The 461,373-nt window shown below is 71.5% G+C and carries 317 protein-coding genes, 1 tRNA gene and 7 pseudogenes (2 of these 325 running past the window's edge); 187 read left to right on the top strand and 138 right to left on the bottom strand.

The genetic code is table 11. The annotated features are described in order from the left end of the window. Positions 1–3,193, top strand: partial view of a hypothetical protein gene (locus WME82_RS16540; protein ID WP_438043612.1) — the 3' portion only. The gene continues 923 nt to the left of window position 1, outside the view; the window shows 3,193 of its 4,116 coding nt (coding positions 924–4,116); the start codon falls outside the window, past its left edge; its stop codon occupies positions 3,191–3,193. 218 nt (positions 3,194–3,411) lie between these two features. Here WME82_RS16540 and WME82_RS16545 read toward each other — a convergent pair whose 3' ends face one another. After that, on the bottom strand, positions 3,412–5,439 hold the full coding sequence (locus WME82_RS16545; protein WP_438043613.1) for a DsbA family protein: 2,028 nt from the start codon (positions 5,437–5,439) through the stop codon (positions 3,412–3,414). A gap of 410 nt (positions 5,440–5,849) precedes the next feature. Further along, positions 5,850–6,344, bottom strand: a complete 495-nt coding sequence (locus WME82_RS16550) for a hypothetical protein (RefSeq protein ID WP_437872317.1) — start codon at positions 6,342–6,344, stop codon at positions 5,850–5,852. 291 nt (positions 6,345–6,635) lie between these two features. Here WME82_RS16550 and WME82_RS16555 point away from each other — a divergent pair, with 291 nt between their 5' ends. After that, entirely contained in the window at positions 6,636–9,464 is a 2,829-nt protein-coding gene (locus tag WME82_RS16555) for a serine/threonine-protein kinase (RefSeq protein WP_438043614.1), read from the top strand. Positions 9,465–9,598: 134 nt separating this feature from the next. Beyond that, on the top strand, positions 9,599–11,035 hold the full coding sequence (locus tag WME82_RS16560; protein WP_438043615.1) for an MATE family efflux transporter: 1,437 nt from the start codon (positions 9,599–9,601) through the stop codon (positions 11,033–11,035). Between the two features lie 18 nt (positions 11,036–11,053). Here the strand turns inward: WME82_RS16560 and WME82_RS16565 are convergent, their stop codons facing one another. The 5 genes from WME82_RS16565 to WME82_RS16585 all read right to left on the bottom strand — a co-directional run bounded on the left by WME82_RS16565 (position 11,054) and on the right by WME82_RS16585 (position 18,977). Further along, a complete protein-coding gene (locus WME82_RS16565; RefSeq protein WP_438043616.1) occupies positions 11,054–13,123 on the bottom strand; it encodes a bifunctional aldolase/short-chain dehydrogenase in 2,070 nt (689 codons plus the stop codon). Positions 13,124–13,169: 46 nt separating this feature from the next. Further along, positions 13,170–14,486, bottom strand: a complete 1,317-nt coding sequence (ahcY, locus tag WME82_RS16570; protein ID WP_438043617.1) for an adenosylhomocysteinase — start codon at positions 14,484–14,486, stop codon at positions 13,170–13,172. Further along, the gene (locus tag WME82_RS16575; protein WP_438043618.1) at positions 14,476–15,588 is read right to left on the bottom strand and encodes an ArsR/SmtB family transcription factor; all 1,113 of its coding nucleotides are present in this window, start codon (positions 15,586–15,588) and stop codon (positions 14,476–14,478) included. The genes ahcY and WME82_RS16575 overlap by 11 nt, the downstream gene beginning before the upstream one ends. A 267-nt stretch (positions 15,589–15,855) precedes the next feature. Continuing rightward, positions 15,856–17,151 (bottom strand): M16 family metallopeptidase, encoded by a 1,296-nt coding sequence (locus tag WME82_RS16580; RefSeq protein WP_438043619.1) that lies wholly within the window; start codon positions 17,149–17,151, stop codon positions 15,856–15,858. Beyond that, positions 17,148–18,977, bottom strand: a complete 1,830-nt coding sequence (locus WME82_RS16585; protein WP_438043620.1) for a peptidylprolyl isomerase — start codon at positions 18,975–18,977, stop codon at positions 17,148–17,150. Before WME82_RS16585 ends, WME82_RS16580 begins: the two co-directional genes overlap by 4 nt. Before the next feature lie 129 nt (positions 18,978–19,106). Between WME82_RS16585 and WME82_RS16590 the strand changes: the two genes are divergently transcribed. From WME82_RS16590 to WME82_RS16605, 4 genes are all read left to right on the top strand, one after another. Further along, positions 19,107–19,616 (top strand): hypothetical protein, encoded by a 510-nt coding sequence (locus WME82_RS16590; protein WP_272098187.1) that lies wholly within the window; start codon positions 19,107–19,109, stop codon positions 19,614–19,616. 122 nt (positions 19,617–19,738) lie between these two features. Further along, positions 19,739–20,122, top strand: coding sequence for a PilZ domain-containing protein (locus tag WME82_RS16595; protein WP_437746442.1), 384 nt, complete (start codon positions 19,739–19,741; stop codon positions 20,120–20,122). A 127-nt stretch (positions 20,123–20,249) separates the two neighbouring features. Then, positions 20,250–20,675, top strand: a complete 426-nt coding sequence (locus tag WME82_RS16600; protein ID WP_438043621.1) for a hypothetical protein — start codon at positions 20,250–20,252, stop codon at positions 20,673–20,675. Positions 20,676–20,685: 10 nt separating this feature from the next. After that, on the top strand, positions 20,686–22,779 hold the full coding sequence (locus WME82_RS16605) for an ATP-dependent DNA helicase (RefSeq protein WP_438043622.1): 2,094 nt from the start codon (positions 20,686–20,688) through the stop codon (positions 22,777–22,779). 82 nt (positions 22,780–22,861) lie between these two features. Here WME82_RS16605 and WME82_RS16610 read toward each other — a convergent pair whose 3' ends face one another. After that, a complete protein-coding gene (locus WME82_RS16610; protein WP_438043623.1) occupies positions 22,862–24,514 on the bottom strand; it encodes a hypothetical protein in 1,653 nt (550 codons plus the stop codon). 179 nt (positions 24,515–24,693) lie between these two features. Here WME82_RS16610 and WME82_RS16615 point away from each other — a divergent pair, with 179 nt between their 5' ends. From WME82_RS16615 to WME82_RS16635, 5 genes are all read left to right on the top strand, one after another. Beyond that, positions 24,694–25,281 carry a gluconate 2-dehydrogenase subunit 3 family protein gene (locus WME82_RS16615; RefSeq protein ID WP_438043624.1) on the top strand — a complete coding sequence of 196 codons (588 nt, stop codon included), beginning with the start codon at positions 24,694–24,696 and terminating at the stop codon, positions 25,279–25,281. Then, positions 25,278–26,924 (top strand): GMC family oxidoreductase N-terminal domain-containing protein, encoded by a 1,647-nt coding sequence (locus WME82_RS16620; RefSeq protein WP_438043625.1) that lies wholly within the window; start codon positions 25,278–25,280, stop codon positions 26,922–26,924. Before WME82_RS16615 ends, WME82_RS16620 begins: the two co-directional genes overlap by 4 nt. A 299-nt stretch (positions 26,925–27,223) precedes the next feature. Beyond that, a complete protein-coding gene (locus tag WME82_RS16625) occupies positions 27,224–28,957 on the top strand; it encodes a sigma-54-dependent transcriptional regulator (RefSeq protein ID WP_437746448.1) in 1,734 nt (577 codons plus the stop codon). Positions 28,958–29,359: 402 nt separating this feature from the next. Next, the gene (locus WME82_RS16630) at positions 29,360–30,703 is read left to right on the top strand and encodes a zinc-ribbon domain-containing protein (RefSeq protein WP_438043626.1); all 1,344 of its coding nucleotides are present in this window, start codon (positions 29,360–29,362) and stop codon (positions 30,701–30,703) included. Positions 30,704–30,912: 209 nt separating this feature from the next. Further along, entirely contained in the window at positions 30,913–34,014 is a 3,102-nt protein-coding gene (locus tag WME82_RS16635; protein ID WP_438043627.1) for a hypothetical protein, read from the top strand. A 4-nt stretch (positions 34,015–34,018) separates the two neighbouring features. On the opposite strand, the gene WME82_RS16640 is transcribed toward WME82_RS16635, so the two are convergent. Further along, positions 34,019–35,593, bottom strand: a complete 1,575-nt coding sequence (locus WME82_RS16640) for a hypothetical protein (protein ID WP_438043628.1) — start codon at positions 35,591–35,593, stop codon at positions 34,019–34,021. A gap of 131 nt (positions 35,594–35,724) precedes the next feature. After that, positions 35,725–36,408, bottom strand: coding sequence for a hypothetical protein (locus WME82_RS16645; protein ID WP_437872332.1), 684 nt, complete (start codon positions 36,406–36,408; stop codon positions 35,725–35,727). 679 nt (positions 36,409–37,087) lie between these two features. Here WME82_RS16645 and grxD point away from each other — a divergent pair. Further along, positions 37,088–37,402 carry a Grx4 family monothiol glutaredoxin gene (gene grxD, locus WME82_RS16650; protein WP_438043629.1) on the top strand — a complete coding sequence of 105 codons (315 nt, stop codon included), beginning with the start codon at positions 37,088–37,090 and terminating at the stop codon, positions 37,400–37,402. On the opposite strand, the gene WME82_RS16655 is transcribed toward grxD, so the two are convergent. Both WME82_RS16655 and WME82_RS16660 read right to left on the bottom strand, forming a co-directional pair. Then, positions 37,399–38,160 (bottom strand): uracil-DNA glycosylase, encoded by a 762-nt coding sequence (locus tag WME82_RS16655; protein ID WP_438043630.1) that lies wholly within the window; start codon positions 38,158–38,160, stop codon positions 37,399–37,401. The genes grxD and WME82_RS16655 overlap by 4 nt on opposite strands. After that, positions 38,157–39,452 carry an esterase/lipase family protein gene (locus tag WME82_RS16660; protein WP_438043631.1) on the bottom strand — a complete coding sequence of 432 codons (1,296 nt, stop codon included), beginning with the start codon at positions 39,450–39,452 and terminating at the stop codon, positions 38,157–38,159. Before WME82_RS16660 ends, WME82_RS16655 begins: the two co-directional genes overlap by 4 nt. Positions 39,453–39,488: 36 nt before the next feature. Between WME82_RS16660 and WME82_RS16665 the strand changes: the two genes are divergently transcribed. Then, entirely contained in the window at positions 39,489–40,751 is a 1,263-nt protein-coding gene (locus WME82_RS16665; RefSeq protein WP_438043632.1) for a hypothetical protein, read from the top strand. 4 nt (positions 40,752–40,755) lie between these two features. Here WME82_RS16665 and WME82_RS16670 read toward each other — a convergent pair whose 3' ends face one another. From WME82_RS16670 to WME82_RS16690, 5 genes are all read right to left on the bottom strand, one after another. Continuing rightward, positions 40,756–41,358, bottom strand: a complete 603-nt coding sequence (locus WME82_RS16670; RefSeq protein WP_437872336.1) for an adenine phosphoribosyltransferase — start codon at positions 41,356–41,358, stop codon at positions 40,756–40,758. 41 nt (positions 41,359–41,399) lie between these two features. Beyond that, on the bottom strand, positions 41,400–42,176 hold the full coding sequence (gene surE / locus WME82_RS16675) for a 5'/3'-nucleotidase SurE (RefSeq protein WP_438043633.1): 777 nt from the start codon (positions 42,174–42,176) through the stop codon (positions 41,400–41,402). Positions 42,177–42,200: 24 nt separating this feature from the next. Beyond that, on the bottom strand, positions 42,201–43,814 hold the full coding sequence (locus WME82_RS16680; RefSeq protein ID WP_438043634.1) for an aldehyde dehydrogenase family protein: 1,614 nt from the start codon (positions 43,812–43,814) through the stop codon (positions 42,201–42,203). Positions 43,815–43,900: 86 nt separating this feature from the next. Continuing rightward, positions 43,901–46,129 (bottom strand): hypothetical protein, encoded by a 2,229-nt coding sequence (locus WME82_RS16685; protein WP_438043635.1) that lies wholly within the window; start codon positions 46,127–46,129, stop codon positions 43,901–43,903. 98 nt (positions 46,130–46,227) lie between these two features. After that, positions 46,228–48,048: a c-type cytochrome gene (locus tag WME82_RS16690; protein WP_438043636.1), complete on the bottom strand. Its 1,821-nt coding sequence runs from the start codon at positions 48,046–48,048 to the stop codon at positions 46,228–46,230. Positions 48,049–48,487: 439 nt separating this feature from the next. Here WME82_RS16690 and WME82_RS16695 point away from each other — a divergent pair, with 439 nt between their 5' ends. The 3 genes from WME82_RS16695 to WME82_RS16705 all read left to right on the top strand — a co-directional run bounded on the left by WME82_RS16695 (position 48,488) and on the right by WME82_RS16705 (position 55,973). Continuing rightward, positions 48,488–50,158, top strand: coding sequence for a TolC family protein (locus tag WME82_RS16695; RefSeq protein WP_438043637.1), 1,671 nt, complete (start codon positions 48,488–48,490; stop codon positions 50,156–50,158). A 173-nt stretch (positions 50,159–50,331) separates the two neighbouring features. After that, positions 50,332–52,548 carry a sodium-translocating pyrophosphatase gene (locus WME82_RS16700; RefSeq protein ID WP_437746462.1) on the top strand — a complete coding sequence of 739 codons (2,217 nt, stop codon included), beginning with the start codon at positions 50,332–50,334 and terminating at the stop codon, positions 52,546–52,548. A gap of 95 nt (positions 52,549–52,643) precedes the next feature. Further along, the gene (locus WME82_RS16705; RefSeq protein ID WP_438043638.1) at positions 52,644–55,973 is read left to right on the top strand and encodes an SNF2-related protein; all 3,330 of its coding nucleotides are present in this window, start codon (positions 52,644–52,646) and stop codon (positions 55,971–55,973) included. A 162-nt stretch (positions 55,974–56,135) separates the two neighbouring features. On the opposite strand, the gene WME82_RS16710 is transcribed toward WME82_RS16705, so the two are convergent. From WME82_RS16710 to WME82_RS16720, 3 genes are read right to left on the bottom strand one after another with little or no spacing between them, the layout of a single operon-like run. Further along, complete coding sequence (locus tag WME82_RS16710) at positions 56,136–56,744, bottom strand: ExbD/TolR family protein (RefSeq protein ID WP_437746464.1); 609 nt, start codon at positions 56,742–56,744, stop codon at positions 56,136–56,138. After that, complete coding sequence (locus WME82_RS16715; RefSeq protein WP_012235623.1) at positions 56,741–57,304, bottom strand: ExbD/TolR family protein; 564 nt, start codon at positions 57,302–57,304, stop codon at positions 56,741–56,743. The genes WME82_RS16710 and WME82_RS16715 overlap by 4 nt, the downstream gene beginning before the upstream one ends. Positions 57,305–57,307: 3 nt before the next feature. Continuing rightward, complete coding sequence (locus tag WME82_RS16720; RefSeq protein ID WP_272098212.1) at positions 57,308–57,970, bottom strand: MotA/TolQ/ExbB proton channel family protein; 663 nt, start codon at positions 57,968–57,970, stop codon at positions 57,308–57,310. Between the two features lie 1,009 nt (positions 57,971–58,979). Between WME82_RS16720 and WME82_RS16725 the strand changes: the two genes are divergently transcribed. From WME82_RS16725 to WME82_RS16740, 4 genes are all read left to right on the top strand, one after another. Continuing rightward, positions 58,980–59,600, top strand: coding sequence for a MotA/TolQ/ExbB proton channel family protein (locus WME82_RS16725; protein WP_231864858.1), 621 nt, complete (start codon positions 58,980–58,982; stop codon positions 59,598–59,600). Positions 59,601–59,826: 226 nt separating this feature from the next. Next, positions 59,827–60,396, top strand: a complete 570-nt coding sequence (locus tag WME82_RS16730; RefSeq protein ID WP_437300011.1) for an ExbD/TolR family protein — start codon at positions 59,827–59,829, stop codon at positions 60,394–60,396. Positions 60,397–60,411: 15 nt separating this feature from the next. Then, positions 60,412–60,993: an ExbD/TolR family protein gene (locus WME82_RS16735; RefSeq protein ID WP_020735583.1), complete on the top strand. Its 582-nt coding sequence runs from the start codon at positions 60,412–60,414 to the stop codon at positions 60,991–60,993. A 190-nt stretch (positions 60,994–61,183) separates the two neighbouring features. Next, entirely contained in the window at positions 61,184–62,188 is a 1,005-nt protein-coding gene (locus tag WME82_RS16740; RefSeq protein ID WP_437746465.1) for a hypothetical protein, read from the top strand. Positions 62,189–62,309: 121 nt separating this feature from the next. Here WME82_RS16740 and WME82_RS16745 read toward each other — a convergent pair whose 3' ends face one another. The 3 genes from WME82_RS16745 to WME82_RS16755 are packed head-to-tail and all read right to left on the bottom strand — an operon-like array spanning position 62,310 to position 65,661. After that, a complete protein-coding gene (locus WME82_RS16745) occupies positions 62,310–63,611 on the bottom strand; it encodes a DUF4147 domain-containing protein (protein ID WP_438043639.1) in 1,302 nt (433 codons plus the stop codon). Further along, entirely contained in the window at positions 63,608–64,330 is a 723-nt protein-coding gene (locus tag WME82_RS16750) for a hypothetical protein (protein WP_438043640.1), read from the bottom strand. Before WME82_RS16750 ends, WME82_RS16745 begins: the two co-directional genes overlap by 4 nt. Beyond that, the gene (locus WME82_RS16755) at positions 64,330–65,661 is read right to left on the bottom strand and encodes an HD domain-containing protein (RefSeq protein ID WP_437746468.1); all 1,332 of its coding nucleotides are present in this window, start codon (positions 65,659–65,661) and stop codon (positions 64,330–64,332) included. Before WME82_RS16755 ends, WME82_RS16750 begins: the two co-directional genes overlap by 1 nt. A 1,035-nt stretch (positions 65,662–66,696) precedes the next feature. On the opposite strand from WME82_RS16755, the gene WME82_RS16760 reads away from it, so the two are divergent. Both WME82_RS16760 and WME82_RS16765 read left to right on the top strand, forming a co-directional pair. After that, a complete protein-coding gene (locus WME82_RS16760) occupies positions 66,697–68,814 on the top strand; it encodes a hypothetical protein (RefSeq protein WP_438043641.1) in 2,118 nt (705 codons plus the stop codon). Between the two features lie 281 nt (positions 68,815–69,095). Further along, a complete protein-coding gene (locus tag WME82_RS16765; RefSeq protein WP_438043642.1) occupies positions 69,096–70,820 on the top strand; it encodes a protein kinase domain-containing protein in 1,725 nt (574 codons plus the stop codon). A 39-nt stretch (positions 70,821–70,859) separates the two neighbouring features. On the opposite strand, the gene mutH is transcribed toward WME82_RS16765, so the two are convergent. Further along, complete coding sequence (gene mutH, locus WME82_RS16770) at positions 70,860–71,543, bottom strand: DNA mismatch repair endonuclease MutH (RefSeq protein ID WP_437746471.1); 684 nt, start codon at positions 71,541–71,543, stop codon at positions 70,860–70,862. 218 nt (positions 71,544–71,761) lie between these two features. Further along, a complete protein-coding gene (locus tag WME82_RS16775; protein ID WP_438044899.1) occupies positions 71,762–75,307 on the bottom strand; it encodes a protein kinase domain-containing protein in 3,546 nt (1,181 codons plus the stop codon). Between the two features lie 500 nt (positions 75,308–75,807). On the opposite strand from WME82_RS16775, the gene WME82_RS16780 reads away from it, so the two are divergent. Then, positions 75,808–76,995, top strand: a complete 1,188-nt coding sequence (locus tag WME82_RS16780; protein ID WP_438043643.1) for an aminotransferase class V-fold PLP-dependent enzyme — start codon at positions 75,808–75,810, stop codon at positions 76,993–76,995. Between the two features lie 28 nt (positions 76,996–77,023). On the opposite strand, the gene WME82_RS16785 is transcribed toward WME82_RS16780, so the two are convergent. Then, entirely contained in the window at positions 77,024–77,881 is an 858-nt protein-coding gene (locus WME82_RS16785; RefSeq protein ID WP_437916342.1) for a metallophosphoesterase, read from the bottom strand. A gap of 177 nt (positions 77,882–78,058) precedes the next feature. Between WME82_RS16785 and WME82_RS16790 the strand changes: the two genes are divergently transcribed. The 9 genes from WME82_RS16790 (at position 78,059) to WME82_RS16830 (ending at position 89,525) form a co-directional block, all read left to right on the top strand. Next, complete coding sequence (locus WME82_RS16790; RefSeq protein WP_438043644.1) at positions 78,059–79,807, top strand: phosphoenolpyruvate carboxykinase (GTP); 1,749 nt, start codon at positions 78,059–78,061, stop codon at positions 79,805–79,807. A 285-nt stretch (positions 79,808–80,092) separates the two neighbouring features. Further along, positions 80,093–80,650 carry a GbsR/MarR family transcriptional regulator gene (locus tag WME82_RS16795; RefSeq protein WP_012235639.1) on the top strand — a complete coding sequence of 186 codons (558 nt, stop codon included), beginning with the start codon at positions 80,093–80,095 and terminating at the stop codon, positions 80,648–80,650. A gap of 90 nt (positions 80,651–80,740) precedes the next feature. Beyond that, entirely contained in the window at positions 80,741–81,817 is a 1,077-nt protein-coding gene (locus WME82_RS16800) for a polyprenyl synthetase family protein (RefSeq protein WP_437746476.1), read from the top strand. An 80-nt stretch (positions 81,818–81,897) separates the two neighbouring features. Beyond that, entirely contained in the window at positions 81,898–83,163 is a 1,266-nt protein-coding gene (locus WME82_RS16805) for a hydroxymethylglutaryl-CoA reductase, degradative (RefSeq protein WP_438043645.1), read from the top strand. Further along, positions 83,160–83,924: a bifunctional demethylmenaquinone methyltransferase/2-methoxy-6-polyprenyl-1,4-benzoquinol methylase UbiE gene (gene ubiE, locus WME82_RS16810; protein ID WP_438043646.1), complete on the top strand. Its 765-nt coding sequence runs from the start codon at positions 83,160–83,162 to the stop codon at positions 83,922–83,924. Before WME82_RS16805 ends, ubiE begins: the two co-directional genes overlap by 4 nt. Next, positions 83,924–85,768, top strand: a complete 1,845-nt coding sequence (gene menD, locus WME82_RS16815; protein ID WP_438043647.1) for a 2-succinyl-5-enolpyruvyl-6-hydroxy-3-cyclohexene-1-carboxylic-acid synthase — start codon at positions 83,924–83,926, stop codon at positions 85,766–85,768. The genes ubiE and menD overlap by 1 nt, the downstream gene beginning before the upstream one ends. A gap of 186 nt (positions 85,769–85,954) precedes the next feature. Then, positions 85,955–86,899: a 1,4-dihydroxy-2-naphthoate polyprenyltransferase gene (locus tag WME82_RS16820; RefSeq protein ID WP_438043648.1), complete on the top strand. Its 945-nt coding sequence runs from the start codon at positions 85,955–85,957 to the stop codon at positions 86,897–86,899. A gap of 5 nt (positions 86,900–86,904) precedes the next feature. Next, the gene (locus tag WME82_RS16825) at positions 86,905–87,978 is read left to right on the top strand and encodes a mandelate racemase/muconate lactonizing enzyme family protein (protein WP_438043649.1); all 1,074 of its coding nucleotides are present in this window, start codon (positions 86,905–86,907) and stop codon (positions 87,976–87,978) included. Continuing rightward, positions 87,966–89,525, top strand: coding sequence for an AMP-binding protein (locus tag WME82_RS16830; protein WP_438043650.1), 1,560 nt, complete (start codon positions 87,966–87,968; stop codon positions 89,523–89,525). Before WME82_RS16825 ends, WME82_RS16830 begins: the two co-directional genes overlap by 13 nt. 38 nt (positions 89,526–89,563) lie before the next feature. On the opposite strand, the gene WME82_RS16835 is transcribed toward WME82_RS16830, so the two are convergent. Further along, complete coding sequence (locus tag WME82_RS16835) at positions 89,564–90,007, bottom strand: acyl-CoA thioesterase (RefSeq protein WP_438043651.1); 444 nt, start codon at positions 90,005–90,007, stop codon at positions 89,564–89,566. Positions 90,008–90,322: 315 nt separating this feature from the next. On the opposite strand from WME82_RS16835, the gene WME82_RS16840 reads away from it, so the two are divergent. Together WME82_RS16840 and WME82_RS16845 are read left to right on the top strand one after the other, a co-directional pair. Beyond that, entirely contained in the window at positions 90,323–91,246 is a 924-nt protein-coding gene (locus WME82_RS16840; RefSeq protein WP_438043652.1) for a hypothetical protein, read from the top strand. A 222-nt stretch (positions 91,247–91,468) separates the two neighbouring features. Further along, positions 91,469–92,287, top strand: coding sequence for a lysophospholipid acyltransferase family protein (locus tag WME82_RS16845; RefSeq protein WP_437746484.1), 819 nt, complete (start codon positions 91,469–91,471; stop codon positions 92,285–92,287). A 25-nt stretch (positions 92,288–92,312) separates the two neighbouring features. Here the strand turns inward: WME82_RS16845 and WME82_RS16850 are convergent, their stop codons facing one another. Further along, positions 92,313–93,479, bottom strand: a complete 1,167-nt coding sequence (locus WME82_RS16850) for a lipin/Ned1/Smp2 family protein (RefSeq protein ID WP_437872358.1) — start codon at positions 93,477–93,479, stop codon at positions 92,313–92,315. A gap of 150 nt (positions 93,480–93,629) precedes the next feature. Here WME82_RS16850 and WME82_RS16855 point away from each other — a divergent pair, with 150 nt between their 5' ends. From WME82_RS16855 to WME82_RS16865, 3 genes are all read left to right on the top strand, one after another. Further along, a complete protein-coding gene (locus WME82_RS16855; protein ID WP_437872359.1) occupies positions 93,630–94,286 on the top strand; it encodes a hypothetical protein in 657 nt (218 codons plus the stop codon). A gap of 44 nt (positions 94,287–94,330) precedes the next feature. Continuing rightward, complete coding sequence (locus tag WME82_RS16860; protein WP_437746487.1) at positions 94,331–96,535, top strand: protein kinase domain-containing protein; 2,205 nt, start codon at positions 94,331–94,333, stop codon at positions 96,533–96,535. An 86-nt stretch (positions 96,536–96,621) separates the two neighbouring features. Beyond that, positions 96,622–98,112, top strand: coding sequence for a tetratricopeptide repeat protein (locus WME82_RS16865; RefSeq protein ID WP_437872361.1), 1,491 nt, complete (start codon positions 96,622–96,624; stop codon positions 98,110–98,112). 24 nt (positions 98,113–98,136) lie between these two features. On the opposite strand, the gene WME82_RS16870 is transcribed toward WME82_RS16865, so the two are convergent. From WME82_RS16870 to WME82_RS16880, 3 genes are all read right to left on the bottom strand, one after another. Further along, entirely contained in the window at positions 98,137–98,550 is a 414-nt protein-coding gene (locus WME82_RS16870) for a hypothetical protein (protein WP_437872362.1), read from the bottom strand. A gap of 464 nt (positions 98,551–99,014) precedes the next feature. Then, a complete protein-coding gene (locus WME82_RS16875) occupies positions 99,015–100,352 on the bottom strand; it encodes an NAD(P)/FAD-dependent oxidoreductase (protein ID WP_438043653.1) in 1,338 nt (445 codons plus the stop codon). 241 nt (positions 100,353–100,593) lie between these two features. After that, on the bottom strand, positions 100,594–101,100 hold the full coding sequence (locus WME82_RS16880) for a DUF2505 domain-containing protein (protein ID WP_437746490.1): 507 nt from the start codon (positions 101,098–101,100) through the stop codon (positions 100,594–100,596). Positions 101,101–101,443: 343 nt separating this feature from the next. Here WME82_RS16880 and WME82_RS16885 point away from each other — a divergent pair, with 343 nt between their 5' ends. Beyond that, positions 101,444–101,875 (top strand): response regulator, encoded by a 432-nt coding sequence (locus tag WME82_RS16885; RefSeq protein WP_437746491.1) that lies wholly within the window; start codon positions 101,444–101,446, stop codon positions 101,873–101,875. Between the two features lie 58 nt (positions 101,876–101,933). On the opposite strand, the gene WME82_RS16890 is transcribed toward WME82_RS16885, so the two are convergent. From WME82_RS16890 to WME82_RS16900, 3 genes are all read right to left on the bottom strand, one after another. Further along, on the bottom strand, positions 101,934–104,159 hold the full coding sequence (locus WME82_RS16890; protein WP_438043654.1) for a protein kinase domain-containing protein: 2,226 nt from the start codon (positions 104,157–104,159) through the stop codon (positions 101,934–101,936). A gap of 90 nt (positions 104,160–104,249) precedes the next feature. Beyond that, complete coding sequence (locus tag WME82_RS16895; RefSeq protein WP_437872365.1) at positions 104,250–105,677, bottom strand: pyridoxal phosphate-dependent aminotransferase; 1,428 nt, start codon at positions 105,675–105,677, stop codon at positions 104,250–104,252. A gap of 57 nt (positions 105,678–105,734) precedes the next feature. Continuing rightward, positions 105,735–107,555, bottom strand: a complete 1,821-nt coding sequence (locus WME82_RS16900; RefSeq protein WP_438043655.1) for a hypothetical protein — start codon at positions 107,553–107,555, stop codon at positions 105,735–105,737. Positions 107,556–107,935: 380 nt separating this feature from the next. Here WME82_RS16900 and WME82_RS16905 point away from each other — a divergent pair, with 380 nt between their 5' ends. The 5 genes from WME82_RS16905 to aroA all read left to right on the top strand — a co-directional run bounded on the left by WME82_RS16905 (position 107,936) and on the right by aroA (position 114,004). Then, positions 107,936–108,436, top strand: a complete 501-nt coding sequence (locus tag WME82_RS16905; RefSeq protein WP_162143993.1) for a hypothetical protein — start codon at positions 107,936–107,938, stop codon at positions 108,434–108,436. A 947-nt stretch (positions 108,437–109,383) separates the two neighbouring features. Further along, positions 109,384–109,968, top strand: coding sequence for a hypothetical protein (locus tag WME82_RS16910; RefSeq protein ID WP_438043656.1), 585 nt, complete (start codon positions 109,384–109,386; stop codon positions 109,966–109,968). A gap of 53 nt (positions 109,969–110,021) precedes the next feature. After that, positions 110,022–110,936 (top strand): isoaspartyl peptidase/L-asparaginase, encoded by a 915-nt coding sequence (locus tag WME82_RS16915; protein ID WP_438043657.1) that lies wholly within the window; start codon positions 110,022–110,024, stop codon positions 110,934–110,936. A gap of 246 nt (positions 110,937–111,182) precedes the next feature. Next, on the top strand, positions 111,183–112,598 hold the full coding sequence (locus WME82_RS16920; RefSeq protein ID WP_438043658.1) for a glycosyl hydrolase family 8: 1,416 nt from the start codon (positions 111,183–111,185) through the stop codon (positions 112,596–112,598). Between the two features lie 107 nt (positions 112,599–112,705). Then, the gene (aroA, locus tag WME82_RS16925; protein ID WP_438043659.1) at positions 112,706–114,004 is read left to right on the top strand and encodes a 3-phosphoshikimate 1-carboxyvinyltransferase; all 1,299 of its coding nucleotides are present in this window, start codon (positions 112,706–112,708) and stop codon (positions 114,002–114,004) included. Positions 114,005–114,031: 27 nt separating this feature from the next. Here the strand turns inward: aroA and WME82_RS16930 are convergent, their stop codons facing one another. Both WME82_RS16930 and WME82_RS16935 read right to left on the bottom strand, forming a co-directional pair. Next, on the bottom strand, positions 114,032–114,403 hold the full coding sequence (locus WME82_RS16930) for a RidA family protein (RefSeq protein ID WP_438043660.1): 372 nt from the start codon (positions 114,401–114,403) through the stop codon (positions 114,032–114,034). Between the two features lie 97 nt (positions 114,404–114,500). Further along, complete coding sequence (locus WME82_RS16935) at positions 114,501–115,148, bottom strand: alpha/beta hydrolase (protein ID WP_438043661.1); 648 nt, start codon at positions 115,146–115,148, stop codon at positions 114,501–114,503. A gap of 380 nt (positions 115,149–115,528) precedes the next feature. On the opposite strand from WME82_RS16935, the gene WME82_RS16940 reads away from it, so the two are divergent. From WME82_RS16940 to WME82_RS16960, 5 genes are all read left to right on the top strand, one after another. Then, entirely contained in the window at positions 115,529–116,359 is an 831-nt protein-coding gene (locus WME82_RS16940; RefSeq protein ID WP_438043662.1) for an NADPH-dependent oxidoreductase, read from the top strand. 231 nt (positions 116,360–116,590) lie between these two features. Then, entirely contained in the window at positions 116,591–118,252 is a 1,662-nt protein-coding gene (locus WME82_RS16945; RefSeq protein WP_438043663.1) for an FAD-dependent oxidoreductase, read from the top strand. Next, positions 118,249–118,584: a 4Fe-4S binding protein gene (locus WME82_RS16950; RefSeq protein WP_437872374.1), complete on the top strand. Its 336-nt coding sequence runs from the start codon at positions 118,249–118,251 to the stop codon at positions 118,582–118,584. Before WME82_RS16945 ends, WME82_RS16950 begins: the two co-directional genes overlap by 4 nt. A 566-nt stretch (positions 118,585–119,150) precedes the next feature. Further along, positions 119,151–121,106 carry a rhamnogalacturonan lyase gene (locus tag WME82_RS16955; RefSeq protein WP_438043664.1) on the top strand — a complete coding sequence of 652 codons (1,956 nt, stop codon included), beginning with the start codon at positions 119,151–119,153 and terminating at the stop codon, positions 121,104–121,106. A gap of 394 nt (positions 121,107–121,500) precedes the next feature. Beyond that, positions 121,501–122,970: a hypothetical protein gene (locus WME82_RS16960; protein ID WP_438043665.1), complete on the top strand. Its 1,470-nt coding sequence runs from the start codon at positions 121,501–121,503 to the stop codon at positions 122,968–122,970. Positions 122,971–123,496: 526 nt separating this feature from the next. Here the strand turns inward: WME82_RS16960 and WME82_RS16965 are convergent. Beyond that, positions 123,497–124,696, bottom strand: a complete 1,200-nt coding sequence (locus WME82_RS16965; RefSeq protein WP_438043666.1) for a hypothetical protein — start codon at positions 124,694–124,696, stop codon at positions 123,497–123,499. Positions 124,697–125,313: 617 nt separating this feature from the next. On the opposite strand from WME82_RS16965, the gene WME82_RS16970 reads away from it, so the two are divergent. The 3 genes from WME82_RS16970 to WME82_RS16980 all read left to right on the top strand — a co-directional run bounded on the left by WME82_RS16970 (position 125,314) and on the right by WME82_RS16980 (position 127,429). Beyond that, positions 125,314–125,721 (top strand): hypothetical protein, encoded by a 408-nt coding sequence (locus WME82_RS16970; RefSeq protein ID WP_438043667.1) that lies wholly within the window; start codon positions 125,314–125,316, stop codon positions 125,719–125,721. Positions 125,722–125,804: 83 nt separating this feature from the next. After that, positions 125,805–126,764 (top strand): TauD/TfdA dioxygenase family protein, encoded by a 960-nt coding sequence (locus tag WME82_RS16975; protein ID WP_438043668.1) that lies wholly within the window; start codon positions 125,805–125,807, stop codon positions 126,762–126,764. A gap of 89 nt (positions 126,765–126,853) precedes the next feature. Then, on the top strand, positions 126,854–127,429 hold the full coding sequence (locus WME82_RS16980) for a c-type cytochrome (RefSeq protein ID WP_437746508.1): 576 nt from the start codon (positions 126,854–126,856) through the stop codon (positions 127,427–127,429). A gap of 57 nt (positions 127,430–127,486) precedes the next feature. Here WME82_RS16980 and WME82_RS16985 read toward each other — a convergent pair whose 3' ends face one another. Continuing rightward, positions 127,487–129,706: a hypothetical protein gene (locus tag WME82_RS16985; protein ID WP_438043669.1), complete on the bottom strand. Its 2,220-nt coding sequence runs from the start codon at positions 129,704–129,706 to the stop codon at positions 127,487–127,489. Continuing rightward, positions 129,703–131,508, bottom strand: coding sequence for a hypothetical protein (locus tag WME82_RS16990; RefSeq protein WP_438043670.1), 1,806 nt, complete (start codon positions 131,506–131,508; stop codon positions 129,703–129,705). The genes WME82_RS16985 and WME82_RS16990 overlap by 4 nt, the downstream gene beginning before the upstream one ends. A gap of 163 nt (positions 131,509–131,671) precedes the next feature. Between WME82_RS16990 and WME82_RS16995 the strand changes: the two genes are divergently transcribed. From WME82_RS16995 to WME82_RS17005, 3 genes are all read left to right on the top strand, one after another. Beyond that, complete coding sequence (locus WME82_RS16995) at positions 131,672–132,844, top strand: ferritin-like domain-containing protein (RefSeq protein WP_438043671.1); 1,173 nt, start codon at positions 131,672–131,674, stop codon at positions 132,842–132,844. 326 nt (positions 132,845–133,170) lie between these two features. Next, a complete protein-coding gene (locus WME82_RS17000; protein WP_438043672.1) occupies positions 133,171–135,066 on the top strand; it encodes a c-type cytochrome in 1,896 nt (631 codons plus the stop codon). Between the two features lie 93 nt (positions 135,067–135,159). Then, positions 135,160–135,570, top strand: a complete 411-nt coding sequence (locus WME82_RS17005) for a VOC family protein (RefSeq protein WP_438043673.1) — start codon at positions 135,160–135,162, stop codon at positions 135,568–135,570. Positions 135,571–135,609: 39 nt separating this feature from the next. Here WME82_RS17005 and WME82_RS17010 read toward each other — a convergent pair whose 3' ends face one another. Beyond that, positions 135,610–136,263: a TetR/AcrR family transcriptional regulator gene (locus tag WME82_RS17010; protein WP_438043674.1), complete on the bottom strand. Its 654-nt coding sequence runs from the start codon at positions 136,261–136,263 to the stop codon at positions 135,610–135,612. 83 nt (positions 136,264–136,346) lie between these two features. Here WME82_RS17010 and WME82_RS17015 point away from each other — a divergent pair, with 83 nt between their 5' ends. From WME82_RS17015 to WME82_RS17065, 11 genes are all read left to right on the top strand, one after another. Continuing rightward, positions 136,347–137,894, top strand: coding sequence for an FAD-dependent oxidoreductase (locus WME82_RS17015; RefSeq protein WP_438043675.1), 1,548 nt, complete (start codon positions 136,347–136,349; stop codon positions 137,892–137,894). 395 nt (positions 137,895–138,289) lie between these two features. Then, complete coding sequence (locus WME82_RS17020; protein ID WP_438043676.1) at positions 138,290–139,066, top strand: hypothetical protein; 777 nt, start codon at positions 138,290–138,292, stop codon at positions 139,064–139,066. 255 nt (positions 139,067–139,321) lie between these two features. After that, on the top strand, positions 139,322–141,232 hold the full coding sequence (locus tag WME82_RS17025; RefSeq protein WP_438043677.1) for a glycoside hydrolase family 2 protein: 1,911 nt from the start codon (positions 139,322–139,324) through the stop codon (positions 141,230–141,232). A gap of 340 nt (positions 141,233–141,572) precedes the next feature. Then, positions 141,573–142,721 carry a glycosyltransferase family 1 protein gene (locus WME82_RS17030; protein ID WP_438043678.1) on the top strand — a complete coding sequence of 383 codons (1,149 nt, stop codon included), beginning with the start codon at positions 141,573–141,575 and terminating at the stop codon, positions 142,719–142,721. After that, complete coding sequence (gene glf / locus WME82_RS17035) at positions 142,714–143,838, top strand: UDP-galactopyranose mutase (protein ID WP_437872394.1); 1,125 nt, start codon at positions 142,714–142,716, stop codon at positions 143,836–143,838. Before WME82_RS17030 ends, glf begins: the two co-directional genes overlap by 8 nt. Positions 143,839–143,840: 2 nt before the next feature. Beyond that, positions 143,841–146,024: a family 1 glycosylhydrolase gene (locus WME82_RS17040; RefSeq protein ID WP_438043679.1), complete on the top strand. Its 2,184-nt coding sequence runs from the start codon at positions 143,841–143,843 to the stop codon at positions 146,022–146,024. Positions 146,025–146,032: 8 nt separating this feature from the next. Continuing rightward, a complete protein-coding gene (locus tag WME82_RS17045; RefSeq protein WP_437746522.1) occupies positions 146,033–146,197 on the top strand; it encodes a hypothetical protein in 165 nt (54 codons plus the stop codon). A gap of 49 nt (positions 146,198–146,246) precedes the next feature. After that, complete coding sequence (locus WME82_RS17050; protein WP_438043680.1) at positions 146,247–147,323, top strand: ABC transporter ATP-binding protein; 1,077 nt, start codon at positions 146,247–146,249, stop codon at positions 147,321–147,323. 1 nt (position 147,324) lies between these two features. Then, entirely contained in the window at positions 147,325–148,647 is a 1,323-nt protein-coding gene (locus WME82_RS17055; protein WP_438043681.1) for an ABC transporter substrate-binding protein, read from the top strand. Next, positions 148,644–149,534: a carbohydrate ABC transporter permease gene (locus WME82_RS17060; RefSeq protein ID WP_438043682.1), complete on the top strand. Its 891-nt coding sequence runs from the start codon at positions 148,644–148,646 to the stop codon at positions 149,532–149,534. Before WME82_RS17055 ends, WME82_RS17060 begins: the two co-directional genes overlap by 4 nt. Next, complete coding sequence (locus WME82_RS17065) at positions 149,527–150,372, top strand: carbohydrate ABC transporter permease (protein ID WP_437746526.1); 846 nt, start codon at positions 149,527–149,529, stop codon at positions 150,370–150,372. The genes WME82_RS17060 and WME82_RS17065 overlap by 8 nt, the downstream gene beginning before the upstream one ends. 749 nt (positions 150,373–151,121) lie before the next feature. Here the strand turns inward: WME82_RS17065 and WME82_RS17070 are convergent. From WME82_RS17070 to WME82_RS17080, 3 genes and pseudogenes are all read right to left on the bottom strand, one after another. Then, a pseudogene (locus WME82_RS17070) lies at positions 151,122–151,380 on the bottom strand (methyltransferase); the annotation flags it as partial. A 1-nt stretch (position 151,381) separates the two neighbouring features. Further along, a complete protein-coding gene (locus WME82_RS17075; RefSeq protein WP_438043683.1) occupies positions 151,382–153,385 on the bottom strand; it encodes an alpha-amylase family glycosyl hydrolase in 2,004 nt (667 codons plus the stop codon). A gap of 269 nt (positions 153,386–153,654) precedes the next feature. Further along, complete coding sequence (locus WME82_RS17080; RefSeq protein WP_438043684.1) at positions 153,655–154,992, bottom strand: cytochrome P450; 1,338 nt, start codon at positions 154,990–154,992, stop codon at positions 153,655–153,657. A gap of 407 nt (positions 154,993–155,399) precedes the next feature. Here WME82_RS17080 and WME82_RS17085 point away from each other — a divergent pair, with 407 nt between their 5' ends. Continuing rightward, positions 155,400–156,269 (top strand): DUF899 domain-containing protein, encoded by an 870-nt coding sequence (locus tag WME82_RS17085; RefSeq protein ID WP_438043685.1) that lies wholly within the window; start codon positions 155,400–155,402, stop codon positions 156,267–156,269. Positions 156,270–156,348: 79 nt separating this feature from the next. Here the strand turns inward: WME82_RS17085 and WME82_RS17090 are convergent, their stop codons facing one another. The 3 genes from WME82_RS17090 to WME82_RS17100 form a co-directional block, all read right to left on the bottom strand. After that, positions 156,349–156,732 carry a hypothetical protein gene (locus WME82_RS17090; protein ID WP_438043686.1) on the bottom strand — a complete coding sequence of 128 codons (384 nt, stop codon included), beginning with the start codon at positions 156,730–156,732 and terminating at the stop codon, positions 156,349–156,351. A gap of 96 nt (positions 156,733–156,828) precedes the next feature. Continuing rightward, a complete protein-coding gene (locus WME82_RS17095; RefSeq protein ID WP_438043687.1) occupies positions 156,829–158,526 on the bottom strand; it encodes an amidohydrolase in 1,698 nt (565 codons plus the stop codon). A gap of 55 nt (positions 158,527–158,581) precedes the next feature. Continuing rightward, on the bottom strand, positions 158,582–159,946 hold the full coding sequence (locus WME82_RS17100) for a hypothetical protein (protein WP_438043688.1): 1,365 nt from the start codon (positions 159,944–159,946) through the stop codon (positions 158,582–158,584). Positions 159,947–160,628: 682 nt separating this feature from the next. Here WME82_RS17100 and WME82_RS17105 point away from each other — a divergent pair. Continuing rightward, positions 160,629–161,081, top strand: a complete 453-nt coding sequence (locus WME82_RS17105; RefSeq protein WP_438043689.1) for a hypothetical protein — start codon at positions 160,629–160,631, stop codon at positions 161,079–161,081. 160 nt (positions 161,082–161,241) lie between these two features. Here the strand turns inward: WME82_RS17105 and WME82_RS17110 are convergent, their stop codons facing one another. Then, the gene (locus WME82_RS17110) at positions 161,242–163,911 is read right to left on the bottom strand and encodes a hypothetical protein (RefSeq protein WP_438043690.1); all 2,670 of its coding nucleotides are present in this window, start codon (positions 163,909–163,911) and stop codon (positions 161,242–161,244) included. After that, positions 163,908–164,282: a hypothetical protein gene (locus tag WME82_RS17115; protein WP_438043691.1), complete on the bottom strand. Its 375-nt coding sequence runs from the start codon at positions 164,280–164,282 to the stop codon at positions 163,908–163,910. Before WME82_RS17115 ends, WME82_RS17110 begins: the two co-directional genes overlap by 4 nt. A 512-nt stretch (positions 164,283–164,794) precedes the next feature. Between WME82_RS17115 and WME82_RS17120 the strand changes: the two genes are divergently transcribed. Then, the gene (locus WME82_RS17120) at positions 164,795–165,244 is read left to right on the top strand and encodes a hypothetical protein (RefSeq protein ID WP_438043692.1); all 450 of its coding nucleotides are present in this window, start codon (positions 164,795–164,797) and stop codon (positions 165,242–165,244) included. Positions 165,245–165,442: 198 nt separating this feature from the next. On the opposite strand, the gene WME82_RS17125 is transcribed toward WME82_RS17120, so the two are convergent. Both WME82_RS17125 and WME82_RS17130 read right to left on the bottom strand, forming a co-directional pair. After that, entirely contained in the window at positions 165,443–166,672 is a 1,230-nt protein-coding gene (locus WME82_RS17125) for a hypothetical protein (RefSeq protein WP_438043693.1), read from the bottom strand. Positions 166,673–166,976: 304 nt separating this feature from the next. Continuing rightward, the gene (locus WME82_RS17130) at positions 166,977–170,129 is read right to left on the bottom strand and encodes a hypothetical protein (protein ID WP_438043694.1); all 3,153 of its coding nucleotides are present in this window, start codon (positions 170,127–170,129) and stop codon (positions 166,977–166,979) included. A 215-nt stretch (positions 170,130–170,344) separates the two neighbouring features. Between WME82_RS17130 and WME82_RS17135 the strand changes: the two genes are divergently transcribed. Beyond that, entirely contained in the window at positions 170,345–172,000 is a 1,656-nt protein-coding gene (locus WME82_RS17135) for a DUF2330 domain-containing protein (RefSeq protein ID WP_438044900.1), read from the top strand. 11 nt (positions 172,001–172,011) lie between these two features. Next, positions 172,012–172,500 (top strand): hypothetical protein, encoded by a 489-nt coding sequence (locus tag WME82_RS17140; RefSeq protein WP_438043695.1) that lies wholly within the window; start codon positions 172,012–172,014, stop codon positions 172,498–172,500. Between the two features lie 39 nt (positions 172,501–172,539). Here the strand turns inward: WME82_RS17140 and WME82_RS17145 are convergent, their stop codons facing one another. The 3 genes from WME82_RS17145 to WME82_RS17155 form a co-directional block, all read right to left on the bottom strand. Further along, complete coding sequence (locus WME82_RS17145) at positions 172,540–173,319, bottom strand: hypothetical protein (protein WP_438043696.1); 780 nt, start codon at positions 173,317–173,319, stop codon at positions 172,540–172,542. Positions 173,320–173,399: 80 nt separating this feature from the next. Then, positions 173,400–173,795 (bottom strand): cupin domain-containing protein, encoded by a 396-nt coding sequence (locus tag WME82_RS17150; RefSeq protein ID WP_437746551.1) that lies wholly within the window; start codon positions 173,793–173,795, stop codon positions 173,400–173,402. A 269-nt stretch (positions 173,796–174,064) separates the two neighbouring features. After that, positions 174,065–174,529 carry a hypothetical protein gene (locus WME82_RS17155; RefSeq protein ID WP_438043697.1) on the bottom strand — a complete coding sequence of 155 codons (465 nt, stop codon included), beginning with the start codon at positions 174,527–174,529 and terminating at the stop codon, positions 174,065–174,067. A 460-nt stretch (positions 174,530–174,989) separates the two neighbouring features. On the opposite strand from WME82_RS17155, the gene WME82_RS17160 reads away from it, so the two are divergent. From WME82_RS17160 to WME82_RS17170, 3 genes and pseudogenes are all read left to right on the top strand, one after another. Beyond that, complete coding sequence (locus WME82_RS17160) at positions 174,990–176,444, top strand: hypothetical protein (protein ID WP_438043698.1); 1,455 nt, start codon at positions 174,990–174,992, stop codon at positions 176,442–176,444. A gap of 990 nt (positions 176,445–177,434) precedes the next feature. Further along, entirely contained in the window at positions 177,435–178,922 is a 1,488-nt protein-coding gene (istA, locus tag WME82_RS17165; protein WP_438038547.1) for an IS21 family transposase, read from the top strand. Next, positions 178,919–179,377: pseudogene (locus WME82_RS17170) on the top strand (ATP-binding protein); the annotation flags it as partial. The gene istA (WME82_RS17165) and the pseudogene WME82_RS17170, both read left to right, overlap by 4 nt. Positions 179,378–179,546: 169 nt before the next feature. Here the strand turns inward: WME82_RS17170 and istB are convergent. Beyond that, positions 179,547–180,290 (bottom strand): IS21-like element helper ATPase IstB, encoded by a 744-nt coding sequence (istB, locus tag WME82_RS17175; protein WP_437851705.1) that lies wholly within the window; start codon positions 180,288–180,290, stop codon positions 179,547–179,549. Between the two features lie 11 nt (positions 180,291–180,301). Further along, the gene (istA, locus tag WME82_RS17180; RefSeq protein WP_437851704.1) at positions 180,302–181,837 is read right to left on the bottom strand and encodes an IS21 family transposase; all 1,536 of its coding nucleotides are present in this window, start codon (positions 181,835–181,837) and stop codon (positions 180,302–180,304) included. Positions 181,838–181,882: 45 nt separating this feature from the next. On the opposite strand from istA (WME82_RS17180), the gene WME82_RS17185 reads away from it, so the two are divergent. Continuing rightward, positions 181,883–182,029, top strand: coding sequence for a hypothetical protein (locus WME82_RS17185; protein ID WP_437740584.1), 147 nt, complete (start codon positions 181,883–181,885; stop codon positions 182,027–182,029). A 55-nt stretch (positions 182,030–182,084) separates the two neighbouring features. Continuing rightward, positions 182,085–182,333, top strand: a pseudogene (locus WME82_RS17190) (ATP-binding protein); the annotation flags it as partial. 44 nt (positions 182,334–182,377) lie between these two features. On the opposite strand, the gene WME82_RS17195 reads toward WME82_RS17190, so the two are convergent. The 5 genes from WME82_RS17195 to WME82_RS17215 all read right to left on the bottom strand — a co-directional run bounded on the left by WME82_RS17195 (position 182,378) and on the right by WME82_RS17215 (position 187,642). Further along, a complete protein-coding gene (locus tag WME82_RS17195) occupies positions 182,378–183,085 on the bottom strand; it encodes a nucleotidyl transferase AbiEii/AbiGii toxin family protein (RefSeq protein ID WP_438043699.1) in 708 nt (235 codons plus the stop codon). Beyond that, positions 183,082–184,224, bottom strand: a complete 1,143-nt coding sequence (locus tag WME82_RS17200) for a non-canonical purine NTP pyrophosphatase (protein ID WP_438043700.1) — start codon at positions 184,222–184,224, stop codon at positions 183,082–183,084. Before WME82_RS17200 ends, WME82_RS17195 begins: the two co-directional genes overlap by 4 nt. Further along, positions 184,221–184,919 (bottom strand): RNA ligase family protein, encoded by a 699-nt coding sequence (locus WME82_RS17205; RefSeq protein WP_438043701.1) that lies wholly within the window; start codon positions 184,917–184,919, stop codon positions 184,221–184,223. Before WME82_RS17205 ends, WME82_RS17200 begins: the two co-directional genes overlap by 4 nt. Then, on the bottom strand, positions 184,906–185,469 hold the full coding sequence (locus tag WME82_RS17210) for a DUF99 family protein (RefSeq protein WP_438043702.1): 564 nt from the start codon (positions 185,467–185,469) through the stop codon (positions 184,906–184,908). The genes WME82_RS17205 and WME82_RS17210 overlap by 14 nt, the downstream gene beginning before the upstream one ends. 262 nt (positions 185,470–185,731) lie before the next feature. Further along, positions 185,732–187,642 (bottom strand): ATP-binding protein, encoded by a 1,911-nt coding sequence (locus tag WME82_RS17215; protein WP_438043703.1) that lies wholly within the window; start codon positions 187,640–187,642, stop codon positions 185,732–185,734. On the opposite strand from WME82_RS17215, the gene WME82_RS17220 reads away from it, so the two are divergent. Further along, positions 187,641–187,913 carry a hypothetical protein gene (locus WME82_RS17220; RefSeq protein WP_438043704.1) on the top strand — a complete coding sequence of 91 codons (273 nt, stop codon included), beginning with the start codon at positions 187,641–187,643 and terminating at the stop codon, positions 187,911–187,913. The two genes, WME82_RS17215 and WME82_RS17220, sit on opposite strands and share 2 nt — an antisense overlap. 141 nt (positions 187,914–188,054) lie before the next feature. Here the strand turns inward: WME82_RS17220 and WME82_RS17225 are convergent, their stop codons facing one another. Beyond that, entirely contained in the window at positions 188,055–188,894 is an 840-nt protein-coding gene (locus tag WME82_RS17225) for a Kelch repeat-containing protein (protein WP_438043705.1), read from the bottom strand. Between the two features lie 371 nt (positions 188,895–189,265). On the opposite strand from WME82_RS17225, the gene WME82_RS17230 reads away from it, so the two are divergent. Both WME82_RS17230 and WME82_RS17235 read left to right on the top strand, forming a co-directional pair. After that, positions 189,266–189,856, top strand: a complete 591-nt coding sequence (locus WME82_RS17230) for a hypothetical protein (RefSeq protein WP_438043706.1) — start codon at positions 189,266–189,268, stop codon at positions 189,854–189,856. Between the two features lie 678 nt (positions 189,857–190,534). Then, positions 190,535–191,092, top strand: a complete 558-nt coding sequence (locus WME82_RS17235) for a dihydrofolate reductase family protein (RefSeq protein ID WP_438043707.1) — start codon at positions 190,535–190,537, stop codon at positions 191,090–191,092. 273 nt (positions 191,093–191,365) lie between these two features. On the opposite strand, the pseudogene tnpA reads toward WME82_RS17235, so the two are convergent. Together tnpA and WME82_RS17245 are read right to left on the bottom strand one after the other, a co-directional pair. Further along, positions 191,366–191,533 (bottom strand): annotated as a pseudogene (gene tnpA, locus WME82_RS17240) (IS66 family insertion sequence element accessory protein TnpA); the annotation flags it as partial. A gap of 321 nt (positions 191,534–191,854) precedes the next feature. After that, entirely contained in the window at positions 191,855–192,577 is a 723-nt protein-coding gene (locus WME82_RS17245; protein WP_438043708.1) for a DNA alkylation repair protein, read from the bottom strand. A 168-nt stretch (positions 192,578–192,745) separates the two neighbouring features. On the opposite strand from WME82_RS17245, the gene WME82_RS17250 reads away from it, so the two are divergent. From WME82_RS17250 to WME82_RS17275, 6 genes are all read left to right on the top strand, one after another. Then, entirely contained in the window at positions 192,746–193,348 is a 603-nt protein-coding gene (locus WME82_RS17250) for a hypothetical protein (protein ID WP_438043709.1), read from the top strand. A gap of 62 nt (positions 193,349–193,410) precedes the next feature. Further along, on the top strand, positions 193,411–194,706 hold the full coding sequence (locus WME82_RS17255) for a hypothetical protein (RefSeq protein WP_438043710.1): 1,296 nt from the start codon (positions 193,411–193,413) through the stop codon (positions 194,704–194,706). 289 nt (positions 194,707–194,995) lie between these two features. After that, positions 194,996–195,403 carry a hypothetical protein gene (locus WME82_RS17260; RefSeq protein WP_438043711.1) on the top strand — a complete coding sequence of 136 codons (408 nt, stop codon included), beginning with the start codon at positions 194,996–194,998 and terminating at the stop codon, positions 195,401–195,403. 78 nt (positions 195,404–195,481) lie between these two features. Further along, on the top strand, positions 195,482–197,392 hold the full coding sequence (locus WME82_RS17265; protein WP_438043712.1) for an aldo/keto reductase: 1,911 nt from the start codon (positions 195,482–195,484) through the stop codon (positions 197,390–197,392). Positions 197,393–198,015: 623 nt separating this feature from the next. Continuing rightward, positions 198,016–198,165 carry a hypothetical protein gene (locus WME82_RS17270; RefSeq protein WP_438043713.1) on the top strand — a complete coding sequence of 50 codons (150 nt, stop codon included), beginning with the start codon at positions 198,016–198,018 and terminating at the stop codon, positions 198,163–198,165. A 584-nt stretch (positions 198,166–198,749) separates the two neighbouring features. Then, entirely contained in the window at positions 198,750–200,762 is a 2,013-nt protein-coding gene (locus WME82_RS17275; RefSeq protein WP_438043714.1) for an RCC1 domain-containing protein, read from the top strand. A gap of 478 nt (positions 200,763–201,240) precedes the next feature. On the opposite strand, the gene WME82_RS17280 is transcribed toward WME82_RS17275, so the two are convergent. Continuing rightward, complete coding sequence (locus WME82_RS17280) at positions 201,241–202,260, bottom strand: AraC family transcriptional regulator (RefSeq protein WP_438043715.1); 1,020 nt, start codon at positions 202,258–202,260, stop codon at positions 201,241–201,243. Between the two features lie 123 nt (positions 202,261–202,383). On the opposite strand from WME82_RS17280, the gene WME82_RS17285 reads away from it, so the two are divergent. Beyond that, entirely contained in the window at positions 202,384–202,920 is a 537-nt protein-coding gene (locus tag WME82_RS17285; protein WP_437872452.1) for a VOC family protein, read from the top strand. A gap of 97 nt (positions 202,921–203,017) precedes the next feature. On the opposite strand, the gene WME82_RS17290 is transcribed toward WME82_RS17285, so the two are convergent. After that, positions 203,018–204,235 (bottom strand): hypothetical protein, encoded by a 1,218-nt coding sequence (locus WME82_RS17290; RefSeq protein WP_438043716.1) that lies wholly within the window; start codon positions 204,233–204,235, stop codon positions 203,018–203,020. A gap of 141 nt (positions 204,236–204,376) precedes the next feature. Further along, entirely contained in the window at positions 204,377–204,982 is a 606-nt protein-coding gene (locus WME82_RS17295; protein WP_437746565.1) for a polysaccharide biosynthesis/export family protein, read from the bottom strand. Between the two features lie 260 nt (positions 204,983–205,242). Between WME82_RS17295 and WME82_RS17300 the strand changes: the two genes are divergently transcribed. From WME82_RS17300 to WME82_RS17315, 4 genes are all read left to right on the top strand, one after another. Then, positions 205,243–206,772 (top strand): O-antigen ligase family protein, encoded by a 1,530-nt coding sequence (locus WME82_RS17300; protein WP_438043717.1) that lies wholly within the window; start codon positions 205,243–205,245, stop codon positions 206,770–206,772. Positions 206,773–206,869: 97 nt separating this feature from the next. Next, positions 206,870–207,841, top strand: coding sequence for a Uma2 family endonuclease (locus WME82_RS17305; protein WP_438043718.1), 972 nt, complete (start codon positions 206,870–206,872; stop codon positions 207,839–207,841). A gap of 256 nt (positions 207,842–208,097) precedes the next feature. Next, entirely contained in the window at positions 208,098–209,231 is a 1,134-nt protein-coding gene (locus tag WME82_RS17310) for a UTP--glucose-1-phosphate uridylyltransferase (RefSeq protein WP_438043719.1), read from the top strand. Positions 209,232–209,370: 139 nt separating this feature from the next. Further along, positions 209,371–209,901, top strand: a complete 531-nt coding sequence (locus WME82_RS17315) for a GNAT family N-acetyltransferase (protein ID WP_437746569.1) — start codon at positions 209,371–209,373, stop codon at positions 209,899–209,901. A gap of 17 nt (positions 209,902–209,918) precedes the next feature. Here WME82_RS17315 and WME82_RS17320 read toward each other — a convergent pair whose 3' ends face one another. Next, positions 209,919–210,461 (bottom strand): PadR family transcriptional regulator, encoded by a 543-nt coding sequence (locus WME82_RS17320; protein ID WP_231864867.1) that lies wholly within the window; start codon positions 210,459–210,461, stop codon positions 209,919–209,921. Between the two features lie 503 nt (positions 210,462–210,964). Between WME82_RS17320 and WME82_RS17325 the strand changes: the two genes are divergently transcribed. The 3 genes from WME82_RS17325 (at position 210,965) to WME82_RS17335 (ending at position 215,546) form a co-directional block, all read left to right on the top strand. Continuing rightward, positions 210,965–211,747, top strand: coding sequence for a class I SAM-dependent methyltransferase (locus WME82_RS17325; protein ID WP_437746570.1), 783 nt, complete (start codon positions 210,965–210,967; stop codon positions 211,745–211,747). Positions 211,748–211,914: 167 nt separating this feature from the next. Continuing rightward, on the top strand, positions 211,915–212,526 hold the full coding sequence (gene rpsD, locus WME82_RS17330; RefSeq protein WP_437552965.1) for a 30S ribosomal protein S4: 612 nt from the start codon (positions 211,915–211,917) through the stop codon (positions 212,524–212,526). Positions 212,527–212,831: 305 nt separating this feature from the next. Beyond that, the gene (locus tag WME82_RS17335; protein WP_438043720.1) at positions 212,832–215,546 is read left to right on the top strand and encodes a hypothetical protein; all 2,715 of its coding nucleotides are present in this window, start codon (positions 212,832–212,834) and stop codon (positions 215,544–215,546) included. Positions 215,547–215,678: 132 nt separating this feature from the next. Here WME82_RS17335 and WME82_RS17340 read toward each other — a convergent pair whose 3' ends face one another. Both WME82_RS17340 and WME82_RS17345 read right to left on the bottom strand, forming a co-directional pair. Then, the gene (locus WME82_RS17340; protein ID WP_438044901.1) at positions 215,679–216,107 is read right to left on the bottom strand and encodes a VOC family protein; all 429 of its coding nucleotides are present in this window, start codon (positions 216,105–216,107) and stop codon (positions 215,679–215,681) included. Between the two features lie 104 nt (positions 216,108–216,211). Continuing rightward, a complete protein-coding gene (locus tag WME82_RS17345; protein WP_438043721.1) occupies positions 216,212–217,597 on the bottom strand; it encodes an aldehyde dehydrogenase family protein in 1,386 nt (461 codons plus the stop codon). 57 nt (positions 217,598–217,654) lie between these two features. On the opposite strand from WME82_RS17345, the gene WME82_RS17350 reads away from it, so the two are divergent. Both WME82_RS17350 and WME82_RS17355 read left to right on the top strand, forming a co-directional pair. Beyond that, on the top strand, positions 217,655–218,446 hold the full coding sequence (locus WME82_RS17350) for a Stp1/IreP family PP2C-type Ser/Thr phosphatase (RefSeq protein WP_438043722.1): 792 nt from the start codon (positions 217,655–217,657) through the stop codon (positions 218,444–218,446). A 107-nt stretch (positions 218,447–218,553) separates the two neighbouring features. Next, positions 218,554–218,811 (top strand): hypothetical protein, encoded by a 258-nt coding sequence (locus WME82_RS17355; protein WP_437746576.1) that lies wholly within the window; start codon positions 218,554–218,556, stop codon positions 218,809–218,811. Between the two features lie 49 nt (positions 218,812–218,860). Here WME82_RS17355 and WME82_RS17360 read toward each other — a convergent pair whose 3' ends face one another. Continuing rightward, on the bottom strand, positions 218,861–219,937 hold the full coding sequence (locus WME82_RS17360; RefSeq protein ID WP_437746577.1) for a glycosyltransferase family protein: 1,077 nt from the start codon (positions 219,935–219,937) through the stop codon (positions 218,861–218,863). A gap of 69 nt (positions 219,938–220,006) precedes the next feature. Here WME82_RS17360 and WME82_RS17365 point away from each other — a divergent pair, with 69 nt between their 5' ends. Continuing rightward, on the top strand, positions 220,007–221,056 hold the full coding sequence (locus WME82_RS17365) for a hypothetical protein (protein ID WP_438043723.1): 1,050 nt from the start codon (positions 220,007–220,009) through the stop codon (positions 221,054–221,056). 283 nt (positions 221,057–221,339) lie between these two features. Here WME82_RS17365 and WME82_RS17370 read toward each other — a convergent pair whose 3' ends face one another. Genes WME82_RS17370 through WME82_RS17380 form a run of 3 tightly spaced genes read right to left on the bottom strand, consistent with a single transcriptional unit; the run spans position 221,340 to position 225,006 of the window. Beyond that, entirely contained in the window at positions 221,340–222,455 is a 1,116-nt protein-coding gene (locus WME82_RS17370; RefSeq protein WP_438043724.1) for an ABC transporter permease, read from the bottom strand. After that, positions 222,452–223,954, bottom strand: coding sequence for a sugar ABC transporter ATP-binding protein (locus tag WME82_RS17375; RefSeq protein ID WP_438044902.1), 1,503 nt, complete (start codon positions 223,952–223,954; stop codon positions 222,452–222,454). The genes WME82_RS17370 and WME82_RS17375 overlap by 4 nt, the downstream gene beginning before the upstream one ends. 32 nt (positions 223,955–223,986) lie before the next feature. Beyond that, on the bottom strand, positions 223,987–225,006 hold the full coding sequence (locus tag WME82_RS17380) for a sugar-binding protein (protein WP_438043725.1): 1,020 nt from the start codon (positions 225,004–225,006) through the stop codon (positions 223,987–223,989). A 563-nt stretch (positions 225,007–225,569) separates the two neighbouring features. On the opposite strand from WME82_RS17380, the gene WME82_RS17385 reads away from it, so the two are divergent. From WME82_RS17385 to WME82_RS17445, 13 genes are all read left to right on the top strand, one after another. Then, positions 225,570–226,871 carry a DUF1566 domain-containing protein gene (locus WME82_RS17385; RefSeq protein WP_438043726.1) on the top strand — a complete coding sequence of 434 codons (1,302 nt, stop codon included), beginning with the start codon at positions 225,570–225,572 and terminating at the stop codon, positions 226,869–226,871. A gap of 114 nt (positions 226,872–226,985) precedes the next feature. Then, on the top strand, positions 226,986–228,449 hold the full coding sequence (locus WME82_RS17390; protein WP_438043727.1) for a YkgJ family cysteine cluster protein: 1,464 nt from the start codon (positions 226,986–226,988) through the stop codon (positions 228,447–228,449). 64 nt (positions 228,450–228,513) lie between these two features. After that, positions 228,514–229,545: a DUF2169 family type VI secretion system accessory protein gene (locus tag WME82_RS17395; RefSeq protein WP_438043728.1), complete on the top strand. Its 1,032-nt coding sequence runs from the start codon at positions 228,514–228,516 to the stop codon at positions 229,543–229,545. Continuing rightward, complete coding sequence (locus WME82_RS17400) at positions 229,542–230,603, top strand: beta-ketoacyl synthase N-terminal-like domain-containing protein (protein ID WP_438043729.1); 1,062 nt, start codon at positions 229,542–229,544, stop codon at positions 230,601–230,603. Before WME82_RS17395 ends, WME82_RS17400 begins: the two co-directional genes overlap by 4 nt. A 1,109-nt stretch (positions 230,604–231,712) precedes the next feature. After that, the gene (locus WME82_RS17405; protein WP_438043730.1) at positions 231,713–236,509 is read left to right on the top strand and encodes an alpha-2-macroglobulin family protein; all 4,797 of its coding nucleotides are present in this window, start codon (positions 231,713–231,715) and stop codon (positions 236,507–236,509) included. Positions 236,510–236,590: 81 nt separating this feature from the next. Next, positions 236,591–236,776: a hypothetical protein gene (locus tag WME82_RS17410; RefSeq protein WP_438043731.1), complete on the top strand. Its 186-nt coding sequence runs from the start codon at positions 236,591–236,593 to the stop codon at positions 236,774–236,776. Positions 236,777–236,926: 150 nt separating this feature from the next. Continuing rightward, the gene (locus WME82_RS17415) at positions 236,927–238,141 is read left to right on the top strand and encodes a cytochrome P450 (protein ID WP_438043732.1); all 1,215 of its coding nucleotides are present in this window, start codon (positions 236,927–236,929) and stop codon (positions 238,139–238,141) included. Between the two features lie 327 nt (positions 238,142–238,468). Then, entirely contained in the window at positions 238,469–240,694 is a 2,226-nt protein-coding gene (locus tag WME82_RS17420; RefSeq protein ID WP_438043733.1) for a type VI secretion system Vgr family protein, read from the top strand. A 28-nt stretch (positions 240,695–240,722) separates the two neighbouring features. Next, positions 240,723–242,996, top strand: coding sequence for a type VI secretion system Vgr family protein (locus WME82_RS17425; protein WP_438043734.1), 2,274 nt, complete (start codon positions 240,723–240,725; stop codon positions 242,994–242,996). A 13-nt stretch (positions 242,997–243,009) separates the two neighbouring features. Beyond that, complete coding sequence (locus tag WME82_RS17430) at positions 243,010–245,781, top strand: type VI secretion system Vgr family protein (RefSeq protein ID WP_438043735.1); 2,772 nt, start codon at positions 243,010–243,012, stop codon at positions 245,779–245,781. After that, the gene (locus tag WME82_RS17435; protein WP_438043736.1) at positions 245,781–246,353 is read left to right on the top strand and encodes a hypothetical protein; all 573 of its coding nucleotides are present in this window, start codon (positions 245,781–245,783) and stop codon (positions 246,351–246,353) included. Before WME82_RS17430 ends, WME82_RS17435 begins: the two co-directional genes overlap by 1 nt. Positions 246,354–246,465: 112 nt before the next feature. Next, the gene (locus WME82_RS17440; protein WP_438043737.1) at positions 246,466–250,692 is read left to right on the top strand and encodes an RHS repeat-associated core domain-containing protein; all 4,227 of its coding nucleotides are present in this window, start codon (positions 246,466–246,468) and stop codon (positions 250,690–250,692) included. Continuing rightward, a complete protein-coding gene (locus WME82_RS17445) occupies positions 250,689–253,691 on the top strand; it encodes a hypothetical protein (protein WP_438043738.1) in 3,003 nt (1,000 codons plus the stop codon). Before WME82_RS17440 ends, WME82_RS17445 begins: the two co-directional genes overlap by 4 nt. A gap of 492 nt (positions 253,692–254,183) precedes the next feature. On the opposite strand, the gene WME82_RS17450 is transcribed toward WME82_RS17445, so the two are convergent. Both WME82_RS17450 and WME82_RS17455 read right to left on the bottom strand, forming a co-directional pair. Further along, positions 254,184–254,453: a hypothetical protein gene (locus WME82_RS17450; protein ID WP_438043739.1), complete on the bottom strand. Its 270-nt coding sequence runs from the start codon at positions 254,451–254,453 to the stop codon at positions 254,184–254,186. A 39-nt stretch (positions 254,454–254,492) separates the two neighbouring features. Further along, the gene (locus WME82_RS17455; RefSeq protein ID WP_438043740.1) at positions 254,493–255,863 is read right to left on the bottom strand and encodes a hypothetical protein; all 1,371 of its coding nucleotides are present in this window, start codon (positions 255,861–255,863) and stop codon (positions 254,493–254,495) included. A gap of 141 nt (positions 255,864–256,004) precedes the next feature. Between WME82_RS17455 and WME82_RS17460 the strand changes: the two genes are divergently transcribed. Continuing rightward, positions 256,005–256,919, top strand: a complete 915-nt coding sequence (locus WME82_RS17460) for a hypothetical protein (RefSeq protein WP_438043741.1) — start codon at positions 256,005–256,007, stop codon at positions 256,917–256,919. Between the two features lie 52 nt (positions 256,920–256,971). On the opposite strand, the gene WME82_RS17465 is transcribed toward WME82_RS17460, so the two are convergent. The 3 genes from WME82_RS17465 to WME82_RS17475 form a co-directional block, all read right to left on the bottom strand. Further along, on the bottom strand, positions 256,972–258,696 hold the full coding sequence (locus WME82_RS17465; RefSeq protein WP_438043742.1) for a glycoside hydrolase family 43 protein: 1,725 nt from the start codon (positions 258,694–258,696) through the stop codon (positions 256,972–256,974). A 460-nt stretch (positions 258,697–259,156) separates the two neighbouring features. Beyond that, on the bottom strand, positions 259,157–260,734 hold the full coding sequence (locus WME82_RS17470) for a hypothetical protein (RefSeq protein WP_438043743.1): 1,578 nt from the start codon (positions 260,732–260,734) through the stop codon (positions 259,157–259,159). A gap of 66 nt (positions 260,735–260,800) precedes the next feature. After that, the gene (locus WME82_RS17475; protein WP_438043744.1) at positions 260,801–261,253 is read right to left on the bottom strand and encodes a hypothetical protein; all 453 of its coding nucleotides are present in this window, start codon (positions 261,251–261,253) and stop codon (positions 260,801–260,803) included. Between the two features lie 64 nt (positions 261,254–261,317). Here WME82_RS17475 and WME82_RS17480 point away from each other — a divergent pair, with 64 nt between their 5' ends. Further along, a complete protein-coding gene (locus WME82_RS17480; protein ID WP_438043745.1) occupies positions 261,318–263,420 on the top strand; it encodes a HEAT repeat domain-containing protein in 2,103 nt (700 codons plus the stop codon). Positions 263,421–263,504: 84 nt separating this feature from the next. Then, a complete protein-coding gene (locus tag WME82_RS17485; RefSeq protein WP_438043746.1) occupies positions 263,505–264,593 on the top strand; it encodes a hypothetical protein in 1,089 nt (362 codons plus the stop codon). A gap of 30 nt (positions 264,594–264,623) precedes the next feature. Here the strand turns inward: WME82_RS17485 and WME82_RS17490 are convergent, their stop codons facing one another. The 5 genes from WME82_RS17490 to WME82_RS17510 form a co-directional block, all read right to left on the bottom strand. After that, positions 264,624–265,805, bottom strand: coding sequence for a hypothetical protein (locus WME82_RS17490; RefSeq protein ID WP_438043747.1), 1,182 nt, complete (start codon positions 265,803–265,805; stop codon positions 264,624–264,626). A 121-nt stretch (positions 265,806–265,926) separates the two neighbouring features. Then, positions 265,927–266,664, bottom strand: a complete 738-nt coding sequence (locus WME82_RS17495; protein WP_438043748.1) for an OmpH family outer membrane protein — start codon at positions 266,662–266,664, stop codon at positions 265,927–265,929. A 33-nt stretch (positions 266,665–266,697) separates the two neighbouring features. Then, positions 266,698–270,759, bottom strand: coding sequence for a serine/threonine-protein kinase (locus tag WME82_RS17500; RefSeq protein ID WP_438043749.1), 4,062 nt, complete (start codon positions 270,757–270,759; stop codon positions 266,698–266,700). Between the two features lie 304 nt (positions 270,760–271,063). Continuing rightward, positions 271,064–272,071: a hypothetical protein gene (locus WME82_RS17505; RefSeq protein ID WP_438043750.1), complete on the bottom strand. Its 1,008-nt coding sequence runs from the start codon at positions 272,069–272,071 to the stop codon at positions 271,064–271,066. Between the two features lie 410 nt (positions 272,072–272,481). Beyond that, positions 272,482–273,816, bottom strand: coding sequence for a PP2C family protein-serine/threonine phosphatase (locus WME82_RS17510; protein WP_438043751.1), 1,335 nt, complete (start codon positions 273,814–273,816; stop codon positions 272,482–272,484). Positions 273,817–274,283: 467 nt separating this feature from the next. Here WME82_RS17510 and WME82_RS17515 point away from each other — a divergent pair, with 467 nt between their 5' ends. The 3 genes from WME82_RS17515 to mutS all read left to right on the top strand — a co-directional run bounded on the left by WME82_RS17515 (position 274,284) and on the right by mutS (position 281,798). Next, entirely contained in the window at positions 274,284–276,008 is a 1,725-nt protein-coding gene (locus WME82_RS17515) for a hypothetical protein (RefSeq protein ID WP_438043752.1), read from the top strand. Continuing rightward, the gene (locus WME82_RS17520; protein ID WP_438043753.1) at positions 276,005–278,908 is read left to right on the top strand and encodes a hypothetical protein; all 2,904 of its coding nucleotides are present in this window, start codon (positions 276,005–276,007) and stop codon (positions 278,906–278,908) included. Before WME82_RS17515 ends, WME82_RS17520 begins: the two co-directional genes overlap by 4 nt. A gap of 118 nt (positions 278,909–279,026) precedes the next feature. Beyond that, entirely contained in the window at positions 279,027–281,798 is a 2,772-nt protein-coding gene (gene mutS / locus WME82_RS17525; RefSeq protein ID WP_438043754.1) for a DNA mismatch repair protein MutS, read from the top strand. A 10-nt stretch (positions 281,799–281,808) separates the two neighbouring features. Here mutS and WME82_RS17530 read toward each other — a convergent pair whose 3' ends face one another. Beyond that, on the bottom strand, positions 281,809–283,863 hold the full coding sequence (locus tag WME82_RS17530) for an IgGFc-binding protein (protein ID WP_438043755.1): 2,055 nt from the start codon (positions 283,861–283,863) through the stop codon (positions 281,809–281,811). After that, positions 283,863–285,965, bottom strand: coding sequence for an IPT/TIG domain-containing protein (locus tag WME82_RS17535; protein WP_438043756.1), 2,103 nt, complete (start codon positions 285,963–285,965; stop codon positions 283,863–283,865). The genes WME82_RS17530 and WME82_RS17535 overlap by 1 nt, the downstream gene beginning before the upstream one ends. 526 nt (positions 285,966–286,491) lie before the next feature. On the opposite strand from WME82_RS17535, the gene rpsB reads away from it, so the two are divergent. From rpsB to WME82_RS17555, 4 genes are all read left to right on the top strand, one after another. Next, positions 286,492–287,328, top strand: a complete 837-nt coding sequence (gene rpsB / locus WME82_RS17540) for a 30S ribosomal protein S2 (RefSeq protein WP_437719550.1) — start codon at positions 286,492–286,494, stop codon at positions 287,326–287,328. Positions 287,329–287,599: 271 nt separating this feature from the next. After that, positions 287,600–288,550: a translation elongation factor Ts gene (gene tsf / locus WME82_RS17545; RefSeq protein ID WP_437746619.1), complete on the top strand. Its 951-nt coding sequence runs from the start codon at positions 287,600–287,602 to the stop codon at positions 288,548–288,550. Positions 288,551–288,559: 9 nt separating this feature from the next. After that, positions 288,560–289,504: a polysaccharide deacetylase family protein gene (locus WME82_RS17550; RefSeq protein ID WP_438043757.1), complete on the top strand. Its 945-nt coding sequence runs from the start codon at positions 288,560–288,562 to the stop codon at positions 289,502–289,504. 326 nt (positions 289,505–289,830) lie between these two features. Beyond that, entirely contained in the window at positions 289,831–290,835 is a 1,005-nt protein-coding gene (locus WME82_RS17555) for a hypothetical protein (RefSeq protein ID WP_438043758.1), read from the top strand. A 69-nt stretch (positions 290,836–290,904) separates the two neighbouring features. Here WME82_RS17555 and crcB read toward each other — a convergent pair whose 3' ends face one another. Then, positions 290,905–291,288: a fluoride efflux transporter CrcB gene (gene crcB / locus WME82_RS17560; RefSeq protein WP_438043759.1), complete on the bottom strand. Its 384-nt coding sequence runs from the start codon at positions 291,286–291,288 to the stop codon at positions 290,905–290,907. Between the two features lie 114 nt (positions 291,289–291,402). Next, entirely contained in the window at positions 291,403–292,248 is an 846-nt protein-coding gene (locus tag WME82_RS17565; RefSeq protein ID WP_437747993.1) for an ABC transporter ATP-binding protein, read from the bottom strand. A 180-nt stretch (positions 292,249–292,428) separates the two neighbouring features. Between WME82_RS17565 and WME82_RS17570 the strand changes: the two genes are divergently transcribed. From WME82_RS17570 to WME82_RS17585, 4 genes are read left to right on the top strand one after another with little or no spacing between them, the layout of a single operon-like run. Next, entirely contained in the window at positions 292,429–292,716 is a 288-nt protein-coding gene (locus WME82_RS17570) for a hypothetical protein (protein WP_044965043.1), read from the top strand. A 15-nt stretch (positions 292,717–292,731) separates the two neighbouring features. Beyond that, positions 292,732–293,565: a CheR family methyltransferase gene (locus WME82_RS17575; protein ID WP_437553041.1), complete on the top strand. Its 834-nt coding sequence runs from the start codon at positions 292,732–292,734 to the stop codon at positions 293,563–293,565. A 19-nt stretch (positions 293,566–293,584) separates the two neighbouring features. After that, entirely contained in the window at positions 293,585–296,446 is a 2,862-nt protein-coding gene (gene glnD, locus WME82_RS17580; protein WP_438043760.1) for a [protein-PII] uridylyltransferase, read from the top strand. Further along, positions 296,443–297,498 (top strand): tetratricopeptide repeat protein, encoded by a 1,056-nt coding sequence (locus WME82_RS17585; protein WP_438043761.1) that lies wholly within the window; start codon positions 296,443–296,445, stop codon positions 297,496–297,498. The genes glnD and WME82_RS17585 overlap by 4 nt, the downstream gene beginning before the upstream one ends. 99 nt (positions 297,499–297,597) lie before the next feature. On the opposite strand, the gene WME82_RS17590 is transcribed toward WME82_RS17585, so the two are convergent. Together WME82_RS17590 and WME82_RS17595 are read right to left on the bottom strand one after the other, a co-directional pair. Further along, the gene (locus WME82_RS17590; protein WP_437872509.1) at positions 297,598–298,503 is read right to left on the bottom strand and encodes a ParB/RepB/Spo0J family partition protein; all 906 of its coding nucleotides are present in this window, start codon (positions 298,501–298,503) and stop codon (positions 297,598–297,600) included. Further along, positions 298,500–299,435, bottom strand: coding sequence for a ParA family protein (locus WME82_RS17595; protein ID WP_437718099.1), 936 nt, complete (start codon positions 299,433–299,435; stop codon positions 298,500–298,502). The genes WME82_RS17590 and WME82_RS17595 overlap by 4 nt, the downstream gene beginning before the upstream one ends. A gap of 720 nt (positions 299,436–300,155) precedes the next feature. On the opposite strand from WME82_RS17595, the gene WME82_RS17600 reads away from it, so the two are divergent. From WME82_RS17600 to WME82_RS17640, 9 genes are all read left to right on the top strand, one after another. Beyond that, entirely contained in the window at positions 300,156–300,320 is a 165-nt protein-coding gene (locus tag WME82_RS17600; RefSeq protein WP_012235776.1) for a hypothetical protein, read from the top strand. 265 nt (positions 300,321–300,585) lie between these two features. Then, positions 300,586–301,854, top strand: coding sequence for a trigger factor (gene tig, locus WME82_RS17605; RefSeq protein ID WP_437718100.1), 1,269 nt, complete (start codon positions 300,586–300,588; stop codon positions 301,852–301,854). Between the two features lie 297 nt (positions 301,855–302,151). After that, complete coding sequence (locus tag WME82_RS17610) at positions 302,152–302,796, top strand: ATP-dependent Clp protease proteolytic subunit (RefSeq protein WP_012235778.1); 645 nt, start codon at positions 302,152–302,154, stop codon at positions 302,794–302,796. Positions 302,797–303,278: 482 nt separating this feature from the next. Continuing rightward, a complete protein-coding gene (gene clpX / locus WME82_RS17615) occupies positions 303,279–304,535 on the top strand; it encodes an ATP-dependent Clp protease ATP-binding subunit ClpX (RefSeq protein WP_012235779.1) in 1,257 nt (418 codons plus the stop codon). A 208-nt stretch (positions 304,536–304,743) separates the two neighbouring features. Then, positions 304,744–307,236, top strand: coding sequence for an endopeptidase La (gene lon / locus WME82_RS17620; protein WP_438043762.1), 2,493 nt, complete (start codon positions 304,744–304,746; stop codon positions 307,234–307,236). Positions 307,237–307,411: 175 nt separating this feature from the next. Then, on the top strand, positions 307,412–308,980 hold the full coding sequence (purH, locus tag WME82_RS17625; RefSeq protein WP_437872510.1) for a bifunctional phosphoribosylaminoimidazolecarboxamide formyltransferase/IMP cyclohydrolase: 1,569 nt from the start codon (positions 307,412–307,414) through the stop codon (positions 308,978–308,980). 188 nt (positions 308,981–309,168) lie between these two features. After that, positions 309,169–310,602: a ParA family protein gene (locus tag WME82_RS17630; protein ID WP_438043763.1), complete on the top strand. Its 1,434-nt coding sequence runs from the start codon at positions 309,169–309,171 to the stop codon at positions 310,600–310,602. 182 nt (positions 310,603–310,784) lie between these two features. Continuing rightward, on the top strand, positions 310,785–311,129 hold the full coding sequence (locus WME82_RS17635) for a hypothetical protein (protein WP_438043764.1): 345 nt from the start codon (positions 310,785–310,787) through the stop codon (positions 311,127–311,129). Between the two features lie 275 nt (positions 311,130–311,404). Continuing rightward, complete coding sequence (locus WME82_RS17640; RefSeq protein WP_437553059.1) at positions 311,405–312,109, top strand: Bax inhibitor-1/YccA family protein; 705 nt, start codon at positions 311,405–311,407, stop codon at positions 312,107–312,109. A gap of 189 nt (positions 312,110–312,298) precedes the next feature. On the opposite strand, the gene WME82_RS17645 is transcribed toward WME82_RS17640, so the two are convergent. After that, entirely contained in the window at positions 312,299–312,805 is a 507-nt protein-coding gene (locus tag WME82_RS17645) for a DUF4112 domain-containing protein (RefSeq protein ID WP_438043765.1), read from the bottom strand. 204 nt (positions 312,806–313,009) lie between these two features. Between WME82_RS17645 and WME82_RS17650 the strand changes: the two genes are divergently transcribed. Then, a complete protein-coding gene (locus WME82_RS17650; RefSeq protein WP_438043766.1) occupies positions 313,010–314,608 on the top strand; it encodes a hypothetical protein in 1,599 nt (532 codons plus the stop codon). Positions 314,609–314,719: 111 nt separating this feature from the next. Here the strand turns inward: WME82_RS17650 and WME82_RS17655 are convergent, their stop codons facing one another. From WME82_RS17655 to WME82_RS17670, 4 genes are all read right to left on the bottom strand, one after another. Further along, positions 314,720–316,648 (bottom strand): hypothetical protein, encoded by a 1,929-nt coding sequence (locus WME82_RS17655; RefSeq protein ID WP_438043767.1) that lies wholly within the window; start codon positions 316,646–316,648, stop codon positions 314,720–314,722. A gap of 143 nt (positions 316,649–316,791) precedes the next feature. After that, a complete protein-coding gene (locus WME82_RS17660; protein WP_438043768.1) occupies positions 316,792–318,741 on the bottom strand; it encodes a molybdopterin-dependent oxidoreductase in 1,950 nt (649 codons plus the stop codon). Between the two features lie 111 nt (positions 318,742–318,852). Then, entirely contained in the window at positions 318,853–319,791 is a 939-nt protein-coding gene (locus WME82_RS17665) for a hypothetical protein (RefSeq protein WP_438043769.1), read from the bottom strand. A 203-nt stretch (positions 319,792–319,994) separates the two neighbouring features. After that, the gene (locus WME82_RS17670; RefSeq protein WP_438043770.1) at positions 319,995–321,047 is read right to left on the bottom strand and encodes an RluA family pseudouridine synthase; all 1,053 of its coding nucleotides are present in this window, start codon (positions 321,045–321,047) and stop codon (positions 319,995–319,997) included. A gap of 599 nt (positions 321,048–321,646) precedes the next feature. Between WME82_RS17670 and glgA the strand changes: the two genes are divergently transcribed. The 6 genes from glgA (at position 321,647) to hflX (ending at position 329,976) form a co-directional block, all read left to right on the top strand. Next, a complete protein-coding gene (glgA, locus tag WME82_RS17675) occupies positions 321,647–323,101 on the top strand; it encodes a glycogen synthase GlgA (protein WP_437746640.1) in 1,455 nt (484 codons plus the stop codon). A gap of 161 nt (positions 323,102–323,262) precedes the next feature. Continuing rightward, positions 323,263–324,258: a hypothetical protein gene (locus WME82_RS17680; protein WP_438043771.1), complete on the top strand. Its 996-nt coding sequence runs from the start codon at positions 323,263–323,265 to the stop codon at positions 324,256–324,258. After that, positions 324,251–324,712 (top strand): FixH family protein, encoded by a 462-nt coding sequence (locus tag WME82_RS17685; protein ID WP_438043772.1) that lies wholly within the window; start codon positions 324,251–324,253, stop codon positions 324,710–324,712. Before WME82_RS17680 ends, WME82_RS17685 begins: the two co-directional genes overlap by 8 nt. Before the next feature lie 35 nt (positions 324,713–324,747). After that, the gene (locus WME82_RS17690) at positions 324,748–326,160 is read left to right on the top strand and encodes a WD40/YVTN/BNR-like repeat-containing protein (protein ID WP_438043773.1); all 1,413 of its coding nucleotides are present in this window, start codon (positions 324,748–324,750) and stop codon (positions 326,158–326,160) included. Between the two features lie 232 nt (positions 326,161–326,392). Further along, complete coding sequence (locus tag WME82_RS17695) at positions 326,393–328,315, top strand: GAF domain-containing protein (RefSeq protein ID WP_438043774.1); 1,923 nt, start codon at positions 326,393–326,395, stop codon at positions 328,313–328,315. Between the two features lie 242 nt (positions 328,316–328,557). Then, on the top strand, positions 328,558–329,976 hold the full coding sequence (gene hflX / locus WME82_RS17700) for a GTPase HflX (protein WP_438043775.1): 1,419 nt from the start codon (positions 328,558–328,560) through the stop codon (positions 329,974–329,976). Between the two features lie 51 nt (positions 329,977–330,027). Here the strand turns inward: hflX and WME82_RS17705 are convergent, their stop codons facing one another. After that, positions 330,028–330,198 carry a hypothetical protein gene (locus WME82_RS17705; RefSeq protein ID WP_437718119.1) on the bottom strand — a complete coding sequence of 57 codons (171 nt, stop codon included), beginning with the start codon at positions 330,196–330,198 and terminating at the stop codon, positions 330,028–330,030. Positions 330,199–330,280: 82 nt separating this feature from the next. Between WME82_RS17705 and WME82_RS17710 the strand changes: the two genes are divergently transcribed. Together WME82_RS17710 and WME82_RS17715 are read left to right on the top strand one after the other, a co-directional pair. Beyond that, a complete protein-coding gene (locus WME82_RS17710; RefSeq protein ID WP_437872529.1) occupies positions 330,281–330,715 on the top strand; it encodes a DUF309 domain-containing protein in 435 nt (144 codons plus the stop codon). A gap of 208 nt (positions 330,716–330,923) precedes the next feature. After that, positions 330,924–331,316, top strand: coding sequence for a response regulator (locus WME82_RS17715; RefSeq protein WP_231864879.1), 393 nt, complete (start codon positions 330,924–330,926; stop codon positions 331,314–331,316). 197 nt (positions 331,317–331,513) lie between these two features. Here the strand turns inward: WME82_RS17715 and WME82_RS17720 are convergent, their stop codons facing one another. After that, positions 331,514–332,266 (bottom strand): hypothetical protein, encoded by a 753-nt coding sequence (locus tag WME82_RS17720; RefSeq protein ID WP_438043776.1) that lies wholly within the window; start codon positions 332,264–332,266, stop codon positions 331,514–331,516. Positions 332,267–332,740: 474 nt separating this feature from the next. Here WME82_RS17720 and WME82_RS17725 point away from each other — a divergent pair, with 474 nt between their 5' ends. Then, on the top strand, positions 332,741–333,187 hold the full coding sequence (locus WME82_RS17725; protein ID WP_437746648.1) for an acyltransferase: 447 nt from the start codon (positions 332,741–332,743) through the stop codon (positions 333,185–333,187). A 217-nt stretch (positions 333,188–333,404) separates the two neighbouring features. On the opposite strand, the gene WME82_RS17730 is transcribed toward WME82_RS17725, so the two are convergent. Both WME82_RS17730 and WME82_RS17735 read right to left on the bottom strand, forming a co-directional pair. Continuing rightward, positions 333,405–335,003, bottom strand: coding sequence for a L,D-transpeptidase (locus WME82_RS17730; protein ID WP_438043777.1), 1,599 nt, complete (start codon positions 335,001–335,003; stop codon positions 333,405–333,407). A gap of 591 nt (positions 335,004–335,594) precedes the next feature. Further along, a complete protein-coding gene (locus WME82_RS17735; RefSeq protein WP_438043778.1) occupies positions 335,595–336,350 on the bottom strand; it encodes a S1 RNA-binding domain-containing protein in 756 nt (251 codons plus the stop codon). Positions 336,351–336,594: 244 nt separating this feature from the next. On the opposite strand from WME82_RS17735, the gene WME82_RS17740 reads away from it, so the two are divergent. The 5 genes from WME82_RS17740 (at position 336,595) to WME82_RS17760 (ending at position 346,628) form a co-directional block, all read left to right on the top strand. After that, positions 336,595–336,667, top strand: a tRNA-Lys gene (locus tag WME82_RS17740). Positions 336,668–337,459: 792 nt separating this feature from the next. Continuing rightward, positions 337,460–341,419, top strand: coding sequence for an RHS repeat-associated core domain-containing protein (locus tag WME82_RS17745; protein WP_438043779.1), 3,960 nt, complete (start codon positions 337,460–337,462; stop codon positions 341,417–341,419). Then, on the top strand, positions 341,416–344,190 hold the full coding sequence (locus WME82_RS17750; RefSeq protein WP_438043780.1) for a hypothetical protein: 2,775 nt from the start codon (positions 341,416–341,418) through the stop codon (positions 344,188–344,190). The genes WME82_RS17745 and WME82_RS17750 overlap by 4 nt, the downstream gene beginning before the upstream one ends. Positions 344,191–344,553: 363 nt before the next feature. After that, entirely contained in the window at positions 344,554–345,669 is a 1,116-nt protein-coding gene (locus tag WME82_RS17755) for a hypothetical protein (protein WP_438043781.1), read from the top strand. Between the two features lie 17 nt (positions 345,670–345,686). Further along, positions 345,687–346,628 (top strand): hypothetical protein, encoded by a 942-nt coding sequence (locus tag WME82_RS17760; protein ID WP_438043782.1) that lies wholly within the window; start codon positions 345,687–345,689, stop codon positions 346,626–346,628. A gap of 174 nt (positions 346,629–346,802) precedes the next feature. Here WME82_RS17760 and WME82_RS17765 read toward each other — a convergent pair whose 3' ends face one another. From WME82_RS17765 to WME82_RS17795, 7 genes are all read right to left on the bottom strand, one after another. Next, positions 346,803–347,849 (bottom strand): cytochrome-c peroxidase, encoded by a 1,047-nt coding sequence (locus tag WME82_RS17765; protein ID WP_438043783.1) that lies wholly within the window; start codon positions 347,847–347,849, stop codon positions 346,803–346,805. Further along, a complete protein-coding gene (locus WME82_RS17770; RefSeq protein ID WP_438043784.1) occupies positions 347,846–348,832 on the bottom strand; it encodes an MbnP family protein in 987 nt (328 codons plus the stop codon). Before WME82_RS17770 ends, WME82_RS17765 begins: the two co-directional genes overlap by 4 nt. 652 nt (positions 348,833–349,484) lie before the next feature. After that, positions 349,485–350,219 carry a type 1 glutamine amidotransferase domain-containing protein gene (locus WME82_RS17775; RefSeq protein WP_438043785.1) on the bottom strand — a complete coding sequence of 245 codons (735 nt, stop codon included), beginning with the start codon at positions 350,217–350,219 and terminating at the stop codon, positions 349,485–349,487. 154 nt (positions 350,220–350,373) lie between these two features. Beyond that, entirely contained in the window at positions 350,374–351,366 is a 993-nt protein-coding gene (locus WME82_RS17780; RefSeq protein ID WP_438043786.1) for an alpha/beta fold hydrolase, read from the bottom strand. A 31-nt stretch (positions 351,367–351,397) separates the two neighbouring features. Then, entirely contained in the window at positions 351,398–352,006 is a 609-nt protein-coding gene (locus WME82_RS17785; protein ID WP_438043787.1) for a TetR family transcriptional regulator C-terminal domain-containing protein, read from the bottom strand. A gap of 113 nt (positions 352,007–352,119) precedes the next feature. After that, positions 352,120–353,073: a hypothetical protein gene (locus WME82_RS17790; RefSeq protein WP_438043788.1), complete on the bottom strand. Its 954-nt coding sequence runs from the start codon at positions 353,071–353,073 to the stop codon at positions 352,120–352,122. Positions 353,074–353,275: 202 nt separating this feature from the next. Further along, positions 353,276–354,049: an MBL fold metallo-hydrolase gene (locus WME82_RS17795; RefSeq protein WP_438043789.1), complete on the bottom strand. Its 774-nt coding sequence runs from the start codon at positions 354,047–354,049 to the stop codon at positions 353,276–353,278. Between the two features lie 422 nt (positions 354,050–354,471). Here WME82_RS17795 and WME82_RS17800 point away from each other — a divergent pair, with 422 nt between their 5' ends. The 3 genes from WME82_RS17800 (at position 354,472) to WME82_RS17810 (ending at position 362,051) form a co-directional block, all read left to right on the top strand. Then, complete coding sequence (locus tag WME82_RS17800) at positions 354,472–355,929, top strand: hypothetical protein (RefSeq protein WP_438043790.1); 1,458 nt, start codon at positions 354,472–354,474, stop codon at positions 355,927–355,929. Between the two features lie 10 nt (positions 355,930–355,939). After that, positions 355,940–360,712, top strand: coding sequence for a sigma 54-interacting transcriptional regulator (locus WME82_RS17805; RefSeq protein ID WP_438043791.1), 4,773 nt, complete (start codon positions 355,940–355,942; stop codon positions 360,710–360,712). A 61-nt stretch (positions 360,713–360,773) separates the two neighbouring features. Further along, positions 360,774–362,051: a hypothetical protein gene (locus tag WME82_RS17810; RefSeq protein WP_438043792.1), complete on the top strand. Its 1,278-nt coding sequence runs from the start codon at positions 360,774–360,776 to the stop codon at positions 362,049–362,051. Between the two features lie 142 nt (positions 362,052–362,193). Here the strand turns inward: WME82_RS17810 and WME82_RS17815 are convergent, their stop codons facing one another. Beyond that, the gene (locus tag WME82_RS17815; RefSeq protein WP_438043793.1) at positions 362,194–363,735 is read right to left on the bottom strand and encodes a glycosyl hydrolase family 8; all 1,542 of its coding nucleotides are present in this window, start codon (positions 363,733–363,735) and stop codon (positions 362,194–362,196) included. Positions 363,736–364,065: 330 nt separating this feature from the next. After that, positions 364,066–364,977 (bottom strand): LysR family transcriptional regulator, encoded by a 912-nt coding sequence (locus WME82_RS17820; RefSeq protein ID WP_438043794.1) that lies wholly within the window; start codon positions 364,975–364,977, stop codon positions 364,066–364,068. A gap of 131 nt (positions 364,978–365,108) precedes the next feature. Here WME82_RS17820 and WME82_RS17825 point away from each other — a divergent pair, with 131 nt between their 5' ends. Next, positions 365,109–365,801 (top strand): O-methyltransferase, encoded by a 693-nt coding sequence (locus tag WME82_RS17825; protein WP_438043795.1) that lies wholly within the window; start codon positions 365,109–365,111, stop codon positions 365,799–365,801. A gap of 56 nt (positions 365,802–365,857) precedes the next feature. On the opposite strand, the gene WME82_RS17830 is transcribed toward WME82_RS17825, so the two are convergent. Next, entirely contained in the window at positions 365,858–367,123 is a 1,266-nt protein-coding gene (locus WME82_RS17830; protein WP_438043796.1) for a Kelch repeat-containing protein, read from the bottom strand. 161 nt (positions 367,124–367,284) lie between these two features. Between WME82_RS17830 and WME82_RS17835 the strand changes: the two genes are divergently transcribed. After that, a complete protein-coding gene (locus tag WME82_RS17835) occupies positions 367,285–367,425 on the top strand; it encodes a hypothetical protein (protein ID WP_438043797.1) in 141 nt (46 codons plus the stop codon). Positions 367,426–367,596: 171 nt separating this feature from the next. On the opposite strand, the gene WME82_RS17840 is transcribed toward WME82_RS17835, so the two are convergent. From WME82_RS17840 to WME82_RS17850, 3 genes and pseudogenes are all read right to left on the bottom strand, one after another. Beyond that, a complete protein-coding gene (locus tag WME82_RS17840; protein WP_438043798.1) occupies positions 367,597–369,036 on the bottom strand; it encodes a PLP-dependent aminotransferase family protein in 1,440 nt (479 codons plus the stop codon). A gap of 3 nt (positions 369,037–369,039) precedes the next feature. Beyond that, on the bottom strand, positions 369,040–369,627 hold the full coding sequence (locus tag WME82_RS17845) for a LysE family translocator (RefSeq protein WP_438043799.1): 588 nt from the start codon (positions 369,625–369,627) through the stop codon (positions 369,040–369,042). Between the two features lie 362 nt (positions 369,628–369,989). Continuing rightward, positions 369,990–370,682: pseudogene (locus tag WME82_RS17850) on the bottom strand (transposase); the annotation flags it as partial. 93 nt (positions 370,683–370,775) lie between these two features. Here WME82_RS17850 and WME82_RS17855 point away from each other — a divergent pair. Continuing rightward, positions 370,776–372,365 (top strand): IS1182 family transposase, encoded by a 1,590-nt coding sequence (locus tag WME82_RS17855; RefSeq protein ID WP_438039071.1) that lies wholly within the window; start codon positions 370,776–370,778, stop codon positions 372,363–372,365. Positions 372,366–372,402: 37 nt separating this feature from the next. Here WME82_RS17855 and WME82_RS17860 read toward each other — a convergent pair. After that, positions 372,403–372,945: pseudogene (locus WME82_RS17860) on the bottom strand (transposase); the annotation flags it as partial. 813 nt (positions 372,946–373,758) lie between these two features. Between WME82_RS17860 and WME82_RS17865 the strand changes: the two are divergent. Both WME82_RS17865 and WME82_RS17870 read left to right on the top strand, forming a co-directional pair. Beyond that, positions 373,759–374,571, top strand: a complete 813-nt coding sequence (locus WME82_RS17865) for a hypothetical protein (RefSeq protein WP_438043800.1) — start codon at positions 373,759–373,761, stop codon at positions 374,569–374,571. 157 nt (positions 374,572–374,728) lie between these two features. After that, complete coding sequence (locus WME82_RS17870) at positions 374,729–375,268, top strand: hypothetical protein (RefSeq protein WP_438043801.1); 540 nt, start codon at positions 374,729–374,731, stop codon at positions 375,266–375,268. A 48-nt stretch (positions 375,269–375,316) separates the two neighbouring features. Here WME82_RS17870 and WME82_RS17875 read toward each other — a convergent pair whose 3' ends face one another. After that, complete coding sequence (locus tag WME82_RS17875) at positions 375,317–376,165, bottom strand: oxidoreductase (protein WP_438043802.1); 849 nt, start codon at positions 376,163–376,165, stop codon at positions 375,317–375,319. A gap of 123 nt (positions 376,166–376,288) precedes the next feature. On the opposite strand from WME82_RS17875, the gene WME82_RS17880 reads away from it, so the two are divergent. Beyond that, positions 376,289–377,248, top strand: a complete 960-nt coding sequence (locus tag WME82_RS17880) for a LysR substrate-binding domain-containing protein (RefSeq protein WP_438043803.1) — start codon at positions 376,289–376,291, stop codon at positions 377,246–377,248. On the opposite strand, the gene WME82_RS17885 is transcribed toward WME82_RS17880, so the two are convergent. After that, positions 377,196–379,103, bottom strand: a complete 1,908-nt coding sequence (locus WME82_RS17885) for a M6 family metalloprotease domain-containing protein (RefSeq protein WP_438043804.1) — start codon at positions 379,101–379,103, stop codon at positions 377,196–377,198. The two genes, WME82_RS17880 and WME82_RS17885, sit on opposite strands and share 53 nt — an antisense overlap. Positions 379,104–379,411: 308 nt before the next feature. Between WME82_RS17885 and WME82_RS17890 the strand changes: the two genes are divergently transcribed. Beyond that, complete coding sequence (locus tag WME82_RS17890; protein WP_438043805.1) at positions 379,412–380,854, top strand: sigma 54-interacting transcriptional regulator; 1,443 nt, start codon at positions 379,412–379,414, stop codon at positions 380,852–380,854. Positions 380,855–380,862: 8 nt separating this feature from the next. After that, entirely contained in the window at positions 380,863–384,282 is a 3,420-nt protein-coding gene (locus tag WME82_RS17895; protein WP_438043806.1) for a protein kinase domain-containing protein, read from the top strand. 22 nt (positions 384,283–384,304) lie between these two features. Here WME82_RS17895 and WME82_RS17900 read toward each other — a convergent pair whose 3' ends face one another. Continuing rightward, positions 384,305–385,198 carry a hypothetical protein gene (locus WME82_RS17900; RefSeq protein WP_438043807.1) on the bottom strand — a complete coding sequence of 298 codons (894 nt, stop codon included), beginning with the start codon at positions 385,196–385,198 and terminating at the stop codon, positions 384,305–384,307. Between the two features lie 481 nt (positions 385,199–385,679). Here WME82_RS17900 and WME82_RS17905 point away from each other — a divergent pair, with 481 nt between their 5' ends. The 11 genes from WME82_RS17905 (at position 385,680) to WME82_RS17955 (ending at position 406,265) form a co-directional block, all read left to right on the top strand. Next, a complete protein-coding gene (locus WME82_RS17905) occupies positions 385,680–386,402 on the top strand; it encodes a hypothetical protein (RefSeq protein WP_438043808.1) in 723 nt (240 codons plus the stop codon). Positions 386,403–386,785: 383 nt separating this feature from the next. Beyond that, positions 386,786–387,643, top strand: coding sequence for a hypothetical protein (locus tag WME82_RS17910; RefSeq protein WP_438043809.1), 858 nt, complete (start codon positions 386,786–386,788; stop codon positions 387,641–387,643). Between the two features lie 509 nt (positions 387,644–388,152). After that, on the top strand, positions 388,153–391,824 hold the full coding sequence (drmD, locus tag WME82_RS17915) for a DISARM system SNF2-like helicase DrmD (RefSeq protein WP_438043810.1): 3,672 nt from the start codon (positions 388,153–388,155) through the stop codon (positions 391,822–391,824). 259 nt (positions 391,825–392,083) lie between these two features. Further along, positions 392,084–393,460, top strand: coding sequence for an AAA family ATPase (locus WME82_RS17920; RefSeq protein WP_438043811.1), 1,377 nt, complete (start codon positions 392,084–392,086; stop codon positions 393,458–393,460). After that, complete coding sequence (locus WME82_RS17925; protein WP_438043812.1) at positions 393,457–394,050, top strand: hypothetical protein; 594 nt, start codon at positions 393,457–393,459, stop codon at positions 394,048–394,050. Before WME82_RS17920 ends, WME82_RS17925 begins: the two co-directional genes overlap by 4 nt. Continuing rightward, positions 394,047–394,856, top strand: coding sequence for a hypothetical protein (locus WME82_RS17930; protein WP_438043813.1), 810 nt, complete (start codon positions 394,047–394,049; stop codon positions 394,854–394,856). Before WME82_RS17925 ends, WME82_RS17930 begins: the two co-directional genes overlap by 4 nt. 163 nt (positions 394,857–395,019) lie before the next feature. Continuing rightward, positions 395,020–399,093: a DNA methyltransferase gene (locus tag WME82_RS17935; protein WP_438043814.1), complete on the top strand. Its 4,074-nt coding sequence runs from the start codon at positions 395,020–395,022 to the stop codon at positions 399,091–399,093. Positions 399,094–399,170: 77 nt separating this feature from the next. Continuing rightward, a complete protein-coding gene (locus WME82_RS17940) occupies positions 399,171–400,199 on the top strand; it encodes a PDDEXK nuclease domain-containing protein (protein ID WP_438044903.1) in 1,029 nt (342 codons plus the stop codon). Then, positions 400,196–403,582, top strand: a complete 3,387-nt coding sequence (drmA, locus tag WME82_RS17945; protein WP_438043815.1) for a DISARM system helicase DrmA — start codon at positions 400,196–400,198, stop codon at positions 403,580–403,582. Before WME82_RS17940 ends, drmA begins: the two co-directional genes overlap by 4 nt. Next, a complete protein-coding gene (gene drmB, locus WME82_RS17950) occupies positions 403,582–405,447 on the top strand; it encodes a DrmB family protein (protein ID WP_438043816.1) in 1,866 nt (621 codons plus the stop codon). Before drmA ends, drmB begins: the two co-directional genes overlap by 1 nt. Before the next feature lie 83 nt (positions 405,448–405,530). Beyond that, complete coding sequence (locus WME82_RS17955) at positions 405,531–406,265, top strand: phospholipase D-like domain-containing protein (RefSeq protein ID WP_438043817.1); 735 nt, start codon at positions 405,531–405,533, stop codon at positions 406,263–406,265. Between the two features lie 104 nt (positions 406,266–406,369). Here WME82_RS17955 and WME82_RS17960 read toward each other — a convergent pair whose 3' ends face one another. From WME82_RS17960 to WME82_RS17980, 5 genes are all read right to left on the bottom strand, one after another. Continuing rightward, on the bottom strand, positions 406,370–407,134 hold the full coding sequence (locus WME82_RS17960) for a hypothetical protein (protein WP_438043818.1): 765 nt from the start codon (positions 407,132–407,134) through the stop codon (positions 406,370–406,372). Beyond that, entirely contained in the window at positions 407,131–408,330 is a 1,200-nt protein-coding gene (locus tag WME82_RS17965) for an AAA family ATPase (protein WP_438043819.1), read from the bottom strand. Before WME82_RS17965 ends, WME82_RS17960 begins: the two co-directional genes overlap by 4 nt. After that, positions 408,327–408,593, bottom strand: coding sequence for a hypothetical protein (locus WME82_RS17970; RefSeq protein WP_438043820.1), 267 nt, complete (start codon positions 408,591–408,593; stop codon positions 408,327–408,329). Before WME82_RS17970 ends, WME82_RS17965 begins: the two co-directional genes overlap by 4 nt. 155 nt (positions 408,594–408,748) lie before the next feature. After that, positions 408,749–410,185, bottom strand: a complete 1,437-nt coding sequence (locus WME82_RS17975) for a VWA domain-containing protein (RefSeq protein WP_438043821.1) — start codon at positions 410,183–410,185, stop codon at positions 408,749–408,751. After that, on the bottom strand, positions 410,175–411,860 hold the full coding sequence (locus WME82_RS17980) for an AAA family ATPase (protein WP_438043822.1): 1,686 nt from the start codon (positions 411,858–411,860) through the stop codon (positions 410,175–410,177). The genes WME82_RS17975 and WME82_RS17980 overlap by 11 nt, the downstream gene beginning before the upstream one ends. A 180-nt stretch (positions 411,861–412,040) precedes the next feature. On the opposite strand from WME82_RS17980, the gene WME82_RS17985 reads away from it, so the two are divergent. Next, positions 412,041–414,431 carry an McrB family protein gene (locus WME82_RS17985; protein ID WP_438043823.1) on the top strand — a complete coding sequence of 797 codons (2,391 nt, stop codon included), beginning with the start codon at positions 412,041–412,043 and terminating at the stop codon, positions 414,429–414,431. After that, the gene (locus WME82_RS17990) at positions 414,428–416,014 is read left to right on the top strand and encodes a DUF2357 domain-containing protein (protein ID WP_438043824.1); all 1,587 of its coding nucleotides are present in this window, start codon (positions 414,428–414,430) and stop codon (positions 416,012–416,014) included. Before WME82_RS17985 ends, WME82_RS17990 begins: the two co-directional genes overlap by 4 nt. A gap of 179 nt (positions 416,015–416,193) precedes the next feature. Here the strand turns inward: WME82_RS17990 and WME82_RS17995 are convergent, their stop codons facing one another. Continuing rightward, positions 416,194–417,216, bottom strand: coding sequence for a zinc-dependent alcohol dehydrogenase family protein (locus WME82_RS17995; protein WP_438043825.1), 1,023 nt, complete (start codon positions 417,214–417,216; stop codon positions 416,194–416,196). A gap of 104 nt (positions 417,217–417,320) precedes the next feature. On the opposite strand from WME82_RS17995, the gene WME82_RS18000 reads away from it, so the two are divergent. After that, positions 417,321–418,256: a LysR family transcriptional regulator gene (locus tag WME82_RS18000; protein ID WP_438043826.1), complete on the top strand. Its 936-nt coding sequence runs from the start codon at positions 417,321–417,323 to the stop codon at positions 418,254–418,256. 28 nt (positions 418,257–418,284) lie between these two features. Here the strand turns inward: WME82_RS18000 and WME82_RS18005 are convergent, their stop codons facing one another. The 3 genes from WME82_RS18005 to WME82_RS18015 all read right to left on the bottom strand — a co-directional run bounded on the left by WME82_RS18005 (position 418,285) and on the right by WME82_RS18015 (position 421,535). Further along, complete coding sequence (locus tag WME82_RS18005; protein ID WP_437746693.1) at positions 418,285–419,622, bottom strand: hypothetical protein; 1,338 nt, start codon at positions 419,620–419,622, stop codon at positions 418,285–418,287. Between the two features lie 355 nt (positions 419,623–419,977). After that, entirely contained in the window at positions 419,978–420,406 is a 429-nt protein-coding gene (locus WME82_RS18010) for a hypothetical protein (protein ID WP_438043827.1), read from the bottom strand. A 268-nt stretch (positions 420,407–420,674) separates the two neighbouring features. After that, positions 420,675–421,535: an SDR family NAD(P)-dependent oxidoreductase gene (locus tag WME82_RS18015; RefSeq protein WP_438043828.1), complete on the bottom strand. Its 861-nt coding sequence runs from the start codon at positions 421,533–421,535 to the stop codon at positions 420,675–420,677. A gap of 182 nt (positions 421,536–421,717) precedes the next feature. Between WME82_RS18015 and WME82_RS18020 the strand changes: the two genes are divergently transcribed. Further along, a complete protein-coding gene (locus WME82_RS18020; protein ID WP_437300257.1) occupies positions 421,718–421,927 on the top strand; it encodes an MbtH family protein in 210 nt (69 codons plus the stop codon). 135 nt (positions 421,928–422,062) lie between these two features. Here the strand turns inward: WME82_RS18020 and WME82_RS18025 are convergent, their stop codons facing one another. From WME82_RS18025 to WME82_RS18055, 7 genes are all read right to left on the bottom strand, one after another. Next, positions 422,063–422,779 carry a hypothetical protein gene (locus tag WME82_RS18025; protein ID WP_438043829.1) on the bottom strand — a complete coding sequence of 239 codons (717 nt, stop codon included), beginning with the start codon at positions 422,777–422,779 and terminating at the stop codon, positions 422,063–422,065. A 7-nt stretch (positions 422,780–422,786) separates the two neighbouring features. After that, positions 422,787–423,875: a hypothetical protein gene (locus tag WME82_RS18030; protein ID WP_438043830.1), complete on the bottom strand. Its 1,089-nt coding sequence runs from the start codon at positions 423,873–423,875 to the stop codon at positions 422,787–422,789. Positions 423,876–423,877: 2 nt separating this feature from the next. Continuing rightward, entirely contained in the window at positions 423,878–425,239 is a 1,362-nt protein-coding gene (locus tag WME82_RS18035; protein ID WP_438043831.1) for a hypothetical protein, read from the bottom strand. Next, positions 425,239–427,980, bottom strand: coding sequence for a TonB-dependent receptor domain-containing protein (locus WME82_RS18040; protein ID WP_438043832.1), 2,742 nt, complete (start codon positions 427,978–427,980; stop codon positions 425,239–425,241). Before WME82_RS18040 ends, WME82_RS18035 begins: the two co-directional genes overlap by 1 nt. Positions 427,981–428,119: 139 nt before the next feature. Further along, positions 428,120–428,803: a potassium channel family protein gene (locus WME82_RS18045; protein WP_438043833.1), complete on the bottom strand. Its 684-nt coding sequence runs from the start codon at positions 428,801–428,803 to the stop codon at positions 428,120–428,122. 192 nt (positions 428,804–428,995) lie between these two features. Continuing rightward, positions 428,996–430,936 carry a TrkH family potassium uptake protein gene (locus tag WME82_RS18050; protein WP_438043834.1) on the bottom strand — a complete coding sequence of 647 codons (1,941 nt, stop codon included), beginning with the start codon at positions 430,934–430,936 and terminating at the stop codon, positions 428,996–428,998. 62 nt (positions 430,937–430,998) lie between these two features. After that, positions 430,999–432,546, bottom strand: a complete 1,548-nt coding sequence (locus tag WME82_RS18055; protein WP_438043835.1) for a CotH kinase family protein — start codon at positions 432,544–432,546, stop codon at positions 430,999–431,001. 251 nt (positions 432,547–432,797) lie between these two features. Here WME82_RS18055 and WME82_RS18060 point away from each other — a divergent pair, with 251 nt between their 5' ends. Further along, positions 432,798–434,081 carry a hypothetical protein gene (locus WME82_RS18060; protein ID WP_438043836.1) on the top strand — a complete coding sequence of 428 codons (1,284 nt, stop codon included), beginning with the start codon at positions 432,798–432,800 and terminating at the stop codon, positions 434,079–434,081. Between the two features lie 18 nt (positions 434,082–434,099). On the opposite strand, the gene WME82_RS18065 is transcribed toward WME82_RS18060, so the two are convergent. The 3 genes from WME82_RS18065 to WME82_RS18075 form a co-directional block, all read right to left on the bottom strand. Next, entirely contained in the window at positions 434,100–434,558 is a 459-nt protein-coding gene (locus WME82_RS18065; protein WP_438043837.1) for a hypothetical protein, read from the bottom strand. Between the two features lie 227 nt (positions 434,559–434,785). Next, complete coding sequence (locus WME82_RS18070; RefSeq protein WP_438043838.1) at positions 434,786–436,159, bottom strand: sigma-54-dependent transcriptional regulator; 1,374 nt, start codon at positions 436,157–436,159, stop codon at positions 434,786–434,788. Then, positions 436,156–437,664 carry a sensor histidine kinase gene (locus tag WME82_RS18075; protein WP_438043839.1) on the bottom strand — a complete coding sequence of 503 codons (1,509 nt, stop codon included), beginning with the start codon at positions 437,662–437,664 and terminating at the stop codon, positions 436,156–436,158. The genes WME82_RS18070 and WME82_RS18075 overlap by 4 nt, the downstream gene beginning before the upstream one ends. A gap of 338 nt (positions 437,665–438,002) precedes the next feature. Between WME82_RS18075 and gspC the strand changes: the two genes are divergently transcribed. The 5 genes and pseudogenes from gspC to WME82_RS18100 all read left to right on the top strand — a co-directional run bounded on the left by gspC (position 438,003) and on the right by WME82_RS18100 (position 444,517). Continuing rightward, the gene (gene gspC, locus WME82_RS18080) at positions 438,003–438,944 is read left to right on the top strand and encodes a type II secretion system protein GspC (protein ID WP_438043840.1); all 942 of its coding nucleotides are present in this window, start codon (positions 438,003–438,005) and stop codon (positions 438,942–438,944) included. A 208-nt stretch (positions 438,945–439,152) separates the two neighbouring features. After that, on the top strand, positions 439,153–439,566 hold the full coding sequence (locus tag WME82_RS18085) for a hypothetical protein (RefSeq protein ID WP_438043841.1): 414 nt from the start codon (positions 439,153–439,155) through the stop codon (positions 439,564–439,566). 156 nt (positions 439,567–439,722) lie between these two features. Beyond that, a pseudogene (locus WME82_RS18090) lies at positions 439,723–440,157 on the top strand (phytoene desaturase family protein); the annotation flags it as partial. A gap of 258 nt (positions 440,158–440,415) precedes the next feature. Beyond that, entirely contained in the window at positions 440,416–442,620 is a 2,205-nt protein-coding gene (locus tag WME82_RS18095) for a bifunctional alpha,alpha-trehalose-phosphate synthase (UDP-forming)/trehalose-phosphatase (RefSeq protein ID WP_438043842.1), read from the top strand. Positions 442,621–442,768: 148 nt separating this feature from the next. Beyond that, the gene (locus tag WME82_RS18100; RefSeq protein ID WP_438043843.1) at positions 442,769–444,517 is read left to right on the top strand and encodes a DUF389 domain-containing protein; all 1,749 of its coding nucleotides are present in this window, start codon (positions 442,769–442,771) and stop codon (positions 444,515–444,517) included. Between the two features lie 273 nt (positions 444,518–444,790). On the opposite strand, the gene WME82_RS18105 is transcribed toward WME82_RS18100, so the two are convergent. Further along, entirely contained in the window at positions 444,791–445,651 is an 861-nt protein-coding gene (locus tag WME82_RS18105; RefSeq protein ID WP_438043844.1) for an alpha/beta fold hydrolase, read from the bottom strand. A 631-nt stretch (positions 445,652–446,282) separates the two neighbouring features. Between WME82_RS18105 and WME82_RS18110 the strand changes: the two genes are divergently transcribed. Then, positions 446,283–446,963, top strand: coding sequence for a DJ-1/PfpI family protein (locus tag WME82_RS18110; RefSeq protein ID WP_438043845.1), 681 nt, complete (start codon positions 446,283–446,285; stop codon positions 446,961–446,963). A 124-nt stretch (positions 446,964–447,087) separates the two neighbouring features. On the opposite strand, the gene nhaA is transcribed toward WME82_RS18110, so the two are convergent. Beyond that, positions 447,088–448,494, bottom strand: coding sequence for a Na+/H+ antiporter NhaA (gene nhaA, locus WME82_RS18115; RefSeq protein WP_438043846.1), 1,407 nt, complete (start codon positions 448,492–448,494; stop codon positions 447,088–447,090). Positions 448,495–448,770: 276 nt separating this feature from the next. On the opposite strand from nhaA, the gene WME82_RS18120 reads away from it, so the two are divergent. After that, positions 448,771–449,790, top strand: coding sequence for a phosphotransferase family protein (locus WME82_RS18120; RefSeq protein WP_438043847.1), 1,020 nt, complete (start codon positions 448,771–448,773; stop codon positions 449,788–449,790). Here the strand turns inward: WME82_RS18120 and WME82_RS18125 are convergent. Beyond that, the gene (locus tag WME82_RS18125) at positions 449,759–450,406 is read right to left on the bottom strand and encodes a histidine phosphatase family protein (RefSeq protein WP_438043848.1); all 648 of its coding nucleotides are present in this window, start codon (positions 450,404–450,406) and stop codon (positions 449,759–449,761) included. The two genes, WME82_RS18120 and WME82_RS18125, sit on opposite strands and share 32 nt — an antisense overlap. 677 nt (positions 450,407–451,083) lie before the next feature. Here WME82_RS18125 and WME82_RS18130 point away from each other — a divergent pair. The 5 genes from WME82_RS18130 (at position 451,084) to WME82_RS18150 (ending at position 458,103) form a co-directional block, all read left to right on the top strand. Then, positions 451,084–451,311 (top strand): hypothetical protein, encoded by a 228-nt coding sequence (locus WME82_RS18130; protein WP_438043849.1) that lies wholly within the window; start codon positions 451,084–451,086, stop codon positions 451,309–451,311. Between the two features lie 127 nt (positions 451,312–451,438). Further along, positions 451,439–452,083 (top strand): hypothetical protein, encoded by a 645-nt coding sequence (locus WME82_RS18135; RefSeq protein WP_438043850.1) that lies wholly within the window; start codon positions 451,439–451,441, stop codon positions 452,081–452,083. A gap of 250 nt (positions 452,084–452,333) precedes the next feature. Continuing rightward, positions 452,334–454,073, top strand: coding sequence for a serine/threonine-protein kinase (locus tag WME82_RS18140; RefSeq protein ID WP_438043851.1), 1,740 nt, complete (start codon positions 452,334–452,336; stop codon positions 454,071–454,073). 2 nt (positions 454,074–454,075) lie between these two features. Beyond that, positions 454,076–456,823 carry an FG-GAP repeat domain-containing protein gene (locus tag WME82_RS18145; RefSeq protein WP_438043852.1) on the top strand — a complete coding sequence of 916 codons (2,748 nt, stop codon included), beginning with the start codon at positions 454,076–454,078 and terminating at the stop codon, positions 456,821–456,823. Positions 456,824–456,831: 8 nt separating this feature from the next. After that, a complete protein-coding gene (locus WME82_RS18150; RefSeq protein ID WP_438043853.1) occupies positions 456,832–458,103 on the top strand; it encodes a PEGA domain-containing protein in 1,272 nt (423 codons plus the stop codon). 159 nt (positions 458,104–458,262) lie between these two features. Here WME82_RS18150 and WME82_RS18155 read toward each other — a convergent pair whose 3' ends face one another. Continuing rightward, complete coding sequence (locus WME82_RS18155; protein ID WP_438043854.1) at positions 458,263–459,789, bottom strand: hypothetical protein; 1,527 nt, start codon at positions 459,787–459,789, stop codon at positions 458,263–458,265. Between the two features lie 586 nt (positions 459,790–460,375). On the opposite strand from WME82_RS18155, the gene WME82_RS18160 reads away from it, so the two are divergent. Then, on the top strand, positions 460,376–461,373 hold the 5' portion of the coding sequence (locus WME82_RS18160) for a DUF2403 domain-containing lipoprotein (RefSeq protein WP_438043855.1). It continues 331 nt past the right edge of the window; only the first 998 of its 1,329 coding nucleotides appear in the window; it begins with the start codon at positions 460,376–460,378; its stop codon lies off the right edge, out of view.

Raw genomic sequence — 461,373 nt, forward strand, 5'->3', positions numbered from 1 at the left:
GGACGTCGCGCTCAACGAGGCGGTGCCCACGCCGAGGAAGCCGCCGCTCCACGAGATGGATGACGAGCCGACGGTCGTCGCTGCGTATCCGCTCGATCTCTCCTTGCTCCGCTATCCCGAGGCGCACATGCCTCGGATCGAGGCGGTCGCTTCACAGCGCGCCGCGCCAGCTCCTGGTGAGGCGGCCGCGCATACCCGCCAGGCGGCCGCGTTGCAGGAAGAGCCGGCGATCGAGCCGGCAGTGCCGACGCCGCGCTCCGAGCAGCTCGCGCCGCACCTTTCGCTGCTGGCGCCATCGGAGGCCGTGCGCACGTCGCAGCGCGTGGAAGCCCCGGGGCCGCCGGTCGAAATCCCGGAGCCGGCGCCGACAGCAGCGGCCTCGCCGGCGTCGGCGCTGTCCGGCGTGCGTTCGCCAGCGCCAGGCACTCAGCTCCTGACGGGCTGGCTGAAGCGGGCCTCTGCTGCACACCGGCCTCAGCAAGAGCCGCTGCCGCGAGCCGCTGCGGCGCTCCAGCAGCAGCCCGACGGATCCGCATCCACGGCGTCGACAACGGCGGCATCGGTACCCGCAGGTTCGACACCTGAGGCGCCGGTACCCGTGCCGTCAGCGCCTGCGGCGCCGGCACCCGCGGCGTCGGCACCTGCGGCAACTCCGGCGGAGCGACGCGAGCTCTCCTCGAGCGCACCGGCGGCGAAGGTCGCCATGCGCGAGGCGGGACGGTCTGCATCCGCTTCGCAGAGGCGGAAGGGCCCCTTCACGCTGGCCATGGCCGAGCAGGCGCTCGCCGCCGTCGGATCGAGCGAAGAGGTGCTCGGCGTCCTCTTCGACTTCGCTCAACAGTACTTCGAGTACACGGTCCTGTTCACGGTGCACGGCGAGCGCGCTGAAGGCCGCAACGCTTCAGGTCCAGGCGCCGAGCGCGAGCGCGTCACGAAGATCGCCGTGCCCTTCGAACGTCCGAGCGCCCTCGCCAGGGCGCGCGCGCTCCGCGCGCCGGTCGTCACCGCCGTCGCCGGCAGCGCGCCTGACGCCGAGCTCCAGCGCGAGCTCGGCAGGAAGGTCCATGCGGCCGCCGTGGCGGTCGTCCCGATCGTCGTGCGCGGCCGCGTCGTCGCGCTCGTCTACGGCGACGACGGCGCCACCTCGGTCGAGCTCTCGAGCATCGGAGACCTCATCGCGCTCGCCGGCATCGCGGCGACGGTGCTGGAGCGGCTCATCCTGCGGAAGAAGCAGAACCGCAGCGGCGGAGCCCAGCAAAGCGACGGCCCGGCGCCCCACGAGGCCGTCACGCCTCAGCAGAAGGCGCCCGCGCCGCAGCATCCCGCGCCCGCGCCGCAGCATCCCGCGCCCGCGCCGCAGCATCCCGCGCCCGTGCCTCCGGAGGACGCCGCCGCGCGTTCGGAGGACGCCGCTGCGCCGATGGACGAGCAGGCCACGGAGGGACCGCTCTCCCTGCGCACCCGCGCCGCGCTCATGGAGCTGAGCAGCATGGTCCGCGCGGACGCGCACGGCGCGCACGTCGCTGCCGCGGGCGCGCAGCTGCCTGCGGCGGATGCAGACCGCGACGCGGGAGAGCCCCCGCCCGCCGGCTCCTCCGACGTCGCGCCGCAAGCCGTGCGGCCGCAGGGCGGCTGGACCACGGAGGACGGCGCTTCTGGGATCGACGCCGTCGCGCGGGCCTTCGGCCTTCGCGGCACCGGCGTGGAGACCGAGCCCGTGCGGCCGGACGAAGGTGTCGCGCATGCGATGGCCTTCAGCTCGACGATCCCGCCGGCCCCGACGCAGCACGCGCAGCGTATGGGCTCCGAGCCGCAGTTCCGTTCGGGCCTCGAGGTGGACGTGGACGTCGTGTCCGGCACGGCCGTCACGGCGCCGATGATGCCGGCGGTCACGCCGCCGATGATGCCGGCGGTCACAGCGCCGATGATGCCGACGGTCACGCCGCTGCCTGCGCCGCGCGCCGCGGCGTCGTCGGCGCCGGCGATCATCGACGAGATCCCCGACCTCGAGATCCCAGCGGCGCCGGTCCCTTCGGCGTCGGAGGACCTCGATCTCGGCGAGCCGGAAGAGGCGCGGACGAAGCGGTACTCACGGCCTCCGTGGATGCTCGACAGCTCGATCACGCCGGGCGCAGAAGAGCACCGGGAGCTCGGGCCGGCGCCGGCCGCGGGGCGGCCCTCATGGCGCCGCCGTACGCCTGTTGCCGTCGAGAGCGCCACGGCGTACGCGAGGCCCCCGTCCGAGCGGCGCGCCGCGGTCTCGCCGTCGCCGGCCGGCGACTTGCGCGCGGAGTACAGCTCGCTCCTTCAACATGTCCTCGCGGGCGGCGAGGCCGGCGCGAGGGCGTTCGCCGAGCTCGTGCGCAACGGCGACACGGCGATCTCAATCGTCGCCGCGCGGTTTCCTGGTCCGCTCCGGGTCGATCGTCAGCGCTTCCGTGAGCAGCTCGCCGGCCCGGAGGGCGCCGCGATCGTCGCCACCGTGCCCCCCGCCTCCCAGTGCGGGCCGCTGCTCGAGCTCATCGTCGCGATCCGGCGCCCGGCGCTGCCCTTCATGACCGTGCGGAGCGCCTCGCCCGATCCCGAGGTGCGCCTGTGGGCCACGCACGTGCTCGGCGAGCTGACGTACCCGGAGGCCGCCAACGCGCTGCTCCCACGGCTCTTCGACGACAGCATCGCCGTGCGGCGGATCGCGATCCAGTCGGCCGCCTCGCTCATCGCGGCGCCGCCTGCGGGCGGCCCCATCCTGCAGGGGCTCGATCACATTGCGCGCGACCGCGAGGAGGCGTCCGCGCGGCGGCTCGCGGCCATCGAGACGATGTCCGAGATCCGCTCCGGAGCCAGCGTGCCGGCGCTCATCAGCGCGCTCACCGATCCTCACGAGGCGATCGTCGAGGCGGCGGCGCGGGCGCTGGTCGTCATCACGCGGGACGATCACGGCCGAGAGGCGCGCAGGTGGCTGTCGTGGTGGTCGAGGAACGGCGAGCGCCATCGCATCGAGTGGATCATCGACGCGCTCACGCACGAGAAGCCTGCCATCCGCCGCGCGGCGATCGACGAGCTGAAGGGCGTCACCAAGGAGTACTTCGGCTACTACGAGGACCTGCCGCGGCAGGAGCGGGAGGCCGCCCAGGAGCGCTACCGCGCGTGGTGGATCTCCGAGGGGCGCTCACGGTTTCGCTCCGCCGGCTGAGGCCGCGACCACGGAGCGGGTGGCGGCGGGCGGGCGGCTCGCGGCGCCGCCTCCCGTGGGAGCGGCGCGCCGACGCCTCACGGGCGACGCGCGCAGAAGGAGATTGAGCCCGCGTCGCGCGGGGAGGCGGGCGGCTCAGCCGCTCAGCGGGAGCCGCCCGTCGGGTGGGATCAGGGAGGGTCAGGGGAAGGGGAGAGAGCGAACCGCGCAGCGGCGGTTCACTTCGGCGCGGCGGGGGCGGCGGCCGGCTGCGTGGCGGGCGCCGGCTTCTTGACGGGCAGCCCGGCGGGCGCGGTCTCGCCGGCCTCCTTCATGGCCTTGTCGATGAGCTTCTTGAACTTCGAGAACGGCTGCGCGCCGCTGATGAAGTAGCCGTTCACGACGAACGCCGGCGTCCCGCTGATGCCCGCCTTGTCCGCCACGGAGTTCTCGGAGTCCACGAACGCCTTGTGGGTGTTCGCGTCGAGCGCCTTCTTGAACTTCGTCATGTCGAGGCCCTGCTCCTCGGCGTACTTCTCGAGCGAGGCGCGCGAGAAGGCGTCCGGCTGCCCCTGATTCTTGAAGAGCACCTCGTGGTACGCCCAGAACCCGGTGTTGCCCTTCTGCGTGTAGGCCTCCTGCGCGGCCTCGGACGCGAGCGGCGCGTTCTTGTGCATCGGCAGCGGCCGGTGGCGCCACACGATCTTCAGCTTGTCGCCGTAGGTCTTCGAGATCTGGGAGACCGTGTCCTCGACGCGCTTGCAGAACGGGCACTCGAAGTCCGAGAAGACCTGCATCACGACCTTGGCCTTCTCGCCGCCCTTCCACGGGCTGTTCGGCGCCGGCGCGGAGACCTCCTTGCGCTCGGGCGGCGGCGGCTCCTTGCCGTCCTTGATGATCTCGGCGTAGAGGTCCTTGGCGGCGACGCCCTTGGCGAGCAGCGCCTCCGACTTCTTGATCTCCTCGTCGATGATCGCCTTGAACTTGTCGATCGGCTGCGCGCCGACGAGCCGGCGGCCATTGATGAAGAAGTGCGGGGTCCCGGACGCCTGCAGGTCGTCCGCGAGCTCCTGATCGGCGGCGATGGACGCGCCGAACTTCTTGGTGGCGATCGCGGCCTTCACCTTCTCGACGTCGAGCCCGAGCTCCTTGGCGTAGCCGAGCAGGTCGTCGTCGCTGAGCTTCTGCTGGTTCTTCCAGAGCAGGTAGTACGCGTCCCAGAAGCCCTTCTCGCCCTTCTGCGCGCGGGCCTCCATGGCGAGCTCAGCCGCGGGTTCGGCGCGCTGGTGGAACGGGAGCGGGTTGTTCTTCCAGACGAACCGGACCTTGTCCCCGTAGGTCGTGAGGATCTCGTCGAGGGTCGGGACGACCTTGGAGCAGAACGGGCACTGGAAGTCGGACCACTCGACGATGGTGACCAGCGCGGTGGCCGGACCCTTCGCGGGGGCGTCGCCGACGGGCACCTTCCAGACGGTCTTGTCGTCCTCCTGCGGGCGCTCGCGGTCCTTCTGCGGCGGCGCCTTCGCCTTGTTCTCCGCGGCGAGCTTCGCGTACACCTTGTCGGGCTTGGTCCCGGCGGCGACCGCCGCCTGCGCGGCCTTGAGCTGCTCGTCGATGACGGACGTGAACTTGTCGATCGGCTGAGCGCCGCTCAGGAACACGCCGTTGATGATCGAGGCGGGCGTGCCGGTGACGCCCGAGGTCTTGCCGACCGCCATGTCGGCGTCGATCTTGGCCATGTACTCCTGCCGATCGAACGCCGCCTTGAACTTCGCCCTGTCGACGCCGGCGTCGCCGGCCCACTTCTCGAAGTTCTCGGGCGTGAGGCTCTTCTGGTTCTGGAAGGCGAGCTCGTGGAACTTCCAGAACGCCTTCGAGCCGCCGAGGCGGAACACGGTCTCGGCCGCGAGCGACGCCGGGCGCGCGTTCTTGTGGAAGGGGAGCGGGTTGTTCTTCCAGATGATGCGCAGCTTCTCGGGACCGTACTTGTCCTTGAGCTGGTTGATCGTCGTCTCGACCTTGCTGCAGAACGGACACTCGAAGTCGCTGAAGACGACCATCGTCACCGGCGCCGCCCGCGTGCCCCACATGGGGTCCTTCGACGACACCGGGACCGCCGCGTCCTCGTCGGTCCACGGCTGACCATCCTCGACGGCCGCCGAGATCTCATGCCCGCGCGAGCCGGCGCTCCGATCGATGCTCCACATCAGCCCCATCCCTGCGATGAAGCAGAGAAGAAAGCCGACGATGGCTGTTCCCTTGTTCATGATATTTCCTCTCTCAACATGGTGGGGCTCCGCCAGGCGGGCCCCTCCTTCAACGCGGGCGCGGCACCGGGTGCAGCGCCCGCGACAAGATCGCCAATCGTGAGCTCCCGGGGCGGCGAACCACCCCGGGCCAAGGGAGCCGCCGCCGCGTGCGCGCGGCGCAGCCCCCGCGGAGCGCCAGGGCCGCTCTCGACCCCTCACGCCGGCGCCAGCGACCGGCCTCGGGCGCGGCTGGCACGTCGCCTCGAGAGGGCGAGCCTGCGCGACGTGGGACCGGACCAGCGCCTAGGAGGCTCGGGTCAGACCGGCAAGCGCTCCGGACCTCGCGGCAGCGCCGCCCTCGCGCCGAGCGCTGCGGTCCACGAGAGAGCACGCGGCGCGATCGGGTGCGGGCTGCCGGCGAGCTCGCCTCATCGAGGTGGGTGGTAAACGCCCTGCGCGATGCCGGGACGCGGTCCTCCGGAGACCGCCGCGAACGAGAAGAGCGAGAGCGGCGCGCACGGGGCAGGGAGGACGAGGTCAGGAAGGAGCAACGCCTGCTGCGGGGCGCTGGAGAGCTCGCTCACAGGGCCGGGGTGCCGCGAGTTCGGCCCGACCATCGGGCCGCCATCGCTCCTGGCGCAGCCTGGCGCCGCGTCGATCCGCGCGTCGGTGATCGGGAGGGTGCGGGGCGGAGCGACCGAGGAAGCTCCGCGGGGGTCGCAGATCGGCGCGTCCCTCGTCTCGCCCGTCGCGCCGTCGACGCTGGTCAAGACGGTGCACGAAGGCTCGTCCGGCGGGGCGACGATCGTCATCCGGTCGTCCTCGCACACCGGGACGATCGCAGCGCGCGCTGTCAGCGGCAGGACCAGCGCCAACGCGAACGTCAGCACGGTCATCAGGCGCTGGACAGCGTGTCGCGACATCCCTCGCCAAGGATTAGCCGAGGCGTGCAGGGAGAGCAATGGCCCGGATCCCCGCGGGAACGCGGCACTTTGGGGTCTTCCTGGACGGATCCCGACGCTTCTCCAGGGTACCGCCCGGAGGACACCACTTGTCGACAGGGTGTGGATAACCCTGTGGACAAGTTGGAGATCCCCTGTGTCGAAACGGTGGTTCGAGCGGCCCGCGCCAGCAGGAGCACGGCCGGTTTCCGCGTCGCGCAGCGGTTCGCGCGAATTTGGCCCACCTTGTCCTACATCCGGTAGGTTCGCTTCATGGCGAACTCCTCCGCGACCGTGCCTCGCCCGGTTCCTCCGCCCTCGCACGAGCCCACCAAGAGCGGCTTCGCTGCGGACGATGTTCCCCGGCCGCTCGGCCGTTACGTGCTCCTGCGACGCATCGCTCGGGGAGGCATGGGGGAGGTGTTCCTCGCCTCCACGACCGGGCTGGAAGGGGCGGAGCGCCCCGTCGTCGTGAAGATCATCCGCCGCGAGCACGCGTCCGATCCGAGCTACATCGCCCGCTTCCTGGACGAAGCGCGGGTGCAGGCGCAGCTCCAGCACTCCGGTGTCGCGCAGGTCATCGAGGCGGACGTCGACCCCGCGACGGGGGAGCCTTACGCGGTGGTCGAGCACGTCGAGGGCCGGAGCCTCGGCGAGCTCCGGGCCCGCGCGGTGCAGCTCGGGCACCGCTTCGACTGGGCGGAGGCGGTCGCGATCGCGACAATGATCGCCGAGGCGCTCGCCCACGTGCACGAGCGCAGGGACCCGTCGGGCGCCGCGCTCGCCATCGTCCACCGCGATCTGTCGCCGCAGAACGTGATGCTCGGCTTCGCGGGCGACGTGAAGATCATCGATTTCGGCACCGCCCGCGGGCAGAACCGGCGCTGCCACACGGTCGCGGGCGTCGTCTTCGCGAAGCCGGGCTACGTCGCGCCGGAGGTCGCCAACGGCGACCCGGGCGACGCGCGGGTCGATCTCTATGCGCTCGGGATCATGCTCTGGGAGCTGTGCGCGGGGCGCCGGTTCCTCCAGGGCGACGCGCAGACGCACATGGCCGCGGTCGCGCGCAACCAGAACGACCCGCCGCCGATCGCGCTGTCGCTCGGGGCCCCGTCGGCGCTCGACGCCGCCATCGGGCGGCTCACGGCGTTCGACCGCGAGGCCCGGTACCCGTCGAGCCGCGCCGCCGCGCGCGACCTCGCCGCGCTCCTCGGGGCGGCGGTCGCCCTGCCCGGCGGCGAGCGCGGCGTGCGCGCGCGGGCCGCGCACCTGATGCAGCGCCTGTTCCCTGGCGAGCCGGGGCGCTCGCGCGGCGAGTTCGCGGCCCTCGTCGCCGCCGCCAAGGCCCATCGCGCCACGGCCGTGACGCCGGTGAGCCCGCGCGCGGAGGCGATGGCCTCCGCCGAGCGCGTGGACGACGGCACGCTGCCCGGGACGCGCTACCGGCTGCTGCGCGAGATCGGGACGGGCGCGAGCAGCACCGTCCACGAGGCGGAGCACGTCGATCTGGGGCGCCGCGTGGCGCTCAAGGTCGTCTCGGCGGAGCACTCGGCGACCGACGTGATCGCGAGCCGCTTTCGCCGCGAGGCCCGCGTCCTCTCGCGCCTCTCCCACGAGCACCTCGTGAAGGTCCACGATTTCGGCATGGCCGCGGACGGCCGGCTGTTCTGCGCCATGGACCTCCTCGAGGGCGAGACGCTCGACGCCTTGCTCGTCCGCGGCGGCGCGATCGACTGGAAGGACGCGCTCGCGATGGCCGCCAAGGTGCTGAGCGCGCTCGAGCTCGCGCACGCCGAGGGGCTCGTTCACCGGGACATCAAGCCCGAGAACCTCTTCATGACGCGCCCGCGCGGCGCCGAGGGGGCGCTCTCCCTCGCGGACGCCGGCCTGAAGCTGCTCGATTTCGGGCTCGCGAAGCGCCTCTCTGAGGATCGCGGCGAGGCCGACGGCGTCTCGGACGAGACGGGCGCCGGCGAAGGGCCGGCCCGGGCCGCGGTCGCGATCGTCGGGACGCCCGAGTACATGGCCCCCGAGCAGGCCGCGTCGGGGCGCATCGACGGGCGCGCCGACCTCTACGCGCTCGGCTGCGTCCTCTACGAGATGCTCACGGGGCGCCTGCCGTTCGTCGAGCAGAGCCTCGTCGCGCTGATCGACGCGAAGATCAAGGGCAGCCCCGAGCGCCTCCGCGAGCGCGCGCCGACCCGGCAGATCCCGACCTTCGTCGACGATCTGGTGATGCGCGCGCTGGCCCGTCACCCGAGCGTCCGCTTCCAGAGCGCCGCCGAGATGCGAACGGCCATCCTGGAGGCGCTGGGGCGACCTGCTCGCGCGCGCACCCGCCGCCGCGCGCTGGGGTTCGCCGCGGTCGCCGCCGCGATGACGCTCGCGGGCGTGCTGGTCGTCGGCAAGGGGCGCGAGCTGGTGGCCCGTGTCCCCGCGGTCGCTGCGCTCGTCGGCGCTGCGGGCGAGGCGGCCGCGACGTCGGGTGATGCGGCGCAGCCCGCCGCGCCGGCGATCGCCGCGGAGGCGCCGGCGGCAGCCGCGGAGGCGCCGGCGGCAGCCGCGGAGGCGCCGGCGGGCGCCGCGCTCGCGGCAGCTTCCTACGCGCCGGCGTCCGTCGCGGCAGCTCTCGCAGCGGCCAGCGCGCCAGGGCCTGGCGCGGCAGGGCAGGGGAGCGACACGCCTTCGGCCCTCGCGGCTGTGCCCGCCGCCGGCTCCGATGCCGCCGCGCCCCGAGAGGGAGCCGCGCAGCCTGCGGCGGTCGTGTCGCCTGCGCAGGCCGCCATCGCGAAGAGCGACGCGGCGAAGCCGCCTGCGAGGGACGAGTCCGCCCGGCGCGCCTCGGCGATGACCGCGCGCGCGCCGGCGCCGAAGGCCGCCAAACCTGCGGCGCGCGGCGCGGCGGATCGCGCCTCCCGCGAGGTCGCGAAGCGCGAGCCGAAGGCGCGCGAGCGATCGTCCTCGTCCGTGGCGCGCGAGTCGGCCGCGCCGACACCCGCGCGTGGCGAGGCTGACACTGCGGCGAAAGAGGCGCACGAGGATCGCAGCGAAGCGAAGCGGCGCCGTCACAAGCGGCGGTCCCGGGTCGCGAAAGCGGAGTAGCCGCGCGCCGCGCGGCGCATTTCGCTCGCGCATGGGCTGCGGCGTTGTATACCGCGCAGCCTGCGATGGCTCAGATCGCCTTGTCCGCGCCGGGTTCGAACGCCGTTACTTCGGGCCCACCCCATCGCGCCATCTTGCGGCTCGCGCTGCCGACCGTGGCGGCGATGCTCACCCAGAGCATCGTCAACGAGGTCGACATCGTCTTCTTCGCGCACCTGCCGTGCCCCGAGTCCTCGAACGCGCACGCGGCGCTCTTGCCGTCGCTGATCGTCCTGTGGCTGTTCGGCGGCTCGCTCAGCGCGATCTCGGTCGGCACGCAGGCGTTCACGGCGCGCCGCTTCGCCGAGAATCGCCCCGGGGACGCTGGCGCGGTCCTCGCCAACGCCCTGTTCTTCGCGATCGTCGCCGGCGTCGTGTTCTCCGCGATCGGGTACCTGACGATGCCGTACATCCTGTCCGTCATCATCAAGGTGCCGGACGCGCGGCAGGCGGCGCTCGATTACCTCGGCTGGCGCCTGCTCGGCGTGACGTCGATGGCGGCGACGTTCGCGCTGAAGGCGTTCTTCGACGGGATCGGCAAGACGCACATCCACCTGGTCTCGGCCCTCGCGATGAACGGGCTGAACATCGTGCTCTGCATCCTGCTCATCTTCGGCAACGCCTCGCTCGGCATCCCGAAGTACGGCATCGCCGGCGCGGGCATGGCCGGCTTCATCTCGACCTACGTCGGCCTCGCGATCATGCTCGCGTACGCGCTCCTGCCGGAGTACCGGCGCCGCTACCGCCCGTTCGCCACGAGCAAGCTGTCGGCCCCGCTCGTCTGGTCCATCCTCAGGCTGTCGATCCCGAGCGCCGTCGCGACCGTCGCGATCATGACGGGCTTCGCCCTCTTCTACGCGATCGCCAGCAAGCTCGACCAGGTCGCGCCGGCGGGCGTGGTCTCGCCGCTCTGTCCCGGCGGCCGCGCGGAGCCGGTGTACGGCGCCGCGACCACGGTGATCGTCGGGATCCTGAAGCTCACGTTCACGGCCTGCCTCGCCTTCGGCACGTCGACGGCGACGCTGGTCGCGCAGTCGCTCGGCGAGAAGGACGGCGACAAGGCCGCGCGCTTCGGCTGGACCAGCGTCCGGCTGGGGCTCGCGATCTTCGGCGTCGTCGGCCTGCTCGAGGCGATCTTCGCGCCGCAGATCCTCGCGTTCGCCAGCAGCAGCGAGCTCGTCCAGGCCGCGGCGCTCCGGCCGCTCCAGATCATGGGCATCTGCACGCCGCTCGTCGCGGTCGGCATGATCCTCACGCAGGCGCTCTTCGGCGCGGGTAACACGATGTTCGTGATGGTCGTGGAGCTCATCCTGCACTTCACCTGCCTCGTGCCGCTGGCGTGGCTGCTCGGCATCACGCTCGGCTTCGGCCTGATGGGCATCTGGGGCGCCGGCGTCGTCTACGTGGTCCTCCTCGCCGCGACCATGGTGTGGAAGTTCCGCTCGGGGGACTGGAAGAAGATCCATCTCGACGCCCAGAGGCCCCTCGACGGAGCCGCGCTCGGCGAGGGCGGCGGCGGGGCGAGCGCGTAGGGCTCTGAGCCGACCGGCTCAGCGGGGGAAAGCGGCGGCGTTCCCGCCGTCGACGGTCACGACGCAGCCCGTCGTGGCCTCGGCGGTCGCGAGGTAGAGGAACGCCTGCGCCACGTCCGCCGCGGTGGTCTCGCGCCGGAGCAGGTTGTCGCGGAAGTAGTCGTCGACCGAGACGTTGCGGGCGCGGGCGCGCGCCTCCAGCAGGCCGGCGCCGAAGAGCGCGGTGCGGATCCGGTCGGCGTTCACGGCGTTGGACCGGATGCCCTGAGGTCCGAGGTCCACCGCGTACTGGCGCATCAGCGAGACGAGCGCCGCCTTGGCGACGCCGTAGGGACCGAAATCGGGCCCCTGGTTGAACGCGCTCTTCGACGCGTTGAACAGGATCGCGCCGCCTGAGCCCTGCGCGAGCAGCACCCGCGCCGCCGCGCGGGCGACGTTCTGGTGGCCGAGCAGGTTCAGCTCGAGCGACGCGCACAGGGCCTCGTGCCCCTCGGACGTGTGGAGGGATCCAGAGAACGCGCGGCCGGCGTTCGACACGACGACGTCGACGCCGCCGAAGTGCGCCGCGCTCTGCGCGAACGCGCGGTGCACGCTCGCCTCGCTGCGCACGTCGCAGGCGACCTTCATGCAGCGGCCGCGGTAGCGGCCCCCGAGCTCGGCGGCGGCCTTCTCGAGCGACTCCTCGTCGCGATCGGCCAGCACCACGTGCGCCCCCGCGGCGAGGAACGCCGCCGCCGTCGCGTGGCCGATCCCCGAGGCGGCGCCCGTGATCAGCGCGATCCGCCGATCGAGCGGGCCCCGCTGCCCTGCGCCGAGCTTCAGCTTCGCCTGCTCGAGGCTCCAGTACTCCATGTCGAAGAGATCGAGCTCCGGGACCGGCTGGTACCCGCCGAGCGCCTCGGCGGCCTCGATCACGGAGACGGTATGGGTGTAGACGTCCGCGACGATCTCCGCCTCGGCGCGGGAGCCGCCCACGCACAGCGCGCCCGCCCCGGGGAACAGCAGCACCCGCGGGAACGGATCGAGCTCGTCGCGGACGACGCCCCGCGCCGCGCAGGAGCGGCGGAAGTACTCGTGGTACTCGTCCACGTACCTCGCGATGGCCTGCTCGACGGTCGCGCGGAAGCGCGCCGTGTCGGTGATGTCGTGGCCGTGGATGATGAGCGGCCGCGCCTTGGTGCGGATGACGTGATCCGGCGTGGCGCAGCCGATCTGCGAGACCCTGGCCAGATCGTCGCGCGCGCAGAACGCGAGCAGCTCCAGGCCGGTGCGGAGCGTGCAGACCCAGGGGCGCCCCGACACGCGGGCGAGCGCTCCGCGGACGACCGGCCCGATGGCGGCCCGGAGGTCCGGATCCGCCACGACCGTGGGGTGCGAGACGATCACGCTGCGCTCGGCGATGTAGTGCTCGGCGCGCGTCACGGCGTCGATCATGCGCGTGTAGCTCTCCTCGGCGGTGTCTCCCCACGTGAAGACGCCGTGCTTGTCGAGGATCATCAGCGACGGGAGCGCCCCTTGCGCGAGGCGCTCCCGGACGAGCTCTGCGACGCGGCGGGCGAGCGCGAAGCCCGGCATGACGTACGGCACGAAGAGCGCGCCGTCCCCGTAGATCGCCTGGACGACCTCGGCCGAGCCGGGCTGATCGATGACCGCGAGCACGGCGTCCGCGTGCGTGTGATCGACGAACTTCGCGGGGATGATCGCGTGCAGCAGCGCCTCGACCGACGGCGTCGGGCTCGCCGGATCCAGCATCTGGCCGCGCAGCAGCGCGACCATCTGCTCGTCGGTCATCGCCTCCAGCGCGCAAGCGCGCTGGAGCGGCGCGAGGCGGCACGCCGGGAAGCCGCGCGGCTCGATGGTCGCGAGGTCCCACCCGCTGCCCTTGATGAAGAGCACGTCGACGCGATCGCCGAGCAGGTCGACGGCCGTGCTCTTGACGCTCGTGTTCCCGCCGCCGTGGAGGACGAGCGACGGATCGGCGCCGAGCAGGCGGGAGGTGTAGACGCGGAGGGCGAGATCCTCGCCCCAGGTCGAGGCGTAGGTGTCGAGGGTGCGCTGGGCTTCGTCCTTGCTGTGGCGAGGATCCATCGATCGGCCGCCTACCCCAGCGGCGGAGGCGCCGAAAGCCCGCCGCTCAGTAGCGGTAGTTCTCGGCCTTGAAGGGGCCCTCGGCGGGGACGCCCAGGTACTTCGCCTGCTCCGTCGTGAGCTGGGTCAGCTCGACCCCGAGCTTCGGCAGGTGCAGCGCCGCGACCTTCTCGTCGAGCTTCTTCGGCAGCAGGTGGACGCCGATCGTGTGCTTCTCGGTCCACAGGGCGATCTGCGCGAGGACCTGGTTGGAGAACGAGGTCGACATCACGAACGACGGGTGGCCGGTGGCGCACCCGAGGTTCACGAGCCGGCCGCGCGCGAGGACGATCAGCCGCTTGCCGTCCGGGAAGATGAAGTGATCGACCTGCGGCTTGATGTTCTCCTCCTTGATCTCCGGGTTCTTCTCGAGCCACGCGATCTGGATCTCCGAGTCGAAGTGCCCGATGTTGCAGAGGATCGCCTCGTCCTTCATCGCGATCATGTGCTCCGCCCGGACGACGTCGGCGCAGCCGGTCGCCGTGACGAAGATGTCGCCGACCGGGGCGACGGTCTCGAGGCGCTTCACCTCGTAGCCCTCCATCGCCGCCTGCAGCGCGCAGATCGGGTCGATCTCGGTGATGATCACGCGCGCTCCCAGGCCGCGCAGCGACTGCGCGCACCCCTTGCCGACGTCGCCGTAGCCGCACACGACGGCGACCTTGCCGGCGAACATCACGTCGGTGGCCCGCTTGATCCCGTCGCCCAGCGACTCGCGGCAACCGTAGAGGTTGTCGAACTTGCTCTTGGTCACCGAGTCGTTGACGTTGATCGCGGGCACCTTCAGCTTGCCCGCGCGGTGCATCTCGTAGAGCCGGTGCACGCCGGTCGTCGTCTCCTCGGAGAGCCCGCGGATCGGGTCGGCGCCGGTGAAGAGCTCCGGGTGCTTCTCGTGGGCGACGATCGTGAGATCTCCGCCGTCGTCGAGGATCATGTTGGGCCCCTTGCCGCCCTTGAAGGCGTAGAGCTGCTGCTCGATGCACCAGTCGTACTCCTCGAGGGTCTCGCCCTTCCACGCGAAGACCGGGACGCCGGCCGCCGCGATGGCCGCCGCCGCGTGGTCCTGCGTCGAGTAGATGTTGCAGCTCGTCCAGGTGACCTCCGCGCCGAGCGCCACCAGCGTCTCGATCAGCACCGCGGTCTGGATCGTCATGTGGAGGCAGCCGGCGACGCGCGCGCCCTTGAGCGGCTGCGTCGGGCCGTACTCCGCCCTGAGCGCCATCAGCCCGGGCATCTCCTTCTCGGCGATGCGGATCTCCTTGCGACCCCAGTCCGCGAGCGTGATGTCGGCGACCTTGTAGGAGAGCTTCTTCTCAGCAGTCATGGTGTCCCTTTGCCTTTTCGGTGAATGCGCTTGAGCGCGCGCCGCGCCAGCCGACGAGCAGCTGCCAAACCAGGTGTCGATCCGGGCCTTCGCCCTGCCATGCGGACGGCAGCCGCCGGAGCTCGACGCCGGAGAGCCCGGCCTCCTCGGCGAGGCCTCGGAGGTCGCCCGGCGAGAAGCCGAGCCAGATGTCCGCCTCCTGCTCCCGGAGGGCCTGATCGTGGTGCGCCTCGTAATCGAGCACGCACACCGCGCCCCCGCGGGCGTGAGCGCCGTCGCCGCGGCCGGGCGCGGCCGGGCGCGCGAGCTCGACGAGCGCGCGCATCGCCTTCGCCGGCTGAGGCGCGTGGTGCAGCACGCGCGCCGCGAAGACAACGTCAGCGCCCCCGGAGAGGGCCTCGCCGACCTCCGGAGGATCGCCGCCGAGCGCGCGCGCCACGGCCCGGATCACCTCGGGCCCGTCGATCTCGCCGCACACCAGCTCGACGTTCTCGAGGCTGCGCCGCCGCAGGCGCTCCCCGGCGAGCTGCAGCTGTGCGCTCGCGCGATCGAGCGCGACGACACGATCGAAGACGGGCGACAACACCTCGAGCAGCGCCCCGTCGCCGGTGCCCGCGTCGACCGCCAGCCGCCGATGGGGCAGGAGCGGCGCGAGCGCCGCGAGGTAGGCGGCGAGCTCGGCCGGCGGTCCCGAGCGCAACGGCCGCCCGCCGCGCGCGAAGAACTCGCGCGTCTCGGCATCGCGCGCGGCCAGCACCTCCTCGATGCGCGCGAGCGTCCCGTCCGCCGCGCAGGCGCGCTGGCCCGCGCGCACCGCGTCGTCGATCACGGGATCGGTCGTGGCCCGCGGATCCAGGCGGAGCAGCGTCCACGTCCCCTGGCGCCTGGCGAGCAGGATCCCCGCCTCGCGGAGCGCGGCCGCGTGGCGCGAGATCTTCGGCTGGCCCTCGCGGAGCAGCTCGGCCAGCTCTCCGACGGCGAGCTCCTCCGCCGCGGCCAGGCCGAGGAGCCGCACCCGCACCGGATCGGCCAGCAGCCGGTACAGCTCGCACCGCGCGACCGCCTCCTCCGGTTGAGCCGGCGTCTCTGCGACCGAGACCATGGATCATATATATGTGTTGATGCGCATTAATGCAAATAGTTTGAGCAAGGCCCTGAACGCGCTCGATTTGCCTCGAAAGCCCGGCTGACATGTGTGCCCGGGCACTCCCGGCTCGCGCGACGGGGGCAGGCTCCCGTGCAGCGAGCAGCCGTGTCCAGCGATGCGCACGGGGAGCGGCCTTCAACGGCCGCCTCCTTCCGGGGCTCCTTCCGCTTCCTCTGCGATCGTCGCTGTCGTTGTGCGCCGCGGCGCCTGGCTCGCGCTGCGTCAACCGAACGAGCGGACGGCCTTCTCCAGCTTCGTCTCTTCCGAGGAGCGGAGCAGGCCCACGGCCACCACGGTGAGGCGCTCTGGCCGGAACAGCATGCGCGCGGCGTCGCGCACATCGGCGACGCTGACGCGCGCGAGCTCCTCGTGCCGCGCCTCCGGGGTGCGTGTGATGTCGGCGAGCGCGGCGAGCCCATGGAAGCCGGCGGTCGCGTCGGCGTCGTCGAGCATCGCCTCCACCGACCAGAGGTGGCGGTCCCGCGCCTTGGCGAGCTCGTCCTCGCGCGGGCCGACCTCGGCGAGCTCGCGGAGCAGCGCGAAGATCTCCCTGACCACCACGGTCGCGCGGTCGTGCTGGACGCCCGCGGCGATGTCGACGACCCCGTCGTCCTCGTAGGCCTCGAACATCCCCGACACGTCGTAGCAGAGGCCCAGCCGATCGCAGATCCGCTCGTACAGCCGCGTCGACATGCCGTCGTCGAGGACGCGGAGCAGCATTTCCACGGCGGGCTCGCGCGGATCGCGCTCGCTCACGCCCCGGAACGCGATCCGCAGATCGGTCTGGCTCGACTGGTTCTCGATGAAGCGGAACCTCGGCTTCTTCTGCCCGTTGGGCGGCGGCGCGGCGGGCACCTGCTCGCCGCGCGGCATGGCGCCGAAGTGCCGCTCGGCGACCCGCGCGCACGCCTCGGGATCGAGCCGCCCCGCAAGGCAGAGCACCGCGTTCGCCGTCGTGTAGTGCCGGGCGTGGTGGGCGCGCAGCATCGGCTCGTCGAAGCGATCGAGCGCCTCGATGTCGCCCGTGATCGTGAACCCGAGCGGGTGTCGCTCGTACATGAGCGCGCGCGCGTTGTTGTCCGCGTCGATGTCGCGCCCCTCGTCGTCGAGGTCCTCGAGGATCTCCTCGCGCACGATGCCGCGCTCGACCTCGATCGCGGTGAAGCGAGGCGACGTGGCCACCTCGCCGAGCAGGGCGAGCACCGGCTCCAGGTTCGTCGGCGGCACGGAGATGCTCATCACGCCGTGGTCGACGTGGGTCGCCGCGTAGAGCGTCCCTCCGAGGCGCTCGAAGGCGAGCGCCTGCGCGTGCGCGGTCGGCAGCGTCGGCGTCCCCCGGAACACCATGTGCTCCAGGAAGTGGGAGATCCCGTTGTTCTGCTGGCTCTCGAACCGCGAGCCGACGCGCAGGTAGAGCGAGGCGACCGCCCGGTGGACGTGCGGTTGCGGGACGAGGACGACCTTGAGGCCGTTCGAGAGGACGACGTCGCGCGCGTCACGCAGCGGGAGCGACGTCATTCCCCCTCGTCTTCGAGCGGCAGCGGCGGCTCGCCGGAGCCATCCTCGGCTGGCTTGGACTCCTTCAGGAGGTTCTGGTCGTACTTCACCTCGCTGCCGATCGTCGACTTCAGCCGGCGCACGTACCCGATGAGCGCGTCGTTCTGCTTCGCGGCGCGCATGGCCGACGTGTAGAACTCGCGATCCTTGTCCCACTGCTCCTGGCTCGCAGAGGTCTTCTCCTTGAGCTGGATCACCGCGTAACCGTTCGCCAGCGCCACGACGTCCTTGGGCAGGTCGCCCGGCTTGTCGAGCTGGAAGGCGATGCGCGCGGCCTCGGTGCTGTCCTTCGCGTCCGCGATGGGTGAGCCGGAGACGTTGAACGGCAGGCTCGTCTCGACGGTGGGCCGGTTCGGGTGCGTCGCGATCGTGTAGGGAGCTCGCGCCTCCCCGGCCTCGGCCTGGCCACCCTCCTTCGCGCCCGCGTCCTTGTTGCCGTCCTGCTTCGCTGCGGCGGCCCCGCCGCCCGCCTTTGCGCCCGGCGCGGCGGCACCCTCCTTCGCGCTTGCCTTCTCCTTCGAATTCGCCGGCGTGAGCTGGGCCATGTACGCGGCGAGCGCGTCCTCCAGCGACTTGCCGCCCGCTGCGGCGGCGAGCACCTGCTTCGCGGCCTCGGCCGCGAGCCGCTCCGACTCGTGGGCGATGTAGAAGTCGCGCGCCGTCTCCTGCCGGCCGATCGTCTCGGCCTCAGCGTCCTTCGCGATCTGTTCGAGCTTGATCACGTGGAAGCCGTCCTCGGTCTCGATGAGGTCCGACACATCGCCCGCCTTCATCTCGAAGAGCTTGTCCTCGACAGGCTTGCTCAGGCGCCCCTTGGCCACGCATCCGAGCTCGCCGCCGCGCGCCGCGCTCGGATCGTCGCTCGCGCTGCGGGCCACGTCGGCGAAGCTCTCGCCCTTCTTGAGGCGCTGGACCGCGCCCTCGATCCGCGCCTTCGCGGCCGCCTTGCCCGCCTCCGGCCCCTGCTCGGCCTCCTCGGGCTTCACCTCGACCACGAGGACTCGGGCGACGCGGCACTCGGGCTGATACTGCGCCTTCCGCCCCTCCCAGGCCTTGTCGAGCTCTTCTTTGTTGTTGTCGGCCCAGGCCTGGATCGCCTTCTCCGACGTGTCCACGATGAGATCGCTGTAGAAGCGCCGGTCGAAGCGCACATACGCGAGCGTCCTGGTGGATTTCTCGCGCGAGAACTGCTCGAACGCCTCATTCTCGCCGACCCGGACCCGCGCCCGGATGAGCTCGCGCATCCGGGCGGCGATGAGCTCCTTCCGCTGGTAATCGCGGAAGTCCGTGGGGCTCATCTTCGTGATGTTCCGGATTTGCTTCTCGTACTGCTTGCTGTCGAATTTCTTCGTTTGCCGGTTGCGGACGTCCAGGTAGCGAGTGAGGTCTTCCCGGAGGCTGAGGGCGTAACCGACCTGGCGGATCTTGTCTGCCGGGAGCGAGACATGCACCCTGCCAGCCACGAGCTCGTTCGTGAGCTCGTCGTCCGAGACGCTGATCCCGAGGCGCTTCGCGTCCTCGTTGAGGAGCCACCGCTCGTAGAGCCCCTCCGCCGTGAGCCGCCGGTAACCCATCGCCCGGAGGCGGTTTTCGTCGACGCTCCGCATCGCGAGCAGGTTCTTCGACGCGTTGAAGTCGATCGAGGAGATGCAGCTGCCTCGGACCTCGACCGCACAGGTGCTCCCGGCCGACTGCACGGGCCCCGTGCTCGGGCGGAACTGGACGATGAAGACGACGGCGATCGCGATGATGATGGCGGCGCCGAAGATTTGGCTCAGTCTGTTCACGAAGGGCTCGCTCCCGGGGCGTGCGCCGCTCGCTCTTCGAGCGGCCTCCCGCCTTGGCCTGGCGCGGCATAGCACGGCGTCGACGGCGTGTCTTTACGGCGGTCGGGAGCGGGGCTAGGGGCACATCCCATGGCAAGCTCGAAGTCACAGCTCCCTGATTGCGGCCTCTACCTGACGACAAAGCCGCTCCCCGGACACGAGGACAAGGTGCCTGCTGGCACCCTCGTCTCCTTCCACAACCACTCGGACAACGGTCTGCCGACGGTCACGACGCCCGACCACAACGTCCACAACCGCTGGCACTTCCACGGCCCTGCCGTCGCGTTCCGGGGCACGACGTGGGCAGACTCCCTGCAGCGCCTCCCCGCCGAAGGGTTCTACACGCTTCGCAAGGAGCTCGCGTTCGACGGCGGCAACTGGCCGAAGGGCACGCTCGTGCAGCTCGGTTACACGCAGGCGGGCATGCCTATCCTGTTCATCGCCCGTGTGCGTTCGCGGCTTCAGGAGAACGACCTCTTCTTCTCCGACAAGGGCGTAGGCATCAAGCGCGAGCAGCTGTCCCTGCTCGAGCCCGTCTCTGTCTTCGAGGAGCCGAGCGACGGCTCCGGCCACCAGCCCGACCACGCCGACGCGCACTGAGCGGCCGCCGTAGGGGGCGCAGCCTCGTGCACCGCGCAGGACGCAGCTCCCGTCCATGCTGAATATCGACCGGAGCCCACAATTCTGTCCCCGGGCACGGCGTGTGCTTGTAATTTTCTTTCGTGATTCGACGCAGAACCCTCACACCCCCGTCACTCCAGATTCCACCCGAGCTTCTGGCCAACCGTCGCAGGAGCCCACGCCGCGAGCTGAGCGAACGGGTACGCTTGGAGACCGGCGAGCGCGCCGTCGCCGGCTGGACGCTGAACGTGAGCGTCGGCGGGCTCAGGGTGGTGATAGAAAATTCACTCGATCCCGGTACCGAGCTAACGGTCTGGCTCGACGGCAGAAGCCCACGTCCAGGTAGGATAATGTGGGTCCAGGACGAGCCCGATGGATCGATCGTCGGGGTGTGTTTCCTCGATGGTCTGGAGAATCGTGAGGGCATCAACGGTCTGGGGGGCCTGGAAGGCGGCCCCTCGAGATCGCCGCGATCGAGCTCCTGAGCCCACAGGAGCGCGCCGGCGCGCCAGAGCGCCACACGTGGTCGGCGCTGTCGGCTTGACGAGGCACCCGCAATTTTGCGATGGATGTTCCTGCTGACAGCTGGGGGTAGCCGGAAACCAGCGGAAGATGCCGACACCCGCGGAGATAAAGAAGGCCCTGCTCCAGGCCGGATTCGAGGTCTACCGCACCCGGGGCGACGCCGTGCAGGTCGCGGAGCGGGTGCGGGAGAACCTCCTCATGGACTCGGGGATCGTCGTGGGCGCCGAGCCGCTGCGGGTCGGGTTCGTCGTGCGCGCCCAGCGCAACGACTTCCCGGGTGCGGCGGACGAGCAGCTCTTCGAGCGGGCGCGCGGGATGGCCGAGCCTGCCGTGGCGCGTGGCTACGCCGAGGCCGAGGCCGCCCTCCGCCTCGTCCGCGACCCCGGCGACGCCGAGCGGACGCTCGATACGTGGTGCGAGGTCCACTTCGAGAAGCGCGTGGCGTCGCTCGAGCTCGCCGTCAGCGAGGTGGGGTTCGCCCTCTCGCTGGAGAAGACTGCCCTGCCGCGCTGAGCGGTACGCGATGCCCTTTGACCGCGCCGCGAGCCTGCTCGGGCCCTCGGGCCCGTTCGCGCGTGGCCTGGACGGGTACGAGGATCGACAGGGGCAGGTGGCGATGGCGAGCGCCGTCGAGCGGGCGCTCGCGGAGGACCGCATCCTCCTCTGCGAGGCGGGCACCGGGACCGGCAAGACGCTCGCGTACCTGGTGCCCGCGATACTGAGCGGTCGCAAGGTCGTCGTCTCGACCGCGACGAAGGCGCTCGAGGACCAGATCTACACGAAGGACCTGCCGCTCGTGGCCGAGCACCTCCGGCTAGATCCGCGCGCGGCGCTGGTGAAGGGGCTCGGCAACTACCTGTGCCTGCGGCGCTTCAGCGAGCTCCGGACCAGCCCTGGCGCGGGCGCCGGGATCGCGGGGCGCTCGCTGCCGCTGATCGAGGCGTGGGCGCAGGAGACCGAGATGGGTGACGTCGCGGAACTCGCCCACCTCGCCGAGGGGGATCCGCTCTGGCGAGAGGTCGCGTCGTCCAGCGAGACGCGCCTCGGCGCCTCGTGCGAGTACTTCGAGAGGTGCTTCGTCACGCGGATGAAGCGCGACAGCGAGGCGGCGCGCCTCCTCGTCGTCAACCACCACCTCTTCTTCGCGGATCTCGCGCTGAAGATCGCCGGAGCGCGCCGCGGCTTCGCCGGCGCCGGCGCGCTCCCGCCGTACGACGCGGTCATCTTCGACGAGGCGCACCAGCTCGAGGACATCGCGACGGGCTTCTTCGGCGTGCGCGTCTCTCGCGCGCGGGTCGACTCGATGCTGCGGGACGCGGACCGGGCCTTCATCGCGTCGGGCCTCGCCGATCGCATCCTCGGGCGGGGCGAGGGGACGGCGATCACGGCCGTGGTGCGCGAGTCCGCGGACGCGCTCTTCGATCGGCTCGCCTCGCTGGGCGGCGCCGCCGGCAGCGGGGATCGCGGCGAAGCCCGGAGCCCGCTCGCCAGGGACGCCTGGTCCGGCGAGCTGCTCGACGCGTACCACCGCCTCGACGACCACCTCGAGGCGCTCGCGGCCTACGCGAGCGCGAACGCGATCAGCGAGGCGGTGCAGCTCGTCGGCAACCGCGCCGCGCAGCTGCGGGACGACGCGGCGCGGATCGTCGACCCCGCGACGAACCAGGTCACGTGGGTCGAGGTGCGCGGCCGCGCCGTCTCGTTCGGCGCGTCGCCGGTCGATCTCGGGGACATGCTGCGCGAGCACGTCTTCGAGCGGATCGGCGCCGTGGTGCTGACGAGCGCCACGCTGACGACGGGCGGCTCCGCCGGGGCGGGGTTCCGCTTCCTCCGCTCGCGGATGGGCCTCGACGAGGACGTGTCGGTCCCTGTCGACGAGCTCGAGGTCCCTTCGCCCTTCGACTACCCGACCGCCGCGCTGCTCTACACGCCGCGCGACCTCCCCGAGGCGACCGACGCGGCGTTCGTCGAGCGGGCCGCCGATCGCGCGGCCGAGCTCATCGGCATCACGGGCGGCGGCGCGTTCCTCCTCTGCACGTCGATCCGCGCCATGAACGCGCTCGCCGCGGCCCTCCGCGTCCGGCTCGGGCGCGCCGCGGCGGCCGCCCGGGCGAACGGCAGCGCTCCGGGGCGGCAGGCTCCGCTGCTCGTGCAGGGGGACGCGCCGAAGGGCGCGCTGCTCCGCCGCTTCCGCGCAGAGCGGCACGCGGTGCTCGTCGCGACGATGAGCTTCTGGGAAGGGGTGGACGTCCCCGGCGAGGCCCTGCGCCTCGTGATCATCGAGAAGCTCCCGTTCGCGGTGCCGACCGATCCCGTCGTCGCGGCCCGGTGCACGGCGATCGAGCAGGGCGGCGGCAACCCGTTCATCGCCTACAGCGTGCCGCAGGCCGCGATCACCTTGAAGCAGGGCTTCGGCCGGCTGATCCGCGCGCGGACCGATCGCGGCATCGTCGCGATCCTGGACCGCAGGATCCGCACGCGCGGCTACGGCCGCGTGCTGCTCGACAGCTTGCCTGACGCACGCCGGACCGACCGTATCGAGGACGTGCGCGCCTTCTGGGCGGCCCGCGCGGCCGACGCGGAAGCGGAGCGAGGAGGAGCGCCGGCGCGGACGTGAGGCGCGGCGCGAAGGGGCCGCGAGGCGAAGCGCGAGATGAGGCGCGCGCTCCGGCGACGCGCGCGCTTCGTCGGAGCGATCGTCAGGGATACGACGTCTTCCCGTAGATGCACCACGCGCCGCCCTTCCGGAGCGCGATGGCCTGGCGGAGCCTGTAGTCCGCCTTGAACCTGGGGTCGTCGTACGAGGCGCGGGAGGAGGGCACCGTCGGGCTCTTGCAGTCGATCGCGGAGGAGATGAGCAAGAAGTAACGCGGGTTCTTCGCGAAGATCACGTCGGTGTAGCCGGCCCCGACCTTGTGCGTGTACGCGCCCGGCAGGCGGGAGACCTCGGGGCTGAGCAGCCCGAGCATGTCCACGACCGGGAAGCCCGTGCGGTAACCGACGTAGCCGATGTCGGCGAGCGCGATGGGGCCAGGCTCCGCGTTCTGGACGAGCCACTCCGCGGAGCGCCCTGCGGCGTCGTCCCAGAAGCCCTTGTCGTTGACGAGGAGGTTCCGCTGGGCCCGCACGAGCTCGCCGGCGCGGGTCGCGATCGTGATCGCGCCGAACGCCGCGATCGCGAGCGACGCCACGCGCTCGCGGCGCGCGGCGATCGCGCGGACCGCGTCGTCGGCGAGCAGGAACGCGAACGGCTCCGCGGGCGCGAGGAACCGGAAGTAAGGCATCCAGTCGCCGCCCACCGCGACGACGTACACGCCGAACAGCAGCGCGATCGACGCGATCGCGAGGCCGCTCCGGCGCCCGTGGACGATGGATGAGGCGACCGAGAGGACCCCGAGCCACAGGAAGGCGCCGGCGTGCTGCGCGTACTTGCGGACGTAGTCGCCCCCGCCCTGGATCTGCTGCGCGAAGTCGCCCGTCTTCGCGGCGAGCGTGTTCGGGAGCCACGCGCCGTAGTAGCTGTGCCGCCACACGAGGTGCGCGGCGACCGGGAGCGCGAACGCGACCAGGCGCAGCACGCTCCGGCGCGAGAGCGCCTGCTCCGAGTGCCAGACGACGAGCAGCCCGAGGAACAGCGGCGCCTCCGGGCGGGTGAGCGCGGCGAGCGCGAACACCGCGCCGGACAAGGGAAACCAGGGGAACCATGAGAAGACGAGCGCGGGCCGAGCGCCGCTGTCGTCGCTGGCGGCGTCCTCTTCGCGGAAGAAGAGCTCGGTCCCCGCGAGCGTGAGCAGGAGGAACAGCGGCGTCTCCAGCCCGAACACCGCGTAGCCGGAGAAGAGGACGCTCATCGCGAGCAGCCAGGTCGCGAGGCAGGGCACGTTCGAGAACGGACGCAGCCGCCGGGAGAGGAGGTAGGTCGGGACGAGCGCACCTGCGGCGCAGGCGGCGCCGAGCACCTTCGACGCCGCCGCCGGCGCCGCGCCGAGCTTCACCGCCGCGGCGAGGAGCACCGTCCAGAGGAAGTTCGTGTAGCCCTCGACGCGTTCGCCCACGTTGTAAACGAGCCCGTTTCCGTTCGCGAGGTTCTCCGCGTACCGGAACGAGATGTACGCGTCGTCGATCGTGAAGCTCGCGACGCGGAGCGCAGCCGCGATCGTGATCACCATCGGCGCGAGCAGCCCGAGCGTGAGCTCCAGCGAGGCGGGGAGGGGAGCGCCAGCGAGCCAGGTTTGAAGATCGCGCGCCGGCGAGGTGTGGCGCTCGGCTCCCGACAGCTCCTCGCCTTCGATGGACTCGTCGTGTCCCACCTCCTCGCTCCTCCCCACTGCGGTCACGGGCTCGTCGCTCATCGGGCGCCGACCATACCGCGGTTGTCACAGCCACAACGTCGAGCTGCGTAAATCGGGACAGGATGGTGTGCGAACACCCGGACGCAGTGCGAACGAAATTGCGCACTCTGGCTGTAGGGCTACGCTGTCGAGGCAGCCACGGCGACGGCTTCCCGTGCTGACAAGGAAGGAGTCGAGTGATGAGCGAGCTCGTTGCGCACCTGCCCGTGATCGGTCCCGTCGTTGTCCTGGCGGCGCTCGCCGTCGCCGCCGTCTTCCTCGTGCGCAGGGCGTCGGCCCCCGGTGCGCCCTCTTCCGCGCTGTCCGTGAAGGAGCGGGCCATCGTGGCGGCCTGCGCTGACGCCCTGTTCCCGGCCGGGGGCCCGATCCCGGTCTCCGGCACGGAGGCCGGGTTGGTCGAGTACGTGGACCGCTACGTCGCGCGCACACCGCGGCCTCTCCGGCCCTACATGCGGCTGCTGTTCCACTTCGTCGAGCTCTCGCCCTGGGTCTTCGGGCCGCGCCGCGCACGCTTCACGCGCCTCCCGCACGCCGATCGCATCGCGGTGCTCGCGTCGATGGCGCAGAGCTGCATCTACCTCCGGCGGGTGACGTTCCTCTCGCTGCGGACGATGCTCTCGATGGGGTATCTCGCGAACGAGAAGGTCGCCGGCGCGATCGGCGTCGCCTGCTGCGCCACGCCCTTCGAGCGCCGCGCCGCCGGGAGAGCGGCGGGTGAGCCCGCCGCCGCGGCGCCCCCGTCGCTCGCGCCGGGGGTGACGGCGTGAAGCTCCCCGTCTTCCCGGAGCCGCCTCGCGCCGTGGGCCGCGAGCGCGGCGAGCGGCGCTCGCTCTCCGAGGCGACGCTCCGATCGAGGGGCGCGGTGGAGCCGCTCGCGCCCGACGAGCCGCGCTCGCAGGTGAAGGTGTTCGCCGACTACGAGGGCGAGGTGCGGGCGTCGTGCGAGGTGCTCGTCGTCGGCTCGGGGCCGGGCGGCGCGGTCGTCGCCAAGGAGCTCGCCGAGGCGGGGCGCGACGTGATCCTCGTCGAGGAGGGGCCGCCGTTCGGGGTGGAGGATTTCCGCCAGGAGCCGGGCGAGTCGCTCTCGCGCACGCTGCGCGAGGGGGGGATGCGCGCCGCCCGCGGGCGCATGCTCATCCCGACCATGCAGGCGATCGCGCTCGGGGGCGGCTCGGTCGTCAACTCGGCCATCTGCGCGCGCTCGCCCGCCTGGGTGTTCGACAAGTGGGCAGAGCGGACCGGCACGTCCTCGCTCACCCTGGACGCGCTGCTGCCCCACTACGATCGCGTCGAGCGCCTGCTCGGCGTCTCACCCACGCCGATGGAGGTGCAGGGCGAGCGCAACCTGCGCTTCAAGCGCGGCTGCGACGCGCTGGGGCTGTCGAGCGAGCCGACCCACCGCAACGTGCGCGGCTGCCGCGGCTCGGGCGAGTGCTTCACGGGGTGTCGCAACCGCGCAAAGATGTCGACCGACGTCTCGTACGTCCCCGCCGCGATCCGGGCGGGCGCGCGCGTCTTCACCAGCGTGCGCGCCGAGCACCTGCTGCTCTCCGGCAGGCGCGCCGCCGGGATGCGCGGGCGCACGATCGAGCCGTTCACCTGGCGCGAGGGGGCGCCCGTCGAGATACGGGCGGAGCTCGTCGTGCTCGCGGCCGGCTGCATGGCGACCCCGCTCATCCTGCTCCGCAGCGGCGCCGCCGGATCGAGCGGCCATGTGGGCAACGAGCTGCAGCTCCACCCTGGGCTCGCCATCATGGCGGTGTTCCCGGAGCCCATCGATCCATGGGAGGGCGCGACCCAGGGCTATCACTCGCTCCACTTCATCGAGCAAGGGATCAAGCTGGAGGTCCTCTGGTCGCCGCCGGCCGTGCTCGCCGCGCGATTTCCCGGCCTCGGGCACGACTACCAGCGTCATCTCCGGACATACAACCGGATGGCGCCGTTCGACGTCATCATTGCAGCCGAGCGGTCGCGCGGGACGGTGCGTCCGAAGCGCGGCAGCTGGGACCCTGATGTGCGATTCGACTACGCGCCGCGCGACGTCGAGAAGATCCAGCGCGGTCTCGGCATCTTGTCCGACATCTGCTGGGCGGCGGGGGCCTCGTCGATACTGCCCGGGCTGCACGGCGTGCCCGACGAGCTGACGTCGCCGAAAGAAGCCGAGATCCTGAAGAGCAAACGGCTCGACGGGCGCGACACGATCACCGCGGCGAATCACGCCTTCGGCACGGCGCGGATGTCGAGGCGCCCGCGGGACGGGGTGGTCGATGAGGAGGGGCGCTGCCACGATCTGGACAATGTGTACGTCGCTGATACGAGCATCTTTCCTGGAAGTCCTGCAGTGAATCCGATGCTTACGTGCATGGCGCTGGCCGATCGCATCGCATGCTGCATCATCGAGCGCTGGTGAGGCGCGCGGCGGCGTGTCACCACAGGAGTCAGTGAGCCAGGGGCGCCACATCCGTCGGGCAGGCACGGCATGTCGCGGACGGTATGTGAGGGGGGCTTTGCACTCGAGAAGGAGGCAACTCCCGAGTTGATACGAGGCCCCCGCGAGGTACAAGTTTAACGGCACGTTTCAACTCGCACGGGGCCGAGCCGTCCGTCCGCCGAGCTGGGAGGGAAGCTTTGGGACCGAACGCAGTTTCAGCTGCAATTCCGCGCGGACAAGCGCGCTCGCCGCATCGGAGCCACAGCCATCACGGCCGTGTGCTCCTCGTCGAGGACGAGCCCGATCAGGCGGCCATCCTCGAGGCGGTGCTGCGCCATGAAGGGCTCGACGTCGTCGTTGCGTCGAGCGGCGAGCAAGCGCTCGAGATCCACCAGCGGACGCCGGCTGACGTACTCGTCACGGATCTCAACCTGCCGGGCATGACGGGGGTCGATCTGATGCGCCGGCTCTCGCCCGGCGAGCTCGAGGGGCCCGAGCCGAAGGCGCCGCCGCCCCACGTGGTCATGGTCACCGGCGCGGCGTCGATCACGAGCGCCGTCGACGCGCTCAAGCTGGGAGCGGCCGACTACCTCCAGAAGCCGCTCGATCCGGCGCGCCTCGTGCTGCTCGTGCGCGAGCTCCTCTCGTCGCCGCCGACCGAGTTCGACGACGACGATCCCCTCCATGGGCAGCTCGTGTTCGAGGGGATGATCGGCGGCTCGCTGCGGATGCGGGAGGTCTTCACCCGCATCGAGCGCGTCGCCGCGACGATGGCCCCCGTGCTCATCGTCGGCGAGAGCGGCACGGGCAAGGAGCTCGTCGCGCGCGCCATCCACAACCGGAGCCGCCGCCGCGCGGGCCCGTTCGTGCCGGTCCACACGGGCGCGATCCCGCGCGAGCTCATCGGCAGCGAGCTCTTCGGCCACGAGAAGGGCTCGTTCACCGGCGCGTTCGCGGCCGCGGAGGGCAAGTTCGAGGCGGCGGCGGGCGGCACCGTCTTCCTCGACGAGGTGGGCACGATGGACGCGGCCGTGCAGGTCAGCCTCCTCCGCGTGCTCGAGACGTACCGGTTCACGCGCGTCGGCGGCCGCAAGGAGATCGAGGCCGACGTCCGCGTCGTCGCCGCCACGAACAAGGACCTGCTCGACCTCGTCGACGACTGCGTCTTCCGCGAGGACCTCTACTACCGGCTCAACGTGTTCACGGTGACGCTGCCCCCGCTGCGCGAGCGCAGGGAGGACGTCCTGCCCATCGCCGAGCGCTTCCTGCTGAAGTTCGCCAAGCGCTACGGCACCCCGGCCCGCCGCCTCTCGGACGCCGCCGTCGAGCGGCTGGCCGAGCACGACTGGCCGGGCAACGTCCGCGAGCTGCGCAATGTCATCGAGCAGACGGCGCTCTTCGCCTCGAACGAGCTGGTCTCGGCCAACGACGTCCAGCTCGGCCAGGGCCGGATCGAGCGGCGCTCGGGCCGGCGTTCCTATGACAGCATCCCGTCGGCGAGGGTGGCGGCGCCGGTCGTCCCCGCCGAGCCGGCCGAGCCGCTCTCGGTGCCGATCGTTCATGCCGCCGACCTGGTGGTTCCCTCCGAGCCCGTGCCGTCGCACGTCGGCGCGCAGCCTGTGCCGTCCTCCATCGGCCCAGCCTCGATGCCGCGGAGGCCGGGGGAGGCGGGCACGCACGAGGCCGAGCCGTCGCGGGACGCCGGCGAAGCGGCCGAGCACCCGCTCGTGCTGCGCCTTCCGGTCGGAACGCGCCTGGCGGACGCGGAGCGCAAGCTCATCCTTCTGACCCTCGAGGCGGTGCGCGGCAACAAACAGCGCGCCGCCCGCGTGCTCGGGATCAGCCGCCGCGGCCTGTACTCGAAGCTGCAGGCGTACGGGGAGCACGTGGGGAGCCACGAGGCCCAGGGGCACAGCGAGAGCGCCGAGCCGCAAGACCCGGTCGACGATGTGCCGGTCGTCACCGACGAGCCCGCCCTGGAAGAGCTCGGTTCCGCGCGCGGCGACGCCTGACGGAGCCTCCTTGCCGCTCTGCGCCGCGAGGCCTCACCGCGCCGCGCCGCGAGCTCACACCGCCACACCGCAGGTTCGCAGTACGGCAGCAATCACGGGTCGCGCGGGCGCGTCGAGTGTGAGGCGCCTCCCCGCGCGGATGGGCGCCTGAGCCGCGCCGCCAGGCGGCTGGTCGCACTCCGGAGCCCGACCTGCGCGCTGCTGCGCCGCACCCCGACAACGGTCCCGTCGGAGGTCCGTCCCTTTGTGCTTTACGAAGGGACGACGACCTCGGCTATCGTAAAGCGGAGCTGCGAGATCAGACGCGCGACTGGCACGTCAGAGAGCGGGCCACCGGCGCGGCATCAAGGTAAACTCTACGCGACGCCTCGCCGGCACTACACCCCAGCGGGCCAGCCCCCAATGAAGATCACCTGCCAGTCCTGTCAGTCGAAATACACCGTCTCGGACGAGAAGGTCCAAGGCAGAACCGTCAAGATCAAGTGCCGCAAATGCGGCGCGACGATCCTCGTGAACAGCTCGGGCGTGACGACCAACGGCGGGCTCGCCGATCCGGTCTCCGGCACGAGCGTTCCGAATGACGGGACGACGTACCTGGTCAACGTGGCGGACGGCGATCAGCGCTCGATGGCGCTGGCCGAGATCGTCACGAGCTACCAGTCGGGGGTGATCAACGCCGAGACGTACGTCTGGGCGGACGGCATGGCCGACTGGCAGCCGCTCGGCCAGATCGACACGATCGTCGCGGCCCTGCATGCAGGCAGCGCTCCTGCCTCCGTGGCCGCGCAGGAGGCAGCGCCGGTGCAGTCGACGTCGGTGCCCAGCGGGGGAGCGGCCCTCGGGCAGACCTCCCCGGGCGTCGAGTCGGTCGCGGCGGCCGCTCCTCGAGCAGCGGCGGTGCGTCGCGATCCGGCGCGTCCGACGCAGGATCTCTTCGGCGCGAGCCCGGGCGTCGAGGCGCACCGGCCCAGCTCCGACGACGTGGCCACGAGCGCTCCGCTCTTCAAGAGCGGCGCCGCGCCTGGCCAGCGCGACGAGAACTCGATGCTGTTCTCGCTGAGCGCCCTCACGGCGAAGGCCGCCGCTCCGGCCCCGGCGCGGGCGGCCGTCAGCGCCTCGGACGACTCCGGCCTCATCGACCTGAAGGCCCTCGCGTCGGGAGCTGGCGTCCGAGCGCCGTCGCCCGTCGCGAGCATCGTCGCCAACGATGGCGGCCTGTTCCAGCTCAGCGCGCCGATCGTGACCACGGCGCGAGCGCCGTCGGTCGCGCCGCCGAACGTCGGCGAGGCCCCTTCCAAGAACCGCGCCCCGTTGATCATCGCCGCGGGCATCGCGATCGCGGGCATCGCGATCGCAGGTGTCTTCTTCCTGATGAAGGGCGGGGGCAGCACGCCGGTTCCCACCGCGGTCGAGACCGCGCCGCCCACGGCCGCCGCGCCGGCGACGACGGCGCCCCTCGACACGGCACCGGCGCCCGCGCCCACCGCGCCGGCGACGGCGTCGGCGACCGCGACGGCAGAGCCGGTCGCGAGCGCCGCGCCAAGCGCCACGCCGACGGCAGCAGGGGCGCGCCCGAACGCGAGGCCGTCGCCGCGACCGAACACCGGCGGCAGCACCGCAGGCAAGCAGTCGCCTGCTGCGGCCGCCCCGGCGCCGGCCGCTCCGGCCCCCGCGAAGCGCGGCGGCTGCGGGTGCGCGGTCGGCGATCTGATGTGCGCGATGCAGTGCTCCGCAAAGGGCAAGTGAACGCGCGTCGGCCGTCGTCCGATCGGTGAGCGGACATCCTCGCCGCCGGAGCCGCGCGTGCAGCGGCTGCTCCGGCGCTGGGCGTGCGATGCGCGGCCGGCGTGAGCCAGCCGCTGCAGACACGCACGACGCGAGCCGCGGCTGAACCTTGGCGTGGGCGCCCGCAAGGACGGTGCGGCGCCTGGACCGCCGCGCTAGCATCGTCCGTCATGAGTGAGCCCGACGGGCGGCTGCGCGCGCCGGTTCCTCGGCGGATGCCGGGCGCGGCGCGGCGCTCCACGATGGCGCTGCTCCTCTGCGCGAGCGCGGCAGGGTGCGGTGGACAGGCGGCGATGGCGCCCTCCGGAGGACCGGCGTCGCGCGATCGCAGCGCTTCCGGGCAAGCGTCGCGCCCGGCTCCGGGCGGGCGATCCTCGCAGGGGGCGCTCGTGACCATGGTCACTCCATCGCGGCTGCTCCCGGATCTCGTCGGAGAGCGCGGCGTGGTGGCCAGCGAGGCGGGGGCCAAGCGGGTGCTCATCGATCGCATGCGCGTCGTCGCGCACGACGACGGATCGCTCGAGCGCGCCGCCGACCTGTTGCCGTCAGGTCAGGTCACCTCGCTCAAGCTGCCGACGCGCCTGGGTGGCGGGTACCTGTTCCACGCGTCGAGCCGCGGCAGCGCGCAGCTCTGGCGGGCTCAGGCGTGGCTCGCCCCGCTCGAGCCGCTCGTCCAGCTGCCGTCGGAGGCGAACGAGATCCTCGCGGGGTTCGATCGCCTCTACGCTCGGCTCTCGCACAGCCACCGGCTCCTCGCGATCGACGCGCAGACGGGCGCGGCGATGCCGCTCGGCCCGCTCCCACCGGCGAGCACGTACGGCCAGATCGCGTTCGCCGACGGATGGCGCGCCCTGGTCGAGGCCGATCTGCGCGGCCTGCTCGTCACGTTCGACGCCGGGGCCACCTGGCGTGAGGTCGAGATCGACGCGCGGCCGACCTCTGTCGCCGTCGTCGGCGGCGATCCTGCCGTCATGACCGCGAGCGGGCTCTACGCGGTCGATGCGCGCGGCGGCGTGACGTACCGCACGCTGGATGCTTCCGATGACGTGCTGGAGCCGCCGGCGCGCGCCCAGGGGCCTCTCGGGAGGCGCCCGCTCCGCGCCGCGGTCGAGGACGGGTGGCCCGACTCGAGCACGACCGCGGTGCTGGCTCGCGGCGGCGCCCTGGCGCGCGTCTCGCTGCGCGACGGGGCGGTCATCGACGTCGCGCCCGACGCCTATCCGGAGCGAGAGGCGGCCTGCCATGCGATCCGCGCGGGGGCGTCGTTCGGGTTCGTGTGCGGCGAGCGTGAGGGGCCGACGACCCTGTACGCTTTCCAGCCGCCGCTCGGCATGCGCCGGCTGATGCGCTTCGACGAGCCCCGCTTCGTGGTCGCGAGCGGCAACGGCGCGCTGGTGATCCGCGGCTCCTGCAGCGAAGACAGCGCGGTGCGCGCCGGGCGTGCGTACTGCGTGGTCGCCGCCGACGGGCGCACCCGCGAGATCCACGTCCGCGCGCCCGCGCGAGACGTCGGCATCGAGCGCGTCGTCGCGCTGTCCGACGGCCGCATCGCCGTCCTCTCGCCGCCTCGCCTGGACGCGCCGGGGCAGCTCACGCTGCTCAAGGGGAGCGACGTCACGACCGTCCCGCTGATCCTCCCGCCCAAGCCGCGCAGCACCGCGCGCGATCTGCAGCGCGGTATGTGGATCGAAGGGTTCGAGGAGCGTGAGCCCGGCGTCATCGGCGGCTGGGTGGAGGCAGGCGGTCCGATCGTGGGCGTTCGGATCGACGCGAAGAGCGGGAAGGTGACCGCGGGGGCGCCGCGCCAGGACGGCACGGGCGCGCTGTTGTCTGGGCGGTTCGCGTTCTCCCTCGGAGAAGGCGAGCGCGCCGCCGAGTCGACGGACGGCGGCATGACCTGGCGCTCGCTCGATCTGCCGGAGCGGGACGACGACACCGCGGCGTCGAGGACGCGCGCGTGCGGCCCCGTCGGCTGCGTCTTCAGGGGCTGGATCCGGGTCGGCTGGGGCAAGACGGCGCTGCCGGACGATCTGGCCGAGGCGAAGCCGCCGCCGGTGCTCCAGACGCCGCTCCGCGCGGGGAGCCCGATCGCGATGCGCTGCGAGGCCCTCGGCTCCTCGACGCCACCGCTGCCGGACAAGCCTCCCGCCGCGCCCTCCGCGCGCGCCGAGGGAGCGCGCCCGGCCTCGTCGGTCACGCGCTCGGCGTCGACGGAGATTCCGACGTCGCCGTGGGCTCCTTTCCGCAACACGCCCCCGCCCAAGCGTGGGGCGGACGAGATCGGCCTCGATAACGGGGCTCCGTACGACATCGTGACGATGCGCGCCTACGCATGGGGCAAGCGAGGCGCAGACTGGGCGCGCGCAGGGCGCTGGCTCCTCCGCTTCGACGATCGCTTCGACCCGGATGGCGGGGTGCGTTCCAGCGGCGTGAGCGCCTCGCCTTGGTCGGATGAGGCGTCGGCCGCTGAGGCGCTCGGGGTGGTGGCTCAGGGGGCGGCGTCCTGGGGCGCGTACCTCGATCCTGGCGGACGGGCCGCGCTGACCCACGTGTGTCGGGGCGCCGGATGCAGCCTGTTCGCAGCCTCTGAAGGGCTGCCGATCCTTCCGTTGCGCGACAGCGCAGGCCGCGCCGGCAATTTCCTCCGGCCGTTTCCGAACGGCGCCGTGCGGCTCGGCGAGACGTGGTTCTTCGTGACGCCCGGCGGCTCGTATGACGTCGTGGCGCTGTGGCGCGCCGACCTCGGGATCGCGCGGCAGCTGGCGACCTATTACCGCCCTGGCCGCACGGGCTACGGCGTGGATCCTCCGCGCCTGGTCCGGCGTGCGCTGGGCGGCGGCGTCGGCCTGCTCATCTCGGCGGCTCCCGACCCTGGCGTGCGCGCCGGCTCCTGGCACGTGCTCCCGATCGACCGCGAGACCGGCGCGTTCGGCGAGGCCGTGCCGCTCGGCCGCAAGGACCTCGCGGATACACGGATCGAGCGCTGCGCTCCGGGTCAGGACGGCTGGCTCCTCGACACGAGCCTGGAGGGCTCGCCGAGCTTCGACGTCGGCGGAAGCGCTCCCTCCGTCGACGGCGCCGAGTTCCGGCTTCGCCTGGATCCAGGCAGCGCGTGCGTCGAGGCGATGGCGGTGAGGCTGCAGGGCGCCTTCTCGAAGGCACCCGAGAAGCAGAACGACGTTGGCGCCAGCGCGATCCCGCTCGCTGCGACCGAGCGCGCAACGGGCCGGAGGTGGCGGTTGCGCTGCGAGCCGAAGGACGCCGCCAGATGATCCGCTAGTGGGTGATGGACTCCGGCGAAACGGCGTTCACCCGTCCCTCGACGCCGACCTCCTCGCCTTCTCCGTAGCGGATGGTCCCGAGCCAGTCGGCCGTCCATGCGATCGGCGCGGCGGAGCTGTTGAGCTGCGCAGGGCCTGAAGCGTTCACGACGATCTCGCCCATCATCCCGGCCGTCTCCGATGCCTCGGTTCCAGCGCGCCACAGGAGCGTGAGCCCGCCAGCGCACAGCATCGCCATGCAGTCGCTCGTGCAGTCGGAGTAGCCGCCGAGCAGCTCGCCGAGCGCCTGGCACTCTGCGGCAGCGGCGAGCGCTGCGGGGACGGACTCCGCGGCCGCCTCCGCTGCGACCCCGAGCCCGGTCACTCCGCCGATGGTTCGGGTTGGCGACCACGTCAGCGTCCCCGCGAGCCGGAGCACGTCGCCGGGATCCGCCGTCCATGACATGAAATGTGCAGGTGGTACGCTCGCGTTGTCAGAGGTCACGCTGCCGAGCCAGCTCGCCTCGAAGAGCGCGCGTCCCTGCATGTCTGCCACGCCGCTCAGCTTGCCGTCGAGCGCGAGCGGCGTACCCGCGAGCCCGGTACGCGCCCATCCACGACACCTGTCGCGCAGGGGGAGCGGGAGCGCGGCGAGGTGCGCCTGTGCTGCAGCGTCCCAGTCACGCTCGATCCGCTGCGCGGCAAACGCGCGCGCCTGGTCCGGCGGCGCCGCGCGCTGCATGGCGTCGAGCAGGGACGCGGCTTCCGCGCCGGCAGGCAAGAATGCGTCGAGCAGCTGCTCGGTCGCTGCTTCGAGCATCGCGGTCAGCCCCTCCGCCGTCACGAAAGTCAGCTTCGTGTCGAGGCGCGTCGCCGCCATATCGATCGGCAGGTCCTTGATCGGGACCCAGACGTCGCGCGCGGAGCCGGCCTGCAGCTCTCGTTCGCTCACGCAACCCCACACGATCCGACCGCTGTGCAGAGCGACGGTAAGGCTCGGCCCTACAGGCGCGCCCTCGACGACCACCGGTTCGTCTGGACCGCCGTGCGCAACGAGCGCGCCCACGGGTGCTTCGGGCGCAGCGGCTGCGATCTCCTCGCAGGTGGCCTCCGCGACGACGCTCGCCGTCCAGTCCTCCGCGACGCGCGTCCCCTCGTAGACCGGGATGACGCGGAGCGTGCCGAAGCCCTCCGCGCTCACCGAAACTCCGAGCTCCGCGGACGGCCCGCCCTTCGTCGCGGCGCGGAGCCGAAACGTGCTTCCCAGGGTCGACGCGTGGAGCTGAACCGAGGCCCTGCCATTTTCGTCCGCGACGGCCGTCGTGCGGTCGACCCATGCACCTGCAGCTTCGCCGAGGAGGGTGAAGCTCACCTCGTAGGGCGCCGGCGGTTGCCCCGTGACCCAGACCGTGCGCAGCTCCCCTGGCACGAGCTGGAGCGTACCTTCCTCCTCGAACGCCAGGACGGTGGGTCGAGCGGCGTCCCCGGGCATATCGGGGCCGCCCGTCGACTCATCGGCCATACGAAAAGAGCAGGACGCCAGTCCGACGATGGCGATCCAGGGAGCCGAGTACTTCCAAGGCAAGCTCACCCTTGGAGTGTACCTTGCATCTCCCCCGGCGAACAGTGGAGGGGCAAACGTACGACGGAGGGCCCGAGGCGCGAGCGGTGGCGCCGCGCCTCGATGCGTGAGGCAGACGGCGCCGGCCCGCAGGGACGCGACTACTTCACGTAGATCTGGGCGACGGCGAGGCCGCTGCCCCGGACGGTCATGACGGCCTTCGCGGGGCCTCCCACGGGGAGCGGATTCTTGAAGCAAGAGCCTTTGCCACCGAGCGTGGCGTTCGGTCCCGTGGTGTTGTCCTGGGAGAGCACCACGGGCGGCAGCATCGGCGCGGGCTGCGCGACGATCTGCAGGTTGAGCTCCTGGACGCCGAGGCCCACGCCGATCACCGAGTAACACTTGCCCGGCTGGATATTGAACGGCTGTTCGAGCGTCTGGCCGTCCTGGAACTGCCCGGCGAACGCGCCGCCCTCCGGCTGCATGCCCTGGACCTCGGAGGCCGCCATGGCGGTGAGGACCGGGGTCGCTGCGCTGACCGCGGCAGGCGCGATCGGGGTCGCCTGGCCGGTGCTCGTGCCCGTTGCGGTCGGCGTCGTCTGCGTCGGGGTGGGGGTCGTGGTGGCCGGCGGCGGGTACTGGCCCGGCTGGGTGGGTTGGCCGTACTGGCCCGGCTGGGTGGGCTGACCGTACTGTCCGGGCGGGTATTGTCCGGGCGGGTACTGGGTTGACGCCCCGTACTGGTTCTGCATCTGCGACGGGTTGTTCGGCTCCGGGTCGCTGCCGCCGCAGGCGAGGGGCGCGAGGCCGAGCAGGGCCGCTGGGATGAGGACGTGCAAGCGCATACGAGGCTCCTTCAGGGTTGTGCGAGTGAGGCCGCGACAATGGGACGCTCGCCGCACCCGCGGCGGCTCACCGCCGCTGGTCACGGTCGGTAAGACGGCCGAGGTGGGGGCGTGTTCTACAACGACTTGGCGGCGCAAGGCCAGACGCTGCGGTGCAGATGGCACGATGCGCGTTCAGCGAGCGGAAAGCGGCATCGCCGCGGCCTGGGTACACAGGTCCTGGAGCACGTTGTCGACCAGCGTTCGACGTTTCCGCGTTCGCGGGCGGGCGCGCGCGGTGTGCGGTGTGTCGATCGCCCGCCGTGTCCCCGCACGGCCGTGGCCGTCGAGCCCTCCGATCGATGCGCTGAGCCTGGCCGGCGCCGCCTACCGCCCCCGTCCCTTGCGAAGACGCACCAAGCCGTCCGCGCACCCGCCCGAGGAACCACTGGTCCCTGCAGACGACCATCGGACCCCTGCGGCGCTCCAGCCCAGTTGACGCGGGCGGAGGGCGACACCAGAAACCCCGTTCACAACCGCGCGGGGCGGGGCGGTCACGTGGTCTGCTTGGCGAGCCCAGCGCGGTCCCGTCGCGAGCCCCGGCGGCACGCCACGGCGTGCGGCCCGGCAGTCACGCGCCGCTTCTGTGTAGATTGAACAATGGGCGATCCCGCTCGCGGCGGGAGATCAGGAACGAGCCATGAGCGACATCCACCAGGCGATCAAGGATACCGTCGAGAGCAACCGCGTCGTCCTCTTCATGAAGGGCACCAAGACCTTCCCGCAATGCGGGTTCTCGGCGCGGGCCGTCGACATCCTGAAAAAGTGCGGCGTGGACTTCAAGGACGTCAACGTGCTGTCCGATCCCTCGCTGCGCCAAGGCATCAAGGACTACTCGCAGTGGCCGACGATCCCGCAGGTCTACGTGGACGGGAAGTTCATCGGCGGCTCCGACATCCTGACGGAGATGTTCCAGTCGGGCGATCTGCAGAAGCTCCTCGCGAAGCAGGACTAACGTCCGGATCGCTCGGGGGCGCGGAGCCCCGCCGCGCTGACGGCGCGGCGCAGGACCTCGTCGAACATGTCGCCGGTGAGCCGCCCCGTCTGCGTGTTCTGCTGGCTGACGTGGTAGCTGCCGAAGAGCAGCGCCGCCCTGGCGCCGCCGCGCGGATCGGGGATCGCCGCCTCCACGCCGTGCGCGAACGGCGGGAGGCGTGGGTGAGCTTCCTCGCGATCCCCTGCGGACGCGCCGCGCGAGCGGGCGAGCGCGCCGACGGCGTCATAGCCGATCTTGCCGAGCGCGAGGTAGACGCGCGCCCGATGCAGCGCCGCGAGCTCTCGGTCGATCCACCCGCGGCACGCCGCGAGCTCGGCGATCGTGGGCTTGTTGTCCGGGGGAGCGCAGCGGCAGGGGGCGGTGATGAACACGCCCCGGAGCGAGAGCCCATCGTCGCGCGAGGTGCTCGTCGGCTGCGAGGCGAGCCCCGCTCGATAGAGCGCCGCGTAGAGGAAGTCACCCGATCGATCGCCCGTGAACATGCGGCCGGTGCGGTTCCCGCCGTGCGCCGCCGGGGCGAGCCCGACGATCACGAGCGGCGCATCCGGATCGCCGAAGCCCGGCACAGGGCGGCCCCAGTAGGTCTGGTCCCGGTAAGCGCGCCGCTTCTCTCGCGCGACGTCCTCGCGCCACGCCACGAGCCGCGGGCAGCGCCGGCACTCGACGAGCTCCGCCGTGATCAGATCGAGCGCGCGCGCCGCGCCGCCGCGGCTCACGCGGCGGGCTCGCCGCCCGAGCTCGTCGAGGCGCTGCTCTGCCCCACGTCCACGCCGCGCTCCGATGCGCGCGCCTCCGCGAGCGGGCGCGGCGGCGCAGCCGCGTGCTCTGTCAGGCCGCTCTGCTCGCCGGCCACCATCCCGGTCACGATGCGGTCGAGCACCGCGTCGAAGCGCAGGCGATTGAAGCGGGCTCCGCTCGCCAGCCAGTCGATGTGCCCGCCCTTGCCCGGAAAATGGCCGACGATGTCCAGGTGATCGGCCTTGCCGGCCCAGATGAGCTCCCCCCAGACCTGCGAGGCCAGCGGGACCACGCCGTCGTTGGCGTCCGGCGGCGGCAGCTCCCCGAGCACGCGCGCGAGCTTCTGCTCGATCGAGCCGTCATGGGAGCGACAAGGGTAGTGCTCGTTCAGGCGGGCGGTGATGTTCGACAGCGCGGTGAAGATGGCAGCCGACATCGCTCCCCACGGCGACCGGAGCGCCGATACCCAGTCGCGCACGGCGTTGCGTGGCGCGTACGTCGCGACGCTCTGGTACCGCAAGCCCGCGCGGTCCTCGAGGCCGGCGTGGAGCAGATCCATCGCCTCGGGCATGAGCTGGACGATGGCGCCCTGGTCGTCGCGCAAGAGCTTCAGCCAGGCGCGCAGCTCGCGGCTCGAGGCGTCGTCGAGCACGCGGATGAAGCTCTCGACCGCGCGATCGATGAGCTCGATCTCGAAGAAGCCGAGCTGCGCCCGGCCGAACGCGGCGACCAGCGCCGACGCGGCCGCGAGCGGCGGCGCGCCGAGCTTGAGGCCGGCCACCGTCAGCGCGGTGACGGCGTAGAGCAGGCGCTGGCCGCTCACCGTGGCGAAGAAGGCGGCGAGCGGGGTGCCGAAATGAGGCGTGTTGATGGTGGTGACGGACCGCAGCCGGCTCGTCCAGCCGAGCCGGCGGTGAGCGTTCCCGGGGAGCCGCGCCGTCGGCGAAGCGACGAGGCGAGCGTCCAGGCCTCCGGTCGAGTGGCCTACGATGTGGATGGGGCCGTCGTCGTCCCCGGCGCTCTCGTCCACGAGGCGGGCGAGCTTCGCCGCCCGGCGGAGGATGGAGGCCGTCGGGTGGACCTCGCAGACGTGGATCTCGACGATACGGCCGCGATCGCGGAACCGCTCCTCGATCGCGCGGATGAAGTGCTCGAAATACTCGAGGGAGGCGAGGGTCGCGAAGCCGAACATGCCCGGCGACAGGTAGACGCGCGTCTTCTGCACGCGCGGGAATGTGCCATGTCCGCCGGCCCTCGGCGGCATTTCCATGGCCGCCCGCGCCTGCGACCGTGACGGCCGGGCGGCGTGAAGAAGCGGCGGCATGCCGGCGGCAAATCCGGCTACCCTGCGATCGTGGACGACCCCAGCGCGCGGGAGATCGAGGCGGCTGTACAGGAGGCCCTGGGCCTGTTTGGAACATCGGGCTCGGTGAGCGTGCAGGGACGCCAGATCGCGCTGCGTGGGCGCGGTGCGCCCGTGGCCATCGATCTGGAGCAGCTGGTCGAGCAGTGGCCGCTTCTGCCACAAGAGCTGCGCACGCGTAAGGCATCCGACATCGCGCGGCGGCTCGCTCAGGCGCACCGCGCGGTGAGCTCGCTCGCGCCGCCTGCGCCGGCCGCCCGGGTCCGGCCAGCGCGGCACCTCGTGATCCCCGTCGGCGTGCTCGCGCTGGTGGTCGTCGGCGCGCTCTTCGCGTCGCGCATGCTCCGATCGCGAGAGGCCCCGGCCGCCTCGCCCACAGAGCCGGAGACGACCGCCGGCGAGGATGCGGCGCGGAACGCGCGCACCTGCGAGGCCGCGCGCAAGCGGATCTACGCCGGCGCTTCCATGGGGCCCTTCGAGCTCGCGGGCTGGGTCGCCGAGCTCTGGCTGGCGATGCCGCGCGGCGCCGCTGCAGCGGAGCTCGCCGCCGGCGCCGGGGAACCAGCAGCCCTGACCGCCGAGTCCGTGGGGCTCGGCGCGCTCATCGCGCAGGGCAAGCTGACGGCTGGCGCCGACGCCGAGCTCGCCGCGATCACCGACGGGGCCGTGGAGATCGTCCCCGGGTTCGATGCGGAGGAGGTAAGGCGCTCTCCGTCGTGGCGCGCGATCACCGCGCGCTTCTCCGGCGGATACGCGCGGGCATACTTCGATCCCGCGCACCGGGCGCGCTTCGTCGCGCTCGGCGATCGCATGTCCGACGCGGCCGCCGCGGCGCTGGGCGCCCTGTACGCGCGCTGCGCGCACCTGCCCTACCACGACGCCGGCGCCTGGTTCCGCGGCTCGGATCCGGCCACGGCGGCGACGGCGCTCGTCTATGCGTCCGGACTCTTCGCCGAGATGTCGGCGGTCGATCGAGGGGCGCTCGCCGCGTTGCCAGGGGTGGGGCCGATCGACGCCTTGCGCGGCGCTGGCGCCTCGCTCGATGCCGCGAGCCTGGGGAAGCTGGTGGGGGCGCACGGCGGGGGCATCACCAAGGGCGGGTCAGGCGCGGTCGTCATCACGTTCCCCGTCGGCGGGCCGACCCGGGCGACGACCGCGAGCCGCACCGTCGCGCGCAAGCTGCAGGTCGGCGTGGGCCAGGAGTGAACGCTCACTCGCCCGCGGCGAAGTGCACGATCGAGAAGACCGGCGCCGCGTCGCCGGCGCGCTCCGCGAGGAGCGCACGACCGCCGAGGAAATCGAGCTCGACGACGAAGGCGAAGCCGGCGACCTCGCCGCCCTGCTTGCGCGCGAGCTCGGCCGCGGCCGAGGCCGTGCCGCCGGTCGCGAGCAGGTCGTCCACGATGAGGACCCTCGCCCCCGGCCTGATCGAGCCCTTGTGCATCTCGAGCTCTGCCTTGCCGTATTCGAGCGCGTACGCCACGCGATCGGTCGCGGCCGGGAGCTTGCCTGGCTTGCGCACGGGCACGAAGCTGGCGTTGAGCCGGGCCGACAGCGCGCCGCCGAAGATGAAGCCCCGGGACTCGACGCCGACCACGACGTCGACGTGCTCGCCCACGAAGCGCTGGGCCAGGAGATCGAGCGTGATGTGGAGCGCCCGCGGATCCGCGAGGAGCGGCGTGATGTCCTTGAAGAGGATCCCGGGCTTCGGAAAATCCGGGACGCTCCGGAGGTGCGCCTTGAGATAACGGAGCGCGTGCTCGGAGGGGAGGGCGTCGTGATTGAACATGACGCCGAGCGTAGGCGAGCGCATTCGAGCCGGAAAGCGCTCCACGCGTCGCGACGCGAGCTACGTCAGGTGATGTGGCCGTCGTTGAGCTCCGCGGCGAGGAGGGCTGCGATGCCCTCGTGCTGCGCGGCGAAGAGGTCGAGGGTCAGCGGCGTGACGCTGACGGCCCCTGCGTCGTAGGCCTCGGTGTCCGAGCCGGGGACGAGGTCGTGGCGTACGCCCGCGCCGCCGATCCAGAGGTACTCGTGCCCGCGCGGATCCCGGCGAAAGATCACCTCTTCGGTGTACAAGCGCGCGCCCATGCGCGTGGCCCGCACGGGCCAGCTGCTGCCCGCAGGGATGTTGACATTGAGCAGCGGCGCTGGCCGGCGTCCCTCCTTCCCGGCGGCGCGGTGGAGGGCGAGCGCGAGCTTGACGCCGAGCGCCGCTGCGGCCGGGAGCGACGCGCCTGCATCGGCGGAGAGCGCGATCGAGGGGACGCCGCGGAGCGCTCCTTCGCGCGCGGCGGCCACGGTGCCCGAGTAGAAGATGTCGGCGCCCAGGTTGAGCCCGTGGTTCATGCCCGACACGACCAGATCGGGGCGCCGCGGCAGCACGCGCGTGCCGGCGTGAAGGGCGACGTAGATGCAGTCGGCGGGCGTGCCGTCGACCGCGAACACGCCGGGCGCAGCCTCCAGCAGCCGGAGGACGCGGTGCAGGCTCAGGGAGTGGCTCGTCGCGCTCTGGTTGACCGCGGGGGCGCACACCACCACGTCGGCGTGCCGGGCGAGCTCGTCCCGCACCGCGGTCAGACCCGGCGCTGAGTAGCCGTCATCGTTGGAGAGGAGGATCAGAGGGCGCATGCGTTCGCTCGATGGGTCTCGGGATCAGCGACCGAGCAGGCGCCTCGCGAGCGCGGCGACGAGCTCGACGAGGGCGCTGACGCGGCCGAACCATCCGGCTCCCCCTCGCGCCCGCGCCATCGCGAAGGCGACCGTCCGGAGCGCGGGCGTATAAGGGTACCACCACAGCTCGCTCTTCGCCCTGCTGCGGTCCTCGAGCAAGAAGCGCGGCCGCGTGAGCTCCGCGAGCGCGTGTGGGCTGCTCGTGACGCCGTAGCCGCTGTCTCCCGCCCCCGTCCACGGCGCGGCCGGGAGCGCGCCCGTGAAGCCGTGGTTGTTGATCGTCACCACGCCGGAGCGCAGCCGTCGCGCGAGCGCGTGGGCCCGCTCGTAGCCGCGGGTCCAGAGGCTGGTCGTGAGCGCGAAGCGGGACGCGTTGGTGCGCGCGATCGCCTCCTCGGCGTCCTTCACCACGATGATGGGAAGAACGGGGCCGAAGGTTTCGTCCCGGAGCAGCGGCGTGTCCTCTCGCTCCACCTTGAGGACCGTCGGTGGGAAGGCGAGCGAGCCCTCTTCCGGCGCGCCGCCGGCGAGGATCTCTGCCCCGCCCTCGACGGCCGCCTCGAGCTGATGCCGCACGATCTCCGCCTGCCGCGCCGTCGTCATCACGCCGACGTCGATGCCGGCGCGGAGCTGCCCCGTGAGCGCGATGACGCGCGCGATGAAGCGGTCCGCGATCGCCTGCTCGACGTAGACGCGCTCGATGGAGGCGCAGTTCTGTCCGGCGTTCGTGAAGGCGCCCCAGAGGACGCCGCGCGCGGCGCGCTCCAGATCGCAGTCGCCGAGGACGATGGCGCCGTCCTTCCCGCCGAGCTCCAGTGACGTCGGGATGAGGCGCTCGGCGCACGCGACGGCGATCTTCTTGCCGGTGGCGACGCTGCCGGTGAAGACGACGAGATCGACGCCGGCCCCGACGAGCGCGGCGCCGACGTCGCTGCCGCCCTGCGCGACGGCGAGGACGCCGTCCGGGAGCAGCCCGTCGAACAGCGAAGTGACGAGCGCGCCGGAGCGCGGCGTGACCTCGCTCGGCTTGAAGACGACGGCGTTGCCCGCGAGCAGCGCCGGCACGATCGTGCGCAGCGGGATCGCGACAGGGTAGTTCCAGGGCGTGATGAGCGCGACGACGCCGCGCGGATCCCTCTGGATGCGCCCGACTTTGCCGGGGTAGGCGAGCGGGTCGAGCGCGACGGGGGAGTCGTCGAGGAGCTCCTCGATGGACCGGGTCCAGTAGTCGATGAGATCCGCGTTCGGGAGCACTTCAGCGAGCGCGGCCTCCTCGATCGGCTTGCCGCACTCGCGGTGCACGAGCGTCGCGATCTCCTCGGCCCGCGCGAGCAGGCGCCTCTTGACGCGCGCGATGAGCTCGGCGCGCTCCCTGATCGGGACCTCCGCCCAGGCGATCTGCGCCGCCCGCGCGCTGGCAACGATCGTCGCGAGGGCGCTGGGCTCTGTCTCTGCCACGCCGTCGAGGGGCGCTCCCCCTGCCGGGCTGCGCAGAGGGAAGGGGCCGGAGCTCGCTACCCTGACGGACGCCGACGACGCCGCGTCGCCAGCTGCGGCGCAGGCCTCGTGGGGAAGGGGAGTCGTCTCGGAATCCATCGGGCGCGGAGCCTAGCACCGCGCTCCTGCCCCTCTGCATGGGGCATGTTGCGCCCCCTAGGAGCAGGCCCCGGGGGCGCGGGTTTCTACGGAGCGGGATCAGGTGCAGGCGCGGTCTCTTCAGCGGGCGCGGGCGCAGCGCCCTCACCGTCCGGGGTGGCGGTGCCGGCGGGGCTGCCTTTCCGCTTCGTGGGGCGGTCGGGCGTCGGGCTCGCCGCGGAGGGCGTGATCGACACGACCGTTTGCTTGCGGCAACCGACGATGACCGCCTGGCCGGCGGAGAGCCACGCGGGGGTCGACGTCTTCTCCGTCGTCAGCTTGCCGAGCCGCACGTAACGCGTCCCGCAAGGCACGTCGAGCGTCTCTCCGGTGCTTCCGGCGAGCGAGCCGTTCACATACACCGACGCGCGCTCTGGCGAATTGACCGTCAGGTGGCCCCGGCTCGGCGGCAGATCCTCCGCCTTGCCTGCGGCCGGCGCAGCGCTCGCCTCGGGTGCAGCGCTCGCCTCGGGCGCAGCGCTCGCCTCGGGTGCAGCGCTCGCTGCCGGCGTCGCGGTCTCGGCCGCGGACGGTGCAGCGGGCGCCGTCTCGGTGGGCGCGGCGGTTGGCGTCGGCGCGGTGGCCGGCGGCTGCGCGGTCGCGCTCTGGGTCGCTCCCGGAGACGTGTCGGGGGCGACGTCGGGGAGGGGCGCGGGCTCGGGGTCAGACACGCTGAGCCGGTACGCGACCGCTGCGCCGCCCACGAGGAGCGCCACGGCGGCGATCACGATGCCCACGCGGGAGCGCGGGCGCGGCGGCGGTCGCACGGTGATGCCGGCGTCCGCGGCGGGCCGCGTCGTGACGTGGTCGGAAGGCTTCACGTCCTTGTCGGCCGGGAGGGGCGGGTCCTTGGTGATGACCTTCGGGAGAAGGTCGCGGTCGGCCGCCTTCGGCCTGGACCTACGATCCGCTTCGTCGCTCGCGTCTCTGGACAGCGTTCCAGGCGACGCATCGCCGGCCTCTTCCGCGACCGAGCGCGCGACGGCCTGGGCTTCGGACCGCGCGGAACGGATCGCCGTCTCCTCGTCTTCGAGGCCCTCGGGGCGAGAACGAATGACGGTGGGCTCGTCCTCGAGCATGCCGCGGATCACGGTCGGCTCGTCGTCGACCATCTCGCGGCTGAACTCTCGCTCGGTGGCAGGCTCCCCCATCGCGCGCCGCGTGGCGGCGGCGATCGGATCCGGCGCCTTGGGGGTGACCGGCTCACCAGAAGATGACGGCCCACGGGCAGTGACCGCCTCGAGCGTCGAGGCATCATCCGCGGCGGCCGACGCGGTCGTGGCGTGTACCTCCGCGCGGTCAGGCAGGGATCTGCGCTCCGCGCGCGCCTCGGGCACCGCGGCATCCGGCGCCGCCCTGCGCTCGGCCGGGAGCTTCAGCGCTGCAGCGGGCTTCTGGCCGGGTTCCGGCTCGTCGGGGAGGAGCCCTGCGAACGAGAGCTCGCTGTCGCCCTCCACCACCTTCGGCCGCGCAGCGACGTCCTCGTGAGGGAAGAACGGCTTCGTCTCTGCGCGCGGGCTGGAGCCCCGGGCCGGGGGCATCGCCGGGCCTGCACCGGGCGCGTCCTTGCCCAGGGCAGCTGACCTGGCCGCAGGCGCCGCGACCTTGGCCGCGGTCCTGGCTGCCTCTCTCGGCTTCAGCTCGGCCGCCTCCGCGGGAGGGCGGAAGGTCTCCTGAGCACCGGCGGAGGGGCCGGCGTCAGCCCGCGGGAGATCGATGGAGGCGGCGGGCCTCGCGACCGGCTTCCCGGGTGAGCTGGGAGGCGGCGCAGGGTTGCGCGCCGGCGTCGCCGCGGCCGGCTTGACGGCCGCGGCCTTGACCCCGCTCGCTGCGGGCGTGGCTGCTGCGGCTGCCTTCACCGACGGCTGTTGCGGCGTCTTCGCCGGAGATTGCTGCGGTGCCTTCGCGGCCGCTGCGGGCTGCTTCGCGGCGCTGGCCGCCGCGGTCTGCGATGCCTGCGCGGCCGCCGGGCTGAAGGCGTCGATGCCACCGACGTCGTCCAAGACGGGCTCGATGGCGCGCGGCGCAGACGGTCCGCTCGAGGCGACCGCTGCCGGCCGTGCTTCATTCGCCGGCGACGTTTCCGTCGAGCTGAACCTGGGGTCGGGCGAGGCCGCGCCCGCCGTGTCGTTGGCGATGGCGCCGGGCGCCTCGCCGCGATGCGGGACGAGCTCGGCGGAGGCCGCGAGCTGCGCCCGGGTGCGAGGCGCAGCGGCGTTCCGCTGCACCCGGTGGAGGAGCGCTTCGAGGGTGGCGACTTTTTCGGCGACGTTCACGCCGCGCCAGCATATCGCGGCTCGGCGCTCGTTACATCATTCGCGGTGAAGGGGCGCGATCGGGCGGGCTCACCGGCGGAAAATCCCGCTGGAAGGGGTCAGAGGGTCTCAAGGTAGGCGACCAGATCGTCGAGCTGGGCGTCCGAGAGCTGGGACGTCTTGCCGTGCCTGTCTCCGCCGCCGCAGGCGGGGTTGGTGAACCGGTCCTTCAGCGTCGGCGCGCATCCGTCGTGCATGAACGGCGCGCGCGTGCCGATGCGGACCAGCGACGGCACCTGGAAGGGCTTGCCCGTACCGACGTCGAACGAGTCGTTGGTCGTGAGCTGAGCGCCCGCGTGGCAGCTCGCGCAGTCGACGGCCTTGTCGTGGAAGAGGGCCTCGCCGCGCGCGACGGCCTCTGCGTCGGGCGCCGACGACACCGGCGGAGCGGGGAGGCTGTCGATCCACCGGGCGAAGACCTTCACCCGGCGCGGTCCCTGGTGCATGCCGCCCATGCGCCGCTCGAAGACCTCGTCCATGATGGCTTCGATCCCCGACATATCGCCGTCCCAGTGGAACGGCGCCGTGTTGAGGATCCCGCCGCTGACGAACTGGGTGCGCCGCGGTCCGATGGGGTTGAAGTGCCAGGTATGGCTGTCCTCGCCTCCCTCCGGATGGCACGACGCACACGCCATCGGGCCGGCAGTGTTCCGGTGGAACATCTCGTGGCCGGTGTCCCTGCGGCTCTCCCCGGGGAGCGTGATGACCTTGGCGACGCGGTTGCCGGCGGTGTTGGGAGCCCCGAGGACCTGGATGCCCGCCGGCTCGCGGGTCTGCACCACCACGGAGCCGCCGGCGAACGCGACGGCCGTGGGCTCGCCTTCCACGACCACGCGCTGCTCCGCCTCGACGCACGTTCCTTCGGGGCCACCCATCGTCACGTTCAAGTTCGCGCGGCTGGTCATGAGGATCTCGCTCCTGCCGGCCGCGACGACCGCATACGAGAGACCGTCATCGGACACCGCGACATCGACCGGCAAGGTCGCGGAGGGGAGGGCAGCGGCCAGGTTCGGCTGGCCGTCGGAGTCGGGCGTCCCGACCTCCGAGACCGTGCCGTGGACGACGCTCCCATCGCATCCGCCGGAGCTGTAGCCCCCCTCCACGATCTCGACGGGCGCGATCAAGGCGCGCTGGTGGACCATCGCGATACCGCCTGTCGGCAGCTTGATCGTCCGCCAGGCGACGGTCGGCGCGAACTCCTGCCCGAACAGGTTGAATTTCGGGAGCTTCTTTTGCTCCATCACGATGCCGTCCGCCCCGATGGTGAGCAGCTCGGCAGACCGGAACTTGCTGACCAGGAGCCGGTCCCCGTCCACGACCACGTCGCGCAGGTCGCGATCGAGCTTCAGGCGGCGCGTCGCCGCGCCGGGACCGGCCGGGAGCGTGACGAGCTCGCCGCCGAGGCACGCGACATGGAGCGCGTCGGTCTGCGCATCGTAGGCGACCCCCCGCGGGGCCGGGCACACGTCGCGCCGGTCGATGATCGTCCCGCTCTCCGCGTCGACGGTCACGAGCGCGCCGCCGCGGCGGAGCGCGACGTGGAAGCGACCCGCGTCGTCCTCGACGACCCTGCCCGGCTCGTCGCCCTTCTGCAGGGCGATCTCCGCGGTCAGCTTCTGCGCCTGGAGATCGACGATCCACACCCGGTCGCGATCCGGATCCGCGGCCACCGCCCGGAGGGCGCTCTTGCTCACGGCGAGCGTTCCGCCGCTGATGGCGGGCGGCGGCTCCGCCGCGACCGCGACGCTCCCAGGATCGCCGATGTCGGGGGTGTCGTCCTCACCGAGCTCCCACGGAGCGCAGGCGGCAAAGGGTGATGCGATCACAAGGATGGCGAGGAACGGGGAGAAGCTGCGGCGCGACGCAAGCAGTCGATGCATGAGGGCCTCCGGTCCGCCGCCAAGCAAGATGGCGGCCACTTCATTCGATGTTCTTCCATCCGATCGCGCGCGGCAATACGTGTTGCCGCGGAGAGAGCGACGTATTCCTGCCGTCCATAGCGAGCGTGAGCGGGGGTTGGATGGCGTGTCTGGCGAGGGTCCCGTGCTGCGCATCGGTGATGACGTCCCTGCTGTCGTGGCCCATTGCGGCACGGCACGACGAGCGCGCCAGACCATCGTGTCCGGCGCGGCCCGGGACGGTTCCCGTCGCGGTCGCGGCATGACGCGGGCCTGGGGGCGCAGGCGCGCCGTGGGCCGAGAGCGCGGGCTTCCCGGTCACCTTCGCCAGACGGCGAGGCGAGCGATCGCCGAGACGCGATGCGTGGGATCGCCTGTGACTTGACGGGTGCTCTCGCCGCCCATAAGTGACCCACCGGTCATGAAAAGCACCGCACCCTCGTCTCGACGCAGCATCTCGCTGGCTTCGACGCTCGCCGGGCTGCTCGCCCTCGGGCTCATCGCCTCACCGGCCGCGGGGCAGCCGGCCGCTCCCCGACCGGCGGCTCCGCAGCCGGTCACCCCGCCGCCCACCCCGGCGCCTCCTGCCGCGGGCCAACCGCAGCCCCCGGGGGCGGCCATCGCTGCGGCTCAGCCGGCGGCGACGAAGGCCGATCCGCTCGCCACGGCGCTTGCGCCGCAGCCGGGAGGGCTGACGCCGGACGACGTCGCGAAGGCCGCGCTGCGGACGCGTGCGTCGCTCCGCGCCAAGCAGGCCGATCTCCGCGCGGCCGCTGCCAAGGTCGATCAGGCGATGGTCAATTTCTTTCCGCGGCTGACGCTCACGGCCACCTACACGCGTTTGTCAGAGGTCGAGACCCCGGCCCTCGGCGCGGGGGCGCCGGTCGTCGGCGTGACCAATGGCCCGGGGCAATCTGGATTCAGCGAGGGACCCCTCTCCACCGCGCCTTGCGCAGACGCCGCTGCGGGGCAGTGTGTCGTCGACGGCGACGGCCGCTTCGTGACCCTCAGCCGTTCTCCTGGGCTTAGCCTCCCTTCGTCCGTCAACTCCTACTCCCTGACGGCGAGCCTCGCCGTGCCCATTTCGGATTACGTGTTCCGCATCTCGCAGGGGTACGCGTCGGCGTCCCACGCAGAGAGCGCGAAGAAGCTCGAGCTGCAGGCGGAGACGCTGCAAGCCGCGGCCGACGCGAAGATCGCGTTCTTCAACTGGGTCCGCGTGAAGGGGCAGGTCGTCGTCGCAGGTGAGGCGGTGTCTCAGTCCAGGGCGCACGTCGAGGACGCGCGCCGCACCTTCGAAGTTGGGCTGCTCTCACGCGCTGACGTGCTCCGGCTCGAGGCCCAGGTGGCCGGCGCGGAGCAGGTGCTCAATGAGGCGCAGGCCGCGCTCCTGGTCGCGGACGACCAGATCCGTATCGCGCTCGGCGCCGCGCCGGACAGGCCGCTCACGTTGGGGATCGATGTGATGGGGAGCGCGCCTGCGAAGCCGCCCGCGGAGGCGCTCCCGGCGCTGGTCCAGGAGGCGCTTCAGAAGCGCCTCGAGATCCGCGCCCTCGACGAGACGCAGTACTCGCTCGAGAAGGCCGAGGCGGTCACGAGGGCCGGCTACTTCCCGCGGTTGGACGGGTTCGCCGATCTCACCTACGCGAACCCCAACCAACGCGTCTTCGGAGCTCAGGACAGGTTCGATGCGACGTGGTCCGCAGGCGTCCGCGCCACGTGGGTCGTCAACGACATCTTCACCACCGCGGGCGCGTCCGCCGAGGCGAACGCCCGCACCACGCAGATCGCGGAGCAGAAGGCCGCGCTGCGCGACGCCCTCCGCCTCGAGGTGGTCTCGGCGTATTCCGAGCTGAGCAAGACCGCGAGCAGCATCGAGTCTGCAGAGCGCCAGCTCGCGGCGGCCACGGAGTCGATGCGCGTCCGGTCGGAGCTGTTCCGGGCAGGGCGAGCCACGAGCGTCGACGTGGTCGACGCCGAGGGCGAGGTGACGCGCGCGCGGCTCCAGCAGCTCAACGCGCGCGTCGGCGCGCTCGTCGCCAAGACCCGGCTGGACCACGTGGTCGGACGCGACGCGAAGGACCTGAAATGACCTCGCCGCGCGCGTCTTCTTCGCTTGCGCGGCCCTCCTGGCCGGAGTAGGGAAGGCGTGCGCCGCTGCAGCGCGGGTTCCTGCGGCGCCTTTGTCGACACCGCGGCAATCACCCGCATCATCCCTCACCGGCCGAGGCAGCGCGTCCACGGTGCGCGCCCGGTCCGCCCGTCATGACGGAGCTTGCGCTCATCATCAGCGGCGGCCTGCTCGGGCTCGCCTTTGCGGCTTACCTCGCTCGCTGGGTCGTCGCACGCCCCGCGGTCGAGCCCGAGATGCAGCGCATCGCAGCGATCATCCAGGGGGTCGCGGAGGCGTACTTTCGCCGCCAGAGCAGCGTGATCGGCGCGGTCTCCGCGATGCTCGGAGGCGCCATCTTCCTCGCCTACGGCCTCCTCCGGCGCACCGGGGAGAACAACCCGGTGCCAGCGCTGGAGCTGGGTGTCTGGCTGACGCTCTCGTTCGCGGTCGGGGCCGCCAGCGCGGTCGCGACCGGCCGCGTCGCTGCCTGGATCGCGCCCCGCACCAGCGTGCGCGCCGCGAGCGGCGCCCGCCGCTCGCTCGATCTCGCCCTGCAGATCGCCCTCCGTGGCGGCGCCGTGTCGGGGCTCTTCGTCGCGAGCATGAGCCTCCTCGGCCTCGGCGGCCTGTTCGCCGCGGTCCTCGCGTTCCGTGGCGGCTTCGGCGCCGAGCCGGCCGAGGCGCTCGCGCTCGCCCCGACCATCCCCTGGGTCATCGCCGGTTACCCGCTCGGCGCCTCCTTCGCCGCCCTGATGGCGCAGCTCGGAGGCGGCACCTTCTCCAAGGCGGCCGACCTAGGCGCGGACCTCGCCGGCGCGGAGGTCGGGCTCGACGAGGACGACCTCCAGAACCCGGCCACGATCGTCGACCTGGCAGGCGATACGGTCGGCGACTGCGCCGGGCGCGCGGCCGGCGTCTTCGCCTCCACCGTCACCGAGAGCGCGGGCGCCATGGTGGTCGGCGCGATGCTCTTTCGCAACAACGCCGGGCTCCCGAGCGCCCTCGCCGTCGTGCTCTTCCCGCTCGTCAGCCGCGCGTTCGGCCTCATCGCGACGCTCTTCGGCGTGATGGTCGTCAAGACCGACGACCGCGAGGACGCCTTCAACGCCCTCGTGCGGGGGCTCTACGTCACGGCCACCCTCCACGCCGTCGGCATCGCCGGGGCCGCCAAGTGGCTGCTCGACGCCCACTGGGTCATCTTCTTCGCCTGCGGCGTGATCGGCATCGTCACCGGCATCGGCGTGCTGCACGTCACGCAGTACTACACCGAGCAGCGGCACCGCCCGGTGCGCGAGCTCGCCGAGGCGGCCCGCAGCGGCTCCGCGATGGCGGTGCTGCGCGGGCTCGCCATCGGTCTCGAGAGCTCGGTTCCCCCGCTCCTGGTCGTCGTCGGCGCCACCTTCGGCTCCTACCTGCTCGGCGCCCGCTCCGGGCTCGCCGGGGGGGGCCTGTTCGGCACAGCGGTCGCGACGATGGGGATGCTGGGCACCGCGGGGTACGTCCTCGCCATGGATGCGTTCGGCCCCATCGTGGACAACGCGGGCGGCATCGTCGCCGTGACCGTCGCCCGCGAGCGGCCGGACGTGCGTGGCCGCACCCTCGTGCTCGATGCCGTCGGCAACACGACCAAGGCGCTCACGAAGGCGTACACGGCCGGCGTGGCCGCGCTCGCCTCGCTGCTGCTCGTCGCCGGCTACCTCGATGAGTCCCGGCGCCGGGCGTTGACGTCGAGCGCGCCGATCCGCGGCGAGACGACCGCGATGGTCCTGCGCCTCGACCGGCCCGAGGTCTATCTCGGCGCCCTGGTGGGGATCCTCCTTGTCTTCTGGCTGGCCGGCCGCTGCATTCGCAACGTCCTCCAGGCTGGCCGACGCGTCCTCGACGAGGTGAGGCGCCAGGCCCGCGCCCGCCCGCCGGGGTTCGTAGGCGACCACGAGCCCTGCGTCGAGATCGTCTCTCGGGCCGCGCTGCGCCATATGATCGCGCCAGCCCTCGTCTCCGCGGTGGTGCCCGTCGTCGTGGGACTTGCCTTGCGCTTTGCAAGGACGGAAGATAATCCTCTGGTCGCGGCCGATTCAGTCGCGGCCTTGATCATGGCCGGGACGGTCGCAGGCGTCCTCGGGTCGCTCTTCTTGGGGAATACCGGGGCGATCTGGGACAATGCGAGGCAGTACATCGCGACCGGCGCGCACGGTGGGCGCTACCTTGTCGACGAGACGGGGGCGCGGGCGGACAACCCCACCTATGGTGCCGCCGTCGTCGGCGACACGATCGGCGATCCGCTCAAGGACGTGGCCGGCCCCGCGATCCACGTGCTCATCAAGATGCTCCCCGCCGTGATCATCGTGTTCTTGCCGTTCTTCATCTGATGCCGGTTCTTCACCCAGCGGGATTTGCCAAGAGATCCCGTTCACCCGACCCATCCCGGCGAATAACCGCCGCACCTGTATCCCGAGCCCACGACGTGCCGCCTCCGATCTCCGACGCACTCTCCACCCTCAGCGATCGTGGCCTGCGAAGGCTGCTTGGCGCCCGCACCTTCCTCCGCGGGCTGGAGTACTTCCGCCGCCGTGTCGTCGAGGACATCTCCATCAACGAGACGATGGCGAGCGGCACCGTCCGCGCCGCCGACTCCGAGCCATATCCGGTCAAGGTCGAGCTATCGCCCGATGGCATCCAGTCGCAATGTTCCTGTCCGGCGTTCCAGAAGGCTGGGCAGCACTGCAAGCACGTCGCGGCGCTGCTCATCAGCATCCGCGACCAGGCGCGCGGCGCGCAGCCGCGACGCGAGCCGCCGATCCCGGCGCTCGTCCCGCAGACCGCCCACGCCGGCGGTGACGCCCTGAAGCGTGTGCGCCGTCGCGACCGCCGCGGGCGCCTGGCGATCACGCCGTCGGCGCCCGTCCCGACCGTCGTCGGCACCCACGGGCCTCCGGGCTCATCCGTCGCCCTCGCGGCGCCGATCCTGGACGCGACGGCCAAGCAGACCGGGATCGGCGCCTGGCTTCCGCCCGAGGGCGTCACCGGGGCACGGCGCGTGGAGTTCCGCCTCCACGTGCGGCAAGGGGCGCTGACCGTCACCGTCCTCGACGCCGAGGCGCGCGTCCCGGTGCTGCCCTCTGCGGCGCTCGCCTGGCAGGCGCTCTATCCGACGCCGGATCGCGACGCGCTCCGGCTGCTCGCCCGGTTCGAGAGCGGCAACCCGCGCCACCCAGCCGTCGACATCCGCGGCGAGGACGTGGCCGAGCTGCTCCCGCTGCTCGAGGGCCAGCGCGTGCTGCTCGAGCCGGCCCTGATGCAGCTCCGCTTCGGCGACGACAGCCTGCGGCCGCGCTTCGATCTCGAGACCGTCGGCGGCGACACCATCATCGTGAAGACGAGCTTCGAGCGGGGGAACGACAAGCGCCGCTTCTCGCTGCTGCAGGGCGGGTGGTTCGAGGGCTGGCCGGGCTGGCACATCGACACGCAGGAGGGGCTCGCGCGCCGCATCGACAAGCGCGTCTCCCCCGCGGCGATGCGCCGCCTGCTCCGCTCGCCGACCATCGGCGAGCCGATGAGCGAGCTGGCCCGCATCATCATGCAGGGGCTGCCCAAGATCGCGCTCGAGGTCGGCGCGGAGCTGCCCGACCTGAATCAGATCGCCGAGGTCGTCGATCTCGTGCCCACGTTCCGCATGCGCGCGGGCGGCTCGCTCATCGAGGCGCGCGTCACGCTGACCGCCGCCTACGGCGACGCCGAGGTCGCGGTGCGCGCCGACGGCATGTCGCCCCCGGTGCTCGTGCAGCCGCCCGAGGAGGGGATGAAGCGCGCCCGCTGCATCCGCGTGGACATCGCCGCGCAGCAGGAGGCGGCGAGCAAGCTGCTCGCCCTCGGGCTCAAGCCGGACGAGACGGGCCAGGGCTTCATCGCGAACGGCGACCAGGCGCTCACCTTCTGGACCGAGGGGCTCGCCGAGCTCCCCGACGACTGGGACCTCTTCGTCCCCGAGGATCTCGTCGACACGCAGGTGCGCGGCAGGCCGATCGGCGTGTTCGCCAAGGTCACCTCGGGGATGGACTGGCTGAACGTCAAGCTCAGCTTCGAGAGCGAGGGCATCGGCGTCGATCGCGACGAGCTGCGCCGCTGTCTCGCCGAGGGCAAGCGCTACGTCCGCCTCGAGGACGGGTCGTTCGCCGCGTTCGATCCTGACGCCGTGCGCGCGATGCTCGATCGCGAGGTCGAGCTGATGATGGCGGCCGGCAAGAGCGGTCGGCTGCCCCTCGCGCAGGCCGGGCGGGTGCACGAGCTCCTGCAGCACGCGAGCGGATCGAGCGTGACCGCCTCCGCGCGCGAGCTGTTCCAGAAGCTCAGCAACATCGACGAGATCGGCAGCACCAAGCGGCCCAGGAACCTGAAGGCGACGCTCCGTCCCTACCAGGAGGCGGGCCTCTCGTGGCTCAAGTTCATCCATGACATCGGCTCGGGCGGCGTGCTCGCCGACGACATGGGCCTCGGCAAGACGGTCCAGACGCTCGCCCTCCTGCTCGCCGTCAAGCAGGAGGAGAAGCACATGCGCGCGCTGATCGTCGCCCCGACGAGCGTCGTCACGAACTGGGAGCGCGAGCTCGCCCGGTTCGCGCCGTCGCTGTCGGTCGCCCTCTGGCACGGCGCCGATCGCAAGGATCAGATCGACGAGGTGAAGGCCGCGGAGGTGGTGATCACGAGCTATGCGCTCCTCCGTCGCGACGAGGATTTCCTCGCGCAGCTCGACCTGAGCTACGCCATCCTCGACGAGGCGCAGCACATCAAGAACCCGATGAGCGCCACCGCCGCGGCGGCCAAGCGGCTCCGCGCGAAGCGCCGGCTCGCGCTGACGGGCACGCCCATCGAGAACCGGCTCTCGGAGATCTGGTCCATCTTCGACTTCGTCTCGCCGGGCCTGCTCGGCTCGCTCGACAAGTTCGAGGCCCGCTTCTCGCGCCCGATCGAGGCGGGCGACTACAAGACCGCGCAGCGGCTCCGCGCCGCCATCCACCCGTTCATCCTGCGCCGCACGAAGCAGGAGGTCGCCAAGGATCTTCCCGAGAAGATCGAGATGGATCAGATCTGCGATCTCACCGGCGAGCAGCGGGCGCTCTACATGCAGGTCGCGCGCGAGGTGCGGGCGCAGGTCCTCGGCGAGGTCGAGCGCGTCGGCCTCGCGAAGAGCCAGCTGCAGATCCTCGCCGGCCTCACCCGCCTCCGGCAGGCGGCCTGCGACCCGCGGCTGCTCGGCTTGCCGCGGGAGTTCGGCGACGACGACTCGGGCAAGCTCGTCGCGGTCCGGGAGCTCATCGCGAACGCCGTCGAGGGCGGGCACAAGGTCCTCGTCTTCAGCCAGTTCGTGATGATGCTGAGGCTCATCGAGAAGGCGATGAAGGAGGATGGTGTCGCCTACGAGTACCTCGACGGCTCCACGAAGGACCGGGCGGAGCGCGTCGACCGCTTCCAGAACGATCCGAGCGTGCCGGTCTTCCTCATCAGCCTCAAGGCGGGCGGCACGGGCCTGAACCTCACCGCGGCCGACACGGTCATCCACTTCGATCCGTGGTGGAACCCGGCGGTCGAGCAGCAGGCCACCGACCGCGCCCACCGCATCGGGCAGACGAAGGTGGTGACGGCCTATCGGCTCATCGCCGAGGGGACGATCGAGGAGAAGATCCTGCTGCTCAAGGACAAGAAGCGTCAGCTCGTCGCCTCCGTCCTCAGCGAGGACGCGGGCGGCGCGAAGAAGCTCACCAAGGCCGACCTGGAAGAGCTGTTCGCGGTGGACTGAAAGAACGACGGCGCGCAGGGGGAGCGCGCCGGTCGCGGAGCACCGGCCGATCCATGAGGGCGCGCAGGGGAGCGCGCCCTCATGGGGGCACGGGTGGATCCGTGGCGGCGCTCGGAGTGGCCGTCGCGGGGCCTTCCGGCACCGCAGGGCGGGGGAGGGGGGCTACGGCTTGCGACCGCCGCTCAGGACCATCAGGTGGTACTTGCCGAACTCGCTCTGCCCCAGGGTGAACAGGACCTCGATCAGGAGGCGGTACGGCGTGGTTGCGTCGGCGACGATGATCGCCTCCGACGACGACGGATCGAGCCCTTTCGCTGCGCGAATGGCCTTGTCCGTCTCGCGCGCGTGGGACAGGGCGTTCGCCAGCGGCACGATGTAGAGATCGTTCGGGCCGCTGCGCTTGTACTTTGCGTCGACGCCCGACTGCGCGAGCTGCTCGCGGTTGGGCAGCATGACGATCGGGGTCGGATCCTCGCCGACCAGGATCTGCGACTTCGAGACGATGACGACGACGCCCTCCTGGGAGGGCTCGGCCTGCATCACCGACTTCGGCAGGGTGAGGTCCTTCGACTGCGGGATGGATGCCGCCGACGATCCCACGCTCTTCAGCAAGAAGACGAGGATGATCGTCATCAGGTCGAGCATCGCCGTGATGTTCAAGAAGTCGATCTCGGGGTCCCGCCGGTTCCTTCGGATCGCCTTCCGGAGGGCCGCCTTGTAGCGGACGACGGTCGCCTTCGGTCGCGGGGCAGGTCGCTGCTCGGCGCTCATCGGGCCACCCCGAAGTGGACCTCCGGGAACAGCACTTCCCCGTCGTCGCTCCTCAGCGCATCCATCACGTCGATGATCGTCTTGTAGTCGATGCCCGGGTTCGCCGTGATCGTCACCTGCGTCTCCTCTTTGAACTCGGGGCGGGCGTTCTTGAGGCGCTTCGCGCACGCCGTGAGCGCGGGGTAGTCATAGCTGTCGTTCGCCTTCGGCACCGTGACCCCGCCGCCCACGTCCTGGCAGCCGGTCGCGATGTTGCCGCTCGACGTCTTCAGCGAGATCCCCTGGCTGGTGATGAACGCGGAGAGGTTCAACGCCTTGCTCGAGAGCTCGCTGCGCACCTTGCCGCCGCCGATGGATGGCGGGGTCGTGTCGATCGACGACACGAATGTCACCGACACGCTGGCGAGCACGAAGATGAGGATGTTCGTGATGATGTCGAGGTACGGAACGACGTTGAGCTCGCCGGCCTCCTCCCCGGCTTCGGGCTCCTTGGGCTGCGATAGGCGCCGGATCTTCGATCGCTGCGCCGAGCTGAGCGGGACGTCTTGCGGGTCCGCCATGGGCTAGTAGCCAGGCTTGCTGCTGATCGTGAGCAGGTTGAAGACGCGCTCGGTCGTCGACTCGAGATCGTGCTGGATGTTCTTGGAGCGGGTGTGGAGTAGCACGTGCGCGATCATGCACACGACCGCGATGGCGAGGCCGAACGCGGTGTTGTACATGGCCTCCGCGATGCCGTTCGAGAGCATCCGCTGCTTGTCGGCCTGCGAGAGGCCCTGGGCGGCGATGGAGGCGAACGTGTTGATCAGGCCGGAGACCGTCCCGATGAGGCCGATCAGCGTCGCGATGTTCGCGAGCGACCACAGGGCGCCGATGCGCTTCTCCACGGCCGGCTTGAGCTCGGACAGCTTCTCGCTGAGGGCGGCGTCGATCTCGTCGGCCCCCTTGTTCGCGTGGGTCAGGCCGGCCTTGACGAGCTGCAGGATCGGGTAGTCGCTCGCGTCGCAGAGCTTGATGGCGCGGTCGATGTTGCCGGCCGCCACCAGCTTCTTGACCTGCGCGAAGAACTCCTTGGAGTTCACGCGGTAGCGTCCCAGCTGGAACGCGGTTCGTTCGATGATGATGGTCACCACGACCGCGGAGACGACCAGGTTCGCGATCAGGAAGGTCGGATTGTGCTTGATGGCCTCCCACATCCCACCTTCGCCACCACCCTCGGCCGCCAACATCAGCAGATGACGCATCCTCGAAGTCCCTTTCTCAGCGTCGTCAGAAGCCCGACAATCTCCAGGCGCGGCGACTATAACTGCCGCCCGATCCCGTGTGCAAGCTCGGCGATGCTGCCGCGCCCCGAGCCGCGAGGCTGGGATCGCCGAAAATCGCCGCAAGAACCAGCGAATCTCACGGCGAGCTCGCCCCGGCCACGCGGACGGGCGCCGTCCGCACCGAGGCCGGACAGGTAGGTCCGGAGACCCCTGATTCGCTCCGGCTGGCGGCGTCTGAGCGGGCTACCGTGCTCTGCCATCGCCGCGTCGTCCGGGCGGATGAGTCGCTGCGCTCGCTCTCGGGTGATGCGGCTCGCACTGCCGCGGCGCGCGGTCGGGCCGGCGGTGGTCATGCGGGCGCTGCGCCCCCTAAAATTCGCGGCATCTGCCGCTGGTCGGCCCGCATCGCTCCCGGCCGATCATGACATAACCCCGCGATTGTTGTAAAGTTTTGCCCGTATCAGAGCGCTCACGTGTGGCCAAATCTCTCTTGACGGCGCCGGGTCTCAATCGCGAAGATGCGCGAGTCCCCCGGGCGCGTCGGCGTAGCTCGGCCACAAGGCGGCACGCTCTGCGGTGAACGGGGAGCCGCGCCTAGAGCCATGAAAGGGCCCCTGGCGACGACGCGAAGTCAGTCTTGGACGACAGGTGGGAGAGCTGGGACGGCGCCGCGCGCCGGCACCAGAAGAGACGATCAGGACTCTTGCAGAGGTCAGCGCCGCTCGGCTAGCGTCCCGTGGGCATCTCGCCAGAGAGCGACAGCAGCACGCCGTCCACGGCCAGCGCCGCCAAGCAAAATAGGCCTCTCATCCGTCTTTACGTGTGAGTGAAAGACTGCCGCCCCTCGGCAACACGAGTCTGACAAAGGGAACCGATCGAGTTGCGCGAAACCTCATCCCGGGGACGCGAGGCGAACTGGAGGACAGAAGCAATGCACGGAGCGTATGAAGCTTTCAAAGAGGGTGGGTGGGGTATGTGGCCCATCCTGTTCTGGTCGATCCTCACGATCGGCATCATCGTCGAACGCGCCCTCTACCTGTTCGGCTCGTCCATCAACAAGGACGTCTTTCTCGCCACCATGCAGAAGTGCATCCTGGCGGGTGACGTTGCCAAGGCCGTGAAGATGTGTTCGGCGGCGAACGCCCCGCTCGCCCGCATCGTCCAGGCCGGCCTTGTCAAGGTGAACCGTCCCGACGAGGAGGTCCAGGCGGCGATGGACGAGGCGGCTCTCCGCGAGCTGCCGAAGATCTCGGCGCGCACCTCGTACCTCGCGCTGCTCGCGAACCTCGCGATGCTCTCCGGCCTCCTCGGGACCGTGACGGGCCTCATCAAGTCGTTCGGCTCCGTCGCCGGCGAGTCGGTCGACCCCAGCCAGAAGGCCCGCGTGCTCGCGCTCGGGATCTCCGAGGCCATGAACTGCACCGCCTTCGGCCTCGGCGTCGCCATCATCGGCCTCATCGGCTTCGCCGTGCTGAACGGCAAGACGCAGCACATCGAGGACGACATCAACGAGGCGTCGGTGCAGATCCTCAACCTCGTCGTCGCGAACCGTCAGAAGGTGAATGTCGCAGCAGTAGGTCAGGCGGCTGCCTGATGGTCCTCGGCGGGCCCGGGTCGTCGAGCGCCCTCCGCGCGCGATGCCGCCTGGGCCCGCTCTCGCGCCTCGAAGCCCCGGACGGCGGCTTCCGCCGCCGGGGCCCCGGGAACTTCGGAAGAGCGACGAAGTCAGACCCAGCATGGTGGCCCACCGCGAGCTGCGGGCAGGGCGTTCCCCGGAACAACTTGGATAGGTGAGCTCAGGCTCACGTTGGGAAGGCAATATGGGCGGCGTAGACGTCGGCGACGGTGGCGGCAAGAAGCGGTCGACGAACAGCGATATCAACATGATCCCGTTCATCGACCTGCTGATGGTCACGATTGCATTCCTGTTGATCACGGCGGTCTGGGTCACCAACTCGCGCATGAACGCGGACGCCCAGGTCCCTGGCCCTCCGGACCCGAACAAGGAGCTCACCCCGCAGACGCCGGAGAAGGTGCTGAACCTCCACATCGGCGAGAGCGAGTTCGGGCTCGTGTGGAAGCAGGGCGCGACGGTGGTCAACGAGGTCAAGGTGAACAAGTCGCCCGTCGAGATCGGCGACGCGAGCTCGAAGATCGTCCGCTACCCCGAGCTGGCGAAGCGGATCGAGGAGGAGTGGAAGACCCACGGCGGCCACCGGGATCCGAGCGACAAGAAGCTCGACCAGGCCATCCTCCACACCGACAACCGGACGCCCTTCAAGGAGATCGTCGCGGTGCTCGACGCGCTCTACGCGCCCAAGCGCGAGATGCGGCTGCCCGATGGGAACAAGCAGGTCCCCGTGTTCAACATGACGTTCTCGGTCCGCTGAGGCAGGAGCGCGCACATGGATAGGTTCAATCCGAAGCACCACAAGAACCCCCACGCCCACGTGATCCACCAGCCGGGCCGCCGGCTGATGAAGGGCGTGCCGCTCCGGTTCGTGTGGAACAAGGTGTCCGGACACGGCGCTCGCAGCCCGAACGCGGGGCTCAACCTCGTGAGCTTCATCGACTTCCTCGTCGTGACCGTGATCTTCCTCCTGATGTCCTTCTCGGCGTCAGGCGAGATCGCCGTCGACAAGAACGTCAAGCTCCCGAAGGCGGAGAACGTCGAGGACGTCATCGACGCGCCGATGGTCGCCGTGAACGGCAACCAGATCCTCGTCGACGGCGCCCTGGCCGGGTCGACCCGCGCGATCGAGGAGCTCGGGCGGCTTCAGAAGATCGACGAGCTCTTCAACCTGCTCAAGAACAAGCGCGAGCTGTGGAAGCAGGTGCAGCCGAACAAGCCGTTCCCCGGCGTGTGCATCCTCCAGGTCGATCAGAACGTGCCCGCGCTGGTCGTGAAGAGCGTGTTCCAGACCGCGGCGTTCGCCGGTTACCCGAACGTCAGCTTCATGGTCAGCAAGCTCCCGAAGTCGCAGTGATCCCCGCTTCTTGACCTATCGAGCACAGAAGGATGGGGCACGCCGGGCGACTCCCGGCGGCCTCGGTCACCATGGAACGTGGTGGCTCCAGCGGCGCGCTCGGCGCGGCCTTCGCCTCTACGCGGCTCGCGTGGAGGAGGCTGCCTTGCTCGGGTGATCGGGCTGGGGCCTCCTGCGTGGAGCCTCTGCTATGTCCTCTGAACAGCCGCCCCGCGAGCGCGGCCTGCCGTCGGTCTACAAGGCGCGCGAGGCGCGCTCCAAGATGCGCTGGCCCCCGGCGAAGTTCTGGGGTTACACGGCTCTCGTCCTGGCGGTCTCGGCGATCCTCCACTGGAAGTGGTCGCAGGGGCAGATGGAGAGCGCGCGCCAGAAGCTGATGGCGCGCCAGCGTGCGGTCGCCGTCGAGCTCGGCCCGCGCTGGTTCCCCATGCGCGAGCGCGTGGAGGGCTGGACCCTCGATCTTGCGCGGAGCGCCGGCGCCGATCTCGTGGATCGGGAGGCGCTCAAGACGTGGAATTTCCGTGAGCTTGCGGGTATTTACCTGCGCCTCCGGGTAGACGAGGCCACGGGCGCCGACGCCGTCCGGAAGAACGCGCAGCAGTCGCTCCGCGACGCGTTCACTGCGTGTCTCTTGCGTGTGCCGAACCCGAACCCGCTGGCCGGCGCGGAGTGCAAGCGCACGCGGGACTGCCCCGCGGGCGAGTACTGCAACGAGGCGGAGCGCTGCTCCAGGCCCGCGCAGCCCTTCAACCTGCGCGTCGCCTACCGGACGATGCACGTCCTCTCGGACGAGTGGGTGCGTGACGCACAGGATGCCTCGAGCGAGCTCCGCTTGCGGCTGCTGGAGTCCAGCTTCGAGGACACCATGCGCGACGATGTTCCGCTCGCGGCGGAGCTCCTCACGCGGGCGCAGTATTACCTCCTCGTCCTCGACGAGCCGGCTGAGGGAGCGGCGAGCACCGAGGCGTTGCTCGGGGTGCCGCACATGGCGCGGGTCGGGGTGTGGCGGCTGTCGGACGGCAAGCCCATCCTGCGGGTGCGCCGCGAAGCGAGCGGCAATCTCATCGGCGGGACGCCCTCGATCGAGGGGAGCGTGCTCGACGCACGGCAGCGGCAGGCGAACAGCTGCGCGCTCGCGCTCGCGGTGCGCGAAGCGATGGGCGACACCACGGCCGCGGTCACCGAGCCGCAGTGACGGCGCGCCGCCCCCGCGGCGTGCGTGCCGCTCATCGCGCCTGCGCGCGTGAGCTCGCCTCGTAGCCCGCGTCGCCGCGTGAGCTCACGCGCGCTGCCGCGCCGCAGCGCGCGCTGCCGCGTCAGCGTACGCGCGCGCCGCGGAGGAAGTCTCGCGCGACGATGTGCAAGTCCGTGAGGTTGTGACCTGTCGGGCCCGTCTCGACACGCGTGCCGAGCGCGCGGTGAACGACGGCGTCGTCGAAGCGCGCGAGCGCGGCGTCGATCGTGCGGTCGTCCATCGCGGCGGCTGCCGCGCGGGCAACGGCCGCTCCCGCCGCGCCGGAGCTGCCGTCGACGCCGTCGGAGGCCGCGCAGAGGAGCGCGACGTCCGGTGGCAAGCCGCGCAGGGCGGCGAGCGCGATCCATCCTGCGCGGCCGCCGGCGCCGCGGTGGGCCGACAGCGCCAGCGTCGGTTCGCACGGGATCACGGCCGCTTCACCGGGAGCGAGGGTGCGCGCGAGCGCGAGGCGACGCTCCACGATCGCGCGTGCGTCGCCGTCCTCGGCGGGGGCGGCGGTGGCGCGGAGCCCTGCCCTGCCGGCGAGGGCCGCCGCCACGCGCTCCGCGAGCTTGTCCGGATCGGCGAGCACGCGCGCTTCCAGGCGCCGCGCGTCCGCTGGCTTCAGCGACTCGCTGAACGCGGGCGTGAGCCGCGCGAACCGAGGGGCCCAGCGATCGAGCGCGGCGAGCGCCTCCTCCACGCGCGTCGGGTCCGGGACGGTGGGGCCCGAGCCGACGTCGTGCGGGAGTCCACCCACGACGTCGCTCATGAGCAGCGTCAGCACGCGCGCCGGGGCCGCCGCCGCCGCGAGCCGCCCACCCTTGATCCGCGACAGGTGACGGCGAACGAGGTTGACGTCCTGGATCGGCGCGCCTGCTTCCAGGAGCTCGGCGACGACGGCCTGCTTGTCCGCGAGGGACACACCCGGAGGCGGCGCGGCGAGCAGCGCCGAGGCGCCGCCGGAGAGGAGGGCGATCAACAGATCCTCGGGCCCGAGCGCGGCCGCGATGGCGAGGGCCGCTTCGGCCGCGTCCACGCTGTGCGCGTCGGGGATGGGGTGCGCCGCGCGCATCACGCGCAGCGGGCGCAGCGCGGTCTCCTCGGGGTCGGCCAGCGATGTCGTCTCATCGCGCGCGGCGAGCGCCGGGGCCGCGACGGTGATGACGAGCCCTCCGGCGATCCTGTCACCCCAGCGGCGGAGCGCCCCCTGGGCCATCCCGGGCGCCGCCTTCCCCGCCGCGATGACGAACACGCGGCCGCGGTGCGCTTCGGCCTCGGCGTCGAGCGCGCGCTCGACGAGCCCAGCTGGGTCGAGCTCTGTCAGCCCGGCGCGGAACGCGGCCACCAGCGCCGCGCGCAGCTCGCCGAGCGCGGCGCTCAACGGGTCCTCGCGCCGACCACGCCGCGCTGCGCCGCCCCCCGGGCGGGGGCGCGGTCGCCTGCGTCGACGAGGTGCGCGCGGAGGACGTGATGCCAGCCGAGCGTGACCGAGAGGAGCGCCCGCTGCGCATCGCGCGGGCCATCGTCGCCCGAGAGCTCCGGCCCGCGAAAGCGGAGCGCACCCCGCAGGCCGAGGAACGGGCCCGTGGCGTCTCCCAGGAGCGGCACGTCGAGCGACAGCGAGAGCTCCAGCCCAGGCTCCGCGGCGAGCCCGGCTCCGGGCGGCGCTTCCCAGAACGAGCCCACGCCGAGCGCCACGGAATCGATGAAGAGGTCGAGCCAGGGCGCGCTGCGCTCGAGATCGCTCGCATAGCGGGCGAGGAAGAGCGGCTGGATGAAGACGCCGGTCGCGATCGAGCGCGCGACGGGCGCTCCCTCTGCGCCGAGCGCGTCGGTGTAGTGCGCGTACACGCCGGCGGTCGAGAGGTACACCGCGGCGCCGCGCGCGCAGAGCGCCGGACCGCCGTCCGCGAACGAGGCGCCCGCGCCCGCGCGCAGATCGAGGTCTCCGTCCAGCCGGCCGTACGCGCCGTCGCCTTCCGCATGTGCCGCGGACGCCACCGCGAGCACCGCGAGCGCTGCGACGCTGGCGAGCGCTCTGGTGATGGCGCGGCGCGTGGGCTCGGACGATCCACGGGCTGCCTTGTTCCTGGTGGTCATCACCGTATCAGCGCCTCCCGCACCGTATCCCGCAGCTCGGGCGCGAAGAGGAGCCGGGTGCGTGTCATCGTCTCGTTGCGCAGCCGATCCAGCAAGAAGGACACCTCGGCGGGGCGCCGCGGACGCCCTTTGGAGTAGACGACCATGAGCGACCCGTCGTCGGCGTAGGGCGTGTCCTCGGCCACGTCGACGCCGACGTACACCTCCGGGTCGAGCCCGGCGCTCTGCGCGATCTCGCGCACGGTCTCAAGCGCTGCCGCGCGCCGGGCGTCGCGCTCGGCCGGCGACTCGCCGGGCTCCGGGAACAGCTCGACCGACTTGAAGAGCGAGCGCACGCGCAGGCGGCGGGCAAGATCGGACAGCACGGGATCGGGCGCCGCTTCCCACGCATGGATGGCCCCGAGCAGGACCTGATCGTCGAGCTCGAGGTACTGCTCCAGGGTGGGCATCTCGCCGACGGCCATCGCGGCGACGGCCGCGGGGACCTCGGGGATCCGGTCCCCGGCGGCGAGGCGGGTGACGACGCGCCGGAGGATGGCGCCGATCATCCACTCCGCGCTGCGCGTCGTCTTGTGGAAATAGACCTGCTGAAACATGAAGAAGCGGGCGAGCAGGAACGACTCTATCGCGCTCATCCCCTTCGTCCCGTCGATGGCGAGCGCGGGCGCTGGCGGGGCAGACGCGGCGCCGCCGCCGGGCATCTCCACCTGGACGTCGCTGAACCTGAGGCTGCGGAGCAGCCATGGCAGGTCGTACTCGCCGTACCTGACGCCCGTCGCGTGCGCGTCGCGGAGCAGGTAGTCGCAGCGATCGACGTCAAAGGTGCCGCTCACCGCCTTGGCGAGGTACGGCAGCTCGTGCCGTCCGCCGATGAGGTCGGCGACCCGCTGCGGGAGGTAAGGATCCTGGCGCACGAGCACCTGGTGCACGTCCGAGGACGGGTCGAGCAGGATGCGCTCGGTCCAGCGCTCGTGGTGGAGCGCACCCGGCATGGCCTCCTCGAAGAGATGCGACAGCGGGCCGTGGCCGAGATCGTGCAGGAACGCTGCGGCGATCGCGTCGCGCGCGCGGTCGCTGGTCACTCTCTGCCAGAACGGAAGGTCGCGATCGATTTGACGGAGCCTCGCGATCAGGAGGCGCATCACGTGGGCGGCCCCGAGCGCGTGCGAGAAGCGGGTGTGCTCGGCGCCCGGGAAGGCGAGCGACGTCAGCCCGAGCTGACGGATGCGCCGCAGCCGCTGCACCTCGCGAGCGCCGAGCAAGCGCGGAACGATGGCCGCTTCGCCGCTCTCGAACTCGATCAAGCCGTGGACTGGGTCGCGCAGAATCAAGATGGGTCTCCACTCGACGCCATGGGCGCAAACGGCGCCGAGTCACTCAGGAGTCGCCTGATGGCGTCGATCTGCGGGCGTGCGCGCAGGGGGGAGGGCTCATTGCTTCGGGCGTGCGGTGTGGAGCACAGCATGGTGCGCCTCGAACAGGGGCGGGAAATCAAGGAGGTATGCGACGTTCCCACGTGGGCCCGCGGGAAGGCAAGCGCGGCTCGTCGCCGAGCCTTCCTGGTGAGCGATCCAGCGAACCGGTCGGCTCCGCCTGACGAGGACGGCAGGCGCGCGCCATCGAGGCGCCATGAGCGTGGCGTGCGACGGAATCCGCGCGACGGGGCCAGCCACGCCGAGGCGGAATCGCGCGGCGGACGTCGTGCGGCCGACGTCACGGACGTCGCCAACGTCGAGCGAGGGGCCAATCGTGTCGAGCGTCGCGTGAGGCGAAGGCGCGCGTGGCGCACCACGGCACCGCGAACGCTGTCCCGCGGCCGCATGCGATTGCGTACGAGCGCGTGTGATTGCGTGCGGTTGCGTGCGGCTTCGTGCGGTCGCGGTACACGAGACGAGCGCGCGAGATGCGCGGCTGAGATGCCTGAGGCGAATCGGGCGAACAGCGCGTGACCATGCGAGGAACGTGGGAGGAACGTGCGAGGACGACGCGAAGAACGCGCGACGACGACGTGAACCACATCGGGGTGAACAGACGAAGAACAGACGCGAACAGACGAAGGGCAGACGAAGGGCAGACGAAGAACAGACGCGAACAGACGCGAACAGACGAAAAGGAGGCGCCGCGATGCCAGCGAGCGAAATTGTGATCGGAGAAAATTGTGTTCGGGGGAGGAAAGTGCTCGATTTCTTGAAGCTGGACGAGCATCCTGGTGTACGGTAGGAGGCTGACTATTCCGTTGGTTAACGCGGGTCATCGGATATCCGGGAGATCAAGTCGAGCGCATGACCACGACCAACGGACGACAGTCGGGGCGGGAGCATCCCGCAGATGAGGAGCAAGGTCGGGTGACACGCGAATCGGGAGGCATGGCGAGCAGTGATGATGCTGAGCTCGACGAGTCGCCGAGGCGGCTCGACGCCATCCTTCGCGCGCTCCCAGAGTCGGAGCTCAAGGGCCTCATCACACGCATGGGGATCCGTATCGACGCTGCGAAGCGCATCGACGCGCCTTCCCAGGCGGCGCGGGCGCTGGTCGGCCTCCCCGACGTGCGCGACCCGTCGCGGCTCCCGACCGCCAGCCGCGAGCTGCTCCATCGCATCGCCGAGGCGGGCGGTGTGCTCGTCGTCCCCTCGCTCCCGGCCGGCCTCGAGCCGCTCATCGCCCGTGGCGTCGTCTACGCGCGCAAGACCGACGAGGGCATCGAGCTCGTGCTCCCGGCGGCGTTCCTGGTCCAGCTGAAGAGCTGGGAGAGCGAGGACCCTCGGGCGATCCGGGCGCTGCTCGCGCAGGCGCCCTTCGAGACGATGAGCGCGATCGCGACGCACTACCTCGGCCGCCCGGCCACGCCGCCCATCGCGCTGTCCCTCGAGAACGCGTGGGAGACGCTGAGCGATCCGGAGCGGCTCCGCGAGGAGATCGATCGCCTCGCGCCCGTCGAGCGCCGCCTGCTCGAGTCCATCGAGGCCGTCGGCGGCGAGGTGGACACGCAGGAGCTTCTCGATCTGGAGCGGGAGCCGATGCGCCTGCGCAGCGCGAGCGGGGTGACGGCGAGCCGCCGCGGCGCGGGCTTCGCGCTCGAGCGCCGCGCCTTCCTCATCCCGATCCATCCGAACCGGCACGTCGTGCCGACCGAGGTGGCCGCCATCGTCGGCGCGGATCGCCGCCGGATGCGCGAGAAGCGGCGCGAGCAGATCCGGTCGTTCGTCCTGGAGGAGGATCACGCCCCGCGGCGCGCTCGCTTCGCCTCGGATCCCGGGATGCTCGCGCTGGCGCTCGCGTACTGCGTGCGCGAGCCCGGCAGCGACGTGCGCCCCGGCGTCGGGACGCCGCGCTCGCTGCTCGTCCGGCTCGCGCAGCGCTTCGGGCGGGACGTCGAGGGCGTCGCGCTCGTCGCAGCGCTGTCGCGCGCCGTCGGGCTCTGGGACGCATCCGCCGCGTCGCCGGCGACGCCGCCCGGCTCGCTCCAGGTGCAGGAGCTGACGCCGCTCCTGTTCACGACGTGGCGCCGCGGCGGCGCGTGGGATGAAGCGCGCGCCGAGCGGGAGGTGCTCCGGGTCGCGTCGGACAACCGCGACGCGAGCCCCATCGGGGCGCTCCGCGAGATGGTGCTCGATGCGCTGCACGACCTCGGCGAGGGCCGCTGGGTCCCCTGGCAGTCGCTGCAGGGCTACCTGGCGGCGGACGAGCGCATCGCCGGGGTCGAGCGGCTGGTCCGCCGCTGGGCCGAGCGCGCCTCGGTCGAGGCGCCGGAGGTCCCCGACATCACGCGGCGGATCGCGCTGGAGTCGCTGCCGGCGCTCGGGATCATCGATCTCGGCGGGGCCGAGGACGTGGCCAGCGCGGAGCTGGCGGTCCGGCTGACGCCGCGCGGGCGGGCGCTCCTCGCGGGCTCCGCGCCGAGCTCGGACAACAGCAAGAGCAAGTTCGTCGAGGCGCACGCGCTGCGCGTCGGCCTGAGCGCCAAGGTCGCTGCCGTGCTCGGGCTCTCGTCGTTCGCGGAGATCGGCCGCGTCGGCGATCAGGTCGATCTCCTGCTCACGCCGCCGTCGATCGCGCGTGCGCTGTCGGTGGGCCTCGACAGCGACGCCCTGCGCTCTCGCATCGAGGCGGTCGCGCCGCTGCCGGACACCATCTCGCGCATGCTCATCCAGGCGAGCGTCGTCATCGGCAAGGCGAGCTTCGTCGGCGCGTCGGGCTTCCTCTGGATCGAGGATCCCGAGATCCGCGAGCTGCTCCGCACGCGGAGGCCGGCGGCCGAGATGTTCGTCGATCCGTCGCCCCCCTCGGGCTTGCTGATCGAGGCGGGGGTCGATCTGGAGCGGCTCATCCGTCGCTGCCGCGCGCTCGGCGTCGAGATCGAGGCCGATCTCGGCAACCTCAAGGCGACGCGGCAAACCCCGGCGCACGGCACCGAGGGACCGCACCGGACCTCCTCGACGGCGAACATGCGCCGATCCCGGACTCCGCCGGCGCGCACCCGTTGAGCTCGCTGTCAACCGGCATCGAGAGGCCATGAGCGCGGGCCGACCGCTGAGCCGAACCTGAAGGAACGGCCTGGCGGTCATCGGCGCTCACAATCGGACCGGAGGGGCGCGTCGTCCGGATGCGGCGGTGCGTGAGGCGCGCAGGCTGGCCCTGGGCTGCGCTTGATTCCGCCTGTTCCGCGCCGGCGTCCCACCTGGGAGGCGGTTTTTCGCAGCTCTTTGCATTCCTGCGGCGTGAGGGGAATCGCTTCGGAGAAGCGCGACGTGTATACCTTAGCTCGATGGCGTCCTCCTCTGGTGAGCCGGACTCGACCGAAGGAGAAGTCTCGGTCGGCCCGGAGACGGCTGCGTTTCCGCTCGGCCCGGGGGAACCGAAGGCTGACAACGTCTACACGATTGCGCCTGGCACCGTCATTGCGCGCAAGTACCGCGTCGAGCGCACGATCGGCCGTGGGGGCATGGGCCTCGTGGTCGAGGCGCTGCACCTCGATCTCGATACGCGTGTCGCCATCAAGTTCCTGCTCCCGGAGTTCATGTCGTACACCGAGGCGTCGGAGCGGTTCATGCGCGAGGCGCGTACGGTCGCCAAGCTGCAGACGCACCACGTCGTGCGCGTGCTCGACGTAGCCGCGCTCGACAGCGGCGAGCCGTACATGGTGATGGAGCTGCTCGACGGCGTGGACCTCGCGGGCCACGCCGCCGAGGCGGGCACGCTCGCGATCGGCGAGTGCATCGATCACATCGTCCAGGCGTGCGAGGCGCTCGCGGAGGCGCACGCGCTCGGGATCGTCCACCGCGATCTGAAGCCGGCGAACCTGTTCCTGACGAAGCGCCCGGACGGCGCCCCGCTCATCAAGGTGCTCGACTTCGGCGTCTCGAAGATCCTCACCGGCGACACGGGCAACGTCTCGCTCACGCAGACGACCACGATCCTCGGGTCCGCGCTCTACATGTCCCCCGAGCAGATGCGCTCCTCGAAGAGCGTCGATCCTCGCACCGACATTTACGCGCTCGGCGTGTGCCTCTTCGAGATCATCGGCGGCAGGCCGCCGTACGTGGCCGACAGCTTCCCCGAGCTGTGCGCGAAGATCTACACGTCGCCGCCCGAGGCGCTCCAGGACCTCCGCCCCGAGGTGCCGGAGGGCCTCGTCGAGGTGATCGAGAAGTCGATCGCGCGCGAGCCGGAGGATCGCTTCCAGTCGATCGCGGAGTTCGTTCAGGCGCTCGCGCCGTACGCCGCTCCGGGCACGCGCACGACCATCGGCGGGATCCTTCGCCAGCACGCCGTGGAGCTCGACCTGCCTCCGCCGGCCTCGCGGGCGGCCATGACGCGGACCTCGCGCGCCTCGCGCACGAGCAGCGGCGGGCCGTCGGTGAGCGACAGGGGCGCGCGCACGGGCAGCTCTACGCCTCCGGTGGAGGAAGAGGCCCCGCGCCGCGGGCGCACGCTGCTCTACGTGGGGGTCGGGGCCGTCGCCGTCCTCGTGGGCGCGTGGGGCGCGCTCCAGTTCCAGCGCAGCCGCTTCGCCGTGGGAGGGAGCGAGGCGATCGCTCCGGCGGACGCGCCTTCGTCAGGCGACACCGCGGCTCCCGGCGCGCCGACGGCGACGGCGCCTCAGGCGCCAGACACGGCCGCCGCGATCCCGACGGTGGCTGTCCCTGCGGCCACCGCAGCGATCGCTGACGCGGGCGCGAGCGCGGCGAGCGCGAGCGAGGTGGACGCAGGCGCATCGGATGCGGGCGTCAGCTCCACCGAGACAGCGGCGGATGCGGGGAGCGGGCCGTCCGCAGCGAGGACGGCGTCGCCGAGCGCCAGCGCTGGCAAGCCGCCGCGCGCCGGCGCGGGCGGGCGAGGGCGCACGCGCCCGACGGAAGCTGGGGGAGCTGCCGTGGATGCGCCGGCGCCGCCGCGCACCGTCACCCCGACCGTGAACGATGATCTCTCGCTGGAGACATGCACCGCCACGATGCCGGACGGCTCCAAGAAGGTCGTCCCCTGCAAGTGACGCGCGCCGGGGCCGCCCGTGTGCGGCGGGGCTCTCCGGTCACGCCGGGATCGCGGCCGGATCGCTGAGGATCGCGCCGGTGAAGCTGGGGCGCAGGTAGAAGCCGCGCGGCAGCGCGGCGATCATCTCCCCGTCGCGTCCGAACGCGAGCGTCCGCGAGCGCCCGCTCGCGGCCTTCGGCCGCACCTGGAGCCAGCGCCCCGCGTGCGCGGTGAGCGCCTCGACGGCGCCGATGCCGATGAGCCCCATCAGGTCCTCGAAATCGGCGCGCAGGACGCGCTCCTGCGCGTCCGTCGGCTGCCAGAGCCGCGGGGCGCCCAGCCGTCGCTCCTCGCTCGGCCGGCCCGGAGCGGCGATGATCGGGACCCAGAGCACACAGGCGAGCTTCGCGCGAGCGCGCGACGTCTCCCACTCCGCACGATCTGCGTCCGACAGCGAGATCGAGCAGACGAACGTCGACTCCTGCGGCGCCCCGGTGACCTCGACGGGGATCGTCTTGAGCTCGATCCCGAGGTGGGGAAAATCGGGCCTCGATGTCGAGCCGGCCGTCGCGCCGAGCGCGCGCTCGACGAGCGCGCCGGCGGCGCCCTTCGTGCGCACGCCGCCTCGGGGCACGGCGCAACCGAGCGCGCGTGCGAGATCGGCGAGCGTCAGGCCGGCGAGCGCGGCCGCCCGGCACCGGAGCTCGGCTTCGTCGCGAGGCGGTTTCAGCGCAGAGATCAACGACGCCGCCCTTAGAGCATCGCGGGGCGCGACTCCAGCGCCCAGCCGCGATCGAGAAAGGTTGGCCGCCGGGGTGCGCCGGGACGTCGATGGGGATCGAGCAGCGCTGACCCGGGGGCCATGGCGGCCTGATACGCGGCCCCCCCGAACGCGCCGCCGAGAAACAACCTACTGCTTAAATCCTTCTTTGAGCCGACAGGATTCAGAGGAAAAACGCATCAGGAACTTCCTGTATGGACTTTCCGAGGTCCACCGGTGCTGGGCCTGGCAGCCCGCTCGTCGTCGAGCGGCCATCTCAGGTCAGCGAGCTGGCCGGTGATCCGCAGCAGCATTTCCCTCAGGGAGGAGGCGTTCGCGCGATCGTTCGGGTTGTGTCGTAAACAGGCATACATGAACGCCGCGATGTCTGCGGTCCTCGGATCGTCGGCGATGCGCTTGATCGGCGCAGGGAGCCCGTCGTGCGTGACGTGCGCCGTGATGAGCGCGACCTCGGTGGGCGCGTCGAACAGCGTCTTGCCGGTGAGGATCTCGTAGGCGAGGCAGCCGAAGCTGTAGACGTCGGCCGTGAGCGGGGTGGGCGTGACCCCGGCGGGGACGACGCCCCAGATTTCCGGGGCGCCGTAGCATCCGGTGGCGCAGCCGGGGCGGATGTGGCGGCCGGCGAGGCCGAAATCGACGAGCACGGGTTCGCGTCCCCCTCGCAGGATCACGTTCGTCGGCTTGATGTCGAGGTGTCCGACGCCGACGGCGTGCATGGCTTCCAGCCCGGCGAGGATGCCGTCGAGCAGCGCCACCGCGCTCCGCGAGGTGAGGCCTCGAGCGTCGAGCAGCTTGTCGCAGCGGATGCCCTCGATGAGCTCCATCACGAGGATCGGCTTGGGGCGGGCGCCCGCGTCGAACGTGACGAAGCCGGCGAGGTTCGGGTGATCGGGCAGCGAGAGCAGCGCGCCCGCCTCCTCCCGGAACAGGCGGAGAAAGTCGGCTTCCGAGACGCTCCTGGCCGCCGTGTGATCGTACTCCGGCACCTTGAGGGCGAAGCGCTCCGCCGACGGATCGTGTCGTTCCTCGGTGCGGGTGACGACGAACACCGTCCCCAGCGAGCCGCCGCCGAGCTGGCGGTGCACGTAGAAGCCGCCGAGCGTGCGCCGGCTCGGCAGCCACGCGGGCAGCGGCTGCTCGGGCAGGGCGACCCCGCTTGGCGCGCTCTGCCGCCGGACCGGGAGCAGCTGGACGCGCGGGACGACGAGGGCGACCACATCGGCGAGCGCGCTCGGGATGCTCGCGCGCGCGGCCGAGACGAGCGCCTCGATCGGCGCGGCGACGCTCGGCTCCGCGTCGCCTTCCTCCTGCAGCGCGACCTCGATGGCGAGGCGCAGCGGCTCGGTCGCGCCGGAGGGCGCGGAGGCCGGGTGCTCCCCGCAGCGCCGGCGCGCGCCCGCGGTCAGCTGAGCGAGGCGCGTCAGGGCTTCCTCCAGGGCGGCGAGCGGCGAGGCGTCCACGTCGCCGTCACCCGCGCCGGTCAGCGCGCTGAGCGCGCGGGCCGCGTTCATCGCTCCGAGCGCGCGCGCGAGGCGGGCGAGCGCGCCCCGCACGATCTCCGTGCGCTGCGACGCGCCCGCAGGGAGCGCCGTGACGAGCGCCTCGATGGCGGCGATGCGCTCGAGCGCCACGCGCGCGCGCTCGGCCTCGGCGAGCTCCGCGTCGAGGCCGCCTTGCCGGGTCGACCGGCGCGAGGCCGCGGCGTCGCCCTCCGGCGCGCGCGCGCCGCCCTCGCGCCCGCCGCGCGCGAACCGCGCGTAGGCGCGCAGCAGCTGGGCGACGTCCGGGTGCATGCTCGCCTGACCGAGCACGTCGAGGTCGTCGGGGTCGCCGCCGCGCATCGCCGCGTGCAAGAAGATGTCGGCCGCGTCGGCGGCGCCTTCGCGCACGAGCGCGTCGAGGCCGCGAGCGACCGAGGCGGCGATGGCGCGGCGGAGCGACGAGCCGCGTTCGGCGCGCAGCCGGTCGAGCAGCACGCCGATGGCGCCCGTCCAGCGGGCGAGCACCCGCGCCTTGAGCTCTGGCTCGCTGCCGAAGTCGGTGCTCTCGCCGTCGATCAGGTGGATGAGCGCGCGCAGGTTGCGCTGGTGCACGGTGACGTGCAGGGGCGGCGAGGCGTTCGCCCGGGCGGCGGGCCCCTCGGCGCGGAGCAGCCAGCGGGCGAGCCGCTCGTCGAGATCGTCCAGGGACGCGACCCCGGTCGCGTCCTCGCTCGGCCGCCGGTTCAGGAGGAGGAGGCTCTTCAGCAGGCCGGAGCCGAGCAGCTCGGCGTCCAGCTCGCGCACGAGCCCCACCGCGGCCCTGCGCGCCGCGGTGCTCTGCGCGTCGTCGTGCTCGCAGAGCTCGATCTCCTCGAGCGCGCCCACCACCTCGGTCGCGAGGGCGTAGGCCTCGAGCGCGCGGCCGTGCGCGTCGCGCGGGCCGGTCTCGACGAACGCCGCGACGGCGCTGTCGAGCGCGCCGCGCAGCAGCGCCACCCCGGCGCCGTCCATCGAGAGGTCGCGGTGGATGACGCGCGCCAGCGCCGCGAGCCCGTCGTCGCGGACGTGCGCGCTGGGCGGGGCCTCGAGCGCGTCCTCAAGCGCGCGGGCGCAGCGCGCCGCGGCGCGGGCGCCGAACGGCTCGCCGCGGCTCATCACGCCGCGCAGCTCGCGCCGGAGCTCGACGATCGCCTCGGCGGTCGCCATCGGGGACGTGCGCGCGATCTCGTCGAGCAGCGCGTCGGCGGCCTCAGGCTCCGCGTCGGCCGCGACGGGGAGCCCCCAGGCCATCGCCGTGGCGATCCCCGGGTCCGCGGCGAGCAGCGGGCTCCGGAGGAGATCGATCGCGCGTCCGAGCGCGCCGTCCGGATCCACGGCGATGCTCGCGGCCAGCGACGCCGCGCCGCGCCGCCACTCGGTGGGGGAGAGATCCTGGGCGAGCAGCGCGCGCACCTCCTCGGCGAAGTCGGGCAGCACCCCGGCGAGCATCCCGCGCGCCGCGGCGACGTGGCGCCACACGAGCGGCTCGCGATCGGCGAGGAGCGTCTGCCAGGCGAGCGCGATCCCGTCGGCGCTGCGGTCGAGGTCGCGCCGCCGCCCGTCGCCGACGTTGCGGAACAGCCGGAGCGGGAGGTCGTCGCCCTGCATGGCCCGGCGGGTCGCCTCGCGGGCGGCGCGCTCGATCAGGCGCGCGGCGAGCCGTCGCTCCGGGAGCGAGCCGGTCGACGGCGCGGCGATCCAGTCGCGCGACAGCTCGCGCCGCGAGGCGAGCAGGAGCGCGAGCGGTTCGACCGGGATGTCGGTGCCGGCGGGGAGCCAGAGCGCGAGCATCACGCGGGCGCGGATCCCCGCCCCGGACAGGCCGCGGGCCGAGCCGGCCGCCATGCGCGTCGCGAGGGCGACGAACGTCGCTGCGTTGCCGGCATAGAGCTGTCCCAGGACGCGCCTGCCCAGCTCGCGCCGCTCCGGCCCGAGCGGGAGCGCCCCGGCGATCTCGTAGAGCGCCACGCTCGCCGCGGCCGGCGCGAGCCAGCTCAGATCGTCGAGCAGCCCGTCGGCCATGGCGGTCTGGACGCTCCGGAGCAGGCCATCCGGGCTGAGGGAGTCGAGCGGGGTCGATCCATCGAGCGCATCGACCAGCGCCAGCGAGGCGATCGTCTGCCGGAAGAGCGCGCGCCGGACGTTCGGGTCGTCGTGGGACGTGAGGTCGACGAGCCCTTCGAGGTATTCCGCGCGCGGTCGCATCGGCAAGTTGCGCAGTCTAGCGCGCCGACGCGCCGGCCCCCCTCCCGCGCCGCAGCAATCCTCGCCCGTCATGGAACCTCCCATCCCGACCCGGAGCGCGTGCCGCTCCACATGGCTCCGAGAGAGCTACCTCCCCCTACGATGATCGGACCGGCCGGAGGCGCGCCCCCGCCGCGCGCTCCGCCGCCTCGCCCCGGCGAGCACGACATGGCGGGGCGAGGAGCCAGCCCCGTTGATGCTCGATTTCGTGCAGAAGCGGGTCCTCTCGCGTCCGGCCGCCTGGGCCGTCGGCGCGCGTGGGGTAGATGGCAGAGCGGCCCAGACCGATCCACGCGCGTTGAGGACGCAATCCACGCATCCTGCGCAACGCACCGCACCCCACGGACCGACTGGGTGGAAGTGGGCATCGAAGTGAGTTAAGCGGCAGCGCGTGCGGGGCCTCGTCGCCCTGCGAGTTCGCCGCGCGACGCCGCGACCGAAGAGCTGGAATGCAAGGAGACGTGGAACAGAGCTTCTCTCTCGACCTCGACGCGTTTCGCGCGGCGTACTCACGGTTCCTCGCGCCGGCGGGGGACGCGGCGCCGCGCATCCTGCTCACGGGGCACTCCCACCAGGCCTGGCCGGATGTGGCGCGCGACGCGCTCTGCGCATGCTTCGACGACGCCGCTCAGCTCGTCGACGGCAAGTGGGACGCCGCGGTGTTGCCCAAGCTCGCGGCGGTCGGCGCGGCGATCCTGGAGCGGATGGGCTTCGAGCGCGGCGACGCCATCGCCTTCGGCCAGAACACCCACGAGCTCGTCTACCGGCTGATCACGTCGCTCCCTCGGCGCGAGCGGCTCCGGATCGTCACCACGCAGGGCGAGTTCCACTCGCTCAGGCGCCAGCTCGCCCGCCTCGCCGAGGAGGGCGTCGAGATCGACTGGGTGAGCGTCGAGCCGCGCCACGCGCTCGCCGACCGGCTGCTCGCCGCGCTCCGGCCGGGCACCTCGATGCTCGCGATCTCGGCCGTGCTCTTCGAGAGCGCGACGGTGGTGCCGCGGCTCGACGAGATCGTCGCGCGCGCGGCCGAGATCGGCGCCGTCCCGCTCGTGGACGCCTACCACGCGTTCAACGTCGTCCCGCTCGCGTGGGGCAGCGCCGCGCCTCACGTGTTCTCGGTCGCGGGGGGCTACAAGTACGCGGCGATGGGCGAGGGGATCTGCTGGATGCGCGTCCCGCACGGCTGCGGGCTGCGCCCGGTCTTCACCGGTTGGTTCGCCGACTTCGGCTCGCTCGCGGGCAGCAGCGGCGGCGTCGCGTACGCGCCCGGGGGCGCGCGATTCGCGGGCTCCACGTTCGACCCCTCCGCGCTCTACCGCGCCGCCGCGGTGATCGAGCACTGGGATCGCTTCGGCCTCACCGTCCCGCGGCTGCGCGCGATATCGCTCCGGCAGACCGGGCGCATCCTCGACCTCCTCGACGCCGCGGGCCGCGGCGGCGACGTCGTCTCGCCCCGCGAGCTCGAGCGCCGGGGCGGCTTCGTCGGCGTGCGCTCGGCGCGAGCGGGCGACGTCGTGGAGCGCCTCCGCGCCCGGCGCGTGCTCGTCGACGCCCGGCGCGACGTGCTCCGCATCGGCCCCGCGCCTTACCTCACCGACGCCGAGATCGACCAGGGCGTCGCGGCCCTCGTCGAGGAGCTCGGTCGCTAGCGCCCTGGCGACGTTCTCGTCGGGACGATCAGGGTTCGCTGTGGACGCGCGGCGCGTCGGGGTACAGCGACCGGAGCCCACGCCAGGCGACGTCGGCCGCGCTCTCCGCGGGCTCGGCGAGATCCCACTCCAGGTAGAGCTTGTCGCCGTCATAGCAACCGAAGCTCGTCGACAGGCAGAGCAGCGGCTCGCGCTCGGTGGCATACCCCTCGCGCGCGACGTCGTGCCCGTAGATCGCCACACGAGCGTCCGGGTCGATCGCGCGGAGGAAGGCATAGGCGCGGTCGCTCGATGTGCTCCGCGCCCAGAGCAGCGCGCCGAGCGTCCCGTGCAGGCTCATCTCCGAGAGCGGTACGTCGAGGAACCCGTCGAGCGGGAGCCGATCGAGATCTTGCCGGCTCTGGATGCGGGCGTGCGGCGCCGCGTGGAGCATGACCAGCCGGGCCGCGCGCGCGGCCGCCACGAACGGCCACCCGCGGAACCAGCTTCGCATCGCCAGCGTGTCCTCCGGGCCGAGGAGATCTTCGAGCCGCAGCGCCTCGTCCGGGAAGAATTTCGCCACCACCGGACCTCCCACGTGCGCGTGCTCGTGGTTTCCGAGCAGGTAGTGAACCCTGCCGGGGTGGCGTTCCGCGAGACTCCTCGCCTTTTTCAGCAAGGTCACGGAATCGCCCCGGTAGAACGAGCCCAGGTAGTCGGGCCATTCACCTTCGTCGAGCTCGGGCCCGTGGACCAGGTCGCCCGTGATCACGAGGACCGCGCCGTCACGGCCGGTCGCCGCGTGCTCGAAGATCTCGGCGATTCGCTCGAAATCCGCGACATTGCCCTGGAAGTCGGTGGCGACGATGAGTCTGCCCCGATCAGGGAGGTCGACGACACGCTGCACGTCTCCAGCATAGCCGAACGTCCCTGCGTTCGCCTCGCGTGAACTGAGCCCATCCGACGCGTGAACGCCGGCCGGCCGCCACGCCACGCCCTCTGCCAGATCATCCAGATTTGACGAAGTATTACAATAGTACTGTGACTTGGCGGAGGTTCCCGCTCAGGCTAGGCTCGCAGTCGTATGCAAAACCGGAAACTTTCAGCGTGGGTGGACGAGGTCGCCCATCAGACGCGGCCTGATCGGGTCGTCTTCTGCGACGGCTCCGAGGCGGAGAACCGAACGCTGATCCAGGGGATGCTGAGCGACGGTACGCTCCTCGCGCTCGACGGGGAGAGATACCCCAACTGCTATCTTCACCGGAGCGACCCGACCGACGTCGCCCGGACTGAGCACCTCACGTTCATCTGCACTCGCGACAAGGAAGACGCAGGCCCGACGAACAACTGGATGTCGCCGGACGAGGCCTCGCAGCGGGTCGGACGGCTGTTTGACGGGGCGATGAAGGGGCGGACGATGTTCGTCGTCCCGTATTTGATGGGCCCAGTGGGATCGCCCTCGGCGAAGGTCGGAATCGAGATCACCGACAGCCCTTATGTCGTGGCGAGCATGCGGATCATGACCCGTATGGGCCGGGTCGCGCTCGATGCGCTGGGCAGCTCGGATGACTTCTGCAGGGGGCTGCACTCGCTCGGGGACCTGAGCCCCGAGCGCCGCTTCGTCTGCCATTTCCCGGCGGAGCGGCTCATCTGGAGCGTCGGCTCCGGGTATGGGGGCAACGCGCTGCTCGGGAAGAAGTGTTTCGCGCTGCGCATCGCGAGCACGATGGCGCGCGACGAAGGGTGGTTCGCGGAGCACATGCTCATCCTCGGCCTGGAGGACCCGGGAGGGCGGGTGACGTACGTCTGCGCGGCGTTCCCGAGCGCCTGCGGGAAGACGAACCTCGCCATGCTCGTGCCGCCGGCGTCCCAGAAGGGGTGGAAGGTGTGGACCGTCGGCGACGACATCGCCTGGCTGCGGATCGGCCGGGATGGCCGGCTCTGGGCGATCAACCCCGAGGCCGGCTTCTTCGGCGTGGCGCCGGGGACGAGCTCGAGGACGAACCCGAACGCCCTGGCGACGCTGGCCAGGAACTCGATCTTCACGAACGTGGCGCTCACGCCGGAGGGGACGCCGTGGTGGGAAGGCTTCGACGGTCCGGTGCCGCCCGTGCTGACCGACTGGAGGGGACGCCGGTGGACGCCCGACAGCGGGGAGCCCGCGGCGCATCCGAACAGCCGGTTCACCGCGCCGGCCCGCCAGTGCCCGTCCATCTCGACGGAGTTCGACGCCCCAGCGGGCGTGCCCATCTCGGCCATCGTCTTCGGCGGACGGCGCGCGCGGCTCGCGCCGCTCGTCTGCGAGGCGCGCGGCTGGGCCCACGGCGTCTATCTGGGCGCGACGATGGCCTCGGAGACGACCGCGGCCGCCACCGGGAAGGTCGGGGTCGTCCGCCGCGACCCGATGGCGATGCGCCCCTTCTGCGGATACAACATGGGCGATTACTTCCGGCACTGGATCGAGCTCGGCGAGAACCGCGCGGCGTTCCCGAAGATCTTCCACGTGAACTGGTTCCGGCAGAGCGAGGCGGGCGCGCTCCTCTGGCCAGGCTTCGGCGAGAACCTCCGCGTCCTGCGCTGGATCGTCGCGCGCGTGCGCGGGGAGGCGAAGGGACACGACACCGCGGTCGGGATCATGCCCACCGACGGCGAGCTCGACACGAGCGGCCTCGGCGTGAACGACGAGGCAATGCGCGAGCTCTTCGCCATCGATCGCGACGCGTGGCTGGAGGAGGCGCGCGATCGCGAGGCGTTCCTGGAGTCGTTCGGCTCGCGTATGCCCGAGGCGCTGCTCCGGCAAAACCGGGATCTCATGGCCCGGATCCGGGCGTGAGCTAGCGCCGTCGAGAGCGGTTCACGCGCGGTTCAGGCCACGCACCGCCGCGAGGCCCGAATGGCCCCGGCCCGAAGGCTCGCGGTCGCGACGCGCGAACCCTGCACAGGAGCACCCCGGCGCTCGACGCCCCAGGCCGCGCGCGGCCCAGGAAGTGAGCCGCGCGCCCGCGCCAGCCCATGAACCGATCGGTTCGTCCGCGCTGCGTGGCGAGAACGGTCGGGAATGTCTTGACGCCGGCGCAAGTAGGCCCACACAGTTCTTTCAAAGAATTTTGAAACTTTCATGAGCCACGCAAGCGACATCCATCGCCAGGCGGAGCTGCTCGCGGCGGACGCGATCGGCGACGTCATCGAGCACTGGGGCTTTCGCCGGGTGCTCGGGCGGATCTGGACCGTCCTGTTCATTGAAGGCGGAGCCCTCTCCGCCGCCGAGATCGGCGAGCGGCTGCAGGTTTCTTCCGGCGCAATGAGTATGTCGCTGACAGAATTGCAAAGGTGGGGTGTAGTACGAAGAGTATGGAAACCGGGCGAGCGGAAGGAGTTCTTCGAGGCCGAGACGGACTTCTGGAAGATGATTTCCAAAGTGTTCGCCGAGCGCGAGCGGCTGATCGCCGACTCCGTGAGGGAGCGCCTCGAGCGGGCTTCGGCGCTGCTCGAGGGCCTGCCTCCCACCGACGCCGCCCGGTTCAGCCTCGATCGGGTGGAGCGGCTCCTCTCGTTCGTGATCGTCGCGCAGGCGGCGCTCGACGGGTTCATCAAGAGCAGGACCGTGGATTTCTCGCGGTTCGGGGATCTGGTCAGGTTCCCCATCCGCGCCGTGCGTTCCCGGCGAGGCGCCTAGCGGGACCGTGATTTCGGAGAGCTCGACCGTCACGGGGGCCCCGCGCGGTGCGGGGCGCAGCGTGCGCTCGTGCTTCCAGGTGGAGATGGGATGACTGCGACTACAACGTTTACTGGGACGGTCCAGCGGAGCGATGTCGTCTCGAGCCTCGGAGGCATGTGCGCTGGGCGAGGGCTCGACGCGCTCGCTGCGCGCCTCGCGGAGCTGAGGCGCCTGCTCGACGGGGACCTCGGCGACATCGAGCGCGAGATCGCGAAGGTCGGGCTGGACGGCGAGACGCCGGCGCACCGGAGCGCTCGGCACTTGCTCGGCCTGAACGGCAAGCGGCTGCGGCCCATCTGCGTCGCGCTGGCCTCCCACATCGGGAGCGGCTTCAACGACGCCGCGCGGACGTTCGCGGTCGCGGTCGAGCTCGTCCACAACGCGACGCTGCTGCACGACGACGTCGTCGACCTCGGCGACCGCCGGCGCGGCGCGGACGCGGCGCGGGTCATCTACGGCAACGCCGCCTCGATCTTCGGCGGCGACTACCTCCTGCTCGACGCGCTCTCCAAGATCCAGGCGGTCGGCATGATCGACGTGCTCGAGCGGGTGCTCCTCGTGATCAAGGAGATGGTCGTGGCCGAGGCGCTCCAGCTCGCGTCGCGGGGCCGCGTGCGCACGAGCTCGAGCGAGTACTTCCAGATCGTCGACGGCAAGACGGCGTCGCTGTTCCGCTGGGCGATGTTCGCAGGGGCGCGCGCGGGCGGCGTGAGCGAGCCGCTCTGCAAGGCGCTCGAGAGCTTCGGGACGAGCCTCGGGGTCGCGTTCCAGCTCGTCGACGACGTCCTCGACTTCGCCGGCGACCCGGAGGCGACCGGCAAGGCGCTGCTCACGGACCTGCGCGAGGGCAAGATGACGTACCCGCTGCTCCTCGCCATGGAGCGCGACCGCGAGCTCACGCCCGCCCTCGAGGCGCACTGCGCGTCGGAGGACACGGCCGTCGAGCCGGAGCTCGGCCGGCGCATCGCGCAGATCATGGTCGAGAAGCGCGTCGTGGACGACTGCCTGGAGCTCGCGTCCCGGCTCTGCGGGGACGCGGTGCGGAGCATCGAGCCGCTCCCGGAGAGCCCGGCGAAGGCGGCGCTGGAGGGGGTCGCGATGTCGACGCCCCGGCGGAAGCGGTGAGCGGCGATGACGAACCCCTTGATGCAGTGCGCGGAGCGCGCGCCCCGCTCGCGAGCGCGCGCGGCGCGCGGAGACACCCGATGAGCCAACACGTGTCCAGCCGGATCAGCGGCTTCTACAAGCGGTGCCTCGAGGAGCGGCTCCGCGCGATCCAGGCGCTCGGTCTGCTCGACGAGGAGGCGCTCGCGCACCTCGCGAGCGGGGGAGGGCTGCCGACGGCGGTGGCCGATCGGATGTGCGAGAACGTCATCGCGACGCACGCGCTCCCGCTCGGCCTTGCGCTGAACTTCCGCGTGAACCAGCGCGACGTGCTGGTGCCGATGGCGGTGGAGGAGCCGAGCGTCATCGCCGCCGCGTCGAACGCGGCGCGCATGGTCCGGCGGTCGGGCGGCTTCTCCGGCGAGGCGGACCCGCCGATCATGACCGCCCAGGTCCAGCTCGACGACGTGCCGGACGCGGAGGCGGCCGCGGGCCGGCTGGAGGCGGCCCGCGCGAGCCTGCTCGCGGCCGGGGACGCGGCCATCCCCAGGATGGTGGCGCGCGGCGGCGGCTGCCGCGATCTCGAGGTGCGCGTCCTCTCGGCGGAGCTCGGCGTGCTCGTTGTGCACCTCTACGTCGAGGTCGGTGACGCCATGGGCGCGAACCTGGTCGACACCGTCGCAGAGGCGGTGGCGCCGCTCGTGCAGCGCATCGCCGGCGGGACGCTGGGCCTGCGGATCCTCTCCAACCTGACCGTCCGCCGCCTCGTCCGGGTGACGGCCACCGTGACGGACGACGCGCTCGGGGGCGCGGACGTGGCGAGCGGCATCGCGCGGGCGAGCCGCTTCGCGGAGCTCGATCCGTACCGGGCGACGACCCACAACAAGGGCTTCATGAACGGGCTCGACGCGGCCGCGGTCGCGCTCGGGCAGGACTTCCGCGCCATCGAGGCGGGCGCGCACGCGTACGCGGCGATCGGCGGCCGGTACCGGCCGCTCAGCACGTGGGAGCGCATCCCCGGTGGGCTCGTGGGGCGGGCGGAGCTGCCGCTCGCCGTCGGCACGGTGGGCGGCGCGACCGAGGTGCACGCGGGCGTGCGCGCCGCGCTGCAGCTCGTGGGCGCGAAGAGCGCGCGCGAGCTCGCGGTGGTGCTGGCGTCCGTCGGGCTGGCGTCCAACCTGGCGGCGCTGCGCGCGCTCGCGAGCGAGGGCATCCAGCGAGGCCACATGCGGCTCCACGAGCGGAAACGCGCGATCGGGGCGGGGGACGGGGAGTCCGCCGCGCCGCCGTCCGGCGAAGGTAAGCGGTTCGCCGCAGAGCGCGCCGAGGCGCCGCGCGCGGTGCACCAGGCGGGGGGCGGGACATGAGCGAGGCGAGCCAGGATCAGGCGCCGCGCGGCGGGCGCCGCTTCGGCACGGGCGAGATGTTCGACGGCATCGCGGAGCGGTACGACCTCCTGAACCGGGTCATCTCGCTGGGGCTCGATCAGGGCTGGCGGCGGCGCGCGGTGCGCTCGCTCGAGCTCTCGCCCGGCGCGACGGTGCTCGATCTCGCGACCGGCACCGCCGATCTCGCGATCGCGATCGCGCGGGCGCACGAGGTGAAGGTCATCGGGGTCGATCCGTCGCAGGGGATGCTCGGCGTCGGCCGCCGGAAGGTGGAGGCCGCGGGGCTCGCCGGGCGGATCGATCTCGAGGTCGGCGACGCGCAGCAGCTCCAGCTCGGCGACGCGAGCGTCGACGCCATCTCGATGGCGTTCGGGATCCGCAACGTCCCGGATCGCGCGCGGGCGCTCCGCGAGATGGCGCGCGTCACGCGGCCCGGGGGGCGCATCGCGATCCTCGAGCTCAGCGAGCCGCGCAGCGGGCTCATGGGCAAGCTCGCGCGCTTCCACATCCACACGGTCGTCCCGTACGTGGGCGGCGCGATCTCCGGCAGGGACGAGTACCGGTACCTGCAGGACTCGATCGCGAGGTTCCCGCCGCCGGACGAGTTCGCGGAGCTGATGCGCGGCGCGGGGCTGCGCGTGCTCCGCGTGGAGCCGCTCACGATGGGCGTCGTGTGCCTCTTCGTCGCGACGCCCGAGGGGCCTGAGGTGCGCGCGAGAGAGGGCCTAGGGGGGCGGTGATGGGCGGGTCGAACCTCCACTCTGCCTGGGCGCAGCTGTTCGTCCGCGCGCTCGCGCAGGCCGGGGTGCGCGACCTGGTCCTCTGCCCCGGCTCGCGCTCCACGCCGCTCGCGATCGCGGCGATGGAGAGCGAGGAGGTGCGCTGCCACAGCGTCGTCGACGAGCGCGCCGCCGCGTTCTTCGCGCTCGGGCAGGCGCGCGTCACCGGACGGCCCAGCGTCTTCGTCTGCACCTCGGGCACCGCCGGCGCGCACGCGCTCCCGGCGGTCATCGAGGCGCACCGGAGCTTCACCCCGTTCATCGCGATCACGGCCGACCGCCCGTGGGAGCTCGCCGACGCCGCGGCCTCGCAGACCATCGATCAGACCAAGCTCTTCGGCGACCACGTCCGTCACTTCGCCGAGCTCGGGCTGCCGGATCCGTCGCCCCTCGCGATGCGCGCGGCGACGCGCATCGCGGCCCAGGCGGTCACGCGCGCGCTGTCGCCGACGCCGGGCCCGGTCCACATCAACGCGCGCTTCCGCAAGCCGCTCGAGCCGGTCGACGCGGCCGGGCCCGAGCCGTGGCAGGCAGAGTGGGAGGCGCTGATGCGCCGCGCCGGCACGCGGGTCGTGTCGGCCCGCGCCGGGGTCGATGGGCGCGCGATCGAGGAGCTCGCCGCGCGCTGCGCGCGCGCGGAGCGCGGGCTCATCGTGTGCGGCCCCGCCGAGAGCCGAGAGGACGACGCGCGCGCGCGCCGCGCGGTGCTCGCGCTCTCGCGCGCGACAGGCTTCCCGGTGCTCGCCGAGGGCACGAGCCAGATCTGCTTTGGCGGCCTCACCGAGGGCGTCGTGATGCCGGCGTCGTTCGATTCGTTCCTCCGCGCGCCAGAGTTCCGCGCGGCGAACGCGCCCGACCTCATCCTCGAGCTCGGCGCGCCGCCGACGTCGGCCGGCTACGCGACCTACATCGCCGAGCACACGAGCGCCCGCCGCGTCGTCGTCTCCTCGCACGGCTGGAACGACCCGACGAGCGCCGCGGCTGCCCTCGTCATGGGTGAGCCCGTGGAGGTGTGCGAGGCGCTCGCGGCGCGCCTCGCCGGGGCGGCGCTGAGCCTGGGGCGCGGGCGGCGGGACTGGGCCGCGACGTTCGCGCGCGCCGGCGAGATCGCGGCGGCGCACGCCGCGCGCGCTTGCGCCGGGGACGAGCTGACGGAGGGTGCCATCGCCCGGATGGTGGCCAGCGCGTGCCCCGCGGGCTCGCTGCTCGCGATCGGCAACAGCATGCCGGTGCGCGACCTCGATACGTACTGCCCGCCGTCGGCGCGCGCGCTGCGCGTGCTGCACCAGCGCGGGGCGAGCGGGATCGACGGCCTCGTGTCGGCCGCGGCCGGCGCGCGCGTGGCGGCCGCAGCGCCGGTCACGTTGCTGCTCGGCGATCTCAGCCTGCTGCACGATCTGACCGGGCTGCTCCTCGCCTCGAAGGCAGCGGGCGATGGCCGAGCGCCGCTCGTCATCGTGGTGGTCCAGAACGACGGCGGCCGCATCTTCGAGCACCTCCCCATCGCCAGGCGCGGCGCCGAGCTGCTCGAGCGCTGCTTCACGATGCCGCAGCACCTCGACTTCGCGCCTGCGGCGGCGATGTTCGGGCTCGCCTACGAGCGCGCCGGCACCGCCGGGGATCTCGCCCGCGCGCTCGCCGCGGGGTATCAGCGGACGGGCGCGACGCTGATCGAGGCGGTGGTGCCGCCCCACGACGGCGCTGCCCGCGTGGCGCGGCTCTGGTCCGACGTTCGTCGCGACGTCGCAGCCCTGGTCAGCGCGCCGGCCGCGGACGGCGCGGCGGCCGATCTGCAGACTCCATGAGCGGCGCGCGCGCCGAGAACCCCGAGCTTGCCGAGAGGGATCCACGATCATGAGCCAGGTCAACGCGAACACGAGTCCCGCTTCCGACGAGGTCGCTCGCGGCGGGTCCGGCGAGGGCGCCGCGCAGCGCGGGAGCGATCGCGCTGCCGCGAGGGCGCGCGGGCCCCGCGAGCCGGGGAGGGGATCGTGAGCGCCGCGGCGGCCCCTCAGGCGACGGGCGCGGCGGGCGCAGCGGCCCCGGGTGGCGTGCGCCCCGGCTCGCTGCGGGCGTGGCTCCTCGCGTGCCGGCCGGCGACGCTCACCGCGGCGCTCGCGCCGGTGATGGTCGGGACCGCCGTCGCCTACGCGCTCGGCGGGATGCGGCTCGGCCCGGCGCTCTCGGCGCTCGCGGGCGCGATGCTCATCCAGATCGCGACGAACTTCGCGAACGACGTCTTCGATCACGAGAAGGGCGCCGACACGCACGAGCGGCTCGGCCCCACGCGCGCCGTGCAGGCGGGGCTGCTCACGCCGCGCCAGGTGCGCGTCGGGCTGCTCGTCACGATCGCGCTCACGTTGCCGTTCGGGGTGTACCTGGCGTTCGTGGGCGGGTGGCCCATCGTGGTGATCGGCGTCGTCTCGATCCTCGCTGGCGTCGCGTACACCGGCGGGCCGTACCCGCTCGGCTATCACGGTCTCGGCGACCTCTTCGTGTTCGTGTTCTTCGGCCTCGTCGCCGTCTGCGGTACGGTGTTCGTCCAGCTCGGCTCGGTCCCGCCGCTCGCGTGGGCGGCGGCCGTGCCGATCGGCGCCATCGCCACCGCCGTGCTCGTCGTCAACAACGTCCGCGATCGCGAGACGGACGTCGTCGCCGGCAAGCGCACGCTCGCCGTCCGGCTCGGGCGCCGCGCGGGCGTCATCGAATACGCGATGCTCTTCGCCGCCGCCTACGCGGTGCCGGTCGCGCTCGCCGTCGGCGAGGGCCGGCGGTGGACGCTCCTCGTGCTCGCGACGTTCCCTCGCGCGGTGCGCCTGCTCCGGGTGCTGGCGACGACCGACGGCCGGCCGCTCAACGACTGCCTCGCCGGGACGGCGAAGCTGCTGCTCGCGTACGCGCTGCTCTTCTCGCTCGGCCTCGCGGCCCACCTGTAGGGATCATGCGCGTCGTCGATGCCCGCCTCGCGTCCCGGGTCCTTGATGGCGCGCGCCGGGGCCTCGTGCTGTCGCTCACCGACGACGAGGGACGCGTCGGCCTGGGTGAGGCCACGCCGCTCCCCGGCTTCTCACCCGACACGGCCGACGAGGACCAGCGCGCGCTCGCCGAGCTGCCGGGGGCGCTCGGCGCGGTCGACCTTCCGGCCGAGGGCGCTCCGCCGACGGCGACGGCGTCCGCGATCCTGCGCGCGCTCGCGCCGCTGTCATCGCGGCTGCGCGAGCTCCCGGCGGCGCGCTTCGCCCTGGAGACGGCGCTGCTCGATCTGCTGGGCCAGCGCCTCGGCCTCTCGTTATCGGCGTGCCTCGGCGGACACGGGCGCTACGCCGAGGTCCAGGTCAACGGGCTGCTCACGACCTCGGTGCCGCTGCCGGAGATGCTCGCGCGCGCTCGCGTGGACGCCGCGCGCGGCGTCCGCGCGATCAAGGTGAAGCTCCGCTCGCGCGGGGAGGACGGCTTCGCGCGCGACCTCGAGGCGCTGCGCGCGCTGCGGCGGGAGCACCCGGGCGTCGAGCTCCGGCTCGACGCGAACGCGGCGTGGTCGCTCGACGAGGCGCCCCGCCGGCTCGCGCTCCTCGCGCCGCTCGGCCCGCGCTTCGTCGAGCAGCCGGTCGCGCCCGAGCTCCTCCATCACCTCGGCGCGCGCGAGGTCCCGTGGGCGGCCGACGAGTCGCTCGCGGTCGAGGGCATGCCGGAGCGCCTGCTCGAAGCGGAAGGCTGCGCCGCGTTCATCCTGAAGCCCGCGATGCTCGGCCTGCTGCGCGCGCACACGCTCGGCTGCAGGGCACAGGCGCGCGGCCTCGACGCCGTGGTGACGCACCTCTTCGACGGGCCCATCGCGCTCGCCGCCTCGTGTGAGCTCGCGCTCGCCTTGCCGCGCGCGCCGCTCGCGTGCGGCCTCGACGCGCACGCCGGCCTGGAGGCGTGGCCCGCGATCCGGATCCCGCAGCTCCGCGAGGGCGGCCTGGTCGCGGCCAGCGATCAGCCCGGCCTCGGCATCCGGCCATGGACCGGCTGAGCCTCCTCGATGCCGCGCGCGATCCCGCGATCGCCGCCCGGACAGCGATCGTCCTCGGCGGCGCCGAGGACGACGCGCCGCGCGCGATCGACGTCCCCGCCCTTGGCGTCGGCGCCGGCGGCGCCCTCCGCTTCGGCGAGCTGGCGCCCGCGGTCGCGGCCGTATCTGCCCGGCTCGCCCGCGCGGGGGTAGGGCAGGGAGCCCGCGTGGCGCTCGTCGCCCCGAACGCGCTCGGGACCGTGGTCGTCATCCACGCGCTGCTCGCGCTCGGCGCCGTGCTCGTCCCGATCCATCCCCGGCTCACGGCCGGCGAGGCGGGCCTCCTGATCGACGACGCGCGCCCCGACCTCGTGCTGCGCGAGCCTGCGCTCGCCGCCCTGCTCGACGACGCCGCGCCGGAGATCGGCGCGCTCCGCGAGCGCGGGGCGCGCGCCGCCGAGACCGCGCGCGTCCCGCCGCCGGACGCTTCCGGCGATCTGGCGATCGTCTACACCTCGGGCACCACCGGGCGTCCCAAGGGCGCGGTGCTCTCGCGCCGCGCGTTCCTCGCCGCCGCCGAGGGGAGCGCGGCCAACCTCGGCGTGCGCGACGACGACCGCTGGCTGCTCTGCCTTCCGCTCTGCCACGTCGGTGGCCTCTCGATCGTGACCCGCTGCTTGCTCGCGCGGCGCGCTGTCATCCTCGCGCCTCGCTTCGAGCCCGCCTCGGTGCTCGCCTCGATCGTCCGCGACCGCGCGACGCTGCTCTCCGTGGTGCCGACGATGCTGCTCGCGCTGCTGGAGGCCGATCGCGACAACGTCCTCGCCCGGCTCCGCGCGGTGCTCGTCGGCGGCGCGGGCGCTCCGGAGCGGGCGCTCGACGAGTGCGCGCGCCGCGGGGTCCCCGCGCTCACCACGTACGGCCTCACCGAGGCGTGCTCGCAGGTCACCGTGCAGCGCCCGCGCGATCCGCGCGCGAGAGAGCCGGGCTCTGGCTCCCCGATCGCCGGCGTCGAGCTTCGCATCGAGGGCGCCGGCAGCGACGGCGTGGGCCGCATCGAGCTCCGCGGCCCGGTGCTGTTCCGCGGCTACTACCGCGGCCCCGACCGCGCGCCGGAGCTCTCGGTCGACGGCGCCGGGTGGTTCGGCACCGGCGATCTCGGCGCGCTCGACGCCGCCGGGCGGCTGCACGTCGCGGCGCGCCGCAGCGATCTCATCGTGACCGGCGGAGAGAACGTCTACCCCGCCGAGGTGGAGCAGGTCCTCGCGTCCTGCGAGGGCGTCGCCGGCGCGGTGGTGTTCGGCGTGCCTGACGATCGCTGGGGTCAGGTCGTCGCCGCGGCGATCGTCCCCGATCAGGCCTCGCCCTGCGAGGCGGGCGGCGCCGCACCCTCCCCCGCATGGCTCGGCGATCTCGCGGCCGTCGTCGCGGCGCGGCTCGCCCCGCACAAGCGCCCGCGGCGCCTCTGCGCCGTCGCGGCGCTGCCGCTCACCGCGGCCGGCAAGCTCGATCGCGCCGGCGCGGCGGCGCAGCTCGCGGCCGCGCTCGCCCCGTTCCCACCGCGCTAGCGCCAGGCGCGCCGTCCGGCGGCCGTCGCTCGGCGCGGTTAGGCGAGCGCGCTGCGCAGATCGTCCGGGAGCGGGCACGGCGTGAAGCGCGCGCCGTCGATGCACACGTGCACGGTCTGCCCGATGGCGGCGACGCGACCCGCCGTCGTCATCGTCACGCGGTAGCCCACCGTGAACGACGTGTCACCGAGCTTCGGCGCGAGCACCTCGACCTCGATGGTGTCACCGAACCGGAGCGGCAGGAGGTAATCCGCCTCGGCGTGGACGAGCGGCAGCTTGATCATGCCGCCCGCGATCATCGCAGGAAGGTCGATGCCTCGCTCCTTCAGCGCGATCATGTACGCGTCGCTGAAATACTCGAGGACCCGCGGATAGAAGACGATCCCGGCCGCATCGACGTCCTGGAAGCGCACGGCGCGGCGCTCCACGGCGAGGCGCGGCGCGGTCTGCTTGAGCTCATCGACGCTGAACGCGCGCTTCATCGCGCCGCAGGTTAGCGCAGAGGCGCCGAGCACGTCGCGAGGAGCGCGGTGCTCCGCCGCACCGCGGCGCCCTCCTTCTCCAGCTCTGACGCGGGCGGTCAGGTCTGACCGCCGACGCTTCGCCGGGTCGTTCTGCTGTCCCTTTCTGCTCGCCGTCGTCCGTTTCGCAGTCCATGCTCGCCCGCGATGGCTGACCGACGTCCCGGCGGTCTCGGGGCCGGGTCCCGCAGGCTGCGTCGCGCCACCTCGAAGGATCGCGAGCGCCGCGCGATGCGATGCCTCCGGGCCCGAGCGCCGCGTTCCCGCGGCGTGCTCGTGGCGCTCGCTTGTCTCCTGGCAGCGAGCTTCGCGGCCGCGTGCGAGTCGGCGCCGGTGTCGACCCCGACGCCGATGCCCTCTCAGAGCCCGCCCGTCGCTGCGCTGCCGCGGCCTGCGTTCGCGGAGACCTCGACGCCGACCGGCGCGGCGCACGCGTCGAACCCGCTCGGCCTCCCCCCGTACCCGATCAAGCTAGAGCCAGGCCGCCGCGTGTTCACCTTCTCGGACCGGATGCTCGCCGGGGCCAAGCTCGGGTCCACGCTCGTGCTGTACGCGGCGACCGTGGTCGGCTTCGACGGCGACGACCTCATCGTCGAGGGGAGGGGCGGACCGTCGTACAAGGTTCACCCGGGCTACGTCATCCCCGTGCCCGACGCGCCCCGCCTCCGGCCCCACGACCCGCTGCTCACGGAGTGGAACGGCGTCATGAAGCATGCCGTCCTCACCCGCTTCGTGAAGGACAAGATCGAGGTCCGCTACACCGACATGGACCCGCGGACCCCGCTCGCGCAGCTCAAGGGGGTTCGCTTCGTCGTGCAGAGCGCGGGGCTCGCCCCCGGTAACTTCGCCGCATGGAAGGACGGCGAGACGTGGCGCCACGTGCTGCTCGTGTCGCGGCTCGGCGGTCCTCCGGCCGAGCCAGGCGCCGTCCTGACGTCGCTGCCCAGCAGCTCCGCGCGGTGGTTTGCCCTCGGTTACGGCGGCGCCGCGTTGCTCGCCGACGAGTCGGCGCTCCGTCCGCTCCCCGTCAAGCCGCAGCTCAAGATCGGGGCGAGCGTCTGGGCCGAATGGGTCGGCGCGCTGCGCCCCGCCGTCGTGCAGAGCGCCGAAGAGACAGGCCTGTACACGGTCAAGTTCGAGCGCGCCGGGCGGCCGGCCACGGTCGGCTGGGGGCTGCTCACGCCGCCGCTCGACCTGTAGTAGCCGCACGGCACCGCAAGAGCGCGTCGATCGAGCCTCTACCCTGGCCCGAGGAGCGGTCCTGGTCCATGGCGAACTTCCGAGGTGGGCGAGCGCCGGATCGCGCATCTCGCCGCGCCGCGAAGCGGCGATCCGGAGTCGAGCAACGCCGCTTGCACGCAGCGCCGGTGCGCAAGACGCTACGCGTTTTCGCCCGATATGGAGAGTGGTAAGCGCTGTAGTATGGATCTCAGGAGCGCATGGCTGGCGACGCGCCAGTGGGTCCCTTTCACCCTCAGGACCATGGCGTACGGCACCGTGTCTCTGACGCTGGGCCCCCTCACGCCGCAGCGCTCGGCGAGCCTGTGGGCGATGCGCCGCTGGTGTCAGGCGAGCGCGCGAGGGCTCGATATCGAGATCCAGGCGAGCGGACTCGAGAACGTCCCTCCCGGGGTGTTCGTCTACTGCTCCAACCACCAGAGCCTTCTTGACATCCTGGCCCTCGGCGCCGCGCTGCCGGGCGATTTCAAGTGGGCTGCCAAGCGCTCTCTCATGAAGATCCCATTCCTCGGCTGGCACCTCCGGCTCGCGGGCCATGTGCCGGTCGATCGCACGGTCGGCTCCCGCGCCGCGGTCGAGGCGATCTCGCGGTTCGAGGAGGTGCTCAAGAGCGGCAAGCCGCTGCTCGTCTTCCCCGAGGGGACGCGGAGCGAGGACGGCATCCTCCGGCAGTTCAAGAACGGCGGCTTCTATGCAGCCGTCCGCGCCGGCGTGCCCGTGGTGCCGGTCGCCATCGACGGCACGCACCTCCTCATGAAGAAGGGCGCCCTCGACACCGGCGACGGCACCCTGCGGATCGTCCGTGTCCGGGTCGGCGCGCCGATCGCCGTGCGCCCGGACGGCCGCGAGGGCGCGCGGGTCAACGAGCTGCGCGAGCGCGCCCACGCCGCGGTGAGCGAGCTCCTCCGCTCGATCGGCGGTCGTGTCGAAGCGCCGGACGGCGCCGTGGCCGCATCGGAGGCGCCGGCGAGCGGCGCCCGGACCGAGCAGGCGTCCGGCTGACGGGTCGCCGCGCCGGCGGGGCGGATCAATCGCAGAGGCTGGGGAGCGCGTCGATCTCGGCGAACAGCTCGTCGTAGCCGTCGATGCGACGGCCACCGTGCGCCTCATCGTCGAACCGGTAGAACACGCGCCGCGCGACCGGCATCACGCCGCCGTTGTCGTAGGCCTCGGCGTCGGTCGCCGTGTTGCCGAAGGCCCACGCGGGCAGCATCTCCCTTCCGTCGAACAGCCGCTCCAGCTCCGCTGTCTTGTACTCCGCGGCGCCGTCGCCCGTCGCGCCCGTCAGGCCCAGCGTGGTGTGCACGATGCCAGGCGGGAAGCCGTACGCCTCGAGGAAATCGCGCGTGCGCTGGACGAGCCACTCCGGCCGCGCGGTCAGGTACATCGGGCGATAGCCCTTCGACGTGAGCCGGTGGAACGCCGCCGCGGCGTGCGCGTGCGCGTCGGGCAGCTCGCCAAGGAGGAGCGAGGTGAACTCCTCGGTCTCCGTGCCGGTGAGCGTCCCATCGACGTCGCTGACGAACATCGGCGCGCCCCGCGGGACGACCTCGATGAAGAGGTCGGTGCTCGAGAGGTCGCCGCGGACGACCAGGTGGACCCGGTGCCGGCCCGGACCGAGCCGCTGCGCCGCGGGGATCTCGAAGTAGACGCGGCCGCCGTCATCGCTGACACCCTCGACCGCGCGGTGCGCCGAGTCCGCTTCCGTCGTGGTCGCCGAGCCGAGGCGCTCCCACGCGCCGCCGCAGCCGCGGAGCAGATAGATGTCGACCCGCTCATCCTTCAGGTCCTTGTCCGTGATCCCGTAGGCGAACTTTCCGATGATCCACTGCGGGTCGTCCGGCGTCAGGTAGAGGTCGCGTCCGCGGTGGTTGGGGCTCCCAGCGCCGGCGATGAGGTACGAAGACGGGTGATTCCACGCGAGCTCCTCGCCCGGATCGGGCGGCGCCGCATCACACGCCGGAGGTGGGTTGCAGGAGGCTCCCGGCGCCCCGCCGCCGCTCGAACCGCCGTCCTCGCCGCTCGGCGCGCCGCCGCCGCCATCATTCTGGCCCCCGCCGCTGTTCTGGCCGTCGCCATCGCTGCCCCGGCCATCGTCATCGCCTCCCTGGCCACCGCCCCCGCCTCCGCTCGGCGCCCACTCGAGCGTCGCGTCGGCCGATCCGCAGCCGATCGCGAGCGCTGTTGTCGCCATGACAAGTAGGATCCTGGTCTGCATCGGGCCCGAGTGTGACCGAGTCGCCCCCGTTCGAACAGCGACCTCCGGTCGTCGAGGGCCTCCCGGCGGACCGCGCTCGCCCCTTGCGCGCTGGCCCGACTCCGGGCAATCGTAGCGGCCCCAACGATGCCCAAGCCCGATCCGAAGGTCTTGCTTCGCCACGCCGGTGACTATCTCAAGGCGCACCCCGAGGAGATCGCGAGGGCGCTCCGCGGCGCGCTCCGCCTGCGGTTCGGCGTCCCGATCGATGCGCTGCGCTATCTGGCGCGAGAGCTCAGCGGCGGCAAGCGCGCGCCGAAGGACATCGTGATCGAGGCCGCGCCCCCGGGCCTGCGCCTCGCCCTGACGGTGAAGATCATGGGCGCCCCGATCCGGGCCTCGTTCACGGCCTTCGCCGAGGAGCTCGACGTGCGCGCGGACGCGATCCAGGTCGGCCTGCGGATCGCCGACCTCAAGCTGCAGGTGCTGGGCGACGAGGCCTCGCCGATCGCCGGGCTGATCGGCTCGGGGGCGATCGACCTGAACAAGCCGGGCGATCTCGTCTCCTTCATGCCCAAGCGGCCCGCCGCGCTGATCGACGCGAAGGGTGACAGGATTACCCTGGATCTCCTCAAAATCCCGGCCCTCGCCGGGAATCCGACGGTCGTGCGGGCGCTGCGCATCTGCGCGCCGGTGCTCGGTGTCCGTGCGCTCAAGACCAAGGATGACCACCTGGACGTGCACCTCAAGGCCACCCCCTCCGGGGTCGCCGCCGCGATCGCCGCGGTGCGCGCGGGTCTCTGAGGCTCTTTCCGGTGGGGGCCGTCGCCCGCTAGACTTCTCCGTGCATGTCTCGGCTCCCCGAGCCCGCGCCGGCTGCGCTCTCGTTCCAGTTCCTTGCCGAGATTGCGTCCGGGGCCACCACCCGCGTTGATCTCTGCAGGTCGGCAGGTCCGCACCGGCCTGGGGAGCTGCTCGCCGTCAAGCGGCTGCACCCGCACTTCGCCGAGGATCAGAACGTCTCCACCCGGTTCCTCGACGAGGTGCGCACGACCGCGGCGCTCAAGCACCCGAACGTGGTCGAGGTCGCCGGCTGGGGGACGGACGAGCAGGGGTGGTACTTCGCCGTCGAGCTCGTGCAGGGCGTGAGCCTCGCGCGGCTCATGAAGACCGTCTTCGACACCGGCGAGATGTTCTCCGAGCGGCTCGTCGTCCACGTCGGCGCGACGCTCTGCCGCGGGCTCAGCGCGGCGCACGAGCTCCGCTCGCCTGCCGGCGCGCTGCTCAACCTCGTGCACCGCGATCTGACGCCGGGCAACGTGCTCGTCGGGTTCCAGGGCGAGGTGAAGATCGCCGATTTCGGGCTCGCCAAATCGTCGCTCCGCGTGATGACGACGGCCGTCGGAGCGCGCCGGCGCGTGACGACGTACATGGCGCCGGAGCAGGCCCGCGGGGGCGCCGCCGACAGGCGCTCCGACCTGTTCTCGCTCGGCGTCGTGCTGTTCGAGCTCTTCACCGGCAAGCACCCGTGGCCGTCGACGAGCGACTACGAGCTCTTGCGGAGCATGTCGACGCAGCCAGCGGCCGACCTGCGGGAGCTCCGGCCGAAGATCGACAAGGAGCTCGTGTCGATCGTGATGCGCTGTCTCGAGAGGGACCCGCCGTCGCGCTTCCAGAGCGCGGACGAGATCCTCGCTCGGCTCGAGGGCTGGCTACACAGCCACGGGTACCACGAGGGGAACGAGGAGGCGCTCGGGCGCTTCGTGCGGCGCAACGCGATGAGACAGATGCGCTGGTTCGAGCGCGCCGTCACCGGCGGCTTCGCCGGGGTCGCCAAGGCGCCGCGCCCCTCGCTCTCGACAGCCGAGGCGATCCCGCGCCGGCCCTCGGCCGATCCGCGGGGCAGGGGGGCGAACGCCCCCGGTCGGCTCCGCGGCAGCGGGGGCGCGCGCGCTCAGAACGACGACGCGACCGACATCGAGGCGCGCCGCGGGACGCTGTCCCCGTCGCCGACCGGCCTCACGCCGCGCGAGGCGGACGCCGCGGACGACGACCTCGGCCGGCGCGGACCGATGGCCTCCGAGACGGCCGACGAGGCGACGGTCGTCGTCGGCAGCAACGGCAGGGTGCGCGCAGATCCCGGGTCCTCCAGCTCGGGCGGAGGACGGCGCCGCAGCAGCCTGCCCTCGTACGGATCCCTCACCGATCGGGACAGCGAGCCGCTGCCGGTGTCGGGGAACGAGCTGCGCGCGACGTCCGGGAACGAGGCGACGCCCTCGATCTCTCCCGTGGCCGCGTTCTCCGTGGATCACGACGCCGACACACCGCTCACGGCGCAGGGCGTGCCGGCAGGGGCGAGGCCGCTGCACGCGGAGGTCGACCGCCTCACGACCGAGGCGCTCCGGCTCCGCGAGGAGGCGCGCTTCGCGGTCGCCCACGCCGAGCGCAAGCTGGCGCTGGCCAAGGTGGCTGCTCACCTCTCCGAGATGGCCACCGAGGCGCTGCGCCTCTCCGCGAGCGCCGCCCCGGAGCGCGCGTCGCACCGCCTCGACGAGGCGCTCGCGCTCGAGCGGGCGATGCACAAGGTGATGTCCGCGCCGCTCACGCTCGCGCCCGAGACGACGGCGCTGCCTGTCGCGTGGGGCAACGAGCAGCGGGCCATCCTCGCCCAGCTCGGCCTCGAGCACCTGGCGTCACCGGCCGCGTCGAGGCCCTCGGATTTCGGCGCGCCCCCGCATCGGCTCACTCCGGCGCCCGGGGACGTGAGCGCGGCCCAGCATCGGCTCACTCCGACGCCCGGGGATGCGGGCGCGGCCCAGCCGTTCATGGGCGCCGACCCCGCGAGGAGCGACGCGGCAGGCGTGCCATCCGCCGCGCTCGCCGTCCGGGGTGACGCTGCGGGCGACGCGATCGGCCCGCCCACCGCCGCGGACGCTGTCGCGTTTCAGGCCAGCCTCCGGCCGATGCTCCTCGGCGTGCCGCGCGCGCTCGCGCTCGCCGTCGCGGCGGCGGCCTTCATGGCGTTCGTTTTGCTCGCCTGGTTCTATTCCTGAAGCGCCGCTGCGCGCGCGCGAGCGCACCCGACGCGCCGAGACGTCGCTTGATCCCGGCGGGGCACGGCGGCTACCGTCCTTGGATCATGAGCGAGCAAAGCGACTGGGTGCTGATCGGCCTGGATGAGACCACGGCGCGCCGGCAGGGGATCCCCGCGCGCATGCCGGTGCCTCGAGGGGAGTTCGAAGGGCTGGCAGACAAGGGGCTCAGCATCGACGCCGCCCGCAAGTGGATCAAAGACTTCCTCACGAACTCCGAGCCCGGCAAGAGCGGCGTCTGGCGCAAGCAGAACAGCACGCTCGTCTCGCAGTTCGAGGCGTTCCTCGACAAGGCTCCGGTCTGGGAGCGCGCGCAGAAGGCGTTCGGCGAGCGCGATTACGAGAAGGCGATCTCGGCGCTCAAGCGCATCATCACGATGGATCCCGACGATCACGCCGCGCGGCTGAACCTCGCCTCGGCGCAGGCGAACATGGGCGATCACCCCGCGGCGCTGAAGAGCTTCCAGGCGATCCGAAAGACGTTCCAGGGGGACGCCGACTACCACGTGGCGGTCGGGCAAGTGCACCTGGCGATGCAGAAGAAGGACGCCGCCCTCGACGAGATGGTGCTCGCGCTCGAGGCGAAGCCCGACTGCCAGCCGGCGCTGGACGCGATGGTCCAGCTCGGGGTTCTCCTGCCGATCTACGAGAACCCGCGCGACGCGGCCTCGCTCGTCTACGTGCGCTCCGACGCGGTGCTCGAGTACCTCGCGGGCCAGTGGGACGCGGCGCCGCGCGACGGCGCCTTCTATCTCGAGCAGCTCGCCTACCACGAGCGCGAGCTCCGCCACGACGTCGCGCTGGCCGCAGCGGAGCGCGCCGTCGCCGCCTCGGGCGAAGGGGCGAGCCGCGAGCGCGCGCACCTCGCGCGGATCGCCGCGCTCCGATCGCTCGGGCGCACCGACGAGGCGCTCGCCGCGGCCGAGGCCTTCGTCGCGACGGCGCCGTCCTCGTCGGGCGCCTGGGTCGAGCTCGCCAAGTGCCTGTCCCAGGCGGGCCGCGGAGCGGAGGTGCCCGCCGCGGTCGAGCGCGCGCTCGAGAGCGACCCAGGCGACCTCGCCGCGCTCTCGCTCCGGTTCTGGCCGAGCGATCCCGCGGACATCCAGAAGGTCAACGAGGCGATCCCCGCGCTCGCCGCCTTCGTCGCGGCTCACCCCGAGAGCGCCGGCGCGCGCCGCTCGCTCGCCCGCGCCGAGCTGGTCGCAGGTCGGATCGACGACGCGCTCGCGGGCTTCGCGGCGGCCGTCGCGCTCGCGCCCGGGGACGACGACCTCCGGGCCGAGTACTGGACCGAGCTCGGGAAGCAGCAGCGGTACCCGGACATCATCGCCGATGCCGCGAAGCTCTCGGACCTCGCGAAGCGCGACTGGAAGCTGCGATGGAACGAGGCCGAGGCGTACGCCGCGCTCGGCAAGAACATCGAGGCGCGGGCGGCGTTCTCGGCCATCAACTTCGACGAGTCGCTGCACGTCGACGTGCGCCGCAGGGCCAAGCGCGCCGTCAAGACGATGGATGAGACGCCGCCCGTCGTGCCGTGACGCCGGGCCGCGGGCGGCGCGCGCTCAGAGCGAGCCGGAGACGCCGAGCCCGACGGTGTCGCCCGTGACGATCGGCTTCACCGACAGGGCGACGTCGTTGCGGACGAGCTTCTTCTCCGGCGCGGCGAGGCCGCCGATGAACATCGCGGCCCCGGCGACCTGAGCCAGCCCGTCGACCATGAGGACGAAGACGCCGCCGCCCTTCGCATCGGCGGTGCCGACGGTGATGAAGGGGCCGGCGAGCGGGATGTAGAGCGGGAGGTAGCTCTCGCCGCTTCCGCCGCTCGCCCTGTCAGCGCTCTCCGCCACGAGCCCGACCATCGCCGAGAGGATGTAGGTGACGCCGAACGTCACGGCGCCGCCGATGACCAGGCCGCGGCGCGCCCTCTCCTCGACGCGGTAACCCTCCGGGACGGCCTGCCCTTCCTCGTAGTTCATGATCCTCGGGCCAACCGGATACGAGCCGGAAGGCGAGGCGTATCCCGGAGGCGGGGCGTATCCCGGAGCCGGGGCGTATCCCGGAGGCGGGGCGTACCCCGGAGGCGGGGCGTATCCCGGAGGCGGGGCGTATCCCGGAGGCGGGTAGTAGCCGGGCTGCTGCCCGTACGGGGCAGGCGCGCCGTACGGCGCCGGGGCCCCATGGGGCGCGGGCTGCGGCTCGGCGCCGGCAGGGGCGCCTGCGCGCGGCGAGGACGCAGGAGGCGCCTGCGCGAAGGCGGAGGGGGCGCTGAGCAGGAGTGCGGCGAGAGGTGCTGCGCTGGCGAGGAGCGCTCGCCATGGGTGCGCCGAGGCGCCCTGTCCGGGATGGATCGTCATGGTCGATGACGCTAACGCAGCTCCGTCGCGAAGGTCCAGACGAGCGCAGTACGCCGGCGGGCGGCGTGTGTGGTCTCGGGCGGCGCCTATGCGCGCGTGCGCGCGGGCTCCATCGGCTGGTGCCTCCTCACGGCGCCACCGTCCATGCGCGCCTCGAGCTCCGGCGCGTGGTGGTCCTCCAGGAGCGGCGGGATCTCGCCCGTGATCAACCGCGAGGCGCGCTGGTAGGTCACGTAGGAGAGGGCCCACGAGAACAGCACCAGGAAGCGGTTACGGAAGCCGATCAGGAAGAGGATATGCACGAACAGCCACGCGAGCCACGCCAGGAACCCGGAGAGCTTCAGCTTGCCGAAGTCGGCGACCGCCGCGGCGCGCCCGATCGTCGCCAGGGATCCCCGGTCGTTGTACCGGAACGGCAGCCGCGGCAGCCCCCGCAGGGTGCGCGCGATGCTGCGCGCGGCGTGGCGCCCTCCCTGGATCGCCGCGGGCGCCACGCCGGGCACGGGCGTCCCGTCCTCCTGCTTCAGCGACGCGAGGTCGCCGATCACGTAGATGTCCTCGTGACCCGGCACCGTCAGGTCCGGCGCCACCAGCACGCGCCCTGCCCGGTCGAGCGGCGCTCCGAGGGTGCGGGCGAGGGCGGACGCCGCCACGCCGGCCCCCCAGAGCACGGTCCTGGCCTCGATCCGCTTGTCGCCGATCGAGACCCCCTCCTCGTCGATGTCGGTGACGCGGCAGTTCGTCCGCACCTCCACGTTGAGCGCGGCCAGCTGCTGTCGCGCCTTCTCGCCGAGCTCCGGCACGTACGACGGCAGCACCTGCCCGGCCCCTTCCAGCAGGAGGATGCGGGCCTTGCTCGGATCGATGTGCCGGAACTCGCGCCTGAGCGTGTGCCTCGCGAGCTCCGAGAGGGCGCCGGCGAGCTCGACGCCCGTCGGGCCCGCGCCGACCACCACGAACGTCATCCAGGCGCTCCGCCGCGCCGGATCGGGCTCGCGCTCGGCCGCCTCGAAGGCGAGGAGGACGCGCCGGCGGATCTCGAGCGCGTCCTCGATGGTCTTGAGCCCGGGCGCGACGGCCGCCCACGCGTCGTTCCCGAAGTACGAATGCGACGCCCCGGCCGCGACGATCAGCTTGTCGTAGCCGAGCTCGCCGTCCTCGAAGATCACCCGCTTCTGGACGGGATCGATCGCCTTCACCTCGGCGAGGATCACGCTCGTGTTCTTCTGCTTGCGCAGCACGTGGCGGATGGGCGTGGCGATGTCGCTCGCGCTCAGGCCCGCCGTCGCGACCTGATACAGGAGGGGCTGGAACGTGTGATGGTTGTGCCGGTCGATCACGGTCACCCGTACCGGCTCGCGCCGGAGCGCCCGCGCCGCGTAGAGGCCGCCGAAGCCGGCACCGATGATGACGACGTGCTCCATGCCGTGGCCCTGGTTCCCGTACGCCACCACAGCAAGAGCCGGAGCCGCAGATCTCCCGCTTTGACCCTGGACGTGCAGGGATGCGCCCTCGCTCGTTCGCGGGATGGAGGCCGCGAGACGGCCGCTCGCGATCCCCTCTCGTCCCCCTCTCGTCGGCGTCGCCGTCCGTTCGTCGGGCAGCGCCGGCGTCAGGCGCCCCAGGCGGTGCGCGGCAGGGGCCAGCCGATCGCCACCGGCCCGGCTAAGCCGTTTTGCCCTGGGCGATCCACTTGTTCATGAAGACCGCGCTGACCTCCCACCCTTGCCGCAGCTCCTTCTCGGCGCTGCTCTCGAGCATGCCGCCGACGCCGAACACCTTCGCTTCGATCGTGATCTCGGCGATCCGACGCACCTTGTTGTCGCCGATGGCCTCGGCGCGCACCACGCCTTCGTTCCGCATCTTGTCGGCCAGGGTGCTTGGCGTCAGCTTGAAGGTCCACACGTTCGTCGCCTTGTTCAGCCTGCCCTCTTCGGTGTAGCGGAACCCGGAGCCGAGCAGCTTCTCGACGGGGCCGGGCAAATTCATCTTCGGCTTCCCGGCCGACCTCCGGATGATCTCCGTCGCCGTCTCGACCTGCTCCGTGATCGTGAACTCGGGGAAGCCGAGCTCCTTCCTGTAGAGCTCCTCGTTGAATGTCTTGTCCAGGAACAGCTTCCAGAACGTCTCGAGGTTGCAGTTGATCTCGTGTGTGAGGGTGAACTTGCCCATGGGATCGTTCCTTTGCGGTGCGCGGGGTCGATGACGTCCAGCTCCGCGTTTACCGCAGCCCGTACGTGGCGTCCATGTCTCGACCAGGACCGCTGAACACGGGATCTGCGCTGGCGACGCGTCCGTCTGCGTTGCGCGCGCCGGGCGTTCGTCGCCCCGATCGCGTGGCGCGCGAGGTCACGCCGAGCGCAGGCGGACGCGGGGGCGCGAAGCAGCCGCGAGACTGGAGGCGACGCCGCGAGTTGGAGACCGGCGCTGCGCACGGTTGCGCACGCGCGCTCCGGGCGATGCGGGGGCTGGCGGCGGGCTTCCAGCGCTTCTGCGGCCGTGCGAGCATGACGCTGTGACGTGTATCCTCGTCATCGACGACGACGCCGCGATCCGGGCCATGTTTGCGCGTTCGCTCCGTACGCTGGGCGACGTCGAGGAGGCGAACGGCGGAGCGCCGGCGCTGCGCCGGCTCTCCGCGCGCAAGTTCGATCTCGTGGTGCTCGATCTGCACATGCCGCTGATCGACGGCTTCAGCGTGCTCGAGTCGCTCTCGGCCAAGGGAGCGCTGAACCGCGACACGCCCGTCTTCGTCGTGACGGCCGATGAGTCGCAGCAGGCTCGCATCCGCGCGCTGCGACGGCACGCGATCTTCCTGCTCTCGAAGCCGGTGAACCTCGCCATGCTGGTGTCGCTCGCGGAGTCGTCGCTGAAGAAAGCTGCGGCCCGCGCCACCCCGCCCCCGCCGCCCGGCGAGGCGCAGCCGGAGAAGCCGAAGGAGGACTGAGCGCGATGCGCCGGCCGCGCGGGCTGCGGGGAAGGCAGCCGCGCCCGGTCCGGAGGCGCTACCGCGGCGCCAGGTCGAGGGGGGGCGCAGCGGGGCGCGGCCGCGGCGGCGCCTGGCCGGGGACGGGCCCGCGCGGCAGCGTGGAGGCGGGCGGAGTTGCCGGCAGTCCGGGCTGGCTCGCGGGCCGTGGCGGAGGCCACCCGGTGACGGACGGCGTGGGCAGAGGCCCTGGGACGCGCGGCGCAGGGGTGACCGAGGAGCCCGGGTACGGCGTCCCCGGCGCGGGTGCGGCGCCGGGGACGTACGCCGGCTGCCCGCTCGGGAGGGGGGTGGCAGCATCGGCGGGCACCGCGGCATCCGCGGCCGCGTCGGCCAGGGCGGACGCGTCGGCCGGGGCGGCCGCGTCGGCGATCAGCTCGGCTGCGGCTGCATCGGTCGGGGCCGCGGCGTCCGCGACGGCGTCGCTCGCGACCGTCGACGCCGTCGCTGCCGCGTTCGGCGTCGCCGCGGCATCGGCGCCGGCATCGGGCGCTTGCACCGTCGGTGCGGACGCGCTGGGGCTGGCGGAAGGCACCACCACCCCGCCGAGCGGCATGCGGCCGGAACGCGCGAGCAGCAGGAACGCAACGGCCGCGACCACGCCCAGGACGATCAGCGCGAGCAACGCCACGCGGACGAAGGACCCCTTCGCGGGAGGGGACGCGCGGCGCTCGGGCGCGGACGCGACAGCGCTCGCGGGGCCGCTCGCGTGCGCCGCCGGACCGACGTAAGCCGCCGGCCCGGGGGGCACCGGCGGCCCCACGTGCAGCGGCGGCGGGAGCAGCGGCAGCGGCGAAAGCCCCGCTGGGAAATCGAGCGGCGAGCCTGCGCCGTCGGGGTTCGACTTGCGGGTCGCATCCGGGGTCGATTTGCGCGTCGCGTCCGGATTCGACTTGCGCATCGGGTCGGCGTTCGCGCGGCGCGGGCTCGTCGGCGCCGGCATGCGCGAGCTGGCCGGCCCCGACATGCGCGAGCTCGCGGGTCCCGACATGCGCGAGCTCGCGGGTCCCGACATGCGCGAGCTGGCCGGCCCCGACATGCGCGAGCTCGCGGGGCCTGCCGGGGACGAGGGCGGCGCCGCGTCGGCCGCGCCGCCGCCTTCCGTCGCCTCCGGGCCGTCCTGCAGGATCGGCAGCATGGAGATGCGCCGCAGCATCACCTCGGTCGCGTCCTCGGGGCGCGAGGCCTGCGGCTTCTGAGGGTGGGCGCGCTCGGCGAGGATCCGGTCGAGCTCGTCGAGCGCCTGATCGATCCGCTCCTTGCGTGCCTCGGCGACCCCGGGGAGCAGATCGCGGACGAGCTGGCCCACCTGTTTGTCGGTGTAGCTCTCGCGGACCGCGGCGCTCACCTGCTCGAGATCGCGGCGCAGCTCCGCGGCCGTCTGGTACCGCTCGTTCGGGTTCTTGGCGAGCGCCCGCATGATGATGCGGTCGAGCTCCGGGTGGACCTCGGGCATGATCTCGCGCGGCGGCTGCGGGTTGCGGTTGGCGATCTGCTGCATCGCCTCCAGCGGGCCCTTGCCGCGGAACGGCGTGTGGCCCGTCACCAGCAGGTAGAGCAGCACGCCCATCGAGAAGAGATCGCTGCGGCGGTCGAGCGCCCCGCCCATGACCTGCTCGGGCGAGAAATACCCGGTCTTGCCCTTGATCGCGCCGACGCGGCTGGTCTGCGCGCGCGCCCGCGTCTTCGCGACGCCGAAGTCGACGACCTTGACCATGCCGTCGAACGTCACCATCACGTTCTCCGGCGTGACGTCGCGGTGGATCAGGTTGAGGAGCTCGCCCGTGTCGTCGCGGACCTCGTGCGCCGCGTGCAGCCCGGCGCACGCGTCGATCATCACGTGGAGCACCCAGCCGAGGGGCAAGAGCGCGCGCTTCGCCTTCTGGTTCGAGAAGATCTTCGCGATCGGGGCGCCGTCGATCCACTCCATCGCGAGGTACGGCCGATCGCGGACCTCGCCGTACGCGAGGATGTGCACGACGTTCGGGTGGAGGATCCGCGACGCGGTGCACGCCTCGTCGAGGAACATCGCCCGCGCGTCGTCATCCCCGCGCATCGCGTCCGACAGCAGCTTGACGGCGACGATCTGGACGGAGCCGTTGGGCCGCCTGAGCCGCGCAGCCCACACGGCGGCCATGCCGCCCACGGCTGCAGGGAACAGCAGCTCGTAGGGGCCGATCGTATCGCCCGGCTGGAAGTTACCGGGGTCGTCGTCGTTCCAATCACTCCACGGATCTTTGGCCACGCGCTCCCCCACCATGTCGGAAGACGTGCAGCGCGACAAGACCTGGCGCTCGGCCCCGTCTTCCCGCTCCCCTGCGCGGCGCCGCCGGTGTCAGGCCCGGCGACGCTCGCCTACCATGCGCTCTAGCCGCCCGAGCGCCCGGACGAGGACGTCCTCGCTCGGGCCGAAAGAAAATCGGACGTGGTGGCGGAACCGCGACGGCCGCCCCGCCCGGCGCTTGCCGGGGTTGACGTCGAAGAACTCGCCCGGCACGACGATGATCCGCTCCCCGAGGGCCGCCCGGAAGAAGCCGTAGCCGTCGGAGAGCCCCGGGGGCAGATCCGCGACCGAGCCCCAGACGTAGAACGTGCCCTCGGGCTCCGCGTCGACCGTGACGCCGATCCTGCGCAGCCCCTCGAGCATGATCTCGCGCTTGTGCGAGAACGTCCGGTGGATGGCCGTCGTCTCGGCGCGGGTGTGCTCGATGGTAAGCAGCTCTGCCGCGGCGCGCTGCATCGGCTTGGAGCCGCCGCCGTCGAGGAAGCTGCCGGCGCTCGCCACCGCCTCGATGACCTCGCGCGGCCCCAGCGTCCAGGTGACGCGCCAGCCGGGGTAGCGCCAGTTCTTGGTCAGGCCGTCGAAGATCACGACCGGATCGCGGTCGACCTCCTCGACGTAGCGCGCGGCGCTCTCCATCGGGGCGACGTCGCCCATCCCGTAGACGTAGTGCGAGTAGAACTCGTCGAGCAAGAGCGCGCAATCGAGCTCCTTCGCGGTGCGGACCCAGGCGGCGAGCTCCTCGCCGCGCACGTGCTTCCCGGTCGGATTGCAGGGGTTCGAGGCGAGGATCGCGCTCAGGCCGCGGCCCAGGATCTCGCGGCGCAGGTCGCCGACGGAGAACGAGTAGCCGCGTTCGCCCTCGAGCAGGATCGGGATCGGCGAGAACAGCCGGAAGACGTCGAGCAGCTCCTCGTAGGCGGTGTAATCGGGGAGGAAGTGGCCGAGGTTGATCTGCCCGAGCGCCGCCGCGGCGCGGGTGAGGGCGATGCGACCCCCGCCCGACACCGCCACGTTCTCGGCCGTGTAGCGCGACGGCATGCCCCGCCGGTACGCGCGGTTGTAGAGCGACGCGATCGCCTCGCGCAGCTCCCAGAGGCCGGCCACGGGCGCGTATTCCTGGTCGTCTCCGGAGATCGGCACCGCCGCGCAGCGCGCGGGCGAGCCCGGGAGCGGGCCCGTCTCCGGCTGGCCCTGCCCGAGGTTGCACCAGCCGTCCGTCCCCTCGTCGGCGCCCGCCTCGGAGGGACCCGCGGACGCGGAGTCCCGACCCGGGTTAAAGCCGAGGCGCGCGGCCTCGGTCGTCACGTAGATGACGCCCGTCCGCGGGACCTTCCGGAAAGCGTGGACCGCCCGGTCGTCGCCGCGCGGCGGAGCCGGCGTGTTCCCGCGGTCGGCCGCCGCCCCAGGATCGCTGGGCCGGGCCTCGTCTCCCTGGAGGTCGCTTCGCTCGTCGGGATGCTCTCGCTCTACTTCTGTCATCGTTTGTTTCCAGGCATGGGAGGCGCTGCCGTGGCGACCCAGCAGGAGGCGGGCGCCTCAGGCCTGCCGGGCCGTCGGCTTTCCGCCGTCCTCGCTCGCCGGCTCGGGCTGCCGCGCCCACGGCATCGTCTTACCCGAGAAGATCCAGAGCAGATAATAGCAGAAGGCGAGTGAGACAGCGGTGAGCGCAGTGTACTTGTCGTCGTTGTAGTTGAACGTGATCCAGATGAACTGGCTGAGCGCCGCCAGGCCGAACAGGGGTACCTCGATCTGGCGCTTCACCCGGGTGAGCGGCGCGCTCAAGATCATGAATGAATAGTAATAACAGGTGAGCTGCGAGAGCAGGATGACGAAGATCTGGGCGAGGCACTGGGCCACCCACAGCGAGCGGACCCGCCGGCACACGTAGACGAAGCCCGCCAGGCTCGCGGCGATGATCCCATAGGCGATCCAGCGGTATTTCGCGTAGCGCTCGTTGCGCATCCGCTTCCAGACCTCGAACGGATCGACGAGCTTCGTGTCCTTCGTGTACTTCATGCGGCCGGACTCGACGCCCGTGCCGGGCTCGTGGCCGACGAGCACGCGGAGGCCCATGTGGTTCGTCAGCGGCGTCTGGTCGTGCACCTTGAGCGTGTGCTCGTAGAACTGCCGGTACGAGTCCGTGCCCGAGACCTTCATGCTCACCGGAATGAGCACGGCGGCCGCGAGGACGCCGCCGATCAGCACCTGCACGTGCGACCTCGCCATGCGCTTGTGGCGGACGAGGTGAATCCCGGCGACGGTGAGCCAGCCGATCACGGGCAGGCCCGGGAAGATGCGCAGGAGGCCCGCGTAGACCATGCTCGCGCCCGCGAGCTTGAAGTAGCGCTTCCGGATGAGGCAGGCCGAGAGGACCAGGTAGAAGAGCCAGTCCTGCCGGAGGAACGCGCCGCCCGTCCAGTAGAACGGCGCCGACGACTGGCAGCCCCAGAAGATCGCCGCGACGGCGAAGACCCGCCACCCGAAGGCCCAGTAGAGGGCGGCGAACATCCCGAGCAGATAGAAAATATCGAAGCTGGCGAGGAACTGGAGGTAGCGGGTGCTGGCCGGCTGGAGGTCCGCCCAGAACTTACCCATGATCGTCCAGACCGGCGGCGGGTTGTAGCCGTGGTCCTTCTGCATGTCCTCCCAGTAGCCCTTGTCCGAGGCCGTCCGGAAGAACTGCACGTCGGCCTTGAACGCGTCCCAGCGCTCCGGTGAGAAGTGCGCCTTGCACATCTCGGGCGTGCTGAGCACCTCGCTCGCCGGCATGAGGAGGTTGTCGCCACCGAGGTTCCGGATCTTCTTGTCCGGGTGGCGGACCTCCTTCGACATGTCCAGCTTGACCTGCCGCCCGGTGTCCTCGTTCGTGTACGTGACGAGCCCCAGCTCGTCCTGCGCGATCAGCGCGCATTTGTAGAGGCCGTCGTACCCCATCTCCGGGAAGTACTTGGCCCCCATGTAATAATGGAACTGATCCCAGCGGTGGTAATACTTGGGATAGCCGAAGCGGAAGCCGTTGAAGTACGCGATGATGGCGGCGACACCGAGCGCCACGCCGGCGAACCGCTTCCAGCGCTCCGCGATCGGCCGGCGCATCCCCTCGCGGTGCGTCTCGTAGAAGACGCAAAGCGCGGCGCCCATCGCGATCGCCACCTTCGCCATGTCCACGGCGCGGGCGTGCTCGTCGATGTACCGGTCCAGACCATGGAAGAAGAGCGCGACGCCCGCGGCGACCGTGCTGTACCGCGCGAGCATGCGGAGCCGCGACGGGGCGAACCAGTTGAGCGCGAACGCGACGCCGAAGTAGGCGCAGAGCGCGATGACGATCTCGATGACTTGTTGTGACGTGAGCTTCATTGCCTGCGGTTCGGATCGGGATCGAGGTGACGCGGGATGCGCCGGCGGGCCTCTTCGCCGGCCTTCCGCGGCAGCGCGCCCGGCGTCGGGCGCTGCTGCCGCCCCGACCCGTCGCTGCGGGCCGGAGCCCGTCGGCCGGGGAGACGCCGTAGGTGCAGGACGCACCCCGTCCCGGACGGGCTCCACGGGGGAGGCGGGGCCACCTTAGCCGAAATCCCAGGAGTGTGGCGCTCTCGTTGTGGGCGCCATGGGCATCGGTGGGCGTACCCAGGTGGCGTGCGTCTGACAGGTGTGACCGGGGCGGAGCCGTGTCGGCTCGACGTGCTGCGCAATTGAGCGGGCTTCCTCCGCCGAGCAGAGCTCGTGTATCGTCTCCCTTCGTGTCGAACGACAGTTTCTCTTCCGCTTCTTCGGGGGGCTCGGAGCGAGAGGGGGCCCGAGGCCCCTACGGCTTTCTCGTGCGGGTCGACGGCGCGCCGCCGCTCTGGTGCCGGGAGGTGCGGGGCTTCCACCGCGCCGCCGTCGCCGCGGCCGATCCTGACGCGCTGCCTCCTGCGCAGCTCGTGCTCGTCGGCCTCGACGAGGCGGCGCGCGCGTGGCTCGCGTCGTGGGCCGAGGACAGCGAGCGCGTGCGCCGCACGCTGACGATCCGCCGGCTGCTCGACGACCGCGAAGCCACCGCGGTCGTGACGCTGGCGTCCTACGGCTACGGAGTCAACACCGCGCTCGCCGTGGAGTCGGTCGTGGTGCCCGGGGGCGACGGCCCGGCGGCCATCCTGCGCAGCGGGGTCCACACGAAGGAAGAGATCGACGCGATGCTCGCGGTCCTCGCCACGGCGCTGCCGGAGGGCGAGGAGGCGAGCTGGTTCGCACACGTCTGACGCGCGCGGGGCCCGGTCACGGCGCGCCGGCCCGCCGCGCGACGTCCTCGCCGTCGTTCCACCGGACCTGTTCCGGCAGCTGAGCGCTTGCGTCCAGCACGTCGTCTCGCTGGAGCGCGTTGCGCCTCGTCCTGCCGAGACGCGCCTTGCACCTCGCCCTGCCTGGCTGCTCCTCCGGTGACGCCTGCTTGCCCGCGTGCGACGTGCGACGTGCGACGTGCGACGTGCGCCGGCGAACGACGCCTGCCCGGCTGCGCTGCGAGACGCGGTGGGAGCGGTGGGACCAAGCGGACCGTGGGTGGACATGGATGGAATGGAAGAGAGTCGCTTTCGATGTTTCGGTGCGTGAGCCCCTTGCTCGCCTGAACAGCGGTGATACGCTGGTCCTCGGCCTCGGACGGAGCATCAGCTCCAGGATGGTCCTGCCGTGGAGCACCACGGTGCTGGGGTCGACACCAGATCGGCGGGCTCTCCGCTGATCCGCAATCGAACACCCTTGCCATGCCGGACGATCTCTTTCGATCCGGCGCGGGGTGCCGGCAAGCCGGAGGAGGGATGGACACCATGCACAGTACCAGTGGCTCTTCTATACCGGAGGCTGGGAACGGCTGACCCTCGTGGAGCGTGGACGCAGGGTCATCGGGGCCTTGCAAAACGCTACCGCGCTCGGCCAGGTCCGGCGCTCGATAACCTGTTGACTGCCATCGCGACCTCCGCGAGGCCGGCAGAGAGGGAATCGAGGAAGACTCAGGTCTTCCGGCAACGATTCTCACCGGCGCTTCGGGGCTGAACGCTCGTCGCGATGGGACAGGGGGGGCGCCGCACAGGCGGGATCAAGCGGGGTCCAGAAGGCCTCCGGTAGAGGCCCACGGGACGGGTCGGGTGCGAGTGAAGCACCCGACCCGTTTTTATTTCCATTGCCCGGGAGCGCTTTTTTGTCCTGCGCCGTGCCCGTCTGGTACGCGGGCTCGATGCGGATGCTGCTGCTCGCGCTGCTGCCGGCGTTGCCCCTGCTTCCAGCGTGCGCCGACGCCTTCGGGGATCGGGAGGCGCCGGAGCGGGGGACCGCGCTCGGCGCGTTCCACGTGGTGGGGACACAGACGGCGAACACGTGCGGGGAGGGGGCGCTCGGCGCGAAGCGCCTGTGGGAGTTCGACGTCGAGCTCGCGCGCGGCGACGGCGCCCTGTACTGGAACAACGGCGCCAGCGTGATCGCAGGCGTCATCGACGACGACGAGGTGAGCTTCTCGATCGACGGGCGCGTGGTGGTGGACATGCGCGCGGGCGACGCGCCGCCGGGGCCGCCGTGCTCCGTCGAGCGCCGCGACCGGGCGCTCGGGCAGCTCGGCGGCAGAGGGGATGACGTCGCGGGGTTCAAGGCGACGATGTCCTTCGAGTTCGTGCCCACGGCGGGGTCTCGGTGCGAGGACCTCGTCGCCGGAGAGCTCAGCGTCGCGCCGGTGGTCGCGGCGCTGCCGTGCGGCATGGCCTACGATCTCAAGGCCAAGCGGAGCGCGCTCCCGCCCGAGTGAGCGTCGGCTGGGCGTGGACCTCCGGGCGCGCGCCGCGGTAGGGTGCCACGATCGTGAAGCACGTCATCCATTCTCTGGGCGGGCGCGGCGGGCGGCGCACCGTCCTGGTCCACGGCGGCGCGGGCAACGTCGCTCCGGAGCGGCGGCCGCTGCATGCGGCGGGGTGCCTCCGCGCGGCGCGCGAGGGAGCGCGCGTGCTCTCCGAGGGAGGGAGCGCGCTCGACGCGGTCGAGCGCGCGGTGCGCGTCCTCGAGGACGATCCGCTCTTCAACGCGGGCACGGGCGCGGTCCTGAACGAGGAAGGCCACATCGAGCTCGACGCGTCGATCATGGAGGGCCGCGGGCTCAGGGCCGGCGCGGTCTGCGCGCTCTCGGAGTTCGCCGAGCCGATCGCGATCGCGCGCGCGGCGCTGGAGGACGGCCGGCACGTGCTGTACGCCGCGCACGGCGCCGCGCGGTTCGCGCGGATGAAGGGGTTCACGCCCGTGGGCGAGGCGGCGCTCGTCACGGAGGCGGCCCGGGAGGCGCTCGCGGCGGCCCAGCAAGGCATCCGCGCGACCTCCTGGGCGGGCAACACGGTCGGCGCGGTGGCGCTCGACGAGGGCGGGCTCACCGCCGCGGCGACGAGCACGGGCGGCACGGTCAACAAGCGGGTCGGGCGGGTGGGGGACTCGCCCCTCATCGGGGCAGGGACGTACGCCGACGACGAGGCCGGGGCCGTGTCGACGACCGGCCACGGCGAGGGGATGATCCGGCTCGCCGTGGCGCACTCGGCCGTGGAGCGGATGCGCGCGGGCATCGGCGCGGTCGACGCGGCGAGCGGGATCATCGCGCACCTGGCGGAGCGCCTCGACATCACCGGGGGCGTCATCGCGCTCGATCGGACTGGGAGGTTCGGGCTGGCGCGATCGACCGCGACCATGTCGTGGGCAGCGGTCGGTGATTGGGGCGAGGAAAGCGGTGTGTGAATTGTCTTTACAGAGAGCCCAGATTATTCCATGGTCACTGTTCGTCGCGTGACGCCCCGGGCGCTCTCGCGTGTGCGGTCGTGAGCATCACTGTCAAACCGCGTTCGTCCTGAGCTGGGGTGTTCGCAACCAAGCCGCGGCGCTGTTGCGCGCGTCGGATCATGGCGTGTCATGCACGGCGAGGCGGCCTGAACGGTGCCCGATCCACGGGGATCACGCTGGGCTTCGTCACAGGAGGTCTATCTTATGAATCGGAATTCGCTGCGGTTTCTCTCGGTGGGTCTGCTCTTGGCGGCCGTCGCGTGCGGGGATGACGACGGTGGCTCCGGCGGTGCAGGGAGCGTGTCCTCGGGCACGGGCGGAGCAGGGGGGACCGGCGGCTCTGCCGATGGAGGAGGCGGGAGCGGGGGCGGGGGCGGCGACGGCGGGGGCGGCGCGTCGACGCCTGGCGGGAGCGGGGCTGTCGATACGGGGGAGTACCGCAACCTCTTCGTCGAGAACGGGCGCACGCAGGACGAGGTGAATGCCAAGATCGCGGCCGCCTGGGACCATCTCTTCAAGGGTGATCCGGCCGAAGAGGCCGTCTATTTCGCGCAGGAGGAGAACGACAACGGCCCGCTCGCGCAGATCCGCGACATCGCGAGCGAGGACGTGCGCTCGGAGGGCATGAGCTACGGCATGATGATCGCCGTCCAGACAGACCATCAGGCGGAGTTCAACGCGCTCTGGAACTGGGCGAAGACCTACATGTTCCACGCCGACGAGACGCACCCGGCGTACGGGTATTTCTCGTGGCAGATGAACTTCGACGGCACCCCGCTGGACGAGATGCCGGCGCCGGACGGCGAGGAGTACTTCGCGACGGCGCTCTATTTCGCGTCAGGGCGCTGGGGCAATGGTGAGGGCATCTACAATTACCGGGCGGAAGCGGATCGCTTGCTCGACCTGATGAAGAACCGACCGGAGATCACCGGGGAGTCCTTCGGGAACGGGGAGACGCGCACGACGACCGGGTCGACGCTCTTCAACACCGAGAACCACCAGATCCGCTTCACGCCGGACACGGGGAACTTCGAGACCAACGGGGACCACACCGATCCGTCGTATCACCTGCCGGCCTTCTACGAGATCTGGGCCAAGTACGGTCCGGAGGCGGACCGCGCCTTCTGGAGCGAGGCGGCCGAGGTGAGCCGCGGCTACTTCCACCTCGCGGCCCACCCGGAGACGGGGCTCACGCCCGATTACGCGAATTTCGACGGCACGCCCAAGGCGGCGTCGTGGAAGCCCGAGTCCGTGGACTTCCGCTTCGACGCGTGGCGCACCGCGATGAACTGGTCCGTCGACTGGGCGTGGTGGGCGAAGGATGAGCGCCAGCAGGAGCTCAGCGATCGGATCCAGGCGTTCTTCGAGGCGCAAGGAGCGGAGTACGGGAACCAGTTCTCCCTCGACGGGGAGGCGCTGAGCGCCGACCACTCCTCGGGGCTCGTCGCCATGAACGCGGCCGCCAGCCTGGCGGCCAAAGGCCCGCGGTCCGCCGATTTCGTCCAGGCGCTCTGGGACCTCGATCCCCCGAGCGGGCAGTACCGCTACTACGACGGCATGCTGTACTTCATGGCGCTGCTGCACGTGGGCGGTCAGTTCCAGGCGTACGCGCCGCAGTGAGGCGCGGCGGCGCGGCGCCGCGCAGATTCGTGTGATCCGGGCTCCGTCGCGCGGCGCGATGAGCCCGTGGCGCACGAAGATGCGCCCCGCTATAGTCCGCCGCCCCCATGATCCCTGCCGGTCCACTGCCCATCACCCCGCTGTCCTCGCCGCCGGATCGGATCTGGCGGGTCCCTGGCTCGAAGAGCATCACGAACCGCGCGCTCGTGCTGGCTGCGCTCGCCGACGGTGAGAGCACGCTGGAGGGGGTGCTCCATAGCGACGACACGCGGCACATGCGGTCCGCCCTGGAAGCGCTGGGGATCGGGATCGAGGACGCCGGGTCGCACACGCTGGTGGTGAAGGGAGGGCGGCGCCGGCTGCGCGCGCCGGGGCGCGAGCTGTTCATCGGGAACAGCGGCACCACGGTGCGGTTCCTCGCGGCGCTCGCGTGCCTCGTGCCGGGCGAGGTGGTGCTGGTCGGCGACGAGCACATGGCCAAGCGGCCGATCGCCGATCTGGTCGACGGCCTGAGGCAGCTCGGGGCGGACGTGGAGTGCGCGACCGGGTGCCCGCCGCTCCGGATCCGGGGCGGCCGGCTGAAGGGCGGCACGCTGACGATGCGCGGCGATCGCTCCAGCCAGTACTTCTCGGCGGTGATGATGGCAGGCCCCTTCGCCGACGCCGCCATCGACCTGCGCGTGGCCGGCGAGCTGGTAAGTCGCCCCTACGTCGAGATCACGCGGCGCATGGTCGCGGATTTCGGCGGTCGCATCGACGAGGCCGCGGGCGGGTTCACGGTCCATCCCGCCGCGGGGTACCGCCCGAGGGCGTACCCGATCGAGCCCGACGCGTCGTCCGCGAGCTATCCGTTCGCGCTCGCCGCGGCCGCGGGCGGCGCCATCACCGTGCCCGGACTTTCCGAGGGGGCGTTGCAGGGAGACTACCGGTTCGTCGAGCTCCTGGAGCAGGCAGGCGCGCGCGTGAGCCGGCAGGCCGATGCCACCACCGTGCGCAGCGACGGGCGCCTGCGCGGCATCGACGTCGACATGCACCACATCTCGGACACCGTGATGACGCTGGCCGCGATCGCTCCGCTCCTCGAGGGGCCGACGACGATCCGGAACGTGGCGAACATCCGGATCAAGGAGACGGACCGCCTCGCTGCCACGGTCGCGGAGCTCCGCCGCCTGGGCCAGGAGGTGACCCACGGCGACGACTGGCTCCGTATCGAGCCTCGGCCGCTGACGCCCGCGCTCGTGCGCAGCTACAGCGACCACCGCATGGCGATGAGCTTCGCGATCCTGGGGCTGTGCCGGCCGGGGATCACCATCGAGGATCCGGCCTGCGTCGCGAAGACGTACCCGACGTTCTGGGAGGACGTCGAGGGGTGCTCCCGCGCGGCAGGCGCGGCGCCCGCGGTGTGATCCCGGCCCGCGCCGCCGGACAGGCGCTCAAGAGAGGGCGAGCACGGCCTCCACCTCGATCTTCAGATCAGGGGAGAAGAGCCCGGCGACACGGACCAGAGAGCTCGCCGGCAGCGCGGCGCCGTAGATTCGAAACAGGGTCTCTCTCAGCGCCACGAGCTCGTCGAGGCTCGTGACGAAGATCGTCACCTTGGCTATCGCGTCCAGGCCGACCCCTTCGGCGCGCGCGATGCTCGCGATCTGGGAGAAGATCGCCTCTGCCTGCTCGGACACACTGCCCTTCTGAGCGGGCGAGCCGAAGGCCGTCAGCCCTGAAAGGAACAGAAGGCCGTTGTGCTCGACGGCATGAACGTACGGACCCGCCGGATCACCCAGCGCAGGATAGTTCTTTCGCTCCACGGCTGCTCTCCTTGCCTGCCACGCCCCGCGGCGCCTCGGAGGGCGCGCGCTCGACCCTCTGCGCGAGATCCATAACACACGCGCGCCGGGCCCCCGGTCATAGGCGGGGCCGCGCGTTCTCGTCGAGCCAGTCGAGCGCCTCGTCCATCACCCGCTCGGCGTCCGGCAGCTCTCCGTGGTGCGCGCCGGGCATCTCCCGGTAGACCGCCGGTATCTTCGCGGCGAGGAGCCCGCTCGCGCCCTCCTTCATGCGGTACGTGGCGTCGAGCTCGCCGCTGATCATCACCGCTCCCCGGATGTCCCGGAGGCGCGCGGCCGAGGGCGTCGTGGGCGCGCCGAGCAGCACCAGCCGCGAGTACCTCTCCGGCCACCGCTCCGCGAGCCGCTCCGCGATATAGGCACCCTGCGAGTAACCGATGACCACGAGGTCCTCCGCCTCGCCGCCGCACGCCGCCAGCGCGCTCCGGATGCGGCCGTCCTGCTCCTCGGCGTCGGGCGAGTACTTGCTGAACACCCCGCCGGCGCCGCAGGGCACGTTGCCCTGGAGCCCGAGCACACCGCCGTGCTCCCGCGCCGCTCTCGCGAAAGCTTGCACGTAGCCCAGCCCATGCCCGCACATGCCGTGAAGGAACACCATCCGCGGACACGCGCCGAGAGGCCCGGTGACGACGAACGCCGGCAGATCGCCAGGCACGGGCACCTCGGTCGCGACGAGCGGCGGCTCGACGGGCTGCCGCTCGACCATGGCGGGGTGTGCCGGGCGCTCCTCCGCGAGCGCACGTTCCTCCTTGCCACACCCCGTCGCCAGCGCCGCGAGGCCGAGTCCGTATATAGCTATAGTGGAAACTTTCATGAATCTGGCGTTGGGCCACGATCGGCTCACCGCAAGCGGTCCCGCGCCCGCACGGGTTTCCTCTCACCCGGCGAACACAGCGGTTTTGTTCTTTCTGGCGGATGATTCGTCCGTTATAACGGATGTCGGCCAGGCCGGCACGGCTCCCCGGGATCGTCGCGCCGTGCGCTCGCGGCACCGAGGCGCGCAAGGAACGACCTGGCATCGTGGCAGGGGAGTACGTCCCGCGCTGCGAGAGACGATCGATTGCAAGGATGGCAAGGAGTAGACCGATGAGTGATCGCGGCTTGGGGTATTTCGGCGAGCGGTACGGCAGCGAGGGACCGGCGCCCCGCTTCGCGCAGTGGAACGAGGTGATCGAGGCGCTGCTCGGGCATCGCTCGGTGCGGCGTTACGCGCCGAAGCCGCTCCCGGAGGGCACGCTCGAGCTGCTCGTGGCCGCGGCGCAGTCGGCGCCGAGCTCGTCGAACCTGCAGCTCTGGAGCGTGCTCTCGGTGCAGGACGCCGAGCGGCGGCGGCGCCTCTCGGAGCTCGCCGGCGGCCAGGCGTACGTCCGCGAGTGCGGGCTGTTTCTGGTCTGGCTCGCCGATCTGCGGCGGCTCGGCGAGCTCGCGAAGCACCGCGGCGTGGGGCACGAGGGGCTCGATTACCTCGAGATGTTCGTCATGGCGGTGGTCGACGCGGCGCTCGCCGCGCAGAACGCGCTCGTCGCGGCCGAGTCGCTCGGCCTCGGCACGGTCTATATCGGCGCGCTGCGGAACCACCCCGAAGCGGTCGCGGCCGAGCTCAGCCTGCCGCCCCAGGTGTTCGCGACGTTCGGCCTGTGCGTGGGCTGGCCCGACCCGGCCACCCCGGCGAGCATCAAGCCGCGGCTCCCGCAAGAGGTCGTCCTGCACCGCGAGCAGTACGGCGCGTTCGAGCGAAGCGCGGGCGCGCTCGACGCCTACGACCAGCTCATGGAGCGCTTCTACGCGAAGGAGCGCATGGGCGTGCAGGGGAGCTGGAGCCGCCACTCGGCCGCGCGTGTCGAGTCGGCCCAGGCGCTGCGCGGGCGCGACCGGCTGCGCGCGGCGCTCCTGGCGATGGGTTTCCGGCTGCAGTAGCCGCGGCCCAGGGGTCGAGGCGCACGCGCGGCCGCGGAGGCGCGCGCGCGGGGCCCGCGGAGGTGCGCCCGGAGCAGCACCGGGGCAGCAGGCCCTGGTGCCTCGCCAGCAACGACGGCACCGCCCGCCGGATCGACGCAGGGAAACGGGCCATGGCATGTCGGCTGCAATCGCAGTGAAGTGAAGAGGGGCGGACAAGGCAGCTGGCCTGAACAAGGGGGCCTTCCCATCATGAGCGAGGAACTGGAGCCTGAGGGCGAGGTCGGACGCGTCCTCGACGGGAGCGACACGCTGGCGCTGGAGGCCGACGTCCTGGTGCTGGGCGGCGGGCCCGCCGGGACCTGGGCCGCGCTCGCCGCGGCGGCGAAGGGCGCGCGCGTCGTGCTCGCGGACAAGGGGTATTGCGGCAGCAGCGGCGCCACGGCGCCTTCGGGGGTCGGCGTGTGGTACGTGCCCCCGGTCCCCGAGATGCGCGAGGCGGCCAAGGCCAGCCGAGAGGGGCTGGGCGGCTTCCTGGCGGACCGCGGCTGGATGGACCGCGTGCTCGACAAGACGTGGGCCAGCGTGAACGACCTCGCGACCTGGGGTTATCCGTTTCCTGTCGACGACAGCGGGCAGCCCGTCCGCCGCAGCCTGCAAGGCCCCGAGTACATGCGCCTCATGCGCAAGCGGGTGAAGCTCGCGGGCGTCCGCATCCTCGATCACAGCCCCGCGATCGAGCTCCTCGTCGACGCGAGCGGCGTGGTCGCCGGGGCGGCCGGCATCTGCCGGCAGCTCGGGCACAGGTGGGTGGTGAGGGCCGGGGCCGTGGTCATCGCCACCGGCGGCTGCGCCTTCCTGAGCAAGGCGCTCGGCACCAACGTCCTCACCGGCGACGGAGGGCTGATGGCCGCCGAGGCGGGCGCCGACATGTCAGGGATGGAGTTCTCCAACGCCTACGCGATCGCCCCGGCCTTCGCGTCGGTCACCAAGACCCTCTTCTACAACTGGGCGACGTTCTATTACGAGGACGGGCGCGTCATCGAGGGGGCCGGCTCGCAGCGCGGCCGGTCCGTGATCGCGGAGACCCTCCTCACGCAGCCGGTCTACGCCCTGCTCGACAAGGCCGACGAGGCGCTCCAGGCGTGGATGCGCACGGCCCAGCCGAACTTCTTCCTTCCCTTCGATCGCGCCGGCATCGATCCCTTCCGGCAGCGGTTCCCCGTCACGCTGCGGCTCGAGGGCACCGTGCGCGGCACGGGCGGGATCCGCATCACCAGTCACGGCTGCGCCACATCGGCGCCGGGGCTCTACGCCGCCGGAGACGCCGCGACACGAGAGCTCATCTGCGGCGGATTCACGGGCGGCGGCAGCCACAACGCCGCGTGGGCCATCTCCTCGGGCCAGTGGGCCGGCGAGGGAGCAGCCCTGTTCGCGCGCAGCGTCGGCCCGCGCGCCGGGCGGCGGGTCGTCGAGGGGGCCGGCCGCGCCGCGCTCCCGGCGGCGGGCGGGACGAGGCCGCTCGACGCGGAGGGGGTGATCCGGTCGGTGCAAGACGAGGTGTTCCCGTACGACAAGAACCTCTTCCGCACCGCGCGGGGGCTCGCGGCCTCGCTCGACAGGCTCGATGGGCTGTGGCGGGAGGTGCGGCAGGCCTCGCCCGAGGCGGCGGTGCGCGGGGCCGTGCGGGCGCGGGAGAGCGCCGCGATGGTGGCCACCGCGCGCTGGATGTTCAACGCGGCGCGCGCGCGCACCGAGACGCGCGGCATGCACAAACACACGGACCATCCCGGGCTCGATCCGGCGCAGCAGCGGCGGCTGATCACCGGCGGTCTGGACCACGTGTGGGTGCGCCCCGAGTCCGCCGCGCCGGCGTCGATCGGCGCGGCCGCGGCGGAGGCGCAGGCGCCATGATCGAGCTCGTCAGCGATGCCCGGTGCATCGGGTGCGATCTATGCGTCGAGGTCTGCCCCACCGACGTGTTCGAGCGCGTCCCGGGCGGCGCGCCGGTCATCGCCCGGCAGGGCGACTGCCAGACGTGCTTCATGTGCGAGGCCTACTGCCCGGTGGACGCGCTCTACGTGGCCCCGGAGGCGGAGCGGCCGGTCGCCGTGGACGAGGAACGGCTCGAGGCGTCCGGGCTGCTCGGGAGCTACCGGGCCGCGGTGGGGTGGGGCACCCGGCGCAAGCCGGGCGCCGCCGCCGACCAGACGTTCCGCGTCCTCACGGTCGCTCGGCAGACCTAGAGCGGCGGTCGCCCGCTTCGGATACGGGCCCACCTCGGTGTTTTCGGTGCTCAGCGCACAGGAGTGCGCTTGCGCGCCGAAAACGCCGATCTGGGCCCGTCTCCTGTGTGGGCGACCGCCGCTCTGCTGCCGCTCTGCTCTGGATGGTGCAGAGGGGGGCGGAAACCGTGCAGAAGCGTCGCGAGCGTCTCCGCGCGCCTTCACGGCAGCAGCGCCATCCCCATCCCCGCCACGACAGGTCTCGCGGCGAGCCGTTCGAGCGCGAGCACCTGCTGCCCTGAAGGGGCTCGGGCCAGTCGAGCCCGTTGTCCTCAGGTGCGGAGCGGTAAATTTTCAATGCCCGAGAAATCGTGCGTCCCGTGCAATTCTTGTGACTGACTTCGTCCTGCTCTCACAACCTGGGTGAGAAACGAGGCCACCATTCCGCTCACGGCCGGGAGGCGAGGCGCCGACCGGACGATGAGGGGCCGCGCGAGGTATGCATGAGACGACCTATTTTCTTGATTTGCTTTTCGCTCGCCGCCGCTCACCTGGCATGCGGATCGAGCGGTGAACCCGGAACCGGCTTGGACGGCGCCGGCGGAGAGGGCGCCGGGACGGGCGGCGGCGCGACCGGCGCGGCGTCCAGCGGTAGCGGCAGCGGCAGCGGCAGCGGCGCGGGCACCAGCGCTGCGTCCGGCAGCGGCGGCGCTGCGACAAGCGCCGCGACCGGCAGCGGCGGCTCGGGCGGCGGCGCGGGCGCCGGCGGGCCGACGGGGTTCGCGCAGATGGAAGACCTCGACCGCGGTGTCGTGGCCGTGCCCACGGACGGCGGCACGTACGTGGGCTTTCGCCTGTTCGGCTACGACCCCGACGACATCGCGTTCAACGTCTACCGCGACGGCGCCAAGGTCAACGCCGCGCCGCTCTCGGACTCCACGAACCTCGTGGACCGCGACGGCTCTCCGAGCTCGGTCTACACCGTGCGCCCCGTCATCGGCGGCGTCGAGCAAGGCGAGTCGGAGTCCGCGCCCGTGTGGAAGGATGGAGCCCTGTCCATCCCGACGACACCGCCGCCCGCAGGGGACGGCTACACGTACTCGAGCGGCGATGGCAGCGTGGGAGACGTGGACGGCGACGGGCGTTACGAGATCATCCTCAAGTGGGATCCGTCGAACCTCCAGGACAACTCGAAGGCCGGCCGCACCGGCAAGACCTACCTCGACGCTTACTCGCTCGACGGCAAGCGGCTCTGGCGCATCGATCTCGGCGTGAACATCCGGGCCGGAGCGCACTACTCGCCGTTCCTCGTGTACGATCTCGACGGCGACGGGAAGGCGGAGGTGGCCGTCAAGACGGCGCCGGGGACGCGCGATGGCAGGGGCGAGTACCTGAGCAAGGGGCCGGCGGCCGGCGATGACGATTCCAGGGATTACCGCAACAACGACGGCTATATCCTCACCGGTCCGGAGTACCTCACCGTGTTCGCCGGCGACACCGGCGCAGAGCTCGCAACGACCGAGTTCAAGGTCGGCCGCAGCGACCCGTGCAGCTGGGGCAACAACGAGTGTTACGGCAACCGCGTCGACCGCTTCGTCGGCACCATCTCGTTCCTCGACGACACGGGGCGCCCGAGCGTTGTGTTCGGGCGCGGCTACTACGCGCGCACGACGCTCTCGGCCTGGAACTACCGCGACGGCGCGCTCTCGAACCTGTGGACGTTCGACTCCAGCTCGAGCCGCGCCAACGAGGCGTTCGGCGGCAAGGGCTGCCACTCCATCAGCGTCGCGAACGTGGATGACGACCCGCAGCAGGAGATCATCAACGGCGGCGCCACGTTCGACAACGACGGCACGGGCCTATGCGCGGTGGACTACTACGCTCACGGCGACGCGCTGCACGTCACGGATCACATCCCGTCGCGCCCTGGCCTCGAGGTGTTCCAGCCGTACGAGGGCAGCGAGTCGCCCGCCTACGCCATGCGCGACGCCCGCACGTGCGAGGTCATATGGAAGGGGCCAGGCAACGGCGGCGAGGAGGGCCCTGGCCGCGGTGTCGCTGCGGACGTCGACCCGCGCAGCCCCGGCAGCGAGGCGTGGGTCAACAACAGCGAGCTGCTGCGCGGCTCGGACGGCGATGGCGTCGGGAGCCGCCCTGCGTCGAGCAACTTCCTCATCTGGTGGGACGCGGACCTGAGCCGGGAGCTCCTCGACGGCAACGGCATCCGCCAGGCCGACGGCCAAGGGGGGAACTTCACGGCCGCGGGGTGTACCTCGAACAACGGCACGAAGAGCTCGCCGACGCTCAGCGCCGATATCCTGGGCGACTGGCGTGAAGAGGTGATCTTCCGCTGCGGCGATTCCATCCGCATCTTCACCACGAACCAGGTCGCGACGAACCGGATCTACACCTTGATGCACGATCCGCAGTACCGCGTTGCCATCTCGTGGCAAAACGGCGCCTACAACCAGCCGCCTCACCCGAGCTTCCATATCGGGGAGGGGATGGCTGCGGCGCCGAAGCCCGATATCCACGTCCGCTGAGACACCGGCGCTAGCGAGTCGCCTCGTTCGACTCGATATCTGAAGCCGATGGCCTGGCTACCGAGTCGCCACGCGTCGAATCGGCCGCCCTCACTGCACAGCCTGCCTGTGAGCGTTCACAAGGTTTATAAATACACGAGTACAGTACATTCGTTAACACCGTTGACGAAGTTCGCGTGGCGCTGGTAGAGTGGTGTTACCTGCCCGAGGTGAGGCGGGTTGCGCCTGACGGACTGAGCCTAACGGCCTGAGAGCCTGAGAGAGCGACATGCGATTTATCGACCTGCACCAGGGTTCTGCAACCGACCTCCGTACATCCCGGCGGGGCCTGGCCACGCTCGCCGCGCTGGCTGCGTTGTTGCTCAGCGCGTGCGCCGGTGACGATGGCAACTCGTTGAGCGGCGCGTCGGAGGGCGGCGCGGGAGGACCCGACGCGACGGGCGGGACGGGCGGCGCGGGCTCGCAATCGAGCGTGAACTCAGGCTCGGGCGCGGGCGCGGGCACGGGCACCGGTGCGGGCTCGCAGGCGAGCACGGGCGCGGATTCGGGCTCGGGCGCAGGCACCGGAGGTGCCGGTGTCGGCGGCGGTCCGGACGACCATCCTGCGTACGACCACTGCGTGAGCGGGTACATGCCCCACCCGAGCGACTCGGATCCCAACATGAAGGACGGCCCGGCGGAGTTCTTTCCGCCCGGCAACAACAGTCCGGACATCGTCGATACGACGGTGCAGCCCCAGGTCCTGGACTGGATGTATGAAAACAGGTGGCAGGACGCTCACGTCGAGTGGCACGCGATCCGCGCCTGCAACTTCGGGGGCGCCGGGAGCAAGGTGGGCATCTGCAAATTCAAGCAGCTGGTCCCGCAGGATCAGAACTGTCAGAGCGCCGGCGACGGCTATCAGTTCCTCGTGTTCCACCGCCACATGATCCAGGCGCTGCAGCAGCTCTGGCCCAATCATAAAGAGCAGTTCACGGGCTTCACCAAGTTCCCGACCAAGGCGGAAGATGTGCCGTCCCAGTGGCGCTCCGCGTGGAAGAACTGGGACGCGGCCGCCCTCGAAGCCGGGAAAATCGGCGATGAGATCGACAAGCCCGAGAACCTCGCGAGGTTCAAGGACGAAGGCGAGCTCGGCTTCTGGCTTCAGTGCAACGTGGGGCAGAAGCTGGCGGGGGCGACCAACATGCCGTGGGTGGGTCTCCACTTCGTGCTGCACGCCAAGTGGGCGCGGCCGGGCAACACGACGCACGGTGTGAACAACACCAACGCGAACATCGACAACTACATGTTCTGGAAGCTCCACGGCTGGATCGACAACGTGTGGGAGAAGTACCGGCGCGCCAAGGGGATGTTGCCGACCGATCAGAAGCTGAAGGACGATCTCGTCGCGCAGTGCCGCGAGATGGATACCGAGATCAAGATCATCAAGGAGAACCTGGACCCTGAAGATGTCAGGGATCCCAATGCGCCTTTGCCGGTGGAGTCCGGATACTTCCACGAGAAGGTGCGGCCCATCTTCGAGAGCGCGACGAACCTGTGCAGCGGCTGCCACGCCGAGTCGGGCCCCAACGCGGGGCTGTCGCTCGGTGGCCGCCTCAGCTCCAAGGAGATCGTCGACGGTCTGGTCAACGTGGCCTCCCGCGGCGGCGGCCAGTTCAAGCTCGTCGTCCCGGGCGACCCCGACCACAGCTGGCTCTACCTCAAGGCCGCCGGCAAGGCGGAAGGCGCGGGTTGCCAGCAGTCCTCCACGGCGCAGTGCATCTCGGGCGTGATGCCGCCCAGCACGGGGGGGCCGACGGTCAGCCCGGCGCAGCTCGAGATCTTGCGTAAATGGATCGCGGACGGCGCCCCGGGACCGACCTGATCCTGGCGAACGCTTGAGGTCGGCGAGAATCTGAGCTGCCGGCCTCACGACATTCGGGGCTCGGGGGGGCGCCATCAGCGCCCTCCGCCACGCACCCTCAGGCGTCAGAAGTGCCCAGGGCGCTCCGCCTCCCTCCTGGCATCCCGCACATCGTTCCCGTTGCTCGCCCCGTGGCATAGGCGTTAACCACGCTTCGCGCCGCGTTCTCCTACATCCTAACGTAAACGTTTACGTGGTCGTGGTCGTAGTCGTGGTCGTGGTCGTGGTCGTGGTCGTGGTCGTGGTCGTGGTCGTTCACGGCTTATCGTCGACGACCACGACCACGACCACGACCACGTAAACGTTTACGTTTACGTTTACGTTTACGTAAACGTTCACGCCGGTGACCGAGGGTGGAGGGGGGCGGGCTTCGTGCCCTGAGCGTGACCGAACGAGCTTGGTTAACGCCGATGAGGCGCCCTCCACGGGGCCGGGCAGCTCGGCACTACCTTGCACGCAACCGGAGACGGACCTGGGCGAGGCCGTACTAGGGTCCAGGTGGCGGGTAGGTCTCCTTCATCTCCTGGATCCAGCGCGAGACCACCTCCACGCCCGTCTCGTCGACCTTGTGCGTCCCGATGCGCGGCATCTGCCCTTCGAAGCCGCGGAGCACCTGGCGGGCGACAAGCAAGCTGCGCGACGGGTCCCCCGGCCGGATGTCGTACCAGTTGGCCGGGTCGGGGTTCGTGAGGCCCTCGTACTTCGCGTTTTCCGCGGGGCGCTTGTTGATGGCCGTCCGGGCGGCGTCCGTGGCCATCACTTCGCCGAGCTCGCTCGCCTCGAGCCGCAGGTACAGGCCCGTATCGTGGGCCGCCGCCTCGGGCAGGTCGTTGTGACAGCTCACGCCGCAGTTGGCGTGCAGGTAGCCGAGCGCCTGGCGCTCCACCTCGTTGCCAGGAATCGTGAGGGCGAGATGGCTCGCGTCCGCGATCACGCCGAGCTCGACCAGCGTCTCGGCCGAGATCCCCTGGGCGCCAGAGCCGAGCATCAGCGCGTCCCAGCCGAGGACGTAATCGACGCGTCCGACGTGGCACTCCTTGCACTGATCGCGGTTCGGCACCGTGTGGCCAGTGCCGTAGAGATCGGTCACGCCGAAGTCGTTCTGCATCTGGATCGCCTGCTTCTCGTCCTCGGACCACACATAGCTCGTGTAGACCCAGCCGGCGGCCGTCTTGCGCAGGAGGCGAGTCTCCGCGAGGCGCTGCGCGCCGCCCGCGCCCGTCACGCTGAACTCCTTCCAGAACTGCGTCCCCTCGGGGTAGATGAACGCGTCCGGATTGCTCGTGTCCACCTGCTGCCCTTTCGGAATCGACACGAAGCGCCGCTTCGCGGCGCCGTCGCTCCAGAGCTCCACGGCAGGCTTGTACTCGAGCACACCGCACGCGAGCTCGCGCTGATCGAAGTTCCCGTAGAGCCCCGTACAGCGCAGGTCCACCGGCAGCACGCCGTCGAGCGGCGCAGCGCAGTCCACGTCGGTGGGCATCGCGAACTCCGCGCAGCTCGCGCCCCCGGCGCCACCAGCGCCGCCTGCGCCGCCTGCGCCGCCTGCGCCGCTCGTTTGCGCGCCCGATCCGCCGCTGCCCACCGTGGCGCCCGACCCCCCTTCGCCCTCGGGCTGCGCCTGCCCGCCGCCCGAGCTGCATCCCGCCGCGAGCAGCAGCGCGCCGACGAGTGAACCGTTCCTCACGACATGAAAAAGCATGCGCGCAGTCTGCCACAGGAGAGGAGCGCTTGGGAGCGTGGAGTCACGCCTTCGCCATGCCGCATCGCGCATCGCGCCCGCGCCGCGCGCTTCATCCGGTCACCGGTCGTCTGCGTTCACAGGGATGTGAACGTCGATCAATCGACGATCGGCCGGACAGAAGCGGTGGAGCCGACAGAGCCCGATGAGGGCAGGGCGCCCTCTGAAAAGGCGAACCTATCGAATGGTCCACTCTTGCTGTACACCGCGCGTCCAGCGCCGGGTCGTTCAGGGCTCGGACACTCGCATGGCCTGTCCGCCGCGCTCTTGCGCCGCTCCGGCGCCATGCTCGCGCGGTCGCGGCGGGCGCGGTGCGGCCTCGGCAGCAGGCGCTGCTGACCGCGTGCTCGTGACGCAGCACCTGGCGCGCGAAGTCCGGCCGAAACGCGTGGAAATGCCTGGCACGGCGCGTGCGATATGCCGCCGCCGACGACGACGCGCGTCGGAGCAGCGACCCGGCACGGAGGGCGCGGCGGCGCGCCGCCCGGGCCCGCTGCGGCGCGCCGCCCGGGCCGTCACCCCGCCGAGCGCGCCCGAGAACAACCTTTTCACGGAGCCGTCGCATGAGTGGTCTCAGTCTCGTCTTCGATACGCCCCAGCTCGCGCAGGACTACGAGGTGCGCAGCGCCGATCGGCAGTTCCGCCATGGAAAGCGGCTGATCGCCGAGCTCGGCGTCCGCCCCGGCGATCACGTGCTCGACGTCGGCAGCGGCACCGGGCTTCTCGCAGAGCACGTGGCCGGCCTCGTCGGGCCGACCGGGAAGGTGCACCATCAGCCGGACGGGCGCGCCGCCATCGCCTTCTCCCAGGCGAGCTCGTTCGGCAACTTCCTCGGCCACCTGCCCGAGTCGCTGCGCAGCCAGGCCATCGAGGACATCCAGCGCGAGCTCGAGGCCTTCCGGACGCCCGAGGGCATCCGGCTCGAGGGGAAGCGCCTCTTCGCCATCGCACACAAACCGGCGTCGCACTGAGCCGACAGGTCGATGGCCGACCACCGCGCCGCGACGTCATTCCAGCACCCTTTTCGCTTTCTCTGCCACGAGGAGAATTCCGCATGAGCGCTACACAGAACCAGAGCAACAACGTCATCGAGATCGTCCCCGTCGCTGGCCGGATCGGCGCGGAGGTGCGCGGCGTGCGCCTCAGCGGCGATCTCGACGCCACCACCGTGAGCGAGATCCGGAAAGCCTGGCTGCGATACAAGGTCATCTTCTTCAGGGGCCAGCACCACCTCGACGACGGCTCGCAGGAGGCGCTCACCACGCTGTTCGGCGCCAAGCCCGTCGCGCACCCGACGGTGCCCGTGGTCAATGGCACCGAAACCATCCATGAGCTCGACTCGCGGGAGGGCGGGCGCGCGAACTCCTGGCACACCGACGTCACGTTCGTGGACGCCTACCCGAGGGCCTCGATCCTCCGGGCGCTCGTGATCCCGGCGTACGGTGGCGACACCGTCTGGGCCAACACGGTCGCCGCGTACCAGGATCTGCCGCCCGCGCTGCGCGCGCTCGCGGACACGCTGTGGGCGGTCCACAGCAACGAGTACGACTACCAGGCGCGGAAGCCGAGCTCGTCGGCGGACGACGTGCGGCGCTATCAGGAGGTGTTCACGTCGACCGTGTACGAAACCGAGCACCCCGTCGTGCGCGTCCACCCGGAGACCGGGGAGCGGTCGCTCGTGCTCGGCCACTTCGTCAAGCGGCTGCTCGGCGTTTCGTCCCACGACTCGACGCACCTCTTCCAGGTGCTCCAGGAGCACGTCACGCGCCTCGAGAACACCGTCCGGTGGCGCTGGGCCGCGGGCGACGTGGCGGTCTGGGACAACCGCGCCACGCAGCATTACGCGATCAACGACTACGGCGATCAGGTCCGCGTGGTGCGCCGCGTGACGGTGGACGGCGACGCGCCCGTCAGCATCGACGGCCGGCGCAGCGTCACCCGCAAGAAGGCGCCGCGCGCCGCCGCCGCGAGGAGCGAGAGCGCCGGGATCGCCGTGGCCACGGCGACCGCGTAGTCGCGCCGAGCCGAGGCGCGTCCGCGGGCGTCAGGGGATCCTTGACGGCCGCGGACGTGTGCGCTTCACCTGCGGCGGAGGAGCACCCCGTGGGTCCAACAAGCAAGCGCGACGACGCTCGAGACGGAGCGCAGAGCACGGCGCACGTCGTGGTGATCATGCTGATCGTGGCCTTCGGCGTGCTCGCGCTGCCGTGGATGGTCCTCCGGAAGCTGGACGCCCGGACGCCGACGGGCGGCGTGGCGGCCTCCGGCGTCCCGGACGAGGACCTCGCGCAGGGCGGCAAGATCTATTATCGCTCGTGCGCCAACTGTCACCAGGCCAGGGGGGAGGGGAAGCCGGGCCGCTATCCGCCCCTCACCGGCTCCTCATGGCTGCTCGAGGACAAGGAGACGCCGATCCGGATCACGCTGCTCGGCGCCGCCGGCCCGATGGAGGTGAACGGCGCGCTCTACAACGATGTGATGCCCAACCTCGGCGTCACGCTGTCGGACGAGGACGTCGCGCTGGTGCTCACCTATGTCCGGTCGAGCTGGGGGAACAGCGCGCCCGCCATCACGCGGGACGAGGTCGCGAAGGTGCGCGCCTCGCTGGGAGACCGGATGGAGCCGTGGGCCGGCGGCGCGGCGCTGTCGGCGGCGCGGGGGACGCGCGTCCTGCCCTGAGGCGCACAGGCGAGCGGGGCCGGCTGCCGCGGCGGCGCTTCCAGGCGAGAGGGGCGGTCACTCCCGCACGGGCTCCTGCAGATCCACCCCGAAGTGCTCGCGGTAGCCCCGCCGCGCGGCCTCGCGCAGGTCGTCGTCGCCGCGGCTGACCTGCTCCTCGAAGGCCTGCGCGTACGTCTCGGGATCGACCTCCCGCGCGCCGAAGCGCAGCTTCTTCCCGGAGAGCGTCTCGAGGACGAGCGTGGCCACCCGGTGCTCGGCGCCGCCGCGCGCGACGACGCCGAAGGGGAACAGGTGCACGAGCGTGAGCTGCGGCGGCGCGTCGCCGGCCGTCATCTCGGCGATGTACGCGGAGAGCTCGCGGCTCACGCGGTCCTGCGCCTCGTCGGAGAAGCCGGCGAGCAGCTCGGTCACCGCGGGCGGGAGGGGCAGGTGAGGGCCGTCGATCTGGTGCTGGAGCTCGTGCCGCTCGGTGCCGGCGAGCACGGCCCGCTCGAGCGTGGAGCCCAGGCGCTCGCGCAGCTTCGCCAGCGCGGCGTCGCAGCGCGCGAGGGCGCCGGCGTGAGCGCCGTCCGCCGCCGCGTGGCACGTCGCGCCCTCCTGATCGAACCGCTCGGCATAGGACCGGACCTCGGAGCCGAGGACGAGCGCGAAGGGATCCTGGTCGCGCGAGAAGCCGAGGTGGACACGGCGCTCGCCCGTCATCGGCTCCACGAGGAGCGTCGCGAAGCGGTCGTCGCCGACGCGGTAGGCGTGGACCTCCCTGACCCGGTAAGGCGTGGTGTAGAAGCGCCGCGTGGCGCCGTCGGCCGAGACGCTGAGATTGACGGCCGCGTCGAGGTAGTACCCGAGCCCGGCGCGTCGCGCTGCGTCGTTGGCCTCGGCGACGAGCCGGCCGAACGCGCGGCCGGAGAGCTCGAGATCGTCCACCTGAGCGGCCAGCGTCGCGAGCGCCGCGGCGACCTCCTCGCCGTCGGGCTGCGCCCTGGCGACCGCGAGCATCTCGCGGCTGCGCGCCCTGGTCAGCACCTGCGCCTCCGCGCCCGTGCCCTGCGCGCGTCCGCTGCGCGCGTGCGCGTCGCGGGCGATGCGCGCGCGCTCCCAGCTCGGCAAGAGCTCGCCGTACACCCGGTCCCATTCGGCCGTGGGCGCGCCGAGCCTCCAGTCGACGCCCTTCGGCGCGGGGCGGCCGAGCACGAGCAGCGCGCCCAGCAGCGCGGCGACCGAGGCCGCGGCCGCGCCTGCCGCCACGATCGGCCGGGCGCCGCCCGCGCTGGCCCCGATGCCTGGCTCCAGCTCGGCTTCGGGCACCATCACGCCGAGCGCGAGCACCTCGATCGCGGAGGCGAGCGCCGCCACGACCGCGGCGAGCAGGAGCGCGAAGAAGGCGACGGTGCCCGCCTCGACGCCCCAGCCGCCCGAGAGGAACGCGCGGTACACGAAGAGCAGCATGAGGCCGGGCATGGCCCACACGGCCGCGATCGCGAGGCCCGGGTGCTCGCGCCGGGGCACGCTGCGCGCGTACGCGAGGCCCAGCAGGGCGATCGCGAGCGGGCCGAGCACGAAGAGCAGCACCATGCCGTAGCCGAGCTGGAAGCGGGCGTCGGGCAGCGTCGCGACGAGCACGGCCGCGCGCGCGATCGTCTGCGCGGGGATCTCGCCGCGGGACGGCCAGAAGTAGAAGACGAGCGCCGCGGCGAGCGACGCGATGAGCAGCGCGCTGCCGCCCCTGCGCGTCCGCGCGTGGAAGCGCAGCACCACGCCCGCCGCGGTGAACGCGAAGACCGCGAGGAACGGGGCCGGCCGCGTCACCAGGCTGTCCGGCAGCGGCAGCATGTCCCACGCCGAGCTCCGGCGGCCGATCCACACGGCGACGTTCACGGCCACGAACGCGGCGAGCACGGCGATGGCGCGCGACGTCGGCCGCTCGACGAGCAGGCCCGCGCGCCGCTCGGTGCGCGCGCCGAGGAAGAGCAGCCACAGGCCGGCGATCGCAGGCGCGAGCGCGGCGACCTGGGCGGCGGGCGCGAGCTCGGGGAGCACGCTCCACACGAAGATCCCGTGGCCGTAGGCGACCTCGTACGGCACCAGCGCCGACAGCGCGAGCGCGAGGCCGCTCCACAGGCAGCGCGCGCGGAGGCGCTCGGCCGACATGCGGTAGAACATCGCTGTCGCGGCGCTCTCCTCGCCGGGAGGAGCGGCGGCGTCCGGCGGCGGGGCGGCGGCGTTCTGCGGGGCGCTGGCGTCGTGCTGCGGAGGGAGGAGGGGCGCGCTCACGGCTCGACCGCCGCGCTCGCGATGCGCGAGATCGACCGCTTCTGCGGGAACACCGGGTCGCGGTACCGCACCTCGAACAGCACGCGCTTCCCATCGGCGGAGAACCGCGGCACCCGCTCCGTCGCGGAGCCCGCCGTCAGCTTCTTGATCTCGCCGGTGGAGAGCGCCAGCACCGCGATGTCCGTACCGCCCGCGCCCCGCGTCTCGAACGCGACGCGCGCGGCGTCGGGCGAGAACGCGGGCCACGAAGCCCCGCCCGGGGCCGCGTACACCTTCCGGCGCCACGTCGCCGTGTCGATGACCGCGATCCCCGGCTCGGCGCCGTCGACGACGCACACGATCTTCGTCCCGTCGCTCGACGCCGCCGGGTTGCGCAGATCCTCCCCGGGCTTCGCGCGGAACGGGCGCTCGATCGACAGCGGCTGCTTGCCCACGTCGACCACCGCGAGGTGCGGCGCGTCGCCCTCCGACGCGTCGGGCACGTAGACGAACGCGAGCCTCGTCTCGTCGAGCCACGCGAACCCGCCGAGCGACTCATTCTCGGTGTGGAGGCCGAACACCTCCTTGCCGCCGTCGGTGTCGAGCACCATCAGATCGGCCTGCGCGTCCGCCTCCGGGCGATCGTAGACCGCCACGAACCTGCCGCCGGGGGCGAGCTTCGGGTCGACGAAGCGGTGCTCCGGGTCGACGCGCACGCGCTTGCTCTGCCCGGATCGGTCGACGACCGTGATCGTCTTCGCCCAGCCGACGAAGTCCTCCACCAGCGCGACCCGGTCGCCGTCACGCTGCGACGACGGATACGAGTACACGTGATACCCCCTCCACATCGGCTTGACCGCGCCAGGATCCGTCGTCGGGACGGCCGGCCGATCGAGCGGCCGCCACTCGACCGTCTCCAGCGCCTCGCTGCGGGCGAGGTCCCTGGACCTCACCGAGTGGAACACCGAGACATCGGCCGTCTTGACGAAATAGCCGCCCTCGGCCGTGCCCACGAGCAGGTCCTCCGCCGCCTGGGGCGACAGGAAGGTCACGCGCCCCTGCTCCTCGTCCTCGATCTCCTTCGCGCGGGCGGCGTACGCGCCGGCGGCCCGCTCGAGGTTCGCGGCGCGGTCCTTCACGAACCTGCGCGCCGACGCCAGCCGCTCCAGCAGCTTGATGTCCGATCCCTCCGTGATCTCGCGCACCGAGGGGTGGTCCATGAGCTGCGCGATCACCGCGTCGAGCGCCTGGGAGGCCATCGAGTTCGCGAGCAGCGCCATCGCGCGGTCCTTCTTCGTCGCCCCGGAGTAGCCGCGGATCCGCCCCTCGGTCGATGTGCCCTCGTCGAGGAACGTGAGCGTCACCGGCGCGTCGACCCGGAGCTCGAAGTAACCCTCCTTGATCGGGTGCTCCACGATCTCGGGCGCGAGGCGCGCCTCGATGATGAAGCCGGCGCCGAGCGCCTTCGCGGCCTCCTTCGGGTCCTTGGCGCTCTCCAGCGCCTTCATCACCTTCGGATCGCCGCCCTTCACGGGATCGAACCCGAGCTCCGCGAGGTGCTCGCCGAGCTCGTCGGCCAGCCTCGCCGCGGGCTGCGACCCCTCCCACCAGTACCCGTCGAGATCGATGGCCACGAGGATGCGCAGCGGATCGGTCGCCGTCATCGAGCGGAAGGCGAGGAGGCCCGCCGCCGCGATCACGAGGCCGAGCACCGCGAAGACCGGCCAGAGCCTGCGCTTCGGCACGAGCGCCTCGAGCGACTCCGGCGGTTCGGCCTCGGGGGCGGGGGGCTGCGCGTCGGTCGGTGTTCGGGGCTCCTCCATGGAAGGGGACGTGCCCTATCCGCGAGAGGGCGTAAAGCTGCGCGCCCCCCATGACCGTCCGACCATACTCTGCCGGCGCGGAGGGCTCGAGCTGGGCCTGAATTCGCGGAGGCATGCGTCGTGCAGGCGCGTCGAGCCCTGCTCTTCATCAACGAGGTCCCCGATGATCACCGCACATACCTTCCGACACACGCTTGCCCATCGCCTCTTCGCGCTGCTCGCGCTCCCCGCTGCTGCGGGCGCGGCCGGCTGCACCACTACCTATAGCAGCTGTCCCGAGGATCCCGAGCCCGTCTCCAAGGTGGCCTGCTTCGCGTGGCCGCAGGACGATGCTGACGGCCTCGGAGATGCTGGCGGCGAGGGGGGAGCCGGGGGGGGCGGAGGTGCCGGCGGGAGCGAGCCTGTCGCGTGCCCCTCGCGGTCGGAAGCGCAGGAAATCCTCAATCAGACCGGCGTCGGATCGCACAGCGTCAAGAGCGATGGAGCCTTGCAGGACGGCCAGTGCTGCTATCAAACGTACTTCATCCCGATGTGCGAGGGGCGCCCGTACCTCGTCGAGGAGGCGGCGCGGACAGCGCCGTTCGTCCGCGCCCGCGGCAGCGCCGGGTGGGGCGCGGCGGAGGCCGTCGCGCCGCGGATCGATCATCTCAGCGCGGATCTGCGGGCGGCGCTGGCTGCGGCGTGGACGCGCGACGCGCTCTTCGAGCACGCGTCCGTTGCCTCGTTCGGCCGCTTCGCGCTCGAGCTGCTCGCCGCGGGCGCGCCGGCCGATCTCGTGGAGGAGGCGCACCGCGCGGCGCTCGACGAGGCCCGCCACGCGCGCCTCTGCTTCGCCCTCGCGAGCGCCTATGCGGGCGAGGCGATCGCGCCGGGCGCGTTTCCCTTCGACGGGCGGGTGGAGGTCGAGGCAGATCTCGCGTCGATCGCGGCGCGCGCGGCGAAGGAAGGCTGCATCGGCGAGACCATCGCGGCGGTTGTCGCGGCCGAGGAGCTCGGCGCAGCGGAGGACCCGGCGGTGCAGAGCGCGCTCGCGATCATCGCCGCGGACGAGGCGCGGCACGCGGAGCTCGCGTGGGGCACGGTGGCGTGGGCGATCCGCGCGGGCGGCGAGCGGGTGCGGGCGGCGGTGGAAGAGGTGTTCGCGGGGCTCGGGCGCGCGGAGCTCGAGGGAGGCGACAGCGCAGGCGGTGCGCAGCTCGCGGCGCACGGGCGGTTCGGCGCCGCGGCGCGCGGCGAGGCGGCCGCGCGCGCGATCGAGGAGATCGTGCGGCCGGCGTCGAGGTTGCTCCTGGCGGGGCGCCCGGATGGAGCGGCCCAGAGCGCGATGATGGCTTGAGGGGAGGGGCCCTTCCGGTCGCCTTGTCCACGCGATAAGCTCCCTAACTGCCATGAAGGACGAGGCGCCAGCCTGAACGCCGCGTGTGGAACGGCGGCAACACCTGGCCTTTTCAGCGTATACATTTTGCGTCTTCCAGCACGATTCCGGCAGCCGGAAGTCTGTGCCCTGGGCGGCGACCGCGGATCCTGCTGCATGGATGCGCCCCCTGAACTCGGCACGCCCGCAGCGATCTCGCTCATTTCGAGGAGAGGTGGTGTCGTCAGAGGTTCGACCCACGAACCCGGCAGCCTTCTTGCACAGCCGCGCCGGTCGCAGGAGGCGCAATGAAAGCTCTATCCAGAGCGGGGCTCACCTCGCTCGTCGCCATGATCACGGCTATCGCCGGGTGCAAGGTGCTCGACGGCTGGAACGAACTCCCGTACTACGAGACCCCAGGCTTCACGGAATCCGAGACGTACTATCCGCCCCCCAAGATCTCCGCGGTGCCGCCCCCCCCGATCAGCGGCGGGACGCTCCTCGTGACCGCCGACAAGGCGCTTGCCATTGCGGCGGATCCGGACCGCGACAGGATCTCCATCGTCGACCTCGGCACGTTCGAGGTGGACGCCATCCTCCCTCTGGAGAAGGACGACGAGCCCGGGCGCGTGGCCGAAGGGGCGGCTGGCTCCGTTCATGTGGCGCTCCGCCGCGGGGGCGCGGTGGTCACGATCGATCTCGCGACCAAGGAGATGCACCGCAGGCCCGTTTGCCCCGCGCCCCGCGGGCTCGCGTACGACGCTTCGACAGACCTGCTCCACGTGGCGTGCGCGGGAGGCGAGCTCGTGACGCTCTCCTCGGATGTCACGGCCCCGCCGGTCCGCGAGCTCCGCCTCGACCGCGATCTGCGCGACGTGATCGTCGAGGGGGACTCGCTCCTCGTGAGCCGCTTCCGGTCCGCCGAGCTCCTGGTGATCGCGAAGGACGGGACCGTGGCCGAGCGCATCAGGCCGCCGGCGTACATCCCGGGCGAGCTCTACGACCGCGAGGACGACGCGCGTGAGTACGAGCCGGGGGTGGCGTGGAGGACGGTCCCGCTGCCCGGGGGCGGCGTGGCCATGGTGCACCAGCGCAGTCTCGTCAGCCCCGTCAGCCTCGCCAGCAACATGGGGGGCGCGGAAGCCGGCCTCTACTACTCGAAGAATTGCAACCAGAGGTTGCTCCATACCGCGATGACCCTCATGCGACCGCTGCCCGGCGAGGCCCATCCGTCGAACCCGGCGCTGTCCAGGCATGGTGGTGGCGGCATCGGGATCGGGGTGCTCCCGGTCGACATCGCGGTGTCACCGGATGGGCTCAGCGCGGCGATCTTACAGGCGGGCAGCCGCTATGTCATCGAGGCGCCGCTCGAGTCCCTCGAGCGGAACGACGGGGTCGACATTTGCTCGCTCGCCCCTGACCAGCGCCTCCTCATTGTCGCCGTCAGGAAAGAGCCCATCGCCGTCGGCTATGACGGAGAGAGAAACGTGCTCGTGCAGGTACGGGAGCCGCCGAGCCTCCTGCGCCTCGCGGCCCTCGACGGCGAGGAGCTCGGCGCGGTCGATCTTCCCGGTGAGAGCCGGCTCGACGATGCCCATGCCCTCTTCCATGGCGACGGCGGTGGAGGCCGCTACGTCACCTGCGCGTCCTGCCACCCGGAGGGGCATGAAGATGGCCGGGTATGGAACTTCGAGCCCATCGGACCGCGCCGCACGCAATCCCTCGCGGGCGGCGTCCTCGCGACGGCGCCGCTGCACTGGGATGGTGACCTGGTGAGCTTCGACGACTTCATGACGGAAGTCTTTGACAAGCGGATGGGCGGTTTGATTCGGGGCGTCTCGCACATCAAGGCGTTCGCGGCGTGGCTCGACACGATCGAGGCCCTGCCCCGGTCGAAACCGGCGGACGAGGGCGCCGTCGCGCGCGGCGAGGCGCTCTTCAACGACCCGACCCTGGCGTGCGCGAGGTGCCATTCCGGCGAGACGCTCACGAACAACAGGACGAGCGACGTAGGCACAGGCAAGCCCTTCCAGGTGCCCTCGTTGCGCGGGCTCGCGGCGCGCGCCCCGTACATGCACGATGGCTGCGCTGCGACGCTCCACGACCGCTTCGGCCCGTGCGGCGGAGGGGATCGACACGGCGTCACCTCGGCGCTCACGCCGGCCCAGATCGACGATCTCGTCGCGTACCTCGAGACGCTCTGACCCGAGCGCTCCCGGTTCGCGCCGAGCGCCCCCTTGCGCAGCCGCGAAGCGCCATGGCCTGGACGCGACGTGCCCAGCAGCTAGCCTCATCGCATGTCCGACCTGCTCGTCAACATCGATGTGCCGGCGCTCGATCCTGCCATCGCGTTCTACACGCGTGCGTTCGGCTTGCGCGTCGGGCGGCGCTTTGGTGCTTCCGGGATCGAGCTCCTCGGCGCGGCGGCTCCCATCTACCTCCTGGTGAAGCCGGCCGGCAGCGAGCCTGCCGCCGGTGCGTCCCCGCGCGACTACCGGCGTCACTGGACGCCGGTCCACCTCGATTTCGTGGTCGACGATCTCGAGGCCGCCGCGCGCCGCGCGCAGGAGGCAGGCGCGGTCCCCGAAGCCGAGATCGAGGTGGCCGCGTGGGGGCGCATGCTCCGCCTGGCCGATCCCTTCGGCCACGGCGTCTGCCTCCTCCAGTTCAGCGGCCGCGGCTACGACGAGATGGTCTCGCCCGGCTGAGCGCGCGGAGGCTACGCGGGGCAGTCGCCCTCGGCGAGATCACATGTCCTCCCGCCCCGCGCCGGCGCAGGGCCCTGGGGTCTGCTTCCCGCGCAGGTAGCGCTCGAGCAGCTGCACGAGCTCCTCGGCCAGCGCGCCGGAGCGCACGTCGTCGGGCCGCTCGACGATCGCCTGATGCACGACCGCGTGCGCCGCGGTCTGCATCATCCACCACGCGAGCTCCACGTCCGGCGCCGGGCAGCCCCACGCCGAGAGCAGCTGCTTTGCCTCCTCGAGCAGGAAGCCCTCGCTCGCCGCGGACCGGGTCGCCTTGATGCGCGGCATCTGCTCCAGGAACACGCGGTGCAGCTCGGGCTCCACGGCGTGGGCGGCGATGCCGGCCTCCACGATCGTCCGGACCACCCGATCGGGCGACTGCCCCTGATGCGCTGCGAGCACCGCGGCCGCGGCCGCGCGGCCCTGCTCGATGTGCCGGCGGTGGAGCTCGGCCACGAGCGCCTCCTTGCCCGGAAAGAACTGGTACAGCGACGCGACGTTCACCCCGGCCCGCTGGGCCACGCGGTTCGTCGTCAGCCGCGCGTACCCGTCCCGGACCAGAATGTAAGCCGTCGCCTGCAGGAGCGCCTCGACCGTGGCGCGCGACCGGTGCTGCGTCGGCTGTTTCCTCGGCGTGGCAGCGTCCCGCTTGCGCATGGATCCATGCTGGCAGAACACAAGCTGACGAGGCAAGCGACAGCTTCCAAGATGGGGTGACTTCACCTGACAGGAGACAGCCAATGAATCCGTCGCTGAGCACGCATGTCCTCATCGCGGGGGCGGGGCCCACCGGCCTGACCCTCGCGTGCGATCTGGCCCGCCGCGGCGTGGCGTGCCGCATCGTCGACAAGGCACCAGCCCATTTCGCCGGCTCTCGCGGGAAAGGCGTGCAGCCGCGCACCCTCGAGGTCCTCGACGATCTCGGGGTGGTCGACGCGGCGATGGCCGCCGGAGCCCCTTACCCGCTGATCCGCGCCTACGACGGCGGCGCGGTGCTGGGCGACTGGGCCATGTTCGAGCGGCGCGCGACGACGCCGGACGTGCCCTATCCGAACATCCTGCTCCTCGGGCAATGGCGGACGGAGGAGATCCTGCGCGCCCGGCTCGCGGAGCACGGCGTCCGTGTCGAGCTCGCCACCGAGCTGGCCGGCTTCGAGCAGGACGGCGACGGCGTGACCGCCACGCTGATCCGGGCGGGCGAGACGGAGCGGGTCCGCGCCGGCTACCTCGTCGGCGCGGACGGGGGGCGCAGCTTCGTGCGGCGCGCGCTCGGCGTCGGCTTTCAGGGGGAGACGCTGGAGGCGGACCGGGCGCTCGTGGGCGACGTCCGCGCCGACGGGCTGGACCGCGAGCGCTGGCACGCCTGGCCGAAAGCGCGCGGCGGCCCGGTCGCGCTGTGCCCGTTGCCCGGCACCGAGCGCTTCCAGATCCTGATACCGATCGACGGCGACGAGGCGCCCGAGCTGACGGTGGAGGCCGTCGAGAGGCTGTTCCACGAGCGGACGGGGCGCTCGGATGTCCGGCTGCACGACGCGAGCTGGCTGTCGCTCTACCGGCCCAGCGTGCGGATGGTGGACCGGTACCGGGCCGGCCGGGTGTTCCTGGCCGGCGACGCCGCGCACGTGCACCCAGCGGCCGGCGGGCAGGGCCTGAACACCGGCATCCAGGACGCCTACAACCTCGGCTGGAAGCTCGGCCAGGTGCTGGCGGGAGCGCCCGCGGCGCTGCTCGACACCTACGAGGAGGAGAGGCTGCCGGTCGCCGCGGCGATGCTCGGCCTCACATCAAGGCTGCATCGCCGGACCACGGAGGGAACCCCGGGCGAGGTGCGGCGCGGCCCGGAGACGCAGCAGCTCGACATCAGCTACCGCGGGAGCTCGCTGGCCCGCGACGAGGCCCGCGACGATCACGGCGCGCCGGCGCGTGTCCTCGCCGGGGACCGAGCGCCCGATGCGCCCTGTCATGACGCCGAGGGCGCGCCCGTCCGCCTGTTCGATGTGTTCCGTGGCCCGCACTTCACGCTGCTCGCCTTCGGCGCGGCCCACGGGGACACGGTCGCCCGGGTGAACGCCCGGTACGGCCCCGCCGTGCACGCGCGCGCCGTGGTGCAGCCGGGGGAGCCAGCCGGTCGGCGCGCCCTCGTCGACACGGACAGGCACGCGCGCGCCGGCTACGACATCGACGGCGATGCGCTCGTGCTGGTCCGCCCGGACGGCTACATCGGATGGCGCGCTTCCTCCGGTACGCTCGAGCAGCTCGAAGACTTCCTTCGCCCGCTGGTCGGGTGATCGCGTTGTCCACCCGCGCGTTCGGCTTGCGCGGCGGGCAGCGCTTCGGCGTTTCCTTCGTCGCGCTGGCGGGTGGAGGGAAGAGCCTCCACTGCTGGCGGGTCCGAGCGCCAGCGCGAGCCTCGCGTCCCCCCGAGGAGGGTCGAGCGCCGCGCAAAAATGGGGTGCAAAGGCTCTCTCTGTGCCAGGCAAGGGCTTTGCTACGGCTGAGCTTGGCGGTACGCTGAATCCGATCGAGCTACCGCGCAGGCCACGCGACACCTCTCGAGATGGCGTCCCCTGACGCGACCGCGGGTTCCGCCCGCGCAGGAATGGACCGAGTCCCCGCACGCGCGCGCCCGCGAGATCCGCTCACACGCCCGCGCGACCCCAGAGAAAGGCAGCGAAGGAAGAACATGAACACCCGCTGGTTTGAACGAGTCCTTTTGGCCTTCACGATGACGCTCTCGGCCGGTTGCGCGGCCGAGGCGTCGAGCGAAGAGGAGCAGAGCGAGGTCGTGGGCGAGGCGGAGGAGGCGATATCGGTCTTCTCCTTCAGCCGGAGCGCGACCAACAACGCCACCGTGAACACGGCCAATTTCAACCTCAATATCAACCCGAGCAGGCGCGTGATGATCGGCACGACCGGCATCGTCGGCGCCAGCTCCTCGGGCGACACGTTCCTCCGCCTCTTCGACCTGAGCTCCGGGTCGCCCGTGCAGGTGGCCTCGGCGAACGACGGCCCCTCGGGGTCGATCTCGGCGCAGATCCGCTATACGACGTCGTCGACGGGCTGGCCCTTCCAGATCCGGGCCGGCTGTGACGGCTTCTCCTCGTGCAGCGGGACGGTCGCGATCGCGCGCGGCAAAGGCACCTTCTCGTACTCGAGGAGCAGCACGAACTACGCCACGACCAACTACGTCGACCAGGCGTACTTCTTCACCGCCGGAGAGACGATCTCCTTCGGCACCTGCGCGGCGGTGCTCTACGGGGCGAGCCGCTCGGGGATGTCGTACATCCGCCTCTTCGATCGCGACGGCGTCCAGGTCGCCGTGGACTCCGCCGAGACGATCGGCTGCTCCGAGATGCCGAAGACGACGCACGTCGCGGCGCTCTCGGATTACTACACCTTCCGCGCCGGCTGCGTCGGCAACGCCTCGTGCACCGCGACGGTGGCCGTCTACGCCGAGTGAGGCTCGACCAGCTCGCGGCAAGCAGCTTCCCTGTCAGATCCAGCCCACCGTTCGAGGCTACTTGCCCGCTTGCCGCCGGGCCCGCTCGGAACGCCGGAATTCCCGGACTCATGGACAGACGGTTATTGTCCGGTATTCGTGCGTCGGCGAAATCTGCGCCACCGCGCGGATCAAAACCCGCGCTGGCGGCATGGCGTGACGCCTGAGGCGCTGTAAGGTCTGCCCCGCCGTACAGCAAAGGAAGCACCTCGAAGGATGAACCGCCCGTCCGTCACCGCCGAGCCGTCCCCCGGAGCAGACCTCTCCATCGCCGGCGGGCGCGCGCATGGCTACCCGCGGCCGCAGCTCCGGCGCGCCGGGTGGGAATCACTCAACGGTACTTGGAGCTTCGCGCTCGATCCCGAGGCGCGCTTCCGGGGGCCCGCCGACGTCGGCTGGGAGGGCTTCATCGAGGTCCCCTTCGCGCCGGAGACCCCGCGGAGCGGCGTATGTGCGCGCGGCCTCTTCCGCGCCGTCTGGTACCGGCGCACCATCGCGGTGCCGGAGCTCCGCGGTGGAGAGCGGCTGATGCTGCACTTCGGAGCCGTCGACTACGACGCGACGGTCTGGATCGCGGGGAGCCGCGCGGCGCATCATGCCGGCGGCTACACCCCCTTCAGCGTCGACATCACCGACCTCGTCGGTTCGGCGCGCGCCGTCGAGATCGTCGTGCGCGCAGAGGACGATCCGCTCGACCTCGCCAAGCCGCGCGGCAAGCAGGATTGGCAGATCGAACCGCACTCCATCTGGTACCCGCGCACGACCGGCATCTGGCAGACGGTGTGGATGGAGCGCGTGCCCGCGAGCTCGATCGCGGCGCTCCGCTGGCAGTCGAGCCTCGACCGGTGGGAGCTCGATTTCTACGCCCGGATCGGCGGCGAGCGCCGGGACGGACTGCGGCTGCGCCTGCGCCTCACCGCGAACGGCGCGCTGCTCGCCGAGGACAGCTACGCCGTCGTGCTCGGCGAGGTCCACCGCCGGATCGCGCTCTCCGATCCGGGCATCGACGACTCGCGCAACCAGCTGCTCTGGAGCCCGGAGTCACCCACGCTCATCGAGGCCGAGATCGAGCTCGTCACCCGCGACGGCGAGACGATCGATCGCGTGCACAGCTACACCGCGCTCCGATCCATCGCGGTGCAGGGCGACCGCGTGGTGCTCAACGGGCGGCCCCTCGTGCTCCGAATGGTGCTCGATCAGGGCTACTGGCCCGAGACCGGGATGACCGCGCCCGACGACGACGCGCTCCGGCGCGACATCGAGCTCACGCGCGCCATGGGGTTCAACGGCGCACGGAAGCACCAGAAGATCGAGGATCCGCGCTATCTCTACTGGGCCGATCGGCTGGGCTTGCTCGTGTGGGAGGAGATGCCGAGCGCTTACCGCTTCACGCCCCTCTCGATCGAGCGCCTGACGCGCGAGTGGACGGAGGCGATCAACCGCGATTTCAGCCATCCGTGCGTCATCGCCTGGGTGCCCTTCAACGAGTCCTGGGGCGTGCCCAACTTGCCGGACAGCCCGCGCGAGCGGCACGGGGTCAAGGCGCTCTATCACCTCACCAAGACGCTCGACCCGACGCGCCCGGTGATCGGCAACGACGGCTGGGAGGCCGTGGCCACCGACATCATCGGTATTCATGACTACGATCCGGATCCGGCCCGGATCGCCCAGCGCTACGACGGCGGCGAGTGTCGCCCTCGGCTCTTCCGGCGCGAGCGCCCGGGCGGCCGCGTGCTCGTGCTCGACGGCCACTCGCGCAAGCTGGAGCACCCGATCGTGCTCTCGGAGATGGGCGGTATCGCGCTCCGCCGCCCCGGCACGTGGGGATACACCTCCGCCGACAACCCAGCGGCGCTGGAGCGGGCGTACGAGCGCCTCCTCGCCGTGGTGCGCGCGACACCGCTGCTCGCGGGCTTCTGCTACACGCAGCTCACCGATACCTACCAGGAGGCCAACGGGCTGCTTTACGCCGATCGGACGCCGAAATTCCTGATCGACGCCATCGCCGCCGCCACGCGCGGCCGGGCCGCCGGGCAGGTGCACCCCGACCCGATGGAGCTCGCGGAGTGCGCCGGCCCGCGCCAAGAAGGCATCATCATGGACGAGGTGATCGCCGGGGAGGAGTGATGTTCAAACGGAGCCTCGCCAAACCGGACGGTTGAAAGGCGGCCGAGCTCCGCGATGGAGGTGGCCCTCGGGCGATCGAGCGGGCTATCTTCGGCGGCGCGGTGGTGATCCTCGCGAAGCGCGGATCCGGTTGCGCCGTGGCCGAGCGCGTTGCGCGCGCGTACGACGCCCGATCCGGGTTCACCCCGAGGGTGCTCATCTCGAGGGCGTGAGCACTCGCTCGCGAGCTCTGCTGTTCATGACACGTACTTCCCGTTAGGTACGTTCCTTGTATTGCCCCTCCCAGGCGGCACGCTCGTGCACATCAGCCGCGCCGCGGCCGCCATCGAGGAGGACAAGCATGAGCCCGAAACGGCGGCCGGACGTCGTCTGCTTCTCGCACCTGCGCTGGAGCTTCGTCTTCCAGCGCCCGCAGCACCTCCTCTCGCGCTGCGCGCGCACGCGACGCGTGTTCTTCTTCGAGGAGCCGGTGTGGAGCGACGGGCCGCCGCGGATCGAGGCCGCGCACGTCGATCGCCACGGCGTGCGCGTCGTCACGCCGCACCTGCCGCCAGGCCTCGACGACGCGCGGATCCACGCGTTACAGCGCGATCTCGTCGACGCCATGCTCGATCGCTTCGGCATCGACGATCACGTGCTCTGGTACTACACGCCGATGGCGCTCCTGTTCTCGCGGCACCTCGCGGCCAGCGCGGTCGTGTACGACTGCATGGACGAGCTCTCCGCGTTCGCCGGCGCCCCGCCCGCGCTCAAGCATCACGAGGCCGAGCTGCTCCGCCGCGCCGACGTGGTCTTCACGGGAGGGCGCAGCCTCTACGAGTCCAAGAGGGCGCTGCACGCGAACGTGCACCTGCTCCCGAGCAGCGTCGACATCGCCCACTTCTCGGCGGCGCGCCGGCCGCTCGCGCCACCCGCCGATCAGGCCACGATTCCGGGCCCGCGGCTCGGTTACTTCGGCGTCATCGACGAGCGCATGGATCTCGATCTCATCGCCGGCGTGGCCGCCGCCCGGCCTGGGTGGCACCTCGTCTTCGTCGGTCCGGTCGTGAAGATCGATCCGGCGAGCCTGCCGCGCGCGCCCAACATTCACTATCTAGGCAAGAAGACCTACGAGGAGTTGCCCGCCTACCTCGCGGGCTGGGACGTGGCGCTCCTTCCGTTCGCGCGCAACGAGGCCACGCGCTTCATCAGCCCCACCAAGACGCCGGAGTACCTCGCGGGCGGCAAGCCCGTCGTCTCCACGTCGATCCGCGATGTCGTCCGGCCCTACGGCGAGCTCGGCCTCGCGCGCATCGCCGACACCGCGGGCGATTTCGTGGCCGCCGTCGAGGCGTACCTCGCCGAGGATCACGCCGCGCGGCTCTCGCGGGCCGACGCGCTGCTCGCACAGGGATCGTGGGACGCGACATGGTCGAAGATCGAGAATCTCCTCGACGGCGTGCTGAGGGTGGGCCGGCGCCCGGCGGCGCGGCAGGGCGCCGATGTTTGACTATCTCATCGTCGGCGCCGGCTTCGCCGGCTGCGTGCTCGCCGAGCGGCTCGCGCGCGGCTCGGGCAAGAAGGTGGTGCTCTGCGATGTCCGCCCGCACATCGGCGGCAACGCCTATGATCACCACGACGCCGCCGGCGTCCTGGTGCACAGGTACGGCCCCCACGTCTTCCACACCAACTCGCGGGAGGTCTTCGAGTACCTCTCGCAGTTCACCGCGTGGCGCCCGTACCAGCACCGCGTGCGCGCCTGGGTGGACGGGCAGCTCGTCCCCATCCCCATCAACCTCGACACGATCAACCAGCTCTACGGCCTGCGCCTGAGCGCGCCCGAGGTGGAGGCGTTCCTCGCCTCCCGGGCCGTGCGACGCGAGCAGATCCGTACCAGCGAGGACGTGATCGTCAGCAAGGTCGGCGTCGAGCTCTACGAGAAGTTCTTCAAGCACTACACCCGGAAGCAGTGGGGACTCGACCCGTCCGAGCTCGACGCCGCCGTGACCGCGCGCGTGCCGGTGCGGAGCAATCGCGACGATCGGTACTTCACCGACACCTACCAGGCCATGCCGCTCCACGGCTTCACGCGCATGTTCGAGCGGATGGTCGATCACCCGAACATCAAGATCTTGCTCAACGCCTCGTTTCGCGAGATGCAGAGCGAGATCCCTCATCGCGAGGTGATCTTCACCGGCCCCGTCGACGCCTTCTTCGACTATCGCTTCGGAAAGCTGCCGTATCGATCCCTGGAGTTCCACTTCGAGACCAAGGATCAAGAGAGGTACCAGGACGCGCCGGTCATCAACTATCCGAACGAGAACCCCTATACCCGGGTCACCGAGTTCAAGTACCTCACGGGCCAGGTGCACCCGAAGACGACCATCGTCTACGAGATCCCGAAGGGCGAGGGCGATCCGTATTACCCCGTGCCGCGGCCGGAGAACGCCGCCCTCTACCGCAGGTACGAGGAGCTCGCCAAGGAGACGCCCGGCGTCCACTTCGCCGGGCGGCTCGGGACCTATCGCTACTACAACATGGACCAGGTGGTGGCGCAGGCGCTCACCCTCTATGCCAAGCTAGCCGGCGTGCCGAACCGACAGCTCGCCGCGGCCAAGGCGGCTTGAGCATGGTGGACGAGGCGAGGGCGCCCCTCGAGATCTGGGGCGGCGTGGAGTGCACGGTCAACCGCGTCGGCGACGTGGTTCACCACCAGCTCGATCGGAGCGGGCACGCGCGCCGCCTCGATGATCTCGAACACTTCGCCGCGCTCGGGATCCAGGCGCTGCGCATGCCCGTGCTCTGGGAGCGGACGGCGCCCGATCGGCCGGAGCGCCTGGACTTCGGCTGGGCCGACGCGCGGATCGAGCGGCTTCGCGCGCTCGATGTGCGGCCCATCATCGGGCTCGTCCACCACGGCAGCGGCCCGCGTTACACGAGCCTCGTCGATCCGGGCTTCTCCGAGGGGCTCGCCCGCTTCGCCCGCGCGGTGGCCGAGCGCTATCCGTGGGTCACCGACTGGACGCCGGTGAACGAGCCGCTCACGACGGCCCGCTTCTCGGGCCTCTACGGGCATTGGTACCCGCACGGCCGCGATCCGCGCACGTTCGTGCGCGCGCTGCTCACCGAGTGCCGCGCGATCGCGCTCGCCATGCGCGCCATCCGGGAGGTGATCCCCCGCGCGCGCCTGATCCAGACCGAGGATGTCGGCAAGACGACGAGCACGCCGCTGCTCGCCTACCAGGCCGAGCACGAGAATCACCGGCGCTGGCTCAGCTTCGATCTGCTCACGGGGCGCGTGGACGGCGATCACCCGCTGTTTCCGCTGCTCCTCGGGTGGGGCGCCTCGCCCGCCGAGCTCGCGTGGTTCGTCGAGGATCCATGTCCGCCGGACATCCTCGGCATCAACTACTACATCACGAGCGAGCGATTCCTCGACGAGCGGCTGGCCTCTTACCCCGCCTGGTCGCACGGCGGAAACGGCAAGCACGCGTATGCCGATGTCGAGGCCGTGCGCGCGGTCGCCGAGGGCATCGACGGGCACCGCGCGCGGCTCCAGGAGGTCTGGGATCGCTACCGCCGGCCCGTGGCGATCAGCGAGGTGCACCTCGGCGGGCCGCGCGAGGAGCAGCTTCGCTGGCTTGTCGAGGCGTTCCGCGCCGCGGAGGCGGCGCGCGCGGCGGGCGCGGACGTGCGCGCGGTCACCGCGTGGTCGCTGCTCGGCTGCTTCGACTGGAGCTGCCTCGTCACCGAGGAGCGCGGGCACTACGAGCCGGGCGTGTTCGATGTGCGCGGCCCCGAGCCGCGGCCCACGGCGCTCGCGCGGCTGGTCTCCGCGCTCGCGCGCGGCGATCGCTTCGATCACCCCGTGCTCGCCCCGCCGGGCTGGTGGCGGCGCCCGGAGCGGCTGACGTACGGTCCGGTCGCGGCCGCCGCGCCCGCGCCCGAGGCTGCCGCCGCCGGCCCGCCCATCCTGATCACCGGCGCGAAGGGGACGCTCGGCCGCGCGTTCGCGCGCCTGTGCGCGCTGCGCGGCCTGCCCCATCGCACGATCGGGCGCGATGAGATGGACATCGCCGATCCCGCGTCGGTCGAGCGCGCCCTCGATCGGTTCGCCCCGTGGGCCGTCGTCAACACGGCGGGGTTCGTGCGTGTCGACGAGGCCGAGCGCGAGCCGCACCGCTGCGAGCGCGAGAACGCGCTGGGGCCCGCCGTGCTCGCGATCGCGTGTCGCCGGCGTGACGCGCGGCTCGTGACCTTCTCGGCCGATCTGGTCTTCGACGGCGCGCAGCGCTCGCCGTACGTGGAGACCGATCCCGCGCGGCCGCTCAACGTCTACGGCCGAAGCAAGGCGACGGCCGAGTGGAACGTCCTGGCGATCCTCCCGGAGGCGCTGGTGGTGCGCACCGCCGCGTTCTTCGGTCCCTGGGACGAAGCGAACTTCGTCGGCGCCGCGCTGCGCGCCCTCGGCGAGGGCCGGAGCTTCCACGCGGCCGACGACGTGATCGTCTCGCCGACCTACGTCCCGGATCTCGTGCACGTGACCCTCGATCTGCTGATCGACGGCGAGCGCGGCATCTGGCACCTCGCCAACCGGGACGCCACGAGCTGGGCGGAGCTCGCCTCGCGCAGCGCGGCGCTCGCGCGCGTCCCCGCGACGCGGCTCGTGCGCTGCCCGAGCCGCGCGCTCGGCCTGGCCGCGCCGCGCCCGCGGTACAGCGCGCTCGGGAGCGGCCGCGGGCTCTTGTTGCCGTCGCTCGACGACGCGCTCGCGCGCTACGTCGCGGAGCGTGACCCCCGGCCACAAAGTTAGGAGGTTTCATGCGCATCCTGGTCACCGGCGGAGCCGTCTACATTGGCAGCGTGATCACCGAAGAGCTCGTCGCGCGCGGTCACGACGTCGCGGATCTGGCCGAGATCCTCGGCTCGGCGTTCAGCTGGGTGCTCGCCCGGCGACGCGAAGGCGGCGCCCGCCCGGCAGCTTGATCTCGCCCACGCCGCGGTTCACGAGCAGCGGCGCCGAGGAGGCGGAAGCGTGGCCGCGATCGCGTTCGAGCATGTGTACAAGCGCTACCAGGGGAGCGCGCCCATCGTGGAGGACCTGTCGCTGCGCATCGAGGACGGCGAGCTCCTCGTGCTCGTCGGGCCTTCCGGGTGCGGCAAGTCGACAACGCTCCGGATGATCGCGGGCCTCGAGGACGTCGACGGCGGGACGCTCTCCATCGGCGGCCGCGTGGTCAACGACGTGCCCCCGAAGCAGCGCGACGTCGCCATGGTCTTCCAGAGCTACGCGCTCTACCCGCACATGACGTGCTTCGAGAACATGGCGTTCTCGCTCGCGCTCCGCCGCGTGCCGCGCGACGAGGTGAAGCGCCGCGTGGAGGCCACGGCGCGCGCGCTGGCGATCGATCACCTCCTCGAGCGCAAGCCGCGGGCTCTCTCGGGCGGCCAGCAGCAGCGCGTGGCCATCGGGCGCGCCATCGTGCGCGAGCCGGGCGTGCTGCTCATGGACGAGCCGCTCTCGAACCTCGACGCCGCGCTGCGCAGCTCGATGCGCGCCGAGCTCCGCCGCCTGCATCGTCGCCTCGGGACGACGCTCGTGTACGTGACCCACGATCAGACGGAGGCGCTCACCCTCGGGGAGCGGATCGCCGTCCTCCGCGGAGGCGCGCTCCTCCAGCACGACAGCCCGCAGCAGCTCTACGACCGGCCGGCCAACGTCTTCGTCGCGACGTTCATCGGCGCACCCCCGATGAACCTGATCCCCGCCGAGCTCCGCCTCGACGGCCCGACCTCGGTGCTCTCGGCGCCCAGCGTGCGGCTCGCGCTGCCGAGGACGCCGGAGCACCGCGAGGGCCGGGTGATCGCCGGCGTCCGGCCCGAGCACCTCGGCCCGGCGCCCGCCGGCGCGTCGCTCGGCGTGCAGGGCGATGTCGAGGTGGTCGAAGCGATGGGGTTCGAGTCGTACGTCCACCTGCGCGTCGGCGACGCCGCGATCGTGTCCCGCTGGTTGGATCGCGGCACGACGCCGGCCGTCGGCGCGCGCGTGACGCTGGCCGCCGCGCCGGAGCACGTCCACCTGTTCGATCCGCGCACCGAGGAGCGGGTCTGAGGTGGCCCGTCGCGCGCTCTGGCTCGTGGTCTGGTGCGCGTCCATCTCGCCCGCCGGATGCGCCTCGAAGGCCGATCCCCCCTCGCACGTCGCGCGCACCACCATCACCTTCGTCGGCTGGGGGATGCCGGAGGAGCGGGCCATCATGCGGTCGGCGCTCGCCGCCTTCGAGCGGATCCACCCCGAGATCCACGTCGAGTACACGCAGGTGCCCGGCGTCGGCTACGACTACCTCAACAAGCTCCGGCTGATGATCGTGGCGAAGCGCGCGCCCGATGTCTTCTACGTGCCCGACGGCGCGTTCGGTGAGATGGTCAGTCAGGGCGTCTTGCGCGACATCGACGGCCTCGTGCAGGAGAGTCGGACCCTCGACCTCGCCGACATCTGGCCGACCGCCCTGGACCGCTACCGCTGGAATGGCCGCGTCCTCCACGAGGGCAGCCTCTACGCGCTGCCGAAGGACATCGGCCCCACGGTGCTCTACTACAACAAGGACGCGCTGCGCCGCCGCGGCGTCCCCGCGCCGGATCCCGAGGTGCCGATGACCTGGGACCAGGCCATCGCTGCCTTTCGCGCGCTCACGTACCGCGAAGGGTATGTCCAGCACTGGGGGATCAGCGGATATCCCTATGAAGCCGCGGTGTGGTCCGCGGGCGGCGAGATCGTGGACGCGCCGCCGCGCCGGTGGCTCATGGACTCCGACGTGTCGATGGACGCGGTGCAGTGGTGCGCGGATCTGGCCCTCCGCCATCACGTGGCGCCCAACCTCGCCCGCAGCGGCGGCGCCGGGCAGAGCGAGCTCTTCGAGGCCGGGCTCGCCGCCATGCACATCGATGGTCGCTGGATGGTCCCGCGTTATCGCCGGATGCGCTTCGACTGGGATGTCGCGCCCGTGCCGGTCCCGAAGCCGGGCATGACCTCGGTGAGCTGGTCGGGCTCCGTGGGGCTCGCCGTCAGCGCCGCGAGCCGGCGCATCGCCGAGGCGTTCACGTTGATCGAGTACCTGGCCGGCCCCGAGGGACAACGCGAGCTGGCCCGATCCGGGCTCCAGGTGCCCAATCAGCGATCGGTCGCCGCGACCGCCGCCTTCCTCCAGCCCGGGCAGCGGCCGGCCCACGCCGAGGTCTTCCTGCGCGCCGCCGAGACGAGCCGTCCGAGCCCCGAGACCGAGCTGCCCAACGCCTTCTGGCACGAGGTCTTCTCGAGCTTCATCCCCCAGGTCTGGCGCGGCGAACGGCGCGCGCGCGAGCTGCTCCCGGCCCTCGCGCCGGTCGTCGAGCAAACCATGCGGGAGAACAACCCCGGACCGGAGGCAGCGCGTTGAAGAAGCAGATACCGCGCGCCCGCGCCGAGGCGCGCTGGGGTTGTGCGTTCGTGGCGGTCCCCGTGCTCGGCTTCGTCGTATTCGCGCTCGGCCCGATGCTGGCGTCGCTCTATCTGAGCTTCACCCGCTTCGAGGTGCTCACGCCGCCGCGCTGGGTCGGCCTCGATAACTACGCTCGCCTCTTCGCCCGGGATTTCTTCGTCTGGCGGACGCTCGCCAACACGGCCTTTTACCTCCTCGGCATCCCGATCGGCATCGCCATCTCCCTCTTGCTCGCGCTCCTGTTGAACCAGAAGCTCAGGCTGGAGGGGTTCTTCCGCACCGTCTTTTTCATCCCCTCCGTGTGCTCGATCGTGGCCGCGGCGCTGCTCTGGAAGTGGATCTACAACGCCGATTACGGGCTCATCAACACGTACCTCCGCGCCCTCGGCGTCGCCGACCCCCCCGGGTGGCTCTCGAGCCCGCACCTGGTCAAGCCCGCGCTCGTCGTGATGGGGATCTGGAGCGGGCTCGGCTACAACATGGTCCTCTTCCTGGCCGCGCTCCAGGGCGTGCCGCGATCGCTCCTCGAGGCCGCGGAGCTCGACGGGGCGAACGCCTGGCAGCGCTTCCGGCACGTGACCCTGCCGGCCATCAGCCCGATGACGTTCTTCATCGCCGTCACCAGCGTCATCGGCGGGCTGCAGAGCTTCGATCAGGTCTACGTGATGACGCGCGGCGGCCCGGAGTTCCGCTCGGCGACGTTCATGCTCTATCTCTACCTCACCGGCTTTCAGTACTTCCAGATGGGTTATGCGTCGGCGATGGCCTGGGTGCTCGGCGCGCTCGTGATGATCGTGACCGTGCTCCAGTTCCGCCTCGCCCGGCGCTGGGTGCACGATGAGTAGCGGCCGGAGGTCCCGAGAGCGCCGCGCGCTCCGGCTCCTCTCCTACGCCGTCCTCGCGCTGGTGGCCGTCTTCGTGCTCGCGCCCTTCGCGTTCATGATCAGCACCAGCGTGAAGCCGGCGGACGAGATCTACGCGGTCCCGATCCGCTGGATCCCGGCCCGCCCGACGCTCGCCAACTACCGGCAAGCCTTCGCCGAGATCGACATCCTCCGCGGCACCTGGAACACGCTCCTCATCGCCGTCCCCTCCACCCTCGGCGGTCTCCTCACCGCCTCGTTCGCCGGCTACGCCTTTGCGAAGCTCCGTTTTCCTGGGCGTGACGCGATCTTCGCCGCGCTCCTGTCGACGATGATGCTGCCCGGCGTGGTCACGTTGATCCCGCAGTTCGTGGGCTTCGCCCGGATCGGCTGGATCGACACCTACTATCCGCTCATCGTGCCGGGCGCGACGGGCAGCGCGGTCGCGATCTTCCTGATGCGGCAGTACTTCGCGAGCATTCCGGACGAGCTCATCGAGGCCGCGACGCTGGATGGCGCGAACCCTTTCCAGACGTTCACGCGGGTGGTCTTCCCCCTCGCCGGGCCGGCCGTCGCGACGCTCGCGGTCCTCGGGCTCAAGGCCGCCTGGAACGACTACTTCGGGCCGCTCGTCTACATCACCTCTCCGCAGAAGATGAACATCCAGCAGATGATCGCCGGCACCCAGAACGCCTACGGCGGCGAGCCGGCCGTGCTCATGGCGGGCGCCTCCCTCGCGATGTTGCCGCTCGTGGTGCTCTTCCTGTTCGCGCAGCGGTACTTCGTGGAGGGGCTCGCGCGGACCGGGCTCAAGCGCTGAACCACGACCTCGCCCGGAAAGCCGACCCCCTTCGGCGAGCCCTGGCACGCTCCCCGTCCTGCGCATCCCCCGCCAGCCGAGCGGTGATCGCGCTGGACCGCCGCCGCACGGCCCTGGGGCCGCGGCGCGAGAGCATCCGCCAGGTCTGCAAGCGACGATCTCAGGATCGAAATCTTCAGGGGCTCCCTTACGGGTAAGTCCTTGAAACAAGTACGGATAAGCCCTGGCCCGTGTCCTGCTAAGTAACCACGGCAGAGCGCCCGTGACGGCTTCCCCCCCCCCCGCCGTCGAATGGGCGCTCTGTTTTTTGTGGGCCGGTGCGGGAGGGGCGCGAGGGGCGCCCGCTGGGCCGCTGCGGCTACCGGTCCGCGCCTCCACCGCGCGCCGCGCAGCGCTTGGCGAGCAGCTCAGCGATGGCCTCTGTGTCGGCCGGCTTGGTCAAGTGAAGATCGAAGCCGGCGCGCCGCGCCTCGGCCTTGTCCTCGTCAGACCGAGCCTGAAGCGGCGCTCGCACGGAGTGCGTCCGTCAGGTCTGCAAGCGGTGATCTCAGGATCGAAAGCTTCAGGGACTTCCTGATGGGTAAGTCCTTGAAACAAGTACGGATAAGCCCTGGCCCGTGTCCTGCTAGGTAACCACGGCAGAGCGCCCGTGACGGCTTCCCCCCCCGCCGTCGAATGGGCGCTCTGTTTTTTGTGGGCCGGCGTGAGAGGGCGCGAGGAGCGCCCGGCAAGACGCTCGGCTGCTGCGGCTACGGATCCTCGGTAACGAGGGCGATCGCGAGGCCGTCGTATCCCTTGCTGCCCACGGTCTGGATCGCCGTCGCGCTCACGCGTCGCTCGGCGGCGAGCAGCTTGTTCAGGCGGCGCACCCCCTGGACGGCCCTCCGCGGCGAGCTTTGGCAGCGTGTCCAGCGCTCGCCCCAGGCGCAGCTCGACGATGTCGGCCAGCCCGGCGCGATCGAGGTTTGCGCGGGCGACCTCGGCGTGCTTCGGCTCCGACTCCGGCGTCCTACCGCGGCACGAGGACGCGGACGTCCCAGGGCGCGAGGTCCAGCGCGAGGGCGCCGGCCCGGAGGTGCGCGCCGGCGCCGCTCAGCGCGTCGCGCAGGCCGCCTCGCGCGTGGGCGGCGAACGGCTCCGGGACGGTGAGCCGCTTCTTCACCGATCGCTCGCTGAAATTCAGGACCACGAGCGCGAAGCGGGACGCGTCGTCGCCGTGCCTGACATAGGCGAAGACCTCGTCGTCGGGCCCCCCGGCGTGCACCGTGTGGTGCCCCGGCGACCGGAGCGCCGCGACAGTGCGCCTGAGCCGGATCAGCTGCTCGTAATGCCGCGCCAGCTGGCCGCGCGGGGGCCGTGAGACCGGGGCGAGGCCGCCGTAAGGCTCGTACTCGGCGCCGAGCTCGTCGAACGTGTAGACGCACGGGATCCCCGGCAGGGTCAGCAGCGCCGCCGCGGCGACGCGCGTCAGCCCCGGCCCGTGGCGGGTGACGAAGCGCGCGCCCGTGTCGTTGTTGTTGAGGAACCTGAGCGTGCGCTCGGGGCGCTCGGCGCGCGCCGCGGTGGCGGCGAGCGCCGCGCCGAGCCGGGCCGCGATGCCCCGCGGCGCGCCGAACACGTCTTTCCAGGCCCAGTGTCCGAGCTCCTCGGTCCAGTCATACGCCGCGTCGAACCCGTTCTGCAGGTAGTACGGATCGCGCGCCGAGGCCTCGGCGATCAGCGCGACACGCGGGCTCACGCGCCGGAGCTCGGCGGCCCAGGGGGACCAGAGCTCGCCCCGCCGCTGCTTGATGCCCCACGCGGCGTCGACGCGATAGCCATCGATGTCGAACCGGCGCACCCAGTGCAGCGACGCCTCGAGCATCCAGCGCGCCACCTCGGCGCTGTCGTAGTTCAGGTTCGGCAGGTGCTCCCAGTCGAAGTAATGCGTCGGCTCGCCGCCGTCGTCGCGATCGTAGAAGGCGAAGCTGTGCGCGCGGCGCATGCGCCGCTCGGCTTCCCGGAAATACGGGTGCTCGGACGAGGTGTGGTTGGGCACGAGATCGAGCAGCACGCGCAGGCCGCGCCGGTGCGCGTCGTCCACGAGCTCGCGGAGATCTTGCTCGGTCCCGTAGTCGGGGCGCACGCTGAAGTAATCGGTGACGGCATACCCGAAGTCGCCCTCGGGCGCGGCGAAGAGGGGAGATAGCCAGATCGCCGTGACGCCGAGCCGCTCGATCGCGGGGAGGGCGGCGCGGACGCTCTGGAGCGGCGGATCGCCGAAGAACGGCGGCACGACGCCGTAGAGGACGGCGTCGTCGATCCACGCCGGCGCGGCCCTGCCGGAGGCGGCTTCGAGCGGCGGCGCGACGCGCGCGGCGTCGCCTCGGCCGCGCTCGTCGCGCACCCTGAGCTCGACCAGCGCCTTATCGCCGGCGTCGGGCGCCGGCAGCTCGAGGCGAGCGCCCTGCCCGAGCGGCTCCGGCGCCGCGCCGCCGCGCAGCCGGAACCAGTCGAAGGCGACGATCTCGGCGCGCGAGCGCTCGCTGGGCTCGCTGCTCGTCGCGTCGAGGACGAGCTTGCCGCCGGCCAGCGCGGCGCGGGCGCGGGCGCGCGGCGTGTCCTCCAGCCGGACGCGGTAGGTGACGGGCGGAGAGTCCAGGTCACCCGCGCTCGCCTCCCGGCAGCGCGCGACGATCTCGTTCTCGCCCTCGAGTAGCGGGACGTCCGCGAAGAACCGCTGCTGCTCGATCGCCGCGGGGAACACGTCGCCGCCCACCCGGATCGCGCAGTCCTCCAGCGTGCCCGCTCCGGCGAGGGCGCCCTGGACGCGCGCGCTGAAGGCCCAGACGTCGGCATCGCCGGCGTGCAGCTCCAGCCTTGCTTGCGCCGCCGCGGAGGGGCGCGGCGAACCCGAGGGGGTGACCGATTCGCACGAGGGCGCCGCCAGGAGCAGCGCGGCAGCCCATCCGAGCCGGGTGAGCGGCCGCCCGTGACGCGATGGGCCTGGGGCGCGCTGCCGAAGGGCGCCCATGGCCGCGCCGATCGGCACGACCGGTCCAGAGAGAGATGCACAGGGAGAGGAGGCGGCGGTCGAGCGGAGGAGGCGTCTCAGCATGGGGGCGATGCGGCAAGCGGGGGAGCCCCTCTATTCCAGAACCACCCCTGACGATCGCCGAAGTGCCGAGAGCACGGAGGTTTTATGTCGTGATCTTCTCTCTCTCCTCCATGTCCGCCGTGTCGTCGCATCCACGGCGGCGCACTCCCGTGCTGGGGCTTCCCGTGCGCCTCCTCGCGCCAGGATCAGGCGGCGACGGCATGGAGGCGGCTGCGGCTCCGGGCGCGCACGACGAGCGGGACGCCGCCCGAGGGGCTCAGCGTCAGATTGCGGCGCACGGGGCGGGGCGGACGCTCGTCGAGCAGGCGGAACTCCCACGCTGACAGCGCCACGCCGAGCACGATCTTCATCTCGAACATCGCGAAGGCCGCGCCGATGCAGCGGCGGTGTCCGCCGCCGAACGGCAGGTACTCGAACGGGGAGAACTTTCGCTCCAGGAAGCGCTCTGGCCTGAACCGGGACGGCTCGGGGTAGAGCTCGGGGTGGTGGTGCACGAGCAGGATGCAGGGCGCCACCCCCGTTCCCGGCAGGAGCTCGTGCTCGCCGAGGCGGAACGGCTGCGCCAGGAGGCGCGGGGACTCGGTGACGATCGGATAGACGCGCAGCGCCTCCTTGCACACGGCGTCCAGGTAGGGCAGGGCAGCCAGGCGCTCGGGGTCGGGCTCCGGGCCGAGGGCGTCGATCTCGTCGCGGAGGCGCGCGAGGACGCCGGGGTGGCGGTGCACGTGATCGAGGGCCCACGCGAGGGCGAGCGCCGTGGTCTCGTGCCCGGCGAACAGCAGCGTCCGGAGCTCGTCGAAGATGGCCTGATCACTCATGCGCGATCCGTCGTCGTAACGGGCCGAGACCATGAGGCTCAGGATGTCGTCGCCCGGCGCCGCGCGCGCTCGCTCGATCTGCGCCCGGAACAGGGCGTCCAGGTCGCCGACGCGCCGGCGGAAGCGCGCGTAGGGGCCGATGCCGCCGAGCTCCCGCTGCAAGGGCGGCAGGAAGGTCAGCGCCGGGGTCAGCGCGTCGGTCATGGCGACGACGGCCCGAGCGAACGCGCTCGTTCGAGACGGCTCCTCCACGCCGAAGACGGCGCGGATGATGACGTCGAGCGAGATCGCCTGCGTGAGCTCCTGGGCGATGGCGCGGGGCGCGCGCGCCGCCTCGGTGAGCCTGCGGGCGGCGGTGTCCGCCATCGCCGCCGCGTAGGCGCGCATGCGATCGCCGTGGAACGGCGGCGTCAGCAGCTTCCGCTCGCGCCTGTGGCGCTCGTCCGAGAGCATGAGCAGCGAGTGCTCCCCCACGAGCGGCGCGATCGCCTTGGTGGCGAAGGGAAGGAAGGTCTCGGGCGGCGCCGTCATCACGTCCTGCACCGTCCTGGGGCCTCCGGCGATCACGACGTCGCCGCTGACCACGGGGACGTTGAAGACATCGCCATAGGTGGCGGCGCAATGCGTGAGGAACTCGAACGGACGGGTGAGGAACTTGTAGGTCGTAAGAAGTCGGCTGCGCGGGCCTCGGGGCAACTGGCTCATGGCGTACCTCGGCGGGGGCTCGATCCCGGGGGCGCGCGGCGCCTCGCCGGGATCGACGCAAGGATGGGCTCGCCGCGCCGCTAGGGCAGCGGCGTCGGGCGCCAATGTTGCGACGGACGGCGCCAGGCGGGGGGCACGCCGCGCGGTGTCCGTCCGACCAAGGCCCACGTGACCACCCCCTCGGGGTCGGCCGGCGCTACCGCGCTCGCCCCCCGAAGAGCCCGCCTGGGCCGCTGTCGGTGTGATTAAGCAATGCTCATGCCATAGGCATGGCGGCGGCCGGCGACGTTTTTCTGTCGGATGCAGCGATGAGTTCCGCGCGCTCCGGCAGTCGACCTTCCGAACCCGTTCCGCGGCAGCGCCCGCATCGGGCGAGGCCCATTCCCGATGACAATGGAGATGTCCCCATGACCCGGATCGAACTGCCCCGCGTCGTGTCGCGCGCCGAGTGGTTGGAGGCGCGCAAGGCGCTGCTCGCCCGCGAGAAGGAGCTCACGAGAGCGCGCGATCGGCTCAACGCGGATCGCCGGCGCCTGCCGATGGTCGAGGTGACCGCGCCGTACGAGTTCTCGGGCGCCCACGGCAAGCTGCACCTGCTCGATCTGTTCGAGGGCCGGCAGCAGCTCATCGTCTATCATTTCATGTGGCTGTTCGAGGACGACGGCACACCCAAGGATCGCGGCTGCCCGAGCTGCTCGGGCTACGCCGATCAGATCTCGAAGGGCCACCTGCGGCACTGGCACAACGTCGGCACCACGTTCGCGTTCATCTCGCGCGCTCCCTGGGAGAAGATCGCGCCGTTCAAGGCGCGTATGGGCTGGCCCGTGCCCTGGTACTCGTCGGAGGGCAGCCGCTTCAACCACGACTACCACGTCACGCTGGACGAGTCGGTCGCGCCCGTGGAGTACAACTACCGAACACCCGCCGAGCACGAGCAGGCGGGCTCCGCCTATTATCTGGGGGGCAAGCAGCCCTTCGACCTGCACGGGCTGAGCTGCTTCCTGCGCGACGGCGAGCGCGTGTACCACACCTACTCGACCTACGGGCGCGGCACCGAGTCGACGGGCGGCTCGTACTATTTCCTCGATCTGACCGCGCTCGGGCGCCAGGAGGAATGGGAAGAGCCCAAGGGGCGCAGCACCGGGCTGGGCGCCAAGGCCGGCGACGAGCGCATCCGCTACCCCGACGAGCAGGAGGACCTGTCCGACTCGAGCGGCGCGCGGCCCGCGGCTGCCGCTCCCGAGGCGGACGACTGCTGCTCACGGATGCGGCGCTGAGCCGCGGGTCCCTCGCCGCACCCGGGGAAAGCGCGACGTCCGAGCGCCCTCGCTCGCCGTGGGCATGGGTGAACGCCGCTCACCGCGCGTCGAGCCTCACGTCCAGGTCCGGGTACTTGCGGGCGAAGTACTCCAGCGCCAGCCACGTGTGGCAGTGCCGGACGTCCGGCTGGTGCGCCGTGGGGCAGTTGCAACCCAGGAAGACATCACCTTGTCGGGCCTCCTCCGCCAGCGCGTCGAAGCGCTCCCGTTGCTCCGCAAACCGCTCATCGAGCACCGCAAGGTAGGCGGCGCGAAACCTCTTGAAGCCGGCTTGCGAGGGATCGGACAGGAACTCTTCGACCATCTCCGGGGTGGGCCTCAGCACGTGGTGCGTGTGTTTGCGCGTGTCGTACCGCTTGCCCTCTGGCAGCGGATTGTCCTCCCGACGGTGGCCGCGGACGAGCTGGTAGCGTGCAAGCATGCGCTCATTCCTCCTATCGTTCGTCGTTTGCAAACATCGGCCGTGAGGTCTCATGGCGGTCCGGACGAAGCGCGGCGCGCAGCACGAGGGCGCCGCTCACCGCGGCGCCGGCGCGCGCGCCACGCGGCCGCCCACGACCACCATGTCGATCGGCGTGTCGACGAGCGAGCGATCGGGCGAGAGATCGCGGCCGAGGACGGTCAGATCGGCCACGTAGCCAGGCGCGATCCGGCCCCGCTGGCCCTCGGCGAAGGCCGCGTACGCGGGCGCCTCGGTGAAGGCCAGGAGCGCCTCGTCGAGGTCGAGCCGCTCCTCGGGCATCCACCCGCCCGGGGGGTGGCCCGAGAGATCCTGCCGGGTCACGGCGGCATGGATGCCGAGCAGCGGTGCGGCGTCCTCCACCGGGAAATCCGAGCCGAACACGAGGCGCGCGCCCGACGACAGAAGCGACCGCCAGGCATACGCGCCCTTCAGGCGATGGGCGCCGAGCCGCGCGGGCGCCCACGGCATGTCGCTCGTCGCGTGGGTCGGCTGCATCGAGGCGATCACCCCGAGCGCCGCGAAGCGCGGCAGATCGTCGGGCGAGAGGATCTGCGCGTGCTCCACCCGGAACCGCCGCGCCGCCGCCCGCCCGGGGCCGAGCGCCTCGAACGCGTCGAGCACGGCGCGGTTGGCGCGGTCGCCGATCGCGTGCACCGCGAGCTGGAAGCCCGCGTCCGCGACGAGCCGCGCCGCGCGCGCGAGCGCCTCGCGATCCATCAGCAAAAGCCCGCTCGTCGAGGGCTCGTCCGCGTACGGCGCGAGCAGCGCCGCGCCGCGCGAGCCGAGCGCGCCGTCCGCGAAGAGCTTGACCCCGCGCAGCACGAACATCGCCGTGCCCGTCGGGTCCACGTCGGGCGCGCGCGCCTTCAGCCCATCGAGGTTCCCATCACCCGCGAGGTACGCGGTGACGCGGATCGGAAGCCGCCCGGCGGCGGCGAGCGCGCGGTAGACGGCCGCGGTCTCGTCGTCGATGCCCATCTCGTGCACGCCCGTGAGCCCGGACGAGAGCGCCTCCTCGGCCGCGCGCAGGATGCGCCGCTCGCGCACGGCGGGCGGGTCGGCCGGGACCTTGGCCTCGATGAGGCCCATCGCGTTGTCGATGAAGACGCCCGTCGGCTCGCCCGCGGCGTCGCGCAGGACGCGCCCCCCCGGCGGATCCTGCGTGCCTCGGCCGACCCCGGCCGCGCGCATCGCCGCCGCGTTCGCCCAGAGCGCGTGCCCGTCGACGCGGCGCAACGCCACCGGGTGCTCCGGCGCCGCCGCGTCGAGCGGGGCGTGCGTGGGGAACGCGGCGCCCGGCCAGAGGTTCTGGTCCCAGCCGCGCCCGGTGATCCACTCGGCCTTCGGGCGGGCCTTCGCCGCCTCCGCCACGAGCGCCGCCGCCGCCTCGGCGCTCTTCGCGCCGCGCACGCTCAGCGTCTCCAGCGCGACCCCGAGCCCGTAGAGGTGGGCATGCCCGTCGACGAGGCCGGGCACGACCGCGCGCCCCGGCAGCTCCTCGACGCGCGTCCCCGGCCCGACGAAGGCCTTCGCGCCGGCCGCGCTGCCCACGAAGACGATCCGCTCGCCGCGCACGGCGACCGCCTCGGCGCGCGGATTCCCGGGGTCCATCGTCCGGACGACGCCGGCCGTGATCACGAGATCTGCAGGCGCCGAGGGCGCCGCCGTCGCGGCGAGCTGGCCCGGCGAGGCACAGCCGGGGGCGAGGCTGCCGAAGAGGCTCAGGAGCGTCGCTCGGAGCGCGTTCGACATGAGCGCCACCCTAGCACCCGCGCGGGGCGCGCAACGGCGGGCAGGGCGCCGGCCGCTACCAGAGGCTCAGCGTGACCGCGATGGTCAGCAGCGGCAGCGGCGTGAGCACCGCGACGAAGAAGACGAGGACGTCGATCTGGGCGATCCGTGCGCGCCCTCGCTCGAGCAGCCCTGCCTGCTCTCCGGCGACGATCTCGGCGCCGGAGAGAGCCCCTCCGCGGTACGTGCCCGCGGACGTCGGTCCGAGGACCACGACCGGTCCGGGCGGCAAGCCGCGGTCTGCGGCGCGCACGGGAGGCGAGCCGTCCGCGAAGTCGAGCCAGCCGTTCTGCTCGATCACCGCGACCCTCGCCCCCGCGATCCGCGCGAGGGCGCGGCGGGCGCGCCGGCGATACCCGAGCAGCGCCGCGGAGAGCAGCGCCCCGCAGGTCGCGACGGCGATCGCGCGCCGGTGAGCGCCGAGCATGTCGGCGATGAGGCGCATGGACACGGCCGTCGCAAAGAACCGCGGCGCCGTGACGACGGCCGGACCTGCTTCGCCGCCGCGATGGACATCGTGGATCGCTCCGTCGAGCACGAGCAGCTCGCCCCGCTCGCGGTGCTTGGCGAACAGAGACGCTTCGCGAACGAGCGACGACGCCTGGCGGATGACGAGAGAATCGCGGGGGTTGATCCAACCCGGCTGCTGCCAGCACGCCTCGGGGTCGACCATCGTGTAAATGCCCCGCTGAGACAGCCACGTCACGAGGTGAGCGTCGAAAGGCCTCCCGGCCTCCTCCACATCGAGAAAACACCTCTCGGACAGGCTCGGGCACAACCGGCGCACGCCCAGCCGGCCGATGGTCACGTCGTGGATGCGCGTCACGAGGGGCGGTCCGGACGGGTCCGACGGGCCCTCGGCGATCATCGAGGGCTCCCCCTCGACGGGCGGGACGACCCCGATGCTCGGAAGGGACGTGATGTGATCCTCCGGATCGGGCTCTCGTACGGCGTGAACGGTCGATACGGCAATGAGGCCCGTGGCCAGCGCGAGGACGGCGACGCTCGCCGCGTGGAGAGCGCGCGGCGGCACGCGGACCATGGTGCTCGCCATGGCAGCGAAGAACACCACGCCGAGGGCGCCGACGAGGGCGGACATGAGCCCGAACACGCTCCCGATGCCCGGCAGCCACTCTCGCCATACGTGCCAGGAAGGGGGGATGTCGGGGCACGTCATCGCATCCCGGGTCACGCGGAAGAAAAGGTACGCGAGCGGAAGGACGAAGAGGGGAAGAGAGACGCGCAGCGCAGGGCTGCGGGTCGCGGCGGCGACGCAGAGGAGCACGACGAACAAGCCCGCCTCCACCACGAACCAGGGGACGGCCACGTGCTTGCCCGCGAGGATGGCGAGTGCGATGCAGGGGCCAACCAGGACCCCCACGCACGCGGCGTGACCCCTCGGAGGGTCCGAGAAGAAAGAGCGGGGATGATCGCCCGGTGCCAGCATCAACGCTCCTTGAGCTTCAACGAGGCGCCCCGCCTGCGGCAGGACCACCCGGGCGCCGAGGAGCGCGCTGCACGCTGCGCGCCTCGGAGAAACGCGCCTCGACCTGCATGGCCGACGATCCCATGGGGCGCCGATCGCCGTCAAGGAGGCCGCCGGATCGCGACGGACGGGCGCTCGACTCCTCGGCCTCGTGCACCGAAGGCACCGCGCTCCCTTCACGGCCTGCGGGACGTGGGCGGCGCGGGCGGCGCCGACCCGTCGAACGAGCACAGAGCTTGAGCCGGCCGCGGCCTCCCGGGCCAGAGAGCACCTGAGAAGACACGTGGTGGAGGCTCGCGCCGTCGGCGTGGGGGCTCAGCCCTCCACCGCGCAGCGCGGGCGCTCCCCCGGCGCTGCGCGGTGGAGCGCGAAAACCCCGAAAGAGGCCGTCTTCCCCGTGGATCCTGGGCGTGCCGGGCGGCGGCCCGAAGGGCCCCGACAACCTGGCCTGCCGATTGCTCTATGGGGATGCGACGCCGCGAGACAGCGACGAGGGCCACCCAGGCGACTCGAACTCGCCAGAGCCCGCCGACACGCGATCTCGTGAGCGTGAACCCTGACCCAAGGAGACACCACCATGAAGCTCAAGAACCTGCTCCTCTGCTCGCTCATCTCGTCCTTCTCGCTCGTCGGCTGCATCGCCGAGCCGCTCGACGGCGACGGCGCCGATGAGGGCGCGAGCGACGCCGCCGAGGTCGTCGGTGAGGGCGCAGAGGCGATCATCGGCCCCGGGGGGGATGACGGCGGCGGCGGCCCGGTCACGAAGACCGTGAACCTCTCCTGCTCGATCACCTATCCCAGCATCTTCAACCCGAACGCGGCGATCAAGAACACCTCGCTCTTCGGCGTTCCGGAGGATGCGAAGATCACCTTCACCGTCACGCACTACTACGGCGATCCTGGGCCCTACACCCGCTCGGTCACGGGGCCGCTCGCCAAGGGCCAGACCAAGCTCGTCCCCCTCTCGCACCCCGGCGCGCTCGACGCCTACGGTTGCACCGCCAAGGCCACCTGGACCATCATCGACTGAACCCGCCGCAGCAGACCAGGCGGTAGCTTCCGCAATCGGGGTCGTCGTCCAGTGGGTGCGAATCCTGCCCGGCCCCGAGCGCACCGCGACAATGGTTCACGGGATGATTTTCTTCGGTGACACGCTCTCGTGAGGGGCGCCGATCCGCGAGGGGCGGTCATCATACCCACGACTTCGCCGTCGTGGGCTGGCAGTGCTTGACGAAGAGCGAGCCATTCGATCGACGGATGAGCACGACCTCGAGGCCCACCCAATCCTCTTTCACGGGGTTGCCGCCCTGGATCGAGATCCACAGCTCTCCGGCCCCGTGGGTCGTGTACTTCATCAGCGTGGTCTCCGTGCCATTCTGCAAGCCGTTGATCTCCGCGCGGTGCTGGTGCAGCACCCGCGCGAGCTGCGTGGCCATCCCATCGAGCCCGCTGGGGATGCAGGCGTTGGCACCCACGTTTCGGCGCAACTCGGTCGCGTTTTTGGCCGAATTGTCATTGTCGGCATAGTGTTCGGCGCAATTTTTACCGGCGTTTCTCGCGAGCAACGCGCGGGCGTCATGTACAGCATAATCCTGCTGGACGAGCAGCTGGTTCGCCCTCTGCTGGTTGCCGCCCGTGGCCTTCAACGCGAAGAGCCGCTCGTGCACGACGTCGAAGGTCGCAGCGCCGTTCGTCGCGTAGTCGAGGGCATCCTGGGCCTGTTGACCGGCGATGCCCCACGACTGCACCAGGACCTCGGCGGCCTCTTTCCCGAGAGGCGTCCCCTGGGCCTCGATGAGCAGGCCCGCATTGGCGGCGTCGCCGAGCACACGCTGTCCAGGTTCGAGGAGCCAGAGCAGACGGGCCTCGGGGAGCGCGGGCGCGCTCGCCAGAATCACCATGGCCTTGTCGAAATCGTCGATCACCCACCGTAGCGCGTGGAGCACGTTCAGCGCGCGATCGGACCCGAAGTTCGCGCTCGCCGAAGCACGGAGCACGCGGTCGAACACGAGGAAGTTGCGACCGACTGGCCAGAGCTGGTGGTCAGCGAGGATCGTGCTCCAGTCTGCGTCGGACAGAGGCAGCGCGAGCAGCTCGGTCAGCTTCACGCAGCGATCAGGGGTGTAGTAGCGGGACAGCAGCTGCGCGACTGCCACGGCGGTGCGCCCCTTGCGGACGACGTCGCAGGCGGCTTTCAGCAGCTGGGCGGTCGCCTGCAGGTTCGCCGCCAGGCAGGCCGGCGCGAGGCTCTTCAGCAGCGTGAGACCCGGGGTGACCTGGAGCTCGACCGAGGCGAGCTGCAGCCAACTGTGGAGTTCCCTGGGCGGGTAGGACCTCCTCACCGCGTCGCCGAGCTGGGGTTCGGTGCCGCGGTGGGTAAAGAACTTCTCGGCCGCGGTGAGGATCTTCTGGTCTGCGCCGTAGTTGCCAAGCAAGGCTGGGAGGTCTCGCTTGACGATGATCGTGACCTTCTGGGGTGGACCGTTGAGCGCAGCCTCGATGTCGGTTGTGCCGATGTCCGCGCACGACACGTTCACGATGCCCGCCTGGACCGGGACGCCCCCGACCCAGGTGATCTGACTCGCGGCGGGGGGCGGCGAGGTGACGGCTCGGATCACCACGTCGGTTGTCCCCTTGAAGGCCTCCCAGGCGCCGCTGCCATTGTCCGTGGCGTTGACGACATCGAGCCGGACGAGCACGGGGTGCACGGTGAGGGTGTCGGAGCGGGACGCGCCGCGCAGCGATACCCGCACCTCCCGCGAGCCGAGCTGATCGCACGAGACCTGGGCGGTGTGTTGGTCGCCGCTGGGCGCGGCGCCCTCCCATTGGAGCTGGTTCCAGGCGTTCGGCACGTCGGGGAGGGTGGTGGCCGTCGCGGTGACCGTCGCAGCGGCGTCGTGGGACGCTTCTCTGTTGCTGAGCTCCAGCGAGACGAGCACGGGGCGCACGGTGAGGGTGGCCGAGCGGAATTGGCCGCGCAGCGACACCCGCACGTTCTGCGAGCCGAGCTGATCGCACGAGACCAGCGCCGTGTTGCCGTTCGATGACGCGACGCCATGCCATCCGAGCTGGGCCCAAACGGCCGGATCGTCGGGGGAGGTGGTGGCCGTCGCGGTGACCGTCGCAGCGGTGTCGTAGGACGCTTCGTTCGCGCTGAGCACCAGCGAGTCGAGCCGGAACGCCCGCACGACGAGCTCGTCCTCGAACCCGCCAAGGGTCGCCCCGATGATCTGCTCGTCGAACACGGCGCGCGAGACAGTGCGCAGGTTCGGGCTTCCGTCAGCGGGAGCCCCGCCGGTCCACTGGATCTGGGCCCACGTCTCCTCATCGTCGGGCGTGGTCGTCGCCCGCACCAGCACCCCCCCGTCCTCTTCGTGGAGCGTCCACCAGGTCCCGCGGTGAAGCTCGGCGTCTCTCACCACGTCGAGCCGCACGAGGAAAGGATCGAAGACCGTGACGTGATGGGAGGCGAACATCGGGCCGAGGCATGCGAACACCACGAAGTCGCCGGCTTGCGAGCGTGGGACCAGCCGGTGCCGGGGACTGCCCGCGTCGAGCCCCCCAACCCACGCGATCTGGTTCCAGGCGGTTCCGTCGTTGGGGATGGTATCCGCCTCGAGAAGGACGAAGCCGGCGGGGTGCGTGGTCGTTCGCGAGGCGCTCGGCCCGATCGGCGTGGCGCCTGCGATGACCCTGAGATTGACGAGCACCGGGCGGCAGTCCCGGCAGGCCAGGATGGGGTCGCCGACCCGCCGGGCGCTGTGCTCGCCGAACGCCTGATCGCGCGCTTCCTGCCTGGGTGACGGCTTGTGCCGCTTCCTAGGCTGGAGGTCGTAACCCGTCGGGATGTTGCGTTTCATGGCGAGCCGTCGCCTCCCAGGGGAAACCCTCGTGCATTGGCCTCGTCCTCGAGGGCCGGCATCTTCAGATCGCCATGGAGGGCGGGATCGCCGAGGATCCGGGCGATCCAGGGGTGGGCGGGATCGGCGTCGAAGCCGGGGCCGACATCGAGCATCCAGTCGAGAAACTGGACCACGTGATGCTCGAGGGTGACGCCATAGCGGCCGGCGCGGACCACGCCCTCCTCGATGAAAGCGCGGAGCTCGGCGTCGCCCAGCGCCTCGCAGGCGGGCTCATGCCAGCGCCTGAGATAAGCGGCGGTCTGGACCAGGAAGCGGTCTCGCTGCAGGGCGGCGAACGCCGCCTTCTGGTGGCGTCGGATGATCAGCATGGGACCGACGGCCGGTGACCAGAGATCGTGGGGCGCACGAGAGCGGATGCTACGCGGTGCGAATGGCCCGCACAACGCTCGCCGGACCCTCGTCGGCGACAAGGTGGCCGACCTCCAGCGATCGGCGCACGCCGGCGTGAGGAAGGGCGGTCATCTGGCGGCTCCTCGTTCCCATTTCCGCGCGACGCAGTCTCTCAGGCCAGAGAACACCTGAGAAGACACCTGGTGGAGGCTCGCGCCGTCGGCGTGGGGGCTCAGACCTCCACCGCGCCGCGCGGGGCCCCCCGGCGCCGCGCGGAGGAGCGCGAAAACCTCGAAAGAAGCCTCATCCCCGCGGATCCTGGGCGCGCCGGGGGCGGCCCGAAGCGTCCCGACAACCTGGCCTGCCGGTTGCTCTATCGGGATGCGACGCCGCGAGGCAGCGAGGAGGGCCACCCAGGCGACTCGAACTCGCCAGAGGCCGCTGACACACGATCTCGTGAGCGTGAACCCCGACCCAAGGAGACACCACCATGAAGCTCAAGAACCTGCTCCTCTGCTCGCTCATTTCGTCCTTCTCGCTCGTCGGCTGCATCGCCGAGCCGCTCGACGGCGACAGCGCCGATGAGGGCGCGAGCGACGCCGCCGAGGTCGTGGGTGAGGGCGCAGAGGCGATCATCGGCCCCGGGGGGGACGACGGCGGCGGCCCGGTCACGAAGACCGTGAACCTCTCCTGCTCGATCACCTATCCCAGCATCTTCAACCCGAACGCGGCGATCAAGAACACCTCGCTCTTTGGCGTTCCGGACTCGGCGAAGATCACCTTCACCGTCACGCACTACTACGGCGATCCTGGGCCCTACACCCGCTCGGTCACGGGGCCGCTCGCCAAGGGCCAGACCAAGCTCGTCCCCCTCTCGCACCCCGGCGCGCTCGACGCCTATGCCTGCACCGCCAAGGCCACCTGGACCATCCTCGACTGAACCCGGCCCTGCCGGTTCCTTTCCGGGAAAATTCACAGGGAGGCGGGGAGACGGGGAGTAGAATCCCACCAATCTCCCTGCCTCCCCGCCTCCCTGTTCAATTTCTTCTTCGCTATGATGTCAACAAGATGAGAGGATTTGTCAGCTTCGGAACGAGGTGTCGACGACCGGGCACGGCGCACCGCGCGATGTCGTCTCTCATTCCTCTGCTTCGGTACTGCAGGTGATGTTGAGCCACCCTCGACGGCCTTCGATCGCGCCGCCGATGAACCGGAGCGGCCATGGGTGCTCCGAGGGCATGCAGCGCCACTGCGACACGAGCTCCGGCACCTCGGTCGCGCAGAAGCCGCTCGGGCATCCTGGACAATCGAGCGAATGCCGGCAGCTCTCCAGGTCGGCGCCGGCGAGCTGCACGACCTCGCAGCGGCGCAGCTCCGCGCCGTGGCGCTCGACGAACGTGGGCTGCCCGCCTGGATCGCGCCGACCTCGCGCGGCATCGCAGCGCTCGAGATCGGCCTGATCGATCACGACCTTGCAAGCGACCACGCCTCCGGCGTCCACGGCGAGCGGGTGGGCCTGGCAGATGAGGCCGCAATCGGCAAAGCCCGGGTGAAGGAGCATGTCCCACGTCTGCTGATCGTCGCAGCTCGAGGCGATCGGCTCCGCGCGCACGAGCTCGCTCCACGCCGCGAGTCGCCCGCTGCCTTCGTCGATGGCGTGACAGGTCCAATCGGGCGTGGTGAAAGGCCCGACCACCTCCGTGTCCAGGGTCATCGACAGCGCTGTCTGGCTGGGTACCTCGTCGGCGACGAGCCCGGGCCCCTCGTCGTCGCGCGTGCTCGCGACGAGCAATCTCGCGATCCTGTCCTGGGGCAGCGACCTGACGAGGGCTACCTCGGCCTCCCCCACGGGTGCGCGCGCGCCCGTGACGAGCTCCAGCGCGCGCCTGGCCGTCCGTAGCGGGCGGTACTCCTCCCCGGGCTCGGCGAGCCGCTGTCCCAGCGCCTCTGTCACGCCTGCCATCACCGCCTCGACCTCCTCCTCGTGCGAGGTCTGCGTGGTCCACGCGAGCGCGGGGATTTCCCTCGAGGTGACGAGCGCCGCAGCGTCGGGCGCGCTCGGCCGCGCGACGACCACCCGGAGTTCGCCGGGGTGCCACTGGGCCGGATCCACGCTGCCGCAGGTTCCCCACCGCGATTCGATCACGGCAAGGAGGCCTGCGCGCACGCTCTGGGCGACGCGCTCGCGGAGCTGCGCGGCTTCGGCCGTGTCCGTGTCATCGACGACGAGGACGATGACCTGCGGGCGCTCCCCGCTGAGCCCTCCGTCGAGGACCAGCTGCGAGGTTGTCCGGGGGTCCACCGCCACCGGATCCGTGCCGCACGCCACGGCGGCGAGCGTCAACCATGTGAGATGGAGAGTCCTCATTTGCCACATCACGGGCGGTGTTGGCAACACGCGTACCAGTGAGGGCGCTGTTCTCCAGGGCGAGAAGAGCGCTATTCCTGCGGTGTCCGAAGGGGGCCGAGCGCGCTCCATGCCAACGCGGCGGCGCGCGGCGCCAACCCAGTTGCTCAACCCGAGCGAACCGCTCCCGACCGGAATGGTGATGCTGGATCCGCAACTCATCCAAGCATCTGAGGAGCCCGTCCACGACACGCTGGGCGGCTCCTCGTTCCCGTTTCCAGTGCATTGCGCCACATCGCCCGCGGAGGCGGAGCGCGGCCGTCGCTCAAACTCCCAGGTTCGGGCGCTGAGCGATGATGAAGTCGACGGCGGCGCGCACGCTGCTCACCTTGGCGTAATCGGCGTTGAAGGTGGCCACGAACGATTTCGCCTCCGGCCAGGCGCCGAGCGTGGGCTCGATCTCCTCGGCCTTCCAGCGGGCGCCGAAGGGGGCCATGAGCAGGAGGCCGAGCTTGAGCCCACGCAAGCTCTTGAGCAGGAGCGCCGCGTCGACGACCTTCTCGCCGCGCGACCTGGTGCGCAGGGTCTGCAAATCGGCGAGCTCTTCGTCGAGGAAGGCCGTGGCGGTGCGCTCGAGCAGCTCGTGCGCCGTGGCCCGTGGCAGCGTGCGCCACACCTCCTCGGGCAGCGACTCGGACTCCTTCAGCGTGAGATCGAGGTGGCCGAGGAGGCTCGGATCAAGCTCTTTTCCAGGCTCGACGAGGCAGGCGAAGAGCCGGAGCACGGTCGAGTACGTGACCTCGGCGCCGCGCGCGCGCAGGTCGTCGAGGCGCGCGAGCTCGGCCTGCGCGAGCGCCACGGTCGCACCTCTGTCCTGGGTCTCCGCGTCGGCGATGAGCTTCCGCTGGTCTTGGTTCGAGCCGGGAAGGTCGAGGTCGCGGAGCCGGCGGGGGTCGAGCCAGAGCGCGAGCCGTTCGAGCGGCGAGAGGCCGGCGACGAGCTTCTTCAGGGCTTCCCTGGCCCGGTCGTCGTCCTCGGCGTCGATGCGCTCGCTGGCCCGCCAGAGGGGCAGCTCCACGTCCTCCTCGCCGAAGCGGAGGCGCACCAGCCGATCGCTCGGTAGCCGGGGGCCGAGGCCGATCAGCGCGCGGCGCAGGGCGAGGGACCGGGGCACCGCGTAGGACTCGAAGTCGACGGGGGCGTCGACCTCGCGCTCGGCGGTGAGCTCGAGCAGGCGCCGCGCCATCGGGGAGAGCGCCTCGGGGCGGACCGTCTCGCGCTCGTTCGGCCGAGGCGGGAACAGGAGCGCCAGCGCGAGCGCCACGATCCTCGCGGAGGGGGCGTCCGGGCCCTCGAGCGGCGCGAGCAGGGAGCGCGCGGCCTCCTCGCGCGTGGCCTCGCTCGCGTTCCGGAGGATCGCGAAGGCTCGCTCACGGAGGTTTCCATCCCAGAAGGGCAGGGCGTCGGCCGCCTTGGACTTCAGTCCGAGCGCCTGGCAGAGGCGCAGGAGCCCTCCTTCGGGCAGTCGCTCGAGCGGGGTGCCGAGCGCGAGCGCGAGCGCGGCGACCGAGGCGAGGGGAGCCGAGCGTCCCTTCACGGCGCCCGCGAGCAGCTCGTGCGCTTCGGTGTCCTGCTCGCGCGCCAGCCACGCGCCGAGGCAGAGGAAGGCGGCCATGCGCGTCGGCTCCTGCTTCTCGCGCTGTGCGAGCTCGAGCACGGCCGCCCGCGTCGCGCTCGACGGCGTGATGCGGGAGAGGGCGTAGAGGGCGTGTGCGCGGACGTTCGGCGTCGCATCCCCGAGCCGCGCTGCGAGCGTGGGCTCGTGGCTGGCGAGGGCCGCGCGCGCGGCGGCGCGCGCTCCGGGGCGCTCCTCGCGCGCTCCCCGGTCCTCGGCCAGGCGGACGCCGAGCCGGAGAGCGTGGAGGTGCACCTTCGGATCCCACGCCGGGTCGCCCTTCACGAGATGGGCGAGGAGCGCGGGAGCTTCGGGCGCACCGGCAGGGTCGGTGGCGAGATCGTCGAGGACGCGGAGCGCGCGCTTTCTGTCGGGCGTCTTGCCGCCGATCGCCTCGAGCAGGCGAGCGATGGGCGCCTCGGTGGGCAGAGCGACCCCGGCGAGCAGGTCGAGCGCCGCGTCCTTGCAGGGCAAGTCGCGCACGAGGCGGAGGGTGCCCTGCGTGTGCTCCGACTCGCAGGCCCGCGCCGCGCGGTGCCAGGCGATCAGCTCCTCGCGGGACTGCCACTGGGTGTGCGCGAGCCGGAGGGCGCGCGGGGCGTCACCCGGGCCCGGCGGGAAGTCGCCTGTCTCGAGCGCGGTGTCCCAGGTCGGGTGGAAGGCGTCGGCCATGCGGCAGGGCTCGTCGATGAAATCGTGGAGCCCGAAGCCGGTGGGATCGAGGGGCGCGGGCTCCTGGTTCGGCGAGAAGTCGGGCGCGCCCCGCGCCATCCCCACGAACGAGACGGCGCCGCCCTCCTGGGCGCACCATTCCCATTCCACCTCACGGATCTCGCGGTAGCCACGCCGGGCGGCCGCGGCGAGATAATCGTCGCGCTCGTCCTCCGCGCACGGAGCGCCGCGGCGCGCGACAAGGAACGGCGGAAGGCGGAACCAGCGCGGGGGCCGCGCCGAGCGGAAGCCGTCCTGGAACGCCGCTTCGTCGACGTCGCCGAGGTCGGCCGCGGCCCAGCAGGTGAGCATGTCGTCGGGCGCGAAGCCCACGCGCGCGACGCCGCCGGGCACGACCACGAGCTCGTGCCCCGTCTCGGTGTCGCGCAGGACGCCGAGGCCGTCGCTGCCCACGTGCGGCGCCGCGAGCTCGAAGCTCGGTCCGGAAGCCTCCGCGGCGAGGCGCTCCACGAGCTCGGCGAGCACGCGTTCCTTGCCGCCCTTCGACAGGCGCCGCCAGTCGTCGATGTTCGCGAGCGCGGCGACGAGATCGAGGTCGTCCACGGGGGCCAGCGCGGCGATGGCGTCTGGCTGGCCCTTCTTGGCGGGCTTCACCGCGGCCTTCGCGGCCTTCCTGGGCGGCAGCGCGTCTCGCCTGGCGGCCTCGTACGCAGCGCGCGCGCTCGGGCTGACGCGCGCTTCGAGCAAGACCTGGTCGTCCTCGGTGAGGGCGCGGGGCGTCTGGAGCGACATCGCGAGCTTCCCGGGCGCCGCCGTCAGGCCCTTGCCGCTCGAGAAGCGCAGGCTGCCGACCAGATCGGTGATGTCGGTGATGGGAGCGACGTTCGCCTCCGCCGTCCACATCTCGGCCTCTGCCTGGGGGAAGCGGAGCGCGGCCACGAGCCAGAGGCGCTCTCCGGGCTGGCGCACCGCGGCCAGGTAGAGCGTGCCTCCCTCCGAGAGGGGCTCGAGGGCGCGGTGTCGGCTCAGGTAGCGATCGAGGGGCAGGACGCTCCCTGGCTCGCACGCCCCGTGTTGCTTCTCCAGGCCGGCGAGCGCGGCGGCGCTGATGATCGCGAGTACGCTTGTCATGAATCGACGCTATCTCCGAAGGCGGCCCCGAAGGGTGAGCGGATGCGCTCTCGAAAGCGGGCTCCGCGAGGGCGGCGTGGTCGTACCCAGGAATCGCCTTTTCTTGTGCATGGCACTGTGTTTGCCTGGGGGGCGTTCGCCCGATCGGTCGGGCGAGGAGGATGTAGACCATGCGCAAGCTATGGGTGGCTACGGTGATGGCGGCGGCGGCGCTGATGACTGCGCCCCGACCCGCTGAGGCGTGCGGCGGATTCTTTTGCGGACGACAGCCGGTGGACCAGACCGCGGAGCGGATCCTGTTCGCGACGAACCAGGACGGCTCGGTCACGATGGTGACGCAGATCCAGTATGCGGGCGCGGCGCCGGACTTCGCCTGGGTGGTTCCGCTCGCCGAGGTGCCGGCGGTGGAGAGCCTCGCTGTGTTCCCGCAGCTTGCGCTCACCGCCCTCGATTCAGCGACGGGCCCGCAGTTCCAGTGGCCCGACGACCCGAACTGCTACCCCGCCTTCCCCGAGTCCGCGGGGGGCGGGCCCACCGCGGGCGGCACCGACGACGGCGACGTCACGGTGCACATCCGGGAAGAGGTCGGGCCGTACGACGTGGCCGTTGTCGAGTCGACCGATCCCACGGCGCTCGTCGGCTGGCTTCGCGACAACAACTTCCGCGTCAACGACGCGATGGTGCCGTACATCCGCATCTATACGAGCGAGGGGATGAAGTTCCTCGCGCTGCGGCTCCAGCCGGACGCCGAGGTCACCGACATCCAGCCGTTCCGCTTCACGCTACCCTCGGGGTCGCCGTCGATCCCGATCCGGCTGACGGCGATCGCGGCCGAGCCGGAGATGGGCATCACCGTGATGATCCTCGGCGACCGGCGTTATGGGCCGGCCAACTGGCCGGACGTCGAGATCGACGACAACCAGATCGTCTGGAGCGCGAACCAGTGGCCGGTGCAGACGAACTGGACGGCGCTCGTCGCGCGCGGCGTCGACGAGGCCGGCGGCCGAGGCTTCGTCACGGAGATGAGCGGACCGACGACCGACATCGCCGAGCAGGTCCGCAACACGATGACCTCGGACGAGGATCAGCTGGCCGCGCGCGACGCGCTGCTGCCGCTGCTGGAGGGCAACGCGACCATCACCCGGCTCTATACGCGCCTGTCGCCCGAGGAGATGACCGTCGATCCGATCTTCCGGCGCACCGACGGTCCCGTGGTGTCGAACACCCGCCTGCTCTCGCGCTACGTCGATGACCGCGACCTGTGCGTCGCGCCGGGCGCCGAGGCTGCCGGCGCCGCGTCGCCGTGCGACTTCGCGGCGTGCGGCGCAGGCGGCCTGTGCCGCGTCGTCGAGGGCGCAGCCGGCACCCAGCCCGTCGCCGCCTGCGCGTGTGTGCCCGGGACGACCGCGCGCACCACGTTCGATCCTTCGGGTCGGCCGACGGTGACCTGCCAGGACCTCCGCATGTCGTTCCTCAACCCGGGTGACCGCGCACTTCCTGACGCGCCGCCGCTCGCGGATCCTTGTGCGACGTTCGATTGCGGCGCGAACGGCGAGTGCGTGCCGATGAACATGACGCCGACCTGCCGCTGCTCGACCGGTTATGTGGCGGTTGGCACGATCGGCGCCGACGGCAGCCGCACGTCGACCTGCGTGCTTCCCGACGAGCCCGTCCCCGCGTCCTTCTACGACCGGCGCGTCCCGCAGCTGCCCGATTCGCTGCCGGGCGGCCGACCGGTCGATGTGCCGCCGCCCGCCGTCGCGGCCGCCTCCGGAGGCTGCAACGCCGGCGGCCATGCCGGCAGCGCCGTCGGCCTCAGCGGCGCGCTGCTCGGGCTGCTGGTGGCCGCGCGCCGCCGCCGGCGCTCGTAGGAGTCCACGCCGTGGCCAGCTCGACCTCCGCCGCGGGTTTCGCCGTGCTCCTCGCGTTCGCTCCCGGCTGCGCCGGCGGGGACGAGCCGCCGGCGCAGGGCATCGCCGAGCTCGGCACCGGCGAGTGGCAGTTCGAGCCGCTGGCCGACGGCCAGGAGGTCGAGCTCGCCCACGGCGCTCAGGGCGGCTGGCACGTGTGGACGAGCGTCAGGACGCTCGGCCTGGAGCCCGAGGGCGCCCAGCTCGAGGTCACGACGACCGTGATCGACGATCCGTCCTCGGCGACGACCAGCCGGGGGAGGATCGCGCTCGAGGAGCTCGAGGACGGCCGGTGCGAGTTCATCGGATGGCCGGCCGTGCTCCGCGAGCCAGCTTGTGCCATCGGCCAACCGCTCCGGATCAGGGGGGTGGTGACCGACGCGCGAGGCACGGTTGCGACCGCCGAGCGACTGGTACTCCCCCGATGGGACAGCGACGAGGCCTGTGCTGGGCGGCCATAGGGCCCGAAATCCACATCGCCAGTCGGGTCCAGCTCTGGGTCAGAGCGAGTGAACGATCCAGACGGCTGGCTCTTCATAACGTCCGCGCCGACCCTGGACGTACACGGGGGCAAGGCCGCCGGGGATCTCGAAAGACCGCTCGGAAGGCAGGATAGGCCTGCCGAGCCACACCTCCCAGAAATCGAGCTCCAGGTCGACCACGAGGGCGCAACGGGGAGTCCCGGCGATCCGGCCCCCAACGCGGACATGCGTTCGGACCCACGGGTCGGTGGGCAAGCCGTCCTCGCGGGCGCGATCGAGGAACTCCTCGATGTCGATGCCTGGGCAGGATGCCTTGGACGGGGGGCGCACCGGGGCGAGCACGCCGGAGAGGCCCGATCGCCGCGCCAGCGCCTTGAAGCCGGCGAGAACGAGCGCGCTCACGCCCTGGCCGCGGAACAGCGGCGACACCGAGGCGGTGAAGGCGCCCAGGTGGGTTGGCGGCTCGCCGCCGCGGACCGCCTTCGCACGGAGGACCTGCCACCTCCAGCCGCTGTCGGGCGGCGCCGCCAGATCGTCGCTCCGCACGGCGATCGGAGCGGCGTTGCCGACGGCGGCCAGGCGCCCCGTCGCCCTCTCGACGAGGCCGAACGTGAACGCGGGGGTCTCCCGTAGGATCTCCAGATAGGCGTCCTCGACGTCGTTGGCGTAGATGAACGGCGTCGCGGCCCATGCCTGCGCGACGACGACATCCATCAGGGCGCCGAGATCCGGGCGCTCTGCGCGCGTGAACATGTCGAAGCGGTCGCTCACCGCTCCAGGTAGAGCATCGTGGGTCATGCGAAGTCGTTCGGCTCGGCGAACGCCATAGTCACATCCAAGGATGGGCGCAACGCCCACGACGAGCGGAGCGCGTGCGATCAGCACGCGCGGTGCTGGGTACCCTCGCCGGGCGTGATGAAGATCATCACGCTCGGCGCGCGCACGATCTGCCCGTGCCAGACGCCGCGAGGGACGATGCACGTGCCCTGATCGCGCAGCTCGATCACGCGCTCGCCGCCCTCGTCTTCCAGCACGACGTCGACCGAGCCGGAGAGCAGGATCAGGACCTCGTCGCCGCGGGGGTGGACCTCGCGGTGATCGGGGCTCTCATCCATGTGAAAGAGGCCCACCATGCGGCCGGCGTGCAGCTCCTTGCGCTCGCCGATTTTCGCCCAGAACTCGGCGTCCACAGGGACCAGCTTCGCGGCGCCGCCGTCGAGGAGCTGCACGTAGGTGTCGGAGAGAAGAAAAGCGTGGGGGTCGTGTCGGGTCATGCGCTCACCATGGGCCCTCGCGCGCGCCGGCGATTGTAGATTTTTTCCCAGCATCCCGCTTCGCGGCCGCCCTGGTTCCGCGCGTCAGCAATCCCTGGTGAAACGATCCCGCGGAGGCGGACCGAGACGTCGCGTCGGACCGCGGTGGTCGCCTCGCTCGCCAGCACCTTGAGCCGCGCCGTCGCCCTCGGGGATGAGGTGGGGGCCCGGGTCGTTCACGAGGCGATCGGTCGCCTGCTCGGGCTGCCGGCGGGAGGTGGCGCCGCCGCTCACTTCACGCAGGTGCGCTTGTCCTGGTAATCACAGCTCGGCACGCCGGCATTCACCACCGTCTCGGTGAAGCCGGGGTAGCAGATCGGGTCGCACGTCGCGTAGGTCCCGCTCGGGTACGGCACCGCCCCGCACGAGATCCGGTCGTAGATCCCGGCGCAGTAGCTCGGCCCGCTCTGAGAGCCGCTCACGTACCAGCCGGGCGGACAGGCGACGGAGGCGCCGCAGTGCGCGAAGGACGCCCGCGTCGCCCAGGGGATGAGCTCGCAGCGGTAGGCCTCGCCGTTCGCGCAGCCGAGCGCGCTGCCCTGGCTCAGCGACACGGAGTGCGTGGTTTCACCGCTGACGCACGCCGCGCACTGCCACCCGGTCAGCGCTTGCGCCCCCGCCGCGATCGGCTCGGCCAGCGCTGCGTCCTCCCCCTCGGCCATGCCGAAACAGCCGGCGGCTCCCGTCAGGGCCATGACCAGCCCGAGCCCAGACACCCCCATTGACCATCGCGAGAAGCTCTCCATGCTCGTCCTCCAATGCGATCCCCCGCCGCCAACGACGTGATCCATGGAGAGGACACCGCAAGAGCGCAAGAGACGCAAGGGAAAGCGATATCCACCTGCTGGAGGCGAGCTGGGGAGCTCGCGAGATGTCGCTGCGCGTGGTCCCTCGGCGACACCTTCCCTGACGTAGAGGGGGAACCCCGGAGGCGACCAAGGAACTTCCCCTGCCAGGAAGACTCCCATCAGCCAATCGAGGGCGAGGCATCAAAGCGGCACGAAGTCTGCTCTGACGGGGACGATGCCCCGCTCCTCGCCTCTTCGAAGTCTCCGGAAACGCTCTGGGATCGCGCTGGTCCTTGGCCTCGGCCGAGGAAGTCGCGACCTTGGACGCGTGTCAGAGTGTGCCAAAGTCGGCCTTGGTCAGATCCCGATGTCGCAAGTACGCCGCTTCATCGCTCTCGCGTTGCCCTTCGTTCTCCTCGCGTGCGGGACGACGGGCGGACCGGCGGCGAATGCGGAGAACGCGTCCGGCGGAGATGCGTCAACCGGGGGCGCGGGCGACGGCGGAGCAAGTGGCGGTGCTGGTGCGGGTGGCGCAGCGAGTGGCGGCGCGAACGGGAGCGGCGGAGCGCAGCCCGACCCCGATGGGGCCGGCGAGGAATTTCTTCTGAGCTTCCCGCGGCGCAACGTCTTTGGCCTCGGTCAACCGCTCGCAGCGACCCAGAACGGATCGGTCATCACGGTCGGAGCTCGAGCTCCCGCGGAGCTCCTCCCCGATTCGATCGACGAGCCCTTTCTTGCGGAGTACTCGGCGACCGGCGAAGTTCTCCACGCGCTCGCGCTGCCCGGAGCCGCCGAGCCAGAGTTGATGGCGATCGACGCGGAGGGCTCGATCTTCCTCGTCGGTCAGCTCTACATGGACATGACCTTCGGCGAGTTCACCCTCACGACCGTCGAGGAAGGGTTTTATCTGGTCAAGGTGAACCCCGACTTTTCGATCGCCCTTGCGGCCGGAGTCACCCTCGAAGGCAGCTCTCCTCTGAGCACGATCGCGGTTGACGCGGATGGCGACGTCGTCGTTGGTCTCGGCGTGTATAACGACGACGCATCCGTGCAAAAACCTCAGATCATGAAGTTCTCTGGGTCGACCCTAGAAGAGATCTGGAGCACGACGTTCGAGCACGACATCAGCCAGGGATACACGATTTCCCTCACGTTCAATCGGGGCGGTGAGATCCTCGCCGGCGGCGCGTTCACTGGAATACTCACGATCGGAGAGACAGAGCTCGAAAAGGCTGGAGGGCAGGAAAATCCAGCTGTCTACAACGGCTGGCTCGCCTGGCTCGACCCGGAGAGCGGCGATCCTCTGCGCGCGCTCCGCTTTGGCGGGGCGACCTTCGACTATGTGAAAGACCTGAAGTCGACCGCTTCCGGACGCCTCCTCCTCCTCGCCACACAGACGTCGACATCGACCTTCCTCGATCATACGGACACCTTCGAGGAAAGATCGGAGTCGGTCCTCTATGATTTCGAGGACGGTGAGACGGTGCATTGGGCGAGCCGCCTCGGTGGACCAGACTATTTCGGCAACGCGCTGGCCCTCGGCGGCGATGGTCAAAGCTACGTGGCCGGTCGCTTCGGCTGGCTCGGCACGGAAGTAGATGCAAAAGGAGGGCGCCTCACGCGCTTTGCGGCAGACGGAACGAAGGGCGAGAGCGTCGAGCTCGCGACCGGTAACCCGAACGGTCTGACGCACGTCGCCGTCGATACGAAAGGCGGCGTTTGGGTCAGCGGGGCCTGGGAAACGGCCTTCGATTTTTCAGGAAAGAGCTACGCTCCGCCGACCGATGGCGGACAGTTCGTCCTCCGGAAGAAGGGATTCTAGACGAACGCGCGCGTCGGAGTCGAGCACGTGTCCGGCAACGAGCAGGCACACCTGAACCTGGTTACGCTCCGGCAGTGGTGAGCTGACTCGAGTGGCACCGCGCGCCGGCCGAGGCTCTCGGTGTCCGGGACCTCGAGCCGGCGCTCGGTGTTCGGCGCGGCTTCGTCAGCTGACGGGGTGCAGGAACGACCGCACTACCTCGCGCGCTTCGCTGATGGCGTCGGTGCGCGAGAAGGTGACCCACGGCGCCGTTGCCACGTACTTCTGTCGGTGATCATCGCGTCCCGCGTCCGACCGGTGAAGATCGCGGCCCCATGATCGGCAGCGTTCACCGTTCACCGCTGGCACCCACGCCGATCTGGGCCGCGCTCGCCTCCGCGGCGTAGACGTTACGCCCGCCGAAAAGTCGAAGGCCCGAGGGCTGCCACCCTCGGGCCTTCTGGAGCTCCGCGTTGCCGGAGTGCCCCACCTTCATCACAAGCCGGGCTCCAGGTCCAGAAAGCGGCGTCATGGAGCCCGTTGCCTTCGTCCGTCTATCGCCTCGCCCACTGCGCCCGCTGCCGCATCCAGCTTCGCCTCTGCCGTCGCTGCGATCGCGGCCAGCGCCTCTGCCCCGACTGCGGCCCGCTCCGGCGTCGTGAGTCGCTCCGCCGCGCCGGCGTGGCCTACCAGACCCGGCCTCGCGCTCGCCGCCTCCATGCCGCTCGCCAGGCCCGGTATCGGGACCGGCAGCGGGACAAGTTCTCCGCGCAGAAAGTGACGCATCACGGGGTGACACAAGCCGCGGCCGCGTCGATGTCTCAGCTCGCGCCGGAGATCACCCCCGGCCGAAAGGACAACGATGACGATTGGAGCCGAGATGTCGGCCGCTGCTCGCTCTGCGGAGCGCGGCTTCCGCCCTGGGCCCTGCGCGAGCGGCGCGCTCGGTCAGCTGTTCACCGACGCGCTCCCCGCGTCCCACGAAGCCCTCCGCGGTGACGGGAGGCGGCGGTGATCGCGAAAGAGACGGAGGCCGAGGTTCTGCGCCTCTACCACGGCGAGAAGTGGCCCGTGGGCACCATTGCCGCCCAGCTCGGGCTGCACCACACCACCGTGCAGCGCGTGCTCGGGCAAGCGGGCGTCGATCCGAAGGTCGTCGCGCCGCGCCCGTCGATGGTCGACCCGTTCGTGCCCTTCATCGTCGAGCAGCTCGGCAAGTATCCCTCGCTGCGCTCGAGTCGCCTCTTCGGCATGCTCAAGGAGCGGGGCTATCCGGGCGGTCCCGATCATCTGCGCCGGGTGATCGGCCGTCTCCGCCCCAAGAAGCCCGCAGAGGCATTCCAGCGGCTGCGCACGCTGCCCGGCGAGCAAGCGCAGGTCGACTGGGCGCACTTCGGCAAGCTGGCTGTCGGCCGGGCGCTGCGCCCCCTCTGGGCCTTCGTCATGGTACTCAGCTACTCGCGGCGGATCTTCCTGCGCTTCTTCCCGAGCGCGGCGATGCCCTTCTTCGTTCGCGGGCATGTCGAGGCGTTCGCCGATATCGACGGCGTCCCGCGCGTGCTGCTCTACGACAACCTCAAGAGCGCTGTCGTGGAGCGTCACGGCGACGCGATCCGGTTCCACCCCATGCTGTTGGAGCTCTCGGGGCATTACCGCTTCGAGCCGCGCCCTGTCGCCGTCGCCCGCGGCAACGAGAAGGGCCGCGTCGAGCGCGCCATCCGCTATGTCCGCGAGGCGTTCTTCGAGGCCCGGACCTACGCCGACCTCGACGACCTCAACCGACAAGCGACCGAGTGGACCAGCTCCGCAGCGCTCGATCGCTCCTGGGTCGAGGACCGCGCCCGCACCGTGCGCCAGGCCTTCGAGGACGAGCGCAGCGTGCTGCTCGGGCCCCCCGACACGCCGTTTCCAGCTCACGAGCGCGTCGAGGTCGAGGTCGGAAAGACCCCCTACGCGCGCTTCGATCTCAACGACTACTCGGTTCCCCACGACCGGACGAGCCGCACGCTCGTCGTCCTCGCCGACCTCGAGCAAGTGCGCATCGCCGACGGCAACGAGATCGTCGCGACCCATGTCCGCTCGTGGGACCGCGGCCAGCAGATCGAGCAGCCCGTGCACATCCAGCGCCTGGTCGACGAGAAGCGCCGCGCCCGCGAGCATCGCGGCCTCGATCGCCTCGCCCGCGCCGCCCGCAGCAGCCAGGCATTCCTGCGCATCGTCGCCGAGCGCGGAGACAACGTCGGCAGCGCCATCGCCCGGCTTCTACACCTGCTCGACGCCGTCGGCGCCGCCGAGCTCGAAGAGGCGCTCGTCGAGGTGCTCGAGCGCGACACCATCCACGTCGGCGCCGTGCGCCAGGTGATCGACCGCCGCCGCTCCGAGCGCCACCTGCCGCCTCCGGTCTCGATCCCCGTCACGCGCGGCCAGCACGCCGCCCTCGTCGTCACGCCGCATTCGCTCGCCACCTACGACGCCCTGAAGAAGGACCCGACGCCATGACCGATCTAACGCCCGCTGAGACGAAGGCCCGCCTGAAGGGCCTCGGCCTGTTTGGTCTGCTCGCGTGCTGGGAGGAGCTCGCCGACAAGCCCTGGCTTCGCGAGGTGCTCGCCATCGAGGAGCGCGAGCGCCACAAGCGCAGCCTCGAACGCCGCATCAAAAACTCCCGCGTAGCCGCCTTCAAGCCCATGGCCGACTTCGACTGGTCCTGGCCCAAGAAAATCGACCGCGAGGCCGTCGACGACCTCTTCGCTCCCGGCTTCATCACCACCGGCCACAACGCCGTGCTCGTCGGCCCCAACGGCGTCGGCAAGACCATGATCCTGAAGAACGTCGCCCACCAGGCCGTCGTCCGCGGTCACACGGTCCGCTTCTCGACCGCGAGCGACATGCTCGCCGACCTCGCCGCGCAGGAGTCCTCGGCCGCGCTCGCGCGCCGGCTGCACCGCTACACGGTTCCCGCCCTTCTTTGCATCGATGAAGTCGGCTATCTCTCCTACGATGGTCGCTACGCTGCGGAGACCGCCCATCGTGATCACGCAGATCACGCCATCGTGATCACCGCGATCGCGCATCGTGATCGCCCTCGGAGCGAAGCGACGCTGGTCCGTCGGGGTCTGGGGTTCAGGTCTCCGTGGTCTCCTTGTCCTTGCGACGCGAGGGGCCCTTCAGCGCGACGCGGTGCGCGTTGTGGACGATGCGGTCCAGGACCGCGTCGGCGATTGTCGGGTCCCCAAGGTGATCGTGCCACTTTCCGACAGGAATCTGGCTGGTGATGACTGTCGACCGCAGGCCGTGACGGTCCTCGAAGACCTCGAGCAGGTCGCGGCGCTCCTGGTCCTTGAGCGGGGCGAGTCCCCAGTCATCGAGCACGAGCACGTCGATCTTCGCCAGCCGCCCCAGCAGGCGCGTGTACGTCCCGTCGGCGTGCGCGAGGGCAAGCTCCTCGAGCAGGCGCGGCACGCGCCGGTAGAGCGCACGGAAGCCAGCGCGGCACGCCTGGTGTGCCAAGGCGCAGGCCAGGTAGCTCTTGCCCACGCCGGTCATCCCGGTGATGAGCACGTTGGCGTGGTCGGCGATCCAGCGACCCGAGGAGAGCTGGCGGATCTGGGCCCGGTCGAGCTCCCGCTTCGGCGTGTAGTCGATGTCCTCCAGGCAAGCGCTCGGGATCCGCAGCTTCGCCTCGCGCAGCAGGCGCCCGATCCGCTTGTTGTCACGGGCGATGTGCTCGGCGTCGACGAGCAGCGCAAAGCGGCCATCGAAGTCGAGCTCGGCGATCGCGGGGTCAGTCCGCTGCCCCACCCAGGCGTTCGCCATCACGTACAGATGAAGGCTCTTCAGCTTCTCGAGCGTCGGTTCGGTCAACACGTCGTTCTCCGTCAGTTGAGGTAATAGTCACGGCCACGGATGTTCTCGTGGTCGATGGGCTGAGGGGCGGCCGGGGCGCCGTCGTCATGAGCGAGCGGCATGCGATCGAGCCCGTTCTTCAGGATCGACTCGACGTGCCGGTAGGAGCGAGCGCGGACGTGCCCGGCGCGCACGCAGGCAGCCTCCAGCCGCTCCTGGCCGTAGCGCTTGCCGAGGCGCAGCAGGCCAAGGCAGGACCGGAAACCCTGCTCGGGGTGAGGCCGCTCGGCCAGGATCGCCGCGCAGAGCTGCCGGGTTGCCGGGCCGATCTTCTCGGCCCACGCGAGCAGGCGCGAGGGCGTCCACTCCGCATGCGCCCGGTGGGCGCTCGGCATGTGCTCACGCACGGTCGAGTGCTGCCCGCGCGCTCGCGAGCGGGGGTGCGATGCGATCCGGCGGCTGCGCAGCAGGACCTCGACCGTTGCGACCGTCGCCCTTATCCAGACTTCCTCGTGCACGTGCACGTGGGGGACCGAGTAGAAGTGGTCGTCGAAGACCACGTGGTAGTCGATGTTGACACGCGCCTTCTTCCACTCGGCGTACTCGAATGCCTCCGCAGGCAGGGCGGCGAGCGCTGCCTTCTCGAGCTTCTCGAAGAGCTCCTTTCGGCTCTCGCCGTAGCGCTTCATCACACGGCTGTTGATGTCGGCCAGCAGCTCGGCGATGCGCGCGTTGAGCGCTGCGAGCGAGTGAAACACCTCGTTGCGAATACGGGCAAGAATCCATCGCTCGACGACCTGCACGGCGACCTCGACCTTGGCCTTATCGCGTGGATGCTTCGGTCGCGCGGGCAGCACCGTCGTGCCGTAATGTTCGGCCATCTCCTCGTATGTCCGCTGCACCTGAGGCTCATACCGGCAGGCGCGCGTGACGCCGCTCTTGAGCTGGTCGCACACGACAGCGCGCGGCACACCGCCGAAGAACACGAAGGCGCGGCAGTGGCTTCCGATCCAGTCCGGTCCCCTCTGGCTGCGCGTCGCCTCAGCGTACGTATAGCTGGAGGCGCCGAGCACCGCGACGAACAGCTCGACCTCGGCGACCGTGCCTGTAGCGGGGTCCACGAGGCTCGGCTTCTTGCCGGCGTAGTCGACGAACATCTTCTCGCCCGCAACGTGGACCTGGCGCATCACCAGGCCGCGCCGATCGAGCCACGTCCGGTAGCGGTTGCAGAAGGCAGTGTAGCGAAGACCGTTGGGATGCTGGCGCAGGTACTCCAGGTGCAGTAGCTCCAGCGTCACGTGGGGCCGGTGCCGCTCGCGGTGAATCCAGGCGCAGTCGGGCTCGACGGGCGCGACCCCCGGCTCGACGACGGACGTGCCGTAGAGCGCCCGCTCCAGGGCATCGTCGTCCAGCTGCGTGACCTGCTCCCAAGCCGTGAGGCCGGCGGCCTTGGCGCGTGCCAGGACGTTGCCCACCGCCCCCGGGCTCGTGCCGTTGCTCACCGCCGTCTGCCGGTGCGTGCGGCCCAGGAGCCACTTCTGCCGAAGAATCTCTCGTGTTTTGTGCATGGACAGTCGCTCCGTCGCCACCTGGGACCCTCCTCTGAGGCCCGGGTGGGTGGACCCGACGTCCAGCGCCGCTACGCCTCAGCCTCGTGGGCCGCGCAGGATGCACCAGCGCGATCACGAGCGGCGATCCGCGCGATCACGACCGTGATCCCGATGATCACGATGGTGATCCTGGTGATCACGATGCGGTGATCCGAGCGATCACGATGCGGTGATCTCGGTGATCACGATGGCGTGAAATCCGCACTACGCCGACCTGCTGTTCGAGGTCGTCACTCGTCGCTACGACGCGCAGAAGCCGATCCTGCTCAGCACGAACAAGGCATTCTCCGACTGGGGCCAGGTCTTCCCGCACGCCGCCTGCGTCGTCACGCTCGTCGACCGGCTCGTGCACCGGGCCGAGGTGATCGAGATCGAGGCCGAGAGCTACCGGCTCAAGGAAGCCAAGGAGCTGAGCGCCTCCCGCATCAAGCAGCGCCGCGCCAAGAAGCACTGAGCCGCCTCTTCACCGGTGAACTTCACCGGCGTCGGCTGCGGGTTTCACCGGCACCGGGCGCGGATTTCACCGGTGAACTTCACCGAATCCCTGCGGATTGCCGCGATCATCAACAACTTCTTCCACTTGTGACGGCTGCTGCGGCCGGACCCCCAATCCTCGGCCGTGAAGAAAGCGTCGAGCGCGCTGAGGCTCATTTCGCGGCTGGCGAAGGCGCTCTCGACGCAACGCTTGGTGGCCACGGGATCGAGCGTGCAGTGCCGAGCCAAGAGCACCAGATCGATGAGCGTCTTCGGGTGCCAGCGACCACGCGGACCGAGCTCCACCAGCGAGTGAACCTTCCAGGCGAACATCACCTCGGGCGCGACGGCCGGCAGCGTGAAACCTTCCAGCTCGAAGGGGCGCGGAGCGACGCCGAGCACCTCGCCCCAACCGAAGTCGACCTGTAGCTTTCGTTCGCCGCGTGAGAGCTCGAGCCGCAGGCCAGGCCAGGGCGTCTCGAGCCAGATGCCCCACGCTTTGACGCAGAGGTCAGCGACGACGCCTTCAGCCGGCAGCTCGCTCGAACCCAGGAGCTGATTCACGACGCGCGTGGCGCGGTCGAGGCTCCAGTCGCCCATGAGAACGAAGTCGAGATCCGCCGCGACGCGCCCGGGGACCCAGCTCGCCGTGAGCTGGCTGCCTCGCAGCACGGCGTCGGCACCGAACTCGGTGCGCGGCATGAGCTCGAGCCACGAACGGATCAGGCTCAAGCCATCCACCCCGTGTCCACATCGAGCGCCGAATCATAGACGGTGTACTCGCGCGTACGATTGCGCAGAGGCAGACCGAGCCGCGCTGCGAGCGCCAGCACCTGATCGAAGCGCGCGTCGGCCGAAGCCTGCCCCAGGCCCCACGAGCGCAGCGTGACGAAGCGGAGCTCGACGCCGTCCGCACGCGGCGCGCCGCGCGACAGGTAGGCCCCCAGCTCGGCAAATGCGCGCGAAACCTCGGCCTCGCTGTGAGGCGAAGGCAGCACGACCTTGGCGTGGTGCTCGAAGTAGTTGGTACGCGGCGCCCGCGCGGCCACATCGTCCGTGAGCGGCAGATCGCGATGCGGGCCGACGGCCTCCACCTTGGTGCGGATGACCTCGAAGCCAGCTTGCGCGAGATCGCGAGCCAGCTGATGTACGACCAGCAGGACCTCCTGCAGCGAGCCGCGGTGGTGTGCTCCCGTCATCGGCTGGCGCGGCGTTCGGCCGCGCGGCAGCGAGATGAACAGCGCCCTCACGCCGAGCGCGTCGCAGGTCCTGGCGAACGCGGCTTCGTCGCAGGCGGCGACGGTCACGTGAGACTCGAACACGCCTTCGAAGCCCGTGCCACGCAGCTCGGCGGCGAGCTCGAGAAAAGGCAAAAGCCGCATATTGACGACATATTTCGAACTCCGGAGCTCGGCCAGCGTGCGCTCGAAGCCGTCCGGGATCCACACAGGGTCCCAGCCGTAGCCCTGCTCGCCGCGCGGTCCCTTCGCGACGCTCCCGGAGTTTTCACCTGCGAAGAGCTTCACGCTGCGGCCGTCCTCCGTGTACGCCACCACCACGCGGGTCACGCCGCGCAGCCCACCGAAGCGAGCGCTGAAAGCGGCGGGCCCGAGCTCTTGCAGCAGCTGCTTCACCTGCGCCCCCGCGAAGGCCTCGCTCGACTCCAGGTACATGCCCGTATTTTCGATGAAGCAAGGTGTTTCGAGCTGCCTGAAGGCGTCGAGCACGCGCGCCGTGGCGATCTCTTCGAGCTTCTCGGAGTCGCCTTTGGCGAGCGTGATGCGCGCGCGTTCGACGTGCAGCCCCGATAGAAGGCGCTTCGCCTCGTCGTGCCGCCAGCCGTTACCGGTGACGAAGGTGACCGTCTTCATGGCTTCCAGTTCCAGACCGCTTCATGCCCTGAATTCTCGGGAAGGAGCGCACCGTCGATCTTGTCCCTGCGCACGTATTTCGCCATGCCGACGACGCGCCCGGCGCGCTCGATCCGCCAAACAGCGCCTTCCGGCGGCTCGATGGCGCCGTGGCCGCCTCCGCCCAACCGTTCGAGCATGGCCGAGATGCCGAGCGCGCCACCTCGATGCAAGAGCGCCGGACGAGGAAATGCGCCTTGCAACCGAGCGTCGAGCTCGTCGAACGTCCATTGTCGGCCCTCATGAAAGGCGTCGAAGACCACGAATGGCTCGTGGCGGAGCTCGTAACGGGTCGAATGCGCAAGCGCGAGCCATTCGCCGACGAGCCACCCACCGGGGTGGAGCAGCTCGCGAAACGAGGTCGCACGCTGCTCGACCCAGGCCGCGAACATCTGGCGCCCGGGGTTCTCGGAGCGCGCGGCGAGCGTGCCTTCACGGCCCAGCGCCAGCACGGCGTCGCCGAGGCGCGCGACCGCGACGCAGGAGCCGTCGAGCTTCTCTTGCACGAGTACCTCTTCTCCGGGGCGCGGCGCGACCAGACAGCGCTCGGCAAGCTCGCGCGGCGCGGTGCGGTCGGACGAGCCAGTGCGAGAGCCGGGCAGGTGCGGAATCTTGAAGTAAGCCTTGCGACCGAGCGGGCGTTCAAGCTCGACCACGGCTCACTCCACGCGTCGTCCCTCCCGCGATGATGTGCGCGAGGCGCAGCGGCTCGGGGATGGCGCCGTGCAACGTGGTCCGTTGGATGAGCTCGCGCCCCTCCTCGAGCGACAAGCCGGCGCGGTGCACCCACAGGCCAGCGCAAGGCTCGATCGGCCCGGCTCGCTCGAGCACGCTCCGCTTCTCGCGCGCGCTCTTCACCTGTTCGAGCGCTTCGAGGAACTTCTGCATCTTTGGCCGCTTGCGCATCACGACCATCACCGGCACCCCGAGCTCCTCCGCCAGGGCGTTGATGTCGACGACATTGAACCCCGCCACCGTGATGCCCTGCATCAGCACGCCGCGCACGTGAACCAGCTCGTTCTCTTTCACGAGCTCTGCCATCACCCCGGTGGCGTCGCTGCCATCTTGCTCGACGTGCCCACGCACCACGATGTCGAGCCGCGTCCCCGAACAAACCGTCCCCACGAGCGCTACCTTCCCACCCATCCCCCGCTCGAACGGCGCATCGTCGAACCCAATCACGTTTGAAATTCGTCGGCTGCGCATGACTCGGCGTTGGAGCGCTTACTTTAAACAAATGGCGTCACGGTCAACAGCCTGCGAAGGATAGCCTGCTCAATACCATTTCGACATGCTGGAAATTTTCCGTTGACGACCAACGGATGACATCACGTACAAACAGTACGATCCACCGGTCCTTCTACAAAAAAAGCAACAGATCCAAATGGTTCACTAGGTTGTGTAATATTTTATACACATGCCGTGTTGGCCAGTCACCGGTCCAGTCCGGCGCCTCGCAGGGTGCGCTTCAGCGATCGGCGAGCGGCAAGGTAAACGAGAAGGTGCTTCCGTCGCCGACCCGGCTCTCCACCCAGATTCGCCCGCCGTGCGCCTGGACGATCCCCCGCGCAATCGCCAGACCGAGGCCAGTGCCGCGCTGTCTGTTGTTCGGGCGCGTCCAGTACGGGTCGAAGATGCGTCGGAGGTGTTCGGCCTCGATTCCGACACCGGAATCCCGGACGTGGATCCCCACCTCGCCGTCGAGCGCCTCGGCACGCACGCCGATCGCCCCGCCGTCGGGCGTGAACTTGTGGGCATTCCCGAGCAGGTTGGAGAGGACCTGGACGACCCGGTCGCGATCGGCGAGCACCCGCGGCAGATCCGCCGGAACCTCCACGTGCACCGACAACGAGCGGCCGGTCGCGCCGAAGCGCACGGTTTCCGTCGCATCCCCCACGAGGTCGGAGACCTCGTGGGGGGCGGGCAGGATCGACAATCGGCGGGCGTCGATGCTCGCCACGTCGAGCAGGTCGGCGATGAGGCGGTTGCTGTGGCGCGCTGCGCGCTCGATCGTCCGTACGCCGTCCCGCCACTTCTCCTCGTCGACGCGGGACGCCAGCTCCCGCTTCAGCAGGGCCGCCCGGAGCATGATCGCGCTGAGGGGATTGCGAAGATCGTGAGCCACGATGCCGAGCATCTGCTCGCGCTGCCGGACCGCATCCTGTGCCTCGGCGCGGGCGCGCTTCTCCGACTCGAAGAGGGAATTGCGCTCGACCGCCTGAGCGCACTGATCCGCCATCGTGGCGACCAGCTGGCGCATCGCCGGATCGAGGCGGCACGGACCCTCGATGACGAATACCAGGCCGCCGAGATCCCGACCGTGGATCCGGAGCGGCAGCGCCACGAGGCGTGGCGAGGCCATCGCGGACATGGTGGGGCTCGGGGCGAAGCGCGTGGTGGCCCCCTCGACCTCGTCGGGGTCCGGCAGGATGACCAGCTCACCGCGGTACAGGGCCAGGACGATCGGCTGCTCCGGATCGGACGGGATTGCCGGGAAAGGCGCCGTCCCGTCGTCGCCGGTCGAGGCCACGAGGCGCAGCCCTCGCGGGTCGTCCGTTCGCAGGTAGGCGCGCGCGCCCTCGGCCCGCAGGATCGCGCCGATCGCGCGGATCGCGACGCAGGCGGACTCTCCGGCGGTGCTCGTGCGGGCGAGCGCGGCCGTGACGGCCTGCAGGCGGGCGAGCTGCTCGCGCGCCTCCTCGGCCTGGATCCGGCCCGCCTCCTCGGCCTCGCGGCGGCGACTTTCCCATGACGCCTGCAGCTCGCGCTCGATGGTGTAGGCGATGTGCGCCACCAGCGCGAGCCGCTCGGGGCTGCCGGTCGCGACGGACGTGCTGACGTCGATCGCGCCGATGATCGTACCGTCGGGCGCGTGGATCGGCGCGCCGGTGCACGTGCAGTCGTCGAATGCGCTCGCGAAGTGCTCCGGCCCGACGATCGCCACCGGGCGATTGGCGGCAATGGCGGTGCCGGCGCCGTTGGTCCCCATCGCCCGCTCCGACCAGTCGAATCCGGGCAGGAGGCCGAATGTCTCCATCATCGAACGAGACGCGCCGACCGAGTAAAGGACGATGCCGTCCCCGTCGACGACGTAGACGGCCGGCTCCGACGCCCGTAGAAGCGCGGCGGCCCAGTGCAGGTGAGGGATGGCGGCCCCGACCAGATCGGCGCTCCGTTCCAGCCTCCTCGCGAGCTCCTCGTCGTTGATCCGCCGGAAGGGCGGACGAACGGGGTCGACCGCCGCCGCCCAGCTGCGCTCCCATGAGTCGAGTACGAGACGGCGCAGCGGGTCGGCGAGATCCAGCTCACGGACGAAGTCGTTCCACTTGCGGAACCGTTCTTTCGCGACCGTGGCGCCCGGCGCTCCAGCATCCCCCATGGACACCAACCTCGTAACACGAGAGCTGCGCCAAGGCACGAGCCTGCTGACGTGGCAACTCGCCGTTCACGTCACCATGCCGCGGAGCGTGCTCGGCGTCGTGCGGCTGCTTGGCCGCATGGTTGCGTTCTCTCGCATGGCTACTGTGGCGCAGGCCCTCTACGTCAGGAAACATGCTCAGCCCGGCAGTCCGGCCTGTGGAGCTCAGGAGATCATGACCAGGGCGAGGTCGGAGAATTCGCCTGAGACCGGCGTATTCGAAATTTTTTGAGAAACGATGGTTCAGCGGTCAACGGGTGGTCGGGCCCGACGTGACCACCCGGCCGCCGTCATCCACCGGACGCTTGCTCAGCGCGCTTTCAGCAGGCGGGAGGAGCAGCGGTTCGCGCGGGGCCGGTGACGACGCGCGCGATCAGCCGCCGCAGTCGAGGGGGATCGTCAATCTCCACATGTCGTTGAGCAGCACTGGCGCGAACTCCGCTGTCGCTCCCCCGAAGAGGTAGAGCTCGTAGGCCGCGGCGGTTCTCCGAGTGAAGTAGAACTGGCCGAACCTCGGCGCCGGCGCCGGCCCCGTCATCGCGGTGTCCACGCGGGTCCAGGTCCCGGTGTGGAGATCGAAGTACCAGACATCGGACAGGGTGGTGCCGTCGAACTGGCTGCCCCCGAACAGCCAGATGCGGCCCTCGTGCTCATCGGCGAAAAGCTTCGCGTTGTCGCGGTGGCCCGGTCCGGCGGCCTCGTCGAAGACGAGCTGATCCCAGGTCTCCGTGTCGACGTCGAACCTCCAGAGGTCGCCGAGGTAATTCTCCGGCGTGAACAGGCCGGTCCCGTTCACGGCGTCGTTCGTGTATCCCCCATAGACGAGCAGGGCGTTCCAGCCCTCGGCGTAGACGAGCGGATGGTGGGATCGAGCGCGCGGGGCGGGCGAGCCGGTCGCGACCTGCTTCCAACCGTTCTTGTAGCGGACCAGGTTGTGCTGGAGGCCGTCAGGACGGTTGATGAAGGCCGGCAGCGTCGACGACGAGCCCGAGAAGGCGTACGCGACGGTCTTGTGTTTCCCCTTCTTTCGCACGGCGACCGCCTCGGTGGAGCGGTTGGCGCGCCCGAGCTCGGCCGCGCTCTGCGCGATCTGCGTCCACCCGTGCACCGGATCGAACCGGAACGTGTCCTGGTGCGTGAGGTCGAGCCCGCGCCGGAAAGGACCTCTCCCGCCGGAGACGATCAGCGCGTCCTCCTCGGCGACGCACCACATCAAAGGATTCGGCGGCCTTCGGGTGGTCGCGTGCGACGTAGGCGCAGATGTCCTCGAGGTCGACGAGCGCCTGGTGCGACCACTCAGCGGACACCTGAGCTCGCTCGGATCTTGGCGAGCGGTGAGAAAAGGAGCGGCGAAAGGGCTCCTGCATAGTGGCACGGATGCCGCCGGGTCGCGGGGCCATGTTGGCTTCAAGCGGCTGAGGAGGGCAGCGTGGCCGATCCTGGCCCACGTCGGCACACGACTGTCCGTCGCCGCCAGGGAGGAATGCTTGCAAAATCAGCTACTTAGAGCCAATGTGGCACATGGCATGAAACATGCTAATGGGCCTCCCCATGAAGAGTCGTCTTGTTGTTTGGCTCAGCTTCTTGGGAATTGCGCTTCTTGGCTGCAGCGGCGGTGAAGGCGGTGGCGGCGGGGAGGGGGGCCAAGGCGGCGACGGCGGGGGCTCGTCCCAGTGCGACGAATTGCGTGACGAGGCGTCGCCGGGGAACGTGGTCTTCAAACTCACGAACAAGCGCGCATCGCCGATCTATTACGACGACAACGGCGAATGCTCGAGGGCGTTCAGGGTCAGCGAGGGCGATGCGATGCCGCAATCGCCCGGTCTGTCCGGGTGGGCAACCTGCGGGTGGTACATGGACAACGACGACCAGGGCCCGCTCGATTGCTTATCGAGCGAGCTGAAGACCCTCGGGCCGAACGAGAGCGTCGAGCTCACCTGGGATGGCCGGGTCCTCGAGCACCATGATCTGCCCGCCGAATGTCAAGCCGGCCTCGACTCCCCCCCAGCCTGCGACAAGCTCGTCGCGCTCGATGCTGGCACCCTGACCGCGCATGTCACTTTCTGGGGTGACCAGGATTGCACCCACGGCATGTGTGTGGGGATCGATCATGCGATCAAGCAGCAGACGTTCTCGTTCCCCGCCGCGGGGCCGGTCGAGCTCGCCGTGGAGTGAGCGTCGGCGTTTTGACGCGATCGGTTTCTTGCAAGCACGGCAGCGCCGACGGCGTTGACATCAGTACATGAGGCCTCCAGCGTCGCGCGGCAAGAATGATGCAGATCCTCCGTTCAAGCATCTCTCTCTCCTTGATGAAGCCAGGCAGGAACGCGGATGCCTCGTCGCACCTTACACGTCGGCGCCCGGGACCCCAGTCGTCGAGCCCGACCTGCGCCAGCGCCCCGGCGCCCCCTCCTCCGTCCTGGAACCAGGGAAGCGTCTGCCCCAGGCGCTGCCCCTCGCTGCCCTCGGGACCACGCAGCTTAACGCCAGTCGTCCTCGCGCTGCGCTCCGGCTTGATTTGCCTACGCGCTGGCACTGCAGCCGCAGGCACCCGGTTTGACGTTGCGCTGATGGTAGACAAGCTCACATCAACCTTGGCGACGCAGGAGACCCAAGTCTCCTCGAAGGTGAGCCGACTTGTCCCCTGGGCCGCTACCGAAAACGTCTCACCTAGAGTAGGGGGGACTCAGGAATCCCTGCAGCTGCACATCTCGCCAGAACGTCAGATCGGGCCTGTGCTTTGCGACACCACGGACTCGAGAGTCTTGCGAGATGACAAAGCCGGGAGCCTCGCGATGCGCATTGCACTACCGGAACATTGACCGATGCCTCGTTCCGAAGGAGACTCGCCGCATGGGACTGCTGACCTTCACCATCAACGTCACCCTGGACGGCTGCGTCGACCACCAGGAGGGGATCGTCGACGACGAGACGCACGCCCTCTTCACCCGCCTCATGGACGAGAGCGGCGCGATGCTGTGGGGCCGCGTCACCTACGAGATGATGGAGAGCTACTGGCCGGCGGTCGCCCGCGGCGACGAGGAGGCGCCTCCGGCGCTGCGCGAGTGGGCGGTCAAGCTGGAGACCAAGCCGAAGTACGTGGTGTCGTCCACGCGCAAGGAATTCCCGTGGGCCAACAGCCACCACATCGCCGGCGATCTGCGCATGGGCGTGCAGAAGCTCAAGGACGCGACCCCGGCCGGCGTGCTCCTCGGCAGCGGCAAGCTCGCGACCGAGCTGGATCGGCTGGATCTCATCGACGAGTACAAGTTCCTCGTCCACCCCAAGCTCGCCGGCCACGGCCCGACCCTGTACCAGAGCGGGCTGCCCGCCACGCGGCGGCTCGAGCTGGTCTCGGCCAAGCCGCTCCGCTGCGGCGCGGTGGCGATGCACTACCGGCGCGCGCGCTGACCGAGCGGCTCGGTGCACACGAAGATGCGAACGCCAGCCGCGATCATGAGGCCTCCAGAACGTCGAGCAGGCGCCGCAGGCCGTCGGCATCGAATGACGCTGGCACTCGGAGACAGCGGCCCCGGCCGAGCTCCAGCTCGAACCGCGCGTCCGCTGGCGCGGACTGGACTCGATCAAGCCGGCGCGATCCCCAGCCACCGGCACCGCGGCAGCCAGCTGGGCCTGCTTCGACGCGCGCGCCCGCTTCGGCGACTGTCTGCGCTCGAGCGCAGGCGCAGAGGCGTTGTCGTCGCCCGCCAGCAGCCACTTCCAGTACATCAGCGTGCGCGGGTTGATGCCGAGCTCGCCGGCGAATTCGGCCGCCGTCAGCCCGCTGTCACGCCACCGCTCGACACGTTTCCGCCACTCCCCCCGAGGGACCCGAGAACGCTCTTCTGCCATGCCCGGCACTCTGCGCCCCTGGCTCAGCGCTCGTCACGACGCGGTACCACGAACGGGTGATCCGCCCCTCCCTACATCGACAGTGTCGCGCGGACGTTCCAGCTGCGGGGAGGCGCCAAGAACTGCTGTGGTTCGCAGCCAACCGCGAAACCCTGGTTTTCGAGCGCCGCTTCGTCCAGGGCAGCGGGAAGTTCGCGCGTCTCAACCCCCGCGTGGTGGTAGCCTTCACCCGCGCGATATCGCCGCTCGCGGACGAGCCGCAGAGGACTGCCCGCCGGGCAAGGCCTCGCCGGCTCGCCGAGCAGCGCTCGTCCTAACAGCCTAGCGGAGCGCCGCGCGCCTCGAAGCCTTGGGCAGCGCCGCTGCAAGTTCGCGCGATGCGTCCTTTCCGATCCATCGCGCTGAAGGCTGCGGTGATTGGGCGAGACGAGCGGCGACGGCGACGGCGGCGCCTTTGAGCGAAGCATTGCGCTTTCCGATCGCTCGAAGAGCCATGCGCACGGCCTTCTTGACGAAGTTCCTGTCATCGTCGGCTGCACGCTCGATGAGCCCGAGTGCGTCGACGAACTGCTGGTCCTTCGCGCGCTTGTCGTGGAGAGCAAGACTCCAAAGCAGCGCGAACGCCGCTCGCTTCTCGAACTCCCCCTTCTTACGGCTCCACTGCTCGACCTTCGCCCATGCGTGCGGCGTGCGATCGAAGAGGTTGAAGCTCAGGGTGTCGCAGTAGGCCCAGTTGTCGAACTCCTTACACCACCGATCCATCTGCGCGGCGGTGAGCGCGGAGGGGTCCGCTACGAACGACGTCAACATCCGCGCCTCGTACCAGCCGGTCTCCCAGAGCGCCAAAGCAAGCTCGTGGTTGTGCCCGAGCTTCTTGCCTAGCGCCTTCATGTCCTTCATCGCGACGCCAAACGCCTTGTCCGACGGGATGGCGTAGCGGGACATGCCGTCCAGCGTGGCTTTCGTGCTGTGAGCCTTCAGCCACTCGAGGACCCACTGCACTTGCTCCTGGAGCGACAGTTCCGGCGCCTTTGCTTTCTTCATCTCCGCTCCTCGTTCTTTACAGTACCTCGCCCGCAAACGCTAGCACCAAACGCCCCCGAGCCATCCGGAGCATTCACCGACGACTTCCGCCTCAACGCCTGATCGTCGCCTGAGCCAGGCTGCTGCAGCCTTTCGTCCCTGTGGGATGCTTGTCGTGGGGAGGGGACCATGGCGACGGACACGACGACGACACAGGCGAGCGAGACGCCGCAGCAGGCGTGGGTACGCTGGCAGCGCGAGCATGCGGACGTGCTGGAGGGGGCGACACGCTCGGAGCAAGTCCTGCTGGAGGCGGCGGTGCGGTTCGTGGCCGTCATTGCGGCCCAGCCGATCCTGCTTCGCGTAGCTGCCTATTTTCTCCTGCATGCGGAGATGGGCCTGACCGCAGCGCAAGTGGGCGCGGCAGTGGGCCGCACCGACCGGGCCATGCGCACCGTGCGCACGCTCTCGGCGCACCAGTTGCTCGAGTCGATCTGGGCGGATCTCGGGCGACACCGCCAGCCGCGGCTGCGCCCGGAGCATGCTGGCCCGATCGCGAAGTACCTCGTCGACCATCCACGATGCACTCAACCCGAGGTGGTCGCGTTCATAGCGCGCGATCTCGGCATCGACATCGAGCAGCAGACGCTCCGCCGGTTCCTCGACGCCTATGGCCTGTACGTTTTTCGCCCTGATCACGATCGCGCGGAGGCGCATGTCGCGCGCCCCACCTCATCGGGCGCACCCACTTCGGGGGCGCCTTCCTCCTGCTGCCGGCCGCGCTCGCCCTGAGCCGCGTCGCCGAGCGCACGCTGGCCAGGGCGCTTGGAGGCGCGGACAAGGCTCGGCGCCTTGTGCTGTCGCTGTTTTTCCGCGCCGCCCTGGGCATCGAGCGCATCTTTCATTTCGAGACCCTCGACGATCCGGGCTTCGCGCTGCTGTCCGGCGGCAACAAGGTCATGTCTCGGTCTCGCCTCGGCGGGCTGGTGCGCGCGGTGACGACCGCAGGAGTCAAGAAGCTCACGCACGCCACCGAATTGTGGGGCACGCTGCGCCACCGAATGGTGACGCTGAGCCTCGACGAGCACGTCATCGCCCGCTTCACGCGCAAGTTCAAGATCCCGAAGGGCTTCCACACCCTCCGCAACAAGAAGATGCGCGCCGAGAAGCTCTTCTTCCTCCATTGGCCCGAGGCGCGCCGCTTCCTCGCGCTCGTCGTCACCCGCGGCAACGGCAAGCTCATCGACCGGACCCTCGCCTTTCTCCGTGCTGTGCGTCGGCGTGTCCAGGTCCGTCAGCTTCGCTTGATCATCGACGCGGGCGCCTCCGCCACCAACGAAGGCCTCCGGCGCCTCGATCGCTTCGGCAAGACCGTGTTCTTGATCCGCGCGCCTCGTCGGCCGGGCTATGTCAACGCCTGGAAGCGATTGCCACGAGCGCGGTTCACCCCTTACGAGGAGCCCGGCCGGTACAAGGGCGCCAAGCCCAAGCAGATCGAGCTGGCCGAGACGACCACCACGATCCGAGGCATCTCTCGGCCCCTCCGTACCGTTGTCGTGCGCGAGCGCGCGATGAAGGGCAAGGATCGCTGGCACGCGCTCTTCGTCGTGCACGACAACATGACGCCGGCGCTTGAGCTGCTGCACGAATACCGCACGCGCCAGCACCACGAGCAGGGCCACCGAATCGGCGTGCACGACCTGTGGTTCGACACCTCGGCGAGCGGTTACCCCAAGCGCGGTCGACCCGACCGTCCGGGCTTTCGCCAGGGGTCGCTCGCGCTCTGCGCCTGGGTCGCCGCGCTCGCCTGGGACGCTCTCCGGGCTCTGGGCGACGCCCTGCCCGCTCGATTCCACTTCGCCCACCCGCGCACGCTGCGACGCTGGGCGCTGATGCGCGACGCCGACTTGATCCTCACGCCCTCGCACCTGCTTGTGGTGCTGGCCTCCCCAGCGCGTCGAGCCTGGCTCCGCCCCTTGGTTCGACGCTTCAACGCGGCCGAGATTGCCTTGCCGTGGCTCGGTGGGCGCCGCGTCGTGATGGGGTTCGCCGCCAGAGGCCGGACGCCGTCAGACGCACGGCCAGTGCTGCCAAACGCTGCGGAAGTGTGTTCTGGCAGCACCGAGGGCTGCGGAGGCGTTTGGTGCTAGCCGTTCGTTGCGCGGGGAACGACGAAGGACCAGCACCTGCCATCATCTTCGACGACGTTGTTCTGATTCGAAGAAGCAGGGCGAGGCGACGCCTCTCGACCGTGGGAGCGGAGGCGGAGGACGGACGGGGCGCGCTGGCTGGAGCGGCACGAGCGCGCGCCGGGAGGGGGCGCGCTGGAAGACCAGGGTCGCCTCGTGAGCGGTCGCCAGTTCGGCAAGCATGTAACAGCTCGGGTTCGGCCTGGCGCCGGACAATCCGCTGCTCGTCGGGTCGGACCATGTCGACGCCATGCGAGCATCGCTGGGCCGGATCGAGGTCGAGCCGACCTACATCGCCTTTGCAGTCTCGGAAGCGCTGACGTGGGAGTTCCACGCGCGCGGCGACCGGATCTCGCTGACGTCGCTGCGAGACGGCCAGACGCTCGCGTCGGAGATCGTCGAGGTCAATGCCCGGCGCGAGGCCCTCGATCAAGCGTTGACGACCGACATCTGGGAGGTCAATCCTCGCGGGGAGCACGTGGGCGGCTACACGACCTTCACCGTGACGGGCGGCTCGTTTCCCTATCGCGGTCGCATCGAGCTCGTCCCGAGGGACATGACGCGAGGAGAAGGCCGACTTTTCAATCCGGCAGGGCCTCTCGCCGAGCCGGGGAGCCTCAAACACGCTCTCGGCGGCTCGGGACCAGCGCGATGTTGACGGACGCCAGCGATCTGCCCCAGTTGTTCGGCTTCAGCGCTTGCATCGAGCCGCGGACCTGGCTACGTCATCGTCTCCGTGACTCCCGCCCCCTCGCCCTACGGTGTCCTAGGCCCCCTCGACGTTCCCCTCGGCCTCGGCCTGCTCCGGCTGGCCACGGAGGGGCGCCCCTCGGAAGAGGACGCGACCGCCGTCATCCACGTTGCCCTCGATCAAGGCATACGCCTCCTCGACACCGCCGATTCTTACTGCCTCACCGACCGCGAGGCCCACTATGGAGAGCGCCTCGTCCGCAAGGCGCTCGACGCGTGGTCCGGCCCGCGCGACGACGTGCGCGTCATCACCAAGGCGGGCCTCACCCGACCCAAAGGGCGATGGGCCCCGAACGGCAGCCGCGACCACCTGCGCCGCACGGTCGAGGGCAGCCTGAAGGCGCTCGGCGTCTCGCGGATTTTCATGCTCCTCCTCCACGTGACCGACCCCAAGACCCCCCTCGAAGACAGCCTCGCCGCTCTCGCCGAGCTCCAGAGCGAGGGCCTCATCGAGCACCTCGGCCTCAGCAACACATCCATCGCAGAGGTCCACCAGGCCCTGCGGCACTTTCCGGTGCGGGCCATCCAGGAGGAGCTGAGCGTTCTCGATCGCGGCAGCGCAGCCCGAGGCCTCTTCGAGCTCGCCAGGCAAATGGGCATCCCGTTCCTCGCCCACCGGCCGCTCGGCGGTCACGCCAAGGTCGATAGCCTCCTCAGGAACCGCACGATCAAGCCCATCGCCGCGCGGCACAGCATCACCTCCCAGGAGGCGGCCCTCGCGGCCCTGCTCGATCTCGGCCCCCCAGTCCTTCCCCTGTTCGGGGCGACCAAGCGGGAGAGCGTCGAGTCCTGCTTGCGCGCGCTCCGGGTCCCCTTTGGCGCGCGCGATCGAGCCGACCTCTCGAAGACCAGCTTTGCGCCCACGGCCGATGCGCTGGCCTCGGTCGCGCCCCCCGTGATCCCCGCCGGCTTGCGCAAGCTCGAGCCCGGAGAAGACCCCGGCGATGCGCCCGAGGTGGTCGTGGTCATGGGAATTCAAGGGGCAGGCAAGTCGTCGGAGGTCGCCCGCTACACGGCCAAAGGGTACGCGCGCCTGAACCGCGATGAGCTCGGAGGCACGCTCGACGGCGTGGTCAAGAAGCTCGGAGAGCTGCTCTCCTCGGGGCAAACGCGGGTGGTCCTCGACAATACGTACGGCACGCGCGCGTCGCGCTATGCGGTGCTCCGGGTGGCGCACGCGCACCGCGTGCCGGTCCGGTGCCGGTACCTGGCCACACCCATCAACGAGGCCTACGCGAACGTCGTCCTCCGCGTCCTCGAGCGCTACGGCAAGCTGCTCGGGCCGGAGGACATGAAAGCGCTCGGCAAAGAGGATCCCAACCTGCCGCCGCCGCAGGCGCTCTCGCGGTGGGCTGCGAATTTTGAGGCGCCGCACGTGGATGAGGGCTTCTCGGTGGTCGAGGAGATCCCGTTTGCCCGGCGCGTTGATCCGCTCTTCACGGGCAAGGGCCTGCTCCTCGACGTAGACGGTACGCTGCGAACGACAAAGAGCGGCGAAATCTACCCGCGTGACCCCGACGACGTCGAGCTCCTGCCCGGTCGGCGCGCGGCCCTGGAGCGCTGGGTCAACGACGGATACACGCTCTTCTTCGTGTCAAACCAGAGCGGCATCTCGAAAGGATCGGTGACCGAAGAGGCTGTCCTGGCCGCGTTCTCGCGGACGATCGAGCTCCTCGGCCTGCCCGTGGCCGAGGTCGTGTACTGCCCGCACCCGGCGTTTCCGGTCGGCTGCTTCTGTCGCAAGCCCCTGCCGGGGCTCGGGATATCGCTGATCCAGCGCCATAAGCTCGCGCGCGAGCACCTGGTCATGGTCGGTGATATGGAAAGCGACCGGGAGTTCGCGCAGGCGCTCGGGGCGAAGTACATGACGGCCGAGGAGCTCTTCCCAGGCGAGTGAGCGCCGGCGATGAAGAGCGTGGGCCCCCGCGTGGACGCGCCGGGCGCCGTCCTCGCCCGGGCAACCGGCCGTCAGCGCGGGTGACCCTTCGCTCAGGTGGAAGTCGCCGGCGAGGAGATCCGAGAGGAGCGCGGGTCCGTCTACTTGGGTGGCAGAGAGAAACCTCAGCACCTCAATGAACGGAATTGGGCAAGAAACCACCATGGAAGTGACGGGGACGCAGGCACGATCCCGAAGCTGGCGGCAGCGCATCGAAGGGCGCGGCAACAGGGCGGCGAGCGAAGGAGAATCCCTCGGCACTGCGCCGCCAGGCCAGGCGCCGACCCCGATCGGGGATGCCGCGGGCCCTTCACCGCGGGCGACGCGACGGCGAAAGGCGCCCCGTTGGGCCACACCGGAGCCGCCCTCGGCGGCGAAACAGGCGGAAGCTACGAGAATCGCTACTATTTCCGGCGACCGCTCGCTATCGACAGGTGTTTCTGGCGGGACTGTTCCGCGGCGCTGAACCGTCGCGATCCGTCGCTTTCCCGGAGATTTTGGGAGAGCGTGACGACGGATCGCACCCCCGAGGCATGGGCCCAACCCGGGCCCAATGGTCAAGCCCCGGGCCTGGAGAGTTCGCGGTGACCGAGCCGTCGCCTCGGGCGGCCGTGGTCGCCTCGCTCGCCAGCACCCTGAGCCGCGCCGTCGCCCTCGGGGATGAGGTGGCGGCCCGGATCGTTCACGAGGCGCTCGGTCGGCTGCTCGGGCTGTCGGTGGCACCGGAGGGGTGAGCAAGCGTGGGCCGAACGTCGAGCCCGCCGCTCGCGTCGACTCGCTGCCGCAGCCTTGCCGCTCGCCAGTGCCCGCAGGCTTTACTGGGATCGCCCGCGCGCGGGCGCTCTGCGTTCTCGCGCGCCGACATATCGAGCGCGAGCCGGGTGCTCGGCGAGCGCCTCCGCCGCCGCGGCAGAGAGCGTCGCGGCCCGCCGCCCCCCGGCCCGCCGCTCCGCCATGGGCGATAGCCCGGCGGGTTGTCGAAAGTCGCGTTGAAAACGCGCCCTCACCGTGTGGCGTGCGGCGTGCGGTGTCGGCGCCGTGTGGCCAGCGCGGCTCGCACCACGGGCGTCGTCTACGAGCGCCGTCGCCCCGAGCCGTCTCGGGACGGAGAGATGGCTGCACCTCCTCGGAGGGATGGTTGCACCTCCTCGGGGAGATGGCGGATTGGTCCGAGTCTGCTCAAGTTGAGCAGACTCGGCGCAAGCAACACCTTGCTTGCCGGGCATTTTCCCCGGGATCTCACGCCTGTCCAGGAAGCCTCGAGCGCTGGCTCCCATCTTGCTCTGTCCGCGCCCACCTGAACGGAGAGCGGAAATTCATGCGAACGCTGAAGATCCCGGCGGTGATGCTCGGCACCTGGCTGGCCGCGGCCAGCGCGGGTTGCGAGAACAGCGCCGAGGAGCCGAAGCCGGGGCCCACGGGCTCCAGCACCACGACGAGCAGCGGCGGTCACGGCGGCGAGGGCCAGGGCGGCCAGGGCGGCGACGGCGCCGGGGGCGCGGGGCAGGGCGGCGACGGCGGGCAGGGCGGCGACGGCGGGCAGGGCGGCGACGGCGCCGGCGGGCAGGGCGGCGCCGGCGGGCAGGGCGGCGCGGGGGGGCAGGGCGGCGATGGGGCCGGCGGGCATGGCGGGGGAGAGCCCAGCACGTTCTGCCAGCCCGACGCCCTGGCGTCTTGCTACACCGGCCCGGCCGGCACCCAGGGCGTGGGCGCCTGCGCGGCGGGCTTCATGATCTGCGACGCGCTGGGCTCGGGCTATGGCCCGTGCACCGGCGAGGTCCTGCCCTCGGCCGAGGCGTGCGGCACGATCACCGACGACGATTGCGACGGGCAGGTCAACGAGGAGGACGCGGGGTGCGCCTGCGTCCCGGGATCGGCGCAGCCTTGTTATGGCGGCCCCGCGGGCACCGAGGGCGTGGGCGCCTGCCACGCGGGCACGCAGACCTGCAACGCGCTGGGGACGGGCTACGAGGCCTGCACGGGCGAGGTGCTGCCCTCGGTCGAGACGTGCACGAGCGCCGCGGACGACGATTGCGACGGGCAGGCCAACGAGGAGGGCGCGGGGTGCGTCTGCGTCCCGGGGTCGACCGTGCCGTGCTACCAGGGCCCCGCGGGGACCGAGGGCGTGGGCGTCTGCCACGCGGGCGTGCGCACCTGCAACGCGCAGGGCACGGGCTATGGCTGGTGCACCGGCCAGAGGGTGCCCGACGAGGTGGAGTGGTGCGCGAGCCCCCAGGACGAGAACTGCGACGGGCTGGTGAACCCCGCCTGCGCGCCGGTGACGCTGGCGGCGGGGAGCGCGCACTCGCTCGCGGTGCGCTCCGACGGCACGATCTGGGGCTGGGGCGACAACGGCGATTACCAGGTCAGCGTCTACCGGAACGCCGGGGTCTATGGAGATCCGTTCTTCGTCCAGGAGCTGAGCGGCGTGACCGACGTCGCCGCGGGTTACGGGCACTCGCTGGCCCTGCTCGCGGACGGCACCGTCCGGGCCTGGGGCACCAACTACGGCGGCCAGCTCGGGACCACAACGACCATCCCCGATCTCGTCGTGGTGCCCGGCCTCGACCAGGTGATCGACGTGGCGGCGGGGCGATATCACTCGATGGCGCTGCGGTCGGACGGCACGGTCTGGACCTGGGGCGATAGCTCCTCCGGTCAGCTCGGGGACGGCACCGTCGGCTGGCGCGCGACCCCGGCGCCCGTGCCCGGCCTGAGCGGCGTGGTCGCCATTGCGGCGGGCGACCTCCACTCGCTGGCCGTGCTCGCCGACGGCACGGTGTGGGCCTGGGGCGAGGGATCGCAGGGGCAGCTCGGCGACGGCGCGTCGGCCGACAGCGCGGTCCCGGTGCAGGTCTCGGGGCTCGACGGGGCGATCGCGGTGGCCGCGGGGACCTGGCACTCGCTGGCGCTGCGCTCGGACGGCACCGTGCGGGCCTGGGGCGAGGGGTCCGAGGGCCAGCTCGGGCAGGGCGTGGCGGCCGACAGCGCGGTGCCGGTGCCCGTCGCGGGGCTCGACGCGGTGACCGCGATCGCCGCGGGGATGGGGCACTCGCTGGCGCTGCGCTCGGACGGCACCGCCCGGGCCTGGGGGAGCAACGGCAGCGGGCAGCTCGGCAACCCGGGCTATTCGTGGTCGCAGCCGCATCCCACCCCAGTGCCCGTGCTCCTCGACCAGATCACCGCCATCGCCGCGGGCGACATGTACGCGCTGGCGCTGCGCGCCGACGGGACCCGCTGGGCCTGGGGTGACAACGACAGCGGGCAGCTCGGCTACCACGATGTAGGATCGTCCGTCGGGGTCCCGGTGGAGGTGTGGCCGCACTGGTGAGCGCGGTGTTGCCGAGCCAGCTCATTGATGGCCATGAAGACCGCTTGGATGATGGCCATCATTGCGCGGCTGCACGCCCACCACGGACGCGATGGTGCGGGCGTACTCGGGCGCGTCAAGGGTGCGCTACCTGCCGGTCGCCGCTACGCGCCCTTGGTCCGCCCTGCGTGCGCCCGCTGGGTGGCGCCCCGGGTGATGGGCATACGGATGCCACCGGAGGGGGTTCCAGGCTCCGGACGGCAGCAAGAAGTCGGCTCACAAGGTGCCGCAAAACGCCCATCTATGGGTTGCTGTACGGTGGGACCGGTGATGCCGCGAGCCCTTCACCGCGGGCGACGCGGCGGCGCAGAGCGCCCCGTTGGGCCACACCGGAGCCGCCCTCGGCGGCGAAGCAGGCGGAAGCCATGAGAATCGCTGCTGTTTCCAGCGACCACTCGCTATCGACCGGTTTCTCTGGCGGGATTTCTGACCCACGGAGCTACCGGACGCGGGCGCGCCGGTACTCTCCCGGCGTCGTGCCTGTCCAGCGACGGAAGCTGCGGTAGAAATGGCGCGGCTCGCCATAGCCGAGCAGGAACGCGATCTCCTGGAGCGCGAGGTCAGGCCGCCGGACGAGATCGAGCGCCTTCTCCCGCCGGGCCTCGTCGAGCTGCGCCGTGAACGACGTGCCGATGTCCTTGAGCGCGCGCTGGAGCGACCGCGTGCTCATGCCCAGAGAGCGCGCGATCCCCTCCTGGTCCACGTCGCCGCGGTCGAGCCGCTCGTCGATGCGGGCGCGCACGCGCGCGTCGAGCGCCGCGGCGCTGGCGGGCGCGGCGCGCGCAGCGAGCAGCTGCTCGGCCTGGCGAACGAGGTAATCGCGGACCGACGTGTCCGCGCCGACCACGGGCGCGTCGAGCACACGCGCCTCGTAGACGAGGCCCATCGCGCCCGCCTCGAAGCGGGCGGGGGCCCCGATCGCCTCCTCGTAGAGCGACGGCGGGTGCCGGCGAGGATGGCGGAACAGCGCCTCGATCGGCCGCGCCGAGCCGCCGAGGTAGAGCGCGATGAAGCGCGCGAGCGTCGCGATCATCATCTCGATCGGCTCGGCCATGGCGACGACGCGCGGCTCGTGCTCGAGCGCGAGGCGGGCGACCCCGCCGTGCTCCTCGAGGGTGATACGGAGGTACGGATCCATCAGCCGGCAGAAGCGGCCATAGACGGCGACGCCCTGCCGCACGGTCTCGCTGTGGCGAAGGACGTGCCCCACGATGCCGACGACCGACACCGGGATGCAGCGCGCATAACGCAGCCCGAGCGGCTCGCCAGGGAGGCGCTGGAGAAGGAGCTCCCACAGCGAGAAGAGCGATGCATACGGCACGAGCTCGTCGGGCGCGGCGAGGACGTCGGGCGCGACGCCGGCAGCCCGGAGGAGATCCTCCTGCGGGACTCCGCACGACGAGGCGAAGGCGATGAGCCCGGCGGGCATGGATGCGAACACGAGATCGCCGTCGGACATGGCGTGCGCCGAGGATAGCGCAGCCGCCCGGGGGCTCAGCGCCGATCCCGCCGCGCTCGAAATCCAGCTTGAACGAGCGCTCCGGCTCGTGGCATCCTCGACGTGCACGCAAAGGGGGGGACGATGGCGGTGCATCACGTCGCGCTGGCGACCAGCGATCTGGTCGCCACACACCGGTTTTATACCCGGGCCATGGGGTTCCGTCTCGTGAAGGTCATCGCGGTGCCTTACGAGGGCAGCCGCGACGGGGGCTGGGCGAGGCACGCCCTGTATCGGACCAGCGAGCCCGATGGTCCGCTGCTGGCGTTCTGGGATCTGCACGAAGAGACGGTGCGGGGGCGCTTCAGGACCGATCTCTCGACAGGGCTCGGGCTGCCGGTGTGGATGAACCACCTGGCTTTCAGCGCCCCGACGGGCGAGTTCTACGGTCGGATGCTCGCGCGGTGGCTCTCGCACGGCCTCGAGGTGACCGAGCGAGATCGCGAGTTCTGCCGCTCGATCTGCACGATCGATCCCAACGGCATCATGGTCGAGTTCTGCCAGACCCTCCGGCCCTTCTCGGCCGAGGAGGTGGCCGACGCGGAGCGCTCGCTCTTCGATCCCATGCCGCCGCTCGAGCTGCCGCGACCCTCGATCGTTCACCGGTCGCAGGTGGGGTGATGCGCCCGCGCGCGACCGAGCCTCCGAGGGTGATTGCGCCCCATCGTCACGGCATGCGCCGCGCGTGGGACGATGAGAGCGCGTGCTGCGGTGTGGCTCAGGGCGCTGCCGGAGGACCTTCCCGGCAGGGCGAGACCCGATCTGCGCCGCCGAAGAACTCTCCGGCGAGCAGCGACCACGCCCGCGCGTTCTCCGGCGGGCCGCACTTGAACGGCGCCTTCGCGAGCCGCTTGCCGCGGAGCGCCGCGCGCTGCTCGCGGTAGTAGCGGATCGCCAGCTCGGCGGCGTACTCCACCACGCCGTTTCCAGGCTGGAACGAGTAATACGTGCCGCCCTTCACGATGGTCTCGTTCGGCGAGTACGGCGTGAGGCAGGTGATCCTCGTCCCGCAGCGCGCGACGATCCCGTCGTAGATCGGCGAGAGCGCGGCCTGGGACCACCCGCCGTGCGCGCCGTCGTTGAGGTGGAATAGCTCGTGGAAGAGCGTCTCCCGCACGTCGTCCGCGGAGCGGTGGAGCGAGCCGGAGAGGTTGTACGCGACCGTCCAGCCCGAGGCGTACGCGGAAGGCGTCCGCGCCCGCACGGACCGGAAGTACTTGAGCGCGAGGGCGCGGTGCCGGTAGCGCACGGGCGAGCTGGCCGTGGCCGCGAGATCCGCGACGAAGGCGTCGAAGTCGGCGATCGCCGACACCGTCCACTCGAGGTGGCGGCGCTCGGCGCGCACCGGCAGCTCCGGGACGAGGTGGAGCATGCCGCGGTAACCGCCGTCCATCATGTGCTCCCGCTCCAGCCCGGCGACGCTGCCGTTCTGGTCGAACAGCGCGGTGGCGCTCGTTGCGGCCTGCGGGTCGCCCTGGTAGCGGAGCGCGAGCAGGCAGCGGATGCGCTCGTGCCCCGGGCTTGGCGCGGCCGCCGTCCCGGCGTTCCCGCGCCGGCAGGCGTCGATGGCGTCCCGGTGGGCGGCGGCGTCGCCCGGGAACAGGATCGCCTCGGCTTCGTCGGCCGAGATGGCGGGGGCCGGCTCGGTTGGGGCGGGGGAGGGCGCGGCGTCCTGCGCGCCGTGGGCCTGCGCTGCCCCCGCGGACGCCGCGCTGGCAGGCTCAGGGGTCCCCGGGCCAGAGGGCACGCTGGCCACCGCGAGGGCTGGCGTGCCTGGCGGCGCCGCAGCCTTGCCGGCGGGGCCCGGGGGGCCCGGGCTCGCGGGGGCACACGCCGCGACGATCACCGGCAACGCGAGGGTCAATACGGCGACGAGCGGCGGCGTGGCCTCGGGGCGCATCGTGCCCAGGATGCCAGAACTTGGTGCGGCGATCATCCAACGACGTCCGTCGGGGCAGGGGAGGACGCCCATCGATGCGCGACGGGCTCTTTGCGACGTGAACGCCACCCACCCGCGCGCCGCAGCCGCATGCGGATAAGCCTGCTCCCGGAACGACGTGTCCCCGATGCGGGCCTTCTACGGCACCACCACGGTATCGTTCGTTTGCAGCGGCAGATCCCCGCGGAGATCGCCTTTCCCGACGACCTCATCGAAGGCGAACGGAATCCTGCGCTCGCCGATCGCGTCGCGCCGGACGATCACCACCTCGTCGGGATCGGCGAAGCGGGTGAATCCGCCCGCGAGGGCGAGCGCCTGGAGCACGGTGATCTGCGCCCTCGGCGTGAACTCGCCAGGACGCGACACCTCGCCCATCACGTAGACCCGGTAGCTGTGGAGCTCTGCCACCTCGACGCTGACGACCGGCTTCTCATGATAGAATTTGGCGGCCTGCGTCGCGATGTCCTCGGCGACGCCCATGACGGTGCGCCCCGACGCCAGGACGTCGCCGACGAGCGGGATCGTGATGAACCCGTCGGGTCGCACCGTGACGCGCTGGCTCAGCGCCTCGTTCTTCCAGGCGCGCACCTCCAGCACGTCGCCGGGGCCGACCGCATAGGCGCTCGTCGCGCGGCGCTCCGCATCGAAATCGACCCGCGGGGCGCGCGCGCCGCAGCCCGGGAGCGCCATGAGGACCGTGAGCGCGGAGCAGAGCAGGGCAATCCGGACACAGCGGGAGCACATGCGGTTTCCAGCCTCCTTGATGCGATGGCGCTCCAGCAAGCGCCGATCCCGCCGCCGCGCTCCGCGCCTGCTCCTCGCGCGCGCACCGGCGCTCTTCCCGCGTGCCGCTCGGGCCCGCGGTGCTAGATCCGTCGCGCGGAAGGGGGGAATGCGCGCCGCGCCTCATCGCGCCCGCGCAGGGCGCCTCTGCGCGGCCGTCACGAGGGCGCGGCGCGGGCCGCCTGTGCGCGGCGCGCGCCACGCGAACGGCGCGCCACACCATGGCAGCGTGGGTCGTGTGCGCGCTGTGCGCGCTCGTCATCATCAAGCCGCAGGAGTTCATCCCCGCGCTCTCGGGGATTCCGCTCGTGCACGCGGCGTTCGGGATCACCCTGCTCTGCGTCGCCCGCGACGTCGTGTGGCGGCGGCTCAAACCGACGCTCGCGCCTCAGGTCGTCTATGCGCTCGCGTTCCTCGCCTGGGCAGCGCTGACCACCGCGCTGAAGCGCCCGGCCGCGCTCGAGGAGCGCGGAATGCAGCTCGCGACCGTCGCGGGCATCTTCGTCGCCGTCGCCGTCGCCGCCGCCTCGCCGCGAGGGCTGCGGGCGCTCGCGATCACGCTCGTCGGCTGCGCCGTCCTCACGACCGTGGTCGCGATCGTGCAGGCGTTCCAGCCCCACGGCTGCATGATCGCGGCTCCCGACGACTGGGAAGGCAAGGGCGAGCTCGAGCCGGATGGGCGCCCCTGCGAGACCAACCTCGACTGCCGCATCGAGGCGCCCGTACCCGATGGCAACTACCGGTGCGAGCGCCCCGGGCCGCTCGGCACGTCGACCATCGATGGCCGCGTCCGCTACCGCGGCTCGCTCGCCGATCCCAACGAGCTCTCGCTGATGGCCGGAATGTCGATCCCGCTCGCGATCGCGCTCGCCGAGCGGCGCACCGGCCCGCGCCGGCCGCGCAGGTCCGTCCGCGGAGGCCCGCCCCTATCGGCCGGCGCGCCGCCCGGCGGCGCTGCGCCAGGGCCCGCGCGGGCCTGTGGGGCGCGCCGCGCGCTGACGCTGCCCGTCCTGCTCACGGATCGGCTGATCTCGCGGGTTGCGGGGGCGCTCCGCGCGCTCCCCGTGACGGCCGTCATCGCGGCGATCGGCGCGATGGTCGTCCTGTCGCGCTCGCGCTCGGGCGTCATCGTGTACCTGGCGGTCCTCGGCATCAGCTTCATCCGGCGGAGCGGGACCCTCGGCGTCATCGCCGCCTGCTTCGTCGGGCCCCCCATGCTCCTGCTCGGCGGCCGGAGCGGCGATGAGGCGAGCGAGAGCTCTGGCGAGCGCGTCGAGCTGCTCCGGGAGGCGTTCGAGATGATCCGCCGGACGAAGGGGATCGGCGTCGGCGCGGGGCAGTTCGGCGACGAGTCGTCGCTCGGCTTGACCGCCCACAACTCCTATCTCCTCGCCGCGGCCGAGACGGGCTTGCTCGGGATGTGCCTGTTCGCGCTCGTCCTGTACGCGTCGATCAAGGTGCCGCTGTCGATCTGGCTGGGCGACGTCGATGTCGGCCCCACGGCGAGGCGGTTCGCGCCGGCGATCTTCGTGAGCCTGTGCGGCGCGCTGATCGGCATCTTCTTCCTCTCGTGGGCCTACAAGGACATCCTCTACATGGTGTTCGGCGCCTCCGCCGCGCTCTACGGCGCCGCGCGGGCCGAGGACAGCCGCGTCGTGGTGCGTGTGTCCGGGCGGGAGGTCGCGCTCGTGTGCGGCGGGATGTCCTTGGTGCTCGTGCTGCTCAACGTCCTGCTCCGGTTCCTCGGGTGAGCGCGCCCGCGAGCGCCGGGCGCTCCCGGGCCGGCGGCGGCGCGGCCTGGCAGGTCGTCCGACGGGAGCGCCCTGGAATGGTGGTATGCTGGGCGGGATGTCGGCTCCCATCCGCAAGCCCGTCGACCCCGCCGCGGCGCCGATCCCGGCCGAGGCGCCGCGCGCCCCGACGGAGGCCGAGTGGGCCGCGATGTCGCCCGCTCAGCGCCAGCAGGCGATCGCGGCGCTCGTCGACTCCATGTCCCAGGAGGAGATCGACGAGCGCCTGGCCATGGCCGAAGGGGACCCGCACTTCGACGCCAAGGTGGAAGCCCGCGACACGCTCCGCGCCTGGTTCGGCCGGCGCGGGCGGCGCATCTACATCGGCGCCGAGATGAAGGTCCACTATCCGGGCGAGAAGGGCTTCACGCCCGACGTGATCGCGGTGACCGACGTCGATCCCGGCCCGCGCGTCTGCTGGATGGTCAGCGCCGAGGGCAAGGGGATCGACCTCGCGATCGAGGTGCACTACGCCGGCAACTGGCGCAAGGACTTCGTCGACAACGTCGCGCGCTACGCGACCCTCGGGATCCGTGAGTACTTCATCTACGACATCCCGCGCGGACACCTCAAAGCTCATCGGTTACCGCCCACCGGCGAGCGGCGCTACGAGGGCATCCCCTCGCGCGCCGGGCGGTACCGATCGGAGGTCCTCGATCTGGATCTGGCGGTGGAGGCGGGGCGTCTCCGCTTTTACGCGGATACCGCTGAGCTGGTCACCGCCAGCGAGCTGGTGGGCAAGCTGGAGGGGATGATCGAGGCCGCCGAGGCCCGCATCGAGCAGGAGCAGGCGCGGGCCGAGCAGGAGCAGGCGCGGGCCGAGCAGGAGCAGGCGCGGGCCGAGCAGGCGGTGGGGCAGCTGTCGGCGGCGATCCTGATGCTGCTGAACGCGCGCGGCGTCCCGGCGAGCGAGGAGGCGCGGGGCCGGATCCTCGGCGAGACGGACGTGGACGTCCTGGGACGCTGGCTCCAGCGCGCGGCGACCGCGGCGGCGGTGGAGGAGCTGTTCCTGGAGTCGACCGGCCGCTGACGGAAGCCGGACCGGGGGCTCCCGGGTCAGCGTGATTTCCTGAAGAGGGGCCATTCTATGAATGGAACTGGCGATCTTCAGGCGAGCGACGCGGCATCAGGGAGCCACGTACGACGCATTCAGCGCCATCCGGATCTCGGGTGTGTGCGCAGGCGCGAGATGCCTCTCAAGCAGGCGGCGCGCCCATTCTGCATGGCGTGACCGGTTGCACGATGCCGTTGCCACGCGCGTCGCCTCGTGGTCTTTTGAGGATACCGTGTCTTCCCTCACCCAGCAGATCGCCGCGCTCCCTGGCCCTCTCCTCGCTCGCCTCCGGGCTCGCGGGTTCGACCCCGATCGCGTCGCCCGGTGGGCCGCGTCCATCGGCAAGGACCGGGACGCCCGCAACCGCCTCCAGGGCACGGTCGAGCCGCCCGCGCCCGGCGATATCGCCGACGTGCCCGCCGAGGGCACGCCCGAGCACGCCCGCTGCCGTGAGGCGGGCCTGGCCGCGCTGCGCCGGGGCGAGGTCGCCCTCTGCGTCCTCGCCGGCGGGATGGCCACTCGGATGGGCGGCGTGGTCAAGGCGCTCGTCGAGGTGCTGCCGGGTCGGACCTTCCTCGATCTGCGCCTCGCCGAGAGCGATCACCTCCGGCGCACGACAGGGGTCCCGGTCCCGCTGTGGCTGATGACCAGCGAGGCGACGAACGGACCGATCCGCGAGGCGCTCGGCCCGCGCCTCGATGAGCCGGGCGATCTCTGCGCCACGTTCGAGCAGCACGTCTCGCTGCGCCTGACCCCGGAAGGCGGGCTGTTCCTGGACGATGCGGGCGAGCCGAGCGTCTACGCCACCGGCCACGGCGATCTCCCGGACGCTCTCCGCGAGAGCGGCCTCCTCGGCCGCTTCATCGCCCGCGGCGGGAAGATCGTCTGGATCGCCAACCTCGACAACCTCGGCGCGACCGTCGATCCGGTCCTCCTCGGCTGGCACCTCGGCCACGGCGGGCCTCTCTCCGTCGAGGTGGTCGACAAGGGCGGCGACAAGGGCGGCGGGCCGCTGCGGTGGAACGGCCGACCGGTGATGGCAGAGGACTTCCGGCTGCCGGTCGGGTTCGATCCGAAGGTCGTGCCCGTCTTCAACACCAACACTTTCCTGGCGAGCGCCGAGGCGCTCGACGCGCTCGCGCTGGACTGGATCTATGTGGAGGTCGAGAAGAAGGTGGGCGACCGCAAGGCGATCCAGTTCGAGCGCATCCTGAACGAGGTCACCTTCGGCCTGCCCGCCCGGTTCGTTCGCGTCCCGCGCGAGGGCCTCGCGGCCCGGTTCCTTCCCGTCAAGGACGTCGAGGAGCTGGAGCGGCGGAGGCCGGCGATCGAGGCGATCGCCCGCGCGCGCGGCTTCCTCGGCTGAGCCGAGGGCCCAAGGCCGCGTCGCGCGGCGCGCGGCTGGCGAGCGAAGGTGCCTTTCGTCGTGAATCGACGCGTGTGACGAGGCGCTGCGCGCCGCCGAGGAGCGCCAGGGCGCGCGCTGGCGGACGGGAGAACTGGATATGGCAGATGCGCAGACTGTCTCTCTGGACGCGGCGACGCCGGCGGATGCCGTGATCCTGTCCAACCTTCTCGAGCTGTACATTCACGATCTCAGCGATGTGTTCCCCGCCGTCGAGCTGGGGCAGGACGGGCGCTTCGGCTACCCCAAGCTCCCTCTCTACTGGTCGGAGCGGGAGCGGCGGTTCGCGTTCCTCATTCGATGCGGCGGGCGCGTCGCGGGGTTTGTCCTGGCGACGCGCGGTTCGCCGGCGGTGGAGGACCCGGACACCCTCGATGTGGCCGAGTTCTTCGTCCTTCGCCGCTATCGCCGCTCTGGCGTGGGCCGCCAGGCGGCGTGCCTCCTATGGAACGGTGTTCCCGGGAAGTGGACCGTGCGCGTCGCCGAGGGGAACCGGGGCGCTCTGGCGTTCTGGCGCGGCGTCGTCGCGGAGTTCACGAGCGGCGCTGTGACGGAGATCGTGCGCCCTGGCCAGCCACACGCCTGGCGGGTGTTCTGCTTCGAGAGCGTGCCTGAGCGCGTCGCGCCCTGATTCCACGGCGGCGAGGATCACGGGCGCCGGCCGGCGCGCCCCTCCGGATCTTCGGCGAGCAGCTCCTCGATCTCGGCCGCCGCCTTGTCGAGCACCTTCACGGTGCGCGCGAGCACGGCCGGCGTGATGCGCCCCCGGCGCATCGCGTGGCGCAGCATCTTCATGAGCGAGCCGATGCGCTTCATGACGTCGCCGAAATCCTCGGCGAAGCGCTCCCACGAGGTCTCGACGAAGCGCTCGTAGAACTCGTCGACGTACTCGCGGTTCGCCTTGAGGTCCTCGCGCCCCGCGTCGGTGATCTCGTAGATCTTGCGCCCCTCGGCCTCGATGACGCGCGCGTGGCCGAGCTCCTCGAGCATCTGCAGCGTCGGATAGATGACGCCGGGGCTCGGCCGGTAGGTGTCGCCGCTGCGCTGCTCGATCGCCTGGATGACCTCATAGCCATGGCGAGCTCGCTCGGCGAGCACGTCGAGCACGAGGTAGCGCACGCCGCCGCGATCGGCGCGGAGCGGCGGACCTCCGAACCAGTCGCCCCACCAGCCCGGCGGGCCGCCACCCATGCCGGGCCGACCCCTCCCGAACGGACCCCCCCTCGGCCCTCGCGGGCCTGCGCAATGATGGTGTTCGTATCCCCAGAACATAGACAAAATCCCTCTCTGGCTCGGCGGCGGACCACCACGGCGGCGAACACTCAGCTGCCACGCGCTCATGCGCAGGCCACCCCGGCTCCACGGCCCGGTTGCCCTGCGGCGGCCGGGCCGATATTCTAAAAGATATATCTAAAAGATAGCTCTCGACTGTCGGCCGTCAAGAGGCGGGGCGGACGACCGCAGGCTTCGCGCCTAGCAGGGCCGCAGGACGCAGCGATGGGGAGAGGTGCCGAGAGCGACCTGGGTGGGGCAGCTCAACCTGGGTGGGGTCGCCGCAGGCTCAACCTGGGTGGCTCAACCTGGGTGGGGCCGCAGGCTCAACCTGGGTGGGGCCGCCGCAGGCTCAACCTGGGTGAGGTCGCCGGCTGTTCGCTGCTTGACACAGGACGCTCGTCCCTGTAACGAAAGTGAAAATGATTTTCAGTATCGACGCTGCCCCTTCGTTTGCTCGACGCGAGCTCGCGGGAGTCGCCGCGTGCGCGTACGCCTCCGACGCGTTTCCTGACCTCGGGCTCCACGACGAGGAAGCGCGCCAGCTCGCCCGCGTGCTCGAGGTCGAGCGCGCCGGCTTCACGGAACAGGAGCTCCGCCCCCTCGCGACCCGCACGCGGCTGGTCGACGACGTCGTGGACGACTTCTTCCGCCGTCACCCGGACGGGCTGGCCATCGGGCTCTTCTCCGGGCCGTGCACCCGGTTCTCGCGCGTCGACAACGGGCAGCTCCACTGGATCGACATCGACGTTCCCCGCGTGGTCGCGTGGAAGTCCCGGCGCGCCCCGCGGACGCCGCGGTATGCGCTGGCCACGGCGTCCCCCGGCTGCGATCACTGGATCGATCAGCTCGCCGACACGCAGGACTGGCCCACGTTGATCCTCGGCCTCGGCCTCTTCTCCCATCTCGGCCCCGAGCGGATCGGCGCCTTCTTGACCCAGGTCTCCCTGCGCCTCGCCAAGGACGTCGAGCTCCTGCTCGACGCGAGCCCGTGCCTCCAGCTCCGCCCCACCGCGGCGAGGGGCGCGCGTCACGTCGAGCTCCACCGAGAGGGAGGCGTCGTCGAGACGTTTCCATGGCTGCGCGTCCTGGGCGATAACGACTATCCCGAGCCGCTCGGCGCCCGCATCCGGACCACGAATGGTCTCGCGCGCTTCTTCCGTAAAGCGCAGTTCCCGATCCTCCGCCACCTCCGGCGCGTGTGAGCCCTCGATAGCACCCTCGGTAACACCTCCATAACAAGTAACAGCAAGACCCATGCACAAGGACAGAGACGCTCGATGAACATCCAGGACTACGTTGACGCACCGGCGCCCTGCGGCGCCGCGCTCCACCATCGCGACGCGCGCGCGTCCCTGGGGAGGGCCCGGGCATGAGCCGTTACACCGGACCTCGCGTCAAGGTCATGCGCGCGCTCGGGGTCGAGCTCCCCGGGCTGTCGGCCAAGAAGACGGAGCGGAGGCCTTACCCCCCCGGGCAGCACGGACAGGCCCGCAAGAAGCTCAGCGAGTTCGCCCTGCGGCTCCGCGAGAAGCAGAAGGTCAGGCTCAACTATGGCCTCACCGATACGCAGCTGAAGACGCTCATGCTCGAGGCGCGCAGGAGCGATCTCGCCGCCGGGACGAAGCTCATCGAGCTGCTCGAGCGGCGGCTCGACAACGTCATCTTCCGCGCGGGCTTCGCGCGCACCATCCCGGCCGCGCGACAGCTGGTGGCGCACGGGCACGTGCTCATCAACGGAAAGCGCGTCGATATCCCTTCCTACCGCGTCACCACCGGAGAGACGGTGAGCGTGAGCGAGAAGCGCCGTGACCACCGGACCGTCGTGGAGGGCCTCGCGAGGACGGACATGGAAGCCCCCACGTGGCTCGCGGTCGACAAGGACGCCCGGCAGGCGCGCGTGGCCGCGCTGCCGGACGAGACGAGCATCCCGTTCCCCATCGCGGTTCAGCTGATCATCGAGTACTACTCGCAGCGGCTGTGACGAGGACCAGGGCTCGCCGCGCTGGCGAGCCTGCGTCCCTCGACGCGGGGCGGTCGCGACGAGCGCCCGCCTTCCTGGGAGCGTCCGCGAAGCGAGCCGCGCTCGCTGGACGCGGAATGTCCATGGCGTTCGTCGGCATCGGCCCTCGCTCACGCGGTCGGCGCGCGTGGTGGCGCCGAGCCGGGTGCGTCCCGGGGTGACGCGCCCGTGAGCACGCGCCTTGCCGTGCGGGGGCGGAGCGCCCCCGCGCGCGCCCTCCGCGCCGCGCGGCGCCGGACGCGCTGCCCACACGGGCGAGGAACACCATGGCCAGCCTGAGCACGGAGAGCACACCCCGGGAGCGCCTGGATCGCGCGATAAGCGTCCTCGGCCGGGTCCGGATGTACTGGCGCGGAGCGGCCGCGATGATGGCCGTCGGACTCGCGATCTCCTTCGCCCTGGCGCTCGCCACGAAGCGGGTGTGGCGGAGCGAGGCCACGATCCTCTACCGCGATACCATCCAGACCGGCCGCGATCTCCAGAGCAGCACCGCGCGCGCGGCGCGCCTCGGGTCGAAGCTCAAGGACGCGCTCACCGCGCGCGGGACGCTCGCGGGCGTCGTCGAGGCGTTCGGGCTCTACCCGGAGAAGACCGCCCGCTCGATGGTCGAGGCCGTCGAGGAGATGAAGAACCACGTCGGCTTCCGCGCGCAGAGCAGCGATACGTACGTCGTCTCGTTCACCCACGACGATCCGCACGTGGCGCAGCAGGTCGCCGCCCGCCTCACGCAGATCCTGCTCGACGACTACCGCCGCGACAGCCTCGGCACGGCGACGATGACCCGCGATTTCCTGCGGAAGGAGCTCGCCGAGGCCAGCTCCAAGGTCGACGCGGCGAGCCGCGCGCTGGCGACGTTCCTCGCCAGGAACCCGCAGTTCCAGTGGGGGCTCAACGACTCTCCGTATGCACCGGCGCCCCAGCCGCTCGGCTCGCCCGGCGCCCCCGCGCCCGCGGCTTTGGCGCGCGCCCTGTCGTCAGCGCAGCCTGTCCGCCCGGTCGACCCGCAGCTCGCGGCGCTCGAGCGCCAGCTCGCCCGGGTCGAGGCGCTGCTCGGGGCCGGGCGATCGCCAGCGGCGGCGCCGGGGCAGCCGCTGCCCCAGAGCGTCGTCGAGGCGCAGCGGGCCCGCTCCGCCGCCGTCGCCGCGGTCGCGGCAGCCGAGGCGGCGCTCGCCGAGAAGCTCACGACCGTGACCCCGATCCACCCGGACGCCGTCGCCGCGAAGCGCCGCGTCGAGGCGGCGAAGAGCCAGCTCACCGCTGCCGAGAGCGCGCTCGGGCTCGTGCGCGCGGGCGTCACCGAGGCGCCGGCCGGCGAGGCGCGCGCGCTCACGCCGTCGCGGCGCGCGGCGCTCGCGGCGGAGCGGACCGCGCTCCTCCGGCAGATCGCGGGCCTGCGCGCGCGCGCCGGCGGTGGCAGGGCGCCGGCGGGGGGCGAGGGGCCGCGCGCGCCGGAGGAGAGCGCGGCCAGGGGCGAGGGGCCGCGCGCGCCGCCGTGGGCGGCCGACGGGGGCGCCGAGGAGCGCGTGATCGAGCTCGAGACCGAGTGGCACCGGCTCCGCCTCGATCTGGAGAGGGCGCGCGAGTACCTGAAGACCGTTCAGGCCAACGAGCGGGCCGCGGACCTGTCCGCGGACGCCGCCGAGAACAAGAGCGAGACCGAGCTCGACGTCCTCGACCAGGCCTACCTGCCGAGCCGCCCTGACCGGGGGCGGGGCCGCGTCTTCTTCGCGGGCGCCGCGGTGACGTTCTTCTTCGCGCTCGGCGTCGCCGGGGCCCGGGTGCTGCTCAACGACACGCTCTACGACGGCGGCGACATCCACGCGCTCGGCGGCCCCGCCCTGCTGGCCGCGATGCCGGAGCTCCCGGCGCGCCCGCCGCTCCGCGAGCGCACGATCGTGCCCGCGTACTACGCAGAGCCGCCCGGCGGGCCCGGGTACGGCACGGAGCCGCCCGGCGGGCCCGGGTACGGCACGGAGCCGCCCGGCGGGCCCGGGTACGGCGCGGAGCCACCCGGCGCGGCTGGGCCCGGCCCCGAGCCGCCCGGCGGGCTCGGGCCAGGCGCAGAGCCGCCCGGCGCGCCAGCAGAGGCCGCTCAGGCCGGCGCCGCCCCGGAGGACACGCTCCGGGACAGCCTCGACCTCGGCGACTGCGAGGGGGTCGACCGGTCGTCCTGGAGCGCGCCCGAGGCGCCGCTCGCCTGCGTGGGCGTGCGCTCGTTCGCGCGCGCCGGCGGCCCCGCGTTCGCTGTGCCCGAGGTGGAGATCATCGGCGCGGATCTCGATCCCGAGGGGCACGGCGTGTTCGAGCTGCTCCGGGGGGCGCCCGCGTCCGCGCTCGCGGCGCTCCGGGTCCTCCGGCACCGGCTCGATCAGCGGCGGGCGGGCGAGCCGCTCGCGGTCGCGGTGGTGAGCCCCGGCCGGGCCGAGGGCAAGACCGCGCTCGCGGTCCGCCTCGCGATGACGCTCGCCGAGGCCGAGCGCGCCCGGGTGCTGCTCGTCGACGGCCACCTCGCGTGCCCCCGCGTCGCGGCGACGCTCGGCCTGCGGCTGCCCGCGCACGCGAGCTTCTCGGAGCAGCTCCGGCGGCGGATGGCGGGCGAGATCCGCCCGCTCGGCGTCATCGCCGTCAGCCAGTCGCTCTCGGTGCTCGCGGAGCCATCGCCCGAGGCGAGCTACCCCGCGGCGCTCCACTCGGTCCACTTCGAGGCCGCGATGCGCACGCTGCGGCGCTACCACGATTACGTCGTCATCGACGGCCCTCCGGTCCTTGGCTCGGGCGACGCCAACGTCATCGAGGACGCCTCCGACGGCATCGTCCTCGTCGCGCGCGCCTCGCTGACCCGGGCGTCGTCGCTGACGAGGGCCGCCGAGCAGCTCGGCGATCGCCGCATCCTCGGGGTGGTCCTGAATGACGTGGCGCCGAGGCCCGTCGCCAGGAAGCGGGTCTGTATCGACGGCGAGCCAGCGGGGCAGTCGGTCTGAGGAGAAGCGAGGAGGCGCCGAGAGGGACGCAGGGAAAGAAGCGCGGGAGGAGCAGCGGTGGTGCGCTGGCGCCCGTGCCGACTTCAATCGATTCTCTGTCGGTTCTTCAACGCTCTCACGACATCTTCGCGATCAGAACGTGATCTTTACCGCGTCCGACGACCTGTTCGCCGTACCGTGGTGGACGACCTCGATGTTGTTCCCATCCGGGTCGAGCACGAACGCTGCGTAGTAGCCGGGGTGGTACGGGCGTTTGCCCGGAGCGCCGTTGTCCTTGCCGCCCGCGGCGACCGCGGCGGCGTGGAAACGATCGACCGTGGCGCGGTCGCTCGCCTGGAAGGCGAGGTGCGTCCGGCCGGTGGTCACGCCGGCCGCGGCCGGCGAGTCCACGCTCGAGATGAAGAGCTCGTCGGCCCAGAAGTAATCGTCGGCCTCGCCTCCGATCGGGATCCCGATCACCTCGAAGACGGCACGATAGAACTTCTTGCTTGCCGCGAGGTCGGCCACGACGAGCTGAACGTGATCGATGAGGCGCCCGCGATAGATCTCTTGAATTTCCATCGCCTCGGGATACCGCACATCGCCCCCGGTGCAAGCAGACTCATTCGAGCTCATCGGCTCGCGGGCTGCGCGCGGCGCGGTGTTGGCGCCGCGCGCCCGCGAGCTCAGCCGATCTTGAAGTTGATCGATTTCGGCCGCGTCAGGTGCAGGAACCCGAGCGTCGAGAGCGTCGCGCCCTTGCCGCTGTTCTTCGCGCCCGTCCACGGGAGCGCCGGATCCAGGGTGTCACACTGGTTCATGTAGACCGTGCCGACGTCGAGCTCGCGCGCGAGCCGCGCGGCGCGCTCGCGGTCGCGCGTCCAGACCGACGCGGTGAGCCCGAGATCGCTGTCGTTCATCAGCGCGAGCGCCTCCTCGTCGGACGAGACCGGCACGATGGGCAGCACCGGCCCGAACGACTCGATGCGCATCACGTCGAGATCGGGCGCCGTGTCCACGAGGAGCGTCGGCTCGAAGAAGCGCCCTCGGCCCTCGACCTGGGTCGCCCGACCGCCGCAGAGCGCCTTCGCCCCCCGGGAGAGCGCCTGCTTCACCTGCGCCTCCAGGAACGCCGGCGCGTGAGGCTGCGCCATCGGACCCAGGTTCGTCCGCTCGTCGGTCGGATCGCCGAGGACGTAACGCTTCATCAGCTCCAGCGCGGCCTCCACGAACTTCGGATAGAGGTCGCGGTGCACATACGCGCGCTCGACAGCGCAGCAGCTCTGTCCGGCGTTGTAACAGGCGCCGTCGACGATCCCGTCCACCGCCTTCTCCAGGTCCGCGTCGGCCGCGACGTAGGCGCCGTCCTTCCCGCCGAGCTCCAGGCCGGCGTCGACGGCCACCTTCTTCGATGTCGCCGCATAGATCCGGCGTCCGCCTTCGACGGAACCGGTGAAACCGACGAAGTTGACCCGCGGGTCCGATGCGATGCGCTCGGACGTGGCGTGGTCGCAGTGGAAGGCCTGGACGAGGCCGGGCGGCGCGCCGGCCTCCGCGAACGCCGTCGCGAAGTGCTCTCCGCAGAGCGGCGAGCGCGGCGAGTGCTTGAGCAGCACCACATTGCCCGAGAGCACCGCGGGGATGACCACGTTCACGGCGGTGAGGAGCGGATAATTCCAGGCGGGGAGATTGAAGACCACGCCGAGCGGAGCGCGCACGATCCGCCGCTCGAGCCCGGGGAGCTCCGGCAGGATCACATCGGCGAGCGCGCCCTCGGCGATCGAGATCATGTGCCGGGCTCGCTTGGCCATCCCCGCGACTTCATTGCGGGATTGGCGCAGGGGCTTGCCCATCATGCGGGTGATGTCGGCGGCGATCGACGGGGTGTTGGCCTCGATGTGCTCGACCGCGCGCTGGCACAGGGCGGCGCGCTCGGCGATGGATGTGCGCGAGAAGCGCCGCGCGGCGGCGGTCGCGGTGTCGAGGAGCCGGTCGACGGCGGCCTCGTCTGCAAGAGGCCGGCGGACGGCTTCCTCGAGGGTATACGGGTTGTCGATCACGAGGTCGGACATGGCGGGGAGATTAACCCAGTTCCCTGGGGGGCCAAGCGTCGTCTAGACTCGGGGCGAATGCGCGCCACCGCGGCAGGTCTATCCGACGTCGGCAGGGAGCGGGTCCACAACGAGGACCGATACATCCTCCTCCCCGAGTTCAACGTCTACGTCGTCGCGGATGGCATGGGCGGGCACGAGGCCGGCGAGGTCGCGAGCCGGATCGCCGCGAGCGCCATCGCCGGCTACTTCCGCGAGGCGAACGGCAAGCGGCGCAGGGCGTCGACCGGCGACAGGCTGCGCGCCGCCGTGACGTACGCGAACGCGCGCATCTTCGCGCACGCCGACGACTCGCGGTTCTACCGCGGGATGGGGACCACGGTCGTCGCCGCGGCGTTCTCGCCGCGGGAGCGGAAGTTCTACGTCGCCCACGCCGGCGACAGCCGCTGCTACCTCCTCCGCAACGGCGATATCTCGCAGCTGACCCGCGACCACTCGCTCATCGCGGACGCGCTCCTCGAGCGGCCCGACCTCACGGAGCGCGACCTCGCCTACCTGCCCCGCAACGTCATCACGCGGGCGCTCGGCATCGGCCCCAGCGTCGACATCGACCTGCGCGCGGAGCGCGTCGAGGCGGGCGACGTGTTCCTCCTCTGCTCCGACGGCCTCCACGGGCTCGTGGACGATCGCGAGATCGCGCGCATCGTCGAGGACAACGCCGTGCTCGCCGACGCGTGCGGCAAGCTCATCGACTGCGCCAACGAGAACGGTGGCCGCGACAACATCACCGCCGTGCTCATCCGGATCGAGGAGACGGCATCGGCGTCGTGGAGCCAGCGCCAGGGCGTCAAGAGCCGCAGCGTGCGGTAGCATCGGGCTGCGTGCGGAGGGAGCCGGGAGCACGCCGCGTCATCACGTGAGCGGCGCCGCTGCGCCCCTGCCGCCTGCAGGTGGGCTGAAGACAAGGGAGGTCATGCATGCGAACCAGGTGGATCGGGATGGGGCTCTTCGTCGGCGCGCTGCTCGCGTGGGGCTGTGGCGGCGCGGCGCTCGGCGAGGCGTGCGACGAAGAGGGCGCGGAGGGCGAGTGTGAGGACGGCTCGGTCTGCGGCAAGCCCGACGACAGCGCGGCGCTCGAGTGCCTGAAGACGTGCGTCGAGCAGACGGACTGCCCCGCGGACCAGGAGTGTAACGGGATCACCGGCTCGGACCTCAAGGGCTGCAGGCCGAAGTAGGGGAGGGCGCGGCGTGCCAGCCGCGAGCGCGGCGCGCCGGCCGCCGCGCTCAGAGCACGCCGGCGTGCGCGCGATCGAGCAGGCCGTCCATCACCTCGAACAGCTGCCGGTTGCCGTCCTGGGAGTAGCCCGCGAGCTTCTCTTCACAGGCCGGGATGGCCTTCACGAAATCCGCGACGACGGCCGGGTCGTCCAGCGAATCGGCGCCGCGGCCGAACCCCTCGCGCTCGAGGTAGCGGGCGTTGAGCACCTGCTCGAACTGGCGGCCGAGGGGGACGGCGAGCATCGGCTTGCGCAGGTAGACCGCCTCCCCCATCAGCGTGAACCCGCCGCCGGCGATGACGGCGCGGCACGACGCGAGGTCGTCGATGAAGCCCTCCTCGCTGAAGGGGCGGTAGCGGAGGTTGCCCTCGACCTGCTCCTCCGTGATGTTCCGGCGCATCCCGTAGATGCGGCACTCGAGCCCGGTCTTCGCGAGCGTCGCCGACAGCGCGTCGTTCCCCTCGGCGGTCTGGTAGACGAGCAGGTGCTCCCCGGGGCGGCGGTTCGCGGCGATGATCTCGGGGCGGAGGATCGGCGGCACCAGCGTCGTCTCCTGCTTGCGGACCGGCGGGCGAAAGAACGTGGCGATGACGTAATGGTTGCAGAACGGCAGCTTGCTCTTCACGAACGCGCGCGTGAGCTGGAACCCCGCCTCGTGGCCGGCGAGGATCTCCGCGTCGTGGGTGCACCGGTTGATGATCTGCATGTTGTCGACCGAGAGGATCGGCAGCCGGTGGAGCTTGGCGTAGAGGTACGTCCACGACTCGAAGTCGCTGACGGTGAGCTCGGGGCGAAAGTCCTTGATGAGCTCGAAGTACGCGGCGATGTTCTTCGGCGTGCCCGTCGCGCCGGAGAGCACGTTGGACCAGAGCGTCTTGCCGCGCCGGACCCGGTTCTCCTCGTAGATCATGTGGAGCCCGTGGATGCGGTTCACCCCCGCGAAGCGCCTGGACAGGAAGTCGGTCGCCCTGCCCGACGCCATGATCTCGAGCTCGTGTCCCTGCGCGAGCAGGTGTTCGATCACGACGCGCGAGCGCATGGCGTGCCCCATCCCTTCGCCGACGACGCCATAGAGGATCTTCATGACGCGCGAGTGTAGCGGGGGCTTTGGGGCGTTCGGAAGGAAACGGCGGCGCAGCGGCGCGGGCGGCCCGTGCGGCGGCCGAGCGCAGGCGGCGCCGCGGCGCGGGCGGCGGGCGTGACGCCCCGCCGCCGGATCTGGAGCGAGCTGCTGCCGCTCGAGGTGGTGCGGGCGCCCGGGACGCTCGCGCTGCTGCGGCGGTATGCGCTGGAGCTCTCGATCGCGGTGCGGCCGGAGACCGCGGCGGGGCTGCCGGATCTCGCGGCGGCGTGCGCGGACGCGGGGGTGGCGGTCGCGGTGTGGCCGATGATCGCGGACGAGGACGGGCGCTGGGCGAGCGCCGGCAACGCGGCGGCGTTCGGCGCGTTCGTCGCGCGGCTGCTGGACGCGCTCGACGCGCGGCGCCTGGCCGCGGCGGAGGTCGTGTTCGATCTCGAGCCGCCGATCGAGGCGGTGCGGCGGGCGCTCGCAGGGGGGCGCGGCGCGCTCGATCTGCTCGGCGGTGGGCCGCGGGGAGCGCGAGGGAGCACGCGGTGGGAAGAGGCGCAGCGCGCGTACGTGGAGCTGGCGGGCGCGGTGCACGCGCGCGGGGTGGCGACCTCGGCCGCGATCGTGCCGCTCGTCTTGACCGACGGGCCGGCGCGCGGCTGGGAGCGGCTGCTCGGGACGCCCGTGTCCGCGCCGCCGTGGGGGCGCGTCGGCGCGATGCTGTACACGTCGTTGATCGCGGGGTATTCGCGCGGCGCGCTCGGCCGGGAGGACGCGCTCGCGCTGCTCGCCTGGGGGTGCCGCGCCGCCGCCCGGCGGTTCGGTCCGAGGGCGGGCGCCTCGCTGGGCGCCGTGGGCAAAGGCGCGCTCGGCGACGAGCCGGTCTACCGCTCGGTCGCCGAGCTCCGCGAGGACGTGGCCGCCGCGGTGGCGGCCGGGGTCTCGGATCTCTCGCTGTTCGACCTCGGCGGGGTGCTGGCGCGGCCGCCGGCCGAGGCATGGATCGAGGCGTTTGTCGCGCCGCCGGCCGAGGTGAGGTTGCCGCGGGAGACGCTGCGGGCGCGCGGCGTGATCGCGGCCGCCGCGCTCGTGGGTCGGGCGGCGGGCTATGCTCGCCGGCTCACCTCGCCCTGACGGCGATCACCCGTGGTGTGACTTGCCCTGGCCGCGGTAGCGCTTCCAGTGATGTCGCTTGTTCTTGTTCTTCGGCCTGCTGTTGCCGGACAGGCCGATAGACGTCTTCTTCGTGTGTACTGACATGGCCCCGTCATGGCGCCGAGACGGGGCGGGCGACAGGGGTCACGAGCTCCGGCGCCGCTCGGGCCGGACCGCCGGGCTGAGGAGGCAACGACTTCCCTGAGGGTCAGGGCGGGGCGCTCCTGGCGACCTGGCGGTTCGTCCCCCATCGCCGGAAAGCTCAGACGCTCTCGCGATCGGGCGCTCTCGCGGCAGGCGGCTCCGCTGCGCTGACCGCCACGGCCGCCTGCAGGCTCGGCGCCGCCTCGGCGGCGCCCGCGGAGGCATGCCGGATGCGCCGCTTCGTCTGCACGATGTGCACGATCTGGTCGAGGATCACGGCGACGAGGATCACGGCGCCGATGATGATGAAGGTCCAGTTCGGGTCCAGGCGCCAGATGCGTTGGATGCGGTCAGCGTCCTCGTAAGGCAGCTGGAACATGTTGATGCCGTTGTCGATGACGCGCATCACGGCGGAGCCGATGATGATGCCGAGCACCGTGCCTTCACCCCCGCGAAGCGAGCAGCCGCCGAGCACGGCCGCGGCGATCGCGTACATCTCGTACGCGATGCCGACCTGCTGCGACATCTGCCCGATGTACGACGCGTAACAGACGCCGGCCACGCCGCCGAGGCCCGCCGAGATCACATAGGTAGACGTCTCCACCCGCTTTACGTTGATGCCGGAGTACTCGGCCGCGTCGCGATTGCCGCCGATCGCGTAAACGTAACGGCCGAACACCGTGAAGTGCAGCGCGTAGGCCGCCACGCCGCTCACGGCGAGGAACATCAGCAGCGGATACGGGACGAGCGCGTCGCTCCCGCTCTTGAGCAGCCCGCCGTTCGCGAGGGCGAGCAGCGGCGAGCCACCGAGGCTCAGCGTGCCCCCCCCGGCGATGGTCTGCGAGACGCCGCGCAGGAACAACATGCCGCCGAGCGTGACGATGAACGGCTGCAGCTTGAGCCGCGTGATCAAGAGGCCCTGGCCGAGACCGAACAGCAGCGCCACGCCGAGCGCCACCGGAATGCCGATCCACAACGGGTAACCCAGGCCGCCGAGCTGGGTCGACGAGAGCTTGGCGATGAGGACGCCCGTCAGGCCGATCACGGACCCGATCGACAGATCGATGCCGCCGGCGATGATGACGAACCCGATGCCGATCGCGAAGATCCCGAGCATCGAGATCTGCCGCAGGGTGTTGATCGAGTTCGACTGCCCGAGAAAATCCGGGTTCGAGATGAAGAGGCCCAGACACATCACGACGAGCGCGATGGTCATCCCAAGCTCGCGCCTCACGACAGATCCTCCTTGTCGGCGTGGCCCGTCATCAAGGTCGCGATCCGCTCCTGGCTGAGCCGTTCCCGCGGCAATACGCCCTTGATGCGCCGCTCGTGCATGACGGCGACGCGATCGCTCATTCCGATGATCTCTTCCATGTCCGAGCTGACCATCAAGATCGTGATGCCTTCATCCGCGAGGGCGGTCATGTGGCGGTAGATCTCGGCTTTGGCGCCGACGTCGATGCCCCGCGTCGGCTCGTCCAGGATGAGCACGCGCGGGTTCATGGCCAGCCATTTCCCGAGCACCACCTTCTGCTGGTTTCCGCCGGAGAGGTTCACGACGGGCTGACGGATGCCGGGCGTCTTCGTCCTCAAGCGCTCCACCTCCGATTCGGCGACCCGGCGCTCCGTCTCCCTGTTCAGGAAGCCCCAGCGGCTGTAGTTGCCGATGTCGGGCAGGGAGGTGTTCTCTGCGACGCTGAGCGGCAGTACGAGGCCGTGGCGCTTGCGATCCTCCGGCGCCAGGTAGACGCCGCGGTCGATGGCGTCCCTGGGTTTTCGAGGAGCAAACTCCTTGCCTTCGAGCGTCATGCGTCCCCCGAGCGCCGGCGTGACCCCGAAGATCGTCTGCATGAGCTCCGTGCGGCCCGAGCCGACCAGGCCGGCGAAGCCGAGGATCTCCCCGCGTCCGGCCGAAAAGGAGATCTGCGCGGGCGCGCCGGGCACGACGAGCCCTTCGACCACCAGCACGGGCTCGGTCGATGTACGGGGCCGTTTCTCCGGGAAGTAGTGCGCGCTGAGCTCGCGGCCCACCATCATGGAGACGATCCGTTCGCGCGTCGCTCCCGCGCGCGTGAGGTCCCCGACGTGGCGGCCGTCGCGCAGGACCGTCACCCGGTCCGCCAGCGTCATGACCTCTTCCATGCGGTGCGAGATGTAGACGATGCCGATGCCGTCCGCCCGGAGCTTGCGGATGATCCCGAAGAGATGCTCGGACTCACCGCTCGTGAGCGACGAGGTCGGCTCGTCCATGATGAGGATGCGCGCGCTCAGGGCGAGCGCCTTGGCGATCTCGACCATCTGCATCTGACCGGCGGTCAACGCGGACACCGGGGTCGAGGGCGAGAGCCGCAAGCCCACGCGCAGAAGCAGCTCCCTGGCGCGGGCGGCCATGTCGCCCTTCGGCAGCGGACGGAGGAGCAGCCCTGTCGCGCCGCCTTCGTTGCCGAGGAAGATGTTGGCCGCGATGTCCAGGTTCGGCGCCAGCATCAGCTCCTGATGGATGAGCGCGATGCCGAGGCGCTTGGCGGCGCGCACGCTCTCGATGGCGACGTTCTTCCCGTCGATGCGGATCTCGCCTTCGTCGGGTTGCAGGGCGCCCCCGAGGACCTTCATGAGCGTGCTCTTGCCCGCGCCGTTCTCGCCCATGAGGGCCAGCACCTCGCCCGGCTTCAGCGAGAGAGAGACGCCCTGGAGCGCGACCACGCCGGCAAACCGCTTGGTGATCGCGCGCATCGCGAGCAGATCCGGAGCGGACGCTGTCACGCTCACTTCTTCATTTCGGCGAGCTGCTGTTTGAAGGTCGCCACGTTGGTCTTTTCGATCACGTCGATGCCGGTGTCGATGCTCTTGTTGGCCGGGATCTGCCCCATCGCCGTGCCGGGCTTGACCGAGAGCTCATGCGCCCACTTGCTCGCCAGGTAACCGAACTGAAACGGCTTCTGGACGACCGTGGCCGAGATCGTGCCGTTCTCGATGGCGGTGAGCGTCTCCTCTTCCTCGTCGAACACCGCCGCGAGGACCTTGCCCTTCTTCCCGAGCGCCTCGATGGCCGCCGCGATGGCGGGGCCGTTGTAGGACCACAGGCCTGCGACGAGCTTCAGGTCCGGGTGCGCGTTGATGATGTCCTCCACGTTGGAGCGCGCCTTCGCGCGGTCGGTGTTGTCCTCGCGCTTGTCGACGATCTCGATGTTCTTGCCGGCGATCGCGTCCTGAATGCCTTGCAGGCGCTGCTTCGCGTTGTCCGCGGAGAGCGTGCCGACGAACACGGCCATCTTGCCGCCGTTCGGGAGGAGCTTCACGATGTGGGCGCCGAGCGCCTTGCCAGCCTCGTGGTTGTTGGTGCCGATGTAGAGCAGTCGGCTCGACGCCGGGGCGTCCGAGTCGAACGTGATGAGCTTGCTCTTCTCGGCCACCTTGTTGAGCACCGGGACCTGATCGGCCGGCGCGATGGCGCTCACGGCGATGGCGTCGTAGCCCTGACTCGAAAGGTTCTCGAGGATCTGGTTCTGCTCCTCCGTGGTGCCGTTCGACGGCATCTTCACGTCGACCTGGACCTTGCTTTCTTGCTCATATTTCCGGACGCCCGCCTGGGCGATCTTCCAGAACTCGGACGCGTTGTTGGTGACGAAGGCGAGCTTGACGATCTTCGGCTTCGAGCCGCCGCCCTCGGCTGGCGCGGCGGCCGGCCCCTCGCTCTTCTCGTTGCACCCCGTCATCGCGAGCAGCGCCAACAGGAAGGGCGCCACGGCCGCCCAACCCTTGCCCCAGGACTTCGTCTCTTTCACGGCTGGTCTCCTTGCTGATTCACTCTCAAGAACGTGTCGACATCACGCGTGGCGTCGCCCTTACCCGGCCGTTGTCCCCGTGCTCTGCCGCAAAGCCGGCGGCGCGTTCTTCCCACAGTGCGCCCCGGTGGCTGGGGTCTACCCTCCGCGTCCCTGGAGGCCGAACCACTCCTCGATCTCTACCATCGGAATGGATCTGGAGGACAAAGGACGCCCGCAGGAATGCACTGTGAACGTTCACATTTTCGGTGTCAACTACGATCGGTGGGTGCTCCGCGCGCGGGACGTCACGGGTTAAGGCTGATCGAAGAATTGTCAGGGCACGGGAACGCGCGGTCGCCCGGTGCGTTCAGGGGCGTTGCGCCTGCCGAAGGCGCGCAGGGTCTGCGACTCAGTACATCGAGCACGCGCTGAGATGACGGCGCTGGGCGATTTCTGTCGACTGGCAGGAAGTTGCCGTTCTTCCGGTACGTGCTTTGGCGACCCTCGCGCAGCGTGTGATAGGTTGGTGCTGTTCGAACATATTTGTCTTGCGGCATTGGCTTGAGCGCGCGGAGGTGCCTGTGAATCGAAGCAAGCGGTGGGTCGTCGACGCGACCTGGGTGATGTCCGTCACCGCGGCGCGTGCCCGGACGGGGGTCGCGCTCGGCGTGGTGCTCGCGGCCGCGGCGTGCGGTCAGGAGGGCGGCGACCGCGACGCGATCGCGGGGAGCGGCGGGTGGGGGACGGGCGGCGCGCTCGCGACAGGCGGAGCCTCGGAGACGGGCGCCGGGGTCGGCGGCGCGGAGAGCACCGCGAGCGGCGGCGCGCCGGGGGACGGCGGAGCAGGCGGGGAGGGCGACGGCGCGGAGAGCACCGCGGGCGGCGGCGCGCCGGGGGACGGCGGAGCGGCCGGGGAGGGCGGTGGCCCGGGCAGCGGCGGCGCGGGCGGAGCGCCCGAACGATGCAGCAGGGCCGCGGCCTGCGGGACGCACAAGTGGGCGTGCTGGCCCATGCCCAACCCGGCGGGCAGCGGCCTGCCCAACCCCGCGAGTTATACCGATGTGGGGGGCGGCGTGGTGCGCGACGAGGTCACATGTCTCGAATGGCAAGAGACCCCTCCTTCCGAGGCGTACACGTGGGAGCAGGCGATCGGCTATTGCGACGACCTGACGCTCGGCGGGTTCTCCGACTGGCGCCTTCCGACGCGCATCGAGATGACGTCGATCGTCGACTTCACCCGGAGCCCGGCCATCGACAGGGGCGCATTCCCGGGGGCGCGCGGGGGCTTCCACAAGACGTCGTCCGACTGGATCCTCACCATCCGGCAGGCCGGCGCCGGCGCGGGGCGCGACTATGCCTGGGCCTTCAACCTGAGCGACGGGATCGTCAGCAACGCCTACTCCAAGGCGACCGCGGCGAGCCTGCGCTGCGTGCGAGGCAACGGCGAGGGGGAGGCGCCGAGCAGCCCGGCCGTGGCCCCGCCCGACCAGTACGCCGTCGTGTCGCCCGGCGAGGTGATGGACATGTACACAGGCCTCGTCTGGCAGCAGGGGTATTCGCCGGCCACGCTCGCCTGGACCGAGGCGGAGAGCTACTGCGCGACGCTCGATCTCAACGGCCACACGTGGCGCCTGCCCAGCATCCGGGAGCTCGCGACCCTGGTCGACGAGGCGCAGGTGGCGCCGTCGATCAACCGCGCGATGTTCCCCGACACGCAGTACGGCGCCCGCAGCAACGACTGGTACTGGAGCTCCCACGCGGCCGCGGGGAACGCCTCGGCGGCCTGGGCGCTCAACTTCGACGACGGCTTCACCGGGTTCAACGCCGGAGAGAGCGGCAAATGGAACCATTTCACGGCCGCGTGGGTGAAGTGCGTGCGCTGACGGCGTGGCCGCGGCCGTCGCGCTCCGCCCGGGGAGAGCGCGGCGGCGACGGCCGGCGCCGCCGCGCCTCGTTTCGGTGGCGCGCTGCCGCCGGCGTCGGATAGCGTGGCTCGGGTGAGCCCGAGCACGCCGCCGGCGCGCCCTCGCCTCGCCGCCCACGTGCTCGCGCGGCGCCACCTGGTCGGCGAGGAGGAGCGCGTCATCCTCCACGATGCCCGCACCGGGCAGCTGCTGCAGCTCGGCCCACGGGAGTGGGTCCTGCTCTCCGCGGCCGACGGGACGCGCGACGTCGAGGGCATCGTCATCGCGGCGGCCCGCGAGGGCGCACACGCGCGTGTGCCCGCGGCGCAGGCGTTCTTCGCAGAGCTCCACGCCGCGGGGCTGCTGGAAGCGGATGACGCCGGCGAGGACGCGGGGCCCTGGAGCGCCGCGGCGCCCGCGGCGCCCGCGCTCGACCCGGGGGAGCGCGATCCCCGCGAGCGCCCGCTGGAGGTGCTGCCCGACTTCAGCCTGCACTGCGACGGCCGCGGGAGCTGCTGCCGGATCTACGCCTCGATCCTCTTCGATCCCGAGGAGGCCGCGCGGGCGCGGGCATTGCGGCCCGACGTGATGAGCGGGGGCGCGCGCCACGAGCGGGTCTTCACGCCGGAGCGCGGGACGTGGCCGTGCGCGGCCTCCGTCGTGGCGATGCGGGACGGCCGGTGCGCCTACCTCGAGGGCGAGGGGCGCTGCTCGCTCCACGCGAAGGGCGGGCCCGAGGCCAAGCCGCTCGGGTGCCGCACCTTCCCGACCAGCTTCGTCGACGACGGCGAGTCGGTGCGCGTCTCGGTCGCCGTGGAGTGCGCCTGCGTGCTGGCCAGCGCGGGCCGCCCCGGCGGCGCGCCGCTGCTCGATCCGCGGCTCGTCACGCGGGGGGATCTGGACGAACGCATCGACGTCGCCCGGCTGCCGGACCGCGCGCAGGTGGCGCCCGGCGCGACCGCCTCCCGCGCCGAGGTCGTCGCCTGGTCGCGGCGCCTCGCCGCGGCAACGCCCCCGCCCGACGTCGCCGCGGGCCTCTTCTCGCTCGCCGCCGCGCTCGAGGCCGAGGGCCTCGCCGAGGGGGCGATCGCGCGCTTCGAGCGGCCCGATCCGCTGGATCCGGCGGCGATCGCGCCGTGGCTCGCCGCGCTCCATGGCCGCGCGGCGCGGCGGGCGCGCGAGGACGCCGCATGGCGGAGCGAGCGGGACCTCGCCCGGAGGGCCACGCGGTGGATCGCGGACGCGACCCGGGCGCTCGGCGAGCCCGACCTGCTCGGCGCGCTGCTCCTCTCGCCCGTGCGCGCGCGCGTCGGCGACCGCGAGCGCTTCACCCTCCGCGCGGCCTTGCATGGCCACCGCCTGCTCGGGGCGCTGCCGCTCTCGCTGGCGCTCCGCGATCGCGCCGTGCGGCTCGTCGTGGCCCGGGCGCTGCCGGCGGTCGTCGCCGGGGAGGGCGCGGACGACCCGGCCTGCGCCGAGCCGATCGCGCTCGTGGAGGCGGCGCTGCGCGGCCACGGCCTCGACGCGTACGCCGCCGAGGCGGCCATGGCCGGGTGATCGCGCGCGCCTCCGTCGAACTCGGAGAGACATCGCCTCCGATCCTGTCGATAATGCGCCCGCGATGAGCCAGCCCCCGCTCGACAACAAGACGGACTTCGCCGCGCACCCACAGCTGCTCGTCGACCGGGACGGCGAGCAGCTGGTCACGATCGTCAAGGCGAGCTTCGAGCTCCAGGGCGACGGCAGCCTCGAGCTCGCGCCCCCCGAGCGCACGCGCGGGGTCCGCCTCGCCGACCTGCCCTGGGAGGAGAAGAAGCCCGAGAGCGTCGCGTACCCCGCCGACGTCTGCCTGTTCAAGCCGGCGACCGACGTGATCTTCGTGGCCACGGCGTACGCGCCGAACGGCAAGGCCGTGCCTTCCTTCGACGTGCGCGTCGAGGTCGGCCCGCTCAGGAAATCGCTCGTCGTGTTCGGCAAGCGGCTCTGGGTGGACAAGGGCGCCGCCCTCACCGCGCCGGCGCCCATCGAGCAGATCGACATGCGCTACGACCACGCCTGGGGCGGGCGGGACGACGACGACCCCGCGGCGCCCCTCGAGGAGCCGCGCAACCCGATCGGCACGGGCGTCACGCGCGCGCCGGCCTCGCTCACCCACCAGCCTGCGCCGGCCATCGAGGATCCCTCGTACCCGATCCGGACCGCGAAGACCGCGCCGCCGCCCGCGGGGATCGGGGCCGTCGGCCGGCACTGGGAGCCGCGCCGCGGGTATGCCGGGACGTACGACGCCGCGTGGCGGGAGAACCGCGCGCCGCTCCTGCCCGAGGACTTCGACCACCGCTTCAACCTCTGCGCCTCGCCGGGCCTCATCGCGGATCCGCCGCTCGCGGGCGGCGAGCCGGTGCGGGCGCTCAACCTCACGCCCGAGGGGGCGCTCAGCTTCGAGCTCCCGAAGGTGCAGGTCGAGATCGAGTTCCACGTGAAGGACCGCGCGCCGGTCGCCTTCGCGCCGCACCTCGACACCGTGCTCGTCGACCTCTACGCCACCGGCCCGCAGAAGCCGGTGGCCGTCGAGATGGTCTGGCGCGCGCACGTCAAGGCGCCCCGGCGGATGAAGGACGCGCGCGTGATCGTGCGCGAGCGGGGGCGAGCGTGAGGCCCCTCGCCGTCATGGTGGCCGCGGGCGCGGTCACGCCCGTCGGGCTGCGCTCGATCGACACCGCGTTCTCGCACCGCGCCTCGGCCGCGGCGATGCGCGAGTCGCCGCTCGTGGACGGGCAGGGCGAGCCCGTCACGATGTGCTTCCTGCCCACGCTCGATCCGCGGGTCACGGGCGCGGCGCGCGCCGTCCTGCTCGCGGAGCGCGCGCTCGGCGAGGCGCTCGAGAAGCTCGGCCCCGCGGCGCGGGGGCTGCGCATGCAGATGGGCCTGTGCCTCGACGAGCACCTCGGGCAGCGGCCGCCGGGCGGCGAGGCCCCGGCGCAGCGGGTCGCCGCCGAGCTCGCCGCGCGGGCGCAGTCGTACGGGTGCGCGCCGGAGATCGCGGTCAAGGTCTCGACGCGCGGCCCCGCCGCGCCGGGGTTCTTGCTGCCGGAGCTGTGCGACGCGCTCGCGCGAGGCACGATCGACGCGGCGCTGCTCGGCGGCGTGCACACCGACTACGACCCCGCGCGCATCGCCGCGCTCGACGCCGCGGGCCGGCTCTTCCGGCCGGACAACCTCGACGCCCTCGTCCCCGGCGAGTGCGCGGCCTTCGTGGTCCTCGCGCGCCCCGACGTCGCGCGGCGCGCGCTCCTCCGCGAGCTCGGGCAGATCGTCGGCCTCTCCACCGCGCACGAGCGGGCCCGCCCGGACAACGACGAGTCCGCGTTCCAGGCCACGGGCCTCACCGCCGCGCTCCGCGCCGCGCTCGCGCCGCTCGCCGAGCGCGGGCTGCGCGCGGGCTGGGTGCTCACCGACATCACCTTCGAGACCTTCCGCCATTTCGAGCTCCAGGCCGCGTCGGTGCGCACGCAGCAGCTCTTCTGCGATCCGCAGCAGCTGGAGTGCCCCGCCCAGCGGATCGGCGCGCTCGGCGCCGCGGCCATGCCGCTGCACCTCGCGATCGCGTCGGAGGCGTTCGCGCGGGGCTTCGCGCCGCACCCGTGTGCGGTCTCCCTCGCCGGGAGCGACGGCGGGGAGCGCGCGGCGATGGTGGTCGTGGCGCCGGGGTGACGGCGCAACACGGCGCACCATGTCCAGGTGCAGCCACCGAACGGGACGACCGCCGAACTGTGGCGCCCACGAGGGATGCGGCGGTGGTGGGGTACTTTGGCTGAAGGTGGGGTCATTTGAACCGCCAAGTCGCCATAAGACGCCAAGATTTTAGAGGATTTCTTCGCGTCTTATGGCGACTTGGCGGTTTCATCATTCCGGCGCGGAAAATTCTCCCGCCACCTGTCGACGCCGCCTCGGAGAATCGAGATGCAGCCGTAGGTTGTCGGCACGATAAGTCGACACCAGGCCTACCGGTAGCGACCGGGCCAGCTGTCCGCCCAATGGGTACCAGCGAGCTCGGCGCATTGCGTTTCGACCTCCGCTGTTGTGCAGTTACCCCTGGCAGGCTGAGCTCGACCGTGCTGCTTCTCGCACGCGTTCGCAGCTGCGAAGAAGTTCCGCCAGTAGAGGGGACCGCGATTGTCGGAGCACGACGTGGAGCGCGCCCGGCTGTCTATCGATTCCGGAGCGGTATCCCCGCACATCTGCAGGACACACCCAGCCTGGCAGGCTTCTCCCAGCTCTGCCGGCACGTGTTCGCAGGGCGATAGATGCTTTCCGGGGGCGCACCACTGGAGGGTTTGCGCCAGCTCTTTCGTGCATGGCGGACCGTAGGACACTCCCTTGGGTTCGTCGCGGCACCCGGGCGCGAAGGCGACGAGCAGGAGCACGAGCGCGATGGTCGATGCGTTCATGCCTCTTGCTTGGCATGGGCATGAGGCGCGGATCGACGCCGCGCGGCGTTCGCGCGGCTCGCCGCGAGAGCACGAAAGCCCCCTGTATGAGAGTAGTTGTCGTTGCTCGGGGATCCGCTCACCGACCCGACCGCAAAACAGCGGGGTCGTTTGCGCCCGCAAAAGTGGGGTCAATTCAAGGCAAGTGGGGTAATTGCCCCACTACCTGTCGACTCCCTCCCCGGAGAATTGAAATTCAGCCCGGAGGAGGTCGACACCCTCCCCGGAGATCGTCGCCGGACGGCGCGCCAGCCCGATCGCGCGCCGCGCCGGCCACCCTGGGCGGCCGTGCAGCGCAGGAACCTGCTCCCCTTGGCGGTGTCGAAAGGCACCATGCCCAGGCATTCCCTTCCGCTCGCCGGCCTCCTCCTCGTCGCCTCCCTCGGCGCCGCCGCGACCTCCGACGCGGCCACGGATGGCCGCGATGCGGTCGCCCGCGGCCTCGATCTCTTCGTTCACGCGCCCGACCGCGGCGCGCCCGGCGCCACCCTGCCGGTCCAGGTCCTCGCGCTCGGCTTCCCCACCGCGATCACGCTCCGGCCGCTCGAGGCGGCCACCGTGGAGGCGACCTGGGATCCCGAGCACCTCGGCAAGGTCAGCGCCGTCCCGCCGCCCGTGCGGGTCACCACCGACGCGAAGGGGCGCGCTCACCTCGACGTCCCGATCCCGGAGGGGCCCGAGCGCGAGCTCCGGCTGCTGCTCGGCGTGCGCGCCGGAGACCGGCAGCGGACGCGGACGCTCACCGTGCACCGACTGGCGCCGCTCCAGGTCGACCTGCACGTCCCTGACACGCGCGTGGTGCCGGGCAGCGCGATGTCGGCGTGGATCACGGTGCAGAGCCAGGCCTCGGGGCAGCCGGCCCCGCGGGTCCCCGTGGAGGTCAGCCTGCTCGAGGGCGGCGTCGCCCGGCACACGGCCGTGGTCACGACCGACGCGGCCGGCGTCGCCATGACCCGCATGCCCGTCCCCTGGATCGACGAGCCCGGCTGGCGCTGGATCCTCCGCGCCCGCGCGCGGAGCGCGGTGGGGGCCTCGTCGAACGCCGCGGAGATCTCCCTCTCGCCGCGCGAAGAGACGCCCGGCGCCCCGCAGATGCTGGCCGAGTGGTCCGAGCAGGATCTGCGCGCCGGGGATCGCGCCACCTACGTGATCCGGATCCGCGATGGCGCCGGCCAGCCCGTGGCCGGGCTGCCGGTGCGGACCTGGATCGGGCCGAAGGGCACGAGCCCGCCCGAGGACAGGGCCGCGTGGGAGAAGCTCACCACGCCCGCGCGCACCGACGCGGCCGGCGAGGTCCGCGGCGCGGCCGTGGCGCCCACCACCGTGGTGCAGGGCGCGGGGACCACGCTGCGCGTCGTCGCGCGCGCGACGTTCGAGGGGCACGAGCTCGAGCGCGAGGCCACCGTCTCCGTGGAGAGCCCCACCTCGGAGGCGACGCTGCTCCCCGAGGCGGGCGCCATCGTTCCGGGCGTCGCTCAGCGCATGCTCCTGCGCGTCCGCGATGCGCGGCGGAAGCCGGTGCAGGGCACCTTCACCGTCGAGGGCGACGGGCTCCAGGCCGCCGTGACCACCGACGCGTACGGCGAGGCCGAGGTGACCTGGGACGCGCCCGTCGAGCTCGGGGCCTTCCGCAACGTCGGGCCGTGCGCTGGCGGCGTCGCGGCGGCGGTGCGCGTGCGGCCATCAGGCGAGCTCCCGGCGCTCGCGTCGCGGCGCGAGCCGTTCGCGCTGTGCGTCTCGGTCGATCGCGACGCCTCGGCGCTGCTCCGGCCCGAGCGGCTCCTCGCCCGCGCCGGCGACGCGCTCCCGCTCCGCGTGATCGACGCCGGCGGCGCGGGCCCGCGCGCTGGCGCGCGGCCGGAGGACGGCAGGGCAGCGGACGGCGCCGGCTGGAGCGTGATCGTCCAGGCAGGCAACTCGGCCCGCGCGGCGAGCGCCTGGATCGCCGGCGGCCCGGAGGGCGGCGCGCTCGGCCTGCCCGAGGGCGCGGCCGGCGTCTGGACGCTCAGCGCCGCCGCTCCCCGGCCGGGCGCCGCCGCGCGGCAGGCCGGCGGCGCGGTGCTCGTCACGCCGCGCGTCCTCCCTCGGCTCGAGGCCCGCATCACGGGCGGCCGCGCGGCCCCGCGCGGCGCCGTCGACGTGGACCTCGCGCTCACCGACGGGGGCGGCCGCGGCCTGCCCGGGACCGTCGCGGCCGTCGTCGTGGATCTGCACGGCGGGGGCAGCGTCGGCGGCCTCGCGGCGCTCGACACGCGCGCGCGGCTCTGCCAGGGCATCGTCGAGCCCGAGCGCTGTGGCGCCTTCCTGCAGGGCGATCCCGCGCTCGATCCGCTCCGGCGCGCGGAGCTCAGCGCGAGGGCGCGCGAGGCGATCGCGCCGGCGAACGATCCGGCCGGCTCCGCGCGGGCGGCGCTCGACGAGGCGTTCGGCCAGGTGCTTCGCTCGCTCGAGGGGGCGGTCTTCGAGGCCACCAGCGATCCGGAGCGGTTGCGCGACGTGCGCCGCCGCGGGCCGGGCGGCGCCTATGCGTGGAACCCCGAGCTGATGACCCTGGTCACCGCCGCCATGGATGCGCCCCCCGAGACGCCCGGCGGCGAGCCGCTCTCGCTCGCGGACCTCCTGGCGGTGGACCCGCAGGTCACGTTCGATCACGTCGCTCGCCGCGTCACCCGCCTCAAGCTCTTCCGCGTCCTCGCCGCGGCGCGCGCGTTCCGGCGCGAGCGCCTGCTCGACCCGGACGAGCCGGCGCTCCGCGATCCGAACGCGCTGCTCCGCCGCCTGGTGCGCGACGCGCAGCTCGAGGAGTCGCTCCTGCTCGATCCCTGGGGCGGAACGATCCAGTTCACCCCGACGACGGCGCCGCCCGCGCCGTTCCTCACGGTGCGGCGCGGCTTCGCCCTGCACGCGCCCGGGCCCGACGGCCGGATCGGCACGGGCGACGACGTGCGCGATCCGTTCGAGCGCGTGCTGCGCTCGGGTACGCCGTACGCCAGGGCGGTCGGCGAGGATCGCCTTGTCGACGCGAAGTTCGACATGGAGGTCGGCGACGCCACGGTGTCGGCGTGGGAGAGCCTCCTGGAGGAGTTCACGGGCACGTCGCTGGGCGAGGGGCTCGGCCTGAGCGGCATCGGCACCCTCGGCGGGGGCACGGGCTCCGGCGTCGGGTTCGGTCAAGGCCACGGCAAGCTGGGCGGATCCCACCGCACCTCGTCCGGCGCGCCGCGGGGCGTGTTCTTCTGGTCGCCGCCCCAGCGCACGGACAAGGACGGTCGGCTGCGGATGCGCGTCCCGCTCGGCGACGTCGAGACGACCTTCCGGCTCGTCTTCGTGGGCGTGCCGGACGGCGCCACGCCGGCCACCGCCACGCTCGACGTGCCCACCGCGCAGCCGCTCTCGGCGCGCGTGGAGGCGGGCGCCGCGTGGGTCGAGGGCGACGAGGTCGACGTCGAGATCTCGGTCCGGAACCGCTCGCCGAGGCCGCTCCGCGCGATCGTGGAGCTCACGGCGCGCGGCGTGGCCGCGCTCGCGGACCCACGGCGCCGGGCGGTGGCGGTCGACGTGCCCGCGGGGGGCGCGGCCCCGGTGCGCGCGCGGGTGCGGGCGCTGCGCGCGGGGCGGGCGGAGCTCGCGGTCGCCCTGAAGGCGCAGGGGACCCCGGGCGACACGCTCGTGCACGCGTGGGACGTGCGCCCTGCGGGCGAGCCCACCGACCTGAACATCGCCCAGATCGTCGAGGGGGGCGCCACGGCCACGCTGCGCATTGCGGCGGACGCGCAGCGCTATCAGCCCACCGGCCGCCCGCGGCTCGTCGTCGAGCGCGGCCTCGCTGGCGCGCTCACCGCGGCGCTCGAGGTGATGGATCCCGACCGGCTCTCGTCTGCCGGGGCGATGGCGGACGCGGTGGAGGTCGCGGCGCTCGTGCGCCGCTGGGCGGCGGCGCGCGGGGGCGAGGGCGCGCCGCTCGCCGCGCGCGCGGAGGACATCGGCCGCCGCGCCGTGGGCCGGCTGCTCGCGTACAAGGACAGCAAGAAGGACCTGGCCTCCTGGCCTCCGGCGCTCCGGGCGCGCACCTTCGCGCCCGCGTCCGTGGCGGAGGAGCTGCCGAAGATCGACGCGCGCTGCCCGCCCGAGCCCCTGCAGCCCGCGGCGGCGCTCGACGCGCTCGAGGTCGAGCCCGCGCCGGCGGGGGGCGCGGTGAACGCATGCTGGGACGCGCTCGTGACGAGGACGCTGGACGAGGTGATCCAGAGCGGCGATCGCGTGGCGCTCGCCCGGGTCCTGCTCGCGCTCGCGGAGCGGCCACACCGGGCGGCGCTGGCCGCGAACGTGGCGGACCGGCTGCGCGCCTGGGTGGCGCTGCTCCCGACCGGCGGCGTCACCTTGCCGCCGGGCCAGGCCGAGGATCGGAGCGCGCGCGCGGTGGTCTACGCGGCGCTCCTCCGCGCCGCCGGGCTCGGCCGGAGCGCGGCGCCGCCCGCGAAGCTCCTCGGCTGGGTGGGCGTGCAGCGCGACGTGCGCGGCGGCTACGGCGCGCCCGCCAGCACGCGCGCGGTGGTGCGCGCGCTCCTGGCCCACGGGGGCGAGGGCCGAGGGGCCGCACGGGTCACGGTCACGTCGGGCGGCGCGCGCCGCGACGTGGAGGTCGGGCCGTCGGGGCGGCTCGTGGTGCCGCTCGACGCGGGCGCGACGGAGGCGGCGGTCGAGGTCGCGGGGTCCGCGGTCGTGGCGCGCCTGGAGCGCCCGGCGCTCCGGCGCTGGAGCCGGCCGCCGGCCGCGGCGGCGAGCCCCATGCAGGTGGAGGTCTCCTGGCCGAAGCGCCCGCGCGCGGGAACGACGGGGAAGCTCGCGGTCTCGCTGCGCCACACGCTGGGCCGCCCGGTCGAGGTCGACGTGCGCATCCCGCTTCCCCCCGGGGTGTCGCTGGCCGCGCCGCTCGGGGGCGTGCGGCAGGTGAACGGCGTCCTCGCGCTGCGGGCTTCCCTGGAGGCGAGCCGGCTCTCGACGCTCGTGGAGATCCCGGTGCGCTTCGCGCTCGCCGGCAAGGTGACGGCGCCCGAGGCGCAGGCCCGGGTGGCGCAGGAGGAGCTGCCCCGCGCGGTGGTCCCGGCGCGGCCGATCGTGATCGAGTGAGCGCCGCAACGTCAGCTGCGGGCAACCCGCAGCGCCGCCGGCGCGCCGCGCGAGCAGACGGGCGGCAACTTCACCGATTTCGTGGGACACCTCTTCTCTGGAACTTCTTCTGTCGATCAGGTGGCCGGGCGGTACGTCGCGGCCATGAACTCTTGGCAGGACGAGGTTGAAGACAAGTACGACGCGTTCTTGCTCGACCCCGGCATGGGACCGATGACCTACCTGACCTCGGACGGCCGCGTTCTCGAAGACCGCCGATCACGTTGAAACCCGGAGAATTTTCACAGGGAGGCGGGGAGGAAGAAGAAAATGAATTTCTCCCTCTTGCCGTCTTTCGCTCCCCGCCTCCCCGCCTCCCCGTGAAATTCTTGCTGTTTCTTGTGGTTTCAACCCGTTTGTCGCAGGAGAGCTATTCGCATGACCCAAGAGCTGCGGAAGTTTGATTTGTTCGCCCCCCATTTCCAGGCGGACCCGTTCCCCACCTATGCCGAGATGCGCCGCTCCGGGCCGGTGTGCGAGCTCGAACCGCTGGGCGCCTGGGCGGTGAGCCGGTACGCCGATGTCATCGCCGTCCTCAAGAACCCTCAAAAATTCTCGTCCGCTGGCAACGTCGACGCCTTTCACCCGCCTTGGCTCCCGAGGCAGCCGGGGGCGCATTCCCTGCTCGCAATGGACCCGCCGGAGCACACGAAGCTCCGGAACCTCGTCAGCCGCGCCCTGGGTCCCGGGATCATCACGAGCATTGAGCCCATGGTCCGCGCCATCGCCGAGCGCCTCTCCGACACCCTGCAATCCAGGGGTGAGTCGGATTTCGTCGCCGACTACGCCGTCCCGATGACAGCGGGCGTCATCGGCGAGCTCCTCACCCTGGATCCTTCTCTCCACGCCAATTTTAAACGGTGGACGGACGATATCCTCAGCGTCACGCCCGTCCCGCGGAGCCCCGAGCACGCCGAGCGCGTCCGCGCGTCCGTCGCCGAGATGGAGCGCTACCTCGGCGACGTCCTCGAGGCGCGGCGGCGCGCGCCCGGCGATGATCTTGTGAGCGCGCTCCTCCAGGCCGAAATCGACGGCCATAAGCTCACCCCGGAAGAGCTCATGTCCTTCATCTTCGTCCTGGTCCCAGCGGGGTTCGACACCACATCCACATTGATAAGCAAATCGATCATTGCCCTCGCCAAGCGCCCCGCGGACACGGAGCGGCTGCGCGAAGACCCGGCGCTCATCCCTCGCTTTATCGAAGAAATGCTCCGGTGGGACCCGCCTACCCATAATATCTTCCGCAAGGCGATGCCCGGAGCGGAGGTGGGCGGCGTCAAGGTGCCCGCCGGCGCTCCAGTGACGGTCATCCTCGCGTCCGCCAACCGCGACGAGGCCGTGTTTCCCGATCCCGACGAGTTCAATATGGACCGCGATGTGCCAAAGACCGGGACGGGGGCGTCGGTCGCGTTCGGGCACGGCGTCCATTTCTGCGTCGCCCACCTCCTCGCGCGCCTGGAGGCGAGGGTGGCGCTCGAATCCTTGCTTGCTCGATTCAAGCGAATCGATCTGGTCAACCCCACCATCGAGTGGAGCACGATGGTCTTCGTGCGAACCCCATCGCGGCTGCCGGTCCGCGGCGTCTTGCCCTGATCAAGAACCTCCTGGCGTGCCGAACAGGTTGGAGCTCGCCTGAATTCTGGAACCCAGATCTCGCCGTGGAGCGGGCGCCGCGTTCGATCGGGCGGCGCGCACGGCTCGGCGCGACGGCGGTAGGCGCGCTCGCGCTGGTCCCGGGCCTCGGGCGCTCCGCGAACGCGCGCGGCGCAGGGCGCGCGGCGAGCTCGGATCGCGCGGTGGGCACGCGAGGGTCTCGGATCCGCACGATCCGCCCCCCACGCCCCTCTCCCCGCGTCGGCGCCGCGTCGGGTTCCAGCGCCGGGGCTTGGCGCCGTCCGCCGATCGCCTACCATGCCCCCAATGGCCGCTACCTTCGCCACCTTCTCCCTGGAGGGCGACAAGCTCCCCGCGGACGTCGCCGTGACCCGCTTCGAGGCCGTCGAGGCGATCTCCACGCCCTACGCGGTCGAGGTGCGCTTCGCGACGCTGGACACGTCGTTCCGGGTCGAGGACTGCCTGCGCAGCCGCCTCTGCCTGCGCGTCGTCGACACGTCGGGCCAGGAGCGGCTGTACGACGGCATCGTGGACCGCGCCGGCTTCGCGCACATCGTGGGCGAGAGCCGCCAGTTCGATGTCCGCCTGCGGCCCGCGCTGGCCGCGCTCGCGCACCGCGAGGGGTGCCGCATCTTCCAGGAGAAGACGATCGTCCAGGTCGCGCAGTCGGTCTTCGAGGACGCCGGCTTCGGCGACAAGGTCGAGTGGCGGATCGCGAAGGAGTACGAGCCGCGCGAGTTCATCGTCCAGTACCGCGAGTCGCACCTCAACTTCGTCTCGCGGCTCCTCGAGGACAACGGCCTCTTCTACTACTTCCGGCACGAGGCCGCCGGGCACACGATGATCATCACCGACGACCCCGCCGCCTTCGAGGTGGAGGAGGGGCTGCCGGTGAACTTCCGCATGGCGCAGGGCGGCCTGCCCGGGAGCCTGCCGCTCTCCAAGCTCACGAGGACGCGCGCGCTGCGCACGAGCCTCGTCCACCTCCGGGACCACGATTTCGAGAAGCCCGACGTGAAGCCGGAGTCCGCGCTGCCCCGCAAGGAGGCCATCGCGGCGCCCTACTTCGAGTACCCCGCCGGCTTCACGAAGGGGAGCGTGGGCGGCCGCCGCGCCGAGGCCCGCATGCGCGAGCTGTCCGCCGACGCCGACGTGTGCGAGGGCGAGAGCCGCGCGGCCGGGCTCAAGGTGGGCGAGCCGTTCGCCGTCGAGGGCGCCGCGGAGCCGTGCCTGAACGGCGAGTTCGTGGTCACCCGCCTCGTCTCGCGCGGCAACCAGACGCTCACCGGCGGCGTGACGAACTACGACGTCGAGAACCACTTCCGCGGCGTCCCCAAGGGCGCGCCCTTCGCGGCCGAGCGCCGCGCGCGGCGGCCGCGCATCCGCGGCATCCAGACGGCGGTCGTCACGGGGTCGAGCACCCAGGAGCAGGCGATCCACGTCGACAAGTACGGCCGCATCAAGGTCCGCTTCTTCTGGGACCGGCAGGGACAGCAGGACCACACCTCGAGCTGCTGGCTGCGCGTCTCGCAGATCGCGATGGGCGGCTCGATGATCCTCCCCCGCGTCGGCTGGGAGGTCTCGGTCGCGTTCCTCGACGGCGACCCGGACCGGCCGCTCGTGCTCGGGCGCACCTACAACGCGGAGAAGACGCCGCCCGACGCGCTCCCCGCCGCCAAGGCGTCCGGCACGCTGAAGAGCATGTCGTCGCCCGGCGCGGGCGGCCACAACCAGATCGGCATGTCCGACACCGCGGGGAGCCAGGGGTTCGGCATCCACGCCCAGAAGGACCTCAACGTCACCATCAAGAACGACAAGGTCGAGGAGGTCACGGTCAACGAGGAGCAGCACATCAGCGTGAACGGCTCCCGCTCGGTGAAGGTCGACGACTCGACCTCCGTCGCCGGCAACCAATCGCTCGACGTCGGCGCGGTGCTCTCGCACAAGATCACCGGCAACCAGAGCATCTCGATCGGCGGCAACGACACGACCAACGCGATCAGCAACTACGTCGAGAAGGTCACCGGCAACCGCTCCTACACGGTGAGCGGCAACCAGATCACGATCTCGAACGGCGTCAGGCACTCCATCACCGGGGACATGAGCCGCAAGGTCGGCGCGCTGCAGCTCTCCGGCAGCCTGGGCTCGATCAACGACAACGTCCTCGGCGGGATGACGGAGACGGTGGGCGCCGTGAAGGCGCAGATCATCAACGGCAGCCACGGAGAGCAGATCACGGCCAACAAGGACCAGACCTCGCTGGCGGCCGAGCTCCACCTCACGAAGGGCTCGCTCTCCCACGTGGCGCTCGGCGTCACCAACATGGTCGGCGGCCTCCATTACCAGAAGCTGGACGGTGATCTCGTGGTGCAGGCGCCGCTCATCACCCTCCTCGGCGCCGTCGGCGTCTTCAAGGGCGGCGGCAGCGAGCTCAAGCTCGGCGGCGGACCCGTCGTGATCAAGGGGTCGAAGATCGCGGTCAAGGGCGCGCTCGTCGTCAAGATGGGCGCGTCGATGAAGCTCGGATCGTGAGGGCCCATGCGCCCTGGTGAGGTGAAGAGTGGCTGATCATCATGTCCTCGCGATCCCCTCCCTCAGCGTGGAGGGCAAGATCTACCGGGTGCTGCGCTTCGAGCTCACGGAGCAGCTCTCGGAGCTCACCCGCCTCGAGTGCGAGCTGCTCGACGACGAGGCGGCGCTGCCGAGGCCGAAGGAGGTCCTCGGCAAGCGCGCGGTGTTCACGCTGTCGCGCAGCGACGACACGCAGACGCGCTCTTTCGCCGGGACCATCGTCCTCGCCGAGCTCGTGCCCGATCCCGACGACGTGCCCACGCTGCGGATCGAGGTCGCGCCGGCGCTCTGGAACCTCGGGCAGCGCTCCGACTGCCGGATCTTCCAGGACAAGAGCGCGGTCGACATCGTGAAGGAGGTCCTCGAGGGCGCGGGCGTGCCCGCGGCCCAGCAGGACTGGCGCGTGACCGAGCCCCACCCGACGCGGGTCTACACGGTCCAGTACCGCGAGCGGGACCTCGATTTCGTGCACCGCCTCCTCGCCGAGGAGGGGATCTACTTCGCGATCCACATGAAGGACGACGAGGACGTCGTCGTCTTCGGCGACTCGCCGACCGGCCTCGAGGACATCGAGGGCGCGACGTCGCTGCCGTTCTTCCAGGACTTCGGCGTCGAGGGCTTCGCGGATCGCGTCGTCCGCCTCTCGCGGGAGGTCTCCGTGCGGAGCGACAAGGTGTTCGTCCGCGACTACGACCCGGAGAAGCCCTCGACGAAGCCGGAGGCGTCGGCCGAGGGGAGCGATCCCGGGGAGCACGTGCTCGAGATCTACGAGCACCCGGCGCGCACCGCCGACGCGAGCGTCGCGGAGCGGCTCGCCAAGGTGCTGCTCGACTCGGTGCAGGCGGAGCGCGACGTCGTGCACGGCGAGAGCGGCTCGCTCGCGCTGCTCCCGGGCCGGCGCTTCTCGATCGACGGCCACCCCTACGACCCGCTCAACCAGGAGTACCTCGTGGTCCGCGCGCGCATCGCCGGCAGCCGGCCGCGGAACTTCGAGCTCTCCGGCCGCGCGGGCGCGGAGGACGGCGCGCGCGACCTCCGGTCGAGCTGCGAGTTCTGGGGCGTGCCGACCGGGAGCACGCGCTACCGGCCCCCGCGGCGCGCCCGCGAGCAGGTGATCCCGGGCACGCAGACCGCGATGACCACCGGGCCCTCGGGGCAGGAGATCCACACCGACGCGGGGGGGCAGGTGAAGGTCTCCTTCCACTGGGATCGCTCCGGAAAGAAGGACGACACCTCGAGCCGCTGGATCCGCACGAGCCAGGTGCCGACGGGCGGATCGATGCTGCTGCCGCGCGTCGGGTGGGAGGTCACCGTGCGCCACGTCGAGGGCGACGCGGACAGGCCGTTCGTGATGGGCCGCATGTACAACGCGCTCACGCCGCCGCCCTACGCGCTCCCGAAGGAGGCGGGGAAGAGCTCCCTCCAGACCGCGACGACGCCGGGCGGGGGCAGCACCAACGAGCTCCGGATGTCGGACACGAAGGGCGGCGAGGAGATGTTCATCAACGCCTCGAAGGACATGTCCACCGAGGTGAAGAACAACGCGACCGAGTCGATCGGCAACAACCACAAGAAGAAGATCGGCGCGGACCAGACGACGAACGTCACGGACAGCATGACGACCAGCATCGGGTCGAACCAGACGCTCTCGGTCTCCGGCAACCAGTCGATGAAGATCGAGACCTTCCACGTCGACGACATGGGCGGCGATCACTCGCTCTCGATCGGCGGGAACCGCGACATGAAGATCGGCGGGGATCACAAGCGCGACGTCACCGGCAACAGCTCGCTCACGGTGTCCGGCAACCAGATCGATCTCGTGGTCGGCTCGGTCACGGATCAGACCCTGGCCGGCTTCAACCACGAGGTCGGCGCGGCGCTCGTCGAGCTCGCGCTGGGGCACCGCTCCGTGACGGTCCAGGGCGACCGGAGCGAGACGGCCACCGGCGCGAAGGTGATCGCGGTCAAGTCGGGCCGCGGCGTGCAGGTCGGCGGATCGATGAACGTGAAGGTCGGCGGCGCGATCGTCAACGTGGCGAACGGGAACCGCGTGGAGAGCTCGCTCGGCACGTACACCGAGCTCGCGGGGGGCGCGCAGCTCGTCAAGGCGAACAACGCCGTCTTCGAGGCGACCGGCGCGCTCACGCTGGTCATGGGCGCGTCGATCCTCTCGCTGACGCCCGCGAGCGTCGCGATCATCGGCGTCTCGGCGAAGCTCGACGGCGACGTCTCCGACACCGCCGCGCTGGTGCTCGACAACTGAGGAGGAGGCGAACGTGGCACGCGAGATGATTGCGCACTTCACGATCGACGAGGTCCCCGCGGCCCGGGTGCTCCGCTTCGAGTCGACCCACGAGGCCGGCAGGCCGCTCGTCCTCGACGTCGAGGTGTACCTCCACACGTTCCAGGAGCTCGAGGCGATGATCGGCAAGCCCGCGGCGCTCTCCTTCGGCGTGCCCGGGGAGGTGCCGCGCGTCATCGCGGGCACGGTGGAGGCCGCGACCTCGATCGGCACCACCGAGCTCGGCGTCGAGGGGCTGCTGGGCGTCCGCTACGCCGTCCGCGTCGTCTCCTCGCTCGCGCTCCTCGCGCGCAGCGTCGACTCGCGGATCTTCCAGGACATGAGCGCCAAGGAGATCGTGGCGAAGGTCCTCGAGGATCACGGGGTCACCAAGGTCGCGTGGCGGCTGAGCGGCGACTGTCCGAAGCGCGAGTACTGCGTGCAGTACCAGGAGAGCGCGCTCGCGTTCATCTCGCGGCTCATGGAGCACGAGGGCATCTACAGCTTCGTCGAGGTGGACGCCGACGGCGAGCTCCTCGTCTTCGACGACGACAGCACCGTCGCCGGGCCGATCCCGGGCGACCCCGCGCTGCCGTTCCGCCGGCGCACCGGGCTCAGCGCGGCCGACGAGCGCGACGCGATCTACGCGATCCGCGAGCTCGAGCGGGTGCGCTCCGGCAAGTTCGTCCTCCGCGATTTCGACTTCAAGCGGCCGAAGCTCGATCTCACGGCGACCGCGGCGTCGGGCGAGAACGACGCGCTGGAGCGCTACGACTACCCGGGCGGCTACTTCGAGCCGAGCGAGGGGCAGCGGCTCGCGCAGATCCGGCTGGAGGAAGAGCAGGTCGAGCGGCACACGATCGAGATCGACACCGTCTGTTCGCGCCTCGCGCTCGGCCAGAAGCTCACGATCACGGACGCCGGCGAGCTCGACGGCGAGTACTTCCTCTTCGCGGTGAAGCACACCTACGTCCACGAGGAGGACGACGCGCTCGGCGGCGAGCGCGCGACGCCGCGCTCCAGGGCGCGGGCGCGCCTCGTGCCGGCTTCCGTGAAGTACAGGCCGCGGCGCATCACGCCGATCCCCCTCATCGAGGGGCCGCAGACCGCGACGGTGGTGGCGCCCGCCGGCTCCCAGACCGAGGCGATCCACACCGATGAGTTCGGCCGCTGCAAGGTGAAGTTCCACTGGGATCGCAGCGACGTGATCGACGACAAGGCGTCGTGCTGGATGCGGGTCGCGCAGCTCCAGACCTCCGGCTCGATGATGCTCCCGCGCATCGGCTGGGAGGTGATCGTCGAGTTCCTCGAGGGGAACCCCGATCGGCCGATCGTGACCGGGCGCCTCTACAACGGCGTCTACATGCCGCCGTACGCGCTGCCGGAGGGCAAGACCCGCACGGCGATCCAGACCTCGAGCACGCCGGGCGGCGGCGGAGCCAACGAGATCCGCTTCGAGGACAAGGCGGGCTCCGAGGAGATCATGGTGCACGCCCAGCGCGACATGAAGACGGTCGCGGCGAACAACGCCAAGCGGAACATCGGCAACAACGAGACGTCGGTCGTCGGGAACAACGCGTCGCTCGAGGTCGGCGGCAACCAGACGACGAAGATCACGAAGGGCTCGCAGAACACGGTGGGCGCGAACCAGACGATCAGCGTCGGAGGCAACCGCAACGTCGAGGTGAACGCGGTGTCGGCGCTGACGGCGAAGGGCAACGCGACGACCACCGTGGGCGGCAACCAGTTCGAGATGGACGGCAACCCCCTCGAGGCGATGCTCGCGCTCGCGGCGCAGGCGACGGTGCAGTTCGCGAGCGTGATGGCCAACAACGCGATCGCGGCGGTCCAGGGGCAGGTCGACGGCGCCATCAACCAGGTGATGGCGCCGATCAACGGGCTGACCCAGAAGGCGGCGGGGGTGTCGGGCGCGATGCAGGCCGTCGCCGGCGGGGACATGAGCCGCATGCCCGGAATGATCGCGGGCGCGTCGGGCATCCCCGGCGCGAGCCAGCTCGCGGCCTCGATGGGCGGGGGCGGCGGCGGGGGCGGGGGCGGCGCTGCCGGCGGCGCGCCGGGCGCCGCGGCGCCCAACATGCTCGCCTCGATCGCGTCGAACGTGGCGCAGAGCAGCCTCGCCGGGAAGGTCTTCGTGAAGCCGGAGGCGCTCGCCTCGGCCCTCGGCATGGACGGGGGCGGCGGCGGCGGTGGGTCGACGGCCAACGTCGGCGGGCCGGACGGCGCCGTCGATGGCGTCGACGCGACCGACCGCGAGAAGGGGCCCGGGCACACGACAGCCAAGGTCACGGGCACCCACAAGGAGGACGTGGGCTCGATGAAGGTCCTGGGCGCGATCCAGGACATCGACAACAACGTGACCGGCAAGAAGACGATCGACGTCGGCGCCGCCACGGTGCAGGTGGCGTTCGGCAGCTACGCGGAGAGCGTCACGGGCTCGAAGAGCGAGAAGGCGACGGGCCTCGTCGTCCTCAGCAATGGGGGCGAGAGCGAGACGGTCACCGGCTCGCGCACCGCGATGGTGGGCGGCGCGGTCGTCGACAAGCTCAAGGGGTCGCACGTGGTGCAGGCCGTGGGGCCTGCGACGTTCATCGGGGCCTTCCACAAGGTGGAGGCGAAGGGCGCCATCGTCTTCAAGTGCGGCGCCAGCGAGGTGGTGATCGACGGCGCCGGCGTCACCATCACGTCCCCGCTCGTGACCATCCTGGCGCCGAAGATCCAGCTGCCGAAGAAGGTCTCGGAGGTCTGATGGCGACTCCGTTCGACGGTGGCTCGCGGGCGGCTTCCGCGTCGCTCTCGCTGGAGGAGCCGGACGCCGGGGCCACGGCGGAGGAGGCGTCCGAGTCGCCGCGCGTGACCCTGGACGACGTGCTCGCCGAGCCGGCCGCGGCGCCCCTTCCGGCGCAGAAGGCGCGGCCGCTCGGCGCCGCCATGCGGACCGCGCGCGTCGCCTCGATCGCGGGGCGGAAGGCGTCGATCCACGTCCGTGGCGCCGAGGGGCCCGTCGACGCCCAGATCGCGCCCGACGTCGATCCCGAGGTGATCGCCGACGCCCGCGCCCGCGGCGACGCCGTGCTCGTCGAGCTCTGCGAGGGCGAGCCCCCGCTGATCGTCGCGGCCCTGACGACGCAGCGGCCGCATACGCTCCACCTCAAGGCGACCAGCATCGCCATCGAGGCGGAGCAGGAGCTGCTGCTCCGCTCCGGCCGTGGTGCGGTCCGCATTCGCCAGGACGGTGACATCGAGGTCGTGGGCAGCCGCATCAGCGCCGCGTCGCGGGGGCTGTTCCGGATCGTCGGGAGGCTCTTGCGGTTGAATTGACGGCACGCACCGCGTGTCCGCTGGAAGGCTCGGCCGTCCTAGCTTTCACTCAGGGAGCGTAGAAACAGCAATGCGAACGGCGCCTGTCCCCAACATCCCGGCCATCCCGGGGATGAATCCCGGAGTCTTCGTTCTCGGCGGCGGCGGTGACGGCGGCGGGGCCGGCGGCCGCGGAGGCGGCGCGGGCAAGGACAAGCAAGGCGCGAACGGCAAGAACGGGGGCGACAGCGCGTCGGGGGGCGGCAAAGGCGCCTGCGGCTCCGGCCAGAACGGCGGGGCGTGCCCCAACCATCACGGCAAGAAGGGGAGCGGCAAGGGCTCCAAGGGAGACCCTGTCGACATCGTGACAGGCCGTGTCTTCACGATCCCCGTCACCGACGTGCACTTGCCGGGCCCGCTGCCGCTGACGCTGACCCGCAGCTACACGAGCGCCGCGCGCGACCGCGACGTCGGGCTCGGGCGTGGCTGGTACCACTCGTACGCGTGGGAGGTGGAGGTGCACCGCGGCCGGACGAGGCTCTGGACCGGGAACGGCATGTACGTCGACTTCACGCCCATGCGCGTCGGCGAGTCGGCGGTGGGCCCCTCCGGGTGGCTGCTCGTCCGCGGCCAGACCGGCTTCGTGCTGGATCGGGGCGACGGCCGGTGGCTCGTCTTCGAGCACGCCTGGCAAGACCGCTACCTCCTGTCGGCGGAGACCGACTCTCACGACAACCGCATCTCGTTCTTCTACAAGGAAGGTGTCCTGGCGCAGATCGTCGACTCGGTCGGTCGCAAGGTCGAGGTCCGCTCCACGAGGGAAGGGCGCATCGCGTCGTTCGAGGTGAAGAACGCGGCGCATCGGGGCCAGCTCGTCCCGTTCGCGCGGTATCGTTACGACGACGCGGGGGATCTGGTGCTCGCCGAGGACGCGATGGGCGCGGCGACCAGGTACACGTATACGGACCATCTCCTGACGTGCCAGGAGCACCCGACGGGCCTTTGCTTCACCTTCCGCTATGACGGGGAGGCGCGGTGCATCGAGACCTGGGGCGCGTTCCCGGGGCGCGACGACGAGAGCCTCGCCGCCGACGTCCCGGCGGTGCTCGCCGACGGGACCACGGCCGCCAAGGGCATCTTTCACACGAAGCTCGAGTACGGGCCTGACAACTACGTGGAGGCGGCCGACTCGATCTCGGTCGAGCGCTTCTTCGGCAACGACTTCGGGAGCGTCGACAAGGCGGTCACGGCCGCCGGCGTCTTCTGCCGCACGTACGACGCGTTGGGAAACCTGCTGTCGTTCACCGACGCGACGGGGGCGACGACCCGCTGGGAGCGGGACGCCCGCGGGCGGGAGCTCCGGATCACGGATGCTCTCGGCCGCGTGACCACGTTCGAGCGGGACGCCGACGGGCACATCCGCAGGGCGGTCGATCCTGCAGGGGGCGTCATCGAGACGGGGCGCCTCACGGGCGGGCTCGTGTGGCGCGACGCCATCGGCGCCACCTTCGAGGTGCACTTCGATCGCCGCGGGCTCACCACGCGGACCGTCGCGCCGAACGGCGGGCAGACGCTGTACAGGTACGACGATCACGGAAACCTCATCGAGCGGACCGACCCCACGGGCGCGGTGACGCAGTACACGTACGACTACTGGGGCCGCCGCCAGAGCATGCGCGACGCGTCGGGGGCGATGGTCACGTACGCCTACGACGACGCCGGCCGCCTCCGATCCGAGCGAACGCCGGACGGCGGCGTGACGCGCTACGAGTACGATCCGTCGGGAAACTGCACGTCGATCTGGCACCCGAGCGGCCACACCACCACGCACCGTTATGCGGGGTACAACCGCATCGTCGAGACGCGGGAGCCCGACGGGCGGATCAGCAAATATCGATACAACCGCGAAGGGCGCCTGGTCGAGGTGCACAACAGCCATGGAGAGGTGCACCGCATCCGGCTGAACGCCGCCAGGCTCGTCTCGGAGGAGGTCACCTTCGACGGCCGCACCCTTCGTTATCGTTACGACGCGATGGGGCGTGTCGTGCAGTTCGAGAACGGCCTCGGAGAGAAGACCGGGTACGTGTACGATCTCGTCGGCCGCGTCGTGGAGCACCAGTACCCCGACGGCGGCGTCGAGACGTTCGAGTACGACGAGCTGGACTACATCATCGCGGCGCACGGCCCCACGGGCGACATTTATTTCGAGCGCAATCTCCTGGGCTGGGTGACGTGTGAGCGGCAGGTGAGCGGCGGCGAGACGTTCTCGGTGGAGACGAAACATGACTTGATGGGCAATGCCGTCGAGCGAAAGACCTCCCGCGGACACCGCCAGACCTGGGTGCGCGACGTCGCCGGCCGCGCGCTGCGGGTGACGCTCGATGGCAGCGAAGAGCTCGGCGTCGTCCGCGACGCGCTCGGGCGAGAGACCGCTCGCTATTTGCCCGGCGGCGGGCGTGTGGATGTCGTCTATGACGGGCTCGACCGCATGGTCCAGCGCACCGTGTCTCGCGGGGTCGCAGGCCCTGTGGTGGCCGCAGGTCAGCCCGACTGGATCGGGGCGCTCCCCCATGACCTCACCCTTCGACAAGCGGTTCACTACACGCCGCAGGGTGATGTGGCCGCGATCGACGACGATCGCTCGGGCGCCGAGCGATGGGAGCACGACCCGCGCGGGCAGGTGCTGGCGCGCACCGACGTCCACGGGCAGGGCGAGCACTTCCGGTACGACGCCGAGGGGAACGTGCGCGAGCTCGGCAGCGGCGCGCCGGAGCGCGAGTACGGGCGCGGCAACGTGCTGCTCCGGCGCGGCCCCGTGTCGTACGTTTGGGATGGCGACGGGAGATTGATCAAGCGCCGCGTGGTCATGCCGAGCGGTCAGGAAGCCACGACGAGCTACGAATGGAACGGCGCGGGTCTCCTCAGCGCGGTGGTGCGCCCCGACGGCGTCCGGATCGAGCATGCCTACGACCCCTTTGCCCGGCGCCTCGAGAAGCGCGTGCTCAGGAGAGACGAAGGCGGGCGCATGGACACGCTGTCCACGACGCGGTTCATCTGGGACGGGGACACGCTCGTTCATGAGATCAAGCGCGAGTGGGGCCCAGAGGGCGAGCGGGTCACCCAGGAGAGGACGTACTGCACCGACGAGGAGACGTCGGCGCCGTGGGCGCAGAAGGACGCCAGGAGCGGCGGCGACGCTGTGTCGGCCGAGTGGTACTACTACCTGAACGACCCTGTCGGCAGACCGGAACGCCTGCTCGACGCCGCCGGGAATGTCGCCTGCGAGCTCGACCGCACGGTGTGGGGCGCCGCGCGCCCGCGGGAAGGCGCGCGCACGGAGACGCCGCTGCGGTTCCTCGGGCAGTACTACGATGACGAGACGGGCCTCGCGTACAACCGTTATCGCTACTACGACCCCGCGGTAGGACGGTACATCAGCGTCGACCCGGTCGGGCTGCTCGGAGGGCAGAACGGGTTCTCTTATGCCGGCAATCGGCCCACGAAGATGGTGGACCCGACGGGGTTGATGTTCGCCTCGATTATCAGGCGCGAGGACGCGGATGGCAATCAGCTGAAGAGCATCGAAGGGAAAAGTTCGACGGTTCAGGGTGATAATGACTTGGACCCGGCGCTCAAGGATGCCGTTGTCAATGCGCGGGATAAGTTCGCGGACCCTAATAAACTACCCGGTGATCCTCGCAATGTCGATGCAGATGGTAGAGCCAAACCGAAGGCGTCCAGCAAAGCGGGTCGATGCGCTGAGATTGATGCGTTGAACCAGCAAGCCCAAGACATCCGTGGCCGCCTCAGCAAGAAGGAGGGGTGGGCGAAGATGTCCGAGGCCGAGCAAAATGCCCGTGTTCGCAACGAGTTGCGCGAAGAATATCGCCGCGGCGCGCGAATCGAAGCGTACAACAGGCAGAACAAGGGAAAGAGATCTCCAGAGAAGCCTTGTCCGTTCTGCGCACAAGTCTTCCGCGAGCTAGGCATCCACCCGGTGAACATCGACGCTGATCCGAACAAAGACGTGCCTGATGCCGTCAAGCAGGCGGCCGGCCTCACTGCAGGCAAGGCGGGCGGCGGGGTCATGCACGACGGGAAAAAATGGGATCACCGGACAGACGGCGTCTACGAACCGGATAGAAACGATCCAGGGAAGGAGGTGGCGCTTCAGAATCTATCTGGCACCAACGTCGTGCCGAAGTTGAACCCGGACGGGTCGCAGCAAATGACGAGGCGTGATCCGAACGCGTTCCGCGATGAACAAGGCAATTTTAGACGGCCCGACAAGCCGGTGCCTCCACCGCAACCAAAGTTCGTACCACCCGAAGACGACACCTCCGACCCGACCAAGAAATGAGCGATTCCTACGACAATATCGCGGTCCGCTCGTTGCTGGAAGGTCTCGAGCGCGCCCCAGGATCGGTCTGGCGCGCCACTCGATCCGTCCTTGCAACTGCGGATCCATCCGCAAGCGTCCGTGGCGCACTGGATTCTCCCCATGTGGGCGAATCTCATCTCGAGGCGGGCGTTCCAGGCTCTCGGTTCAGGCTCAAGTCTCTCTGGGAGAACTCGCGACCTGGTGAGCGAACTCTCATTCGAGTTCCCTCGGGCGCTGCAGCAGGCTCGCCGCTCGGTGCTATCGCTATCCATCTCACGCGGCGAGCGCTCGCCAGGGTTGCGTTCATTCCGATCTCGGTCCGCTACGGTACGGCCGAGCCTTCGGTATGGGTTGCTGCGTTGCACGCGCGCCTCGCACAGTTGACCCGGACGGGAGCGTTCGAGCGCGCGCTTGAACCGCGTGTGGCCGATGATATCCGGCCGCTCATCGACTGTGACGAAACCCCGGAGATGCCGCTGCTCATCATCCTCGACGGCGCTGGTGACAATGACGACCCGGCTGTGTGGTCGCGGCTTGAATTGTCTGCGGCGTTCTCCACCGATGTTCGCGTGTGGATTTCGGTGTGCGGTGCGGAGAGCGATGATGCGAATCGTACGGCTGCGGAGCGGCGTCGGCTATTGAATCTGGGGAACGAGTGGTCAGAGATTTTGATTGAGGACCTGCATGAGCGCCCAATCGCAGAGCTTCCCGATGACGTCGATTCCGATACGGTGTCCATTCTAGGTGCCGCACGCGGGCCAATAGCGGAGGCAGAGCTTGCCAGAGTTGCTGGTTTCAGCCGGTCGGAGAGTCGAGTGAAGGATACGCTGGAGCGGCTCGGACCATGGCTTTCCCGCACCGAGGATGGCATAGCGTTCCTGGATAGAGCATGGGGTGAAGTTCTCGTCCGCCGCTCGAGCGTCCAGGGGCTTTCCCGTGGACGCGCGTGCATGAATGCCTACGTTCGAGCGACTCTCGATGGTGCCTGCGGAGAGGTTTCTGTCGCTCTTTCTCGAGCAGAGTACGTCGTTCGGTATGGGTCGATTCATCTTGTGTGTCATGGGGCGACCGGTGAAGAGATCGATCGTGTTATCGCCGAACCGATGCGCGCAGCCTGGGAGTCCTTGGACGGTGGTGCGTTTGGCTTTCGTGCGCTTGTCATCGCTGCGTGGCGGCGAAGCCATTCTGCGTTCCTCGAGGCGGTGTCGGAAGCCGAGCGCGTCCGGTGCATGGTGCAGGCGCTGCGGTTGCGAACGATCTTCGAACAGCTGGTCACTTCGCTCGTACATGCACTCCCGGAGACGGTCGCTGGCGCCATCCGTGAGGGGATCTTTCAAGCGGGCGCAGGCATTGAACTGGCCAAGCCGCTCAGCGCAGAGCAGCGGATACGTCTGTGGAAGTCCGTCCGACCTGCGGTGTCGCCAACTGCCGTGGCGTGGCCAGAACCGTTGCTGGGCGAAGCCGAGCGCGCCGTCGCTGAACCGGCGGAGGCCAGCTCGATTCGTTCGTCGGTCGATCGTGGAACAGAGCCCAAGAACCGCGTGCTCTACGAGTTGAAGTGTCGTCGTATGGTCGCGGCGCCCGTCATTGGTTCGCTTCTACGAATCGCGGAGCGCCTGTGCTCTCCAGCGCGAGACGAGGTGCTGCTTCTCGCCGAGCGACGCCTCGCGGGCTTGCGTCAGGAAGATCTGCTGGTGTGGAGTGTCAGGATTGCGCGTCTCTGTCCGGACGAGCGTCGTGTCATATTGCTCAATGAGGTGGATGCTGAGGTAGTTGCCTTGCCGAGGTTGGATGACCGGTTGGACGTATTGGCGGAGCGGCTTCGGGTGAGCTCGGAGGAGGCTGCCAGCATCGTCCATACAGCGATGGGGTGGCTCGCGTCTGCCGATCGGTTCCCCGTGCTGGCAAGTCGATTTCTCCAGTATGTGCCCGAAAGCGAATGGAGACGGATCGAACCTGATGAGGCGCGGGCTCTCGTCCGACGCTGGCAGGGTGACTCGCGCGGGTATCAGGGTAGCGTCGCGCCGCTTCTCGATGGGAATCTCCCGGGTTGGCTCGCTGATGAAGTCCAATGCAGACTTGTTGACTCGGTGAGACGCGTTGAGGGCGCCAGACGGATCCATGGCGCTTCCGAGTACGCTCCGCATGTCAGTGGGGAACGTCGCGCCGAGCTGTCACGCATGTTCTTCTCGGAGCCGCCGGAGGCCTATCGCGGCAGGACCAGCGCCGTCGAGAATTGGGCCGCGCTGGCGACGCTGGAAGAGCTCCGTCGCATCCACCAGGACATCTTGCCACGCGTCGGACCTTGTGATGACAAGGTCTTCGCCGCCCTCTCCCGTCGTGCGGTGGAGCTGGGCGATAGGGAGCTTGCGACCAGCTTCTGCGCCGCGATGGAAGGAGACGACGACCGGCATCAAGCCGAAATGGAGGTCGCTCTCGCGCTGGGTTCGCTTTCCGACGTGGAGGGTCTTCTGCGTCCGGACCTGGACGACGAGGAGGCATCTGGAATGCTCGAGCTGGTAGGGGAGGCGCTGAAGAGCGAGGAGGATGCGGCCCGCTTTGCGGAGCTCGTGCGGGGCGCAGCTCGGGCGTCGAACAGGTTGCGCGCGTGGGCGGCCGTGTTCCCATCGCTCTCCCAGGAGGCGCGGGAGCGGTTGTCCGGGGCCGTCGCCGAGACGGTGAAGGAGACGCTCCGCGAGCGCCCCGAGGAGTCGGATGACGCGCTTTGCAGGATGTTCCCCTGGATGTCGGTGGAGAGCCTGGGCGATGTGTGGGGAGAGCGCGCCTCGCCCGAGAAGTGGCGCTCCACGATCTTCGAGGCCACGCCTCTCTTCACGTACGATCGGGGTTACAGGAACGGCGCGCTCCTGGACACACTGCTCCTGCGTGTGGGAGGTGAGGCCGCCCTCGTGGCCTGGGCCAGGACGCTCGCGGAGCTCGACGAGTGGTTCTCGGAGATCGGACCTTGGCCGGACTGATCGCGCGCGTTCGCGGCGAGACGGCGCTCGCCGGCGGGGTCGCACGCGGAGCGCCGCCGGGCCGGAATGTCAGCGTGTTCGGGACGCGAGGCTGAACCTGGACAGCTCGCACCAGAAGAACTCGCACGATCCGAGCGCATTCCACGACGAACAAGGCAATTGCAGGCGACCGGACAAGGCGCCGCCGCCGCCGGAGCCGAAGTTCGTGCCGCAGGAGGACGACAGCACGGACCCGACCCGGAGCCGGAACTAGCGATGACAGAAGTCGACGAAGAAGCTGCGATTTCAGCTTTGCTCACCGGGCTGGAGCGCGCGCCGGGCTCGGTCTGGCGCGCTGTACGGGTCCTTCTCGCGTCTCCGGCGGTGGCAGCCTGGCTTCACGGTGATCCCCGTGTTCCCGGCTCGTTCGAGCGGCGCCCGTGGTCAGCGCTGGAGGCGCTCTGGGCGAGCTCCCGCCCAGGCGAGCGGGCCTTGCTCAGGGCTCCTGCGTGCTCAGGCACGAGCGCTCTGCTCGGCGCGTTCTGTCTTCATCTCACGCGGCGAGGGCTGGCCCGCGTGGCGCTCATCCCGATCTCGGTCCACGGCGGCATGGCGGATCCCTCGATATGGGTCGCCGCGCTGCATGCGCGGCTCCGAGGATTGACGTCCAGAAAGGCATCCGAGCGCGCGCTCGCTCCGCGCGTGGCAGACGACATCCGACCGATCCTCGGCGGTGACGAGAACCCCGACATGCCGCTGCTGCTCGTCCTCGACGGTGCCCACGAGAACGATGATCCGGCGGTATGGTCGCGCATCGGATGGTCAGCGGGGCTGCCCGGGAACGTCCGGATGTGGGTGTCTGCGGACAACGACCCCGGTGTCACGGCCGCCCGATGGGGTGAGGCCCTTCATTGGTTGAACGATTGGTCGGATGTCGTCCTGGAGATGCCGCCGGAGCGCTCCGTCGCGGCGTTGCCCGGTGACGTCGACGCGGATACCGTGTGCGTCTTGAGCGCTGCCAGCGGGCCGATGGCGGAGGCAGAGCTGGTCCAGATCGTGGGAGGCGATCAGGCCGAGACCCGAGTGTCTACCACGCTCCGGAAGCTCGAACCATGGATCTGTCACACGACGCATGGCGCCGCGTTCCGTCATCGAGCTCTCGGGAGAGAGCTTTCCCTGCGCTTGAGCAGCGTGGGCGACGTCAGTGGTCAGGCGCTCTTGACCGCACATGTTCGGGCGACTCTCGATCGCTGTTCCGAAGGGAACATCGCCCCTGGCGCTCGATCGGAGTACGTCATTCGATACGGGGCGATGCACTTCTTGCGACACGATGCCACGGCGGAAGAGCTCGATCGCGTGATCGCCGAGCCGATGCGCGCCGCCTGGGAACCTCTGGATGGCGGTGCGTTCGGCTTTCGTGCGCTCGTCGTCGCCGCGTGGCGGCGAAGCCACGCAGCGTTCGGCGAAGCGACGTCGGAAGCCTCGCGCGGCCGTTGCATGGTGCAGGCGCTGCGGTTGCGAACACTCTTCGAGCAGCTCATCACTTCGTTCGTGCACGCTCTCCCGGACGTGGTCGGCGGTGCTATCCACGAGGGGATCATTCGACCGGGTGCAGGCATCGAACTCGCCAAGCCGCTGAGCGAGAAAGACAGGCTGCGCCTGTGGAGGGCGGTCCGGCCCGCCGTGTCCGAAGCGGATGTGGTATGGCCAACGCCATTGCTGCACGAAGCAGAACGCGCCGTCGCAGGGATCGAGGCCGCCGGCGCGACCGAGACCCCCTCGGCATACGCGCGAGACCGCAGAGCCTTCGTATTGGGCGAGCTGAAATGGCGCCGTGTCGTGAAAGCGCTCGTGATCGGTGCGCTCCGGCGTATCGCCGAGCGGCTGCGCTTCCCCGCGCGGGAGGAGATCTTGCTGCTGGCGGCCAAGCGCCTCGCCGGGCTCCGTCCAGAGCGCCGTGCGTTCTGGGCTGCCCTGCTGGCGCCGCTCTACCCCGAGGAGCGCCGCGCCGAGCGACTCGAAGACGTGGACGCGCAGATCTCCGCCTTGCCGGAGCTCGGAGATCGCCTCGAAGTGTTGACGGAGCGACTCCTGGGGACGTCGGCGGGAGCGAGCGCGATCGTTCAGCGAGCCATGGGATGGCTGCTGTCCTCCGAACGGTTTCCGCTCACGGCGCAGCGCTTTCTCTTTCATATTCCCGAGAGTGAATGGAACCGATGTGTTCCCGACGAGGCCCGAGCGCTCGTCCGTCGCTGGCAAGGCGAATCGCGAGGATCCGCGGATTCGCTCGGGCCGCTCCGCTGCGGGCAGCTGCCTCCGTGGCTCGCGGCCGAGGTGCAGGATGCTCCCCTCGCGGAGGTGAGAGAGCGGACGGACGTCTCTGACCGCAACTACGTCGCCTCCGAGCTCGTCTCCTTGGTCACGGGGGACGTCCGAGCGGAGCTGGCGCGCATGTTCTTCTCGGAGCCGCCAGAGGCCTTTCACGGCGAGGGCCGCGCCATCGAGAACTGGGCGGAATCGGCGACGCTGGAGGAGCTCCGCTACATTCACCAGAAAGTGTTGCCGTGCATGGGCTCTCAGATTGACGACGCGCTCGCGGCGCTCTCCCTCCGTGCAGTGGAGCTCGGCGACAGAGACCTTGCGACCAGCTTTTGCGCCGCGATGGAAGGGGATGACGACCGCCATCAGGCCGAGCTGGAGATCGCGCTCGCGCTGGGCTCGTTTGCCGACGTGGAGCGCCTCGTGCGTCCGGACCTGGAGGACGAGGAAACGTCTGGAATGCTCGAGATGGTAGGGAAGGCGCTGAAGAGCGAGGAGCACGCGGCACGCTTCGCGGAGCTCGTGCGCGGCGCTGCTCGCGCATCGAACAGGCTGTCCGCGTGGGCGACCGTGTTCCCGTCGCTCTCCGTGGAAGCGAGGGAGAGCTTGTCCGCCGCTGTCGCCGAGACGGTAAAGGAGGCGCTCCGCGAGCCGCCCGAAGAGTCCGACGCATCGCTCTGCAGCATGTTCCCCTGGATGTCAGAAGCGAGCCTGTGCGACGTGTGGCGAGAGCGCGCTTCACCTGAGAACTGGCGCCCCACGATCGCCGAGGTCACGCCTCTCTTCACGTACGATCGCCGTTATGAAAACGGCGCGTGCCTGGACACGCTCCTCCTGCGTCTGGGAGGCGAAGCCGCGCTCGTGGCCTGGGCCAGGACGCTCGCCGACCTCGACGACTGGTTCTCGGAGATCGGGCCCAGGCCGGAGTGAGTGATCGAGCGCGCCCGCGGCGGTGTGACGCTCGTCGGCCAGGATTACCGATTCAGCTCGTCACCCGCCGGCCACGCTCCCTCCGGCCGCGCTGCCGGAGCCCCAGGGACGCCGCGAGCAGCGCTGTCAGCGCGAGGGCATTTCCGGACGGAGCGCGGCTCGCGGAGCGACAGCTGCAACCGGCTGGGTCGCCCGACTGCTCGTCGGAGGTGCCACCCGACGACGCCTGGGCAGACGGCATTGGGTTGGGGGACCCTCCTCCCGTGCTCGTCGAGGGCGCTCCACCAGAGCCGGAGCCAGAGCCAGAGCCGGAGCCGGAGCCGGAGCCGGCGCCGACGCCACCGCCGCCGCCGCCGTCGCCACCACCGCCGCCGCTCGTGCTTCCACCCGCGCCACCCCCGCCGGCGGCTCCGCCCCCGACGGGCGAAAATTGCCAGTAGTTCATGTTGAAGAGGTTCGACCCGGCGCCGGTGAAGACGAGATACAGATCGTGTACGCCCGTGGCGCCGTCGACCTCACACGACACATCGCTCCACTCCTGCCAGCCGCCCGTCGCCGCGACTGCGCAGGTGCCCACGAGCGTCCCGTCGCGCGCATCCAGGCGGAGCTCGATGCTGCCCCCCTCCGCGCCGCTCGCGACGCGCGCACGGAAGCTCTCCGCCCCTTCGCCGAAGTCGACCCCGCGGAGGCGCACCCAGTCTCCGCCGCTGATGAAAGAGAGGTCCATCCCGCCCTCCTCGCAGGGCTCGGTCTCGATACCGCTCTGCGCGTTGAAGGTCTCGGCTTCGACGCGCGCGTAGGGGTCGAGGTTCGCGAGCTGCTTGAGCCCGTCCGTCGTGTAGGTCACCGGCACGATCGAGCCGTCGTCTTTGTAGGTGAGCGTCTCGAGCGCGATGTTCCGGCGATAGGTTGTAGGCTCTCGGGCATCGGTGGCGACGGAGCGATTGTGGTAGGCGTGGTACCAGGAGCCGCCAAACTCGAAGATCGCCGCGTGGTTGTTGTTGTTGTTCTTCGGCGGCTGGGGCCCCGCCGTGCCACGGTGAGTGAAGCCGGACGTGGGGCTCGTGCTCGTGAGGTAATCGATCCGTAGGCCGTTGGCGGTGTTCGTCGAGTACGACAGATAGTAAACGCCGTTGCGCTTGTGCATCCAGGACGCCTCGAAGAAGTACGGGACCGTGAGCGCGATGGCCGAACCCGAGACGCTCACCATGTCGTTATTCAGCTTGATGATGCGCGCGTTCTGCTCGCCGTTGCCGCCGAAGTAGAGGTACGCTTGGCCGTCGTCGTCGACGAAGACGCCCGGATCGAAGAGCCACATGTTGTTGCCCGAGGCGCCGGGCGTGTTCGAGGTCACCAGGGCGCTGCCCTTCGCGTCCTTGAACGGTCCGGTCGGGCTTTTGCTCGAGGCAACGCCGATACCGTTCGCATTGTTGCCGAAGTACATGTAGATGGTGCCGCCGCGCTCCACGAGCGCCGGAGCCCACGAGAAGGTCGCCCAGGAGACGTCACGGGGCACGCGCAGCACCTCGCCGTGATCGGTCCAGTTCTTCAGGTCGCTGCTCGAGACCGCCACGATCGAAGCCATCTTGTAGCCGTCGTCCGAGCCGTCCGCTTTGACGTTGTCGTCGTCGTTCGAGCAGTAGAGGTAGACACGCCCGTCGTGCACCAGCGAAGCCGGGTCGGCGAGATAGCGGTGCGAGGCGATGGGGTAATCGGCCCGCGCCGAGGGGCTCGCGACGAGCCCGACCGAGGCGAGCGCGACCCCGCAACAAGCCATTTTCGCCAATTTTCGTGAGCGACGCATGTTCACCTTACCTGTTGGTCCAGAGCCGTTGATCACGGCCGCTCGGGCGGCCGACGCCGATTCCTTCGTGTTCGAGCAGGGCGCGCTGAAGACCGTCCCTCTGCCGTCGCGGTTCGCTGTGTCGATCGAGCCGTAGACGTTGCCGCCCTCTCGGCCGGTGGCGTTGGCGCCGTCTGCCGCCGTTCCGCCGTCCGCGAATCCCGCTCCCGTCGAGAGATTCGGAGGAGGCTCCGCACATGGCGCCGCTTCGTCCCCGAATTGCTGCAGGCAAGGTCACGAGCGCAGGCTGCCCAGGGCGAAGCGAAAGGATGCCCCTGGAGCAAACTGTGAACGTTCACATGGTCGATGTCAATCAAAATGGACGGGCGCGCGGCGAGCCCCGACACCTCTCGACGTCGGCGCTGAACGGCGCCCGACTCGAGAGCAGGTGTCCTCAGCTCCGCGCGCTCTGGTCGACGAGCGCCTGCCACTGCTCCTTGAGCGCCGGATCGGACTCGAAGCGCTCGTGCCAACTCCTGTGGAGCGCGATCCAGCTCTGTGGGGTCAACCCATAGTGGCTCTGGATCTGCGGGATGTGATTCGGATGGTCGCGCAGGTCGGCGCACAGGCGCGCGTACCGCGTGAGGGAGATCCGCTCCACGCGGCGCATCGTCTCCTCGTCATCCACGCCGGCGTGCGCTTGCGCGGCGGGCTCCGCGGGCGAGGGGCTTGCGGACGGCTCGACGGCGCTCGGCTGAAGGAAGGGCAGGGCCCAGCTCCCCGTCGGGATCTGGGGCGGCTGCGGAGCGATCTCTCCCCTGGCGGGCCGCGATGGCGCGGGCGATTGGCTCGGACGAGCGAAGGGCAGGGCGTTGTCGGCGGGCGGCGAGGGGGTCGGTCGCGCGAACGGCAAGGCGTTGTCGGCCGGCGGCGCGGAGGCCGGTCGCGAGAACGGCAGGGCGTTGCCGGCGGGAGGCGAGGGGGCCGGCCGCGAGAAGGGCAGGGGATTGGTGGCCGGCGGCGAGGAGGCCGGTTGAGAGAAGGGCAAGGGATCGGCGGCCGGCGGCGAGGAGGCCGGGCGAGAGAAGGGCAAGGGATTGGCGGCCGGCGGCGAGGAGGCCGGGCGAGAGAAGGGCAAGGCGTTGTCGGGCGGAGGCAAAGGGGCCGGGCGAGAGAAGGGCAGAGCGGCGTCGAGCGGAGGTAGAGGGGCCGTGCCGGAGAAGGGCAGAGCGGCGTCGAGCGGAGGTAGAGGGGCCGTGCCGGAGAAGGGCAAGGCTCTGTCGGCCGCCAGCGCGCCGACCGTGCCGATGCTCGTCGTCTCCATCTCCGGGCTGTCTGCCGGTGACGTCGCTGCACCCTCGACCGCGGGCGCGTTCGACACGTCTTGGCGGAACGGCAGCGCATCCCGGCTCGGAAGAGACGTCGTGCCGAGGAGCGTCATGCGGGCTCGCGGTGCCGTTGACGGCCGCTCCAGGCTCGGCATGGGCAGTGACGACGGCACCGCCGGCAGCAGCGACGGCAACGGCACGGCCGGCGGCAACGGCGAAGGCTGCACGACCCCGGCCGGCGGCAACGGCGAAGGCTGCACGACCCCGGGCGGCGGCGCGGCTGCGTTCAGCCTGGCCCAGGGAGATCGCGCAGCCCCCTCGTCGCTCACGCCCGCGGCAGGCGGCGGCGTCGCCCCATCCCGAGGCGCCCCCTGCAGCGGGGCGATGCGCGCTGCGGGCGCCACCGGCATCGGCCCTTCCAGCTTCCTGCGCGCGCCACGCGCCTTCTCCTCGGCGCGGCGCTTCTGCGCGGCGACGAGCTCCAAATACCGGCGGCTCGATCGCAGCTGCCCGCGCGCGGCCTGCGCGGCGAGCCTGGACATCCACCGCTCCCGCTCCGCCTCCCACGCCGCGGCCGAGAGCCCCGCGTCCGCGAGCACCTCGTCGCGCGGCAGGCCCGCCTCGAGGGCCCCGGCCACGGCGGCGAGCTCCTCGAGCCGGATCGATCGGACCTCCTCGTCGCGCTCCACCATGTCCACGAACATACCCCCTCGTCACCGTCGGGCGGCGCGCTGCGGCGGCCGGCCGATGTCGCCCCGCGGCCGTCCCGGTTACCTCATCGCCCGCTGAAACCGCGCCATGAGCGCGTCGTCCTCGAGCATCGCCGCGGTCCATCGCTGCTGCGCGCTCAGGTAGTCCTCGAGCGTCAGGTCCAGGCGGCTCAGCACCGTCGCCATGTCGGTGCCCCGCTTCAACCCGCGCGCGGCCTCGAGGAAGCGCTCGAACGACAGCTCGCTCTTCGCTCGGGCGCGCTGCACCCGCGCGAACGTCTCGGCGAAGGCGACGACGAGCGGCGGCACGCCCACCTCCTCGCCGTCGTCGTCGTCCGCCTCGGAGAGCCGCGCCTGCCAGGCGTCGTCGAGCGCCTCCCAGCCGGCCTCGTCGAGCCCGTGCGCCGCGAGGAGCGCCGCGCGGTCGGCGCTCGGGTCTGCGAGCTGGGCGGCCAGCGTCGCGTACACCTCGACGTCGTCGACGTTCTGCGCGCTCTGCGGAGGATCCTTCATCGTCCGGGCAGGCTACCTCAGCGCGCGTCTTGGGGCCTCCTTGGCGCAGGTGTATTCATGGCGCGTGTCCTTCTCATACCTGCCCTTCGTCGCGCCCGGCGGTCAGGAGGGGCAGCCCTCCGCGCCCGCCGGCACGGACGTGCTCGCCCACGACAAGCTCGAGAACGCGCACGCCGCGCTCCGCCGCGCAGCGCTGTCGCTCGAGCACGACGTCGAACCGGTGACCGACCTGACCGGGCCCGCGCGCGCCCTGGAGCGGGCCCTCGGCGCGATCTACGACGCCTTCGACGGCCGCGCCGAACCCCTCGGCGCGGTGCGTGCCGCCCTGGCGGAAACCGACAACGTCGCCGCTCAGATCGAGCAGGCGATCGGGCTCGACGCGGGCTTCGCGGCGGTGGACGAGCTGCTCCGGAGCGCGCGCGGCTGGCTCGAGCAAGCCGCGGCGCGGCTCGCCCTCGTGCCGCCGGCGCCGCCGCTCGATCTGCCGCCGATCCTGGCGAGCCGCGACCGGCCGCGGCTGCACGCGGTCCAGCGGGCGTCGCTCGCGCCGCTCATCAAGGTCCCGGAGCCGCCCCCCGCCGAGCTCGTCGCAAAGCCCCCGCCGCCGATCCCGCGGCCGCGGACGTTCGAGGAGCTCAAGGCCGCCGTCGAGGCGCTGAAGCAGCAGGCGCCCGCGCCCGGCGCGCTCCCCGCGGCCGCGGAGGTGCGGCCGCCCGCGGCGCGCCCGGACGAGGGAGCTGCGCGCCCCGTGCCGCCGGGCTTCGCGCCCGAGATCGGCGACGCGATCGACGATCTCGCCTTCCTCCGCGCCCGCGCCCGCGAGTGCTTCGAGGAGGTCGCGATGGTCGGCATGCAGCGGGCGCCGCTGCTCGGCGATCCCTTCCGCGGGGCGCTGATCCTCGAGCGGCGCATGCTCGCGGCCATCGACGTGATCGCGGCGATCGGGGCGCCGGCGCTCGAGCACGTGCCGCGGCTCGTGGCCGACGCGCCCGTGAAGGACGCGAGCGTCGCGTTCGCGAGCGCGATGGTGCTCGGCTGCTTCGCCGGTCGCGACGCGCTCGCCGCGGCCGAGCTCGCGCTGCTCCGGAGCGGCAAGGACAGGGCGTTCATCGACGCGCTCGGCGCTGCCTTGAAGCTGGTCCCGCACGAGCTCCTGCCGCTCGCGCTCCGCAGCCTGCTCCGCGACCCCGAGCCGCTCGTCCGCGCGATGGCGATCGACGTCCTCGCCTACCGCGGCTTCGCGACCGAGGATGAGCTCGTCGCGGCGGCGTCGGACGACGAGGCCCCCGTGGCGGCGTGCGCGCTCCACCACCTCGGCTGCACGCCGGGCCCCCGCTTGCCCGAGCTGATCCAGCGGGCCCTCGCGGCGCCGGACCCGGCGCTCCGCGAGGCCGCCTGGACGGCCATGGCGCTCTCGGATCACCCGCACGCCCCGCTCGCGCTGCGCGGCGCGCTGGAGGAGGCCGACGGCGCGGACGCCGCGGCGCTCCTGCTCGCGCTCGCGGGCGACGACGCCGACGCGCGGCTGCTCGCCTCGCGCGTCGCCGAGGCGCCGCGGCGCGGCCTGATCTTCGCCGTGGGCTGGGCCGGCGCGGCCGCCGCGGTGCCGCTGCTCATCGACCTGCTCGAGCCCGACGTGGACGGGGACGTGAAGCTCGCCGCGGCCTACGCGCTGGAGCGGATCACCGGCGCGGGGATGTGGGAGGAGGTCGCGGTGGAGGACGAGGAGATCTTCGTCGCCGATCCGCCCGAGCCCGACGTGGGCGAGCCTCGCGACCTCAAGCTCGCGCAGCTGGTCAGCGATCCCAACGACCTGCCCGAGGCGCCGGCGCCGGAGATGGCGGAGCAGCCCACGGTGGACGCCGCGCGCTGGCGGGCCTTCTGGCGCGAGCGCTGCCAGGGCTGGGACATGAGCGCGCGCTACCGCCGCGGGCGTCCCTACACACCCGACGTCGTGCTCGACGAGCTGGACACGGGGCGGGTCACCCCGGGCGAGCGCCGGCTGCTCCAGCGCGAGCTGATCCTCCGCACCGGGCACTTCGTGCGCTTCGATCCGCACGACTTCGTGGTGGCGCAGGAGGAGGCGATCCAGGCCTGGCGGCCGATCGCGGCGCGCGCCTCGGGCGCCCCGGGCCGCTGGACGCGGCCCCGCCGGCGCGTAGGGTAAACGGCCCGCGGACGTCGGCGCGCGCGGACGTCGGCGAGCCGAGCCGAGCGCGAAGAGGGGCGCGGTGCTCGCGAGGGGGGATGCATGGAGCGACGCGGACTTGGGAGGATCAGCTGGCGGCAGGTCATCTCGGCCTCGGCGCTCGGCGCCGCGCTGATCGCGCCGACCTCGGCGCGGGCCCAGTCCAAGGAGGAGCTCGCGGAGGCGCGGGCGCTCTTCCAGGAGGGGGTCGCGCTCAGCGCGGCGAACCACTGCGCCGCGGCGCTCGCGAAGTTCCATGCGGTCGCGAGCGTGCGGCGGACGCCGCAGGTGCTGTTCAACATCGCGGAGTGCGAGGCGCGGCTCGGCAAGCTCGTCTCGGCGCTCGGCAACTACCGCATCGCCGCGGCCGCGGCCGACGGGGACCCCCGGGCGAACGACGTCAGCGCGAACGTCGGCGCGCGGATCGAGGACCTCGAGGAGCGCATCCCGAGGCTCGCGATCCGCCGGGGCGCGGGGGCGCTCACCGCCACGATCCTGCTCGACGGCGCCGCGCTCGGCGCCTCGGAGATCAGCGCCGACATCCCGGTCGATCCAGGGCCCCACGTGGTCTCGGCCTGGGTCGGCGATCGCGAGGCGGCGCGGGAGACCGTCACGCTCGCGGAGCGGGATGCGAAGACCGTGGAGATCGCGATCGCCGAGCCGCCGGCGGCGCCGCGGCCGGCGAGCGCGTCGCCGGGACGCGCGCCCGCGGAGGTGCCGCCGAGGGCCGCGCTGGCGCGCCTGCCGGCGACGCGTCCGTCGAAGGTGCCGGGCCTCGCCGTGCTCGGCGCCGGGATCGCGAGCGGCGCCGTGGGTGGGATCTTCCTCGGCCTCCGCGCCGGCACGCTGAGCGATCTCGACGCGCTGTGCGGCGGCGACAGGAGTTGCCCTCCTTCCGCCAGGCCCGTCGCCGATCGAGGCCGGCTCTACACGGGCGTCGCCGAGGCGGCGATCGGGCTCGGTGTCGTCGGCGTCGCCGCGGGGATCACGCTGCTCGTGATGAGCGGCAGCGCGGCCGAGCCGGACGCGAGCGCCCGCGCAGCCGCTGCCGCGGCCGGGCGGCGCGCCCGCGCGGGCGTCCGCCGCGCGGAGGTCCTTCCGCAGGCGCCTGGCGCCGACCTCGCGGGCCTCAGCGTCGCCGGCAGCTTCTGAGGCGGGGCGCCCTCCGGGCCGGCGGGCGCATCAGGTGCGGCAGCAGAACGTCCGCGGGCTCGCGCCGCGGGCCTCTCCGCTGGGCGTGCCGCCGCTCGGCCGGCACGCGCCGCCAGTGGGCGCGCCGAGCGACGTCACCTTGCGGCCCACGACGGAAGGGTTGTCCTCGAGGTCCACGCAGCTGCCCGCAGGCAGCTCCGTCACCTGCGTCGCGCAGGTGTGCAGCTGCACGTCGGAGTAGAGGGCGACGGTCGTCGGGCACGTCCCGCCCGACGGCGCGCCGCACGCGCAGTCGTCGTCGCAGCCGCGGCTGTCCTCGATGTCGGTGAAGAAGACGCGCCGCTCCGTGTAAGGGCCCGGCGGGCAGGCGGCGTCGCCGTCCCTGGCGATGCAGAGGCCGCCCTCGAACGGCGCGGCCGGCTTCGGCGCGCAGACCTGGCCGAGGTTGCAGCCCCGGCCGAGCGGCTCGGCCGCGGCGCACGCGCGGCCGAGGCGCGTCCACCGCAGGTCCGGCCTCTGCACCTGCACGGCGCTCGGCCCGCACTCGCCGCCGGAGGCCGCGAGCGGGCTCACGCTGACCGACACGGCGCACGGTGCGCCGGTGGTCGCCGAGCACTCCGCGTTGCTGCTCGGCCCGCAGGTCAGCCTGTCGCTGAAGACTCCGTCGGGGCCCCTGCACACCTGGGCCGCCCAGCCGGGCGTCGCGAGCGGGAAGAGGCAGTGCGGCTCCGACCCGCAAGGCGCGTCCGCGACGGTGATCGTGATCCCGTCCACCGGGTCGCAGGCTTGCCCCTCCGCGGGACCGCACGAGCACGCGCAGCTCGCCGGCGGCGCGGACAGGCCTCGGTTTCCGACGAACGGCGGCCCCGCGGCGAACTCGGGTGGGCAGCCCGGGTCCATCGCGGGCTCACCGTCGAACAGCGCGAAGTAGCCGCTCCAGCCCTCCGGCACGGCCGCCGTGCACACGAAGTCGCCGCACGCGGGATCGGCGCAGTCGATCTGGCCGTCGCCGTCGTCGTCGTCGCCGTTCGCGCAGTCCTCCGCCCCGTCCCCGCTGGAGCTGCTGATGGCCCCGGTGCTGCCGGAAGGCTCGGGCTCATCGAAGGTGTACTCGGGGTACAGGCAGGCGGCGGGAGCGGCCAGGGCGCCTGCGGCGCCGAGCCCGATGCAGGCCGTGAGGCGCGCTCCCCGGCCGACGAGAAAAGAGCCCACCGAACCACCTCCGTGCCAGGTGGCCGCGCAGCGCCCGTTCGCGCTCCGTGCCCCCGCCCAGAGGATATCGCGCCGCGCGGCGTGAGCCACGAGCGCCTCTCGAGCGACGTACGCTGCGCGGCTACTTCTTGGCGGGCGCGGCCGGCTTCGCCGGGGCGGAGGGCGGCGCGCCCTTGGCCGGGGGCGCGCCCTTCGCGGGCGGCGCCTCGCCGGCCTGCCCGCTGTTGTACATCTGGATCGCGCGATCGGTGAGCTCGAGATCGGCGCGGTAGTAGGGAACGGCCGACTTGTCGAGGATGAGGTCGTAACCCTCCTGCGCCGCGAGGCGCCGGAGGAGGCCGAGCACCTTCTGCAGCATCGGCGTCGTGAGCTCGCTCTCCTTGCGCTGCATCTCGCGCTGGGCGTCGAGCGTCGTCGCCTGGAACTCGGCGGCCTGGCGCTGCCAGGTCTCGAACCTGCGCTGGAGGACGTCCTTCGGCGTCTTGCCCGCCTGGGCCTCCTTGTCGAGCTTGTCCCGCTCGTCGTCGAGCGCGCGGCGCTTCGTGTCGAGCTCCACCTGGCGGCTGTCGAACAGCTTCTTGAGCGTCGCCTGGACGCGGAGCCCTTCCTCGGTCTCCAGCATGGCGCGGCGCACGTCGACGACGGCGATCTTCGACTGCGCGGACGCGGGCGCGGGCGACAGCAGCGCCGCGCTGCCGAGCGCCGCGGCCGCGAGCAGCGGCAGGACGCGCGCCGTGAGCCACCGGCCCGAGGTCGGGCGGGCTGCCAGCGCAGCACCCTGGCTCGCGCCGGCCGGACGCGCAGGGGTGGAGAACGTGGAACAGCGCGCGACGAGCCGCTCAGGAGCGTTGTTTCGCATCGCGGATGGCCTTAGCTACCCGGCCACCCAACGTCAAGAACGTGGCGCGCCCTTCTCGTGCGCTGCCGCCGCTGCGCCCTCCGGGTGCGCGTCCTTGCTCTGCGCAGGGCTCGCGCTGCGGTGCGCTGCCGGATCGTTGTTGCTCGGCGCCTCGGCGCGCTCCTTCCGTCCCAAGGCGCCGGCGGTCTTCGCGACCTTGCTCCGTGACGGCGCCCCGGCGGCCCGCTGGGCGGACGGGTCCGCCGCGTGCGGCGGCCGCGACGTCGAGGGCAGCGACCGGCCGAGGCGCTCTCGAGCGAGGGCGATCAGACGCCCGACGTCGTCGTTCCCCCGAAGGAACGCGTCGCGCTGGCGGAGATCCCGCAGGGCCTCGACGCGCGCGGCCAGGGCGGAGAACGCGGCGTCGAGCGCGGCGTTCGCCTCGCGCTCGTCCCCGATCGCGAGGAGCGCCTCGACGAGCGTGACGCGGATCGCGTCGCTCCACTCCTCGATGGGCCCACCCGCGAGGTGGCGCGACGCCTCGCGCGCCGCGTCGACCGCGGCCCTGAGCTCGCGGCGCGCCAGCTGGACGCGCGCCATCGCGAAGCTCGCCATCGCCTGCAGCGCGGCCGCGTGGTGCGCCGCCTCCTCGCAGAGCCAGCGCGCGACGGCGTGGGCGGTCGCGTGGTCGCCGGGGGCGCCGCGCCAGACGAGGAAGAGCGCCTCGTACAGCCGGCCGGCGAACCTGAGGCGGGAGATCTGGCACGCGTCGGCGATCCCGCTCGCCTGGCGCTCGAGCGCGACGCCCTCCTCGATGTTGCCGAGCCGCGCGTACGACATCCCGAGGTTGTGGAGCGCGAACCCCTCGATCGCCCGGAGCTTCCGGCTCCGCGCGTCGAGCAGCGCGCGCTCGAGCAGCGCCTGCGCCTCCTCGAACAGGCCGAGCTGGTTCAGCGCCGAGCCGGTGTTCAGGCGGGCCCTTGCCGCGATGACGGCGTCGCCGGCCTCGTCGGCGTCCGCGACGAGCGACGCGCCCAGAGAGGCCGCGGCGGCCAGATCGCCGGCGTGCATCAGCGCGGCCAGGTGGGCCTCCCGGGCGTGGAGGAGCGCGTCGGTCGAGCCGCTCCCGCGCGCGGCCTCCATCGCCGCGTGCGCGGCGCGGAGCGCCTCGGCGGGCCGGCCCAGCGCCGCCAGGGCGCGGACGCGAGACGCGAGGAGCTTCGCGCGGATCGACGGCGAGAGCGCCGCCGCGAACTGCGGAGAGAGCGCGGACGCGGCGCGCGCGTCGCCCTCGGCGCCCTGGCCCGCCTCGATCATGCAGGTCACCGCGACGACCTGCGCTTCGCCCCACAGATCCGAGCCGGGCAGCGCGAGGCGCGACGCCTGCTCCGCGGCGTCGAGCGCCTCGTCGAGGCGGCCGAGGAGCTCGAGGAGCTCCGCCCGGCGGACCAGGAGCGCGGCGCGCGTGGTCCCCTCGGCCCCGCAGGCGAGCCCGCGCGTCGCGCGCTCGAGCGCCTCGTCGAGCTCCGCGCCGCTCGCCGCCGGGTCCCGCGTCGCGCGCGCGTAGAGCAGCGCCGCCCGCGCCTTGTCGCCGCCCGCGTCGGCGTGGCGCGCGATCAGCCCTGGATCGACGCCCGCGGACTCGAGCCAGGCGGCCGCGGCGAGGTGGAGCGCGGCGCGGTCTTCCTCGAGGATCGACGCGTACGCCGCGTCGCGCACGACCGCCTGCCGGAACGTCCACTGCACCTGCCCCGGGACCCGCGGCTCCAGCTGGCGCGCGATCATCTCGCCCGCCTCCAGCTCGGCGAGCTCCGCGCCCACGGCGCGCTCGAGCAGCGCCGCGACGCCCGCCGTCCAGAAGACCTGGCCGAAGACGGACGCGGCGCGCAGCGCCCCGCGCACCCCGCTCGACATGCGGTCGACGCGGGCCTGCACCAGGGCCTGCACGCTGAGCGGCACGCCGTCGCGCCCCTCCGCGGCGGACCGGATGAGCTCCTCCAGGAAGAGGCCGTAGCCGCCGGCGCGCTGGACGATGGCGCCGCGCGTGGCCGGGTCGGCCTGCGGAAGGGCGCTCGCCGCGAGCCGATCCGCGGCCTCTGGGGACAGCGGCGGGAGCGTCACGCGGGTCACGTCGCGGTGCTCCCACAGCGACGGGAACCGGGCGGAGAGCTCGGGCCGCGCGAAGGCGAAGACCCCGAAGCGGAGATCGGCGCAGCCGAGCAGCCAGTCGACGAGCTCGACCGTGGTGCTGTCGGCCCAGTGCATGTCCTCGACGACCAGGATCTGCGGCGTGGTCTCGGACTTCGAGCGGAAGAACGCCTCCACCGCCATCCGCGTGCGCGATTCCATGAGCTGCGGGCTCTCGCGGGCCGCGCGCAGCGGCTCGTTGCCCTCGTCGGGGAAGGGCACGCCGGCGAGCTCCCCGATGAAGCCGGCGAGGAAGCGGAGCGGGCGGGCCAGGCGCATCGCCACGTGGGCGCTCACCTTCTGCACCTGGTCCTCGAGGCGCTCGCCGTCGCGGATGCCCATGAGCGCGCGCAGGGCGCGGCCCAGCGTCGTGAGGCCAGCGCCCTGGCTCATCGCGTCGCCGCGGCAGAGCAGGATGATCGGCGCGTGCGGCGCCGTCTCGAGGTGCTGGATCAGCTCGGCGCGGACGCGGCTCTTGCCGATGCCGGCGGGGCCCGTCACGAGCGCCGCGCGCGGCGCGCCGTCCTCGGCGATCGCGCTGAAGATGCCCTGGAGCCTTGCGAGCTCGTGCTCGCGCCCGAGGATCGCCGTGGGGAGCCCGGCGAGCTTGCGCGCGTCGAAGCCGGCCGCGTCCTCGTGGACGAGCACGCCGCCGCGCGCGTCTTCCTGGACCACGAACCGCCCCTCCAGCGCGGCGATCGCGTGGGCGTCGATCCGGACCGCGCCGGGCGCCGCGTACTCCAGCTGCTGCGCAGCGCGATCGAGCGCCTCGCCGGCGAGGCTCGCCCTGCCGCGGACGGCGTGCCCGACCGCGACCGAGGCCCGCGCGCCCGGCGTCGATCGGGCCACGGTCAGCGCCGCCCGCGCGGCGCGCGCCGCCTCGTCGCCCCGCGAGCGCTCCACCCCGAGCGCCGCGGCGAGCCTCCCGTCGGGGAGCGGCTCGAACCGCGGGTCGTCGCCGAGGACCTCGCGGAGCGCGGCGTCCACCGCGGGGCGGAGCGGGCCGGCGCCCAGCTCGAAGAGCGCGCAGGCGACCACGCGCCGCTCGCTGTTGGCGAGCCGCACCTGCGGCCGCTCGTCGCCCGGCCCGGCGGGCCTCGGCATCATCTCCTGCGCGGCCGCGCGCCGGACGATCGAGGCGGACCTGTCGGTCGCGGGGGGATCGTTGTTCAGCTCCCCGACCCGCGCGAGCGCGCGCGCCAGCTCGCCGCCGTTCTCGTACCGCTGCTCGCGATCGCGGGCGATGGCGCGTGCGAGCACCTCGTCGAGGGCCTCGGGCACGTCGAAGCGGATCTGCTGCGAGCGCGGGGGGTCCTCGACCACGAGGCGGCTGAGCAGCGCGATCGCGTTCTCGGTCTCGAACACGTTCCTGCCCGTGACCAGGCGGAACAGGACGGCGCCCAGCGAGTACACGTCGGCCCGCGCGTCGACCGCCTCGCCGCGCGCCTGCTCGGGCGCCATGAAATGCGGGGTGCCGATGATCGTGCCGCGCTCGGTGGGGCAGTCGTCCGGGACCGCGAGCTTCACGACGCCGAAGTCGATCAGCTTGATCGCGGTGCCCTTGCCGCGGACGAGGAAGATGTTGGAGAGCTTGAGGTCGCGGTGCACGACGCCGCGGGCGTGGATGGCGGCCATCGCGGCGGCGCTGCGCCGGACGACCTCCACCGAGTCGCGCAGGCCGAGCGGCGCGCGCCGCTGGCGCTGCCCGAGATCCTCGCCGTCCAGCCACTCCATCGCGAAGAAGAGGCGCCCGTCGAGCCAGGTGCCGTGCGCGACGTACTGAACGATGTTGGGGTGCCGCAGATCGGCGAGGATCGAGATCTCGCGCGCGAAGCGGGCGCGCTCCTGGTGCGACGCGGCGGCGCGCAGGATCTTGAGCGCGACCGGGGCGCCGGTGGTCTGATCCGTGCCCTTGAAAATATCACCCATGCCGCCGCTTCGGCTGCGGGCTTCGATCATGAAGCGGTCGGTCGGGTCGGTGAACTCCGGGAGCACCGTCCGGATAGGCTACGCGAACCTCGCGTCTTCATGCCAGCGAGAAGGCGCTCTGCGCGGCGCGCATCGCCGGCGGGCGACCTGGACCGAAGCCCGAATCGCGCGCCATCGTCGTGCTGCTCCGCAGCATAGCGCCGCCACGAGCGGCGCGATCGGGGCACGGCGCTCGAAAATTCCAGCCAGCCGCCGCGCCGTCCGCACCATCCATCATCCTGCCCGCGCGGGGCCCTCCGTGCGCTCAGAACCCCGCGAGTAGCCCGGCGCCGAGGGAAGCGCTCGGACGCGGAGGTCTCAGCGCGCCGGCGAGCGGGTGGTCGACGAGCCCGAGCGCGGCGAGGACCTCGGCGTGGGTATAGAACGAGAGCGTGTCGTTGAGCGCGAGCTCGATCCCGCCGCGGAGCCCGAGCGCCATGAACAGCAGGGACACGTCGGTGGCGGGGGCGGCCCGATCGCCGACCTGCGCGACGCCCATCTCGACGAGAGCGCATGTGACGAGCAGGTCGACCGTGTGAAGGCACGGAGCGAAGGCGCCGCTCGTGTGCGTGCGCGGGTACGGCGATCGCGATTTCGTGCTCCCGCCGGGGCTCGGGGCGTACGGACTCGACACCTCGCCGTGTTCGAGCGCGCTCGGCTTCGAGACGACGAACGTGCCCCGGCTCTCCAGCGAGAAGGAGAGGCTCTGTGACCAGCGAACCCTGACGAGCAAGGAGGCGCCGCCGAACAGCCCCTCGGGCACCCCGAGCCCCGCTATGGCGCCGATGCCGACCCGCGCCGAGCTCCACGGCTCGCCGGGCCTGCTCGCGGGCTCCGGGCGCGCCGGCGCGATCTCCGGGCGAGGCGGCGCGGCGGGCGCTCGCTTGTCGCTCGCGAACGGCGTCAGCGTGAAGGAGATCGCGACCGCGACGGTATGGGTGAGCTGCTCGCAGGCGCCGTCTCCGTGCGAGAGGTCAAAGCCTCGGCCGGAGACCCGCCCGTCGGCGTTCCGGTAGGTCGTCGTCGCGACGACGTGGGCGCCGTGAGGCCTGATCGCGACGTCGACCTCCTCGGTCGCGTCCTCGCGGAAAGGGTCGTACCCGACGCGCAGCCGGATCCGCTCGCGCAGCGCGCGCTCTCCAGGGCACGAGGCCGCTTGCGCATCCTCGCTGTAGCGCAGCCGCAGCGCGCGGCGTGCCGGCTCCGCCGCGCGCGATGGCGCGCTGAGCAGCAGAGAGGCGAAGACGATCATGCAGAGAAAGGAGCGTGCCATATCCCCGGTCAGCGGCTCCGCTGGACGAGCCATCCGTGGCCGCCATGAAGCGCTCTCGAGGCAAAGCACGTCAAGAGCTCACGTCGTCTCTCTTCGCGATCCCGGCTGGCGTCAATTGACGTGATAATCGAAGCTCGTGAATGGTAATGGCCGCGAAATCACGATTGCGCGAGAGCGGGATCCGGATCCGTGACGAGCGTGACCACTCGTCCGTATGCACGCAGGCAGCTGACCGGCGCGGAGCATGAGAATCCGTCGGGGTTCGTGGCAATGCAGACACGTTGTCTGCAATAGCCTGCGCGCGGCGGGCATGCTCCGCCGGCCGCGCGGACCTCTCGGTCAGCGCCGTGCGCGATCGATCTCGTTGGAGGGGGAGGGAGGGGGCGAGGGGGGAAGGGGACGGCGAGCGGTCAACCAGCGCTGACGCCGGCGCTGGCGCTGGCGCCAGCGCGCGAGGCGAGCCGCGCGAGGTCCTTGGGATCGCTGACGCGGACGAGGATGACGGTGATGTTGTCCCGCCCGCCGCCCGCGTTCGCCTTCTCGATGAGCGCCTGCGACGCCTTCTCGGGATCGGGCTCGGCGAGCAGGATGTCGCGGATCGCCTCGTGGGTCACCATCTTCGACAGGCCGTCGGAGCAGAGGAGGTAGACGTCTCCGGGGTGGGGCCGGGCGATGATCAGATCGACCTTGACTGCGGGGGAGATTCCGATCGCCCGGCTCAGGTGGTTCGCCATCGGTCCGGTGATCCCCGCGGCGCCCATCGTGTGATCGGTGGTGAGCTGCGTCAGCTCGTTGTCGCGCAGGCGATAACAGCGGCTGTCGCCCACGTGGCCGATGTAGAGGCGCTGCTTGTTGGGCGAGAACCGCGCGCTGACGAGGGTCGTGCCCATGCCCGTGAGGCTCCGCTCGGCGTGGGCCCGCTCGTAGATCGCCTGGTTCGCTTGCTGGATCGCGACCGCGAGCTCGCTGCCGCGACGAGGGACGTCGGGGTAGGGGCTCTCTGCGTCGCTGTCCACGAACGACTGATCCTTGAACGCGTGCGCGATCGTGTCGACCGCGAGGCGGCTGGCGACGTCGCCGCCCGCGTGGCCGCCCATGCCGTCCGCCACGGCGAACAGGTAGTGCTCGTCCAAGCAGAGGTAGCAATCCTCGTTCTTCTTGCGCTTCTGACCGGGATCGGTCTGGCCGACGGCGCTGATGAGCAGGAGCGGCGACGAGCTGGTCGGCTCGTCGACGGCGGCCTCGTCGTCGTAGATGATGGGGACGGCGGACGGCTCCTCGCGCTCGTGCCCGTCGTCATCGTCATCGTCGTCGTCGTCGCCGCCGTACGACGGGACGCTCGCGCGTTTGATCGTGCTCTGCAGCACCTCCGGCGGCGCCAGCGTGATCAGCGTGAGGTCGTCGTCATCGTCGTCGAACGCGTCGTCGTCGGAGCGCGATGGGCCGTTCGAACGCTTCCAGTCGGCGCTCGAGACCCGCTCGGTGCGGCCGTGACCTCCTGCGGTCTTCGCGTGGGCGCTCTCGCTCGCGGGCGTCCCGCCCCGCAGCCCTGCTGCGCCTGGCCTCGTCGTTGAATCTTCGAGATCTCCCTCCCCCTCGTCGAGGGCTTGGGCTCCTGGGCCCCCCTGCGTCGGCGTCGTCGCCGCGCGAGGACGGGCCCGGTCGCCGTTGTTTGAGCGAAAATACCAATAGATCAGCCCAAGAAGGGCGATTCCCATGACAAGGGCGGCTGCGAGATCGGCCATGTCCCGGCGACCAACGTAGCAAAGGCGCGCCGCGTCTCCGAGATCAACGTGCAGGGGGACGGAAGACGGCGATCGATCCTGGTCGACCTTGACCCGCGGAGCTCACACTGCAGGGGCGCACCTTGGGCACCACCCGGCGCAGGGAGCGCCACCTCACCCCGCCGCAGGGCTCGCCACCCCGTGACGGGCGACCGCTGCAGAGCGCCTCGCCTAGAGCAGCGCGCCTCGCCAGGAAGAGGCTGCGCCTGGCGGGCCGTGCGCGCTCACCCGGGGCAGGCCGTGCGGATGTTGCTGCGCTGCGGCAGGTGCGCGCGAGAAACGAGGGCCTTCACAGCGGCGGCCGCCGCTCGCTCGCTCGCCAGGAGGCCCGCTGCGAGCCGCGCGCCCGCCGTGCGTCCGCCGCAAACGAACCCACCGAGCGGAGCGGGTTGCCAGTGCTCCTGGTGCTGACTAGTCTCCGCGCCCGCATGAAGCTCGCCCACACACTTCTCCAGACACCTCGCATCGTTGGCGTGGGCCTCGCGGTCTCGATCGTGGGCGGGCTCGGGGTCGTGGGCTGCTTCGTCGAGGGCGAGGGCCTCCCGCCGCCGGTCGAGGGGTTCTATTACCCGACGGGCCTGGCGGCGTCTCCCGGGGGACGGGTCCTCTACGTCGCGAACTCGGACTTCGATCTCCAGTACAACGGCGGCACGGTCCAGGCGCTGGATCTCCAGCGGCTGCGCAAGCGGGCGCTCACGCTCCAGTCGGAGCTCGCTCCCGGCGGGCAGGACGCCAGCGTGCGCGGTGCGTGCAATAACGTGGGGCTGGCGACAAACGCTGCGCCGTCGCTCTACCCGGGGCCGTGCGGGCCGCTCGATATCTCCGCCCTCGAGGGCGACGACGAGGTCGTCCGGAGCTCGGCCGTGATCGGCGCGTTCGCGTCCAACCTCCTCCTCGTGCACAGGCCGCTCAGCGGCGAGGGCGCCGACCCCGGCGCGGAGCGGCAGGCGCGCCTGTTCGTGCCCGTGCGCGGCGACCCCTCGGTGACCTTCTTCGACGTCGCCGACGATCGGTCCGACGACGCCGGCGCGCAGCGCTGCGAGGGCGATGCCTGCTTCCAGCTGGACTGCGGCGCGAGCGCGGCGGGCGGGCGCTGCAGCAGAGATCACCGCATCGGGGAGGACCCGGGCCAGGAGCTCATCCGGCGCAAGCTGCCGTTGGAGCCGTTCGGGATCGCCGCCGGCCCGGGCGGGACGAGCATCGTCGTGTCGCACCAGACGGAGAACGCCGCGAGCGTCATCGTGAACCGCTGGGAAGCGAACGAGCGGCCGCAGCTCGCGCACGTCCTCACGGATCTCGCCTTCGGGCCGACGGAGCTCGCGGCCGTGCCGCGCCCGAGCGTGCTCGGGGCGCTGCAGCAGAGCGGGTGGGCGATCGACGACCAGCCCCCGTTCGCGGTCACGTACCTCGCGGCGCCGGAGCTCGGCCTGCTCCGCTATCAGGACGCCGCTTCAGGCGGGGCGCCGCGCCTGCACGAGTCGACCCCGACGCCGATCACCGCGCTCGCGAGCGGCACCGACTCCCGCGGGATCGCGTTCGACGCGAACGAGCGGCAGGCGTGCGAGGACGGCTGCGCGGATGACGCAGACGTGATCGAGTGCCTCGAGCGGTGCGTGGAAATCCCGATCCCGGTGTACGTGGCGCATCGCGGTCCGAACTCGCTGCTCATCGGCGAGCTGACGACGACGCTGGTCAAGAAGGACTCGGACGTCCCCGCGGCGAAGCGGGCCTCGGTGTTCGACACGATCGCGTTCCACGACGCCGCCGTGCTCGGGGCCTACCCGTCTCGGATCGAGATCGGCGAGGTGATCGACCTGGAAGGCGTGCCTCGCCGCAGGGTCTTCGCGCTCGCGTTCGACACGGGGCTCGCGTTCTCCTACGACCCGGAAGCGCGCCGCCTCGACCCCCCCATCAAGACCGGGCGTGGACCGCAGGCGCTCGCGTTCGACACGGGTTCCACGTGCGGCGACGAGAAGGAGCGCTGCGAATGCGAGCAGGGCAGCGCCGGCTGCGAACCCTATTCCCTCATGTACATCGCGCATTTCACCGACTCGTACCTCGGCGTTGTCAACCTCGACATGCGCAAGACGAACACGTTCGGAACGATGATCCTCACGGTGGGCACGCCCGTCCCGCCCCGGGAGTCCCAATGAAGCTGCGCGCCGCGCTCCTCGCCTCCACCTCCGCCCTGGCGCTCGCCGGGTGCGCCGCGGAGGCCACGCCGGTCCCCGTCGAGGCCCTGGCGCAGTCCGGCCGCAGCGCCTTCGTCTGCCTCGCCATCGACCGGCCGGATCCCGACAAGCCGGGCGTGATGCGCTCGCTGCCGATCACGGACTGCTCGTACGGCACCGTCGAGTCGTCCACCGACTACGAGGTCGACGCCAAGAACGGGGGCAGGGCCACGCTCCCGCACCTCTACGGCCTCGTCACGCAGACCACGCACGGCGAGGTCGCGCTCGTCGACCTGACGACCGAGTCCTCGCTGATCGTCGATCGGGACACGGGCACGCCCGCCCCGAGCTTCCTCCCGGTCGGCGCGCAGCCGGTCGACATCGTCGCGACGCCGGGGGGGACGGCGTCGTTCGTCGCCGTCGCCGAGCCGGGGCGCGCGGGGATCTACGCGCTTCCGTCGGCGAAGGTGCTGCCGCGCGAAGGCTGCCCGGTCCCGTCGCTCAGCTCCTGGCCGGCCTGCTCGCTCCCCTCGGCGCCGGGCGAGATGGTGCTCCTCGCCGACCCGCCGGATACCAACGGCAACGTGCGGAGCTCGTGTGACGCCGGCCCCCCCCCGTACGACGTCGAGCCGACCAAGCCTGGCGACCCCGGCGCGTTCGTGGACGATGTCTGCTCCACCTCGAACGGGAGCCTCGCCATGGAGGGCGGCGGCCGGCAGAAGCTCCTCGTGACCCTGCCCGATCTTGGCGGCTTCGTCGTGATCGACGCGCAGAAGCTCCTCGAGCACGAGGACTACAAGGACGGCGGCTTCAAGGCGTGCGAGGTGGAGCGGTGGGTCCCTCTCCAGGTCGCGCTCCCGCCGGCCGTGCCGCCCGACGAGCCGCCGCCCGAGGAGGCGTCACCCGACGAGGTGTCGTGCTCTCAGCCGGCGGTCGCGGCCAGCCCGGAGCAAGCCTTCGACAAGGCCCGGCCCGCGGGGCTCGCGCTCTCCGGCGACCGGCTGTTCATCGCCGATCTCGACGCGCCGGTGATCCACGTCGTCGACCTCCCGACGCCCTGCGAGCCGCGCGAGCTGCCCTCGCTGCTGCCCGCGTCGACGCTCGACCCAGGGCGCGTCGTCACGACGAGGCGCCTCGCGGTGAGCCAGGCGTCGCCCCCCGAGTTCAACCGCTACCTCTACGCGGTCGACGCCGGCGACGGCAGCGTGATGGTCTTCGACATCAGCGACGACGCGTCCGGCCGGTCGCCGCTCTCTCGCGAGAATCCGGACTGGAACCCGTTCCAGCCGCCCGACCGCATCCGCCTGCCGGCGCCTGTCCGCGATCTCGCGATCGTGCAGCGCGAGGTCCCGAGGAGCCTCCCGGCGACGGGCGTGGTGCCGCGGGGGATCCGGTGCAGCCCCCTCCCGGAGCTCAGGACGTGCGACAGCAGCGTCACGTCGTGCGACCTCGAGACGCTGTACCGCACGTCGACCGATCGCGACTCCGGCGCCGGCCCGCTGAAGCTCCGGGGCACGTTCGCGTACATGGCGCTCACGAACGGGCAGGTCGCGATCGTCGACATCGACGACCTCGACGCGGCCTGCCGCGGACCCGAGCGCCGGAGCGTCCGCGCGGGCTGCGACGCGGACGCTTCGCCGAGCAGCCCGCTGCTCGAGACGAGCGGCGAGGCGTCCTGCAACGTCGTCCTCCCGCACGCTGTCCGCTCGGAGACCTACATCGTGGCGAGCGACGGCTCCGGCCAGCTCGAGCCCGGCGTGCAGGGCCTGCCGATCCTCTACGATCGCAACGGCGCGGTCGTGCCGCTCTCCGGGGAGAGCCCGAAGATGCGCGCCACGTTCCCGTCCGAGGGGGCCGCGCCTGACCTCGCGCTCGCGGTGGGGGTGCAGCGCGAGGCGATCGCGTCGAGCGACAGCGCTGAAAGCGAGCTCGACGAGCGGGGGCTCGTGCTGAGGTCCGGCGGGCCGCAGCACGCGCTGACGATGAACCTCGAGGACCCGCGGGTGCACATCGCCAACGAGACGTGGAACGTGACGTACGAGGGGGTGCTCACGTCGATCACCCGGGCCTCCGTGGCCTTCGACGAGAACCTCCACCTGAGGGGCACCGACGCCCGCTTTTGCCGCCGCGGCGTGCAGAGCCTGAACAGCGTGAAGGCGCAGCTGAAGGCCGCGGGCGTCCCGGAGGACGAGGACGGGACCCGCGCCGCGCAGCTCGCTGACTTCGCGCAGATCACGTCCGAGCTTCCGGACGAAGATGCCACCTACTGGAAGAGCGTCGACTCGGCCGTCTGCTCGTTCGACACCTGCAACGCGAAGTACGGCAGCGTCATCACGTCGCGCCCGGCGCTCCGCATCGTCGAGGCCTACGAGGACCACCTCGAGCTCGAGCCCAGGAATGAGGTCGAGTTCGCGGCGTGCTGCTTCGCCGGCTCGGTGCAGCTCGGCATCCGCGCCGGAGGCCAGTGGGTCGTCCGGAGCAACGGCGCCGGCTTCCTGCACCACGTGATCGCCGATCCTGCGGGCGGCTATTGCCGCAACTCGTGCGACACGCGCCTCTCGCGGTTCAACGGGCGCGTCGTCCATACGCCGCGCGACGGGCGCGTCACCGACGGTGATGTGGGTGCGTTCATCAACCCGATGTTCCGGTTCGCGGTCACGGGCGGCGTGCCCGAGCAGGACATGCAGTTCCGCTTCACCACCCAGGGGGCGTTCACGCCGCTCGCCCTGGACCTCGCGGACATCAGCAACACACCGGAGCTCCAGCCGCAGTCCATCCAGCTCGTTCCGGCCACGGGCCAGCTCGCCGTCACCGACGGCTCGGTCCAGGGCCTGTTCCTGCTGAGCTCACGCGACGTCGCCGTGACGCGCCGGTACCGCTGAGCCACCTGCCGGCCCCCGCGGCATTGCGGTTTCGGCGCCGATATTTCCACGAAAACAGCGGAACAAACGCGCGAATCCCGCGTAGACCTCACCGGCGGTCGAGACTAAGACGCCGGCGATGCAGCCGTCCGAGCAGCCTGCGGCCAGGAAGAAGCTGACCCCGGTGATGCGCCAGTACGAGGATGCGAAGGCGCTCCACCCCGACGCCATCCTCTTCTTCCGGATGGGCGACTTCTACGAGATGTTCAACGACGACGCGGTCCTCGTGTCGCGCGCGCTGAACCTGACGCTCACGAGCCGCAACAAGGGCGAGCCCGACGAATCCCCGATGGCCGGCGTCCCGCACCACGCGGCGCACGGGTACATCGCGCGGCTGCTCGCGCTCGGCCACAAGGTGGCGATCTGCGAGCAGTGCGGGGATCCGTCGAAGATCAAGGGGCTCGTGCCGCGGCAGGTCGTGCGCGTCGTCACGCCGGGGCTCGTCACCGAGACCGAGCAGCTCGACGCGCGCGCCAACCACTACCTGGCGGCGGTCGACGGCGGCGGCGTGCCCCGCGGCGACGCCCTCGGAGCGGGGGGCCCCTATGGCCTCTCGCTGCTGGATCTCTCCACCGGCGAGCTCTCGGCCACCTCGGTCCCGGACGCCACGACGCTGCTCGCGGAGCTCGCCCGGGCGGATCCGCGCGAGGCGCTCATCGCCCGGGATCTCCCGGACGTCCGCGCGGCGGCGGCCTCGCTCGCCTGCCGCGCGGCGCTGCGCGACGACGAGGAGCTCGACAGCGCGCAGGTCGCGTCGATCCTCGACGACGCTGCGATCGAGCCGATCTCGGCGGCGGCCCTGGCCGAGCACCCGCTCCCGGCGGTGCGCGCGGCGGCGCGGGCGCTGCGCTTCGCGCGCCGCTGCAGCCCCGGCGCGCGCATCCCGGTGCGCCGCATCGCCCCGCACGACACCTCGGGCACGCTGCGCATCGACGAGACGGCCCAGGCGCACCTGGAGCTCGTGCGCGCCGCGGACGGCGGCCGCCGCGGCACCCTGCTCGACGTCATCGACTGCACGGTCACCCCGGGCGGCGCCCGGCTCCTGCGCCGCCGCCTGCTCTCGCCGCTCGCCGACCTGGCCGGCATCCGCCGGCGCCTCGACGAGGTGGAGCTCTTCGTCTCGCACCCGCGCGCCCGCGGCGAGCTGCGGCAAGCGCTCGGCGGCGTCGGCGACCTCGAGCGCCTCAGCGTCCGCGCGCTCCTCGGCGAGGCCACGCCGCGCGACCTCGGCCTCCTGCGCGACGGCCTCACGGCGGCCCCGGCGGCGATCGCCGCGGTCCGGTCGATCCCCGACCTCGGCAAGGCGGCGGCGCGGAGCGACGACGGCGCCGCTGCGCGGGGCAAGGACGGCGCCGCTGCGCGGGGCGAGGAGGGCGCTGCGGCCGGATCGAGCTCCGAGCCGCTCCTCGCCGAGGCGGCGGCGCTGGATGTCGTCGCCGACGTGTGCGCCGAGCTCACCGCCGCGTTGATCGAGCGGCCGCCCCCGAACACGCGCGAGGGCGGCATCTTCCGTGAGGGGTACGACAAGGAGCTCGACGACGCGCGCGGCGTGGAGAAGAACGCGACGGAGCTCATCCTCGCGCTCGAGGCGAAGCTGCGCACGCAGACGGGCGCGCCCTCGCTCCGGGTCAAGTACACGCGCGTCTTCGGCTGGTACATCGAGGTGACGCGCGCGCACATCGCCAAGGTCCCGGCGACCTTCCGCCGCAAGCAGACCGTCGCGACCGGCGAGCGCTACACGAGCGACGAGCTCGACGAGCTCGCCGACAAGATCGAGCACGCCGGGGCGCGCGCGCTGGAGCGGGAGACCGCGCTCTTCGATCGGCTGCGGGCCCTCGTCGCGAAGAGCGAGGGCCGCCTCCGCGCGCTCGCGCGCAAGCTCGCGGCGTGGGACGTCGCCGCCGCCCTCGCCGACGTCGCCCACCGCAACGACTACGTGAGGCCGCACGTCACGGCGGGCGAGGCGCTCGCGATCCGCGACGGCCGCCACCCGGTGGTCGAGCGCTACGCGGCCGCGGGGCACTTCGTGCCGAACGACACGCGCCTCGATCTCTCGGGCGAGCGGCTCTGGCTGATCACGGGCCCCAACATGGCGGGCAAATCGACGCTCATGCGCCAGGTGGCGCTGATCGTGGTCCTCGCGCAGATGGGCAGCTACGTGCCGGCGCGCGAGGCGGAGATCGGCCTCGTCGATCGGATCCTCTCGCGGGTGGGCGCGAGCGACAACGTCGCGCGCGGCGAGAGCACGTTCATGGTGGAGATGCGGGAGACCGCCGAGATCCTCCGCGACGCGACGCGGAGATCGCTGGTGATCCTCGACGAGATCGGCCGCGGCACGAGCACGTACGACGGCCTCGCGATCGCGTGGGCCGTGGCGGAGCACCTGTTCGACGCGATCGGCTGCCGCGCCCTGTTCGCGACGCACTACCACGAGCTGACGGAGCTCTCCGCGCGCGCGCCGGGCATCGCGAACTACTCGGTCGCCGCGCGCGAGCACGGCGACGACGTCATCTTCCTCCACAAGCTCGAGGCGGGCCCCGCGAGCCGCAGCTACGGCGTGGCGGTCGCGCGGCTCGCGGGTGTCCCCGAGGGGGTGCTCGCGCGCGCCCGCGCGATCCTCGCGACGCTGGAGTCGGGCGCCGCGCTGCCGGGCGGCAAGCACACCTCCCTCCGCGGCCGCACGCGCGGCGGCGCCGCGCAGCTCGACCTGTTCGCCCCCGCGCAGGCCGCGGTGCCGCCGGAGCAGTCGGCCGTCATCGAGACCCTGCGCGCCGTGGACGTCGATCGGCTCGCGCCGCTCGACGCGCTGCGGCTCGTGGCCAAGCTGAAGGGGCTCCTCGGCGGCGGCTGACCGCGGCGGCTCAGTCCGGCGGCGCGATCTCGCGGAGCTCGGTGCCGCCCGCGTACCCGTAGCTCACGAACGAGTCGAACCCCGTCACGAGCAGCCCAACGGGCGCGGAGGCCGTGAGCCAGTGCACGCCGTCGCGCTGCATCCCGGGCAGCACGTTGTCCGGCGCCTGCCGCGCCGGATCGATCGCCGCGAAGCTCAGCTGGCAGCGGTAGACGACGAACGACGGCGCGCCGCCCCCGCGCTGCTCGTCCGTGAGCCCGTCCGCGGGCGCGATCTCGCACTCGTCCGGCCCGAGCGTCGCGTCGTCGAGCCGCACGACGGCCGACCGCGGCGCGACCACGGAGATGAAGTCGAACGCGTACTTGTCCGGCGTCAGGAACACGTAGTCCGGCCGGAACTGCTCGATGGGCGGCAGGATGATGAGGCTCGGGTCTCCGCCTGGCAGCCCCTGCTTGACCCCCGTCGCGTTCTGGCTGGCCATGATCTGCGACACGATGACCGGCTCGGAGCTCTCGATCATGAAGTCGCCCCACGCCGTCACCTCGCGGAACTCGCCCAGCGCCGACAGCGTGATCCGATCGTCCGGCGGCGGCAGGGTCGTCTCGATCTCGGCGCCCTTGCCGCTGGCCGCCACGATCCTGACGTACTCCGGCTCGGGCACGGCCTCGATCCGCGCGCCGGCCTCCTTGACGGTCAGCGACCGGCTCGGCGTATGCGGCACCGCGAACCGCTTGCCGGCGGTCCGGGTCGGATCGAGCTGGTCCTCCAGGTGGTCGGCGCAGCAGCGGCGATCCGCGAGCACGTCGAAGTGCGGCGCGTCCGAGGCCTCGCTCCCGGTGAAGACCGCGATCGGCTGATCGGCCTTCACGATCGATCCGGTGAAGTCCGCGTTGAACCCGCCGCTCTCCAGGTTGAGCACGTCGAACGCGCCGAGCTTGACCTCGATCGACCCGCCCTCCGGCGTCTCCGGGACGGGCCCGCCCCCGACGACCCTCGCCGTCGTCGTCACCTGCACGGTCGTCCCTTCGCGCGTCCCGACGATGGTCAGGAACGCCCGAAGGTCGATCGGGTTCTGCGGATCGAAGTTCGTGTCCGGATCGTCCGTGACCGCGATGGTCTGCGGCCACCCTGTGACGACGTACGCCGTCGCCATCGCGCCCGGGCTGTACGTCAGCGCCTCGCGCGGCTTCAGCAGCGAGGCGTCGTTGGAGAACACGTTGGCGTTCTCCAGCGGGTTGAACTGGTAGGCGACGATGGGGAACTTCGACTTGATCTTGTAAGCGTGCCGCGTGAGCGCCGTGTGCGTGCCCGTGTTGTACTCGCCCTCCGGGCTGCCATCGACCTCGCGCGGCCCGAGCTTGAACACCTGGAGATAGAGCGGCGCGATGAGCGCGCTCGCGATCTCCACCGGGGCGGGCTCGTCGCCCGGCGCGCCGTCGTCCTGGAAGATGTGGATCTCGTTCGGCAGGTCCGGCTGCGGGTTCGAGACCACCACCGCGAACTGCTGCGCCGCCGCGTTTCCGGTCGCGTCGATCCGCGCGTTGTCCAGATCGACCGCCCAGTACTCGCACCCCACGTTGCTCCGCTCGAGCTCCGCGACGGCGCAGAGCTGCTGGCAGCTCCCGCTCCGGCACGCCTCGCCGGCCTCCGTGTCGCACGTGTCGATCACGCGGCCGAAGCTGCCGTCCGCGTCGCAGACGACGACGTCCTGCTCGCGGCACGAGCGCGCAGCGGGCACGCATGGCCGGCAGCCGAGCTCGGGAGACGCGCACACGCGCCCTTGAGCGGCGCAGTCGTCGAGCGTCACCCAGGCCAGCCCTGCGCCGGTCTCCTCGCAGCGCGCGAGCTCCGCCCCGCAGCGCACGTCGCCGGCCGTGCAGAGCGGTGGCTCCTCCGGCCGCTCACCCCACCGCGTGCCGCTGTCGAAGCAGCTCGGCGCGAGCCCGAGCCCCGCGGCGACGGCGACGAGGGCGGCGGCTGCAGCGTGCCGCGATCGGGCGCGGCGTCCTGGCTTCCGTGCGCGCGTCGGCCTGCGCGCTCGCGTCGGGGGGGGCGGGGCGCTCATCACAGGTGCGCGTTGAAGCTGTCGAGGGAGTAGGCCGCCATCCCTGCCGGCTTGAGCTGCCGGTAGACGAGCTTGCCGTAATCGAAGCCGTCGATCCGCGCCCCGTACACCCCGATCGTGAGCGGCCCCGGCGGCAGCGCGCCGTGCTCGATCCCGAGCTGCCGGAGGTCCGGCACCTCGACGGCGTGCGACCCTGCCGGCACGGCCACCGTCCACCGGATGAGGCCGTTTCCGCTCGCGATGTCGTAGACGCTGAGATCGACGGGCGCGCCCGCGCCGAACGAGGTCGCGAGGTGGGACCCATCCCAGGCGCTGTTCTGCGCGGGCGCCTCGAGCGTCGGCACCCCCACGAAGTCGCCGATGCGCACGGGCTCGCTCGTGCTGGTCGAGAGGACCCGCCCGACGACGGACAGCGGCGCGAGCCCGGCCTGGCCGGTCACCGCGCGCGCGGACGAGTGGTAGCTCGCGCCGAGCAGGTCGCGGGCGAGCGGCGGCACGCCCACGAACGTCAGCCCCCCGTCGAACGGAATCAGCGGGCTCTGTGCGCCGATCGGGAGCGTCGCGAACCCGTCGTTGCCGATCATCAGCGACACGTTCGCCTGGATCCGATCCGGCCCCTTCGGCCCCTTCGCCGGCGCCCTGACGTCCATCGAGAGGGCGTGGTCGAGCGGCTGATTGATCCGCACGAACACCTCCCTCGTCCACTCGTTCGGGAGCACGGGGATCCCGCGGACCACGCCCATGGCGTACGCGGTGAACCGCGGCGGGGTTGTCGAGCGATCCTCGAGGCCCGCCAGCGCGTAGATCGTGCGGTTGCCGGGCGCGACGTACATCGTGAACCCGTGCCCGAGCTCGCCCGACGTCTCCGGCGTGAGCGCCTGGAACTCGGACGGCAGCCTGAAGGTCGCGAGCGGATCGGCGCCCGTCGTGAACAGGTACGCCGCCTTTCGCTCTGTCTCGCGGCGCGGGCTCGGGATGTTGCCCCACGTGACGCTCCCGGGGTCCAGCGACGTGTCCCAGACGAGCTCGCCCTCGATCGCGCCCGCGCTGCCGACCTTGCCGCCGACCGGCGGGGGTGGATCGCCGGACGCGCCGCACGCGGGGGTGAGCACTGGATCCAGGTAGACGGTCACCGTGTCGACCGGCACGTCGACGAACGAGATCGGGCTATGGCACGTCGCGGCCACGGTGACGGTGCGCGGCGAATCGAGCGACGCGTCCTCGATCACCGCGACGCCGGACGCGTCGACCTCGATCGGGGAGGTCGTGTCGGTGCCGACGACGACGCTCGCTCCCGGGATCGGATCACCCGTGAAGTTGTTGTAGACGAGCACCTTCAGCCGTCCGGCGAGCGGCGCGCCGCTGAGCCCGCCCTTGTAGCCGTTCTCGCTGTCCTCGTAGGTGTAGCCGTCCAGCACGAGGATCCTCTCGCCGCCGGTCGTCACCGAGATCGTCTTCGCGCCCGGCGTGCCCTGGGGCACCGTGCACAGGAGCCGCGTTGGCTCCTGGACGGCGAGCGACGTGCACGGCTTCTGATCGATCTTCGCGACCGTCGTCTCGTTCCAGCGCGTGCCCTGGCCGACGAGCTCGATGGTCGTCCCGCCGGAGATCGGCCCGCTCGACGGGGACGCATAGAGCGCGTCGTACACGTAGCCGCCCGGCAGCGTTCGCCGGGTCGACGTGTCATCGCCGTTCTGCACGGCGAGCTCCACCGGGCCCGCCGCGCCCGGCGGCGCCGCCACCTGGACCCGGCTGGGATCGATGGGCACGATCGCGGACGGATCGACCTCGACGTCGCCGAACCAGACGCGGACCTGGGAGCTGAAGCCGTTGCCGTGGAGCAGGACGCGCTGGCCTCCGTTGAACGGCCCGTGCGTCGGGTCCGCGCCGAGCAGCGCGTGCGGATCGCCGCCGGGCAGCCCTGCGCCGGCGGACGATGACGTCGACGTTGTCTGCGGGTCCACGCCGAAATCGCCGCCATCGCCGTCGGTCTGCCGGCGGATGCCCTCAGGCGCCGAGGCGATGCAGGCAGAGACGATCGCGAGCCCTGCGCAGACCGAAGCGAAGCGTGCGGTAAGAAAGCCTCGTGATGCGGTTCGCACGAGGCGAGTGTACGCCATCGCGGATGCCGGGCCACGGCGCGCCAGGGGGCGTGGCCCGGCGTTCCCGTGCTCCGCGCCGCGTGGTCCCATCGGCGCAGCTGACGCAACGAAGGCAACTGCGCGGGCAATTGCGCGGGTAACTGCGCGGATAACTGCGCGCGTAACTGCGCGGATGGCTGCGCGGACAACCGCGCGGAGACACACGCAAACACACGGAAATTGTGCACGCCGAGGTGGCGGCTTCATCGCTTGACAAGCGAGGCGCCTCGGGGTAGCAAACCGCCCCCCTTCTTGCGGTCTCGTGACGAGGGGGACAGCGGAGGCCGAATCCTCGCCTTCGCTGCCGCAGAACCGAATCCACACGCTCTCCTGGCACCCACGGCATTCCGCGGCCCGGTGCCCCAGCAGCACGGACGCTCCTGTCCGCGCATGGGGTTGGTCGCGGGAGGGGGAGCGGCGGACCAACCGAAAGGGCACTGCCGTGACCGATACCAGCTTCTCCGCATCCGTCCCCGCGGCCGACACCATGCAGGCCGCCGCCCCCCAGCCGGGGGATTTCCCGCTTCCGCTCCGCTCGCTGCTCGACGCGGGCGTGCACTTCGGCCACCAGACGAAGCGCTGGAACCCGAAGATGCGGCCGTTCATCTACGGCGCGCGCAACGGCATCCACATCATCGATCTCGATCAGACGACGCGGCTCTTCAAGCGCGCGTACGACTTCCTGACCGACGCCGTCGGCCGCGGGGGCCACGTGCTGTTCGTCGGCACGAAGCGCCAGGCGCAGGACATCGTGCAGGAGGAGGCCCGCCGGTCGGGCATGTACTTCGTCACGAACCGCTGGCTCGGCGGCACCCTGACGAACTTCCGGACGATCAAGCAGGGCCTCGATCGCCTGCGCACCCTCGAGCGCATGAAGGAGGACGGCACCTACGAGCAGCTGCTCAAGAAGGAGGTCGTCCGCCTCGAGAAGGAGCGCGAGCGGCTCGAGAAGTACCTGGGCGGCCTCAAGGGGATGGGCGGCCTTCCGGCCGCGATCTTCGTGATCGATCCGCACCAGGAGTCGATCGCGATCAGCGAGGCGCGCAAGCTGAACGTCCCGGTCGTGGCCATCACGGACACGAACTGCGACCCGGATCTCGTCGACTTCGTCATCCCTGGCAACGACGATGCCATCCGCTCGATCCGGCTGATCACCGCCCGCGTCGCGGACGCGTGCGTCGAGGGCGCGCAGCGCCGCAAGGATCACGGCGAGGGCGGGCAGCAGGCGGCGGGCGGCGGTCGCGGCCAGCGCGACGAGATCAACGTCTACCAGGGCGGCCGCGGCGGCCGCGGCGGCGGTCCGCGCCAGCAGCAGGCGTCGTAGCGCGGCGCGAGCCGCAACGGAGCGGCCCAGCGCTCGGGCGGCGCGGTGACGACGACGTCGCCGCTCGCCTGGGCGGTGTGGCAGCCGCGCGAGAGCAGAGAGGGCGCAGGGACAGAAATGAAAATTTCACGCCTCTGCGCCTTCTGTGCCTCTGCGGTTCGACCCGCCCTCGCTCGGGCCGTTCGTGCAACAGCAGTCGGACGTGTGGTGAACGGGGGCCGCTCGGCGCGGCCCCTTCCTATCTAGGTTCCAGGTTGAAGGAGAAAGAGCCATGGCCGGCATCAATGCGCAGGCGATCAAGGAGCTTCGTGAGCGTACCCAGGCGGGGATGAGCGACTGCAAGAGCGCCCTCACGGAGGCCGAGGGCGACATGGAGAAGGCGGTCGAGATCATCCTGAAGAAGGGTCTCGCGAAGAGCGCCAAGCGGGCCGGCGCGTCCGCCACCGAGGGCGAGGTCCGCGCGGTGGTCGCGGCCGACCGGCGGAGCGCGACGATGGTCGAGGTCAACATCCAGACCGACTTCGCCGCCCGCAACGACGCGTTCCGGCAGTTCGTCGGCGACGTGCTCGCGGCGGTCGAGAAGGCGCCCGACGGCGCGGACGCGGCTCAGCTCTCGATCGGCGGCAAGTCGATCGCCGACACGGCCACCGAGCTGACCGCGCGCATCGGCGAGAAGGTCGCGGTGCGCCGCTGGGATCGCGTGTCGATCCCGGCGGGCAAGCACGGCGTCGCGCACGCGTACGTGCACCTCGGCGGCAAGATCGGCGTGCTCGTGGCGGTCGAGGCGTCGAGCCAGGCGGTGGCGGAGCACCCTGCGGTGCAGAAGTTCGTCGACGAGACGGCGATGCAGGCCGCCGCGATGAGCCCGCTCGTCCTCCGTCGCGACGAGGTCACGGCGGAGCTGAAGGCCAAGCAGCAGGAGATCTTCGAGGGGCAGCTGCGCGAGGATCCGAAGCCGAAGCCGGAGGCGGCGTGGCCGAAGATCATCGAGGGCAAGTTCAACAAGTGGTACTCGGAGGTCGCGCTGCTCGAGCAGGAGTCGGTGGAGGCCGCGTCGCGCGGCGAGGCCGGCCAGACGATCGAGAAGCTCCTCCAGGCGGCGTCGAAGGCGGCCGGCGGCGAGCTCAAGCTCACGCGCTTCGTGCGGTATGAGCGCGGCGAGGGCATCGCCAAGAAAGAGGACGACTTCGCCGCCGAGGTGGCGAAGATGGCCGCGAGCTGACGCGGTCCGATGCGGGGGCGCCTCGCCGCCGTCTCGATCGACCTCGACGAGGTCCCGAACTACTTCGCCATCCACGGGCTCGCCGTCCCGGATCGCTCCGGGGCGGCGGCCGCGCTGAGCGCTGTTTACGACACGGCGCTCCCGCGCATCGCTGATTTCGCTGCTTCCCACGGCATCCCCGTCACGCTGTTCGCGGTAGGCCGCGACCTCGCGCGCCCCGAGAGCGCCGTGGCCTTGCGCGCGCTGAGCGACGCTGGCCACGCGGTCGAAAACCACTCGTACGGGCACCGCTACGACCTCTCGCGGCTCCCGCGCGCCGCGATCGCGCGGGAGGTCCTGCTGGGCGCCGAGGCCATCGCGGAGGCGGTGAGCCGGCGTCCGACGGGCTTCCGTGCGCCGGGATACACCGTGAGCGACGCGCTGTTCGACGCGCTCGACGCCGTGGGGGTCGCGTTCGACTCCTCGGTGTTCCCATGCCCGCCGTACTACGCCGCGAAGGCGCTCGCGATGGGCGTGCAGCGGGTGAAGGGCAGGGGGTCGTCGGCGATCCTGGACACCCCGCGTGTGCTCGCGGCGCCCCGCCGGCCGTACCGGCCCGGGCGGCCGTGGTACCGCCGTGGCGGCCGGCGCTTCGTCGAGCTGCCGATCCAGGTGACGCCGGGGTTGCGGCTGCCGGTCATCGGGACGAGCGTGGCGCTCGCGGGTGCGGCGGGCGCGCGGCTCCTGGCGCGCGCGTGCGCCGGGGAGGCGCTCGTCAACCTGGAGCTGCACGGGATGGACTTCCTCGACCGGAGCGACGGCCTCGAGGCGCTGGCGCCGTACCAGCCGGAGCTCCGGGTCGCGCTGGGCAGGCGGCTCGAGGCGCTGGGGGCGTTCGTGGAGGAGCTTGCGCGGCGGGGAGCGAGCTTCGTGCGGCTGGACGAGGCGAGCAGGGAGCCCGGGCTCATCGCGTGACCCGGGGTGTCGACGTTGGGGGTCGAGCTCCTCGGGACCATGCTCGATCCGGAAGACGATCGATCCCTCGCGACCGCGCGCGACCTGACCCGCCAGGCCGAGGCGCTCCTCGGCGACACGGCGCGACACGGCGCGACACGGCGGAGGACTGCATGAGCCGCGCGCTCGCGGCGGCGGCGCACCGCGTGCTCGTGCGGCGCCTCGCCACCGATCAAGCGCTGCCCTTGGCGCGGAGCGCCCGCGGGCCCGGGCCGTCGCGACGTGATCCTGCCCAGCGCAGTTGCCCGCTTTCCTTGCGTTGACGCCCTCCCGTAGCCTCTCTTCTCATGGCCACTTCCAAGACCAAGAAGCCCGCGCCGGCGGCATCGCCGGTCGAGGTACCGATCAACTCACCCGCCACCATCACCCTCGACTCGCTCGCGAGGGAGCTCGGCCCCGCGGATGGCGCGTTCGCCGCGCGCACCTACGCGGGCATCCCCGAGGAGGACCTCGTCACCGAGGGGACGCGCATCGACTCGCAGAGCCTCATCGATGACGCCCCGCACTTCGTCGCCTCGGCGCGGCGGATCCTGGGCTCGCTGTCCGAGGCGCAGCGCGGCAAGGTGCGCATGCCCGCGGCGCTCTTGCCGCTGCTCGTCGCCGAGGCGGGCAGGCTCCAGGCGATGAAGCGGTCGCACGACGCGGCGGCGACCGAGGCCGCCGGCGCGAGGGCCGCGCTCGAGATCCAGGGGCGGAGCGCGATGCGCGACGGCATCGGCGAGCGCGACCTCTGCTACGACGGCCTGCGCAACGCGCTCGGCGCTCGCCGCATGGCGCGGGTCGACGCCGTCGTGGGGCGCGCGGACTCCCCCGAGAGCCTCGCCAAGGGCCTCGAGGCGCTCGCGAGCTTCATCGACGAGACCCGAAGGGCCGATCCGGCGCAGGACGCGAGGCTCCTCGAGGACTACGGCGTCGGCGCCGAGTGCGCGGCGGCGCTCCGTGCCACGGCGCAGCGGGTGCGCGGCGTCGCCAGCGTCCAGATCGCCGCGGGGCGGCGGGTGACGCAGCGCGCGCTCGATCTGCAGGACGGGAGGGTCGCGGTCGTGATCGAGAAGATCCTCCGCGCCTTCCGCGCGGCGCGCCGGGTCGACGGAACGATCCTGGTCCCCGAGCTGAACAAGGCCGCATGGATGTTCGAGGCCCGCTCCGGCAGCTCGGGCAAGAAGGCTCCGCCCGCCGGAGAGAAGCCCTCGTCCGGCGCAGAGACGCCCCTGGCCGCCATCGGCGGAGCGCCGGGCGCCGCACCGCCGGCGCAGGGAGAGACCGCGCCGATCCTCGGCGCCGACGGCTGAACCTCATCCCCCAGGACCACGGGCAGCGCCGCCTGCCGCCCGCGCTCACCGCGGCCCGTATCCACGCCTTCAGCCCGCGACGAGCCGCCTCGCGACGACCATCCCGAGGACGCCGGCGAGCAGGCAAGCGACCAGCGTGATCGCGATGTTGGCGAGCCCCGCCGCCAACGACTTGTGCTCGATGAGCCGGATCGTCTCGTTGTTGAAGCTCGAGTACGTGGTGAAGCCGCCCATGACGCCGGTGCTCAGGCTGAGGCGGAGCGTCGGCGACAGGAGCTCCGTCGTCGCGGCGACCTCTCCGATGGCGCCGAGCAAGAACGACCCGATCACGTTGACCGCGAGCGTCCCATAAGGAAACTCGGCGCCGAAGCGCTGCTGGCACCACGTCGACAGCCCGTAGCGGGCGAGGGTCCCCGCTGCGCCACCGAGGCCGATCCAGAACCACCGATCCATTCGTTTCACCTCGTCGCACGCGTCGCGAGCACCGTGTCCGGTGGCGGTGCCCTTGCGTTCGCCCCGCCGCTGACTCGACGCCCGCGCGGGTGAAGCGCCGCGCGCCTACGCGACCTACTCCGCCGCCTTCCTGAACTCGATCACCTGCCCGCCCTTGCTGTCCGCCAGCGCAGGCCGGTTCACCCGCGACACCTCGTCCGTCGCCACCCCCGACGCCGCGATGAACTGGCGCGCCTGCTCGTTGTCGCCGTGCGCCAGCTCGTCCGGCGTCCCCGACGCGACGACGCGCCCCTGGATCACGAGGAACGCCTGGTGCGCGATGCGGAACGTGCTCGCCATGTCGTGCGATATCACCACGCTCGTCACCTTGAAGCGCGCCCGCGTCTCCTCGATCAGGTCGTCGACCATCCGGCTCGTCAGCGGATCGAGCCCGCTGGTCGGCTCGTCGTAGATGAGGATCTCGGGCTCCAGCATCAGCGCGCGCGCCAGGCCCACGCGCTTGCGCTGCCCGCCGGACAGCTCCGACGGCATCCGGTCCTCCTTGTTCTCGAGGCCGAGCGAGTTCAGCATGCCCACAACCTTGTCGTGGATGTCCCGCTTCGACATGTGCTTCCGGTGCTCGCGCAGCGGGAACGCCACGTTGTCGAAGATCGTCAGCGAGTCGAGCAGCGCCGCGTACTGGAACACCATGCCGAACCGCTGGCGCATCCGGTTCATCTCGAAATCGTCGAGCGCGCCCATGTCCACGCCGTCGACCCAGATGTGACCGGTGGTCGGCCGCTCCAGCCCGATGAGCAGCCGGAGCAGCGTGGTCTTGCCAGCGCCCGACCCGCCGATGATCACCGCCGTCTCGGTCCGCCGGAGGTGCATCGTGATGCCGTGCAGCACCTTCGTCGCCCCGAACGATTTCTTGATGTCGTCGACGAAGAGGTGATCCCCCGGCTGCCACCCCGGCGGCATGTTGCCCACCTGCTGCGCCTCCGGGGGGGCCCCTCGCGGGGGGGGCTGGCTGGGCGGCCTTCTCGACATCCGCACAGTACGGTACCACGGAGGAGGCCCCGCAGGACGCCGATCGCCTTGCATCACGGTAAGGGCGAGCACGTGCTTGACGCGGCAAGGCGCGGGACGGAAACGTTGCTCATGACCGACGACCTACTCAAGGCAGCCCTCGAGACGGCAGAGGCGAAGACCGACAAAGACGGCTGGGCCGAGCTCCCTGAAGGGCGCGTGCTCACGATCTACGCCGCGCACGACGGCGTGTCGCTCCCGGTGACCAAGATCGAGGCCGTGTCGAGCGCGGGCGGGCTCCTCAAGGCGCGCAGCACCAAGGGCGAGACGTTCGTGCTCGCGCTGAAGGACGTGTTCGCCATCGCCCTCGACGGCGGCGGCAAGGGAGCCCAGGCCAGGAAAGCCGGCTTCCTCGGCTGATCGCGACGACCTTCGATGGCCCGATCGTCGAGAGCGGGAGGAGGTCCTGCGGCGCGGTCCGCCCAGCGGGCCGTCGACCTCGCGCTCGCCGAGCTGCAGCGCCGGTTCGGCCTCGGCCGCAGCCTCGCCGCCCCAGGCTGGGTGCGCGAGCGGGTCCTCGCCGTGCTCAGCGCCGTGGCCGCGCGCCACGGCGTGTCGCCGCTCGCGGCCGCCGAGCGGCTGCGGGACGACAGGGAGGCCATCGAGGAGATCGTCAGCGCGCTCCGCGTCGGCGAGACGCGCTTCTACCGCGATCCGATCATCTGGGAGGCCATCGCCACCTCGGTGCTGCCCAGGCTCCCGCCCGACCTGCCCGTCGCCGGCCTCTCGGCCGGGTGCAGCACTGGCGAGGAGGCCTATACCCTGGCGATGGTGCTCGCGAGCGCGGGCCGCCGCTTCAGCGTGCTCGGGGTCGATCGCGCCGCTCCGGCGATAGAGGCGGCGCGCGAGGCCGTCTACTCCGCCGAGGCCGTCGACCAGCTCCCCCCGTCCTTCGTTCAGCGCTACTGTGAAGAGAAGGGCGGCGCGCTGCACGTCGGCCAGCAGCTCCGCGACGTCGTGTCCTTCGAGGTCTGCGATCTGGTGCACGCCGTGCCGAGCGGCGGGTTCCAGATCATCTTCTTCAAGAACGTGCTCCTGTATCTCGCAGAGCCCGCCGGCGACGCGGTGGCGCGCCGCCTCGCGGCCGAGCTCGGCCCGGGCGGGCTCCTGTTCTCTGCCGCGAGCGAGGCGCCGCGCCTCTGCGGCGCCGGCCTCACGCCGGTCAAGGTGAACGCGCACGTCACCGCCTTCCGCGCCCCGGGCGCCTGAGAAAGCAGAACGACACCGCATGAGCGTCGACCTCTCCCCCACGTCCAGGCCCAGCGGGCTCGTCGAGCTCCGCGCCGCCTATGCGCGCGAGCGCGCCGAGCTCGATCGCACGGCGCCGAGCGGCTCCACGCCGGCCGCGGACCCGGCCGCCGTCGGGGTCGCCCTGGGGCGGCGCCACGCGCGCCTGCTCGACGATCTCCTGGCGCGCCTCTTCCACCTGCTGCGCGAGTCCGGCGGGCCCAGCCGCAAGGAGTGGGACTCGGTCGCGATCGCCGGGGTCGGCGGCTACGGCCGCGGCGCGGTCGCGCTGCGGAGCGACCTCGATCTGCGCATCCTCGCCCACAACGCCCAGCGCGCCAGCGCCATCGCGGACGCGCTGCTCTACCCGCTCTGGGACATGGGGGTCGCCGTGGGGCACCAGGTCGTCACCATCGACGACCTCATCGACGGCGCGCGCGAGGACCTGCCCACCGCGACGAGCCTGCTCGACTGGCGGCACGTCGTCGGCGACGCGTCGCTGTCGGAGTCGCTCTGGCAGCGCGCCTCGTCGGGCATCTTCGCGCACTCGGAGCTGCCCCGCTTCATCGAGCGGCTCGGGAAGGAGATCTCGCAGCGGCACGAGCGCTTCGGCGGCTCGGTCTACCTCCTGGAGCCGGACGTGAAGAACGGCGCGGGCGGGCTGCGCGATCTCGACGTCGCCCGCTGGGCCGCGAAGGCGCGCTACGGCGTCGGCGAGTTCGACGCGCTCGTCCGCTTCGGCGCGCTCGTCGCCCGCGAGGCGGAGGAGATCCGGAGCGCCGCGGAGATGCTCTGGCGCATCCGCAACCTGCTCCACGCCCACTCCGGGCGGAGGACCGACCGGCTGACGTTCGACGAGCAGGAGCTCTGCGCGGGCGCGCTCGGCTACAGCAAGGGCGCCGGTCCGGCCGACGCCGGCCGGAAGGGCGCGCCGCCCCCCGACGAGGCCGCCGTGTCGCCCGAGGCGATCGAGCGGATGATGAGCGACTACTACCGGAGCGCCCGGGCCATCTCGCGCTCCCTCGACATGATCGTCTCGCGCGCCACGCCGACGCTGACGCGGCGCCGCCGCCGCGACGAGGAGCTCGGCGCCGGGGTCCGCCTCTTCGACGGCTGCGTCACGATGAGCGATCCGGATCTGCTGAGGACCGATCCGGCGATCGCGCTGCGGCTCGTCTCCGAGGCCGTCGAGCGCGGCGTGCCGCTCTTGCCCTACGCGCGCGGCGCGATCGTCCGCGCCGCCGGCGATCCGGCGTTCTGCGCGGCGCTCCGCGAGAGCCCCGAGGCCGCCGAGCGGTTCCGGACCCTCGTCGCCACGTGCAAGGAGACCGAGCTGCAGAGCGGCTCGGTCGTCCGCGAGCTGCACGACCTCGGCCTCCTGCTCGCGATGATCCCGGAGTTTTTGCCGGTCGTCGGGCGCGTCCACCACGACGTCTACCACGTGTACACGGTCGACGTTCACTCGGTCGCCGCGGTCGATCGGCTGGCGGCGCTCGTGCGGGGCGAGCTCGCGGGCGAGTTCGGGCTCGCGTGCCGGCTCGCGGCCGAGGCGACGCGGCCGACGATGCTGTTCTTCGCCACGCTCCTGCACGACGTGGGCAAGGCGATCGGGGGCACCGATCACAGCGGGCGCGGCGCCGAGATGGCCCGGAAGATCCTGGCGCGGCTCGGCTTCCCTCAGGAGGACATCGACGAGGCGTGCCACCTCGTGCTGAAGCACCTCGTGATGTACCTCATCGCGACCCGGCGCGATCTCGATGATCCCGCGACGATCTCGGAGTTCTGCCACGAGGTGCACGGCCGCGAGGGGCTGCGCGATCTCTACCTGCTCACGGTCGCCGACATCTCGACCACGAGCCCCACGTCGATGACGTCGTGGAAGGCGCGCATGCTCGACGAGCTGTACCTCTCCGCGGACAGGGCCCTGCGCGGCGCGCGCGAGGACGCGGGGCCGTTCGACATCGACGACCAGCGCATGGCCCGCGCGATCAGCGGCACGGTCGGCGCCCTCGAGGACCTCCCGGCCGCGAGCGAGGCCGAGCGGCGCGCGCAGCGGGACTTCCTGGCCCGCTACCTCGCGTCGATGCCCGAGCGCTACCTGCTCGCGAACAGCCCGGCCGCGATCGCCGCGCACTCGGAGCTCGCCCGGCAGCAGCAGTCCGGCGGCAACAGCGTCTCGGTCGCGCTCGTCCCGTCGCGCCACCCGGAGGCCGCGGAGGTCTGCGTCGTGGCGCCGGATCGCCCCGGCTTGCTCGCGGCGATCACGGCCGCGCTCGCGTCCTCGCGCCTCGAGGTCCACGCGGCGCAGATCCACTCGCGCGCGTGCGACGACGACGGGATGGACGACGGCGGCGTGATCCGCGCGAGGGCAGGCTCGTCCCCGCCGGCGGGCGTGCGCCTGCAGGCCGTCGACCTGTTCTGGGTGCGCGACCGCGGCGAAGGGGTAGGGGGGGTGGCGCGCGCCATCCCGAAGCTCGTGACCGACATCCAGGCGGTGCTCTCGGGGCAGCTCTCCGGCGCCGAGCTCGCCAAGAAGCGCCGGGGCGGCGCGCTGCGCGAGCGCCCGACGCCGAAGGTCCGGACGCAGATATCCATCGACGATCGCGCCTCGCACCACACGGTGATCGAGGTCCTCACGCGCGATCGCCCCGGCCTCCTGTTCGCGATCTCGGACGCGCTCTACCAGCTCGGCCTCTCGATCTCGGTCGCCAAGATCAACACGGAGGGGACGCGCGTGGCCGACGTGTTCTACGTGAGCGAGGCGGACGGGACGAAGATCGCGAGCGGCAAGCGGACGCAAGAGGTGGAGGAGCGGCTGCACGCGGTCCTCCAGGGCCTGGACGGCGAAGGGAGTGTCGGATGAACGAGAGGTGGTTTACGCGCGCGGTGTGGACGGCGACGGCGAGGCCCGCCGCGCAGCGGGTCCTGGCGGCAGCGGCGCTCGCCGCGTGCGTCGCGGCGTGCGGGGGGGCGCAGGAGCCCCAGCGCGACCCGCTCCTGGCCGATCCGCCCGAAGGCAGCGACGCGGCGGCCTCGAAGGGCGCGTCGTCCACGGCGCTGGACCGGGGCATCGCGTACATCAAGAACGAGAAGTACGAGGAGGCGAAGCAGCACCTCCTCCAGGCGATCGAGCACGAGCCGGGCAGCGCCGAGGCGCACTACTACCTCGGCCTCGCGAACGAGAAGACGAACGATCGCGCCGGCGCCGAGGCGTCGTACAAGAAGGCGCTCGCGAGCGACCCCAAGCTCGAGGCCGCCGCCCTGAACCTGGCCGCGCTCTACCTGGACGAGCCGCCTCGGCCGGACGAGGCGATCGCGGTCCTCTCGAAGGCGATCGAGCAGGCGCCGGACCGGGCGGCGCTCCACCAGAACCTGGGCTACGCGTACGGGCTGAAGGGCGACGTCGCGAACGCGAGCAAGCACTACGAGGCGGCGCTCAAGGCCGAGGACACGGCCGCCACGCGCTTCGCCTACGGCGCGATGCTGTTCGAGGCGAAGGTGCTCGACCGGGCGGCGGCCGAGCTCAGGAAGGCGCTCGCGGCGACCGGCGACGACGTGGCGACGATCGCGACGATCGGGCGGATGCTCGGGCCGGCGAAGGCCTACGCCGATTGCGTGGCGGCGTTCGACCGCGCCATCAAGCTGAAGCCGGAGGCCGAATTCCACGTGCGCCGCGGGACGTGCCGCCACGAGCTCGGCGACGAGCCCGGGGCGCGCGCCGACTACCAGGCGGCGATCAAGGTGGACCCGCGGTTCGCGGCCGCGCACTACTACCTCGGCCTGTCGTTCCTGGCCGAGCGCAAGCCGCAGAGCGCGATCGCCGCGCTCACCGAGGCCGGGAAGCACGGCGGCGACACCGAGATCGGCAAGCGCGCCCGCGCCAAGGTGAAGGAGCTCAGCGCCAGGCTGAAGTGATGCGCGGCCGCGCGCCAGGCCCGCCGCGCTCGCCCGCCTGCGCGCCGCCACCGCCAGGGGCGCGCCTGCGCGGGCGGGCGAGGGGCCGGCCGCGCAGGGTCACGCGCCGAGCAGCGCGATGATCCTGTCGAGTTCGTCGAGCGAGCCGTAGGTGATGCCGAGCTCGCCGTGGCCACCCTCGTCGCGCACCTCGACGCGGGTCCCGAGCCGCCGCGCGAGCCGCGCCTCCAGGTCCTTGATCGCGGGCGACTTCCCGCCGCGCTTCTTCTCGCCCGGCTCCTCGCCCTCGGCGGCCCGGAGCTCCTTCTCCTTCGCCGCCTTGATCAGCGCCTCGACCTTGCGGACGGGGAGCTTGCCGTGGACGGTCCGCTCGGCGACGTCGGCCATCACCTTGTCGCTGGGCGCGCCGAGCAGCGCGCGCGCGTGGCCCTCGCTGAGCTCGCGCGAGATGACCATGGTGCGGATCCGCGGCGGCAGCCGGAGCAGCCGGAGCGAGTTGACGATCGTCGTGCGGTCCTTGCCGACGCGCTCGGCGAGGGTCTGGTGCGTGTAGCTGTGCTCGCGCAGCAGCCGGTCGAACGCCTCGGCGATCTCGATCGGGTTGAGGTCGGCTCGCTGCACGTTCTCGACGAGCGCGAGCTCGAACGCCTCCTTGGGGGAGACGTCCTTGACGACGACGAGCACCTCCCTGAGCCCCGCGCGCTGCGCGGCGCGCCACCGCCGCTCGCCCGCGATGAGCTCGAAGGCGTCGTTCCCCGCCTGCGTCCTGCGCACGATGAGCGGCTCGATGAGCCCGTGCTCGCGGATGCTGCCGGTGAGCTCCTCCAGCTCGGTCTCGTCGAAGTGCTGCCGCGGCTGCCCCTTCTGCGGGACGATCTTCTCGATCGCGCACACGAACACGCTGCGCCCCTCGGCCGCAGTCGCTGTCGCCGGCGGCGCCGCCGGGAGCAGGGCGTCGAGCCCCCGTCCGAGCGCGCGCCGCGCCCCTTTCTGATCGGCATTCATGATCTGGGTCGTGCGTCCCTCGCGCGCTCTCCGGGGTTCTGCGGGGGCGAAGGCTCGGCCGGTGGCTCCGCCTCGGCGGCGTCCCCGCGCGGCCGCTTCTTCGTGTCTGCCGCGGCGGCGGGCGGGCCGTCCAGGATCTCGCGCGCGAGGCTCAGGTAGCCCTGCGCCCCCTTCGACTGCGCGTCGTAGAGCAGCGCCGGCTTGCCGTGCGACGGCGCCTCGCTGAGCTTCACGTTGCGCGGGATGATCGCGTCGAAGACGCGGAAATGCGCCTTCACCTCGTCGGCCACCTGGTGGGTGAGCGAGTTGCGCCCGTCGTACATCGTGAGGACGACGCCCTCGACCGTGAGCTCCGGGTTGAAGGCGCTCCGCACCCGGTCGATGGTCGCCATCAGGTGCGTCAGCCCCTCGAGCGCGTAGTACTCGCACTGGAGCGGGACGAGCACCCGGTGCGCCGCGGTGAGCGCGTTCAGCGTGAGGAGCCCGAGCGACGGCGGGCAATCGAGCACGACGTAGTCGTAGCCCGCGAGCTGCGGGCGCAGCGCGTTGCGCAGCCGCACCGCGCGGTCGTCCGCGTCGACCAGCTCGAGCTCCGCCGCGACGAGGTCCTGGGTCGCGGGCACCACGCCGAGGAGCGGCACCTCGGTCGGGACGATCGCGTCCTTCAGCGCCGCCCGCCCGATCAGGACGTCGTAGAGGGACAGCTCGAAGCTCCCGCGCCGCACGCCGACGCCGCTCGAGGCGTTCCCCTGCGGATCGCAGTCGACGAGCAGCGTACGGCACTCTGCCGCGGCGAAGCTCGCGGCCAGGTTGACCGAGGTCGTGGTCTTGCCGACGCCCCCCTTCTGGTTGGCGACGGCGAAGATGACAGGCGAAGGCTTGGGGGCGGAGCCGGGCTTGCCGGGCGCGCCCCCCTCGTTGGGCGATGGCATCGTGCTGTGTCGCGTCCGACCAGGCTGCTTACACGACCCCCATCGGCACGTCGAGAGAAGCGGGCGCCTCGACACAAACGTTCGACCGAGCGTGCGGGTCTGTCCTTCGGTCGGCCCAGCGCGCGGGCCCAGCGCGCGGGCCCAGCGCGCGGGCCCAGCGCGCTGCCGCCGCGGGCGTCCCGGGGGACGCCGTGGACGCTGGGCCGCCGTGCCCAGAGCACGCCCTGGACGCTGGGGTGGGGGCCCCCCCGGCGACGTGACCCGCGCGGGGCGTCGTCACCCGCTCGCCGCCATCCCACCGTTCGCTTGCCAGATTGTTGGCCTGAACGGCAGGGGTATCTACAGTGCCCACATGTCGCTTGATGTAGGCAAAGGTGGCCGAACGGCGAAGGCATGGGCGCGCGGTCGAGCCTCGAGGCGAGGCCGCTGCTTAGGCCTCGGCGGGGCGCTGCTCGCCTGCTGCGACCCGGGGCCCGTCGATCGGGTCCTTGCTCGCGCCTTCTGGGGCGATGGGCGCGGCCCTGCGCCGCTCGCTCGTGCGCAGGTCCTCGTGCTTTCGCCTTCGCTTCAACGCAGGTCGGCGATCGGCTCGCGCCGTCGTCCGCCCTCGACCTCGAGTCGCGGGCCGACGTCGACCGCCCCTTGATCACGGACGTGGTGCCCAGCTTCGCCGAGCAGACCGACGCACCGACGTCGCCTCGGCACATGTGAGGAGGACAGATGCCGCTTCCCAGGTCGTATCAGAGCTTTTCAGAGTTCGAGCGGGAGATTCTCCGCCCGAGCCGTGTGGGCTTCTCGCTCGAGGACATCGTCGAGGAGGAGGGGTCCTTCGACGCCGAGCTCGACTTCGACAAGGATCCCTTCGACGTCTCGGACGACGACTGAGCGCGACGGCGCGGCGGCGCTGCGCGCGGGATGGCTTCAACGTCCTCGCACGTCCGCGCGGCCGCGCTCGGCGCTGCTGCTCCGTCGCGTCGCCAGCGCCGGCGCTGCGCGGCGCTGCACATCAGCTTGCACGATCCCTCCCGGGATCCGAGCCCCGGCGGCCGCCTCTCCGCCGGGGCTCCTTTTTTTTAAAGCAGCGTCCTGTCGCTCGTCTTGACCCCCCCAGCGACGCGTGGCACGAGTGCCGCCCTTCGAAAAAAACGCCATGCAAGTCAACGTCGAAAAGCTTTCTCCCGTGCTGATGGAGTTTCAGGTGGAGGTCCCCGCGGACCGGGTCCGGAGCGAGGTCGACAAGGCCTATACGGCGCTCCAGCGGACGGCCCGGGTCCGGGGCTACCGGCCTGGCAAGGCGCCGCGCCAGGTGCTCGCGCACCTCTACGGCGGCCGCATCCACGCCGATGTCGCCCAGCGGCTCGTCGACGCCACGCTGAACCAGGCGCTCGCCGACAAGCAGGTGCAGCCCCTGTCCCAGCCGGCGATCGCGCCCACCGAGCTCCGCCCTGACGACGCGTTTTCCTACAAGGCCCGCTTCGAGGTCCGCCCCGACATCGCCGAGGTGAAGTGGGAGGGCTTCGAGGTGAAGCGCCCCTCGACGACGCCGAGCGACGAGATGATCGACGCCGAGATCACCGCCCTCCGGCGCGAGCACTCGACGCTGCAGGCGCCCGAGCCGGAGCGCCCCGCGGCGAAGGGGGATGTCGCGACGATCGCGTTCACCCTCGAGGTCGGCGGCGCGCTGCGCGACACGAAGGAGCAGGAGATCGAGACCGAGCTCGGCAGCGGCCAGGTCTTCAAGGAGATCGAGGACGCCCTCGCCGGGATGACGCCCGGCCAGTCGAAGGACGTCCCGGTCACGTTCTCCGAGCAGCACTCCAACGCGGATCTGCGGGGCAAGCAGGCGACCTTCCACATCACGCTGAAGGATCTGCGGGAGCGCATCTTCCCTGAGGTGGACGATGAGTTCGCGAAGGACTGCGGCGACGAGAGCCTGTCCGCGCTCCGCGAGTCGCTCCGCAAGAAGCTCGAGAAGGAGCTGACGCAGCGAGCGAGCGACGCCGTCGCCGAGCAGCTCGTGGTGGAGCTCTGCAAGGCGAACCCGATCCCGGTCCCGCCGTCGCTCGTCGATCAGCAGGCGCAGCTCGCCGAGCGCGAGCTGCTCGCGACGGCGCGGAGGCAGGGGCAGCGCGTCGATCCCACGCCGGAGTTCCGCGCCCGCGTGCGGCTCGACGCCGAGATGAAGGTGCGCGCGGGCCTGGTCATGGCCGAGATCGCGAAGGCGAAGGCGGTCAGGATCACCGAGGCCGACCTCGAGAAGGGCTACGAGGAGCTCGCCGAGCAGACCGGCAAGAACGTGGCGAAGATCAAGGCGGAGTACCGCGAGCCCCAGAAGCGCGAGCTCTTCGCCGGGATGATCCTCGAGGACAAGATCCTCGACATCATCGAGGCTGCGGCGAAGGTCGCCGACGCGAGCTAGCTTCGCCCAGCAGCAGTCCGGCGCGGAATGGCCGGACTTCTGCACCGCACGCCGGCGCCTCAGCTCTGCTGCGCCGGCGTGCGCCGTTTGTCCAGGTCGCGCCTCTCGCGCTCTCGATCGACGTCGGGCGCGCGCGGCTGGATCGAGCGGGCCGCGGCGCGCCGCGTGTTCCGTGCGCCGCGCGGCGAGCGGCCGATATTTCCGGTAACCTCGGGCGCGTTCGGTCTTGCGATCGGACGCAGTCTGGCCCAGGAGTAGAGCCCCTGCCGCGCGGCAGCGAACCCCCCGGAGCACCGGATGACCCGACGAGTCGAAACCCGCACCCAAGCCATCGAGTTTCTCGAACGCGAGAAGGCCTACATCCTCCCGACGGTCACCGAGGTGACCCACCGCGGCGAGCGGGAGTGGAACATCTTCAGCCGTCTCCTCAAGGATCGCATCGTCTTCATCGGCACGGAGATCGACGACTTCGTCGCGAATGCCGTGATCGCGCAGTTCCTCTTCCTGGAGAGCGAGGATCCCGAGAAGGAGATCCAGGTCTACATCAACAGCCCGGGCGGCGTGGTGACGTCGGGGCTCGCGATGTACGACACGATGCAGTACGTGCGTTGCCCGGTCTCGACGATGTGCATCGGCCAGGCCGCGTCGATGGGCGCCGTCCTGCTCGGCGCCGGTCGCAAGGGTCGGCGCTTCGCGCTGCCGCACGCGCGGATGATGATCCACCAGCCGCTCGGCGGCGCGCGAGGCCAGGCGACGGACATCGAGATCCAGGCGCGCGAGATCAAGAAGATCAAGGAGACGCTGATCGACATCCTCGTCGACGCGACCGGCAAGAACCGGGACGAGCTGGCGAAGGACATCGAGCGCGACTTCTACCTGAGCGCGACGCAGGCCAAGGAGTATGGCCTGATCGACGAGGTCTTCCCGAAGCGGAACAAGTAGGTGGCCGCGCCGCCGCGTCCGGCGGGCGTGCTCGGGATGAAGGCCGGCGCGGCGTCGCCCCGGGCCGCGCCGCGGCGCGGCGTCGTGACGCCACGCCACGCCCCGCCGCTGTGGCGGGCGGGGCATTGCGCGCGGGCGCGCAGCAGCGGAGCACGCGGGCTCGGCGCCTCATGCGCCGCGCTGCGCTCGCTCGATCCGCTGCTTTTCGCGCTTTTCGCGCGATGCGCGGCCACGTCGGTGGCCGACCGCGGGGCGCCATCGGGTGATTCCCTGACTTTGGCCACAGGCTGGAGACCACCCCCGTTAGCTTGCGACGGTACGGGCACCGCACTAGAATCCGAGCGCGGCGTTTGGCTGCGCATCGCTGAAAATACAGGGGACGGTGGAAGCCGTTCCCGCCGCAAGTTGGAGGGGCCGCCGCCGCGGCGGGACCCCACCTCTCATTGAAGCGGTAGCGTCGGCAGACCGCACTGAGGGTCGAAGTGGAGCGAAGGCGGGACGATCACTCGAATGGCAATCTAAGCTGCTCTTTCTGCGGCAAGTCGCAGAAAGAGGTGAAGAAGCTCATCGCGGGCCCCACGGTGTACATCTGTGATGAGTGCATCGGGCTGTGCAATGACATCATCGCGGAGGAGGTCGAGAAGGACGAGCCGTACGCGGGGTCGACCCCGGTGCCCAAGCCCGCCGACATCAAAGCGACCTTGGACGAGTACGTCGTCGGCCAGAACCGCGCCAAGAAGATCCTCGCTGTGGCGGTGCACAACCACTACAAGCGCATCGACAGCCGGGTCTCCTCGGACGACGTGGAGCTGTCCAAGTCGAACATCCTCCTGCTGGGGCCGACGGGGTCCGGCAAGACCCTCCTCGCGCAGACGCTCGCCAAGATCATCAACGTCCCCTTCGCCATCGCGGACGCGACGACGCTGACCGAGGCCGGGTACGTCGGCGAGGACGTCGAGAACATCATCGTCCAGCTCCTGCAGAACGCGGATCACGACGTCGAGCGCGCGCAGCGCGGCATCGTCTACATCGACGAGATCGACAAGATCAGCCGGAAGAGCGACAACCCGAGCATCACCCGCGACGTCTCCGGAGAGGGCGTGCAGCAGGCGCTGCTCAAGATCATCGAGGGGACGATCGCCAATGTCCCCCCGAAGGGCGGACGCAAGCACCCGCAGCAGGATTTCCTGCAGGTCGACACGACGAACATCCTGTTCATCTGCGGCGGCGCGTTCGTCGGGCTCGACCAGATCATCCAGCGGCGCATCGGCCAGAACACCCTCGGCTTCGGCGCCGACATCAAGGCGAAGAAGGACTTCAAGCTGGGCGACCTGCTCAGCGTCGTCCAGCCGGAGGACCTCCTCAAGTTCGGGCTCATCCCGGAGTTCATCGGGCGCCTGCCGGTCGTGGCGACGCTCCACGAGCTGAACGAGGAGGCGCTCATCGACATCCTCACGAAGCCGAAGAACAGCCTGGTCAAGCAGTACCAGAAGCTCTTCGAGATGGATGGGGTGAAGGTCAAGTTCACCCGCGGCGCGCTCGTGGCGGTGGCTCGCCAGGCCCTCGAGAGGAACAGCGGCGCCCGCGGTCTTCGCGCCATCCTCGAGTCGGCGATGCTCGACATCATGTACGACGTCCCGTCCCGTACGGGGATCAAGGAGGTCGTCGTCAGCGAGGACGTGATCGTGAAGCACGAGCCTCCGCTCATCGTGTACACGAAGGAGGCGGAGCTCGCGTAGCGCTCGCCCCAGGGGGGCGGTGGGTCGGGGCGCAAGGCGGGGCCCGAGCTGCGCCTTCGCCCCCCGGAGGCTCCTCCGAGCGTGCCGGCGCCGCGTGTCCCTGGAGGGCAGCGGGAGGAGCCGGCGGAAGTTCAGCATCAGATCAAGGTATTTGTGACAACCGAGGCGGGGGTGCCCCGACCTCCCGATACTCCCGGAAAGACGGCGGATGTTCTTCAAGAACGACAGTGATCGCGGCAAGAACGCACCCGAGCGCGGGATCGTCCCGTTGCTCCCGCTTCGCGACATCATCGTCTTTCCACACATGGTCTCGCAGCTGTTCGTCGGGCGTGAGCGCAGCATCGCCGCGCTCGACGAGGCGATGAACCGCGGCAAGGAGATCTTCCTCGCCGCGCAGCGCAACGCGAAGACGAACGATCCGACGCCGGACGACATCTTCGGCGTCGGATCGGTCGGCGCGATCATGCAGCTGCTCCGCCTCCCGGACGGCACCGTCAAGGTCCTCATCGAGGGCAAGCGCCGGGCGCGCATCCGCCGCTACGTCCAGAGCGATGCGTACTTCCTGATCGAATACGACGAGATCGTCGAGAGCTCGGTCGCGAGCGTCGAGGTCGAGGCGCTGATGCGCTCGGTCCAGTCGACGTTCGAGATGTACGTCAAGCTCAACAAGAAGATCCAGCCCGAGGTCCTGATGGCGGTGCAGGCCATCGACGAGGCCTCGCGGCTGGCCGACACCATCATCGCCAACCTGCCGACCATCAAGCTGACCGACCGGCAGGCGCTGCTCGAGATGGAGGAGCCGCAGAAGCGGCTCGAGCGTCTCATCGAGTTGATGCAGGCCGAGATCGAGATTCTCCAGGTGGAGAAGAAGATCCGGAGTCGCGTCAAGAAGCAGATGGAGAAGACGCAGAAGGAATACTATCTCAACGAGCAGATGCAGGCCATCCAGAAGGAGCTGGGTGGCGGCGAGCGAGACGAGTTCAAGAACGAGATCCAGGAGATCGAAGAGGCCCTCAAGACCAAGCGGATGAGCAAGGAGGCCGCCGCGAAGGTCAAGAAGGAGCTCAAGAAGCTGAAGATGATGCACCCCACGAGCGCCGAGGCGACCGTGGTGCGCAACTACATCGATTGGATCCTGGAGCTCCCCTGGTACGACAAGAGCGAGGAGCGTTATGACCTCGTCGAGGCCGAGCGGATCCTCGATGAGGACCACTACGGCCTCAAGAAGATCAAGGAGCGGATCCTCGAGTACCTGGCGGTCCAGGCGCTCACGAAGAAGCTCAAGGGCCCGGTGCTCTGCTTCGTGGGGCCGCCCGGCGTCGGCAAGACGAGCCTGGCGAAGTCGATCGCGCGCGCGACGGGGCGCAAGTTCGTGAGGCTGTCGCTCGGCGGCGTGCGCGATGAGGCGGAGATCCGCGGCCACCGGCGGACGTACATCGGCGCGCTGCCCGGCAAGCTGATCCAGTCGCTCAAGAAGGTCGGGACGAACAACCCCGTGTTCCTGCTCGACGAGGTCGACAAGATGTCGACCGACTTCCGAGGGGACCCGGCGGCTGCGCTGCTCGAGGTGCTCGATCCGGAGCAGAACCACACGTTCAACGACCACTACCTGGATCTCGATTACGACCTCTCCGACGTGATGTTCATCACGACGGCGAACACGCTCTCTGGCATCCCGGTGCCGCTCCAGGACCGCATGGAGGTCATCCAGCTCTCGGGCTACACGGAGTTCGAGAAGCTGAACATCGCGGTGAAGTACCTCGTGCCCCGGCAGCGGAAGGAGTGCGGCCTCGAGGACGTGTCGCTCGACTTCACGGAGGGCGCGCTCCGGACGATCATCCACCACTACACGAAGGAGAGCGGCGTGCGCTCGCTGGAGCGCGAGATCGCGAGCGTCTGCCGCAAGGTGGCCAGGCGGGTGGTGTCCGACGGCAAGGAGAAGCCGATCGAGGTCGTCGCGAAGAGCATCCCGAAGTACCTCGGCGTCCCGAAGTACCGGCTCGGCCGGCGCGAGGAGCGCGATGAGGTGGGCCTCGTGAACGGCCTCGCCGTGACCAATGTCGGGGGCGATCTGCTCCCGGCCGAGGCGACGGTGGTGCCGGGCAAGGGCAAGCTCGTGATCACCGGGCTGCTGGAGAAGGGGATGGAGGAGAGCGGGCACGCGGCGATGAGCTATGTCCGTTCGCGCCTCGACCGCCTCGGGCTCGAGGCGGACGTCTATCAGAAGGTCGACATCCACATTCACTTCCCCGATTTCGTCCGCAAGGACGGGCCCAGCGCCGGCGTCACGATGGTGACCGCGCTCGTCAGCTCGCTCATGAAGGTGCCTGTCCGGAGGGATCTCGCGATGACGGGCGAGATCACCCTGCGCGGGCGCGTGATGCCGATCGGCGGGCTCAAGGAGAAGCTGCTCGCGGCCCACCGCGGCGGCATCGCGACCGTCATCCTGCCGAAGGAGAACCGGAAGGATCTCCGGGACGTGCCGCGGCGGGTGCTGAAGGCGCTGCGGCTCGTGCTCGTCGAGCACGTCGACGACGTGCTCCGTGAGGCGCTCGTCCTGCCGGACTCCTATGCGATCTTCGGGCCGCCCAAGGGCGTCCTGGAGTACCGGGACGGCGAGCTCGTCACCGAGGCGGCGCCGGTCAAGGCGCCGCCGGCTGCGGCGGGCGAGCCGACGCCGGCCGCGCCGCCCGGCGCGTGAGCGCGGCGCCAGACAGCGTGAGCGGCGTGCGGATTCGTGCGCTCCGGGGTCAGCCGCCAGGCAGGCGAACGTACGCCGCAGCGAGCCGAACGGCGCGGATGAGCCGGTAACGCATGAAGATGCGCCCCGCTATGGGCTGGCGGCGGCCGCAGAGACGGACTAGCTGTGCGTCGCAATGATTCGACGCGCACTGATTTCGGTATCCGACAAGACGGGATTGCTCCCGCTGGCCAGGCGGCTCGCGGAGAAGGGCGTGGAGATCCTCTCGACCGGGGGGACGCAGCGGGCGCTCGCGGACGCCGGCGTGCCGGTCATCGGGGTGGAGGCCTATACCGGCTCTCCCGAGGTCATGGATGGCCGGGTGAAGACGCTCCATCCGCGGGTGCACGGCGGCATCTTGATGCGCGGCGCGATCGACGATGAGGACCTCGCGCGGCTCGGCGGGGCGCCGATCGATCTCGTTGTGTGCAATCTCTATCCCTTCGAGGCGACCGTCCGGAAGCCGGGGGTCACGCACCCCGAGATCATCGAGAACATCGATATCGGCGGGCCGTCGATGGTGCGGAGCGCGGCCAAGAACCACGCGCGCGTCGCGGTGGTGGTCGATCCGGCCGACTACGATGCTGTGCTCGCCGAGATCGACAGGCAAGGTGAGGTGTCGAGCGCCACCCGCCGCCGGCTCGCCACCAAGGCGTTTGCGCACACGGCGGCCTACGACGGGATGGTGTCCGGTTACCTCTCCTCGCTCCCCGAGGAAGGTGAGCCGAGCGCCGCGGAGCGCGAGGCCTATCCGCGCTTCCTCACGCTCGCCCTCGAGCGGGCCTATCCGCTCCGGTACGGCGAGAACCCGCACCAGTCCGGCGCCTTCTATCGTGAGCGGGGCGCGGCCGCGGGGTCGCTCGCGCTGGCGGAGTCGCTGGGCGCGGGCGGCAAGGAGCTCTCGTTCAACAACCTCGTCGACGTGGACGCCGCGTTCGAGGCGGTGCGCGAGTTCACGCAGCCCGCCGCGGTGGTCGTGAAGCACACGAACCCGTGCGGCGTCGCGACGGGCGACAGCCTCGCGGCCGCCTACCGGACGGCGCGCGACGCGGACGCCGTGAGCGCCTTCGGTGGGATCGTCGCCCTGAACCGCGAGGTCGACCGCGCTGCTGCCGAGGTGCTCGTCGAGACGTTCCTGGAGTGCGTGGTCGCGCCCGCCTATACGCCCGAGGCGCTGGAGGTGCTCCGGACCAAGAAGAACCTCCGGGTGCTCGCCACCGGCGCGCTCCTGCCCGCGGATCACCGGGAGCTGACGTTCAAGCGCGTCGGCGGGGGCCTGGTGGTCCAGGAGCGAGATGCCTCGGCGGCCGGCGAGGTGCGCGGCGGCCGGGTCGTGACGAAGCGCGCGCCGACGGAGAAGGAGATCGAGGCGCTCGATCTCGGTTGGCGCGTCTGCAAGCACGTGAAATCCAACGCGATTGTGCTCGCGATTCCCGGGAGGACGGTCGGGATCGGCGCCGGACAGATGTCGCGGGTCGAGAGCGTTCGCATCGCCTGCAGCAAGGCGGGCGAGCGGGCTCGCGGGAGCGTCCTCGCGTCGGACGCGTTCTTCCCGTTCCCGGACAACGTGGTGCTCGCCGCGGAGCACGGGATCACGGCGGTCGCGCAGCCTGGCGGCAGCGTGAAGGACGCGGAGGTCATCGCTGCGGCCGACGCGGCGGGGATCGCGATGGTGTTCACCGGGGCCCGGCACTTCCGTCACTGAGCTGGCCTGGCGCCGAGGTCCCGTCACGGAACCGGCCTCGCTCCTCCGTTCCGGAACGCGCGCTCACCCTCCCTTGCGCCGGAAGGGTGGGTCACGCTCGCAGAAAAGTTGACCTTTGCGCCTTGACTGTGATGATGGTCAACGCTGCGCCTGGGCAAAGCGCTGTGCGCGGCGCGAAGGAGCGAGCTGTGGGCGGAATCAGCGAGACGTGCAGCGTGTGCGGGACCGGATTCGAGGTCCAGTTCCGGTACCAGATGGAGGAGAAGGACGGCGGCTTCTCCTTCTTCTGCTCGCAGAAATGCCTGGAAAAGAGCCAGCTCGGCGGGCAGGACGGCGCCGCGCTCGCCACGTGCGACGCGTGCGCGAAGCGGTTTCCGCCGGATCTCGTGTCCCAGGTGCTCTACGTCGCCGGGCGCCGGCACTACGCGTGCTCGCTGGGGTGCCGGACGCAGCTGGTCCGTGAGGCGAAGGGGGTGCGGCTCGGCGACATCGCGGCGGCGGCCGCGGCGCCGGCCGAGGGAGCAACGGCGACCGGTGACGAGGCGCCGCTGGCAGGAGGCGGGTCGCGCTCCGCCGTGGAGGCAGGTGAGCCGGCGCCGCCGGCGGCTCGGGCGAGTGCCCAGGGCGAGGCGACGGGGCGGGCCGCGCCGGTCGCGTCTGCCGCTCGCCCGGCGGAGCTCAACGGGCAGGGCGCGGTCGCGGTGCCCCTGTCGCCGGCGGGGGGCGCGAAGCGGCCGGCGCAGCCGCCGCAGCGCCCGGCCGGGGTGCCCCGCTGTCTGGCCGTGTTCAACCACAAGGGCGGTACGGGCAAGACGACGACGGCCGTGAGCGTGGCGGCCGGGCTCGCGGCGCGCGACAAGCGGGTGCTCCTCGTCGACACCGACGCGCAGGGGAACGTCTCTGTCTCGCTCGGCGCGGGCGCGGAGCGGTCGCTCTATCACGTGCTCGTGATGGGGCTCCGGGTCGCGGACGCGACCAAGACGGTGCGACCGAACCTGGATCTCCTGCCGTCCAACGAGACGCTCGCCGCGGCAGAGCTCTACCTGGCAGGGCGCCAGAACCGCGACCGCGTGCTCTCGGATCGCCTCTCCGCTGCGGCGGCCGAGTACGATTACGTGGTGCTCGATTGCTCGCCGAGCCTGTCGTTGATGAACCAGAACGCGCTGGTGTTCGCCGACAGCGTGCTCGTCCCGGTCGCGTGCGACTATCTGTCGCTCGTCGGCGTCCGTCAGGTGATCAAGACGGTGAAGAACGTGAACGCGCTGCTGCATCACCCGGTGCAGATCTGGGGCGTGCTGCCGACCTTCTACGACGGCCGCGCGAAGATCGCGCGCGAGGCGGTGAGCACGATGAAGCAGCACTTCGGGGAGCGCTGCCTCGCGCCGATCCGGCAGGCGATCAAGGTCAAGGAGGCGCCTGCGCAAGGGCAGACGATCTTCGAGTACGCGTCGGGAACCCCTGCCGCGGACGACTACCTCGCGGTGGTCGATCGCATCATCGAGAGCCGCGAGCGCGGCACGGCGAGTTCTGAGGCAGGGGCGGCGCGCGAGGGGACAGCGTGGAGCGTCGACCGGGGGGACGCGGCCACCGAGCGGTCGGGCGCTGCGGCGGCGGGGGCGTGAAGGGACCCGCGGACGCGGAGTCCCGCTGGGTGAAGGGACCCGCGGACGCGGAGTCCCGCTGGATGAAGGGACCCGCGGACGCGGAGTCCCGCTGGATGAAGGGACCCGCGGACGCGGGGGTTCGCTGAATGAAGGGCCCGCAGTCGCGGAGCCTCGACCGGGCAGGGGAGCTGGAGGAAGCAATGAAAAGCGAAGGCGATCTCGGGGGCGCCGCGCGGGCGCTGCTCGATCGCGACGAAGTGGAAGGTGTTTTGTCCGGGGCGTTCTATGCGTCCGCGGAAGCGCCTCGCGTGCGCGCGAAGGCCCGGACGAGCGGCGCCGCATCCGAGCCGGGTGCTGCGCCGGCGCCGGAGAGACCGCAGCACTACAAGGTCATCTGTATCTCGATGTACACCGAGGATCTCGAGCGGCTGGACGAGATGGTCAGCTCGCTCAAGGCGCGCGGGATGACCAAGGCCAACAGGAGCGCGCTGATCCGGCATGCGCTCTCCCAGGTGGACCTCGACAAGATCCCGAAGGGGATTTAATCCCTTCTTCCAGGAGACTTCGACAGGACGCAGGGCGCGACGTCCGCATTTCCATCATCGTGCGGCGGGCGCTGCGGGCTCCGGAGGGCCCTGAGCGGTGCCGTGGGGGATCTGCGGGCCGGCCGGCTTTCCCGAGAGCCGGCGAGCGGCGGAGGGCCCCTGCACAGGCGCCGGCGCTCGCGGCGTCGTGGCGCTGCGCCTCGTCCCCCGGCCGCCTCGCCGCGGGCATGCGGCGTGCTTGACGTGCTAGAGTCGAGGCCTACCAGAGAGGGAACATGGACCAGAACTACGTAGGATACGGGACCCGCTCGTCGGTGCTCCGCGCCGGTGCCGAGTCGCGCGAGCGCTTCATCGTGCGAACGTACAACCACCTGTTCGGTGCGATCGTACTCTTCGCTGCGATCGAGGTCGCGCTGTTCAAGACCGGCGTCGCCTCGGTCATCGCCAGGGCGATGATGGGCACGAGCTGGCTGCTGGTTCTCGGGGCGTTCATGCTCGTGAGCTGGCTGGCCAGCCGCGCGGCGCACACGTCGGTATCGAAGCCGGCACAGTACGCCGCGCTCGGCGGCTTCGTGCTCGCCCAGGCGATCGTCTTCGTGCCGCTGCTCTACATCGCGGACATGGTCGCTCCTGGCGCGATCCAGAGCGCTGGGCTCGCCACGATGGCCGGCTTCGCCGGGCTCACCGCGATCGCGTTCGTGACCCGCAAGGATTTCTCGTTCCTTGGGGCTCTCCTGCGCTGGGGCGCCATCTGCGCGCTCGTCCTCATCGCGGCAGGCGCGCTGTTCGGCTTCCAGCTCGGCACCTTCTTCAGCGTCGCCATGGTCGCGTTCGCTGGGGCCGCCATCCTGTACGACACGTCGAACATCCTGCACCACTTCCCCGAGGACCGGTACGTCGGCGCTGCGCTCGAGCTCTTCGCGTCGGTCGCCATGCTGTTCTGGCACGTGCTCCGCCTCTTCATCAGCTCCCGCAACTGAGCGGGGCGCACCCGCTTCGGATACGGGCCCACCTCGACGTTTTCGGTGCTCGGCGTACAAGAGTACGCCTGCGCGCCGAAAACGCCGATCTGGGCCCGTCTCCTGTGCGGGTGCACCCCGCTCGGGTGGCGTTCGTTGCGGAGAAGGACTCGCGGGGCGTCCGTCGCAGAGAAGTGAGGAGAGGGGGCGTCAGGAGCCGAAGAGGGTCTGTAGCGCTCTTGTCAGCGAGAAGAGCATGAGTGCTGCCAGGGCGAGGATGCCTGCCAGCGCCAGGAACAGGCCGGCGTAGAAACGAAGATTGGAGGGCGGCGCGCCGCCCTGCGTTCGCGCTGCGAGGTGGGCGCGCAGCAGGTCGAGGTTGCGCGCGTTCGCCTTGTAGGTCGCATCGAAGAGATCGCCTACGAGAGGGACCGTGCCGAGCAGCGTCTCGAGGCCCACGTTGAGCACCATGCGCAGCACCGCGGAGGCGGGGAGACGGTAACGCGTCGCCGCGAGCACGATGTAAATCGAGAGCGCGAAACCGATGAGATCGCCGACCCCAGGGATCAACCCGATCACGGCGTCGTAGCCGACCCGGTAGCCGACTCCAGGGATACGGATGGAGTTGTCCAGAAAATGCCCGAGGGCGTTCAAGCGTTTTAGCCGCTCGTCCTCGAGATCAACGACCTCCAGCGGGGCGAGGGGCGGCACGGGCATGGCGGACCCATCTCTGCGAAGCGGAGCAGACATCCCTTGCAGTTTACTTCTCGCCCCCTCCAACGGCGACTCAAGAGAGACCGCGGGGCGGCGTCGCAGGGACACGCGGCGCGGCGGGCGAGGATCGGGCAGGAGCACGTCGCCTCGGGAGGGGGCCGTGGGCGGGCGGGCGCTGCCGCCATTGCGGCGACGGCGCCGTGATCCATGCTGGCGCCTGCCATGCCGAGCCCGCGCGCCCTGGTTCGCAGCTCCGGAGCGCGCCGAGCGCTGCTCGGCCTCGCCAGCGCGCTGCTCGGGACGCTCGGCGGAGACGCGGCGCGCGCGCAGGGAAGGTACGAATCCGCGCTCCTCGGCGGGCGATCGGCGCTCCTGGGGGGCACGGGGGTCGTGCTGGGCGTCGACGGCGCCGCGCCCTTCCTGAACCCGGCCACGATCGTCCGCATCGAGGACCGGAACATCGCGTTCTCGTCGGCGTTCTTCCGCTACGCGCACCGCACACTGCAACGGTGGCACCAGCCAGGTCCGGTCGACCCTGGCCTGTACGGCGATCTCCGGCTCGATCGCACGTCGGTGAGCGATCATGGGCTGGACAGCCTCCCCGACGCGACATGCTATTTCTTCAACTGGAGGAGCGGCGCACGAGGCGCGGATTCGACGCGGGTGCCGGTCGGCCGACAGGTCGTCGCCGCCTGCCTCGGCAAGACGGAGGAGAACGAGTTCGGGTTCGACGCGCTGCGATTCTCGGGGGAGTCCGCCTCGCGGCGCGTGAGCCAGGCGCAGACGCTCCGCTACGCGTGGGGTCGCTTCAGCGCCGGTCCTTCGTGGAGCTACAGCGCCACCTCGCGCCTCGCCGTGGGCGCCTCGCTCTCGCTCGTGCGCACCCGCTACACGAGCTCGCTCGGCGTCGCCAGCCTCGTGGAGGACACCAGCGCGGGCTCGGCGAGCAGCGCGACCTACCAGGCCGCGCTCTCGGGCGATTCATGGGACCTTCTCGCGCACATCGGCGTCACGTACCGGCTGAACCGGGTGTTCTCGGCCGGGATCAGCCTGCGGACGCCCAGCGTTCATGCCGTCGACTCCCTGGACGCGAGCTACGTCGACACGCGCGCCGACGGGACGGCGGCGGCGCGCTACTGGGCCGGTGAAGGGGAGTTCGTGGCCCCCTCTCCAGCCCGCGTCGCGATCGGCGCGAGCGCGGAGTGGAGCCGGCTGCGGCTGGAGCTCGACGGCTTCTTCTACATGGGCCAGCGCGAGTTCGCGCGGATCGCCGCCGATCGTGAGGAGATCGCGATCGCCGGGGGCGCGGTGACGAGCCGGGCGCGGGGCCGCCTCGACATCGTCGAGGCGGCGGCGCCCATCGTCAACGTCGGGCTCGGCGCCGAGGTGTTCCTCACGCGCGACCTCAGCCTCGTGGGCGGCGTCGCCTCCGATTTCAACGCGCTGTCGAGCCTGCGAGGCCCCATGTCCGCCGAGTCGAAGCTCTTCTTCGAGCGGATGAGCGGCGCCCACGCGTCGCTCGGGTTGGTCTCCTATACCCGGTACGGCGATCTCGTGTTCGGCGCGCGCCTCGATTACGCCGCCGGGCAGATGGCGGCCGTCAACGCGTTCGCGTCGCCGGTGCGGCTGGATCCCATCGACTGCAGCGAGATCGGCGCGACCCTGGTGCTTGCGGGGAGGATCAGCCTGCGCACCGTGGAGGGAGTGGCGCGCGAGATCGGCGACGCCGTGGAGGGCTCGGCCGCCGCGCCCCCCGAGCGAACCAAGCCGAGGGAGCCGATGCGGGCGCCTGCTCGAGAAGACTGAGCGGCGACGCGCGCGCCGCGGATGATCGATCGGGCGCCGCGCTCGTCCGGCGCGAGGATCTGCGCCCGTAGCTGCGCCTGAGGCCGCTCCCACGCCGCGGCGCCGCGGCGCTCACGCCGCCCCGGCGTCCCGCGGGCGCACCCCGGCGTGCTTCGCGAGGGCCTCGGCCTCCGCGAGCGCTTCGGTCTCCGCGAGGGCCTCGGCCCCGGCGAGCGCCTCGGCGTCGCCTTGCTCCCTCAGGCGCTCGAACGCCGCGAGCGCCGCCGGCGCGATCGCCGAGAGCCAGCGCCGGCTCGCGGCGTCGAGCCGCAGCTCCTCGCGGAGCCGCTCCACCTCGCCAGCGCCCGCGGTGCCCGGGCTCGCCGCCGCGCGGCACACGTCGGCGAGCAGCTCGTCGCGCGCGTTGAGCGGCAGGTCCGCGTCCCGCTCGGTGAGGCGCGCAGCCCCGGCGATGTCGCCCTCCCGTGTCCGCAGGGCCAGCGCCACCCGCAGCCTGGCCCTCTCCAGGAACGGGTACGACGCATACCGCTCGGCGAGCAGCGCCATCTCGGCGCGCGCGTCGGCGCTCCGGCCCATCGCCGCGAACACGAACGCGCGCTCGGCCAGGAGCGCAGGCAGCAGGATGTCCGCCGCCATCGCGCGCGCCGCGTCAGTGTTCAGCCGCGCGAGCCCCGCCTCGCACGCCGCGAGCGCCGCGAGCAGCTCCCCTTGCCGGTCCGACAGCTCGGCGAGCGCGAGGTACGCCTGCGCCGCGGCCGCGGGCGCCTTGGTCCGCGTGAGGGCCTCGAGCTCAGCCTTCCCGCGCTGCGCCTCGCCCTTCGCGATCGCGACCTGGGCGGCCACGAAGCGCTGCGAGAGCTTGCGCGTGCGCACCGCGTTCACCAGCACCGCACCGACGAGCATCACGATGAAGAAGACCGGAAACGCCAGGACGATCGCGAGCGGTCCGAAGATCGGCTCCGCTGGCAGACGCTCGACCTCGGGCGCCACCCGCGGCGCCTGATCGGAGTTCAAGAGCTGCCACACCCCCAGGAACACCATCACCAGGGCCAACCACAGAAGCAAAATGCGGCGTGCCGCCTTCGCCACCGGCTGGCGGTTGCTCCCGGCGCGCCCCTCCGCGGCGGCGCGCGCGGAGGCATCGGCGCGGTCCACCTCCGCGCGCGACAGCTCCTCCACCCCGCCCGCTGCCAGCGCGGGGGCGCGCATGAACGGCGCCGCCTCGGGCGAGATGCGCGCCGCCCAGTCCGCCGCCGAGAGCTCGCCTCCGGCCTCCGGCTCCCGCTTCGCGCCGGTGCGGTAGACCGAGCTCGCCTTCGCCTTCAGCATGCGCTGGTACGCCCGGACGAGGGCGCGCTCGCGCGGGCGCGTGTGCTCGACGAGGAGGCTGCGTTCGCGGAGCAGGTGCGCCCGCAGCGCCTCCCTGTCGCCCGAGCGCTCCAGGAGCACCGCGGCCGCGAGCTCCGCGCGGGCGAGCACCTCGGGCGACGCGAGGGCGCTCGCGCGCACGATCTCGATGTCCGCCGCGGCGCCGTCGCGATCGCCCGTCGAGGCGCGGAGCAGGGCCCTCAGTGAGCGCGCCGCGGCGATCGTCGCGTGCTCCAGGTGAAAGGCGAGCGGGTCGGTGCGGCGGGTCACCGCAGCGTCGGCGCGGACGAGCGCGCCCGCGAGATCGCCGCGCTGCATGGCAGCGAGCGCGCGCTGGACGTCGATGACGCGCAGGACGTAGCGCGAGCGGCACGTCTCTTCCGCGTAGTCGAGCAGCTCGGCGGCGTCCTCGCGCTGGCCGGAAGCCGCGAGGTTGTACGCCTTGTTGACGACCTGCACGGCGACGCTCATCGAGCGGGTGCGGAGCCCGATCGCTATGATGAGCGCGCCGGCCATCCCGAACGGCAGCCCGGCCGCGACGCTGCCGAGCCCCATCGCGCTCACTCCCGCGCCGAGCACCGCCATCACCCCGCCGAGCGCGATCTGCCGGTTCGCCATGCGGCGCGCCGCGTGCGGTGTGATCCCGAACCTTGCAGGCAGCTCTCTCGCCATCGCGCGAGCGTAAGAGACCGCCGGCCGAGCGGGCCAGGGGATCTCGCGGGTACGGCGTGGCCCTACCGGAGCCCGCGCCTCGTCGCGCCCGCGCCGTGAGCTTCGTCCGCCGCGCGCGCGACCGCGCGACCGCGCGCCGCGCTCTAGGGCAGGGGCGCCGGCGGGTCGATCGGCTCGACGCGCACCCGCTCCTCGTAGAGCGCGCCGCCCTCGCCGATGTCGGTGGTGCGCGCGGTGATCAGCGCGTTGGCGCAGCGGCCGTCCCGGAGGTGGCCTCCCTTCGGGAGGAGCGCGACGTCGCGGCGCTGAGCAGGATCGTGGCGCAGCAGCGCCGTCATGGAACCGACGCGCGACGTGATCCGGCAGGCGCCGCCGTCGGGCACGCCGCCGGCCGCGTCCGGGTGGACCGTGACGACGGCCGGACCGTGCTGGGGTCGCGCCCACTGAGACGACTGGGACTTCTCGGTGGAGAGCGCCATGAGCAGCAGCGGGAATTCGCTCGCGTCGGGATCCACGCGCGCCTCGGGCGCCTCGGTGATGAGGTTGACCCGGCCGCTCGGGGTCGGGAACTTGCGGTCCTCGAACAGCACCTTCGGCGCCAGCGGGTTGCGCACCGGCCCGCGCTCCAGCGTCTCGAGCGTGACGCCGAGCGGCGCGAGCCTGGGCTCGGTGACCCGCCGCTTCCAGTCGCGGGCGCTGCCGTCGAGCACGCCGCCGAGGCCCACGCGCCGCGCGAGCGCCTGCATGATCTCGAGATCGGCCTTCACCCCGGCCGGGGGCGGGACCACGGGCGTGGCGACGCCGAGGTAATGGTGGCCGTAGGCCCCGACCACGTCGTCCGCCTCGAGGAGCGTCGTCGTGGGCAGCACGAGGTGGGCGACCCGCGCCGTGTCCGTGAGGAAGGAGTCGACCACGACGACGAACTCACGCGTCCGGAGCGCCTCCGCGACGGTGTCGGACTCGGGCAGCATCGCGACCGGGTTGCCGGCGGTCACCCAGACGGCGCGGATCGGCGGGTCGCTCATCCCGAGCACCTCGCGCCCGAGCAGGGGCTCGCAGACGGTGCGGGGCGCCGGGCGCTCGCCCTCGAACGGCGAGAGGTCGAACGCGCGGCGCCGCTTGAAATAGAACGAGACGCCGCCGCCCGGGATGCCGAGGTTCCCGCTCACCGCCCCCAGCGCGTCGAGGGCGCGCACGATCGCACCGCCCGTGGTGCGCCGGCCCATGCCCCAGCCCACGAGGATCGCCGTGGGCCTCTCGGCGAGGCGGCGCGCGAGGTCCAGGGCCGCGCGCTCGGGCACGTCGGCCTCGCGGCACCACGCGGCGACCGAGCTCCGGCGCGCGAGCGCGCGGAAAGCGTCGAGGTGATCACAGTAGTCCGCGGCGCGCGGATCGGCCCACCCCTCGTCGAAGAGCACGCGCGCGACGGCCATCGCGAGCGCGAAGTCGCCGCCGGGGCGCGGCTGGTAGAACGCCCCGCAGAGCGACGCCGTCCTGTGGTGCACCGGATCGATGAGCACGAGCTCCGCGCCGCGCGCCTTCGCCTCGCGCAGCACCGGGAGCGTGTGAGGGCTCGAGGTGAAGACGTTCTTGCCCCAGAGGAGGATGTGCCGGGCGCTCCGGAGATCGGCGAGGTCGTGGCTGTCCTCCTCCCCGAAATCGGCGAGCTGCGCGGCGTCGCCCGCGCCGGAGCAGATGTCGCCGCGCTTGACCGTGACCGGCCCGAACCGCGCGAAGAACGCGTCGGCGATGCCCGTGAGCATCCCGAGCGAGCCGCCGCTCCGGTAATGGAAGATCGCGGCCGGACCGGACTCGCGCCGGATCGTGAGGAGCTGCTCGGCCGCGGTGTCGAGCGCTTCCTCCCAGGAGACGGGCGTGAGCTCGCCGCCCTTGCGGAGCAGCGGCGTCGTCAGCCGCTCGGGCGAGTACTGGGTCTCCAGGAAGCGCGACGTGCGGTAGCAGAGGAAGCCCCGCGTGATCGGGTGGTCCGGGTCGCCGCCGAGGCGCACGACGCGGCCGTCCTCCACGGTGGCCACGATGCTGCAGGCGTCGGGGCAGTCGCGGTTACAGGTCGTCTTGCGGAGCTCCTGCATGACGGCAGCGTAGATCGGGCCTGCGGGGCGGTACACCCGCCCCGCTCCCCGGATGTCCGTCCGGACCTGGCCGGGCTTCCGCGCCGCGCCGGGGCGGCCCCGCGCGCCGGATCAATCGGCCGCGAGCCGCTCGGGCGCGTACTCCCGCGAGTCGTCGCCCGAGACCTCCTGAGCGATCGCCCGCAGCTGCTCGTAGCGCTCGCGCAGGAGCGACCACAGCCGATCGCGGATGTCCCTCGAGTCGAGCCGCTCCGGCGGGCGCGTGTTGCTGAGCAGCCACTTCGCGGTGCTGTTCAGCTGCGTCAGCTCCTCCCTCGTGATCGGGATCCGGCTCTGCACGTGGCTCCACCGGTCCAGGATGAGGTTGGTGATGGTGGCCGTCGCGCTCGCTGGATCACCGGCGACGAGCGCGCGCCGGACGATGCCGAAGGTCTCGGGGACGATGCTGCGCGGGAAGTACACCTCGGCGGTGGCGATCGTCGGGCGCAGCACGCCGTAGAGCAGATCGAGCTTCTCGACGACCTCGGGCGGCGGCGCGCTCTCGGGCTGCATGCGCGTCACCGCGTAGTCGAGCGCCATCGCGAGCTCCGGCAAGCTGCGGATCGCGTCGAAGCGGGACTTCGGCAGCCGGCGCCGGTGGCGCGCCGGATCGCGCGTGACGGACTGCACGGCGCGCCGGACGATCGCGAGCACCCCGCTCGCGTCGCCGCGAAAGGCCTGCACGTTGGCCGCGGGCAGGTCGCTCGCCGGCATCGCGTACCGCTCGTAGCGCTCCCGATCCAGGCTCTCGTCGCTCCGGGCCCGCGGGTCGGCCTGCGGCGGCGCGGCGCCGGCCGACGAGGCCGCTGCGATCCGCTCCGGGCCCGCCTGCTGCGGCTCTCCGGCGCCGGCAGGCTCTCCTGGAGAGGGCGCCGCCGCGTCCTGCATCGTCCCTCCCGGACCAGGCACCGGCCCCGATGTCGTGCTCTGGGCGGTGCTCTCGGCCTCGAGCGGTGTGGACCGGAGCGCTGGATCCCGCAGCGCCTCGAGGTCGTCTCGCGCACGCGTCATCTCGGCCATCGTACGTAAGTCGGCACTTCGGCACAAGATCCGCAGGCGCTCGAGCGCGCTCGCGCGGGGCTCCGGTCTGCAGCGTCCATGGAGCGCCGCAGGCGCCGCCTCGCCCACCGGTGTCATCGCGTCCCGCAAGCGTCACCCCGCACACACACGAGCGGAGGGGTGACCCACGATGGATCCTCCGCCTTCCACGTGGATCACGCGTCGAGCGCGTCCCAGAAGGTGCGCAGATCGTCCGAGAGCGGCGCCTCGATGCGCACGCGTTCGCCTGTCATCGGGTGCGTGAGCTCCAGACGCGCGGCGTGGAGGGCGTGACGGTCGAGCTCGAGCGCGCGGCGGTCGTCGTCGGTGAGCACGCCGTCGGCGCCGCGCGCGAACATGCCCTCGTCCGGGCCGTAGAGCTTGTCGCCGACGAGCGGCAGGCCGCTCGCCGCGAGGTGGACCCGGATCTGGTGCTGCCGGCCGGTCTCGAGCGTGCAGCGGACGAGCGCGTAGCGCCGGCCGGTGAGGGGATCGGCGCGGCGGCCCAGCACCTCGCACGCGGTGGCCGACGCGAGGCCGCGGCCCGGCAGCGCGACCCGCATCTTGACCTTGTAGCGGCTCGCGTCGTCGAGCTCGAGCGGCAGCTCGACCCGGAACGTATCGTGCTCGGGCCAGCCCCAGGCGATCGCGGTGTAGCGCTTGACGACGCCGGTGCGCTCCTCGAACTGCGCCTTCACGGTCCGGTCGGCCTCGGGCGTGCGGCAGAGCAGCAGCACGCCGCTCGTCTCCCGGTCGAGCCGGTGGGCCAGGAACAGCCGCTCGTCGGGGCGCGCGGCCTCCATCATCTTGATCACGGTGCTCTTGTGGTACCGCGCCGTGGGGTGCACCGGCAGGCCCGCCGGCTTGTTGATGGCGAGCAGCGCGTCGTCCTCGTGGAGGACCGGGATCGGGGTGTCGGGCGCCTGCTCGTCCCATGGCTCGCGCCAGAGGAGGATGCACTGCTCCGGCCGGACGCGATCGCTGCCGCGCAGGCGCCGCGCCTCGGGCGAGTAGGCGCCGCGGGCGACGATCTCGGCGGCGCGCGTGCGGCTCGTCCGCTTGAGCTGGGTCTGTACGAACCGGTCGAGCCGCATGCCGGCCGACTCCGGCGGCACGCGCAGCACGGTGACGACCGAACCCTCCGGCACCTCCGCGGGGCGCACCACCGGCGTGCCGCGGCCGAAGGGGCCGCTCGTGCCGGCGAGCTCTCGCGCGCTGATCCTGGTCATGGGTCGAGCCTTGGCCTTTAGCAAAAGCGCCGGCCTGTCGTGCGGAAAACGCGGCGGGGCGCGCCGCTCGCGGAGCGCCTGGCCGAGCCATGCGCTGGAGAGGTCGACCGTGATCGAGCCCTGCGGACCGAACGTGCAGCGCGTGACGTCGGCGCCTGCCAGCGTTCAGCGCCGCCTCGGTCGCCGCTCTCGCGGAGCCGACCGCGCTGCGAGCGCGGGTCCGCGAGGGCGCCCGGAAGTAGTTCAGCATGCAGATCTGCCTGTGCGGACAGATTTTGAAGTAAAAAATCATACAGATCTGCCTGCGGGACCGCGCCCAAAAGTAAGCCAGCATGCAGAGTTCTGTGCGGAATGACCGCGCGGGTAAGGGCGAGCCACCAGAGTTGCCTGCGGCGCCGGTCCGCGGTGTGCCGCGGGCATGGCGCTGGGGCTCGCAGCGGTCTTTCATCGCGCGTCCCGCGGACAGGGGAGGTCGTGCACGGCGGGGAGGGGACCTCGGAGGGGATCGCGAGGACGCCTCGCCAGCCGTGCGAGCGCCCGCCTGTGGGTTCGGAAGCCGCGCTGTACGCGCCCCGGTTCGTGCTACACACGGCGCCCGCATGGACATCCTCTTCGCTGCGTCCGAGATCGCGCCCATCGTCAAGGTCGGCGGCCTGGCCGACGTCGTGTCGTCGCTCTCGAAGGCGCTCCGGCTGCTCGGGCACAAGGTGACGATCGCGCTGCCGCGCTACCAGGCGCTCGACTCGAGCGGGCTGATGATGGCGCGCCGCCTCACCCCGATGCCGCTCGAAATCGATGCAAAGGTGTCGCCGGGCGGGCCGATCCAGGTGACGCTCTTCGACGGGCGGCTCAGCACGGGCGTGGAGCTCGTCGTCCTCGACGTACCAGGCTTCCACGATCGGCCTGGCATCTACGGCGAGGAGGGGCGCGACTACGAGGACAACGCGCGCCGGTTCTCCCTGTTCTCCCGCGCCGTCGTGGAGCTCGTCCGCCAGCGCGCCCGGTCGGGCTCGCCGTTCGATATCGTCCACGCCCACGACTGGCCCACCGCCATGGTGCCGTACCTGCTCCGCCACCAGCACTCCGCGCCTGGCCGGACCGTGCTGACCCTCCACAACGCCGCGCACCAGGGCCTCTTCCCGAAGGACGCGCTCCCGTACCTCGGCCTCGACGACGACCACTTCCGGCCCGAGCGGCTCGAGTTCTACGGCCAGCTCAATTTCCTCAAGGGCGGCATCCTGGCCGCGGACGCGCTCACCACCGTCTCGACCACCTACGCGAACGAGATCCTCACGCCGAAGCAAGGCGAGCGCCTCGACGGCGTGCTCCGCACCCGGGCGAACCAGCTGTCCGGCATCGTCAACGGCATCGACTACGCCGTCTGGAACCCGATGACCGATCCGGCCATCATCGCCCGCTACGACGCGGAGGACGTGAGCAACAAGGGCCGCTGCAAGAGCGCGCTCCTCCAGGAGCTCGGGCTCGAGATCCGGCCGGATCGCCCGCTCCTCGTGTCCATCGGCAGGGTGGTCGCACAGAAGGGCAGCGACCTGCTCGCGAACGCCATGCCGAAGATCCTGAAGGGCGACGTCAGCGTCGTCGTGGCCGGCGAGGGCGACGCCGAGCTCATGGAGAAGCTCTCCGCCGCCGCGGCCAAGGCGCCCGAGCGGGCGAAATTCCTCGGCGGGGTGAGCGAGGCCGTCGTGCACCGGCTCATGGCCGCGGCCGACCTCGTGGTCGTGCCGTCGCGCTTCGAGCCGTGCGGCCTCGTGCAGCTGTACGCGCAGCGCTACGGCGCTGCCCCGGTGGCGTGCAGGACCGGAGGCCTCGTCGACACGATCGTCGACATCGACGCCGCCCTCGAGACCGGCACGGGGTTCCTGTTCGACAAGCCGACGGCCACGTCGCTGCTCGGCGGCGTCCAGCGCGCCCTCGCGGCCCTCACGTCGCCGCGCTGGCCCGCGGTCCAGCGCCGCATCATGCGCCTCGACCTCGGCTGGGACCGCCCCGCGCGCCGCTACGTCCAGGTCTACCGCCAGGCCCTCGCCAGCTGAGCGCCGTCGCCGAGCGCCGCGCGCGGTCGCGAGGCGCTGCGCGCGGAACGGAAACGGCTCGGGGCACCGCGTGAAGGCGCGGCCCGACCGAGATCAGGCGCCCTCCGCGCGACAACGTGTCGCATTGGCGCGGGGCAGGAGCCGCGCCTATAGGAGCGGCCGTGCTGGCCAGAGCCGTCGCCTGTGTGGTGCTCCTGCTGTCGCTCGCGGTGCACCCGAGGGCCGCGCGCGCGTCGGCCTGCTGCGGTGCGGGCCACGGCATGGCCCAGTGGCTCGCTCCCTCGGAGCGCGCCGCGGCGAGCTTCTCCGTCCGGCTCACCGAGCAGCTCGGGACGTGGGCGGTGGACGGAGTCTTCGACGCGTCCGGCGAGGGCGTCTACCACCGCGAGCTGAGGGCCGAGGCCGGGTGGCTGGTGCGGGCCGGGGATCACCTCCAGCTCGCCGTCTCCGTTCCGATGATGGTCACCTGGAGCGGGGTGGGGCTCGGCGCCACGTCGTCCGGCGGCGGGCCGGGTGACCTGGGCGCGGCAGCCAGGATCGACCTCATCGATGGCGCGGCGTCGCCGTGGATCCCGTCCGCCGCGTTCACGCTCGGCGTGACGCTCCCGACCGGGCGCGGCCCGAGCACGGGGACGGCGCCGCTCGACGCCGGCGTGAGCGGCGCGACCGGCGCGCGCGCGATGGGCGTCGACATCACGGGCGCCGACACGACCGGCCTCGGGGTGGCCGAGATCCGGCCGGGGATGGTCTTCGAGAAGTCGTGGGGCTCGTTCAACGCGCTGCTCGCCGCCTCGACCAGCATCCGCACCAGCTACCGTCTCCCCGACGGCGACGCGGCGCGGTCCGCGCCCCGCGTGCAAATCCTCGCCGCGGCGGGGCCCGCGTGGCCCTCCGGCGCCTCGCTCACCGTGGGCGCGCTCCACGAGCGCGAGGGCGCGCCGCGCGAGGATGAGCCTGGCCCGGGCCCCCGCAATCCCATGGGAAAGGAGCGCGTGCGGACGGCGCTGCTCGCCGTGCTGGCCCACGACATCGGCGTGCGCTGGACCGCCGTCGGCAACCTCCAGGTGGACGTGCCGATCTCCGGGATCGGCCGCAACGAGGGCGCGTTCGCCGCCCTGTCCGCAGGCCTCCGCTACGTGTGGGGAAGACGTGATTGAACCTCGTGAACAGCCTTCGCCGAAGTCACCTCCCAGGCGCCGCTGGGCGCGCGCCCGCGCCGCCCTCATCGCGGCGCTCGCCGTCCTCTCGCCGGCGGGCTGCGGATCCCGGGACGTGGAGCCGGACGCCGGCCACCGGCTGGACGTCGGCGTGAACGGGCGCATCGAGTTCGCGGTGGAGTCGACCGAGCCGATCAAGCGAGGCTTCAACACCTTCCACGTGCGGCTCACCTGGACCGACTCGCAGAGCCCGGCGCAGCGGATCAAGCTCCGCGTCTACGCCAGCATGACGGGCATGGGGCACGGGTCCGCGCACGATGGCACGGAGATCGAGCCCGGCCTGTACGAGGTCGCCGACGTGCCCTTCGGGATGGGGGGCCTCTGGGACGTGCAATGCCGGGCCCTGACGTCGTCCCTCATCGACGAGGCGGCATTCGAGTTCGACGTCCACTAGGCTCACCCCTCGTGCGAGCCCCTACAGAACGCTCCGTGCGAGCCCTCTCAGCGCCGACGCGTCACTCCCGCAGCGGACCATGCGCGCGGCGGCGTGGCCCCCTCTCGTCCTGCGCGGCGCCGCTGCTCTCGGTCGCGGCGCTGCTCTCGGTCGCGGCGCTCTCCGCGCCGGCCTCGGCCAACGGCCGCTTCCCGGCCGCAGGCTTGATCGCGTCGCACCCGAGCGATCCGTCGCGCCTCATGGTCCGCGCGACCTACGGCCTGCTCGCCACGCACGACGGCGGCGAGCGGTGGCGCTGGATCTGCGAGCCGGTCGTCGGCTTCGGCGGGAACGAGGATCCGATGCTCGCCTTCCTCGCCGACGGGACGATCATCGCCGGGGTCTTCGACGGCCTCAGCGCGTCGAAGAACGGCGGCTGCGACTGGTCGTTCGCCCAGGGCGATCTGATGAACCGCTACGTCATCGACCTCTCGGCCGATCGCGAGGACCCCTCCCGTGCCGTGCTCGTCGTCAGCGCGGGGCTCGGGGCGGGCCAGTTCCTTACCCAGCTCTGGGAGACGAGCGACAACGCCGACAGCTGGACGAAGGCCGGCGTCGATCTGCCGGAGGACTTCCTTGCCCACACGGTCGACGCTGCCCCCTCGGACCGCGCGCGCGTCTACGTGAGCGGCCGCTACGGCGCGCCCGACTACGCCGGGGCCCTCCAGCGCACCGACGATCGCGGCGCGACCTGGGAGCGGCTCGACATCCCGGGGAGCGACGACATGCGCCTGCCGTTCCTGGGCGCGATCGATCCCGTCGACCCCGACATCGTCTACGTGCGGCTCGACGGCGATCCGACCGACGCGCTGCTCGTCTCGAAGGACGGAGGGCGCAGCTTTGCCACCGCCTTCGAGAGCGCCGGCGATCTCCTCGGTTTCGCGCTCTCGCCGGACGGCGCGACCGTGATCGTGGGCGGGCCCCAGGACGGAATCTGGCGCGCGCCGGCCGCGTCGCTCGAGTTCGAGAAGATCTCGGACGTCGGCGCGCGGTGCTTGACCTGGACCGCAGCGGCGCTCTTCGCCTGCGGCGACGAGTTCGCCGACGGCTTCACGGTGGGCCGATCGGTCGACGACGGCGAGAGCTTCTCCGCGCTGCTGCACCTCGACGGGCTCTGCGGGCCGATCGAGTGCGCGCCGGAGAGCGGCGCGACCTCGACCTGCGCTCCGCTGTGGGGTGCGACGGCGCTCACCATCGGCTCGCAGCAGTGCGACGGCGCCGCAGCGACCGGCAGCGGCGGCGGGGGATCCGAGCCGCCGCCAGCGGAGGCGCCGGACGGGTGCGGGTGCAAGATCGGCGCGGCAGGCGCGGGGCGGGGCGAGGGCGCCGCGCCGCCCGCCAGCGGCGCGATCTGGTTCGCGCTCGCGGCGGGCCTCGCGAGCGCGCGGCGGCGCAGGCGCGCACGCTAGCGCGGCGACGCAGGCGAGCGCGATCGCGCAGGCGTGCAGGCGTGCGCAACATAACCGCTTATGGAAGGGCGCTCGCATGGCGCAGGCAGAAGGGTACGGACGGAGAGGGCGGAGCGACCCGGCGGCGTCCGCTGGGGCGCCGGACGGGCAAGCCGCCGCCGGTTCGTTTCTGGATCTACGTCCTCGTGGGCTGGCGTAGACTGAGGGTGCCGCGGCTCCGGCCAGCGCGTGAATGGCCCCTAGAGACCTACTCAGATCGCCGCTCGCCGTCTTCCTGCGCGCCCACAGCGCGGAGATCCTGGAGGCGTGGGAGCGCGCCGAGCGTCGCCGCGCGCCGGGCGAGCAGTCCCCCGGCTACATCGCGCTGCGCGAGGAGCTGCCCTCCATCTTCGCGCGCCTCGCCGAGCGCCTCGAGGCGGCCGTGTCCGCCGCGGCTGCGCCGCCGGGCGACCAGGAGCAGGACGCGTGGAGCGGCGTCGAGTCGGTGTCGGTCGAGTTCCCCGAGCCGCTGCTCGGCTTCCGCGTGCTCGACAAGCTCCGCGACGGGTTCGAGCTGGAGGACGTGGCCGCCCAGTACTCGGTGCTGCGCCGCTGCGTGCTCCGGATGCTCGAGCGGACAGGCACGCAGCCGTCGTGGGTCGAGATGACGATCCTGCACGAGGTGCTCGATCAGGTGATCATCGATCCGGCGACGCGGAGCGCCGCGCTCCGCGAGCGCGCGCTCGGCGCGCTCGATCGCGTCTCGGCCGAGGGCATGGGCAACGTCCACATCGATCGGCTGCTGCGGCGGCTGGTCGAGGTGCTCGTCGAGTCGGCGCGGTCGGTCGACTGGGCGGTGATGCTGCTGCTCGAGGGCGAGGTGCTGCGGATCCGCGCCGGCATCGGCGTCGATGAGGCGCTGTGGGGCCTGCGCGCCTACAGGCTGGCGGAGGGCTTCGTCGGGCGCGTGGTCCGCGAGCGGCGCCCGGTGGCGCTGCGCTCGGCGGCGCCGGATCCGCTGGCCACCGACGCCGGGGGCGGCGCGGCGGGGCCGGAGTCGGGGGCGCAGAGCGAGCGCCCGAGCGACGCGCTCCACGCGCTCTACGGCGTGCCGATGCTCTCGGAGGGCCGCCTCGTCGGCGTCACGGTCGTGAGCTCCCGCCGCGTGGCGGAGTTCTCCGAGGGGGACCGGCTGCTCTTCAAGAAGGCGGCCGAGCGCGCGGCCGCGCTCGCGACCCAGGCCCAGCTGCGCGAGCAGCTCGCCGCGGAGCGCGGCCGGTTCGAGGCGACGATCCAGCGGCTCCCGGTCGGCGTGGTCGTTGCGGAGGGGACGTCGGGCGCCGTCGCGCTGAACAACCGGCGGTTCGCGGAGATCGTCCGCGGCCCCGAGGAGACCCCGAGCAACGCGCCGCTGCGGACGCTGCTCAGCGAGACCGACGACGACCAGCGCGCGCGCTGGCTGCTCCACCGGGCGCTGCACGGCGGCGAGACGGTCTCCCGCGACGAGATGGAGTTCGTCCGCGCGGACGGAGAGCGCCGCCTCGGGAGCTTCAGCGTGGCCCCCGTGCGCGACGCCGACGGGCGCATCACCGCGGCCGTGATGACGGTCGAGGACGTGACCGAGCTCAGGAAGGCCGAGCGCGCGCGGCAGATCCTGATCGACGCGAGCGCGCTGATGGCGGAGTCGATCGACCACGACGGGACGATCGAGCAGGTGGTGCGCCTCGGCGGCGAGCGCTTCGCGGACCTCTGCGCGCTCGATCTCGACGACGGCCGAGGCGCCCCGCGGCTCGTCGCGTCGGCGCGCCTGCCCGAGGCGCGGGCGCTCCTGCCGAGGCTTCTCAAGCACCCGCCGCTGCTGCTCGGCGACGCCGCCTCGCTGGCCGAGGCGACGGCCCGCAGGGCGGCCACGCTGATCCCGCTGGTCACCGATCCGTGGCTGCAGCGGATCGCCCGCGGGCCGGAGCACCTCTCGGCGCTGCGAGAGCTCGGCGCCCGCTCGGCGATCCTCGTGCCGCTCGCGGCGCGCGGCCGCAAGCTCGGCCTGCTGAGCCTCTGGACCGTGGAGCGCGAGCTCCGGCAAGACGACACGGGCGTGGCCGCGGAGCTCGGGCGCTTCGCGTCGCTGGCCATCGAGAGCGCGCGGCTGCACGGCGAGGCGGCGCGAGCGAGGTGACGCCGCTCGTGCGCCTCGGGATGTGGCGCGCGTGCCCCGGGCGTGCTCGGAAGGCGACGCCCGCCGCCGGCGTCGGGCTGTCCCTGCCCGCCCTCGTGGTCCGCGTCGGAGCGAGCTCGGCGGTTCACCGGAGCGAGCCCCGCGGGTTCGTCCGAGGCGACGCAGCGAGGCGCGGGCGAGCGCGCCGCGGCTTGCGTCGCGGGGGTGGATGAGGCGAAGCTCCCGCCCTCGCACACGACCGTATGACCACCACCAACCAAGAACGTCCCCTTGCTGTGCTCGTCGGGGTGCAGCTCCCCGGCGTCGACGATGTAGAGCACGCCGCCGATCTGGCCGAGCTCGGCCGCCTCGTGCACACGCTCGGCTTCGATGTGATCGCGACCGTGTCGCAGCGGCGCGGCGCGCTCGCAGCGGCCGCGGTGCTCGGGGAGGGCAAGCTCAGGGAGCTCGCCGAGCTCACGGGCGGCAGCGGCGTCGTGCCCTCGGGCGCGCCGGAGCGGAAGAACAAGGCGCGCGCGCGCCGGGCCGCAGAGAGCGGCGAGGGCGACGAGGACGACGTCGAGCTCGGCGACGACGGGGGCGACGACGGCGGCACGGAGCCGCGCGCGGGCGGCGCCGGGCAGGCGGCGCGCCTGGCGACGGTCGTGGCGGTCGACCACGACATCTCGCCGAGCCAGGCGCGCAACCTGGAGCGGGCGACGGGCGCGCAGGTGCTCGACCGGGCGGGCGTGATCATCGAGATCTTCCACCGCCACGCGCGGAGCCGGGAGGCGAAGCTCGAGGTCGAGATCGCGCGGCTCAACTACGTCGCGCCGCGGCTCCGGGAGACGGGCGGCGGCGGGGACCGGCAGCGCGGCGGGATCGGCGGCAAGGGCGCCGGCGAGAGCGCGCTCGAGCTCGATCGGCGCAAGATCCGCGATCGCATCGCGGAGCTGAAGGACGAGCTCTCCGCGGTCCAGCGCGAGCAGTCGACGCGCCGCGCGCTCCGGCAAGGGCAGCGCCGCGTCGCGCTGGTCGGCTACACGAACGCGGGGAAGTCGTCGCTGATGCGGGCGCTGACGGGCAGCGAGGTGCTCGTCGCCGACAAGCTCTTCGCGACGCTCGACACGACGGTGCGCGCGCTCCACCCGGAGGTGCGCCCGCGGATCCTCGTCTCGGACACGGTCGGCTTCATCAAGAAGCTGCCGCACGATCTCGTGGCGAGCTTCCGCTCGACGCTGGACGAGGCGCTCGAGGCGTCGCTCCTGCTGTACGTGGCCGACGCGTCGGATCCGACGTTCCGCGATCAGCTCGCGGTGACGCGCGGCGTGCTCTCCGAGATCGGCGCCAGCGACGTGCCGAGCCGGCTCCTGCTGAACAAGGTGGACCGGCTCTCCGAGGAGGAGCGGGAGGCGCTGCGCCTCGAGTTCCCCGAGGCGACGCAGCTGTCGGCGAAGATCCCGGACGACGTGGCGGCGCTGCGGGAGGCGATCATCACGTTCTTCGAGCAGTCGATGGTGGAGGCCGAGCTGCTCTTGCCGTACGCGAAGCAGAGCCTCATCGGGGAGATCTACGAGAACGCGCGCGTGCTCTCGGAGGAGTACGACGACGTCGGCGGCCGGCTCTCGGTGCGGGCGCACGCGGCGGCGCTCGATCGGCTGCGCAGCCTGCTCGCGCGCTGAGGGGGCGGCGGGCGGCGCGGGCGCGCGTGGCCTCGGCGCGGGCGAGCGGGGTCAGCGCGGGCGGGCGGCTCGGGCGCGCGCGGCGTCAGCGTGCGCGGCGATGGCGCGCGCCTCGTCGGCCTGCAGGCGCCGCCGTCGCCTGCGGCGGCGCAGGAGGATGCCGATCGCGAACGCCAGGAGGTGGAGCCCAGCAATCACCGCGACGAGGATCCACCGCTGCACGCGCCGAGCGTAGCACCGGAGCACCGGAGCGCGGGCGTCCGGGGCGCGTGGTACGCTCCGCTGTCCGCTGTCGCTCCGCGCCATGAGCTCCTCCACCGACGCAGCGCTCGAAGCGATCGTCCAACGCGGGCTGGAAGCCTACCGCGCGGGGCGGTTCTTCGAGGCGCACGAGCTGTGGGAGTCCGGGTGGCGAGACGAGCCGGATCCCGTGAGGAAGACGTTTCTCCAGGGGCTCATCCTCGTCGCCGCGGCCCTGCACAAGCTCACGAGGATGCAGAGCCCACCGGGGGCGTTGCGCCTGCTCGACAAGGCGCGCGCTCGGCTCGCGGGCACGCCGGATGGCATGGGCGGGCTGGCGATCCCGCTGCTCGTCGACGACATTACCCGCGTAGCAGCCGTGATCGAGCAGCTCGCGAGCGGAGAGAGAACCGAGATCGACGCCTCGCTTCTGCCCAGGATGGAGATCGCGGGCGATGTCGCGCCGCCCTCGCCGTCCGGGGCGCGTTCGCGGCCGTGAGCGTCTGACCCGAACGGGCTCCGCAGTCGATATTACGCTCGTCGCGTGCGACATGGGACGCGGGCGTGACATCGTTTGCCTGAGTGGTGTTCGCGCATGGGAAGCGCCCGTGTGGGGGGATATCGTGGCAGACGGGTACTGTGGAACCGGAGTGGAGGGGACGGCGAGCGCCGAGCCTCGGGCCAAGCTGCAAACCGAAAGGAGCCGCGTGACACGGCGCAAGCAGATCCTGATCGTGGACGACGACCAGGAGATCCGGGAAATGCTCGAGATCACGCTGGAGGAGGAGGGCTATGACGTCCTCTCGGCGAGCGACGGCGAGGCCGCGCTCGCGCTGCTGGAGCGCAACCGGCCGAATCTCATCCTGCTCGACATGCGCATGCCGGTGATGGACGGTTGGGGGTTCGCCCGCGCGTACGCGTCGTGTCCTGGTCCGCGAGCGCCCATCCTCGTGATGACGGCCGCGGTGGACGCCGGCACCTGGGCCCGCGAGGTGGGCGCGTGCGCGTCGGTCGCAAAGCCGTTCGATCTGAACCGCTTGCTCGATTCGATCGCGGCGCACGCGGGGTGCCCGTCCGGCCCGAGCCCGGCCTCCGCCTGAGCAGGTCCGGGCCGGGCGCGGGCCCGGCGCGCGCTTGACGGGGGTCATGCCGGGCGCGAGCCCGGCGTGCTGCCTGAACGAGGTATCTGAGCGGGGGTCTTGCCGGGCGCGAGCCCGGCGCGCTGTCTGAGCGGGTGCATCCTCGGCATGAGCCCGACCGAGGCCGCGGCGGATCTGCCGATGGGCTCGGCGGCGGATCAGCCGCCCGTGGCGCGGCGCATCGCGCAGAGGAGGTCGCCGCGGCACGGGTCGGTGGGAGCGCGGCGGTCGGTCGTGTTCGGCGCCGCAGGGCCCGGCCTGGCGCGCGTCGGCGCGGCTGCGCCCGTGGCCCGTACGCGGTTCTCCGGCGCGCGCTGCGAGGCGGCGACGCCGTCGGGCGCGTCGCCAGAGCTGTCGCGCTCGGCAGGAGGCGCTACCGGCGCGCGCTGGGCGGGCGCCTCGATGTGCGGGAGCCGCGCCTCGACCGCGCGGGCCGCGGTGGCGAGGCCGGCCGCCGCGCGAGGGCCGGTGGCGGCGGCATCCGGGGCAGAGATGCCCGCCGTGAGGGCCGCGATCGCGGCGGCGCCTGCGAGCAGGACGGCGATCGAGCGGGCGCGCCACGCGCGCGCCGGCACGTCGAGCGCCGGCGCCTCAGGAACGGGTGCGGACGCGGGCGGCTCGCCGAACGGGAAGATCGGCAAGAGGTCGAGGACCTGGGGGCGGGCGCCCTCCTTGCCGGCCTTCAGCGCGGTGAGATCGATCTGCCCCGAGGACGCGTCACACTCCTCGCTCGCGGCGCGCGCCGCGGGCGGGGTCGTGACGGCGGCATCCTCCGTGATCGCCGGCGTATCCAGCGAGGGCGCGTCCAGCGAGGGCGCGTCCACCGAGAACGAGACCGATGTGTCTTCTCCGGGGCTGGTGGCGGCGGCTCGCGGTTCGTTCGTCCACTCCTCGTGCTGCGTGTACTTCATGGTTGCTCCCGCTTCAGCCGTATCGGTCGAGCGCTGGAGTCGCGCGCCTGCGCCGGCCGGTCGGCGTGTCCTTTCGAGATTTGGACATGCACACGCGCGCGTGCTTGGGCCCGCCGCGCGCCAAGGCGCACGCTGATCGGCGGAGGTCGCCGAGCGCTGCGAGCGATTCCGCCCCGCGCGCGCGCCGGTGTTCGCCGCGTTCGCCGCGTGCCTCGCGTCCGTCGCGCTCGCCGTGTTCGCCGCGACGCACGCGCCTGCTACCGAGGTCGGGGAGCACCTGAAGCGCGCCCGTCGGCGGCGTTCGCGATCTTGCGAGCGGGCTCGTGACGCCCATACTTCGGCCGCTCGGATCGCCGAGGGCGTGCAGCCGGCGGGCCTCATGACCGCGAGCGCTCGGGGAAGTTGGTTGCGATCGGGGCGTTCCTCGTCGAACAGAAGTTCCCACGCAAACGCGAATCGGATACTTGAGGTGAGATGAAACCTACACGGCTCTTCACGGTTCTGGGGGCGCTGATGTTCCCCCTTGCAGTGGCTCTGGTCACCAGCGGGTGCCCCAAGAAGGAAGAGGACGACGTTCCGCCGGTGCCCTCGGCGCCCGTCGTGCCGACGCCGGCCCCGACGCCGACCCCCACGACGCAGATCGTGCCCGAAGAGGACGCCGGGGCGGATGCGGCGGACGCCGACACGGCGGACGCGGACGCTGGAAAGAAGGTGGTCGGCACGGGCGATTCCAGCGGGATCCGCAAGTGCTGCGCGGCGTTGCGCCAGAACGCAAAGTCGGCCCCGCCCGAGCAGCAGGGCGGCTACCTCGCGGCCGCCTCGGCGTGCGACGGCCTGGCGAACTCGCCGCAGGGGCGGCAAGCGCTCTCGACCCTGCGCGGCCTCTTGGTCGGCGCGCAGATGCCGGCGTCCTGCCAGTAACGGGACGGACGGGAGGGCCAGCAGCGGTCGGGTGAGCGGCCCCCCGCCCAGCTTGCCAGATGCACCTGGCGAGCTGGGCCGGTCGTCCGGCTGTCGTGAGGGGGCCGGGGCAGCCGGAGCCGTCAGCCGTGCGCGGAGCCGTCAGCCGTGCATGGAGCCGTCAGCCGTGCATGGAGCCGTCAGCCGTGCATGGAGCCGTCAGCCGTGCATGGAGCCGTCAGCCGTGCACATAGACGAGCGTTCCGCCGCCCTCGATGTTCATCGCTCCGTGCCACTCGGGCGGGACGGCGGGCTCGGTCCACTCGAAGAGCCAGGCCGCGTCGGCAGGGGCCAGGTTGATGCAGCCGTGGCTGCGCGCCTTGCCGAACTCGTCGTGCCAGTACGCGCCATGCAGCGCGTAACCCCCGTGGAAGTACTGGGTGTACGGCACGTCACGCAGGTCGAACGCCGCCTCGGACGCCTCGTCATCGCCGTCCATCGTGGTCGAGACGTGCTTCGCGTGGATGTAGAACGAGCCACGGACGGTGGCGTCGGTCTCTTCGGGATCGGCCATGCCGCTGCGACCGCTGGAGATGAGCGCCGCGAACACGGGGCGCGTGCCCTCGTAAGCGACGAGCATCTGGCGGCGGATCGAGATGTCGATCCACTTCTTGCCGTCGCGCGCGAACCCCTGAGGGTCCTTGCGCAGCTCGGCGATGACGAGGTGGTCGGCGGCGAGCCATGAGCCCTCGGTGGTCTCGAGCAGCCCCTTGGCGCCGCCACGCGTGCGGCCGGTGAGCACCCAGCCCGAGCGGTGCGGCGCGAGGCCCGCGTCGACGAGCGCGCGGCCCGACGCGGAGGGGCGCTGCCGCGTGGTGCCGTGGACGCGGACGAAGGCAGGGGCGCCCTTCAAGGCGGGATCGGGGCGGGGATCGGTGCCGGGCGGCGGGGGAGGCAGCTCGTCGGCAGGCAGCTCGGCGATGGAGAAGCTCGCGGTGTCGGCCGGTGGAGCGGCGGCGGGCGCCGGGGCGGCCGAGGACGTGGGGGATGCCGACGACGCCGCGGCGGCCGGGGATGCCGTGTCGGTGGCGCTCGCGGGGACCTCGGCGCCCTCGGCGTCGAGATCCTTGATGATCACGCCGCGCATCGCGCTGAGGCGCGCGGGGCGGGTGCGATCGAGCGGGATGAGGTCGAGCTCGGTCGTGAGGCCGAAGCGGCGGCTGGTCCACTCGAAGGTCGTGATCAGGCCGAAGGCGGAGCTCTCCTTGGTGCGGCCCGTATGCACCGAGTAGTGGAGCTTCTCCTCGGCGCCGTACGGCTTGGGGAGATCCCGGCCGGCGAGGAGGAACTCCGGCACGGGATCGAGCGGCAACGACGAGGGCGCGACAGCGGCACGGGCGAGGTGGACGCCGAGCGTGGACCCCTCGACGCGGCGCTGATCCTCGACGGTCGGGAGCCGGAAGTAGAGGTGCGGCGGGGGCGAGCCCGACATGACGTAGTAGTAAGGCACCGGCGCACCACGGCGCGGGCCGCGCACGGCGGCGGCGACCACCTGGTGCTCGAGCGCGAGCGACGCGCCCTTGCCCACGCAGACGTAACCGCGCGGCGCGATCCGGTACCAGCCGCCAGCACATCCGCCGGTGCCCGCAGGGAGCTCGGCCCGATCGACGACCGCGCCGGCGCGCAGGTAGCCGAGCTTCGTCGAGCGCTCGTCGGGAGCGACGTAGATCCAGGTGCGCATCGCGATGCTGGCGATCTTCGCGCCCCGGCCCGGGAGCGTGGCTTCCTTCGAGGAGGGTGATGCGGCGGTCGGCGACGCGAGCGACGCAGGGGACACGGCGTCCGGCGCGGCGGATCCAGGAGAGGGGGCCAGCGCTTCGGGCGAGGGGAGACCCGGGGCCGCGAGGGCGGCACCGGTGGCGAGCGGGGCGGGCGCGTGAGCGGCGCCGGAGCGGTGATCGTCGGTGGCCCTGCCCGGCGGATCCTGGGACGGAGAGCAGGCCGCGGCCGTAAGGACGAGCGGGGAGGCGCCGGCGAAGGCGACGGCGAGAGCGCCAGAGCGGAGCAGGGCGCCGGAGCGCGCGCGGGAGGGCGCCGTGGCGCGTGAGCCGACGCGGGGGCGAGCGCGCGTGCGCGGGGAGCGCTGGGGTGCGGGCGGCGACTCGGGGGCGGAGGCTCGAGCGAGGGAAGGCATCGACGCGAAGGCGGAGGCAGGGACACCCAGGCCCGAGGTGCGAAGGCGCGCGGGGCCAGCGAGCCGGCGGGCGACGAGGAGCCGAAGCTGGAGCCGCAAGGGGCTGAGCGGGCGAGGTGTATGCTGAACCGAGGGGGAGATGCAATCTCCTGCCGGCGGCGTGAGGACGGGGAAGGAGAGGAGGGAGAGGGAGACGGGAGGGGGAGCTGGAGACGGGACGAGGGGGAAGAAGCGCTAGCGCTTGACCTTCTTCGCGAGCAGGTCACCCAGCGTGCCGAAGTTGCGAGGCGCAGGCTTGGCGCCCTTGTCGTTGCCGCCGCCGGAGCGCTCGCCCTTGGCGTACGACTCGAACTGGCCGCGCTCCTCGTCGACGCGGAGCGCGGAGATCGAGAGGCGGATCTTGCCGGACTCGTCCACGTTGAGGATCTTCGCCTCGACGTCCTGCCCCACCGTGAAGTGCTTCTTCAGGTCGGCGGAGCGAGGCGTCGCCGTCTCGGCCGTCGGGACGAGGCCGCGGCCCGAGCGGCCCGAGGTGCCCGCGATCTGGACGAAGACGCCGTAACGCTCGATGCCCGTCACCTTGCCCTTGACCCGCGCTCCCTCGACGAGCAGCGGCGCGCCGCCCGCGGCAGGCGCGGAGACCGCGAGCGATGTCCCGCCGTCGCCGTCGTCTTTCGCGCGCACGACGACCGGCGTGAGGCGCACCTGGCCGGTGCCAGCGTCGACGCCGGATACCACGGCCGAGATGCGCGAGCCGACCGCGACCCGGAGGTTGCCGTCACCATCGGCGAGCGCCGGGCGCTCGAACATGCCCTCCTGCTTGCCGCCAAGATCCGCGAAGACGGCCTCGCGAGCGATCGCGACCACGGTCACCTCGACGGTCTCACCCGTGTGGTACTGGCGGCGACGCTGCTTGCCAGCTCCTTCGGACTGCTCGAAGAGCGAAGCGAACGATTCCTTGGAGGCGGCGGAAGGGCGTGACGACGACATGGCGCGACCTCATAGCGCGAGGCGAGGGCGCGAGGAAGGCGGCGGTGAGCGGGAAGCGAGGGGAGAGGCGGGAGGGAGAGGGAGGGGGCCGAAGCAGGGGCAGGGGCCGAAGTGGGAGGAGGGGGAGACGGGGGAGGGGGACGGGACTGGGGAGAGGACGGGGCGGGCGGAGAGCAGGGAGGCGGCGGGAACGGAAAGGTGGAACCTGGCGGGGGCTTCTGCTAGCTTCCGCGGCCGCTGAATCGGGTCGATAGCTCAGTCGGTAGAGCTGCGGACTTTTAATCCGTAGGTCCAGGGTTCGAGTCCCTGTCGACCCACTGAATGATTCCGAGAGGTTAGACGCGAAACCTCAGGTGGAATCGAGGCGGAGGTGGGCAGCGGCGCTGCCCACCCGGGCGTCCGGTGGACCGCGCCTGATGGCCGCCTCGCTCACGTGCGCGTAGCGATGCGTCGAGGCGATCGACGTGTGGCCGAGGCGCTCGCGGACCTCCTCCGAGCGTCCTGCGACGGCCCCGACCGGCGACCAGCGAGCTGATACGTGGGGCCCGCTCCTCGCGCACGAGCGGCCGGCGTGAGCCGACGCGCGAGGCGAGCCGAGCCGCACGCTCGAGCGCGACGATCCGCGGTGCGCGCTACGTCGGGACGTCCTCCACGAAGTCGCCGTCGGTGCGTTCGCCTTCTCGCTCTCGGGGGCGCGCTCGCTGACGAGGGGGTACGCGAACAAGGATGCGAGTTCGCGGCCTCTGGTGGGCTGCTGCTCGGCCGCGTCGTCCCCGTGCGGCTGTGCGGTGGGGCTGCTCTGGTCATCGACGCACCAAGCCTACGTGATCTCTCGTCGACCTGGCCGAGCTCTGAAGTTGGTCGCGAGCAGGTCGTGGTACGCGTCTCGGCAGGTGATGGTGGCGTCCTCGTTCCCATCGCGGCGAGACGCTATCGAGTCGACAGGAGATGGCCGCCGGCCCCGATCGTCGTCTTGAACTTGATGGGTATCCTCCTCGTCGATGCGCATTTCCCCGGGCTGCGAGCGTGTTGGTGCATCCGGGCCCCAGGCGGTGTACCTTCGCCGGGATCGCACGGCGGCAAGGCCGCACGAGACCCGGGAGACGAGCATGGCCCGCACTGCGCCTGTACCGAACATCCCCGCCATCCCTGGAATGAACCCGGGCGTCTTCATCATGGGAGGGGGCGGGGCCGGCGGCGGGGCCGGTGGCGCTGGAGGAAACGGCTCTGGCGGTAAACAGGGCGGCAATGGATCCAACGGTGGCAAGGACGCCAGCGGCGGCGGGAAGTCCGGGTGTGGCAGCGCAGGCGGCGACGGCGCCGGCTGCCCGAACCACCATGGCGGCAAGAAATCGGGAATGGCTGCGAAGGGCGACCCGGTCGACGTGGTGACGGGCCGGGTGTTCACGATTCCCGCCGTCGATCTCGAGCTTCCGGGACCGCTGCCGCTCTCGATCGTGCGGTCCTACACCACCGCGGCGTCCGAGCGCGACGTCGGGCTGGGGTTCGGGTGGAGCCACTCGCTGGCGTGGGAGATCGAGGTGCGGCAGCGCATCCTCCGCGTCTGGACCGACGATGGGCCGGTCGATCTCGACGCGATCCCCGTGGGCGCCGGCGCGGCGGGCCCCCACGGATGGGTCCTCGCCCGGGAGGAGCGCGGCTTCGTCCTCGATACAGGCGATGGCCGCTGGTACGTGTTCGCCGAAGCGGCCGGGAAGCGGTTCCGGCTCACCGCGATCAAGGACCGATACAACAACGAGATCAGGCTCTCGTACCGCGAGGGCGTGCTCGCCGAGATCACCGACAGCGTCGGCCGGATCGTCCGGGTCCGGCGGGCGCCCGACGGGCGCATCGGCGCCTTCGAGATCAAGAACGCGCGGGAGCGCGGTGTCTGGGTGCCTCTCGCGCAGTACAGCTACGACGCGGCCGGGGATCTCACGCCCGCGACCGACGCGGACGGATACACGACGCGCTATACGTACCAGGAACACCTCCTCACCTCCCATACGAGCCCTACCGGGCTCACGTTCTCATTCCGCTACGACGATCGGCGCCGCTGCGTCGAGACGTGGGGCGCTTACGCCGATGGGCGTGACCGCAGCCTGGCGGAGGACGTGCCGACGCACCTGGCCGACGGGAAGACCGTCGCCAGAGGCATCTATCACTGCAAGCTGGAGTTCGGAGAGGACGGATACGTCGAAGTCGCGGACTCCATCACGGTTCATCGCTACTTCGGGAACCGCTTCGGCAAGCTCGACAAGGCCGTGAGCGCCGGGGCCGTGTTCAGCCGGACGTACGACGAGCACGGGCACCTCCGGTCGTTCGTCGATCCGGTCGGCGCCATGACCGTCTGGCAGCGGGATCGCCTCGGCCGCGAGCTCTCCATCACCGATCCGCTCGGTCGAATGACGAAGATCGAGCGCGATCCGGACGGGCACATCCGCCGAGCGATCGATCCGGCGGGCGGCGTCACCGAGATCGGGCGGACGCCCGACGGGCTCATCTGGACCGACCCCCTCGGGGCGGTGTTCCAGGTGCGCCAGGACGCGCACGGGCGGCTTATCGAGACGGTGGCGCCGAACGGCGGCCGCACGACGTACCGCTATGACGATCTCGGGAACATGGTCGAGAAGACCGACGCGCTCGGGGGCAAGACGCAGCTGGCCTATGACTACTGGGGTCGGTGCCGCTCGATCCGGGATACGAGCGGCGCGGTGCTGTCGTACACCTATGACAACCGCGGCAACCTCACCGGCGTCCACCGGCCCGACGGCGGGACGACCCGCTACGAATACGACGGCATGGGGGACTGCACCGCGGTCCTCCAGCCGAACCAGCAGGTGACCCGGTTCGTGCGAGGCGGCTTCCACAAGCTCTGCGAGGTGCACAAGCCGAACGGAGAGATCACACGGTTCCGGTACAACCGTGAGGGGCGCCTCGTCGAGATCCAGAACGCGCTCGGGGAGCGCCACAGGATCGAGCTCGACGCCGCGGGGATGGTGACCAGCGAGCGTGGGTTCGACGGGCGCGTGTCTCGAACCAAGTACGATTACAATGGCCGGGTCATCTCCTTCCAGAACGCCGCGGGCGAGAGGACGGAGTACACGTACGACCTCGCCGGGCAGCTCGTGGCGCGCACCTTCGATGACGGCAGCGTCGAGAGGTTCACGTACGACGACCGCGGCGACGTGATCGCCGCCGAGAGCCCCGCCGGTTCGTTCACGTATGAGCGCAACGCCGTCGGCTGGGTCGTGTCCGAGACCCAGATCGTGGGAGGCGAGGCCGCGACCGTCCGGCGCACCTTCGATCTCATGGGTGACGTCGTCGAACGCACCACGTCGTTCGGTCACTCCGCCAGGTGGATCCGCAACGTCGGCGGGCTCGCCGAGAGGGTGATCCTCGACGGAAGAGACGAGGTCCGGATCGCGTACGACGCGGCGGGGCGTGAGGTCTGCCGCGCGCTCCCGCGAGGCGGCCGGATCGAGAGCGCGTGGGACCTGATGGATCGCCTCGTCGAACGGCGCGTCTGCTCGCCGTCGAGCCGCGTGCACGTCGGGCCGAACGAACCGGAATGGGTGGGCCCGGCCCCGGCGTCGGTGACGGTGCACCAGGCCTACCGATACTCGCCTGCGTCGGAGCTCGTCGAGGCGTGGGACCAGGCGTACGGCACGCGCCGCTTCGAGTACGACCCTGCGAGCCAGATCCTGGCGAACGTCCCGGAGCACGAGCGCGCCGAGCTCTTTCGCTACGACGCCTGCGGGAACGTGTTCGACGTCGCCGCTGGCAAGAAGGATCGCTCGTACGGTCCTGGCAATCGTTTGCTCAGGAAGGGAGACACCGAGCTCCTCTGGGACGACGACGCGCGCCTCAAGGAGACGCGGACCAGGACCCCCGCCGGAGCGCTCGAGGTCACCCGGTACGCGTGGGACGCGCGGGGGCTCTTGCAGTCGGTCGAGCGCGCCGACGGCGCCGTCGTGGAGTTCTCGTACGATCCGGACGCCCGGCGCGTCGCCAAGCGGGTCTTCCGGCGGCTCCCGACCGGCGAGCTGCGGCCGGACAGCGCGACGAGGTTCGTCTGGGATGGCGCCGAGCTCGTGCACGAGATCCGGCAGGTCACGGGCGGCGCGGCTGCCCCCGCCGTGCCAACCGTAGATGCGCGCACCTACGTCTTCGAGGCCGGCGCGCCGTGGGCGCAGCGCGCCGGGGAGGGCGAGTGGTATCATTACCTGAACGACGAGATCGGTACGCCGGAGCGGCTCGTCGGCCCCGACGGCGCCGTCGCGTGCGAGCTGCGGCGGAGCGCCTGGGGAAAGGTCGAGCCCGCGCGCAGCGCGTTGGCGCCGGTGTCGACGCCGATCCGCTTTCGCGGGCAGTACTGGGACGACGAGATCGGCCTCTGCTACAACCGCAACCGCTATTACGATCCCGAGGCGGGTCGCTATATCAGCGCGGATCCAATCGGGATCTTCGGCGGTCTCAATGGATTCGCCTACGCGGAGAACCAGCCGACGCGGCTCATCGATCCGGACGGGCTCATGGCCAAGGCCGGGACCGAGATCGAGACCGCCGGCGGCAAGACGCACCGCGGATCGAGCACGTTCGGGGGGGCGCTCGACCCCGCGCTCCAGACCGCTGTCGCCAATGCCCACAAGAAGTTCGACGAGGGCCAGGTGGCGGGGCCGAAGCCATCGAGCGCCGGGCACTGCGCCGAGATCGATGCGTTGAACAACCTGGCGAACGACATCCGGCAGGACCGCAAGAAGAAGGGTAAGACGTTGAAGGACCCCGCGGCCGAAGACATCGAGATCAGGAAGGAGCTGCAGAAACAGGTGAAGGAGGGCAAGATGACGACGACGGACAAGGGCGGTGACCTCATGGATCCATGCAAGTTCTGCGCGCAGGTCCTGCGTGAGCTCGGCCTCCACCCGGCGAACAACGGCGGTACTGGCAAGAAGAACGGTGTCATCGGCTCGGATGGCAAGGCGTGGAACGGCGATGTCTGGCACAAGGGATACCCCACGTCGTTCAGGACCGCTCCCTCGAGCACGCCGCCCTTCGCAGGCACATGAGCCCTCCTTCGCGAGCACCGGATGTGCTGGCCGCGGGCCCTGCGGCGGCGGAGCGCGGCGTCCTCGCCTTCTGGCGCGAGGTCGAGCGCTGCCGCAGCGCCCCCCTCGGCGGTAGAGCGCGCGCTGGCGCCGTGGCGGGCCTCGAAGCGTGGCTGGAGCATGGCGGTGCGCGCGTCGCGCTGCTCGGGCCGAGCGGGCGCGGCAAGTCGATGCTGCTGGGCGCGTGGGCGCTGGAGCTGGCGCGCGCGGGCCGGCGCGAGATCGCGTTCGTCCCCGTGAGCCGCCGGTTCGGTACGGCGCTGGAGTCCACGGCGCTGAACCTCCTCTATGCGCGTGTGGCTCTGTTCCTCAGGTCGCGGTGGCGCACCGGCAAACGGCCGCACGGGATCGAGGAGATGCGGCGCGTCCTCGCGACTATGATCGAGGAGGGCCGCCCGCCCGGAAGCAGGCCGCTCGTCGTCATTCTCGACGGGTTCGACGAGGGCGCCTCATGGACCCTCGATGCAGCGCAGCGATTCCTGCGAGACCTCGGCCCCGGCGTGCGCGCCGTGCTGTCGGCGCGCTCGATCGAGGCGCTCGGAGGGCTCCGGGAGGGGACGGAGGTGGTCTCGCTGCCGCCGATAGCGGTCGACGAGGTCGCGGAGGCGATCGGGCGGAGGCTCGGCCAGCTGCCGGCCAGCGTGAAGGACGAGGTCGCACGGGTGAGCGGCGGGGAGCCGCTCCTCGTGGAGGCGCTCGTCGAGGCCTTCGCGCAGGATCCCGCGGCTGTGGCGTCGGCGCTCGCGAGCGCTCCCGCCGGAGCTCCGGGGGTCCTCGATCTCTGCGCCGGCGGCGCGATCCGCCCCGTATTGCCATGGCTTGCAGGCGCGCTCGGGCCGATCGAGACGGAGGAGCTCCTCGCGATATCGACGGTGCGCGGTGGCGCCTGGAACGAGCTGAGCGGACCGCTCGTCGACGCCGGAGAGCCGGGCCTCGCGCTCCGTCACCCGGCCTGGGCGGAGGCCATCGAAGCGCGGCTCGCGCCGCACGAGCGCGCGGCGGTCGATCGCCGGTTCGCCGACCACGGGAAGCGCGCGTTCGCGTCGGGCACGGTCTCCGACTACGTATGCCGGAACTGGCGCGCTCACCTGGAGCGGGTCGGCGCGAGCCTCGCAGAGCGGATCGAGCTGGCCTCGAGGGCGTGGCTCGACGTGTGGAGGACACGCCCGGATGGCTCGTCCGGGTTCATCGCCGACGTGGACGCGACGGCGGCGTGCGCGGCGAGCCTTCTGGTCGATGCCGCGGCTGGAGGCGATGTCCTGGCGGCGCTGGCCGCGCGGGTCCGCTGCTTGCTCATCACGAGCGCGGTGCGGGCGATCCTTGGCTTCGAGGAGACGCGGCGCGCGCTGGCCGCGCTGGCGGCGCAGGACGACGAGGAGGAGGAAGAGGAAGGGGCCCAGGGAGGCGAGGGCTCCGCCGGACCCCACATCGAGATGCCGCGTGTGGGCGAGGACATCCTTGAGGCTGGACGGCCGATCGCCGATGCCGCGGAGCGCGCCGGTGCCCTGATCCGGCTGGCGCGCGAGCTGCCCGACGCCGAGCGCGCCGTCGTGCTCGACTGGGCGCTCGAGGCCGCCAGCGAGGAGCACGCCGGCGGGGGCGCTCTCGCCGCCGTGGCGCGCGCGCTCGACGGGCAGGCGCGCGTGAAGGCCGCGCGCGAGGCAGCGGCGCGGCTCGCTCGCGAGCGGACCAGGGAGAGCCGCCTCGCGCGCGTGTCCCTGGCGGCGCTGCTGTCCGAGGACGAGGCGCGCGACCTCGGTCGCGAGGCGTTCGCCGAGGTCCCGGCCGACGCGAGGAGCGACGAGCTGCCGCGGCTCTCGGAGGCCGCCACGCGATGGTCTTCCGCGGCGGTGCGCGGGCTCTGGGCATGGTCCGAGGCGCTGCCCCCCTCGGATCGGCACCTGGTCCTAGCGCACCTCACTTCGGGCCTGCCCGCGGAGGAGCGGGAAGCGGGCGCGTCGGAAGCGCTGGGGCTTGCGCTGTCGCTGCTCGCGGGCGACGCGCTTCCGCCGGACGCGTGCTGGAGCATCTGCGCGCTCGCGCCGCACGCACCTGCCGGCGCCGCGTCCGCGCTGGTCCAGGCGTGCGCGGCCGCGGCCAGCTTCCGGCGCCCGGTGGTGACGGCCGTCGCCGCGCGCCTCTGCGATCTGGGGCGCGTGGAGGATGCGCTCGCGCTGGTGGACACGCTGCCCCAGCCGTCGGACCGGATCGAGGTGCGATCCGCGCTGCTCGCGCACCTGCCCGCCGCGGTCCGCGAGGCCGCCTGGGCCCAGCTGTCGGGCGATCTGCGGGCGAGCGACGGTGCGCGCCTGCTCTTCGCGCGGAACGCCGCTGCGTGGACCCGGGCTCTCGGGGCGGATGCGGTCCTCGGCCTGTCCCGCGAGATCGGCGCCAACTGGCCAGCCCTGGTCGCGATCGCCGTGGCCTCGCCGGACGACGCGCCGGCGATCACGCGCGATCTGGTCGAGCGCGCTCTGGAGCAACCGAGCGACGAGGACGAGGCGCTCTTCGCGCTGATCCCGCTGGCCGCCTGGATGACCGAGCCGCACGCGCGCCGCGTCTGCCAGAGACTCCTGAACGAGCTCGGTTGGAAGCCGCGGCCCGACCTCCTCGACGACTGGACGAAGGACGACCTCGGGCACCTGGCGCCGTTGTTCGCCCGCGTCGCTGGACCGCAGGGCGTCACCGCGGTGGCCCGGGAGATCGTCGACGTCGCGCGGTGGCTGCCCTGAGCGTCTGCGTGGAGATGTCGCGCGCCGAGCCCTTCAGGCCTCATCTCCGCGGCGTATTCGCAGCTGCCACCGGGCCATAGTCGCTGACAGGCCTTGAGGGCACGCGTCCCGACGCCGCGTGCGTAGCGAACAGGCCGCCATGGATGACAGCCGGCGCAACGAGGCTGTCGCCTGCCCACCCCGCCTGCGGCTCACAAAGCATTGCGAGAAGCCGACTGATTTTCTCGTTGTATTTCACGTCGCGCTCGCTCTATGCGGACGATTTTTGGTGTCCATCGCGTTGGCCCGTAGGGTAGGAGTGGCATGAAACGGCTTCATGAACGCGAACATCGAGACTCTCCTCGCTGAGACGACCTGGCACACATGAGCGAGTACCAGTGGTACGAGTTTGTCGCGCTCGATCGTCCCCTCACGCCCAAGCAGATGGCGGAGCTCAGGAACATCTCGACGCGCGCCGACATCACGCCCACGCGCTTCTGGAACGAGTACCAGTGGGGTAACCTCAAGGCCGACCCGGCGAAGCTCCTCGAGCGCTACTTCGACGCGCACCTCTACTTCGCCAACTGGGGTACGCGCAGGCTGATGTTCCGGCTGCCGGCGGCACGCGTCGACGAGAAGCAGCTCCACCCGTTCTTCCCCGGCGGCGCAGCGTGCATGACCAAGGCCGGCGAGCACGTCGTGATCGAGCTGGTGAGCGAGACCGAGGAGCCCGAGGACGACTTCACGAGCGGCGCGTCGCTCGCGTCGCTGGCACCCGTGCGGAGCGAGCTCCTGCGCGGAGATCTGCGCGCCGCGTACCTCGCCTGGCTCCTCGGAGTCGAGGCGGGCGATGTCGAGGACGACGAGACAGAGCCGCCGCTGCCGCCGGGGCTCCGGGAGCTCTCCGCGCCGCTCGAGGCGATGGTCGGCTTCCTTCGCCTCGACGGCGACCTCCTGTCGGCCGCGGCGGAGCACAGCGGCGCGGAGCCGGAGGATGCCGACGCCCTCCGTGCGTGGGTCGGCGCGCTCCCCGCGCGCACCAAGGATCAGTGGCTACGGCGCGCGGTGGACGAACCGGAGCTCGCGCTCGGCGCCGAGCTGCGCCGCGCGTTCCGTGCTCGGGTGAAGGCGAAAACAACCAGGGCTCCACGAACCGTCGCGGAGCTGCGTGCGACGGCCGAGGAGCGTCGCGAGAAGAGAGAGCGCGCCGAGGCGCTCCGCGCCGAGCGGTCGCGCAAGGCCGCAGAGGCCGCCCGGACGAAGCAGCTCGACGCGCTCGCGCGGCGGCTCGACGCAGCGTGGAGCGAGCTGGAGGCCCTGGTCGCGAAGAGCGCCTACGACGAGGCGCTGAAGCTGGCGATCGACCTTCGCGACCTTGCCGCCCGCGACGACACGAACGCAGCGTTCACGGAGAGGTTCAAGGCGATGCGGAAGCGACAGTCGCGGCGCCGGGGCTTCTTCGACCGCTGGAAGCGGGAGAACTCGCCAAGGCGATGGTGAAAAAAGACGTTGGCCGAGTGAGGCGCCTACCGCAGCCGGCGGAGCGTCCGCTCGACGACGGCGTGCGCTACGGCCCGGAGACCTGGCGCGAGATCGACGGCGTCGCCTTCGCCCATTGGGACCGGTGGCTCCTGCGGCTCGCGCTGGCGGAGCCGCGCGGTCTCGATTCGATCGCGCGTGAGTTCCGTGCGCGCGCGGCGAGTCGACGCGTCAGCAGCGGGGCCGCCGAGGCGATGCTGGCGCAGGTGGTCGACCTGCGTGGCCGGCTTGCACGCCTCGCGCGGACCCCAGAAGAGGTCCTCGATGCGGAAGAGCGAGCGAGCGGGTGGCTGCTGAAGAAAGCCTGGAAGCGGGTCTGGCATGACGGCCCGAACCGCCGCACGGACGTGATGCGCAACACCCCTCGCCGGCGGATCGAGGCGCACGCGCTCCGGGGGAACTGGCCGCGCTTCCCGGTGTCGCCCGCGCGCTTCGAGCCAGAGCTCCGCCGCGTCGTCGGTGACGACGCGTACTACGATCACCGCGCCACGGATCTGGTCGCGCACCTCCTCGAGAGCCAGGTCGACCTCCTCGGAGCGATGGCGGCCTCGGATCTGGAGCGCCTGGCGCTACATCGGGCGGCGATGACCGTGATCATCGAGATGATGGATCGGGTCGACGACTCCCTCGCCGACATGAGCGAGGTGTTCGCGGCGAGCGAGCGCGCGTACCTCGCGCTCGCCCGCGACCATGCCGGGCTCGACGGGATCCTGCGCGACCTCCTCGAGCTCGCCGTGTGGGAGGACTACGGGTTGCTCCGCAATGTCGGCGGCTTCCTGGGGACGCTCCAGGAGGAGCATGCGAACCTCGCCGTCCGCGAGCTCTCCGGGATCATCGCGGAGCTTCGGCGAGAGCGCCTCGATGACCGGCTCGCCCGTGCGCTCACGCTCCGCAATGCAGTGCTGGCCCCCTGGGGATAGGGACCGCGGCGATCCGGCCTCGCCCAGTGGAACGGCGCAACCCTCCCACCCGGCCCAAAGGCCTGTTTCAAACCTGTTTCATGACTCCGGTCGACTCCCGCGGACTTCGCAGGTTCACCACCAGGCGGCACACAAGACATCCGGGGACATGACGCCACGCCCCTGGATTGCCGCTCACGGACGGTACCGCGGATCGTCGAGGAAGGCGGTATCGGTCAACGACCGCAGGAACGCCACCAGATCGGCCTTCTCGTCCGGAGAGAGCCCCAGCTCATCGATCTGCGGATCGGTCGAGAAATGGCCCAGCCCGCCGCGATCGTAATGGTCGACCACCTCCTCCAGCGTCGCCAGCGATCCGTCGTGCATGTAGGGGGCGCTCGCCGCGATGTTCCGCAACCCGGGCACCTTGAATTTGCCGAGATCCCCCGTCCGTCCGGTGACCCCTTGCCGCCCGACGTCGCCGCCGTCGAGGTGGGTGCCGTTGTTGAAGAAACCTTCGTTGGTGAGCATTCCAGATGGGTGGCAATGGAAGCAGCCTGTCCGCTCGGTCAGGAACAGCGCCTCGCCGCGGCGCTCGGCGTCTCCGAAGCTCGTGTCGTCCCCGCGCCGGTGCCGGTCGTAAGGGCTGTCGGCGCTGACGATCGAACGGAGGAAGCTGGCGATGGCCTTGCGCAAGGACTCCTCGCCGGGAGGCTCGCCATAGACATCCTTGAACGCCTTCACGTAGACGTCATCGGCGGCGACACGAGCCACGGCCTCGGCGAGCGGTAGATCCATCTCGTCGGGGTTCTCGATGGGCTTCCCCACCTGCTCTTCCAGGGTGGCCGCGCGGCCATCCCAGAAGAAGCTCTCGCCCCAGGCCAGGTTCACCAGCGCGGGCGCGTTCCGCTGTCCCAGGCGACCGTCGACCCCCCGGGAGACGGGGTCCGGATCGGCGAAGGCGTACTCCTGGCGGTGGCAGTTCGCGCACGCGATCTCGCCGGTGCGAGAGAGGTGCTTGTCGAAGAAGAGCCTCTTGCCGAGCTGGGCCCTCGCCTCGGTGAGCGCGTTGTCGGCCGGCGCTCTGGCCGCCGCGGTGCGCGCCGGAAACCCGGCGGGGATGGCGTCCGTGACGAGCGGCGGCAAAGGTCCAGGGGCCGCCGGCCCGTCGTCGCCGCATCCGCCCGCAAGGAGCAGCGCCGCCAGGCCGATGGCCCCGCCACGGTGGAAGCCCGGCGTCACGGACCGAAGGTGAACACCGTCAGGTCGGGGAGGCCGCGCCGCAGGCGCTCACCCGCGAGAAGCTCGTCCCCCACGGGCCCGGGCGGCGCGACGAACCCGGTCAAGTCGACGTCCGCCGTGGCGCCCGCGAAGACCTCGTCCATGACGATCCGGACGACCTTGCCCGTCGAGCCGCTCGCGGGCACGGACAGCGCGCCTCGTACCTCGACCCTGGGGGCTAGATCCTCGAACAGGTTGCCTCCCATGTGGACCGCCGGCGGAACCGTGGCCGTCTCTCCGTCCGGATCGTCGGAACCACCCTCACCCTCGGCCGGCGGAGCCACGCTGCCCTCGTAGCGCAGGAAGAGGTAGCCGGTGTGCGGCCACGTCATCTGGGAGGCTTCCGACAGAGGCGCGACGGTCGTTTCGGGCCGGGAGACGTTGCAGGCCTGGTGCAAGCCCCAGATGAAGCTGACGCCTTCGTAGCTGCCAGCCGGAGCGCGCAGCCGGAGCGCGGCCGAACCCGGGTCCTCGGCGTTGTAGAAGTGGACCCCGTAAGGGGTGGGGGCGCCGTCCGGGCCGACGATATCGACCGGCACGAGGTCGCCGTCCGCCCCGATCAGCGCCGCGTGTGAGACGTAGAAGCGAACGTTGAGCGGCGTGACCGTGCTGCCGTCCGGCGCGACGTTCGGCTCGCCGAACAGGAACGGCTCACCGCCGAGGACGAGCTCGAACGCGAGCTCGACGAGTGTGCCCTCGGTCCTGATGGACGCCGGCTGCTCTGCGCAACCGGTCGGCCAGGTGGCCTCGGCCTGGCCGCCCGCGCCGCCGGCGCCGGGTTGGGCGGCCGCTCCACCCGCGCTGCTCGCTCCACCGGACCCATCGGGCTCGCTGCCGCCCGCACCGCCGGTCCCGGACTCGATTGGCTGATTCGAGCCCCCGCCGCAAGCGGCTGCGGCGCCCAATAGCAATCCGAACAACCGGAACGAGCCAGGAGATTTCATCGTGGGATCGATTGTACGCGATGACGCACCACACGGGAACAGATGACGCATCGCCGGGATCTTGCTGGGCGAGACGCGGATGGATGGTGCGGGCGGCTCTACGCCGCCGGGCCGGTTAGCACCATTGTGCCAGGGCGGTGCGCGCACGAAGAGGGGCGCTCTGCCGCATGACGGCGGGCGGTGACACGCAGGGCAATGGGGCACAGCCACGCGGCGTCCCCATCACCGCGCTGGCGCTCCTCCGGCGCTCCGACAAGGGCGTTCGTTCTCGAGCGGGCCGCCGGCAAAGTGCGACCGTGATCCGGCGCGGCTCAAGCCGCCTTGGACACCTCGCGCAGCTCGGCCGGCTCCTGGTCCCATCCCCGAGAGCTGATCACGTTCATGAGATCTGGCGCCGGGCATCAATCCCGCAACCCCGTGGCCGGGCCGGCGCTGCCTCGCTCGGCGTGGACGGCACGCGCACTCGCACATGTTCTGGCCTTGCGACGCCCCCGACCTGGCGCCCTGGCCGCCGGAGCTGCCCGTCCCGCCGGCGGGACTCTGGCTCGGACCGACGCCGCCCTGCCTCGTGCCGGAAGAAGAGCCCTGGCCGTGAAGGTTCGATGTCGGTCCTTCCATCAAGCAGGTGCCGAGGTGCCATGGCGCGGGGTCGTCACGCCTGCCTGGCGAGCCGCCGGAGCGCGAGGATCCCGGCTCCGAGCACCGCCGCCGCTCCGAGGAGCCGGCGCACGGTGTAGGCCCTCGACAGGGCCTCCATCCCGGCCACGGCCCACGGGGGAGGCGCGCTTTGCTGCGGGGCCGAGATCGCGTGTGACGCCGATCCCTTCGGCGCTGCCGAATCGCGCTCCGCGAAGAGCTCGATCGTCGCGCGCGTGAAAGCGGCCAGATCGTGCGGACCGCGGCTAGAAACCCAGTTCCCGTCGCGCACGATGGGCTCGTCGCGCCAGACGGCGCCGGCATTCACGAGATCGTCCCGAATGCCAGGCCATGACGTGAGCTGCCGCCCGTTCAGGCGCCCCGCCGACGCGAGCATCCACGGGCCGTGGCAGAGCGTGGCGATCGGCTTCCCCGCCTCGTCGATGGCCCTGACGAACTCCCGCGCCGCTCGGCTCTGCCTGAGGAGGTCGGGGTTGATGAAGCCGCCCGGCAAGAGCAGGGCGTCGTAGTCGGCCGGCGCCGCTTGCTCCACCGTCCGATCGACGCGCACCGTACGGCCGGGCCAGTACAGGTTCAGGCCGCGGATCTTCCCGCGTCGGAGCGAGAGCACCTCGACGTGGGCCCCCTCGGCGCGGAGCGCCTTCGTCGGGATCGTCAGCTCGACCTGCTCGAATCCATCGGTCGCGAGCACCGCGACGTGCAACCCTTTCAGCCTTTTTCGAAACAGCATCTTCGACCTCGTGACGCGCGAGCGCGCACCTCGGGCTCATTGCAAGGTGTATGCTCCCGAGGCGTGCCGGCGACGAAGTCCGGGAGCATCCGAGAGAGGGGCTCGGGGACGAGCCGGCCGGATCATTCCTACCCGCTCGTGGTCAGCGATCGCGTCACACCGCGCGCCGGCGGTCGCGCTCGAACAGCTCGCGCTCCAGCTCGAACGTCTCGAGCCCTGTCCGGACCGGCCATGGGGTGCCGGTCACGACCTCGACGACCTCGGCGATCACCTCCGGCGCGCGCAGGACGCGCCGGTGGCCGAGGCCGCGGGTCGACATGAGCCGCGCGCCCGGCCAGCGATCGGCGAGCGCCGCGCCTGCCTCGAACGACACCTCGCGATCGTCGCGGTCGTGCACGACGAACAGCGGCGCGTTCATCCGCGGGGCCGCAGAGAGCGCGTCGAGGTCCGCGAGCGGCACGCCGTAGCGCGCCTCGAGGCGGGCGACCATGCGGCGCCGGACGGCCTCGTCGATGCCGAGGAGCTTCGCGAAATGCTGGGTGTAGCGGACCGCGCTGATCGGCGGCGCGATGAACACGAGCCTCGGCGCCGGAGCGCCCGCGCGCCGGACGGACGCCGCGCGGGACAGGGCATACGTCGTCGCGGCGCCCCCGATCGAGTGCGCGACGATGGCGTGGACGGGCCCGACCTCGTCCATCGCGACGGTGACCGCGCGGGCCAGCTCCACGAGCGTGGCCGACCGGCTCGGCCCATCGCCGTGCCCCGGCGCGTCGAACGTCACCGCGCGAAAGCCCAGCTCCACGAGCGGCCTCACGAACGCGCCGAGCTGGCTCCCCCGCCCCTCCCAGCCGTGCACGAGCAGCACGGTCGGCCCGTGCCCCCACGACCACGCGGGCAGCGCCTCCGCGCCCCACGGCAACGAGAAACGCGCCGCGCCGGCGAGGATCTCCTCCTCCCAGGCCGGGCGCGCGTGCCGGCGCGGAGAGCGGAACAGCCGTTCGGCCGCCAGGGAGGCCAGATCCGGCGCGGCCTTGTTGAGGAGCTTGAACCCGAACCGGATCCCACCGCGCAGGAGGACCTGCCGCGGATCAGCACGAACGATCGTTCTATTTGGGGGCGACGAATGGACCTGATTGGCTTCCTGCATGGCGGACCTCCTCGGGGGATTGCGAGACGGATCAGGCAGAGCGGCGGGGCGAACGTCGGGCGTCGATCACGAGCCTCTCGAAGGCGGCGCGGGCCCGGGGCTCCGACGCCTTGTCGCGCATCAAGCGGCTGAGCGCGTGGGAGCCGGACGCGATGGCATAGGTCTCGAAGGCGAACTGCGCCAGGTCGAGGTCCGAGCGGAAGTGGCCCTCTTCGACGGCGATGCGCGCGGCGGTGGCGAGCGTGGCCAGCCAGTCTTTCTGCGACGCGACGAGCGCGTCGCGCGCCGGACCGGGCTTGTCGTCCAGCTCGGCCGCGGCGGCGTGGAAGACGCAGCCGCCTGGCATGAAGTCCTGCTCTGTCCAGACGAACCACCGATCGATGAGCGCGCGCACGCGCGGCTCGCCGCGCGGCTCGCGCAGCGCGGGCGCGACCACGAGGTCGACGAAGCGGCGCTTGGCCTCTTCGAGGATGGCGACGTCCAGGTTTTCCTTGGAGCTGAAGTGCGCGAAGAGGCCGCTCTTCGACATCTTCACGCGCTCGGCCAGGGCGCCGACGGTCACGCCCGAGAGCCCGACCTCGCTCGCCAGCGCCAGCGCCTCGGCCAGGATGGCCTGCCGGGTATCTTCGCCTTTCGCCACCTCGATTGGATAGAACGACCGTTCTATTTTGTCAAGCGACGGGGCAGCCGACCCAGGTTGGGGCCGACGGCCGTTCATGCAGCGCCTGCTCCCCGCGAGGGGCGCCCGCCCGATCAGAGCCCTCCGAGCGTGGTCGTCGCCACGCACCGACCGTTCCTGCACGTCGCGCCCACGGCGCGCTCGAAGGCGCAGCCGACGACCGGGCAGCGCGGCGGGCGCGTGCAGGTCTTCTCGAAATTCGCCTCGAACGCGGCGCGATGGTCGCGGTGGATCGCGTGCTGGCACCCGCACGGCCACCCGCAACAACCCGCGGGCTCCGGGCACGACAGCACGCAGTCGGTGGGGCTCTGGCAAGCATAAGGGTCGCTCGGCGCGGGCGTGCTCTGCGAGGGGACGGAGGGCGGCGGGGGGCTCGGCGGCGACTGAGGGCGCGCAGCCCCAGGCACATCGAGGACGGCCTCCGCGATGCAGACGGGCACGTTCGCGGTGCGCACGCCGGCGCGCACCACGTGCTGGCCTGGCGGCAGCGCCGAGGTGCACGGAGGCGCGCCTCGGAGCGCGATCGTCGCTTCCGCGATCGGCCGCGCCTCGCCGGGGCCAAGCTCGATACGACGCGCCGAGCTCACGCCCAGGCACGGCCCCGCGTTGCACGTCCCATAATAGTCGTAGCCCGGCCCGAGCCCCTCGAGCTCGACGAGCCCGTTCGGGCATCGGTCGGGCAGCTCGAGCGTGAGCGGCTGCCCGGTCGCGTTCTCGGCCACCACGCGGAGCAGCCGTCGCTCGCCGGCGACCGGCGAGACGTCCAGGCGGAGCCTCACCGCGCATCGAAACCCGTGCGCGCCGCCCGGATCGATCATGACCGGGATGACCGGCAGGGCCGGAGGGGCGTAGGGCTCCGGCGCCTCCTTCGGCGCAGACGTCTCGGCGCTCCCACCGGCGTCGGGGCCGCCCGCATGGGGGCCGCCCATATAAACCACGCGGCCCGGCGGGCGTTCTTGAACACACCCCAAGGCCGAGGAGAGGATGAGCAGCGAGAGGATACGACGAGTCGATTGATTGATAAGCATCAGCGCCTCTTCGCCCGGCCGGCAAGCGGACCGCCGCGCGCGCCCGGGCGGCCGCCGGCAGGCCCGATTGAGGCTGCCCGCCGCTCGGTTCGTCGCGTTCGACGCGAGCATACCATGAGCGGGCGCGGGCCGCGGCGCCGATCACCGCCTCGGCTGGCGGCGAGCCGGTCTCCTCGACGATCGCCTGCACTGCCGGCGCACGCTAGGCGCGCTTCGCCAGGTAGGCATCGACCAGCTCGATCAGCCGTGCCCGGCCGAAGCTGGGGTCGTGGCCTGCATGCACGATCTGCACTGGGAACTCCCGCAACCGCTTCATGGTGCGGACGTAGGCGGGAATGTCTGCGCCCTCGATCTCATCCAGCAGCGGCCCGTCATAGATCGCATCCCCCGAGAACAAGGTTCCGGTCGCCGCCTCCCACAGACCGATGCTGCCCGGCGAGTGACCGGGCAGGTGCAGCACCTCGAAGTGACGGTCGCCGAGATCCACGACGTCGCCTTCGGCGACGACCTCCGTGACCGGCGCGTCATGCAGGGCGTAGCTTGCCATGTCGTACTCCGCGTAGGGCAGGGCGGTGATCACATCGCCCTCGATCGGATAGCCAGCGTCGCCCAGCTTGCGGATTTTCGCGGCGCCCATCACCGAGGCCAGCAAGGTGCCGCGGTCGGTCGGTGAGCGCAGGTTCTCCGCCTCGAGATCGTGCACCAAGGTGTGCTCGAAGTCATGGTGGCTGCCCACATGATCGGTGTGGGTGTGGGTCGCGACCGCCGTCACCGGCTTGTCGATCAGGTGCTTTATGGCCTCCCGCAGGCTGACGATGCCCATACCCGTGTCGATCATCAGGTCGCGATCGCGACCGCGCACATGCCAGATGTTGCAGCGCATCAGCGGCACCACGTGCGGCTCGATCAGCAGCGTGATGTCATCGCTGACGCGCGTGATCTCGAACCAGCGGTCGGCGATCGGCAAAGTGGCCATGCGTTTCGGTGGTGGCCTAATCTGAACATGAAGGCGGTAAGGCGGGAAGAAAAGATCGATGATCTTCCCGCTTTACCACCTTTGTGTGAATCACTCCGGGGCAAATTAGGCCACCACCGGGGGCGGGAGCGTTCCTCGTCGTCCGCCTCTGCGAGGGGGACGCCGTCCTCGTCGAGGCGCGCAGAGGTGCCGCCGAAGAGCGACAGTTGCATGCACGCTTCGAGCGGGGAGAGCTCGGGGACCTCGTTGGAGCGCTCCTCGCTCGGCCGGTCGTCCACGGTTACCAGCTCCTGGTCACCCCGCCGTTCCGGTTACCACGTACCCTGGTAACCGCCCCGTTGTGATGCGCACAATCCATTGAAATTCAATGACTTGGCGCGATGGCCCGAGAGCTGCTTCAGGGGCTGGCAGGAGACCTTGCCATGGTAACCGAACCGACATCCCACCGCCTCACGCTTCCCATTCTCCTCGCCACCCTGATCGCCGCGTGCGCCGGAACGTCCGACGGCGGCAGTTCGACCTCGACCGGCGACGCCCCGGCCGATCCGCTGGATCCAGCGCCTCACGAGGGCGTCCGCCCCGGCCAGCAGGCCGCGCCCGCTGTGCCTCCGGCGCCGGATCTCGCGTACCCCGGCAAGGGTTTCATCGTCCACGAATGGGGCACCGACACCGTGGTCGTCGGCTCCGACGGCTCGCTTCAACCGGGGCTGCACCACGAAGAGGAGGATCTCCCCGCCTTCGTCTATGACCGGCTCGAAGCCGGCACGCTCAATGGCTCGATATCGACGAGCGTCAACGTGAAGATGGAGACGCCGGTAACTTACTTCTACGCCGAGGAGCCGCTCACCGCGCACGTCCAGATAGCGTTCCGCAAAGGGATCTTCACGCAGTGGTACCCCGCCGTCCGCGAGTTTTACCCGCCCATCATCGCGCCCAACACCGTTGCTGGCGTGACGACGTACGCGGACCCGGCGTTCGACCCCGAGTTCCCCTTTGGCTCGCCGATGTGCTCGGAGATGTACGGCCTGAACGCGAACGGCCTCCTCCAGTGGAGTACGTTCGAGATCCTCGGGCGCGACAGCGACGTCCCTCTGCCCGAGGCGCCGCTCGATCGGTTCACGTGGGCCCACGCGCGCCAGGTCGGCGCCAACCCGCTCCGCGTCGCAGGCGTCCCCGGCGCGACGGAGGCGCCCCAGCACGAGCGCTTCCTGTTCTATCGAGGGCTCGGCAACTTCGACCTGCCCGTCCGCGTGACGGCCGGCACCGGCGGGGCGATCTCCGCCGAGAATACCCTCGACGAGGCGATCGGCGCCGTCTTCGTCCTCAACGTCGGCGCCTCGACGGGGGCGTTCGTCGCGCACCCCCAGGGCATCGCCACGGGCGGCACGCTCGTCGAGCGCGCCCCCTCGCTCGACGGCGCGCCACCCCTCGACGAGTTCGTCGAGTCGCTCGGCGCGAGCATGATCGACGCCCTCGACGCGACCGGCCTGTACCACGACGAGGCCGTCGCCATGGTGAACACCTGGAAGCGCCAGTGGTTCCGGACGCCCGGCGTCCGGGTGCTCTACCTCGCTCCGGAGGCGTGGACCGACGCCTCGATCCCGATCACCATCGATCCCACGCCTGCCGATGTCGTGCGCGTCATGATGCTCCGCGTCGAGGTGCTCTCGCCCGAGATGGAGGCCGCGGATGTCGAAGCGGCGAGTCGGCTCGCCGATCCGTCCCTCGCCGGCGACGCCGCGCGCCACTTCGACGATCTCGGGCGCTTCGCCGAGCCGCGCCTCCGCCGCGCGCTCTCGCTCCTCGGCGAGCCCGCGTACGGCGAGCCCCTGCTCGCCCGCATCGCCGCCGGAGCGACGGCGAGCGCCGCGCGCGAGTAACCTCTCCGCCATGCACGCCCCGCGGCGCGAGCCCTTCGTGGCCCATGCTCGGTACGAGCCGGGCGAGATCCTCGGACAGGGGGCGCAGGGCGTCGTGGGGCGCGTGATCGACCGCGAGGCGCGGGGGCGCGAGCTCGTCGCGAAGGTGTTCCGTCAGGGCGCCTTCCGCGAGGACACCCTGCTCGGTGAGTTCGCGCTGCTCGCGCGCCTGCGCGTCCCCGGCGTGGTGCGGGCGCACGATCTCGGGCGGGACGAGCGGACGGGAGCGCCCTTCCTCGTCGAGGAGTACGTGGCCGGCGACGACGCCGCGGCGTGGGTGCAGGGGGCCCCGGCCGGCGAGCGCCCGGCGCGGCTCGCGGGCGTGCTCGCCGGCGTCGCGAGGACGCTCGCCGCCCTGCACGACGCGGGGTTCGTGCACAGCGATCTCAAGCCGGCGCACGTCCGGATGCGGCCCCTCGGCGGGGGCGGCGCCGAGGCCGTGCTCCTCGACCTCGGGGCGGCGGTGTCGAGGGCGCGCGCGCCGGGCGGCGCCGTCGCGTTCACCTCGGCTTTCGCCGCGCCCGAGCTGCTCGCCGGGGGCGCGCCGTCGGCCGCGTCCGACCTCTACAGCCTGGGGGCGCTCGCGTGGTGCTCGGCCGCGGGCCGCCCGCCCGGGCCCTTTCGCGCGCGGCGCCCGCTGCGCGACGCCGCGTCGTGGGTCCAGCCGAGCGTGGCCGAGGTGGTCGAGGCGCTGCTCGCGCTGCACCCGCGAGACCGCCCTGCCGAGGCCCGCGAGGTGCTCCGGCAGCTCGGCGTCGCGGCCGCGGAGGCGGGCATCGCCGTGGGGGCGCCGCCCGCGCCCATCGGGCGGGAGCGCGAGCTCGAGGCGCTGCAGCAGACGCCGTCACCGTCGGGCCGCGTGCGCTACGTCACGGGGCCGAGCGGCGCCGGCAAGAGCCACCTCGGGCGCGAGCTCGTGACGCGGGCGCTGCTCGCCGGGCGGAGCGCCCGGTACGTGGCGTTCCCGCGCGAGGCCGACCCGCTCCTGCTGCGGCTCATCGCGTTCTTCCGGGGCGCCGAGCGGGCGCCGCCGTTCGTGACGCCGCCCGGCGGCGGGCCCCCGCTCCTGCTCTTGCTGGACGACCTGGACCAGGCCCCGGCCGAGCTCCGCGCCGCGCTCGACGCGTACCGGTGCCGGCCGGCGGCGCCCGGCGGCGCGGCGCTCGAGGTGGTCGCGACGGCCCGGAGCGCGCCCGAGGGCGCGGCGTGCGTGGCGCTCGGGCCGCTCAGCGACGTGAGCTTCGGCGCGCTGTGCCGCGCGCTCGGCGTGGACGACGAGGCGAGCGTGCGAGAGGCCGCCGTGGCGTCGGGGAAGAACCCGGGGTGGCTCTTCGCGTCGCTCGGCCGCGTGCCGCTCACGAAGGACACGGCGATCGAGCGCGTGCGCGGGCTGTCGGCCGACGCCTGCGCGACGCTCGCCGCGATCGCGATCGCGGGCGGCGCCCTGCCCGAGGCGCTCTGCTCTCTCGGGTTCGGGCGCGGCGGCCGGGCGGACGCGCGGGGCGGCGGGCAGCCGCGCGCCTCCGGCGAGCGAGCCCTCGGCGAGCTGCTCGCGGGCGCGCTGATCGCGAGGCGGGAGGCGGCGGCCGGCGCGCTCACCACGCTGTCCGCTCCCGCCCTGGCGAGGGATCTCGCCGCGGCGCTCGCCACGCCGGAGGTCGCCGAGGAGGTCGCCGCGGCGCTGCTCGCGGATCCCGGCGCGCCTGCGTCGGCGCTCCTCTCGGCGGCCGCGGCGCCGTGCACGAAGGCCCGGCGCGCGCAGCTCCACGAGCGGGCCGCGGCGCAGGCGCGCGAGGCCGGGCTGCGGTCGGAGGAGATCGAGGCGCTGCTCGCGCTCGGCGAGGACGCGGACCGGAGGACCCCGGCGCTCCTCTGCAGGCTCGAGCGGCTGACGCGCGACGCGGGCGTGGGCGCGGCGCACCCGCAGGTCGTGGCGTGGCTCGACGAGGCGGCGCAGCGCGACGAGCGGGTGCTCGTGCTCGCGCTGCGGCGGCGCGCGGAGAAGCGCGCGCGGGATGGGGACGCGACGGCGGCGAAGGAGCAGGCGCTCGCGGCGCTCGCGGCGGCGCGGAGGCTCGGCGGCGGGGCGGCCGAGGCGTTCGCGCTGTCGACGCTGGGGCTCGTGGCGCTGATGCGCGCCGACTGGGGCGAGGCGGAGGCGTGGCTCGCGGGGGCGCAGGCGAAGCTGCCCCCGGGGGGCGAGCGCGTGGACGACGTGGAAGGCGAGCGCGTGGACGACGTGGAAGAGGTGGCGCGGCTCCACCACAACGCGGGCATCGTCGCCCTGTACCGCGGCCAGGTGGACGGCGCGGTGCGGACGTTCGAGGCGTCGCTCGCGGTCAAGCGGACCCTCGGGGACCGCGCCGGCATGCGCTCGTGCCTGATGAACCTCGGGATCGCGCTCGGGAAGGCGTCGCGCTACGAGGAGGCCTTCGGCGCGCTCGACGAGGCGATGCGCCTCGCGCGATCGCTGGGGCAGGTGGCGGGGCGCGGCTGGTGCCTGTCGGCGCGCGCGGACATCGAGGTGCGCCGCGGCGACGCGCGCGCGGCGGAGCGCTGCATCGAGGAGGCGTGGGCGCTCGCGGCGTCGCTCCCTGCGGCGATCCAGGCCGATCTGGTGATCGCGCGGGCGAACGTGGCGTTGCTCGACGGCGACGGGCGGCGGGCGCTCGCGGCGCTCGCGGCGCTGGACCCGGGCGTGCGGGCGAGCGACCCGCTGGTGGACGCGCGGGCCCAGGTGGCGGAGGCGCAGGCGTACCTCACCAGGCTGCCGGCGGAGCCCCGGCGGGCGGCGCGGGGGGCGATCCGGGCCGCGCGGCGGGCGCGCGCGGCGATGCTCGCGGAGGTGGAGGCGCAGGCGCTCGACGTGCTGCGCTCGGCGCGGCCCGGCGCACGGCGGGCGCCGGCCGCGGCGACGGCGCGTGGCGGCGCGCATGGGGCGCAGGGGGCACCGGCGGCGGCGCAGGGCGCACCGGCGGCGGGGCAGGGCGTACCGTCCGCGGCGCAGGGCGCACCGGCGGCGGGCGACGCGTATGCTGGCCCAGGCATGACGGCGGCGGCGAGCGGAGAGGACGGCGCGCTCTGGGCGTGGCTCGCGTCGGTGGCGACCGCGGACGGCGCCGCGGAGGCCGCGGTCGGGCTCGCGCGCGCCCTCGTGCAGCAGTCGGGGGCCGAGCGGGCGCTGCTCGCCGTGGTCGACGAGCAGGGGCGGGTGGTCGCGGCCTGGGGCGCCGACCTCGACGGGCTGGAGATCGCCGAGGCGGCGCGGCGCATCCCGCCCGACCTGGCGCAGCTCGCGCTGAGCCAGGCCGCGCCCGTCCACTACCAGCGCGACGTGGAGACGCCGGGCGGCCGCGGCTCGCGGCTCGTGCTGCGCGTCGGCGCAGACCACGCCTCGATGGGCGGGCGCGCCCTGGCGGCGAGCGCGGCCTCGCCAGGTCCGGCGCTCCCCGGGCCTCCGCGCGCGCTCATCGTGGTCGAGCACCGGTTCCGCCCGGCGTGCTTCGACGCCGTCACGGAGGCGCGGGCCGCTCGCTGGGCGTCGCTCGCGGGGCTCTTCCTGCGGCTCTTCACCCGCCCCGGCGCGCCGGAAGAGCCCCGCCGCGAAGGCCCGGCGCCTCCCTGCCTCGCCTCGCTCGCGGAGCCCGCGCCCGATCTGCGGCGCGCCGACACGACCGTCGTGCCCGCGGCCCAGCCGCGGAGGAGCTTCCCCGACATCCTGGGCCAGAGCGCCGCGCTGGGCCGGGCGCTCGCGCGCCTCGACGCGGCCATCGACAGCGATCTGCCCGTGCTCCTCGCGGGCGAGACCGGCACGGGCAAGGAGCTCTTCGCCCGCGCGCTCCACGATCTCGGACCGCGCCGTTCGCGCGAGCTCGTCGCCATCAACTGCGGCGCCGTACCCGACGCGCTCTTCGAGGCGGAGCTCTTCGGCCACGCGCGGGCCTCGTTCACGGGGGCCGAGCGCGCGCGCCCCGGCCTTCTCGCCCGGGCCGAGGGCGGCACGCTCTTCCTCGACGAGCTGGGGGAGCTGCCGCTCGCGCGGCAGGCGGTGCTGCTGCGGGCGCTGGAGTCACGGCGCTATCGCCCGGTGGGCAGCGACGACGAGCGGCCGTTCGACGTGCGGATCGTCGCGGCCACGAACCGGGATCTCGCGCAGGCGGTCGCCGAGCGGGCGTTCCGGCAGGACCTGCTCTTCCGGGTGAACGCCATCGAGATCCACCTGCCGCCGCTCCGCGACCGGGAGGGCGACGTGCCGCTGCTGCTCGCCGGGTATCTGGGTCGGACGGGCGCCCCCATCGAGATCGCGCCGCGCGCGCTCGCGGCGCTCGATGCCTACGCGTGGCCCGGCAACGTGCGGGAGCTCGCGCACCTGGTCCAGCGCCTGGCCGCGCTGGGCGTGCGCCGCGTCGAGCTGGAGCACCTCCCGCGGGGGATGCGGGCGAGCGCGCTGCGGGCGAGCGCGCGCCGGACGCCCGACGCCGCCGAGCGCCCCGCGTCACCGGCCCGGCCGCCGATGGCCGGACCCGCCCCGCCGCCGGCCGCGGGGCGGGGAAACCCGGGCGAGGCGCGCCACGCGCTGGCCGAGGACGACGAGCGCGAGCCGATCCGGCGCGCGCTCGCGGAGACCGGCGGGAACATCAGCCGCGCGGCCGAGCGCCTCGGCATCACGCGCCACGGTCTGAAGAAGCGCATGGCGCGCCTCGGCATGCGCGCTCCCTCCGGATCGCAGAGGAAAGCGGAGTGAATCCCCTCGCGAAGGTGCCGCTGACAGAGAGGCAAGCAAACGCAGCAGTGGAGGACTCTTTATGAAGGGCAGCGGTTCCGGAGCACTGAACACATCGAGGCTCGAGGAGGAGCACCGACAGGGCCGCGCGGCAGGAGAAGCGGTCTTTCCGATCTCCCCGCGCCCCTGCCATCGAGGACCGAGCTCGCGCCGCGGGTGGAGCGGGCGGTTCGCGCTCGCGCTGCTCGTCGCGGGCTGCTCGCCTGCGGCCGTCGACGGATCGCCGGCGCTCCTGCCGGACGGCGGAGGCGGCGCCCCCGCCGCGCCGCCCTCGCCCGCCGCGTGTGACGCCTCCGCGGCCGACGGCGTCGCCGTCTTCGCCTCGAGCGTCGATACAGGCGCCCCGCAGGCGCCCGGAGCTCCCCCCTACGCGATCGACGGCTGCTTGCTGGCCTACGTCGCGCCGCGCGAGGCCGGCGACGCGAGCGGCGCCCTGAGGCTGCGTGATCTCGGTACCGGCGAAGAGCTCCTCCTCGCGCCGGCCGCCGAGACGCCGCGCCGGCCTGCGCTCGCCGGCGACGTCGTGGTCTGGGAGGCGACGGACCAGGGAGCACGCGTGGTGCGCGTGCGCCGGGGTGGCCAGACGCAGACGATCCGCGGCCCGTTCGATCACGCGGGCGAGCCGCGCGTGGAGGGAGACGCCGTGGTGCTGACGGGCTGGCTGACCGCGGACGAGAGCGGCGACACGGACGTGTTCCTGTACGAGCTCGGCCAGGCGGAGGCGGTCCAGATCGCGTCCGGCCCGGGGCAGCAGCGTTTCCCGGACATCTCGGCGACGCACGTCGCCTTCGCTGATTTCTCCGAGGATCCCGACGGCCGCTTCGACGAGGACGCGCGCGATCTCGCGGACATCGTGGTCTATGACCGGCGCACGAGGCGCGCTGTCCCGCGCCCCCGGGAAGGCAAACAGTCCTTCCCGATGCTCGGCGCCGGAGAGAGGGTGGTGGCTTATCTCGAATGGGCGCCGTTTCATCCGGAGCCCAAGTACGAGCAGTTCGATCTGCGGATCGGGGACATCACCGCTCCTGCGGACGGCGATGCCCTGGCCGCGAGCATCGAGCAGTCGAGCCGGCCGTACGTGCTTCCCGAGGTCCGCGGCGAGCTCATCGAGTGGGTGGAGCGGCCTGCGGACGGCAATGCGTCCTTGCGGCGGAGGCCGGCCGATCTCTCGGCGCCGGCGGCCGAGGTCCCCGGGCTCTCGGCGTTCGAGCTGTTCGGGCCGTCGGCCTCTGCGACGATCACCGTGGTCGCGGCGCGCTCGCCGGGAGGCGAGCTGGAGCTCCGCGGCGTCGCGCGGTGATCCGGGGGGCGCAGGCCAGCCCCGCCGCGACGCGGTGCAGGTCCGGGAACGCTACCTCCGGGCGGGACGGGCCTTGCGAGGGGAGTCGGCGTCGGGCGCCCGCGATCACCGAAGTGATCCGAGCGCCCCCACGCCTGCCGAGCTACTTCTTCGCAGCAGCGGCAGCAGGCGCCGCGGCCGGCGCCTTCCCAGCAGCAGGAGCGGCAGCCGGCGCCGCGGCCGTCTTCCCGGCAGCAGGAGCGGCAGCCGGCGCCGCGGCCTGCGCCTGCGGCGTGATGATGCGGAATTTCCCGCTCAGGTGCAGCAGCGACATCGTGTACAGCATACCGTCGTAGTACCGCCATTTGCCGGTAGGCGCCTCGCGCTGATACAGCTCTTCGACGAAGCGCCAGGCCCGCGGATGGGTGGCGGCCAGCGCCGCGACGGCGTTCGCCGCCACGAGCCCGAGCGAGTCGTAGTCGACGGTGGGCTTGCCCTCGAGGGTGAAGTTGCCCTTGTACTTGGGGCCCTGCGCCTCGAAGAACGCGAGGAGGCGATCGCTCAGCTCGGTCTGCCGCGGATCCTTCGCCCACCACGCCGCGTCCACCGACCAGTTCATCGCGGTGCGGAACGCGTCCTGACGGAAGTTGGCGGTCCCCGCGTCCCACGAGGCGCCCTTGGGGGTGCCATCGAAGTTGGCGTAATCCGGAGCGAGCCCGGTCTTCGGATGGGTCGTCTTGACGAAGTAATCGCGGCTCACCTTGGCCGCCTCGGCCCAGAACGCGCGGTCGGCCTCGGGGCCCCAGGCCGCCCAGAGGTCGTAGAACGCCGGCAGGTGATACGACGGATCGGTGTGATCGCCGTTCTTCGCGAAGTTGTCCGCGTCGGGCGTGAACCGCACCATCTTGTGCTCGGTGTTGAAGAGCGAGTGCAGCGTCGTCTTGCGCTTGTCCTTGTTGACCGGCCCGGTGATCGGCTTCCGGTTCTTCATCGCGTCGAGGATGCCGAAGGCTTCCTTCTTGTAGTCGTAGATCCCCTTGCCGTTCCCCCAGCGGTTCGACGCGAACAAGAGCGCCGTGGCGAAATACTCCTCCGCGTCGGGGGCGGGATTCTCATCCATGGCCGTGCCGTCCGGGCGCATCTGCCACGAGAAGTAGCCGAAGCCGGGGTGCTTCGGATCCGCGTGGTACATGTGGGACTTGGCCCAGTTCCACAGGGCGTCGAAGTCGTCTTTGCGATCGACCTGCACGGCGATCATCATGCCGTACGACATCCCCTCGGAGCGGACGTCGTTGTTGCCGATGTCCATGATGTACGCCTTGGGGCCGTTCGCGTTCTTTCCCGCCGGGAACAGGACGGCCTGCTCCTTGGGATCGCCGTGGAACAGCTGCTCGTAGGCCTTCGCGATCTTCGCGTCGATCTCGGCGGGCTTGTGTCCCAGCTCGGCGAACAGGTTGCGATACTCCCCCGTGGCGAACGCTCCCTTGGCAGCGGGCTTGAGCGGCGGACCGAGGGGCGCGGGCTCCGCCGGGGCGGGCGTCTGGGCCGCGGCGCTCGGGCTCGCGGTGCTGGCCGGAGCGGCGCTGCCGGCCGGGTTCGTGGAGCTCGCCGGATCGGGCGAGCCGACCTGGGTGCCTTGGTTGCTGGGCGCGCAGGCGATCACCGTGACCGCAAACCATGCCGATGCGACGGGAGACGTTAGCATTCGCAAGTTCATCGCTGTCCTCGTGTTCGAGCTCGCATCCTCTGAGGACGCGCTCGGCGTGGACATCGTTGGGCGATGTCCACGTAATGACGCTGGTGGGCGAGAAGGAAATCCAACCGCTCGGAGGCGTCAAGTCCCAACTGCCGGGCCTGCCTCGGGGTGAGAGGACACCGTGACAACCGCGATCCGGCTCTTCTGGAAAAGTCGCGTGATCCCAGCATCTTTTCATGTGTCGAAGGGAGCCGTCTTCACGCCACAGCGCTGCTCGCTCACGGGTCGCCGTGATCGACGTTCACACGCCCCGAAGCGGCGCCGCTGGACCGGGCGCGGCTACGCCCCGAGCTCCGCGAGCGACCGGCAGACGCGGCGGAGCCGGTCGCGCAGCCACCGATGCGCCGGGTCGGCGTCGAAGCGGGGGTGCCACGCCTGCGAGATGGTGATGGCCGGCGTGGTCACGGGCAGCGGGAACGTGACGAGATCGAAGCGCGGGGCGGCGTGCGCGAGCCATTTCGACGGGAACGCGCCGACGAGGTCGGAGCTGGCGAGGAGGCACAGCGCCGCGTAATGGCCTGACGCCACGGCCGCGGTGGTCCTGGCGAGCCCTCTCTTCTTGAGGGCCTCGTCGATGGGGCCCCAGGTCTTGCCCAGCCTGGAGACGCCGAGGTGGGCGTGCTCGACGAACCGCTCCAGCGTCACCTTGCCGGACGCGAGCGGGCTGCCGCGGCGCACCACGCCGACGAAGCGGTCCTTGACGAGCGCCTGCACGCGGATCTCCGGGCCCATGTCGCCGATGATGCCGAGGTCGAGATCGATCCGGCCCTCCCGGAGCGCGGCGACGTCCTCGTCGCCCTCGGGGAGGAAGCGGACGGTGACGCCCGGGGCCTCGGCCCTCAGCGCGTCGAGGAGCGGGGCGCCGACGAGCCCGAGCATGCCGTCGCTGGTCCGGACGGCGAAGCTGCGGGTGAGCGCGGCGACGTCGAGCGCGCCCCGCTCGCGGAGGACCGCGCTGGCCGAGGCGACCACCGCGCGCACGCGCGGGCGCAGCTCCGCGGCGCGCGGCGTGGGCACGAGCCGCCGGCCGGCGCGCACGAGGATCGGGTCGCCCACGGCCTCGCGGACGCGCGCGAGCGTGCGGCTCATCGCCGAGGGGCTGAGGTGCATCCGCTTCGCGGCCAGGAGGACGCTCTCCTCCTCGAGCAGCACGTCGAGCGCGAGGAGCAGGTTCAGATCGATGGAGTGCATGGGACGCAGCAATAACTTACCGTACATGCACTGGAAGTCATGTCTGTTCGGGCGCAGGTTCGGTGTCGAACAGGGCAGCCGCGAGGGCAGGGGAGCCGTCGCCTGTGCCTGCCCGGAGGAGATTTGCCATCATGAGCACGACGCTCGATTCGCCGCGCGTTCAAAGGACCCTCGACCGCCTCTTCCAGGACGCCGACAGCGGCGATCCGCGCATCATCGCCCGCGTCCGCGGCGACTGGGAGCGCCGCGGGCCGAGCCCCGACCCCGAGACGCTCGCCCACATGCTCGCCGACGCGTATCTGCCGGTCTCCCGCGAGGTCGGGCGGCTGCTCCACCTGCTCGCCTTCGCGGCGCGGGCGCGCACGGTGGTGGAGTTCGGCACGTCGTTCGGGATCTCGACGGTGTTCCTGGCCGCGGCCATCCGCGATGGCGGCGGCGGGCGGGTGATCGGCAGCGAGCTGCACCCGGAGAAGGTGCGGCGAGCGCGCCTGAACCTCGATGAGAGCGGGCTCGGCGATCTCGTCGAGATCCGCGAGGGAGACGCGCTGGTGACGCTGCGGGACGTGGAGGGGCCGATCGATCTGGTTCTGCTGGACGGATGGAAGAACCTTTATTTGCCGGTGCTCCGGATGCTCGAGCCCCGGTTGCGGAGGGGCGCGCTCATCGTTGCGGACGATCTCGACATCGCGCCGGATGACCTGCGGCCGTACCTGGAGTACGTGCGTGGCGCGGGCAGCGGCTACGGGTCGGTGGAGATCCCGCTAGGGGACAGGCTGGAGGTCTCCTGCTGGCACGGCCGCGACGGGCGCGAGCGCGAGGCGTGAGATAGGCCGCCTCGCTCCTCGCGCGAGGGCGAGCAGCGCGCGGCGGCGCGTGCGCGTCAATGCTTCTTCTTGCAGCCCCCGTAGCGTTCCACGCTCGCGAGGGTTGGCGGATTGCTGAAGTACGTCGCGTCATACCCGCCCGTGATGAGGACCGAGCCGTCTTGCAGCGTCGTCGCGGTGTGGAAGCCCCTCTGGGTCGGCTCGTCGATCGGGGTCCAGCTGCCGCTCGCCTCCTTGTAGATCTCCGCGCCGTCGCTGCCGACGGCCATCACGCGGCCGTGGGACATGGGCGCGACGGCGGACGCCCACGTGTGGAGGAAGTTCGGCGGCGCGGTCAACGTCCACGTGTCGCTCGCGGGATCGTAGATCTCGGCGGTCTCGCCGGCATCGACGAGGATCTCGATCTCCTCCTCGGTGCCGCCGTAGATCCTCCCGCCGCCGCCCACCACCAGCACGCGCCCGCTCGGCAGCAGCGTGGCCGTGTGCTGCATGCGGGGCAGGTTCGTCGGCGCCGCCGCCGTCCAGGCGCTCGTGGCCGGATCGTAGATCTCCACGCTGGTGCGGCCCTGGGGCATCTCGTTGCCGTTCAACGTGTAGCCGCCGACGACGAGCACGCGCCCGTCCTGGAGCAGCGTCGCCGTATGCAGGTAGCGGGTCACCGACATCGACCCTGCGCTGGACCACGTGTTCGTGGCAGGATCGTAGAGCACGGCCTCCTTGAGGGTGCTGTCGTCGTCGCTGCCGCCCGTGCGTAATACCCGCCCGTCCGGCAGGAGCGTGAGCGCGGTATAGGCGAACTCCCAACCACGGGCCGCCTCGCCGGGCGTGAGCGGGACGCTCGCCGTCGTGCCCGTGATCGGATCGTAGACAAGCCCGCCTGGGCTGAAGAGCACCCTGCCGTCCTGAAGGAGCGCCGCGCCCACGGGGGACATGGGGTAGGGCAGCGTGTGACGGGTCGTCCACGTGTCAGCGGCGGGATTGTAGAAATCGACCGTCGTGGGGTAGGGGTAATCGCCGCTGCCGCCGGCGACCAACACCTGGCCGTCCGGCATGCGCAGGGCGATGTGCCGCTCTCGCGCCTCTGGCATCGGCGCCACGGACGACCACTCCGCGTGGACACCGACGTGGCGGCGGCACTTCTTGTGCTTCTTCGCGTGGTGGTTGGCCAGCGGCGCCGAGCTCACCTCGATCGCCGCCTCGTCGAGCACATCCGCGGCGAGGAGTTCAGGCTCCGCCCCAGCACCGCAGCCCGCGACCGCGAGCGCGGCGAGCGAGAGGAAGGGGACAAGCCAACGACGATGGCGACGACCGATGGTGGACATGTAGGACCTCGTCAGGAGCTGGGGGAGAGGCAGCCGTCCCCTGCCGGGGAGGCGCCATGGAGCGCAACAGAAGACCATATCAGATGGTCGTGTAAGCCGGAACGGGGCGCGCTTGACCGGGCGAGCAGTCCCCATGAGGCGCCCTGCGCTCTATATCACCCATGGGCGTTAACCAAGCTTCGCGCCGCGTTCTCCTACATCCGAACGTTTACGTTTACGTTTACGTTTACGTGGTCGTGGTCGTGGTCGTGGTCGTGGTCGTGGTCGTGGTCGTGGTCGTGGTCGTCAACGGTCGGCCGTGAACGACCACGACCACGTTCACGACCACGTTTACGTTTACGTTTACGTTTACGTTCACGTTTACGTTTACGTTTACGTTCACGTTCACGTAAACGTGGACCTTGGTGACCGATGGTGGGGTGGAGCGGTGCGGGCTTCGGCGACCGAACGAGCTTGGTCAACACCTATGCCCGCTACACCCCCACTACCGCTCTCGCCATCGCCCCCCGCGCGCTCGCCACGGCCGCAAACCGCTGCGCCAGGTACTCCGCCACCCGCACATTCTGGCTGAACACCACATTGAACCGGATATGCGGATCCCCCGCACCATCCGCCATGAACGTCGCCCCGCGGGCCAGCAGGATCTTGTTGAGGTACGCGTCCTGCACCAGCTCGTCGACGTCCACCCCGCGCGGCGCCGCGCCCCAGAGGAACAGCCCGCCTTCACCCGGGTGGTCCAGCAGCACGCCGGCGTCGCGCAGCCGGCGCGCCGCTGCGTTCCGGGCCGCGCCGAGCTTCTGCTGCAGCCGATCGATGTGCTTGCGCCACCTGCCGGCCGACAGCACCTCCAGGAGCACGAGCTCGTTCAGCGCGCCGCTCGTCAGCACCGAATAGATCTTCTCGCGCAAGAGCGGCTTCAGCCGCCCTGGCTCGGCCGCGATGTAGCCGAGGCGCAGCGCCGGGCTCAGCGCCTTGCAGAAGCTGGAGTAATAGATGACCCCATCCAGCCCCGAGAGCTGCGCCAGCCGCGTGGGATGCCCGGGGTGGAAGTGGCCGTGCACGTCGTCCTCGGCGATGAGGACACCGTGCTGGTGCGCGATCGTCAGCACGCGGTGCAGGTTGGCGGCGCTCGATCCCCAGCCGGTCGGGTTGTGCAGCACGCTCTGGAGGAACATCAGCCTGGGCCGGTGCTCGCGGCACGCAGCTTCCAGCGCCTCCAGATCCACGCCGTCCGGCCTTCGCGCCACCGGGACGAGGCGGTAACCCGCCTGCCGCAGGCGGCCGAACAGCAGGAAATAACCCGGGTCTTCCACCAGCACCGCGTCGCCTGGCTGGAGGTAGCCCCGGCAGATCAGGTCGATCGCATGCGTGCCGCCCCAGGTCGTGAGCACGCGCCCCGCGTCGGCCGCGATGCCCTGGGAGCGCATCAGCATCGCGATGCGCTCCCGTAGCTCGGGCAGCCCCTGCGGCGGACAGCGCGCCGCCATGCCGGCGTCGTTGCGGGCGAGCGCGCGCTGGAGCACCGTCGCAGGGATGGCGTCGCTCAGCCAGCTCGCCGGCAACGCGCCGCTGCTGGCCAGCAGCACGCCGGCGCGCTGGTCGTTGGACTGCTGCGCCAGCCACACCGGCTCCTGCTCCTCGCCGGCCTCGAGCCACGCCTCGCTCGGCACGGCCGAGGCCGCCTCGCACACGAAGAACCCGGCCGTGCCGCGCGACTCGAGCAGCCCGGCCGCCACCAGCCGATCGTAGGCCGTCACCACGGTGTTGGGGCTCACGCCGAGCTGACCCGCCAGCTGGCGGATCGACGTCAGCCGCGCGCCGGGCGGCAGCTGCGCGCCCTCGATCAGCGCGCGCAGCCGCGCCTCGATCTGGTCGGCCAGGGGAACGGCGGAGTCGCGGTCGAGCGAGAACATGGGTCAACGCAGGAGCAGGAGCGCCAGCACCGCCAGCGCGCCGGCCATGATGCCATTGAACAGCCGGTGCCGTCGCGGATCGGTCAGAAATCGCCGGATCGCCACGCCGAACAGCGCCCACGCCGAGGTGCACGGAAAGGTGATGACGAGGCTCACGACGGACACGAGCAGGGCGCCGCTCGCCACGCCCATGCCCGCCGGCATGAACACCGAGGCCACCGTGATCGCCTTGACCCAGCTCTTCGGGTTGACGGCCTGGAACAGCGCCCCCTGCGCGAACGACAGCGGCCGAGGCACCTCGGCGCCCTTGACCGCGGCGCCGCCGGTCAGCTTCCACGCCAGCACCAGCAGGTACAGCGCGCCGGTCACACGCAGCACGGCGTGCAGCGCCGGGTAGGCGGCGAAGAGCGCGCCCAGGCCCAGGCAGGCGACGAAGGTCTGGACCGCGCCGCCCACGCTGATGCCCAGGAGATGCGGCAGCGATCCGCGGTAGCCGAAGTTGGCGCCCGAGGCGGTGAGCATCATGTTGTTCGGCCCGGGGGTGCTCGACATCACGAAGCAATAGGTCAGGAGGGGCAGCAGCTCGGTCATCGCAGGTCGCTCCGGTCGGGGATGGTCCGGAGCGTAAGGAGGCGGTGTTCGCCGGTGAAGGCACAGGGGACGCGCCGCACGAAAGCACTGTGTCAGTCGCGCGACCGGTACAGCGAAGGGCCCGGCGCCCGGGGTGCGCATCGGACGTGGACGCTGCTAGCTAGTTCCCGTCCCGAAAGTCGCATCTCCGCGTGGCCTCGGCGTGGGGGAGACGAGCATCCGTACAGTAGGAACGGCAGGGCGGAACGTCTCCCGGCGCCGGAGCGCGCCGCAGACGCACCACGGCCGGGGAGCAGGCGCACGAGTCCTGACGGCCCGCGCTCGCGGGGCCCAAGATCGGCCAGCGATCGTGAACGCGCGCGCTACCCGGCGGAGGCGCGTGCGACGATCAGCAGGTTGGCAGCGAGAACCGAGCCCAACACATACGCTTTGAAGGATGTGAACGTGCGCCAGTCGCAGCGGTCGAGACCGAACGATCTCTTAAGGAATGAGATGGTGGCCTCGACCCCAGCTCTAAAATTGCGCAGTGCTCGGTAGAGCCGCGGGCTCTTGGTCATCTCGTCGACGGCTATTCCTTTGCCCTTGCTGAACGCGACGTCGCGGACGCCGAGACCCTTGACCTGTTCAAGATTTGCTCTCGAGGTGAAGCCGCCATCGAACGCCGCCTGGTGCGGAGGCTTGCCACAGATCTCGATGTGCCGCTCAACCATCCCCACCGCCATCGAGGAGTCCGTGGGGTTGCCCAGCGGCACAACGACGTCGAACACGACGCCTGATTTGCCGGCGGAAAAGAACACTTTGTGACCGTACATGGTCTCGCGGTTGTCCTTGACAATCACGTCGACATGCGGCTCGAAGATCGACACGATCTTCTGCTGCGCTGGAACGACCTCGCCCTCCAGCACACGACGGCGGGTCTGCTCGATCACGTGACGGGCGGCCGCGAGATGGTACTGCATCTGCCTGTTCAGACGGTCAATCTCGTCGCGTTGCGGTGTCTGTACGCGTACCTGCCGCAACGCCTCCACTGCGCGGAGCGCCGCCCTAGAGGACCGATCAGGTTGATTTTGCGATAATTCTGGTCGCTTCGATGCAAGGCTCGACGGTCTCGTCGGGCCATGATCTCGTCCGCGTCCGGAGGTGCACGGATGGAACGATGGTCGCCGCCGGTGGAGCTGTCGCGGCAGGAGCAGGCGCTGATGAAGCGGCTGACGCGCGTGAGAGCACTGTTCGGCTTTCTCAGGCAGCACCGGCACGAGCTGTTCGATGAGACGTTCCAGGAGCAGCTGGAGGGCATGTACCGGACGACGGGGGCAGGCGAGGCGCCGCATCCACCGGCGCTGATGTGCATGGTCACGCTGCTTCAAGGCTACGTCGGCGCATCGGATGCCGAGGCGGTGGAGTTGTGCGTTGTCGACCTGCGCTGGCAGATGGTGCTCGGCTGCCTGGGTGCGGCGACGCCGCCGTTCTCGCAGGGCGCGCTGCAGGCGTTCCGAGAGCGGATGGTCGCGCACGAGATGGACCGGATGCTGCTGGAGCGGACCGTAGCGCTTGTTCGGTCCGGCGCGATGACGGAGGGCGAGAGGCGTGCGGTGTCCAAGGCGCTGCGCGTGGCCATCGATAGCCGCCCTTTAGCGGGGGCCGGGCGGGTTGAGGACACGATCAACCTGCTCGGCCACGCTGCACGCAGCATCGTCCGCGTCGTGTCGAAGATCACGGAGCGTCCGCCCGAGGAGATCTGCCGCAAGGCGGGCATCCCGCTGCTTCTGGCTCCCAGTATCAAGGCCGGGCTCGACCTGGACTGGAGCGACCCGAAACAGAAGGCGGCAGCGATTCAGATCCTGGAGCGGCAGGTCTCGTCGCTGCAGCAGTGGGTCGACCGCCACCTGGACGACGTCGTCGAGCAGCCGCTTCGCACCTATCTGGACGCGGTCACACAGGTTCGAGACCAGGACCTGGAAACAGCCGAGGATGGGACCGTTCGCATCCGGCAAGGCGTTGCGCCTGACCGCCGTGTCTCCATTGAAGACGCCGAGATGCGCCACGGTCGCAAGAGCCGCTCGAAGCGCTTCGACGGCTACAAGGAACATATCGCGCGCGACCTTGACCTTCCGGTCATCGTCGCCTGCGCGATCACGCCGGCGAATCGGCCCGAAGAGGAGGGGGCCGCGCCGATCGCCAAGGACATCCAGCATCAGGGGCTGCGCCTGGGTGAGCTGCACATCGATCGAGCCTACGTGAACAGTCCCGTCGTCGATGACGTGATCCGAGCGGGCGGCCAGGTGTTCTCGAAGCCTTGGGGGCAGCGGGCTCGCAGCCCGGAGCTATTCAGCAAGCGCGACTTCAAGATCAACCTGCGCGCCAAGACAATCACGTGTCCAGCGGGGCAGATCGAGGTGTTCGAACCGGGCGATACGGTCGAGTTTGATCCTGAGGAGTGTGGCGCGTGCCCCCTCCGAGCCAAGTGCACGCAAGCTGCCTCGGGGCGAGGGCGGACCGTGTCCATCGCCGAGGATGAAGCTCTGCAGGGCAAGTTCCGGAAGTTGCAGCAGACCGGAGCAGGACGCGCCGTGCTCCGGCAGCGGACAGCTGTGGAGCATGCGCTCGCCCATATCGCGGCGCGGAAAGGACACTGCGCGCGCTACATCGGCGCCAGGAGAAATCTGTTCGACCTCCGGCGCACCGCAGCCATCCAGAATCTTGAGGCGGCCCAGCGGCTGATCCAGGAGGCTGCATAACATATCGAAATTAGACGATTTTCAACATGTTCGGCGTTCTAGTTACTTTCTCTGTGAGCCTGATCAGGTCTCGATACAGCGGCTGACGTTCTTCGGCAGACCTTGCGCGCTTGATCTCCAGAGAGCGCCGCTTGGCTGCTCGGCGGTGGTCCTTCGACTCGACCTTCACCCATCGTCGAGCGCGGCGCAGCAGCCGTGTGAGGACACGAACGCTGTCCTTCAGGAGCGAGGAATCGCTCGGCTCGTGGATCGCGGCACGCACTACCGTGGAGTCGATGCGCGTGCGCTTACCATCATCAACTCCCTCACGAATCGCATACGCCACGATCATCCGATGAATCGCCTCGAGCGTCTGCTCCGAGACCGCCTTGATGTTCCGCTGTAGCGTCGATTTGCTCGGAGCTCGATCGGCCATCCCGAAGCCGCAAAAGGCTCGGTACGTAACCGAATCAGCGAGGTGGAACTCCAGCTCCTCGTAGCTGAGGTCATGCATCTGCTTGAGGAGCAGCACCCGCAGTACCTGCTCGGCGCTCAACCCCTGCCGTCCCCTGTCGCCGTCGATCCCTGCCCCGGTCAAATCCTTGAGCACGACGTCTGCTGCGGCAGGCACTTGCTCCAGGACTGCCGAGATTGTCTGGAGCTCCCTGGCGTGAGGATGCTCGATCGAAGGCGGAACAAGCGGTCGCTGCTGAAAAAAGGCTTTGCGCATCGGAGTGCCGTCCTCCCTGACGGTGCTGGGGGACCACACGGCGGACAGGATCCCTCCGATGGACAAATTCCGCTTGGGGCGCGAGTTTTCTCACCAAATCGATGCGACCTGGACCCGGCCGGCGATGCTGGCGCCTTCAGCGGCCGAGCGCGTCGGCATCCCGCGGTCAGTGAGGGCAGCGGTCCGCTCGCCGCCAATCGAGCTGCGGGTGCGCCCCCAGCGCCACGTGGACCCTACAAAGCAAGCTGTTTTCGCTTTTCGGGACGGGAACTAGCTAGCACCAAACGTCCCGGAGCCCTTCGGAGCGTTCACCCACGACTTCCGCCTGAGCTGCTGAACTCTGCCTGAGCCTCGCTGCGGCGGTCCGGCCTTCCGGTGAGATGCTTGCCCTCGCCCGCGGCGCCTCCCTCCCGCGCAGCCCACCTTGCACCAGCTACACGACGTGTAGCCGGGTCGCTCCGCCGAGAGCACGCGATCGACGCCGGCCTGGCGAGGAGCGGCGGGCTCCACGGAAGGCAAAGTATGCTTAGTGGAACCCGGGTCCTGCCGCGTCGAACGGATGCCCAGCGGTCGCATCGCGGGTCGCACTGTGATAGCTGGAGCGGCATGATAACTGGAGTTCGGGCACCGACTGGGCTTGGGCAACGCGTCACGTCGGGCACGCGATGGGCAATATGCGCTGCGTTGGCGCTGGCACTCGGGAGCTGCGGGTCGTCCGGCAATGACGGCAGCTCGAGCGGCAGCGGCGCGGGCGGAGGAGCAACCACGGGCGGGACGACAGGCGGAAGCGGCAGTAGCGAAGCCGCTGGGTCGAGCGGCAGCACGGGCGGAAGCGACGGCTTCACCCCCGCCACGATCAGCTTCAGCTGGTCTACGTACAAACTGCTGGGCACGACGCGGACGCCGCTCACTTGCAGCGACATCGGCGCCGGGACTGTGGGATTTACGCTCAGTGGCGACTCGCTTGAAAGCGCCGAGAACTGGTACAGCTCGAACGGCGAGTTCTGCGCCTCGGGTGACTACCCGACCTATCGCTGGGAGCACGGCCCTGGCGACTTCTATCTGACCATCACCCTGTACACCGGCTTGGCTTCGGACAACAATCGGAACGCGCTCATTTCGGGCGTGGTTGGCTTCACGGTGCCGGAGGGGGCGGCGCACGTCGACGTCCCGGAGGTCAAGCTCGCTCGCATCATGTTCCCGCTGAGCTGGTCAATCGAGAAAGCCGGCACCGCCGCGACCTGCGCCGACGTGGGCGCCACCGAGGTGGATTTCCTGCTCGCCGAGATCCGCGAGAACTTCGAGAGCACCATCTCGTGGAGCGAGCCCTGCTCCGCGACCCCCAATGAGACGATTAGCACCCCCGGCAACTACCAGCTCACCGCCACTCTCAAGGGCAGCAGCGGAGCGCTCGCCTCCTGGACGGCTCCTGAGCAGCTCGTTTTCTCGAAAGAGAGCGCGGCCATACCGCCCCCAATCATGTTCGAAGTGCCCTGAAGGCGGGGAACGGCTACCGCTGCAACCGGCGGCTCGATCGCGCTCGCCTCGACACCGGCCAGACTCCACGTTCCGGCTGGCGCGGAGACGGCTTGATCGCGTACCTGTACCACCCGGAGCAGCACAGCCGGACGAGGCCCGTGGGCGCGGAGGAGAGATGACGGACGAATCCGCGGCAGGCGCGCCCGACAAGGCGGCGTTCTTCCGACCGGAGAACGAGCGGGAGGGCTCGCGCCGCGAGATCTCGAGCCCCACGGGGAAGTACAGGCTCGTGGTGTCGAGCTTCTCGACCGGACGTGGCACCTGGGACTATGCCCAGGGCGAGGTCTACAGGACCGCCTCTGCCGATCCCATCGCCGTCGTGCAGAGGAACTTCGACTGGTTCCCTTTCCTGTTCGTCGAGGCGCACCCGAACGGCCACGACTACCTGGTGTGCGGCGAGGACTACCAGGGCCAGACCGTGGTGGAGCTCGATACCGGGAGGCGCCGCGACCACCTGCCGGACGAGGCGAAGGACGGGATCGCCTTCTGCTGGGCGGACATGCGCTTCGAGCCGCTGGCCGCGATGCTCGTCGTCGAGGGGTGCATCTGGGCGTTCCCGTACGAGATCCGCTTCTTCGACTTCTCGGACCCGATGTCGGGATGGCCCGAGATCGAGGCGCCCATGGTGAACGACCCGGAGGCGGCGGGCGCGTGACCGCCGTCTCTCCCCGCGCGCTCGCGCCTCCGGGGTGTCAACCTCGCTTCATTTCGGAAAGTCCGTCGACTCCGCGACGGCGCGCCACGCGGCGAGCTCCTGCGCCACGAACGCGTTCTTCGCCTCGATCGCAGCGACGGCGTCGCTGCCGAGCGGGAGGCGGAGCGGGGGATTCTTCGCGCGGGCGAGCTCGACGACCACACGCGCGAGGCGCTCCGGGTCGCCAGGCTGCTGGAGGCTGACCGTCTTCGCGTGGCTCCGGACCTTGCCCGCGGTCTCCGCATAATCGGCGATGACCTTGCCCGTCTCGACGACGGACTTCGCCTCCAGGAACTCCGTCCGGAAGTAGCCCGGCTCGATGATCGTCACCGCGATGCCGAGCGGCGCGAGCTCGGTGTGGAGCGCCTCCGAGATCCCCTCGACGGCGAACTTCGTCGAGCAGTACACGCCGAACCCGGCGCCCGACCGGTAGCCGCCGAGCGACGAGATGTTCAGGATCTGGCCGGCGCGCTGCTTCCGGAGCTGCGGGAGCACGGCGCGCGTCACCGCGAGGAGGCCGAACACGTTCGTCTCGAAGACGCGCCGGACCTCGTCGCCCGAGGTCTCCTCGATCGCGCCGACGACGCCGTAGCCGGCGTTGTTCACGAGGACGTCAATCCGGCCGAACCGAGCGACGGCCGCCTCCACCGCGGCGGCGACCGACGCCTCGTCCGTCACGTCGAGCGCGACGGGGAGGAGCGCCTCGGGCCGCCCGAAGCGGTCCGTGATGCTCTTCGGATCGCGCGCGGTGGCGACCACCCGATCGCCGGCGGCGAGCGCCGCCTTCGCGATCTCCGCGCCGATGCCGCGCGACGCGCCCGTGATGAACCACACCCGCTCGTTCTTGCTCGTTTCCATGGGGGTCTCCTCTTCGTGGCCGGGGCGCTGCGCCCCTCACACGACGGAAGATGCAACATCCCGAGCATGAAGAGAATGAGCCAAAACGTTGATGCTTTATGAACTTTAAGTTCATAATCGAGCATGTCCGACGCGCTCGACGGGCTCACGACGTTCCTCGCCGTGGGCCGCCTCAAGAGCTTCACCGCCGCGGCCGCCGCGCTCGGTGTCACCCCCACCGCCGTGAGCCAGAAGATCAAGCTCCTCGAGCGGCGGTGCGGCGTCGTGCTGTTTCAGCGGACCACGAGGCGCGTCGCGCTCACGGAGCCGGGCGAGAGCCTCTTTCAGCGCCTGCGGCCCGCGATCGCCGACGTCGAGGACGCGCTCGCCGCGCTCGGCGACTACCGCGGGCGCCCCTCCGGGAACCTCCGCCTCACCGCGCCGCGCGTGAGCGGCGCGTGGCTCGTTGCCCCGCTCGTGGCGCAGATGCGGGAGGCGTACCCGGAGCTGTCGATCGAGGTCTCGCTCGACGATGCCTTCGTCGATCTCGTGGCGTCCGGCTTCGACGCGGGCATCCGGCTCGGCGACGCGGTGGAGAAGGACATGGTGCGGGTCCCGATCTCGAACCACTCGTCGTGGTCGATCGTCGGCTCGCCGGCCTACCTCGCGAAGGCGGGGCGACCGCGCGCGCCGGAGGACCTCGTCCGCCATCGCGCGATCCGCCAGCGCCTCCTCGCGAGCGGCGTTGTCTATCGCTGGGAGCTGGAACGCCGGGGCAAGACGATCACGGTCGACGTCCCCGGCGGCGTCGTCACCGACGATATCGGGCTCATGGTCGCGCTCGCGTGCGCGGGGGCGGGCCTCGCCTACGTGCCGGACCAGGCCATCGAGCGCGACCTCTCGGAGGGACGGCTGGAGCGCGTGCTCGAGGCGTTCATCACGAAGGGGCCTGGCTTCTGCCTCTATTTCCCCGCGCGCACGCAGGAGCAGCCGAAGCTCCGCGCGCTGATCGAGACGGTCACGAGCTTCCGCGGGCAGGAGGCCAAGCCGCTCAGTCGCACTCCCCGACGCTCCACATCCCGGGCGCCTCCACGTGGAGCGTGACGATCTCGTCCTCGTCGAACCCGAGCGCCTGATGCACGCCCGTGGTGCGGTATCCAAGGAAGATCTGGTCGTCCCCGAGGTCCACGATCTGCTTGTGGGCGCGGCCGTGGATCTCGTGCTCCGCCACGGACGCGGTGATCGCGTTGCAGGCGAAGGGGACGTAGCTCACGTGCGCGAGCATGATCGGCCCGGAGACGTTGAAGTCCGTGACCGAGAGCCCGGTGAACTGCCCGTCCGCGTCGTCGCTGCTCGGGTCGGTGAACGGCGTGAAGGTGCGGCCCCCCTGCTCGTTGTAGAGGTTGGCGAGGGAGCTCGGCGAGCTCGGGTTGCTCGCCATGAACGCGATCTTCCCGGCGCCCGCCTTCCTGGCCTCGTCGACGCGGTAGATCGCCACCCCGCCGGAGACGTCATCGAAGTCGAGCCAGCGCTGCAGGCCGCGGTCGTATCCCTCGTTCTGGCGGTTGTCGATCAGGAAGTACTGGTCCGGATCCGAGGTCTCGATCTTGTAAATCGTCGGCGCGACGCCCTGCCCGAGGAACTCCGCGCCGGCCGTCCGGACGATGGCAATGTCCTGCGGCGGGGACCCGGGCTCGATCACCGTCGGCGCCAGGAATCCGGCCTTGATCCGGCTCCAGGCGCCCATCGCCACGGGCACCGAGCCCGCGGGCGAGCCGCTCGTGCTCCCCCAGCTCCCGCTCGCCATCACGCACCATGAACCGAGCGGGGTAGGGCCCTTGTAGAGATCCGGGAGGCCGACCGCCGAGTGCCCGAGCTCGTGCACGATGACACCCACGGTGGCCGGCATCGTGGTGGGCACGCCGCCGACCGAGTGGACCTGCCGTTCGCCGAGCGCGGCGTAGCCGGTGAGGACCTTCCCGTCGAGGGTGATCGGGTCCTCGAAGCCCTTCGCATGGGCCCAGATGGAGGGCGTCTTGCTCGTGTTCGCGGTCTCGTAGCCGGCCACGATGAAGACCGTGTTGAGCTCGTCGCCGCGGACCTTGCCGTCTGCGTTGGTGTCGTAGGAGGCGAAGTTGACGAAGGGATCCGCCAGCACCAGCGCCTCCTTCAGGTACAGCTGGAGGAGGGAGAAATCCTTCTTGCTGTTGGGGTGCGCGAACGGGAGCTTGATCCGGACGATGCCGTCGTTGGCGGTGCCCTGGGTCTCCTTCGCGCGGGTGAAGGAGAACTTCCCGCGCGACATGTCGGCGTAATAATGGTTCACCGAGCCCGGGAGGCTCCCGTACATCGTCTGCTTCCAGTACGCGAAGTCGGTGTTGAAGTTGCCGGTGAACGCGCCTGGCGTGGCGAGCCCGCCCCCCTGGGTGAACTCCAGCAGGATGGTCAGCAGGGGGCGCCGGATCCCGGAGATCACGGTCGGATTCGCCGCGAACGAGAGCGCGCCCCGGGAATGTGTGATCTCCGCCTCCCAGAGGGTATCGAGCGCCTCGTCGTCGATGCGCTGGAGCAACGCCGGATCCACGGGGCCGCCCTGCCCGCGGAGATCGCGGACCAGCACCCCGGAGGGGACGAGCCTGAGGGCGCCGCGCGCGTCCGATCCGAGCTCGGCGACCTCGTAGTCGCCCGAGAGGTCGTTGAGCACGACGGCGGTGCCGTCCGCCATCCGGAGGTAATCGAAGTGCTCGTCGCCGATCACCTCGGCGCGGAAGGTCGCGCCGGTCGTGTCGAGCGGGATCTCGCGCAGCCCGGGCTCGGCGCTCACCGCGGCCGCGGGGCGGCTCGCCGAGACGGCGCTCGCCAGCACGGCGAGCGCGACGAGCCCGAGCCGCGCCGATCGGCGCGCGCCGGCGATCCCCTGGTGATCCACGTTGCCCGCGCCGCTGTTTCGAGACGTCATGTCCGCATCCTCCTCAATCCGCGTTTCGCCGCGTTCGAGGGGCGCATCGCAACGCATGTGCCGGAATCGGTTTGCAGCGCGAATCGCCGCGTTTCCAGGCTGATCCGCGCGTCTCCGGCGAGCGCTTCGCCCCGCGCCGACACGCCGCCGGGACAGCTGTCACGCGCGCGCGACGGGCGCTGTCGCGGCGGCGTGACAGCGGTCCTGCAGGCGCTCCACCGGTGCGCGTGCGGTGCAGGCGCGGGCGCGGCTCGCGGGCGCGCCGGTTCCGGGTTGACGCGGCCCCCTCCAGGGGCACCATGGCGAGCATGGGCGACGATCCCGGGGAGGCCTGCACGCTCACGAGCTTCGATGAGGGGCGCTCTCTCCGGCTCCCGGCCGTCTCGGTGACCGTCACCCTCCCGGACCGGCGCACGCTCACCGCGCCGCTCGATCTGCGCCCCCTCCTCGTGGGCGCGGGCGCCGACTGCGATCTGGTCCTCGCCGATCCACGCGCCTCGCGCCGGCACTGCGAGATCCGGCTGACCGAGCAGGGCGTGCTCCTGCGCGACCTGGGCAGCAAGAACGGCACGCTGATCCGCGACGTCCGGATCCGCGAGGCCTTCCTCCCGCCGCGCGTCCCCGCCACGGTCGGCGGCTCCGAGATCGTCGTCGGCCCTGCGGGGCCCGCGGCCGTCCTGCCGCTCTCCGCCGCGGACGCGTTCGGCGAGGCGGCGGGGCGGAGCCTCCCCATGCGCGCGCTGTTCGCCCGGCTGGAGCGCGCGGCGCCGACCGACGAGACGCTGCTCCTGCTGGGCGAGTCCGGCACCGGCAAGGAGGTGCTGGCGCGGGCGATCCACGCGCAAAGCCGCCGCAAGGACGGCCCCTTCGTGGTCGTGGACTGCGGCGCCATCGCCCCGAACCTCGTGGAGAGCGAGCTGTTCGGCCACGCCCGGGGCGCGTTCACGGGCGCCGCGGCGGCGCGGCCGGGCCTGCTCGAGCAAGCGAGCCGCGGCACGCTCTTCATCGACGAGATCGGCGAGCTCCCGCTCGAGCTCCAGCCGAAGCTCCTCCGCGCCATCGAGGGGCGGCAGATCCGGCGGCTCGGATCGAACGAGTGGCTCCCCTTCGACGCGCGGATCGTGGCGGCCACGCACCGGAACCTGCGCGCGAAGGCCCAGGACGGCTCGTTCCGGGCCGATCTCTACTTCCGGCTCTCGGTGGTGGAGGTCCACATCCCCGCGCTCCGGGAGCGCAAGGACGACATCCCGCTCCTCGTCGAGCGCTTCCTCGTCGCGCGGGATCCGCCGCGCGCGCTCGCGGACCTGCCGCCGGGCGCGCTCCCGCTGCTGGAGGCGTACGACTGGCCGGGGAACGTGCGCGAGCTCCGGAACACCGTCGCGCGGCTCGTCCTCTTCCCCGAGCTGCTCCACGAGGTCATCGGCGCCGCGCCGCCGGCGCCGCAGGGGAGCCTGAGCGCGGAAGCAGCGCGGCCCGATCCCTCGGGCGCGGCGCCCTCCGGCGCGGCCCCGTCGGACGCTGCGCCCTCCGGCGCGTCGCCGGCAGGGCCCGGGGACGCCCGCCTCCGCAGGCTCCTCGAGCTGCCGCTGCCCGAAGCGCGGGAGGTCGTGCTGGAGGAGCTGGAGCGCGCCTACGTCACCGAGAAGCTCCGCCAGCACGGGGGCAACATCTCGCACGCGGCCGACGCGATGGGCGTCTCCCGCCAGCTCGTCCACCGGCTGCTCCAGCGCCACGGCCTCCGCGCCCGATGATCGTGCCCGTGGACGGCGACGAGCCCCGCGTCGACGCCCCGCCGTGGCCGCGGCGCGGCCGCGACGACGCGACCGTCACCGGCCCGGCCACGCCCGGGGCTCCACCCGCCGCGCCCGGGGCTCCACCCGCCGCGCCCGGGGCTTCGCCCGCTGCGTTCGAGGCCACGCCCGCTGCGTTCGAGGCCACGTCCGATCTTGGCCTCGGCGAGGAGAGCCGGCGCTCCGCCGACGCGCGCGGGTCCACGCCCGCCGCGCCCTCGTCGATCCCACCCTCGCCGATACCGCCCTCGCTCCACGCCCGCTTCGAGGACTTCCACCTCCTCGGCCGCGGCGGCATGGGCGTCGTCTACCGGGCCCGGGATCTCCGGCTCGGCCGGCGCGTCGCCATCAAGCTCCTCTCGGCGGGCGCGCAGATCGACGGGAGCTTCCTGCGCGAGGCGCGCTCCCAGGCGCGGCTCCGCCACGAGAACGTCTGCGAGGTTTACGAGGCAGGCGTCGCCGATCACGTGCCCTTTCTCGTCATGCGCTGCATCGACGGCCGCTCCCTCCAGGACGCCCGCGGCGACCTGACCCTCGAGGAGAAGGTGCGCGTGGCCCGGGCCATCGCCGCCGCGCTCCACGAGGCGCACCGGCTCGGCCTCGTGCACCGCGACGTCAAGCCGAGCAACGTCATGCTGGAGCGGGGCACGGACGGCGCCTACCGCCCCTACCTCATGGACTTCGGCATCGCGCGCGAGGCGGGGGAGAGCGGGCCCACCCTGACCGGCGCCCTGCTCGGAACCCCCGCGTACATGGCGCCCGAGCAGGCCGCGGGGCGGGTGCACGCCCTCGATCGGCGGACCGACGTCTACGGCCTGGGCGCGACGCTCTACGCGCTGCTCGCCGGTCGCCCTCCGTTCACCGGGGGCACCGTGATGGACGTGCTCCGCCAGGTGCTGGAGGCGGACGCGCCGCCGCTCCGGAGCCTGGACCGCGACATCCCCCGGGATCTCGAGGCGGTGGTGATGCGCTGCCTAGAGAAGCAGCCCGGCGCCCGCTACGAGTCGGCGCGCGCGCTCGGCGAGGATCTGCAGCGCTTCCTGGACGGCGATCCCGTGCTCGCGCGCCGCGCCTCCCTCGGCCGCCGCCTGGCCCGGCATGCGCGGCGGCACCGGGCGGTCGTCGCGGGCGTGACCGCGCTGCTGCTCGCGGCGCTGGTCGTCGCCGGCCTCCTCGTCCGTGGCCGGCGCGCCGCCGCGAAGCAGGCCAACCTCGCCCGCGAGCTCGGCGAGACCGTGAAGGAGATGGAGCTCTTCCTGCGCGCCGCCCACGCGATGCCGCTCCACGACGTCGAGCGGGAGCGCGACGTGGTCCGCGCCCGGCTCGCGGCCGTCGAGGCCCGGATGGCGACAGCGGGCGAGGTCGGCCGCGGCCCCGGCGAGTACGCGCTCGGCCGCGGCCTGCTCGTGCTCCAGGAGCCGCGCGCCGCGCTCGACCACCTCCGCGCGGCCGAGCGGGCCGGGTATCGATCGCCGGGGCTCGACCACGCTGCCGGCGTGGCGCTCTCCGAGCTCTACCGCCGCGCCCTGGAGGAGACCCGCCGCATCCGCGACCCGGCGCAGCGCGAGGCCCGGATCGCGGCGCTCGAGGTCGAGTACAAGGCCCCGGCGGTCCGGCACCTCCGCGCGGCGCTGGGCGGCGCCGGCGAGGCGCCGGCGCACGGCGCCATCGAGGCGCCCGCCTACGTGGAAGGGCTGCTCGCGTTCGCCGAGGGCAGGCACGACGAGGCGCTGGAGAGGGCCCGGGAGGCGTTCGCGGCGGCGCCGTGGCTCCACGAGGCGAAGAAGCTGGAGGGCGACGTGCTCTTCGCCCTCGGGAGCCGCCACCGCCACGACGCCGCCGCCTTCGACTTCGACCGGATGAAGGGCTACTTCGACCGCGCCGCCGAGGCGTACCGGATCGCCGCCGAGCACGGCCGGTCCGACCCCTCGGTCCACGCCGCCGCGTGCGAGCTCTGGACCCAGACAATGAACGCCGCCGGCAAGCGCGGCGACTCGATGCGCCCGAGCTTCGAGCGCGCGCGGGCGGCCTGCGAGCGGGCGCTCGAGGCGAGCCCGCGGAGCCCCGAGGCGCTGGTCAAGCTCGCCTGGGTCCACAACTGCTTCGCCTGGTGGGCCGCGAGCGGCATGCAGCCGGGCGAGGACGCCGAGGCCGCCCTGCGCGCCGCGACCGCGCGCGCCGAGGCGGCGCTCGACAGGAGCCCGGACGACGCCTTCGCCCGGTACGTCGCCGCCGCGGTCGCCCGCGCGCGGGCGTACCACGCCGACATGCTCGGCCGCGACCAGCGCGCGGACCTGGAGCGCGCCATCCAGGGCTACGAGGCCGCGCTCCAGCGCGAGCCCGACTTCGCCTGGGCCCTCGCCGAGCTCTGCTCCGTCCACGCCGAGCTCGGCCGCCACGACTCCCTGCACGGCCGCGACCCGAGCCGCTCCTTCGAGCGCGCGGGGGCCCGCTGCGACCAGGTCCTCGCGCTCGACCCGGGCCTCGACGGCGCGCGCACCTCGCGGCTCGTCACCGGCGTCTACGAGGCAGAGCACCTCGTCCGCGCCGGCCGCTCCCCCGAGGAGGCGGTCCAGCGGACACACCGGGTGATTGATACGATGCATCAAAAGGACCCTTCCTGGGGCTGGGCGCCCTACTGGCGGGTCTGGCTGGATCATGCGCTCGCGCTGCACGCGCTCGACGCGGGCGCGGATCCCGGCCCGGCGCTCGCGCGCGTCCGGGCGAGAGCGCTGGAGGTGGCGCCGGACGCGACCGCCTTCCCGGAGTCGCTGCGGGCGATGCTGGCGGTGCTCGAGGCGCGCGTCGGGGTCGCGCGGGGTGAGGACCCGTCGCCCTCGATCCGGATCGCGCGCGAGGCGCTCGATCGCCAGATCGCGGTGGCGCCCTGGGACGTGTCGGACCGGCTGCAGCGCGCCGAGGTGGAGCTGCTCGCCTACCGGTGGAGCGCGCAGCGTGGCCGGCCGGACGCGGCGCGGCTCGACGCGGCGCTCGCCGTGCTCGACCCCCTGCTCGGCGGGCAGCGCGCCGATCCCCGGCTCCCCGCGCTGCTGGCCGAGATCCACGAGGCCCGCGCCGCCCACCGGGCGGACCGCGGGGGGGACGCCGCCGCCGACATCGCGGAGGGGCTCCGGCATGCGGACGCGGCGCTCGGGCTCCACCCGCGGTTCGACCGGGCGCTCGTGGCCCAGGGCGGGCTCTGGCTGCTGCGCGCCGCGGCCGCGGCCGCGCCCGGCGCGGCGGCCCGGCGGGAGGCCGCCCGGCGCGGGGCCGAGGCCCTGGAGGCGGCCCTCCGGGCGAACCCGCTGCGCGCCCGGACCGAGGGCGCGCGCCTCGCGGAGGCGCGGCGGCTCGCGGGCCAGGCGCCCGACCCCGCCGCACCGCCCTGACCGCCCCCGCGGCCCACGGCGCTCACCGGAGGAACAGCGCGGGATCGATCGTGCGCTCGCGCCTGGGCTCACGGCACCAGTCGGGCTCGATGTCCGTCAGCCACGTCATCGTGCACGGCATTTCGTTGCAGATGAACTGGCCGTGCCCCGGGAGCCCGACGGGCTGGCAGGTGCCGTTATCGATGCTGTCCGCCAGGGGCCCCATGTAGTTGAGGCCGCAGGCCCCCTCCTTGTAGCAGTACCGCTGCTTCAGCGCCGACTCAGGGTCGACATCGCAGTGGGCGATGAACGGGGCCGTCGCATAGACGAACACCATGGCGCCGAACGCGGTCGAGGGGACCGCGCACCAGAGCGCCTCGCGGTGAATGTACTCGGTGTGAGGATCCCCGTCGTCGGTCACGTGGGTGCCCGTGAGCAGGACGCTGAGGCCGTCGGTCACGTCGTTGACGTAGGCGATCACGCACTCCAGCACGTTGCCGATCACGGCATCGGAGAGCCCCTCCTCCGTCCAGGCCGACGCGCTGCTCACCATCCCCCGCCCCAGGTACACCTCCTCGCCGTGGTGCACGACGGTGCCGGCGGCGGCGGCGCAGCGGACGGTGTGAGCGAAGACCTCCTTGCCGTCCACGCCCCCGGGGGCCGCCTCGTCGAGGATCTTGGTGTCGAGGATGTCCGGGTGGATCTGGTCGCCCTGGAGCAGCGGGCCCCGCAGCGCCGCGACCACCGCGTACTTCCAGGTGTGCCACGCGAGCTTCGGGGTCCCGTTGGTGTCCGGGATACCGGGCTTCATCCCCGTCGCCTCGAGCCCCGGCCCGGCGAGCTCGACGTCGATCTCCGACTCCGACGCCGGCCCGCAAGCCGCCATGAGGAGCCCGACGCCCATCACCATCCCGTGCGCACCGACTGAGCGCTTCATCGCGATCTCCTCGTCCAGAGAGTTTCGAGCCTTCGTTCACGGCAACGGCGAGCTCGCCGAGCGTGGACACAAGCGGCCATGATCGCCGCGCTGCGTACCGGGGACAAGGAGCATGCGCCGTGCCATGTTTGGGAGCGGCGCGGCGGCGGCGGATCCGGCCGCGCGTCTCCCGGCGAGATGGTACGGCGGCGTTACAGGTGACCGCCGCGCGGACAGCGGGTGTTGCGCCGCGATGACAGGGGCTCATCGGGGCTGCCGGCGCTGCCGGAGCGAGGGGGGCGAGGGCGGCGAGAGGGGGCGTCGCCGGGTGGTGGAGAGGTGATGTCCTCCTCGCTCCGTGGAGATCCCGGCCAATTCAACGGGAGGGGGCGGGGGGAAATCGACCGAGGCCGTGTCGGGTCCGCGGGACCTTTTGCGGGAGTAGGGGGAAGAGGGCGCGATCCGCGCGCTCCACGAACGCCTTCTGCCCGAGGTACACGCCATGAACAAGCCGTCGTCGCTCTCCGTTTTCCTCTCGCTCGTTCTCGCCGCGGTCGGCTGCGGCAGCACGGAGCCCGTCGAAACCGAGACGCCGGGGCCCGCGCAGGAGGCCCTGCGGGGGAGCCGCTACTGCGAGATCCTGCTCGGCGACGCGGATCTCGGCGCGGGATCGGTGACGATCGACGTGTACAACACGCAGGGCCTGAACGAGTGCCCCGAGGCGGCGTGGGTCGCGGTCGATGAGGCCGAGGTGAAGGCCGAGACGAGGGCGGACGTGGTGGTCATGAACGGCCCTCGCCACTGGATGATCGACAGCTTCGAGGGCTCGAAGGTGCTCGATCCGGAGGTGCGCACGCTCGGCGGCATCGAGATGCGCAAGACGGGCACGCTCACCGTCGCGCTCGCCGAGGCCGCGGGCAAGGCGAAGCCCTACGAGACACGCACCGTGCGACGGGACACGACGTGGGGCTACGATGCGGGCAAAGCCGTCTACGAGCTCGTCGATCCGGAGGGCGCGATCTACGAGTTGCAGTCGTACAGCGTGCAGGAGGTGCAGCAGGACGAGGCGTCGCTCGCGAAGCTCGGCGAGACATTGACGCTCCCCGATGGCTGGGTCTTTCGAACGCGGGTGATCGAGGAAAGGCTCGAGGTGGAGGCGGTGGACGGGCGCGCCGTCGTGGTGCAGGACGACTTCGGGAATACCTACCAGCGCTCGCAGCAATAGCGAGCGGCAGCTTCTCGACGGCCAGCACGGCCCGCGCGTCGTCGGGTAGCACTCCTCGCCATCACGCGGCGTGCTCGATGCGAGGGGCCGCGGCATCGACAGGAGTGCGCGGTGATAGGATCGTGCTCGATAAGCGGCCGCGACGCGCCGACGGGAGCGTTGCGCAACAGCGCAATCCGTTGCGGATCATGACGGGGCATTGCGCTCAGCCCCTCGCTGTCTGAGACGTTTCGCCGAGACATTCACGCATCTCGCGCCGGCACGTGGGTTGCCAGGCCGCCACGCCGCAACGAAACCACGGCGTGTCGCCACGGCGGCAGGCCAGAACACATCAGACATCACAGGAGGTTTCCCCCGTGAGTGAAACACCGATGTTTTCGACCATGGTCCTCCCCCAGGAGCTCGTCGCGGACGACGTGATCGGTCTCCGAGATCAGATGAGCGCTCGGATCGCGGCGGTGCTCCGGCCGAAGGGCGGTAAGCGCAGAGAGGGCGACGCGCCGCTGCCCAAGGGGGTCGAGCCCGTCGCGGCGCTGCCGCCGCACATCGACAGACCGTGGAAGCGGTTCGAGGCGGCCGCGACGGAGCTTCAGGGGTTCCGCGGCCTGCGGGCGAGCGCGCAGGCCGACCAGCGCCATTCTGGGGCGAGCGAGGCCGAGCGGAGCGCGGCGAACACCGACAGCGACGACCGATGGCGCGCGCTCGAGCAGTGGAACGCGGGAGCCGCCGGGCTCTCCGACGATGGGCAGACGCCGTCGCCGTCCGACGCGCGCTGGCTGTACGGGCAGCTCTTTCCGGCGCCCGAGGGGCTTCGCTTCATCACGCGCCGGCCGCGGGTCCAGTGGGCCGCGATGGTGCAGCGGATGAAGACGCTGGAGGAGGAGCGCGCCCAGGCGGTGATCGAGAAGTTCGGCGGGACCCGGCATTACCGGCAGCTCGTCGCCGCCCACGCGCGCTTCGGCGAGGCGTACGGCTTCACGACCGTGGTGCTCGCCAAGGAGGGCGGGCCGACCGATGGCCGGCCCCAGTGGAGCGCCGCCCGGGATGCGCTGCGGAGCCTGATCCAGAAGATCGAGAGCCACGCCGACCCGGAGATCCCGGGGAGCGAGGCGCTCGCCGCGTTCCTGCTGGCGCCCTACGTCGAGATGGTCGACGACCTCGCGAAGCCCCGTCGAAGAGCACCCGCGACAAAGCCCGAAGCCGTCCCGGCGCCACCGCTCGGGGCGGGCGGGACGCCGTGAACCCATCCGGGTGAGCCGGCTCCTCCACGCGGGAGACGAGTAGCGCTCGTCTCCCGGTGGACGTGGCTCCAAGAAAAGACGAGTGGCACTCGTCTCCCGGTGGACGTGGCTCCAGCAAAAGACGAGTGGCACTCGTCTCCCGGTGGACGTGGCTCCAACAAAAGACGAGTGGCACTCGTCTCGGCGGTGGAGAGGCCACCCTCCGGCCCTGCGAGCCCCCCTCGGCCAGCCCTGCTCATCGGCGCTCTGGCGTCGGCATCCGAGGGGCACGATCTGCTCGTGCGCATCACTCCGCTCGGTCGATCGGGCCTTGTCGCGCGCTGGAGCCGTCGGCGCGAAGTGCTGCCGCTTTGCTCTTTCCCGGTCCAGGCCGAGGGTAAGCGCCAGGAGCAGGTCGTGCGACGCTCGCGCGCAACCCGGTGCACCGTCGACTGAACAATCTTCACCGTGTCGTTCCCGAGGCGTACCTTGCCGTGGGCCGCCAGCTCTGCGCGGCGCGTGGAACCCCGATGTCGATGTCCGTGTCCTTGCCCTCCGCTCCCTCGCCCTCCGTTCGCACGCTCCTCGAGTCGCTGCCCTCACGGGGGCGCTTGATCGAGCTCGCGCGCTATTTCGGCGTCTTCGTGCCCCAGCGCGGCACGAAGGCCGAGCTGGTCGCCGCCCTGGCGCGCTCCGAGCAGGTCCGCATGCGCGCCGTGGTCGAATGGATGGGCCGCGACGAGCTCCGCGCTGCCTGCCAGGCCCACGGCCTGGACGCTTCCAGCCGCGCGCGCCAGGAGCTCGCAGAGCGGCTCCTCCAGGCCTTCGGCGATCGCAAGACCGCCCCTCCGACGGGCCTCTTCGGAGCCCACGTCACCCCGCGCCTCACGCCCCTGAAGGGGGACATCGCGCTCGTCCGGCAGCGCCAGTACCTCGTCGAGGACGTCATCACGCCCGAAGCCCCGAGCGAGGCCACCCGCGTCGACCTCGTCTGCCTCGACGACGATGCGCAGGGCGTCCGCCTCTCGGTGCTCTGGGAGATCGAGCTCGGCGCGAAGGTCCTGCAGCCCGAGGCCGAGGGGCTCGGCGCGGTCGCCTCGCTCGACCCCCCGCGCCGCTTCGCGGCCTACTTCCACGCCCTCAAGTGGAGCAGCGTCACGGCCACGCGCGCCGATCTCTTCCAGGCGCCGTTCCGGGCCGGCATCAAGCTCCTCGACCACCAGCTCACGCCCCTCAAGAAGGCCCTCGAGCTGCCGCGCGCGAACCTGTTCATCGCCGACGACGTGGGCCTCGGCAAGACCATCGAGGCCGGGCTCGTCATGCAGGAGCTCCAGCTCCGGCAGCGCGTGGACTTCGTCCTCGTCGTCTGCCCGGCCTCCCTCTGCCTCCAGTGGCGCGGCGAGATGGAAAAGCGCTTCGGCCAGCGCTTCGAGATCATGGGCCGCGAGCTCGTCGCCCGCCGGCGCCGCGAGCGAGGCTTCGGCGTCAACACCTGGAGCACCCACAACCGCTTCATCGTCTCCTACCAGACGCTCCGCCGCACCGAGTACCGCGAGCCGCTCATCGCCCACCTCGGCGCGCGCATGAAGAAGAGCCTGCTAGTGCTCGACGAGGCCCACACCGCGGCGCCCGCCTCGGCGAGCCTGTACGCGGTCGACTCCCACGTCACGACCTTGATCCGCGACGAGCTCGGCCCGCGGTTCGAGAACCGTCTCTTCCTGTCGGCGACGCCGCACAACGGTCACTCGAACAGCTTCAGCGCCCTCATGGCCATGCTCGACCCCCAGCGCTTCACGCGGGGCGTCCCCATCCAGGCGGGGTCGAAGGCGCTCTCCGCCGTGATGGTCCGCAGGCTCAAGCGCGACCTCCAGGCGCTCGGCAAGAGCGATTTCCCCGTCCGGAGCGTCGTCCGGATCGCCCTTACGCGCGAGGGCGATGGCTTCCGGGCGCGGTGCTTCGAGGCCGAGGCCGGCCAGCGGGAGAAGCTCGCCGCGGAGATCGCGCTCGGCCCCCTCGGCACGCCCGAGCTCGAGCTCTCGCGCCTCCTGGCCGAGTACACCGAGACGATGAAGCCGAAGCGCGGCCGTGGGCAGCTCGTCTTCATCAACCTCCAGAAGCGGCTCCTCTCGAGCATCGAAGCGTTCCACCGGACGCTGAACGCGCACGCCGCGCGCGTCGACGAGGGGGCGGCGAGCGCCGATTCCCGCCGCTCGGCGGGGCGCGCCGCCACGCTGGATGACCAGCTCGATCTGGAAGGAATGGCGAGCGCCGCACCCGCGCCTGCGCCGCTGCTCGGGCGCAGGCGGCCCGAGGACGACGACGCGTATGGCGTCGACGACGAGCAGCGCGACGAGGAGGACGCGGCCGAGGTCGCCTCGGCGTCAACCGCGCTCCCGTCCCCCGAGGGGCGCGCCCGCCAGCTGCTCCAGCGCATGCTCGACCTCTCCCGCCAGCACCGCCATCGGCCCGACGCCAAGGTGGCGGCGCTCCTGCACTGGCTCCGCGCGGAGCTCTGCCCAGGGGTCGACGCGTCGGACAGGGGCAAGCGCACGAGCGGCGCCTGGGGCGACCGGCGGGTGATCATCTTCACGGAGTACGGCGACTCCATGCGCTACCTCCAGAAGACGCTCGGCGCCGCCTTCGAGGACACCGACCGCGGCGACGAGCGCATCGCCATCTTCCATGGCGGCATGGGCGACGAGGCGCGCGAGGAGCTGCAACGGGCGTTCAACGGCGATCCGGGGGAGCACCCCGTGCGCGTCCTCATCGCCACCGACGCCGCGCGCGAGGGCCTGAACCTCCAGAACCACTGCGCCGATCTCTTCCACTTCGACGTCCCGTGGAACCCGGCCCGCATGGAGCAGCGCAACGGCCGCATCGATCGCACGCTCCAGCCCGCGAGCAAGGTCCGCTGCCACTACTTCGTCTACCCGGAGCGCGCCGAGGACGCGGTGCTCGAGAAGCTCGTGGGCAAGGTCGAGACGATCCAGACCGAGCTCGGGAGCCTGGGCGAGGTCGTCATGGAGCGCATCGAGCGGGCGTTCAGCCATGGCATCGATCGGAGCACCGCGGCCGCCCTCGACGAGGCCGAGCGGCTCCCCGAGCAGGCCGAGACGACCCGGCGCGAGCTCGAGACCCAACGCGAAGGCCCGGCCGCGCTGAGGAAGGAGATCGACGAGGCGCGCCGCATCCTCGGCCGATCCCGCAAGGTGATGGACTTCAGGGAGGAGCTCCTGCACGACGCCATCGACGTCGGCCTGGAGCTCGCGGGGGCCGCGCCGCTCGCGCCGCACGCCGAGAAGGTGGAGGGGCAGCAGGCGTTCGCGCTGCCGCCTCTGCCGGCGAGCTGGGACCGCACCCTCGACAGCCTGCGCCGCCCTCGCCGCAGGGACGAGCCCGAGTGGGAATGGCGCAAGCTCGCCCCGCAGCCCGTTGTCTTCAAGGCGCTCGACCGGATGGGCGAGGAGCGCGTCCACCTGCACCTCGAGCACCCGTTCGTGCAGCGCATCCTGGCGCGCTTCCTGGCCCAGGGCTTCGGCGCCCAGGATCTCTCGCGCGTGACGGTCGTGCCCGACGACCGCTCGGGCGAGCCGCGGGCCATCGCCTTCGGTCGCCTCTCGCTGTTCGGGCCCGGGGCCGCGCGCCTGCACGACGAGCTCATCGCCGTCGCCGCGCCCTTCCGCGAGAGCGGCGACGGTGATCACCTGAAGCCCATGGGCACCGAGGAGGATCGCCAGGCCGTCGCCCACCTCGAGGAGCTGCTCACGCGCGTCGGCGGCCTCCCGGCCGTCCCGGAGCCCCTTCGCCGGCGCCTGGCGAGGGCGGCCGCCGCCGACTTCGGCGTGCTCTGGCGGCACGTGCAGGACGAGGCCGACGGTCGGGCGCACGAGGCCGCGCAGCTCCTCTCGGCCCGCGGCGCCAAGGAAGCCGAGGATCTGCGGCAGATCTTGAGGGCCCAGCGCGTCGAGATCGAGGGCCAGCTGAACGTCCAGCTCTCGCTCTTCGGCGAGCTCGAGGGCGACACGATGAAGTCGCAGCGGGAGCAGCTCGAGAGCGAGCGAGAGGACATGAGGAAGCGCCTGGGCCGCATCGAGGACGAGATCCGGGACGAGCCGGCGGAGCTCGAGGCGCTCTACCGCGTGAGCCTGAAGCGGCTCGCGCCGGTCGGGCTCGTGTACCTCTGGCCGACGACGAGCATCTAGAGCGGCGGTCACCCGCTTCGGATACGGGCCCATCTCGACGTTTTCGGTGCTCAGCGCACTGGAGTGCGCTTCCGCGCCGAAAACGCCGATCTGGACCCGTCTCCTGTGCGGGTGACCGCCGCTCTGCGACGCTCGTACCAGGCTCAGCTGAAAACCGCTCTAGCGGGGTCGTCCGGACCGCCGCAGGTCCGATCGCGGCCTACCCGGCCGTGGCTTGGCCGTTCGCAGGATCGTGGCCTAGGATGCCCTGGACCCGACGATGCATCTCCAGCGGTTCCAGGTCCAGGGCTACAAGAACCTCCGCGCCCCGGTGTGCCTCGCCGATCTCGGCAGGCTCAACGTGCTGCACGGCGACAACAACGTCGGCAAGTCGAACCTGCTGGAGAGCATCGGGCTGTTCTTCGTGGCGATCCAGGCGCTGCGGGAGGAGGCGCGGGGCGGCCCGAGCCTCATGGAGCGCTACGCGCGCTCCGCGCCGCCGCCTGAGGCCGCGCCGGACGAGCGGCCGCCGCGCGAGGCCGTGCGCGGGTACGAGTACTTCACCCTTCAAGGATACCCGCCGGCCGAGATCTTCAATCTGAAGGACGCGGGGCCGATCGTCCTCGAAGCGGAGCTCCAGCTCGATCGCGAGAAGGACGATCCGCCCTGGCTCGATAAGCCGATCATCGCCCAGGTCCGCCTCGAGCGCCGGGAGGAGGAGGTGACCGTCCGGATCACCACGCTCCGGCGTACCACCGACGGCGCGGATTTCGCGGCCGGAGCGGGGGACAAGGCGGCGACGGACGCCGCGTTCGCCCTGGTGCTGGAGCGGCTCGGGCAGCGCGTGCGCCGGAAGGAGGTCGTGCCGCGTTTTGCGCTGGTGCGCGCCGATCGCACCCTCGCGCGCGACGCATCGGAAGGCGCGTCGCCGCTCGCGACGCGCGAGCCGCTCCCCCGCGCGCTCGGCAAGGCGCTGCACGACGCCGAGAGCGCGACCGGCGCACCGCGCGAGCGCTTCAAGCGTTTCGTGGCGGCGCTCGGCCGCTTCGGGGATCTGGTCGGCCCCGGGCAATGGCGCATGCGATTCGACACCGAGGCCGATCGCGCGGAGCTGGTCCTGGATACCGGATCGGAGCTCTTGCCCTTGCGCTTGATGGGCTCTGGCATCCAGCAGATCGCGGTCCTCTGTGCGCGCCTCGTGATGACGGGCGCGGACGTCATCGGCGTCGAGGAGCCGGAGCTGAACCTGCGCTGGTCGGCGCAACGTGCGCTGCGCGACGTGCTCGACGAGCTCGCCGCCGATACCGAAGCCCCGTCGCAGCTCCTCATCACGAGCCACTCCGGGCAGTTCGAGAAGCAGCCCCCCTTCTACCTGCTCACGCGCTCGGAGGACGGGCCGCGGATCCACAAGGTGTCTGCCGAGGAGGCCTGGGAGTTCACCCAGCCGGCGGCGCCGCCGCCGCCCTCGGGCGCGCGCGCGCCGCGCGGATACCTGACGATGGAAGGGGTGGTGCAGGTCCCGCCAGAGGTCCAGCAGCAGCTCGGCCTCTCGCACGGAGGCGGCGTGGTCTTCGTGCGCGATAACGACGGGCATTATCGCATGCTGACCAACGACCAGTATGCCGAGCTGTTCGAGGACCGGGGGCCACAGCAGTGACGGCCGACGAGCTCGCGGCGCGGCTGCGCGAGGGCGCCGTCACGCTGGCGTTCGACACCAACGCGGTGTACCGCGACCGGCGGCTCAACGGGCTTTGTGACCGCATCGCACGGCACAACCTCCGCCTGGCCGTCGAGGGACGCGCGCCGGTCCGGCTCGTGATCTCCGCCGTCGCTTACGCCGAGAAGCTGTTCGACCTCAAGCAGCGATGGCGAGGGACCTTCAACCTCGATGTCATCCTCGACGGGCTCCGCTCCAAGGGGATCGAGGTGCAGCCGTTCGACGCCCGGCACGCGCTGGAGACGGCGGCGCGGCTCGGCGAGCGGTATCCGAACGACGCGGCCTGGCAGCGCGCCAAGCGCGACCGCTGCCTTTCGTGCCTGGGGCTGCCCCCGAGCGCCGCGGAGGCTCCCGGCACCGGCCGGACCTGCGGCGCCACGGTCGACTGGCTCGTCGGCGGGCATGCCCGGGCCGAGGGGTGCATGCTCGTGACCGACGACACCGATCCAGAGCTGGGCGGGCTCCTCGATCGGGTCGGGCTGGAAACGCTGGCCGCCGCGCTTCGCCTGCTGTCGGAGGAGCCCGCATGAAGGAGACCCTCCTGCCCAGACCGCGCCCGTGCATCGTCACGGCGCTGGAGCTGCTCGGGCTCGACGACCCCGAGATGCCCGAGGGGCGGGCGCGCCAGGTGTTCTCGATCGTCCAGCGCCACATCGATCCGGAGACCGTCAAGCTCTATGGTGGCCACCTGTCCCTCGCGGCCCGGCGCGTGCTCCACTTCGCGCCGATCCGGCGCGCGGGGTGGCTCCTCTTCTGGCAGGCGCTCAACGTCGCCCACCTCCAGTCGGACCTCGTGCCGCTCGGCGTGCTCGTGCGCGGCGCGATCGCGCTCGGCGATGCCGCCGCGCAGGGGGACCTCGCCATCGGCCGTGGGATCGCGGAAGCAGAGCGCCTGCGCGACGAGGTCGCGCTCGTGCCCCGGGTCATCGTCGACCCGCGTCTGCTCCGCGAGGCCGAGCAGAACGCGGATCTGCGCGCTCCACAACATTCTGTCATGGAGGAGCTCGGTTATATCCGAGAGCTCCTCCGGGAGGACGGGGATGGCCTGTTGTTCGTCGACTACCTGTGGGCGTTCAGCTCGGAGGTGGACGAGCCGCCCCTGTACCTCGAATTCTTCAAGGAGCATCGCCGGCTCGTGACGCGCAAGCTCGATTCAGCGACCGTCCTCGACCGCTCATCGCATGCCTGGATCTGGCTGCGGAGCTACCACAACCGGGTCTTCAAGCAGCTGCTGAAGAGCAGGTGGCCGCTCGACGGCCAAGAGCTCTTGGATCTCCGCGTCCCGGCGACTAGCCCTCTCGTCTACAGCTTTCCCCCGTCGGCCAAGGCCCCCTGAGCGCCACCTCCGGCCTCGATGTCGCCAGAGGTCATCTCGATGCCGGGCCGGCGCTGAGGTCGCTTCCCGGGACGCCGGCCCTCGGGACGTGCTTCCCCGGGTCGTCCGAGGGGCGTACCTTTCCGTCCGCCCGCGCGCTGATCGGCGGGTCCGGAAAACGAGCATGAGCGACGCCGACAAGCGATTCCACGAGCAATGGATCGGCATGGCGCAGCCCTCGGAGGGGCTCGTCGTGTCGGTGCCCGTGCTGGTCGATGCCCAGTGCGCGGAGAAGCTGCCGCGGGAGGCGCACCTGGCCTTCCTCGAGTGCCTCGAGGAGGACGCCGAGAAGAGGCTGCACGTCCCGGATCTGGCGCGGCTCTTCTCGACCGTGCTCGAGCTCGACGCCGAGCGCTTCGACGCGGGCGAGGCGCTCCCGAAAGAGCTCTCGCTCTACGTCGTGGAGGGCAAGCAGCTCCTCCGGCCGACGCGCGCGCTCCGGTGGAACAAGCCCCGGGAGGAGGCGGCCGCCGCGGCGGACAGCACGCCCGCGGCGCAGGCGGGGCGGCCGTACGCGATGCTCGTCTGGGAGGTGCCGCCCGAGGTCGAGCAGCTCGACAGGTCCGAGCAGGTCACCGGCGCGTGGGAGTACCCGGCGCAGGCGAAGTTCGAGCGGCTGCTCCGGGAGTGCCGCGTGCCGATCGGGCTCCTCTCGAACGGCCACGAGATCCGGCTCGTGTACGCGCCGCACGGCGAGTCGAGCGGGTGGATCGCGTTCCGCGCCGCCGACATGGCGTCCGTGAGCGGGCGGCCGATCTTCGACGCCTTCGTGATGCTGCTCTCGCGGCAGCGCTGGTTCGGCGTGGCGGCCGAGCAGTCGCTCCCGGCGATCCTGGCCGAGAGCCGCAAGCGCAACGCCGACGTCACCACCGAGCTCTCGCGCCAGGTGTTCGAGGCGCTCGAGGCGCTGCTCGCGGGGTTTGCCGCCGCCGAGGAGCGGGACGGCACGGGCGCGCTCCGGGACGCGCTGGAGCGGGAGGACGACCACCTCTACGCGGGCCTGCTGACGGTGCTGCTGCGGCTCGTGTTCCTGCTCTACTGCGAGGACCGGGGGCTCCTGCCGGCCGAGCACCCGCTGTTCGCGCGGAGCTACAGCCTGCTCGGGCTGTTCGACGCGCTCCAGGCCGACTTCGGGAAGTACCCCGACACGATGCACCGGCGCTTCGGGGCGTACCCGCGGCTCGTAGGGCTGTTCCGGGCGGTCTATCTCGGTGTGTCGCACGGGGAGCTCGTGATCCCGGCGCGGCGCGGGCAGCTCTTCGAGCCGAACGCCTATCCGTTCCTCGAGGGGTGGGGGCCGGAGGGGAGCGCGCCGATCACGCAGGCGGAGGCGCGAGCGGCCGTGAAGCTGCCCAGCGTCGACGACCTGACGGTGTACTCGGTGCTGGAGCGGCTGCTCTACCTGGGGGGCCAGCGGCTCTCGTACAAGGCGCTCGACGTGGAGCAGATCGGCAGCGTGTACGAGGCGCTGATGGGCTTCGGGGTGAAGCGCATCGAGCGCGGCGCGGTGCGGATCCGGCTCGGGAGCAAGAAGGGCGCGGCGCGGGTCTGGGTGGAGGCGGACGCGCTGCTCGCGGCGCCGGCGAACCAGCGGGAGCGGTGGCTCCAGGACGAGCTCGGGTTCGACAAGAACGTGGCGGCGAAGATCGCCGAGGCGGTGAAGGGCGCGAAGAAGGCCGAGGAGGCGCTCGGGGCGATGGAGCCCTTGAGCGGGCGGACCCCGGAGCGGGCGGGCGCGGGGACGCTGGTGATCCAGCCGGGGCCGGAGCGGCGGAGGACGAGCAGCCACTACACGCCGCGCACGCTGACCGAGCCGATCGTGGAGCGGACGCTGGAGCCGCTGATCAAGGCGATGGGGAAGGCGCCGAGCTCGGAGACGCTCCTGAACCTGGTCGTCTGCGATCCGGCGGTGGGGTCGGGGGCGTTCCTGGTGGCGGCGTGCCGGTACCTGGCCGATCGGGTGGTGGCGGCGTGGACGCGGGAGGGGCGGCTGGAGGTGATCGCCAGCGCGCACGAGGACGTCGTGAACCATGCGCGGCGGCTGGTGGCGCAGCGGTGCCTGTATGGCGTCGACAAGAACACGTACGCGGTGCAGCTCGCGCGGCTGTCGCTGTGGCTCGTGACGATGGCGAGGAACGAGCCGTTCACGTTCGTGGACCACGCGATCCGGCACGGGGACTCGCTGGTGGGGCTGGGGTTCGAGCAGATCCGGGCGTTTCACTGGAAGCCGCAGGCGCAGGTGGAGCTGTCGGCGGGGCTCCTGTCAGAGGCGCTGGACGAGGCGATCGGGATCCGGAAGAGGATCCTGGAGCTGGCAGGCGAGGGGACGTACGCGGCGCAGCGGGAGAAGGAGCGGCTGCTGTTCGACGCGGAGGACGCGCTCGATCGGGTGCGGCTGGTCGCGGATCTCGTGGTGGGGGCGTTCTTCGGGCAGAAGAGCGACAAGGAGCGGGAGAAGGAGCGGACGCGGCGGCTGGACCGGGTGACGGCGTGGCTCGCAGCGGAGAAGCGGGGGGAGGGGGAGAAGGCGGGGGAGATTCTGGCCGAGCTGCGGGGGATGCAGGGGGAGATCCGGCGGGAGCAGGTGCCGTTCCACTGGATGATCGAGTTTCCGGAGGTGTTCTACGGCGACCGTCCTGATCCGCTTGATGGGAACAAGAACACCGGAGCAGCGTTCGTCGACGCTTTTATAGGGAATCCGCCTTTTGCCGGGAAAAATGGCATTGGTGCGACCGGCGGCGACAGTTACCTTCCGTGGCTCCTGGCGACCAATGAAGAGAGCCACGGCAATTCCGACCTTAGCGCGTATTTTCTTCGCCGAATGGCAAGTTATGTTGGTGCTAACGGCACATTGGGCGTCGTTGCGACGAATACCATATGCCAAGGAGATACTCGTCGCACAGGACTTCGGTGTCTATTGGTTCATCAATTCTTGATCTATGATGTTGTTGGCAGCTACGCTTGGCCTGGGGACGCGGCGGTGACCGTAAGTGTCGTTCATCTCGCTCTGGGAACGCCGCAGCAGTACGTTTGGCCCGTGCTAAATCGCGCGAGAGTCACTGTTATCAATTCCGGATTTCGTTCGGCGGCTGAAAATACAGAGCCAGTTGGGTTGTTCAGTAATCGTGGTTGTGCATTTGCTGGTGTCACTCTCCACGGTGAGGGGTTCTTGCTCTCGGCTGCGGAAGCTGCGCAGCTAATCAGAGGTTGTTCCCAAAATTCGCAGAGAATACTTCCGTATATTGGGGGGGAAGAGGTTAATACGCATCCGCGGCAGGAATTTCATCGGTTTGCGATTAGTTTTGGTCGCATGGATATAGATGAGGCTCGAAAGTGGCCTGAGCTTATTAATATCGTAGAGCAGCGAGTGAAGCCTGCTCGTCTTGCGATGACCGGAACGGGATCTGCTGCTGAGTACCGCAAAAAATATTGGTGGCGATTTGCGGGCGATGCGAACGAGTTCTACCTCCGGATGCGCACGATGGATCGTGCTCTGGTGGTGTCGCGTGTTACGAAGCATTTGTGCTTTTCGTTTCAGCCGACCAATAGATTGTTCAGTGAAACGCTTGTGCTTCTTGCGGTTGATGGCTTTTCTTCATTTGCGGGCCTGCAGTCTCGCGTTCATGAAACTTGGGTGCGACTGTTGTCGTCCTCGATGAAGACGGATCTCCGCTACTCCGCCTCCGATTGTCTCGAGACATTCCCCTTTCCAAAGCCCGACCCCCGCGCCATCATCCCCGAAATCGAGACCATCGGCGAGAAGCTTTACGAGACCCGTGCCCGCTTGATGGTCGACACCAACCAGGGCCTCACGAAGACGTACAACGCCCTGAAGGACCCCGACAACGACGACCCCCGCATCCTCGAGCTTCGCGCCCTCCACGAGCAGATGGACCGCTCCGTCCTCGCCGCCTACGGCTGGAGCGACATCGCCGTTCCCCCCTACTGCCCGAATACCGACGACGACCGCGCCGCCGTGCAGGCCTTCGAGGACGAGGTGATCGATCGTCTCTTCGTCCTCAACGCCGAGCGCGCCGCGCAGGAAAAGCAAGCCGCCGCAGCCACCGCGTCCGCCGCGAAGAGCGCCAGGAAGCCCGCCGCCAGGAAGCCCGCCGATCCCGCCAAGAAACCCCGCACCCCGCGCGCCAAGCCGGCGACGCCCACGTTGCCCGGCTTCGCGGACGAGAGCGATCCGTGATCCGGCGAGCCGCGGCACGACCTCGCCGGGGCGCTTCCAGGACGGCCCCGCTCGCGAAGCCGCCGCCCGCGCCCTCCGTGGCGCCCTCGAAGCTCGTCGGGGACATCAGCCGCCTGATCGAGGCGGCACGCCAGCGGGCGGCGGTGACCGTGAACGCCGTGCTCACCCGGCTCTACTGGCGCATCGGCGCGCGGATCCGGACCGAGGTGCTCCGGTACGCCCGCGCTGCCTACGGCGACAGGGTGATCGCCGCGCTCGCGGAGCAGCTCCAGCGCCGCTACGGCCGCGGCTTCTCGGAGAAGACGCTGCGGCGCATGGTCCAGTTCGCCGAGGCCTTCCCCGAGGAACCGATTGTCGCGGCGCTGTCGCGACAATTGACCTGGAGCCACTTCGTTCTCCTGCTGCCGCTCGAGGCTCCCCTCGCGCGCGCGTTCTACGCCGAGATGTGCCGCGTCGAGCGCTGGAGCGTGCGCGCGCTCCGCCAGCAGATCGACAGCATGCTCTACGAGCGGACCGCGCTCTCCCGCAAGCCCAAGGGCGTCGTCGAAGCCCAGCTCGCGGCGTTGCGGGCCGAGGACCAGGTCACCCCCGAGATGCTCCTGAAGGACCCCTACGTCCTGGATTTCCTCGGCGTTCAGGACCGCTACCTCGAGAAGGATCTCGAGGACGCCATCCTGCGCGAGCTGGAGGCGTTCATCCTGGAGCTCGGGAGCGGGTTCTGCTTCGTCGCCCGCCAGAAGCGGATCCAGATCGACGGGGACGACTTTTACATCGATCTCGTCTTCTACAATCGAAAGCTCCAGCGGCTCGTGGCGGTCGACCTGAAGGTCGGCGCGTTCAAGGCCGAGTACAAGGGTCAGATGGAGCTCTACCTGCGCTGGCTCGACCGCCACGAGCGCGAGCCCGGAGAGGAAACACCCCTCGGGATCATCCTCTGTGCCGGCAAGCGCCGCGAGCAGATCGAGCTCCTGGAGCTGGGCAAGACGGGCATCCACGTCGCGGAGTACCTCACCGTCCTGCCGCCCCGTGACGAGCTCGCCCGCAGGCTCCACGCCGCGGTGGAACATTCACGCGCGCGGCTCGCGCCGCCCGAGGAGGTCAAATGAGCGACAGCACGTCGACGCAGCCGAAGAGGAGCCCGCCCACGAACCCCCGCGACCACCTCGTCCGCGCCCTGCACGCCGACCTGATCGGCCCCTACCAGCTCGACGAGGAGGGCATCGTCGAGCAGGAGGTCCTCGAGCTTCCGCCGTCCCGCCACTACCTCACCGGCTTCCTCGCCTCCGAAGAAGAACGCGAGCCCGAGGACCCGACCGCCGACGACAGCCTCGGCGCCGGCCCTGACGAGCCGGAGGAGGAGACCCAGGGGGAGGAGCCCGAGGACAAGCGGCCCAATCTCTGGCCCGCGTCCATCGGAATGAGCGTGCTCGTCCCGAAGGAGACGCGCGCGGTGAAGACCGTCGTTCGGTTCGCCGAGTATCACCCCGAGACCCTGAAGCCCGAAGGGCGCGGCCGAGGGCAGCGCGTCTGGAAGCGAACACCGCGGCAGACGATCGCCACGGACGTCCCGCTGGACCCGCAGATCCTCAAGAACGGGATCCGCTTGCGGGACACGGTGGGCCTCGTGATCTACGGCCAGATCAAGGCCGTCGAGCACGCGCGCGGGCTCCGGGAGGGGACGCAGGCGCTCGCGCTCTTCGTCGTGAACCAGCGCGGCGCCGGCGAGAAGGGCCAGCGCGATAAGCAGCTGGTCTTCCAGATCGAGATGGAGATCGAGTGCGCCGAGGGCATCGTCCCGCGGCCGAACTTCTCCGACGAGGAGAGCGACCAGTGGGACCAGAAGGTCGCCGATCTCCAGTTCCGCGAGCGCGTCGAGTACGCGGTCGGTCACGGCGTCGCCGTCGTGGTGCCCCCGGGTCAGAGCTCGGTCGTCCGGGTGAAGACCACATGGCTCCCCGAATACGAGGTGCGGCGGGTCGTTGCGCACGAGGAAGACGACGTGAACGTCGCGATGGACGAGCTCGCGAAGCTCGACAGCGCCGAGGTGGTGCGCGAGCGGCTCCAGCGCCTGCCTGCGGCCTACGGGGCGTGGATCGAGCGGCAGCGAGGCGTCGCGCTCGAGGGCGACAGGCGCGCCGAGACCCGCGACGAGCTCATGCGGAAGGCCGACGATGCCAGGCGGCGGATCCAGGAGGGCATCGCGCTCCTCGAGAGCGACGCGCAGATCCGCCAGGCGTTCTGCCTGGCCAACGAGGCGATGGCCGAGGCCGCGCGGCACCGGAGCCCTTCTCGTTACCAGGGCGGCGAGCGCCCCGAATGGCGCCTGTTCCAGCTCGCGTTCCTGCTGATGAACCTCCACGGCGTGGCCAGCGGCGAGCACCCCGATCGCGAGCGCGTCGAGCTGATCTTCTTCCCGACCGGCGGCGGCAAGACGGAGGCGTACCTCGGCGTCATCGCCTTTTGCCTGCTCCTCCGCCGCCTGCGGCGAGCGAAGCTGCCCGACGGCGGGCTCGGCGTCACCGTGCTCCTCCGGTATACCCTGCGCCTGCTCACGCTCGACCAGCTCGGCCGCGCGGCGACGCTCGTCTGCGCGCTCGAATCCCAGCGCCGGAAGATGCCCGCGGTGCTGGGCGACACGCGCTTCTCGGTCGGCCTCTGGGTCGGGCGCAGCGCCACGGCCAACACCCTGGACGAGGCGTCGAAGCTCGTCACCGGCTTCAAGCTCGGCGCGAACGGCAATCCCTGCCCGCTGCCCACCTGCCCGTGGTGCGGCAAGGAGCTCGGCGCGGGCAGCCTGACCCTCCTGCCCTCGAAGACCGCGCCCGACGAGGTGCGGGTCGGCTGCACCAGCGAGATCTGCGAGTTCTCGCGCGCCAACAACGACGAGGGCATCCCGGTCGTCTTCGTCGACGAGCAGGTCTACCGGGAGCTGCCGAGCTTCCTCATCGCCACCGTCGACAAGTTCGCGATGATGCCCTGGCGCGGCGAGGCCGGCATGCTGTTCGGCAAGGTCGGCGCGCGCGACGGCCGGCGCTTCTACGGCCCGATGGACGGGAAACCGCCGCGCACGGCGAAGAACCTCCCCGGCGGCCTCGCCCCTCCCGAGCTCATCGTGCAGGACGAGCTGCACCTGATCTCGGGACCTCTCGGCACCATGGTCGGCCTCTACGAGACGGCGGTCGACGCCCTCTGCTCGCGCCAGACCAGAACCGGCGTCGTGCGGCCCAAGGTGCTGGCCGCCACAGCCACGGTCCGCCGCGCCGATACCCAGATCCAGGCCCTCTTCGGTCGCCCGGCGAGCACGGTGAGCGTGTTCCCGCCGCCCGGCATCGACGACTCCGAGACGTACTTCGCGACCGTCGACACGAAGAGCCCCGGCCGGAAATACGTCGGCGTGGCCGCGCAGGGGCGCAGCATGAAGGCGATCCTCCTGCGCGTGTACCGGACGCTGCTCGCGGGGGCGATGAGGACCTACGACCCGTCGTCGTCGCCCGAGCAGACGGCGGACGCGTACATGACGCTCGCCGGCTATTTCAATAGCCTCCGGGAGCTCGGAGGGATGCGGCGGCTGGTCGAGGACGAGGTGCTCGGCCGCGCCGCGCAGGCGGAAGAGGCGCGGCCGATGAACGCGAAGGGCAAGCACCTCTGGTTCACCGACCGGGAACTCGGCGAGCCGGTCGAGCTGACGAGCCGCGAGCACACCGACGCGGTGAAGCGCACCAAGGATCGGCTCAACAAGCCCTGGCGCGATCCCGAGCGGATCGACGTGCTGCTCGCGAGCAACATGATCTCGGTCGGCGTCGACATCGATCGACTCGGCCTGATGGTTGTCGCGGGGCAGCCGAAGACGACGGCCGAGTACATCCAGGCGTCGAGCCGCGTCGGCCGCCAGGACAGGTGGCCGGGGCTCGTGGTGACCGTGTACAACCTCCACAAGCCGCGGGATCGCTCCCATTACGAGCACTTCGCCGCCTACCACGAGAGCTTCTACCGCTTCGTCGAGGCCACGAGCGTGACGCCGTTCTCGGGTCCCGCCCTCGACCGCGGCCTCGTCGGCATGCTCGTCGCGATGGTCCGGTTCGCCTCCCGCGATCTGACGCTGCCGAAGGGCGCCATGGGACTGCCGGCAAACCGGCACCTGGCGAACGCCGTCCTCGACCAGATCGCCGCGCGCGCGAGCGGCCAGCCCGAGCTGAACCAGGACGGGCAAAAGAAGCTCGAGGAAGAGCTCCGGATGCGCGGGCACAACCTGCTCGACACCTGGACCGATCTGGTGCGGTCGACCCCCGAGGAGCCAAAGCAGCGCCGGTACTCGAAGTTCGACCGGGAGAAGGTCGGCGGCAAGCCGCTGCTCTACACGCCGCTCGACGAGGAGCGGCCGGGCCCCGACACGCCCGATGGCCGCTTCGCGGCGCCCACGTCGCTGCGGGACGTCGAGTCGACCGCGCACCTCTGGCTCATCGGGCGACGCCTGGGGAGGCAAGGCTGATGGCCATCGCGAAGAAGACCGCGAAGGGCGGGCACAAGCCCCCCGAGGGCAAGATCCGGCTGGGCCAGGTCGTGATGACGTTCGGTCCGGGCGCGATGGTCGATCTGCTCGATCACGCCGTGCTCATCGGCGGCACCGACTTCTGGCGCTACGACAGGCACAAGGATCAAGGCTTCATCGACGAGCCCCGCCTGCGCGACGCCATCCTCGCCAGGGTCGGCTCGAAGCTCGGGATCGAGCTGAGCATCAACCGCGCGTTCCGGCTGCCCCCCGCGGGCGACGACGACGCGCCGTCGCACTACAACGGTATCCAGGTCGCCGAGTTCCCGTCGTGGTTCCTCTGCCAGCGTTGCCGCGCGCTCGGGCCGTCGAGGAACCTCGAGCGTGAGAAGGGGCGCTACGTTCACCGCTGCACCAACACCCAGCAGGGCTTCTGCGTCCCCGTGCGGTTCGTGGCGACGTGCAAGCGCGGCCACCTCGACGAGTTCCCCTGGAGCTGGTTCGTGCACCCATCCCAGGAGACGCGGTGCGAATCTCTGGATCTCCATCTCAAGGAGGACGCGTCCGGCGACTTCGCCCATATCCGCGTATGCTGCGGCGTCTGCGGCGCGGAGCGAAAGCTCTCGGAGGCGCGCGAGTCCAAGATCCTGCCCCAGTGCCGGGGGGAGAGGCCCTGGCTCGGCGTCGAGGGACGCGAGGAGAAGGGCTGCGAGGAGAAGCTCAACCTGCTCGTCCGTACGGCGAGCAGCGGTTACTTCTCGCAATGGATGAGCGCGCTGTCGATCCCCGACAAGGCGCGCGAGGTCCTGAACAAGGTCAGCGAGGCGGACGTGTGGAATGTCGTGCAGGAGGCCAAGCGCGAGGAGCTCGCGCTGCTGCGCAAGGTCGTGGCCTCCGTGCGCAATGCGCTGCGCGACTACGACGACGACCAGGTGTGGACCGCGATGGAGACGATCCGCAAGGGCAAGTCTCCGGCGAGGGACGAGCTCCGGACCGCGGAGTACAAGGTCTTCCTCGAGGCGAAGGACGAGGTGGATGGCCAGCTTCCGCCGCGGGACGAGGACTTCTTCGCCTGCCGCCTGCCCCCGAAGCGGCATCCGTTGCCGCCGAAGGTGAGCCGCATCGTGCTCGCCAAGAAGGTGCGTCAGGTGCGCGCCCAGATCGGCCTGACGCGCCTGTCGGCAACGCAGATGAACCTGCAGGGCGAAACCGAGGACACGAGCAACCTCCAGCCGCTCGGGCTGACGCCGACCTGGCTGCCGGCGGCAGAGATCTTCGGCGAGGGCGTGCTGGTCTGCCTGGACGAAAAGGACGTACGGGAATGGGAGAAACGACCGGCGGTGATCCGCCGGAAGGACGAGCTCGAGGACGGGTACAAGCAGGAGTTCAAGGGCAATAGCCGGGGGCCGGGCTTTCTGGGGGCCAGGTTCTACCTTCTGCACTCGCTCTCGCACCTCCTGGTGTCCTCGATCTCGCTCCAGTGCGGCTATTCGGCGAGCGCGCTCTCCGAGCGCATCTACTGTGCGCCGGCGACCGACGACCTGCCGATGGCGGCGATCTTCATCATGACCGGCACGAGCGGCGCCGAGGGCACGCTCGGAGGGCTCGTCGAGCAAGGTCGCTTCATCGGCCGGCACCTCCGTCGCGCCTGGGACATGGCCTCGCTGTGCTCGAACGATCCGGTCTGCGCGCATCATTCGCCCGGGGACCAGTCGGGGCGCCACCTCGAGGGCGCCGCCTGCCATGGGTGCCTGTTCGTCGCAGAGCCGGCGTGTGAGCGATTCAACCGCTACCTGGACCGGGCGCTCGTCGTGCCAGCGATGGGGCACGATCCCGAGCTCGCCTTCTTCGAGATCCGCCCGTGACGGGGGCGGGGTTATCCGCGGTCACGGAGCAGGATCTGCTTGCCCTCGTCGCCGCGCTCGACCGGGGGGACGTACGCGCGCCGATGAGCGAGACGGGCCTCCGGGCCAACGGCTTCGGGCACCTCGTCGATGCGCTGCGGCCTTATCTCAAGCTCGGTCGGGAAGGCATTCACGCGGTCGTCGACGTCGTGCTCGCCGAGCGGCGGCATCGCAAGGCCGCCAGGCTCACCCTGGTCTGGACGGGCGACGACCCGGGCGTCAGCCATTCTCGCCACACGCGGGTCCTCCTGCCCGAGCTCTTCGAGCGGGCGCGGCAGCACGTGCTCGTCGCCGGCTACTCTATCGACCACGGCGCGGAGCTCTTCGCGTCGCTGCACCGGGGCATGGTCGACCATGGGGTGACGGCGGATCTCTTCGTCGACGTGGATCAGCTCGCCAAGCGGCTGGAGCAGGCGGCGAAGGGCGCAGGGCAGAGCTGGCGCCTGGTGTCGGCGCCGCTCGTGGCCGCGAAGGGGAATGTGGCGCGGGGGCAGGCCGTGGTGGCGCTGTTCTTCCGGCTGATGTGGCCGTTCGGCGACCCGAGGCCGGTCGTCTATTTCGACCCGAGGACGGCAGACAGGCAGAGCGCGGTCAGCCTGCACGCCAAGTGCGTGGTCATCGACCACGAGTACACGCTCATCACGTCGGCGAACTTCACGGATCGTGGGCAGACGCGGAACCTGGAGGCGGGGGTGGCGATCGAGGACCGGGGGTTCGCGGCGAGCCTCGAGAGGCAATGGCTCAACCTGGTGGATGCGGGGGTGGTCGTGAGGGCGTGACGCGCGCCCGACCGGAAGTAGACCGGCGTCCCGCCAGGCGAGGACGAGCCAGACTGTAACGTCGTCCTGATACGAGTAGCCCGCCGGACCGACGGCCGTGATGCTCATCGCTTCTCCTCCAGCTTCGGGCCCACGCGGGCCTCGTCTCCAGCCCGCGCGGCTTCTTCGGCGAACGGCGCGAAGCTCGCCGGGCACGACGCCCGCAGCACGTGGACGTCGGCCCCTCGGGCCACCTCGGCGAAATCTTCCGGCGTCGGATCGCGGCCCAGCGCGCGCCGGAGCACGCATTTCGGGTGCCCCGAAGCGCGGTCGCGCTCGTCGCCCCACGTCTCCTCCGGATGCCTCGGGATGGCCGCCGGGTCGCCGTCTTTCCCCGCGACTGCTTGCACCGCCGCCGCGTCACCGAGCGCCCACGCCTCGATCATCCGGAGCGGCGTCGCCTTCACCCGCACCACGTGGTCGGCGCCGTCCACGGCCGCGAAGCCAGCCTCGATTTCCTCGTGCAGGGCCTTTACCCGGCGGGCGCGCTCGGTCGCGTTCCGCTTCTCGCCGGATGCCTTGTCGACGTCGTGCGCAAACACTAGGACGCGGCAGTCCTCGACGAGCGTGCTCGCGAGGCGGAGGGCCTTGGCCGCTCGATCGGCGTGTCCCTTGAGCTTCTGCTTCGCGTCGAACCGGCCGAGCAGCGTGATCTTCTGCCCCTCGAACACCACGTCGTCGCCCAGCAGCTTGCGGAGCGTGGGCTGGAAGTAGCCTTCGCGCGGCTTCCCGGGCGAGCGCCACTGTGGGGCCCCGGCGAGCTCGCCCAGCTCCGAAGGTCCCTCGGCTGCGATGAACACGGTGTACGCAGCCTTCTTGCGCCCGCTCATCGCCCCTTTTTCCCCGGCACGAGCCGCTCCTCGCCCGCGTTGTACCAGAGCTCCCCGAGCTCGAAGTGCTCCCGCAGCTCCTGAAAACTCTTCGTCTCGTTCATCGGGGTCACCTGCACGCCGCCGCCCTTGCCGCGGGTGACCAGGAGCACGGACTCGGGAGACGAGACGTAGTTGAGGGTGATGGGGCTGTGGGTCGTGACGATCACCTGGGTCGTCCCGGTCCTGGTGAGCTCCTCCAGCATGGCCACCAGGCCGCCGAGGAGGCGCGGGTGCAGGCCGTTCTCGATCTCGTCCAGGAGGAGCACGCTCGGCGGCTCGCGCATCTCGTGCATGGCGGCCACGGCGATGAGGCGGAGGAGGCCGTCGCTCACCTGGCGGGCGTTGAAGGTCGCCTGTTCGCCGTTCCACTTCTCGGTGATCTCGAGGTGAGTCCAGCCGTAGCTCTTGCGCCGGACGTGGATATCGACGAGGCGCGGGTAGTGGGCGCGGACGCGCTCGATGAGCCGCGCGAAGTCCTTCGGTCGGGCCTTGATGCGCCCGAGAAACGAGGCGAAGTTTTCGCCGTGGAGGCCGAGCTCGTCGAATTTCTCGCCCTTGCCGCGGGACGACGCCCGGAGGGCGACCGGATCGAGGAAGTAATAGGCCCGGATGCGCCGCGCCCACTGCGCCAGCGCGACCAGGGTAGGGAAGCGAGCGCGATCGGCCTTGAGGTCGATCGTGGAGAGCCAGGAGGAGGGGAGCGACAGCGTCGTCTTCTCCTCGCCGGCGTCGGCGAGCTCCGGAAATTGCGCGACGTTTCTACCGCTCCGGAGGAGAACGGACCGCCAGGCATCCTCTTCGGCTCTCTTGATCCACTCCAAGGCGACGCCGGGGGCGCGCCGTGAGCCCAGGGTCAGGTGCCACTGTACTCGCGCGGCATTCGGCAGATCGATCTCTGCCCGCATCGAGATCTGTGAGCGCTCGGCGCGCAGGTGCGCGAGGTCGGCGTACTCCCAGTTGTGGGCATCGAGCATCTCCTTGATGGTGCCCGCAGACAACCAGCCGAGCGTGTCGATCGCCTGGAGGATCGTCGACTTGCCCGATCCGTTCGGGCCGACCAGGACCGTGAACGGCTGGAGCGGGATCCCCGGCGCGGTGCGCCCTGGGTCGTCCAGAAAGGCTTTGAAGGATTCGATCCAGAGGGTGCGGATCATCGTTGGTCATCCTCCCACCCAGGCGCTCCGGCGAGGTCGAAGACGCCGCGGGTCGAGAAGGCGAGCGGATTGCTGACGGCAGCATCGCGAAGGAGCAAGTCGAGGCGATCGCGGCCTTCGAGCTCGCCGCCGAGGGCGCGCCACGTCGCGGCGGCCGCCTCCCCGAAGCGACGTCCCCGCGCCTCGCGGGCTTCGAGCAGGCGGAGACCGAGCGCAGCGGCGCGGTAGTAGCTGTCGATGGCTGCATCCGACGGAGTGCGCATGGAGCAGGGATAATCGTCGCCTAGGGGCGTGACGGTCAAGAGCGCGGGGTGGCTCGGGCGGGCGCAGCCCAGCTGGCGAGCTCGGCGTCGAGGTCGTCTGGGACCGGCGGCTACGCGTCGGCTCGATGGAGCAGCGGTTCCAGCCCTCGCGAGCATCAAGGGCCACGCCACTGCCGTACGTCGAAGCCTCCGGCGATCGGTGCGCTCGGATCCACGAGCCACACCTGATCACTGAAGCGTTCAACTCCGGCGGGATCGCCGCCCACCACGACGGAGAGGACGCGAGCCCCGGCGTCTTGCTTCGCCCGAGCCACCTGCTGTGCGACGCGTGCGCTGGCGCGGCACAGACCGTCCGTGACCACCAGGACATCGGCCCTGGCGTACGCGTCCGTTTTCAGAAGCTCGAGCGCGCGGAGCAGGGGGGTGTCGTAGTCGGTGCCGGCATGAAACCCCATGCTCAGGAAGTCGAGCAGGTGCGCGAGGCCCTGCCGGCCACGTCGGATCTCCAGCGGCTCCGCCTCCCCGGGGCCGCCGAACAGGAGGAGCTGGACAGCACGGCCCTTGGGAACGAGCTGCCGCACCGCGACCAGGATCAGCGCCTTCGCGACCGCTTCGGGGGCACCTTGCATCGAGCCGCTCGTGTCCACACACGCGATGGCAGGGCCACACCGCTCGTCCGTGGGCGTGGTCTCCGTCGTGGTTCCCAGCAGCTCCAGGCAGACGAGCCGGTGCTCGACGAGGCGCTGGAAGAAGAGATCCTCTGTCTCGGGAGACGCCAGCAAGGCGAGCTCACAGGCGAGCGCATCCGAGAGCTCGCCGCCGACGCGCACGCCGGCGACCGCCTCACGGCCACCGCGCTCGGCCCGGCGCGCCTGACGTTGCAGCGCCTCGATCCGCCCGAGCTCGTCGACGACCCGGCGAAGCACCGGCAGCCGGCCTAGCAGCGCCGACAGATGCTCGATGCGCGCCAGCAACGTCCGGTGGAGCTGGCCTGTCGCGAAATCCCAGCCAATCCCGGGGACGAGCGCGCTGAGGGCGAGCACCGCTTCATCGCACGCGCGCGCGGCTGCCGCAGCTGCCGCGGTCGCGTCGCCGGCGCCGAGCTGCTCCCGGAGCAGCGCGCCCAGGCCCAGGGCGCTTCGATCGCGGGGGAGGGGGCCTGACGTCGGCAGCGGGAAGCTGTCCGGCACGCGCTGCCCCATGAGCACCGCGAGCTGCTCGCGCAGCTGCTGTGACTCCCTTTCCGCATCGCCTGCGCCACCCGGCTTCACGATGGCGTCTCGAGGCGAGCCGATCGCCTCCGGGGAGCGCGCGCCGTGGTGGCGGAGGACGTGCGCACTCCAGGCGACCGCGCAGGCCGCCGCGCGCAACGGCTCTCCCTGACACGCGACCTCCAGCAGGCGCAGCTCGCCGTCGGCCACGGCGAACCACAACGCGCCCAGCGGGCCCGGATCGCCCACGGGCTCGCCGCACAGCCGCCTGGCGACCGCGAGCGTCGCCGCGCCGATCCACTCGTCCAGGCCGACGGACGCAGCCAGCGCACGGAGCTCCGGCGTCGCGTCCGCGAGCGGCGCCAGCGGATCATGTTTCAAGGGCGCGCTCGGCCGAGCCCCGCTTATCGTCCGTCGGCGGACCGGAGGCCGGGAGGGAAGGGGCCCTGGGAAGGTGTCGCGAGACGGTCTTCTGGATCCAGGTGGTCCAGCGCTCGAACATCTGCTTCAGATGCTCACCCGAGGTCTCTGTTCGCTCGGCTGGATCGCTGCCCCGCGATGCCCCCCGGGCGCGCATCTGCGCAGCTAACGAGGCGAGCACGGCGCCCGTGTCTTTCCCGACCAGGAGGCGGTGCGCATCCGCGTCATCGACGACGACAGGCGCCGCTCGCTCCTGATGGTACGAGCTGTGCCGGATCGGCTCCCCATCGGCAGCCAGGCCGACCGCATCGTCCGCGGCGTCGGTGGGCGCGCGCACCCACAGCCTCACGTCGCTGTAGTATCCGCGGTGCTGCGGCGCCTCGCGCATGCGCGACATCAAGAGGCTCGCGGGACCATAGGCGGCGACCGCGGCGCGATGTTGCGCGCTCGTGCGCTCGAAGGCCTGGAGTCTGGTGCGCACGGCCACGAGGCCCGCAACGAGCTCAGAGGGCAGCTCCGTGCACCAAGGCGTGCGCGCGAGCTCCTGCCGCAGGTGATCGAGGTGCAGATCAAGCAGCTCCCGGGCCCTGCGGCATGCGTTGTCGAATCGGTCCAGCCGACCGACGGCGCCGAGACGCCATGTCGACAGATCCGGGGCAGCCATGTCCGCCTCGATCTCGGCCCACAGCTGCCGCAGCGGCGTCAGGTACTCGTCATGCTCGTCCGGGACCACGAGCGATGCGCGCACGCACATGCGGACGGCCGCCTGGTTGGCTCCTGGATCCCCGAAGCAATGCTCGAGGAGCACCACGTCCAGGGGCGAGATCCTGGCGCGCCCGGAGGTGAGCGCGGACATCTTGAGCAGCTCCAGCGCCCAGCGCCAGCGACGGTCGCTCGCATCGACGTCCTCCTCGGACAGCCCGTCGCGTACCCGAAGCAGCGTCCTGCGCGCGGCGTCATCGACGCCGATCCTGCTCGCCCGATCTCGCAGCCACTCGAGCTCGGCGCGGGTGAGCCTGTCCGTGGCGATCGGCTGATACGCTGATATTTCACCGAGACAGACCTGGAGGAATCTCGCCGGATCGGCGATGGGAGGCACGCTGAGGCGGACGAGGAAGCGGTCGTAGAGCGCTCCAAGCCCTCCTTCCGGGTCTGGGGGCTCGTTGCTGGCGCCGACGATGCTGAACAACGGCACCTGGTCGCGGTGCTTGCCGTGGTGGAACACCCGCTCGTTGATGAGGGTGAGCAAGCTGTTCAAGATCGCGCTGTTTGCCTTGAAGATCTCGTCGAGAAAGGCGATGTGCGCGCGCGGCAGGTAGCCCTCGGTGAGGCGGCGGTAATCTTCCTCTTTGAGTCCGGGGATGCTGACCGGCCCGAAGAGCTCGTCGGGATGGGTGAACTTCGACAGGAGGTACTCGAAGAGCGTCGCATCGTGCAGGCTCTCGCAGAGCGCCCTGGCCAGGAGGCTCTTCGCCGTCCCCGGCGGCCCGAGCAGCACGACGTGGTGCCCTGACAGAATCGCGAGCAAGGCCACGCGGATGTGGGTCTCGCGCTCGACGAAGCTGCGATCGAGCGATCGCAAGAGCCGGCTGATTTTCCCCTGGATGAACGCGAGTTCCGGGTCTGCGTCGTTCATCGGAGCCGCCATCTCATGGGAACCGGGATCCACCGGCGCAGCATAGCGGGACCGGGCGGTGACCTGTCGAGGGCGAAGAGACCCCTGCGGGGTGTCTCGGTCGCCGCTCCGCAGCGCCGTCGTTCCTGCCACCCGTCGCGGTGGTTGCAGCCAGCGCTTCACACGAGCCCATGTGCGAGGATGCGCGACGGCAAGCGCCAGCGTCTCGGATACGTCCGGGATCTTGCGCGACCTTTCCGCCGTCCGCTACCGTCGCAGCGCATCATCATGCTGACCGACGAACAGCTCACCACCGTCTGGAAGGGCTTCACCCCACCTGCCGGGTGGGCGAAGTGGCAAAGAGACTACCTCGACGTCCTGCGCTGGGCGCGCGACCTCCCTGAGTCGGAGCTGCGGACCGAAGCTGCGCAGAGGAAGCTCTGGAACGCCCGCGCGATCACCCCTGCCGGCTACGGCGACGCCATCAACATCGACGCGCTCCTCGCCGACCGCGAGTTCGTTGACGCCATCGTCGGCCTCCGTGGGCGCGCCTTTTCGTCCGATGTCGCCGTGCGAGCCGCGGAGATCCAGGGCGAGTATGAGCGCATCCTCGGCATGGCCGTGGCGCGCGAGGTCAAGCCCAGGCCGCACGCCAAGCTCCAGCGGCTGGTCGGAGCGCTCGTGCCAGCCGAGCTGAGCTGCGTGCTCAGCTACGATGCCGTCCGGAATATAGCGAAGCTCCTCCTGGGGGACGCGAACGATCCCCCGATCGTTGCCCAGGTGAAGATGCGCGCGCGGCTCCGGGCCGTGCTCGGTGAGGAGAAGACCCTGGCCGAGCACGTGCAGCGCTCGACCTTCTGCTGGTGGCTCCACGAGAACTACGAGCGGCTCTCGGCTGGGCGGATGCCGCCGTGGAAAAGCGACGAGCCTGCCGACGGCGGAGGTGCGATGCCCCCGCCCGACGACAAGCTGCCTCCGCTCCTGGTCTGGCCCTTCGCCAAGCAGTACGTGGGCTATCTCGCGGTGCGCAACTTCGCCGGCGCGTACCGCGCCGTGGTGCAAGCGGCGCTCCCGGGGCTCTCGCAAGACGACCTCGTGGGGGTGCTCCAGGCGAGCGGAAGCTTCGACAAAGTCCCGGCGCCGACGCTGCGCCAGCTCATCATCCGCGCCAAGGGCCTCGGGTTCATCGAGCAGCGCGACGGTCTGCTCTACGCCACGAAGGATGGCGACGAGCTGCTGGGCAGCGAGCAGCCGGACATCCTCATCGACCGCCTCATCGAGCGCGTCTTCGGCTTCGCCCATCTCCTCCGGTACGTCGACGAGCATCGAGGGGCGACCGACGCGGCGGTTGTCGACGCTCTGCAGAATATCTATCCCGCCTGGACCACCGCGGGGGTTCCCAACGATCTCCGGAACTGGAGCCTCTACCTCGGCCTGCTCAAGCGCGACCAAGACGGCGGCCTCCAGCTGACGGAGTATGGCGCTGCCCGGGCCGCCCGGCTTCCGAAGGAGCTCCCGAAGCCTCCGGCCGGGGAGATCATCGATACCAACCCCCCCGGGGGCACGACTGCCGTCGTGGCGAAGGAGATCCCGTATCCCGCCTTTGACGCGATCCTCACGCACTTCAAGTCCGATCCGGAGATCGCCGACTTCGTCTTCGATGACCGCCAGCTCGCCAGCCTCCACGCCGCCTGGCGCAGCAATCCACGCAAGCGCTTCGTGCTCCTCTCCGGCCTCTCGGGCACCGGCAAGACCGCCGTCACGCTCTGCTACTCACGCGCAGTCTGCGACCTGATGGGGCTCTCCCCCGCCGCGCACCGGGAGATCGTGCCCGTCTCGCCCGATTGGCGGGACCCCTCGGGGCTGCTCGGCTACTTCAACGCATTGCACGCCAATCCCACCTTCCAGGCCGAGCCGGCGCGCCGCCTCGTCCTGCGCGCCGCCGCCGACCCGGGGCGCCCCTATTTCCTCCTCCTCGACGAGATGAACCTCGCCCGCGTCGAGCGCTATTTCGCGCCGTTCCTCTCGGCCATGGAGACGGGCAAGGATCTCGTGCTCCACGCCAATGGCGCCGAGGTCAACGACGTTCCGCCGCGCGTCCCCTGGCCGGCGAACCTCTACATCGCGGGCACCGTCAACATGGACGAGACGACCCATCCGTTCAGCGACAAGGTGCTGGACCGGGCCTTCACGCTCGAGTTCTGGGACGTAGATCTCGAGCGCTTCTTCGAGCGCGCCGCGGCCAGGAGCCCGGGCAAGCGGCTCCAGGACGTGGAGGCGGTGCTGCTCGAACTGCACGACGCCATGCGCGCGGTCCGTCGTCACTTCGGCTACCGCACGGCCGGCGAGGTGCTCGCGTTCATGCGCGCCGTCCCGGAGCTGAGCGGCGCGGCGCAGGAGACGTTCCTCGACCAGGCCGTGTTCTCGAAGGTGCTGCCGCGCCTGCGGGGCGAGGACACGCCGGCCTTCAAGGGCGCGCTCGAGACCCTCCAGGGGATCTGCAAGCGCCGCGGCCTCACCATGTGCGAGGCCAAGCTCGCGACGATGATGGATCTGCTCAAGCGCACGGGCGTGACCCGGTTCTGGGCATGAGCCTCCAAGTCCGCGACGCGGACGGCCTGGACCAGCACATCGTCGACGGCGTCCTGCACCTCGAAGAGGCGAGGACCTACCACGTCGATGCGCCTCCTGGTGCCGGCACGCCGCGGGCGTGGCTCGGACCGCTGGAGCTGCCCTGGAGCCAGGAGCGCGGGTCGTTCACGCTCGAGGTGGGCCACTGGGTCGGCTCGGCGGTGCTCAAGGTGGCGCACGACGCCCAGGAGACGGAGGTCGCCGTCCAGGTGACCCCGCGCGATGAGAAGCTCTCCGACGGGGCATGGCTCGCGCTCCTCGCGGACCTGGAGGCGTGGTCGCCGGGCCTGGCCATCGGCCTCGAGGGTGGCGGCGTCGGCGCCGTCCAGTCGGAGGGCACCACGGCGACTGTATTAGCCACAGCGCTGCTGCCGCTGGTGCCGGCGCTCGTTCGCGCCGTTCATGCCATCGCCGCGGCGCCGCGGGAGCTCGCGGCATCCACGCGCGAGGACGTCCCGTTGCGAGGCGTGCGTCGCGCGGATCGGGAGACGCTCCACTGGCTGGCGAGGCATCCGGCGGCTGCACGTGCGGTGGATCCCTGGTTGGCCGCTCGGGCCGGCCAGCAGGACCCGTACGTGCCGCAGGATACAACGCACGAGACCGTCGATCACCCGGTGAACCGCTACATTGCCTGGCTCGTCGGGCGGGTCGCTCGCGTGCTCGGCGATCTCAGCGTCGTGCTCGGCGACGCCGCGGTCAAACGACGCCTGCAGCCGGACACCGCGCAATGGTGCCGTGCACGAGCTCGCGCGGCCGCAGGCGCGGCGGACGAGCTGTCAACCACGCTGCGACGGACGTTTCTCGGGTCTCTGACGCCCATGCCCGCCACCGAGGCCGCGCTCCTTGCGGTGCAGGACGATCCTGTCTACGCCCGCGCCCACGCGCTGGCTCGGCCCTTCCTGTCGCCGCGATTCCGCCTGCGCGAATCGCTGGCCGGCGGTGAAGCCCCGGTGCGCCCGAGCTTCGAGCTTTACGAGCTGTGGACACTGCTCGCCGTCCAGCGGGCGCTCGCCGGGATCCTCGACGGGTGGACGTGGACCTGGAAGCAGGGGCGGGAGAACGATCTGCTCGCCGGCCTCGGGACGGGGGCCGCGTTCACCGCGAGGCGTCCGAACGACGGTGCGCGGCTCGAACTCCGGTACAATATGACGTTCCCCGGATACCTCGCCCGGGGGACCTCGGACCGATATAGCATCTCCGGAGAGCGTCGACCCGATATCGTGATCTCGTTCGAGTCACCAGATGAGCCGCATTCGTGGATTTGTTTGGACGCCAAGTACCGGGTACGTCGTCAGGCGCTCGCGGATTCCTTCGCCTCGCTCCACATTTATCGTGACGCGCTGAGGTGGGAGACGTTTGGCGGTCGATGCCGCGGCGGGCTGCTCCTCGTCCCAGCCATCGATCCCGAATGTCAGCCTTGGTTCGCGAGCGAGTTCCGCGAGCGGTTCGGCATCGGGGCCTGGCGGCTGACGCCCGGGGAGCCACCGGACCTCGATCTGGCGAAGCTCATTCTCGCTATGGGAGGTCGAGCCGTCCGAGCGTAGGCGCCAGCGGCGGGGGCGGGCCTGGCCGCCACAACCGCTCTCGCGGGGAACGCCGCCGAGCTCGCCACATCGCGCAGCTCCGGACGCGTCGCTGTCAGCCCGTCGTCTCCGGCGCCTGAACGAGCGCGACGCCGTGCCGCGCTTGGGCTCGATGACAGGCCCCTCGCCGCCGCCTCGCCTCACTCGATCCCGATCACCACCTTGCCGAAGTGCTTCCCTGCCGCGAGCTTCGCGAGCGCCTCGTTCGCCCGCTCGATCGGAAAGACCTCATCAACCACCGGTCGGATCCCGTGCAGCTCGAGCGCCGCCCCGAGCTCCACGGTCGCCTGCCGCGACCCCACCACGGTCCCCTCGACGCGGATCGCCCGGAACAGGATCGGCATCGGGTCGATCTGGCTCCCCAGCCCGCTGAGCAGCCCGATCAAGCTCACCACGCCCCCCGTCTTCACCGCCTGCATCGATCGCGGCAGCGTCCCCGCGCCGCCCACCTCGATCACCCGATCCACCCCTTCGCCGCCCGTCAGCCGCAGCACCTCCTCGTGCCACTCCGGCTGCTTCCGGTAGTCGATCGCCTCGGTCACGCCGAGCGCGCGCAGCCGCTCGATCTTCGCCGCGCTGGACGATGTGGCGATCACGCGCAGCCCCGCCGCGCGCGCCAGCTGCGCGGCGAACAGCGACACTCCGCCGGTCCCCTGGACAAGCACCGTCGCCCCCGGCGCCGGCCGCGGCCCCGACTCGAACAGCGCTGTCCACGCCGTCACCCCAGCGCACGTCAGCGTCGCCGCCTCGTTGAACCCGAGGTGCGCCGGCGCGCGGACGATCGCGTCCTCCCCGAACACCACCAGCTCCGCGAGCACCCCGTCGTTCCCGCCCGCGCCGAGCGTCGTGGCGCGATACTCCCTGCGGAACGGTCCCGAATCCCACGTCGGGAAGAACGTCGAGATCACGCGATCTCCCTCCTTCCAGCGCCGCACGCCCGCTCCGATCGCGACCACCTCGCCCGCCGCGTCGCTGAGCGGGACGAGCCCGTCCTTGCGCTCCCCGCCGTACAGCCCGCGCACGACCATGAGGTCACGGTAGTTGATCGACGCGGCGCGGACGCGCACGAGCACCTGCCCCGGACCGGGCGTGGGTGCGGGGCGCTCGGCGAGCGTCCACGCGTCCGACTCCGAGGCGTTCTTCCGAATGATGACAGTCTTCATGGCGTGTCCTCCAATCTTCCCTGGACACCCCATCCGTAGATCCGTTCCTCCGGGCGCGGTAGTCCGCGCGAGGGAACGTCACCTGTGCTATTTCAGCACAGATCATGATCTCGCTCGCCGCGATCGAGCTACTCGTCGCCACCGTCGAGACCGGCAGCTTCTCGGGCGCCGCGCGCCGGCTCGGCGTCACGCCGTCCGCGGTGAGCCGGCGCGTGATGCGCCTCGAGCAGGAGCTCGGCGTGGCGCTGCTGGCGCGCACGACGCGCTCGCTCCGCCTGACGGACGACGGGCAGGCCTTCTACGCGCGCTGCGTCCGCATCGTCGAGGAGCTCGGGGAGGCGACCGAGGCGATCGCGCGCGCGAGCAAGAAGCCGGTGGGGCTCCTGCGCGTCGACGCGCCGGTGGCGCTCGGACGGGGCGTGATCGCGCCGAGCCTGCCGCGCTTCGCGGCGCGCTACCCCGACGTGCGGGTCAACCTGACGCTGCGCGATCAGCACGTCGATCCCGTGGCCGAGGGGCTCGACCTGCTCGTGCGCATCGGCCCGCTCGGCGACTCGAGCCTCGTCGCGCGCCGGCTCGGCGCGAGCCGCATCGTCCACTGCGCGGCGCCGTCGTACATCGCGCGGCGCGGCGCGCCCGCGACGCCGGCCGATCTCGCGCATCACGACTGCGTCGGGTACCTGCGCGACGGGCGGCCCTCAGGGTTCCGCTTCCTGACCGGAGACGGCGACGCCGTGCTCGAGGTGCCCATCTCCGGGCCGTTCCACGCGAACGACGTGGATGTCCTGAGGCACCTCGCGATCGCCGGGAGCGGGATCATCGCGATGTTCGACTTCCTCGCGAAGGGCGCGCTGGCCGCCGGAACGCTCGTGACCGTGCTCGACGAATTCCCGACGACGACCTGGCCGATTCACGCGCTGTACCCGAAGAACCGGCACCTCTTGCCGAAGGTGCGCGTGTTCGTCGATTTTCTCGCAGAGATCTTCGCTCCACCCTCGCCTCGACGCCGGGGAGAGCGCCGGCGGAGCGGGCGACGTTGAGCGCTCCTCGCGGGGACCGTCAGCGCTGTCAGAACTGGTAGAGCCCGCCCGCCTCGACGCCCCAGCCCGTGCGGCTGGCGTCATGCTGCGCTGCCGCCGCCGGATCGAGCTTGTGGCGCGTGAGCAACAGGGAAGGCTCGAGCACGATCGAGAGCCCCTTCAGGGGCGCGAAGGCATAACCCGCGCGCAGGGTCACGTTGCGCTCGATGCCGGGACCATTGGCGCCCACGCGCGCGGGAGCGGTGGCCGGCGCGCCGCCCGCCGCAGGGGTTCCGGGCGTGTAGCCGAGCTGCATCTCGTCGGTGCTGAGCACCATCGCGGTCCCGGCGACGAGGTGCAAAGAGTGCTTGTCGAACGTGACCTTCCCCGACACCCAGCCGCCCACCTCGGCGACGTCGTCCGTGCGATAGCCCTGCCCGAGCGTCAGGAGACCCAGGTTGGCGAGGTTCTTCCCGCCGTACGCTTCGGCCCGCACGTTCAGCGAACCGCTCGTGACCTCGCCGAACAGGTTGCCGCCGAGCGCCAGCCGCCCCTCTTCGGTCGGCAGGTTCGCGTCGAAGGCGAGCCGCGTGCCGATCACCGAGGCGCCCACCCATGCTGTCTTCTCGGCGCGATAGCTCGCGCGCAGCGAGACGGTCGGCGTGCGCGAGTACTCGACGTTGTTGAGGATGGCCGTGACGTTCTGGCTGACCAGACCGAGCGCGGCGCCCACCTCGACGCTGCCGATGTTCCCGACGTAGGCGAGCTGGTGGCGCATGAAGCCCGAATTTCCGGACTGAAACAGGCCACCCACGAGGTTGTACGTGTGCGTGTTCAGCGGCGAGAACAGATCCCATGTCTGGCCGAGCGTGAGCTTGTGCCCGTCGGCAGGAGACCAATCCAGGAACGCCTGACGCACGCGGAGGCTCATCCCCTGAGCCGGCGAGGACTTGCCGAAATCGACGAAATCGACCTCGATCTGCCCCTTCACGGGCGTGCCCTCCCCGACGGCCACGCCAAAGCGCGTCTGCTGCGCCTGAAAGGTGAGGCCGACGGCATCCGGATCGGCGAGGAACAGCGGATTCACCGCGGCCGTCGGGGCGGAGTAGTTCGGGTTGCCGAAGGACTCGAGGCCGTTCCCCACGACGACCGTGGGCTTGACGATCCCGTAGACGCGCACGAGAGGCTTGTCGTCGGCCTTCTTCTGCTCGACAGGCGGCGGAGGAGGCGCAGGACGGGGCTCCTCCACGGGCAGCGGCGCGGCCGCGCCCGGCGCAGCCTGCTGAGCCGGCTCCGCCGGCTGCGCGTTGCTCGTGGCCGGCGCAGCGACCCCGGCCAGCGAGAGAGAGACGACAAGGGTTGCGCTGGGCGTCTTCCAGGTGCTCATGAACAATCTCCTCCGGCGGTGAATCGGACACGCGGGTTCACGTTCCGACATCCACGAGGGCTGCATCGGCGCCGCCGTCGACCACGCCACTTGTCATGCTGGTGTTCACGTGGGTCTCCCGAGAGCATGGTCCGCGCAAAGCGATTTCAATACGCCGACAATCTTATCGTGGGCTGTGAATGGCGGGACACCCTACTACCGATCCGTCGGGCTGCCAAAAAATATGCCCCAAATCAACGGGGATCCACGCGGCGAGCGCTCGACGCGGTGGCGCGAGCTGGAGCGCGTGGACGCCGACAGATAAAGATCAATCCGGATCGTAGCTTCCCGCCAGCTGTGCGGGCCGCCCCGAGGACTACCCCGCGCCCTCCGGCGCACGCTGGCGGAGCGCGTCCTCCAGCGCGCGCTCGAACACCGCACGCGACGGATGGACGGTCAGCTTCCGGATGGCGGTATTCGCGATCTGAACCCCGAAGATGACCACCCTGGATTGGAGCAGGAAGTGACATCCCTCGACCGCATGGAGGACGGAAATCGTCGCCGTGGTCAGCCGCGTGCGCGTCACGTGCTCGTAATCGGTCATCGCCTCCCAGTCATTGAAGACCAGCAGTCGGCCCTCCGCGGCGACCCGCCGCAGCATCACCGCCTCGATCGCCGCGGCGCCCGCCTCTACCAGCACCCCGGTGACACACGTGACCATCAGCGCCGGCGCGGGACACCAGATCTTTACCGTGCCCTCGCTACACCAGTGGGTCTGAAGCGGGCGGGCGGGGAGCGGGACCATGCAGCTGGCGGGTAGACTGGGCCGCGGGCGACCGTTCGTCGAGGACCTCGTCGCACGATCTGCATCCAGAGGAGAAGCAGCGCGACGGGCCAGGATCTCTGCGCTGTTGTGTTGTGAGGGGCCCGACCATCACGCGAAATGAAACATTCAATTCGGGCGGCTGAAAACAACCTGTGCAGTTCTCCTGTTACAGCGACGGATCTTTATGCTGCCCGGGGCCGATCCCGCCCCGCCTGCGAGCGGCGCGCGCTCCGGGCAGCCTGCCCCGTCAGGGCTTCGCAGCGCCCGCCATGAACGCGGCGAACGCCTCGGCGTACTCTGGATGCCACCGCGACAGCGCAGGTCGGTTCCGGATCAGGTCGTCGGCCGCCCACTGCACGCGGCGCTCGTCCATCTCGCGCGTGACCGCGTTGTCGGGACAGAGCAGGTAGAAGTCGCCACGGGCCATGCCTTCGAGCATCAGATCCACCACCTGATCGGCGGTCCATGCCTCCGCGGGCTTCTCCGGGCCTCGCGCGGTCATCCCGGTGAATGTGTAGCCCGGGATCAGCAGGTGGGCGGTGATCTTGCAGCCCGCCACGTTGCGCAGCTCGTGGGCGAGCTGCTCTGTCAGCACCTTCACGCCGGCCTTCGAGACGTTGTAGGCAGCGTCGCCGGGCGGGGTGGTGATGCCCTGCTTCGAGCCCGTGTTGACGATGGCGCAGGCGGTGCCCTGCGCGATCATCGCCTCGGTGAACGCCTGCACGCCGTGGATCACGCCCCACAGATTGACCTCGATGAGCCGCCGCCAGCGCTCGATGTCCTTCCACGGCTTGCCGCCGCCGCCGACTCCCGCGTTGTTCATCAGGACCGCCACCTCGCCGAACGCGTCGTAGGCGGCCTGCTTCAACCGATGCACGTCCTCGAGCCTGGCGACGTCGGTCGGCACCGCGCGCACGTCGGCCTTGCCGCCGGGCGCGGCGGCGGCGACGCGCCCGGCGGCCTCGTGAAGCGCCGGTCCGTCCAGGTCGGCGAGACAGACCTTCATGCCCATGCGCGCGAAGCGCTCGGCGGCCGCGAGGCCGATGCCGCTGGCGGCGCCGGTCACCACGGCGGCGCGGCCAGGTGTCAATGCGGGATGGTCATTCACAGCAGATCTCCGTCATGTGTTGATGGCGCGCCGCCTCTGGCGCGGCGATCGGGGCGAGCATAGTGGGCGCCGGCGGGTCGGGCCACGACCCTCCGGCGTGAATGGCCACCTCCAGGAATGGCTTGCATGTCACCGCGGCCGCTCCTACCATGCGCGCTGGCCGACAGCCGCGCAGGTGCACGATGAGCGACTCCGAGGACAGCGAGACCATCTTCCGGGTGGTCGTCAATCACGAAGAACAGTACTCGATCTGGCCGGCGACCCGTGATCTGCCGCTCGGCTGGCGTGCCGAGGGCACCGAGGGGACGCGCGCGGCGTGCCTCCAGCACATCGAGAAGGTCTGGACCGACATGCGGCCGCTGAGCCTGCGCCAGGCCATGGACGGTCAATGACCGCCGTCCCGCGCGCGCGCTCCTGCCGCCCTCTCGGCCCTTGACGGGGCGAGTCGCGCCGGCTGGAGCTCGCGCCCGGCGGCCGCTCCCCGCGTGCGTGCTCCAGCTCCAGGGCGCGCGCGCCGCGAGGCCGCCTCAGCCCGCCACCCATCCGATCATCAGTCGACTGACGGCGAGGATCACCAGCAGACCGACCGCGAAGCAGCCGAGTCCCGGGCGCTTGCCGTTATCGCCTGCTCCCGCCGCCTTCAGGCTCACCGCGCCCGGAGGATCCAGGCACTTTTTTTTTACGGTGGGCACCCGCTTCCACCGCGCGGGCTCGGCTTCGCCTTCGAGCAGCGCCACCGGGGGCGTGTGCTTCACGATCGCCATCGCGCGCGCCGCCCGGCTCTCCGGAACACCCCGCCTCGACGCGCGGATCGCCGCCTCGGGCAGCCCGAACACCTCGCCGGAGCCGTACGTTCTCGCGAGGCACTCGAGCACGCGAAGGTGCCAGTCGGCGGGGATCGCCCCGGGCAGCGCCTCGATCGCCTCCTCCGGGATCGGCGGGAACCACACGGCGAAGTGCTGGATCTGCCTTCCGGTCCAGTCCTTCCGCGCCGGATCGAGGAACCGCGTCGCCACATAGGGAAACACGAGAGGGCCTCTCGGCCCGGGCTCGTCGATCTCGAGCAGGCCATAACGGAGCTCTCCGGCGCTCGCGTCGGCGTCGCCGATCATGGCCTCGAGCGCCGTGAGCCAGGCGGGGAGGGCGGGGATCTCGGGCACGCAGATGAACTCGTAGTCCCAGTGCTCGCCGCGCGTCCTCCAGAGGAGGCGCGAGGTCTCGACGACGGACGCAGGCGCGAGCATGGCTGTCCTACTGGTTCTGGTGGTAGGCCCGCGCTCCCTCGTCGTTGCGCAGGGCCGCGGCCATCGCGCTCAGGACCGCCGTGAACGCGTCGCCCCTCCGGATCGCGCCCTCGCGGGTCTTCTGGAGCCTGTCGAGCCGCGTGGTCGCGAAGTCCTTGATCGAGACGAACCGCAGGATCTTGCTCACGATCTGGTATCGCTTCGGGAGGAAGTCGTCGAGGGAGTCGACGAACGCCACCAGATCGCGCAGGCCCTGGAAGAACGTCTCACCAGCCGATCTCTCCTTCCGCGTGGCCTGCGCCTCGCGGACCGCGCCCTCGACGGTGCTCACAAGGACCGCGGGCGCGAGCGTGCGCACGCCGAGCGAGGTGCCCGGGTCGACCTGCGCGTCGGCGTCGACCGGCGCGGCGACCGACGAGAGCAGCATGAAGCGGTGGCCGAACGCGCGCTCGGCGCGGAGCACGGCGCAGAGCTTCGCGAGCTGATCGTCGGCGTCGCGGCAGACCTCGCGCTCGAAGTCGCTCGCGCTGTACTCCGGCGGGAACAGGTCGGCCTTGCTGAGGGCGAGGATCCACTCGCGCGGGAAGCTCACCTCGTCGCCCGTGGCGGCGCTGGTCCGGCGCAGCCGGTCGCACTCGTCGGCGAAGTGCTCGAAGAGCCACCGGATGTAGCCGGTCCCCTCGCTCCGGTACTTCGCGCCGTCGGCCAGGAGGATCCCGACGTGGCTCATGCCGAGCTTGAGCAGGCCCTGGCGCATCGCCTCCCGCTCTTCCGCGTCGATCGGCTCGTCCTCCCACCAGCGCCCGGGGTAGTCGTACCAGTGGATGCGGACCGCCGCCTCCGGCAGGTCCCTCGGGAAGAAGTCGAACTCGTACGCGTCGAAGCGCGTGCTGCCGTCCGGGAACCTGCCCTCTTCGAGGCGGTAGAAGCGCCCGAGGAGCTGGTTGCCCTGCGCCTTGTTGACCGCCTGGATCTTGTACGCGTGCTCGAGCTGAAACGAGGGCTGCGTCTGCGCCCGGTAGAAGGCCGCCAGGAGGACCGTCTTGCCTGCGCCGGAGGCGCCGAACAGGGCGACGTGCAGATCGAGCGGCGGCATGACTACTCCTTCTCCCGCACCTCGACCTCCATCTGCTTCACGCTCGATCCGCCCCGCGTGTCGTGGACGACCGCCCACAGCGATACGCGCCCCGGCTTCGAGGGCGGCGTCCAGGTGGTCCCGTGGCGCTCGCCGGGGCCTGTCACCGCGTCGCTCACGAGGCGCCTCGCGCCGTCGAATCCGCCCCCGTCCGTGTAGTAGTCGACCCAGAGCGCCTCGTGCGCGGGCGGCCCCCCGAGCCCCGTGGCCTCCACGTCCACGTCGGCAGCGTTGGACGGCACGATCACGTCGATGTCGTAGGTCGTGCAGTCGTCGGCGTCCGGCTCTGCCGGGCCGCATCCCTGCGCCTTCGTTTCCGGCTGAATGCACGGCTCCACGACGGGCAGGCCGCTCTCGCCGAGCGCGACCTCCTTGCCGTCCAGCTTCAGCGTGAACGCGTCGATGGGCGGGTTCGTGTTGGCTCGTTGATCCGAATCCTGGAAGACAAACACCTGCGTGTAGCCCACGACGAAGCTGTCCGGACCGAGCACCCTCCCGTCCTCGTCGACGCACTCCAGTGGAATCCCAATGCCGTCTGCCATCGCCACGGCCATCGCCGCGGCCATCGCCTCGGACGGCTCAGCGCCTGCCAGCACCGCTGGCAGCACCGCCTCCAGCGCTGCGGACAGCGCAGGAGACGGCCGCGTCTTGCCGGCGCACACGGCGAACAACACGTAGGCCGACGAGTACTTCGTTCCGGTCGCGGTGTGTCCTGCGTCCGGGCGCCTGAGGATGTCGCCGGACAGCGTCCACGTGAACGACGCTGCGTTGGGCTTGCCGCTCAGCGCCGACTCGAGCTCCTGTCGCTTGACGAGAGCGGTCTGCTCCTCCTGGCCGCCATTGCCGCCGTCGCCGTTGGTGCCGCCGCCATTGCCGCCGTCGCCGTTGGTGCCGCCGCCATTGCCGCCGCTGCCGCCATCGTTGGCGCCGCCGCCGCCGTCGTTGGCGCCGCCGCCGTTGCCGCCGCCACCTCCGCCTCCCTGCGGCGGGATCATTGCCGCCATGTAGGTGCCCAGCCACTGCCCGAGGCACCCGATCTGCGCGTCTATTCCGACAGGCGGGTTCACGCAGCCCCCGATCCACGTGACCTCGACGTTCCGCGGGTTGCCGTCGGCGTCGCCCAGCGCGTCGGCGTACGTCATCTGGAACGTCACGGGCGTGCCCCGTGCCGGGTATGGGTTGTCCGCCGTCACGGCCAGGACGCGGAGCCCCTCCACCTCGGACGACGGAGCCAGGTCGCTCCCCGAGCAGCAGGGAATGCCGAGGGCCAGGGTCGAGAGCGCGGCGAGCAGCGCGCGGCGAGAGGGCAGTCGGGTCAGTTTCATCAGAAGTCTCCTCGCAGCCCGAGCGTGGGCAGGAAGGGGAGCCCCGTCACGTACTCCCGCTTCGTGTAGTTGAAGTTGTAGCTGATGCCCTCCGCAGCCTGGTAGTTGTAGACGTTCTGCACATCCAGGTAGAGCCCGAGCTGCCACCTCTTGAATCGCCACGTCTTGTCGACGCGGACGTCGAGCTGATGGAACAGCGGCATCCTCTCGCTGTAATCGCCCCCGAGCGGGAAGGGCGAGTACTTGCCCGAGGAAGCATGGTAGATCGCGTTCACCCGGTTCGGATCACACCCCTTCTGCTCCGGATCGCAGACATAGGGGGTCTGCAGGTTGCCCGACACGAGGCGGAAGCGCGCGCCGACCTCCCAGCCCCGGCCGAGCTGCATGTTCCCGAGCACGGTCAGCACGTGCGTCTGGTCCCATGGCGTGGGGTGCTCCTCCTCGCCGGGGCCGTCCGTGCGCACCGACCGCGAGAGGGTGTACGCCGCCCAGCCGAAGAAGCGATCGTCTGGCTTGTACTTCAAGAGCACCTCGCCGCCCACCGCGTACCCGGTGCCGTCGTTGGCATATCCGTCCTTCTCGGCCGAGAAGACGACCTGCCGATCGAGCTGCTTGTAGAACCCGTCCACCGTCACGTCGATCTGCGGCGTGATCTCCTGCTCCACCCCGAGGCCATAGTGGATGGATCGGTTCGACTTGATATCCGCCGTTCCGAACGGCTCGACGCTCTCCTGGAACTGTGGCGCCTGGTAGTAGAGGCCCACGCCGCCCTTCGCCGTCGTCCGCGGGAAGCCGCTCCGGATGTCGTAGCGCGCGTTGACCCTCGGGCTCACGTCGAGCGTGTGCGTGTCGAGCGCGTAGTCGACGCGCACCCCGGGGACGATCCGCGCGCGCGGCGAGGGGACCACCTCGAACTCGGCGTAGGCGGCCGGCCGGGAGTACGGGCCGTCGAACGACTGGTCCTGCGCAGGGTAGGTCGAGAACGGCTGGTTCGACGGGTGGCCCGCCGGCTGCCTCGTCGGCGCGTGGAGGTTGACCGTCGCGATGCCGCTCGAGAGGTCGGTCCCGACGTTCATCGTGAGGAACCTGGCGAACCGGTGCGAGTACTCCAGCCGCAGGTCGAGCGAGTTCGTGACGATGTTGAAGGCGAAGGGCGCGACCCCGAAGTCGAAGACGTCCCTGCCGAGAGCCAGCGACCAGAGGATCCTGTCCCGGTTCCCCAGGCGGTTCTCGTAGCTGAGCTGGAGGCGCTGGAAGGCGGTGTGCAGCCCGAAGTCGCCCGTCAGCGCCGGCTCGTCCTCCGGCGGCTTGTCCAGGGTGATCTTGAAGGCGTCGTCCGATCCGTAGAAGCTCGCGCGCACGCGCTCGCTCGCCGAGGGGCGGCCCTCGAGGACGAACTGGTAGTCGTAGTAGACGGGCGCCTGCGTCACGCTGGAGCCCGCCTCCTTGAGCACGGGCCCGAGCCACGCGTCGACCCAGCTCCGCCGGCCCGCCGCGATGAACTTCCAGTCCTTGAGGTACGGGACGGGCCCCTCGAGGAGCACGCGCCCGTCGATGAGATCGAGCTGGACGACGCCGTGGTACTTGCCGTCCTGCTTCGGCGAGCGGAGCCCGACGTCGACGATGCCGCCCATGGCGCGGCCGTACACGGCGCTGAAATTGCCCGGGTAGAAGTCGATCTTCTCGAGCATCTCGGTCGGCACGACCGAGGAGAGGCCGCCGAAGTGGTAGATGATCGGCACCGGGGTGCGATCGATGAACGTGAGCGTGTCCTGCGGCGCGGACCCGCGCACGATGAGCAGCCCGAACCCGCTGCGCGCGACGCCGGGCAGGCTCTGCAGCGAGCGCAGCGCGTCGCCGCCGGTCCCCGGGATGCGGTCGATCTCGCGGCGCTCGAGCGTCCTCCGGGTCACCTCGCGCGGCGGGCGCTCGCCCTGCACGGTCACCTCGATGCCCTGCGCCTGACCGTCCTTGGGTTTCGCGAGCGAGATGCGGTAGCGCACCTCGATCGCCTCGCCCTCCGCGATGTCTTCGTCGGCCGTGAACGGCTCGAACCCCGCGGCGGCGACCTCGACGCGGTACTTGCCGGGAGGGAGGTTCTTGAAGCGGAACTTGCCGCGCTGGTCGGTCTTCACGTCCTCGCGGCCGCCGTCGGGCCGGACGAGGCTGACCGAGATGTCCGGGAGCCCCTCGCCGGTGTTCGCGGACAGGACGGTCCCGACGACCGTCTCGACGTCGGCGGGCGGGGCCGGCGCCGCCGTGTCGGCGGGCTTGGGGGTGAGCGTGAACGCGTACCGGTAGAGGATGCGCGCCGGCGCCGGCGTGCCGTCCGGCCGCCGCGCCGGCTCGAACACGAGGCCGGGCGCGGCCGCGAGCGCGGCCTCGTCGAAGCCGTGACCGCCCGGCGTCGCGACCTCGGCCTTGGTGACGCGCCCTGTCTTGTCGATGTCGAGCTTGAGGATGACGCTCCCCTCGACGCCCGCGCGCTGGGCCTCGACCGGATACACGGGCGGGGCGTACGTGATCAGCTTCGGCGGGCTGACGGCGGTGGGCTGCGCCGGCTGGGCCGTGCCCGGCTGGGGGACGACGACCGCGCCGGCCCCGCCGCGAGGAACGGAGGCCCCGCCCACGTCTCCCTCGGGCGGAGGCTCGGGCGGAGGCTCGTCGGCGGGTTGCGCGCGCGCTGCGCTGGCGGTCATCGCGACCGCGAGCAGCAGCGCTTCCGAGACAGCGAGGCGCATCGCAGAGGGCGCTTTGAAAGAACGCATGTGCCTGGCGCTCTCGCACATCGAGGACGAGGGGAGAAGCGGGAATGGGTGGCCAGGATTGTGCTCGGGTGGCCTGTTCGGGGCGCCTCGAAGCAGGAGGCACGGAGGCCGATCAGCCCCCGACCTCGGCCACGAACCGGCTCACGTCGTCGGCGTCGCCCACGAGCAGCAGCGTGTCGCCATCCCGGATCACGTAGTCCGGTGTGGGCGCCTCGAGCCGCGGCTTGTCGCCGGGCAGCTTGCTCGTGTGCGGCCGCACGCCGAGCACGTTGATCCGGTACCGCTGCCGGATCTTCGAGCCGGCGAGCGTCTGCCCGACGAGCGGGCCGTGCGCGTTCCAGGGCACCACGCGGTAGTGGCTGGCCAGGTCGAGCAGATCCTGGGCGAGCGGCATGGTGATGTCGGCGCCGACGCGGCGGCCCATCTCGGTCTCGATCTGGATCACGCGGGTGGCGCCCACGGCGCGCAGGATGTCGGCCTGGCGATCGGTGGCGGCGCGGGCGATCACCTCGCGCACGCGCATCCGGACCAGGGAGGCCACGCAGAGCACCGACGGCTCGAAGTGCTCGCCGAACGTCACGATCGCGGTCTCGGCGTACTGCGCGCCGATCCCCTCGAGCACCTTGTGCACCGTGGCGTCGCCGACGAAGGCGGCCGAGGTCTTGTCCTTGACCGCGTCGACCGCCTCGGGGTTGTTGTCGACCGCGATCACCTCCGCCCCGGTCTTCCACAGGGTCTCGACGATCGACGTACCGAACCGGCCGAGCCCGATGACGAGGACGCTCTTCGATCTCATGGTCCGGTATCGCGCGCCGCCTCCTGGCGGCGCCGCGCCGCGAACGTCTCACGGATCCGCGGCCAGCGCCACAGATCGGAGGAACGGGCGGGGGACCCCGGGCCCGGAGCGCTCCCATCTCCAACGCGCTGGCGAGCACCCTCGGCGTCGAGCAGGCGTCCCCGACCGGGGCGGAGGCGACCAGCGCGGCGCTCACCCGATGCCGACGCGCTCCTCCGGCAGCCGGTAGCTCCGCGCCCTCGCCTGGTTGGCGAGCGCCAGCGCCAGCGTCAGCGGACCGATGCGGCCGATGAACATCGCCAGCGTGATGACCACCTTCCCCGGCGCGCTCAGCGACGGCGTGAGGTTCGCCGACAGCCCGACCGTGGCGAACGCGCTGACCGTCTCCAGCGCGAGGCCCATCGGGTCGTGCGGCTCCAGGGCGAGCATGATCAGCAAGAACCCCGAGACGAGCACCACGCTGAGGAACGCGACCCCCAGGGCGCGGCGCGCCGTGGCCGCCGGGAGGGTCCTGCCGAGCAGGCGCGGCGTCTCCTCGCCGCGCAGCTCGGCGCGCAGCACCGCGAACAGCGCGGCGACGGTCGTGACCTTGACCCCGCCCGCGGTCGAGCCCGGCGCGCCGCCGACGAACATCAGCATGCAGGTGAGCATCCACGTCGCCGGGCCCATGAGGCCCAGATCGATCGTGTTGAAGCCCGCCGTCCGCGTCATGGCCGACTGGAAGATGCTCGCCAGCACCGTCACGGGCCACGAGAGGTCCCCCATCGATCGGCGCCGCTCGAGCAGCAAGAAGCCCGCGGCCCCGGCCACGAGTAGCACCGCCGTCGTGAGCAGGACGACCCGGCTGTGCAGCGACAGCCGCGGCGGCCGCTCGCCGCGGAGCCGGAGCCTGAGCCGGCGCAGGAGCTCGTCGTGCACCGGGAAGCCGAGGCCTCCCAGGATCACGAGCGCCGTCACCACGCCGCAGACCGCGGGCGAGCCGACCAGCGGGACGAGCCCCCCGCTGAACAGCGAGAAGCCCGCGTTGCAGAACGCGCTGACCGCGTGGAAGACGGCCGCCCAGAGGTGATCGCCGGCGCCGGAGAGGGGCTCCCCGGCGACGGGCCCGGAGACGATCTCGTGGTGGGGCAGGAAGCAGAACAGCAGGGCGAGCGCGCCCACCGCCTCGATGCCGAGCGTGAACAGGACGATCGCGGCGATGCTGCGGCGGAGGCGGGCGAACGACTCGGCGTCGATCATCTCGGCCATCACGGCCGCGTCGCGGAGCCTGAGCCTCCTGCCGGCGAGGATCGCGAAGAACGTCGAGAGCACCATGATCCCGAGCCCGCCGATCTGGATCAGGAGGAGCAGGACCGCCTGGCCGAACGGCGTGTACGTCTCGGCGACGTTGTGCACGGCGAGCCCGGTCACGCACACCGCGCTCGCGGACATGAACAGGCCGTCGATGAACGAGGCGTCGCCGATGTCCCGGAGCGACTGCGGCAGGGTGAGCAGGAAGCTGCCGATCAGCGTGGCGACCCCGAACGACACGGCCATGAGCCGCGCCGGGTGCTCCGCGGCGGTGGCGAGGAGCCGCTCGATCGGCCGGCGCCCGAGCAGCCCGCCGATGGCCACGAAGAACGCGAGCGCGGTGTACGCGCGGTAGAGCACGACGCCGCGGTTCCCCGGGTCGTCGGCCGGCTGCCAGACGAGGAGCCACTTCTCGCCGATGCACGCGAGCAGCAGGCTGAACGCGAGCAGGAACAGCGCGAGCCGAGGCCGCCTGGCCTCGAGCCTCGCGCCCGGGAGCGCCCTGCGCAGGCGATCGAGCCAAACCACGGCCGCGACCCACGCTGGAACGAGCAGCGTCTCCAGCGCGGTCAGCGCCATCGAGGCGCGCGGGGTGATCGCGAGCGCCAGGTCGATCCCGAGGAGGATAGCGCTGCCGACCAGCAGCGGCGCCGGCCGCATCCACGCGGCGCGCGGCCGGGGCGCGACCGCGGCCGCGCTGGCGGCCGCGGAGGGCGGCGGCGGCACGGACTGCGCGACCAGCGAGGCGACCGTCAGCGAGGGCTCCGCGCGATCGCCGCGATTGCCGGGCAGGTCGGCACGCGGCCAGGACGAGGGGGGAGGTGATGGATCCACGCGCAGCATTCACGCCGCCGCGCTGGGGGATGTCAACGTCCGCTCCGGCCGCGCGACGAGCGGCCAGCCGCTCAGTAGAGCGCGTCCTGGTGCTGCCACCGCTCCGAGATCCACGCCTTCACGTAAGCTATCTCCTCCTCGTACGTCGTGAAGTCGCCGCGCCCGCTCCAGCCCTCGTAGCTCCGGTACGCCTCGCCCCACTTCGCCTCGTCCCGGCGCGCGCTCGCATCGATGCGCGCCACGTAGCCGTCCACGATCGCCTGGATCTCGGCGTCTCCGAGCGCGCCGCGCAGGACCTCTCCGTAGCGGGCGCGCAGCGGATCGCCGATCGAGGGCTCCTCCAGGAGGCGCTGGAAGAGGAGGTTCGCGTCGAGGTACTCGACGCGCGTCGAGGCCGTCTGGCGCTCCGTCTGCCACGTCTGGCCGAAGCTCGCGTTGAAGTCCCACGGCGCATAGCGGAACACGCCGCCTGAGGTCGGATCGCGGTAGTGGTAGCTGTTCTTTCCTGCCGAGTCGTCGGCCATGATGAACGTGACGAAGATCCACCAGTCCTCGTAATCGCGCAGGTCGATCCGCGACCCGATCTCGGCGGCGAACGCGGCCTCTTCGGACGTGGCGACGAAGCTCACGAGGTCCTCCAGGTCCGCGAACGCCTCCGGCTCGCCCTCCGGCGGCGTCCCCTCTTTCTTCTCGAAGCCGTCGTGCAGCGTCTCCTTCGGCTCGTCGTTGTGCGCGGTCAGCGCGAAGTTCGCGTCGTGGCTGACCGCCTTGTAGAGGTTGCCGTCCTGCGAGTACCCGTGGTCCTCCATCAGGTAGCCGTTGACGTGATCGGCCACGGTGTAGAGCCCCGCGTACTGCCCGTCGAGGTACACCACAGCGCTGTACGTCTTGATCTGGATGTGCTCCGGATCCAGGCGGTTCCAGAGGTCGTACGCAAGGCGCTGCCGGACATAGGAGTTGTCGTCGAACGTCGTGATGAGCACGACCTTGCGGCGATCGGTGAACCCGCCGGCCTCGTCGGGCTCGTTGAACTTGTCTTCCTTGGGGAACTTGAGGGTGAAGCTGTTCTTCGGATACCCGAGCGAGCTCTCGCCGCGGAGCTCCGCCTCGGCGTTGTACGTGTGGCCGCGGTAGACCACCATGGCCGGCGCGTACTCCTTCGCCTCGGGGGTCGGCGAGAGGAAGAGCACCGGCAGGCCGTACTCCTCGGGATAGCGGGCCGGATCGACGACAGGCACGTTCGATGGATCGGCCCAGTCGTCGGCGACGCCGATCTTGACGCGCCCGACCTCGGACGTCTGCGCGACGCGGATCTCGACCTCGTAGACGGCGGCCTGGTCGAGCCCGGGTGAGAACGTCACCTCGCGCGCGACCGGGTCGTAGGTGGCGCCGTCGGGGAGCGGGCCGACCTCGATCGCGCCGTCGGGGAGCGAGAGGCCGGTCGCGCACGCCACGGGGAACGTCACGGTCTCGCCCTCGAGGAGCCAGTGCGGCCCGCCGCCCGACGGCTCGCAGCGCGACCCCTCGGGGCCGGGCGTCTCGCCGGAGCAGCCGGCACCTTGCAAGGATCCCAGGGCCAGGGCCGTCGCCAGCGGCAGGAGAAGGCGGGGGTTGCGCATGCTGGCGATCCTAGCCGAGCGCACGGGGCCCGGCCCCCCCGTGCCGGATGTGCGCTGGCATCCGCACGCGCGCCGACACGCGCCTCTCCGTTCTCACGTCGCCGCCGCTCGAGGACCGCCGCCGTCCTCGTCGAGCTCGGCCCTTGACACACCGCCGACTGGCTATTAAACAATCGTTTGAAACGGTAGATTGACAGGAGCTCTCGCGGAGATGCGGCTCCTGAGCCGGCCAAGACGACAGGAGGCGTGGGATGACGAGGGGCGAAGCTGTGCGCAGGGCACGGAGCGCGGTGGTGTTCGTGCTTGGGGCGGTGGGGACGATGGGGTGTGGGGGCGACGGGGAGTCGCCCGCGTCGCCGGGGCCGGAGGTGACGTGGTACCGGGACATCCAGCCGCTCGTGGAGCGCTCGTGCGCCTCCTGCCATGACGGCGCGGGCGTCGGCGGGGTGGCGCTGACGGACGCGGCGACGGCGCAGCGGCTGGCCGCGCTCATGTCGCTGCGGGTGAGCGCGGGGGACATGCCGCCGCCGGTGCTGGACCCGAGCTGCCGCAGCTACGAAGGCGCGGAGAGGATGAGCCTCAGTCAAGAGGAGCGCCTCCTCTTCGAGGCATGGGCGCGCGACGGCGCTCCGCTCGGCGATCCGGTCGATTCGCCGCCGCCGCGGGGACGGGCGGACAGCATCGAGGTGCCCGACGCCACGCTCGAGATGCCCGAGGAGCACGACGTCTCCCTCGACGACGACGGCAACGAGTACTTCTGCACGATCGTCGACAACCCCTTCTCCGAGCCGGCCTGGATCACGGCGTTCGAGGCGGAGGTCGGCAATCCGGCCGTTGTGCACCACATGGCCGTGTACCGGGATCTCGGCGGCGACGCGGGCATCGGTTATGGCGTCGCGCCGGGGACGCGCGCATTCCCGTGCCGCGATCCGGTCATCGAGCTCGACTGGCAGCTGCTCCACAGCTGGGCGCCCGGCGTCGGGGTGACGCGGCTGCCGGAGGGCGCCGGGGTCCGCGTCGAGCCCGGCGAGCAGCTCGTGATGCAGATGCACTATTTCGGGCGCAGGAACACGAGCGCGCGCGATCGGTCCGGCTACCGCCTGGAGCTCTCGCGCGAGGCGCCTCGCGCCGAGGTCTACATGGATGTGTTCGGCCCGGTCCCCTTCACGATCCCCGCGGGCGCCGAGGCGCACACCGAGCAGAGCTCCGCGCCGAACGAGGGCCCGCCGCTGCTCGTATACGGCGTCATGCCGCACATGCACGTGCTCGGCCGCACCTACCGGGCCTGGATCGAGCGCGACGGCGGAGCGAACGAGTGCGCCGCGCGCGGCGAGTTCGAGTTCCACCACCAGGCGCTCTACATGTTCGATGAGCCGATTCGCTGGGGGACCGGGGATCGCTTCGTCACCGAGTGCACATGGGACAACACGGTGGACAGCGAGGGGCAGTTCTCCCTCCCGCCAGAGGACGTGCCCTGGGGGGAAGGGACGAATCAGGAGATGTGCTTCATGATCGCCTATCTGTCGAAGGAGTGAGCTCCGGCGAGGCGGCGCTTACAGGTCCATGATCTCGACGTGATCCGACTCGGATGCCCCCTCCGTGATGCGCAAGAGTCCATCGAGCAGGTGGCCGAAGACGTCGTCGAGGCTGTCGCCGCATGGCGCGCCGAGCAGCGGCACCGAGTCCCCCCAGTCCGTGACGAGCATCGTCTCGATCTCCTCCGGCGGCGGCCAGCGCAGGCTGAGGACCGAGCGGGTCCGGCCGCTGATCGCCAGGTCGTCGATCGGGCGGCCCGCGAGCTCGGCCCGCGCGCGCCTGAGCTCGTCGTGGAGCCTTCGCGCAGGGAGCACCACGCGTTGCCCGCCCAGCGCCGCGGCGGCGCCGTGGATCGTCGCGAACTCCGCGCTCGGCCGCCCGTCCTCGAGGTGGTGCTGGATGCTGTCGCGCATCAGCGCATCCACGATCCAGCGCTGCTCGATCCACCCCTTCGGCCCGGAGAAGGACAGGCTCATGACAGAATTTCTAGCCTGCTCATTGTTTGAGATCAAAATAATTTGGGCCGGGCGTGCCGGTCTGGGCAACGCGCTCAGCCCCGGGGGCCCGAGAACACGCCCGCGATCGAGCGCAGCTCCGCGGGCCCTGGCCGGGGCGCGCGCGGTCTTGTCGCCGCGCGCGAAGCGCTCGATGGCCCGCTCGAGCGCCGCCAGCGGGGAGTGGACGCAGCGCTCCAGGGCGACCCTCAGGGCTCCTGCTCGCCGTCGCTCCCCCCGCCGAACCAGCGCTGGAGCGTCCGCCGATCGACGCCGAGCAGGGCCGCCGCCCGCTGCTTCTTGCCGCCCACGCGCCGCAGGACGACCTGCGCGTACTCGCGCTGGAGCTCGTCGAGCGTCATCAGCCGATCCGCGGCGGCATCGAGGAAATCCGGCGCGCCCCGCCGCGCGCGCACGCCCTCGGGGAGGTCGTCCGGGGAGATCCGCGCGCCGTCGCAGAGCGCCGCCGCCCGCTCGATCGCGTTCTCCAGCTCGCGGACGTTGCCGGGCCAGTCGTACGCGAGCAGGCGCTTCACCGCCGCGCCCGAGAACCCGGCGATCGGCTTGCCCGCGTTCGCGGCCGCGCGGGCCAGGAAGTGCTCGGCGAGCGGCAGGATGTCGTCCGTGCGGTGCCTGAGCGACGGGATCGCGATCTCGATCACCGCGAGCCGGTAGAAGAGGTCCTCGCGGAAGCTGCGCTCGGCGACCGCCGCGCGCAGATCGCGGTTCGTCGCCGCGATGACGCGCACGTCGACGGGCTCCGACGACGCCGAGCCGACCGGGCGGACCTCCCGCTCCTGGAGCACCCGCAGGAGCTTCGCCTGGAGCGGGAGCGCGAGCTCGCCCACCTCGTCGAGGAACAACGTCCCGCCGTCGGCCTCCTGGAACATCCCGGGCCGGTCGCTGCGCGCGTCCGTGTAGGCGCCCTTGCGCACCCCGAAGAGCTCCGCCTCGATGAGCGACTCCGGGATCGCCGCGCAGTTGACCGCCACGAACTTCCTCCCGCGACGCCGGCTCTCGCCGTGGAGCGCGCGCGCCACGAGCTCCTTGCCGCTCCCGCTCGGGCCGCTCACGAGGACCGTCGCGCGGCTGTCGGCCACGCGCCGCACGAGCGCGACCACCTCCTCGATCGCCCGGCTGCGCCCGATCATGCCCGCGATCGAGAACCGCTGCGCGACCTCCGAGCGGAGCTCGGTCAGCTCGACCGTCATCGCCCGCTGCCCGAGCGCCCGCTCCATGCGGAGCGCCATGTCCGCGGGCTGGAACGGCTTCGGCAGGTAGTCGAACGCGCCGGCGCGCATGGCGCGGACCGCGGTGTCGATCGAGCCGAACGCGGTCATGGCGATGATCGCCGTCCGGGGGTCGAAGCGCGCGATCCGCTCGATGAGCTCGATCCCGTCCATCTCGGGCATGCGCACGTCGGTCACGACGAGGTCGAACTCCCGCTCTTCGAGCAGCGGGAGCGCGAGCAGCGGCGCGGTCAGCGTCGCCGGCTCGTGGCCCATGTCGCGGGCGATGTCGGCCACGAGCTTCACCATCTCGAGCTCATCGTCGACGATGAGCACCTTCGCGCGGGCGCTCACGATCGAGCCTCCGCGCGCGCGGGCAGCGGCGCGGACGCGCCGCGCGGCAGGGTGACGCGGAAGCAAGCGCCGCCGTGGTCCGTCGGGACGAGCTCGACCGAGCCGCCCGCCTCGCGCACGATCCCCTCGACGATCGCCAGGCCGAGGCCGGTGCCGCCGCGATCGCCCTTCGACGTGAAGAACGCCTCGAAGATGTGCTCGGCGACCTCGGGAGGGATCCCGGGCCCGCGGTCCTCGACCTCGATGGCCGCCTTGCGGGCGTCGACAGTCTGGAGCCGCACCGTGATCTCGCCCCCGCGAGGTTGCGCCTGCGCCGCGTTCAGGCACAGGTTGAACGCCACCTGGAACAGGTGGTCCGCGTCGAGCACCGCGTGCAGCGGCGCCCCGTCGTGCTCGATCCGGGTCGCGACCCCGCGCTGCCGGCACTCCGGCCCGAGGAACGCGAGCACCTCGCGCGCGACCTGGGCCACGTCGCTCCCGCGGCCGAGGAGCCTCGGTGGCCGGGCGACCGAGAGCAGCCGCGCCACCACGCGAGAGATGCGCTCGGATTGCGTCGCGATCGTCTCCAGCTCGCCGCGGGCCGGCTCGGGCCACCCGGGCTGGTCGGCGAGGCGGCGGGCGCGCGCCAGGATGACGCTGAGCGGGGAGCCAATCTCGTGGCCGATCGAGGCGACCACCTGCCCGACGGCCGACAGCGCGTGCGCCTGCTGCAGCTTCCGCTCGACGGCGGCGCGGGCGGCCTGCTCCTGCTCCAGGCGGGCGCGCGCCTCGGTGAGCGAGGCCGTCATCGCGTTGAACGCCCGCGCGAGCCGCCGGAGCTCCTCGGCGCCCGCCTCGGGCACCGTCACCTCGAGCTCCCCCCGCGCCACCCGCTCGACGCCCGCCACGATCGCGCCGGCCGGGCGCCCGACCGTCGCCCGGCTCGCGAACGCGGCTATCAACGCGACGGCGGCGAGCAGCGCGGCCCCGGCGAGCGCCAGGCCCCGGTTCGAGCTCCGCGCGAAGGCGTCCAGGTAGCGGAGCTCCCGGACGACGACGGCGACGACCGACAGACCCCGCTGCGAGAACGTGACCGTGCGGACGAGCGCCGGCCCTCCGCCGAGCGTCCGCTCCTCCTCGATCTCCGCGCCCGTCGCGAGCGCGCGCCGCGCCAGCGCCGCGAGCTCGGCCGACTCGCCGGCGATGGGATCCGTCACGAGGATCGGGCCCCCGCGCTCGTCGAACGCCGCGATCCCGAGGATGCGATCGGCCTGCGCGAGCCGCTCGATGCGCTGCTTGAGCAGCGCGACCTGGCCGCGCTCGACGGCCCCGCCGATCGCCGCCTCGACCAGGCTCGCGTGGTGGCGCAGCTCGGCCGACGCCTGGTTGCGGAGGAACTGGTGCCGCGTCGTGTGGATCGCCGCCCCGTAGAGCGCAACGGCGAGGACGATCGGCACGAGCAGCATGAGCCAGAGCTGGAGCGTCAGCCCCATCGCGCTCCGTTCCCCTAGGCTGTGCACGGCCATGCGATCCATTGTCCCAGATGCGACACGATGTCGCACCTCATGGGGCCTCGCAGGTGGAGCCCGGCATGCTGCGCGGCTCCGGCGCGCAGCCCGCGGCTGCAGGGCCGCCGACGGCGGCGAGGAGGCGGCGGAGCGGCGCGAAAGCCGTCTTTTTCTTCATGCGCCGGCAATCAGCAACTCCCAAGCCACGTGGGCACGGATGCTGCTCCACCGCGGCCAGGCTGCCCTCGCCCGAGGGCCTCTCCGCGCAGGGCGCCCGGAACGGCTCCTGCGATCCATCCACGGCCGCTCGCCGCCTGCGCACCGGCGCGCGCGGGGCTCTCGCTCTGGAAAACGACGTGATCCCGGATTCCCTCATCAAGCGATGTTTCCCGGCGTTCGTCGGCGGGATGATCATAGTCGCCGCGTACCAGCAGGCGTCCGGGATCTCGTACCTGGTGGAAGAAGCGTGGCTGTCCGGGCTGCCGCCGGCGCGGCCGCAACCGCGGTCACAGCCGCGGCCCCTCCTGGACGACGGCGATCACACGACCAGCGCGGCAGCCATCGTGGCGCGGAACCCGTTCGACTCGGTGACAGGGCCCCTCACGCCGAAGCCCGCCAGCCAGGAGGAGGACGAGGCGTCCGCCGTGGGCGCCGATCCTCTGCTGGATCCGATCTGCGAGGGCGCGCGCGTCCTCTTGATCGCCGCCTCGGAGGATCCCTCCTGGTCCTTCGCCACGATCGCGGCCGGGCGAGGGGAGCCGCTCCTGCGCCGGGAGGGCGACGCGGTCGAGGGCCGCTCGGTCGTCGCGATCGGCTGGGATCGTGTCTGGTTCGCCGAGCCGGGGGCGCGGTGTCAGGTCCGCATCGGCGACAACCGGGGCGCGCCGCGCGCGACGCCCGCGCCACCGCCCGCGGCGCCGCGGCCGAAGCGCGGCGCGCTCCCGCCGGAGATCGCGTCGAAGATCCGGAAGGTGAGCGACCGCGAGTTCGTGGTCGACCGGACGGCGATCGATCTGGTCCTGGAGAAGCAGGGGGAGCTCATGCGCTCCGCGCGGATCGTGCCTGCGCGGGAGGGGGAGCGCGTGGTCGGCGTCCGCCTCGCCCGCGTCGCGCCCGACTCGCTGCTGACCGCGGTCGGCCTGCGCAGGGGGGACACGATCCGCTCGGTCAACGGCTTCGACATGACCGATCCGCAGAGCGCGCTTCAAGCCTACGCCCGGCTGCGCTCGGCGAACAACCTCGCGATTTCCCTCAAGCGGGGGGGAAAGGACATGACGATCGATCTCCGGATCCAGTGAGGCGCGGCTCACGCACTGCGCGGCGTGCCATCGATGAACAGGAGATCTCCGTAAAGACAGAGGACGCGGCAAAACGGTGGCTGGAGGCGCTCGGCCCGGCGGGCGAGCGCGCGTCCTTCAGGCTGCTCGCGCCGATCATCGAGAGCCCGCGCCCGGACGAGCGGCGCGAGCCACTTCTCGACGGCCGGGCGGGCGTTAAGCTTCCTTCATGAAGCTCGGCGCACGGCTCACCACGCACGCATCCTCGGCCGGCGCCGCCGGGATCAGCTTCATCGTCCAGCCGCTCCCGGGTTCGGACCAGCTGTTCGTCATTCCAATCCAGTACCTGCTCACGGCGTCGCTCGCGAAGGAGCGAGGCGCGTCCCTCTCGAAGGCGGCGTGGTCCCAGGTCCACCAGATCATCTGGGGCGGCGGCGCCCTTCGACTCGTGCTCACCATGACCCTGGGGCTGATCCCCCTGGCCGGCGCGGTGACGAACGCGATCACGGCGTTCGTTACAACCGAGTACCTCGGGCACTACGTGGATAGGGCCCTCGACAACCCGGACAAGCCGACTCCTGCCCTGTCGATCCAGGATATCCTGGACTCCATCACGTCCCTCTTCACCACGCGAGCGCGGTAGGCAAGCGGTCCCTGGGTCGAGCTCACCCTGCGGCTCTTGGAGCTGAAGGGAGAGCTCCTCGGGAGCGGCGCCGCGTCACCACCAGATTCGCCGGTGTTTGCGGCGGGAGCGTATCGCCACCGCCGCCACGGCCCTCACGGCGATCACGGCGGCTGCCACGCGCGCGGCTGGCCCTGCGCGCGCGGCGGCTCGCAGGCGATCACGGCAGCGCTCTCCGCCTATTTTCGCTCGTTCGGCGGAGAGATCGAGGTGGGGCGGCGCGTCGTGTCCGTCGACGAGCTGCCGGCGGCGAAGGCGATCTTGTTCGATCTGACGCCTCGCCAGAGCGTGAGGATCGCCGGGGACCGGCTCCCCGCGCGTTATGTCCGCCGCCTGGAGCGTTATCGCTACGGTCCCGGGGTCTTCAAGGTCGACTGGGCGCTCGACGGCCCGATCCCGTGGAAGGCGCCGGCGTGCCTGCGGGCAGCGACGGTGCACGTCGGAGGCACGCTCGAGGAGATCGAGGCGGGGGAGGCGGCCGTCTGGCGCGGAGAGTACCCTGCGCGCCCCTTCGTGCTGGTCGCCCAGCAGAGCCTCTTCGATCCGACGCGCGACGCCCCCCGGCGTGCCGGATCAGCTTGCGCGACGCCGCGCGACATGTTTTGAGTTCAAAGAATTCGTTCGGCCGCTCGCCCGCGGCGATCCCGCGGTGGGCGTCGCGCCCTGTTCGTTTCCGACGGCTCGCGGCACCGCGCCTCGCGGCGCGCGGCTCGTCCCTGCGCCGGCGTGCCTCGCGCCCGGCGGATGAGGGAGGTGCCGCGCCTCGCGCCCGGGGAGCGGCGCCTCGTCGCCGCCAAGGAGGGGAGTTCCATGGCCCGACTGCTCATCGTCTCCAACCGCCTCCCGATCAGCGTGCGCGTCGACCGCGGCGCGCTCTGCCTCACGCGCTCCTCGGGCGGCCTCGCCGCCGCCATGCGCGGCCCCCACGAGCGGCGCTGCGCGGTCTGGATAGGCTGGCCGGGCAGCGTCACGAGCCTCTCCCCGGAGCAGCGAAGCGACGCCGACGTGGCGCTCGCCGGGATGCGCGCCGTGCCCGTGCACCTCGGCGCCGCGGAGCAGCACCGTTTCTACGACGGCTTCTCGAACGGCGTCCTCTGGCCCCTGCTCCACTACCTGCTCGACAAGGTGAACCTCGACGCGGAGCTCGACTGGGAGGCCTACCAGCGCGTCAACGAGCACTTCGCCGACGTCGTCGCCGCGCAGTACACGCCGGGCGACGCGATCTGGGTGCACGACTACCAGCTCCTGCTCCTCCCGGCGCTCCTCCGGCGGCGCCTCCCCGGGGCCCGGATCGGCTTCTTCCTCCACGTCCCGTTTCCCTCCGCCGAGGTCTTCCGCATCCTCCCGTGGCGGGAGCAGATCGTCCGGGGCCTGCTCGGCGCGGACCTGATCGGCTTCCACACGGCGGCCTACCGCAGGAACTTCGCGGCGTCGGCGGCGCACGTGCTCGGCGTCGAGCCGGGCGAGGCGGAGCTCGAGCACGACGGGCGCAGGGTCGCGCTGGGGGTCCACCCCATCAGCATCGACGCCGCCGAGATCGAGCGGCTCGCGGGCCACCCCGGTGTGCGGGAGGAGGCGGCGCGCATCCGCGCCGAGGCGCGCGGCCGCAAGATCGTGCTCGGGATCGACCGGCTCGATTACACGAAGGGGATCCCGCGCCGGCTGCTCGCGATCCAGCGGTTCCTCGAGCGCGAGCCGGAGCTGCGCGATCAGGTTCGCTTCCTCCAGCTGGCCGTGCCCACGCGCGAGATGGCCGGCGCGTACGCCGACTTCCGGCGGATCGTGCACGAGATGGTCGGCCGCATCAACGGGCAGTACGGTACGACGTACGCGACGCCGATCCACTACATGCACCGCTCGCTGCCGCTCGAGCAGGTGGTCGCCCTCTACCTCGCCGCCGACGTGATGCTCGTGACCCCGCTGCGCGACGGCATGAACCTCGTCGCGAAGGAGTACGTCGCCGCGCGGGTCGACGACGACGGCGCCCTGATCCTGAGCGAGTTCGCGGGCGCGTCCTCCGAGCTCGCGGAGGCGATCTCCGTCAACCCGTACGACATCGGCTCGGTCGCCGCTGCCGTGAAGCAGGCGATCGCCATGCCGCCCGCCGAGCAGCAGCGCCGGATGGCGGCGCTGCGCGGCCGCGTGGCCACGCACGACGTCCACGCCTGGGCGCAGGCGTTCCTCGACGAGCTCGACCGCGCCGCGGCGCCGGGGGCCGCCGCGCCGTCGCGCCGAGGGATGCCCAAGGGCGTCGTCGAGCGCGTGCGCCTCGCGCCGCAGCGCGTGTGGATCCTCGACTACGACGGCACGCTGGTCCCGTTCGCTCCGGTGCCGGACCTCGCCGCGCCGGACGAGGAGCTGCTCGCGCTGCTCAGGGCGCTGTCCGAGCGCGACCGCGTGCACGTCGTGAGCGGCCGCCGGCGCGCCGACATCGAGCGCTGGCTCGGCGCGCTGCCGCTCCACATCCACGCCGAGCACGGCTTCTGGTCGCGGTCCACGGCGAGCGACGACTGGGTCGCGCTCGAGCCGGACGCCGCCGCCTGGAAGGGCGAGGTGCGGGCGATCCTCGAGGGCTTCACCCGGCGCACCCCGGGCAGCTTCATCGAGGAGAAGACGGTGATGCTGGCGTGGCACTACCGCACGGCCGAGCCCGAGCTGGCGAGCCAGCACGTGCGCGAGCTGCGCGCGCGCCTCGAGGAGCGCCTCCCCATGGATACCCTGGAGCTCCTCGCCGGCGCGAAGGTGGTCGAGGTCCGGCCGCGCGGCGTCCACAAGGGCAGGGTGGTGCCGCGCATCCTGGACGACGTCCCGGCGAGGGCGGCGGTGATCGCGATCGGCGACGACCGCACGGACGAAGACATCTTCGCGGCGCTGCCGCCGTCCGCGTACACCATCCACGTCGGCAACGAGAGCAGCCGCGCCGCCTACCGGCTGCCCGACGCCGGCGCAGTGCGGCGCCTCCTCCGCTCGATCCACGCTGGCCCCGCGGAGCTCGACGCCGGGCTCCACGCCTGACCCGCGCCGGGGTCCACGCGCGTTCCACGCCCGATCCATGCCGTTCTTCCCTGCCCGAAGCCGCCGCCGCTCGCGGCGCGGCGCTGTCCACGAGCGGCCCGCGTTTCCCGGGGCGAGCGCGGCGGAGAGGCGCGTTATAAGGCGCGCCATGGATCAAGATCCCGGCCGTGAACGGCCCGAAGAGAGGCCGTCCGGGCGGCCCGCAGGGGCGGCCCTGCAGGACCGCATCGCCGCCGCGCTCGGCATCGAGCCCGAGGCCCGCGAGGCCATCGTCCGGAGCATGCTGGAGCGGAGCGCCCGGGGGGCGGCGGGCTACTGGCTCCAGCTCTTCCTCGCCATGGGCATCGCCTCGCTCGGCCTCGTCCTCGGCAGCGGGGCGGTCGTCATCGGCGCGATGCTGATCTCGCCGCTCATGGGTCCCATCGTCGAGCTCGGGATGGGCCTCGCGATCGGCTCGCCGTTCCTGGCGCTGCGCTCCTTCACGCGCGTCGCCTTCAGCGTCGTCATGGTCGTGACGAGCGCCACGGTCCTCACGCTGATGCTGCCGTTCTACGAGGTGACCTCGGAGATCGCCGCGCGCACGTCGCCGACGGCGCTCGATCTGCTCATCGCGATCTTCTGCGCGATCGCGGCCGCCTACACCACCGCGCGGCCCGGCTCGGACACGACCTCGACGGCCGCGGGCACGGCGATCGGCATCGCGCTCGTGCCCCCGCTCTGCGTGATCGGCTACGGGATCGGCACGCGGATGAAGAGCGTCGCGAGCGGCGCCGCGCTGCTCTTCACGGCGAACCTCTGCGCGATCCTCCTGTTCGCCATCCTCTCCTTCCTGCTCCTCGGCTACAGCGCCGTCAGCACCGCGGAGCTCGAGCACGCGGAGCTCGCGAAGCAGAAGCCGGGCGTGATCCGCCGCGTGGCGCGCGCGCTGCAGGTCTTCTTCGAGCTCCGCCACGGGTGGATCTTCCGCGTGCTCATGCCGCTCGCGCTCCTCGGGGCCGTGTATTTCCCGCTCCGGGAGGCGCTCGCGCGCGTGTCGTGGCAGGTGCGCGTCCGCACGGCGATCGTGCGCATGCTGGACGCGCTGCCGCAGAGCGCGGTGCGGTCGAACGTCTCGGTCGATCACGGCAGCGTCGTCGTGCGCCTCGTCATGCTCGGCCGAGCCGACGAGGCGGAGCGGATCGAGCACGACCTGCGCGACCAGATCGCCGGGGTCGCGGGCATCACCCCGAAGGTCGACGTGATCGCCGTCCTCGACGCGAGCGCGCTGGAGGAGGTGGCGGCGTCGGTCAGGGCGAGCTCGGCGCCCATCGACGTGGCGCCCAAGGAGCCCGAGCTCGTGCTCGTCCGCCAGGAGCTCGCGAAGTCGCTCGCTGGCGCGTGGCCGCACGCGGCGGGGCCGCTCGTCGCGTGGCGGCTCCGGTTCCCGGAGAACGAGCCGGCCGTCGTGGAGGTGGTGCACGTCGGTCCCGAGCTCGGCGCCCCGGCGGGCGACCTGCTCGGGCGCGCGCTCTCGCGCGAGCTCGGCGCGGAGGTCGCGGTGCAGGGCCGCGCTATCTCGCCCGAGCCGATCGTCGCGGAGCCGCCGGGCGGATGGTCCTGGCTCCAGGCAGCCGGGCCCGCGCTCGCCTGGGTGGACGACGTGGAAGCGCTCCACGGGTGCGTCGAGGTGCCCCCGAACCCCGGGGAGAAGTCGAGCGGGGAGCTCGACGCGGTCCTCGTGGCGCTCCGGTCGCTGCCGGCCCTCCGTTCGGATCGGGTGCACGTCCGTCAGGGCGCGCGGTGGCGGGCGCTGGTCTCGACCTCGCCGTGCGCGCCGGTCTCCGCAGCGGCGCCGGCCGACGCCGCTGCGGAGGCCGGCGCTCCGGCGGACGCCGGCGCGGGCTCCGGCATCCGCTGAGGCCCGTCGCGCGGGCGGTCGCCCGCGGCGGCTACTGCTCCGTCGACGTCTCGGCCTCCTCGAGCGTCAGCGCCGCGCCGGGCGACGGGGCCCCGGGCAGCGCGAGCCTGCCGACGAGGAGGCCCACCACGGCCGTCACGGCCGAGGCGAGCCTCCGATGTTGCGGGCGGGTCTCGGTGGGCTCGCCGCGTCGATCCGGGCGATCGGAATTGCGGCGCGGCCTCGCCTCGTCTGGCCGTCCTCCGCAGGAGCGGTGAGACGAGGAGCGCCTCGTCACGCGCGCTCGTTCGAGGCCACGACGCGATCGGCCTCCTTTGTGGAGTCGTCCTTCGTGCCTTCGGCGTCGCGACCGAAGAACGCGCCGACATCGCGTGCAAATCGCTTGTCGAGCAAGATGCCCGCGTGCCCGCGTCGCTCGTAGACGGCCAGTCGTGAGCCTGCGACGCCGCGGATCGTGGCCTCGCGGATTGCGGGTGAGACGAAGCCATCGCGCTCGCCAAGGATGAGCAGCATCGGAGCGCGGATGTCGGGCAGACGATCGGAGCAGTCGAAGCGCATCAACGCCTGGCACGTGGCGATGCCGTCGGAGACGTCCTTGCCGCGATCGGGGAGGTCGTTGAGCAGGAACAGGGCGACGCGCGCGAGCGGCCGCCACCACGGAGACGTGGTGAGCACGATCGTCATCGCCTGCATCGGGAAGCGCCTTTGTCTGGCGCGGTCGAGCCAGCCTTGCATCGCTGCATGGCTCTCGGGTGTGAACGTGTGGGCCGCCCCTGCCACGACGAAGCGCTCGACGAGATCCGGATGATCAGCGGCGAGGCGCAGCGCCGCAGCCCCGCCCGTCGACACGCCGACGACCTTCACGGGACCGCCGAACGTCGCCCGAATCGCCGTGGCGTAGTCGTTGGCAAAGTCCTCCACGGTGGCGCCCTCGGCGACCCCGGGCCGTCGCGCGAGCTGATAGATCGTGTACCGAGACCGCAGCTCGCCGAACGCCCCGAACGCGAGCGCGCGCTCGAGCCCCTGGGGGTTCTCGTTCCTGGGAGCAAACCCTGGAAACACCACGAGCGGCGGCCCCTCGCCGGCGGCCACGTAGGGGATCCCGCCCGGGAGCACGCCATCCCGTGTCTTCATGGCGCACCTGCACGCGCGGATTGTCCCTGTGCCGAGTTGAAAGGAATAGTCATTTTCATGAATCTAGGTGACGTCACGGAGTGCGTCAATCTCCGGATCCCCGCGCCATGCTTCCTCGCGCGTAGCCGTCCGCTCCCGGTCAGCACGTGCGGCGTGGCTTGCCCGGGTGAAGGAGGCAGAGGCAGCACGGCTTGTGAGCTTCCCGGTCACCCACGCGTCTCCTTCATTCCTCTGGAATCGAGCGGGTGGCGCGGTGCTTACCGCAGACAGCGCCGCAGCGGATTCGGCCGCCGATACGCCAAGTGCGAAAAAGCATCCATGTTTCTTGGCGTCCTTGGCGCCTTGGCGCTCCTCCGAGCTTTCGCACGTTCGTCCAGAGGACCGCACCACCATCGAGCGCGCCTGCTCCCCCCCGGGCGTTCCCGCCCATGCGACATCGCGCCGCAGGACAACGTGTCGCATGGTCGCGCCGCATCGCAGCGGCTACGCAGGCCGCATGAGACGCCGACAAATCCTGGATCTCGCCGCCGCGAGCGCCGCGCTCGCCACCCTGCAAACGCTCGGCGGGTGCGCGCAAGACGACGCCGTTCCCGGACGATCGCCCACGACACCTGGAGGAGAGGGTTCCCCGATGAAGCACATCGCCATGCTGATTTACCCGGCCTTCACCGCGCTTGACCTCATCGGTCCTCAGGCCGTGTTCAGCACGTTTGACAATGCACAGATACACCTCGTGTGGAAGACGCTCGACCCTGTGACGACGGATACGGGGATCACCCTCCTTCCCACGGCGACCTTCGACACGTGCCCAGAGGAGCTCGAGATCCTCTTCGTTCCGGGCGGCGTCGAGGGCACGATCGCCGTGATGAAGGACGGCGAGGTCCTCGATTTCCTCGCGGCGCGCGCGGAGCAGGCGAGCTACGTGACGAGCGTTTGCACGGGGTCGCTCGTGCTCGGCTCGGCGGGGCTGCTCCGCGGCTACCGCGCGACCACGCACTGGGCCATGCGCGAGGTGCTGCCCCTCCTGGCGGCCGAGCCCGTCGACGCGCGGTATGTCGAGGACCGCAACCGCATCACGGGAGGCGGCGTGACGTCAGGCATCGATTTCGGCCTCCGGATCGCCGCCAAGCTGCAGGGCGAGGAGGCCGCACAGCTGGCGCAGCTCGCCATCGAGTACGCCCCCGACCCGCCGTTCCAGGCGGGTACGCCCGAGTCCGCGCCCACGGCGGTGGTCGAGCGGTTTCGCGGCATCTCCGCGCCGGCGGTCGCGCAGGCCAGACAGGCGGCGGAGCAGGCCGCGGCGCGCTGGTGAAGCGCGGCGCGCCCGTCCCCGAGGGGCCGCCGAACCGCGGCTCGCCGGACAGGGCCGGTCAGCTCGTCAGGAAGGCGCGGTAGACTCCGCTGAGTCCCGCCGCGCGGGCGGTCGCTGGCGGCGACTACTGCTCCGTCGACCTCTCGGCTTCCTCGAGCGTCAGCGCCGCGCCGGGCGTCGGGGCCCCGGACAGCGCGAGCTTGCCGACGAGGAGCCCCACCACGGCCGCCACGGCCGAGGCGAGCAGGACGCCCAGCTTCGCCGCGGCGAGCATCGCGGCGTCGCCGAACGCGAGGCCCGCGATGAAGATCGCCATCGTGAAGCCGATGCCCGCGACGCAGCCCACGACCGCGATCCCGCGCCAGCCGACGCCGCGCGGCAAGGCGCAGACGCCGAGCCGGACCATCGCGAAGCTCGCGAGGAAGACGCCGATCGGCTTGCCGGCGACCAGGCCCAGCATGACCCCGAGCAGGATCGTCCCCGAGGCCGCGTGGCCGAGCGAGGAAGCATCGATGCGGACGCCGGCGTTGGCGAACGCGAACAGCGGCATGATGCCGTACGCGACCCACGGGTGGAGCGCTGCCTGGAGCCGGACCACGGGCGGCAGCGCCTCGCGCTGGGCCTGCCGGATCCGCCCGAGGGGCTTGATCAGCTCGTCCGCGCGATAGCCGTCGCGCTTGGTGAGCGAGGCGACCCTGTCCACCGCGTCGCGCGCCGCGGCGACGAACCCGTCGCTGCCGAACCACGAGCGCACCGGCGTCAGGAGTCCGATGGCGACGCCGGCGATCGTGGGGTGGACGCCGGCGCGGAGCATGCCCCACCAGACGACGGCGCCTGGGGCCACGTAGGCGGCGGGCGAGCGGACGCCGAAGCGCTGGAGCAGCAGCACCGCGAGCACCCCGCCGCCCGCGACGAGCAGGCCGCTCCACGCGACGCCCGACGAGTAGAACAGCGCGATGACGATGATCGCGCCGATGTCGTCGATGATGGCGAGCGCGAGCAGGAGCACGCGCAGGGCAGGGGGCACGCGCTTGCCGAGCAACGCCAGGACGCCCACGGCGAACGCGATGTCGGTCGCCGTGGGGACGCCCCAGCCGTTCCGCGAGGCCGGCGACGCGTTGAGCGACAGGTAGAGGAGCGCGGGCGCGATCATGCCGCCCACCGCCGCGGCGACCGGCAGCGCCGCGCGCTTGAGATCCGAGAGCTCCCCCTCGTGGATCTCCCGCCGGATCTCCAGGCCGACGACGAAGAAGAAGATCGTCATCAGCCCTTCGTTGATCCAGAAGTGGAGCGGCTGCGTGAACGCCAGCGAGCCCGCGCTGAGCGCGATCGGGACGTGCCAGAGGTGCTCGTAGGCGTCGCCCCACGGAGAGTTCGCCCACGCGAGGGCGACGGCGGACGCGATCAGCAGGACGATCCCGCTGGCGGCCTCGACGTGCAAGAAGCGCTCGATCGGGCCGAGGACACGCTCGGCGATGCGGCGCGCAGGGGCCCAGGTTCCGGGGGCGAGCTGAGACGGGGATTGGCTCAAAGGACCGCCAAGGCGCGAGCGACGTCGCGCGAGGGGGGAAGGCGGCCCGACCGTCCCATGAAGACCTGTCGCGGCGCTCCGCCGCCGCGACACCCGCACGGGAGAATACTCGTTCAGGCGACCGGATCCAGCGCGAACGGGCGCGCCGGGCCGGGGGCGTCGCTCCGGCGCGGTCGGGCGCCGCCGCTCCGGCGCGGCCAGGCGCATGGATCGGATTCGAGGCGCAGGGTGGATCGTGAGCTGGCCTCGGCGCATCGTGGGGCCGGGAGGCGACGGATGACGCGAGATGCCCTGGATCGCGCCGCGGTGACGGCCTTTCTGGTCGCCCGCCACGGCGACGCTGTCTGCGACTCGGGCATCGAGATACGCCCGCTCCCCGGCGGGCTCTGCTCGGAGGTCGCGCTCGTCACCGCGCGGCTGCGCGGCGCCGCGGGGGCTCGCCGGGTCACGCTCGTGGCCAAGCTCGTGCACGGCACGGCCGCGCGCGAGGCGGCCGTCTACCGGCGGCTCTCGAGGTCCGTCGGCCGGCGCTTCTCGCCCGAGCTGCTCGGCGCGGAACGGCTCGGGCGCGGGCGCTGGCTGCTCTACCTCGAGCGGATCGAGCCGGCGCACGCCTGGCCCTGGGCCGACAGCGGGCACACGGCCCGGGTGCTCGATCGGCTGGCGCGCCTCCACGAGGAGACGGCGCAGGGCGCCGCGCTGCCGGCCTGGGACTACGAGGCCGAGAACCTGGCCATGGCGCGGGATACGCTCTCGCTGGCCGAGCGCCTTCCCCGCGGCGAGGTCCCGGCGCTCGCCCGGGCGCTGCCCGCGCTGCGGCGGGTCGTCTCGGCGCTGCCCGCGATGCGCCGCCAGCTCCTCGCGTTCCAGCCGCTCGGCCGCGCGGTGATCCACGGCGACGTGCACCCGGGCAACGTCATGGTCCGCCGGCGCGACGGCGTCGTGGAGCCGGTGCTGCTCGACTGGGCGCGCGCGCGCATGGGCTCGCCGCTGGAGGACGTGAGCTCGTGGCTCCAGGCCGTCGGGTACTGGGAGCCGGAGGCGCGGCGCCGCCACGATACGTTGCTCGCCGGCTACCTTCTGGCGCGAGGGCTCGCCCCCGCGCTGACCCGGCCGCTGCGCGACGTCTACTGGTTCGCGGCCGCGTCCAACGCGCTCGCGGGCGCGCTCGGGCACCACCTCGCGCTGGCCTGCCGCGCGAGCGCGCCCGGCGCGCCCGGCGCGCTCGCGGCCGCGGCACGGAACGCGGCGGACTGGCTGCGCGTCATCCGCCGGGCCGACGCGTGCTGGCGCTGAGGTGCTCGCGGTCGTCGAAGCGCAAGAGGATGCCGCGCTCGCCCTGCCACGAGAGCGACGTGAGGCTGGCGTTGCCCGGCCGGAACGGCTCCCAGCGCGCGGGCGGGACGCCGTGCAGCGCCCCGAGGATCTGGCCGATGACGCCCGCGTGCGTGACCACGAGCACGCGCTGCCCCGGGTGCGCCGCGGCGATCGCCGCGATCGTCGCGAGGCAGCGCGCGCGGAGCTCCCGGTAGCTCTCCCCGCCTGGCCAGCGGAAATCGTCGTCGGCCTGGCGCAGGTGCGCCTCCCAGAGCGGGGCGTGGCGCGCCTTGACCTCCTCGATCGGGAGGCCGTCCACGTCGCCGCAGCAGATCTCGCGCAGCCCGTCGTGGGGGCGGACCGGGCCCCACGCGCCGGCCGCGATCCGCGCCGTCTCGAGCGCGCGGCTCAGCGGGCTGGAATACACGGCGTCGAACGCCGGGCCTCCGGCGAGGCGGCGGCGCAGCGCCTCGGCCTCCTCACGCCCTCGCGCGTCGAGCGGCGTGTCGGTCCACCCGCTCATCGGCGTCGCGGGGCCGGCGCGGTTACCGGCGGTGTGGCCGTGGCGCACGAGGACCAGGAGAGAGGGGCGCATGGGTCGGACCGGAGCAGGGGCGCTCGGCCCGGAAGCTAGCGTGAGCCGCGGCCGGATCGAGCGCCGCGCGCGACGGGCTCACCCTAGGGCCGCGGTCGCCAGGCGGGCGATCGAGCGCGGGCCGCGGGGTGGTTGAGCTTCTTACCGGGGGGAACCAGGTCGGGCCGAAGTGTCGTCTGAGCTCGATCCAGTAGCCCCGCGGCGGGTGAGGGCGCCACAGAGCGGGGCAACAGGCAGCGCAACAGTGCAACAGGGCTCTCGATGGCTCGCGCTGGCCTCGTCCCGTGCAAAGCCGCAGCGGCGCGCGAAGCGGAGCTCCGAGGCTGCTCGCCAGGGCTCGGTGGCTGAGGTCCCGGGCGGGGCAGGTGGCACGGTGGTTGCGAATCGCGCTGCCGTGGCCGGGGCTATTCTGGCGTCGTCGCCGGCGCGCTCGCCATCGAGCCGATGAAGTGGATGTCTCAATGAATACCTGCACGTCGCGCATGAGCATCGTCTGGCTATCCTCCCTGCGCGCCGCCGCAGGCGCGGCCGGCTGCGCCTCCTGGGATCCCAGGCGACATGCGGCGCATCGCGGGGCCGCGATAGGGCAGCTCGCCGCGGGGACACGGTCAGGGCACGCCAGATATCTTCTACCGTAACGGGGCTCCGTTTACCTATCTGCGGTCGATGGCGACTGAATGCCCGCCGCCACCCCCGCCGCCAGCCGCGGAGTGGTGATCGAACTCGATAGCTCGCTGCACGCGGCGGGCGATCGAACCGCTCGGAAGCGCGGGACACTCGTGAGCATCGAGATCGTCGTGACCCAGCTCCTTGAGGCAGCGGGTGAGTGTCTTCGGCACACGGCGGAGATCCGCGACCGCATGCCCGATCAACGGGATCATCAGGCCCGCTCCCGCATGGATTAGTATAGACGCCCACCATGTTCAATGATTATGCTCACGCTCGCAGCGCACAGGCGTTGTACATCAAGGCCGAACCCGGTGGGCGCCGACGGTTGCCTCCCCGGCCTTCCCGCTGCGTGAGGAGAATTCCATGCTTTCATTTTCCCGTGGTGCCGCCGCTTTCATCGCGATCTCAATCACCGCTGGCCCGCTCTTCGCGGCGGGCAACTCGATTCGATTTGCGCGGGATCAGGCCGAGGGGACGGTGGTCACGGTCCAGGGCGTCGTCTCCGTTCCCTCGGGCGCGTTCGCTCCAAACGATGAGGGGTTCGCCATCCAGAAAGGGAATTCAGGGATCTACATCCACGATGCGCTGGGAGGGAGCTATGCGCTCGGGCAGAAGGTCATTGTGACCGGCGCGGTGGCGAACAGCTATGGCCAGGTCCTCGGCCTCCAGCCCACGGCAGTCGCCGTCACTGGGTCGCATCCCGTTCACGCCGCCAAGCCGATCGACACCGGCGACGTGGGCGAGGGCTCCGAGGGCACCCTCGTCCGCATCCAAGGTACGGTGGTGGACGACGTCTTCGACGATGGTGCCTACGGCTATCGATTCCACGTCGACGACGGCTCGGGCGAGGTGACCGTGTTCGTCTATACAGGGACCGGCATTGACGTGAGCGGCATCGCGCTGGGGGACGAGGTGGAGATCACGGGGTTCAGCGGCCAGTTCCTGGATCATTACGAGGTGAACCCGCGCGTCGCCTCGGACATCGAGGAGGTCTCTGGCTGCGACTGACGACCCGGTGAGCCCGAGTGTCCCTTCGGAGTTCGAGGAGGGCTCTGGCTGCCTCCGAACGACGCCCGCGCGGTGAAGCACCGCATCGAGGCTGGGGTGATCGGAGCGAGAGCCATGTTTGCCGGTCGCGCTGCTGCTCTCGCTCGTCTCCGCGCTGACCGCGCCGCGGTGTGCTCGCGAACGCGCGCCTCCGCCCCGCTCGCCGCGCTGTTCATCGCCGGCGATGGCGCCTAGACTGGCGTGACGGTCGATGGCCACCTGCCCCGCGTGTCGCTCGGTCTATCCGGAGGATGTGGCGACCTGTCCGGAGCACGGGGACGCGCTGCTGCCGGACGAGGCGTTCCTCGAGGACGACGCGCAGCTGGCGCCGGGCACGATGCTCGGCGAGTACCGCGTCGAGCGGCTGCTCGGCGCGGGGACGTTCGGCGACGTCTACGCGGGAGAGCACCCCCTCATCGGCAAGCGGGTCGCGATCAAGGTGCTGAACCGGCGGTTCGCGTCCGATCCGACCGTCGTCTCGCGCTTCGTCGGCGAGGCGCGCGCGGTGAACCGCATCCGGCACCGCAACATCATCGACATCTTCTCCTTCGGCGTCGTCGACGGGCGGCACTACTTCGTCATGGAGCTGCTCGACGGGCTCACGCTCGGCGCGCTGATCCGGCGCGAGGGGCGCCTCTCGCCGGGCCGCGCCGTCCCGATCCTCGAGGGCATCGCCGACGCGCTCGACGCCGCGCACGCGGCGGGGATCACGCACCGCGATCTGAAGCCCGAGAACATCTTCGTGGCGATCGAGAAGGGCGGCCGCTACTTCCCCAAGCTGCTCGATTTCGGCGTGGCGAAGCTCGCCGACGAGGCGCTCGCCCACAAGACGGCCACGGGGGTCGCCGTCGGGACGCCCGCGTACATGTCGCCCGAGCAGGTCCGCGGCAAGGGCGTCGACCAGCGCTCGGACATCTACGCCCTCGGCGTGATCGCCCACGAGCTGCTCACGGGAACGCTCGTCTTCCAGGGCGAGTCGATGATGGACGTGATGATGATGCACCTCCTCCACCCGCCGCCGCGGGCGTCGGAGGTCTGCGCGGACCTCCCGCCCGAGCTCGACGCCCCGGTGACGGCGATGCTGGCGAAGCGCGCCGAGGAACGCCCGCGGTCGGCGGGCCAAGCGGTCCAGGCGTTCGTCGAGCAGGTGCGCAAGCTCGGCCTCGAGGGGCTCGACAGCGCGGGCGCCGCGCGGCCCAGGAGCAGCGCGCGCGTGGTGTCCGTCGGCTCGCAGGACGTCAGCTCCGAGGCGGCGACCGACGTGGTCGAGGCGCTCGATCCGGAGGAGGGCAGCGGCGCGGACGGGGGCGGCGCGTCCCGGAGCGGCGCCTCCGGGAACGGCGGCTCCTCCGGCACGCTGCGCAGCCCTGGCGGGAGCGGGGCCGTCGTGGCGGGGCGCACGCAGCCCATGCCGCCGGGCCCGGTGGCGCCCGCCGAGATCGGCCAGACGGCGGCGTTCGCCCCGCCCGCCGAGCCTGTTCGGGCGCCGAGGACCAGCGCCCGCCGCGCCGGGGTGCTCGCGGTGCTGCTCCTCGGCGGCGCCATGGCCGGGGCGATCGCGTGGCTCCGCCCCGGCGGCGACGCTGTCTCGATCCGCGATGCCGCCCCGACAGCGGCCACGGGCGCGCCGCTTGGCGCTGCAGACGCCACCGGCGGGCCGTCCAGCACCCAGGGCCCCCTCGGCGCGCCGCTGGCCGGCGCGGGCGCCACCGGCGTGCCGTCCGGCGCCGCGGATCCTTCCGGCGCGCCGCCCGTCGCGGGCGCCGCGCCCATCGGTCCCCAGGCGGCTCCGGGAGCAGCCGCGGGTGGACCGGCGCCGACCGCGCCGGTCGCCGGGGCGGCCAGCACTGCGTCCACCACGGCGCCGTCGGGCGTCCGGGCGACCCGACCGCGCAAGCACCACACCGATCTGGAGAAGCCGGCGTTCGACAGCCTCCGCGGAGCACCCTGACCATGAAGGCATCTCACGGAGCGTCGATCGTCCTGGCGATCGCGGCGGCTGGCTGCGCGAACCTCTCGCTGCTCGAGGAGGACGTCTGCGGCAACCGCGTCGTCGAGGCGCCGGACGAGGCCTGCGACGGGCAGGAAGGCTGCGGCGCGCCCGGGAGCGCGCACCAGTGCCGCTACCTCTGCGGGGGCGCCGAAGGGTTCGTGTGCCCCGGCGGCTACGGGTGCGGCGCGGACGGCGTCTGCCGGCGGCCCACGGGCGTGTTCGAGGAGCTCTCGGCGCGCACCATGGTCACGGCGATGGAGCTCTCGGCCGGCGACATCAACGCCGACGGCTGCGACGAGCTCGTGCACACGACGCTCGAGAGCACCACGATCACGGCGCTCCCCAGCCAGGCGCCCGGGCTGTGCGCGCAGGCGGAGCAGGCGCTCCCGATCGCCCGGGCGCCGTCGAGCGAGGAGACGTCGCCCGCTCCGATCCTGCGCGACCTCACGAGCGACGGCCAGCTCGAGCTCATCGTCGCCGGCCGCGGGGACGTGGTCTCCGCGCTGGGGGGCGCCGCGAACGGCCTCTTCGTGTTCTCCGCCTCGGAGAGCGCGGCCATGGCGCCCACGCTCTACGCGACCACGCGCCTCGACAGCGAGGCCGCGCGCCTCCTGTCGGCGCGGCTGCGCGGCCGCGACGCCGCGCTGATCTTCCTCGGAGCAGCCGCCGCGACGGGGGCCCCGAACGGCGGCGGTACAGGCGGCGAGCCGCCGGCGAGCGGCGGCCCCGGCCGCATCGCGGTGATGTCGGACCCGGCCATGACGCCGCAGACGCTCGACGGCGACGTCGTGGCCCCCGGCGACATCGCGGCCGCGGTCGCCGCCGATCTGGACGGAGACACCGCCGCGGACCCGGCGGCCTGCGACGAGGCGATCGTGGCGAAGCGGGGCGACGATCGGATCCGCATCTACGCCGCCTGCGGCCCCGCGGGCTCGAGCGCGCTCGCGGCGCTGCCCGAGGTGCAGCTCGGCGGCGGCGCGAGGATCCGCGACGTCAACGCGTCGCTCGCCGTGCACGATCAGAACGGCGACGGCTTCCTCGACATCGTCGTGAACGCCATCCGCGACGACCGCGGCGAGCTCCACGTCGCGTACGGCCTCGGTGACGGGCGCTTCCACTCGACGCCGAGCCTTCCGTCGAGCGGCTCGCCCGACCAGCGCACGGGCGCGCTCTCGCTCGACGACGCGGAGCTCGAGGCCGCGCTCGCCGATCCGGACCGGATCTTCGTCGCCGGCGACTTCGACGCAAACCGCCCCGGGCCAGAGCTCGTGCCGCTCGACTGCCGCCCCGGCGCGCCGTTCCAGTCTCCGGTCTGCGGCTCGGTCGGCGGAGGGTGCGAGGCGATCGCCGCCGACGTGAACGCCGACGGCCACCTCGATATCGTCGCCACCCAGACGCAGCTGCCCGACATCACGGTCTACACCGGCGCCTCGGACGGCACGTTCTACACGCAGCGCGTCGCGACGAAGTGCCCGCCCCACTACCTCGCCGTCGGCGATTTCGACGGCGACCGGGTGAACGACATCGCCTACTTCGATCAGCAGGCGCGGCCGTCGTCGCCGCAGCCCTCGACCCGGCTCGACATCGCGTACGGCAACGCCTTCGCCGCGCCCTCCGCGCCGGCCGGGCACGGCCGCCTCGATCTCGCCAGCGGCCTCGTCGCGGGCCGCGTGCTCCAGGAGGCTACGGGAGCCCAGCTCTTCGCGTTGCGCGGTCTCCCGCGGCCGCCCGACGCGCCGGTGGGCTCCGGCTCCGGGCTGGCGCTCATCGAGGGGGGCCGCGATCGCCTCATCCGCGCGCCGTTCTACTTCGCCGCGCCTCCCGGAGCGCCGGAGGGCATGCCGCCTGGTCCTGGCGCGCCGAGCTCCATCCTGCCCGTGCGGCTCCTCGGCGTCGCGGGCGGCATGTTCGCGGTCGGGGCCGACGGCGAACCCCAGCAGCGCCTCGCCGCGATCACGGAGCTCGCCGTCGAGGGCGCGCCCGGTCCCGTGCCCGAAGGCACGCAGATCTGGCTGATCTCCGTCTCACCGGAGGGGGACAACCTGCGCGCCGAGGCGTCCGGCCGGCCCGGCGAGGGGGCGCCGCCGTGCGAGGCGTGCGTGCTCGCGCCGATCGACACCGACGGCGACCGCCGGGACGAGCTCGTGTGGCTGAACGACGGCGAGCTCGCGCTGTACGCGGCCGACGGCGAGAAGCTGGTCGAGGCGGCCCGGCAGGAGACGGCGCACGTGTTCAAGGCCATCGTGGAGGACGTGAACCCGCCGAAGTACGCGCCGCGCCCGCTCGTCGCGGATCTGGACGGCGACGGGCGGCAGGATCTCCTCGCCCGCGCGGCGAGCGGCGAGATCGTCGCGCTCTGGGGCCGCGCCGGCGGGGGCTTCGATGAGACGGCGCTCGTCGCCCCGGAGCCTTGCGAGGGCGATCAGGTCTGCGCGGGCCTCGCCGTGGCGCTGCTCAACGCCGACGCCGACGTCGCGCTCGAGGTCGCCGTGGCCGGGCCCGGGCGGCTCGAGCTCTACGATCTCGACGCCGGCGCGCGGGCGCTGCGCCGCATCGAGACCGCGTTCCCCGGGCCTCCGCCGGAGGCCGGCAGCGATTACGTCGCGCTGGTCGCGGGCGACGTCGATGGGGATGGCGTCGACGATCTCGCGGTGGGGATGAGCTCCGCCTTCCTGAAGGTGTTCCGCGGCAAGCCGGTGCTGCAATGAGGGCGGCGGTGCGTCTCTTCGGTCCGTTGCTCGCCTGGGCCTCGCTGAGCCTCGCCGCGGCGCCCGCCGCGGCCCAGGCGGACGCGCGCCCGACGCCCGAGCAGGTGGCGCAGGCGGAGAGCTACTTCAACGCCGGCGCGCAGGCCTACGAGGCGGGCCAGTACCAGGTCGCCGCGGAGGCGTTCCTGGAGGCGCACGAGCGCGTGCCGAGCCCGTCGCTCCTGTTCTCGGCGGCGCAAGCGTTCCGGCGGCAGCACCTCACGGAGCCGTCGCCGGACGCGCTGCGCCGCGCGATCGCCCTCTACCGCGAGTACCTGCGGCAGGATCCGAAGGCGACGCGCCGCGAGGAGGCGGTGACGGCCCTTGGATCGCTCGTGCCGCTGGAGGCGCGGCTCCCCGGCGAGGGCGCGGAGGCGGCGGGCGGCGAGGGCGCGACGGCGCCGGGCGGCGGCACCGCGGCGGCCGCGAGGCCGGCGGCGGGCGGGACGCGGCTCCTGCTGTCGTCGCCGGCCGAGGGGGCCCGTGTGTCGGTGGATGGCCAGCCGTTCGTCGCGGCGCCGCTCGTGGCGCCGGTCGCTCCTGGCCCGCACCGCGTGCGGGTGCAGGCGGCGGGGCACGACGAGGAAGAGCTCACGGTCGTCGCGGTCGCCGGTGAGCTGATGCCGCGGCACGTCGTGCTGCGCGTGAAGCCGGCGCAGCTGCGGGTGACGGGCACGGGCGGCGCGCGCATCGCGGTGGACGGGCAGGTGAGGGGGACGGTGCCGACGGCGGGCGCGATCGCGATCGAGCCGGGGGTTCATGGGGTCGAGGTCTCGCTGCCCGGATACGAGCTCTTCCGGCGGGAGCTCCGCGTGACGCGCGAGCAGGCCGTGGGGCTCGACGCCAACCTGCGCATGACGTCCCGCCGCGTCGCCGCGTGGACGGTGCTCGGCGTCGGCGCGGCGGGCGCCGTCGCGACCGGCGTGCTCGGGGGCCTCGCCCTCGCGAGCCAGAGCGAGGCGGTCGAGCTGCGGGACAGGAAGGACGCGGGCTCGCTCACGCCGTCGGAGCGGGATCGCTACAACGCCGCGGTCGACGCGCGCGGCGGTCTCGGCGCGGCGGCGGCCGTCGCCGGCGGGGTGTCGTTGCTCGCCGCCGCCGTGGGGTTCGGGCTCTTTGCGTTCGACGAGCCAAAGGGCCTTGGCGTCGCCCCGCCCGCCGCGCCGCCGCCGAAGGATCCCGGGGTGAACGCGGAGTTCACGGTGGGCGTGTTTTCGGCGGGTGTTCGAGGGCGCTTCTAGATCGACAAGCGGGTTAAAACCCCCGGAAAAGAGCAGGAATTCGAACCGCCGAGCGCGCCAAGGACGCCAAGAACTCGCTCTGCTCCTGGCGTCCTCGGCGCCTTGGCGGCTCATCTCGGTCTCGCCGCAGGTCGTCCCCGCGGCGGGCCCGGGCCGCGATCAACCAGGCACGACGACGACCTCGCCGGTCGTGTACAGCGCCGAGGTGTCCCAGGCGAGCCCGGGGGCGAGCGGCACATCGATGCTCACCTCGGAGAACGTCCCCAGGAGGGCGCCGCTCCAGCCGAGCACGGCGACGGTGTCGCCGGCCTGGAAGGGCATGGCCTCGTCCTCCACGTGGATCTCCAGGGCCCCGTCGAGGGTCACGTCCCCGTCCACGAACAGGAGCGGCGCGGCGCTCGGCCCGGCGACGGTCACGCTCAGCGCCGCGAACAAGCCCTGGCTGTAGCTCCCGGCGACGCTCGTCGAGGGGTACACCTCGCCCACGACCAGCGTGCCGAGCGCGGGGTTCGCGAGATCGCCCGTGAAGCTGCTGGTCTCGAGGCGCCCCCGGTAGAAATCGATGACGTCGCTGGCCTGGACCTCGATCTCTCCCGCAATGAGCTCGCCGTCCGCGAGCCGCACCGCCCACCTCGGGCCGCCGGGAGCGCCGGGCAGCGGCGCGAGCCGGAGGAGGCCGCCGATGCGGACGGATCCTCCCCCGTCGATGTGCAGCGCCGGATAGACCGACGAGTCGGTGGACGCGAGGATCGTGACGTCACCGCCGTTGATCCACGATGCATAGACGTCGGTCACGTGGATGTACGCCGCGCCGCCTCGCGAGCGGATCTCGGCCTCCTCCGTGGCCAGGGTCCCCAGCGCTCCGAGGGCGATCCCGCCGATTCCATCGTCTCCCCCCACCGACAGCAGCCCCGCGTTCGTCCAGGTGCCGCCCCAGCCGCTCACGCTGACAACGCTGTTCTCGAGCTCGTTGCCGAGGACCTGCGCGTCCACGGTGGAGAGCTCGCCCCGGTAAATGGACAGCTGCGCGGCCCTGCCCGCGCCGACGACGAACTCCCCCGTGCTCACCCACCTCGTCGCGGAGCCTGTGACGAACGCCTCGATCGGGCGGAAAGGGTCCTCCGGGGCGTTGGCACCGAAATAGACGTTGTGCGAGAAGAAGCTCGCTCCTTTTCGGATCTCGATCCTGCCGCCCCACAGGTCACCGATGTAGGCGTTGGTTCGGCTCGTCAGGGTCGCGTCGTACCCCTCGACGAGCACGTCGCCGTGGGCGTGGAAGTACGGCCCGCTGACCAGGAGGTCGTCGGTGATCACCGTGGCGCCGGTCCGTACGATGAGCGAGCCCCAGGCGAAGTGGCCTGCGCCGATCGCGAGAGAGCCATTGTTGGTCCACCGCGATCCGTACCCGACCACCTCGACGGAACCGGAGCCCTCGTAAGGCCCGCCGATGATGGCGCCGGGGCTGAGCACCCTTCCCCTGTTGGAGACGCGCACGCTCCCCGAGCGGGGCGTGCCCGGTATCGTGCCGCCGACCAGCAGAGGGCTCTCCCCGAGGTCCCACGGGTCCGACGGGCTTGCGGGCGATACATCCTCCGAGATGGTCACCTCCGCCCGGACCGGCACTGCCACGCTCACCGACACCGCCGCAAGCAACGCCGAAAGGGCGCATCGGACATGCTGGTTCATAGGCCTCCTGCTCAGCAAGAAAATTCACGGCACAAGAATTCCGTCCTCACTTCCCCCTGCTGCCCGAGCCGGGTGGATCGCGAGACCGATATTCCCGCGCGCACTCTAGCAGGTAAAAAGTCCGACGATCGCATGTCCTCGAATCAGCTCTACCGATGAGCCCGGTGCGATGGGCCTCGCCGGCCGAGCCGCATTGACGGGGCAGGGTGGAGCGGATGGACCCTCTCGAGGGAGATGTTCGGAGTCGACTTTGCTGTCTCCGCCGCCCGTCGGTCCGGTTTGCGAGAGGCGATTGGAGCCGATCTCTCTTTCATGAACCCTGCGTGCGAGCGTGCGAGTCGGCGTCGAGGCGCACCAGGGCGCCACGCAGCGTCAGGCGGGCTCTCGGGGAGCACGGACGCGAGGTCGAAGCCCCTGCGGATGTCTGCTCGAGCGACCTCGCTCCGGGATGGGTCGTGGCTCGACCGCGCTCGATCTGCTCGGGTCGGGCCCGAGCGGCGCCCATGTGGGCCTCTCGATCACCTATCCGCGCCGACCCCTCTGTTTTCCATCACGGAACGCGCGCGCCCCGGAGACAGTCACGGGCATGAAGCGCTCCTCGTCGATCGTGCAGGCGGCTCTCGTCTTCCTCGCGTGCGCCTGCGGTGACGGAGGCGATGTCGGCGGCCAGGGCGGCCAGGGGGGCCAGGCGAGCGGCGGTCCGTCCACCGGCACGGCAGGCGCCGGCGCAGGCTCGTCCGCCAGCACGGCGGGCGCCGGCGCAGGCCCGTCCGCCAGCACCACGGGCGCGGGCGGAGGTCTCGGCCCCCACGTCCCTGAGACGAGCACGCCGACGCGCGGCGGGACGATGACGTTCACGAACATCGGCGCGACCGGCTGGTGGCCCCGCCGCATCGACCGCGAGCCGGGCGACCCGGCGTGCGACTACAAGGACGGCGACGACACCTGGGGCGGGCACTGCTGCATGACGGAGCATCACACGACGAGCGACGAGCTCGCCCCGTTCGATGAAGAGATGACCCTCATCATGAAGGCGATCCGCGTGAAGCAGCTCGCCGTCTATCAGCCTGGCAGCGACCCTGCCGCATGGCAGATGGTCTCGTCGTGGGACGCGAAGGTCGGCGCGGGCTCCAATCTGCTCGTCACGGAAGGGCAGAACACCTCCGCCGACTTCACGGGCGACCTCACGAAGAAGGACTGCGTCACGTACTTCACGCAGGACAAGCCCTTCGCGTGCGGCGACGGCAAGGATTATTACTGTCCCGACGATCCGGGCATCATGCACCTCGGCTGGGCGGGCTCGAAGCTCGTTGTCTTCCTGGCGTCGATGACGTTCGACGACGCGGGCGTCGAGAAATGCGACGGTGATGGGCAGGGCCACCCCGGCCCGTGGGTCGCGTTCGTCGCGTCCGAGCTCATTCGCGACGGCGGCCGCAAGTGGAACGGGCTCTGCAACTGCTACTCGAAGACGGGCACCGTCGGCGACGGCTGCGGCGAGATCAACGTGTTCGAGGTCGTGATGGACAACAACGAGTACAGCAACCGCGAGTTCATGAGCACCGGTGTCCGCTCGTACCAGGAGGG

It is taken from the genome of Sorangium sp. So ce128 (assembly GCF_051525245.1).
Lineage (GTDB): Bacteria > Myxococcota_A > Polyangia > Polyangiales > Polyangiaceae > Sorangium > Sorangium cellulosum_B.

What these genes read in the sequence shown, in the direction of transcription:
- WME82_RS16545 (WP_438043613.1), bottom strand. Translation starts at nt 5,439, where the DNA reads ATGAACAAGGGAACAGCCATCGTCGGCTTTCTTCTCTGCTTCATCGCA.
- WME82_RS16550 (WP_437872317.1), bottom strand. Translation starts at nt 6,344, where the DNA reads ATGTCGCGACACGCTGTCCAGCGCCTGATGACCGTGCTGACGTTCGCG.
- WME82_RS16555 (WP_438043614.1), top strand. Translation starts at nt 6,636, where the DNA reads ATGGCGAACTCCTCCGCGACCGTGCCTCGCCCGGTTCCTCCGCCCTCG.
- WME82_RS16565 (WP_438043616.1), bottom strand. Translation starts at nt 13,123, where the DNA reads ATGGATCCTCGCCACAGCAAGGACGAAGCCCAGCGCACCCTCGACACC.
- ahcY (WP_438043617.1), bottom strand. Translation starts at nt 14,486, where the DNA reads ATGACTGCTGAGAAGAAGCTCTCCTACAAGGTCGCCGACATCACGCTC.
- WME82_RS16575 (WP_438043618.1), bottom strand. Translation starts at nt 15,588, where the DNA reads ATGGTCTCGGTCGCAGAGACGCCGGCTCAACCGGAGGAGGCGGTCGCG.
- WME82_RS16580 (WP_438043619.1), bottom strand. Translation starts at nt 17,151, where the DNA reads ATGACGTCGCTCCCGCTGCGTGACGCGCGCGACGTCGTCCTCTCGAAC.
- WME82_RS16590 (WP_272098187.1), top strand. Translation starts at nt 19,107, where the DNA reads ATGGCAAGCTCGAAGTCACAGCTCCCTGATTGCGGCCTCTACCTGACG.
- WME82_RS16600 (WP_438043621.1), top strand. Translation starts at nt 20,250, where the DNA reads ATGCCGACACCCGCGGAGATAAAGAAGGCCCTGCTCCAGGCCGGATTC.
- WME82_RS16605 (WP_438043622.1), top strand. Translation starts at nt 20,686, where the DNA reads ATGCCCTTTGACCGCGCCGCGAGCCTGCTCGGGCCCTCGGGCCCGTTC.
- WME82_RS16610 (WP_438043623.1), bottom strand. Translation starts at nt 24,514, where the DNA reads ATGAGCGACGAGCCCGTGACCGCAGTGGGGAGGAGCGAGGAGGTGGGA.
- WME82_RS16615 (WP_438043624.1), top strand. Translation starts at nt 24,694, where the DNA reads ATGAGCGAGCTCGTTGCGCACCTGCCCGTGATCGGTCCCGTCGTTGTC.
- WME82_RS16630 (WP_438043626.1), top strand. Translation starts at nt 29,360, where the DNA reads ATGAAGATCACCTGCCAGTCCTGTCAGTCGAAATACACCGTCTCGGAC.
- WME82_RS16635 (WP_438043627.1), top strand. Translation starts at nt 30,913, where the DNA reads ATGAGTGAGCCCGACGGGCGGCTGCGCGCGCCGGTTCCTCGGCGGATG.
- WME82_RS16645 (WP_437872332.1), bottom strand. Translation starts at nt 36,408, where the DNA reads ATGCGCTTGCACGTCCTCATCCCAGCGGCCCTGCTCGGCCTCGCGCCC.
- grxD (WP_438043629.1), top strand. Translation starts at nt 37,088, where the DNA reads ATGAGCGACATCCACCAGGCGATCAAGGATACCGTCGAGAGCAACCGC.
- WME82_RS16660 (WP_438043631.1), bottom strand. Translation starts at nt 39,452, where the DNA reads ATGGAAATGCCGCCGAGGGCCGGCGGACATGGCACATTCCCGCGCGTG.
- WME82_RS16670 (WP_437872336.1), bottom strand. Translation starts at nt 41,358, where the DNA reads ATGCGCTCGCCTACGCTCGGCGTCATGTTCAATCACGACGCCCTCCCC.
- surE (WP_438043633.1), bottom strand. Translation starts at nt 42,176, where the DNA reads ATGCGCCCTCTGATCCTCCTCTCCAACGATGACGGCTACTCAGCGCCG.
- WME82_RS16680 (WP_438043634.1), bottom strand. Translation starts at nt 43,814, where the DNA reads ATGGATTCCGAGACGACTCCCCTTCCCCACGAGGCCTGCGCCGCAGCT.
- WME82_RS16690 (WP_438043636.1), bottom strand. Translation starts at nt 48,048, where the DNA reads ATGCATCGACTGCTTGCGTCGCGCCGCAGCTTCTCCCCGTTCCTCGCC.
- WME82_RS16695 (WP_438043637.1), top strand. Translation starts at nt 48,488, where the DNA reads ATGAAAAGCACCGCACCCTCGTCTCGACGCAGCATCTCGCTGGCTTCG.
- WME82_RS16700 (WP_437746462.1), top strand. Translation starts at nt 50,332, where the DNA reads ATGACGGAGCTTGCGCTCATCATCAGCGGCGGCCTGCTCGGGCTCGCC.
- WME82_RS16710 (WP_437746464.1), bottom strand. Translation starts at nt 56,744, where the DNA reads ATGAGCGCCGAGCAGCGACCTGCCCCGCGACCGAAGGCGACCGTCGTC.
- WME82_RS16715 (WP_012235623.1), bottom strand. Translation starts at nt 57,304, where the DNA reads ATGGCGGACCCGCAAGACGTCCCGCTCAGCTCGGCGCAGCGATCGAAG.
- WME82_RS16720 (WP_272098212.1), bottom strand. Translation starts at nt 57,970, where the DNA reads ATGTTGGCGGCCGAGGGTGGTGGCGAAGGTGGGATGTGGGAGGCCATC.
- WME82_RS16725 (WP_231864858.1), top strand. Translation starts at nt 58,980, where the DNA reads ATGTGGCCCATCCTGTTCTGGTCGATCCTCACGATCGGCATCATCGTC.
- WME82_RS16730 (WP_437300011.1), top strand. Translation starts at nt 59,827, where the DNA reads ATGGGCGGCGTAGACGTCGGCGACGGTGGCGGCAAGAAGCGGTCGACG.
- WME82_RS16735 (WP_020735583.1), top strand. Translation starts at nt 60,412, where the DNA reads ATGGATAGGTTCAATCCGAAGCACCACAAGAACCCCCACGCCCACGTG.
- WME82_RS16740 (WP_437746465.1), top strand. Translation starts at nt 61,184, where the DNA reads ATGTCCTCTGAACAGCCGCCCCGCGAGCGCGGCCTGCCGTCGGTCTAC.
- WME82_RS16750 (WP_438043640.1), bottom strand. Translation starts at nt 64,330, where the DNA reads ATGACCACCAGGAACAAGGCAGCCCGTGGATCGTCCGAGCCCACGCGC.
- WME82_RS16760 (WP_438043641.1), top strand. Translation starts at nt 66,697, where the DNA reads ATGGCGAGCAGTGATGATGCTGAGCTCGACGAGTCGCCGAGGCGGCTC.
- WME82_RS16765 (WP_438043642.1), top strand. Translation starts at nt 69,096, where the DNA reads ATGGCGTCCTCCTCTGGTGAGCCGGACTCGACCGAAGGAGAAGTCTCG.
- WME82_RS16775 (WP_438044899.1), bottom strand. Translation starts at nt 75,307, where the DNA reads ATGCGACCGCGCGCGGAATACCTCGAAGGGCTCGTCGACCTCACGTCC.
- WME82_RS16790 (WP_438043644.1), top strand. Translation starts at nt 78,059, where the DNA reads ATGCAAAACCGGAAACTTTCAGCGTGGGTGGACGAGGTCGCCCATCAG.
- WME82_RS16795 (WP_012235639.1), top strand. Translation starts at nt 80,093, where the DNA reads ATGAGCCACGCAAGCGACATCCATCGCCAGGCGGAGCTGCTCGCGGCG.
- WME82_RS16800 (WP_437746476.1), top strand. Translation starts at nt 80,741, where the DNA reads ATGACTGCGACTACAACGTTTACTGGGACGGTCCAGCGGAGCGATGTC.
- WME82_RS16805 (WP_438043645.1), top strand. Translation starts at nt 81,898, where the DNA reads ATGAGCCAACACGTGTCCAGCCGGATCAGCGGCTTCTACAAGCGGTGC.
- ubiE (WP_438043646.1), top strand. Translation starts at nt 83,160, where the DNA reads ATGAGCGAGGCGAGCCAGGATCAGGCGCCGCGCGGCGGGCGCCGCTTC.
- menD (WP_438043647.1), top strand. Translation starts at nt 83,924, where the DNA reads ATGGGCGGGTCGAACCTCCACTCTGCCTGGGCGCAGCTGTTCGTCCGC.
- WME82_RS16825 (WP_438043649.1), top strand. Translation starts at nt 86,905, where the DNA reads ATGCGCGTCGTCGATGCCCGCCTCGCGTCCCGGGTCCTTGATGGCGCG.
- WME82_RS16830 (WP_438043650.1), top strand. Translation starts at nt 87,966, where the DNA reads ATGGACCGGCTGAGCCTCCTCGATGCCGCGCGCGATCCCGCGATCGCC.
- WME82_RS16835 (WP_438043651.1), bottom strand. Translation starts at nt 90,007, where the DNA reads ATGAAGCGCGCGTTCAGCGTCGATGAGCTCAAGCAGACCGCGCCGCGC.
- WME82_RS16845 (WP_437746484.1), top strand. Translation starts at nt 91,469, where the DNA reads ATGGATCTCAGGAGCGCATGGCTGGCGACGCGCCAGTGGGTCCCTTTC.
- WME82_RS16850 (WP_437872358.1), bottom strand. Translation starts at nt 93,479, where the DNA reads ATGGCGACAACAGCGCTCGCGATCGGCTGCGGATCGGCCGACGCGACG.
- WME82_RS16855 (WP_437872359.1), top strand. Translation starts at nt 93,630, where the DNA reads ATGCCCAAGCCCGATCCGAAGGTCTTGCTTCGCCACGCCGGTGACTAT.
- WME82_RS16860 (WP_437746487.1), top strand. Translation starts at nt 94,331, where the DNA reads ATGTCTCGGCTCCCCGAGCCCGCGCCGGCTGCGCTCTCGTTCCAGTTC.
- WME82_RS16865 (WP_437872361.1), top strand. Translation starts at nt 96,622, where the DNA reads ATGAGCGAGCAAAGCGACTGGGTGCTGATCGGCCTGGATGAGACCACG.
- WME82_RS16870 (WP_437872362.1), bottom strand. Translation starts at nt 98,550, where the DNA reads ATGAACTACGAGGAAGGGCAGGCCGTCCCGGAGGGTTACCGCGTCGAG.
- WME82_RS16875 (WP_438043653.1), bottom strand. Translation starts at nt 100,352, where the DNA reads ATGGAGCACGTCGTCATCATCGGTGCCGGCTTCGGCGGCCTCTACGCG.
- WME82_RS16880 (WP_437746490.1), bottom strand. Translation starts at nt 101,100, where the DNA reads ATGGGCAAGTTCACCCTCACACACGAGATCAACTGCAACCTCGAGACG.
- WME82_RS16895 (WP_437872365.1), bottom strand. Translation starts at nt 105,677, where the DNA reads ATGACAGAAGTAGAGCGAGAGCATCCCGACGAGCGAAGCGACCTCCAG.
- WME82_RS16900 (WP_438043655.1), bottom strand. Translation starts at nt 107,555, where the DNA reads ATGAAGCTCACGTCACAACAAGTCATCGAGATCGTCATCGCGCTCTGC.
- WME82_RS16920 (WP_438043658.1), top strand. Translation starts at nt 111,183, where the DNA reads ATGAATCGGAATTCGCTGCGGTTTCTCTCGGTGGGTCTGCTCTTGGCG.
- aroA (WP_438043659.1), top strand. Translation starts at nt 112,706, where the DNA reads ATGATCCCTGCCGGTCCACTGCCCATCACCCCGCTGTCCTCGCCGCCG.
- WME82_RS16935 (WP_438043661.1), bottom strand. Translation starts at nt 115,148, where the DNA reads ATGGTCGAGCGGCAGCCCGTCGAGCCGCCGCTCGTCGCGACCGAGGTG.
- WME82_RS16940 (WP_438043662.1), top strand. Translation starts at nt 115,529, where the DNA reads ATGAGTGATCGCGGCTTGGGGTATTTCGGCGAGCGGTACGGCAGCGAG.
- WME82_RS16945 (WP_438043663.1), top strand. Translation starts at nt 116,591, where the DNA reads ATGAGCGAGGAACTGGAGCCTGAGGGCGAGGTCGGACGCGTCCTCGAC.
- WME82_RS16950 (WP_437872374.1), top strand. Translation starts at nt 118,249, where the DNA reads ATGATCGAGCTCGTCAGCGATGCCCGGTGCATCGGGTGCGATCTATGC.
- WME82_RS16970 (WP_438043667.1), top strand. Translation starts at nt 125,314, where the DNA reads ATGAGTGGTCTCAGTCTCGTCTTCGATACGCCCCAGCTCGCGCAGGAC.
- WME82_RS16975 (WP_438043668.1), top strand. Translation starts at nt 125,805, where the DNA reads ATGAGCGCTACACAGAACCAGAGCAACAACGTCATCGAGATCGTCCCC.
- WME82_RS16990 (WP_438043670.1), bottom strand. Translation starts at nt 131,508, where the DNA reads ATGGAGGAGCCCCGAACACCGACCGACGCGCAGCCCCCCGCCCCCGAG.
- WME82_RS16995 (WP_438043671.1), top strand. Translation starts at nt 131,672, where the DNA reads ATGATCACCGCACATACCTTCCGACACACGCTTGCCCATCGCCTCTTC.
- WME82_RS17000 (WP_438043672.1), top strand. Translation starts at nt 133,171, where the DNA reads ATGAAAGCTCTATCCAGAGCGGGGCTCACCTCGCTCGTCGCCATGATC.
- WME82_RS17005 (WP_438043673.1), top strand. Translation starts at nt 135,160, where the DNA reads ATGTCCGACCTGCTCGTCAACATCGATGTGCCGGCGCTCGATCCTGCC.
- WME82_RS17010 (WP_438043674.1), bottom strand. Translation starts at nt 136,263, where the DNA reads ATGCGCAAGCGGGACGCTGCCACGCCGAGGAAACAGCCGACGCAGCAC.
- WME82_RS17015 (WP_438043675.1), top strand. Translation starts at nt 136,347, where the DNA reads ATGAATCCGTCGCTGAGCACGCATGTCCTCATCGCGGGGGCGGGGCCC.
- WME82_RS17020 (WP_438043676.1), top strand. Translation starts at nt 138,290, where the DNA reads ATGAACACCCGCTGGTTTGAACGAGTCCTTTTGGCCTTCACGATGACG.
- WME82_RS17025 (WP_438043677.1), top strand. Translation starts at nt 139,322, where the DNA reads ATGAACCGCCCGTCCGTCACCGCCGAGCCGTCCCCCGGAGCAGACCTC.
- WME82_RS17030 (WP_438043678.1), top strand. Translation starts at nt 141,573, where the DNA reads ATGAGCCCGAAACGGCGGCCGGACGTCGTCTGCTTCTCGCACCTGCGC.
- glf (WP_437872394.1), top strand. Translation starts at nt 142,714, where the DNA reads ATGTTTGACTATCTCATCGTCGGCGCCGGCTTCGCCGGCTGCGTGCTC.
- WME82_RS17040 (WP_438043679.1), top strand. Translation starts at nt 143,841, where the DNA reads ATGGTGGACGAGGCGAGGGCGCCCCTCGAGATCTGGGGCGGCGTGGAG.
- WME82_RS17045 (WP_437746522.1), top strand. Translation starts at nt 146,033, where the DNA reads ATGCGCATCCTGGTCACCGGCGGAGCCGTCTACATTGGCAGCGTGATC.
- WME82_RS17065 (WP_437746526.1), top strand. Translation starts at nt 149,527, where the DNA reads ATGAGTAGCGGCCGGAGGTCCCGAGAGCGCCGCGCGCTCCGGCTCCTC.
- WME82_RS17075 (WP_438043683.1), bottom strand. Translation starts at nt 153,385, where the DNA reads ATGGGCGCCCTTCGGCAGCGCGCCCCAGGCCCATCGCGTCACGGGCGG.
- WME82_RS17080 (WP_438043684.1), bottom strand. Translation starts at nt 154,992, where the DNA reads ATGAGCCAGTTGCCCCGAGGCCCGCGCAGCCGACTTCTTACGACCTAC.
- WME82_RS17085 (WP_438043685.1), top strand. Translation starts at nt 155,400, where the DNA reads ATGACCCGGATCGAACTGCCCCGCGTCGTGTCGCGCGCCGAGTGGTTG.
- WME82_RS17090 (WP_438043686.1), bottom strand. Translation starts at nt 156,732, where the DNA reads ATGCTTGCACGCTACCAGCTCGTCCGCGGCCACCGTCGGGAGGACAAT.
- WME82_RS17095 (WP_438043687.1), bottom strand. Translation starts at nt 158,526, where the DNA reads ATGTCGAACGCGCTCCGAGCGACGCTCCTGAGCCTCTTCGGCAGCCTC.
- WME82_RS17105 (WP_438043689.1), top strand. Translation starts at nt 160,629, where the DNA reads ATGAAGCTCAAGAACCTGCTCCTCTGCTCGCTCATCTCGTCCTTCTCG.
- WME82_RS17110 (WP_438043690.1), bottom strand. Translation starts at nt 163,911, where the DNA reads ATGAAACGCAACATCCCGACGGGTTACGACCTCCAGCCTAGGAAGCGG.
- WME82_RS17115 (WP_438043691.1), bottom strand. Translation starts at nt 164,282, where the DNA reads ATGCTGATCATCCGACGCCACCAGAAGGCGGCGTTCGCCGCCCTGCAG.
- WME82_RS17120 (WP_438043692.1), top strand. Translation starts at nt 164,795, where the DNA reads ATGAAGCTCAAGAACCTGCTCCTCTGCTCGCTCATTTCGTCCTTCTCG.
- WME82_RS17125 (WP_438043693.1), bottom strand. Translation starts at nt 166,672, where the DNA reads ATGAGGACTCTCCATCTCACATGGTTGACGCTCGCCGCCGTGGCGTGC.
- WME82_RS17130 (WP_438043694.1), bottom strand. Translation starts at nt 170,129, where the DNA reads ATGACAAGCGTACTCGCGATCATCAGCGCCGCCGCGCTCGCCGGCCTG.
- WME82_RS17135 (WP_438044900.1), top strand. Translation starts at nt 170,345, where the DNA reads ATGACTGCGCCCCGACCCGCTGAGGCGTGCGGCGGATTCTTTTGCGGA.
- WME82_RS17145 (WP_438043696.1), bottom strand. Translation starts at nt 173,319, where the DNA reads ATGACCCACGATGCTCTACCTGGAGCGGTGAGCGACCGCTTCGACATG.
- WME82_RS17150 (WP_437746551.1), bottom strand. Translation starts at nt 173,795, where the DNA reads ATGACCCGACACGACCCCCACGCTTTTCTTCTCTCCGACACCTACGTG.
- WME82_RS17155 (WP_438043697.1), bottom strand. Translation starts at nt 174,529, where the DNA reads ATGGCCCTGACGGGAGCCGCCGGCTGTTTCGGCATGGCCGAGGGGGAG.
- WME82_RS17160 (WP_438043698.1), top strand. Translation starts at nt 174,990, where the DNA reads ATGTCGCAAGTACGCCGCTTCATCGCTCTCGCGTTGCCCTTCGTTCTC.
- istA (WP_437851704.1), bottom strand. Translation starts at nt 181,837, where the DNA reads ATGCACAAAACACGAGAGATTCTTCGGCAGAAGTGGCTCCTGGGCCGC.
- WME82_RS17200 (WP_438043700.1), bottom strand. Translation starts at nt 184,224, where the DNA reads ATGAAGACGGTCACCTTCGTCACCGGTAACGGCTGGCGGCACGACGAG.
- WME82_RS17210 (WP_438043702.1), bottom strand. Translation starts at nt 185,469, where the DNA reads ATGCGCAGCCGACGAATTTCAAACGTGATTGGGTTCGACGATGCGCCG.
- WME82_RS17220 (WP_438043704.1), top strand. Translation starts at nt 187,641, where the DNA reads ATGGACACCAACCTCGTAACACGAGAGCTGCGCCAAGGCACGAGCCTG.
- WME82_RS17215 (WP_438043703.1), bottom strand. Translation starts at nt 187,642, where the DNA reads ATGGGGGATGCTGGAGCGCCGGGCGCCACGGTCGCGAAAGAACGGTTC.
- WME82_RS17225 (WP_438043705.1), bottom strand. Translation starts at nt 188,894, where the DNA reads ATGTGGTGCGTCGCCGAGGAGGACGCGCTGATCGTCTCCGGCGGGAGA.
- WME82_RS17235 (WP_438043707.1), top strand. Translation starts at nt 190,535, where the DNA reads ATGGGACTGCTGACCTTCACCATCAACGTCACCCTGGACGGCTGCGTC.
- WME82_RS17245 (WP_438043708.1), bottom strand. Translation starts at nt 192,577, where the DNA reads ATGAAGAAAGCAAAGGCGCCGGAACTGTCGCTCCAGGAGCAAGTGCAG.
- WME82_RS17250 (WP_438043709.1), top strand. Translation starts at nt 192,746, where the DNA reads ATGGCGACGGACACGACGACGACACAGGCGAGCGAGACGCCGCAGCAG.
- WME82_RS17260 (WP_438043711.1), top strand. Translation starts at nt 194,996, where the DNA reads ATGCGAGCATCGCTGGGCCGGATCGAGGTCGAGCCGACCTACATCGCC.
- WME82_RS17275 (WP_438043714.1), top strand. Translation starts at nt 198,750, where the DNA reads ATGCGAACGCTGAAGATCCCGGCGGTGATGCTCGGCACCTGGCTGGCC.
- WME82_RS17280 (WP_438043715.1), bottom strand. Translation starts at nt 202,260, where the DNA reads ATGTCCGACGGCGATCTCGTGTTCGCATCCATGCCCGCCGGGCTCATC.
- WME82_RS17285 (WP_437872452.1), top strand. Translation starts at nt 202,384, where the DNA reads ATGGCGGTGCATCACGTCGCGCTGGCGACCAGCGATCTGGTCGCCACA.
- WME82_RS17290 (WP_438043716.1), bottom strand. Translation starts at nt 204,235, where the DNA reads ATGATCGCCGCACCAAGTTCTGGCATCCTGGGCACGATGCGCCCCGAG.
- WME82_RS17295 (WP_437746565.1), bottom strand. Translation starts at nt 204,982, where the DNA reads ATGTGCTCCCGCTGTGTCCGGATTGCCCTGCTCTGCTCCGCGCTCACG.
- WME82_RS17300 (WP_438043717.1), top strand. Translation starts at nt 205,243, where the DNA reads ATGGCAGCGTGGGTCGTGTGCGCGCTGTGCGCGCTCGTCATCATCAAG.
- WME82_RS17305 (WP_438043718.1), top strand. Translation starts at nt 206,870, where the DNA reads ATGTCGGCTCCCATCCGCAAGCCCGTCGACCCCGCCGCGGCGCCGATC.
- WME82_RS17315 (WP_437746569.1), top strand. Translation starts at nt 209,371, where the DNA reads ATGGCAGATGCGCAGACTGTCTCTCTGGACGCGGCGACGCCGGCGGAT.
- WME82_RS17320 (WP_231864867.1), bottom strand. Translation starts at nt 210,461, where the DNA reads ATGGGTGGCGGCCCGCCGGGCTGGTGGGGCGACTGGTTCGGAGGTCCG.
- WME82_RS17325 (WP_437746570.1), top strand. Translation starts at nt 210,965, where the DNA reads ATGATTTTCAGTATCGACGCTGCCCCTTCGTTTGCTCGACGCGAGCTC.
- rpsD (WP_437552965.1), top strand. Translation starts at nt 211,915, where the DNA reads ATGAGCCGTTACACCGGACCTCGCGTCAAGGTCATGCGCGCGCTCGGG.
- WME82_RS17335 (WP_438043720.1), top strand. Translation starts at nt 212,832, where the DNA reads ATGGCCAGCCTGAGCACGGAGAGCACACCCCGGGAGCGCCTGGATCGC.
- WME82_RS17340 (WP_438044901.1), bottom strand. Translation starts at nt 216,107, where the DNA reads ATGGAAATTCAAGAGATCTATCGCGGGCGCCTCATCGATCACGTTCAG.
- WME82_RS17345 (WP_438043721.1), bottom strand. Translation starts at nt 217,597, where the DNA reads ATGTCCGACCTCGTGATCGACAACCCGTATACCCTCGAGGAAGCCGTC.
- WME82_RS17350 (WP_438043722.1), top strand. Translation starts at nt 217,655, where the DNA reads ATGCGCGCCACCGCGGCAGGTCTATCCGACGTCGGCAGGGAGCGGGTC.
- WME82_RS17355 (WP_437746576.1), top strand. Translation starts at nt 218,554, where the DNA reads ATGCGAACCAGGTGGATCGGGATGGGGCTCTTCGTCGGCGCGCTGCTC.
- WME82_RS17360 (WP_437746577.1), bottom strand. Translation starts at nt 219,937, where the DNA reads ATGAAGATCCTCTATGGCGTCGTCGGCGAAGGGATGGGGCACGCCATG.
- WME82_RS17375 (WP_438044902.1), bottom strand. Translation starts at nt 223,954, where the DNA reads ATGCGCGCGATCACCAAGCGGTTTGCCGGCGTGGTCGCGCTCCAGGGC.
- WME82_RS17395 (WP_438043728.1), top strand. Translation starts at nt 228,514, where the DNA reads ATGAGCCAGCCCCCGCTCGACAACAAGACGGACTTCGCCGCGCACCCA.
- WME82_RS17405 (WP_438043730.1), top strand. Translation starts at nt 231,713, where the DNA reads ATGCCCAGGCATTCCCTTCCGCTCGCCGGCCTCCTCCTCGTCGCCTCC.
- WME82_RS17415 (WP_438043732.1), top strand. Translation starts at nt 236,927, where the DNA reads ATGACCCAAGAGCTGCGGAAGTTTGATTTGTTCGCCCCCCATTTCCAG.
- WME82_RS17420 (WP_438043733.1), top strand. Translation starts at nt 238,469, where the DNA reads ATGGCCGCTACCTTCGCCACCTTCTCCCTGGAGGGCGACAAGCTCCCC.
- WME82_RS17435 (WP_438043736.1), top strand. Translation starts at nt 245,781, where the DNA reads ATGGCGACTCCGTTCGACGGTGGCTCGCGGGCGGCTTCCGCGTCGCTC.
- WME82_RS17440 (WP_438043737.1), top strand. Translation starts at nt 246,466, where the DNA reads ATGAATCCCGGAGTCTTCGTTCTCGGCGGCGGCGGTGACGGCGGCGGG.
- WME82_RS17445 (WP_438043738.1), top strand. Translation starts at nt 250,689, where the DNA reads ATGAGCGATTCCTACGACAATATCGCGGTCCGCTCGTTGCTGGAAGGT.
- WME82_RS17455 (WP_438043740.1), bottom strand. Translation starts at nt 255,863, where the DNA reads ATGAAAGAGAAAGCGCTGCGCCGTGAGCGGAAACCGTTCGGAGGACAG.
- WME82_RS17465 (WP_438043742.1), bottom strand. Translation starts at nt 258,696, where the DNA reads ATGGCTTGTTGCGGGGTCGCGCTCGCCTCGGTCGGGCTCGTCGCGAGC.
- WME82_RS17470 (WP_438043743.1), bottom strand. Translation starts at nt 260,734, where the DNA reads ATGTTCGTGGACATGGTGGAGCGCGACGAGGAGGTCCGATCGATCCGG.
- WME82_RS17475 (WP_438043744.1), bottom strand. Translation starts at nt 261,253, where the DNA reads ATGAAGGATCCTCCGCAGAGCGCGCAGAACGTCGACGACGTCGAGGTG.
- WME82_RS17485 (WP_438043746.1), top strand. Translation starts at nt 263,505, where the DNA reads ATGGAGCGACGCGGACTTGGGAGGATCAGCTGGCGGCAGGTCATCTCG.
- WME82_RS17495 (WP_438043748.1), bottom strand. Translation starts at nt 266,664, where the DNA reads ATGCGAAACAACGCTCCTGAGCGGCTCGTCGCGCGCTGTTCCACGTTC.
- WME82_RS17500 (WP_438043749.1), bottom strand. Translation starts at nt 270,759, where the DNA reads ATGGGTGATATTTTCAAGGGCACGGATCAGACCACCGGCGCCCCGGTC.
- WME82_RS17505 (WP_438043750.1), bottom strand. Translation starts at nt 272,071, where the DNA reads ATGGCACGCTCCTTTCTCTGCATGATCGTCTTCGCCTCTCTGCTGCTC.
- WME82_RS17510 (WP_438043751.1), bottom strand. Translation starts at nt 273,816, where the DNA reads ATGGCCGATCTCGCAGCCGCCCTTGTCATGGGAATCGCCCTTCTTGGG.
- WME82_RS17515 (WP_438043752.1), top strand. Translation starts at nt 274,284, where the DNA reads ATGAAGCTCGCCCACACACTTCTCCAGACACCTCGCATCGTTGGCGTG.
- WME82_RS17520 (WP_438043753.1), top strand. Translation starts at nt 276,005, where the DNA reads ATGAAGCTGCGCGCCGCGCTCCTCGCCTCCACCTCCGCCCTGGCGCTC.
- mutS (WP_438043754.1), top strand. Translation starts at nt 279,027, where the DNA reads ATGCAGCCGTCCGAGCAGCCTGCGGCCAGGAAGAAGCTGACCCCGGTG.
- WME82_RS17530 (WP_438043755.1), bottom strand. Translation starts at nt 283,863, where the DNA reads ATGAGCGCCCCGCCCCCCCCGACGCGAGCGCGCAGGCCGACGCGCGCA.
- rpsB (WP_437719550.1), top strand. Translation starts at nt 286,492, where the DNA reads ATGCAGGCCGCCGCCCCCCAGCCGGGGGATTTCCCGCTTCCGCTCCGC.
- tsf (WP_437746619.1), top strand. Translation starts at nt 287,600, where the DNA reads ATGGCCGGCATCAATGCGCAGGCGATCAAGGAGCTTCGTGAGCGTACC.
- WME82_RS17550 (WP_438043757.1), top strand. Translation starts at nt 288,560, where the DNA reads ATGCGGGGGCGCCTCGCCGCCGTCTCGATCGACCTCGACGAGGTCCCG.
- WME82_RS17555 (WP_438043758.1), top strand. Translation starts at nt 289,831, where the DNA reads ATGGCCACTTCCAAGACCAAGAAGCCCGCGCCGGCGGCATCGCCGGTC.
- crcB (WP_438043759.1), bottom strand. Translation starts at nt 291,288, where the DNA reads ATGGATCGGTGGTTCTGGATCGGCCTCGGTGGCGCAGCGGGGACCCTC.
- WME82_RS17565 (WP_437747993.1), bottom strand. Translation starts at nt 292,248, where the DNA reads ATGCCGCCGGGGTGGCAGCCGGGGGATCACCTCTTCGTCGACGACATC.
- WME82_RS17570 (WP_044965043.1), top strand. Translation starts at nt 292,429, where the DNA reads ATGACCGACGACCTACTCAAGGCAGCCCTCGAGACGGCAGAGGCGAAG.
- WME82_RS17575 (WP_437553041.1), top strand. Translation starts at nt 292,732, where the DNA reads ATGGCCCGATCGTCGAGAGCGGGAGGAGGTCCTGCGGCGCGGTCCGCC.
- glnD (WP_438043760.1), top strand. Translation starts at nt 293,585, where the DNA reads ATGAGCGTCGACCTCTCCCCCACGTCCAGGCCCAGCGGGCTCGTCGAG.
- WME82_RS17585 (WP_438043761.1), top strand. Translation starts at nt 296,443, where the DNA reads ATGAACGAGAGGTGGTTTACGCGCGCGGTGTGGACGGCGACGGCGAGG.
- WME82_RS17590 (WP_437872509.1), bottom strand. Translation starts at nt 298,503, where the DNA reads ATGAATGCCGATCAGAAAGGGGCGCGGCGCGCGCTCGGACGGGGGCTC.
- WME82_RS17595 (WP_437718099.1), bottom strand. Translation starts at nt 299,435, where the DNA reads ATGCCATCGCCCAACGAGGGGGGCGCGCCCGGCAAGCCCGGCTCCGCC.
- WME82_RS17600 (WP_012235776.1), top strand. Translation starts at nt 300,156, where the DNA reads ATGCCGCTTCCCAGGTCGTATCAGAGCTTTTCAGAGTTCGAGCGGGAG.
- tig (WP_437718100.1), top strand. Translation starts at nt 300,586, where the DNA reads ATGCAAGTCAACGTCGAAAAGCTTTCTCCCGTGCTGATGGAGTTTCAG.
- WME82_RS17610 (WP_012235778.1), top strand. Translation starts at nt 302,152, where the DNA reads ATGACCCGACGAGTCGAAACCCGCACCCAAGCCATCGAGTTTCTCGAA.
- lon (WP_438043762.1), top strand. Translation starts at nt 304,744, where the DNA reads ATGTTCTTCAAGAACGACAGTGATCGCGGCAAGAACGCACCCGAGCGC.
- purH (WP_437872510.1), top strand. Translation starts at nt 307,412, where the DNA reads ATGATTCGACGCGCACTGATTTCGGTATCCGACAAGACGGGATTGCTC.
- WME82_RS17635 (WP_438043764.1), top strand. Translation starts at nt 310,785, where the DNA reads ATGAAAAGCGAAGGCGATCTCGGGGGCGCCGCGCGGGCGCTGCTCGAT.
- WME82_RS17640 (WP_437553059.1), top strand. Translation starts at nt 311,405, where the DNA reads ATGGACCAGAACTACGTAGGATACGGGACCCGCTCGTCGGTGCTCCGC.
- WME82_RS17645 (WP_438043765.1), bottom strand. Translation starts at nt 312,805, where the DNA reads ATGCCCGTGCCGCCCCTCGCCCCGCTGGAGGTCGTTGATCTCGAGGAC.
- WME82_RS17650 (WP_438043766.1), top strand. Translation starts at nt 313,010, where the DNA reads ATGCTGGCGCCTGCCATGCCGAGCCCGCGCGCCCTGGTTCGCAGCTCC.
- WME82_RS17655 (WP_438043767.1), bottom strand. Translation starts at nt 316,648, where the DNA reads ATGGCGAGAGAGCTGCCTGCAAGGTTCGGGATCACACCGCACGCGGCG.
- WME82_RS17660 (WP_438043768.1), bottom strand. Translation starts at nt 318,741, where the DNA reads ATGCAGGAGCTCCGCAAGACGACCTGTAACCGCGACTGCCCCGACGCC.
- WME82_RS17665 (WP_438043769.1), bottom strand. Translation starts at nt 319,791, where the DNA reads ATGACGCGTGCGCGAGACGACCTCGAGGCGCTGCGGGATCCAGCGCTC.
- WME82_RS17670 (WP_438043770.1), bottom strand. Translation starts at nt 321,047, where the DNA reads ATGACCAGGATCAGCGCGCGAGAGCTCGCCGGCACGAGCGGCCCCTTC.
- glgA (WP_437746640.1), top strand. Translation starts at nt 321,647, where the DNA reads ATGGACATCCTCTTCGCTGCGTCCGAGATCGCGCCCATCGTCAAGGTC.
- WME82_RS17695 (WP_438043774.1), top strand. Translation starts at nt 326,393, where the DNA reads ATGGCCCCTAGAGACCTACTCAGATCGCCGCTCGCCGTCTTCCTGCGC.
- hflX (WP_438043775.1), top strand. Translation starts at nt 328,558, where the DNA reads ATGACCACCACCAACCAAGAACGTCCCCTTGCTGTGCTCGTCGGGGTG.
- WME82_RS17710 (WP_437872529.1), top strand. Translation starts at nt 330,281, where the DNA reads ATGAGCTCCTCCACCGACGCAGCGCTCGAAGCGATCGTCCAACGCGGG.
- WME82_RS17720 (WP_438043776.1), bottom strand. Translation starts at nt 332,266, where the DNA reads ATGAAGTACACGCAGCACGAGGAGTGGACGAACGAACCGCGAGCCGCC.
- WME82_RS17725 (WP_437746648.1), top strand. Translation starts at nt 332,741, where the DNA reads ATGAAACCTACACGGCTCTTCACGGTTCTGGGGGCGCTGATGTTCCCC.
- WME82_RS17735 (WP_438043778.1), bottom strand. Translation starts at nt 336,350, where the DNA reads ATGTCGTCGTCACGCCCTTCCGCCGCCTCCAAGGAATCGTTCGCTTCG.
- WME82_RS17745 (WP_438043779.1), top strand. Translation starts at nt 337,460, where the DNA reads ATGGCCCGCACTGCGCCTGTACCGAACATCCCCGCCATCCCTGGAATG.
- WME82_RS17750 (WP_438043780.1), top strand. Translation starts at nt 341,416, where the DNA reads ATGAGCCCTCCTTCGCGAGCACCGGATGTGCTGGCCGCGGGCCCTGCG.
- WME82_RS17755 (WP_438043781.1), top strand. Translation starts at nt 344,554, where the DNA reads ATGAGCGAGTACCAGTGGTACGAGTTTGTCGCGCTCGATCGTCCCCTC.
- WME82_RS17770 (WP_438043784.1), bottom strand. Translation starts at nt 348,832, where the DNA reads ATGAAATCTCCTGGCTCGTTCCGGTTGTTCGGATTGCTATTGGGCGCC.
- WME82_RS17775 (WP_438043785.1), bottom strand. Translation starts at nt 350,219, where the DNA reads ATGCTGTTTCGAAAAAGGCTGAAAGGGTTGCACGTCGCGGTGCTCGCG.
- WME82_RS17780 (WP_438043786.1), bottom strand. Translation starts at nt 351,366, where the DNA reads ATGCAGGAAGCCAATCAGGTCCATTCGTCGCCCCCAAATAGAACGATC.
- WME82_RS17790 (WP_438043788.1), bottom strand. Translation starts at nt 353,073, where the DNA reads ATGCTTATCAATCAATCGACTCGTCGTATCCTCTCGCTGCTCATCCTC.
- WME82_RS17795 (WP_438043789.1), bottom strand. Translation starts at nt 354,049, where the DNA reads ATGGCCACTTTGCCGATCGCCGACCGCTGGTTCGAGATCACGCGCGTC.
- WME82_RS17800 (WP_438043790.1), top strand. Translation starts at nt 354,472, where the DNA reads ATGGTAACCGAACCGACATCCCACCGCCTCACGCTTCCCATTCTCCTC.
- WME82_RS17805 (WP_438043791.1), top strand. Translation starts at nt 355,940, where the DNA reads ATGCACGCCCCGCGGCGCGAGCCCTTCGTGGCCCATGCTCGGTACGAG.
- WME82_RS17810 (WP_438043792.1), top strand. Translation starts at nt 360,774, where the DNA reads ATGAAGGGCAGCGGTTCCGGAGCACTGAACACATCGAGGCTCGAGGAG.
- WME82_RS17815 (WP_438043793.1), bottom strand. Translation starts at nt 363,735, where the DNA reads ATGCTAACGTCTCCCGTCGCATCGGCATGGTTTGCGGTCACGGTGATC.
- WME82_RS17820 (WP_438043794.1), bottom strand. Translation starts at nt 364,977, where the DNA reads ATGCACTCCATCGATCTGAACCTGCTCCTCGCGCTCGACGTGCTGCTC.
- WME82_RS17825 (WP_438043795.1), top strand. Translation starts at nt 365,109, where the DNA reads ATGAGCACGACGCTCGATTCGCCGCGCGTTCAAAGGACCCTCGACCGC.
- WME82_RS17830 (WP_438043796.1), bottom strand. Translation starts at nt 367,123, where the DNA reads ATGTCCACCATCGGTCGTCGCCATCGTCGTTGGCTTGTCCCCTTCCTC.
- WME82_RS17835 (WP_438043797.1), top strand. Translation starts at nt 367,285, where the DNA reads ATGGGCGTTAACCAAGCTTCGCGCCGCGTTCTCCTACATCCGAACGTT.
- WME82_RS17840 (WP_438043798.1), bottom strand. Translation starts at nt 369,036, where the DNA reads ATGTTCTCGCTCGACCGCGACTCCGCCGTTCCCCTGGCCGACCAGATC.
- WME82_RS17845 (WP_438043799.1), bottom strand. Translation starts at nt 369,627, where the DNA reads ATGACCGAGCTGCTGCCCCTCCTGACCTATTGCTTCGTGATGTCGAGC.
- WME82_RS17855 (WP_438039071.1), top strand. Translation starts at nt 370,776, where the DNA reads ATGGAACGATGGTCGCCGCCGGTGGAGCTGTCGCGGCAGGAGCAGGCG.
- WME82_RS17870 (WP_438043801.1), top strand. Translation starts at nt 374,729, where the DNA reads ATGACGGACGAATCCGCGGCAGGCGCGCCCGACAAGGCGGCGTTCTTC.
- WME82_RS17875 (WP_438043802.1), bottom strand. Translation starts at nt 376,165, where the DNA reads ATGGAAACGAGCAAGAACGAGCGGGTGTGGTTCATCACGGGCGCGTCG.
- WME82_RS17880 (WP_438043803.1), top strand. Translation starts at nt 376,289, where the DNA reads ATGTCCGACGCGCTCGACGGGCTCACGACGTTCCTCGCCGTGGGCCGC.
- WME82_RS17885 (WP_438043804.1), bottom strand. Translation starts at nt 379,103, where the DNA reads ATGACGTCTCGAAACAGCGGCGCGGGCAACGTGGATCACCAGGGGATC.
- WME82_RS17890 (WP_438043805.1), top strand. Translation starts at nt 379,412, where the DNA reads ATGGGCGACGATCCCGGGGAGGCCTGCACGCTCACGAGCTTCGATGAG.
- WME82_RS17900 (WP_438043807.1), bottom strand. Translation starts at nt 385,198, where the DNA reads ATGAAGCGCTCAGTCGGTGCGCACGGGATGGTGATGGGCGTCGGGCTC.
- WME82_RS17905 (WP_438043808.1), top strand. Translation starts at nt 385,680, where the DNA reads ATGAACAAGCCGTCGTCGCTCTCCGTTTTCCTCTCGCTCGTTCTCGCC.
- WME82_RS17910 (WP_438043809.1), top strand. Translation starts at nt 386,786, where the DNA reads ATGGTCCTCCCCCAGGAGCTCGTCGCGGACGACGTGATCGGTCTCCGA.
- drmD (WP_438043810.1), top strand. Translation starts at nt 388,153, where the DNA reads ATGTCGATGTCCGTGTCCTTGCCCTCCGCTCCCTCGCCCTCCGTTCGC.
- WME82_RS17920 (WP_438043811.1), top strand. Translation starts at nt 392,084, where the DNA reads ATGCATCTCCAGCGGTTCCAGGTCCAGGGCTACAAGAACCTCCGCGCC.
- WME82_RS17930 (WP_438043813.1), top strand. Translation starts at nt 394,047, where the DNA reads ATGAAGGAGACCCTCCTGCCCAGACCGCGCCCGTGCATCGTCACGGCG.
- WME82_RS17935 (WP_438043814.1), top strand. Translation starts at nt 395,020, where the DNA reads ATGAGCGACGCCGACAAGCGATTCCACGAGCAATGGATCGGCATGGCG.
- drmA (WP_438043815.1), top strand. Translation starts at nt 400,196, where the DNA reads ATGAGCGACAGCACGTCGACGCAGCCGAAGAGGAGCCCGCCCACGAAC.
- drmB (WP_438043816.1), top strand. Translation starts at nt 403,582, where the DNA reads ATGGCCATCGCGAAGAAGACCGCGAAGGGCGGGCACAAGCCCCCCGAG.
- WME82_RS17955 (WP_438043817.1), top strand. Translation starts at nt 405,531, where the DNA reads ATGAGCGAGACGGGCCTCCGGGCCAACGGCTTCGGGCACCTCGTCGAT.
- WME82_RS17960 (WP_438043818.1), bottom strand. Translation starts at nt 407,134, where the DNA reads ATGAGCGGGCGCAAGAAGGCTGCGTACACCGTGTTCATCGCAGCCGAG.
- WME82_RS17965 (WP_438043819.1), bottom strand. Translation starts at nt 408,330, where the DNA reads ATGATCCGCACCCTCTGGATCGAATCCTTCAAAGCCTTTCTGGACGAC.
- WME82_RS17970 (WP_438043820.1), bottom strand. Translation starts at nt 408,593, where the DNA reads ATGCGCACTCCGTCGGATGCAGCCATCGACAGCTACTACCGCGCCGCT.
- WME82_RS17980 (WP_438043822.1), bottom strand. Translation starts at nt 411,860, where the DNA reads ATGAACGACGCAGACCCGGAACTCGCGTTCATCCAGGGGAAAATCAGC.
- WME82_RS17985 (WP_438043823.1), top strand. Translation starts at nt 412,041, where the DNA reads ATGCGCGACGGCAAGCGCCAGCGTCTCGGATACGTCCGGGATCTTGCG.
- WME82_RS17990 (WP_438043824.1), top strand. Translation starts at nt 414,428, where the DNA reads ATGAGCCTCCAAGTCCGCGACGCGGACGGCCTGGACCAGCACATCGTC.
- WME82_RS17995 (WP_438043825.1), bottom strand. Translation starts at nt 417,216, where the DNA reads ATGAAGACTGTCATCATTCGGAAGAACGCCTCGGAGTCGGACGCGTGG.
- WME82_RS18000 (WP_438043826.1), top strand. Translation starts at nt 417,321, where the DNA reads ATGATCTCGCTCGCCGCGATCGAGCTACTCGTCGCCACCGTCGAGACC.
- WME82_RS18005 (WP_437746693.1), bottom strand. Translation starts at nt 419,622, where the DNA reads ATGAGCACCTGGAAGACGCCCAGCGCAACCCTTGTCGTCTCTCTCTCG.
- WME82_RS18010 (WP_438043827.1), bottom strand. Translation starts at nt 420,406, where the DNA reads ATGGTCCCGCTCCCCGCCCGCCCGCTTCAGACCCACTGGTGTAGCGAG.
- WME82_RS18020 (WP_437300257.1), top strand. Translation starts at nt 421,718, where the DNA reads ATGAGCGACTCCGAGGACAGCGAGACCATCTTCCGGGTGGTCGTCAAT.
- WME82_RS18025 (WP_438043829.1), bottom strand. Translation starts at nt 422,779, where the DNA reads ATGCTCGCGCCTGCGTCCGTCGTCGAGACCTCGCGCCTCCTCTGGAGG.
- WME82_RS18030 (WP_438043830.1), bottom strand. Translation starts at nt 423,875, where the DNA reads ATGCCGCCGCTCGATCTGCACGTCGCCCTGTTCGGCGCCTCCGGCGCA.
- WME82_RS18035 (WP_438043831.1), bottom strand. Translation starts at nt 425,239, where the DNA reads ATGAAACTGACCCGACTGCCCTCTCGCCGCGCGCTGCTCGCCGCGCTC.
- WME82_RS18040 (WP_438043832.1), bottom strand. Translation starts at nt 427,980, where the DNA reads ATGCGCCTCGCTGTCTCGGAAGCGCTGCTGCTCGCGGTCGCGATGACC.
- WME82_RS18045 (WP_438043833.1), bottom strand. Translation starts at nt 428,803, where the DNA reads ATGAGATCGAAGAGCGTCCTCGTCATCGGGCTCGGCCGGTTCGGTACG.
- WME82_RS18050 (WP_438043834.1), bottom strand. Translation starts at nt 430,936, where the DNA reads ATGCTGCGCGTGGATCCATCACCTCCCCCCTCGTCCTGGCCGCGTGCC.
- WME82_RS18055 (WP_438043835.1), bottom strand. Translation starts at nt 432,546, where the DNA reads ATGCGCAACCCCCGCCTTCTCCTGCCGCTGGCGACGGCCCTGGCCCTG.
- WME82_RS18060 (WP_438043836.1), top strand. Translation starts at nt 432,798, where the DNA reads ATGACGAGGGGCGAAGCTGTGCGCAGGGCACGGAGCGCGGTGGTGTTC.
- WME82_RS18065 (WP_438043837.1), bottom strand. Translation starts at nt 434,558, where the DNA reads ATGAGCCTGTCCTTCTCCGGGCCGAAGGGGTGGATCGAGCAGCGCTGG.
- WME82_RS18075 (WP_438043839.1), bottom strand. Translation starts at nt 437,664, where the DNA reads ATGGCCGTGCACAGCCTAGGGGAACGGAGCGCGATGGGGCTGACGCTC.
- WME82_RS18085 (WP_438043841.1), top strand. Translation starts at nt 439,153, where the DNA reads ATGAAGCTCGGCGCACGGCTCACCACGCACGCATCCTCGGCCGGCGCC.
- WME82_RS18095 (WP_438043842.1), top strand. Translation starts at nt 440,416, where the DNA reads ATGGCCCGACTGCTCATCGTCTCCAACCGCCTCCCGATCAGCGTGCGC.
- WME82_RS18100 (WP_438043843.1), top strand. Translation starts at nt 442,769, where the DNA reads ATGGATCAAGATCCCGGCCGTGAACGGCCCGAAGAGAGGCCGTCCGGG.
- WME82_RS18105 (WP_438043844.1), bottom strand. Translation starts at nt 445,651, where the DNA reads ATGAAGACACGGGATGGCGTGCTCCCGGGCGGGATCCCCTACGTGGCC.
- WME82_RS18110 (WP_438043845.1), top strand. Translation starts at nt 446,283, where the DNA reads ATGAAGCACATCGCCATGCTGATTTACCCGGCCTTCACCGCGCTTGAC.
- WME82_RS18120 (WP_438043847.1), top strand. Translation starts at nt 448,771, where the DNA reads ATGACGCGAGATGCCCTGGATCGCGCCGCGGTGACGGCCTTTCTGGTC.
- WME82_RS18125 (WP_438043848.1), bottom strand. Translation starts at nt 450,406, where the DNA reads ATGCGCCCCTCTCTCCTGGTCCTCGTGCGCCACGGCCACACCGCCGGT.
- WME82_RS18130 (WP_438043849.1), top strand. Translation starts at nt 451,084, where the DNA reads ATGCCCGCCGCCACCCCCGCCGCCAGCCGCGGAGTGGTGATCGAACTC.
- WME82_RS18135 (WP_438043850.1), top strand. Translation starts at nt 451,439, where the DNA reads ATGCTTTCATTTTCCCGTGGTGCCGCCGCTTTCATCGCGATCTCAATC.
- WME82_RS18140 (WP_438043851.1), top strand. Translation starts at nt 452,334, where the DNA reads ATGGCCACCTGCCCCGCGTGTCGCTCGGTCTATCCGGAGGATGTGGCG.
- WME82_RS18145 (WP_438043852.1), top strand. Translation starts at nt 454,076, where the DNA reads ATGAAGGCATCTCACGGAGCGTCGATCGTCCTGGCGATCGCGGCGGCT.
- WME82_RS18155 (WP_438043854.1), bottom strand. Translation starts at nt 459,789, where the DNA reads ATGAACCAGCATGTCCGATGCGCCCTTTCGGCGTTGCTTGCGGCGGTG.